A 358,351-nucleotide genomic window follows, 5' to 3' on the forward strand; every position below is an offset into this window, starting at 1 on the left:
GACTCAGCTCAGAAATTGGTTCAGAAACTGCCAAAATTTTTTGCGCCTGTGGCGCATCCGCACGATAAGCGCCAACGTGTTATATCAATCCAAATATACACGTTTATCCGCTAAAGGTATCAGAAAAGGGAAGTTTGTGTACCTCGTTATCGGGTGGGTATACTTCCAGTAATGCTTGATCCAAAGGACTTTTAATAGCTAATAAGTCCTTTTTGGCTACATGCGTATATATCATGGTGGTTTCAGGTTTCGAATGACCTAACAAATCCTGAACATGACGTAAACCTACCCCCGCTTCAATTAAATGAGTGGCATAACTATGCCTCAATGTATGCGGGGTAACCCGTTTCCGGATACCAGCACGCCTACAGGCGCGCTTTAAAAAATGTCGAATAGTACTCGCTGAGTATTGACCACCAGTCGGACTTTCAACAAACCATACCTTCGGCTGATAACTCATAAAATAGTTGCGGAATAACGGAATAAAACTTTCAGCCATAATCGCCATACGATCCTTTCGGCCCTTTGCGTGACGAACAAATATTTGTCGACGATCAACATCAATATCATTGAGTTTTAAGGATAGAACTTCACCAATTCGCATTCCTGTGGAATAGATTAGCGCTAAAGTCGCTCGGTGCTTTAGGTTGCGAGTGACCTGCAATAAGGCGATGACCTCCTGCTGACTTAAAACAGTAGGAAGGTACCGAGATTTTTTGGGTCGTAGGGTTTCAATGTCGTCTATTTCATCTAGTTTATAATATTCAACCATATGTTTTAACGCACTGACCAATTGCCGGTGAGTACTGATACCGTAACGTTTCTTAGAAACCTGCTCCTCAATAAACAAACGAAGGTCATCCTTCTCTATGGTTTGTTTATGCTTTGTTTCCCAAAAAATCAAAAAATCTTCAATGAATACGCAATACGTTTTCACGGTACTCTCGCTAAAACGCTGCCCCTCCAAATACCGACGAAGCTGTACCATCTCCTTTTGTATGCCAGGGGATGCTTTGCGTTCGAATGTTTTTTTAGGAGGTTGATTAGCACGAACGTGCAATGCCGAAAAATTAACACTTACCTCTTGAAAAATGAGGGCATTGATTAATAAATCACTGCTAAGATCATTTTCAAAAACGTAAAAAGATGTGAGGGTTTGGCTCCAACGAACGGGTCTAATGTTCATCACCTTCCGCTTTAGTTCAGTGTTGAAACCAAACTTCAGGGTTATAACGGAACGATTTCGATGTTTTGACCGATTTAATACTACCTTATTCATTTGAAATAGATTTAAAGGTAGCTAGGGAGTGACATATAAAAATAATAAAAAGAATAATCGTGAGCAATGGGTTTCATAGTATAACAAATTCATTTTAAGAAGTTATATGGGAGAATACGTTATCTTAGTTTCCAAATAATTTGTTATGACAGTAAATGAACTTGCGCATCAGTTTTATTCATCATTTACAGAAAAAAATGTTGAGGGCATGATTTTATGCTATTCCCATGATATCCACTTCTATGATCCCGTATTTGGAGATCTCTACGGAGATGAAGCAAAGGCTATGTGGTGTATGCTGACAAAGAATATGGACGTGAACGGAACGATTGACTACAAGATTGTCGAAATTCATGAATTGAAGGCTATAGTGAAGTGGAAAGCAAGTTATCCATTCGGTCCAAAAAGGCGAATTGTTGTAAACAACATTACGGCTGAGTTATATGTTGAAGATGGAAAAATAGTAAAGCATATCGATACATTCAATCTATGGAAATGGTCGAGACAAGCTTTCGGTGTACCTGGTATTTTGTTGGGATGGACGCCTTTTTTTAAGCGTAAGCTTCGAAGGACAGTGCGAAAAAGACTGAAACATTATATGGCTGAAGATCCTCGTTTCTAACGCTATCAGTAATAAAAAATCCCCGACGTTTTATCGGGGATTTATTGTAGCGAGATGGGGACTTGAACCCCAGACCTCCGGGTTATGAATCCGACGCTCTAACCACCTGAGCTACCTCGCCATTTCATATTTGCGAAGGTGCAACCTGCCTGTCCGCCGAAGCGTAGTGGAGGAGGAAGCTACCTCGCCATTTCATATTTGCGAAGGTGCAACCTGCCTGTCCGCCGAAGCGTAGTGGAGGAGGAAGCTACCTCGCCATTTCATATTTGCGAAGGTGCAACCTGCCTGTCCGCCGAAGCGTAGTGGAGGAGGAAGCTACCTCGCCATTTCATATTTGCGAAGGTGCAACCTGCCTGTCCGCCGAAGCGTAGTGGAGGAGGAAGCTACCTAGCCAATTGGTATTTTAAATGCCACCTTTTTACTTAGGCGGGTGCAAAGATAGAAACAAAATAATGGGGTGCAAAGTTTCATTTCATTTTTTTGAAGAAATCGCTGCTTATGCCATGTATAATGTATTTAGAAAATTTTTCACCCTTTCTTTCCAAAGTTGGAATTAATCTATATATTGGCGCTAGTAACAAAGAACCATGGAAGAAAAAGTCAAATTCGAAATGGAGTTTCCCATACAAGTGTCTCCATCTTTATTATATCAATATATTTCAACCCCATCTGGCATGAGCGAATGGTATGCCGACAATGTGAATTCCCGCGGTGAATATTTCACCTTTATCTGGGAAGGAAGCGAGGAAAAAGCCAAACTACTCGGGAAAAAAAGTGGTGAGCGAATCAAATTTCGATGGATGGATGATGAAGACACTTCATATTACTTCGAACTTCGTATACAGGTAGATGAAATTACCAAAGATGTTTCGCTTATGGTAACCGATTATGCCGAAGAAGACGAAATAGAAGAGGGTAAAATGTTATGGGAAAATAGTATCTCAGACCTTAAACAGATTCTAGGTTCAAAATAGGAAATCCGCGTTCTTAAAGCGCTTAAAAATATAGTAACTTTGCGCCGTTCCAATCAAAAGGGACGGTTTTTTTATGGTGAATTTCAACGGAACGCTTACAGAAGAAGAAAACTCTATTTCATTACATAATCGAGGATTGACCTACGGTGACGCTGTTTTTGAAACCTTGCGTATCTCTGGAAAGAAGATATATTTTTGGGAAGATCATTACTTCAGATTAATGTCGTCCATGCGAGTGATGCGAATGGAAATCCCAATGGAATTCACTCCTGAATATCTCGAGGAACAAGTACTGAAAACCGTTGAGGCTCATGAGGAAGCCAAGGCTTATCGTGCAAAAATTATTGTGTGGCGAAAGGAGGGAGGAACCTATCTCCCGGCAACAAACGATGTAACGTTTGCCATTTTGGTTTCACCGTTAAAAAATCCTTTCTATGTTTTAAATGAAGAAAAATATGAAGTGGAGCTTTTTAAAGATCACTACATTCCTTCCGGATTGCTTTCAACGTTGAAGTCCGCTCAAAAACTGCCGAATATCCTGGGAAGTATTTTCGCTCAAGAAAATGGCTATGCGAACTGTTTACTGTTGAATGAGAAGAAGGAGGTCATTGAAGCATTAAATGGAAATCTATTTTTGGTGAAAGATTACAAAATTATAACGGCTCCATTGGAAAGTGGTTGTTTAAATGGAATTACCCGAAAGCAAATAATCGAAATTCTTGGCGCCATACCCGATTATATCTTGGATGAAACACCTATTTCGCCCTTCGAACTTCAAAAAGCAGATGAAATGTTCTTAACCAACGTTATTACAGGAATTCAACCGATTACGAAATATAGAAAAAAGACCTACGATACAGCTGTAGCAAAGGAATTACTAGGAAAACTAAATGCGAAGGCGCGTTTGGGCTAGTTGTAATTTGGATTTTCGGGAGCGTTCGACCAAATCACATAATCGCCACCAAACTCAATCATCTTTTCCTTCCAGAAGTTGGAATATGACTTTCCGATAATATCATTCTTATCATTATTCGGAATGACAACCCAACTGTTCAACTCCAATTCCTGTTCCAACTGCTCACTCTCCCAACCGGAATAGCCTAAGAAAAAGCGAATAGTGTCCTCAGAAAGCTGATTATCAGACAAAAGTTCCAAAACGATGTTAAAGTCACCGCCCCAATAGATACCGTTTGATATTTCAATACTATCTGGGATTAAATCTGGAACACGGTGGATAAAGTATAGATTATCTTGCTCTACCGGACCTCCATTATAGACGGGGAAGTTGGACGTAACGGTAGGGATAAAGTCTTGAAGGGAATATTCCAAAGGTTTGTTCAAAATAAAACCAACGGAACCATTCTCATTATATTCAGCCAGGAGCACCACCGATCGGTTGAAAGAAACATCCCCAATTATGGAGGGTTCTGCAACTAGTAACATTCCCTTGGCTGGTCGCAATGTTATCATGGCGCGTCGTTTGTTAACTCTAAACTAAACATTAAATCTTGAAAAACCAATTTTAATAGGATTTAACATGATTTTGGTCATAAAAAAACCCCGCAAATATTGCGGGGTCTAAGTTTTGCTCAATATTGCTATTAGTTCACAGCACTTTGTAGGTCAGATCCAGCTTTAAACTTTACAACGTTTTTAGCTGCAATCTTGATAGTCTTACCTGTCTGTGGGTTACGTCCTTCACGAGCAGCTCTTCTAGAAACTGACCAAGAACCGAAACCTACTAGAGAAACTCGGTTACCTTTCTTAAGAGACTTTTCTACGTTTCCAAGGAAAGACTCCAATGCTTTTTTAGCAGCTGCTTTTGTGATTCCGGCATCTTCTGCCATTGCATCGATTAAATCTGATTTGTTCATAGTTTACTTTTTAAAAATGAATATTGGTTAAACTTTGATTAAATTGCCCTACAAATTTAATCGGATTATCGGTTCATGCAAGGAATGACGCGGTAAATCAAGGTTTTTGTTGATAACTTGGGTGCTTTGTTGATAACCACGGCCAAAAATACTAGGATTTTAGCAATATCAGTAACCATAGGCGGTTACAAGAGTTTGGCATCATTTTCAAATTGAAACCCATTCAATAAGGAAGCGGTATCCATTTTTCGCTTCCCAGGTAACTGCAATTCCGTTATGCTTAAAGAACCTTCTCCACAGGCAACTAGCAACTCCTTTTTCCCTACTTCCATTGTTCCAGGTATGTCCGAAATTTTCTTCGATATAGCCCCAGCATTATACACCTTAATTAATACAGGCTCGTCATTACCTTGTTTCATATGTGTCCAAGCCACGGGAAAAGGTGATAGGCCGCGCACAAAGGCTTCCACTTCTGCAGCACTTTTATTCCAATCGATTCTAGTATTCTCTGAAGTAAGTTTCGGTGCATTCTTCAATGGTGTTTCTACATCCTGCGCTTTCGGATAGGCGTTTCCATCTTCAATCAGACCAACCGTATGAAGTACCAACTCAGCACCCATCGTCATCAGTTTATCATGTAGGCTGCCGGCCGTTTCATGTTCTTCAATAGGAATTTCACGTTTTTCAATGATTGCGCCCGTATCGATTTTTTCGTCGATAAAGAAAGTGGTTGCTCCCGTTATTTTCTCTTGATTAATAATTGCCCAATTGATAGGGGCTGCCCCGCGATACTGCGGAAGGAGGGAAGCATGTAGATTGAAGGTGCCATATTCAGGCATGGCCCAAACCGACTTCGGTAACATTCTAAAGGCAACAACAATTTGAAGGGTAGCATTCAGCGCTTTCAATTCCGATAAAAATGCTTCATCCTTTAAGTTTTTTGGTTGAAGAATGGGAAGGTTCGCGTCTTGGGCAAATTTTTTTACTGGCGAGGGACGAAGTTTCCGTCCGCGACCGGCAGGTCGATCCGGGGCAGTGATGACACCCACTACATTCTTACCTGCTGCTAATAATTGTTTCAAGGTTTCCACCGCAAAATCGGGTGTTCCCATAAATACTATTCGTAACTTTTTACTCATTTAGTTATATTATAATAAGGTATACTGATTTCGGGCATTGACCGCAATTTTCTTGGCATCCAACAGCTTTCGTAATGTATGGACAACTTTCGCTTCTGCAAAGGTAGTTTTTTGTGAAAGTTCACGGGCATCCATATCCCTTTCTTCCAATAGGATTAGAATTTTTTCTGCAATAAGCTGCACTTCCCTTTTCTGAGGAATTTTCTGTTCTGGCGCACAGACCGAACAAATTCCGCAGGCTTCCGCATCTTCTTCACCAAAATAGGAGACCAACTGAACGCTTTTACAAACCGAATCATTCGTCACATACTGAAGCATGTCGGCTACTTGCTGCTTTTTTTTAGTATGCTGTTCCTTGATATACTTCGCCACGACATTTATGGTCCGATCGTCTTCTCTTGGCGTCAAAAAGGTAATGCTGGCATCGGTGGTACGAAGGTTTAGCTCGATGATACCATCCCGCTCTAATTGCTGCAATGCTTCGATGCAGAACGATACCGACTGGCCTGTTTTATTTGAAAGCAACTCCAAATCGACGGAGGAAGGCGTTTCAAAAATACCCCCATACATCCTAAGCAGCGTTTTTCCAACGACAGAAATATTCGCCTTGCCTTCAAAATAGCGAAGTACGGCATTGGATGGCACTACAAATTGCACGGTCGACGATCTTCCGAATTGTTGCGATAGTTGAATGATTCCCAATCGATCCAGTGTATTCAGACCATTATATGTTAATAAGGTATTTAGCGAATAGGTTTCACAAAATTTCGAGAAGTTGAAATTGTGCTCGGTAAATTCACCTTCACCATAGGAAATCTGAAAATAATTATTCAATTTTCGATATAGCTTCTTCACCTCTTTCACACTCGGCAAGGTATCAACAAAACGCTGTTTCACAAGATTTTTATCATATTCTGAATACAATAGAAATGCTTGTGCATAATTTCCATCGCGACCCGCTCGACCCGCTTCCTGGAAATAGCTTTCCAAACTTTCTGGTAATTGAAAGTGAAACACATAGCGAACCTGAGGATGGTCAATTCCCATTCCAAACGCATTGGTAGCGACCATCACGGGAACCGAGCCCGAAAGCCATTGCTCCAATCGATCTTCTTTCTCCCTTCTCGGTAGGCCACCGTGAAAAAAAGTGCTCCGAATGCCCAATGTGTTAAGGTGATTGCTGGTATTTACCGTGGCTTTTCGACTGCGAACATAAATTATGGCAGCGCCCGGTTTCTGCTTTAGCAGTTTTTCAGCAAAGGCGAGTTTGTCTTCAATGATTTTTGTTCGGTAAGCAAGGTTGTCGCGGACAAACGATTTTTTAAAGACCTTTGGAAGTTCAAGTTGAAGTTGTTTCACCGTATCCTCCAATACGGCTGGTGTGGCCGTAGCGGTAAGCGCCATCATCGGGACTAAAGGATGAAGCTCGCGTAGCACATGAATATTTCGGTAGGCCGGACGAAAATCGTTTCCCCATTGCGAAATACAGTGGGCTTCATCGATAGCGATTAAGGATACGGGCAGTTTTTCGATCCATTGCTGAACGATTTCTTGTTGTAGTCTTTCTGGTGAAAGGTATAGGAACTTGTATTTACCGTAAAGCGCGTTTTCTAATAAACGCTGAAGGTCGTTGGCCGCAATTCCTCCTGAAATATGGAGCGCCTTAATGCCTTTGTCCTGTAACGCTTTCACCTGATTTGCCATTAAGGCAACCAAGGGCGAAACCACTATGCATATGCCTTCTTGGCAAAGTGTAGGCACCTGAAAGCAGATGGATTTTCCACCACCCGTAGGAAGTAGGGCTACCGTATCCTGTCCGTTCAGGACCGATTCGATGATATCTTCCTGTAAAGGGCGAAAATTCGGATATCCCCAATATTGCTCCAAGATGTTGATAGGACGTTCCAACCGCGGTTTACAATTGATTTAGAATAAAGGTAGCCCTTTCCTGCAAAGTACCAATAGGAACATTGGTAATGGTATAGCCATATTTCTCATAGCCAGCTTGTAGACATTCATAAATTTCGACTGCCTGTTCAAACGATTCGTACCGTTCGTTATCCTGGGTGTAGATCGCTTCCCACGGAGGAAGCACGAAAATTTGGTCGTAGCGATGGGCTTCACAAGTTTCGACAAAATACGAAGGGTAGTCGGTATTCTTGAAATCCATGTAAGCGGTAACATCCGGTAGCCCACGATCGTAGAAAAGATGATCGCTATCATGTTCTTTCGCTTGATGAAATTGTAACAGTCTGCCTTCTAATAGCTTTTTGCTGAAGAGCACTGGATCGGTAAGGAAAAGCTGCTCAATTCCTTCCCGTTGGGCTTCTAAAATGACTTCTCTGGAAATTTCATGTAAACAGGGGTGACCAGCATCTTCCAACTTCTGAATAAGAGAGGTTTTTCCCGAACCAGGGCCTCCTGTTATAACGATTCGTTTGGTATTCAATAGGAATGGTTTTTGGACAAATTTCGGAAAATAACATCACAGCGAAAAGTGTATCTTTGTGGCTGCTGTGTGAAAAGGAAAAATATATGACTCAAAAAGATAAAAAAACGGAAGAATTTTACGCTCGTCTTCGAGAGCAATTGGAGCAGGATACTACGTGGCCATCGCAATATATGTATAAGTTTATCGTTCCTAGTGAACTCGATAAAATAGCAGAAGTAGAAGCTGCTTTCGATGGTACTGATGCATTGATTAAAACGCGGGACTCCTCAAAAGGAACCTACACCAGCGTTTCCATTCGCGTTACCATGGATTCGCCCGATGCGGTGATTCAGAAATATCTTGAAGTTTCCGATATCGAGGGGATCATTTCCCTTTAATTTTAGTATTTTGCAAGCTACTGAACGAATTTTTTAAATCCCATATAATTTTGGTTGATAATTTAGAATATAACAGCGATCGTCCACAGCTGATCATTCCCGAATACGGACGACACATTCAGAAAATGGTGGAACAAACGGTCGAGATCGAAGACCGTGAAGAACGCAACAAGAACGCAAAAAGCATTATCGCGGTTATGGGTAACCTGAATCCGCACCTTCGCGATGTTCCCGATTTTCAACATAAGTTATGGGACCAGTTAATTATCATGTCCGATTTCAAATTGGACGTCGATGCTCCTTTCCCAAAACCTTCAAGAGAAGAGCTGAGTGAACGACCCGATCCGCTTCAATACCCTCAGAACTATCCTAAGTATCGTTTCTACGGAAATAATATAAAGCGTATGATCGATGTGGCGAATAGTTGGGAAGAAGGTGATAAAAAAGAAGGATTGATTCTTACGATCGCCAATCATATGAAGAAGTGCTACCTTAATTGGAATCGTGATACGGTTGAAGATAAGGTGATTTTTGACCATTTATTCGAATTGTCGGATGGGAAAATTAACCTAAAGGGTGCCGATGAAGACTTATCTGAAGCAAAGGATCTAGTAAAAAATAAAAAGCGCTACAAGAAGAAGCATCATAAAGGCGGTCGAGGCCGCAAGCGCAACTAAACTTTCCGAATACATTTATGGCAACATTTCAAATTGAAGGAGGGCACAAGCTCAAAGGGGAAATCCATCCCCAGGGAGCCAAAAACGAGGCCCTTCAAATTCTCTGTGCAGTATTGTTAACCGACCAGGAGGTCACTATCGATAACATTCCAGATATCCGGGATGTTAATAAACTGATTCAGATTCTTGGCAACCTCGGTGTTACGATTCGTAAATTAGGCAAAGGACATTATTCCTTTAGGGCTGATAATCTGCAGCTTTCCTATCTAGAATCGGAACTCTTTAAACAGGAGGGAAGCTCCCTTCGAGGATCCATTATGATTGTTGGTCCCTTACTAGCACGATTCGGAAAAGGATATATTCCAAGACCGGGTGGTGATAAAATTGGACGACGACGACTGGATACCCACTTTGAAGGATTTATAAAACTTGGCGCTGAGTTCCGATATAATAAGGAAGAACGTTTTTATGGGGTGGAAGCTCCCGATGGACTTACCGGAACGTATATGTTATTGGATCAGGCTTCGGTAACGGGAACGGCCAATATCGTAATGGCAGCGGTACTTGCGAAAGGAACTACTACGGTTTATAATGCAGCCTGCGAGCCCTATCTTCAGCAGTTATGCAATATGCTGAATGCTATGGGTGCAAAAATTTCAGGGGTTGGTTCCAATTTACTGACCATTGAAGGTGTTGAAAGTCTTGGAGGTTGTAAACACCGCATTTTACCTGATATGATCGAAATCGGGTCATGGATCGGATTGGCAGCGATGACGCAGAGCGAACTGACCATCAAAAATGTGAGTTGGGAGAATCTAGGCTTAATTCCAGATACGTTTCGAAAATTGGGAATTACCCTCGAGAAGAAAGGCGATGATATCTATATCCCAGCACAGGATGAATATGAAATTCAGGGCTATATCGACGGTTCCATTCTTACTGTAGCCGATGCGCCTTGGCCAGGATTTACGCCAGATTTATTAAGTATTGTTCTGGTAGTGTGTACCCAAGCGAAGGGAAGCGTATTGATACATCAAAAAATGTTTGAAAGCCGTTTATTCTTTGTCGATAAGCTAATCGATATGGGTGCGAAGATTATCTTGTGTGACCCACACCGTGCGACGGTCATCGGGCATAATTTCAAATCTACCTTGAAGGCCACGACTATGGTGTCACCCGATATTCGGGCAGGGATCAGTTTGTTGATTGCGGCACTTTCAGCAAAAGGAACGAGTACGATTCATAATATTGAACAAATCGATCGTGGGTATGAGAATATCGATGAACGATTGCGAAAGATAGGGGCGAAGATTACACGAATGGATTGATGCCTCAACCTAAAGAAAAAGAAAAAAGCCTCGAGAAACCGAGGCTTTTTTTATTATGCTTTTCTGTTTTTGTTGATCTCGTCCTGAAGTTTACGACGGATTTTCTGTTCGCGTTCCAACGTTTTCTGACGGTGGGTTTCGAACTCGATTTCGGTTTCTGCCAACTTCAACTGAGCGGCTTTAGTAACCTTGTGGCTGTTCTTGAACTTGTAGGCAAGAAATCCAATTCCTAATACCAGAATTAGGATGATTGTCCACATAATGGCATTGTAGGTAGATTTTTCAGTTAATACCCCAAGAATTTCAATACCATTCTCCTTTTCTCTGGATAGGGATAAATCTTCTTGGGTTGTTTGGAGCTCTTCCGTTAGCGAATTGATTTCATTCTTTTGGGAATCGATTTCCTGTTGGCGACTTTCAATTTTGCTTTCTAGGGAAGAAACGGTGTCTAGAATGTTTTTTCGAAGTTCGTTGATCTTGTACTTCTTAATTACTTTATACTCTTGATAGTCGTTGGATTCATCGATAACATCGGTAAACTGACCTTCAAGGGTGTTGTCTGTTTGTTGTACCGTTTCCTGAGCCGAAAGGTGTAAAACGGCTAAAAGTAAGAAAGAGAGAAAGATGGTTGTTTTCCTCATGGGTGCTTTTTATTAGGTTTGTCTCGCTAAGTTAACACCGCAAGAGTAGAAAAATTGTAGTAGAAAAACCAATTTTTACCGCTAATTACATTTTATTTAACAAGACATTCTGCTTCGCAATAGCTGAATGCCAATGCTCCAGAAGGACATTTCTGCACTTGCTGAACGATCATTTCAGTTGGAGCCGCATCTAAATCGATCCAAGGAATAACAGAAGTACGAAAGACTTCCGACAATCCTTTGGCGCATTTTTCAGCATGAATACAGCGTTTGGGCTCGTAGGTTACGGTGATTTCACCATTGGTGAATTCAGTTGCAAGAGTTTCCATAAGCATAAATTTGGGGGTTATGGTCACGGTTATTTTTTGTCAATTACATCGATAAATATATAGTATTTTTCGATAAATGAACTATTTTAAGGAAAAATCTGACTAAAATTTAGCCAACAGCAGATTTGTATGTATCCAACGCACGTTCCCGTGCTTCCTTATGATCGACCATCTTTTCGGGATAGTCGTCGGTGCCGTATTCCGGAACCCATTCGTTAATATATTTCTTGTCTTTGTCGAATTTATCAATCTGCGTGGTCGGATTGAATATTCTAAAATAAGGAGCGGCATCTACACCGCTTCCAGCGGCCCATTGCCAATTCCCAACATTACTGGATTGTTCATAATCCAATAGTTTCTCAGCAAAATAGGCTTCCCCCCAACGCCAATCGATCAATAAATGTTTACATAAAAAGCTGGCTACCACCATTCTGACACGATTGTGCATATAGCCGCTCTTGTTTAATTGTCGCATACCAGCATCTACCATTGGGTAGCCGGTTTCACCTTTTTTCCACTTTTCAAATTCCTTTTTGTTGTTTCGCCATTCGACGCGATCGTATTTCTTTCTAAAGGCATTTTCGACCGTTTCAGGAAAGTGCCATAAAATCTGCATAAAGAATTCACGCCAAATCAATTCTTCCCAAAAAGTTTCATTTTTTGCATCGATTGCCTTCTTCACCATTTTACGTACACTAACCGTTCCAAAACGAAGGTGCGTCCCTAATCGACTCGTACCTTCTTCCGCAGGGAAATTACGCGTACTTTCATATTCCTGAATCGTAGTAGGAGTGACGTCATATTCAGGTACTTCAATGGAAGATCGCTTAAAACCCATATCGGACAGCGACAAATTTGGTAAGCGCGAATGCTGTAGCAAATTGTCCATGTGCTGACTTGTATAGTATATCTTCAAATGTTTGTCGGCATCGAAAGCATCCTTCCACTTCTTCATATACGGCGTATACACCACATACGGATCGCCATCATCCTTCACCACTTCATCTTTTTCAAAAATTACCTGGTCCTTGTAGGTATAGAACCCAATTTCTTTTTCTTTCAGAAAAGATTCAATTTCCTCGTCACGCTTCTTGGCATAGGGTTCATAATCATGGTTGGTAATAACATTCTGGACATTGAAATCGGAACAGATTTGCTTAAACGCTTGTTTTGGGGTGGAATGATACAGCGCAATACTGCTTCCTTCCTCTTGAAGCGAATTCCGCATTTTCTGAAGTTCATCATAAATGAAAGTTACCCTTGCATCATCCTCGGGTAGTTCATCTAAAATTTCCTTGTCAAAGATGAAGACAGGCAGCACCGGGTGTTTGCCATGTAAGGCTTTATAAAAGCCAACATTATCATCTAACCGAAGGTCTCTACGAAACCAAAATACGTTTACCCTATCTGCCATTGTTTATTGAAGATTTAGGGTTGAAAGTCCGCCATCTACTCCTAGAACTTGTCCTGTCATCCAACTGGAATCGTCGGAAAGCAAGAAGGTTGCCATGGCTGCGATGTCGTTTGTTGTGCCTACGCGTTTCAGCGGATGGCGTTCTGCCATCTTTTCTTTTTTTGAATCGTTCGACAATAACTTTGAAGCCAAGGGCGAATCGGTAAGGGAAGGAGCGATAACATTCACCCGAAAATTAGGAGCATACTCCGCTGCCAATGATTTTGCAAAACCTTCAATGGCACCTTTTGCAGCAGCTACACTCGTATGAAACGGCATTCCAACCTTCACGGCTACCGTACTGAAGAAAACAAGGCTTGGGGTTTCCGCATTCTTCAGGTTGGGTAACACTCCATGAACACTTTTCACCAAGCCCATAAAATTCAATTGCATATCTTCCTGAAACGTTTCAGGCGTCATCATCTTAAAAGGCTTCAGATTAATGCTACCTGGGCAATAGACCAAACCATGAATGGTGTCGGGGAGATCCAATGCTGAAATATCATCTTCCATAGCATCAAATTCAAGATGCTTGCAGCCTTCAGGAATTTCTTCCTTCGATCGTGAAGCGATGTACACGTTATTGTTTTCGGCTAATTTTTTTGAAATAGCAGCTCCAATTCCGTAGGAACCACCAATCAATACGATATTCTTCTCCATAATTTTTTAATTCTTTGGACGGCTATGCTGTTTCCGGATATTCGCCGAAGAGTTCTATCAATTTCTTCTGACGATATTCGAAAATTTCCTCAAGCTTCGGTCGCACGAGAAAGGGATGCATCCATTGGCCAAGGAATCCCATCGGTACCTTGTAGTGAATCAAGTCTTCCATAAGCACACCACCTTCAATTTCCTGTAGAAAATGCTTGTGGTGCCATAAAGAGTAGGGACCGAATCGTTGTTCATCAACAAAATAGTCATTTTCCTTAACATGCGTGATTTCGGTTACCCAACGATTCTTGATATTCAAGATTGGGGTAACGATATACTCAATAATTTGACCTGGATACATATTACGATCAGCACCCGATTGAATATGGAAACCCATATAATCAGGCGTGATGACTTTCAGGTTTTTTGGATCCGAAAGAAACTGCCACGCTTCTTGTTTTGAAATAGGTAATTTCTGAGTAGCGTGTAGTGTATAAATTTTCATAGGCGGCACGAAAGGTTATCGCTTGTAGGACAATTTTTTGTTCATCCGAAGTAAGCGGTATAACTCCCGTTGCACTTGGCTCTTTCGTTTTCGAAAGCGAACCAAATTAGTTATAAACCGTAGCATATTCATTTTTTCTTTTAAAGATACGCCTGTTTTATAAATTGGAAAATACTTTAAACAAAACTTAACAGTTTCACCATCTTTGATTTACGCAATAGTTTACCCTTCTTACTCTCAATCAATATTTTTAAGGTTTTCTTAACGAAAGAAAAATAGGGGTGTTGTACTTTCGTATGGAATTAAAAACCAATACTTTCCAACATGAAAAAAATACTCTTACTTGCTGCTATTGTTGCCATGTCGTTTACGGCCAATGCACAATTAGAAGCACCGCAACCATCAACATCCCAAAAAATTGAACAAACGATTGGGTTAACCGATGTTACACTTGAATATTCTCGTCCCTCAATGAAAGGGCGAACTATCATGGGAGGCCTTGTTCCTTACGATAAAGTATGGCGTACTGGAGCGAATGCGAACACTAAAATCACATTTAGCGATCCTGTTATGATTGGCGATACCGAATTGAAAGCCGGTAGCTATGCGATTTACACGAAGCCAGGAAAAGACACTTGGGAAGTGATGTTCTATACCGACACCAACAATTGGGGAACACCTCAAAAATGGGATGAAAGCAAAGTGGCAGCGAAGACTACCGTAAAGGCATATCCTATGGAAATGGATGTAGAGACCTTCACCATGACGTTCGATGATATCACAAACGATAGTGCTAATCTAGGTATGATCTGGGAAAATACCTATGTGGGTGTTCCTATTAAAGTGAATACCGATACCCAAATGACAGCAAATATCGAGCGTGTAATGGGCGGGCCTACTGCGAATGATTACTATCAAGCAGCCGTGTACTATAAGGATACCAATAAGGATCTGGCGAAGGCAAAAGAATGGATCAACAAAGCGATTGAAATGAGCGATAACGATCCGTTTTGGTACTATCGTCAAAAATCATTGATTTATGCTCAGGCAGGTGACAAAAAAGAAGCGATTAAAGCGGCACAAAAATCATTGGAATTGGCAAAGAAAGCTGGTAACGACGATTATATTGCGCTAAACCAAAAGTCATTGAAAGAGTGGGGTGCTATGTAACCTATTGACTTGAAATCTTTAAAGAAAAACGTCTCAATCTTGAGGCGTTTTTTTTATTTCGGAAAGTGCCTTTTGTAGCACTTCATCTTTAGCTATTGTAGTTTGATGTACGTACACTTCAGGAATAAACGATTCGCGCAGCGTTCCGTTTATGTGATACAGCTTGGCCGTAGATAACCTGTAGCCATACTTTCGATGTTGGAAAGGGAAGTAGTCAATTTCACCCGCTAATCGCTCCATTTCGGTACCGATTATGGTACCGCGGTTCATCGCATCAAATCCTATAGCGATGCCTTCACCCATGCTTCCGGTCCAACGACCAACCAAAACTACTAATGGTTTCGTGTAGGCTTCACCCCGTGGACTTACATATTCAACCCAACTTCTACGAATTTTTGGTGCATTATCATAGCGTTCTACAGTTTCGTGCTTCTGATACGGCTTCTCTTCTTCAATAAAACGTCCCATAATACCTCTTGCTACATACGAATTCCCTCCATCTACCGTATTTCGTAAGTCGAGAATAATTCCTTTGGTATCCTCCATCTTCTCAAGGATTGCATCGAAGGTGTTTATGGTTTCGTTATTTCCGAGGGAATTGTTGATTCTTATAATTCCGATGTCCTGTTGAACTTCCGAAGATACTATTGATGAAGGCTGTTTTAATTGAATGGAATCTAAATTAAATTCAACTTCTTCCCCACCACTAAAGCGAAGTGTAAGCAGCCTCGGTTCATTATAGCGACCTGCCAATACTTTATTTAATATCCATTCCCTGACCACGCTATTGTCTTTATCGCTGCAGATTGTGGGAAACGATTCGATTGCATCAGCAATACTCTTCCCATTAATTTTGACGATTTCTGCTCCGAATAAATTCGGCATGTCACTTTCAATTTGTGTTTGCCAGACGTTTGCGATAGTGGCTTTATCCTCGTCTACACGAGCATATATAGGCGAATATAACCGGAAAGAACTTGAGGTATTAGTATTTAGAATAAGGTGACTATCATAAAATTCATCCAAAAGAAATTCGAAGAACAATACTACATCCTCATTGGTTTCTAAGTTTGGGATGTTAGCTTCATACCTCTGGCGAATGCATTCGAGGTCGACCTTCTTATTCTCCAAATAGCTATAATGATCTGAAAGATCTTGAAGTAATTGGTTGAAATCGCTTCGTATTCTATCATGAAAACTCTTTTCTTCCTGTGCGAATGTCGTCGAAACAAAAACTGAAAAAAGCAGTATGAAGAAATAGCGATTCATGAATTACGACATTTCACTGTTTTCATTACTCTTGAAGAATACGGTCTGAAGCAGCAATGCCAATACCATCACCAGCGCACAGCCTACAAGGTTTAACCATAAATAGGGCATCAGGTCGATCCACCAAATATAGATAATGACTGCCTGCGTAATAAAGGCTGCAACAAAGGTGGCATTGCTCTTTACATATTTGATGAAAAAAGCCAATAGGAAAATGCCCAATACATTTCCGTAGAAAATAGAACCGATAATATTCACCAATTGAATCAAGTTATCAAACAAATTCGCAATACTGGCAACACCAATGGCTATCAGTCCCCAGAGCAACGTAAACCACTTTGAAGCATGTACATAATGCTTTTCGCTTTTACCGGCGACGTTCCTTTTGTACAGGTCGATAGAGGTAGTACTTCCCAGGGCATTCAATTCTGAAGCGGTAGACGACATGGCCGCACTTAAAATTACCGCCAATAGCAGACCAATAAGACCCGTTGGTAGATTGTTCAATATAAAGTGAATAAAAACGTAATCCTTATCATTGGTTTCGGCTTCAGGATTTGCTTTCTTGATCAATTTCTTGGAATCTTCGCGTAGTTGTTCTTCGGAAGTGTTTAATACTGAAATCTCTTCGGCCAATTGTTCTCTTTCTGTTGTTGAAGATGCTCGCGCATATGAAATTTGTTTTGCGGAGAGTTCGGTTTCCAACGCTCGTTTTTCCTGTTGAAGCGTTTCGTACTGTGAAGCATACTGCGAATTCATCACGTCTTCAACCCCAGCTGGATTGAAATGAAGCGGAGAGGTATTGAATTGATAAAAGACGAATACCATCACCCCGACCAATAAAATGAAGAACTGCATGGGTACCTTTAGGAAACCGTTCATGATAAGTCCCATCTGACTTTGCTTTAACGAGCGACCAGAAAGATAGCGTTGCACCTGACTTTGATCGGTTCCAAAGTAGGAGAGGGCCAAAAACGTTCCGCCAATTAAACCGCTCCAAATCGTATAGCGGTTTTCAAAATCGAATGAAAAATCCAATATATCCATCTTCCCGGTAGCACCGGCAATTTCAAAAGCATCGGTCATGGAAACATCAAGCGGTAGATAGTTCAGTATTAACAGAAACGCGATAAACATTCCGAAGAAAATCACTGCCATTTGCTGTTTCTGGGTAACGCTTACGGCATGCGTACCGCCGCTAACCGTGTAGATAATGACCAAAAGTCCAATTCCGATATTCAAATACGTAAGATTCCAACCCAGTACAGCTGAAAGAATAATGGCAGGCGCAAAAATGGTAATCCCTGCCGCCAATCCACGTTGAATTAAAAATAGAATAGCCGTTAATGTCCGTGTCTTTACATCGAAGCGCGTTTCAAGATATTCGTAGGCCGTAAATACTTTAAGACGATGATAGATCGGTATGAAAACCAGACAGATAATAACCATTGCGATGGGTACGCCAAAGTAGAATTGAACAAAGCCCATCCCATCGTGAAATGCTTGTCCCGGTGTTGAAAGAAAGGTGATGGCACTTGCTTGGGTTGCCATAACGCTAAGGCCAATCGTCCACCAATTTGCTTGGTTGCCGCCTTTGAAATAATCTGTAACGTCCTTACTACCTCTTGTTTTCCACGTACCGTACAGGACGATAAAGAGCAGTGTTCCTCCTAAAACATACCAATCGATTTGCTGCATTAGCTAAAGGTTTTCATTAGGAAATAGAACAATACGATATAGATAGCATTCATGACCAGCACTGCTACGTACACCCAAGGTTTGATTTTATTTGTTTTCGGTACTTCCATTAGTTGCCGAGTGATAGAATATTAGCAAATAGTCGATAGGCACCTGCTACACCCGCTGGTAACTCGCGAAAAAAGCTCAATCCCGTATACACATAATGACCCTTTCCGTATTCAGCTACCAAGAGCGATCCCTTGGTTTGTGTTTCGCCAGCATCGTTCATTCCAAGAATTGGTGTAAACTGCGGTGCCCATTCGTCTGGGAAATATAGACCACGTTCTTGAATCCATCCTTCAAAATCGGCTTGGGTAATTTCGTTTGGTTCATTCAGTACATCGTGTTCGGGGGCGAGAAAGGATACGTCACTATTTTCATCCGTCACGCGATCTCTTGATATTTTCAGGGAATAAGGTGCAACGTCTTCAGTAACCATTCCGCGATTGGTATTGTATTGCGCCACCAAGGTGCCGCCTTCTTCTACATATTTATTTAAGATGGTTTGTTTGAAAGCCAACTCCGGTACCGTGTTATAGGCGCGAATACCAATAACCACAGCATCAAAGTCCTCTAGTTTTTTCAAGGTAATAGCATCTGGTGAAAGGGTTGTGACCGAATAGCCAATCTGACGTAGGCTTTCCGGAATGGCGTCGCCAGCACCTTCAATATAACCAATACGATCGCCTTCTTTCTCCAAATCGATATGAACCACCTTTGCTTGGGCGGATAGCAATACTCTTTGGAATGGAATATGGTCATAATCGATGGTCACAAGTTCCTTATCGAAAAATTGATCGCCAACCCTCACCAAAGGCTTTAGATAGCCTTCACTTTGATCTCTAGGAGGTGTTATGGTGAACAGGACGGTCTTGCTTTCACCTTTACGCTCCATGTTGAATGTTTGTTGCGCTGGTGAAACTTCCCAGCCATTTGGGTAATTCAATTGAACAAAACCGTTCACATTGTCGCGTCCGGCCGTTAAGGTTACGGGAATCTGACGGTCATCGCGATCTGGAAAAATTAATACTTTATCAGCTATACTAACGGTCATTTCGGGTAATACCTCTAACGGTTGATAGACTTCACCATCTACCGGGTCGTTGTATTTATACACCACATCCCTCACCACGGGAAGTTCCGTTCGGCTTAACGCTATATTGAATTGCACTTGTTCCGGAGCAGGAGTTTCGGGAAGTCCAATTTTATCTGGTGGCGCTTTGTACATGCCTAGACTGCCTTCTTCCTTCAGCCAATAGGGAGCTGAATATTCTTTAGACTGCGACGTAAGCGTTGCTTCAAACTCATATCGTTTGTTCGGCTCTAGCGTTGTGTTCTCCTGTAACAGAACCGTTCCGTTTGTTGTTTTCACACTCTGCAAGACCACAGGAAAATCGCTACGGTTGATGGCTTCGAGTGTTATTTTATACGTATTCCCAGGATTAATGCTATTCGTTTCTGAAACAGCTTCCACATAAATGCCACCGCAATCGAGAATTATCTTTTCCAATTGCTGCATCTTGATCGTACGCCAATGATCATCCTTCAACTGCTTAACCAATTCGTAGGCTTGCAGCAAGGGACGAAGCATGCTGGAAGGATTTTCAAAATCGAAATCGTCTTCCAAGGGTTCGAGGATAGCACCGATATTTTCACCACCTTCAACACGCGACCAGCTGGTATCGATACCTTCAAAAAGACTTTCTTTATTCTCAGGAAAATCGCCTTTAAGGAATTCCAACCATTCCGATTGGGAACCGCGTGTTCCAGTACTTCCGAAGCCTTGCGATTTATGCATGCTGCGACTTAAGGAGGCTATTTCACCATTAGATAATCCAAGGGAAGGATAATAACCTCCCGTTTCAACTTCCATCAGATTGGTCTTATCGGCTTTCTCGAATGCTTCCTGACTTCCATAAAACCACCAAGACGTATTGAAAAACAACCGTTTTGGTTGCCACGTTCCATATTGTTTTGCCGTTTCGGGATAAGCACTTGAATTGTTCACTTTCTCAAAGGCATCGACACTTAGCATCGCTGAAGCGGTGTGATGTCCGTGCGTACTGCCAGGCGTACGGTGATTGAATCGGTTGATAATAACATCAGGTTTAAACTGTCGAATCGCTCGAACCACATCGCCCAATACTTCCTCTTCATTCCAAAAGGAAAGCGTTTCCTCGGGATTCTTAGAATATCCAAAATCGTTTGCCCGTGTAAAAAACTGTTGTCCGCCATCGGTTCTCCGCGCCGCCAATAATTCTTGTGTACGGATTACTCCTAACAATTCACGAATTTCAGGTCCTACCAGGTTCTGACCACCATCGCCACGCGTTAATGATAAATAGGCAGTTCTAGCATGAACATCATTTACGAAATAGGAAATGAGGCGCGTATTCTCATCGTCGGGATGTGCCGCAATGTACATTGCAGAGCCAAGAAAGTTCAGCTGTTGTAATTCGTGATATATTTCTGAAGAGGTCGGTTTATCGGGCCGTTGGGCAAATAGGGAAGAGGATACTACAAGTAAAAGAAGCAATTGCCCCAAAAATATGTTTCGCATAGTTGAAAATTCTCATTAAACGAGGTTTCCAAAGATATTGAAATTTAGGGCGAGACCGAAGTCGCTTCGGTTTCTTTAACAGAAAGGGGATGTTTTAGTCTTCAGGTTGGACTTCCAAATGTTTGTTTTCGCCTTCAGCTTCCTGTTGTTCGAGGTATTCATCCAATTCCTCAGGCTTAATAACCGTTACTCCCTTTTGCAGCATCATACTGTTGGGGTAGGTGATGATTTCACCCTTGGTTGTTTTCAGGATTACCTGAAAGGCTTTAATATCGTCGATGGTGCCCTCATATTCGTATTCCTTATCATGAATCTTGATATAATCACCAATCTTGTAGGGAAAGGTGAAGAACATAATCACGCCGCTGGTAATATTGCTCAAGATAGACCATTGGGCAAAGAAGCCAATTCCGATGACCGCAAATACCGATGAAAGCGCCCAACCAAGATCCTTGGTTTCAACACCCCAGATGAGTATAAATCCTAAAACAATCAAGAATATAACGGCAAAATCGATATGCTTGATAATGAGTCCGGTGCGGTGTTCGACCAATTCCGATTTTCGTGCAAAGCGAACCACAATCTCTTTCAATATATATCGAAGAAGAATAAGGATAATGACGAGGGAAATTGACTTTCCTATTTGAAAAAGATGAAAATCAGACATATTCAACTATTTAATTCCAAGTGAATCGCGCCAAATGGTATCGCTTACCGTATTGTGACGCCAGTAGGGAAGACGGATTCGTTTTAATTTAGTTGCGGTGGTTTTCAGGCGAAGCGTGTCCGAAGGACTAGTACCATTTGTTTCTTCCCACTTTTCGATATGGTGGGGGAATGCCGACTGAAACCAAATAGTAAGCTGTCGCTCCAACATCGGGAAATCCAACGAATAGGTGCTCATGGAATCGCCTTGTTTGATATTCGCGTAGGCTTCATAGGCTTTAATATCTTTGTGGCGCATGCGCAACGCTTCAAAAGAGGGAATGACAGCGAGGTCGCCTGTAGGGAGTTCTTCAGGATTCATTCGGATTCTGCTCCAGATTTCATCCTCGAGCCAGGTTTTTTCCAAGGTCATGCTTTGGTCTGCTTCACCTTCAAAATAAGAATGTGACACTATTTCATAAGCGTCTTGATTGTTCAACTGCATGTACACCTGTCCACACCATTCCTGTACCGAAGTACTAATCTTCAACGGATGTGTTTCGCGTTCAATAGGAGCGAAGCTGCTGGTCATGATGCTGTACGGGTAAATTCCAGTGACAAATTTTTTGGTATTGTTCAGTTTCAACACAGAAACCGTTTCCTCGGAAGCTTGATTCGCCTTCACTTGCGCTTCAGGAAGAAAATCCTCGGTGACGAAGATCTGTACCGCATGCCCATTTCGGATTTCACCATAGCGTTCCTGCGATAGGGTAAAGGACGTTAATTCCGCTTCCCCATTAAACCAATACTTCTTAAACCCTTTCGGTAAGGTACGGTTCGGAGCTTCGGAATCGGATGTTTCCATACCATCGGCACTGGATGGAATCAAGTTTTTTTCCGAATCGGCACAGCCTATCAGAACACACAAACAAAGGAAGCTGAGTAAAAAGCGCATAGCAATAGTTTAGATAAAAATACGGAAATTTCAACGCTCGGCAATCTCCAAAAGCGTTTTATACACCAAGCGTGTTGGGAGTCCGACAACGTTAAAAAAGGAACCTTCAATCTTCTCGACACCAATCAGCCCAATCCATTCCTGAATACCATAACTTCCTGCCTTGTCGAAGGGTTGAAAGTTGGACACATAATGATCGATTTCAGTTTCACTTAGATTAGCAAACCAAACGGTCGTAATTTCATGTACCGTTTTCTGAAAGTCCTTTCCAGTAAAGCACACTGAAGTAATCACCTCATGCTTTTGTCCGCTAATATCCCGTAGCATTTGTTTGGCTTCATCAACATCGGAAGCCTTTTCCAGCGCACGACCCTCTTTCCAGACGATAGTGTCACTTGTTATGAGAATATCGTTCTCAGCGAGATCTGTGAAAGCTGCAGCCTTCATTTCGGCAAGATGATCGGTAATTTCGGCCGCTTTCAAATGGGAAGGGTAGGTTTCATCAATCGGACGAACATCTATGGTAACCTTCAACCCCAATTCTTCAAAAAAACGTTGTCTTCTTGGGGAGCCAGAAGCCAAAATCAAAGTATAGTCCTGTAGTAAATCGTATATCATGGTATTATTTCAAAAGTACAAAGGGATAGAGCAATAGCGAACACATACCAGTCAGCATAATGATTTTTAGAAGCATTGAGAGAAATGCGTACTCCTTTACCGATTCTGCCTGAAACCCTTTGATACAGCCCCAGATCATCGGACCGATAACGAGCAAAACGAAATACAACACCGCTGGTTGTGATTGGTAAAATCGTAGATACACATAATAAGCAGTTGCCAAGGTAGCTACGACCAATAATCCCGTAGCAATTGTAATAGCGCGATCACGTCCCATGGCAATGGCCAAGGAAGTATGTCCTGCTGCCTTATCGCCATTAATGTCGATCGTATCTTTCACAATTTCACGGATAAAGGTCAATAGAAATGCAAAAAACGCATATTGTGCGGTTATCGAGAAGAGTCCACCGTGAATGGCAATCGTCGTTTCAGTATTATTCGGTAATAAGTCGAAGATAGGAACTATCAACAAGCTCATGGCCACCAAAACGGAAACTAACAGATTTCCGACAAGCAACATTCCTTTTAAATATGAGGCGTAGAGATATAGCAAGCCTGCCATCATGATAAAAATAGCAGCAAACATAGGCTTTCCGATACCATTCGAGACATAAAAGCCCAATAGAACACCGAAAGAAGTGAGTACTATATAGTAGGTGTTGGCTTGTTTTTCGTTGATATATTTCCCCAGCAGCATTTTTTTTGGTTTGTTGATACGATCAACCGTAACATCGTATAGGTCGTTAATGATGTAACCGCCGGCAGCGATACAGATCGTTGCTAAGACGAGGGCAGCAAAATCTATATTCGATAGCGCTGTTTTCGCACCGTATGGAAGAAAGAGGGAGTATTTCAGCAGCAACTGAACGATTATTATGAGCAACAAATTAAACGGACGAATGATCCGAAGGTAGGCCATCATGCTAGGAAATTAGTCGGTTAATCGTATTTGGCACTGGCGTTTTCCTTGGAAATCCATTTTCCTTGAACTTTCAGCACTTGTTCGATTACATCTCGCACACAGCCTTTTCCGCCCTTTTTATGGGAAACATATTTAGAGATTTCCTTGATTTCCGGAACGGCATCCTGAGGACAACACGGTAATCCCACAGCCTTCATGGCATACAAATCGGGAATGTCATCGCCCATAAACAGTACGTTTTCCGACTTAATTTCATAAATGTCGAAGTATTCGTCCATTGTTTCGGTCTTATCGTGTGCGCCGAGATAGATATCGGTCACCCCAAGTCCCTTTAACCGCGCCCGAACGCCTTCATTGGTGCCGCCGCTTATAATACAGATATTGAAACCCTTTTCTAACGCTGTTTTGATGGCGAAACCATCCTTGGTATGCATGGTTCGGTACATTTCACCTTCGGTGGTAATACTAATGCTGCCGTCGGTTAAAACGCCATCGACGTCGAAAACAAAGGTGGTGATGTGCTGTAGGTATTCTTTATAGCTTTTTTCCATAGGAAAAATTACGAATTTTCGTTGGTTTGGTTTTGTTGAATGCCCTCGGAAAGCTTTTTATAGAGCTCGATTAACGGCTCTTTTCCCAATTGCTGAAGCAAATGTACATGATTTTGCATGGTTTTGAGGTCCTTTCGTTTGGCCGGTCCTGTTTGTGCTTCTTTGGGTGAAAGCGACTGCACTTTTTCTGCTGTTTCTTGAAGGAGCGGTTTTAAAAGTGAAAAATCCAAGTCTTTCGCTTTCAATATATCCTCTGAAACCGCATACAGATAATTGGTGAAGTTGTTCACAAAGACGGCCGCTAAATGAAGCGTAGCGCGTTCTTCCGATGAAACCTCGGTTACATTATTTGAAATGGAGGTAGCCAATGTTCGCAACAGTGCTACATCGGAATTAGAATTCGCCTCAATACAGATTGGAATATCCTGAAACGAAACTTTCCTATTTTTCGAAAACGTCTGTAGCGGATAAAAAACTCCATATCGTTCATGAGTATTTAAAGCCTTCATCGAAACACTTCCCGAGGTATGCACCACCAATCCTTTCCTTGCTCCCAAACGGTTGGAAACATCCTCAATCGCATCATCGGGAACGGCAATAATATATAGATCGGCTTCTTCAACTTTTTGAAAATCAGTTGTAAATGAAACATCTCCTAATGTAGGAGAGAGAGTCTTATTATTTTGGCTAATGACCTGTTTTACATGGACTTGATGTGCTTCATATAAAGCATTGCTTATATGATAGTTTACGTTTCCATATCCGATAAAAACCACCGAAATCATGTCGCTAAAATACGGAAGACGGGTGGATATTAAAACAGTTGGAATGACTATTTTAAAACCTCAATTTTCGTTATTTTTGCACAAAAATTTTGCAATGCAAAAGAAACTCGCCTCGATTCTCTTCTCCACTCGACTTACCGCCGTTCTTTTTATCGTTTTTGCCATTGCCATGGCCGTTGGAACTTTTTTAGATGCTTCTTCGGAAACGTCGCCAACACCTTATAGCCGTGAGCTTATCTATAATGCTTGGTGGTTCGAAGCGATTATGGGCTTGTTTGTCATTAACTTCATCGGAAATATTAAGCGGTACAATCTCCTGAAGCGAGAAAAATGGGCAACGTTTCTACTTCACGCTTCCTTTATCCTTATTATCATCGGAGCCTTTGTGACGCGCTACATCGGCTATGAAGGCGTGATGCATATTCGGGAAGGCGCTACCGAAAACACCATGCTTTCAGAGCATACGTATCTGAATACCTTCATCGATGGGGATTATGAGATTGACGGTGTACCACAACGCCGAAAAGTTACGCCTAAGAAATTGCGACTTTCAGAGCGCTTGGATAATGACTTCACTATAGAAACCGATTATAACAATCAGCCGGTTACCATTCGCTTTAAGGAATTCGTGAAGAATGCTAAAGAAGGCCTGATTGAAACCCCGGATGGCGATCAATACTTAAAAATTGTAGAGGCAGGCGATGGAAACCGTCACGATCATTGGCTTCAAGTGGGGGAAGTGACCAGCATTCACAACATTCTTTTCGCTGTAAACAATCCAACCGAAGGTGCCATTAATATCACCTATAATGAAGATGGAAGCTATAGCATCGCGAGTCCGTTTGAGGGAAGTTTTATGCGAATGGCCGATCAGATGCAGGGTGAAGTGATGAAGGATAGCGTTCAGCCACTGATGCTTCGTTCGTTATATCGTATGGCGGGAATGGCCTTTGTAATTCCGGATCCGATTACGCGCGGTCGGAAGGGAATTGTGCAAACGGCAAAGGATGAACCTAAAAGTAATAAGGACGCACTTATTGTTGAAGTAGCCTCTGGAGAGGATACCAAAACCGTCGAATTGCTAGGAGGGAAGGGCTCTGCTCCAGATCCGACCAAGATTGAAGTAAACGGATTGGATGTGTACATGACGTATGGCAGTAAGGAATATGAATTACCCTTCAGTATTACCCTGAACGACTTTATCGCCGATAAATACCCTGGTACCGAAAAAGCCTATTCTGCTTTTAAAAGTAAAGTGACGGTTAACGATTCGGAAAGTGACTTCTTCGATTATGAAATCTTTATGAACCATGTGTTGGACCATAAGGGCTATCGCTTTTTTCAATCTGGCTTCGATCCCGATGAGGGCGGAACGATTCTAGCGGTAAATCACGATTGGTGGGGGACTTGGATTACCTATATTGGTTATTTTTTGCTGTACATAGGTTTGATGGCGATTTTATTTGATAAGAATACGCGTTTTGCCGATTTAAAGCGAATGCTGAGTAAGGTGAAAAAGAAGAAAACTGCGCTCGCTACCTCTTTAGTTCTATTGCTGTCACTTGGAATGTCTGCACAAACGGATCCTCACAATCATCAGGAAGCGAGTAAAGCACAGTTGGATAGTATTTTGCTGGCAAATGCCGTAAATGAAGAACACGCTGCCAAGTTTGGTCAGTTGATCATTCAGGATGAAGGTCGCATGAAGCCGGTAAATACCTTTGCCAGTCAGTTACTTCGTAAAATAAGTCGCGACGACCATTACGAAGGCATGGATGCCAACCAGGTGTTTTTGAGCATGACCGAATTTCCGCGCTTGTGGGTGGAAGTTCCCATCATTGCCTTAAAGCGTGGCAATGATAGTATTCGTCATATTGCAGGGGTATCTGAAGATGCTGAACATATGGCGTTAATGGACTTGTTCGATGAACAAGGGAACTACAAATTACAGCCGTATCTAGAAAAGGCAACCAATACTACCAATCCCAATCAGTTTGAGAAGGATTTCATAAAAGCACACGAAAATTTCTTTTTGTTGAATCAGGCGTTAAGCGGAACTATATTAAAAATCTTTCCGCTTCCCGACAGTGAAAATAACAAATGGGTATCCTATGCCGAGTTGGGAGAAGCACAGTTTAAGGGAACGGACTCCGTTATCACGCGATCTATTTTGCCGGTATACTTCAACAGTTTGAAGCAGGCGAGGGAAACGGGCGATTATAGCCAGGCGAATGAAATTTTGGATGGTATCACCAAGTTTCAATCGAAATATGGTAGTGACGTCATGCCTTCAGAAGCAAAGCTGAAAGCGGAAACCATTTACAACAAAGCCGATATCTTCAATCGTCTTTACAAATACTTCGCCTTGCTTGGGATAGTGATGTTCATCTTTATCATCGCCCAAATTTTCAAAGAGCGGAAAACGCTTCATACGCTAATCAAAGTCTGCAAATACATTATTTGGATATTTTTTATCCTTATGACGCTAGGATTAGCGTTACGTTGGTATATCAGCGGTCATGCGCCGTGGAGTGATGCGTATGAAAGTATCATCTATGTGGCTTGGGCGACAACCTTCTTTGGGTTGGCATTCGGAAGAAAAAGCGATCTAACGGTGGCCGCTACCGCCTTTATGGCTTCCATCGTCCTTTGGGTGGCGCACCTAAACTGGTTGGATCCTGCCATTGCGAACTTGCAGCCGGTACTGGATAGCTATTGGTTAATGATACACGTTGCGGTAATCGTAATGAGTTACGGACCCTTCACCTTGGGAATGATTTTGGGTATGGTAGCCTTATTGTTAATGCTACTTACAAATAAATCGAACGTAAAACGGATGAAGCTAAACGTTCAAGAACTTACTGTCATTACCGAAATGGCCTTAACCGTAGGTTTGGTACTGCTAACGATAGGGAACTTCTTGGGCGGCCAATGGGCCAATGAAAGTTGGGGTCGCTATTGGGGGTGGGACCCCAAGGAAACCTGGGCTTTGATTAGTATTATGATCTATGCTTTCGTAATTCACGCTAGGTTGGTGCCCGGACTTCGTAGCCGATGGACCTTTAATGTGTTAGCGGTTTTTGCCTATGCATCGATTATGATGACGTATTTCGGAGTGAACTTCTATTTAACAGGGCTTCACTCGTATGCCAGTGGCGACGTACCCGTTACGCCAAATTTTGTATGGTTTATTGTAGGTTTTGTGATATTGTTGAGTATCGTTTCCTACTTCCCATTCAAAAAATACTACAAGAAAAAAGGATAAGCCTTTCGACTTATCCTTTTCCAGTTGGTTAATTTGAGAAAAATTACAATTGGCCAAACGTTAATTATAGATATAATCGGGTTGCGATTCGACCATTCGATGGTCTTCCTTGATCTGCTCACCGATTTCAAGCTTATGATATAATTCTTGGGTACGTTCTTCAAGCTCGTCTTCGGCAACCTTCAGCTTACGGGCTATTTTAGCATTTTCCTTTCCTTCGGAAATGTACTGTAACAACTTAATTTCGAAGCCATCTAAGTCATGCTTCATGATTAGGTTTTCCAAGTATACATCTTCCATCATTTTAGAAATATTTTCTCTGTTCATCATTTGTTGGCGTTTAAGGTAAATTCGCATTTCTACTTGTCGCAATTCGGACTCTTCCTTTAATTCTTGCATGCGATACGTAATGGCGTAGGTTAATAATAGCATTTCAATAATAGCGGCCATCTTCACATGAAACATTTCAGTAAATAACAATCCTGCTCCAAGCGGTTGAAGGACAAAAAAGTCGATGGCAAATAGCGTAGGGATGGCACTACTGATTACATAAAACTTGGCGTAATTCTTTTTACTAAAGAGCGCAATACCCGTAGCAAGATAGGCGAGGGGTATCATAAACCCAACGACCATTCCTACACGCGCCATCCATTCATTGGAAACGCCCCACGCAATGGTAGACATTACTGCAGCTACTGAAAGCAAAGCGATAACGGCCCAATTCATTTTAGGAAAGGCCTGGTCTATTTTTAAGTAATTATGTGAAAAAGCTGACCAAGCCGCTAGAAATACCATCATCAGGGTGGTTTCGGCAAATAGAGTTTGAGTAGCAATCGATGTATTTAAGCCGATACTTAAACCGTCGGTAACAAAGAGTGCTGCTCCCATCATTAAGATAGCACCTGCAAAATATAGAAACGGTTTCGAGTTGAAAATAAAGTAACAAATAGCGTTTAGTAAAAGTACCATGCTTAGTACTCCATAAAACATTCCAATTCCGAATATTCCAGTGGCATCCATAAATACGGTGGAGGAACTAACCATAGCAGGTGTATAGGCTGCGGCAGAATGAATTGCTAAATCCTTTTTAAAAGTTGAATAATCCACCTCCGTAGTAACAACACGATTATCTATATCGTTGCGCTGCTCATTATCGTTTACAGCTTCTGTTAAGTAATTTGGCAATGGATTGTTTGAAGTTTTGAGACTTGTATTTAAATCGGTCTTACCAAAGGCCGAAACCATGGTGCTAAGACTCAATACAACCACAAAAAAATACAATGATAGGGGGGTAAATTGTACTTTCATATAAGTAGGTTTACATCAATTTGGGGCGACTAATATACAACAAAATTACATTTAAACTATATTTTTTGCACTTTATCGATAAAATTAACATAAAAATAGCCGCTACAAGCGTAACGGCATTTTCAGAATCTAACAAAAAAATGATATTAGTGTCCTACCATATCCTCTGGTCGAACCCACTTATCGAACTCTTCTTCAGTAAGATAGCCTAGATTTACGGCCTCTTCCTTTAAAGTGGTTCCATTTTTATGAGCAGTATTGGCTATTTCGGCAGCCTTATAGTATCCAATTTTGGTATTTAGGGCTGTCACCAACATCAAGGAATTTTTTAATTGCCGCTCAATTACATCATGGTTAGGTTCAATTCCTTGTGCACAGTGTTCGTCAAAAGATACACAGGCATCGCCTAGTAATTCTGCCGATTGTATCACATTTGCTGCCATAACTGGCTTAAAGACATTCAATTCGAAGTGACCTTGCATACCACCTACACTCAACGTAACATCATTTCCAATAACCTGTGCACATACCATGGTAAGTGCTTCGCATTGGGTTGGGTTTACCTTTCCGGGCATAATAGAAGAACCTGGTTCATTAGCAGGAATCGTAATTTCACCAATGCCACTTCTCGGGCCGCTAGCCAACATGCGAATATCATGAGCGATTTTATTAAGAGAAACCGCCAATTGCTTTAAAGCTCCGTGGGTTTCAACCAAAGCATCGTGTGCTGCTAATGCTTCAAACTTATTTTCGGCGCTGATAAACGGAAGGTCGGTGAAATCGGCTATATACGATGCAACCTTTTGATCGTACCCTTTTGGTGTATTAATTCCGGTTCCCACTGCAGTTCCACCCAATGCCAATTCCGAAAGGTGGGGAAGTGTGTTTTGTAAGGCTGTAAGTCCGTGCTCCAACTGAGAGGCATATCCGCTAAACTCCTGACCAAGCGTCAAGGGCGTTGCATCCATTAAATGAGTACGGCCAATCTTCACTACCTCCTTAAATTCTTCCGATTTTTTCTTTAATGTTTTGTGAAGCTGGGAAATACCTGGCAGCGTATTCTCGATAATCTTTTTATAGATGGCAATATGCATGCCGGTAGGAAAGGTGTCGTTGGACGACTGACTCTTATTAACGTCGTCGTTTGGCTGAAGCGTTTTTTCGCCTTCACCAATCGTATGACCTGCCAATTGGTGGGCCCGGTTTGCGATTACCTCATTTACGTTCATATTGCTTTGGGTACCACTTCCGGTCTGCCATATAACCAAAGGAAACTGGTTATCATGCTTTCCGGCAAGGATTTCATCACATACGGTAGCGATGAGATCTCTTTTTTCTTCTGAAAGCACTCCCAATTCACAGTTGGTGAAAGCTGCTGCTTTTTTTAAATAGGCAAATCCATATACAATTTCTAATGGCATAGAGGCGGAAGGACCTATTTTGAAGTTATTTCGAGAGCGCTCTGTCTGGGCACCCCATAATTTATCGGCAGGTACTTTTACCTCGCCCATGGTGTCTTTTTCTATTCTATATTCCATTTTATAGCATTGAAGTTTATACAAAAGTACCCAAAACACTGGTTTTGTTCAAGATTGCTCGTCGAAAATCGCATTTTCATTTTGCAATGGATTTTTTTGGGCTATATAGGAAAATCATACTATCTTTGAAGCAAAATTTAAAGACCCTTCATTATGATGTTCGAATTTGACCAATATCTTGGATTTTTAGCCTTCCTAACCATTTTGACTATCGGATTTTGGCTTATGATCTTTCTTGTGTCCATCATTCCATATTGGATTGGAGGCGCTTTATACGAGAACTGGAAGATGAAGAAAGAAGCTCGTAAAAACGAATTAGAGGAAAGCAATTAGTTTTCAATATAGTTACTGATTAACAAGAAAGGAAGCCGATTTGGCTTCCTTTTTTATTTTCTTATTTCTTATTGAATGAGATTTAAAATTATCCTTCAAATCCTCCATCATCGTCGAAGTCACCACCATTTCCCCGACCACGATTTCTTTCTTTCTGTTGGTTGAAGCGGTAGGTAAACGATAGGGTAAACTGTCGCTGTCTCCACTGAAACTCACTATCGCTAGTAAATGTATCGGTTTGCGTGAAGGATCTACGCTTTCTGGAATTTAATAGGTCACTCACATTGAATCCTATGGTCGCGTTATCATCCATAAAATCCTTACTCAATGCCACATCGATAGAAAGGATACCCTCTGTTTCAGTTTGGGCATTATTTCTAGGTCCTCTATAGAAGGCGTTGGTTTGCCAATCGATTTTCCAAGGAAGGGTTACTTTTGTACTTCCTCTAGCAAACCAGCTACTATTTTCCGTTCCGTATTCCACGCCATTAAAGCTACCATCGCTTTTAAAGTTGAAGTAGTTAAAGCTACCATTCAAACGAAGCCAATCGGTCGGATTGTAAAGAGCGCTCATTTCAAAGCCCATTCGCTCGTTTGTTGAAAGGTTAATCGGAATGGTCCGTAAAACATTCACACCATTAATAACCTGTCCTGTTTGTTCTTGAATACGCTCAAACGAATCGGTTTCATATTGATAATAAACAGAACCACTTAGCGTAAGCTTTTTCCATCGTTTCACATACCCTAAATCGAAAGCGCTAGCATAGGCCGGATCTAAATCTGGATTCCCCTGAAATACATTTGTTACACTAGAACGAGAGGGGAAGGGATTGATAAACCAACCACGGGGTCTGTTGATTCTTCGGTTATATCCTAATGTGATATTTTCGCGCTCGGCAATTTCGTATATTAAGTTCACCGTTGGGAAAAGACCTAAGTAGTTTTTATCGAAATTGGTATCGATATCAACTCCCAATGTTTCCGCAAAAATTTCTTCATCTAATTCTGAATCTATTTCACCTTTTAATTGGGTGTTTTCCATTCGCAATCCCAAGAGGAAGGAAAATTTGCCAAATTTATTTCCGTATTGCGCGTAAAGAGCATGAACGTTTTCAGTGTAATCAAAAATATTCGATAAGGTGTCATTTCTAACAAACACACCTTCAGCGTTCTCTTGGTTTAGCGTATAATCGGTAATCTCATTTTCCAAATTCCCGCGATACCCTGCTTCAAACTGAGCGTTTTCGCCTATGGGCAGAACATAATCGGCTTGGAACAACCATTCCTTTTGAGTTTCTATTGTAAGGATATCTTCGGAAGGAAAATCAAAATCATTGGGTGCGATTCGTCTTTCTGTAATAAAGGCACGCTGCTCCTCTTCATCATTTTCATATTGAAAGTCGGCAGTAAGCTTATGTCCATCATCGCTAAAGTTATTTACATAATTCAATGACACCTGATAGCTTTCATCTTTTTCGGTCTCCAATTCTTCTCGAATCGTTTCCTCTGCTAAAGTACCATCAGTGAATTTACGAGCTCTGTTGGTAGTTACATCCTCATCATCACCTAATCTTAAAAAGACACTACCTGTAATGGAAGAGTTTTCTGTAAGAAAGTACTCCATTCCCAAATTCGTATTGAAACCTTGATCTTGGCGTTCATATTCGCGATCTTCAATAGTTCTATCAAACTGTGGATCTACGATTGTCTCTTCACCTGTGTCTGGATCAATAACTGTCCTGGGAAAATATTGGTTATCGAAAAAAGCATTACCGGGCGAATTTCGATAACGGACACCCGTAGTATTAAAAATGTTGAATTTATCCGTTCGAAGGTTGATGTTTCCTGTTATTCCACTTTGTAGTGGGATTCCATAATTAGCTTGTATGGAACCGTTCAATCCCAATGTTTTTTCTTTACGTAAAATAATATTTAGAATTCCTGCCGTACCCTCAGCGTCATATCGTGCAGAAGGTGAAGTAATTACCTCTACTCGCTCTATCGATTCGGCGGGTAACTGACGAAGTGCATCGGTTGAACCAAAACCAGCGATTGCTGAAGGTTTACCATTGATAAGAATTCGAACATTTTCGTTTCCGCGAAGACTAATAGCTCCCTCCACATCAACTGTTACGGATGGTACATTGTTAAGCGCATCGCTGACGGTGGCACCACTGGTAGTCAAATCTTTACCAATCGTGTATATTTTTTTATCTAATCTAACCTGAACTTCAGTCGTCTCAGCACGAATAACCACTTCATCTAAACTAGCGCTATCCAATTCCAACGCCACCGTAGGCAAGGTGGTATTGTTCATCAACTGCTGACTTGGTTTGGTAACAGGTCGGTAGGAAATGAATTCATATTTAACCGTGTAGATCCCGGCTTCCACATCGATGCTATAAACACCATCGGCATTGGTAATTCCGCCAGTGGCTACTTCACCGCCTGGTTTGATAAAGGAAACCGTAGCATATTCCAATGGAACATTGGTACCTTTTTCAATAACCTTACCGGTTACCGTAATTGTTTTTAATTCTGGGCTTTGCGCAAATAAAATTAGTGGAAATAGAAATAGGGCAAGGGTATGAATATATTTCATAGGGTCTTTTAGCAATTTTGACTGCTAAAATACCCGAGGGTTTAGTCCTATACTATTAAACTTGTGTTAAAATAAATTAAGACCTTACAAAATCTCTAAAACACGCTCTGGTGGGCGACCTACCACCGCTTTCTGCCCCTTTATTGCAATGGGACGCTCGATTAACTTAGGGTATTCCACCATAGCGTTTATGACTTCTGCATCGGTGAGGTCTTTCCCTTTGAATTTATCTTTCCAAATCGATTCGTTTTTTCGAACCAACTCAATAGGAGCAATTCCCAATAAAGCAATCAATTCCGTCAACTTTTGAGGTGTAGGAGGAACTTGTAAGTACTTAATAATCGTTACATCCTCATCTTTATCTTCGAGGAGCTTTAAGGCTTCCCTTGATTTTCGACATCTAGGGTTGTGGTAATAGGTAATCATAGACGATACTTCTTAATTAGATTTTTGTAACTGTTCCAATTCTAGGGAATAATCGTGCTGTAAATCTTCATGAAGCTTTTCAATCCGTTTGGAAATCAAAGCTAGCTGTCGATTGTATAGGTTTGTTAGTGTCTTATTCTTAAATATAGATGGTTTAAAGGTCTGTAGTTTTCGACAGAAATACAACAATAATTCTACCTCTGTTTCAGGACGTTGCGAATACCGGATGTATTTTTTTGTCTGTCGAAGCAATTTTCGAATCGTTTTCTTCGCATAATAATAGTTGGTTGTATTGACCGTTTCAAAACCTTCATCTAAATGCCGCTTCACCGAATCAATATAACCTGGTTCGTAATCGGAGTCGAACAGGAGATAACTCAGAAGCTCTTTGTTTTCTTTTTTGAATTTCGCCATGCGAAGCACTAACGCTTCCAATTCTGCAGGAGAACGATGTGTAAGGTCTTTTCGAATTTGGGCAATGGAAGCTGGCTTCATATCGCACAAATGTATGAGTTTTGTTGAAACTGTATCTTTATGAAGTGTATTCCTTCATAGATATAGTATTTCTGATTTTCCACAGCGCAATTGTGCTATTCAATATATTCGGATGGATATGGAAGCGGACACGCCGTTGGAACCTTTACCTATTGTTACTAACCGGTGCATCCTGGGGAATTTTGGGCATCTGGTACGGTTTCGGATATTGTCCCTGCACCGATTGGCACTGGAATGTCCTTCGGGAAATGGGAAAGGAGCCTAACACACCTTCCTATATCGGCTATTTATTGAATCGTATTCTCGGTATGGATATATCCGCAGTGGTGGTCGATCATCTAACGCTTTGGACCTATGTCGCAGCTTTGATTATCTCAATCATGTTGAATATAAAAGATTGGCGTCGGCGTAAAAAAGCTTAAAGTTCATCTGCTTTCTCATCTTTTTGCCCCATCATCATCAAATACGCCTTCAAAAACTCATCGATGTCACCATCGAGCACCGCATCGGTATTTCCGGTTTCATGACCCGTACGAACATCTTTTACGAGCTTGTACGGGTGAAGCACATAATTTCGGATCTGCGAGCCCCATTCAATGGCCATTTTGCTATCTTCAATCTCCGCTCGTTGTGCCTGCTGCTTCCGAAGTTCGATTTCATATAATTGCGACTTCAACATCTGCATGGCCTTTTCGCGGTTCTCCAACTGACTACGGGTTTCAGAATTATGAATTACGATACCGCTAGGTTTGTGGGTAAGGATGGCTTTGGTTTCAACCTTATTCACATTTTGCCCACCCGCACCGCTACTTCTTGCAAAATCCCAGGAAATATCGGCTGGATTGATATCGATTTCAATAGTTTCATCGGCCAATGGATAGACGTATACACTCACAAAACTGGTATGTCGCTTTGCATTGCTATCAAAAGGGGAGATACGTACCAAACGATGCACCCCGTTTTCACCTTTTAGCCAACCAAAGGCAAATTCCCCATCAATTTCAAGCGTCACCGTTTTTACACCAGCTACGTCGCCTTCCTGATAGTTCAACTCCTTCACCTTAAAACCGTTGCTTTGCGCCCACATCAAATACATCCGCATGAGCATTTGGGCCCAGTCGCAGCTTTCGGTACCGCCCGCACCAGCGGTTATTTGAAGTACGGCACTTAAATCGTCGCCCTCTTCACTTAGCATATTGCGAAACTCTAAAGCCTCGATAGCTTCCAAGGCTTTCTGATAGCGGTTTTCGACGTTTTCGGCCTCTCCTTCACCTTCCTTGAAAAATTCGTAGATTACCTCGGCATCGTCGGTTAAGGTGATGGCATTTTCGTATTCCTCGACCCACTTCTTCTTGTTCCGAAGTTGTTTCATAAAGGCTTCCGCCTCCTGTGGATTGTCCCAAAAGTTTGGGTCGTAGGTTTTTTCCTCTTCGTTCTGTATCTCTATGCGTTTCTTGGCAATGTCAAAGATACCCCCTTAACGCATCCAGGCGATTTCTAAGATCGGTAAGCTGATCGGTTGTAACCATATTAATTGCTGCAGTTGCAGGATTTTTTCTGTTGAAGAACAAAAATAGAATTAAGTTTTTCAGCTAAAAAGGAAAATAGCGCTATTTTTAGAAGTGGTTCCTTTTCTGAAAGAGAACCCTTATTTAAAACCCATTGTATGAAAACACTATCAAAAATTCTTTTTTTCTGCTTATTGTTAGGAATTTTTCAACCCTCCGTCGCGCAAGAAGGAAACACGGAGTTGAAGGCAACTGTTGAAACCTTCACCCAACAACTGAAAGCAGAAGGAGCGAACCTTATTTTTTATGTAGATCAATTCTGTTTGGGAAAAACGGAAATTTTCAAGGTTCGGAATAACCAAAACTGTATCGTTTCACCTACCTATCATTCTTATTATGTGTTTTGGCAAAAGGGAAATGAACAGTACCTGCAACGTATCGATAAGTGCGGACGTTTTCAGAAAATACCCTTGGAGGACAATGAAATATTTGAAACGGTTAGCATGAACATGACGAATTTAAAGAATGAAACTATTTTACCATATAAAAAGCAGCGGCCCGATACTGGACCTACATCTAGCACAGAGACGTATCCGTGTCGCCGCAACTATAAATTCATAAAAGAAAACAGTAGTTTTGAGCGTCAATTTATGCTGTATGACATCAGTTCGATGGAAGACAATCCAAATATGAATTACGAGCATAACCAAGGCCTATCAATCGTTCAGCTTGAGAATATGTTAGATGAATTCATTGAAGAAATACAAAACGACTTTATAAGACTTTAAACTATATGAAATACCCCATAATCGATCTTCGTAGCGATACCGTAACCAAACCTACGCCAGAAATGCTTACTGCCATGATGGAAGCCGAGGTAGGCGACGATGTCTATAAAGAGGATCCGACCGTAAACAAACTGGAACACTATGCTGCCGAACTATTTGATATGGATGAAGCCCTGTATTTCCCAACCGGAAGTATGGCAAACCAGGCAGCGATAAAACTTCATACGCAACCGGCCGAGCAATTAATCTGCGATAAATGGGCGCATGTGTATAATTATGAAGGTGGCGGCGTTTCCTTTAACAGCGGTGTTTCCTGTAAGCTAGTCGACGGCAATAGAGGAATGATTACTGCCGAACAGGTACAGGAAAATATCAACCCACCCGATTTTTATCATAGTCCATTAACAACTTTGGTCTGTTTGGAAAACACGACAAATAAAGGCGGTGGCGCCTGCTACGATTTTGAAGAAATAAAGCGAATCCGTAAGGTATGCGATGAAAACGGGTTGGGCCTTCACTTGGATGGCGCTAGACTTATGAATGCTATTGCAGCAAAAAAAGAAGATCCGAATGCGTACGGAAAAATCTTTGACACGCTAACCGTATGTTTAAGCAAGGGACTGGGAGCTCCCATGGGAACGGTTTTGATAGGAAAAAAGGAATTGATGCAAAATGCTATGCGGGTGCGAAAAGTGTTGGGTGGCGGAATGCGCCAGGTTGGCTTTATGGCCGCCGCTGGACTTTTTGGATTGAAAAATCATGTTAATAGAATGGGGGAAGACCACCATCGCGCTACTGAGTTGGCTAAAAAGCTAGAAGAACAATCCTATGTTTTGAAGGTAGAGCCAACGGAGACCAATATTGTCATCTTTTATCTTCAACAATCCCATCGAGAGAATGAATTCCTGCAGTTTTTTGAAGAAAGAGGTGTACGCATGAGCGCTATGGGACAGGGAAAGTTGCGAATGGTGACACATTATGATTACACGGGCGACATGCATGCACGTGTATTGGAATTGCTTGAAAATTTTGAATAAAAAAACTCCTGAATAAAATTCAGGAGTCATTTAATTGGGGTAGAGGAGAAATAATATACTATTCCAGTTCCTTTACTTCTGCTCCGGGAGCATTTTTTGCTACCGACTCAATACCGTTGTTCATTCCGCTTTCGGAAGAATACATTTGACTGCTGCCTACAATCTGTCCGTTAGACGATTTTAGGTTGAAGTGAAACTTTCCATTCTTCGCGGTTTTACGCTCAAAATGGTTACTATCGCCACAGTTTTTTTGTACAGATTCAATTCCGTTCATGGCCCCAGACTTCGAGGAATACATTTGGCTAGTGAGGATTACTTGGCCATTACTTGCCTTTAAGACGAAGTGGAATTTGTCTCCACTTTTTTTCAATTCAAACATAATATAGTATTAAGGATTAGACTTGATTCGGTTTTGAGTGTATAAATATCTGAAAAAAAAAGCAATTGTTAAAGTCTCACATTAAGAAGAACTACAAGATTTTCAACATGTTATTATAGGTTGTTAGGGAATTTCCAATTTTACTTCACTGAAGAATTATTTTATATCTTTTTTGGCATACATTATGTTTTAGATAATGTAAATTAGGGCATTATGAAAAAGTTTGTGTTTATTCTGCTAGTCGCGTTTACGACGATAGGTTTTTCTCAACAAGATGAGCGAGATACTAATTTATCATGGATTACAAATGTTGAGGAAGCTGTGAAAATTTCAACCGAAGAGGAGAAACCTATTTTGCTATATTTTACCGGCAGCGATTGGTGTGCGCCTTGTAAAATGTTGAAAGAGGATTTTTTCGAAAGTGAAGCCTTTCAACAACGAGCAAATGATATGGTTTTGGTCTTGATCGATTACCCAAGAAGAATGGATGTAATCTCCACCGAACAATTGAACTACAACAAGACAATAATTGCTAAATACAATAAGGAACGAACCTTTCCGAAGGTTTTGATGTTAGATTCGAAAGGGAAGGAGCTCGACCGTATTTCAGGCTATAGTCCGCTGCGCGATACCAAAAACCACTTCGATTTTATCGATCAATATTTAAAATAACAGCATAAAAAAGCCCGGCCTAAGAGTTGCCGGGCTTTTTACTTTTTAAGCTTTCTATTTGAACATATCCAATCCAGGAATGTTCGGCATACCTTCCTTCGCTACCGCAGCGATTTCCGCTTCATTGATCTCAGTCGCCTTTGCGATCGCCTTATTTAATGTTACTATTAGATAATCCTCCAATTGCTCTTTATCTTCCAACAAGCTGTCATCGATATCAATTGACTTCAATTCGCGATTGGCTGTTAAGGTTACTTTCAACAACCCATCGTTACTCTTTTCATCTACCATCACGGTATTCATTCGCTTTTTGGTCGCTTCCACTTTTTCTTGGGCTTCTTTCAATTTGCCCATCATATCTCCAAACATAATTTTCTGAATTTTTATTTCTGCAAATTTACTACTTTGCAGTCAAATCCCTAACCAATTCGACCTATGAAACCATTTCTAACCCTTATTTTTGCCACACTTTTGCTGACCGCAGCATGCAAGGAAAAAGAAACGTCAAAAAATTCTATGGAGATTGTACCGCCTAAGGCTGAAAAGATTGCCAAAACATTGGAAATTCATGATAACATTCGTGTCGATAACTATTATTGGTTGAACGATCGGGAGAATGAGGAAGTCATCGATTATCTAGAACGCGAGAACGATTATTACGAAAAAATGACGTCGCATACCGAACATTTCAAAAAAGATCTGTTCGAAGAGATGAAGTCGCGTATCAAGGAAGACGACGAATCGGTGCCGTATTTCTACAATGGATACTATTATATCACGCGCTACGAGCAAGGAAACGACTATCCGATTTATTCTCGTAAAAAGGGTTCACTTGATGCTGAAGAAGAACTTCTCTTCAATGTGAACGATATGGCGAAGGACTATTCCTACTATAGCCTACGTGGCATTAATGTGAGTCCAAACAATCGCTATGTTGCTTTCGGCGTGGATACCTTAAGCCGAAGAAAATACACGATCTATATTAAAGACTTGAAGACAGGTGAAATTTCCTCGGAAGCAATTCCACTAACCACCGGAAGCTCTACCTGGGCGAACGATAACAAAACATTATTCTATGCTAGAAAGGATCCGCAAACCCTTCGTAGCAATCAAATTTTTAAGCATAAGCGCGGTACCGATGTAGGGGAGGATGAAATCGTGTATACAGAAGAGGATGAAACTTTCAATACCTACGTCTATAAATCGAAAAGTGAAAAGTACCTGATTATTGGCAGCAATAGTACGCTTACTTCAGAATATCAAATCTTGGATGCCAATACACCCGATAAGGAATTTAGGGTGTTTCAACCAAGGGTGCGCGGACTGGAATATGGAATTTCGCACTATGATGACCATTTCTATATTCTTACCAATATGGATGGAGCGACGAACTTTCAGGTGATGAAAACACCAGAAAATGCTACTTCCAAAGAAAATTGGACCCCTGTAATCGAGCACCGCGACGATGTGTTGGTTGAAGATATCGATATTTTCAAGGAGTATCTCGTTATCAGTGAACGGAACAATGGCTTGAACAAAATTCGGATTATGCCGTGGGATACGTCAAAAGAGAATTACTATCTGCCTTTCGACAATGAAACCTATACCGCCTATACGATACAGAATAGGGAATTCGATACTGATATTCTGCGCTACAGCTATACATCGATGACAACGCCGGCTTCCATTATCGATTTCAATATGGAAACCAAGGAAAAAGAAGTGAAGAAAGAAGTTGAAGTATTGGGCGGCAACTTCAACAAAGATAATTACGAGTCGAAACGCCTTTGGGCGATGGCCGATGACGGAACGAAAGTGCCGATTTCATTGGTGTACCGAAAGGGAATAAAGCGAGATGGCAAGAACCCATTGTTGCTATATGGCTATGGCTCTTATGGTTCAACCATCGATCCCTATTTTTCTTCCGTTAGATTAAGCCTACTGGATCGTGGCTTCATCTTCGCCATTGCACATGTAAGAGGAGGAGAGTATCTTGGGCGACAGTGGTACGAAAATGGAAAACTTCTTCATAAGAAAAACACTTTTACTGACTTTGTTGGTGCTTCGGAGTATTTAATTGAAGAAGGCTATACCTCTGCCAATCACCTCTACGCTTCTGGCGGCTCTGCAGGCGGATTGTTGATGGGCGCTATCGTAAATATGGCCCCACAACTATACAATGGTGTTATTGCTGCTGTTCCGTTTGTTGATGTGGTGACAACCATGTTGGATGACAGTATTCCGCTCACCACAGGTGAATATGACGAATGGGGAAACCCTAATAATCCCGAATTCTATGAGTACATTAAATCGTATTCGCCTTACGACAATGTGAAGGCGCAAGAATATCCGAATATGCTAGTAACTACTGGACTTCACGATTCGCAAGTTCAATATTGGGAACCCGCAAAATGGGTGGCAAAATTGCGGGATATGAAGACGGACAATAATATCTTATTGTTACATACCAATATGGATGCCGGTCACGGTGGCGCATCAGGTAGATTCGAAGCGCTTAAGGAAGTTGCTATGGATTATGCGTTTATATTGGATTTGGAAGGCATAAAAAAGTAAATTTAAAAAATTCGTGTACCTTTGTCTCGGATTTTAGAAGTATGTCAACAGACAAACTTTTCAAAAGACACTCCCTTTATGAAGCAAGAAATACAAGCGCATGACAATGTCTTGGAATTGATCGGAAACACTCCGCTCATTCGTTTACAGCACATAACGGCGCAAATGAAAGGCAACTATTTTGCAAAGGTGGAAGCTTTCAACCCTGGTCACTCTGCCAAAGACCGAATCGCATTATACATCATAGAACAAGCCGAGAAACAAGGAATTCTTACCCCAGGCGATACTATCATCGAAACTACGAGTGGAAACACGGGTTTTAGCATTGCGATGGTTAGCGTTCTTAAAGGCTACAAGTGTATTTTAGCGGTTAGCTCGAAGTCTTCAAAAGATAAAATCGATATGCTTCGCACGATGGGAGCGGAGGTATATGTATGTCCAGCTCACGTGCCCGCAGATGACCCTAGAAGTTATTACGAAGTAGCAAAACGTCTTCATTCAGAGATAGATGGATCGGTTTATATAAACCAATACTTTAATAAGCTAAATATCGATGCGCATTATGCTTCTACGGGTCCTGAGATCTGGAAACAGACAAATGGGGCTATTACACATTTAGTGGCGTGCAGTGGAACCGGAGGCACAATTTCTGGTACAGCACGCTATTTAAAGGAGCAAAACCCAGACATCAAAGTCTTGGGTATCGATGCTTTCGGTTCTGTATTGAAAAAGTTCCATGAAACACGCGAATTCGACAAAAATGAAATCTATCCCTACCGCATAGAAGGCTTGGGTAAAAATCTTATACCGGATGCTACTGATTTCGATAGCATCGATTCCTTTACAAAGGTTACGGACGAGGAAAGTGCTCACATGGCACGTGAACTTGCCAAAACCGAAGGAATCTTCGCTGGCTACACCAGTGGTGCTGCCATGCAAGGACTAAAACAACTGGAGGAAGCAGGTGAATTCGATGAAAACAGCAATATCGTTGTTATATTCCCGGACCATGGAAGTCGCTATATGAGCAAGATTTACAGCGATGATTGGATGGAACAGCAAGGCTTCTTCGACTTTCAAGAAGAGAAAAAGGGAATTACCTACGTAAAATAAGTTATTTTCGGGTGATAAGCTGTTGATAATTCACGACTATCCTAGTCGTTTCCTATGCTATTATTTCTTGTTAGGCTGATTAAATTCCTTATTTTTGCCCCTTGAATTGAAATAATTCGTGTGCATGAAAGACTTATTCGATAAAATTTACAAGGATAAAGGACCATTGGGAAAATGGGCAGAGCAAGCAGAAGGCTACTTTGTATTCCCAAAATTGGAAGGACCAATCGGTAACCGTATGAAGTTTAATGGCAAGGAGGTCATTACTTGGAGTGTGAACGATTATCTTGGTTTGGCCAACCACCCCGAAGTGCGAAAGGTAGATGCCGAAGCAGCCGAAAAATGGGGTTCCGCTTATCCAATGGGTGCTCGTATGATGAGTGGGCACACCGATCTTCACGAACAACTTCAAAAAGAATTAGCGACTTTCGTTCATAAAGAAGCGGCGTACCTACTAAACTTTGGATACCAGGGTATGGTTTCAACCATCGATGCCTTGGTTGCAAAGGATGATGTAATTGTATACGATGTAGATGCTCATGCCTGTATAATCGATGGGGTTCGACTTCATCTAGGACAACGCTTCACCTATAAGCATAACGACCTAGAAAGCATTGAGAAAAATTTACGTCGCGCCGAAAAAGTAGCCCAAAAGACAGGAGGAGGGATTCTTCTTATTTCTGAAGGAGTCTTCGGAATGCGTGGCGAACAAGGGAAACTGAAAGAAATCGTTGCCCTTAAGAAAAAATATAACTTCCGACTTTTTGTTGATGATGCCCACGGCTTTGGAACGCTAGGTAAAACTGGCGCCGGAGCGGGAGAGGAGCAAGGCGTTCAAGATGGTATCGACGTATATTTCGCAACCTTCGCGAAGTCGATGGCAAGTACTGGAGCGTTTATTGCTGCCGATGAGGAAATAATCAACTACCTAAAATACAATCTTCGTTCACAGATGTTTGCGAAGTCACTGCAGATGCAATTGGTGGTAGGTGCTTTAAAGCGTTTGGATATGCTTCGAACCATGCCGGAATTGAAGGAAAAACTATGGGAAAATGTGAATGCCCTGCAAGGTGGCCTTCGAGATCGTGGTTTCGATCTTGGAACAACACAAAGTTGTGTTACGCCTGTATATCTTAAGGGAAGTATTCCTGAAGCGATGGCCTTGGTGAAGGATCTTCGTGAGAATTACGGAATTTTCTGCTCAATAGTAGTATATCCTGTAATTCCAAAGGGGCTTATCCTATTGCGTATGATTCCAACGGCCTCGCACACCATGGATGATATTAATGAAACTTTGGATGCTTTCTCTGCTATTCGTGAGCGATTAGAAAATGGAACGTATAAGCGTTTGTCTGCTGCCGTCGCACAGGCGATGGGGGAATAATGTTCCTCTATAAAAAAATAGAAAGCCACCGTTTTAGGTGGCTTTTTTGTTAAAGACTTTTTCTGAAAGTGCTTCGTTCTTTGTGCTTCACAGGATCATAGTCCTTCCATAATTGTTGTACCGCTTTGTTTTCGATCAACTCTGGATTGGTCTCTACCGTTTTAATACCCTTGTCGTTGAACAGATACTGCATTTCCTCGAAGATGATGGCTGTTACGCCTTTTCCTTGGTATTCTGGTTCAATCCCTATTAAATAAAAGGCAGCCGTATCGTTTTTACGTTGGGCTTGGAGAATATGATACCAACCCGTTGGAAATAACTTTCCATTCGCTTTTTTGAGAGCTTTGCTGAAGGAAGGCATCACGATTGAAAAAGCGATAAGCTTATCATTGCTATCCTTGATACATGTGATATAATCTGGATGGATAAAACTGAAGTATTTTTCTTTATAATAATCAATTTGATATTGTTGAATCGGAACAAATGTTTGAAGATTATTGTAGGTATTGTTTAACAATTCGAACATCTTATCAACATATGGTAGAATTTCCTTTTTGTTTTTGAAGCGAATAACGGAGAATCCGTAGCGTTCCTTGATCAATTTCGAAAACTTTGCCACCTTTTCTTTGATCACGTTTGGAATGCTCATCTTATATTCCACCCAGGTTGCCTGTTTTTCCCATCCCAATTGGCTGAAGTGTTCGGCATAATAAGGATGATGGTACCAGGTAATCATGGTGTTCATTTCCTGAAAGCCTTCTGTAAGTATGCCCGCTTTCTCCATATTGCTGAAGCCTACAGGACCTTCGGCGTATTCCAATCCTAATTCTTCACCTTTTTCAAAAACCTTATTAAGGAGTGCTTTGGTTACGTCAACGTCATCGATCACATCAAACCATCCGAACCGGATTTTCTTCTTGCCTATATCGTTTATTTCCAAATGATTGACGATAACCGCGATTCGCCCAACTATTTTGGAATTCCTTTTAGCGAGGTAGTACCAAGCTTCCGCATTTTTAAATACTGGGTTTTTATCTCGATTCAGGGTTTCCATTTCATCCTTAATTAAGGGTGGTACCCAATAGGGAGAATCTTTATATAAACTAAAAGGAAACGTCACAAATTGCTTCAGCTCCTTTTTCGATTGTACCTCGGTAATGGTAATCATAGACATCTATTCTTCTAACAAACCGCCGCCATCATCTTCAAAACCATCTTTACGTTGGTTTTTCTCTTTCTTCTGTTCACGGTATTTTTTGCGTTTTTCTCTTCCGGCTTTTCCTTTTTCCTCAATATATTCGTCTCTGTCGTGCATATCAAAACGATAGGCAACGCCCACTCTTCCGTAGAATACAGAAGGAGTGTCCTTAAAATTGATGGTAGCCGATAAATCTACGTGTAAATTCTCATTGATCAGAGCTGCAACACCACCTCTAAGTAATTGGTCGGCATAAAAATCACTCTTAAACCCTTGATTCTCCAAGAAAATGGAAAAATAATCATTTGTCGCGTGTGTCAATGTAACGATATATCCATAGGAGGGAAAGTCGGTTGTTATTCTATCCACCACGATATTCGTAACAAATACAAATCCACCAATCCAGTTGTTTTGGGTGGAAAGTACAAACTTCGGACTTAGCGTTCCCGTGGACTCAGGGGTATAAGGATTTTCAACTATGATGTCCACATTCAGCCCAGCATATACAGAAATAGCAGGTATAAGGTCTGCCCATTGAAAACGATTGTTTGCTTTCCAGCTGTATAAGTTTGGGCCTTCCGCCTCCATTTGGCGATAGGGATCATAAATCAGGTACTTGGCTCCAATGGTATTGCTCCTGAAATTTGCGAACGTATTTTTATCATCATCATCGGCAGTGGTTCGCAAGTCGTCGACAACATTGCGCTGGAAATCGCCGATAATGCTTACTTCTAACTCTTCTCTCCAAAAACCGTAACGGACGGCATAATCCCAACCAAAAATGGTAGCTTTCGTATCCAATAGGCGGTGTTCCTCGGTTCCATACCGAAGTCCGGTTTCAAATTGTAACACATTGGTGCCTACCGAAAATGCTCCTTGGGAAACACCTGGTCGGTTAGTGTTGATCATTTCAGTATACTGGGAAAAAGAAACGTAGGAAATAAAAAAGAAAAGTAAAGAAATGCCTAGTATACGGGTGTGCATAGCGGTTCGTTGGTTTCGTTCAAAGATATAAGAATTTATCATTTTTTTAATAGTTTGGGTTCGCCTTTTTCGTAGGCTATTGGTACTTTTGAAATGTTATGATGACTTTTTTGAAAACGGTATTAATAATCCTTTTGGTGTATTTTGGATTGAAATTTCTAATCCGATTGGCAGCGCCCTTTCTTATGAAGTATATGGCGAAGAAAGCAGGGGAACGGTTTGAAAAAGCGTTTCAGGGAAATTTCAACGATACTCAGAATGCTTCAAAAGAGAAAGAAGGGAAAGTTTCCATCGATAAAATGCCGCGGAAAGATAATAAACATCGTCAGGAAGTCGGAGAATATGTGGAATACGAAGAAATAGAATAACCAAATATATCAAGTAAGAGCAAGTCCGTTGTAAACGCAACGGATTTTTTTATGCCGTAACCGCAAAGCGGTATATTTTTGTTACTTTTCACTTTTCAAAAATAAACCTTGTTCATGGCGCAATCCCTTAAGAAACTAGTACCTCATATTATTGTTCTAGCGCTTTTTGTGTTAGCGGCTTTAGTCTATTTCAATCCTGTTTTACAGGGAAAGACCATATTCCAAAGTGATATCGTCCAATACCAGGGAATGGCAAAGCAGCTAAAAGATTATCGTACCGAAACTGGAGAAGAAACCTATTGGATCGATAATGCGTTTGGCGGAATGCCAACCTACCAACTAGGTGCAAAATACCCGCATAACTATATCAAAGATGTTGATGGATTGCTACGGTTTTTACCGAGACCAGCCGATTATCTTTTCCTGTATTTCCTAGGGTTCTACATATTGCTTCTTGTATTAAAGCTAGATTATAAATACGCATTTTTAGGAGCGCTTGCCTTTGGTTTTTCCACCTATTTAATCATTATTCTGGGGGTTGGTCATAACGCCAAAGCCCACGCCATAGCTTATATGCCGATGGTGCTAGCTGGTATATTATTAACGTTTAGAGGAAAATATTTGTATGGCTTTCTACTCACGACTATAGCTATGGGTCTTGAGCTGGCAGCCAATCACTTTCAAATGACGTATTATTTGTTACTATTAGTGATTTGTATTGGAATTGCTTATTTCATCGATGCCGTTAAAAAGAAATTAATACCGCATTATTTTAAAGCCCTAGGTATTATGGTGGTAGCTGTTGTTATAGCATTAGGGTTAAATGCCACAAATCTTTTAGCTACCAAGGAATACGCCGATACTTCTACCCGTGGTCAGAGTGAGCTGACCATTACTCCAAACGGCGCTCCGAAAGACAATACCGATGGGCTGGACTACGAATACATTACCGAATATAGTTATGGAATATTAGAAAGTTTCAATCTATTGGTGCCAAATTTTATGGGAGGTGGTTCCAGTGATGCCCTTCCAACGGATTCTGAGACGTATGAAGCCTTGGTAAAAATGGGAGCAGGACCACAGAATGCGGCTCAAATTGTACAGCAGCTTCCAACCTATTGGGGTGATCAGCCTATTGTGGCTGCTCCGGCCTATATTGGTGCTATCGTAATTTTCTTAGCATTGCTCGGCATTATATTGGTGAAAGGTCGTTTGCGCTGGTGGCTACTGAGTGCTTTTCTATTGAGTTTATTTCTCTCATGGGGAAAAAACCTAGAATGGCTTACCCAACTTTTTATCGATGTCGTTCCATTATATAATAAGTTTAGGGCTGTTTCTTCCATTCAAGTAATATTGGAGTTGGTGCTTCCGATTATGGCGGTATTCGGCATCTATAAATTCCTGAACGAATTTACTTCCGAAGAAGAAAAGAATAAAGCCTTGTATTGGTCAGGCGGAATTGTTGGTGGATTATGTTTATTATTTCTTGTTGGCTCATCCTTATTCGATTTTGCAAGTCCGTACGACCCAATGATCCGTGAACAGCTTGGTATTCAAGTGATGGATGCACTACGAGAGGATCGTGCGTCTTTAATGACGTCCGATGCATTGCGATCGCTATTATTGGTTCTTGGTGGTTTTGTGACGCTGTGGTTGGCTTCTCGTCAAAAACTAAAAACGACACCGGCAATTGGTGTTCTTACAGTGCTATTGCTAATCGATTTGGTTGGCGTGGATCGCCGGTATGTCAATAACGACGATTTTGTGGCGAAGCGGGTTATGGAGCAACCGTTTCAGGAAAACGCAGCCGACGACCAAATTCTTCAGGAAAATCCTGAGGGTCATTACCGTGTATACGATGCCGCTGGAGGTGGCTTCAATTCGGGTCGTGCAAGTTATTTCCATAAATCCGTAGGTGGCTATCACGCCGCGAAACCGGGACGAATGAAGGGTTTGAACGATTTCTATATTTCACAAGGAAATATTGGCATTCTAAATATGCTAAATGTTGGCTACATTATTGTTCAGAGTGAAAACGGACGCCCCTTTGCGCAACGGAATCCGTACGCAAACGGCAATGCTTGGTTTATAGAGAATGTCAAGCTAGTGGATTCTGCTGATGAAGAACTGCTACAACTGGATAGTTTGAATACCAAAACGACCGCTGTAATTCATTCGGAGTTTAAAGATATAGTACCCACTCAAAAAGTTGATCGAGACAGTACTGCCACGATTGAATTGGTAAATTACGCACCCGATCATTTGGTATATGAATCGTCGTCGACTTCACCACAGCTTGCTGTTTTCTCTGAAGTCTATTACCCACATGGTTGGAAAGTGTCTATCGACGGAACACCCGCGGAATATTATAGAGCCAATTATGCTTTACGAGCCATGACAGTTCCCGCTGGAAATCATAAAATAGAATTCAAGTTTGAACCGCAAGTTATTTCAACCGGTAGCAGTATCAGTTTGATAAGCAGTATTCTTTTAGGATTGCTCGTCGTTGGTGGAATATGGATTGGTTATCGAAATAGGAGTGAAGTAGCTACCAACTAAACATGAAACGGGTACTCATCATTACATATTATTGGCCACCCGCGGGCGGACCAGGAGTGCAACGTTGGTTGAAGTTCGCGACCTATCTACCAGCATTTGGTGTTGAACCAATCATGTATATACCTTCTAATCCGCACTATCCTATAATTGATGAAAATATTTCTGAAGAGATTCCAAAGGATATTTCCATTCTTTCACAACCGATAAAGGAACCCTATCGCTTTGCCAAATGGTTTTCCAAATCGAAAACGCAAAAGATGAGTCGCGGCGTGATTTCCTCTAAAAAAATGACGGCGATGGAAAAGTTGCTACTGTGGATTCGCGGTAACTTTTTTATACCGGATGCTAGGATAGGGTGGGTGAAGCCTTCCGTTGAATATTTAAAATCCTATTTAAAAGAGAATCCGGTCGATGCAATCGTCACTACAGGTCCTCCTCATAGTCTTCATCTTATAGGTGAAGCCTTGCAAAAAGCGACAACTATTCCTTGGCTGGCCGATTTTCGGGATCCCTGGACGACTATCCACTACCATAAAGATTTACAGCTGACGAAAAGTTCGGCGAAACGCCATCTTCAACTAGAGCAACAGATTTTGAATGCCGCCACCGCTATCACTGTCACCAGTCCGGGAACAAAGGCAGAGTTTGAAGGAAAGACAGATACCCCCATTCATTTGGTTACCAATGGCTATGAACCCGTGGAAGATATTTCTTCAAATTTGGATTCTCAGTTTACTTTGTCGCACATAGGATCATTACTAACCGATCGCAATCCTCATATTTTATGGGAAGTATTATCGGAACTTTCCACAGAAAATCAACTTTTCAAAAAAGACTTGAAAATCCAATTAGCCGGCACAATCAGCGAGCAGGTTATTGAAAGTATTAAGGTGAAGGGGTTAAAAGATAATCTCAACGTGCTTGGCTATGTTTCACATCGTAAGGCGCTTCAGCTTCAACATAATTCGCACGTTTTATTGCTGATTGAGATGAATCGTTCAGAAACGACTGCTATCCTCCCGGGAAAGCTATTCGAATATCTGGCGGCAAAACGGCCTATTCTAGCATTAGGACCGGAGGGAAGTGATATTGAAACGATTTTGAAACAAACCAACGGAGGTTATTTTTCAACGTATGCTGAAAAAGAAAAATTGAAGCATACAATTCTTCAGTATTATAAAAGGTATCAAGAAGGAACCTTGAAAATCGACTCGAAAGGAGTGGAGCGTTTCACCCGAAAAGCCGTTTCCAAAACGATGGCTGATATTCTTCAGGGGCTATAAACATGAAACCTCCCGCGCAGCCGAAGCGTTGCGAGAGGTTTCCAACCAACCAAAAAACTCTTATTAGTTTCCGCGTCCTCTTCTACTAGAGGAAGAGCGGATTGATGATCTATCGTTTGAGGAAGTACGGGAAGTACTCCTATTTGCCGACGAATTTCTAGACCTTTTGTTACTTGAGCGATTTGCACTACTTCCTCTAGAAGCAGTTCTAGTAGATCGCTTTACGGTAGCCTTTCTAGAAGTAGTAGAAGGTCGTGTTGCTTTTCGAGCACTTCTATTGCTTGACCGTGACTTTCGAACGGAACGATTTTCAGAACTACGTGTCGTCGGCCGACTTCTACGGACCGTTTTATCTTTACGGGCATCATTCGAAGATGATCTTCGAGCGATTCCTCTTTGCGAATCATTACGATCGCTGCGCGAAACCGTTCTTCTGGCATTATTGTCGCTACGTCTTACCGTTCTCTTTTGAGCGCTAGCTTTTCTCGTGTTTTGCTGAGTGCGTCTTGCATTTGCATTACGACGTGCTACAGTATTATTATTTCTAGCATCTCTTCTAGGATTGTTTCTTGCATAGCTATTTCTACGATTCGGGTTGAAATCCCTACGTTTCGCTACACGACCATCTTTATAATGAACACGACTTCCTGGCCTATGAAAATCTCGGCGTCCGTTAGCGTACGCTACTCGGTGACGGTTTCCATAAAAAACACGGTGTTGTCTCCACGAATATCTGATAGGACTATAGTATCTTCTATACGGATAGTCGTACACTATACAGCTAGAGTAAAAAGGTCTTGCATAATACACATGCCATGGTCGATAGATATAACGAGGCGTCCATACATTAATAAAGCCTGTGTAATAGTCGAAGTGACCATAATTATTATAGAATACTCGTAGTCCACCTACGCGAACGATACGGCGATCGTTATAGCGAATCTCGGTAGTACCTGCTTGAACAATACGACCAAATTCATCGTAGTAAATCGGAACATCCTCAACCTGAATTACGGCACCATAATCGTCATACTGAACGTATGCATCATAATTATAACCCGAGTTGAAGGAGATATTCACATTCGGTGTATTTACATTAACATTTACATTGTTACCACCACGATTTCCTAGGTATACAAAATCGAATTGACCATCGGGAAATACGGAAAACTCTACGGCTCCTTCAACAAATACGTAGGAACTTCCATCGTATCGATAACTAGTGGCTACTTCTTCGTTTGCGTTTGCTGTGGTTGGGAATATCATTCCGAGCATTAAGAACAAACTTGCTAAGATTACGGTTGCTTTTTTCATAACTGAGAATTTTAGGGTTGTACTTGTTTTATTTTTTTTGGTCAGCTTAGTACGCTTTAATGAAATCAACCATCGTGCCAAAAATATAAAACCCTTTATTTACAGGGGTTTTACAGTTTATTAGTACTGTTATTAAAAAGAAGAAGTCCGCCAAATTATTAAAAAATTTAGCGGACTATCTCAAATTAACCAACCAAAACTATGAGAGTATTACTTTAGTAATAACTCAATTTTATCTTTTCAAGCACTGTGCCAAAAATTAAAACTATACCTTTTCCTTTAAATAATGTGCGGTATGGGAATGTTTGTTCTTTACGATTTCCTCCGGGGTTCCCTGAGCCACAACTTCACCTCCTTTCAAACCACCTTCATGTCCAAGATCGATAATATGGTCGGCACATTTCACCAAATCCATATTATGTTCTACCACAATTACCGTGTGTCCCTTATCTAATAGAGCATAGAATGAAGCCAATAGCTTGTTGATATCATGAAAGTGAAGCCCTGTTGTAGGTTCATCAAATATGAAGAGTGCCTTGTCCTTAGTATCACCTTTCACTAAAAAGGAAGCAAGTTTTATACGCTGTGCTTCACCACCTGATAAAGTTGAAGAACTCTGCCCGAGTTGTACATACCCCAATCCAACGTCTTGTAAGGGCTTTAGTTTGCGGGTAATCTTATCTTCCTCATGTTCGGTGAAGAATGCCATGGCATCATCGACCGTCATGTTTAAGACATCATCGATATTCTTATCATGAAAGGTAACTTCCAATACTTCTTTCTTAAACCGTTTTCCATGGCAGGTATCGCACTCTAAATGAACATCGGCCATAAACTGCATCTCTACCGTGACTTCTCCTTCACCTTTACACGTTTCGCAACGGCCGCCATCTACATTAAAACTGAAGTGTTTAGCCTTAAAATTTCGAATCTTCGATAATTTCTGACCTGCAAATAACGACCGAATATCGTCGTATGCCTTAATATAGGTAACGGGATTACTTCTACTCGAGCGTCCGATAGGGTTCTGGTCTACAAACTCAATGGTTTTGAGCGAATCGAAATTCCCTTCCAATTCTGTAAACTGACCAGGTTTTTCACCATAGCCGCCTATCTTTCGAAGTAGTGCTGGGTAGAGAATACTTTTTACCAAGGTGCTTTTTCCGCTACCAGAAACCCCAGTCACGGCGGTAAAGACCCCTAAGGGAAACGCAACATCTATATTTTTGAGGTTATTTTGACGTGCACCGATAAGGTGAAGTTTCTTTTTGGAAGTCCGTCGTTTTTTTGGGACTTCAATTTCCATGTCGCCATTTAAATATTGTGCCGTTAGCGAATCAGATTTCAAGATATCCTCATAAGTACCTTCGGCAACAACCTTTCCACCATACGTTCCAGCTTCAGGTCCGATATCGATGATGGCATCGGCTGCTTTCATAATATCCTCATCGTGTTCCACCACGATAACCGTGTTTCCAAGATCGCGAAGGGATTTCAAAACACCGATTAACCGCTCGGTATCCTTGGGGTGTAGGCCAATGCTCGGTTCATCAAGAATATACATAGAGCCTACAAGGCTACTTCCTAGAGAAGTGGCCAGGTTGATGCGCTGCGATTCTCCTCCCGAAAGGGAGTTGCTCTTTCTATTTAAAGTAAGATAGCCCAAACCAACATCCATCAAGAAGGCAAGTCGATTGTTGATTTCAAGTAGTAAGCGTTTTGAAACTTCCGTGTCGTATTCGTTTAGCTTTAGGTTTTTAAAGAATTCAGCTACTTTTTCCAGTGGAAGTTCCACTAATTCCTGAATCGCTGTATCGCCCACTTTCACATAGCCTGCTTCTGGTCGTAGTCGCTTGCCTTTACAGACACTGCATCGGGTTTTTCCGCGATAGCGAGATAACATCACTCTATTCTGAATCTTGTAACTTTTGGACTCCAAGAAGGCGAAGAAGTCATTTAATCCCTCAAAATATTTATTACCATCCCAAACCAATTGCTTTTGCGCTTCGCTGAGTTCATACCAAGGTTTGTGTATCGGAAAATCGAATTTATACGCATTGTTTACCAATTGATCTCGATACCAGCTCATGCTATCGCCACGCCAGGGGAAAACAGCATTTTCATAGATAGATAGTCCTGTGTTCGGAATAACCAAGTCTTCATCTATTCCAATTACATCGCCATAGCCTTCACAATTCGGACAAGCACCATATGGGTTATTGAAACTGAAAAGATGAACGTTCGGTTCGGTAAAGGTGATCCCGTCCGCTTCAAATCTATTGTTGAATTCGATTTTCTCGTTGTTGGAAAGTTTTTCGAGGTATAATTCACCTTTTCCTTCATAAAAAGCCATTTCAACGGCATCGGCCAAACGATTGTAGAAGTCTTCATCTTCCTGAGTAATCACACGGTCTACTACCAGCTCCATTTCATCGGCATAATGATCATCTTTCAGTTCATCCATCCGAAGCACTTCATTTTTCAATTTTACTCTGGCATATCCTTGTTGAGCCAACGCTTGGACTTTATTCTTCATCGTTCGCCCTTCTTCCAAATGAATAGGAGCGACCAATAGCAATTTTTCGCGCTCGGGCAAGGTTTTAACAAAATTGATGACATCGGTAACCGTATCCTTCTTCACTTCCTTTCCTGAAACAGGGGAGTAGGTGCGACCGATACGTGTGTACAGTAACTTTAGGTAGTCGTATATTTCAGTACTTGTGCCCACGGTAGAACGAGGATTCGTTGCATTCACCTTCTGTTCGATAGCAATGGCTGGTGCAATTCCTTTTATAGCATCTACCTTCGGTTTATCCAAACGGCCCAAGAATTGTCGTGCATAGGACGAAAGGCTCTCCACATAGCGTCGCTGCCCTTCCGCATACAAAGTATCGAACGCCAGGCTTGACTTCCCACTTCCTGAGAGACCAGTAATTACAACCAATTTATTGCGGGGGATGGCGACACTGATATCCTTCAGATTATGAAGTTTTGCGCCTTGTATGTAAATATTTTCTTTAGTATTTATTGTAGCAGTCGTCAAAATTTGAAGATTTTTAGCTGTAAACCGCAAAGATACTACATCCGCGACTGCTTTACACGTTAACAATTACACGCTTTTTTAAGGATTTTTTTAGTTTTTATTTGCAATTCACAAATCTTTGTTGTTATATTTACGGCACTTAACGAGGAATTCAAAAATTATTGCCTATAGCATAGTATTACTTTTTAACCGACAACCGACATTACAACCAACTACAAATAGTTGTTTTACTTAAAAAGTAGTAGTATGATACAAAACACCCCCTCGGATGCTGTTTTGGTAAAAACTTACCTTGAAGGCAATGAATCCGCACTTTGTGAACTAATCAATCGCCATAAGCAACGCTTATACAGTTTTATCTATTCTAAGGTATTTGACCGTGATATTACGGAAGATATCTTTCAGGATACTTTCATTAAGGTCATTAAGACTTTGAAGAAGGGTGGATATAACGAAGAAGGTAAATTTTTACCTTGGGTAATGCGAATTGCCCATAATTTGGTTATCGACCATTTCCGTAAGAATAATCGCATGCCGAAGTTTGAGAACAAGGATGATTTCAATATTTTTTCCGTTTTATCTGATGGCGCCTTAAATGCTGAAAAGCAAATGATTAAAGGTCAAGTCGAAAATGATGTTCGACGACTTATTCAAGAGCTTCCCGAAGACCAAAAAAAGGTCTTGATTATGAGAATTTATAAGGAAATGAGCTTTAAGGAAATAAGCGAGCAAACCGGTGTTAGTATCAATACTGCTCTGGGTCGAATGCGCTACGCCCTAATTAATTTGAGGAAAGTAATTGAAAAACACAATATTGTATTGACGAATTAACACAATAAACCGTTTTTTGCAACGTTAAATGGTAACATCAACCTCAAAAATACGTTCTATGCAAAAAATGTACTCTAAACCTTCACGTGCGGGATCCGTGAATGATAAGTTGGTCCCGAAAGAAGAGACTGTTAAGTTTCTATTAGATTATTCGAAGGCATTAAGTGTTATAGATTGCCAACAAATGAAGTTTGAAACGCTTCTTAACTAAACTTTGCAAAAACCCCCACGTTATTGAACATGGGGGTTTTTCATTAGCCATTCTTTTTACGGTAATCCTTTAGGACGCTTTTGCGTCCTATTTTTTTGGTAATGATATCCTTTTCTAAATCCCATCCACGGGCAGGAGAGTATTGGCGTCCATACCAAATTATTTGTAGATGAAGCTTGTTCCATTTATCCTTCGGAAACAAGCGCTTCGCATCTTTCTCTGTTTGCTTCACATTTTTTCCAGTACTTAATCCCCAACGGTACATCAGACGATGGATATGGGTATCTACTGGAAATGCCGGAACATTGAATGCCTGGGCCATCACCACACTCGCTGTTTTATGCCCTACAGCTGGTAATTCTTCCAATCCTTCGAATGTTTGTGGAACACGTCCGTTGTATTTTTCTATTAAAATTTTAGATAGTCCATGAATTCCTTTCGATTTCATAGGGGAGAGCCCCACAGGTTTGATAATCTCACGTATCTCTTCAACCGAAAGCTTTACCATGTCATAAGGATTATCGGCCACCTCAAAAAGTAAAGGAGTAATTTGGTTTACTTTCACGTCGGTACTCTGGGCCGATAACAAAACGGCAATTAATAAAGTATAGGGATCTTTATGTTCTAAGGGGATAGGAATTTCCGGATAAATAGATTCTAACGTGTCGATTACAAACGCAACCTTTTCCTGTTTCGTCATTTTTGGCTACTTTTAAAACAAAAATAGCAAATGAAAACCTTACAAGTAGGGGACAAAGTCCCTAATTTCACCGTACCAAATGAAAATGGAAACCCTGTTTCCCTAAACGATTATAAGGGACATAAGCTCATTGTATTTTTCTATCCAAAAGCGAACACGCCAGGCTGCACCAAAGAAGCCTGTAATCTTCGTGATAATTATGAAGAATTGAAGTCGAAAGGGTATAAGTTATTAGGTGTTAGCGCTGATAGCGAACGGAAGCAAAAGAATTTCAGTGAAAAGTACGATTTTCCGTTTCCACTTCTAGCCGATGAAAACAAAGAAGTTATTAATGCCTTTGGCGTCTGGGGTCCAAAAAAGTTTATGGGACGCGAATACGACGGCATCCACCGAATGACGTTTATCGTTGATGAAGAGGGCAAAGTAGAGCGTGTTATCGAAAAAGTAAAAACCAAGGAACACGCCGCTCAAATTTTGAACGACTAATTTCCTTCTTTTTATTGAGCGCTAAGCTGTTTGGAATGATATCCAAATAGCTTTTTCTCCTTAATGATTTCAGAAACTCCTGGGGGAAGCATATTCTCCCAGTTGTCTTCTCCATCATCTATTTTCTGTAACACTTCACGAGAGAAAATATCGAGGATATCTGGGTTGAAATCTTTGATATCGACAACCTTACCGTTATATTTAAAGAACTTATACAACTCCTTCATTCGAGGATGTACCTTCAAGTTTTCACTGTTTGTATATTCACCCGTTTCAGGATCGCGCATTGGGTAGAGATACACCTTCAAATCCTTAAAGAATAACTTACCGAAGGCTTCTAGAATACCACCACTTAAGTGACGGTAATATTTTTCATCAAAAATATCGACAAGATTGTTTACTCCCATGGCCAAGCCCATTCGCATTTTGGTGTAGCGAGAGAAGTATTCTACTAATTTATAGTATTCCTGGAAGTTGGAGATCATTACTGTGTGACCTAAGGAACAGAGTAGTTTTGCACGGTCCATAAAGTCTTCCTCGTCGATTTCACCCTCTGCTCGAAGATTGGAAAGCGTAATCTCGAAAATAACCTCCGTACGATCTTTTTCAACTTTATTTTCCTTAAGGAACATTTCGCACGATTTCTCGTACATATCGATATTCACCTTAGTGACAGGGCGGAAACTTCCCCGAAGTGCCAATAAGTTTTTCTTATACAGAATACGCGCCGGAAGGATATTGTTGCCATCGGGCCCGAACATAACCGCTTCAGTCATGCCATTTTTAATAAGCTGAAGACTCATCAAGCGATTATCTACTTTTTCAAAGCGTGGACCAGAGAAATTGATGGTATCGATTTCAATCTTGTCCTTATCGATATGATCATAAAGGTAGCGAAGTAACTTTTTGGGCGTATCGTACTTATAATAGGCGCCATAAATTAAGTTCACCCCTAATATTCCTAATGTTATCTGCTGAAGCACGGCTTCATTTTCATGAAAGCGTACGTGCAATAAAATTTCATTGTAATCTTCCTTCGGATCTACCTGATACCGAATTCCAACCCAACCATGACCTTTGTATTTCTTGGCAAAGTCGATAGTAGCAACAGTATTCGCATAAGCGAAGAAAAGTTTGTTGGGATGTTTTTTACGAACAATACGCTCTTCAATAAGATTGATTTCATGTGAAAGCATCTTCTTTAGGCGAGATTCGGTTACATACCGACCATCTACTTCTTCACCATAAATAGCATCGCTAAAATCCTTATCGTAGGCCGACATTGTCTTCGCAATCGTACCCGAAGCACCTCCCGCACGAAAGAAATTTCGAACGGTTTCCTGTCCAGCTCCAATTTCGGCAAAAGTACCGTAAATGTTTTCGTTTAAATTGATGCGTAGGGCCTTACTCCGAATGGAGGGAATATTTTCAAATTCCTTGTCACCTAAAATGGTCTCTGGCATAGCAATAAGCGGTATTAATTCGTCCTAACAAAGGTACGAAAAGCCATAGCCATTCAAAAAAAATACCGTTACTTTTGTGTGAATGGAGGAACAAATAACCGTTACTTTTTTGGGCACAGGAACATCGCAGGGAATTCCGATTATCGGAAACGATCATCCCGTCTGTAAAAGCACCGATGCCAAAGACAAACGATTACGCGTTTCCGTGCTATTGGAATGGGGAAACTACACCTACGTGATCGATTGTGGCCCCGATTTTCGTTACCAAATGCTTCGGGAGGATGTCAAGAAACTTGACGGGATTCTTTTAACGCATGAACACAGCGACCATACGGCCGGTTTGGATGATATTCGCCCATTCTACTTCAAACAGGGAAATATTCCTTTTTACGCACATCCTAGAGTATTTGAAGCATTGCACCAACGTTTTGCTTATATCTTTGAAATTGAAAATAAATATCCAGGTGCTCCTACTTTAGATGAAGTTGAAATAGACAAGGATACTACCTTCAAAATAGGAGGGAAGAAGGTTGTCCCAATTGAAGTATGGCATCACGACTTGCCCGTATTGGGTTTTCGGGTGGAAGGTTTCACCTATATTACCGATATGAAGTCGGTTTCTGAAGAGGAAGCGGAAAAAATTAAGGGTACCGATGTTTTGGTGGTGAATGCACTACGTCATAAACCCCATCGATCGCACTTAAATTTGGAGGAGGCATTGGCTTTTATCAATAAAATCAAACCCAAAAGAGCATATTTAACGCATATCAGCCATTTGCTCGGTTTTCATGAGGAAGTTTCGAAGGAACTTCCCAAAAATGTATTTCTAGCCTACGATACCTTAAAAATTACCATTTAGATGAGAAAGAATCTGTTCATGTACCTGTTTTTCTTTGCGGCTTTATTCATTATCTATCAGTATATGAACGAGAAACGTATATTCGAGGAACAGGAGAATACCATTGAAACTCTAAAAGAAAAATCCGAATCCTATGAAATTTTAAGCGACAGCTTACAGGATATGAACATGGAAGCCAATTATTTTTCATTAATGGGAAATGAAAACGCCATGACCTATCTTGAAAAAAGGGGATACGAGGCTTCCTATATCGCAAATTTGGTTCGAGAACACTTATATGAGCTGAATGCGCAAGATGGCGATCACCCATTAGTGCCGTATGAAGGTTTGCAAGGTGATTTTAAGATCAATAAAGTGAAATTTTTGAACCATCGTTGGGTGGTAACCGACTTTACCGATGGACAGTATTGGGGTGAAATGATCGTTGAATACTTCATTAATGAAGACAATACCATTGACCTAAACGTTTTGGGATCGGTGTTGTATGCTCAGTAGCTCTATGCTATACGCTGTAGGCTACAGGCTTTAAGCTGTAAGTCGCAGGTAGTGAGCGGTGATCGGTGAAGAGTGATTGGTGATTAATTTTGAGTAACCGGTTGGCGGGTGAATCCTCCTAAGGCAGGCAATTAATAAAAAGTAATTATAAACTGGTTAATGGCGAAATATCAAAGACTCCAATAACTCTCCTCCAGTTGCCTACTAAAGACTAAAGACTCAAGACTCAAGACTTAGGACCAACAACTACAGACAACTGACTACTGACTACCGACTAAATACTCCAAACCTACCGCTTCTCCAACCAATCCTTTAATTCCTGAAAATTTTGTGGTGCTACCCCGTGGCCAACTGGAAATTCAGAATAGGAGCAGTCGATGTTCAGCTTTTCCAAAAAAGGTTTTGTTTTTCGAGCCCAATCGACAGGAATCACCTGATCGACACTTCCGTGGGAGGAATATACCTTCAATCTGCTAAAGTCATTATTACGATAGCCTTCTTTCAATAGGTCTTCATTTATATAACCACTTAGTCCGATAACATTTCGAACAAGCTTAGGGTAGCTTAATGCAACTGCAAAGCTTAAGATGGTACCCTGACTAAATCCTAACAACGTAACATTATCAGGATCGGTATGATAGTTTTTATGAATTTCACCCAAAATATCCTTTAGCAAATCACGCGATTTGATTGCCTGCTCAGTGTCGCTAAACTTTCCCTCGGAATTGTCGAAATAAATATTATACCACGCATTGCCGTACGGTTGCATTTGAATGGGTGCACGTAGAGAGACAATGGTATATTTCTCAGGAAGTTCACTAGCGAAGGAGAACAAATCGTTTTCGTCACTACCAAAGCCGTGAAGCATTACTAGCAAAGGTGATTTTGTATCGGTGTTTTTTGAGGGTCGCAATCGATGTGTCAGCGATAGTTTTTTCTTTTCCATAGTACAAAACTACGGAATGTGCCTTAAATGCCTGCGAACCATTTTTGGTATTCATCGCCTAGCACTGGGACCGGTTTTTTCTGTCCCTGGACGGCACCTATTAATCCAAAAAGCCACAATACCACCATTACTAAATACAAAACAGAATCTAACCAAGGAATGTAAAGCATCATGAAAAAGATTGTAATGACAAACCAAAGGGCCAACCCTGTTACGATAAGTCCGAGACTTTGACGGATGTGAAAGGCGGCAAAAGGATTGTTCTTATCATTGTTTAGCAAATAAGCGATGATAAGGCCGATTACGGTAAAATAAGAAATGATGGCAATCGTCTTACCATCATCAACAGAATATTGTTCGTGCGTTGGTTCCATAGTCGAATGGATTAAATACATTCTATTTCTAAAGATAGAAAACTAATCTAAAAATGTAAACCACTGCTGAAACTTCTCACTGAAGAATGGAATGCCTTGTCTTTTTCCCAGAATAGCCATTAAGAAACAAAAGGCCCATAATCCAACAGCAAGCCAATAGATGATGAAGCCGATATAATAGTCTTGAAGCGCCAATGAGACAATCAGCAAGAGTAACAATCCGAACATATTCTTGATATGCCAGGTTGCAAAGGCATGCTTGTCTTCACGATTCACGAAAAAAGCAACTATCAATCCAATAAAGGTTAGATAGGCTATAATCGCTTTGGTCTTTGCCGATGGTTGCCACATTAGTTGTTCAATTTCAGTTTTTTATTCGAATAGATTCCGTATGCACGTCCTTTCATTTTTTGATGTAAGAAGGAAGCGTTTTGGGAGGTCGAAATAATATCATCCTTGGTGAAGGTCCAAGCTTCTTTAGGCGTAAACAAACTGAGGGTCGCCGTATTGCCTTCCTCAACCGAATCGCTCTGCTGAAGAAAAACGTCACTGCCATTAGTAAGCATCTTCACAGTGGTTTCCAAATCAAATATCGTATTCAAGGCACCGAAACAGCTTTCCAATCCGATACTACCATAGGCAGCGTGGTCGAACTCAGTTTTCTTTAGTTCAATATCGATGGGGTTGTGGTCGCTGGTAATCATATCGATGGTTCCATCTTTTACCGCTTTCCGAAGTGCTTTTACATCGCCCTCAGTCCGTAGTGGTGGTAGTAGCTTGTACCGTGTATCGAACTCTTCTAGCATGTCATCCGTTAGAAGCAAGTTTTCCACCGCAACACTACAACTTACCTTCAACCCTTTTTTCTTAGCCTCCTTTATAAGCTTTACCGATTCTTTAGTTGAAATCGTCGGAATATGAAGGTGTCCGCCTGTATATTCCAATATATAGAGGTCACGAGCAATCTGAAGTTCTTCTGAAAAAGAAGGTATTCCCTTTAATCCAAGCATGGTGCTGACTATTCCTTCGTTCATAATGCCATTTCGTGAAACAGAACGCTCCAGTGGAAACGATTGTACAATGCCATTAAACTTCTGGCTGTACAATAACGCCAATTTCAACACATTGGCATCGCTAATTGGTTTCTTATAATCGTAGAAACTAACAGCGCCATGCGAATACATATCGTACAATTCGGCAAGATCGGTTCCTTCACTCTTCACCGTAAGCGCACCCATTGGGTGAAGCGATACAGCATGGTTTTCGGCTTGGGAACGTAGAAACTTCACATGCGACTTACTATCGGTAACAGGAAGCACATTGGCATTTAACGCTACATGGGAAAAACCACTTAAGGCAGCGGTTTCCAATCCATTTGCAATCGTTTCCCGTTCTTCATAGCCTGGTTCCCCAAAACTCACGCTACTATCGAACCAGCCTTTGGAAATATGCAAATCGGGAAGTTTAATTTCCTTAGCATTTCCTACATCCTTAATCGACGCCTTTATCTCGGTAATGGCCCCGTTCTTAATACGAACATCGCGTTTCTTAGCATGATGCTTGCTACTTGGGTCGATGATGGTTGCGGCTCTTAAAAGTAGTTCCATAGGAGGGAAGTGTTAAACGGATTCAGGTTTTACGTTCCGAATCTTTCGATCCTTATAATATTTTAATACCAACATTTCAGCCAACAAAAAGACACTCGCAAAAATAACAAACCATTTCCAAAACTGTTGCACATCGTTTTCTTGCGCAATAGCGGAAAACAGTTCGTCGATACTTGAAAAATTCATTGCTCCATTCCAATCGTCTACATTGGCATACTGAAGTTTTCCTTCGGAACGGCTGTAGTTATAACTCAAATATTGAATAGTTTCATCTTTATTCAACACCCTGTAGGTTCCAGCATCGGAAGGCTGATCGGTCGTTGTAACCACCACTTTGTTCGCTTTGCTCTGTTGAAGGGGAATAAATATTCCTTCAACTCCTTGAACTTTAACGATTTCATCCTGTTGAAGCGAAACGGGAATGTCGAATGTATTCTGAATACCGATTTCAGCATACATCGTCGGCAACGACAAGCTTTGCTGCGCCATATTGAAAAAGGTAGGTACAATTAAAGGCGAACTTTTGAAGTTGGAGTTCTCTTGGTTGAAAGCAGCTGAAAACAAGTAGGAAGTGCCCGATTGGACCAAAAATGGGCTTCCATCAGAAAATGTCAAAGCGGTTGAAGCTCCCGCGGATGCAAGGGGGTAATGTGACTGAACCGTTGGATATTGAAAATTGACAACCTCCTTTTCAAATACATTTTCATATAACGGATGCGAAAATTGGATATTAGTCACATTTTTCTCTTCAGTGGCGATTTCACTTAAAATAGGAAGGCGTAATTGCTGCAATAATGAGTTATAACTAATCCTATCGCTTTCATTCCCAGGAATAATTGCTACACTTCCACCATTTTCAACAAAGGAAACGAGGGCCGGCTGTAGCGCATTCGGAATAGTCTTTAACCCATTAAGAATGATTAAATTCTGGTTGGGTATTTCATTATAGTTCAAGAAAGAAGCTTCTTGCTGTGTATACTCGCATTCGGGCACTTCAAATAAGCGCTGTAAAAAACTGGCATCGCCCTCATTGATGCTCATCACCTTTATTTTTTCTGGTTTATTGATGTTCAGGTAGAGCGTATTGTCAAAGGGCATATTTGGTTCCGAAACTTGGATAGCGCCTTGAAATCCGTTCGAAATTGGAAGGGTGAAAGATACTTCGGCAGTTCTCGCAGTCGATAAATCGACAGCGCTTTTGGCAATAAGGGTTTCCCCTTGAAACAAGGACACAGGAATGTCGTCGGTATTGCTTTCCTGACCGGAAACAACAACCTTTATTTCAGCTTCATCCACTGTTCTGGTTTCGATATAAGCGGTATCGAGAGCAATGTTCGATCTATTCTCAGGTTGAAGGGAAATGACATCCAGTTGTATATCGGAAGGAACTTCTGGAAGTGTCTCACGAGCCTGTAAATCGGATATGATTATCAATCGCTTTACCCCACTATTCCCTGAAAAAAGTTGCTGTGCCTTTACCAATACTTCGGGGAGCGATAATTGTGTTGACGTATAATCGACAGCCCGTAATTTCTCACGAAAATCGGTAGGGCTTTCTTCCTTATAGGTTTCGGTATTAGTGAACCAACTAAATTTATTGGCATTGATGTCGCGGTCCATCAACTGATTGATACTTCTTTGTAATAAAGCTCCACTGCTTCCTTTCGCTTGCATGCTGAAGGAATTATCTAAATAGAGTACGGTTTCCTTTTCGGTGTCCAACGCAATGTCTGAAGCTTGGTACGGTTGTGCAAAAGCAATGATGATACAAGCCAAGGCCGCGAGTCGAAGGAAAAGGGTCAGCCACTTTTTTAGTTTTGAACTTTTTCGTGTCTGCAGCGAAATACGCTTCAGGAAGGCTACATTAGTAAATTCCGTTTTCTGAAATCGACGTAGTTGAAATAAATGAATAAGAATCGGTATCAGCAGTGCGAATAGGGCGTAGAGAAGTTCGGGGTGTTTAAACTGCATTCCGTTCAATAATTGTTCAAAGATATGAAATGAACTTCAATATAAACGAGGAAGGGAAGGTATTCTTATATTGAATTGGTCAGGACTGCTGTAAAATAGTGAAGGTAAAGGTAGTGCCTTGCCCAACGGTCGAATCTACTTCAATGGTGCCTCCTAAGTTATTGATGATGCGCTTTACAGTAGATAATCCGATTCCATTTCCTTTTTTACCATGCCTGTCAAGATTTCCAACGGTTGAAAATAGATTGAAAATATCGTTTATTTTGTCTTCGGGAATGCCCATTCCGTTATCCTGAATGGTAAATTCATAGAGATTATCTTTTCGTTTACAGTCGATTACGATTTCAATCTTATCCTTATCATTATATTTCAAGCTATTGCCGATTAGATTCAGGAAAATCTGCTCTAACGCCACGCGGTTGCAAACGATTTCAATGTTTTCTTCAGGAAAATGGATTTCACAATCTAAATTGATGTTCAACAACTCGACAATTTCCTCTAAAAGCTGCTGAATATCGAACTTCTCATATTGTTTGGAAGCTGTTCTTTCGCTTTCGTAATGCTGCAACAAGCCTTCAATATATTCACTTAAGGTGAAGGAAGAATCTTTTAAATAGGAAATATATTCCGCTGCCTGTTCATCCAATTCTGAACTGTACTTCTTCTTTAAAATATCAGCCGTCACGATCATATTTGCCAACGGCATTTTCATATCATGCGAAACAACTCCAGCAAAGTTCTTTAACTCATTATTGCGAAACTTCAACTCTTCCTGCAGTTCCTTCAAATCGATATTCTGCTTTCGCAGCTCGAACAAATTCATGGTTTGTCGGGCCAATGCCAATAGCGATTCCTTCTGCTTTTCCGTCAATTTACGTGGTACGGTATCGAAAACACATAATGTTCCCAACGGATAGCCGTCAGCATTGATCAGTGGCACACCGGCATAAAAAATAGCGTTGTGTTCAGCTACCAGCGGATTATCATGAAAGCGATCGTCCTTTCGAGCATCTTCAACAATAAAAATATCGTCCGTACTCAAAATGGCGTGACCACAAAAGGAAATATCGCGTGGCGACTCGTTAAACGGAACCCCGTAATGCGATTTCAGGAAGTTTCGGTCGCTATCCAAAAGAGTGACCAAAGATATAGGCGTATCGCAAATACTTGCCGTCAGGTTCGTAATAGTATCGAAATCCTGTTCCGGCAACGTATCCAAAAGATTATATTGGCGTACGGCTTCAAGTCGTTCCTGCTCATTAGCAGGGATACCTGGTGCTTTCAATAAAAAATTCTCCTATGGCGGTAAACGCCGTTTAGTTGATTAATAATTTTTAAAGATAATAAATGAAAACTGCACTACAACAGCTTATTGGGTAAATCGGAGCTTTTCCTTTAGAAATTTTCAAAAACGCCTAATCCGAATAACGCAAAGTCATATTTTACAGGGTCTAACGGATCTAATTTCCGTAAGGAGCGATCTAGTTCCTGAAGGGCTTTGGCATCGTTTTGCTTTTTTTTCAATAGCTTAAGCTTTCTGGCGACATTCCCGCTGTGAACGTCCAACGGACAAGAAAGCTGGGAAGGGGAGAGCTGTTTCCAAATACCGAAATCGACACCCTTGTTATCGTTTCTTACCATCCACCGTAAAAACATATTAATGCGTTTCGCTGCCGAGCCCTTAAGCGGATCGCTTACATGTTTTTCAGTACGTTTTTCGTGTGGCAATTCGAAAAATACCTTTTTAAAGGAATGGATAGCCGTTTGAAGTGTACTATCAGTTGCATCAGAAGCAAAAACAGCTTCCATTCCACCATGTTTTAGATAGATATTTTTCAGTGCTTTAATGAAGTACTTAGCATCCGTTTCATTAAAAGTTCGATGTACGAAGCCATTCATGGCACGTTCCAATTCTTCTTCGGAATGCGATAAAATGAAGTCATACGGACTATTACCCATCCGCTCCATCAGTGAGGTCGCATTATTGATAATGCTCTTACGATTGCCCCAAGCGATAGTTGCCGTTAGAAAGCCAGCAATTTCGATATCCTCTTTATGGGTGAAGCGGTGCGGAATCCGTATGGGATCGGTTTCTAGAAATTTTGGTCGATTATAGTAGGCGGCCTTTTCATCCAAAAATTCCTTCAATTCCGTTTTGGTCATGCTTCTTATTTTTAGTGTGGGGGCGCAACTTAATTTTGTTAAAATTCTTTCCGATTAATTACACCCCTCTAAATTTCCTCCCGCTTACCGAGCGGGACAGGCTCTCAAGGGGAGACTTTCTAGATTTTAAAATCAAGATTTATCAATAATATTAAACCAGTTCCTTTTGTCCAATGATGATACCGTCTTGCATTTCGAGTTTACGATCGGCCATATCGGCTAGTTCCTCATTGTGCGTTACGATAACGAAGGTCTGACCAAATTCATCTCGCAACTTGAAGAATAGATTGTGAAGATTTTCTGCGCTTTCGGTATCGAGGTTTCCGCTAGGCTCGTCCGCCAAAATAATGGATGGGTTGTTAATCAATGCCCTTGCAACGGCAACACGCTGTTGTTCGCCGCCAGAAAGCTCATTCGGCTTATGCGATCCCCGATGGGAGAGTCCTAAGAAGGATAACAGTTCCTTTGCGCGTTTTTCGGCTTTTTGTTTGGGCGTTTTTTTGATAAAGGCTGGAATACAGATATTCTCTATGGCAGTAAATTCAGGTAATAGTTGGTGAAATTGAAAGATAAAGCCAAGATTCTCGTTTCTGAACTTCGCCAATTCCTTTCCCTTCAATTCTGAAATGTTTGTATTGTTTATATGAAGACTTCCCGAACTTTTTTCAAAAGAATCCAAGGTGCCCAGAATTTGAAGCAGGGTTGTTTTTCCCGCCCCAGAAGCGCCCACGATAGAAACGATTTCCTTCTGTTGAACATCGAGGTGAACTCCTTTCAACACGTGAAGGTCGTCGTAGTATTTGTGGATATTATTGGCGCGAATCATTCCCATTCTTTTTTACATCACGCAAAACTACTCAATTAAACTTAACTTGTTGTCTGAAATATCGAGCGAACGGTACTTACATCCAAGAAATAGGTAATCCGTAGCGATAGTGTGTTTTGCATCGGTTGTTTAAACAATTGCTCCAAGCTTTCACTGTAGGCCAATTCGGAAGCATTATCTTGGTTGAAAAGCTGATTTCGGTACAGCAAGGTTGCTTCACTACCTGGCGCGAATCGCCAACGGAAGCTTATATCCAAGTTCCAAATGTTGAAGTTTCGATTGGGATCATTCTCTGAAGTATCGTACGCAAACAGATCGCGTGTTCCGTCCTCCTTCAGAATGAAGAACGTTTCTTCTCGATAATCGGCTGCACTCCAAAAATTCCGGAAACGTAAATCCAATGCCTTAAACGCATCGAAGTTGTAGCTTGCCGTTACGCTGTTTTCAATTTCTGAAACGTTTCGCTGTCCCAAAAATACGTTTTCACCATCATCGTCTATATACCCAAAGTTTTTGTTTCGAAATGAAAAATCGCTCCGCCATATCACCAAAAGATTATTGGAAAATCGAAAACGCGGGGAGATATCGAAAAACACATCCCGCTGCGGATCTTCAAAATAGGAACGATATCCAATACCGGCGTCATAAGCAAACTTTCGCCTATAATCGGATGAAACCCACACACGACCGCCAAGATTTTGGTTGAAGGTTACGAAACGACCTGGAATCCGAGGTTCAAAATAATCATCATTATCGCTGACGTAATTCATATTTCCTCCGAATGCGAATCGAGAAGGTTTCACAAAGAAAACGCTAGTTTCCAAAATATTTGCTGTCTTCACATTAGGCTTATAGAGGCGTTGATGCCGTCCGGTTAGCGTAAAGCGCATTTTATTAAAACGTTTGGTCGGCTCAAAAGTTTCGTAGGAAATACCTGCTACAAAATCGTTGAAATTGTTACGAAAGACCAATCCAAGGTCATTTATGTCGAACGTGGTATTGGCAAAGTCGTGACCGATGCGCCAACGGAAATTTCCCTTGATGCGTGAAAGGTCGAATTCTGACCGAAAGCCCAAATAACTATTTTCAGCTTTCGGATTTACATAGCTCATCAATGCGCGTCCGGATACATTATATCGGTTTTCGGTGTCGGTAACATTGAAAACGAAAGCCGAGGCATTTGCATCGCGAAAACCGCCATCCCTGATAACATTTGTATTCACTAGTGAAATAGATGAATTCTTGTTGAACTGCTGGTCCATTACCACAATATTATAATTCGCCACAGGTTCCGCCAACACCTTGCGTCTTTCCCCGGTAAGGGTATCGCGAATGGTAACGTAGGTTTGTTCGGTGATGGCATTTAAGAAGCCGAGGCCAAGTTCATTTTTGGTTCTACCGGAAATCTTCAACGCATTCAACAAATTCACCTTTTCGGGTGTGTTTGAAATGATTTCATTGTCGCGCAATTTATCGGAAGGAGTGTAGGAAGGTCCGTTACCGATACGCCTAGAGAAAAACAATCCGCCACGATCAAAAAGTTCGGTACCTTCAATAAAGAACTGTCGGTTTTCACCAAATGTCTGTTCAAAAGGCCCTAAATTCAATCGAACGTTATCGAAAGCTGCCTGGCCAAAATCGGGCACTAAGGTTGCGTCCAGCGTAAAACTATCGCTCAATCCATATTTCAGGTCCATTCCGGCGCTAATCTCGGCATCCGTTTCACCATCGAAATTCGATACAGTTGCTTGTCCGAAGGGAAAGAAGCTTAAACGAATAGGAGGATTAATTCCTTTCACTCCCAACACTTCACCATTGTATTGTGTTTCACGAGCCTGGGAACGATCGATAAAGCTCCAGGTGTGCGTTTCATTTTCATTAATTAACCGACGATAAAAGTTTACACTCCAATCCTGTACTTCCGTTTCGGGAAAGCGTAAGGCATTATACGGTATCTTATATTCGGCATACCAACCTTTGTCATCGAAAGATATCCGCGCATCGAAAACTACATCGTAACTAAAATCCTGTCGACCCAAACTCACTTTCGAATCGCCTATGGCTCCAGCGCTAGTTACAAAAAATCGCGTTTCATTAATGCCATCGTTATAAGTATTCAATGCAACGGCAAAATGATCGGCCTGAACAAAAACATCATCTCGCTGTGAAAACTGACGCTTAATTTCCGAAGGGTAGGGGTGTGCCATATATGCTGCCACATACACTGCATTATCATCGTAGGCCAACTTTACCTTTGTGGTGTACGCTTCGGAAATGGTTCCTTCGTTCCCTGGCTCGTACATAAAAAATCCTTCACTACCTTGCATGCCTACCCACACTTCATCGTTTAAAAGTCCGTCGATGACTGGGGGATTCTCCGTTCGGATGGCGGTTAGGGATCTTTCAGATTGACCAAAGGAAATAATTCCTACCAAAAAAAAGAGATAGAGGCTGTTCTTAAAAAACATTTGGTGTTCGTTGGAAGTTGAAAAATTGACGCGACAAAACTACTAGTATCACTGCTTGTATTTACTAATTTAATGTTAAAATGAAAGGAGCAAAAAACTACTTCGGCTGCTAAACCCGTAACTTTGTTTAAGATATGAATAAAAATATAAAACAATTAATATTTGCCGGCGGCTGTTTTTGGTGTACAGAAGCTGTCTTTCAACGCTTGGATGGGGTAAAAGAGGTCGTGCCTGGGTTCTCTGGTGGTACGATTAAAAATCCAGCCTATCGAGAAGTGATAACAGGTCGAACAGGCCATGCAGAAGCAGTAAAGGTAATTTATGATGAGGAGAAAATACAACTGGCTGAATTGTTAGAAGTGTTTTTTGGCACACATGATCCTACCACTTTAAACAAACAGGGAAATGATGTGGGAACGCAGTATCGAAGTGCTATTTATTATACTTCGGAAGAACAAAGGGAGCAGATTGAATCGTTTGTAGAAATCCTTGAAAAAGAAAAGGTGTTTGATAACCCAATAGTAACGGAAATAGCTGCATTCACCGCATTTTACGAAGCTGAAACCGAGCATCACGATTTTTACAATCAACATACCTCGCAACCGTATTGCCAATTTATTATAGAACCGAAACTCAAAAAGCTACGAACGTATTATTCCGATAAACTCAAATAGCACTTATGACTAATTATTTCCAAGAAGAGCATTACCCTGAAAAACTTACCAAAGACTTACAGGGGCATTTTTCAAATATTATTACAGGATTGGGAGAAGATGTTAGCAGGGAAGGAATCGAAAAAACGCCGTTACGCGCGGCCAAGGCGATGCAGTTCCTAACTTCTGGTTATCATCAAGATCCTGCCGAGATTTTGAAAGGCGCCATGTTTGCTGAAGACTATCATGATATGGTAGTGGTGAAGGATATCGAACTGTATTCGCTTTGCGAACACCATATGTTGCCGTTCTTTGGAAAAGCACATATTGCTTATATACCCAACGGTCATATTGTCGGATTGAGCAAATTACCAAGAGTAGTGGATGTTTTTGCGAGAAGGTTACAGGTACAGGAGCGATTAACCCATAATATCTTGGAATGCATCAATGATACGTTGAAGCCTACAGGCGTTGCGGTTGTAATTGAAGCAGCGCATATGTGTATGATGATGCGCGGGGTTCAAAAACAAAATAGCGTAACCACAACATCAGGATTTCGAGGGCAATTTGAAAAGATTGAAACCCGAAATGAGTTCTTAAAACTGATCAGTAGTGACTTAGCGTAATTTTGGCAGCATTCTTGCGTTATAATGGGTGAACCAAATAGCATGAACATGAAATATTCAAAATATACAGCACTTCGGAAAGGGGTCGTTTACGATTTAATAGGAATGGCATCTAGTTTTATTCCTGTAATTGGACCTTTTCTCGATATTCTATGGGCTCCCTATGCCGCAAAGAAAATGCGGGATATGTATGAAGGTGAACAAGGTAAGGTAGCTTCTATCGTAGTATTTATTGAAGAAATTCTACCGATTACCGATATGGTACCGACGTTTACTCTAATGTGGCTTTATACCTATGTATGGCAAGGCAAGAAAAGTCCCGTACCACAAACGATTGAAGTGGAAGTAGAAGACTAATCATAAAAGGATTTAAATTAAAACCCCCGAATTTAAACAGTTCGGGGGTTTTAATTTTAGAATTGAACCTTAGCCCGGAATAAAATATTTCGTCCCATATTCGGAATGCCATCTGGCTTCAACCTAGATAGATGTGCGATATACCGCTTATCGAGTAAATTGGTAGCCGTGACCCCAAGTTGCATTTCTATTTCGTTTAACGAGAAAGTCGTGTTGGCACCAGTGCTTACCAATGCATAACCACCTGTTCTTGTTTCAAACGCACTTACATTTTCTTTGTCGAATACATTTTGAAGCGTAAAGAACCATTGATTTGACTTCAAAAATTTTCCATCATTAAAATTGATGCGAAGGGTGTTTCGCAGCGTATTCGCCGGAATCAGGGGTAGATAATCTCCGTTATCTAATGTGCCAGTTACGGTTTCGAAACTGCTTTCAACATGAAGCCAATCTAATGGATGTGGATGTAAATGAAGCCCCACTTCACCACCATAAAGTTTACTGTCTTGTTGCCGATAGACAAAAACAGGGTCTTCATCAATAGCTTCACCCGTTGGGAAAAGAAAGATAAAATCGCTAACATAATTATAGAAACCGTTAGCATACAGCTCTAAATGTTCATTTCCGAACTCCAAGGACAAATCTGTTTGAATATTTTGCTCATTCGAGAGGTTTGGGTTCCCTATTTCATAACGATTGGTTCCTTCATGAGTGCCATTCGAGGTTAATTCAGCTAAGTTTGGCGCGCGAAATCCACTCGCTATGTTCACACGTACCAGTAAGGTTTCAGTAAAATTAAATTTTGCACCCAATGCCGCATTAAAACTGTTGAAATCACGATCTAACGGCGCAATAAACCCGAAGTCGGCAGGGTTTCCCATCATTTCACTTTCAATTGAACGGACATCATATCGCAGCCCTGCCTGCAGATCGATCCAATCCTCATGGAAATGTGTAGTACCCATAATTCCTACATCTGTTGTCCTGGCATCAGGAATAAGGATTTCTTCTCCTAAGTTGTCATTTTGCTGAAACATTCCTTGTACACCGACAATGGTTTCAAATTTTCCCCAATTCGGGAAATTATATTTAACGGTATAATTTAGCGTGTTTAGATGAAGTTGAAGAGCGGGATCGACTATCTCCTCTTCCTCCTCATGCTCATCGTGCTCGTCTTCTTCACCTTCATGACTTTCATCTCCATGTTCTTCCTCATGATGGTGGTGGTCTTCAAACTCACGGCGATCGTTGAAAAGATACCCTACCGTAATATCCAAACTCGAATTTTCGAAAAACAAAGTATTCTCCAAACTCAAAATGTGGTTGTCGATTTGCTGATAGGGTAGCATTGGTTTGGTTTCATCGGTTTGAATGCCAATTTCCTCTGGAAGTCCGATATTGCTCTGGTTGAAGTTATAACGAAGTGTCGATTTCAACATTCCGTTTTGATACCGGATTCCCGTTTTAAAATCGGTTTCATTAAAACGCGTATTGGTCACTTGCGTAGCTTCATCTCCAATCGCATAATCGGAGTGTTCGGCATAAGAGGCCCGGGTGAGATATTTCCAACGCTTCCCGGAGCCTTTAACACCTCCATTTATACCATATCCTTCAGTATTAGTGAAATATTGACTGCTAATATCGCCATCGACGATTCCCTCATCTGCAAAACGTTCTGGCGCAATGTACAATACGCCACCTAATGCATCACTTCCGTAGAGCAGGGAGGCAGGTCCTTTAATGATTTCAACACTGGAAACTCCTGCCTGATTAATTCCTAGTCCATGCTCATCGCCAAACTGCTGGTTTTCCAAGCGAACACCTTGGGTATAGGTCAGGACGCGGTTGGAACTAAGGCCCCGAATAACGGGTTTTCCAATACCCGCTCCAGTACTAACACTTTCGACACCGGGGATTTTAGTTAGATTTTCCGAAAGGGTAGGAGCACCAGATTGTTGGAGTTCTTCGATCGAAATACGCTCTACACGCATTACGTTTTCGCTTTGGAGCTTATGAAAGGGAGTTGATATAATAACCTCCTCCATTTCCACCGCACTTTCTTCTAATGTCACATTTCGCGTTACACCGGTAGATGAAAAGGAAATAGTTTCAGAGAAGGAAGCAAAGCCTAAAAAAGAATATACCACGGCATAGGATCCATTCGGAATCGCAGCAAGTGTATAGCTACCATCCATTTCTGCAACGGTTCCAATTTCCAGCTGCGGAATATATACTGAAGCGGGTAAGGGATTGTTATCTGAATCGGTTATAGTTCCCGAAAGGGTATTTTGTGCTAGGGTGCTGACTCCCATAACCATGAGCCATACCCCGATAATATATATTTTCATATTGAAGTATTGAATAGTTTAAAAAAAGATTTCCGAAAAACTATCCAATGGTGGGCGGTGCCCGAAGATGGAAAAGGCGAGGCGTTTCCTTTTCATACTGTATTTCGTTGAATACAAACGACTGGGGCCAGTTATTTTCCCATTTCGTTATGGTGAAAGAAGTAAATGTATAATCGTAGCTCGAAAACTTAAAGTGAAGAATGGAGCAGTCTACTTCCTTCTCGTGAAGGTGCACGGAACTAATAGTACAGACCCTGTGTTCATGATGTTCAAAAAGATGGGTAAACTGAACAGCTGTAGGTAGCATCAAAACACCTATCAACACAAGGGTTGAAAGGATAGAGGCAATATGGTTTAGTAGTCTATTCATCTTATTCAGAAACCAGAAAGGAAAGTCCCATCAGCTTCAGCATCTTTTTCTCAAAGTTCCAAAAAAATTCGAATTCACCAAAAAGCCATCCAAAAGAAACCAATAATACTTGATAGACTGGAAAAATCACCAACAAACGGATTGGCCAATAGATATACAAACCCATTTCTTCGTGAATTCCTATCAAATCGGTTACGGGACCCGCAAATTTAGCAGAAGTACTTCCCGTTACTGCGAATACAATAAACACTACGGTAAGACGCCAATTAGATTCGATATCCCAGCGTTCCTTTAATTTCTTCATTGCCTGCTTCCTGGAAAACGTTGATTGTATTCTTGCATGAAATACCTAAAATAATTGAAGAGTAGGTAGTTAACTTCATACCCATAATCGATATTTAATTCGTAATTGATTTCCTGTGGGTACAGTTGCGGAGAAAACCTGAAGGGATTTCTAACTCTATAATTATATTCTTGAACAAAAAGTCTGTTCTTATTCTCCAAATACGTTTGGCCGTAAAAACCTCGCGGTGGCTGCGTAACCAACCAGGCGTTAAATCCAGGCTCAATAATAATGATCTCATACTCCAAGCTATCATTCGCAATACGAATCGTATCGCCTTTAGCCACTCCGGAGTCATTTTTGCCTTGCATTGCGGTTTTACTGCTATCGCAACTGTAAACGGCTAATGCAATTGTGAGTAATATGAGGATATATTTCATAACAATTACTTTTTACAAAAATACGAAAACAGAAGGGAAGACAGTTTGCTTTTAACACCCATAAAAAAAGCGCTTACCGTACGATAAACGCTTTGTTACTTTTTTCAAGAAAGGCTTATCGACCGAAAAGGCCACCCAACATACCTCCAATGCCGCCTTTTTTTCCACCAAGAACCATTCCCGCTACATCATCGATTACACTTCCATCGCCATCGCCATCCAACAATGTTTCGATTAGGGATTGCTGCTTCTGCTGCGATCCGCCATTACCGCCCATCAAGCCACCTAACAAACCGTCAAGACCATTTTCAGAAGCTACATTCTGTTCTCGCTTTTTCTTTCCGAGATATCCCAATAGGATAGGAGCTGCTACTTGAAGGATTTGCATTACCGAGTTTACATCCATCCCGGATTTTTTGGAAAGCGCACTGGCTACATTGTTTTGTGAACCACCCAATACATGGCCTAAAATACCCAGTCCATCCGCTTTTACGTCTTCATTCACACCACCACTAAATAAACCACCAAGGTTGTTAAGGATATCGCCATCATGCTTATTATCCAAAGCACCCAACAATCCTGCAGCACCGCCTTTGTTTACATTTCGCTTCATGGCACCCATTAGAATGGGCAATCCCATAGAGAGTACAGACGCCGTTTTATCGGCCGGCTGTTTGGTTTCATTGCTAACGCCATTAATAATCTGGCGTCCCGTTTCACTGTTTAATAATTCTAAGATACCTTCCATTTCGTTATGCTTTAAGTTGGTGTAAGTTACGCTATTTTAGGATTGCGCTGGCTGTAAAGTGTCAATTATCTGATCGGCAAGTTCCAGTCCGATACGATCCTGAGCCTCATGTGTAGCGGCTCCAATATGAGGACTTAGGGAGAGTTTACCATTCATCAGTACTTTTACAGCGGGTTGTGGCTCTTCTTCAAAGGTATCCAATGCTGCAAAGGAAAGCTTTCCGTTTTCCAATGCCTTCAGCAGGGCGTCTTCATCGATTACTCCGCCACGAGCAGCGTTGATAATGGCAGCACCATCCTTCATTTTTTGAATTTCTTCCTTTCCAATGATGTAGTCTTTTTGTGCAGGAACGTGAAGCGTGATAAAGTCGCTGTGTTTGATCAATTCTGAAACTGGTTCCGTCTTAATTTGAAGCGTAATTTTTTGTCCATCATAAAAATCGAGGGTAATATCTGCTTCCCCAACTTCGTTATCGCTAGCAATTACCTTCATTCCGCACCCTAATGCTATTTTCGCTACTTCGCGTCCGATACGCCCAAAACCAATAATACCGAGGGTTTTACCACGTAATTCGCGTCCGCCAGCATAGCTCTTTTTCAATTCCTTGAAGCGACTTTCACCTTCCAACGGCATGTTTCGATTACTATCGTATAGAAAACGTACACCTCCAAAAAGATGGGCAAACACTAATTCGGCCACGGATGAAGAGGATGCAGAAGGGGTGTTAATAACCTTCAACCCTTTCTCGCGAGCATATTTCACATCAATATTATCCATTCCCACGCCACCACGTCCGATGATCTTCAGACTAGGACAAGCATCGATGAGTTCTTTGCGAACCTTGGTCGCACTGCGTACTAAAAGCACATCAATTTCATGTTTTTGGATATATTGGGTTAATTGCTCTTGGGCAACCTTGGTTGTTATCACTTCGAAACCAGCCTTCTTCAAGGCTTCGATTCCACTTTGCGAAACACCATCGTTTGCTAATACTTTCATTGTACTGATCTTTTTACTATTTCTATTGAATTATTTTGGTTAGGCTCTTTTTTCCAATTCCCGCATGGTATCTACCACCACTTGAACACTTTCTATCGGAAGGGCATTATACATGGAAGCACGGTACCCACCAACGCTTCTATGACCGTTCAGGCCATTAACCCCAGCATCTTTCCACAAGTTGTTGAAGGTTTCGGAAAGACTTTCATCTGTTAGATTAAAAGTAGCGTTCATCGTAGAACGATCTTCTTTATTCGCTACAAAGCCTGTAAACAATGGATTTCTGTCTATCTCCCTATAAATCAGCGCAGCTTTTTCTTCATTCTTTTTTTGAATTGCTTTAATTCCACCTTGATCCTTTAGCCACTTTAGGGTTAACATGCTTACATATACCGAAAATACGGCAGGAGTGTTGAACATACTGTCCTTACCAATGTGTACTTGGTAGTCTAACATAGATGGAATCTGTCGAGACACCTTTCCTAATATTTCTTCTTTTACCACTACCAAGGTTGTTCCAGCAGGTCCCATATTCTTTTGGGCACCGGCATAAATCAAATCGAATTTCGAAAAATCCAACTCTCTTGAAAAGATATCACTGCTCATATCACAAACTAGCGGAATATCAGTTTCTGGAAACGATTTCATCTGTGTTCCAAAAATGGTGTTATTACTAGTACAGTGAAAGTAATCGGCATCTGAAGGAATCGAATAATTTTTTGGTATATAATTGAAATTTTGGTCTTTAGATGACGCTACTTCAACCAATTCTCCAAATAACTTTGCTTCCTTTATTGCCTTTGAACTCCATGTTCCTGTATTCAAATAAGCAGCTTTCTTCTCTAACAAGTTATAGGCAGCCATCAAAAACTGCATACTGGCACCTCCTTGTAGAAAGAGTGCTTTATATCCTTTATTTTCCAGCTGGAGATGTTCTAACGCCAATGCTTGCGCTTTCTCCATGACTTCAACAAAATCCTTGCTTCGGTGTGAGATTTCCAAAATGGATAAATCGATACCATTAAAATTGAGGACTGCTTCCGAGGCTTTCTGAAAGACGCTTTGCGGTAAAATGCAGGGACCGGCGCTAAAATTGTGTTTTTTCATAGTGGCATGGGTTAGAAAAGTACAAAGATGCTAAATATGTGCGGTTTAAGCGTTAAAGAATAATCAAATTTATTCATATAATTTCAACAAAAAAGCCATGGTATCGACACCATCTGCATATTGGTCCAAAGCAGGTGCTTGGGCGGTTCCTAAGGGAATTGCATTGGCTATGGAGGCTTCACTTATAATCGCTTGAATTTGTTCATCCTCTGCTTTCAAACGTTCGGCAAGTTGTGCTTCACTCTTGTAAGTTTCATAAAAAAGAACGCCAATAGGAGAGGCGTAGCCTTCATCCTTTTTCAACAGTAAAAATTCATTGTCCAACAATTCATGGCTTCCCATTAAATACACCGCTTTATTATAATCGTAGTTATTGATGTATTTATGGTTGTTGATTATATCCTTCCAAGTGTAGAGCGCTTCAAAAAACGCCTTAAAATCGTATCCTTCAGGAACAAACAATTTTGAAACGTTTCGGCAGCCCAATCCGAAATATTGGAAAATATCATCGGCAAGTCCTTCCAGCTGCTCTTTCGATTCATTTCCTGTTAATACCGCTACAGAATTCCGGTTCTTACGGATAATATTTGGATACTTCCCGAAGTAATGGTCGAAATAACGTGCCGTATTATTACTGCCGGTGGCAATTACCGCATCGAAATTCTCTAATTTTTCATCTGTCAGTTGAATTTTCGATTCAAACTCCTGCTCGACATGAACCAACAGTTTTTTGATAAAGGGAAGCAATACTGCATCGTTGGAAGACAGCTTGGCAATTACCTTATGACCAGCCATCAATACTGAAAGGAAATCATGGAATCCAACCAAGGGAATATTACCCGCCATTACGATGGCAACGGTTTTTGGTGAAGCCGATGCTGGAATAGTATAATTGGACAACCATTGCTGAAGGTTTTCTTCGTTTAACTCCTTGCTCCAACTTTCTAAAGAATGATATACATTCGGTAATGTAAACCATCCGTTCTCGGCTTTAGCGCGATGGAGAATACCGTTCATTTCTTCATAATAAGAGTCTAGAAAGGGTAGAGAGGGGTCGTTACTATGATTTTTATCAGAAAACTGACCTAGAAACTTCCCTACTTTTGCAAAGGCTGAAATGCGCTGGTTTAAATCCATAAAGGTTTGGAGTTGCCCTACGTAGGCATTAAATTTGTACAAAGTTAGAAAAAGAAAAAGCTATGGCCATTATAATAACCGATGAATGTATAAACTGTGGTGCTTGCGAGCCCGAGTGTCCTAATACTGCTATTTATGAAGGTGCCGACGACTGGCGTTATGCCGATGGTACCGATTTGGATGGAAATGTTGTCCTTCCGAACGGAAAAGAAGTGGATGCACAGGAAACACAAGAGCCTGTTAGCGATGAGATTTACTATATCGTTCCCGATAAATGTACGGAGTGCAAAGGGTTTCACGACGAACCGCAATGTGCGGCCGTTTGTCCAGTAGATTGCTGTGTGCCAGATGATGATCATGTGGAAAGCGAAGAGGAGCTATTGGCAAAGCAAGCCTTTATGCACCATGAATAGAGAATACTTTTAACAAAAAAAAGCCGGCGAGTCGCCGGCTTTTTTTATTCATGGAACAAAAATTACTTCATTTTATTCTTTTTCATTTTTTCTTTGTCCGCAGTATTTACTTTATAAATATAATTGTAAACACCATCATTGTCTGAATCATACGATTCTACAACAAAATCTCCATCCTCATTAAAATATCCAATAGAATTTTCACCATCTTGGGTATGTAAATAATAGCCATCTTGGGATGTAGGACGAATTCGTGCAAACGTATGATCTTCACCATTAATATTCGTCATTACTTTATATCCCGGCTTATCTGGTGTTAACCAATATTTATTATTGTTATTCATGTATTTAACATCGGTATCTACCGTCCCTGGTTTCATTACCGTGCTAAAATTGTGTTCTCCTTCAAAATCGGTCAAAGCCAATTCTTGTGTTCTAGTTTGGGTTACTGCCTTTGTTGAGGTTTCTGATCCTTCATTATCGGTTACCACTTTTTTTGTAACCGTTGTTGTCTTCATCTTATTTTGATTCTGATCCACTTGGGCAAATCCCGAAGTAAATGCTGCAAGAGAGAATATCAATACTATCCGTTTCATAGTGTAAAATTTTAAATGTTAGTCTTTGTTTTCTAATGTTTTATGAAATCAATTGTAAGATACTATCATCATGGCTTCGCAGTTGAAAAATCGTTTTAATTCTTTGCTAAACATTTCTGAAAACAACCCTATACTCTTAAATTCTCTTAATATTCGGGATAATTTCCACCCGTTAATTTTTGTACATTTAGTGAAAATAGCAATATGCCGCTATGGTTAACCATTTTGTTAATACTAGTTGCCGCCTACCTTTTGGCGAGCATCCTACTATATTACCTACAGGATTACTTCCTCTTTAAACCGGAAAAGCTTCCCGAGGATTTTCAATTTTTATATGAAAACCAAAGTGTAGAAGAATACAATCTTCGAACGCGCGATGGTGCGGTACTCAACGGACTTCACTTTAAAGCCGAAAATCCAATTGGAGTAGTGTTATATCTAAAGGGAAATTCAAAAAGCATCAAGGGATGGGGAAAGTTTGCAGTCGATTTCACCGGACATCAATACGATGTTATCATGGTCGATTACCGTGGGTTTGGCAAAAGTACCGGTCGCCGCTCGCAAAAAGCACTAAAACGAGACCTTCAATATGTGTATGATAAACTTCGGAAATTGGTGCCCGAGAAACATATTATCTTATATGGACGCTCGCTAGGATCGGGATTTGCAACCAAATTGGCCTCGATGAACAATCCGCAGTTGCTCATATTGGATGCTCCATACTACAGTCTGGCTAAGGTTGCGGGACGCTATCTACCATTTATGCCGCTTTCCATACTATTGAAATATCCCATGCCCACCTATAAGTGGTTGAAGTATGTACAATGCCCTATTCATATTATTCATGGAACCGACGATAAGCTGATTCCATTTTCGAGTAGTGTGAAGCTATCCAAAATCAAAGCAAAGAGCACCACGCTTCACCCCGTAGTAGGCGGTGGCCACAAGAATATGAACACCATAAAACAGTATCATGAAATTATCCATGATATTCTTCACCCCATACAGCGAAACATCGATTATAGCAAAACGAGTCTACAGGTGAAGCATGCAACTAAAAATGAAGAATGAGAAAACTTACCAAACTCATTGGTTTCCTAATACTAGCCTTTCTCGTACTTTTGTTAGGTATGTATTTGTTACAGGAAAAATTAATTTTTCATCCCGAGCCCTTGGCCGATGACTATTCGTATTCGTTTGAAACACCGTTTGAGGAAATTTTTATTGAGGGAACGGATGGGGCAAGGTTAAACGCACTTCAGTTTTCTGTTGACAAACCGAAAGGAACCATCCTATATTTTCATGGAAATGCTGGTAATCTTGCCCGTTGGGGTGAAATAGGGCAGTGGTTCACGCAATTCGACTACAATGTCCTGATCATGGACTATCGTGCCTACGGGAAAAGTACAGGTTCACTATCAGAGAAAGCTCTGTACGAAGACGCGCAACTATGGTACGATTATTTAAAGAAGTCGACACCTGAAAATGAAATCATCGTTTACGGTCGTTCCCTCGGAACTACCTTTGCAGCAAAGCTGGCAGCAGCTAACAAACCCTGTAAGGCAATTTTAGAAACGCCTTTTTACAGCTTAAAAGATGTAGCGAAAAGCACCTTTCCGTTTTTACCTGTCGGCAGCCTGTTGAAGTATCAGTTCCCTACCTATACTTTTATGGATGATATTGAATGTCCGATAGCCATACTTCATGGTACATCCGACAGTGTGGTGCCTTACGAATCTGGAAACAAGTTGTCAAAAACGGTTTCTGAATCGCTAATGACATTTGTGACCGTCCCGGAGGGCGACCATAATAACTTGGTTGCTTTTGAGGAATATCGCAAAGCGATTCAAACCATACTGCAATAAAAAACCCCAGCAGTTGCCAGGGTCCTCACTAACAAATCAGGGAATTACCCATCATCTTTCTTCTTCTTTTTTACTTTCTTCCCTTTTTCCAATTTCTTTCGGTTTTCCTTCATTTCAGCTTCCATCATCTTCTCCTTGGCTTCTAGTTCTGCCTTCTTAGCTTCTGCTTTCCGCTTTTGAGCTTCCTTAGAGGCCTCAAGTTCCTCTTCGACTTTTGCCTTTTCCATTGCGATCTTTGCTTGGTTTTCAGCATTTATTTCCTTTTCAGCCTTCACCACATCGCTCTTTTTATCTTTAACGGTTTTTACCTTTGCTTCTTGATTTGTTTCTTCATTTCCTTCAACTGAAATAATTTCCTTCTCTTCATATACGTCCTCAACAACACGTGTGTCCACGTCAGTGTCCTTTACGGTCACTTTCTTTGTCACCGTTTCTTTTTTCACATCCTGATTTACTTGTGCTATCATCATCGTACCGCTAAGCATGATTCCGCCAACACACATAATGAGATTTTTCATGATTGTCATTTTTTGGTTTATATGGTAAAGATACTTTCCAAGTGTTAACTAAATGAAAACCAAGCCCCAAAGTATTGCCAAACTTTTTTGTTGAAATGGAAGGTATGATACATAAAAACTACCGTTAAACCGTTATATTTGCGCACTCAAAATTGAAGACCATAAAATTATGAAAGCAGGTATCGTCGGCTTACCAAACGTTGGAAAATCAACACTCTTTAACTGTCTCTCTAATGCGAAGGCGCAGAGTGCCAATTTCCCTTTCTGTACTATTGAACCAAACATCGGCGTCGTAAACGTTCCCGATCATCGTTTGGTGAAGTTGGAAGAATTGGTAAATCCACAACGAGTATTACCGGCTACGGTTGAAATCGTCGATATTGCCGGTTTGGTGAAAGGTGCCAGCAAAGGTGAAGGATTGGGGAATCAATTTCTTGGAAATATCCGCGAAACCGACGCGATTCTTCATGTATTGCGCTGTTTCGACAATGATAATGTGGTACATGTTGATGGTAATGTGAATCCTGTTCGTGATAAGGAAACTATCGATATTGAACTTCAATTGAAAGATTTGGAAACCACCGAAAAGCGTCTCGATAAAGTGAAACGCGCTGCTCGGACAGGCGATAAGGATGCACAAAAGGAAGAGGCTGCATTAATAAAGGTGAAGAAAGGATTAGAGGAAGGAAAGTCGGTACGGGCTATCGAAGTAACCGATGCGGAACGCGAAGAGTATATCGATCGTATGCAATATATCACCGATAAGCCAGTAATGTACGTATGCAATGTAGATGAAGGGTCCGCTGCTTCCGGAAATGAATATGTTGAAAAGGTAAAAGAAGCTGTAAAGGATGAGAATGCCGAGGTATTGGTCCTTGCCGTGGGTACAGAAGCCGATATTACTGAATTGGACACCTACGAGGAGCGACAGATGTTCTTGGAAGATTTAGGTCTAGAGGAACCGGGCTCAGCCAAGTTGATTCGTGGGGCTTACTCGCTATTAAACCTACAAACCTACTTTACCGCTGGAGAGAAGGAAGTCCGTGCATGGACCATTCCGGTTGGTGCTACCGCTCCTGAAGCGGCAGGTGTTATCCATTCCGATTTTGAAGCAGGTTTTATCCGTGCGGAAGTAATCAAATACGATGATTATGTTCAGTATGGAAGCGAAGCCAAAGTACGTGAAGCTGGAAAGCTATCGGTAGAAGGGAAGGAGTATGTCGTAAAGGATGGCGATGTCATGCATTTCCGATTTAATGTGTAAACTGCTTTCAAGAAAAAAATAGTTTACAACAATATATTAGGACACTGAGGCTCTCGAAGTGTCCAGATTAAAACGTAAACCGAACGGCCATCGCACTGTATTCATCGCCAAGATAGGTTCTTCCTCCTGTTGGGTATACACTAAAGGAATCATTTTCAACCTTGTGTAGCTCGGGTACAAAATATCCTACTGCAGCCCCAAGTCCATAACCTAACAATACATCAGTCAAGAAATGCTGACCTGCTTGTAGTCTAAAATACCCTACTGTTGCTGGAATTGTCGCAGCTCCAGTCCAAATCCAAAACTTTCCATTCACATCCGGATTGAAGTCGGTAAACACCTTTGCAGTGAAGAATGTCGCGGTCGCAGCAGCTGCTACATGACCCGAATAAAAAGACCGTTGACCATTATTACTAGTTCTTCTCGATAGAGAAGTATCACCACTTTCATCGTATACATAGGGTCGAGAGCGATTTACAAAAGCAGCTGTCATAGTATAAAGGGAAGCAGTGGTAGCTAAGCTCTCTAAGTAAAGTCCACCAATTTGAGCTGAGTGATCATTAGCTTCATCGTCGAACAACAATGCCAGGGGAGTGGCAAAAGAAAGTGCAAAAGGAATATCGCTTATCTTATTAGCATCCTCAGAGTGATTTCCTGCCACCCAACGATCTAAAAAGTTTATATCGTCTTTATTGGCAATTTCCTGTTGTAACTCAGCTTCGGTAATATCATCCTTTTCCGTTATGAAATAAAGTCCAAGTCCGCTAACGGCAATGCCACCGCCGGTCCAGATGCCATCGCGCACCCAATCCCATTCGTATGGGGAAATGGATGATTCTTGTTTAAATGAAGAGGTAGTAGACTCTTGAGCAAAAGAAAATTGTGTAATAAATACTACGGCTAGGGTGCTAAAAATTTTTTTCATGCTTCCAATATAGAAACAATCACCATTCAGAAATTCCGTTTTAACACGCCTTTAATTGAATTTTAGTCACCTTTTCACAACTTAGTCTTATTCGTACAACCGCAACTTTTGCTTTAGTAACACCATCTCTCTCCTCATTTCTTCCATTCTACGTTGCATATGGGTGAGGACATCAAGACCCTCCATATTAATACCTAAATCATTATGTAATCGGAACATTCGTTCGATTTCGACAATATCCTCTTCAAGTATATAGTGATCTTCCTTTTGAAATTGCTGCTCTATCAATCCGAATTGATGTAGTGCTTCTATAAACTCACGATCGATGTTTGAGTGTTTACAGTAGGTCGTAACTAGTATATATTTCTCTTTTGCCATTTTACTTCAATTTTGAAAGTTGTGTAAACAATTCCTTCTCTTCACTAGAAAGCTTTTCTGGCAATCTTACTGTATAGGTAATGAACAAGTCGCCAAAAGCATCATTCTGTTTATATTTCGGTAAACCCTTCCCTTTAAGCTTCACCTTTGTGCCGTTTTGCGTTCCAGGCTTCACTGTTAACTTCACTTTGCCAGATAGTGTGTCGATGGTGATTTTTCCACCCAACACAGCTGTATAAAGGTCGATTTTCATTTCCTTATATAAATTGGATCCCAGTCGTTTAAAAGTAGTGTTGTTAAGTACTTCAAATGTGATGTAGAGATCACCTTTTGGACCGCCCTGCACGCCTTCACCTCCATATCCTTTAATTTTAATGGTTTGACCATCTTCAACACCTGCTGGAATGGTAATTCTGATTTTCCTTTCACCTAAATCGATAGTTTGTTTATGTGAAGTAAGAATATCGGTCAATTGAAGCCGTAGCGTTGCATTATAATCCTGCCCTTTGAATTGCGCGTGACTGCGTTGGCGCTGACCACTAAAACCGCCACCGCCAAACATACTTTCAAAAAAGTCAGAAAATTGACTGTCGTCAAAACCTCCCGTGGTGTAGGTTCGTTGCTGGGCATTTCCAAATCCTCCGCCACTTCGACTTCGTTGTTGGCGCTGGGCTTCTTCATAGGCATCGGCATGCTCCCAATCCTTACCGTATTTGTCGTATTTCTTTCGCTTTTCAGGATCGCTTAACACCGCGTGGGCCTCATTGATGCGTTGAAATTTTTGCTGCGCCTCCTGATCGTTCGGGTTCACATCGGGATGATACTTTCGAGCCAATTTGCGATACGCCTTTTTAATATCCGCCTGACTAGCCTCCTTTGTCAGTCCAAGTTCCTTATAATAATCGATGTATTCCATTTAAGTCCTTACTTTTCAGTTAAAATTACAACAATCGAAAACTAGTGTCAAGTAGCAGCGTAAGCAATATGTTTCTACTTCTTATTTATTATGAAGTTTTAGGAACACGAGAGTTTCAGAATTACTAACAACTTTCGCCCAAGAATTGTTAATTACTTTCATGTAATAAGGTGTTAATTTTCCCTGTGAACCCCTATATTTATTGCCCATTCACTTCAAATTCTTATGGCAGATACACAATATACTGAGGACAATATTAGGTCGTTGGATTGGAAAGAGCATATTCGTATGCGACCTGGAATGTACATCGGAAAATTGGGTGATGGTTCCTCACCAGACGATGGTATCTATATTCTTCTAAAAGAGGTGCTTGACAACTGTATCGACGAGTTTGTGATGGGGGCCGGAAAGACCATCGAAGTCCGTATCAAGGATAAGGAAGTAAAGGTTCGCGACTATGGTAGAGGGATTCCGCTTGGAAAGGTAGTCGACGTGGTTTCTAAAATGAATACCGGTGGTAAGTACGATACCCGGGCGTTTAAGAAATCTGTTGGACTGAATGGTGTCGGTACCAAAGCCGTAAATGCACTTTCAGCATATTTTAAGGTAGAATCCGTTCGTGATGGTCAAATGAAGCAAGCCGAATTCGAATTGGGAGAACTGAAAAACAACCCCGATGTTGAGGATAGTGGAAAGCGAAAGGGAACACGGGTCGAGTTTATTCCTGATGAAACCATCTTTAAGAACTTCAAATTCCGAAATGAGTATGTCGAAAAGATGCTGCGGAACTATGTATACCTGAATCCTGGCCTTACCATCGACTTCAACGGTGAGAAGTTTCACTCGAAAGATGGATTGAAGGATTTATTGAATGAGAATATGAGTGAAGAGGATATGTTGTATCCCATCATTCACTTAAAAGGTGATGACATCGAATTGGCCATCACACACAGCAAAACACAGTACAGCGAAGAATACCATAGTTTCGTTAACGGCCAAAATACCACACAAGGAGGGACACATCTCTCTGCCTTTCGTGAAGCTATTGTAAAGACACTTCGCGATTTCTACGGAAAGAATTACGACGCTAGCGATATCCGAAAATCAATCGTTTCGGCCATTAGCATCAAGGTTATGGAGCCGGTTTTTGAAAGTCAGACCAAAACAAAACTCGGTAGTACCGATATGGGAGGCGATTTACCAACTGTTCGCACCTACGTGAACGATTTCGTAAAAACCTATCTCGATAATTTTCTGCACAAAAATCCTGAGGTTGCTGAAAAGATTCAGAAGAAGATCATCCGTGCCGAAAAGGAACGCAAGGAACTGAAAGGTATTCGTAAGCTAGCCCGCGATAGGGCAAAGAAAGCAAGTCTTCACAACAAAAAATTACGCGATTGCCGAGTTCATTTGGGTGATATGAAAAAAGAACGCCGACTTGAAACGACCTTATTTATCACCGAGGGTGACTCTGCGAGTGGTAGTATCACCAAAAGTCGTGATGTGAATACGCAGGCGGTATTTTCACTCCGTGGAAAACCATTGAACAGCTACGGCATGAGTAAGAAGATTGTGTACGAAAATGAAGAATTCAACCTGTTGCAGGCAGCCTTGAATATTGAGGATTCCATGGAAGATCTTCGCTACAACAACATCGTAATCGCAACCGATGCCGATGTAGATGGAATGCACATTCGATTGCTGTTAATTACCTTTTTCCTTCAATTTTTTCCAGAATTGATCAAAGAAGGGCATTTGTACATTCTTCAAACACCATTATTTCGAGTTCGAAATAAAAAGGAAACCATTTATTGCTATACCGAAGAAGAGCGAAAAGCCGCGATCGACAAGTTGAAGCCGAAACCCGAAATTACTCGATTTAAAGGGTTGGGTGAGATTTCACCCGATGAATTTCAGCATTTTATTGGTGAGAATATTCGCTTAGACCCTGTGATGCTAGATAAAGCCATGAGTATAGATGAATTGTTGAAATTCTATATGGGCAAGAATACACCCGACAGACAGGAATTTATCATCGATAATCTAAAAGTAGAATTAGATAAAGTAGAAGCCTAAATCAACCTAGAACTAATATTGCGCAATACATCTTATGAGTGACGAACTCGATAATAACGAAGAACAAAATCCAGAGGATATCGACCACCAGAACCAAGAGAGTGGCGATGTCGAAAATGCCGATAACAGCGAAACCATCACCAAGGTTACGGGTATGTATCGTGACTGGTTCTTGGATTATGCTAGTTATGTAATTCTAGAACGTGCCGTTCCCGCAATCGAAGACGGTTTTAAGCCTGTTCAGCGTCGTATCATGCATTCCATGAAAGACTTGGACGATGGGCGCTACAACAAGGTTGCAAACATTGTTGGACATACCATGCAATACCACCCTCACGGCGATGCCAGTATTGCCGATGCGATGGTGCAGATGGGGCAAAAGGATTTGCTTATCGATACCCAGGGAAACTGGGGAAATGTGCTTACCGGCGATAGTGCAGCAGCGTCACGATATATCGAAGCGAGGCTCTCCAAGTTTGCGCTGGATGTTGTTTTTAACCCAAAAATTACCGAATGGCAAGCGAGTTACGACGGACGAAAGAAAGAGCCGATCAATCTTCCCGTCATGTTCCCACTTTTGTTGGCGCAGGGAGCAGAAGGAATTGCCGTGGGACTTTCAACCAAGGTGTTGCCCCATAACTTTATCGAGTTGATCGATGCCTCTGTCAAGCACCTGAAAGGGAAACGCTTCACACTCTTACCCGATTTCCCAACGGGTGGCATCATGGATGCTACCGATTACAAGGATGGCGTTCGCGGGGGTAAGATTCGAAGTCGCGCCCGGATTAATCAACAGGATCGGAATACGCTTGTTATCAATGAAATTCCCTTTGGAACGACCACTTCATCCCTAATCGATTCCATTCTTAAGGCAAATGAGAAGGGGAAGATCAAAATCAAGCAAATTGAAGACAATACTGCTGCCGAGGTCGAGATTTTAGTGCATATTCCAAGTGGGATATCACCTGATAAGACTATTGATGCGCTGTATGCCTTCACCAATTGTGAAACGTCAATTTCACCATTAGGCTGTGTTATTGAAGACAACAAGCCGCTTTTTGTTGGTGTTTCTGAAATGCTTCGCAGAAGTACCGATCGTACGGTCGATTTGCTGAAACAGGAACTGGAGATCAGGCTCGATGAACTTGAAGCCCAATGGCACTTCGCTTCACTGGAACGCATCTTTATCGAAAATAGAATCTATCGCGATATTGAAGAGGAAGAAACCTGGGAAGGCGTGATCGCTGCGATCGATAAAGGGTTGAAACCACATATCAAGCATTTGAAACGTGCGGTAACGGAAGAGGATATCGTGCGATTGACCGAAATTCGAATCAAGCGTATTTCAAAATTCGATATCGACAAGGCCCAACAAAAGATTGAAGCATTAGAGGATCAGATTGCAGAGATTAAGCATCATTTAGAAAACCTGATTGAATATGCCATTGCCTATTTCAAAAGGTTGAAGAAGGATTACGGGGCAGGGAAGGAGCGCAAAACTGAAATTCGGGTTTTCGATGATATTGAAGCGACCAAAGTGGTTATCCGCAACACCAAACTTTATGTAAATAGGGAAGAAGGCTTTATCGGAACCAGTTTGCGTCGCGATGAGTATGTTACCGATTGTAGTGATATCGATGATATTATTGTGTTCACGGAAGACGGTACTATGATGGTTACCAAAGTCGACAGTAAAACCTTTATCGGTAAAGGTATTATCCATGTAGCGGTCTTTAAAAAGAAAGACAAGCGCACGATTTACAATATGATCTATCGCTTCGGGAAGAGCGGACCGACCTATGTGAAACGTTTTGCAGTAACGTCTATTACCCGCGACCGTGAGTATAGTCTTACGAAGGACGCAAAAGGAAGTAAAGTATTGTATTTTACAGCGAATCCTAACGGTGAAGCGGAAGTCGTAACGGTATTACTGCGACAAAAAGGAAATATAAAGAAATTGAAATTCGACCTCGATTTTGCCGATCAAATGGTGAAGGGGAGAGGTGCAAAAGGGAATATCGTCACCAAACACCCCGTAAAGCGAGTCGAATTAAAGGAAAAAGGACTTTCTACCCTAAAACCACGCAAAATCTGGTTCGATGAAACCGTACAACGCCTAAATCTAGATGGTAGAGGTGAATTGCTTGGTGAATTTAGAAGTGAAGACCGCTTGCTCATTGTGAAGCAAGATGGAACCGTGAAAACGGTAGTTCCGGAAATGACGCTTCGTTTTGATGATGACATTATCATTTTAGAAAAATGGGAGCCTAAAAAACCGCTTTCAGCTATCTATTGGGAAGGTGAAAAGGAATTGTTTTATGTGAAACGATTCCTGATTGAAAATCCAGATAAGGAGGAGTTGATTATTACCGATCATTCCGATTCCTATCTGGAGCGAATCTTCACCGATTATCGACCCGTAGCCGAAGTAGTCTTCGTAAAGAAACGTGGAAAGGAGCGTGAAGAGAACCTGGAGGTTAACCTTGAAGAGTTTATCGCAGTGAAAGGCATCACGGCAATGGGAAATCAATTGACAAAAGAAAAGGTTTTGGAAATCAACGCCTTGGCATCGCTTCCTTATGAGCCGCCAGAAGAAAAGAATGCTGAGGATATGGATGTGGTAGATGAAGAGGATGTTTCTTCAGAAGAAGACAATGACTCCTCCGATACTGATGATGATGCAATTCGAAGCAGTTCTGATGAAGATACCGGTGGTGAAGCATCCGGTGGAGAGGGACAAACAAGTTTATTTTAATAAGTAAGTGGTGACTTCGAGAACCTCAGTCACCAAGCAATGAGTACTACATGGCAGGATTAATCCAAGAGTTTAAGAATTTTGCGGTCAAGGGTAACATGATCGATATGGCGGTGGGTATTATTATCGGAACCGCCTTCAATAATGTGGTGAATACCTTGGTGAAAAAGGTAGTCATGCCACCACTTTCCCTGATGACCGATGATGTTAATTTGGCGGAACGAAAGTATGTTCTAAAAGAAGCAACGGAAACAAATTCGGAAGTAGCAATAGGATACGGAGAATTACTTGAAGTAATGGTCGATTTCCTAGTTATTGCCTTTACAATTTTCGTGGTTATAAAAGTGATTAACCGTTATAAACGCAAAGCCGAGGATCCAAAGAACAAAACAGTCGAAACCCCAAAGGATATCGAACTGCTATCGAATATCGAGCGCTTGATGGAAGAGCAAAACAGCATGCTCAAAAACAGACAGTAGTATTATTCCTCTTCGTTTTTAAGAATATGGCGTAATCCTACAAAAACGGCTTGTTCCGCTGCTTCAAAATGTCCATCGGCGAAGAACAAATCCTTCATTTCGGCTACCATTTCTTCTATTTGTTCATTCGAAAGGTCAAGCCGATGAACGGTATGCTGAATTTTCTGGATGCTCTGAAAGTCGTTATCGGCTTCAAACTCCCTATGAATTCGTTCGTATTCGTTTCGATTCACCTTCGACTTTACCATTTCCAATTCCTCGGAAGTTTCAATAAAATCGGCATGCGCACAATATAATAGCAAGTAAGCGCTTAAATCGTTTTTTGTCCAATGGGTACTGTAATCACTCATAACGGCTTGTCGTGTTTTTGTTCAATTTCTTCATCCGGAATCGTAGAAACGATATCGGAAGTCTTTTGACGATATTTCATATTGATGAATTCGATGAATAATGAGAATGCAATCGTGAAGTACAGATACCCTTTCGGAATAACACCTACTTCATTACCGAATACCACCAAATGAGACAGGTGTGCCCCTTCAGCAATAAGCATAAATCCGATTAAGATCAAAAACGCCAATCCCAACAACTGAACAGTTGGATGTTTGTTTACAAATCGACCGACAGGGTTCGCAAAAATCATCATAATCAAAATGGAAGCGACTACGGCAATAACCATTATGATCAAGGCATCGTTTGCTGAGTTTCCTATTCCATTCGTCATCCCAACTGCTGTCAATATCGAATCGAAAGAGAAAACCACGTTTATCAAACATATTTGAACAATGGCCTTCGTAAGGGTGGTTGCACGTGCTTTCTTCACCTCGCGTTCGTCATGGCCTTTATCTTCAACTTTTTCATGAATTTCGGTGGTACTTTTATAGAGCAGGAAGAGTCCTCCGACAAATAGAATGATCCCTTGCCCGGAAACACCAGCTTTAATCCAGGAGAGATTGATATGCCAGAAAGGAGCTTCCATAGCCACTAACCAAGAAATACCAAACAACAGAATAACCCTGATGATCATCGCCATAAAAAGCCCAATGTTCGTCGCTTTTTTTTGATGTTGTTTTTTAAGCTTGCTCGCGGCTAATGAAATAAAGATGATGTTATCGATACCGAGAACAATTTCAAGAATGGTAAGGGTCAGCAGCGCCATCAGCGCATCTGGAGAGGTCAAAATATCGAACATAAATATTTCTAGTTGGTTGTTTTGTTAGGTTTTATGGGGTCGTTGCTTACTTTCACTGCTTTTCCGCGTTCTTTTCGATCTTCACCCACAACATTATATTCAAAAGTATATGTATTTCCGTCGGTGGTTAAAATCTTCATATGAATAGCCTTTTCTTCGGCCATGCTCTTCGGATTGATTTTTTGAACGATATACTCGCAATCGTTTATCCAGCGAATCGAAGACGTGTCACTTTTTCCTCTAAAATAGTCAATTTCGATGGAATCGTTACGGACAAAGGTCGTGGTTTCAACTTCGGTTCCTACCAATGCCTCAAACTCAAAAGCGCCGGTTTTAAAATCAACACAGTTACGCTCAGGACTATAACAGCCGGCAATTAATAGGGATAGTATGCTAAAAAAGGTGAATCGCAATTTCATTATAAGTGCGAATTTCAACATTTTTTAGAAGAAATGCTCATTTTTTATACACCTTAAAGCTACCATCTTTATATAACAGAATAATTTGATCGATTTCCTTGGAAGTTGAAGACGTAAATGCTTCTGTTTGAGTCGTTGGAAGTGATTGCTTTATATTTTTGGATACTAGGCTTCTTTCTTCTGATGTTTTAGTAGGGGATACGTCCGTTTTTTCTTCAGTATCGATCGGAAAAGAACCTTTTCCATTCAACAACCAATACAATTCGACCTCAGGAAATTCATGTACGACCTTCATGACAAATTCTAAACTAGGCTTATTTCGTCCCGATAGGATATGGGAGATCGTCGATCTATTAAAGTCGATCCGCTCGGCAAAAGCAGTTGCCGAAAGACCATAATGCTCGAAGATTTTTTCAAGCCTTTTCGCAAATTCCTTGCTGTTTACCATTGTAACAAATAAATTCCTAAGAGTTGCTTTACAAATGTAACAAATCGGATAGAAAGTAACAATTTTAAGTCGAATATCGACTGAATTATATTAAATAATCACTTTACATAAATAATGTAACTAACTGATAAATAATTATTTGGGTGCATATGCCAATATTTGAAAGTCCACAGGTACGTGCCATCAATTAACCCCGCTATAAACTGTTTACTGATGTATCTAAATCAACAATTTTACTTGTATACATTTGTAAACATTAATCTGTTTAGCTTTGTAAACAAAAACATTTGGAAGCCTTACTATCTGTATACCGATCTACCTTTAAAACTAAATTACGCGGACGTTATATCACCTTAAATATGGTTCGTGATGTTTTAGATGAATTGAATTCTGATTTCCATATATCGCATCCCGGCGTATCGGAAAACGACCAACAGATACCTATGGTTAAGATTGGTGAAGGTCCCATAAAGGTTTTTGCCTGGTCGCAAATGCACGGTAACGAAAGTACCACGACTAAAGCACTATTAGATTTCTTGAATTTCTTGCAACATCCAGAGTCATACGAAGAAGAAGCGAGTCATTTTAAAAAGAAATTTACCTTTTGCTGTATTCCAATGCTAAATCCGGACGGTGCGGCAGCGTATACACGTGAAAATGCCAATGGCTTCGATTTAAATCGCGATGCGCAGGACTTAAGCCAGAAAGAGAGTCAGGTGCTTCGAAAGATCTTTGATAGCTTCCAGCCAGATTGGTGCTTAAATCTTCATGACCAGCGTAGTATTTATGGTCTAAAAGAAGGCAATCCCGCCATTATTACCTTTCTGGCGCCTTCGGCCAATAAAGAAAAATCGATTACGCCTTCTCGAAAGCAAGCTATGGAGAAGATTGTAAAAATGTATCACATGTTGCAGGGTTTTATTCCAAATCGGGTTGGACGTTATGATGACGATTTCAACTTAAACTGCGTGGGGGATACCTTTCAACAAACCGATACGCCTACGATATTATTTGAGGCGGGTCATTACCCTGGCGACTATCAACGTGAGAAAACACGGGAACTTATCTTCCTGAGCTACTTGTCCTTTTTTGGGTTACTTGATGATAAGGTTGAAGCTAAGACTTGTGATACTTCGCATTATTTTAATATTCCGGAGAACAAAAAAAGCTTTTTGGACATCATCATTCGCAATGCGCATTTCGGGAAGGAAAAAGCGCTGATCGATATTGGAATTCAATATGAAGAAATATTGAAGGACAACACAATCCTCTTCACACCAAAAATTGAAAAAACAGGGAAGGACCTAGCACTTTTCGGTCATAACGAAATCGATGTAGTTGGAGATGAATTGTTGATAAATTCGCATAAAATTGCCGATATCGGTGTGGAAATTAAATCGATACGGCGTAATGGCATCGATTTTACTGAAGATTTATTAAAAAATTAATATAGGCTTTTACAATATATAGTACTTTTGCCGTTGTATAAACAGACAGCTTAAACCTCATACAATGCCAAAATTTAAATTAGACGATACCGATCACCAAATTCTTGATATGTTGATCGAAAATACCCGAACTCCTTTTACTGATATTGCCAAGAAGCTTGATATATCGGCAGGTACTGTACACGTTCGCGTAAAGAAAATGGAAGAAGCCGGAATCATTATCGGTTCTTCCCTTCGATTAGACTACGAAAAACTGGGCTACTCCTTTATTGCATACGTCGGTGTTTTTCTTCAGAAAACATCCCAGACCCAGTTTGTTCTAGAGCGCATCAGCGATATTCCTTTCGTTACCGTTGCGCATGTAACCACAGGAAAGTTCAATATTTTCTGTAAGATTCGTGCTCGCGATACAAGTCACGCCAAGGAAATTATCTATAATATCGATGATATTGAAGGTGTTACAAGAACCGAGACGATGATTTCTCTTGAAGAAAGCTTAAACGACAAAAAACGCTTGATGCATTCTATCTTCCAGAACATCAAGTAAGGATTACCATTTATTTAACAGCAAACCCTTTGCGACTACGCAAGGGGTTTCTTTATTTTTATACATAGGCGAAAATTTTCCAATGAAGAAAGCATGGCACTTATTAAAAAATACCTATCAGAGTTGGGACAGTAATGACCCTTGGTCGAAAAGTGCCGTAATTGCATACTATGCACTGTTCTCGTTGCCATCGCTTTTGCTTATCACCGTTTACGTAGCGGGAATTTTCTTTGGCCGGGATGCGGTTCAAGGACGTATCGTTTCGGAATTCGGATCGATGATCGGGGAAGGTGCTGCCCAAGCGCTTCAGAATATGATTGCCAATGCGGCCCTGGAAAATTCCTCGGCTTGGACGCTCGTGATTGGTTTGGGAATGCTCTTATTTGCGGCTACAGGGGTCTTTTTTCAACTTCAAAAGGCATTGAATGACATCTGGAACGTACGCGCCAAAGAAATAGGCATTAAAGGCCTTTTAAAGCGACGTGCCGTTTCTTTGGGAGTGATTCTTGCAATCGGACTTTTATTGCTTATATCATTGCTTATTTCCACCGCTATTTCGAGTATAAGTGATTGGCTTGGCGCTCGTCAGGGTGAAATATCTTCTGGGATTATTGAGGTCATCAATTTCTTACTATCCCAATTCTTCATCACCGGTCTATTCGCTGCCCTATTTACCTTTCTTCCCGATGTGAAAATTCGATGGAAAACTACCTTACTAGGAGCCTTTTTTACAACCTTACTTTTCTTGGCAGCGAAATATATCATCGGCTTTTATTTTGCTACCTCAGATCCAGCTTCGGTTTACGGCGCTGCTGGAAGTGTTGTACTGATTTTGTTATGGGTGTATTACACCTGCCTCATCATGTTTTTCGGGGCTGAACTAACAGTACAATGGGCGTTGCTTAATGATGTCAAGGTCGAGCCTTCCGATGATGCTACAATTAGCTATGAAGAGGAGATTAAAGAACTACGGGCCTATAAGGAAAAGGTCGAGGAGAAGCGAAAAAAGTCGGAAACCCTTCAGCAGAAATAATCTTTCACAATCCTTAACACAGTTTAGTATAACCTTAGTACGCAAAACTTGTTGTACGCGGGTTTCAGCGGTATATTAGTATTGAATTAAAATTGAAAAAGAAAATTAAAATATCGAACATTATGGAAAAGAGAATTGCAATATTAGCAACAAATGGATTTGAAGAATCGGAATTGAAATCACCAAAAGAAGCGATGGAAAAAGAAGGCTTCACTGTCGATATCGTAAGTGAAGAATCGGGCTCCATAAAAGCTTGGGCCGATGGAAATTGGTCGAATGAGTATAGCGTTGATAAAACGATCGATCAGGTCTCAGCCGATCACTACAATGCATTGGTGCTCCCAGGAGGCGTAATCAATCCTGACAAGCTTCGTAGAAATGAAAAAGCGTTGGTTTTTGTACGTGACTTTTTTAAGGCACACAAGCCAGTTGCGGCGATTTGCCACGGACCTCAAGTACTGATTTCTGCAGATGTAGTTAAAGGAAGAAAACTGACTTCTTTCAGCTCTATTAAAGACGATTTAGTAAATGCAGGGGCGAATTGGGTCGACGAAGAAGTAGTAGTAGATGAAGGATTCGTAACCAGTAGAAATCCAAACGATTTACCTGCCTTCAACGATAAGTTGATTGAGGAAATCAAAGAAGGAAAGCATGAATTACAACATGCCTAGAATTCAGTGAAACACTAACAAAAAGAGGCTTCAAATTGAAGCCTCTTTTTTTTATATCATAATACCACTATTTCTATTCGTCTTCATCCTCGGGCTCTTCCTCAGATAGCTCGTCTTCATCTTCGCCTTTTTCAGGAATTTCGACAATAGGATCGGTTAAGTGTTCATCATCGTAATCGTCTTCTTCGAAATTTGCCATAGTGCTTTCCAAGCGCGAGCTTACCTTCACCAAATAGATGGTATCTTCGGTTCTAACTTCTACGGCTTCAACCGTTTCATTCTTCGCATTCTTAAACGTAATAATTTGGTCGTCGTCATATCCGTCTGGATATTTATCGACCAGCATTCCCAATATCTCCGGCGTTAATTTCTTATAGTCAACAATAATTCTCTTCATAGCAATCCTTGATGGTTTTGGGTGTAAATCTATTTAAAAAATTGAGACTTGCCATACTTTCAAAATTAATTTTTTTTCAATTCTGAATAATAGTCAAAGGCATCGTTAATAAGCGTATTTGCTACCTTGCAACTAATCTCATAATCACCAAACTGTCGCAACAATACAAAATTTACTTGTCCATTTCGATTCTTTTTATCGTACTTCAACAAATCGATAATCGCGATTCTGTCTTCTTCTAAAATAGGTATTTTATCATATAGTGAAACAAGGTCCTGTGCAATTTCATCTCTCTTTTCCCTTGAAAACGAGACTTCTTCCGCAGAAATATAAAGGGCCAAAATCATACCGATAATCACAGCTTCGCCATGGAGCAATTCACTTTTCTCTTTAGATGCCAGCCAATGCGACTCGATCGCATGGCCAAGGGTATGACCAAAATTTAGGGTTTTTCGTCGCCCGTGTTCTAAGGGGTCTTCGGTAACCACTTCATTTTTGATTTCCACCGATTGCCAGATTAAATCGAATTCCGTCTCTGGATAGTTTATTGAAAACTTCAATACCTTTTGATAATAGTTTTCGGAGGTGATCATCCCGTGCTTCAGCATTTCGGCCAATCCGGAAAGAACTTCACGGGTAGGCAACGTTTTTAAAAAGTCACTATCGAGCAATACCATTGTGGCCGGTCGGATAATACCTATCTGATTCTTCAAAACCCCAAGGTCAACCCCATTTTTACCTCCCACAGCGGCATCTACCATGGCTAGGAGGGAAGTAGGAACGTTAATAAAATCGATGCCCCTTCTGAAGGTACACGCTACAAATCCGCCTAAATCGGTAACCACGCCACCGCCTAAATTAATCAACAAACTGTTGCGATCAGCACCACGTTCCGAAAGTTCATTCCAAACCGTTACGCAGGTATCGATCGTCTTATTGGTTTCGCCAGCGCCAATAACCATAACTTCAATATTTTGCAAGCCTGATTTCTGTAAAAAGTAAGGCAAACATTTGCGTTTGGTATTGGTGTCCACTAGAATGAAAATCGTGCTATATTTTTGGCTATTCAAGTGCTGCTCAAATGCTTGCCAAGCCCTTTCGTTTCCATAGACGGGCATTCCATTGCTGATAAGCTGTTTATTATTCATAAACTTGTGTTGGAGTGGTTTTATTCATGGTCAAATCTAAGTATATTTGCGGATATGGCAGAACACTCCTTTTTTAACGATACGGAAACTGCGTTCAAGCTAAAATCGGATGCCGAATTGGAACGCGCCTATTTCCTTTTTAAAATGATTGCAAACGAACCGCTGGTTCGAATTGGGACCGCGGTAACCCGATTTGCATTGAATATTCACTTACCGGTTGAAGGCTTGATTAGAGCCACTGTTTTCGATCATTTTTGTGGCGGAGTGAATGAGAAAGATTGTATCAATACTGTAGATGCTTTATATGAAGCCAATGTCCATTCGGTGTTGGATTATTCAGTTGAAGGCAAGGAAAGTGAAGCCCAGTTCGATGCCACAATGAAGAAAGTGATTGAACTAACCCAATTTGCAGAGCATAAACCTGCCATGCCTTTTTCGGTCTTTAAACCCACCGGGTTGGGCCGCTTCGAAATTTGGCGTAAAAAAACGGAAAAAGAAGCACTTAATGAAGCCGAAGAAGCCGAGTGGCAACGTATTGTCGATCGGTATGATAACGTATGTAAGGAGGCTTCTGATAGAGGAATTTCGTTATTGATTGATGCTGAGGAATCGTGGATGCAGGATGCTGCCGATGATTTATGTGAAGAAATGATGAAGAAATACAACACCGAACGCTGTGTTGTTTTCAATACATTGCAATGCTACCGTTGGGACCGTTATGACTACTTGGAGAAACTTCATGCCCGTGCAAAAAAGGAAAACTTCCGTTTGGGCTTTAAGGTGGTACGCGGTGCTTATATGGAAAAGGAACACGATCGCGCTCAAGACAAAGGATACAAAACGCCTATCTGTGAAAGCAAACAGGAAACCGACGAAAATTTCAATAAGGTCACGAAATATGTAGTGGATAATATTGAGGATATTACGCTATTCTCCGGAACCCATAATGAAACCAGCACCTATCTTACGCTAGAGGTGATGGAAGAAAATGGGTTGAAAAAGGACGATAACCGTATTTGGTTCGGCCAATTGTACGGAATGAGCGACCACATTAGCTATAATCTTGCGGAAAAGGGGTATAATGTTGCGAAATACATTCCGTTTGGTCCGGTTAAGGATGTAATGCCTTACCTTATTCGTAGGGCAGAGGAAAACACTTCGGTAGCGGGACAAACCAGTCGGGAACTCAATTTATTGAAACGGGAAAAACAGCGTAGAGGGACTTGATTTAGTCCATTGCTTTTCGCGCAGAAAGTAGGGTAGCAACAATACTACAGTTTTCTACTTCAATTTTTATATGTTTTTCTGATACCGAACCTTCAATCACGTATATATTACAAGAATCCAGTTGCGTTTGACTTTCAGAAAAGATGACATCGCCATTGTTCAACAGTTTTGATACCGCTGTAGTATCAAGACTCAGTGCTAATAACTCTCGCTGACCCTTTTCAGAATACATTAGTTTTTTAGTTCTAATATTCTTTAAGGTTCGCGCATTCGGTCCATAATCGCAGGAGGTTTTTTTTCCGCCCAAAAAAAAGAAAAGAATGATTAAACCGATGGTAAATCCGCCTAAGTAATAACCGAGCCTATATATTAGCTTCATGTTTCAAAATTGAAATGAACCGCAAAAATACAGCTTCGAAAAGAATACAGGTTTAAAATATCAAAAGATTGATATCGCTATATGACATATCGAACCAATCTGATACTGCTTTATTGGTTAAAATGCCACGATAAAAATAAAGGCCATTCCGAAGTCCTTCATCAAACCGGACCGCTTGTTCAAGTCCGCCAGCTTCTGCGATATCGAAAACATACGGTGTGAAAATGTTGCTAATAGAAATGGAAGCTGTTTTTGGATACCGAGCTGGGATATTAGGAACACCATAATGAAGCACATCGTTGTACATACGAACGGGAGCTTCGTGTGTAGTCATCTCTGAAGTTTCGAAACATCCTCCCATATCGATGCTCACATCGATTATCACGGCGCCTTTTTTCATATTATCGACCATTTTTTGGGTAACGATTACGGGAGAACGATTTTTTCCTCGCACTGCACCAATAGCCACATCGCAGCGACGAAGCGCTTTAAGGAGGTTTTTAGGTTGAATGGTAGAGGTGTAAAATGTACGTCCTACGGCCATTTGCAGGTTGCGAAGCTTGGTAATAGAGCTATCGAATACTTTTACATTCGCTCCCAAACCAAGCGCAGAGCGCACCGCAAATTGCCCAACGGTACCGGCTCCTATGACCACCACTTCGATGGGAGGCACCCCGCTAATATTTCCGAATAAAAGTCCATTACCCTTTTTCGCATTTACCATCAATTCGGCTGCAATTAGCACTGAGGCCGTTCCTGCAATTTCACTGAGCGCCTTAACCGCAGGATAACTTTGGTCCTGGTCTTTAATAAACTCGAAAGCAAGTGCGGTAATTTTCTTTTTTGCTAACGCCTCGAAATATTTTTTTTGTCTTGTTTTTAATTGAAGGGCAGAGATCAAAACCGATTTTGGTTGGAGAAGCTCGATTTCCTCGAGGGTAGGCGGTTCGACTTTTAGAACTATTGGACACGAAAACACTTTTTTGGTTTCCTTGGTGATTGAGGCACCCGCCTCGCTATATTCGGTGTCGGAAAACCCTGCTTCTTCTCCAGCGCCACTTTCCAACAATATTTTATTACCATTTGCAACGATGGCGGCAACTGCATCTGGGGTTAGACAAATCCGTTTTTCCTGAAAATACTTTTCTTTTGGTACTCCGATAAAAAGGTCGCCTCTCTGACGTGCAATTTCCAGCATTTCTTCTTGGGGGATAAGCTGAGCCTTCGTAAAAGGGGAGGATGGTTGGTTCATAGGTCAATCAAAAATGTTCCTCTAAGGTACATAGTTAATTTGAATTGTTAAAATGGAAGTGGTTGTTGAGAAGCAGAAAAAGTAATGACCCGACATAGCTTTACAACTCCCCAGCTGTTAAACATAATTTTAGTATCGGGCCATTACCTACGAACCAAAGGTGGGTGGTTTTTCGGTTATATGCAAAAAATGCAATTCCCAATTCAAGAAGGAGCAGTCGTAATTCATGAATTCTCTTTTCTACTGCTCCGTCAATATGTTGTGAACTAAATATTTGCGTATTTTAGATAAGAATTCGCCCTAAATACCAAAACAGAACCCTATTTTCGTGTTCGGTAACAAACTAACCATCTATTCCCATGAAATACTGTTTGACTTTATTGTTTTGCATCCTTCCTATTTTGGCATTTTCCCAAAATGTTGAAGGTACCTCGCTTGATCTTCTCAGCTACGAACAATTGCTATCACGTTTTGAAGAAGTAGAGCACGACAGCATTCTTGCTGAACCTATTGCTAGAGAATATTTAAATCGTGCTAGGAGGGAAGGCGATACTATTAAAATGGCCAGGGGGTACGATCGCCTTGCACGTATTTTCCATCATGAGAAAAACATAGCTATGGCCGATAGCCTTATTGCACTAACCAAGGATATGGAACATATTACCTATCCTGGGTTGGGGTATATGATAAAGGGATATGAGTATTCCGTTGTTGGAGACTTAATTAATTCAACCAAAAATTTCTACTTACTATATGATTATGCAAAGAGATATAATAATGAATCATTTAAAATATACAGCTTAAGCAATTTAATATTAACAAAAGCTTATTTCGGAGATGTTGATGAAGCAATCCAAATGCAACATGAACAAATGAATATTATAAATAAAGATGGATTCTCAAATCAAATTAGTCAAACTAATAGGATTGAACTAAAAAGCAATTTAGACGATACCGAGACTATACTTAAATTAAATGCTTATTTAGGCTATATAGTTTGCTATTTGCAGAAAAAGCAATTAGATTCTGTCGTTGATTATTACAAAAAGTATAAATATGAAGTCGATAATCTTAACTTAAAAAATCAAGAAAGCTTTCAAAACTTTGTAAAAGAACTACAGCTAGAGATTAATTATCATAGGAAGGATTATAAGGAAGCAATAAAGATTTCAGACAGCCTTATTCATTTAGAGAAGAAAGACAGTAATTACTCAACACATTTAGATACCTATTTATTCAAGGGGTTATCAGAATTAAACATCGGACGAAAAAATGCTGCGTATCTTGCATTAAAAAAGGCTGACTCAATGTTTGACTTCAGCAGGAATGATTTACTTCCCTATCGAAGAAACATTTTTCAATCTCTACTTCAATTGGAGAAGGAGAGAAATAATGTTGACGGTCAATTAATATATCTAAATAAATTAATTAAAGCAGATAGTATATTAAAGAGTCATTATAAGTATTTCGAATCTTCAATTCAAAGAAACTTTGAAACTCCACAATTAATCGAAAGAAAGCAGAATCTAATCGACTCTCTTGCGAGAGAGAATTCTCAAAAAACGAATACTATGCTATTATTTATAGCATTATTTGTGATTGCACTTACTACAGTAATATTCTTTTACTTTCGAAATAGAGCTTATAAACGTAGATTTTTAAGTCTCGTAAATGAAAGAAAAAAAGAAACAATAAGGAAAAATGAAAAAAATAATAATGAAATCCCTACAAGTGTAATTAAGGAAATATTGGATCAACTAGAATGTTTTGAACGAGGTCGTGACTTCATTGAGCCAAATATTACATTACACAGCCTTGCTAAAAAATTTGGAACCAATGAAAGATATTTATCCAAGGTAATAAATATCAAAAAGGGTAAACATTTCCCAACGTATTTGAATGATTTACGAGTTGATTATGCGATGGATCGTTGTCAAACAGACCCAATGTTCAAGAAGTTCACAATTAAAGCAATAGCACAAGAATCTGGATTTAATTCTGCAGAATCATTTTCGAGAGCTTTTTATCGAAAAGTAAAAATATATCCGTCTTACTATATTAAGAATTTGATTAAAAGTGACAGGAATGGATGATAAATTCAATTTATCGGAAGAGGTCTTTTACTTGTTGCCAAAAAGACTTGTTCTCCATTAAATCTTCCTCAAATTGTTTCAAATCATCACCACGGATTTTTTCAAAAAGCTTTGCTCTTATCAAATATACAAATGGAACTATTACCATCATCATTGGCAATATGTAAATAAGCTCAACTTCATCTACGGTTTTGTTTTGTTGAAGAATATTCCATAATTGAAAGCTGTACATTCCAATTGGAACTAAAATTATCCAATGCCACCAATGTTTGCAAGTGAAAAACCAAATCAAGAATAATAATAGAGGTACTAGTTTTGAACAAATGTACCATGCAAAATTGAACCAAGATCCATAACCTGTTGAAAGTGTAAAAAAAGAAGTTTCCCAAATAGGATCATCTGGGAAACTTTTGTATAAATAAAATATAACAGGACTCAGAGCAACTATTATAACAATAAATGCTCCTCTAGGCCTGCTTTTATTATCCTGCTGGTGGAACTTTGATTGTTGTTCCGTCAACTTGTTGTTCTGTTTGTCCATCTTCAATGCTTTCCGGTGTACAAGACACGAAAAGACCAGTAGTGAATAATGCTACAATGAGGAGATACTTTGTTAGTTTCATATTGTTGTTTTTTGTGAGGTTAATAGTACAAACCTAGCACGAAAAAACACAAGTACGGCAACTATCTTCGCTGTAACTTAGTGGGTTTTGCCTTAAGTAAAATATTCCCTGCTTAAATAGATATTCGATTTGGGGCAAATTCCATATAAGATACTGAAAAACAAGTATTTAACTCTTATGTAGTCTATTCCACTGGCGTTACGTTTAAAGTTCTACTTCCATTCGTATTCTCTTTAATTTCGATTCGCATGCCTCGATCCGGTAACAATCCAGAAATCTTTTCTGGCCATTCTACCAAATTCCAAGATTCCTGCATAAAATACTCTTCCACACCGAAATCCAAAGCTTCACTCGGATCATTCAATCGGTAAAAATCGAAATGGTAGATAGGGCCATTTTCGCCGCTATATTCATTTACCAATGAGAAAGTTGGGCTGCTAACTGTTTCAGCTACGCCCAATTGGCGTACCAATTCCTTAATAAGTGTTGTTTTACCAACCCCCATCTTACCATAAAAAAGAAGGTTCTTGGAATTCGCTTTGTCTAATAGCTTTTGCGCCACAGAAGACAAATCTGATATTTGATATGTTAGTTGCATAATTTGGTTCGGCTTCAAATATACTATCTATTTAAGATAATTGACCAAAATATTCGACAAAATACACAAATAAAGGTAAATTCCTACAAAATTATTGTTTAGGAGTCAATACTGAGAACGGAATTACCATCTCTTCTAGCGATACGCCTCCATGCTGGTACGTATTTCGATAATACCCGACATAGTGATTATAATTGTTTGGGTAAGCAAAAAACAAGTCGCCCTTCGCAAAGATGAACGAACTACTCATATTAATGCTTGGCAAATAAATCGATTTGGGATTCTTCGCGGCCAAAACATCCTTGTCTTCATATGTCAGACTCTTCCCCGTTTTATAACGCAGGTTCAAACTAGTATTCTTGTCACCAATAACCTTCGAAGGATTCTTCACATTTATAGTTCCGTGGTCGGTCGTAATTATCAATTTAAAACCTAATTGGGAAGCTTGCTGAATAATATCCATCAATGGAGAGTTCTTAAACCAACTCTGCGTTAACGAACGATACGATTTATCGGTAGAGGCTAATTCCTTAATTACCTCCATTTCAGTCTTTGAGTGCGAGAGCATGTCCACAAAGTTGTATACCACTACGGTTAAATCTTCATCTTTATGCGACTTGAAGTTCTCTGCTAACTTTTTTCCTTGTTTTAAACTCGAAATCTTATGGTAGCTCCAATCTAGTTGCAATCCGAAACGCTTCAACTGAGCTTCCATAAATTCTTCCTCCTTCATGTTCTTCCCACCTTCATCAGTATCATTCAGCCATAAATCAGGATGTAGCTTTTCCATTTCACTTGGCATCAAACCTGAAAAGATCGCGTTTCTAGCATATTGTGTAGCTGTTGGAAGTATACTGCAGAACATATCCTCAGACTTCTTTTTATAACTACTCGCCAAAAATGGCTCAAATGCTTTCCATTGGTCATACCGCAGATTATCTACCACCACTAATAAGGTAGGCTTCTTATCTTCCAGTTCCGGCATTACCTTGTCGCGAAACAATGTATGCGACATCACCGGTGCATCATCTTCGTCATCATCAAACCAACCTGGATAATTTTTATCCACAAACTTACAGAACTGTGTATTTGCTTCCGTTTTTTGCGACTCCAGAATCTCGAACATACTACTATCTTCAATGCCTTCCAGCTCTAATTCCCAATACACCAACTTCTGGTACAATTCTACCCAGCCTTCCCATGTATTGATCATCGACATATCCATCGCGATCTTTCGGAACTCTTGCTGATAATTACTGGTTGTCTTCTCCGAAACCAAACGAGAATGGTCTAAATTCTTCTTTAAGCTCAACAAGATCTGATTTGGATTTACAGGCTTAATCAAATAATCGGCAATCTTATTACCGATGGCCTCTTCCATTATATACTCCTCTTCACTCTTGGTAATCATTACCACGGGGAGGTTTGCCTGCTGTTCCTTTATTTCCGAAAGCGTTTCCAATCCGGTGAGACCCGGCATATTTTCATCCAAAAAAACGATATCGAAAGCATCCTTTTCAATTTCTTCCAAGGCCTCCGTACCGCTCTGTGCTGTTGTAACTTTATAGTTTTTCTTCTCCAAAAAGAGTATGTGGGGTTTCAACAAATCAATTTCATCGTCTACCCAAAGTACCTTTATCTCGTTCATATTGCTGTATATTTGTGCTGTTTTGTAATTTCAGGATTCTTAGTTAGCAGTATCCTCAAAAGTAATTCCGAAGTATTCCTACTTCCAGCCAGTTAGTCATAATAATTAGTTAAAGTTTAGTCTGTGCGAAACAAGCGTAAAATTGTAAACGATCCTATCTACGGCTTTATTTCCATTCCTTCCGAACTCGTGTTCGATATAATGGAACATCCCTATTTTCAAAGATTGCGGCGCATTTCGCAAATGGGCATGTCGTACCTAGTATACCCAGGAGCACACCACACCCGATTTCATCATGCCCTCGGTGCCATGTTTTTAATGCAACGGGCTGTATATGTATTACGCACCAAAGACATAAATATTTCATCGGAGGAAGAAGAAGCACTCTATATCGCCATCTTACTGCACGATATAGGTCATGGGCCCTTTTCACATGCGTTGGAAAATAGCATTATTGAAAACTTGACCCACGAAACAATTTCGCTTGCCTTTATGGAAGCGCTTAACGATGAATTTGAAGGGAAACTTAGCTTAGCCATTCAGATTTTTAGAAACGAACATCCCAGGGCCTTTTTTCATCAATTGATCGCTAGTCAGTTGGATGTAGACCGTCTCGACTATCTCCGTCGTGACAGCTTTTACTCAGGGGTTCAGGAAGGCACCATCAATTCACAACGCATTATCGCCATGCTGAATGTGCATAACGATACTTTGGTGGTAGAGGAGAAGGGAATCTATTCCATAGAAAAATTCATCATCGCCCGTCGCTTAATGTACTGGCAAGTGTACCTCCACAAAACAGGTTTGGCTGCAGAACAATTGTTGTTGCGCATGCTTAAACGCGCTAAGGAACTCGTTTCTGAAGGAGTGGAAGTGCCCGCTAGCGAAGCACTTTCCTTTTTTCTGTCGAACTCTAATCAACCTTTTGACCTGAAAGGAACTGTTCTGAATACCTTTGCAAAACTGGATGATTACGACATCGTATCGGCCATGAAGCAATGGACCGATCATTCCGATTTTGTCTTACGATCACTTTCTTCTATGCTTTTGAATAGAAACTTGTTGAAAATTAAGTTGAAAAAGAGGCCTCCTTCACCCGAAAAAATGAAGAAAAAACTTAAAAAAGTAATGGATGGCTATAAGCTGTCGGAAAAAGAGGCGCGTTATTTCGTATTTTCGGGAACCATTGAAAACCAAGCCTATAATATGGATAAAAATCCTATTTGTCTACTCACGCGAAATGGAAAAATCAAAGATGTAGCAAAGGCGAGCGACCAGGTAAATTTGATGGCCCTGGCCGAAAAAGTAACCAAATATTATGTCTGCTATCCAAAAAGGGGGAGCATCGAACAATAGTACTAAACCTTTTTTTCTATTTTTGCGAGCATAACGGCATACCTAACCTTAAATTAACGACATGAAATTTACAGCGGCCCAAATTGCGGGAATTCTTGAAGGAGAAGTAGAAGGTAATGCCGATGTGGAAGTTTCAAAGCTTTCAAAGATTGAAGAAGGCACCGAAGGAAGCTTAACCTTTCTCGCCAATCCGAAATATACATCCTACATTTATTCCACCGAGGCTTCCATTGCAATCGTTAATAAGGATTTCAAAGTTGAACAGAATATTTCTACTACCTTAATACGGGTTGAAGATGCCCGAAAAGCGTTTTCCACCTTATTGGAATACTATAACCAAGTGAAGCTTAACAAAAGTGGCATCGAAGAACCGGTGTTTGTATCCGATTCGGCTTCTTATGGTGAAAACATCTATCTAGGAGCGTTTTCCTACGTTGGAAATAATGTGAAAATAGGGCATAATGTAAAAATATATCCCAATGCCTATATCGGCGATAATGTTGAAATAGGGGACAACGTAATTGTCTTTGCTGGCGCCAAAATTTATTCTGAAACAAGAATTGGCGACCACTGTGTCATTCACAGCGGTGTAATCGTCGGAGCCGACGGTTTTGGCTTTGCTCCAAATGAAAAAGGGGAATATTCCAAAGTGCCCCAAACTGGAAACGTTATCGTAGGCAACCATGTCGATATTGGTGCTGGCACCACCATCGACCGCGCAACCTTAGGAAGCACCATCATTAAGGATGGCGTGAAACTCGACAACCAGATACAAATTGCCCATAATGTTGAAATCGGTGAAAACACCGTCATTGCTGCGCAAACAGGGATTGCAGGATCGACCAAAATCGGGAAGAATTGTATTATCGGCGGTCAAGTAGGAATCGTAGGCCATATTAAAATCGGCAATAATGTCAAGATTCAAGCACAAAGCGGAATTGCCCGAAATGTAAAGGACGATGAAGTACTGCAAGGCTCTCCTGCCTTAAATTATGGCGATTACAATAAAAGTTATGTACATTTCAAAAACCTGCCAACCTTAGCGCAGCGTTTGCATACATTAGAGAAAAAACATGAAGACAACGAACGCAAATAGTACCAAACAAACCACTATCGGGAAAGAGGTGTCCCTAACAGGTGTCGGACTCCATACCGGAAAGGAAGTAACCATTACCTTTAAACCCGCAGAAGTCGATACTGGTTATGTGTTTGTTCGCATCGACCTTGAAAATTCGCCTGTTATTGAAGCAGATGCAAATTATGTTGTAAATACGCAACGCGGAACGAACCTTGAGAAGAATGGGGTTATGATTCAAACCTCAGAGCATGTTTTGGCAGCTTTGGTGGGAATGCAAGTCGATAACTGCCGTATCGAGCTAAACGCTTCCGAGCCACCGATTATGGATGGATCTTCAAAGTTTTTTGTTGAAGCATTGGAAAAAGCGGAAAAAGTTACCTTAGATGCCGATCGTGACGTTTATGAAGTAAAGGAAGTGGTTTGCTACCGTGATGAAGCAACCGGTAGTGAAATCATGGTGATTCCTTCAGAGGAGTACCAGGTTACTACCATGGTCGACTTCGGCACAAAAGTATTGGGCACTCAAAATGCTACGCTTGAACATATCTCCGATTTCAAAACGGAAATTGCCGATGCCCGAACCTTCAGCTTTCTTCACGAATTGGAAGCACTTTTAGAGCACGGGCTGATCAAAGGGGGCGATCTCAACAATGCGATTGTATATGTAGACAAGGAGCTTTCACCTGAAACAATGGAAAAGCTACGTGGCGCCTTTAAAAAGGATTCTATTTCGGTGAAGCCAAACGGTATTTTGGACAACCTTACCTTACATCACCCAAATGAAGCAGCACGTCATAAACTGTTAGATGTTATTGGCGATCTCGCTTTGGTAGGAACTCCTATTAAAGGAAAGGTAATTGCCAACAAACCCGGGCATGCAGTGAATACCGAATTCGCCAAAAAACTTTCCAAAAAAATAAAGCTGGAAAAGCGGAACAAAATTCCAACCTTCGATCCGACGGTAGAACCGGTAAAAGATGTAAATCAAATCATGGCCATGCTGCCGCACCGCCCACCGTTCTTATTGGTCGATAAAATCCTAGAGCTTTCCGATCAGCATGTGGTTGGATTGAAAAACGTATCGATGAACGAGCCATTTTTCGTCGGTCACTTCCCTGGAGCGCCAGTCATGCCTGGGGTCCTTATTGTTGAAGCCATGGCGCAAACAGGAGGAATTCTTGCCCTAAGTACGGTTCCAGATCCAGAGAACTATCTTACCTATTTCATGAAGATCAATAATGTGAAATTTAAGCGCCAAGTGAATCCTGGCGATACCTTGTTCTTCAACTTAGAACTGATAAGTCCGATCCGTAGAGGAATCGTTCATATGAAGGGAGATGCCTATGCCAATAACAAATTGGTGACCGAAGCCGAACTGATGGCACAAATCGTAAAAACAAAAAACAACTGATGAATCAACCCTTAGCATACGTCCATCCGGGCGCCAAAATAGCGAAGAATGTCGTAATTGAACCCTTCACCACAATTCACAATAACGTTGTGATAGGAGAGGGCACATGGATTGGTTCAAATGTAACCATCATGGAAGGAGCCCGTATCGGGAAAAACTGCAATATCTTTCCAGGGGCCGTAATTTCTGCGATTCCGCAGGATTTAAAGTTTCAGGATGAAGAAACAACCGCAGAAATTGGCGATAATACCACCATCCGGGAATACGTAACCGTTAACCGCGGAACCGTAGATCGCGGTAAAACGGTAATCGGAAATAACTGTCTTATCATGGCATACTGCCATATTGCGCACGACTGTATCGTTGGCAATAACTGTATCTTCTCGAATGCTAGTACGCTTGCTGGACATATTACCGTAGGCGATTATGTGGTACTTGCCGGAATGACAGCAGTGCATCAATTTTGTATGATTGGGAACCATGCCTTTGTCACAGGTGGTTCCTTGGTGCGAAAGGATGTTCCTCCATATGTAAAAGCGGCTCGTGAGCCATTATCGTATGTAGGAATCAACTCTATAGGATTACGGCGAAGAGGGTATGATACCGAAAAGATTCGTGAGATTCAGAATATTTACCGTATCCTATACCAAAGAAGCTATAATAACACTCAGGCTTCAGAAATTATCGAGGCCGAAATGGAAGCAACGCCAGAACGAGACGAGATTCTTCAATTTATAAAGAACTCGAAACGTGGAATCATGAAAGGCTACTTTCAACACTAAACAATTCAAGAACTAAAACAATCCAAACAATATGGCAAGTACTTCAGATATTAGAAAAGGACTTTGTATTCGATATAAGAACGATATTTATAAAATTACCGAATTCCTTCACGTAAAGCCGGGAAAGGGCCCAGCATTCGTTCGTACCAAGCTTAAGAGCGTAACCACTGGGAAGGTAATCGATAATACCTTTTCAGCGGGTCACAAAATTGAAGACGTTCGTGTGGAAACCCATAAGTTTCAATATCTCTACAATGACGATGCGTTTTATCACTTTATGAATACAGATGATTATACGCAAATCCGACTAACACGTGAAGCACTAGATACCCCAGAATTGATGAAGGAAGGTGAAGTGGTAACCGTATTGATCAATACCGAAAACAATGCACCACTTTCTGTCGAAATGCCTGCACACGTAGTATTGGAGGTAACCCAAACAGAACCTGGCGTCAAAGGAAATACGGCAACCAATGCCACAAAGCCTGCTACGGTTGAAACCGGCGCTGAAATCAATGTCCCATTGTTCATCAATGAAGGCGATAAAATCCGAATCAGTACAGAAGACGGGCAGTATCAAGAGCGTATGAAGGAGTAGGCCCGAAACCCCAATATTTTAATCCCGTTATCAGTAAAATGTGACGGGATTTTTTATATTTGGTTTTCAAATTTGGCCCATGAAGTTCAAAACCCAACAAACCTTATCGGAGATTGCCAATATTCTTGGCTGTGATTACGTAGGGAAACCTGATTTTCCGGTATTGGGTATGAATGAAATTCACGTCGTACGCCCGGGAGATATCGTTTTTGTCGACCATCCGAAGTATTACGATAAAGCGCTTACTAGTGCTGCTACGGTAATATTAATCAACAAGAAAGTTGAGTGTCCTGAAGGAAAAGCGTTGCTTATTAGTGAAGACCCTTTTAGCGACTTCAACAAGCTGACAAAGCATTTCAACCCCTTCGATCCTGCAAGGGCGGTAATTGCCGATTCTGCTTCCATTGGGACACATACGATTATTCAACCCAACGTTTTCATTGGAAACAATGTGGAAATTGGGGATGACTGTATCATTCATAGTAATGTCGCCATTTACGACAACACCAAAATTGGAAACAATGTCATTATCCATGCAGGAACGGTACTTGGTGCCGATGCCTTCTATTACAAAAACCGACCTGAAAAATTTGATAAGTTACAAAGTGGCGGAAATGTGGTCATTCACGATGATGTTGAAATCGGAGCGTTATGTACCATCGATAAAGGGGTAACAGCTTCAACCACTATAGGTGAAGGCACCAAACTCGACAACCAAGTACACGTCGGCCACGATACCATTATTGGAAAACGGTGCCTAATCGCTTCCCAAGTGGGAATTGCAGGCTGTGTACAAATTGAAGATTTTGTCACCATTTGGGGACAAGTAGGCATTACTAGTGGTGTAACGATCGGCCAAAAGGCGATAATTTCAGCACAAAGCGGAGTGAGCAAATCACTAACGGGCCATAAATCCTATTTTGGAACGCCGGCTGATGAATTCAGAAAAAAATACAAGGAATTGGCATCTATTCGCCTGATTCCAGACATAATTGATAAATTGGATAAAATAAAATGAGCAAGAGCGCGAAAGAAGTCATAAAACAATTTTACAAATCGGATATTCTTACCAACGATAAGGTAATCGAAGATCATTTTCATAAGGATTTAGTGCTCATTTGGAACAGCACCGACGGACTTTCCATTATGAACTATGATGACCTCGCTGAATTTTTTAGCGAAATTCGCCGTACCTACGCCGATCTTCGTGCTGAAATCAGTCACATTCTAGAAGATGACAACCATGTCACCATCCGCTACAAATACTACATCAAAACCATCGAGAATCCTGATGAAGAATTGGGAATCGCCCATTTCATCGCTATTTGGGAAGTAAAGGATGGAAAATTATACCGCGGCTATCAAATTAGTCAACCGGTAACGGATAAAGACGATACAACTGAATCCTACCATAGGGTTAAGGTGTAAAATTCCTTTCCAAAACTATTTCAAAATAGTACCTTTGTGCGCGGTGCATGAGACGATTGGAAACAATCGCCCTATCACCCAAAAGAAACCAACGAAAACATTCAAAATATACCATGAGCGTATTAGTCAATAAAAATTCAAAAATCATTGTACAAGGATTCACGGGTAGCGAGGGAACCTTCCACGCTGGCCAGATGATAGAATATGGAACCAACGTAGTAGGAGGGGTAACGCCTGGAAAAGGTGGTCAAACCCATCTCGACAAACCTGTATTCAACACAGTTTCTGAAGCTGTTGAAAAAACAGGAGCCGATGTTTCCATCATCTTTGTACCACCAGCATTTGCTGCAGATGCTATCATGGAAGCTGCCGATGCCGGCATTAAAGTGATTATCACCATTACGGAAGGTATTCCAGTAGCCGATATGATTAAGGCTGCAGACTATATTGAAGGAAAGGATTGCCGATTGGTCGGCCCAAACTGTCCAGGAGTTATTACGCCAGGCGAAGCGAAAGTAGGAATTATGCCTGGGTTCGTCTTCAAAAAAGGAAAAGTTGGTGTCGTATCAAAATCGGGGACGCTTACCTATGAAGCTGCCGATCAAGTAGTAAAGCAAGGACTAGGTATTACAACAGCGATTGGAATTGGTGGTGACCCGATTATCGGGACTACAACCAAACAAGCGATTGAGTTATTGATCAACGACGACGAAACCGAAGCCGTAGTAATGATCGGTGAAATCGGTGGTCAGTTGGAAGCCGACGCTGCCAAATGGTATAAGGAAAGCGGAAGCAAAAAGCCTATCATCGGATTTATTGCCGGTGAAACAGCTCCAGCAGGTCGTACCATGGGGCATGCGGGTGCTATCGTAGGCGGAAGCGACGATACGGCTCAGGCCAAAAAGAAGATTATGCGCGATTGTGGCATTCACGTGGTGGATTCGCCTGCTGAAATCGGAAAGAAAGTAGCGGAAGTCTTAGGATAACGCTTCAAAATATAGCTAGAAAGCCCTGCTCGTTTCGCGGGGCTTTTTTATATTTGAATAGCTATGTTGAAAGGAAAAACCAACTTCAACTTCACTTAAAACCAACTTGATGAAATTACTCGAAGGAAAAACTGCGATTGTTACCGGCGGTAGCCGTGGCATCGGAAAAGGAATCGTTGAAATTTTTGCAGATCACGGCGCAAACGTGGCATTTACCTATAATTCTTCAAAGGAAGCTGCTGAAGCTATTGCGGATGAAGTTTCCAAAAAAGGAGTGACCGTAAAGGCGTACCAGAGCAATGCCGCTAGTTTTGAAGAGGCACAGCAACTGGCAAGTGATGTGATGAACGACTTCGGAAGCATCGATATCTTGGTAAACAATGCCGGAATTACAAAGGACAATCTGTTGATGCGTATTTCTGAAGAAGATTTCGACAAGGTAATCGAAGTGAACCTAAAATCGGTATTCAATATGACGAAAGCGGTGCAGCGCACCATGTTGAAACAACGAAAAGGTTCCATTATCAATATGAGTTCTGTAGTAGGAGTGAAGGGAAATGCTGGTCAGACCAACTACGCGGCCTCAAAAGCAGGAATTATCGGTTTTACCAAGTCGGTGGCGCTTGAACTAGGGTCCCGCGATATTCGCTGTAATGCGATCGCGCCCGGCTTTATTGAAACTGAAATGACAGGCAAATTGGATGAAGCTACGGTTCAAGGATGGCGCGATGCTATTCCGTTGAAACGTGGTGGCTCTCCAGAGGATATCGCAAATGCCTGTGTATTCTTAGGAAGTGATCTTTCTGCGTATGTTACGGGTCAAGTATTGAACGTAGACGGCGGAATGCTAACCTAAACCCATTTGAATGTGCTTTTGTGAAGAAAGCATCGAAACCCCAATATGACGACAGCTACTGTATTTTTTATCATCCTTGCCGCACTTGTTGCGGCATTGCTGTCTTTTTTGATGTATGGATGGAAAAGTTCGCATCGTGCTTCACTTCGCTGGACCTTCGGTATATTGCGGTTTCTTTCATTGTTTGCGCTTTTCTTATTGCTGATTAATCCCACCTTCACTTCAGAGACCTATACGCTTGAAAAGCCCAACCTTTCAGTCCTTATCGACAATTCGGCCTCTATTGAAGCCTTGGAAAGAACTGAAGATGTTCGGAATTCGGTGCAACAGCTTCAGAAAAACTCAGCACTTCAGGACCGTTTCAATATAAGCTATTACACCTTCGGACAAACATTTCAGAAGAATGATTCCCTTTCATTTTCAGAAGAAAATACCAACGTTTCAACAGCGCTTTCAACCCTAAAAAATACACAAGAGAAGAATAGGGCGCCAACCATTCTCATTACGGATGGAAACCAAACCCTTGGTAGCGATTATGAATTTATGGCGAATACCTACAACAATGCCATTTATCCACTAATAGCGGGCGATTCTATTGCCTATACCGACTTGCGTATCAATCGCATCAATAATAACCGCTATGCGTTTTTAAAAAACCAATTTCCGGTGGAAGTGTTTCTAAGCTATACTGGAAACGAAGCGGTAACCTCTGCATTTATCGTTCAGCAGAATGGAGGTACGGTTTTCCGTCAGAATGTTTCTTTTTCTGAAGAGAACAGCAATCAAACCTTACAGTTCACCTTACCCGCTAGTGCGGTTGGTGTTCAAAAATACACAGCTAGGCTAGTGCCGCTTTCAGAAGAAAAAAATACGGCAAACAACAGCGCGTATTTTGCGGTTGAAGTCATCGACCAGGCCACGAATGTACTTATCGCAAGTGAATTGACACATCCAGATCACGGAATGCTTCAAAAAAGCATTACAAGCAACAAACAACGTACGGCCACCATTCAGAAACCTTCCGAAGCGCTTTCCAACCTGGAAGACTATCAATTAGTGATTCTTTTTCAACCTACTCGTGCGTTTGCTAATCTTATGCAAGCCTTGGAAAATTCAGGAAAAAATTATTGGTTAATCACCGGAACGGAAACCGATTGGAGCTACCTTAATTCCTTTCAACAAGCCATTCAAAAGGAAGTGACCAATGTGGAAGAGCAGGTAGCTGGTAGCGTAAACTCTAATTACAGCGCCTTTGCTGTCCCACAAATCGATTTTGAATCGTATCCACCGCTACAGACCTCCTTTGGTGAGCTATCGATAACGGTACCGCACGACGTCTTGTTGGAACAGACGGTTTCAGAATTTTCAACCGGTAGTCCGCTATTGGCTACACTTCAGGAAGGAAGTCGGAAAATAGCTGTCTGGGATGGTGAAGGAATATGGAAATGGCGGGCACGGACCTATGTTCAGGACAATAGCTTTCAGGCCTTTGATGATTTTATTGGAAATTTGGTTCAATATTTAGCCTCTACCAAGCGTCGTAGTCGATTAGATGTATCTTCCGAGGCTTTTTATTACAGCAATCAGCCTATCCTGATCACCGCACAATACTTCGACAAAAACTATGTGTTCGATCCACGTGCAAGTCTTCGCATTCAGGTTCGAAATACGGAAACCGAGCAAACACAGGAGTTTCCATTGCTACTGAGGGAGAATTTTTATGAGGTGAATGTAAGCTCCTTGGAAGCCGGAACCTATGCGTATACCGTTTCGGATGCAACAAATACGATATCTAATAGTGGTTCCTTTACGATTTTAGATGTGAATGTTGAGGAGCAATTTTTAAATGCCGACGTTAATAAATTACAACGCTTGGCGTCTGAAAGTTCAGGTGAAGCATTTTACACTGCCGAAACCGCTTCCCTGATCGATGAAATCTTAGAGAATGAAGCCTATAAGCCCATTCAGCGAAGCCAACAAAAAACCGTACCTTTAATCGACTGGTATTATCTACTAATCGTACTAATCCTTTCGCTTGCAGCGGAATGGTTTATTCGAAAATATAACGGACTAATTTAAATCAAAAATATAGACATGGACAGATTACCAAAAATTGGAATTCCTGTAGTAATAGGAATTATCATATTAATTATCATTATCGCCCGATCATCGGTTACCATCGACTCTGGTCAAGCGGGTGTATTATACCGAACCTTCGGGAATGGTGTTGTAACCGATGAACCACCCTTAGGTGAAGGCTTCCATATTGTAGCGCCCTGGAATAAGGTGTATAAGTATGAAGTTCGTAGGCAGGAGGTTTTTGAAAAAATGAAGGTGCTATCCTCCAACGGATTGGACATTCAGCTAGATGCTTCCACCTGGTACAAACCGGAATATCAAAATCTAGGAAAACTTCATCAGGAAATAGGCGAAAACTATCTAAATAGAATTATTCTTCCTACGATACGGTCAGCAGCTCGTAGTGTGGTAGGTCGGTATACGCCTGAACAGTTATATAGCAGCAAAAGAGATGCGATCCAACGGGAAATCTATGAAGAAACCAAGAAAATCGTCGAGAACAACTATATCAATATCGATGAAATATTGGTTCGTGATGTAACCCTTCCGCCCACCATCAAACAGGCCATCGAGCGTAAGTTAAAGCAGGAGCAGGAGTCGTTAGAGTATGAATTCCGTTTGGAAAAAGCTGAAAAAGAAGCCGAAAAGCAACGTATCGAGGCACAAGGTAAGGCTGATGCGAACCGTATTTTAAGCGCTTCCCTTACGGATAAGATTCTTCAAGAGAAAGGTATTCAAGCAACTACTAAGCTATCTGAATCGCCAAATGCAAAAGTGATTGTAATTGGTTCGGGAGATAGCGGACTGCCGATTATCTTAGGAAATCAGTAAAACGTAGTTGCCGATTCAAATTGAAAAGCGCTTACGATTCAGTTCGTTGGCGCTTTTTCCCTTTCTGCCACAAATAGAAGACAAAATAACCGCTGATAGCAGCGACGGTCAATAGAATAGATCCACCAATCATATTGCCATAAATGAAATATCCAGTGGCGAATAAAGAGGTATAAACAAACACGATGGCAAGCAACATAGAGGCGAAATCTATGGTGAAGGAATCGCTACTGTTTCCCATCTTAACACCTTCTTTTTCAGCAATATTTCGAAAACCTTTCCAGCCGTGACCATACGGTTTAATAGCATTATAAAATTGCGCCAACACCTTGGTGTCGGTCGGACGCGTAAGTAAGGTCACGGTAATCCAGCTTACAGTAGTGATGGCGACACCAATAACCAGTTTTTCATAGTCTTCAAAACCGCTTCCAAACTCCGTAAATTCGAATAGCAAGGCAACGACAAAGGAAACAACCATCCCCGTAATTTCACTATAGGCATTTACGCGCCACCAAAACCAGCGTAAAATAAATATCAAGCCGGTACCCGCTCCGATTTGCAGTAATATAGCGAAAGTACTCAACGCATCGCGTAACGCTAAAGCTATTAAAGCAGCGAAAATCATTAGAACAATCGTTGAGATCCGTCCCACGGCCACCAATTCCTTTTCAGAAGCCTCTGGTTTTACAAAACGTTGGTAAAAATCCAAGGAAACATAGGAGGAGCCCCAGTTCAAGTGTGTCGAAATCGTACTCATAAAAGCGGCTACCAAAGAAGCTACCACCAATCCCAACAAGCCTGCCGGCAGGTTGGTCAGCATCGCTGGATACCCCAAATCATGACCCAGCACCGCATTCGGAAATTCTTTTCCAATATCAGAAAGCTGAGGATACAGCACTAAGGAAGCCAGCGCAATCAAAATCCATGGCCATGGACGAAGGGCATAATGTGCTACATTGAAGAGAAGGGTAGCTCCAATCGCATTTTTCTCATCCTTGGCCGAAAGCATCCGTTGTGCGATATAGCCACCGCCACCGGGTTCAGCACCTGGATACCAAACACTCCACCATTGTACGGCTAAAGGTATGATCAGTAACACGAGAACCGATTCGGTATTATTAAAGTCTGGCAAAAACTGAAGTTTATCGACTACATTTTCGTGAGCCAATAAATTCTCCAACCCGCCAATCTCTGGTAAATTTATTATGTAAAACGCGGCCCAAACCGAACCGATCATCGCTATTATAAACTGTAGAAAGTCGGTAAAGATTACACCACGCAATCCGCCGATAGAGCTATAGGCCACGGTTATAACAGAAGCATATAATACCGATTCCCAATCCTCCAGATTGAACAACACTCCTCCAATCTTAATAGCGGCTAAACAAACCGACGCCATAATCATTACATTGAAGAATACACCCAAATAAAGGGCCCTAAAGCCTCGGAGAAAAGCAGCTTCCTTTCCGCTGTAGCGAAGTTCATAAAATTGAAGATCGGTCAATACTTGCGATCGACGCCATAGCTTCGCATACACAAACACCGTTAGCATACCGGTAATGAGAAAGGTCCACCACACCCAATTGCCAGAAATACCATTCTGTCGTACAATATCTGTAACCAAATTTGGTGTATCGGCCGAAAAAGTCGTTGCCACCATCGAGATACCCAATAACCACCAGGGCATGTTTCGCCCCGAAAGGAAAAACTCCTTCGAGTCCTTTCCAGAACGTTTGGCTACTAAAATTCCGATGATAAGGAATACCGCAAAAAATGCGAGGATAATTCCCCAATCCAAGGTGGCTAATTCCATAAAAGTGGATTAGTGATATTGTAGATGTTTGGCTTGCCCGACCCAATTATCGCGTTCAATACGACCTGGGAAGAAGTCGATGCTTTCGGTAATTGCGCGAATGTCGCTATACTCCAATCGACTAATTTGGGAGTAGGTATAGATGCCTATTTCATTCAACTTTTCTTCAACATACGGTCCGATACCATTAATTCTCGTTAAATCATCTTTTTCATACGCTTCGGCACGTCCGATAGAGTCAAAATCGATGGTTGGTTTGCTTTTGGTATAATTGACAAGATTATTGCGAGTGCGTTCTGCTACTGCTTCAGGTGAAAGCGTTTCCTTTTTCTCTTCCTGAATAACCTCCAGAATTTTAGGCTTTATTTCGGTGAAAATGGTCTCGATATTATTTACCTTCTCTTGCTTTGCGGCGTTAATTTCCTTCTTCAAACGTTCGATCAGCTTTCGTTTTTTAGACCGTTGAAGCCAATACGAGGCAAAATATCCCAAAAGGAATGATACACACATCAAAGTGAAGATACCCAACATATCGGGCAACTGCTGAAGAAAAGGATTAATTTGCTCCATTGGGATATAATATTATTTCTAGGCGTCTGTTGGCGATTCTCCCACGTTCGGAAGTGTTATCGTCTATCGGCTCGGTTTCACCTTTAGATAGCGCTCTAATTTTAGTTCTTTCAATCGGTCCTTTGGTTACCAAAAACCATCGCGCCTGACGCGCATAGGTAAGTCCCGTATGGTAATTATCGATGGCATTTCCCACATTGTCGGTATGACCTACCACATCGACCGTTGCATCCGGATTTTCCTTCATCATCTTCATTACCAGCTCAAGTAAGTCACGTAGTTCTTGGTTGATTAGAATACCACGATCCGAAAAGCGAGGATACACGGTCATCGTTTCAGGAATACGGTTGCGCATTAATTCCAATCGACCTTCATCTAACGGACGAAACGCAAAGGAAATACCTCTATCATAACGTTCTTCCGCATCAAAACGAATATCCTTTATAACCGGTTTTATAACAATCTGTTCTCTAGGCACACCAGCTCCCAAAAGAATTTGCTCCATTTCTTCACCTCGCTGAACCCCATAATTCGGATTTTCAATATTTTCCTCTGGACTGTAGCGCGAAATGATATGAAGCTCCTTATCGGGATGTTCTTGTAAGTAGGTTTGAAGCTTATATTTTATATCGAGGGAGGTTTGTGGAATGCTAATCGACGAACTGTTTTTTTGAATCGCAACGCCATCCTTATACTGAAACAATGTTGCACCATCGCTATCCACTGCGGTTAAACCGAAATTCGCGTTCGTTTCCTCTATTTTACTATCGGAATCGGTAAGGGTATCTCGAATGCTTTCATTCGATTCAGCGCCTGAAGTAGATTGCTTTTCAACAGCGGAAGTAGCCGTATTTTGCTGCGCCGATTCTTGGGCAATCATGGTATTCTCTTTCGGTTCTAACATAAAATAGAGCCATAGGCCAAAGAAAGCCCACGCCAAAAAGATTCCAAAAGCGATAAGGAAATTTTTCATCCGCCCCTTAAAGGTTGTTAGTCAGTTAACTAAAGAATAACCTATGATTCCTAACAAATCTATAAAAATTATATCCCAAGTTTACGAAAAAGTTAAATAGTTTTTTCACAGGGCTATGAACAATTTATTCTCTGTATATTTGAAGGCAAATGAAGACAATTTTTGTACATCATCACCATATTTTCCAATTCGCTCATGCGAGGTGGTAAATAGGTGTATGTATATTTATAACCCTATAAAAGCCCGTTTGAGCATTCTCAAACGGGCTTTTTGTTTTATGCTAATTCAATTTCTATGAAAAAATTAAAAATTGCGATCCAAAAATCGGGAAGGCTTCACAACGATTCGCTTCAACTGTTGAAAAATTGTGGTATCCATATCGATAACGGGAAGGATCAACTAAAAGCACCTGCCAAGAATTTTCCCTTGGAAATCTTTTACCTTAGAAATGGAGATAGTCCACAGTACCTAAAGGATGGTGTGGTCGATTGTGCCATTATTGGAGAAAATCTGTTGGTTGAAAAAGGCGACGACATTCAAGTAGCCGAGCGTCTGGGTTTTTCTAAGTGCCGCGTGTCGCTTGCCGTATCAAAGATCTTTGAATACGATTCGGTTCAGGACTTAAACGGAAAAAGAATCGCCACCTCTTATCCCGTAACGACCCAGAAGTTTTTAAACGAACAAGGCATACAGGCTGAACTTCACATCATTAACGGTAGTGTCGAAATCGCTCCGAACATCGGACTGGCAGATGCCATTTGCGATATTGTAAGTAGCGGTAGTACGCTCTTCAAAAATAATTTGAAAGAAGTTGAAGTACTGCTGAAGAGTGAAGCGGTTTTGGCGGTTTCACCCAGATTACCTGAGGAGATAAATAAAGTACTGGATAAGTTTCTATTCCGCATTCGTGCGGTGTTGAAGGGTAAGGATTATCGGTATGTTTTGCTAAATGCACCAAACGAGAAGCTAGACGCCATCATGGATCTGCTGCCTGGCATGAAAAGTCCGACCATTCTTCCCTTGGCAGAAGAGGGGTGGAGCAGTCTTCATTCGGTGGTGAATCAAGATGAATTCTGGGACGTCATCGATTCTTTGAAAGCGGCTGGAGCCGAGGGAATCTTGGTATGTCCGATAGAAAAAATGGTGGTATGATGGAAGTAGTAACATATCCAGATCCAAAATCCTACGCGGAAATCCTGAAACGTTCATCTGCTTCATTATCTGAAATCGAACCTGATGTACTTTCCATTATGCATACTGTGGAAAGGGAAGGTGATGCAGCCTTACTTCGTTTTACCGAGAAGTTCGATACCGTTTCCTTGACGGAAGTGAAGGTTTCGATGGATAAAATATCGTTAGAAGATGAAACAATTCCAGACGCATTAAGAGAGGCCATCGAAATGGCATATCAAAATATCCATACCTTCCACAGCGCACAACAACAAGGCAGGATTGAAGTTGAGACACAGAAAGGAGTCCGTTGCTGGCAAGAAAAAAGACCTATCGAAAAAATCGGATTGTACATTCCAGGTGGTTCGGCACCATTGTTCTCTTCCGTACTGATGCTTACTATTCCAGCTACCATTGCAGGATGCTCGGAGATCGTTCTTTGTACACCTCCTCAAGCCAATGGAAAGATTGCACCAGAAACGCTCTACGCAGCCAAACGTTGCAACGTAACGCAGGTTTTTGCTGTGGGCGGTGCCCAGGCTATTGCAGCTATGACCTTCGGAACGGAGTCGGTTCCTGCTATCGATAAAATATTTGGTCCTGGGAATCAATACGTAACGGTAGCCAAACAATTGGCGACCAAAAAAGGTGTGGCCATCGATTTGCCCGCTGGTCCGTCTGAAGTTTTGGTTTTTGCTGATGAAACGGCAAGTCCAGCATTCGTAGCATCCGATCTGCTCAGTCAGGCCGAGCATGGGCCAGATAGTCAAGTGCTATTGATTAGCACTTCCAATACCCTGCTACAACAGACAGCAAAAGCGTTACGAGAGCAATTAGCAGAACTTCCAAGAGCAGCCATTGCAAAACAAGCGCTGGAGAAATCACTTTCGATTTTGGTGAAAAATGATACCGAAGCATTGGCCATTATCAATGCCTATGCACCGGAACACTGTATCATTATTGCAGAAAATGAAGATTTCTTCGCAAATGGTATCCAACATGCTGGCTCGGTTTTTTTAGGACCGTTTACTCCTGAAAGCGCAGGCGATTATGCTTCTGGAACAAATCATACACTACCCACCGACGGGTTTGCGCGACAGTATAGCGGTATTGGCCTGGATAGTTTTCAGAAAAACATCAGCTTTCAAAAGATAACGGCTGAAGGCTTACAAACCATCGGACCAGCCATTGAAACCATGGCTGCAGCAGAAGGCTTGGAAGCCCATAAAAATGCGGTTTCCCTTCGATTGGAATCCTTAAAATCGAACCAATCATGAAAGAAATAAAATCATTTTCAGCTTCCGACTTGGCACGAAAGCGGGTTCTTAAACTGAAGCCCTATCAATCGGCACGGGATGAGTTTTCAGATACGACATCTGCAATGACCTTTATGGATGCGAATGAAAATCCGTTGGGTGACCCAGATTTGTATCGCTATCCCGATCCGCATCTTACAACCTTACGCGAAAAATTAAGTGAAGTAAAGAACGTCGACCCATCCCATATCCTATTGGGGAATGGGAGTGACGAGCTATTCGACCTGATATTTCGTGTGTTTTGTGAACCTGAGAAGGATGACGTCATTATAACGCCACCAACCTATGGAATGTATGAGGTGTTGGCCACTATAAATGCGGTTTCGGTGAGGGCGATCGTTATGGACGATGATTTTCAACCTAAGGTTGAAGAAATCCTTCAACAACAGTCAAAAACAACAAAACTATTGTTCCTATGTTCCCCTAATAACCCAACCGGAACCATCATTTCACAAGAAAACATGGTTCGACTACTGAATGGCTTTTCTGGAATTGTGGTGTTAGATGAAGCCTATATCGACTTTTCGACCACGGAAAGTTGGATCCATCAGCTTCACGAATTTCCGAATCTTATTGTTACCCAAACCTTTTCGAAAGCATGGGGACTTGCCGGCATTCGATTAGGTGTGTGCTATGCTTCAACAGAGATTATTTCACTTCTCCATAAAATAAAACCACCGTATAATGTGAATAGCTTGACGCAACAAAAAGCATTGGCTGCTTTGACGAACAAAAATCGAGTTGAAGGCTATAAAGCTTCAATAATAAAGGAGCGAGAGGAATTACTTAAACAATTACTTCAACTAAAATATGTTGAAAAAATCGTTCCTTCCGAGGCTAATTTTTTGCTTGTGAAAGTTGACGATGCTAAAAAGCGGTATTCACAACTTATCGATAACGGAATCGTGGTGCGCTATCGCGGAAATCAACCCTTATGTGAAAATGGTTTGCGGATTACGGTAGGTACTTCAGAAGAGAATAAAAAGCTTATTGAAACGCTTCAGAAACTAGACAGATGAAACAGAAAGTATTATTTATAGATCGGGATGGCACCTTGGTGTTGGAGCCAAATGATGAACAATTGGATGCTTTTGAAAAACTCCAATTCTATCCGAAGGTCTTCACCTATTTGGGAAAAATAGCACGGGAAACCAACTATACACTCGTGATGGTGACCAATCAGGACGGACTTGGGACCGATTCCTTTCCAGAGGAACAGTTCTGGCCGATCCAAAACTTTATTGTATCAAGTTTTGAACAAGAAGGAATTGTCTTTCAAGATATTAAAATCGATAAAACCTTTGCAAAGGACAATGCCGATACACGAAAACCAAATACCGGATTGCTACAGGAGTATTTTTCGGAAGCCTACGATTTGGAACATTCCTTTGTGATTGGCGATCGACTGACTGATATGGAACTTGCAAAAAATTTAGGCTGCAAAGGAATTTTTATCGATTCGCATGTAGAAATGGGTGCTTCAGAAACTACCGTTTCAAACAAGGAACTTGCGTCTCATATTTCACTTACCACCCAACGATGGCAAGACATTTATGAGTTTTTGGTGAAGAAGAATCGCAGCGCTAGTCTTCACCGCAAAACAAATGAAACCGACATTCACATAGACCTTACACTTGACGGGAATGGTACATCAACTATTGAAACCGGCATCGCTTTTTTCGATCATATGTTGGACCAACTGGCTCGTCACGGTGGTGTCGATCTTTCCCTACATGTAAAAGGCGACCTTGAAGTCGACGAACACCACACCATTGAAGATACTGCTATTGCGCTGGGGGAAGCTTTTGCTGAAGCGTTAAGAGATAAACGAGGCATCGAACGCTATGGCTTTTGCCTGCCGATGGATGACAGTTTAGCGCAAGTGGCGATTGATTTTGGAGGAAGAAATTGGTTGGTGTGGGAAGCAGACTTCAAACGAGAGATGATAGGGAAGATGCCAACCGAAATGTTCGTGCACTTTTTTAAATCTTTTTCAGATGGCGCCAAGGCAAATCTCAATATCAAAGCCGAGGGAACCAACGAACACCATAAGATTGAAGCTATTTTTAAGGCCTTTGCCAAAGCCATCAAAGCTGCCGTAGCCCGAGATACCGATAAAATGATGCTACCCACCACAAAAGGAATGTTATAGATGAAAGAAGAAATCGTTATTATCGACTACGGTGCTGGAAACGTTAAGAGCCTGGAATTCGCTTTTAATCGACTGGGGAAGGAGGTTGTAGTTACCAACAATCCCGCTATTATTAAAAACGCCGAAAAAGTCATCTTTCCTGGTGTCGGACACGCGGGTAGTGCCATGCAGAAACTGAAAGAAGCTTCACTTCAGACCCTTATTCCAAACCTAAAACAGCCTGTCTTGGGCATTTGCCTGGGTATGCAGTTATTATGTTCAAAAACGGCGGAAGATGACGTTAAAGGCTTAGGCGTTTTTGATGTGGAGGTAAAGCGCTTTACCCCTGAAGTAAAAGTGCCCCAAATGGGTTGGAATACGGTTTCAAACTTGAAGTCACCTTTGTTTAAAAAGATTGAAGAGAATAGCTATATGTATTTGGTGCACAGTTATTATGCGCCAATCTGCAAGCAAACAATTGCTAGTTCGGAATATGGAGGTGTTTACTCAACCGCCTTGCAGAATGAAAACTTTTATGGCGTTCAATTTCACCCAGAAAAAAGTGGAAAAGTGGGCGCTCAACTAGTACAGAACTTTATCGATTTATAATGAGACTAATCCCTGCCATAGATATTATTGAAGGAAAATGCGTTCGCCTTACCAAAGGCGATTACAGCACCCAAAAAATATACAATGAAAACCCGCTGGAGGTTGCCAAGCAATTTGAAGGACATGGTATTGATCATCTACACTTAGTGGATCTGGACGGTGCGAAGAGTAAGCATATCGTGAATTATAAGGTGCTTGAGCAAATAGCTTCAAAAACCTCCTTACAAATCGATTTTGGTGGTGGTTTAAAGTCGGATACCGATGTTCAAATCGCTTTTGAAAATGGAGCGCAACAGATTACAGGCGGTAGCATAGCCGTAACCGAACCCGAAACCTTTTTGGGGTGGCTTCAACGGTACGGCGCCGAAAAAATCATTTTGGGAGCCGACGTTCGCAATGGAACCATCGCTACTCATGGTTGGAAGGAGACAAGTGACAAAAAACTGATTCCCTTTCTTCAGCAGTATGTAGCGAAAGGTATTCGCTATTGTATCTGTACCGATATTTCAAAAGACGGCATGTTGGAAGGTCCAGCTATCGACCTTTATGGTCATATTCTTTCGGAGATGAAAAGAGAGGAGAAGACGCTTAACCTTATCGCTTCCGGAGGGGTGAGCAGCCTACAAGACCTTTCGGAGCTTGCTGAAATTGGTTGTGAAGGCGCTATTTTGGGAAAAGCAGTTTATGAGAACAGGATTTCCCTTTCAGAATTGGAAACCTTCATCCTACAAAACAAATCGTAACCCATGCTTACCAAACGAATCATTCCTTGTTTAGATGTGAAGAACGGCAGAACCGTAAAAGGTGTCAATTTCGTCAACTTACGCGATGCGGGCGATCCGGTGGAACTGGCGAAGCGCTACAGTGAAGAAGGCGCCGATGAGCTGGTATTTTTGGATATTTCGGCTACGGAAGAACGCCGAAAGACCTTGGCCGATCTCGTGTTGAAGGTCGCGGAAGCTATCGATATTCCGTTTACCGTCGGTGGTGGCATTAGCAGTGTTGATGATGTTTCGATACTGCTTCAAAATGGTGCCGATAAGGTGGCCATTAACTCTGCAGCAGTAAAAGATCCTAATTTGATTACAGAACTTTCAACGGCTTTCGGGTCACAATGCATCGTTATCGCTATCGATTCGAAACAAATAGAAGGCGATTGGAAAGTACATTTAGTGGGCGGAAAGGTCCCTACCGAGCTCGACTTGTTTCATTGGGCAAAAGAAGTGGAACGGCGTGGCGCTGGGGAAATCCTTTTTACCTCAATGGATCATGATGGCACCAAGAACGGTTTCGCCAACAAGGCGCTTTCAATCCTTAGCGAGCTTGTAAACATTCCGATTATCGCTTCAGGTGGCGCCGGAACCATTTCACATTTTACAAACACCTTCAAGGAAGGAAAAGCCGATGCAGCCCTTGCAGCCAGTGTTTTTCACTTTTTAGAAATAAAGATTTCAACCTTAAAACAAACCTTATCGGAACAAGGAATCCCTGTTCGGATATAAAATTTTTTCTATGGAATTACAATTCGACAAATATGAGGATGGCCTAATCCCTGCCATCGTTCAGGATGCGCAAACAAAAACCGTTTTGATGCTTGGTTTTATGAATGAAGAAGCGATTCGAAAAACCAAGGAATCAAACCAAGTGACCTTCTACAGTAGAAGTAAAAAGCGACTGTGGACAAAAGGCGAAACCTCCGACAATTACCTCAATTTGGTATCGATGGAAGCCGATTGCGACCAAGATGCGTTATTGGTAACCGTAACACCTGATGGGCCTGTTTGTCACAAAGGCACAGACACCTGCTGGGGAAAATCCAATGAACCCTCTTTTAGTTTTTTGGATGACCTAGCGAAGGTATTGAAAGAGCGAAAGGAAAATCCAGAGCAAGAAAAGTCATACGTAGCCTCAATATATAAAAAAGGTATCAATGCCATCGCCCAGAAAGTGGGAGAGGAGGCTGTGGAAGTCGTTATTGAAGCAAAGGATGAAAACGACCTCGCCTTTTTAAACGAAAGTGCCGATTTGCTTTTTCACTTTATGGTGTTATTGGAAGCGAAGGGCTTGGGCATTAAAGACGTCGCCGATACCCTTCGCGCCAGACATAGGGCCTCTTCCTGAATTAAGGCATCTCGGTATTGATTACATCCAAGGTTTGATCGACCCAATCTTTGGAAAAATCGAAGGTGATGTCGGGAACGATACCCGTTTCCTCGTATTCAAAAACCTTTCGGTGGAAGTCCATATCGGTAGGCAACACCTTGAAATTACCCGATGGAGTAGTATAGGTTCGTCCGTAATTGATACCATAGGCTAACGTTCCTCTTGTTACCTGTCCTACGTGAGTAGTATTGTTTAACTCCTTCAAATTCAGTGTCATTTGTTCACCATTGCTTCCACAATAAGAATTTGTAATCACGTATAATTTTGCCTTGCTTTTACGAAGTAACTTCACAAAAGGATCGGAATACTTTGAGTTTCCACCACTGTTATTGCGAAGATCAACGATTATATTTGGAGCCGTCAACGAATCTTTCACACGGTCGTAGAACCGCTCATAGGCTTCCACATTTTCGGTTCTGTTGCTAAAACTTCCAAAGTATAGGTATTGGGTGTTATCATTTAGTTGTTGAAACTCCCAATCAGAGTGTTCTTTAGGCGCTAAGCTATAGTCGACAGCGGTAGTGTCCTTCCGAAGGTCCCACAGACGACCGTTATAATGCAAGAAGTTTTTACCGTATAACAGACCGCGACCGATTTCGCGATACCGCATGACATCGTACCTTCCCTTATCTGTTGCAAAAATTGACATCAATAAGTGGCCACGTTCCCAATTTGGCTTTTCAGTAGTTAATACCACCGCTTCATATAGGTCCGAATTCTTTTTATAAACACCCACGGTTTGTGAAGCATCATATACATAAATACCCTCAAGGCTGTCAAAAGGTTTATTCGCTAGGGATTTTTGAAGTGAATCGAGATTTTTTGTTGTTTTTGGATGATTTGTATACTCATTAGATTGTAAGTAGGCGCTTAATTGTGCTTCATTTTTATATGCTTCCTTTGAGAGATAGGTGTTGGTATCGATGATATAGGCGTGGTTATCGTCCAAGATGTTTAGCATTTTGTTCAATTTTAAAAAGCATTCTGAAACAGAAATGGGTTCTTTCATTTCAGCTGAAAGCGTTTCATAGTACGTATCGAAAGCAGCTTCTTTTCGCGCCTTTTTTATTTGGTGTTTATAGGAAGGCATATCGCGCATTTTTTCAACTAAAAAATCCAAGTCACTTTTACAATCGCAGGTAGTTGATTGGCCAAAAGAAATACTGAAAATAGAAAGAAAAACGAAGGTGATGACAGTTGTTTTCATGATGAATAGCATTTGAATGATTATTATTCCGTTTGTCCAAAGCTACTTATGAAAAATGTGGCAATCCCAATGAAATAGCTGGTTTGTGGCGAAATGACCGTTTCTTGTGGTGAATGTTTGAGGTGAAAAATGGCAATATTTAATCGGTTGCTGTAAGTAATGCGTCTTTCACTTTTGAAGTATTGGTTTTCGATACGGGGACTGTTTGTTGAAGGCTAAGTTCTACCGATAATTTTCCGTTGTCTTTTTTGAATTGTTGAAAGTGTAGCGGATTTATTAAGTACGAACGATGGGTGCGAAGTAAGTCGGGAATCGCTTTTTCTACTGCCGATAGTTTCGTTCGAATTAATTGTTTGGAAACATCCTTCTTATTCAAAAAAGCTACTTCAACATAGTTATCGTCAGCCTTTACACAGATTAGGTCGTCCCAAAACAATTTAAGGCTTTCATAATTTCCTTCCCCTCTAATTTCAACCTTTGTGGCTTCGGCTTTCTTCGAAGCGTACTTCCCGAGGGCCCATCTTCCAAAGACAACAATTGGTAGTACTGTGACTAATGCGGGTAAAAAAATGTGACGCAAAAAAGTACTAATTGAGTACGGATTAGGCTCATAAGGAACCACGATATAGAGATATATCATTCGGGTTCCTATAAAGGAAATAAATGCGAAAATGCCGTACACAAAAAGCTCATTACCAACTGTCCACTGCGTATTTCCCTTGTTAAACACATACTTTTGAACGGGAATCAGTAAGCAGTATAAAATTCCTTCGGCCAAAGCATATAAGGGTAAGTAGGTAAACTTTTCGGCATCCGACAGTTCCCCAACGTCCAATGGTTCGGTGAAGAAAAGAAATAGAAACACCCATATTGCCAGTCCAAGGGCTAATAACAGGTGGTGCCATTGCTTTGAGTCGAAAGGAAATGGAGTTTTGAGCACGTTCAAATTGTTAAAGTATCGCCATTAAAAGTATAAAAATTGACAACTTTTTTATCTTGTCTTTAGAATAAATCCGAATGGCAAAAAGAAGAAGAAAGCTTAAAGTACCCAAAATAAGCAAACCAAAAGTCCAGAATCAAGTCCCAGGAACCGTCTCCTATACCGGAAAAAAGGCGGGAATGGTTACCAAACTGGAAATCATCGATTATTCGAAGGACACGTACAGTCAGGCCGATACCGAAAACGTTGAAGATGCGTTGGCATTTGAAAACTCGCAGAATATTACCTGGATAAACGTCAACGGACTAAACAATACCAAGGAAATTGAACGGCTGGGAAACTACTATAACCTTCACCCATTGATCCAGGAAGATATAGTAACCACTAATCAGCGGCCAAAAATAGACGAGTATGAGGACTATCTGTTTATTGTCTTTAAGATGGTCTTTTACAACGATGATGGCGATTTGATTATCGAGCACGTCAGTATGGTATTAGGAAAGGACTATGTTACCACCTTTCAGGAGGCCGATGGCGATGTTTTCGATGAATTGCGCGACCGCTTGGCAAATGCCAAGGGACGTATCCGAAATGCGGGTGCCGACTACTTGATGTTTGCGATTTTGGATGCGGTGGTCGATAACTACTTCAGTGTTATTGAAACCTTAAGTGCAAAGATTGAATACTTGGAAGATCAATTGTTCGACGATAAGGTACAGGAAGATATTACGGAGGACATACAGCAATTAAAGAAGGAAATCTTGCGTATTCGTCGTGCCATTACCCCGCTTCGAGAAGTGATTAATCGGTTGGAAAAAACCGATACAACCTTATTAGAAGAGCGTACCCATAATTACATTCGTGATTTATATGATCATATCATTCAGGTTTCGGAGAATGTTGAAATCTATCGCGAGATGATCTGGGGATTGATGGACATGTACATGACGACCATCAGCAACAAGATGAACGAGGTGATGAAGGTATTGACCATCATGGCTTCAATTTTCATACCCTTGACCTTTATGGCAGGTATCTACGGAATGAATTTCGAATACATCCCAGAGTTACAGATGCGATATGGCTATTTCTACCTCTGGGGATTGATGATTCTTGTCTTTCTTGGACTTTTATGGTATTTCAAACGAAAGAAATGGTTGTAGACAAGCAGCCTGAAAAATGTAACCTATCGTAACCATCCTTTTTGGGCGGCTCCTTTGCTATAATAATAGAGGAATATTGCAATTATGATTACGACCAATGGTATAACATATCCTTGTACCGTTCCGTATACCGCTGCGGCATCGGTAAACAGCCAACCATAAAAATTCTGTACAAGTACGGCCAATAGGGAAATTCCGAAAACGGGAATAGCCACTTTTCGTTTTGCCAATAGTAGAATACTACCCAATAATCCTGCAATAGTCGCAATAGCAAAAACAATTGTAAGCCAAGTTGGAGTAGTCTCGAGTAACGTAAGTTGATCTTCAGGAAGTATGGCTTTGGCGTCATCACTTAAGAGGAGTGTTTGTCCTAAAAAAGCGAATACTCCCATGATGTTCCATATAAGCGCTATTACAGCTATAATCCAGAAGCCAGTATTAGGTTTTGTTAGGGTCATAGTTAGTTGAATTAGAAGGTTGTATATTTAAATGTACGATAAAAAAAATTTAACTGTATCTTTAAAAGGTCATTTTTAGAATATTATGAGCGCAACGATACCTAAGTCAGTTTTTACTTTTTTAAAAGAACTGAAGAAAAACAATCACCGTGATTGGATACAAGAAAACAAAAAAAAATACCGTGAAAACGAGGAAACCCTTAAAAAGTTCTTCACTGAAGTGGAGCAGGGGCTGAAGAAGTTCGATGCTATAGAGAACAAAAAAATCTTTCGCATCAATCGCGACATTCGTTTCAGTAAGGATAAAACGCCTTATAACACCCACAGAAGTGCGAGCTTTAAAAGGGAACTTCCGGCGCATAGAGGTGGATACTATATTCGCATAGAGCCAGGAAATTCGATGATGGCAGGTGGGTTCTTCAACCCTGAAGCTGCCGATTTACTTCGTATCCGAAAGGAATTTGAGCGCGATGCTTCGGAAATCCGCAAGATTTTTAAGGAGAAGGAATTCAAAAAAGTGTTTGGCGATTTCAACCAGGATAATAGAGTAAAAACCGCACCAAAAGGCTTCAATAAGGACGATGAAAATATCGACCTGATTCGTCTCAAAAGTTTCTTTGTAGTACACAAGTTTACCGACAAGCAGGTAATGGACAAAAACTTCCAAAAGGAGCTGCTCGAAAAATATGAAATGTTGCTGCCTTTCTTCAACTATATGAGTGAAGTATTGACAACTGATTTGAATGGGGTTTCGCTTATCGACGTAGACGCTTAGAAGCTCATTTCAGGAACAAGTAGCTGAATATTGCTTTTCAGTCGTTCCTTTACGATATTCATCATGCGCTTATTCAAGGCTGAAGAATCCTCGATGTAGGTTTCGTATTCATCGATTGTAAACTGGCCGATAATCATTCCCTTTAGGGAGTTTCGAAACTTCATATCCTTGTGGATCGCGTTTTCAATATAGTCCAATCGTTTTTCCAAACTCAGATCATAAAACACATTTTTGTGCTTACGGACATAATTGCGAAAGGCGGCTAATAGTAAGCCATCCTGAAGCTTGGCTATTGGTCGTAAAGTGTTATTTTGAAAATATTCTGCGGAAGTCATCTTGTCGTTAACACGGGCCGAAGGAATCTCAGGCCGTAGTGCCAATAACATGGAATCTCTGGTTTCCATAGCTAGGGGTTTTTATAAATGTAGAAAATGTGTGGGTGCTATATGTTGAATCCGGTAGAAGATATGCACAAGGTTGTCAACAAATAAAAAAAGCCACCCAAAACTGGGCGGCTTTTTATATACGATTTACGTTTCGTATTTATTTAATCTTGAACGTTACTCGTCTTACAAGTTGTCTTGCTGGAGCTGAAGATTTCTCTACAGAAGTATCTTCTCCACCTCCGCGATATTCAATTCTATCGGCATTGATACCAGCGGCAACCAAGATGTCATGTACTCGTTTTGCTCTACGCTCAGAAAGACGTTCGTTATACGCCTGATTTCCAATTTCATCGGCATACCCAATTAATTCGGCATTCGCAGAAGGATTCTCTTTCATATAAAGAGTCAAGTAATTGATAGCTTCAAGCGAATATGTTTCCGGCACGTCGCTGTTAAAGCGGAAGTAAACATTTACGTATCCTTCGTTAAGCAACTTCTTAACATTCATTCCATAGCCTTCGTCGGTAACTTTATAGTCTTCTTCATTTACATAACGTGCATCCAATGAACCTTCAATTTCATCTGGAATACCATTCTTATTCTTATCAACAGCAACACCTTTGGTATCAACTGTTACACCCGAAACCGTATTTGGTTCGCGGTCTAGGTAATCTGGAACACCATCCTGATCTGAATCGATAAGATCTGTTTCAAGCTTGTCGACACGGTTGTTCAACTCAGCCAATTTTTCTTCATATGCCTTGTCTTCTGAAAACCAATCGGCATGCTTCTCATTTCCGCCTAGATAAAAGGTAAGTCCCGCGGAAGCATTTACCATAAAACCATTTACTCCTCGTCCATCATTTCTTTGAGTTCCATCCCATGTAAGATACTGTCGAACATTCCCAACGGCCGTTACGTCTGCAAAAAGCGCAATTGAATTTGTTAATCGAATTTGCGGTGTAATACCGGCCATGATATGAAGAATGTTATCATTCTCATCGAATTCCGCAGGCTCGTTATGGTCGAGAACAGCATAGCCTCCACCACCATGAATCTGCAATCCAAAGGTATCCGTCCAATCACTAAAATTCAAAATACTTGTCATGTTAAGTACACCCTCTAAAGAAGCTCTATAATAGCTACTCTTGAATGGAAGTGCCTCATCATCACTTTCAATATTGTTATAGCCCAATCCGAGTCGAACACCGAAATCAGGATTAAAGTTATAGCGTACACCTAGCTGTGCCAGTCCAAAGCTTGGAGTATTAGTGTAGTATCCAGGCGCAAATTGGCGAGTGGGTTTGTGAATCCCAACAGAGGCTTCAATAGCCCATTTATCATACTCTTTTAGAAAACTGTTATCAGTTGTTTCCATCGAACTTTCCGATGCATTCATCATATCTTCCTCTTGCGCAAAAGCCATCACGGAAAATAACATAAGAAGGGGTAATACTTTTCTCATACTTCTATTCTTTTTTTGATTTAATAAGTGTGCGAAGATATGCTTATATATCATTCAGCGGCTATATTTAAGATTACGATTGTTCGTTTTAATAATATATTAACGCTTTGATATAATTGTTAACTGGCGATATTTCTTTGAAGTTGGTTGCGGCACCTATATCTTTCGTAGGTTAAACTATTCTTAAGCCTTTCGAGCTTCTAAAGCTAATGGCTACCTTTAAGTAAATTAAAAGCATTGAAATGTCCACAACGAATTCACTGAATCCCTATACAGGAGATACCATACAATCATATAAGAACCATACCAAAAAAGAAACTGAAAATGCTCTGATTGAAGCTGATAAGCGGTTTCATTCTTGGCGCGAAACCTCTTTCGCAGAGCGGAAAAATCTGATGATGGCCGCAGCCCGAGAGCTTGAAAAGAATAAACGCGAATATGGCGAAACCATGACACAGGAAATGGGAAAGCCCATTCGTCAAGCTATTGCTGAAATAGAGAAATGCGCTTGGGTGTGTGAGTATTATGCGGAAAATGCCGAAGAGCATCTTTCAGACGAAGTTATCAAGACAGATGCCTCTAAAAGCTACGTTAGTTACGAACCCCTTGGCGTAGTGCTGGCAGTAATGCCGTGGAATTATCCATTTTGGCAGGTCTTTCGTTTTGCAGCTCCTGCGCTGATGGCAGGAAATATCGCGGTATTGAAGCATGCTTCGAATGTCTTCGGAAGCGCTCTAAATATCGAAAAAGTATTTGAACGCGCTGGTTTCCCTAAAAATTGCTTTACTACTTTACTCATAGGAAGTGATGGGGTTGAAGAAGTCATTAAAAATGATATCGTAAAAGCGGTTACCCTCACCGGTAGCGGACCAGCGGGTGGCGCGGTGGCAGCAACAGCAGGTGCAGAAATCAAAAAATCAGTCCTTGAATTGGGCGGCAACAATGCGCTTATCGTTTTTGAAGACTGTAATATGGAAGAAACGATTGCCACCTGTGTACAGGCGCGATTCCAGAATACCGGTCAGAGTTGTATTGCAGGAAAGCGACTGTTGGTTCAGGAATCTATCGCGGAAGAGTTTGTTGAAAAATTAGTAATAAAGGTAAGGGAATTGAAAAGCGGCGATCCGATGGATGAGAAAACCTTCATCGGAACCCTAGCAAGAGAAGACCTCGCAAAAGATTTGGAAGAACAGGTACAAAAATCGGTGAAGCAGGGCGCCAAGATCTTAATAGGGGGGAAGCGACAAAATGCCTATTTCGAACCAACGGTAGTAGGGGATGTCACTTTAGATATGACAATGTTTACGGAAGAAACCTTCGGTCCGGCCTTATCGGTTACAACGTTTAAGGATGAAGAAGAAGCTATTTCGTTATCAAATAATTCAAAATTTGGATTGGGCGTGTCACTCTTCACTTCAAATACGAAAAAGGCTGAAAAGATAGCCTACCGCTTCGATGAAGGCGCCGTCTTTATCAACGAGTTGGTAAAGAGCGATCCTAGATTACCCTTTGGTGGTGTTAAGGAAAGCGGCTACGGACGAGAACTCAGTAAGCATGGTATTCGGGAGTTCGTGAATCGGAAAACCATCTATATCGCTTAAATAATTTACTTAGAAGCAGCTTCATATGCTTCAAGACAACTTTCCAACGATTGGGCTTTGGTATGGATGCAATCACAAAACTGAAGGCATAGTTCGGGGTTTTCATCGTCCGGACACTGTTGCTTGCAATGTGAAATCGTATTCCGTGGGTATAAGTCGTAAACTGTAACTACAACTGCTACGATTGCTACTGTTGTTAGAAAAACACCTAAAAAGAATTTCCAGGGAAATCGAAAGGTGAATTCCTCTCTCTTTGGAAGGAGTTCCTTGGCTTTTTTGTGTTGAAAGGGAAGTATCCACTTCACCTTATGATAGTCCCAACACAGTAAGAACAAACAAGACAGCACCATTAATGGAGAACTGAACAAGGAACCATCAAATCGTACGGCTAGGGAAAGAATCGTAATATTTAAAATGATGGGGAAATAGATAATTGCTCCCAAGGTTGCCGTTCTGGGTATGATCAACAAAATGGCCGCCAAGACCTGAAAGATTCCGATGGTGGTATAGTAATAGCCCGTTTGAAATAGGGCATCCAAATAATGGCCCATTGGATGGTTTACGGGTAAGGCCGTAAATCGAAAGCCTAATACTTTTTGCATACCTGAAGGCAAAAATCCTAAGGCCAACGCAAAGCGATTAAAAATAGCAAAATACTGAAGCCACTTGTTTCTACGGGCATTCCAGTGAATACGGTCAAGTTTTTCTAAAAGGGCCATACAAAATAAAGCATCGGCCTAAAATACAGACCGATGCTTTTAAAAATTACTTCAAAAATTCTTCTTTCGTTTGAATGCTTGGTTTTGGCAGATCATTTTTCTCCAAAAACTTCATAAATTTCTTACCTTCCTTATCCAATATTTGTTGATATCGTTGCTTCGCTGCTTCAAATTCCTCCGAAATCAATTCGAAATTCTGACGCTGTGCGCCACTCACCTGATCGTAACTTGTGGCAACGTTGCTATACAGTTCCCCCATACGCTCTCGAAGTTCTGGTTCTGCACTGGCAACGTAATTGTCACCTGTCGTAACCACTAAATCAGTACGCAAGTTCTCCAAGGCATCATAAAACTGCGTTGCAACCTTTTCACCTTTGGGGTGTTCCGCTTTTACGGTTTCGGCGGCGTTTTGGTACTCACCCAATTCATATACCATATAGGCTAGTTCTTCTACCATATCGAAAAGCGTTTTCGTAAGTTTCTCTTGTTCCTTTCGCTCTGCTAGGGTAGTGATGGCCTTATCGTCGTATGTCACCTCAATTTCGTGCTCGTAGGTGTCTTTTCCCTTCGTGAGCACTACTTTGTAAGTACCCGCTGGTACTCGGGGTGCGGTAAAGCCACTGTTAGAGAATGTTTTTCCCTTTGCCGTTTTCGGGATGGTACTGGTGAAGTTCCAATTCACAACATTAATGCCTTTCGACTTTCCAGGGGTTAAGGTTGAAATTTCATTTCCTTCCATATCCTGAATTTCCATAGTCATTTTTCCGAAGGTATGGCGCTTCTTCAAATAATATACAATTCGGGCACTAGTAGGTTTATTGGCTCCTACAAATTGTGTCTCGGTACCAAAACTTCCGCTAAAGCCACTTTCCTCGGGCATTGTGAATGCTTCCGTATCGAAGAAATGCACATCTTTTTGCAATACTTCATCGTTTAACTGACGTAATGGACTAATATCATCGATAATAATTACTCCACGACCGTGTGTTCCCATTACGATGTCATCTTCCCATTGTTGAAGGTCGATATAATGCACTGCAACCGGAGGCATGTTATTGGTAAAGTGACTCCAATTTCCCCCACCATCGATTGTTACATACAAGCCCATTTCGGTTCCCAAGAACAATAAGTCTTCATTTTTATAATCTTCCTGAATATTTCGAACAAAAGCATTGTCCTGAATATCATCGCTAATAATGTTCTTCCAAGTCTTCCCAAAATCAGTCGTTTTCAACGCATACGGTTTCATATCACCCGTAGTATGACCATCAAACACAGCATAGGCCGTTCCTTTTCCATGTTCACTAGCTTCAATATGGTAAACCCACGTATTGTCTGGTATTCCGACTAGATTTTCGGTAACATTCGTCCAATTCTTTCCCCCATCGGTAGTGACCTGTACATTTCCATCGTCGGTACCGACCCAAAGGATATTTTGGTCTAAGGGCGATTCGGCGATGGTAAAAATGGTCGTATGGTTTTCTGCACCACTATTATCTACCGAAAGCCCACCGGATTTCGATTGGTCCTGTTTGGTAGGATCGTTGGTGGTCAGGTCGGGTGAAATAATAGTCCACGTATCACCCATATCATCGCTTCTATGGACAAACTGACTTCCCATATAAAAACGGTCCGGCACATGCCTGCTAACCGCCATTGGGGCATTCCAATTGAACCGAAGCTCAGGATCCCCTTTTCTTGGTAACGGTTGGATGGTTTTCGTTCTATGTCGATCGGCATCGTAACGCCATACGTTTTCGGCACCCTGCATTTCAGAATAAATAATATTTTTAGTTGGATGCTTCAATACTCTAAAGCCATCACCAACCCCAACACTATTCCAATCTCGTGCGTTTACACCACCAGGAGAGGAGGAAGGACCAAACCAACTGCCGTTATCTTGTAAACCGCCATATACATTATAAGGTTCCGCATCGTCTGTACTGATGTGATAGAATTGTGATAGCGGTAAGTTTTCCACGATTTCAAAAGTCGAACCACCATTCCATGAGCGATAGATACCGCCATCCGTACCTGAATATATGATATCGCTATCGTTTATATGAAAGGTAATATCGTGGATATCGCTATGCATATTGCCAAGGTTCTTAAAGGTTTTTCCACCATCACGACTGATTGAACCACTTAAACCACCTTTTACAACAATATCCGGATTTCTTGGATCGATGGTAATTCGTGAAAAATAAAACGGTCGAACCGTCAACCCGAAGTCATTGTTCATATGCTCCCAACTCTGGCCAGCATCGGTACTTTTCCAAAGACCATTTTTATCTTTCTGTTCAGTTTCCAAAACAGCGTAGAGGATGTTTCCATCACTTGGCGCTACTGCAACAGCAATTCTTCCTAATTTTCCTTTTGGAAAGCCATTATGGATTTTATTCCATGTTTTTCCGCCATCAGTCGATTTATATAAGGCACTGTTTTCACCTCCAGAATTAAAGCCCCAACCCGTTCTTCTAAATTGCCACATGGAGGCATACAGCACATTCGGGTTTTTAGGATCCATAATAACATCGGCTGCACCTGTAGAAGGTCCCACATATAAAATCTTCTCCCAGCTTTTTCCGCCATCGGTGGTTTTATAAACACCTCGGTCTTCACTAGCACTCCAAAGTGCTCCCAATACACCAACATATACTTCATCGGTATTGTTAGGATTAATAACTATGGAAGCAATGCGTTCACTGTTTTCAAAACCTGGAATTTCTGTCCAATTGGTTCCACCATCGGTAGAGCGAAACAACCCGTCACCTATAGAAACAGAATTACGAGTCCACGTTTCACCTGTACCTACCCAAACGATTTCGTCTGGATTTTTGGGATCTAGGGTAACGACTCCAATCGATTGAACGTGATCGTCGAAAATAGGAGCGAAGGTGGCCCCTCCATCGGACGATTTCCAAACGCCACCACCGGCGGTACCCGTATAGATAATTCGGGAATTGGTTGGATGCATTTCGATATCATTAATTCGACCGCTCATAAGTGCTGGTCCGATATGCCTTGCCCTCATATCGCCGAAGAGTTCTTTACCTTTTAAGGCAGTCTCTTGCGCAACTATCGAATTGGTTGTTGCAAAGAAGGCGAACAGTACTAGAAAAAATACGCGTTTCATTTTTTTGATTTTTTGTTGGTTGAAAAGTAGGGGTACAAAAATTCCCTGGTGAAATGCCAGGGAATTCAATATGTCCTTTAAAACAGCATAGCTATCTTAGTTTTTTTCGTCAGTTGCAGGAGCCTCAGCCTTTTCTGGAAAGGCGAACATTTCTGCGTTTACTTCAGGATTTAAAACGATATCCTTTACCGTAAGGTTTTGCCCAGCCATTCCCATATCGAACGGAAAGTATAAACCATCTACTTCTTGATAATCGCTCATGGTATTTTTACTCATCTGTCCTTTGTTAGGGCCCGCTTTTACTTCTGTTTCGGTAGCAATAGGAACAAAGTTTTCCGTTTCAAAATAATAATAGGAAACATTCGCTTCTTCCTTACCATCTATTGTAACAGGATCTTGGGTAAGCTTCAATTTGTAGGTCTCTGTCCCTTCGATAGTCTCGGTTCCCATCATTTCAACTTCAAAACCTTTATCCTTGTAATTATATAAAGGTGATGGAAAGTCCTTACTTGCTTTTTTCATCATTTCATTCGTTTCTGCATCTGCTTTTTCAGCTTCCATCGTCATAAAATTAGTTGTCCACATGGTTTCACCATCGAATGCCATCTGTGTCATTTTTTGTCCCTGAAGATCGATTTCCACCACTTGCCGCCCATCCTTCATCTGAATCATGGTAAAAGGTATTTCCATTCCCTGAGCATTGGCAGAACCTATAATCTTAATGCCATCCAAATCGCCCCAAGCGTCCTTTCCGCCAGTATTTTCAAAATAATTGTCGATGATTTCATCGGCTGTCTGCGCTTGACTTGGAGCCATGGCAACAAGTAGTATAGCGATGAATAATGTTCTTAGCGTTTTCATATTGTTTCGTTGTTATTAATGGTTTGCATAAATGTAGGTAGGTTTTTCGTGAAATTGTTACAACCAAATCAATATTTTTTTGAATTTCAATTGTATTTACTGTTGTATCTTTATAGAAAATTAGGCAATGAAATTCGGAAAAGTAGACAATCCGGGCGATATCGATTTTACCTTACCACCCGATCATAAAGGTACCAAAGCAAAATTATCGGACTATACCTCAAAACAACCCCCAAATTTATATGTTGGCTGCGCGAAGTGGAACCGAGCCGATTTAAAGGGGTTTTATCCAAGGGGCACCAAAGATGAATTGGCATACTACGCCACACAGTTTAATAGCATCGAGTTGAATGCTACCTTCTATCGAATTTTTCCCGTAGATGTATTTCAAGGTTGGTATGAAAAGACGCCGGCCGATTTTCGATTCTTTCCAAAAGTGTTTCAGGGAGTGACGCATTGGAAACGCTTGAACGATTTTGAAGCATACTTAAACGATTATTTACTGAATGCTAGTAATCTGAAGGAAAAACTTCAAATGCCGTTTATACAGCTTCACAATAATTTCGGACCCAAAAACATGGACCGATTGGCACCATTTTTTGAAGCCTTACCAAAGGATTTACGGTTTGCAATAGAGTTTCGTCACACCGACTGGTTTAACGATAAAACGGTTGCCGAGGAATTGTATTCGCTTTTGGAAGAATACGATATGACCAACATAATTGTGGACACCGCTGGGCGTCGCGATTTACTTCATATGCGAATGACTAGCGATACGGCTTTTATTCGCTACAACGGTGCAAATCATCCTACCGATTATGACCGATTGGATGGCTGGATCGATAGACTGGAGGAATGGATCGAGCTAGGCCTTCAGAATATTTACTTTTTTGTGCACCAAAATGTAGAAAAAGCTTCACCCTTACTATCTGCTTATTTTATCGAAAAAGCCAATGAACGCTTCGGCACCGATCTTAGACCACCGACTATGGATAAACCAAAGGATAGGTATTAGGTGTAGGGTGTAGCCCGCCCGTACCGAATGCGTATGTGATCTCAATCGGGTAGGTACGTTCGGGCGGGGGTTTAGGGTGTAGGAAGAAATCCCAAATAACAAATCCCAAATAACAAATAACAAATAACAAATAACAAATAACAAATAACAAATAACAAAGCTAATAGCTAAATGCTAACAGCCAAAGGCTACTGAGAAGAGAGAAGAGAGAAGAGAAAAAAGACAAAAGACAAAAGACTATAGGCTAAAAACTTACAACTACCGACTACTATGCGCTTTCACACTAGAAAATGGATCAAACCTGAAGACTTAAACCCTAACGGAACGCTTTTCGGCGGTCGATTATTGGAATGGATCGACGAAGAAGCGGCGCTCTATGCTATTATTCAATTGGAAAATCAGAAGGTGGTGACCAAGTTTATGAGTGAAATCAACTTCCTGAGTGCCGCTAAACAGGGAGATATCGTTGAAATAGGGCTGGAGGTTATCAAATTTGGAAAATCATCGTTGACACTTTCCTGTGAAGTACGGAATAAAATGACGCGAGAGTACATCATTACCATCGATCAAATTATCATGGTAAACCTTGGAAAGGACGGTAAGCCGACCCCTCATGGAAAAACTGAAGTTGAATTTGTAAAGGATCGATTAAAGGATAATTAGTCATCTACCAATTCCGAAAGGGTATAGCCTTCACGTTGCGATTCGGCTGCCTCCAAATCATCCTCACTTGGTGGCGGAAGCTTTTGTTCTGCTGCCTTTTCAGGAACTAACACCAGCTCTGCATACATCGGAAAATGGTCCGAATGGATATCGGCACCTCTCGAAACAGTCTTCACCCTAAATTCTTCAGAAACAAACAAATGGTCCAACGGCCACCGTAATAAGAAATTATCTGCCGAATACGTATTGAAAAAACCACGTCCCTTCCGTGGGTCCAATAATCCAGACACCTTTTGAAATAGTCTCGTAGTCTGGCTCCAAGCTACATCGTTGAAATCGCCAGCCACGATCGTAGGCAGCGTTCGTTGGCGTGATAATTCTGCAGTTATCATCATCTCCGCATCACGATCGGTTGATTTTGGATTATGGGTTGGCATGGGCGGAGTTGGATGAATAGCATAGAATTGAACGGTATCAGAACTTTTCAATGCTACCTTTGTATGTATCGATGGAATGCTATCATCCACCATATACTGAACCGTCGGATTAATAAGGGGCAGTTTGGAATACAAGAGCATTCCATAGGTATTGGAAAGGGGGTGCGTAACCGAATAGGAATACTTATCGGAAAGTTCAGGGTCTACTTGGTTAAACCACTCTTCGTGCGTTTCCATCAGAAGCACCATATCCGGATTCAGGGTTTCAATTTCGGTTAAAAGCTTCTTCCGCTTCTTGTTCTTTTGAAAAACATTCGCCGTATACAGTGAAATGGTCTTATCATCATCTTTCAGGTTGGTATCCTTAATTTCAGTAGAAGCCAAAAAAGTATAGGGAATAATACGCGTTGCCTGAAGTACCAAACATCCTAAAATAATTATGACGAATATATAATCCTTCACATATTTGATATCAAATCGAATGAAATAAACCAGGAACGCAATTGCCGTAAGGATCGTAAGTTGCACATGGGGAAAATCGAACATACGAACCCACCAATAATCTAGGGCTATAAATCGAAAAAGGGTGAGAACTATCGCCAAGCCTCCAAATAATTGGAGAAATGTCTTAAGTTTCATAGGGTTGGTTGATTAGTGTTTTTTGAAAAGTACTGAAATCAGGTTGAAGATGATGTCGATTTAAGGGAACTTTTAGAAAAATCGGTGGTGCTGGGCATTTCGAATAGCTCTAATCCGAAGTAGGGGGCGGCCGCTATTAAATGGTCGAAAATATCAGCCTGAATATGTTCATAATTCTCCCAGCGCTTATCGTAGCTGAAGCACAGTATTTCGATCGGAATACCGTGCTCGGTGGGTTGCTGGTGACGTACCATTAAATACAAGTCCTTATTGATGGCCGGATTTTCGTGTAAATAGGCATCGATATACTTTCGGAACACGCCTAAATTGGTTTGGTTTCGTCCGTTGATCAGCAACGATTTGTCGGCTTCAATATTACGGTTGTATTTTGAAATATCGCGCTCGCGATGTTCTATGTAGGGTTGAATAAGTTGAATTTTCTTCAGTTCTGAAATATCCTTATCCGTAAGAAAACGAATAGTATTCTGCTTCACATAAATAGAGCGCTTAATACGCCGTCCTGCCGATTCCTGCATACCGCGCCAGTTCTGAAACGATTCAGAAATAAGGCTATAGGTCGGAATCGTGGTAAAGGTATTGTCGAAGTTTTCAACCGTTACCGTCGCCAAACTGATTTCCGTTACATACCCATCGGCGCCATACTTACTAAAGGTGATCCAATCGCCAATACGGACGATATCATTCACCGAAACCTGTATACTGGCAACAAACCCTAAAATCGTATCCTTAAAAATGAGCAATAACACCGCGGAGGCCGCTCCCAAGGTGGTTATGCTCAATACCGAATAACCTGTTAACAGATTGATCAGGAAAAATAAAGCAATCCCCCAAGCAAAAATCATCAGCACCTGCACGTAGCTTTCTAAGGGCTTGTCTTGGTATCGCGGTTTGTGCTCCAGATAATTCCGTAAGGTTCTAAGGATACTTCTGAAGATTAAGACACTAAGAACAATAAGGTAGATATCGATGGCCTTCAACAGCAATGACTGTATATATGGATATTCCAAAAAGATAAAGGGAACCAAATACCAGACCAACACTAATGGTATCAGGTGCGCCATAAAGCGCGGGAAGTTACTTTTCACCAAATAATCGTCGAAGGTAGTAGTCGTCTTATCGCTAAACGCCTTGAATGCCTGTACGATAAACTTCCGAACGAAAATATCCAATACCGTCGCTACCAACGTTAAGACAAGTGCATTGATAAGGGTATTCAAGAAAATCGCCCATCCCAGGTTCATTCCTTGTTCCACAAAATACTCCTGAAGCCAGCAGAGATAATATGTTAGGGTTTCGTCGGTCACTTGGTTTTAGGTGTTTGTTTTAGGTGTTTGGTGTTTAGCTAGGTGTTAAAATATTTTATTCAATCGTATATCTTCAATCGTACATCTTAAATCGTCAATCGTACCTCACAAATACTTCTTTTCGGCATAAAACGGTCCGAAGGGAAGAATAGAGCAAAATAAGACGATTAAGAAGGTCTTCCACGACCAATCCAATTTTTCCTTCATAAAATAGGCACCGCCCACATAGAGCACGAACAATATCCCGTGTGCCATCCCAACGATTCGAACCATTTCAGGCATTCCCCACACATATTTCAACGGCATGGCAATCCCTAAAAGTACCAAAAAGCTTATCGCTTCCAAGGTACTGATAATCCGAAAGGTCTTCACCGATATATCCATAGCATCAAAATTTTTGCGCAAAGATACAGTATCGAATAATGTTTTAGTATTTTTAATGTCCCAATTTCGCAGGCAGAAATGCGAATTTTCAACTATTCATCATATCAAATACACTCGTATGAAAGCTTCTAACATTTTCAATCTTCTTTTTATTTGTTTGTGTAGTACCGGCCTGCTGGCGCAACAAGATGCTACCGAATTTACCATCGATTATGAGAAGTTCGTTCTCGATAACGGACTTGAAGTAATACTTCACGTAGATGATAGCGAACCCATTGTAGCTGTGGCTACTATGATGCACGTCGGTTCTAATCGTGAAAAGCCCGGAAAAACAGGTTTTGCCCATTTCTTCGAGCATATGTCGTTTAACGATTCCGAAAACGTCCCTGTCGGAGCCAACCGAAAAATGATTCCAGAGTGGGGTGGAAGTCGAAACGGTGGTACTTGGAGTGATGGAACCGTATATTATGAAGTGGTTCCCAAAGATGCTTTTGAAAAAATCCTATGGATCGATAGCGATCGCTTTGGGTATATGATCAACACCGTGACCGAAGCCGCGCTTGAACGCGAAAAGCAGGTTGTAAAAAATGAAAAACGACAGCGTGTCGACAATGCTCCTTACGGTTATACCGATGAAATTATTCGCAAAAATCTGTATCCTGAAGGCCATCCGTATAGTTGGACGGTTATTGGTTCCTTGCCCGATCTTCAGGCGGCTACTTTAGAGGATGTAAAAGAATTCTATAATCAATATTACGGGGCTGCCAATGCTTCTTTAGTAATTGCGGGTGATATCGATGTTGAAGAAACCAAAGCACTCGTGAAACAGTGGTTTGGCGAAATTCCAAGTGGCCCAGAGGTTGAAGCCTTAGAGCCGATGCCCGTAACACTATCGGAAACCAAATCGCTTTATTTTGAAGACAACTTCGCTAAATTGCCTGAACTAAGACGAGTATATCCTACGGTGGCTTCTTACCAAGAAGACGAATATGCCTTATCGGTATTAGGGCAGTTACTTACGGGAAGCCGGAAATCGCCACTTTACCAAACCATAGTCGAAAAATATAAGGTGGCCCCAAATGTTAGTGCTTATAACAACAGCATGGAACTAACAGGAGAATTTACCATTCGCGTGCGTGCCAATGAAGGCGTCGATCTCGATGACGTACAAAAAGCTATAAACGAAGGCCTACAGGATTTTGAAACCAATGGCTTCACCGATACAGAACTAAAGCGTATAAAAGCGGAACTGGAACTTCAATTATATTATGGTGTTTCAACAGTGTTGAACAAAGCGTTTCAATTAGTACAGGATAACGAATTCGGAAACGATCCTGGTTATATTTCAACCCGAACAAAGATGTATAAAAACATCACCAAGGAAGATGTGATGCGCGTTTACAACACCTATTTAAAGGATAAGAACTACGTAATGACAAGCGTAATTCCGAAAGGGAATGTGGATTTAGCCGTTGCTGGTGCCGAAGAAGCCACTGTCTGGGAAGAAGAGATCACCGGAATGAAGGAAAATGAGGAAGTAGGACAGGGAGAAGAGGCTGAATATGAAAAGACCCCTTCAAAATATGATCGTTCCGAGCCAGCTTTTGGAGAAACTCCTTTGTTCACTATGCCTGAAGTTTGGCAACATGATATGCCGAACGGGCTAAAAGTATTAGGGATTGAAAACAATGAACTGCCGCTGATCAGTTTCTCACTTACCATTCCTGGAGGTCACCGATTAGACCCAAAAGGAAAGGCAGGATTAGCATCACTGACGGCTGATCTTATGAACGAAGGAACAGCCAGCAAAACGCCGGCCGAGCTGGAAGAAGCAATCGGATTATTGGGTTCTTCCATACGCGTTAGTGGTGGACAGGAAGATATTACCTTTTCCGGAAGTGCCTTAGCACGAAATTTTAAACCTACTATCGAATTGGTTGTTGAACTGTTGCTAAACCCAAGATGGGATAAAACCGAGTTTGACCGTCTAAAACAGGAATTGCGTACCGAATTGAAAGGTCGCGAGGCAAATCCACAGGCCATCGGTTCTATGGTATTCAGCAAATTGGTGTTTGGTGAAGGCCACAGCCATGCAACCCCTTCCAACGGAACTTTGGAAACAATCGAGAACATTACACTCGAGGATATAAAGTCCTTTTATAAAAACTTGAAGCCCGAGAACGCTTCGCTAAAAGTAGTAGGTGATATCTCAGAAAACGAAGTGACAAACCCACTGCTTCGACTTTCTAAGATTTGGCAAGGCAAGGCTCCGGCGTTACCGGAGCAGCAGGTTTCGGCAGAAAAGGCAAAAGGGAAATTATATTTCATCGATGTACCCAATGCCAAGCAATCGGTTTTATACATTGGTGCACCAGCACTTTCTGGTCATCATGAGGATGCTCCAAAGCTTGGTTTCGCCAATGAAATATTGGGCGGTGGTTCAAGCGGACGACTGTTTCAAACGCTACGCATTGAAAAAGGCTACACCTATGGTGCCTATTCGTATGTGCCCGATATGGATGCCACGGCTCCTTTTGCCATTAATAGTAGCGTTCGTGCCAATGCGACGCTGCCTTCATTGGAAATTATTCAAAATATGGTGAAGGAATATGGACCCGGGTTTACGGAGGAAGACGTGAAACTTACCCAGAACAAAGTCGTAAAGGAAAATACCCGAGCCTATGAGTCGTTAAATGCCAAATTGGGAATGTTGAACCAGATTGAAAAGTACAATCGTCCTGTCGACTATATTACTAGGGAACAGCAAATGCTTATGAATATGTCCCTGAACGATTTCAAAACCATTATAGATACCTATATCGATGAAAGTGAAATGATCTATGTGGTGGTAGGCGATAAGGCCACACAGTTTGAAGAAGTGAAGAAATTGGGTAAGGAGGTCGTAGAACTCGACATCTATGGAAACCCAGTAAATCCTTAATGTTTATGCTATTATTACAAGACCCATCTGCCGCCGATAAAATTGGAGAGGCGGTTGAAGGCTACTATAACGAATTTTTGGTCATGCTGCCCCGCATTGCCCTAGGCATCTTTATTATTGTGGCGGGTATCTTAATCGCACAGCTGATAACCAATATTATTCGTAAACGCTTTCTACAAAAAGCACAGGATCCTTTAATGGCCCGGTTTCTAGCGCAGGCTATCAAGATTGTGCTGATCATAATTGCCATTATGACGGCATTGGATGTGGCTGGATTGAGCAAGGTGGCGACGGGAATTTTAACAGCAGCAGGTGGTGCAGCGATTATTTTGGGATTTGCCTTTCAGGATATTGGAAAGAATTTCTTGGCTGGGATTATCCTAGCGTTTAATCGACCCTTTAACATTAATGATACGATAATGATAGACCCTCACTTCGGAAGGGTAAAGGCGCTTAATTTTCGCTATACGCATATCAAGACTACCGATGGCCGCGATATTTATGTGCCGAACAGTGATGTACTGACCAAGCCTGTTGAAAATTATACGGCTGATGGCTTTTATCGGGTCGATTTTATTGTGGGGATTGGGTATGAAGACGATATTGAAGCGGCAAAGGTACTGATCCAAAAAATACTGGATGCGGAATCACAAATTGTACATGATGATGTACACGAAAATTTTGTGATTGAAAATGAGTTAGCGGCAAGTACCGTAAACCTTAAAGTGTTGTTTTGGGTAGATACCATCGATTATAGAAGAGCATCTCGAGTGTTTCGCGGACATGTAATGAGAAAGGTGAAGGAAGGACTTTCTGAAGCTGGCTTCAACCTACCGGCCGATATTAAGGAATTGAAGATTTATGGTACGGAAGAGGACTTCCCATTGCGCGTTCGAAAGGACCCGAGAGACCTTCTGCCTCCAAAAGAGTCGTAATGAACTGCTTCTCACTTCACATTTTACTGAAAGCAAGAGACTTACGTCATATTTGAAATCAAATGTTACGGTTTCAAATAAAAATATGTATTTTTCGATACGTTAAATCGCAACCTAATCAACAATTATGGAAGAAACGATTCAAAGACCGACGGTAAGTACGCTCACAGACGAAAAACGCGTCGCATTTTACAGAAAAACCTACACGCATGTAGCATTGGCCGTATTGCTATTCGTGCTAGTTGAATTCATCTTTTTTCAAATGCCCGGGGTATTGAAATTTGCCCTTTCCCTAACCGAGGGAAGTATGTGGCTTTTGATGCTCGGTGGCTTTATGCTTGTAACAACCTATGCCGAAAAGATGGCTATGAAGAGTCACGACCGAAACACGCAATATGCAGCCCTGTTTATTTATGTAGTGGCAGAAGCCTTCATCTTTATTCCGATGATCTTTGTCGCTATGTTTATGGCGGAAGAAGGAGGAGTGGAAATTCTTAACCAAGCCGCTATTATGACACTTGCCATGTTCGTAGGCTTATCGTCCGTAGCACTGCTCACCAAAAAAGATTTTTCATTCTTGAAGTCCATTTTAACCATCGGCTTCTTCATTGCCTTAGGATTGATCATTGCCGGAACTATTTTCGGCTTTAACCTCGGACTATGGTTTAGCGTTGGCATGATTGTATTGGCTTCAGGTTCCATTTTATATCAGACGTCGAATATGGTGCATAATTACGAAGAAGATCAATACGTAGCGGCTTCATTAGGATTGTTTGCAGCCTTAATGCTATTGTTTTGGTACCTGTTGAGTATTTTCTCCAGCGATTAATGCTCTTGAAAAAGTCTTCAAAAATGAAAAGCCTCTGAACAAAGAGGCTTTTTTTGAATCATATTTTGCTTATTTACCCCTCTTTCAGTTTAATTATTGAAATGTTTGTTTCTAGGAGCACGTATTTCAGCTACGATAAAATGCGAGGCCGTTTTGCAAAATACATCGCATTTGATATCGCTATTACATACAAAAGTATCACCCGAAAGCAAAAGGTGTTCTCCAATTCTTATGAGTCCGTCGATGATATAAAACACTACCTCGTGCGACTCGCTTTCTTTGATAAATCGTTTAGAACTGCCGGCTTCAAGGTTAACACTTAAGACGGAATAACCATAGGATCCGATTTCATCATCCCTTTTACAATTTAAAAGGCGTTTGATGGTATTGGGTTTCGGGTCGGTGACATAAAGCCTATTACGAGGTTTTGTTAACTTGGCATTTCTGAATTCCAATTCGACACATTTCAGTTCCGTACTACAGGATTTGTTGTATTCGTAGTGTTGGATTCCCCAACCTGTTTCAAGTACATTTACGGTTCCGCGTTCGATAACGTAACTTTCACCGGTACTGTTTACCCGTTCCAACTTCCCTTCAAGAGGAATGGTAATAAGGTCGATTCCTTTGTGTAAGTGAGGAAGGAATCCCATTCCTGGTTTTACCGTTATTTCAGTAATTTTCAAGATACCCTCTACCAGTTCTTTGGTAACCGGCGTATCGGATACATAGCTAAGGTTGGCATGACCCCTTTCATCCAGTATCCTTTCGGAAGAATTTAAATAGCGTTGTGTCATAGCAATTTGATTTAAAGTTAGGTATTTTGTTCATAAAAATCAACGTTCGAGTATGATGAAGTTTGATCTTCGGTTCACAGCGTGTTCGTTTTCACTGCATTTCGTTCCGTCTAGGCAATCATTCAATGGTTGGGATTCACCATAGCCTTGCGCACTTACAATGCGTTCTTCGGCAATACCTTGGGAATGTAAGTATGCCTTAGTTGCCTTCGCTCTTTTATCTGACAACTTCAAATTATAGTCGGCAGAACCTCTTGCGTCGGTGTGTGCTTCAATTTTAATGACCATTTCAGGATATTTCTTCATTAAATCGACAGCCTCATCCAAAACAATGGCAGCTTTGGGAGTGACCTCCGATTTATCGTACTCAAAAAAGATAGGAGCAAGGTCGATTTTTTCCTCACCTGTTTCAGCATCCTGAACAATCTTTTCTTCGGCATTCTTCAACCATAATGAAATAGGATCTGCTTTACCATCGTCCTGTTTACCAGTATTGGCCCGTTGGCTAGATTCGAAATAGCCGCTTTTATTGGCGACGATAACATATTCTTCACTACATGGTTGACTCATTATAAATTCACCTGCAGCATCGGTAACCGTAGTTTCCAGTTCATTTCCTTCGGTATCGGTAACGACTACACTCACATTAAAAATTGGTCGCTTCGTCGTGACATCCTGTACTGTTCCGGTAAGCCACTGATTACATTCCAACGGTATCCTAGAGAAATAGTAAATATCATCATCGCCCATTCCCGTGGTACGATTGGATGAGACGTAGCCCGTATTGTCTTCCGGATTCAGAATATAACCGAAATCGTCGGCTACACTATTAATTCCTTTCCCCAAATTGTTGGGTTGTAAGAAACCGGTTTCAGGAGTGAAGGCTGTTTCATACAAATCCAAACCTCCAAAACCAACGCGACCATCGGATGAAAAATACAATGTTTGGTTTGCAATATAAGGAAAGAAATCGTTCCCCCAAGTGTTCACCTTCGGACCTAGATTTTGTGGGTCGGAAAGCATACCATCTTCATGTATCTTACAGAAATAAAGGTCGGCTTCACCATAACCACCCGGCATATCGGAAGCGAATATCAGATACTTTCCATCAGGGCTTACCGCAGGATGACCCACAGAATAGGTGTTGCTATTGAAGTGAACTTCTTCTTTATTCGAAATAACACCGTCTTGAATTGTTCCGGTATATAGTTTAAAATTATTAGTATTATTCCCATCCAAAACCAACTTGTTTTTTTCAACATTACTGGTGGTGAAAAACACCCTATCGGTATCGGGCACAAAGGCAATAGTAGCATCGTGATAATTGGTACCCACCTGTTTCGAAAATACCTCAACATTTTGAAGGGTGCCATCCTCAGTTTTATCCGCTACGAATAAGCTTAGGTAAGGTTGCTGATTCCATGCATATAGTTCTTTTGAGGCTCCCGGCCTTGAAGAGCTGAAAATAACTTTGTTATCGTGATAGATCGGGGAAAATTCGGAATATTCTGTATTGATATCCAAATTCTGAAGCACATACTGCGAAGGAGTGTCGTCCTTTCGAAGGGAATCGAATTTTAGTACCGCTTCTTCATACTCTTGAAGCTGTACTGTTTTGTTTGCGCTTTGCAGATATTCCCGATAGAGCGCGTCGGCTCTTTCGTATTCCCGAATCCCCCGAAGCGACTGATAATAGCGCAGCAGAAAAGGCTCCCCCAAATCGCTACTACTTAATAATTGGGCCTTTTCATAAATCTGAGCTGCTTCTCGGTGCTCATTGATGTAGTAATGCGCATCAGCCGCTTTCAGAAGGGTTTCGGTAGTTATCTCCTCATCAGATTCGATAACGTCCTTATAAAGTTTAGTTGCTTTTACATAAGCTTTTTTTTCAAAGAGATCGTTCGCCTTATTTACGCCACTTTGTGCCGAAAGCGTAAATACAGCCATCATAAGTAAGAGAGTAGTAACTGTTTTCATCGTAAAAGGTTTTAAAAGAAGCGTGGTGAGTTAATATTTTTATTTCGTTCGTTCAGGGTGAAACGCAAGACAATTTCATGTGTACCGTTGTTTACGTCGTTTAATTCCGTAAGCGTATAGTCGTACGAATACCCTACAAATATGCTTGGGAATACCTGTATTCCGGCCACACCGCTAACGGCATCTTCATAACGATAGGAGACGCCAAAGGTGAACTGATTCCGAAACAATATATTAGCGGAAACATCCACTACCAAAGGAGCTCCCTCTAAATATTTCATCAGAAAAGCAGGTTTGAATCGGAAATTCGGACTTAAATCGAATACGTAACCTCCGATGAGATAGTACTGTAATTCTTCTTTGGAAACAGACTGATCCATGTCATCGTAAAAATCGTTGGTGATGAAGTCAGGTACTGAGAGTCCCAAGTACCAAGAATCGGTATATAGATATCCTCCGGCACCTAATGTCAACGTCGTTCGATTATCTACGTTCCTACCGAGCACAGGATCGTTCGGGTTTTGAAATTGGCCTTCGGTGAAATCAACATTCAAAATGTCGGCTCCTGCCTTTAAGCCTAATCGTAATTTGAGGGTTGGGGTGAGCTGAAGGCGATAGGAAAAGTTTCCATTAACCAACACTTCTCGTGAAGGCCCCAATTTATCATGGGAAACATTTAAGCCTAATCCGATTTTTTCATTCCTCAATGCGGAATGTATCCCGAGGTTTTGAGTCGTGGGAGCACCGTCTATCCCAACCCACTGGTCGCGATAGGTTCCAACGATATCCAATGTCTGTAACGAACCTGCATAGGCAGGGTTGATACTCATCGTGTTATAAAGATATTGCGTGTACTGCGCATCCTGTTGGCTAAAACCTTGGGTTGAACTCAGCAGTGTTACTAAAATGATTGAAAATGATATATATAATGATTTCATGATGTAGCGTTTTGGTGAAAATTTGGGATGATTACTTCATCAGGTATATCCATCCTGATTTTGGTTCAGCATTTCTGTCAAGCTCCAATACATAATAATAGGTACCCGAGGGAAGCCCATCACTATCCTGACCGCTATCGACATTCGAAATTCCTTCCCAATCGTTTTCATAGCCCTGTTTTCGATACACCAGACTTCCATAGCGATTGAATACCTTCAACTCGTTATTGGGGTAGTTTTCAATACATGTTATGGTGAATTGGTCATTGATTCCATCCGAATTCGGAGAAAATTCATTGTACACCGTTAAACATTGTGGGGTGAGTGTTACTTCTGAAGAATTGTTCCCGCTACCTTCATCTAGTGGGTCTGATAAAACAATGGAAGCGATGTTCGTATAATCGCCGGAACCAAGGACTTCCGCAGTAATTGTTAATGTTGCAGTTTGTGAAGCCGGCAATAGATCGATCCTCCATGCACCCGTATTCGGATTGTATGTACCTAATGTGGTATTGAAGTTTAGCAACTCCAAACCGCTAGGGATGTTCTCTGATATTTCGAGCATTTGGAAGTCGTTCGGACCTTCATTTGTGACCGAAATCGTGTATTGTACCTCATCACCAATCATCGGTGATTCATCGTTCACTGTTTTAGATATTTTGATATCTGCACATACCACTACAGTTTCTACGAATGTAACTTCTTCGCCCGTATTGCAATCATTCATAGGTTCATAGGAAACCGACACCGAAGTATCTTCCAAAGAAATCCACTGAACTGTTATAAACGAATCGGTTGCTCCACCACCATCTATTACCAATCCTCCGGTAACAGACCATAGATAATTTGCGTTTCCTTCTTCCGTGGTATACGTGATACTTGTTTCTAAACAGGTTTCTCCATTAGCATTTGAAGAAATGGTCGGACTAGATCCCTCATTGATTGCGACAGTAACAGCAAGTCGTTCTGAACTTTCACAGCCGCTGGCATCCGTTGCCGAGGCATAATAGGTTTCGCCGTCAACCAGAGGATTGGTAGCCGCATAGGGAGTTCCAGCTTCTGGCATATCATACCAGATAAGGGTATTACCATCGGCTTGTAAATCGGCAATGGTTGGATTCTCTGTAATACAGAAAACCTGAGTTTCGTTATCGGTAGTGGGAGCTGGGGTATCATTTATCGTTACCGTTACCGCTAGACGCTCTGAGCTTTCACAACCTGATGATCCGGTTGCCGTAGCATAATAGGTCAGTCCATCAACCAATGCATCTGTCGGGTCATAGGCAGTGCCGGCCTCGGCCATATCGTACCAGGTGATGTTCGGTCCATCCGCTTGAAGGTCTTCCACCGTCGGATCGTCGACCGCACAGAAGGTTTGGATCGTATTGGAAGTGGTTGGCGTTGGCGTATCGTTGATCGTTACCGTGATCTCGAGTCGTATGCTGCTTTCACATCCAGTAGCGTTTGTGGCAGCGGCATAATAGGTCTGTCCACTTACTAAAGTGTCCGTAGGGTCGTAGGGCGTTCCTCCCTCTGCCATATCATACCAAACGATGTTCGGTCCATCTGCCTGAAGATCGGCCACCGTCGGATCGTCCACCGCGCAGAAGGTTTGGTTCGTATTGGAAGTGGTTGGCGTTGGCGTATCGTCTATCGTCACATTGACGGCCAAGCGGTCCGAGCTCTCACAGCCTGATAATCCAGTTGCCGTAGCGTAGTAGGTTTGTCCGTTTACTAAAGCGTCCGTAGGGTCATAGGGCGTTCCTCCCTCTACCATATCATACCAAGTGATATTTGGCCCATCCGCCTGAAGATCGGCCACCGTCGGATCGTCGACAGCACAGAAGGTCTGGTCAGTCTCGGTGGTCGTTGGTGTAGGGGTATCGTTTATCGTTACCGTGACTTCAAGGCGTGTGCTGCTTTCACATCCTGTAGCGTTTGTGGAAGCGGCATAGTAGGTCTGTCCACTTACTAAAGTATCCGTAGGGTCATAGGGCGTTCCTCCCTCTGCCATATCGTACCAGATAATGTTCGGGCCGTCCGCCTGAAGGTTCGCCACCGTTGGATCTTCAACTGCGCAGAAGGTTTGGTCGGCCTCGGTAGTTGTTGGGGTAGGGGTATCGTTAATCGTTACCATGACCTCGAGTCGTATGCTGCTTTCACATCCTGTAGCGTTTGTGGCAGCGGCATAATAGGTCTGTCCACTTACTAAAGTGTCCGTAGGGTCGTAGGGCATTCCTCCCTCTGCCATATCGTACCAAACGATGTTCGGTCCATCTGCCTGAAGGTCTTCCACCGTCGGATCATCGACCGCACAGAAGGTCTGGTCAGGCTCGGTGGTCGTTGGGGTAGGGGTATCGTTAATCGTCACGGAAACTGCTAAGCGAGCTGAGCTTTCACAACCATCAATTATTTGTGTTGCATAATAGGTTTCGCCATCTACTAAAGAATCGGATGGATCTAATGGTGTAATGGCTACTTCAGTAGGGTACCATAGTACATTGGTTTCATTTGTCTGTAAGTCTTCAACCGAAGGATCATTCACTTCACAGAAAATCTGCGAATCATTTTCAGTAGTAGGAGCGGGAGGCGCCATCACTGTTATTTCATATAGATCGAGAGACTGCGCAATATTCACATTCAACAAAGATGAAAGACGCACCGTCACGCGATCAAAAACTGTATTGGGCCCGATGGGAATCGTAGCTGTTTCACCATTCTGAAGCAACGTTAGTAAATCGGCCGTCAAGAAAGTTTGAATACTTTCAGAAAACACTTCATCTGTACCATCGTAGGCGATTACTTCCACATTGTTTAGCAATCCAAGATTTACAAGTGTAGGATTGGTACTCAATTTGATTTCCAGACTATCGCTAGGTTGGTATTGATTCGCGAAGTACACATTCTGTTCTATGGAAGCGGCAACCCCAACAACCCCTAAGCTTATTTCAGAAAAGTTTGTTGTATCATTATCGATTACGTGATGCGGATTTGTTACTCCGGCGCCACCAATATTCAACAAATCCAATGTAATCCCAGAACCGTCAAAATCGGTGTAAAGCGGATTAATAGCACATTGGTTATCGCTGTAATAAAACGCGTTATACACATTCATACTGTTGGTAGTTCCCAACAGTAACGCGTCGGTATTGTCTTCTATATAAATGCGATCGTAGGGCTGGTCTGGCGTAATAGCGATATAAAAGTTCTGTTGACCATCCTGCACAATTCTAAAGCGACCATCGTTAAGAGGAAGGGTAGAGGTTCGTGATAATACAGTAGTGGATCCATCCCTTGCTTCGACATCAAAATAATGATCTCCCAAAACTACGGTTCCCAATATGTCTGCCAATAAATCACCAAGACTACCACCTAAAAGTGCATTCAAAACATCGGAATCGAAGTCAATTCGAACATAGGTTGTCGTATTCGCCGGAATTTCTTCGGGAAAAGCAAGTTCCAATTCTCCTGAAAATTGACCAATGCCAATGGCGATTCCGCCATAGGAATTTAAGGTAGCAAAGTCTGGAGTGTTGCCAACGGCGTTCGTGGCGTTGTCTACATGATTCTCAAAGGTAACTTGAGAAGCGTAGGTTGCATCCTGTGCCCTCATAGTGCTGGTAGCACCAAAGAGAAGCAGTAATGATATTAGTACATAGATTAAGTAGGGTACAAGTCGTCTCATACATTAGAATTTTACATTCAACGTAGTCCGGTCCAATACTTTTCAGAGTATTGATTAATTCAGGGTATTGACTAATTCAGGGTTGTGCTGTTTAGGTGAGGAGTTATTTCAGCGCTGTAAGAAAATTTAGATTTTTGGTCGTTTTTTGTCGTTGTTAGTTCGAAGATACAAACTTATTTCTTAAAATAAAGTTAAAATATCTCATTTCGAGAATTATGTTGGATAATAATTAGCGATATTCTTACATAAATCGCTTCAAAAATACTATATTAACAGTGATTGCCACGAATTGTTAATAATCTCTTAGGCATGTTTAAAATTACCTTTTCATTACATTCAAATTTTATATATTAGCCCTATAATACATTAACTCCCTAATCCCCAGTTAGCTTATTTCATTGATATTGCCTTTGCAATCTAGGGTGGTTGGTATATAACGATAAATACTACCATGGCACAATCTGCTGATATTATAATAGATCGATTAAAGAAACTTTTGAACTTACCGTCTGATAAGGCGTTATGCGAGGTTTTGGATATTAAGCCCAATACGTTATCTACCTGGAAACGAAGAGAGACGTTAGACTTCAACAAAGTCATTGCCCTCTGTAATAAACACGAATTAAACCTGAATTATGTTTTCTTTGGTGAAGAGAGCGATACGTTCTCTGTTACAGAAGAGAAAGTTCCGCCCCCAGCGGTGATGAGTAAATTTGAGGGTAGTGAAATCCATAACATTCAATTGGTGAATACCAACCGAAATATCATTCTATTTAAGGCAGATAAGGATTCACTGCCCCTAGTCAAAAAAGGTACATTGGTGGTAGGGCAAAAAATTCAAAAGAATAAAATTCGCCAAGAAACACCCTACATTATTACGTTTACAAATAATGCATGTACGATTGACGAGTTTTATGCGTGTGAAAAAGAAGCCAATTGCTTTCGCCTTAAATATAAAACGATTGCAGATATCGACACCATTATTCCTGATACCGACATCAGTGCAATCTGGCAATTAGTAGACACGGTTCAATAGGTCACCGCGCATTTAGCTTTTTACGGTTAGCTCCCTAAGCTTTCCCCAAACATAATGATGGCTGGGCTTGGGTGAAAATCGAAATATCATAATCGTACCTTGAGCTGAAGTCTTCTTTACAAGTTCGATACTTACATTCAACTCCAATACCTGTTGCGTTGCAAAGGCATCGTAAAGTGAAATTTTTCCTCGGTATCCAATATTTGCATTCTTTAGGTGAACCGTAGTTTTTGGTATTTCAAAATCAATACGTTTATTCCGGACGTTCATCAGCCCATCAAAATAATGCTTCAAGTTTTCTTCCAAAATTGAATCATTGAGAACTATGTCCTTCTCAATCTTCCAAGCGAAAACATATGACCAAAAGGCGTCATTTTCTGGTTGAATCCACCCCGGCGGAAACCATGCTTCCTCATAGCCTTCATACTTCAGTTCGGGCGCAAAATGAATCGGGAACGGAAACACCTCGCGTGTCCAAGTGCTATCTGCCTGCAACACCTGCGGATAGGGCTCATGCTGGCACCAAGCTTCCAAACAGCAGCCTAGCAGCAGTAATGACATAAAGATCTTTTTCATATTTAAAACCGTAAAATAGCCTTTAATTCAATCGCATCAGAAATGGCATGATCCTTAACGTCGTTGTTATACACGATCCCCCAACGTGTTCGGTCTATTTTAAGATGTGCCACCATCGTTTTCGTCTCCTCATCAACCGTCGGCCAAAACTCGATGGGTTTGGTAATCCCCTTGATCGTCATATCGGCTTCCATTTTATGTTTGTTTTCCTCTTCAATAAAGGTGACATTGGTAATGGTAAGCGAAGCTTTCGGATAGCGCTGCACATCGAAAAAATCGGGATCTTTCAGATGATCGACCGGGCCATTTCCATTTTTCATGTATTCTTCATTGGTAATACTCGTCATGTCCACTTCAAAAGAACCTCCCGTAATATTCCCATTAATCGTTATCAGTTCGCCTTGGGTGAAGGTGGCGGTACCAGTATGTTCACTTACCAAGAAGGAATAATGTCCTTTCCAGTGAAGTTCACTCTTGGAAACATCCAATGGGTATTTTACGGTTGTTGCGTTTGACGTGCTACTTTGTGCTGAAGCGAAAGTCGTTACTAGTAAAAGGAATAGTACGGTAAGAATGTGAGTTGTTTTCATGTTGACTTGTTTTTTGTGATGAAAGTAGGAGGGAAGGGGTTCAAAAAATGTCAAAAGAGTGTAAAAGAAGTGTCAACTGTTGTAAAATCTGCTGAAAATCTCGGTTCTTTGTAGCACTTATGCGACGACGAATTCTATTTCTTAGCTTTCTAATAGGCCTCATCACTGTAGGGTGTCAAAAGAAAGAAGCCCCAATGCCCAATGTTTCCCAAGTGAAGGTTGCCTTACGGGAAATAGGACATCAGGTATTGAAAGCGCAGGAGGATACCACCTCCTTAGTGTTACCGGTGAAACAGCTTTCCAGTGAAGCCTTTGCACTACAGTTTGAAAACGATCTTCGGGTTGACCCCACCATACTTCAAAACGAAATGGAAGCAGCTATCGACCGAAATGGATTGCCCAGGAATTCTCTAGTAGAAGTCCTTACCTGTGAAACCGGGGAAGTGGCGTATAGCTATCAACGGCTTCGCGATGCCGAAAAGGATATCGTTCCCTGTGGCGGTAGAATTTTACCGAGCGGTTGTTACGAAATTCAACTTCACTTTATAGCCACACAATCAACTGGAAATGAACCCTTGTTTTTTGTGTTAGTGTTTTTAGTTATTGCTTTTGTAGTATTTGTGTTTGTCAGTCGGTATTTCACTACACCCCACGAAGACCATTACGAAGAATCGTTGGAATTGGGACGCTTTCGCTTTTACCCAGAACAGCATAAATTGGTAAAGGAGGCCGAAGAAATTCCATTATCGAACAAGGAATGTGAATTGCTGACAATTCTTCGTGCGAATGCCAACCAAGTAGTAACGCGCGAGGAACTGACAAAACGCGTTTGGGAGGACAATGGTGTCATCGTAGGTAGAAGCTTGGATACCTATATATCAAAATTGCGAAAGAAGCTACAATCTGATCAAGGCGTGAGCATTACCAATGTGCATGGGGTCGGGTATCGGCTGGAGGTTACTTCATAATATCACATTTGAGAATTATTCGATAGCGTATCAACTACTTACGCTTTTTTATTAATGCTGTAAATAAACACGATGAATACCTGCGAAACTATGTGACTACCAATCCGCATTCGCCACCTATTTGGCGAGTGAATGGGCCGTTGATGAATTTTACGCCCTTTTACGAAGCCTTCGATGTAGCGCCAGGACAGCAGAACTATAGGAGTGAGGAGGAGCGGATAAAGATTTGAAAAAAAACAGCTGTGTTGTGTAAATGGGAAATAAAACTAAGAAATTAGTCTACTTCGGTCGTGGCGTTATTCATTTTCTGTCGTATCTGTTTTATGGTAAGCGTGCTTCCATCGTGCCTCCAGCCAGGAGGTCCAAATACATACATGAATTTATAGTACCAATTATCTGTTTTGGCCATATCTTCCCAGATGTTCTGGTATTCATGCATTAAAATAACATATAGGTTATAGGAATTTGGTGGTTTAGAGACCCCGTATTCAATTTCTATGGAATCGTCTAATTGTTTATAGGTTCCAAAAATGCGATCAAAAATATTCAGGATACCGCCATGGTTTTTATCCATGTATTCTATATTTCGAGCGTGATGCACCTGATGCATGGTATGGGTATTGAGGAACGTTTCAAGGAATCCCAGCTTCTTGATATACTGTGTATGTAGTTGAAACTGCCATAGGGCTTCAATACCAAGACATACCACAAGCATTTCTGGTGGAAACCCGATAATAACGATCCACACATAAAACAGCGGCTTATAAAAAATGGTAAACCAACCGTTCCGAACGGCCGTTCCCAGATTAAAGTTATCGGAGGAGTGATGCACGATATGGGCCGCCCAAAAAATGCGTACCATATGATTCTGTCTATGAAACCAATAATAGCTAAAGTCATCCAATAGCATGCAAGCCAACCAAACGTACCATGCATATCCAAAGGATTCCCAACCCATAATATTTGTGCGCACCCCATCTACGACGGGATTAAAGAGCTCGTAGGCAAGGTTGAAAAATAGAATTACCGTAATCGTTTTCAATAGTGCGCCCAGAACCACGGATCCTATTCCTAGGAATACGCTGGAGCGAAGATCTTTCCACTTATAGAGCTTTTTGTTATCGAAAACCTTGCTATAGGTAAGCTCGATAGCAATAAAACCTAGAAAACAAGGTACCCCATATACCAAAGGGTTGGTAAAATCCATATAGTAGAAAAATTTTTAGTAATTACTTACGTAACCGCACCGCTAATGGCTACGGTAAGGGTTACTATTGAAATAATACACTCTTTTAGAGAACTACAGCAATACTAAGATGGGGGCTGGTGTGTAGCGCGCAGTTCCAGTGACAAAAATTGTTTAGCGTGTAATTTTGTATTGAATTGAAAATACAATACAGTCATTATATGTTAAAAAACAAAGGGAACACATCAAGATGTAATTCCCTTTGCTTACATATTCCTTCTGTTGGCATTATCCAAGCGAAGTTCAACGGGTATATTCTCAGCTGTTTGCCCTTAAGCACCCCGATATGTTGTTATTTAAATATACCAATGATATACCGAAGTAGCGGTACGTTTTAGATAGGTTTAACAGGAATTCTCTGAAAACGTAGACTGGCACATAGTTGAAGTTGTGATACTCAAGATTACGAGACACGCGATCCATTGAATCTCGTAAATTCGATTTCTTTAGTATCAAGCCAAAAGATAATGCAAACACGAAAAATAAAACTTTAATTGGAGTTCTATTTACAGTTACAGTAGAGTTGTTCAGGCGCAAAATTTCTTTTTACATAATTACTGACGATATACAGCTAAAGCTTCATAGTCTTAATTATTTAAGATACTAGCGTATCCAGCAATTTGTCATCAATTGTTCTATAATATATATTATGTAAAATAGAAACATCTGAAACACACGCTGTCTATTTTTAAACATCCCCCCTCGATTTCTTCATAGTCTGTAGTCTGTAGTCAGTGGTCTGTAGTCAGTGGTTACTAGTCGACGGTTAATCAAAATCCACAGCATCCACAGTCACAAACCCCAAATTCCAAGCACCAAATTCCAAAAAAAGTTATTAATCTTTAGTCGATAGGCATTATTGCTTTGCAGTTGAATAATGATACCTGAATTCCACAGTATCCACAGCATACAGAACAACCCGTTCACGGTTCACTGCTCACGGTTCACTACTTACCAATCACGACGTCACATTCGTCACAAACGCCCGATACTTTAACAGCGCGACAAATACAGCGCCACCAAGGGCATTACCGACCAAGGCAATACTCTGAAATTTCAGATAGTCCATCCACGAAATCTCCGGTCCGGAAATCAAGCCCGCAAATACTTCAACATTCCCTACAATACTGTGATGCAAGCCCGCAAAAGCCAAAATGGCCGTAATCATATAAATAATAAAGATTCTACTGATCGTTTCCTTACTGCTGGTTACTACCCACGACAACAAGCCCATCAACCATCCCGCTAAAATGGCACTCACAAAAATGACCTCACCACTATAATCGGTCACATGCTCGGCGATCTTCCCAACAACATCGAGGGTGAAAATATTTAGTTTTGGACCAATCCATACCAAAATACCGGCCATGGCCCAACCGCCCAATAGATTTCCCGCAATAACCAGTCCCCATAACCGTAACAACTGCCCTATCCCCTGCTTTCGGTTCAATACTGGTAAGGTTAGTAAAGAAGTCTGTTCGGTGAATAGTATCGACTGTCCCAAAATAACAAGGATAAATCCAACCGGATATACTACCGAAAGCATTTTAAAAATAGTGTCCTCGGCTACTTTTCCCTCTAAAAAGAAGAAGAGACAACACAGCAATAGAAAGGTGAATCCTATTTCCAGCCCTGCGGTAAACGAACTGGAAAGAATGCTCAACGGATTCTTCTTATAGACCTCCTGAGCCTCGCAAATCTGTTCCTTTAAAATTTCACCATGCGACTTTTTGCTGGTGATTTCGGAAGGCTTGGTCTTATCCAGTTCCGAGTCGATTTTTCGCTGTTCCTGTTCTTGTTTTGTCATCTATAGAAAAACCTTCGGATGACTCCGAAGGCTTATTTTTATTAGTATTAAACTAGCTACTTAAAGTAATGCTTCAAGTTCTTTTCGACTTACGGATTTTCCATACAATTTTTGGTCCGGATCCATCGCTTTGGTGTCTTTCAACTCTCCGACATATACCGCATCAAAGCCAATATCCTCGATAAGCTTTTGCGTTACCTCTTTGCTTTGCTGATCCTGCGCCGCATAGGGAATCGCTAATTTATCGGTATCGCGAAACGCGCGATCCTTCAGGTGGTCGGCATAGATGGTATTAAATGCCTTGGCCGTTTTCGCTGTATTGAATTTCATCGCGGTATATTCACTTGCATTTCGATTGCTTTCACGCACTTCTTTCGCCATTTCGCCATCGCGTTCAGGATACGGATTGGTCGCATCAATAATGACGCGACCGCCATATTCGCCTGCATACAATTCACTTAACTTATCAATAGCCTCGAATGGTGTTGCCAATAGATAAACATCGGCCTTTGCTTCCCAAGCTTCATCAAGGGAAACCGCTTTAGCATTGTTCCCAGCTTCCTGTACGAGTTGGTTCAATTCGTTTGGGTGCCTTGAGGTAAACATCACTTCATGACCTGCTTTGGCCCAATGTTTTCCAAGATTGCCTCCTATATTTCCGCTTCCTATTACTCCTATTTTCATATCAGTTGTTTTTTTGGTTATTTATTCTTCTTCATCTAACAAATTGTCGACAGAATTTCTGATTTCCTTGGTCGATTTTTTGTCTTTTTCTTCTGCTGTTAGTTTGCCATCCTCTTCCGGTTTCAAGTTTTCGGACTTCCCAAAATTGGAAGAACGACGATACTTGTCCTGAAAGTCGGCATGTTTTTTTTCTTTCGTCATTGTCCTCTATTGTTAGTTTGATTTCGTTTTAAGATCCTGTACACGACCTCGATATCTCATTTGGTCGCGCTGGTTACTATTAACATTCACATCGGCGTTGCGACTATCATAAACTATCATATTAATTGTATAACGCTCAGTTCGCTCACCTTTTACATCAAAATTCATTGTAGTAAACGCTCTATTTTCATTTCTTTTCAATTGGAAATCTTCCATTTCGGCCTTTATGATTATTCCACCACCATCTGGATCAAATCCATTGAATCGTCTTCCCCGAAAAGGTAGCTCTGCGAAGACGCTATCTCCTTTAATCCGCAAATAATTTGGAGTACTTATCAAATTGATTTGTGGTCCAACTTGAGGTAATAACCAATTTGCTTCAAACGCTAATTGTCGCTCACCAATCCACTTTTCAACCTGTGTAGGTGGCTGTTTTACCACATTATCGCCAACAGGAGCTTTTCCACCTGTACATGCAGTAAATACTATTGTGATAAGAAATATTAGTGATCGTTTCATATTTAATTGTCAAAATTGCCATTAAAGGCAAATTCTTGTTGTTTTAATCGCTTCCGTTCTGTTTTCAATTCCTGTTCCTGAAGCTCGTCGTCCAATTTTTCTGGATTGCCTCCATAATGTCCAAAAGCAACTCCGGTAGCAACCACATAATTTTCTGGAAATTTAAATTCTTTTTTCGCCTTGGTAGCACCAATTCCAGCCATTTGATGGACCGCAATGCCGATGTCTTCAGCTTGCGTCAAAACATTTCCCATAAATAACCCTAAATCGTGAAGGGCATGTTTATTTTCATCGCCACTATCATCATTTGTATCGGTTTTATAGGCGTTCAACCAAAGAACTTGAGCAGAATGTGCCCACCCCTGATTAAATTCGTTTAGGCAATCAAAAATACGGTCGTAGGTTTCACTTCCCTTGATTCCCCATATTACACGCCACGGTTGCATGTTATAACTACTGGGTGCCCATCTTCCAGCCTCTAAAAGTTTCTTTACCTGTTGTTCCGTTATAGGCTGTGGTGAAAAGACCCTTGGACTCCAACGTGTCTTTAAAACATTTAAAATTGGATGGTCAGTTGGTGTCTTTTTCTGAGTTTCTACTTCTTCCATGCGTTTTTATTTTAAATATAAAAGGGACTGTCCACATTGGCAGTCCCTTTACAAAAGATTTAACGCTAAGAATTATAACTTTAAGATAGTGTTTTCAACCGTTGGCGTTAGTTTAATTTCTCCTTGAAGTCGTTGATGATTCCTCCTTTAATAAGTATTCCGATCTGCCGATCGCTCATAGAGTGCTTCGTTGTGATTTCAACTTCATCGCCTCCCTCCTTTTTTATCACGATAGTAATCGGATTTCGATTTACAACATCTTCCTTCAGATTTCTAAACCGAACCATATCGCCTTGTTGAAACTTTTCGTAATCGTCATTGTTATCGAATTCCAACGGAAGAATACCAAAGTTCACCAAATTCTGCCATGCGATTCGGGCATACCCCTTAGCTATCACAGCAACTTGACCTAAGTATTTTGGTGCAAGCGCGGCATGCTCGCGACTACTTCCCTGGGCATAATTGTCACCAGCCACCACAATATGGCCGCCGTGTTGGTCCTTACTTTTCATGGCCCGATCGTAAAATGTCGGATCGATAACCGTATAGCTATACTTAGAAATCTCAGGAAGATTACTTCGGAATGGGAGTACTTCGGCTCCTGCCTTAAGAATTTCATCGGTAGAAACATCATCGGCCATCTTCAACAACACTGGAACATCATATTGGTTCTGCAATTCGTTAATATGAGGAATGGAGACAATATTAGGTCCTTTTTCCAATTCTAATCCGCTAGTATCCTCTGGCGGTGCTACCAACATATCGGTATGGATAATCTGAAGCTCTGGCGCTTCGTATTTAGGATAGGACATATCGAATAATTTCTCTAAATCACGCGGATCGGTAATCTTACCCGTCAATGCCGAAGCAGCAGCTGTTTCGGGACTGCATAAATATACCTGATCGTCCTTCGTTCCACTTCTGTCGGGAAAATTACGAGGCATGGTTCTAAGACTAATGGTGTTACTAGCAGGCGCCTGTCCCATTCCTATACAACCCATACAACCACTTTGGTGAAAACGCGCACCAGAAGTAATCAAATTCCCAAAAGCCTTGGTATCGATCATGTTCTGAATAATCTGTCGGCTCGTTGGGTTTATATCGAAGGAAACATCTTGGCTCACGGTTTTATCCTTTACGATAGCCCCAGCAATCCAAAAGTCTCGTAAGCCTGGATTTGCAGAAGAGCCTATTACCACCTGACTGATTTCTTTTCCTGCAACTTCACTTACAGGCACCACATTGCCTGGACTGGTCGGTTTGGCGATAAGCGGCACCAATTCATCTAATATTATTTCTTCATGTACATCGTATTCACAATCATCGTCCGCTATTAGTTCTACCCAATCATCTTCGCGTCGCTGACTTTTCAAAAACCGTCTGGTTTCTTCATCACTTGGAAAAACAGTAGTCGTAGCACCTAGCTCCGCTCCCATATTTGCGATTACATGTCGGTCCATCGCACTTAAATGCTTTAACCCATCGCCATAATATTCGATAATCTTTCCAACTCCGCCATCTACATCATGTCTGCGAAGCATTTCCAAAATAACATCCTTTGCACTGACCCAATCGGGTAGTTTTCCAGTAAGCTTCACACCCATTATTTTGGGCATTTTTACGAAGTATGGCTGACCTGCAATGGCAGCAGCTACATCCAATCCACCCGTTCCGATGGCAAGCATTCCCAAAGAACCTGCAGCACAGGAGTGACTATCACTTCCTACCAAGGTTTTACCTGGAATACCGAAACGTTCCATATGAACGGGATGGCTTACCCCATTTCCAGGGCGGCTAAACCATAGTCCAAACTTTTGTGCGGCGCTGTGAAGAAATACATGGTCGTCGGCATTCTTAAAGTCTGTTTGAAGTAAATTGTGGTCGACATACTGAACCGCCACTTCGGTTTTCGCTCGATCAAGGTTCATAGCCTCGAGCTCCAATTGTACCAAAGTACCGGTAGCATCTTGTAATAAAGCTTGATCTATCGTTAGTCCTATTTCTGTTCCCGGAGTCATTTCTCCCTCCACGAGATGCTCTTTTATGAGCTTTTGCGTAACATTCAATCCCATTTTCAAAGTTTTCTAAAAAGATATTTAATAATGAGGGCTTGTGGAATTGGTTTAACAATAGTTTAATGGTTTTTGAAACAGATTTCAAGTTTCTTTGTCACTTGAACTTTTATCGTACATTCTAGACCCAACTTTCAACAACTTTTATGACCATTTGGATAATTTTCATTGCTGTAATCATCGTGTTTTTAGCATTAGACCTTGGTGTCTTTAACCGAGAGGCCCACATCATCAAAACCAAGGAAGCTTCTATTTGGACGAGCATTTGGGTAAGTGTTGCCTTAGCATTTTCAGGCGTTATCTATTGGTTATTTTCAAATGGTATGGTTGAAAATCCTACGGGATTAACCCCCGAAAATGCACTTTTGAAATATATAACGGGTTATCTTATCGAACTTTCCCTAAGTATTGATAACGTATTTGTTATCGCCGTTATCTTTTCATCCTTTAAAATACCAGAGAAATACCAACACCGTGTGTTGTTCTGGGGAATTCTTGGCGCTATCGTTTTCCGTGCGTTGATGATTCTATTTGGAGTTACGTTGATTAATAAAGTGGACTGGATCATTTATGTTTTTGGGGCATTTCTATTATATACCGCCTATAAAATGTTGAAGAGTGACGAATCCGACTTCGATCCGAAATCGTCGGCCATGTATCGTTTCCTTAGGAGAATATTTCCGGTGACCCATCGCATGGACGGCGATAAATTTTTTATTAGAAGAATGGGCATTCGAGCGGCCACTCCCCTTTTCCTGGCATTGATGGTGATTGAATTGACTGATGTTTTATTTGCCTTGGATAGTATACCCGCTATTTTGGCCATAACGGCCGATCCGTTTATCGTATTCAGTTCGAATATTCTTGCCATTCTAGGACTCCGGAGCATGTATTTCCTTATTTCACGGATGCTTCAAAAGTTTCGATTTATCAACTACAGTCTTGTGGTAATATTAGGTTTTGTTGGAATCAAAATGATATTGGTACATCATGTTGAAATTCCCGAATGGCTTTCACTGGGCATCATCGTATTGGCATTGGCGGGAGGCATTATCGCCTCTATTATGATTCCTGTGGAAGAAGAACCGCACGTAGAATCGTAAGTTTCACAAAGTATTATTAAAAATTTGGGATGCGAAAGGCTGAATTGTATCTTTCCTAAACAACTAAAATTTTGAGACTATGAATGTGAATTTTGAATATGATAACGTTAAAGCAAGTGAAGCACTAGAAAACTACACAAAAGAAAAATTAGAGAAGCTTGTTAATAAATACGATTTCATCGTGAAGGCGGATGTATTCTTCAAATTAGAGAATACAACGAGCGACAATACTGGCAAGAAAGCAGGTATCCGTTTGAGCGCTCCCGGTCCAAGACTATTTGCTGAAGAAAGCAAGGAAAACTTTAAAATGGCCGTTGCCGAGGTAGTGAACCAATTAGACCGTCAGTTGAAGAAACGCAAAGGCAAAATGCAAACTCATTAATAGTAGAATATACTAATCAGAAACCAATTTATGGAAGATATGGCTGTGATAGCACGAGATAAAAATGAACTCATACTGATTTACAGTAGTAATACTCGTGTCGGAAAACACACCTTGGGATATATTCAAGGCTCTAACGACAAGATTAATACTATCGATATCGCTAAGGTTAAAGTGACAGGGACCCAATGGGTTGAAATTGCTGATGACCTAGGTAAGAAAGTCGAAGATTTAATCGATAAGCGGGTGTTGGATGAAGAAACCGATCGATCTAACTTTAGTACCGACGACTGGATAAAGGTTCTTCAGAACAACAATGAAGTATTAACCCAACCAATTGCCATTCAAGGCGAGCGCATCAAGCAAATTGAGAATCCACCGAATATTATGGATTTCTTCAATGTCGATTCCGCTGGACTGAAAAAAACGATGCATACTGAAGATCCGACGATTAAACCGACTACGGATGACGAGGATTACAAATAATTATCGGTTCAATAAATAAAAAAAAGCGCGGAATTTCTCCGCGCTTTTTTAGTTATAAGAATTGCTATATTACTAATTTTTGGTTTCAACCTTTCCGAGCGGTTGAATTTTTTCTTTCATCTGAACATACATCCTAAATTGAGGTTGCGTTAAAATATCGCGCATCTCGCCTGATTCCTCTTCTCCTAAGCTCAATAGCCGATCTAACTTATCGGTACCAGAATAATTCTCGCGAATGGCATCATAACGTGGTAAAAATTCCTCTACTTTTTGTTTGAATAATAACTCTTGCTTACTGCTTAAGGCTAATTCTGAATTGTAGGTCTCAGTGATGGCATCTGCCCTACCCTCTACCGTATCGTAATCCTTTTGCAAATAGGGATCCTGTGCAAATAATGTGGTCGTCAATAGAATTGCAAATAATGTAAGTATACGTTTCATGCTTGTGTTTTTCTTTTAATTTATTTTGAAAAACGCAAATAATAAAGCTGTTTAAAACTCTTTAACGCCTTATTTAACAAGGAAGTAACAATTTCTAGTCCAAAAACTTATAGTATCCACATTTTAGGTAAGCGCCTTCTTGAAAAGAAATTGGATGATCGCTGTCATGAAACGTTTCGTTTACACGTTCAAAGGAACGACCGGACTTGGAAAGATTCTCAGCATTCACTTCAAAAAATTGCTCTGCGGTAACACGTGAAGAACAGGAAGCCAACACCAACATTCCTTTTTCTGCCACCAATCGAGAACCCAATGCAGCTAACTGACCGTACTTTTTCTTGGCTACCATTATTTCTTTCTGACTTTTAGCGAAAGAAGGCGGATCGATAACGACGATATCAAAGGTTACTTCATCTCTGATAAACTGTTGTAATACATGAAAGGCATCGCCCTCAACCGTTTTATGTACTCCTGATGTTTCATTTAGGGCGACATTTTGCTTGGCAACTTCCAAGGCGTGGTGACTAATATCCACACTGGTTACTTCTGTAGCACCATTTGCCAGCGCATGCACTGAGAATCCACCCGCGTAGGCAAAAACATCCAGAACGGTTTTTCCTTCCGCTAGCTGACCAACCTTATGACGATTGTGGCGGTGATCCAAAAAATAGCCTGTTTTGTGACCTTTTAGAAGATTTGCTGAAAAGTTCACGCCATGTTCCTGAAATTGAATGGTTTCATCTGAAAGGTCGCCATGCACCACTTGACCATCTTTAATTGGAAACGACGGTAGCTCCTGAAGTTTCCTGCTTAAACGAATCACCAACGTTTCTACTTCCGAAACATCGATAAGCTGCTGCAAAATAGTCTCTAGATACGGAAGCCATACCTGAGAATATAATTTCACAACCGCTACATCGACATAAATATCAGCGATAAGCCCAGGAAAGCCATCATTTTCACCAAACAATAAGCGATAGGCATTGGTATCGGTTTCCAATAATTCGGTGCGTTTTGCCTTCGCTCGTTGAATACGATCTAAAAAGAAGTCGGCATCTATCTTCTTCCCTTTTCTATGATGAAGCATTTTTATAGTAATGGGCGAATTGGGATCGTATAGCCCCACTCCTATTGTTTCATTTCGCTTTCGCTCGTAGATTATTGCGATATCACCTGGCATGCCTTCTTTGTTTAACTTTTCAATACTATTTGAAAAAATCCAAGGATGCCCTTTCTTGACCATTTTTTCGGCACGCGCCGAAAGTTTAACGGCAAGGGTTTTCGGTTTTCTATCGGGAAGTTCTAACTGAAACATGTTACGCAGAAGCTGCGAGTTTATTTTGAATAATGGTTATCGCATCGTTTACCGTACGCAGGCTTTCCATATCGTCGTTGCTGAGTTCAATATCGAATTCGTCTTCAACATCGAGTACCACATCCACCAAATGGGCAGAGTTGATATTCAGTTCGGCGGTAAGATCCTTTTCCATATCGATTTCATCTGCATCCACATCCTCTGGAAGATAGGTTTCTAAAATCGGTAAAAGCTTGGCATATATACGCTCGCTGGTCATGAGTTTCAATTTTTTCTAAAGATAATACAGGCGTTTACATCACCAAAACCAAAGCTCGCTTTTATAGCAGTTTTAACGGAAGTGTTTATGCATTGCTTGGGAATTTTTTCTTCGGATATCTGCCGTAGGATATCAGGATGTACGTCTTCACAATTTATGTTTGGAAAAATAAAATCATGCTGTAGCTGAAGAATCGTCGCAATGGTTTCCATGCTCCCACTGGCGGCTAAGCCATGACCAATCATACCTTTCAGTGAATTGATGTAGGGAAAATCACTCCCCTTTCGATTTAATGCTTCACACCAATTCGAAATTTCGGTAGCATCCATGGCCGTTGCAGTAAGATGTCCGTTAATCGTATCGATTTCCGAAGGTTCAATTTCAGCATTTTGAAGCGCCGACCTAATACAGCGTTGCACCGCTTCACTATTGGGTGCCGTCATACTACCACCCTGACGCTGCCCACCGTTATTGACCGCTCCACCCAATACCTCTGCATAAATAGTCGCATTCCGCTGCTGTGCACTTTCTAAAGTCTCTAATACTAAAGCTCCAGCGCCTCCCGAAGGAACAAAGCCATTTGCGGAAGCGCTTATCGGACGTGAAGCTTGTTCTGGATTAGCATTATGTTTCCAGTTGGTCACCCGCATCGCATCGAAACCACCCCAAATATAAGGCCCAACATCACCACTACTTCCGCATAGCATTTTTGTCGCTTTGCCGCTCGCAATATGTTCATATCCCATCAAGATAGATTCGGCACCTGTGGCGCAGGCGGAGGAGTTGGTGGTGACCCAATTTCCTGCCCCTATTTTCCCACTAATGTAGGCACTGATTCCGCTTACCATTATCTGGGGAACGGTAGTACTTCCCAGTCGACGAACATTTCCATCATCGACTTGATAAATAGCTTCTCGAAACTTTTCAGCTCCGCTGGAACCCGTTCCAAAGACGACGCCCATATTCCAATCAGGAGGTTCATCATTTGACCGAAGTGGAATGTCGGCATACTCCATGGCTTCCAAAGCAGCCAAAATTCCATATATAATTCCGTCGCTCTTAAGTTTACGCTGCTCAAGCGCATTCAGGTAATTTTCAAGATAGCCTTCTGAAAGTACGGGCTTCCCTCCTACTTGGCAGGAAAAGTTCAATTCGGCAAGCTCGGGAAAATAGCGAATTCCAGATTCCCCATTTTTTAACGCTTCCAAAAACGAAGGGATACCTACACCATTTGGAGAAACAATGCCCATTCCCGTGATAACGACTCTATTTCTTTTCATCGACGTCTTGGTTTACAATCATTCCGCTAATGGTTCCCTTACAAATAAGCGTTCCCGCTTCATCGTACATTTTACATGTGCATTTCAACTTTTGAAATCGAAAGTATATTTTTTTTGAATGGACAACGACTTTTGTTCCCGGGAACACTGGCTTTAAGAATTCAATTTTGGTTTCCGATAAACCGATCTGAATATTTTCAATATTACCATTTAATAAATGGGTTCCTAGACATACCAACCCTATTTGCGCCATACATTCGGTTAACAGTACTCCCGGCGTTACTGGAAATTCCTTGAAGTGGTCATCGTAATACTTAGCATGCTTCGGAAAGGTGTAATACCCTTCCACCCCTTCCTCCGAAACCGAATTGAGTCCGTCAACAAAAAGGAAGGACGGGCCATAGGGTAATGTATCCAATATGTGTTGAAACTTACTCATTTTATCGTAGGCTTTCGCCTCCATCTACTTTTAGAATGGTTCCGTTTATCCATTTTGCTTCTGGTTGACAAAGCAACCAAACGGCATTGGCAACATCTTCGGGTGTCGTTAGTCGGTTGAAGGGGTTTCGCTTTGCAGCCGCTTCAGCCAGTTGCTCGCTTCCCGGTATCATTTTGAAAGAGGGTGTTTCTGTTGTTCCTGCCTGTACACAATTCGTTCGAATTCCTTGACATGCCCATTCCACTGCCATTTGACGCATCAAGGCTTCCAAGGTGACCTTTGCTGCCGAAACAGCCCCATATCCGGGCCATACCTTCTGATTCCCTTCACTGGTGAATGCCATATTTCTTACATCGCCGGCAAAACGATTGGCTTGCTTCAGCGCTTTCGCCCATTCGTACCAACTAGTGGCCATGGCGTGAAGCGTCAGGTTGATATCCTCTAAAGACAACGCATTTGAATCATTTTCTGTCAGCGTTTTTAGGCTTCCCTTGGCGATACTATGCACTAAAACCGAAACCTTTTCTTCAGGCAATTCATGAATTACGCTATCTAAGGTTTCAGGTTTTAAGGCGCTTGCATTAAATGTTTTAACTAAAACATCATTCTTTCGCATCGCTTCACATTTGGTTTCAAAATCAGGAAGGTTGGCTTTTCGGTCGCGATGGACGATGCAAATATGGAATCCGCTAGCCGCTAGCTTTACGGCCGTTGCCAGTCCGAGTCCGCTACTCCCACCTAAAATCAGTGCCCAAGAATCGTTTTGTTTCATTTTTTCAATTAAAATTCAAGTAAAAGTCGTTGTGCCGAAAATCCGGGTCCAAAGCTAAGCATCAATCCCAATTCGCCTTTCGTTGTTTTCTTTTGAAGAAACCGCTCCAAGACATACAATACTGTAACGCTACTCATATTTCCATACAATCGGAGCACTTCTTTGGTATCGTCGATATCCTTTCCCATACTTCCAAAGAGTTTTTCCACCGTATCCACAATTTTTCGTCCGCCCGGATGAAAGATCAAATGTGTCAATTCTTCAATATTTTTATTATTCTTCTCCAAAAAAGGATACACAATTTTTGGAAAATGCTCCGAAATAGTTTCAGGTACCGCTTTGTCCAACACCATCTGCAAGCCCGTATCGACCAGATCGAAGCCCATCATGGTTGTGGCATCGTAAAAGTGATACATTTCGCCATCCAGAATTTCAGGTCCTTCCCTATCTTCTTCCGAAGAAAGCAATACACAGGCCGCTCCATCGCCAAAAATAGCGGCACTTACGATATTCGTCATCGAATAATCATTTAGCTGAAAGGTAGCCGTAGGCGATTCCAATGCAATGACAGCAGCTCTTTTGCCAGGGTTCGCCTTCAAGAAATTATGTGCGTACAGCATTCCAGATATTCCCGCGGCACAGCCCATTTCGGTAACCGGTAGCCGAACGATGTCCTGACGCATCTCCAGCTCATTGATTAAATATGCATCAACGGAAGGAATCATAATACCGGTACAACTCACAGTAATGATAAAATCGATATCGGTGGCTTTCCAATTTGCTTGCTGTAATGCTTTTTCCAGCACTTTTTTTCCGAGTTGAATGACCTCCCTTTTATAGATTTCATTTCGTTCGGCAAAGGATGAATTGGTAAACACCTCCTCAGGGCTCATGATCGAGTATCGTTTATCGACACCAGCGTTTTCAAAGATCTTAATCACTTTACGCTGAAAACGTTCCGGTTGTTCGTGCATCCAAGTGGAAACCATGGGGATGATTTCCTCGGTATTTCTTGAGTACTTGGGAAGTTGTTTGGATACCGTAACGATTTTTGTCATAGTGATGCGTGGGTTTTTATAATAGCTTGAAATCGAAAGGCCCATTTCCAGTGAATTTGAACTTCGGTACGCGGTATTGTTTCTATCATCGCTTCTAGTTCATTTTTAGTGAATCCTCTCGCGATGGAAACCAAGCCGTCGTGACGTGCAATTTTAGTCCGTAGAAACGTTTTTCCAAATAGCTTAAACAATTGAAAAGCTATGGAGCTACGTTGTAAGTCATTAATGATGATTCCGGCTTTGGTGATGGCAGCAATCTTTTTCAATAAATATTGAATATCATCCTTCGCAAAGTGGTGCAAAAACAGCGTACACAAAGCAACATCGCATTCGGGCAATTCTTTTTTCTTTGAAAATACATCTTTTTTCTGAAACTGAATGTTATCGTAGGTATCACTTCTGTTTTTTGCTTCTTCAAGTATATGCGGATTGGCATCAATTCCGATTAAATTGAAGGTATAGCCATTTTGCTGACCGAATTTCGCACATTGCCGGAGCATTTCACCATCGCCACAGCCGAAATCTATAATGGTGATGGGACGCTTATTATCATGATGCTTCAATAATTTTGAAAGTCCTGAAAGCGTGATAGCGGTGCCACCCAATAGCGAATTGACTGTTTTAAGATCGGTTAACAATTGTTCCATTTCCTTTCCTTGTAGTGAAAAAGAATCCATGATCTCTGGTTCGGTAGAGCGCGATGTGGCGGAAAATTTAGGCATCAGGCAATCGGTTTTCCGTGGGTTTTTGAAATGATGTAAGGAACAGCCTTGGGGAATAGATTCCCAAAGGTGAAGATTCCTTTTTGAACCGTTTCATTCAACAGCGCATTTTGAAGTCGGCGTCCCATCTTTAAACGGCTTTGAAAGGTTTCAGTCCAACGCGATTGGTATTGGGCTTCCACTGCTTCCCTAGACATTTGGTCTGTGCTGGCTTCATACACAATGTCAACAGCAATTTTAGCGGCATGAATAGCCATTGCCATACCATTTCCACAAAGCGGATGGATAAGGCCAGCGCTATCGCCGATCATCAAGATACCATCAACCACGGGCTCTTTCGCTTCAAAGGAGATCTGTCCGATCGTGATGGGTGCTTCAAATAAAGGTTTCGCTTCTTTTAGAAAATCGTTCAAAAAAGGATTTTGCCTCAAGACATTTTGTTGAAATGCTGTAATGTCTCCAAAACGTTTAAAGGCATCATAAGAAGCAAGATAGCATAAATTAACAGACCCGGATTCAGTTTTTGACAGTCCGCAGTAGCCACCATCAAAATGATGCAGTGCCACTTGGTTGGTTGGAAAGGAAGCTTCATAGTGCATCTTCACCCCTAGCCACGGCGATTTCTGCTTCATGAACGGCCTGTTTAGCGATTGATCTAAGTTGGAGCGTTTTCCAAAAGCGCCCAAAACATAATCGGCATGGTAGGTAGAACTTTCCTGAGTTTTCACTTCAAAATAAGAGGTTCGAAAAGTACAGGAAGTAACGGTTTCAAAAATATATTCGGTACCAGCGGCACTGGCTTCCTCATATAACCATTCATCGAAGGCATATCGACTGATACCAAATCCGCCTTGTGGCAAAGAAGCATTTAAGGTTTTTCCCTGTCTGTTTGTCATCAAAAAGGTATCGATTTGCGGCGCGTTTCGCTTTTGTGGTATTATTCCCAATTCTGAAAGGAATGGCAAAACTTCATTTGAAACATACTCACCACAAACCTTATGATTTGGATATTGTTGCTTTTCTATTACCAACACCTTCACTCCTAGCGTAGCAAGATAAAGTGCTGCCGTACTTCCAGCAATTCCGCCGCCAATAATCAGTACCGAATAATGTGCTGCTGTCATTTCTTTCAATATCGCTGAATTTCTTCGCATAAAAAAACCCATTCACGTATTGGAATGGGTTTTGTCAAACTTATTTCTATGTGATTAATTACCGGCTGCTTCTTGTTCAGCTTCTTGTACCATCTCTTCATTAGGAACGATGGCTACATTTACGCGACGGTTTTTGGCGCGTCCTTCTGCAGTACTATTATCAGCAACTGGCGTTGTTTCGCCAAACCAGTTGGTCGTAAAACGCCCTGGTGCCAATCCTCTATTTTGTGTAAAATAATTCGTAACAGATTGCGCACGTTGCTTGGAAAGTGTCATATTGTACTCTTCTGATCCAGTACTATCGGTGTGTCCAACAACTAAAACGTCGGTTTTAGGATATTCCTGAAGTACATTGGCCAATTTATTCAACGTCTCCTGTGACGCAGCGTTGATATTATATTTATTGGTATCGAAATAAACACCACTGGTTTCGTCGAAAGTTACGACAATACCGTCATCCACACGTTCTACTTGTGCCCCAGGAATCTCCTGTTCGATTTGTTGCGCTTGCTTATCCATTTTATTACCAATGATAACACCGGCTGTACCACCTACAACACCGCCAATAACAGCACCAAGTTCACCATTACCGCCTTTACCGACATTGTTCCCGATAATAGCACCTAAAATTGCACCACCAGCGGCACCGATTACGGCACCTTTTTGTTTATTGTTAGCATTTCGAGTCGCTTCACAATTGGTGAAGGCAACAATCAAAAGCATAGATAAACTTACTATCGATATTTTTTTAAGGAGTGTTCTCATTGTTCATTCATTTTAGAAAAATTCATATTAATTGTAAAAGGACTTCCTTCCAACGACACCGTTTGTTGCCATTGCATACTATTTTCACTCAGTTGTGCCAACTGAACACGAAATCCAACATCGTTTTCTGAGTCACCTTTAGCATTTACAGGTTTCAAAAGAAAATCATATAATCCACTTGTGGGATCGATTTCCTGAATAGTAAAAATGAAATTTCGTTCGCCAGTAGGACAGTTAGGATCTTCAATGGTGTATTTACCCGTATTGTTGTTCGGAATAAATCGCCATGTACTTCCTTCCATACATTCGGCTGAAGTATCGTTGAAAATGCTAACATTAAAGGTACCACTCTCGCTATATGTTATAGAATTGAGTTGCCAATATCCCTTAATGACCTTTCTTGATTCTTGAACCGCTTTCGGCGTTCCACAGGAGAATAGTGTAGCCACCAACGCGGTTAGTGCAATTAATTTCTTCATAAGTTGTGATTAGTTTTGTTTCGTTAGTAATACATTATTACCTTCTGAAAAGTCTTGATAATAAAGATAGTACTAAAAGTACTAAGAAAATCCAGAAAATAATCATTGCAATATCAGTAGCACCTTCTGCGATGCCTCCAAATCCAAAGATTGCTGCAATGATTGCAATTACTAGAAAAATAATGATCCAACGTACCATAATTAGTGGGTTTTAATGATTAGTATATCACTAAGGTACATAAGAAGCGAGACCGCTACAGAATGTTTATCTTAAGTTTAACAGCAAATGTTAAGGGATTAATAAGCGAGTAAATCGCTCAATTCCCGCTCGAACCGCTCGTTTGGAAGATATTGCTTTTCGAGTGCTGAAGCGAATGGAATCGGTGTTTCCATACTTGCCACACGCTTGACAGGCCCATCTAAATGTTCGAAACAATTTTCATTGATCAGCGCTGAAATATCCGAACCAATCCCACCGAATAGCGAGTCTTCCTGAAGAATGATTACCTTCCCTGTTTTTTTCACCGAAGTGTAGATCGCTTCCGTATCCAATGGTGAGAGTGTTCGTAGATCGATGATATCAGCATTAATATTAGGATGTCTATCTAAGGTCTCCAATGCCCAGTGCACTCCTGCACCGTAGGAAATAATGGTAATATCATCACCCTCCCTTAACAACGTTGCCTTTCCCAATGGCAAGGTATAATAATCGGTAGGCACCTCCTGTCGAATGCTTCTGTATAAGGCTTTGTGTTCGAAAAATAACACAGGATTTGGGTCTTCAATAGATGTTGCCAACAATCCCTTTGCATCATACGGAAATGCCGGATATACCACCTTTAGACCTGGGGTATGAGTAAACCAAGCTTCATTCGTCTGGCTATGGAAGGGTCCCGCTCCTACACCGGCACCACAGGGCATGCGAATGACAACATCGGCGGATTGGTTCCATCGGTAATGACTTTTGGCCAAATAGTTAACGATAGGATTGAAACCGGACGTAACAAAATCGCCAAACTGCATCTCCATAACGGCTTTAAATCCATTTATGGACAGTCCCATGGCTGATGAAACGATAGCCGACTCACAGATGGGTGTGTTGCGCACCCGCTCTCTTCCAAATTCTTCAACAAAGCCTTCGGTTATTTTAAATACACCGCCATATTCGGCAATATCCTGACCCAATAGAACCAAGTTGTCATGCCGTTGCATACTCTGTCGCAACCCTTGTGAAATAGCATCGATTAAGCGTATTTCTTCTTTATTTATATTTTCTTCAACTTCTTGATATTCAAATTTTTGAAATACATCATTTAACTCATTAGTTTCATTTGAAGATATCGCTTCTTCGTCAAAAGCCAACGCCAAATGTTCATTGATTTCCGCCATGATTTCCTTTTTAAAGGCAACTTCGGCTTCTTCTGACAATATCTTTTCGTTCCGAAGGAATTCAGCATAGTTTTCCAACGGATCCTTCGCAGCCCATTCATCCATTAAGTCCTGTGGGACATATTTTGTACCACTCGCTTCCTCATGGCCTCGCATCCGGAAGGTTTTGAATTCCAACAGCACGGGACGCGGATTTTTCCGCATATCCTCGACCAAATCACGGACCTTCGTATAAACTTCCAAAATGTTATTGCCCTCAATGATATGCGCTTCCATCCCATACCCTATTCCTCTGTCCGCAAGGTTTTCACATTTATATTGCTCATGCGTAGGTGTGGAAAGCCCGTATCCATTATTTTCAATGCAGAATAGCACGGGTAAATCCCAAACACTTGCAACGTTCATGGCTTCGTGAATATCGCCTTCGCTGGTTCCACCTTCACCAGTGAAAACCGCACACACCTGATTGTTTTTCTTTAGCACATTTCCTAGCGCAATCCCATCGGCAACGCCAAATTGTGGTCCCAAGTGCGAAATCATCCCGACAATCTTGAATTCCTGTGTGCCAAAATGAAAGGATCGGTCACGACCTTTAGTAAAGCCACTCGCCTTCCCTTGCCATTGTGAGAAAAGACGATGTAATGGAATGTCGCGTGTGGTAAACACCCCAAGGTTTCGGTGCATCGGCAGGATGTATTCATCTTTTTCAAGAACAGACGTAATACCTACCGAAATCGCCTCTTGGCCAATCCCACTAAACCACTTCGAAATCTTTCCCTGACGCAATAAAATGAGCATCTTCTCCTCTATCATGCGCGGTTTCAGCATGCGTCGATACAGTTTTAAAAGCGTATCATCGTCAAGGTTTTTTCGATTGTAATCAAAATGAATATGGGGTTTGGTATCGGTAGGCATCTATTATTTCTTTAGCAAACCAAAAGTAGAAAAAAACCTATTCCCTCCCTTATTTATCACTCCTTTTTTAGAAGGTGAAAAACGACATTATTGGTATATTTGTAGGGTAAAACCTAGAACCATGAATAATATACCAAGTGTAGATTTAGCCGATTTTCTATCGGACAACCCCAAACGCAAGCAAAAATTTGTTGATGAAATCGGGTCAGCTTATGAGGAAATCGGATTTGTTTCGCTAAAGAATCATTTTTTAAGTGATGAATTGGTAGAAGAATTATATAAAGAGGTAAAATCTTTCTTTGCGCTTCCTGTTGAAACCAAGGAGCAATATGAAATTGAAGGTCTTGGTGGTCAACGCGGTTATGTTTCCTTTGGAAAGGAACACGCCAAAGGTAAAAAAGAAGGCGATTTGAAGGAGTTTTGGCACTTCGGACAAGAACCTGATAAGAATGTCGATTTACCTGAAGAATATCCCGATAATGTTCAGGTCAGCGAATTGCCAGATTTCAACAGAACTGGTATGGAAGCCTATCGAATGCTGGAAAAAACAGGGATCTACGTCCTTCGGGCGTTAGCGCTTTATATTGGAATCGATGAAAATTATTTCGATCAATGGGTTGCCAATGGAAATAGCATTCTTCGTCCTATTCATTACCCTCCCATAACGGAAGAGCCAAAAGGTGCTGTACGCGCTGGTGCGCATGGCGATATCAACCTAATTACATTATTGATGGGTGCTTCAACCGGCGGACTACAGGTACTTCGCAAAGATGGCGAATGGATCGATGCCATTCCAGAAGAAGATGAATTGGTGATTAACGTAGGTGATATGTTAGAGCGACACACCAACAATAAATTGCGTAGTACTATTCACCGTGTCGTGAATCCACCCCGCGACCAATGGGACACGCCTCGTTATAGCATTCCGTTCTTTATGCATCCTCGAAGCGATATGAAATTAAATTGCCTGGACGCGTGTATGGACGATGAGCATCCAAAGGCCTATTCCGACATCACGGCAGGTGAATTCCTTCACCAACGTTTGGTTGAAATCGGATTGATAAAAAAATAACAACCATCATGGACTTAAAAGATCAATTAAAAGATTTATTTCCAGACCACGAACCACCAGAAGAGCCCGAGCAAGAGGAATCGACTGTATGGCTTCAGGACGATCCGTTGTTATGCAAATATGAAAAGCGCCGCGGAAAACCGATTACCATCATCGATGGATACAATGGTGCGCAAAGCGATTTTAAACAACTGGCCAAAGAACTGAAGACGAAACTAGGTGTTGGCGGAAGTTTCAAGAATGAGCAAATCATCATTCAAGGCGATTTCAGAAAGGAAATCATGGACTATTTAAAGGAAAAAGGCTTTGCGGTAAAGCGCGTTGGCGGTTGAAAGAATAGCCTTCTATAATTAAAAAAACTCTCCCCTTGAAAGCAGCACACCTTTCCCCTAGCGAACTTATTCTGAATCCGGACGGCAGTATTTATCACCTTAATTTGCTGCCTGAGGATATTGCCGATACGATTATTACGGTTGGCGATCAAGATCGGGTGGATAAGGTTTCACGATTTTTCGATACGGTGGAAGTCCAAAAACAAAAGCGTGAGTTTAAAACGCATACCGGAACTTATCGCGGAAAGCGACTGACGGTGCTTTCAACAGGTATCGGGCCCGATAATATCGATATCGTAATGAACGAGTTAGATGCGCTCGTTAACATCGACTTCAACACCAGAACAATTAGGGAAGAAAAAAACTCACTCACCATCGTTAGAGTCGGCACTTCCGGTTCATTACAGGCCGAAATTCCCGTTGGCAGCTTTGTCGCAGCCGAAATGGGATTGGGCTTCGACAATTTGCTTCACTTTTATAAAGAACTTAAAAGCATTAACGATGTGGCATTTACTGAGGCCTTTGTAAAACACACCCATTGGAATCCAGATAATTCCAAACCCTATGCTATTGAAGGCGATGCTTCACTACGTGAAAAATTCACCAAACGAAACGATTTCTTTGAAGGTGTTACGGCTACCAATGTTGGATTTTATGGTCCACAGGGCCGCGTCTTACGCTTGGCCGTTCAGGATGCCGACTTAAACGACAAGGTGGCCAGCTTCAACTTTGGAGGAAAAAAGATTACCAATTTTGAAATGGAAACCGCTGCGATTTATGGCATGGCTAGCCTGCTAGACCATAAAGCCTTATCGCTAAACGCTATTATCGCGAATCGTGCGGATGGCACCTTTAGTGAAGATCCCAAAAAAGATATTTCAACCCTTATTTCAAGAACCTTACGAATCCTTACCGAATGAAAACTGTTAGAATTGGCGGCGTTCCCGAACACTTTAATTTACCGTGGTATTTAACCCTTCGCGATAAGAAATATCATAAAAAGAACATCAATCTTCGGTGGCAGGATTATTATGGCGGTACTGGTGAAATGACCGAAGCCTTACGAAACGGCGATATCGATATGGCGGTGATTTTGACAGAAGGAATCGTACGCGATATCATTAATGGGAATCCTGCAAAAATTGTTCAGGTATTCGTTAAATCACCATTGATCTGGGGAATCCATGTGGCTAAAAATTCTGAGTATGAAACGGTGACCGACTTGAAAGGTACCGATGCGGCGATTAGTAGATTCGGCTCTGGATCGCACTTAATGGCCTATGTAAATGCGGAACGTCAGGGTTGGGATACGGAGGAAGACCTCCATTTCAAGGTGATCGAGAATCTAGATGGTGCATTGACTAACCTTCCGAAGGGAAACGGCGATTATTTTATGTGGGAAAAGTTTACAACAAAGCCTTATGTCGATAACGGACCGTTTCGCCGTGTAGGCGAATGCCCAACGCCTTGGCCGTGTTTCGTAATTGCTGTAAGAGATGAATTTCTAGAAGAAAACAAACAGCTCGTTTCCGATATCCTGGAAGTGATTAACGAAAACACGAAATCTTTTAAGGATATTGAGGACATCGATTTGATGCTCTCGAAACGATACGACCAAAAGGTGGAGGATGTACGAGCTTGGTTGGAGCAGACGGAATGGAGTCAGCGAAACTTGACTGAGGCTGAGATTGATAAAGTACAAGAAAAGCTAAATGAGTTGGATTTAATCGACCATAAAGTTAAAGCTTCTTCAATTTTACGAACGTTTTAATAGTAGTTGAAGGCTACATTCAATGATTCATTATCGAAATGTCTTTTTCAATAATTCATTCTGAAAAAACCACAAATCCAGAATTAAATCAATTATCGTACATTGTGTCCAACTTAACTAACTTCAAAAATTATGAAATTACTTTATAGTTTAATTGCAATACTTCTTGTAACCGTTACCAGCGTAGCACAGAATGGTTTATATGTTAAATATGAAACTGATGTTTCCGCCTCCACCGATGAAGGTGAAATGATGGGTATGATGATGGATGGTACTACTATGGAATTAGCAATGAGTGAGGAAAGGACGTGGGTGAAAACTCAGATGGGCACTATGATGACAATGACAATGCAACATGACACCAAAACGGAAGAAATGAAAATGTTGATGACTGGAATGATGGGGAAAATGGCTTTTCAAGGGAATCCGGATGTATTGGAAGAAGAGGCCGAAGCGGTAGCAGCTGAGGTCGATTTAAAATTCTTTGATCAAACAAAGATGATTCTAGGCCAAGAATGTAAAAAAGCTGTCATTACGAGCGCCGAAGGCAATGAGACTATTTTTTGGTATACAGAAAAATTCGATCGTCCTGAAGGACTAAAGCAAATGCCAAACCAAATTCCAGGATTGTGTTTGGAGATGGAAGTTCCCGTGCAAGAAGGAGTACTAATAAAGTATACTGCTATTGAACTCAAAAATAATACTGTAATAGATCAATATACCTTGGAATTCCCCGAGGGAACCGAAGTGAAAAGTTTAGAAGAAATGGCAACGATGGGCGTTGGTGGAAAATAATTCCTTATTCTATTCTATATTTAGGATCGTTGGCTTCAAATGTTTGAAATCCTTACTTTTGTAGCATGCAAATTAAAACAAAGCGTTCCCTTTCGGAATTTAATAACGACCTAAAATTAAAAGGTTTCAAAGTATTCCAAATTGAAGAGGATAGCAATGCTACACGTGCTTACAGTCGAAAGGATTTTTATAAAATTTGTCTTACCACCGGCGAAAGCAAGATTCATTATGCCGACCGTAGCTTTAAACATGAGGGTACTGTTTTATTCTTCGGAAATCCCCATATCCCCTATTCATGGGAAACGATATCGAGAACATATGTTGGATACACCTGCCTTTTCTCAGAGGCCTTTCTAAAACTCTCCAATCATTCCGATAGCATTCTAGATGCGCCACTCTTCAAATTAGACGGAACACCTGTTTTACGAATTTCTGAAACCCAACGAGAGTTTCTAAACGGGATTTTCCGGAAAATGATTGAAGAACAGGATACCGACTATTCGCATAAGGATGATGTCATTCGGAATTACCTTCACCTTATTATTCATGAGGCTATGAAAATGACACCCTCTACCGATTTTGGCCAACATTCGAACGCTGCCTCTCGATTGAGCACGGTTTTTTTAGAGTTACTCGAGCGACAGTTCCCCATTGAATCGCCAGACGATCCACTTCAGCTTCAAACCGCAAATGATTATGCTTCGCAACTTTCGGTGCATGTTAATTACCTGAACCGTGCCGTTAAGAACGTAACAGGCAAAACCACTTCAACCCATATATCCGAACGCGTGGCGAATGAAGCGAAGGCTTTACTTCAACATACCGATTGGAACGTAAACGAAATCGCCTATGCCTTGGGATTTCAATATCCTACTTACTTCAACAACTTCTTCAAAAAGCAATTGGGCACTACCCCAAATAGCTATCGAAATCAAAAAGTTTGATTTTCTTACTTTTTCGTTTGATTTTCGTTAACGATTCACCATATCTCTTAACTAATTTTGTGATAGATAATTAGGGATATCCCCTATTTTGAAAAGGTATGGTTTATTTCTTGCCAATCGCAAGAATCCCATCTACCCTAAAAATACTATTATGAAAAAGAATATAAAGATCATCTTTTCATCCGTAGCTATTGTCGCTATAACCCTTCTAGGATGTGAGGAAAAGAGCGAAGAAACCAATTCTTCAAAAGAACTCCAAGACGAAAAGGTATCAACTGTTGAAAATGAACCGTTATTTCCCGAGGGAAATGTAGCTCCAGCCAAATATTTCACCGGAACGGCGAAAGTCTACGGTTTGGTAAGTCAAGATTCTGTCTTCACCACAAATGCAGGAAATGTACGTTTTGAAAAGGGAGCTCGGAGTAATTGGCATTCCCACCCATCTGGTCAGATTCTGATCGTAACTGAGGGTGTAGGATATCATCAAATTAAAGGACAATCAAAAGAAACAATTAGAAAAGGTGATGTTATCAAATGTCCACCAAATACTACGCATTGGCATGGGGCTTCCGAAGATAGTGCAATGACACATATTTATATCGTCCCCAATACTGAGAAAGGCGTAGTGGATTGGAAAGATCCGGTAACGGATGAAGAATATTTAAACCAGTAAACAATAAAAATAAAAAACATGAAAGAGAATATTGAAGAAAAAGTAGTCATTATTACAGGAGCGAGCAGCGGATTGGGTGAAACTACCGCTAGACATATATCCGATTTAGGAGCAAAGGTTGTACTCGCTGCACGACGTTCCGATAGAATTGAAAAATTGGCGAAGGAAATCAATGATAAAGGTGGAAATGCCATTTTCGTACCAACGGATGTTACGAAGGAAGATCAGGTGAAGAAATTAATCAATGATACAATCGATGAATTTGGTCAAATAGATGTTTTACTGAACAACGCTGGACTCATGCAACAATCACCTCTCGAAAGCCAAAAAACCGACGAATGGGACAATATGATTGACGTAAATGTGAAAGGTGTTCTATATGGAATAGCAGCGGTATTACCACAAATGAAAAAACAGAAATCGGGTCATATCATAAATGTCTCTTCGGTGGCAGGACATAAGGTGACGCCTTCTGGATCGGTATATTGTGCGACCAAACATGCCGTCCGCGTTATTTCCGAAGGATTGCGACAGGAAGTTACTCCGTATAATCTTCGTACCACCATCATCTCACCTGGTGCGGTCGACACGGAATTGCCAGAGCATATTACGCATGAGGAATCTGCAGAGGGGATGAAGCAATATTATAAAGAGCACGCTATTTCTCCGGACTCCTTTGCTAGGGCAGTAGCCTATGCTATTAGTCAGCCCAATGATGTAGATATCAACGAGATTCTGTTCCGTCCGACCTCTCAAGAACTGTAAGATGCCCCATTTCGAGATTAAATTGCTGGAAGGCAAAACAGAAGAAGAAAAAAAGCAACTCTCCTCAGCTGTTATTGAAGCAGCCCAAAAAGTTATCGGGTATGGCAATGCGTCATACTCGGTAACCATTGAGGATTTTACACGAGAAGAGTGGAAAAATGAAGTATATCCGAACGCTATTATAGGTCGGAAAGAATTACTTTATAAGGCACCAGGATATAAAATGTAATATCGTATGAAGAATATTTTTGAACGCATGCTTTCTGGTGAAGCAGTCCCGATGGATGATCCAGAGTACGGTCAGATTCGTGAAGCGGTAAACAAGACGCTTGAAATTTCTGTTAAGATGAATGCTGCTACGCACGTGGATGAAGTGCGGAAGTATTTAAGTCAGATATTAGGTGCCGAAATTGATGAAAGTACCACCATCTTCCCTCCTTTTCATACCAATATTGGACGTAATATTTCCCTAGGAAAAAATGTGTTCATAAATCATGGTTGTAGCTTTTTGGATTTAGGTGGCATCACGATTGAAGATGGCGTTATGATAGCACCACGGGTGAACATTTCATCCGAAAATCATCCTGTGGAAATTGAAAAACGCAACACGCTTGTCCCTAAAGCGGTAACGATTAAGAAAAATGCTTGGATTGGTGCTAATGCTACAATTCTGCCTGGAGTTACGATTGGGGAGAACGCGGTAGTGGCTGCTGGAGCGGTCGTTACAAAAGATGTGGAACCTAATTCGCTCGTAGGTGGCGTTCCGGCCAAACTGCTTAAGAAACTAGTTCCTTAACTATTATTTTTTAATTTTTTTAAGATTCTACGCAACCCTTTTCGCATTCCCGTATCTAGTATATGTAAATGCGAATATTATGACTACCTTTCTAATCATCCTTGGGGCACTTTTGGTAACGAATTTTTTGCTTTTGCAGTTTAGCTGTAACAATGTTGCCGAGCCAGAAACCCCTGAAGACGAATAAAAAATTCAATGCGCCTGCCGGCAGGGCAGGAACTTGTTCCGCATTGTTAATAGCAAAACTATTTACATCTTTAATGTCAAATTCAATGCGTCCGCCTGTCGGCAGGACAGGGATTTATTCCGCATTCGTTTTAATTACTATCTCCCGGTTTTAATCCCTTATCATATAAATTATCTTTTAGTTCAATGCGCCCGCCTGCCGGCAGGGCAGGGACCTGTTCCGCATTCGCTTCATTTCTCTCCTACCATTTTCAACCATTTACCATCTATAATTACTTAAGGTTCAATGCGGATTTATTCCGCATTCGTTTTAATTACAGCTCCTAATTATCATTCGCTTACCACGCAATAGGCGATTTACCATTCTCCTTTAAAAATTCGTTCGTTTTACTAAAATTCTTGTTTCCAAACCAATAGCCCCTATTGGCGCTTAGTGGCGAAGGATGGCCACTTGTTAAGACCAAATGCCTTGAGGCATCTATAACCTTTCCCTTCTTCTTTGCATAGCCTCCCCACAATAGAAAAACCAAATCTTCCCGTTCCTCCGATAATTTCTGAATGACAGCATCAGTGAATTTCTCCCATCCCTTATTTTGATGACTTCCGGCCTGATGTGCTCGTACCGTTAAAGTCGCGTTTAGCAATAAAACCCCTTGGTCGGCCCAACGTTCTAAATTACCGGAATTGGGAATCGCCGCCCCGATGTCGGTATGGATTTCCTCAAAAATATTGTTCAAGGAAGGTGGCTTCGGGATACCATCCGCTACTGAAAAGCATAAACCATTTGCCTGACGCGGTCCATGGTACGGATCCTGACCAAGAATCACAACTTTCACTTCATCGAATGGCGTATGATCGAATGCAGAAAATATCCTACCTCCCGGCGGAAAGCAACGGTTTTCGGTGTATTCCTTCTTAACAAAATCGGTTAAATTCTTAAAATAGGGCTTTTCAAATTCGTCGGCTAATACCTGCTGCCAACTCTCGTGTATGGTTACTTGCATTGTTGTATTTTTGTGCTCCAAAACTGTAAAAATACAATTCGTGGCGAGAACGGTACGCATACATTCAAAAACCTTAGAAGACTTAGAATTTCCACAAGTCTTGCAACAGGTATCCGAATTTTGCATCACGGAACCCGGCAAGGAAGCGGTACTCAAATTACGCCCGTTTTCACAGTTTGAATCGGTTACACCCGAACTTAAACGAGTAAAGGAATTTACGGCCTCCTTCGAAAACGATAATCGTATCCCAAATCATGGTTTTGAACCTATTCATAAAGAGCTTCATTTATTCGGGATTGAAAATAGTGTATTAGAGGTTTCAGGGTTTCGCCGCATCCTTTCCGTTACCGAAACCACCAAGGAATTACTGAAATTCTTCAAAAAATATGAAGAATTTTACGTATCACTTCATGATTTTTCTTCCGAAGTAAGCTACACATCCCTTATTTCCGATGAAATACATCGCATCGTAGACCGCTTCGGAAATATTAAGGATACCGCATCCGATGATTTGGCAGCTATTCGAAAGCGTTTAAATGTGGTGAAAGGACAGATCAATTCTTCTTTTCAAAAGGCCTTATCGCACTACTCACAAGCCGATTATTTAGATGAAATTCGTGAATCGGTGGTAGAAAATCGTCGCGTTCTTGCCGTAAAAGCCATGCACCGACGTAAAGTGAAAGGAGCCGTACTCGGACAATCAAGAACCGGAAGCATCGTATATATTGAACCACAAGAAACCCTAGAATATGCTAATGAGCTCAGTAATTTGGAGTATGAGGAACGCGAAGAGGTAAAACGAATTTTAAAAGCATTAACGGAATACATCAGACCGTATCAAGGCCTGTTGAAATCGTATCAGGAATATCTTATCAAAGTGGATGTCCTCTTCGGAAAAGCGAAATACGCTGTAAAGATCGAAGGAGTGCTTCCCATACTAACCAAGGATAAGCGCCTATTTTTACAGGAAGCCTATCACCCACTCCTATTGGTGGCGAATCAGAAGCGAAAGGAGAAAACCTATCCCCAAACCATCGAATTGGTTCCCGACAAGCGCATTATCGTGATTAGTGGCCCAAATGCCGGTGGAAAAAGTATCACGCTAAAAACCGTTGGCCTGCTTCAGGTGATGTTACAAACGGGAATGTTAGTGCCAGTGGATGCGATGAGCGAGTTCAGTTTTTTTGAAAGGGTATTGACGGATATTGGCGATAATCAATCGATTGAAAACCACTTAAGCACCTATAGCTACCGACTGAAGAAAATGAATCAGTTTCTGAAGAAGTGTAATTCTGAAACGCTATTCTTAATCGATGAATTCGGTACGGGAAGTGATCCCGAGCTGGGCGGTGCCTTGGCTGAAACCTTTTTAGAAGTGTTTTATGAACGGGAGGCCTTCGGAATTATTACGACCCACTATACCAACCTGAAGCTGCTTGCTAATGAACTGCCAAACGCCATCAATGCGAATATGCAATTCGATCGTAAGAGTTTGGAACCCATTTATAAGCTGCAGCTAGGTGAAGCCGGAAGCAGTTTCACTTTTGAAGTAGCGCAAAAAAATGGTATTCCCTATAGCCTGATAAATAAGGCAAAAAAGAAAATTGAACGCGGAAAGGTTCGCTTCGACAAAACCATTGCGAAGCTTCAGCAAGAACGTTCACAGCTTCGGAAAACAACCTCAAGCCTAAAGTCTGAAGAACAAAAAGCGCGGGAAGAAAACAAACAACTGGAGGAAGTGAACGCTAGGGTTCAGGAAAAGCTGGAAAGCTATCAAGAACTGTACGATAGCAATCAGAAAATGATTGCCTTGGGTAAGAAAGTGGATGCGTTGGCGGAAAAATTTTTTCACAACAAACGAAAGAAATCGCTATTCGACGAACTCTTCAAATTGGTGATGGTTGAAAATAGCAAGCGGAAAAAGGTTCCGAAGAAAAAGAAACAGCAAGAAAAGGCGAAGGAGCGAAAGGTGCAGCAAGAAGTTGAAAAGAAAGTAGCCGTTATTCGAAAGGAAAAGAAAAAGCAAAAAGAAGAAAAGAAAAAAGCACCACCACCGAAACCGAAAGTAACCTTAAAGGTCGGTGACCGTGTTCGTATGATAGACGGTAGGGCCATTGGCACTATCGATACTATCGAAAAGAAAAAAGCCATCGTAAACTATGGTATGTTTACAGCCGATGTAAGTTTGGAGGAATTGGAAAAAGTATAAAAAGCCGTGACATAACATTCACGGCTTTTTGTTAGCTGTTTCAGATATTAATCGCAACTAATCTGTTGGACCTCTGCTTGATCGAATATCGTTCCTCCGTAAAATTCGTAGCAACGCTCGTAGTAAATATAGTTGTAGTCTATCTCTTTGACGAACTCATATTCGCCAGCACCTATCTGGCTTTCAAAGATTATAGAAACATCGTGTGCTCCGTTTGGTGGTCGATGTGAAACACGGTCATCTTGATTTAAGTAATAACTTTGACCGTTATAAACGATATCGCTATTCTGCCCTTTGTACTTAAAATGGAATCGGGTATCATGAAAAGAGTTGTTTTCAACTGTAATTTCATCATGCACAAATCCGAAGTTTCCACATTCTTCGACCGTATATTCAGTAGTATATCCCATTTTGGCTAAGGAATGGTCTTTCAAATAGCGTATGGTGTACCCAATGGGCACACCGGGATTGTCGCGACTGTATACAGCATTTTCACCCGTAATGATATGACTTATAGAGCCAGGACCTTCTTCTATGTTGGCGGTTTCAATGGCGCTTACCGCTACTTCCGCATTACCGCCAATAGTTATCACGCTCAAAGAAGAATTATTCAGCACAGATTCGTATGATACATTTATGTCGCCGCTACCACTATTTACACCCGTAGCATAATCTAAAACCGCTGCTACATCGATATCATAATTCACATTTGAGGTTTCCATTCGTATCATTATGATGCGGCCATAATTTACACTACTCACATACGCCGGGGGTGTACTGTTATTTAAAACAGTTGTAACATCATCCAATGAAACATTTGGGCCGAAAACAGCAGATGGAGTACTGGGAGCATCCATTTTCACAGTGTAGAAAACCTGTTTAAACGCAATGGAAGCAACCCGACTTTCGGTACTGCTTTCAAATTGTAATTGCGATGCAAAGGAGCCTGTCGCCCATTGGGCATTAAGTCCGATATCCATTCCCAATTGTACAGATGAATAAGAGGTTGCCGATTGATAGGTAGAATTTGCAGCATTCACATAGCCTTCTTCATAGGCATTATCGTTCCACCATTGCAAGGCGTTATCGATACTGGGCTGTACACTTGAGTTTTGTGGATTCTCGATATTAAGAACCCCTTGATCTCCCATACCCGGAAGATCGATGGTCAATGTCATGGGCGAGCGGTCCAATGTTATTAGATTTGGCGATCCATCCAACATATTTTGATCTCCAGCCACCAAAGCTCCAGGAAAGATTACATCATTTGTCGGACGTAAAATGGCAACATCTTCATAGTTGGATGCAAGACTATAGTCTTCAATCTGGCAATCGAATACGGTTCCTTGATCGGGATTGGAAGTGGATTCGGAAGTTTCCAATAAGGTTCGTTGACTGGAACTGCCTCCCGTATCTTGTACATTCAACATTTCATTTGGGTCGTACGCTAATCCTCTAAGATAGGCATCGATATCTCCCGCCTCCGGATTTGTAGAAGATTCCTGTTCATCTTTACTGCAAGACTGTAAGCACAGCACTATCACAAGTAATGATAGCATAGTAGAAATTAGTTTATTCGGTTTCATAATATAGTGTATAAGTGATTTTTGATAAATGTACTCTGTAACACTTCCGAATGAGGTAAAATAGGCATGGACAAACCATGGACAACTATAAAAATACGAGATACTACGTAGGAATAATTAATACTTAAATATTTGTATACCAGATAGTTAAATCTTTTTTTTGCTCTTTTGAGAAAATTGACACATGGACAATACTTTTAGCACTAATCATCTCTAATTCAATGAAATACCGTACTTTAGAGAATGAAAATCCATATGCATGAAACGAGTTTTACTTTGTTTTTTATTTCTTTCTTCCATTATAACCCTCAATGCACAGGAACGACAGAATATTGATAGTCTTTACAGAATCATTAGAAGCGCTCCAACCATTTCTGAAAAATTGGCAACCTATAGACAGGTTATCAATCATCATGTTGGGCATGAGCCTAAAGCAGCCAAAAAAGTTTTGGATACCATGACACGATTGGCTGCAAGGGATCAAAATAATCGGGAAAGCCAGGGGTATTTGGCACTTAGCAAAGGCCTTTATTTCGGCACACTGTCCAATTTGAAGGAATCGCAAAAAAACTATAAGAATGCAGTTAGGCATTTTGAAGCTTCGGGAAGCATAAAAAACAAATCCCTAGCCCTAGGAAATCTCGGTATAAGCTTTAGAAGAATGGGTGATTTTGAAGCAGCAATTGAATATACTATTAAAGCTATTAAACTTAAGGATTCTCTTGGTTTTAAACCCAGTTACCTGGCAAGGGATTATATTACACTAGGCAGTATTTATGGCGATCTGAATAGGTTGGAAGATTCGAATAAACAGTTCGAAAAAGCCTTAAAAATTTATAAGGAAGAAGGTAATGCCACATTTGAAGCGCATCTACAGAACAATCTGGGTATCAATTATTCCAAGCTCGAAAATTATGAGGTTGCAGAGCAATACCTGTTGGCTGCAAAATCGCTTTATGAAAGAGAAGGCATGTCCTTCTATATAACCACTAATGGCTTGGCACTCGGTAATTTGTATAAATTTCAGAAAGCTTATTCAAAAGCCTTGCCCTATTTTGAAATAGTGGTAGAAGGCGGTAGAAAAGTTCAACATTCTGAATTAGAGGCAAGAGGAAATAAGGGATTGGGAAGTGTCTACTTAGCATTGGAAGACTATGAAAAGGCACTCCCCTTTCTTCAAAAATCGTTAGCGCATAACCAAAAGGCGGCAGCATATAATGCGATGGCCACGGATTATGGTCAGTTGGCTAAAATATATGCTGCCCTCGGTGATTATAAGAATGCCTATGAAAGTAGCGAGCATCATTTCAATATGCGAGATAGTATCACGGGAAGGGAAAACATGGAGCGCTTTGATGAGCTTCAGGTAAAATATGAAACTTCACAAAAAGAAGCTGAAATTGAATTACTTAACAAAGATTTGAAAGTAAAGAAATTGGGCAATACCCTATACGGCATTGGGTTGGTATCGCTTTTAGTCATTGCAAGCCTCTTGTATTACAGCTTTCTTCAAAAGCAGCGGAAGAAGGACTTGAAACGGAGCCAGCGTGAAGCAATACTGCAGCAGGAATTAGCTTTCCGAAAAAAGGAACTCACTTCCCAAACCCTTCATCTGGTTCAAAAAAACTCTTTTATAGAGGAACTGACGGAAGGTATAAAGGATTTAAAGAAAGCTCCTTCCGATGTTTCTAAAAACAGCAAACGTCTTCTTCTTTTACTAAAAAAGGAGAAAGCTTCAGAAAAAGACTGGGAAGCCTTCAAAAACTATTTCAGTGAAGTGCATGAATCCTTCTATTCAAAATTGAAGGATAATTCGCCTTCCATCACCGAAAAAGAGATTCGATTGGCGACATTTCTTCGTATGAATCTTTCAACCAAGGAAATAGCAACTATCTTAAATGTACTTCCAGATACTATTCTAAAAGCGAAATACCGCTTAAAGAAAAAACTTAATCTCGATAGGTCGGAAGATTTGTTGGAGTTTTTAAATACCTTATAAAATCCTTCTGTATTTTTGTGGCATGCAAGAAAATGGCAAAAAAATTATCCTTTTCGATGGTGTCTGCAATTTATGCAATAGCAGTATTGTTTTCATTATTAAGCGTGACAAAAGGGATATGTTTCGCTTCGCTGCGCTTCAGGAAAGTATCGGACAAGCATTAATCGCCAAGCATAACATCGATACTTCCAAAACCGATTCCATTATCCTTGTCGATGGCGATACCCATTACGAAAAATCGTCGGCAGCCCTACGCATCGCCAGGCATCTTTCAGGCGGATGGCCATTACTTTCCGCTTTTTTGATACTGCCCAAATTCATTAGGAATGCCGTATATGATTATATCGCAAAGAACCGCTATAAGTGGTTTGGAAAGAAAGAGAGCTGCATGATCCCAACGCCGGAGTTGAAGTCCAAGTTCCTATACGGCAATATATTACTTCACACTTCATCTAAGTTAACGCAACGTTAACGCACCTTCATAATTCTTCTAATAGATCGGGGTTAACGTATTTTTAGCCCATGCAATCGAAATCGAAGTTACTGGTTATTTTTTCAATTTTCACCCTAATAGCACTTATCGCTATTCAGGGATACCTTATTTATAATACTTATGAACTGAAGCAAAAAACGATTACGATCGATGCGCGAAATGCTATTGCCAAGGTCTACAATACTCCAGAAGTAGATAGTATTGCATGGTTATATAGAAACGATTTCCTTTCCAATTTAGAGCTATATAAGCAAAAGGAAATATCGAAACAAGAACTTGTTAACCGCTTAGAGAGAAAATCCGAAGCTATAAATCCCGGTTTCACAACCTTGTTTAACACTGGGTTGCAAGAGTATCATGACAAATTTGATGTTCAAATTAAAAAAATCGTTACGTCAATCTCAATTACCGACTCTATTGGAAATACCGAAAATCTCTATCCCCTAAAGGATCAAGATACCATCTTACTCCTAGGAAAATCCTTTGCTCAGGAGGATGGACTTCTTATCAACAATAGTACATGGCAAAAGGACCACGAAATTGAAATGCCGAAAGGTGTTCAAACCGTCGACTTAAATTTCAAGTCTAGCATCTATATGAACATTACCAATTGGAATGCTCTTTTACTGCGTGAACTCTCAGGTTTGCTGATTGCCGCCAGTGCACTACTCCTCTTTGTGGTAGCGCTCTTTTATTACTCCCTTCAAAATTTGATGAAGCAGAAGCGCGTAGCGGAAATAAAAACCGATTTTATAAATAATATTACCCACGAATTAAAGACACCGCTCTCCACCCTATCCTTGGCAACCAAGACGCTTACGAGCGAGCAGGCGAAGCAGAATGAAACTATGCGGAATGAAGCTATACAGATAATTGAGCGTCAGAATAGCCGTCTTCAGAATCTGATTGATCAAGTATTGAAAAGTAGTCTTGGCTATCAACAGATTCAGTTATCGAAAGAAGAGTTTAATCCTAGCGTCTTTTTAAATCGACTTATGGAAGACTATAAATTATCGTTGGATAAGGAAGTAGATATTCTAAAGAACATCGATAACACAGGTTTAACGCTAACAGCGGACCCTTTCTTTCTAGGTACGGCGATTATCAATATCCTGAATAATGCCGTGAAATATGGAGGCTCGGAACTCGTCTTCACCTACGATATCGAAAAGGAAACCAACCAGCACCGTATTTCAATATCGGATAATGGCATTGGAATTTCAAAAAAATATCAGAAATACATCTTCGATAAGTTTTTCAGAATAGGTGAAAAGAACAAGCACAATTACAAAGGGTTAGGGCTTGGATTATATTACACCAAGCAGATAATCATCGCCCATGAAGGGAACATTTCAGTAGAAAGTGAAACCGGAGAGCGCACAACCTTCACCATAAAACTTCCTATTATATCATGAACAGAATTTTACTTGCAGAAGACGACCACGATTTTGGAACCATGCTGAAGCAGTATCTGGAGCTGAATGGTTTTAATGTAACCTGGGGTAAAAATGGTGAAGAAGCACATACCCTATTTAGCGAAGGCGACTTCGACATCTGCGTGCTCGATATTATGATGCCCGTTATGGATGGCTTCACCTTGGCAAAAAAGATCATTGAAGCACGTCCCGACATTCCGTTCTTATTCCTTACGGCCCGCAAGACCAAAGAAGACCGTATTAAAGGATTGAAACTTGGCGCCGACGATTATGTGATAAAGCCTTTCGAGGCAGAAGAGCTAATCTTCAGAATAAAGAACATTATCAAACGCACCCAGCAACAAAATACGTTTCAAGAAAACTTGCCTGAGGACGAGCAAATCGAACTAGCCTCCTATTCCTTCGATGTTAAAAATCTAGAACTAAAGCGAAAAGATGACATTCAAAAGTTAACGGGGCGTGAAGCTAAGTTGCTGTATTTCCTCTATCAAAATAGGAACCGATTGATTCGTCGAGAAGAAATCCTTTCGGGCGTTTGGGGCAAAACAGACTTCTTCTCTGGAAGAAGTATGGATGTCTTCCTGAGCCGAATTCGAAAATATTTAAAAAATGACGATCGCATTAGCCTCGAAAGTGTTAGGGGTGTGGGATTGGAGTTTACTATTCAATAAATATCTAAATCAATAATTCAACTAGTTATTATGAAAACAATTACAAGATCAATTTTTCTTTGCTTGCTATTCTCTGTAGGGATGTTGCAGGCACAGGAGTACTTTGGAACCAACACCTTTGGGGACGGAGGTATTGAAACTGCGCTAAATTCGGTGCAAAATAGTGAAGGGGTGGTATACACACCGGGATTATATTCTGGAACCATTACCGTAGGGACAGAATCAATTACTTGGGCTGGTGGTAACGCCGATGGTTACGTTGCCTTGCATGACAGCGAAGGAAATCCATTGGATGTACTAGGATTTGGTGGCGGATTTGACGATGTTGTTATCGACATCGCTATCGATGCTAACGATAATGTTTATCTAACGGGATATTTCCAAGGTGCCTTGGCCAGTAATCCATTTGATGCCGATCCTGGGCCAGACGTATTCCCTTTATTACAACCAGCATTCGGACTTAGCCGCGATATGTTTGTAATAAAATTGGATAGCAACAACGATTTCGTATGGGCAAAGCAGATAAGCAATCCTTTCGGTTTTGGTGCCATTAACGAAGACGCTCAAACAATTGAATTGGACAGCGATGGTAATGTTTATATTGGAGGATCCTTCATTTTAGCAGATTTCGATCCCGATCCTTCAGTCGATAATGTTGTATTTTCTGAAGATAGCAGTACAAAAGACGGTTTTATCTTAAAATTAGATGTTGATGGTAACTTCGTATGGGTAAAAACCCTTCCAGGTGCTGGCGGATTGGTTGAAGTTGAAGACATCGAGTTCGACGATAATGGCGACCTAGTAGTTCTGGGTCGTGTAGAAAATGTGGTCGATATGGATCCCGATGAAACCAACACCGATGAATATACCTCAGTAGGCGGAAACGATCTTTTTATGGCTAAATATGATGCCGATGGAAACTACATCTGGGGACAAGGTTTTGGAGGTCCAGGACTTGAGATCGGTAATGTAATTCGTGCCATTGGTTCCGAAATTTATGTTGGTGGAATGTTCTCAGCGGGAGCAGATCTAGACCCATCAGCGGGAGAAGAAATCCCAACGCCAAACGGAGGAGCACTGGATTCATTCTTCACCCAATTTGATAGCGATGGAAACTTTCAATATACGTACGCGTTTGGAGGTGATGATGATACTGCTTTGGAAAACGTATTTTTTATTGCGGAAGGACCAAATGGCGATTTGTTTGTAAGTGGTTCCTTTAACGGAACAACAGATTTTGATGCCGGTACAGGAGAATCAACTACCACCGTTAATGGAGCAGCCGATAACTATATCATGCAACTAGGAACTGATGGTACATATAAAAACCATTGGACTGTTGGTGGTCCAAGCACAGAAGGAAACGCACATGTGCTTTTCAACGATGAGGACCAGATTATCACTTCGGGTATCTTTCAAGACAGTGTAGATTTTAATCCTTTATCGGGTGAAGATATTTTGACAAGTAATGGAAATCGCGATATTTATATTTCAAGGTTCTTTCCTTTTAACACTGGAAACGACAGTTGTAATGGTGCTATTCCTTTAACATGTGGTGAAACGGTTACTGGTGAAACAACTTTCGATACCGACAGCGGTGGAAATATCGCACCAGATGAATTTTTCAGCTTTACGGGAACCGGCGATCCGCAAATTGTAACCATCTCATTGTGTGATGGTGGTACCGATTACGATTCCTTGCTCCGCGTATTCGATAGCTGTGATCTGACAAATGAATTAGCGGTTAATGACGATGCATGTGGTGTACAGTCTGAAGTATCTTTTCTTTCCGATGGCACAAGTACCTACTTCATTATGGTAGAAGGTTTTAACGATAACACAGGAAACTTCAGTTTAAACGTCTCGTGTATCACGCCTCCGGAGAACGATCAATGTGAAGGAGCACTTCCTATTGCCTGTGGTGAAACCATTACAGGTTCAACAGAAAACGCATCTATCGATTCTGACGCACCAGAGTGCAGTACAGCTATCACCGCACCAGGTGTTTGGTATGCCTTTACCGATGATAGTGGTTTGGCAGCAGATTACACTGTATCGTTATGTGATGGTGGAACGGACTTCGATAGCAAATTGACAGTGTATACAGGCGAATGTGGTACGTTGGTATGTGAAACGGATAATGATGATGCCTGTGGCCTACAATCTGAAGTTACCTTCAGCGGTGACGGCAATACCACGTATTATATCCTAGTTCACGGCTTTGGAAGTGCAACCGGAAACTTTTCACTTAATATCGATTGTGCGCCCGTACCACCACCGAACGATATGATCGTAAATTCAATTGATGTCGATGAGCTTGGCTTTCCATACACCGATCCATCCGTAGCCATGCCAGCGGCAACCACAGAAGATGGTAGCCCGTTAAACTGTAATATCGATGGTGCCAATGGAGTTTGGTACAACTTTACGTCGGCAGGTGATGGCGATGCAACAGCGACTATTGTTTCTCCTGCAGGCGCTAGCTCCGTCACCTTTTACGAAGCACCTGATGAAAATGCAACCGAAACCGATTTGGTATTGGTCGACCAAAATACGAACCAATGTGTTCCTGGAACTACAGCAACCATCAATACAACTGCTGGACAAGCATATTATGTGTTTGTCGTGAATACAGGTGGGATTACAGATATCACAATAGATGGAAATTTCTTGAATACCGAGGATAACCAACTCGAAGGTTTCACCTTTTATCCAAATCCTACCGATGCGATTCTAAATCTGAAGGCAAATGAGTCTATTGAAGCGATCAGCATTATTAATATGCTGGGTCAGACTGTGCTACAACAAAAGATTGGTAACACGCAATCGAGTGTGGATGTGTCGGCCTTGGCAACAGGTTCTTACTTGTTGCAAGTGAAGGCAAATGGCAATACAGGAACCTATCGCTTGATGATTCAATAGCGTAGGGAAATGTAGTTTTTTTCAAGGGAAAGGCGGGCAAGAAATTGTCCGCTTTTTTATTTTAAATTCTGAAGAATAAAATTGAGCTTGGTACTGCTGTTATCGTTAAACTCAAAGGCATAGTTTTCATAATATCCTTCTTCAGCCAAGCCTTCCTCTCGCCATTTTTCAATAATTGGGGCATAATCGAGTGAAACTTTTCCAGTCAGTAAATCATCCAAAGAATCGCCGGCATGATATAAATCGTAGACCTTTTTCAAGCCTGTAAGGTATAAATGATCTTTGGTGAAACCGCCACCACGATGGGCACGTAGCGAAATGTTATAGGCCTCTTCCCTATTCAATTTATATTGATTGTGAAGCAAGTCGAAGGTATCACAAAAGTTGGAGCCCTTTCGCAAACTATCGGTTGCCAGAACACGATAGCTCAATTCCTTAAGGCGATACAACGTTAAACATCCGCTCATATATTCACTGAAAACCGCTAATCCTTCTTGGGTTTCTACATTCTTCGGAAATCCATTGTGGAAAATCTTCAACGGCTGACGAAGACTATTAAATGTAGTGACTAGGTGAACTCCAATTTCATGATTCGCCAACACTTTCAACTGATTGGCACTAAACGTATGGTTTTTCTTCAACAATAACTTCTGCTTGTTGTTCAGCACCATAGCCGCCGCTGAGATCTTGGTTGACAATTGAATCTCGAAGTCAAAATCGTATCGCTTCGTAAATTCCTTGAAGTACTCTTCAGCATCCTGAGCTGAATATACGGGCATCATTTCCTGTTGGTACTCATCGTCTGCAAAGTGAAGGATAAAGCGGGCGTTTTCAACATCTTTTTCCGTTGGGGTTCCAAAAGATTTCAAACTGTTGAAATAGAATTTGTTCCCTTGTCCAACCGCTTCTACACACTGAATCAATCCAGAATAATCATAAATTACATCGCGATAAAAATCGCGGGTTTCTTCATCTTCTATGGCCGCTAAATCTTGGGAAAACAATTCCTGCTGCAATTTGTGTGCATCGAAATCTATTTTTCGATAGTGAAAACTTGGGTTTACATTGTATTTGGAGGCAAAAAAATTACGTTTCTCCTGTTCGATGTTGACGGGATTCACGTAATTCAGCAATTCGATCTTCTTCACCAACTTATTGAGGTTCTTATCAATCCTAAACAAATTCGGGTATGCTGCTATGGTTTTTTCCAATTTATCCATTCGTTCCATTAAATGTTTTGTCGAAAAGGGCGGCGTGTTCTTTCACTTTTGTCCGCAACTGTTCTTCGATGGCATCCACCACTTCGGGAAAGATAACTTGCTTCAGCTCATCGCAATAAATTTTCTTGAATTCGGTTGCCAGTACCAAGGTATTGTTGAAATTCTGTGTGATAAACTTCAAAAAGTATCCATTTCCATAAAAGGTATCGTTAATCTTTGAAGTAGCTTCTACTTTTCTGGGTAACTTCAATTGCGAAAGCGAAGCACGCCAGTTTTCGACCATTTCACCAAAACGATCATTATCGATGTTCATCGTTCCCAAGTTGATGACAGGTACTTCCCTATCCCAGCGACGCCAGTTATAGCTGTGCATATCGTACACCACCACATGTCCGAATTTGTTCTCAAGCGTATTGATCAAAGCGCGGACCACTTCATAAAAGCGTGCATGTTTCTTCAAGCTTTTCCGCTTTGCGATAGGTGAAAGCGGCTTCCTCCACAGTTGCTTTCCCCAGGCTTCATCAAATACCGCATGTTCGGGATCTCGATTTAGGTCGTATTCGAAGCGACTGTCACAACCTGCTATAACGATAGGATGCGATTTAACGAATTCCTTCGTACAGGGATCTTCTTCGAACCAACGATCGTATTCAGAATGAAGACAATTCTTCCAAAGCGATTTTCTGAATTGGTGCCCATCATGCACCGCGCCGCATACGTAAGGAACATATTCTTCAATTTTTATGGTGAAGGAATAGTCGGCAGCAACGGCTTCAAAGCATTTTTCAGCCTTGATATTCTTGATAATCTGATTGACGGAAAGTTTTTTCATCGAGCGCGAAGATACGGTGAAATTACATTTCTAATAAAATATGCGTGAAGATCTTAAGCGTCACTGACGTGCTTGCGTAACTTTTGACGACGCTCAAAGGCATTTACACGTTCCAAAACCATGTCTTCAACAAAGTCGATTACCTTTTCCTGAACCCGAGTTTTATACACTTTATTCATGTAGGTGATTCCGCCTGGCGACATTACATTTACCTCTACCAATTTTCCGCCGATTACATCAATTCCAACAAAGTATAGACCATCTTGTACCAGTTTCGGACCGATACGTCGACACAATTCCTTTTCCTGTTTGCTCAAGCTATGCTTTTGAACAGAACCTCCTGCACTAACATTACTTCGGTGGTCCTCCTCCCCTGGTACGCGTCGCATAGCTCCGATGGGTTGCCCATTCAATAGAAGAATTCTAACATCCCCCTGATCCGCGCCTTCAATATATTCTTGAAGTATTACGTAGTTCGTCGTACCGTCTTTATTGTCGATATAGAAATCAAGCAAAGAGTTAATACTGCTCATCGCCCGTTTTTCAATAAGAATAACCCCAGAACCACCGTAGCCATTTAAAGGCTTCAATATCATTTTCTCGGGACCTTCCTTGATTGTTTTTTTAAGATATTCCTTATTTTTTGTGACATGGGTTCTTGGAATAAGCTCGTTATCCTCATCTTCAAAAACGGCTGTATACAATTTGTTATTCGCTCTACGGATGCCATCCAGATCGTTCATGATAAAAACATCGTCCTTCACTGAATCTAAGAAATTCAGCATAATCATATCCAATGGCGGGTTGCTACGAAGAATAATCACATCGAATCCTGCCAATGGTAACATTTCATCATAAAATTCAGCTTTGCCATGAAAGGATTTCAATGATTTGGAAACCTTCTCCTGTCGTTTTAAGCACTTACTAAAGGCAAAAGCAACGCTATCGCGGATGGTAAGGTTGGCTGGAGTGGTTACGGCAAGTCCATGACCGCGTTTCGCGAATTCATGAATCATTGCCAAAGTTGAATCGTTTTCAGGATCGATTTGATCCCACGGGTACATAATAAAGCAAACGTTCATAGTGGTCAGTTTTGTATGATGTTAAAATACAAATTCTTAAAAATAAGCCTACCACTATTTTAAAAAAATACGGTATTCAAAATAATTAGTTGCCAAAAACCCTAAAGTTGTCGAATCCCGCATAGTCATCGGCTCCGTTCTGAGCAATCATTAAACTTAGGCGAACGTTTGTCACGGAAGGTGGAATTACAATCGTTTCAGTACCTTCGACCGTAAGGTTCCCAGCGCCATTTACCAAGGTAACCACACCTTGACTAACATCGTCATGGAAAACTTCGTACGTAACATCGTCGCCATTATCGAATTCGAATATGTCATAATCGAATGAAACTCGTGGATTCGTAAGGCTAGATACATTTACATTCACAAAGTCAATTCGATGTGCGAAGCTTCCGCCTCCATTGGGGTTATCCAAATCACGACACCCTAGGTAATTCAAATTGACCAAATCGATATTGGTACTTCCGGCACCTATATTACTAACAACATCCCAAATATCCCCTGAAACGTTATAAGGGGTTGGCGTCAATGTATAATTCCAACTTAAATTAGCATCAAAATCCTGTACTGCCAAAGTACTGGTTGTCGTAGACAATGTGTAGATGGTTTCCCAGCTTACACCATTCCAAATTTCCAACGTACCCGTCCCCTCAACGAAAACCAACATACCAATATCGGAAGAGGTAGCCGGAATATCGTCGCGCTCTACTTGTGACGGAACACGAGGTGGGAGAAAGCCTTTATAGTTTGTGCCATCACTGGTACTACTAATTTCCATCATGGAAGCATTGGAGGGTGAGGTTGTGCCAATTCCAACCTGTGCATGCGTGAAGGCAAACATCAAAATAAATACAAAAGATGTAACGTATTTCATAGCTATGGTATTTAAGTCATAGCTATAAGTGGTTAAATGCGATTTGGGCTATCAAATGTAGCTAAAAATCGAACAGACAGATATTAATAAACCATTAAATGCCAACACTTTTGCTTAACATTCATGAAACACGATATCCTGCAATTCATGAATTATATAAAGACTATTCTTCTTTATTTTTCGGATAGTTATCGTCCCAGTCCTTAACATGAGGCACGCCCAATTTTCCTTGCGATTTTGCTACCATCATCGATACCGCAGCATCGCCGGTAACGTTTACTGTAGTTCTACACATATCCAACGGTCGATCGACAGCGAAAATCAATGCCAATCCAGCTTCTGGGATTCCAGCTTGTGCCAGAACGATGACCAACATCACCATTCCTGCGCCTGGCACAGCGGCAGATCCAATAGATGCCAGCGTAGCAGTTGCAATTATCCCCAATTGTGCGCCTAGGGATAGATCCATTCCAAACGCTTGGGCGATAAATACCGCTGCAACGGCTTGGTATAAACTTGTACCGTCCATGTTAATAGTAGCCCCTATCGGCAACACAAAACTGGTCACTTCCCGTTTCACGCCTAAATGCTCCTCAACCCGTTCCATTGTTACTGGTAAGGTTGCGGCACTACTACTGGTAGAAAAGGCCAATAATTGTGCAGGACCAATCCCACTTAAGAAACTACTTGGTGTATGTCGGGTAAAGGTCCAAACCAATAGAATATAAACGCCAATCATTAATGCCAGTCCCAACACTACACAGAGTGCATACATTCCTAAGGCAGCAAACAAATCGGCACTGGGTGCTTCCACCACCAAGGCTGCCAATAAAGCGAAAACCCCGTAGGGAGCGGCGAGCATGATGAGATCGATCATTTTTAAAATGACCTCATTGAAGCCATCAAAAAAATCTTTTACAGGTTGGGCTGTTTTTTCAGGAATTAAAATCAATCCGATTCCAAAGAAAATGGCGAAGAAGATAACCTGAAGCATGTTTCGGTTGTCTCCAGAAGCACCTATGATGTTCTCAGGCACCAAATCGACCAGTGCTTGTAACGGACCTGCCTCTTTCTGTCGCTGTGCATCCTGCCGTTTCAATTCGGCATCACCGCCATAGGCTTCTACTAATTCATCGCGTGTATCTTCACCAATGGTTGCACCTGGTTTCACCACATTAACAACACCCAATCCAATAGATACCGCGATTACCGTGGTTATTACATAGGTTAAAATAGTACGAAGGCCCATTTGAGAAAGACTGGAAATATCCTTTAAATCGGATACGCCTTTAATCAACGATGCCAAGATCAAGGGAACTGCAATCAACTTCAAGGCATTTATAAATATCGTTCCGAACGGTTTAATCCAATCGCCGATAAAGTCATCACCCCAACTAAAATTTGTAAGAACGAGGGCAAAAACAACCCCCAATGCCATTCCTAAAAGAATTTGCCAATGCAGTGCCAGTTTTTTCATATATATGCCCGAAAAGCCGGGTAGCTATTTATGTTCGCCAAGCGAAACAGGTTATTTATTCTGTTGTCAAGGTAGCTATTTTGTTCATCAGCCAAAAATCGGCTAAGGTTAGGGCTGCCATTGCTTCTACAATGGGAACCGCTCTTGGTACCACACATGGATCATGCCGACCCTTTCCCTGCATTTCTACCTTCTCTCCTTTTGAATTAATAGTTTCTTGCGATTGCATTAAGGTCGCGACAGGTTTGAACGCAACCGTAAAATATATCGGCTGACCGTTGCTGATGCCACCTTGAATACCACCGCTAAAGTTTGTTTCGGTACTGCCGTCCTCGCGAAAGCGATCGTTATGGTCGCTTCCCTTCATTTTGCTGCCTTCAAAACCGCTGCCGTATTCAAAACCTTTAACAGCATTTATCGAAAGCATCGCTTTTCCCAGTTGGGCGTCTAGTTTTTCAAAAACAGGTTCTCCCAATCCGATTGATACATTTTCGATAACACAGGTTATCTGCCCCCCTACGGTATCACCTTGCTTGCGGATTTCTTTAATATACGCTTCCATATCCTTCGCCATAGCAGCATCGGGACAACGCACGATATTTTGTTCAATCTGGTTGAAATCGACCTCGGTATATTTTTTGTTTAGTTGAAGGGTCCCTACGGAAGAAACATAGGCAGTAATCGTAACATCCTTCAGCAACTGTTTGGCAATCGCTCCTGCCGCAACCCAATTGGCGGTTTCGCGGGCTGAAGACCTGCCTCCACCCTTGTAATCGCGAACGCCATATTTTTTATCATAGGTGAAGTCGGCATGTGAAGGACGGTATACGTCTTTTATATGTGAATAATCTTTCGACTTCTTATTTGTGTTGTCAATTTGAAAGCCGATCGGTGTTCCGGTAGTAACGCCTTCCATGATACCAGATAGGAAACGGACGGTGTCTTCTTCCTTTCGTTGGGTAACGATCGCTGATTGTCCAGGCTTTCTGCGTTGCATCTCACGTTCTATCGCTTCAAAGTCTAACGCAAGCCCTGCTGGACAGCCTTCAATTATTCCGCCGATGGCAGTTCCGTGCGATTCACCGAAAGTAGTAAGTTTAAAAAGGGTTCCGAAGCTATTACCTGCCATAACAACAAATGTAATTTTTCAAACTGAATTTGAAAAATAAACTTCTAGCGTGACTTCTTCACAATAAAGAAATATTAGGATAACCATTTGAACAATAAACGATAACATTTAGGTAATTGTCGGTCGCCAATAATTACGAAACTTTGTATCCCAAATGAAGCGCAAAGTAGAAGTTGTTGTAATCTCCGATATTCATTTGGGAACCTACGGTTGTCACGCCAAGGAAGTCCTACAGTACCTCAATTCGGTGAAGCCAAAGAAATTGATTCTCAATGGCGATATCATCGATATCTGGCAATTCCGTAAACGCTATTTTCCCAAAGCCCATCTTCAGGTATTAAAAAAGATTATTTCCCTGGCTGCCAAAGGCACCAAGGTGTATTATCTCACCGGTAACCATGATGAGAAAATGCGCCGCTTTAGTGAGACCAAAATGGGAAACATTCAGATCTTGGATAAACTCGTGCTTAATCTTGACGGTAAAAAAGCCTGGTTCTTTCATGGCGATGTGTTCGATGCGAGTGTTCAACATGCGAAGTGGATTGCTAAATTAGGCGGATGGGGATACGATTTGCTGATACTTTTTAACCGCTTTCTGAATCATTGTTTAATAAAAATGGGGCGCGAGAAGTATTCGCTTTCAAAGAAAATCAAAAACAGTGTAAAGGGTGCGGTGAAATTCATTACAAATTTTGAAAGTACGGCAACGCAATTAGCCATCGAGCAAGGTTTCGATTATGTGGTATGTGGCCATATCCATCAACCGACAATTAAAAAAGTGACCTCCAAAAAAGGAGATTGTATGTATTTGAACAGTGGCGATTGGATTGAAAATTTAACCGCCTTGGAATACAAAAACGAACGCTGGAGCCTATATATTCATGGAGGCAAACAAGCACACTTAAATCCAGAAAACGACGAAATAGAAACCATAGAGGAAGTTGAACTTTCAACACTCTTATCGGCCATGACAAAATTTGCCTAGTAATAATGTATCTTTGATACTACCTAAATTTACTAGTATGCGCTTTTCACTTTTATTATTTCTTTCGCTATTCCTTGTGGCTTGCTCTTCCGATGATAGTTCAGACGATAGCTCGCAACCCAATGAAACCGATTATTTTCCACTTACAGCAAATTCATATTGGACCTACAACAATACCAATGAACAAGGCGCCACACGAGATTCATTATATGTAGATGGTGTTTCACAACAAAATGGGAATACATATACCGATTTGGGCGCAAGGCTTCCCATTACAGGGTTCACCACCAACATTTTGGCCAATAATCTAGTTAGGAAAGAAAATGGTAAAGTCTTCATTTTAGGAGAACTTTCTATTCCTATTGAAGGCGTACCTTTTGCCATACCCTTAAACGATGTCATAGTTGTGGATTCAGAAGCAAGCGCTGGAACGCAACTAAGTTTTCTAGAAGATGCTATAGAACAAACTATTATGGATGTTCCCCTCTCTATTGAATATAGCGCCGAAACGGTTCAGGAAAATGATCTGGAAAGCTATACCGTTTCCGGAAACAGCTACAGCGATGTTGAAGTCGCTACACTAACCGTTACGCTAGCCGTAACCGCACAAGTGGAGGTCGGTGGCATTTCCATCCCATTTCCAGTGTTGGCAGAACAGGAAGTATTTACGGTAACGCATTACTTTGCAGCTGATATTGGCTTGATATATGCAGAATCGGCAACCGATTATCAATTAGAGGACCTATCCGGTTTGGGTATCGAATTTCCCTTTCCTACCGAAGTGTCGACCACTGCAACCCAGTCATTAGACACCTACGTTATTGGGGAATAACCAACGCGTTTCGAAGAATCGTAACGGGATGTAAAGCCTCTCTTGAGGTTCCATCCTTAATTTGGTGCCGACAACTGGTACCATTCGCGGCGATTATCGTTTCGGTTGAAGCATTGCGCACAGCTGGAAAGAGTTTTAATTCTCCCATTTTCATACTGATGTCGTAATGCTCCTTTTCATAGCCAAAACTACCAGCCATTCCACAACAACCACTGGGAATAATGGTAGGTTTAAAGTTTTTGGGAAAATTCAAGATGTCGAATGTGACCTTTTGGTTGCTTAGGGATTTTTGGTGACAATGAATATGAATCTTGATTTTCTTTTCTTCGGAAGTGAAGCGCTCCGTTGAAATGACTCCTAATTTCATTTCAGAGGCAAGGAATTCTTCAACCAAAAAACAGTTTTTTGAAATTCCTTTCGCAGCTTCAGCATCATCTGCCAATCGAAAGTATTCGTCGCGAAATCCCAAAATCGCGGAAGGTTCTATGCCCAATAATGGTATTTCCGCTGAAACCATGCTTTTCAACTTCGTTACATTCCTGTTGGCGTGTTCCTTCGCTTCTTTCAAAAATCCTTTACTGATAAGGGCTCTCCCGCTATCCAATCCCGTAATCGGCTCAACCTCATACCCTAATGCCTGAAGCAGGAAAACAGCATCTTCTGCAATAGTTCCATCCAAATAGTTTGAAAACTCATCTATAAATAGAATAACTTTTTTCTTTTTTTGTGAAGGTGAAGGTGAATTCGAACTTGAAGTTGAAATTGAAGTTGAAGTGCTATGTTGAAACGGCTGAAACTTCGGAATACTACGTTCCGCTGCCATTCCCATTGTATTCTTAACCAAGGAAGCTATAAAGGGAATCTTTAGAACAGCATTTGCAAGGTTGGCGAAGGGTTTTGCTTTTCTATACAATGAACTGCTTTTGCCGAAGCGTTTGTCGCGTCTGCTTCTTTTGTTCGATGTATAATATTGATATTGAAATTCTGCTTTTGCCGTTGCCATGTCGACATTACTCGGGCATTCATTCCCGCAGGCCTTGCAACTTATACACAGGTCGAAAACCTCCTTCAATTCTTCGTGATCGAAAGCATTTTGCTTGTCCGAATGCGTCAAGAATTCACGTAGTACATTCGCCCTTCCGCGAGTAGTATGCTTTTCGTCGCGGGTAGCATGGTAACTCGGACACATCGCTCCAGCAGATTTTTCGGTTTTCCGACAATCGCCACTACCGTTACAGTTTTCAGCCAAACGAAGTATTCCTTGTGTATCTGAAAAATCCATTAACGTTTCAATTGAAGGCTCCTTACGATTTTTTTCGTAGCGAAGCGATGCATCCATTTGCCAAGCATCGGTTATTTTTCCAGGGTTGAAGATATTCTGTGGATCAAAGGCTTGTTTAATCCTTTTCAACAACTGAAAGTTTTTTTCACCAATCTGTTGTTCTAGAAATTCCGCCCGAACAATCCCATCTCCATGTTCACCCGAAAATGAACCTTTATATTTTTTACAGAGCTTGGAGACATCGGTAGTTATTTTTCTGAAATAGTCGACCCCTTCAGCCTTTTTCAAATTCAGGATAGGCCGTAAGTGAAGTTCTCCAGCGCCAGCATGCGCATAATACACTGCGTCTTGACCATAGTTTGTCATCAATTGGGTAAATTCTTCAATGTAACTTGGCAAATCCTCTAGGGCAACCGCAGTATCTTCAATACAGGCCACCGCCTTCGCATCACCTATCATATTTCCCAATAACCCCAATCCAGCTTTTCGTAAGTCCAATGCCATTTCAATTTCTTCACCTTTCAGGACGGGGCGTGCATAACTCAAATTCGATATTTCCAAGGCTTTCAGAAGCTTTTCGGTCTGACTTTTAAGTCCTTCGACCGTTTCATCACGCAACTCTAGCATTAACAATGCCTTTGGAGTACCTTCAACAAAAAAACGATAGGGTTCATACTTCTTATTCTTCTCCGTACAACCAAGGATTACATCATCCATCATCTCGCAGGTAAAAAGATTGTGTTGCATTGCAACCACAACATCATTTAAGCAATTGGAAAGATTCTCGTATTGCGAAACGACCATCGCGCTATATTCTGGTGGTAAAGGGTCTAACTGAAGTGTGATTTCAGTAGTGAACGCTAAGGTACCCTCGCTTCCACAGAGAAGGGAAGAAAGGTTAATCGGTACATCGCAAGTATCATCGTAAGCAGAAGTATTCAAAAGAGCGTCGACCGCATAGCCCGTATTTCTTCGGTGGATTTCAGGTTTTGGGAACTCCTTTCGAATTTCGTGTTGTACTTCATTTTTGGAAAGTTCGGTGTATAAAAGGTTATAAAGACTTCCTTCAAAGGATTTTTCCGAGGCTTTTTCAATAAAAGCACTCTTCGACAAAGATTCAAATTGAATCATCTCCCCATTCGATAAAATTGTCTTTAATGAAACAACCTTATCGCGCGTCACCCCATATTGAATACTCGTGGTCCCACTGCTATTATTACCTACCATCCCTCCTATCATACAGCGGTTGCTGGTAGAGGTATTGGGTCCGAAAAACAAGCCATAAGGTTTGAGGTGCTCGTTTAATTCATCTCGAATAACTCCTGGCTGAACAGTTACGGTACGGTTCGCCGTATCGACCCTACGTATTTTGGTGAAATACTTGGAGATATCCACCACAATTCCGTCGCCCACACATTGGCCCGCTAGTGATGTTCCTGCTGCTCTAGGAATTAATCCAATTGTATGTTTTTCGGCAAAGCGAACCAATTGTTGGATTCCCCTTTCATTTTTTGGATATGCAACGGCCAACGGCTTTTTTCGATACACAGAGGCGTCTGTAGCATAGAGTAAACGATGTAGTGTTTGTAGGTGAAAGTCGCCTTCAAATTGCTTTGAAAAAGACATTAAAACTTCAGGTGTAGGCATAGGTTAAAGGTATGAAACAATCGTATTTCTTGAACAATAGAATTAAAATTTCCTTTTTAAATCTGAAACTGTCGTTAACAAAATTTTCGCTACCAGATACGTAAACTTGGCAGGCTGTTAACAATCTGCAAGTCAATCTGTCGTTACATTTGGACAGCTAAAAACATAACCTTATGAAAAAAGTAACAGTCTTACTAGTAGTATTTGTAATCTCCTCGCTAAGTTTTACAGCCGAAGCACAAACCATAGCGAAAAATGCGCTTGGTCTCCGCTTGGGCGATAGCGATGGCTTTGGTACGGAAATCAGTTATCAACGTGGCCTTGGCGATAATAATCGATTGGAAGTCGATTTCGGATGGCGAAATAATGATGCTTTCGACGCCTACCGTTTAACGGGACTATACCAATGGGTATGGAATTTAGATGGCGGGTTTAATTGGTACGTAGGTGCCGGTGGTGGTGTCGCGCAAGTTGATTTCGATGACGATTTTGATTTCGATGATGATACTGAAACCTATATCTATGCCGCCGGTGATATTGGTATCGAATATGATTTTGACATTCCGTTGCTCCTTTCGCTAGATTTTAGACCAGAATTCGGGTTTGGCGATTATAATGACGATGTCGATTTTGATATTGCATTGGGGATACGCTACCAATTCTAAATTTTAAAATATAACAAGTTTGAAACCCTCGATTTCGTATCGGGGGTTTTTACTTTTTGAAAATCAGGTAAATACCCATATATCCGTATCGTATTTTGCTCTATATTTGAAATGGCTACTCAATCCATTTATTATGAAGCAGTTACGGGTTTTTTTTCTGATAGGAATAAGTGTTTTACTCCTACATTCCTGCTATTCGGTGCAATTTAAGGTTTCTAATGGCCAAGCCGAGCCCTGCGATACCGAACGTGAGGATTGGCTCAGCGGCTACTGTGTACGTGAATTGGATACGGTGGTGAAGGTTGGCACTATCACGAAAGAAAACCCGATTAATATCAAGGATTGTGAGTCTGGAGCGCTTCACACCGTGGAATATCGAAATACCTTTGGAGGTATTCTACTCTATCTCGTCACTTTCGGAAGAAAACGGCAGGTTAAAATAAAATACGTTTGCATTAAGGAATCCAACTAATATGGCAACAACTACAATTACGCAAAGGACTTGGTGGGACACCCTGCATAAAAACGGTAGGTTTCCGTTGAAATGGTTCCTTTCCACCAAACTGGAAAAAAAGGAGTATTTACCAAATGCCATCGATCGCTACAATGATGCTGCCAAGGAAATTCAACGTTTATTGAAACAAGCGTTAGACTCGGGCGAAGGGTTCCGGGCGATCGGATCGAAATGGTCTATGTCGTCGATTGCACACCAAAAGGATCGGATGCATTTCAACTCGTATATGAATATTAAAATGGCCATTTCAGCAAATGAAGTGCACGCTAATAGTCCGTACAAAGCAGAAAACCTATTCTTTCTTCAGTGTGGCAATCAGATAAAGGAAATTTCGCTATACCTCCAAGAGAAAGGAAAATCTTTAAAAACCACTGGTGCAAGTAACGGTCAGACTATAGCGGGATGTATTTCGACTGGGGTTCACGGTTCGGCGTTAGATGTTGGGTCGGTACAGGATTATGTGGTTGGACTAAATTTAATCATTGGTCCGAATGCCGAGGATATTTTATATCTGGAACGGGAAAGCAAGCCTGTTTTGAACAATTTAATCCCTAAGAAATTACGTGCGAAGATTATTCGGAATGACGCTCTCTTCAATGCAGCCCTAGTTGGATTAGGATCGTTTGGGTTCATTCACGGAGTGATTATCGAAGCGGAAGATGCCTTTCTATTGAAGCGGTATGTGCGAAAAATTCCAAAGGAAACGGCCTTGAAATTGTCGGATACACTCGATTTTAAAAATTCTGATTTCAAGATTGCTGGTGAAGTAGACGCTAATGGAAAGCCACTTCGACCATACCATTACAAGGTATTTATAAATCAGTATAGCAAGGAAAAGGACTATGTAGTAGAGGCGATCTATAAAAAACCGTTCGATCCGAAGTATAAGGAAAAATATGGCGATCCAATTCCATTTATGAAAGAATTTGTGTATCGTGACCTAATCTATTTGCTGATCAGGATTTCGGAGAAATTTCCAAAAGCGATACCGAAGTTTGTGAAGGCGCTGAGCAATACTATTCTTCCCAAGGAAGAAAAGCCAATTGTAGGTCGCTTATCCGAAATATTCTGGGATGCAGGCTATCAGGGAAAGGCCTTTGCCTGTTCCTTTGGCGTCGACCATAAAAACGCTTCAAAAGCGTTGGAAGTTTTAACCAAACTTACTAGGGATGAAGGTCCGATTCCCGGTATTTTCGCCATGCGCTTTGTTAAAAAATCGGAAGCGACACTGGCCTTCACCAAGTTTCCTATTACCTGTATGATTGAAATCGATGGTATTCAATGGGAAAAATCGAAAAAGTTAATCAGTTTAGAAGAATATGGAAAGCGTATGATTGAAGTACTTCAACAACATAACATCCCGTTCACCATTCATTGGGGAAAAAATGCTGCATGGAATTTTCCAAAGCTTGCGAAACACATGTTTCCAGAAAATTCTGAAAAATGGACAAAAGCCCGATCGGCGATTCTCTCTAAGGAAATGGCAGAAGTCTTCAATAATGATTTTTTACGAAAATTAGGGCTGGATACCTATCACGAGGATGATTTTCAACACCTCATCGCTTCACTCTAAATTATTACTTGCGCTTATATTCAAAACGAATGGGAAGCTCTGTCTTTTCAAAAGAAATCATAGTGAAAGGTGAAGTTAAGGCCATCGTTACATTTTCGCCTGGCTTAGGCGATGTGCCTCCCACATAAATTACACGTTCGGATTCTGTATCTTCTATACGTTCAACTTCAACTGTAAAACCACCAGTACTCAATTGTCCAGCGGTTATGAAAACGACTGTGCGTTCGGAAAAGTCGATATCCAAGACGGTTTTTTCCGGTTGTCTGTTGCTATTAATTTTTGCGAAGACTTTCTCCAATTCTGAAGTGGATGTAATGATCATCTCCGTTTTCTGATCATAATTGCTATGGCTTCCCTTTGCATGGGTTTGAAAGGATATTTCACCTTCGCTGTCACTTGGATTCGATTGTGACTGACTTCCCCCCTTGCAACTGCTAAAAAGTAGCAATAGCAGAAACATTGGAATTATTATGCTACTGTTTCGATTTCTGAAGTGCTTTCTTATATACGTTTTCATAAAGCGGTACTATTTTTTTGGTGTCAAATCGTTTGGCAATTTCTTTTGCCTGAGCTTTAAAACGACGAAGTGTTTCTTCTGAAGATAGGATTTCAAGGGCATGTTTGGCCATGTTATCTACATCGCCAACTTCGCATAAAAATCCGCTTTCGCCATGTTCATTTACTTCAGGTAATCCACCCGTATTACTAGAAATAACCGGAACGCCACTCGCCATAGCTTCAAGGGCTGCCAAACCAAAACTTTCTTTTTCTGAAGGTAGTAAAAACAGGTCGCTAAAGCAAAGAATCTTATCGATCTCACTGCTGTTGCCCAAGAATACCACCTTATCTTCAATTCCTTTTTCTTCGCATAATTGCTCGCAGCGATCCTTTTGAGGTCCTTCGCCTACCATCAAGAGCCGTGCAGGAATCTTCTTTTGAATACGATCGAAAATTTCAATAACATCTACTACTCGCTTTACCTTTCGCAGGTTACTGATGTGGGTAATAATCTTTTCATTGGGTTCTGCCATGAGATCCCGTTGACAGTCGGTATACGATGTATTGGAATGTTTGGCTACGTCGATAAAATTAGGAACGACTTCAATCCCATTATTCACATCGAACAACCGAAGCGTATCTTCCTTCAAGCTTTCAGAAACCGACGTTACCACATCACTTTTATTTATGCTGAAGGTTACCGCTGGTTTATAATGGGGATGGTTTCCAACTAGCGTGATGTCGGTGCCGTGAAGTGTTGTTACCATTGGAATATGAATTCCTTCCTCCTTCAACATTTGCTTCGCCATATAGCCTGCGTATGCATGTGGAATGGCGTAATGTACATGAAGCACTTCAATTTTGTGAAGTTTTACCATATCGACCAGTTTACTGGAAAGGGCCAATTCGTAGGGTTGATAGTGAAACAACGGATAATCGGGAACCGATACTTCGTGAAAGTGAATATGCCTAGAGAGCAATTCCAATCGTACAGGTTGTTTATAGGTAATAAAATGAACCTCATGGCCGTGTTCTGCAAGGGCTAAGCCTAATTCCGTAGCCACTACGCCACTTCCGCCAAAGGTTGGGTAACAAACAATTCCTATAGTCATGAATTCTATTCTTCTCTTTAATAAATAATGGCGTCGTAAATCGCCTTTTGGATATTACTGCGCAAATCGCTTCCAATCAGTTTGCGGTTGGAGGCATCGGGATAGGTTCGGTTTGAGAGAAATACATATACAATTTCCTCTTCTGGGTCGGCCCAGGTGAATGTTCCTGTAAAACCACTATGTCCAAAACTCGTCATACTTACACAGCCGCAGGTAGGACCTACCTCATCTAATTGAGGTTTGTCGAAACCAACGCCACGTCTTACATCATCCTCACAATAATAACACGTATTGAAGGCATCTATCGTTTCAGGTTTGAAATATCGTGTACCACCGTAAAACCCCTTCCATAAATACATCTGCATGATTTTGGCGATATCATTGGCATTGCTAAACAAGCCCGCATGTCCACTTACACCGCCTAGCATTGCCGCTCCTTGATCATGAACATGGCCTTGAACTTTTTGAAAACGGAAGTAATTATCTTCCTCAGTAGGGACTATTTTCGCTTTTGGAAACTTACTTAGTGGTAAATAGGTGGTATAATTCGCCCCGAGGGATTCGTATATGTTTCGTTGCACTAAGTCTTCCAACGGTGTTCCGTAAAATTCTTCCAAATACTTCTTCATGATATAATACGGAAGGTCACTGTATTTATACCCTCGTACAGGTCTTAAATCGCTATCCTTTATCTCGGCGAAGATACTGTCTTGATAATCCCTCCTCATATAAAGGTCTTCGGCCACCTTTACGTTAAACTTATCGGTTGGAGTATCGCTATAATATTTTGAAGAAGGCCTTTTGGTAACACTATCTAGCGTATGAATATAGAATGGAATCCACGCCTTTAAACGCGCATAATGCGACAGCATTTCCTTCATGGTAATATCGGCCTTATTAGACCGTTTATATTCCGGAAGCATTTCACCAAGTGTAGTATCCATATCGATGACCCCTCGATCGAATAATTGCATAACCATAGGTAATGTTGCCAAAATTTTAGTTAGGGAAGCCACATCGTAAACCTCATCGAAGTCAATAGCATTTTTATCGGATTGGGTTTGGTGACCAAATTGCTTTTCATATACCACCTTCCCTTTTCTAGCTACCAAAATAGAGGCTCCTGGCATCATACCACCCCAAAGACCTACACGTGCCAATGAATCAATTTTATGCTCGAGTATATAACTATTTAGTCCGACACTTTCTGGAGTTCCGTACTGCAACCTACGAAGTGGTTTGGTTTCAAAACTTGTATTAACTGGCAACTCCGGTCCTGCTGTAACCGGTAATTTTCCTGAAGCTCCTCGTGCTCCAAAAATTAGTTGAGCAGAGAGTTCTTGTGCTACCTCACTATTTTGATAGGAAACAACAATCCCTTCAAAATTTGCAACCGATTTCAGATCCAGTAAAGCATAGGGTCTCGTAAACACGTCTAAGATAACAGTGTTCGTTCGTGCTATCTCATACAGCCATACCAATTCCTTTTCGGTGAATTCATAGGATTTCCATGGATTCTCATTGCTTCTATGAAATCCGATAATCACGTAATTATATTCCTGTAGTTTGGTTACATATTCATTTAGGCTTGAGGCCTTCACCCAATCTACGTCGGCATATTTTCTAAGTTGCGCTAAAAACGGAGCCCCCGAATCATCACCGAAATTTATATAGGCAATACTCTTTTTTTGCAAATCCTTTATGGGAAGTATCGCTTCCTTATTCTTCACTACGGTTAGCGCCTTTTCCATTGCTACTTCATACAAAACATCATCCTGCACGGTATTCAATTCTTCAACCAAATAATTGGTATCTACCGGCGTATAGTCATCCAGTCCCACCATGTATTTTGCCATGAGGATCTTCTTGACAGAAAGTTCCAAACGCGCTTCCGAAATAACCCCTTCTCGATAGGCATTCACTAACAATTGGTGCGCTTTAGGAATATCCTCAGAAATAAGCAACACATCGTTACCTGCTAAAAATGCTGCTAGATCGATTTCGCCTGGCTCCTTGAAGTTAGCTGCGCCTTTCATATTTAAAGCGTCGGTGAATACTAAACCGTTAAAGCCTAACTGACCTTGTAAAAGATTTGTAACGATATTCTTCGATATTGAAGACGGGTACCCCATCTTTTCTTCCAAGGCTGGAACATTTAAGTGCGCAACCATAACGCTGCTAAGCCCTTCATTTATCAATCGCTTGTATGGGTAAAGCTCTATGCTATCGATACGTTGCATGTCATGATCGATTGTAGGAAGCGTTTTATGTGAATCCGAATCGGTATCGCCATGCCCTGGAAAATGTTTTGCATTGGCCAAAACACCTGCTTCCTGCATGCCCTGCATGAAGGCTAAGGCTTTTTCCGTAACATTGTATTTGTCTTCACCGAACGATCGATTCCCTATAATGGGATTTTTTGGGTTAGTATTGATATCGACTACTGGCGCAAAATTGATATGGACACCTAGTCTTTTTGAATGTTCCCCAATTCGTTTTCCTACGGCTTTTACGATGGAATCGTTTGTAATAGCACCAAGCGTCATATTCCAAGGAAATGCGTAAGTACTATCTAGTCGCATGGCCAAACCCCATTCAGCGTCCATTCCAATCATTAACGGAATTTTAGAACGCTCCTGAAACTGGTTGTTTAGTTTCGCCTGTCGTTGCGGACCACCTTTTGAAAAGATGATACCCCCGATGTATTGATTATCGATAAGGTCGTTTACCTTGTCGAATTTAGCTTGCGAATCGCTGGAGAAGACATCGACCATAAACAACTGGCCAATTTTTTCCTGAAGCGACATATTGCCATAGATACTATCTACCCATTGTTTTTGCTGTTCCTCTTCAGCTTTAACGATTAAAGGGTTTATTTGCTGGGCGTTGGCTAGTATTGAAACTATTAGAAATAGCGGGGTAAGCAGGAATTTCTTCATAAGGGTATTCGAATTCTACGACATGAAACGACTGTGCCAGGAATCCTTTGCGGGAACTTCCCAATGCGACAGGTACTCTTCTTTTGTATTGACCAAATTGTTGAAAACCACGGTATCTGGTGAAACCGACCTGTTTTTTGCCATTTTTTTGAAATCGGCCAAGGCTTTATGAGCAATGTATGGACCGTTATAATAGGTCACGTTCATCTTATCGAGCAGATCGATATCGAATTCCTTTTCCAAGGACTGAATAAAGTGAACGGAGGCATCGATACTACAACCCGAGGCCGAAGCATTTTCTTGGTTTAATCCGATAACTATGAAACGATTGTATTTCATTTCATAACCCGCTTCAAGATTGGCTCCGTGCGCCGTCCATTGGGTTAAAAAGGTTTCTATTCGTGGTTTTATCTGATTGATTTCTTCTTCTGAAAGTTTCCGATTGCTTTGGTAGATCCAAATTCGGGAATCATCAGGAAGTTCTTCAAAAGTTGTAAGCATACTCTAATTTTTTATAAACGATATGGTTGCTTTATATCCAGTGGCTAAATTCCATTCCTCCGCCGAAATAATACGTCCGTCATCGTCATACACATGGAGTTCGGCGGTATTGGGACCGGAATCGCCCTGGTTTAACGCTTCAAAAACTATGGTATTCAATCCAGGTTCCAAGCGTAGTTTAATGGTTGTGAAACCGCTACCTAACGTCACTTGCGGCCGAATTACATCTTTATTCGCAAAGATACGGACTTGATCGCCATCCACCGCTTCATGATCGCGGCACATTATAGTTACGTATTCACTTCCTGTGTACACTTCACCTAAACTTTGGTCATTGTAATATTCCGGCAGTACCGACTTTTCTTTTTTGTCGAAGTATTTTGGCGTTTTATCACTTTTATAATCCACCAAGCCATCGTCTTCAGCAAATTTCACGTTAGACTCTTCTTCTTCACCCAAATCATCATTGTTTAAAATACTGATACCTTCCGTAGGCTCGGTCATCGATGGAGCGCTTATTCGAGGCAACTCAAGACCAGAAGAAGTATTATCATCGGCATTGGTTTCCGCTTCAATACGAATGCTTCCCGTAGATGTTTCAATCTGTGAAAGCATCGGAAAGGTAGCGATAAGGAGCAGTGATAAAATTACAGCTTTTTTCATCTTCACTAATTTCTTCAACGATAATCAAGAATTACACCAAAAGTACAAATTGCTAGCGTTAAAATGGGTATCCAATGGCAAAGTTAAATATAGGTTCGTCCCATCGAAAATCGAAGCGCTCGCCTTCCGGTAGCGCAGGATCGTGAAACGGTGCCGCTAAATCGAAACGGATCACGAAGCTTTGAATATCGATACGTAGTCCAAATCCCGTACCCATTCCGAGTTCATTTAAAAAATCGCCTGAAAACTTTCCGCCTGGCAGCTCTGGGTTTTCCTTACTGTTCCAAACATTTCCAGCATCTACAAAAACGGCTCCTTTCAAAAAATTTACAATGGGAAATCGGTATTCGGCGTTGGCTTCAAAACGAATATTCCCGGTTCTGTCAAAAAAGTTACTATTATCGGAATTTTCACCCGAATAAGTTCCTGGGCCCAATGAACGAATCCGGAATGCTCGAACGCTGTAGGGTCCTCCCGAAAAATATTGCTTTGTATAGGGAACCACTTCGGAATTTCCATACGCTAAGCCATAGCCGCCAAATAGACGAAAGGCTAATTTCTGCTCTTTCCCAAAATTGAAATGATAACTCACGTCCAGATCGAGTTTCGCATATTGGGCATACTCCAATCCTAAAAAGGTATTCGCTTCTCCTCCCTCACCCGAGCTGGCAAACAAACTAATACTGTTTCCTGCGGTGTCGAACGTACTATTTACATAAAACTGGTGTGTATCATTTTGATCGACCATACCATTATAGGTGAAGGAGTAGGTTAATCCGGAAATAAACCGCTGGTTGAAACTTTCACGGAGAAACGGATTGTCTTCCAAAATCTGCTCAAACTCTGGACTTGTCTGCCCCAAACGAACGTAATTGATAGATATTGGGTTCAATTGGTGAGTGACATACCTGTTTTCCTGCCAAATATATCCGAAGGTGGCCCTACTTGAAAGTAAGCGGTATAGTTTGGTTCTGCTGATATATTCCAAGTCCACGCCCATTTTTGTCTTTGGAATGGCATATTCGAATACATTGGAATCGATGTTGAAGGGTGAAAGCAAACGTGGAAATACAAGATTTGCCCCAAGCCCTAACTGAATACTGCTCAACCCTGCCTGATCGGTACTCGCCAATTGAAATTCATAGCCAAAGGAGCCCGTAAGATCCAATATTTCACCACCTTTAAAAAGATTCCTGTTGGTGTATGTTAAGGCTAAATTCGGACCTGCAAAATTATTCGATTTGGTCACCGCCTGAAGCTCTGCCCGAACAGCGCGTTTGGTCAACGGTGAGAGGTAAATATTGGCTTCCAACTGGCCAATACTATCGTTCGGATTGGTGTCCAATTCTTCATATTGAATATTCACAAACTTGTAAACTCCAATTGAAGACAGTCGTCTGGCAGTAGCGCTAGATGTTTGTGGGTTGTAGTTTTTTCCTTCCTCAATCAATACATACGGATCCAATCGTTTGGGTTTAAAAAACAGTTCCTCCCTTGGTTGAATGAAGTTTTTATCATTAAAACGGACCGTATCTGCTGCGATACTATCACCGCTCACATTATGGTTGGGATAGATATTGATGCGCTTGACGGTATACGGTATTAGCGATTTTTCGGGCACATCCTTCTTAAGCCTAAGGTATAGATCGAAGCGCTTGTTATCGTATTGATTCGTATCCGCTTCAAAAATTAGAAAGTTGGAGTTAAAGTTATAATACCCTTTTTGCTTGAGTTCCCTATCCAATCGTTCGCGCTCTAGTTTCATCGCAGAAAGATCGAAGCGCATGCCTTTCTCGAATTTTGTTTCGGCCACCAGCGGTTTCAAATCATTTAAAATCATGAGGCTGTCCCCTTCAAGTTGATAGGTTTCCATCGTATAGGGTTCTCGAACACCCACCGTATATTCGTAGCTTCCTACTTTCTTCTCCTCCTTTTCAATACCGTCGGAAGATGCGGTGCTATAGAAAAAGCCTCGGTTTTCCAATCGGTTAATGAGTAGCTTTTCAACCTCAAAGGGTTCGACATCGGAATAATATACGGGCTCTTCACCAAACTTATCGTTCAACCATCGGTTCAGGAACCCAGGGTTCTCCCGCTGGGCTTTGTAGTAATAATACAGACCCAGTCGCATTCCCAAGAATTTTTTGTTTGGCTCTGGAATTAAGGTCTGCTCAAGCGCCGATTTTAAGGCTGCTTTGTCTTTTACAATAGTATCGCTATTCACTTCCAACGTCGCTCCCTCGTATAAAAGCTCATCTTCTGGAATGAATTTTTTAACGCCACAGGACTGCATTGCTAGCAGCAATATTGCTGCACAAGAACTTATAATTGCTATGTTTCTATACTTCTTCAATGTGCTTCGTTATTCGTTTGTTTCTTCTCGAACATCATCATTCGAGTTTTGTTCTGATGCGTTTTGTTCTTCTTCGGAAGGATTTTGCGACGAAAACATCGCATCCCATAATTCGGTAAATTGATTGAATTCTTGTGTAAAAATTAAAGCGATCCCGCTTACAATGGTCTGACCGTCGATTACATTCTGAAATTCACTTCGCCTAAAACCTTTTAGCCGATAACGGCCTTCTTCCGTAAGAAGGTATTCCAACGTTACATTTCCGATAATGGGTGTTGTTTCGCCGGTCTGACTGCTACCCTCTACATCTACATTGCTTCCAACCTTCACGATAAAGCGATCGTCGAAAAATCGTTTCTGGGCGGCGATTTCCAATTGTGTACGCTGTTGGGGTGAGGTTCCCTGATAGTCGGTATAGCTGTCCAAGTCGAAATCGAGTTCAAATCCGCTATCGCCTAACAATCGGTTCGAAAATACATCCAACTGATCCGATAAGGCATCGTTTAGGTTATCGCGCGCCACTGTTGCCAATCCACCACGACTACCATCGCTCCCTGGCTCCGGATAAAATTTATTCAACACCAATAAGGAAAACACTTGTTTGTTTAAGGTTTGTTCCTGTTGGTTCACCTGCTGAATACGGCCATACACCTGTCCGCCCAATGCGCCCTGTTCATCCTCAGGCATATCTAGTTGAAAAGAAATCGTAGGTTCGGTCAACTGCCCGTCTATATTCAAATACACCAAAAACGGCAATTTCTGACGAAACTGATTTTGAACCGTTGGATTCGCACTGGAAACAGCAGGAGCCATCAAGGCACTTGCAGATGTTTCAATATCGTATACCGCACGAATATCCAGTTCGGCATCGAATAGGTTACCCGACCATGTTACGGTACTTCCCTCCGCTATTTCGAAACGGCGCTTTACCAAATTATACAAATTGGTTTCATAATGCCCATCGGTTAAGGTATAGCGTCCTGAAAGAGTCGTACGTCCGTTCGGACGAATATTGAATACAAAATCGCCTTCTCCTTTCACTTCTAAATGATCGCCTGTTTGCTTATCGATAACAATCTTGGCAACAGCTCCTTCTGTAACCTTCAAATTAGCCTGTAGGTCGATACCATCAATCGTTGCGGTTTCCTCTTCGGTTTGAGTAAGAATAGCATCTGGATTCTCCTTATTTACGAATTGCACCACCCCATCACGCTCTTCAAGATTAACGGTGGCCGAAGGCAACACATACGTAACATCGGTGTCGGGTGAAACGGTTAAATCGCCTTTAATAATGGGCAACACCATATCTCCTTTTACCGTAGCATCGGCAGAAATACTCGCCTTCCCGTAAATCATATCGTTATCTTCTTCCGTAGCATCGATAAGCTGAAAGTCTTTCGCTTTAATACTTAAATCGAACGTTGGATTCAACATATTTTCTGTACCAATAGTACCATCGGTGGTGAGCGCATTATTATTCGCGTCGAGAATCTTGAAATTGGAAAGTGCTACCCGTTCATTATTTAGTTGAATGGTTTCATTAGGCATCGTAAAAGGCGCGTTAAATCTGGAAACCGTCACCTTCGCCTGATTGAAGTTGATTGCACCTTCATATATAGGCTCCTTAATGGTGCCATCAATCGATATATTTCCTAAGATGGTACCGCTTCCGTTTTTCAGTTCTCCTAAAGAAAGTCCATCCACCACTTTCATATCGATACGTTGTAATTGCAGGTCCATATCGAGCAAGGCCTCATTTTCTGTTGCGGTATAACTACCATCTAAGGTTAGGTCTGCATCGCCACCTTCGGTTTGTAGGTTGAAGGTATATTCGTTTGTACCGATGGCTTCGGCATTTAGTGATAACGTTCCGAAAGACTCCTCCAACACCGAAAACTGCTGTACATCCAAATCGGCCACCACGCCTGTACTGTGAAGCGGATCCTCCAACACCAAAGAACCGTTTAACGTTCCCTCTGCCAAGGTGGTTTCAGGATTGAAATAACTCAATAAGGTTGCTAGACTAAAAGATTCAAAATACAGTCCGACCTCGTCTTCCCCATTGGCAGTTTTTCCGTCGCGTACCGCCACTTGTTGACCACCATTTTCAAATCGAAAATCGTTAAAGGTTAATCGATCTTCCGCATAGATTATTTCATTCGATGACGGCGTTTGCCAATTGTTTCCATTGAAAATCAATGGCTCGGGCACCACGTGATATCGCAACCGTTCGCGGCTACCCGTAATCTGTGAGCGAAAATCGAATAAGGTCGAATCTTCCTCCTTTGCTAAAAAGGTTAAATCCAATTGCTTATCGGCAAAGTCACCCGAAAGATCCGTTTTGGGCAGTGCCAGTGGACCTGCTTTTAACTGATTAAACCCTAGGTTAAAGTTGAAGGTATAGGCGTCGCCATTAAAATCGAGTCGTAAGCTGTCCAATTCATTTCCATCGTAATTAATATGCGGTGCATAGATGGTAGACGTCAACGTTCGCTTGGCTTCATCGAAATCGACGGCGATATCAATCGTATCCAAATCGCGGAGGTTATCCAAGAAGACCTGCTGCATCACCGGCGCTTGACGGATATGGGCATCCACCTTCAATTTAACGGGATTTGTGATGGTATCGACCCGTGTTTCCTCATAAAAATAGCGTTCAAAGTTCTTGGTAAGCGCAGACGTAAACTGTTGCGGACTTGAATTAGACTGCAATTCTACATCCACCATTCGGTTGTCCACTCGAACGTAGGTTGTATCGGAACGAACAAATGCTTTCGTTTGAATATCACCCAGCAAATACGTTGAGTTGTCGTACACCACCACACCCTCTTCAATATCGGCCTCCACTTCATAAGCATCGGCGTTTCCTTGTCCAGAAGCACGAAGGGTGAACCCGGTTCGGACATCGCGACGCGTAATCCCGAAAGGCTGTAGTTTCATTCCTTCCACATCCAATACAATATCTGCTTTTGGTGAAACACTATCCAAGACCACAAAGGCGTCTAAGGCAGCATTGATGTTTTCATCCTTATACTTTGAAGTGATGTTTCCGCTTCCATCGGTAATAGTTCCGTTAATATTTAAGTCATTTATATTATAGCTGTTATATTGAAAAGATTCAACTGTTGCTTGAAGTTCTGCGTTTAGTGTGTTGACGGTTTTCCCAGAACCCTTTGCCTTCACTTTTAGCGTTAATGGTCCCATAATCGAGTCCTTCAGCAATGCTCCGAGTTCATATTCCTGAACCGCCATATCGGCATCGAACTGAATCTGATCGCCCTGCTGAAAAGATCCTTCAAGAGCTATTGTTCCCTGACTGCTTTTCAAGTCCAAATCTGCCTGGATATTGGAAAGTGTTCCGCTGACGGAACCTTGTACCGTAGCTTGGTTGGGGATTTCAAGATTATTTTCAGCTAGCGCTACAAACTGCTCGACATCTTGCTTGCGGGTCTTTGCTATTAGATTAGGCACCTCAAACTGAAGCCGCTCCGTATCCATGGCATTTCGAAGGCGAGCCCTCGCCTGTAAGGATGTCGTGCTTCCCCAGCGAACTGTCAGATTGGGAGCCGCAATATTATTGAGTGTTCCAGAAGCCGAAAGCGAACCTGAAATCGGCTTCCTCGCTAACGTGTTAATTGTTGGGTTTGACCTAAGATCGGGTTGAAAATAATAAGCCGTAGCGGTTTCAACAGAAAAAGACGGTACACTTACATCGATAGTAGTATTTTCAGGTTGCTTGATGAAGGTATCTAGCGAAGCATATTGCAAGGTAGCGGTGGCATTGATGCTGTTTCCGTTTCCTTTGAATTGAAAATTATCTAAATTGGCTTCAGTATTGCTAACAGTTATATTTCCCGTTAACCTTTCTATATTGAGACCTGAAGCTTCAGCAAAAGACATATTTTCAAGATTCAGCGTTGCCGTTTCATCTTGCAGTGAAATATCATTTGCCTTCAATAAAAGGTCGCGAACTGCAATAGCATTCGCATTAAAAACTCCTTGTTGCGGTCGTTCTGGGCCGTTGTAGAACTCGAAATTGTTTTGTTGTAAATCGATTTCCTCGACCGCAACCTCCCAATCGGGCCATGAGAATGCCGTTGCATCTGCCACGGTTTCCTTTTCATCAACCGGATTCGAGGGTTCTTCGAGCGCCAAAGTGGCGTTCGATTGGTTCATAGTGACCTTCGCAACTTTTATTTCTTGGTTCGGCAAGTGTAGAAAGCCATCTTCAACAGAAAGAACTCCCAAAGATGCCGTCGCGGTTAGGTCGGCCGGATAAGAATTAAAAACGCCTTTTACATTCTTCAACTGAATACTTTCAGCTGCTAAAATGGGAAGTGGAACCGGTTCGCCTGTTGGAGGCGGTGGATCGTGGGTTTGGACGACATTGATTTCGGCATCTTGCAATAGCACATCATTTGCTTCAAAGCGCATTTCTTCGAGATTGAAGGCTTCCATACCCACTTCCAAACTGTTGAAAACATAACTGCTTTGAAATCCGAGCACTGCATCGTCGAAATTCACATTAAAATCATGTAGTCGAATATCCCCGATAATAATATCCATCGGGGCTGCAGTGCTATCAGCGGTAGTAGTTGTGGCATCGGTAGCCGCAAAAGCATCGATTAAGAATTGAAAATTATAGCCGGATATGCTGTCTTTTCTATAAATGTTCGCTCGAACGCCAGACCAATCCAATTCCTCCACTCCTACACCCTTCCCTCTGATAATCGGCCACAAAGGAACATCGGCTTCAAGCGATTTGGAATACACCAGCGTATCGCCCTTCTTGTCTTCCAAGTATAACCCTTCCAATGAAATATCGCCGTCAAAGGTGATAAACAATCGGTCGATTTTAACCTCCGTATTCGTTTTATCCTTCACATAGGAAACTACTTTATTGACAATAATATCCTGACCCCAAGGACTTCTGACGAAAACTACCACAAGAATAAAAAGAAGTAGCAGTACCGCAACGGTATAGCCTATTCCCCTCACAACTTTACGCAAAGGACTTCGCTTCTTTTTTACGTCAGATTTTTCTTTTTTCACAAATAGGTATATTCAAACAAAAATAGGCGAAAGCATATCCGCAATAGCCTTACAGCCTGTTAAGAGGTGGCTCGGTACTAATAAAGTTTTGTTAAGAAATGGAAATTATTGGCCCGCCGCATCAAGACGATCTAGTTCCGTTATGGTCAATTCCATACGCACAGCTTCTTTTATTGCCTCTAGGTGTGACGTTTTTGTTGCACTGGCAATGGGAGCAGTTACTGTAGGTTGGTGAAGTAACCAAGCGAGGGAAACCGCAGCAGGAGAACTGGAATGGTCGTTGGCAACCTCTTTTAATACGTTGATAAACCCAAGTAGCTGTTCCGAATAATGTTTCTTTACATAATCGGTTCGTGAGGAGTTTTCGATATCCTGCTGAGAGGAATATTTTCCTGTCAATAATCCGCTTCCTAATGAAAAATAGGTAGCTACGCCTAATCCGTATTTCTCACAAACAGCTTCCAGCTCACCTTCATATTCTTTGCGAACCCAAGCATTGTAATGTGGTTGAAATACTCGATATTGTGGCAGGGATTCTCGTTTTGAAGTCTGAATAGATTGCTCTAAACGTTCTGCAGAGAAATTTGAAGCGCCGATATAGCGTACTTTTCCCGCTTCTATCAATTTTTGAAAGGCTGATAACGTTTCTTCTGGCGGCGTTGTTTCATCATCTTTATGCGCATAATACAGATCGATGTAATCGGTTTGCAATCTCCGAAGCGAGTCATCGACAGATTTTACAATATGCTTTTCTGAAATATCAATTCCGCCCTGGCCCATATCCATTCCTACTTTGGTGCAGATGGTGAATCGATCGCGATTTTTGCGAGATTTCATCCATTTGCCGATAAGCGCTTCCGATTCGCCTCCTGAATTACCATCAACCCATCGCGAATACACGTCGGCGGTATCGATGCAGTTTATTCCGAGTTCATCGATTTGATCGAGCATATCCATGGATTCCTTTTCGTTTAAGGTCCATCCAAATACATTTCCACCAAAGATGAGTGGTGATATTTCGAGTGCTGTTTTACCAAATTGTATCTGCTTCATAAAAAAGTTAGGTTTTGAATATACTACCGACTAAGGTTTTTGAGTTATAATTGAGGTTATTATTTATTTTTGTCTTGTTTTTTCGTTCGCACCCAAATGAACACCAAAAGTGCAAAAATGATAGGCAGGATGATGTAAATAATGATGTCTGCAGTAGAATTTAAATCGATTCCACTATTTTCTCCAGGTGTAGGAGTGCCAGTGGGTGTTTGGGCATGAATTTTGCTATATAAAAGCGCTGAAAGTAAGGTATAGCGAATCATAATTTTTAGCCAGATTTATTTCGATTGAAAATACAGATTGTGATGTGTTCCATCTAAAGTTTAACAAAAAATGTTAAGTATTTGGATTTTGTGAAAATATGTCATACTATACCGTGTTATTATTTTTAAAATTGGGATTTATATATGAGACAACTTAAAATTACGAAGCAGGTTACCAATAGGGAGACCAAATCCTTAAATAGCTACCTTCAAGATGTTAGTAAGATTGATATGATTACTGCAGAAGAGGAAGTGGAATTGGCACAACGAATAAAAGAGGGCGATCAATTAGCCTTGGAAAAGTTGACCCGAGCCAACCTTCGTTTCGTGATTTCGGTAGCAAAACAGTACCAAAATCAAGGGTTGAGCCTTTCCGACCTAATTAATGAAGGCAACGTGGGTCTAGTGAAGGCGGCAAAACGTTTTGATGAGACACGTGGATTTAAATTTATTTCATACGCTGTATGGTGGATTCGTCAGTCTATCCTACAAGCTATTGCTGAACAAGCTCGTGTGGTGCGTTTACCACTGAACAAAATCGGTGATATAAGTAAAATCAACAAAGCGGCCATTCACTTAGAGCAAGTGCATCAGCGCAAGCCTACGGCGGAAGAGATCGCAAAGGAATTGGATATTTCCGTTCGTAAGGTAAAGAGTAGCCTTAAAAACTCAACTAAGAGTTTATCGATGGATGCTCCCTTCCAAGAAGGCGAGAATGATAACAACCTTTATGACGTTATCAGTTCTGGTGAAAGTCCGAATCCTGATAAATCTTTAATTCATGAATCCTTGAAGATTGAGATTGATCGAGCGTTGGATACCCTCTCTCCTCGTGAAGCAGACGTCGTTCGTTTGAACTTCGGTTTGGGTGGTCAACCTGTCATGACACTTCAGGAAATTGGTGACACTTTCGATTTAAGTCGTGAGCGTGTGCGCCAGATTCGTGAAAAAGCGATTCGACGTTTACGTCAGCAATCCAAAAGCCACATCCTTAAGAAATATCTAGGATAACAGGCGCCCACATTTTAAGATTATATTATTAAAACGGGCCGTATTTCTACTGTATCTTTACGAGAGACCAATCGTAATGTTACATGACCGTAGAAATACTGCTCGTTTTTCTTATTTTGTTGATCACTATCATCCTCTTTGCATTCGAGGTATTTCCGGTCGATAAAATTGCTTTATTCATCATTGTTTCCCTAGCTGTACTAGGACTAGTAAAGCCCGAAGAAGCTATCTCAGGATTTTCTAATGCGGCTACCATAACCGTGCTGTCTTTGATGATAATCGCTATTGCCTTGGAAGATACTGGGGTAATTGCTACGCTAGCACGTTTCCTCAAAAATCTTCATGCCCTACCCTTGCTATTATTACTGCCCGTTTTTATGTTTATTACGGCTGGTATTTCGGCCTTTATCAGTACAACTGCGGTCGTAATCGTATTTATCAAGATCATCACTGAATTTTCAAAACGCTTCGATATTCCTGAAGCAAAAATACTGTTACCAATTTCCTTTGCAGGTATATTAGGTGGTAGTTGTACGTTAATGGGAACCTCGACCAATCTAATCGTAAATTCGATTGCACTGGATTTAGGCGCTGAAAAGTTTTCGTTTTTTGAATTCAGTTTGTACGGACTTGCCTTTCTTGGTGTTGCTATTGTACTTATTACGATTGCTTCACGATGGTTGCCCGCAAAGGAAAGTGTCGATATAGAAGAAGAATACGAACTGGAGAATTATGTAACCTCTGTAATAGTCACCCGCGATTCTGAACTTATCGGTAAGCGTATAGAAGACACATTTCTATTTAATGATGGTGAAATTTCATTATTGAAACTCACCAGAAACGGTCAGGTTAACAATGCACCAGGTCGATACATCGCATTAAACGCAGGTGATAAATTGTTGTTGATGTGCGATCTTGAGAACTTGATGCGCTTAAATGAATTTAAAGGCCTCGATATTCATGAAAAGGTCGTCATGGATGATACTGTATATGACTTAAGCAATAAACAGGAGGAAAAAGTTGAAGCTGAGGAAAATCCCGAAAATATTGCCTTTGCAGAATTATTGATTCTTCCGGGTTCCTTTCTAATTGGAAAAACTTTACGGCAAATTCGGAAGCAAAATGTACAGGGTGCGACACCCATTGCTATTCGGAAACGAAAAAACATCCGAAATACGAAAGATCGGCTTATTCGCAAGGATATGCACAAGATTGCCATTAAGCCGGGGGATCGCTTACTGGTTGAATTTCCAAAAGATGACGCTCCGCGCTTGGAGCAATTGGAAAATGTGGCAATTTTGAGAGAACATGAGCTTCCTGCTCAAAAAACTTCCATGAACAAATGGATAGCTTTTACAATACTACTTGTAACCGTCGGCCTTGCTGCAAGTGGCACGTTAAGCATCTTGATAAGCTCATTACTTGGTGTTGTTCTAATGTTACTTACAAATTGCATTCAACTTTCTGATGTATATCATAGGGTAAACTGGCAAGTAATCTTTTTATTAGCAGGTATGATTCCTTTGGGGGTTGCAATGCATAACACTGGGGCTGATAAATTTATCACCCAACACCTTTTGGATGTATTAAGCGGTCAGTCGAATGTCGTCATCATCGGATTGATTTTTTTGGTAACGATGATTATGAGCGGCTTTATTAGCAACAATGCCACTGCCATTATAATGACCCCGATAGCTATTTCGGTAGCGGCAGGTTTGAGTTTATCGCTTAAACCTTTTATATTATCAGTGCTGTTTGGAGCTAATTTTAGTTTCTTCACGCCTGTCGGCTATCAAACCAACACCCTTGTTTATGGTATGGGGTATTATAGATTTAGACATTTTTTAATCATTGGAGGAATTGTTTCCTTGGTTCTATGGATACTTGGAACCTTTATGTTATCCTCCTTATTATAATTTAAAATTGAAACTATGGATGAGAATACATTTTCAGTAAGCGATGCTTTCAACGGAATCTGGGACAAACTAGGGGGGTGGCTAGATGCCATCATCTTGAAGCTTCCCAACTTTCTATTGGCCATTTTGGTCATGGTTCTGTTTTACTTCATTGCCAAAGGAATCAGTAATCTAACAAAGAAATATTTATTACGAAAAATCGCCCAAGAATCGATTAAACAGATGCTTTCCAAATTGATTTTTGCCGTTATTTTTCTAATTGGCTTCTTCATCGCCTTGGGCGTTCTAGAACTCGATAAAGCGCTTACCTCTATCCTTGCTGGTGCTGGTGTGGTTGGTCTGGCAATCGGTCTAGCCTTACAGGGTACACTGGGGAACACCGTTTCAGGAGTGGTGCTATCCTTTCTTCCCAAGGTTAGGATTGGCGATTATATTGAATCTGGAGACAATAAAGGGTATGTAACCGAAATAAGCTTGCGGAACCTAGTTATTCGTCAACCAGATAACGAATACGTTATTATTCCCAATTCAACCTTTGTCGATAACCCCTTCAAAAACTACAGTTGGACAGACCGCTCCAGAATATCTGTCGGTTGTGGTGTCGGTTATGAAGATGACCTTCAAAAAGTGGAAGATTTAGTAGTACGTATCATCGGGGAGGCATTCGAGCAAAAGGATGGAGAGGAAATAGAATTTTTCTTCACCGAATTTGGTGATAGTTCTATCAACTTCATCACACGTTTTTGGATCGATAGTGTGAAACCTAAGCCAAAATTGGCAGCACAACATAAAGCTATCAAGATTATCAAGAAGCATTTCGATGCAGAAGGAATCAATATTCCGTTCCCTATCAGAACGTTGGATTTTGGGAAGAATAAGTTACAGATGGCTTCAAGGGAAGACTCCGAATAATCTTCACCTTTTTTCATGAATCAAAAGCGGGCTTGCGAGCTCGCTTTATTTATGTCTATTTTCTTTAAGGATTTTTAACAAAAGTATAGCACATCTTAACTGTAAACTTCGCTTTAAATGCAAGTATATTTGTCACTGTAACAAACCTTTAAACCTAGTATCATGAAGAAGTTAATTTCCCTAACCTTACTCTCAGGAGCTTTTATTTTCACTTCCTGTGTATCTAAGAAGAAGTATGCCGAATTGGAAAGTCAATATAACGACACGCGTTCCGAATTGGTAAAGACAAAAGTTGAAAAAGAAGAGATAGAAGAGAAATACGCGCGAATTGAAGAACGCGTTGCTGACTACAATTCTAAAATTCAATCCTTACGTGACACTAACGATGAACGTTTACAGCAATATGAAAATGTTGTAATTTCAAATAAGGATAAAGAGAAGATGAAAGCGGCACTTGCTAAAGTCGATCAAAATGAATTGGCCCAAGCCAAAACATTGGAAGATACGATGAATCTTATCATCTCTCACAATTTAAAGAAGAACTTAGATAATACATTAATCGCCGAGGGTGAAGAAGACGATATTCAAATTGATATCGATGAAACCGTGGTTATGATTACCGTATCAGACAAATTATTATTCAAATCCGGTAGTGCTCGTGTAAATCCAAAAGCGGATAACCTTTTACAGCGATTGGCAAATGTAATTAATAGTGAACCGGCTATGGAAGTAATGGTTGAAGGCCATACCGACTCGCAAACCGTGAAGCCTGGTTCCTACATCAAAGACAACTGGGAATTAAGTGTAGATCGTTCTACTGCCGTAATTCGTGAATTGCAGGATGGATATGGCGTAAACCCAGAAAAATTGATTGCTGCAGGTAGAAGTAGCTACCACCCACTTACCGAAAATGATTCGAAAGAAGGTAGAGCTACGAATAGACGCACACGTATAGTTATCTTACCAAACCTAGATAAATTTTTGGCCTTGTTGTCTGCAAATTAAGAAGCGGAACACCTACTTAAGAAAGCGACCCATGTGGTCGCTTTTTTTTACGTTTTTCTTTTCTTTTAATCTCCCATTTGAAATTAAGACTATTGAGAAATCCTTTCTAGCACACTAAAATAAAGGAATTTAATAGCTGGGAAAAACTGATGGAATTGTCTGAAATTTATATAATATAGATGGAGCAACACTTATTTAACGTGAATTAATATATTTTCTTAAAATTATGTTAATTAAAGGTTTTTATATGTATCTTTACTTTTCAAACCTAATCCCTATAATGCCATGGCATCCATTTATACATCAGATTTTTATGAGCTTTCGGCATATCCCCAATATGCCCTTTTAAAGGTATTCGAGAATGTTTTCCTAGATGAAGATAAAGTGCTCGATATTCAATCAAAGTTAAAGGAAATCTTTTCAAACAAACCCTTTGTCCTTATTTCAGATAGACAATTTAAGTATGACATCGATCTTTCGGTTTACAAGCTTCAGCTACCGAACATGAAGGGAATGGCGGTGGTTTCAGCCGACGACTATCATAGGGAGCGCGCCATTATGGAACAACCCCTGTTCAACAACAGCTTCGCATTTTTTTCAAAAATGGAAGATGCGGTAGCCTGGGCGTCAACTTTTTTGGTGCATAAATAAAAAACGCGCCGTAATCGACGCGCTTTCCTTATTACTACATACATCTTATTTTCTCGCACTAGGCGGAAGGGTTGGTCGTACTTCCACTTTGCTCGGTAATGTCCTAGGATGCATTGTCAATAAATCAATCACCAATTTTCCGATATCCTCTATTTGAATTTTCCAAGCTTCTTCTCCTTCATCAGGGTTATTACTATTAAAATGAGTAGATACACTTCCTGGCATTATGGTACTTACTTTTACGCCATGTTTTCGCAAATCCAACATAGCCGCTTGCGTAAAGCCCGTCAGTCCAAACTTGCTAGCATTATAGGCAGCGCCTCCAGCAAAGAAGTTGGTTCCCGCCAAACTTGAGATGGTGATATAATAACCTTTTTGCTTTTTTAATTCATCTAACGTAGCCTTCAACGTTAAAAAAGGACCCGTTAAATTAGTGTCGATAGTTTCCTTCCATTGTTCAGGAGTTAACTCCTCCACACTTCCAAAATGACCAAGGCCTGCATTGGCAATAACGATATCCAATTGTTGAAATTCCAATAAGGCTTTTGATACTGCATCTTCTTGCTCCTTTAAAGAATCGGCATTCGCCTTTATTCCTTTGACTTCTGCACCACTTTCAGCAAACTGCGAAAGCTTTTTAGCAGCTTCAGAAGCGTTTTCTTCACTCCTGCTGGTTATAACCACATTTAAGCCATGTTGTAGCAGCGATTTTGCAATTCCAAATCCAATTCCTTTCGTCCCCCCAGTAATGAGGGCTGTCTTTCCCATAATATCAGTCATACTTTTCGGTTTTCTACCAAAGATACTGATCGATACCCCCCTTCCCTGCTAAAAAACTATTAAATTTAGACATGTATCAAATCGGAATTTCCCTACTTCTTCTCTGTTTGCTAAATCCCTTCTTACATGAAGGAAATGCGCAAGAATTTACGATAATCAAAGATGCCAATCCTCCTTTCGCATATGACATTCGATATGCCACGACTGATAATTTCGTTGGAGAAATTTTATACGATTGTGCTATCTGCATGCTTCGTCCGGAAGTAGCGGAAGCCTTTCAAAAAGCAAACGCCTATTTCTGCGAAAAGGGATATCGTATCAAAATTTTTGATTGCTACAGACCGTATGATGTGCAAAAAGCGATGTGGGAAAAGGTTCCTAGAGCGACCTATGTTGCGAATCCATACGATGGTGGATCGGTTCATAACCGTGGGGCTGCTGTTGACATAACCTTGGAGACACTGGAGGGTTGTTATGTTGAAATGGGAACCGATTACGATTATTTCGGAAGAGAAGCGCATATTGATAATCGAAATTTTTCACAGGAAATACTCGATAATCGTGCTTTGTTAATTGAGGGAATGCGAAAGCATGGATTTCAAACCATACGGACAGAGTGGTGGCATTATGGCTATCAGAAGAACTGGCAGTATCCAATTGCCAATGAGCCTTTGCCATGCGATGATTAATCTACATGATGCTGAAAATGGCAACGCCATAAATGGCAAATCTGGCGAAGCGCAGCAATCCAAAAAGCAAATAATTCCGGAAACGATAGTTGATAGTTCCCGCTGCCATACTTGTCATTGAAAACGGTATGGGAAGCAAGGCTCCTACAATGATCAAGAAACCTCCCCATCGTTGAATGTTTTTTAAATGTTTCTTCATTCTACCTTCCATATAATTGAAGACAGAAGGAATATTCAAAATCCATTTTCCGATAAAATAACTTACGATCCCACCCAAATAAGAAAGCAAGGCTAATAAAGAAAGATAAATGACCGGCGCTGCCGTTTTATTAGACCAAGCAATAAATATTTCTGGTGGTATCAATCCCAGCACTGCCTCACTGGCAAAAAACACCAACAAGATGCTTACCGGTGGATACGTGGTCGTAACATGCGAAAAGAATTCACTAAAGTCGAAAAAGAAATAATCGACTACAAATAAGGCTGCGATAAATAGAATGATTGGGGGAAGCGCTTTTTTTAAGCTATTCCCCACAAAGGAATAAAATCCTGTTAGTGAATAATATTTATGAAGGCGCTTAATATTCTCGCCTGTACCTCTTTCTTTCTTTTTCATAGTTACCATAAGCTACAAAAATGCTGCCAATAGCAGTAGTTATTTGGGGTAAAATTAACGCTCGTTTCAACAGTTTAGTATTCCGATGAAGCTATTCTTCCTCAATCGGAGGATGCCCGTGGATTTTTTCAAACATAGCATCGAAATTTTCACGAATAAAGCTTCGCAATTTTTTTCGATAATCCTCTTTCAGCCATTTTACAAAGTTATGGGTGCTTTTACTGATGCACTTTGTGTACCGTTCAATACGATGGTCGATATCATCGCCTAATTCTTTTGCCAATATCAAAGCATCGAATTCATCTTCACTGTTTTCAATACAGATGGTGGCATGTTGCTCGATACTTCGCTCTAAGATCATTTTTGAACTCTCGCCATTTTTCACACACTCCGTATACGCTTTCTTTACATCAAAATATACTTCTTCACTATTGCTGAATTGTTCGCGAAGCTCCTCCGGCATTTCATACTTGAAGTTACCTTCAATCTCTTCGTCGTCCAGCAGATTATCCATAAAATGTTTCGGATACTGAAAAATACGTTGCCAGTCCAACTCTTCACCCCAAGCACCAAAGCGATAAAAGTTATTTCCTAAATCGATTACATTAAAAGTCGATTTATTATTGGTAATCCTAGATCCACGACCAATCATTTGATAATATAAGGTCAATGAACGCGTAGCACGATTCAAAATAATCGTTTCAACCGAAGGCTCATCAAAACCAGTAGTCAAGATACTTACGGAGGTTAAGATGGCATCGGGTGTATCGCGGAACCATTTCAAAATCGTCTTTCGCTCCTTTTTACTGGCCGTATTATCCAAATGCATGATCGGATAGCCCGCCCTTTTGAAGGTATCGTACACATATAGGGAAGTATTGATACCATTGTTGAAGATTAGCGTCTTTTTCCCTTTGCTTCGTTCTTCATACGCCTGAAGCAAACGGCTCAGCATATCGGTTCCCGTATACAAATCGTCGCTCGACTGAACGGTATAATCACCATTCGAACCGATAACTAAGGAACTCAACCCAACGTTATAAGAGTAATTTACTGCACGTGCTAAGAATTCATTATCGATAAGGTCTGGAATACTTTCACCAACAATCAATTCATCATAACGATCGTTCATAGGAAGTTCTATATTCGAACTCAACGGTGTTGCGGTTACCCCTAGGATAAAAGATTCATCGAAGTACTTAAAAAGCTTGGTAAAGGAATTATAGTGTGCCTCATCAATAATGACCAAACCAATATCGGATATGTCCAACATATTATCCCGAAGGCGGTTGTTAAGCGTTTCCACCATTGCCACGAAGCAACTATACTCATCTTGGTCGTCAAGATTTGCCGTACTATTGATAACCTTGTTAATAACACCAAATTCAGTGAGCATAGCAGAGGTCTGACGGCATAATTCGATACGATGCGTCATGACCAATACCTTTTTATTTCGTGTTCTTAGATACTGCCGAACGATCTCGGAAAAAATAACCGTTTTCCCACCTCCTGTTGGAAGTTGGTATAGCAGGTGATAATCGTCGGGTTTCTCTTCAAAACTCTTGAAGATCTTTTCGATAGCACCATGCTGATAGTTATATAAATCCTTATCGGTTTTCTTTTCAGTTAATATTTGGGAGCTCTCACTTTTCGCCATAGCGGGGTTTTGAAACAAGGATGCAAAAATAACACCTTTTAAGGGTTTTTGAAAATTTCAGCGAATAGATTTGGGATAATCGAAGCCTTGGTCTCAACCACTCTTAACGAAACAGTTGCATTGCTTTTTCGGGTACATCGGTGGTAACTCCAGATAGCCCTAAACGCTGTGCGGTTTTTAATTGCCAACTGCTATTTAGGGTGTAGGGAAAGAGGCCGATTTGATGTTTTTTGGCCCATTGCTGTTGACTAAAATTTGGAATGCCATCGATACCCAATATATCACTTCCTAACGCTTTTGCTTTTAGCAATGCTTCTTCCGACCAATCCTCTCCAACCAAATACTTGAGACGAATGCTTGACGATAGTTTTCGCATTTCTAGAAGTTCATTATAGTTGAAGGAGATGATCACTACTCCATCGATCATCGCTTCTTGTTGAACGATTTCAAATACGCTGGAAGCCATATTGCTTTCCTTGATTTCAATTTCTACATAAATACGATCCTTGCACAATTGAAGTGCTTGAGAAAGTGTCGGAATTGATACTTTACTATAAGTATCTCCAAATTGGTTAGCATAACCTGCCGAAACATCTTTTAATTCTGAATAGGCATACTCTGAAAGTTTTCCAATTACATTAGTGGTTCTATCCAAAGTACTATCATGAAGTAGCACCACCTTTCCATCTTTCGTATAGCGAACATCAAATTCTACATAGTCGGCCCCACTCTGGATAGCCTTCTCTATTGAAACGAGCGTATTTTCCGGTGCAATACTGGAATATCCACGGTGGGCACAGACAAGTGGTTTGTTATGCATAGGCTGTGGTTGAATGGCTAAAAGTATAGCGCATACCATAGCAAAGATATCCTTTCCCATTTCAATTTCTTTTACTTCCGAAAGTAAAATGGCGAGATGACTGCAAGGTTACCCCAAATTTATGGCTGTCTAAATTCTATCTTTTAAAGATTATATTATGGTGAAGTGGGAAATACAAATTCAATCAAAAACACTATTTTTTGTTAAAAATATGTTAAATTACTACCTTGCAATACAAAGTACTGTAACAAAAAAGGAAGTTGAACGTCATTTATACACAACACGAAATCAAACCTTTAAAACCAATTATTATGAGAACGCTAGACAGCAATCAACTTACTTCGAGAACAAAAGAATCGAAAAGCTACGAATGGAACCTTAGACGTCGATACCGATAATTGACCATCGCCTCACTACTTAATTCATCAATCAATCACTTAAACCACTTTGAAATGAGAACCTTAGACAGCAACCAAATCACTTCTAGATCGAAAGAATCGAAGAGTTACGAATGGAACCTTAGACGTCGATACCGATAATCGACCGTCGCCCCACTACTTCATCAATCAATCACTAAAAACGAACCGTTATGAAAATGCAGCGAAATGTTAGAAAGCGGCTCAAAAGCATTGCACAAAGACAACACATGTTTTGGTCTACCCGTGAACAAAACACCAATTGCGATGATCCGACCTTAATGACAACCAACCGATACGCCTTATAGAATGCTATAAGGAGATGAAAAGCCAGCCGTGTAAGCGTGCTGGCTTTTTTTATTCCTCTTCTTCGATATAATTAAAAAGCCATGTTATAGTTTGTTTATACGACGTTAAATAGTTCTTCAATCTCCTATTGAAACGGTATCTTAAGACAAAAGCAATCATTATGAGTACGAAAGAAAATAACAGCAAGGATACATCCTATAATAGCGACGTAACCAAACATGATCTTGAAATTCTTGGTCAGGATGAAGTACATGGTGACGGAGGCGATGATCAACAGCTTCGCGAACGCGCCCAAAAAGTAGATTTCTCCGGAAAAAAATTGGATGTACCAGGTCGCTCTCAAGCGAAAAAAGGAAGTGGTGCTAACAATTTGAAAGATGAGGAAAACAAACTTCATAGTCAAGGTGGCCCAACCAATGAAAATCTTGAACGTGACGATGCTGCCAATTAAACAATCTCTCCTAAATGAATAAAAGCAAACTCACTAAAAGTCTAGGCTTTTGGGATGTCTTGTTACTTGGAGTAGGTGGCGTGGTAGGGGCAGGAATATACGCCATCATCGGTCAAGCAACTGCACTTAGTGGGCCTTTAGTATGGATAAGTTTTGTTATTGCTGCTACAGTGGCATTACTTACTGGATTAACTTACGCCGAATTTGTAAGCCGTTTTCCAGATGCTGGTGGAAGTTATGAATATATTAAACAAGGAATGGGACCAAAAACCGCCATATTGATGTCAGTTTTTATGGCCTTCACGGGAATTGTGGCAGCGGCAGCTATTGCAATTAGTTTCGCTGAATATATATCCAAGATATGGGAGATACCCAATACTATTGCAATACTTAGCATTATCTCCTTAATGGGCTTTCTTAATATCATTGGTTCAAAATACAGTTCCTACTATAATGGTTTTGCCACTATCGTAACCTTACTTGGATTGGCCGCTATAATTGGGGTAAGCATTCCAGATTGGGGCTCCGAGGATATTCTTCATCTACATTCGAAGGTCGATTTATCAAGTATTCTTGCTGGTAGTGCATTAATATTCTTTAGTTATATTGGGTTCGAAGATTTGGTTAAGATGGCAGAGGAAACTAAAAACGCCAAAAAAAATATGCCCCGGGCTATCTTATTAAGTGGCTTGATTGTTTTGGTTTTATATGTGTTAATTGCCATTAGCAGTGTAAGCGTTATAAATTGGCAAGACCTCGCCGCTTCGGAAGGCCCATTAGTGGCTGTTATACAATCGAAATGGGGAAAGATTGGTGCCACTTTTCTTGCTGTGGTAGCCCTTTTTGCCACTAGCAAAACGATTCTGACTAATATTTTAGGAACTTCTCGTTTGTTGTATGATATGGCACGCGACAGTTCTATCTCTTGGTTAAAACGGCTTACAACGTTGTCTGGCTATGGAAATGCTCCCACCGTTGCAATTATCGTAATCTGTGTTTTGGCAATGGCTTTTGGGCTGATTGGAAACTTAACTGTAGTTGCATCTATTAGTAACATTTTTATCTTTCTAGTATTTGGAATGGTAAATATTGCTTTACTCCGATATCGGCATCACCATAAAGACAAGAAAAAACCAGAAGGGATTTTCAGAATACCAATTAATGTTCGAAACCTTCCAATACCCTCATTTCTAACATTATTACTACTTGCTATATTATTTGGTTTTAATATTTTTAATATCATTCAAGAAGGTTTTTAGACCATTTATCAATTATATATTATTGGCATTTTTATTGTGAGTAATTGAATACACTAAACTATTCAATTATGAAACGATCAGCACCTACCATTCAGGCCGGAAGTATGGCCGACATCGCGTTTTTATTATTAATTTTCTTTTTAGTAACCACTACCCTATCCAACGATAAGGGAATTGTTCGCGGCTTACCACAACCTTGTCCACCCGGCAGTGACTGTAATGTAAAGGTTGAAGAACAAAATCTTTTTGAAATCGCCATCAATGAAGCCGGCGAACTTTCCTTGAATGATGAAAAAGCGACCTACGATACGATTGAATCCTCACTTATAACCTTTATCGATAATAATGGTGATGGCAGTTGCGACTACTGCTCGGGAACGCAGGATAAAGACCTGTCTGATACTCCCTTGAAAGCATCCATTTCTATCAAACTTCACCCCAATGCTTCGTATAAGCATTATATCACGGTTCAGAACGAAATTACCTCAGCATATCTTTCCCTTCGGAAGAAGTATATAGCAAAGAAATTCAATAAAGCCGAAGATAAATTGACCGAAGCTGAACTGCAATCCGCCAAAGAAGCTTACCCTTTTCGCATTGTTGAAAATGAACTATAGTTTAATCCTCTTCCTCTAAACTGAAAAATTCATGAATCGGTTTGTTGAAGAGCTTGGAAAGTTTAAGGGCCAATACGGTTGAAGGAACGTAGCGGCCTTTTTCTATAGAACTGATGGTCTGCCTAGATACTCCTATCTTTTCGGCTAATTCCTCTTGTGTTAGGTCTAGAATGACACGTTGTACTTTTACGGTATTCTTCATCAGGAGCACTTTTTTAAAAATACTTTAAAGAACAACAGTTGCACCATTAACATAAATGCGATGGCCTGAAAGTAACTCATTTGAACTTCCGCTTCTTCAGGATTGAAGAGATATTCAACCGCATAAGTGACATATGGCTGAATTAAAACATATAATACTCCCATAATAAACGCAAACTGATACGAGCGCGAGCGTAGCATAGCGATGTATTCATCTTCAACTTTCTCCTTCGACAATGAAATTGTTAACAAACCCACTAAAATTAAGTTTAGGCATAAGCTCCGAATCCAGTCAGGTTCGGTTGTCATAAACTTTCTAGCAATCAATCCCACAAATGCAATAATAGCAATAGCTAGTCCTACCGTTTGATAGGATTGCGGCAACTGAAACCTCCGTAATTTTTCTGCCATTCGACGATCCCATTGGTATATTTCTTTTAAACCCATAACAAGCATATTTGACTATATGACAAATATACTATTTATTTTGTAAAATACACTTTACATTTTAAGATATTGAAAAACCCTGTGAGTCTACAGGGTTATACCTTTTTATAGATCTTCCGCTTGCGCAATAAGTTCAGCAATATCCATAACTGCCGTTTGGTCTTCCTTTTCCTTTCCTTTCACACCATCGGTCATCATGGTATTACAAAATGGGCAAGCAGCAGCAATGACGCTAGGATTTAGTCCTAATGCTTCCTCGGTACGCTCAATGTTCACATCTTTCTTCCCTTCCTCAGGCTCCTTGAACATTTGTGCTCCACCAGCACCGCAGCAAAGTCCACGCGACTTGCAACGCTTCATTTCGACTAATTCCACTTCAAGCTTTCGCAATAAATCACGAGGTGCTTCATATTCACCATTCGCTCGTCCTAAATAACAAGGGTCGTGAAACGTAATTTTCTTTCCCTTAAACTTTCCACCTTCAACCTTCAACCTGCCTTCTTCTAACAACGACTTCAAGAATTGGGTGTGGTGCATCACCTTATAGTTTCCACCCAATCCCGGATATTCATTTTTGATGGTATTGAAACAGTGCGGACAGGCCGTCACAATTTTTTCGATTTCATAGCCATTCAACACTTCGATATTGGTCATGGCCTGCATTTGAAACAGAAATTCGTTTCCGGCTCGCTTCGCGGGATCGCCCGTACAGCTTTCTTCGGTTCCCAATACGGCAAAATCGACACCCGCATTATGAAGTAATTTCACGAATGCCTTTGTTATCTTTTTTGCACGATCGTCGAAACTTCCGGCACAGCCCACCCAAAACAGCACTTCGGGTTTCTTTCCTTCCGCCATATATTCGGCCATTGTAGGCACTTGAATCGTTTCGTTCATATACTTTTAATCTTTAAAAACTTGTATGGTCACTTCCTTATCGACCAAATCGGTAAATTTTCCTTTATATCGTGTAGCCTTCACCAAGTGATTGTCAATCCAATGATAATTTCCTCCCCTTGGTTTCCCCATTAGTAATGAATGATATTTAAAGCCATGCTTATTTAGCCATTCCTCTGTCACTTTACGATGGTCTTCCGTTCTCGAGGTAAAAAAGCAAATCATATGTCCTTTCTCGTACCATCTATTTAGGGTTTTCAACGCATCGGGATATACTTTAGCGGTAGCCATTCGCTCGGGTTCCTCATTCGGAATATCATCGCAAATAGTTCCGTCGATATCAATTAAATAGTTCTTGATGCCTTTGGGCAGAACAGGACTTACATGTGCTCCTTCTTCTACCTTATCGTGCAGTAACTTTTCAACTTCTTCCTTTTTCATCAGGCTTCGTTTTTCCAGTTTAATCGGTCCATTTGGTTATACGGCCATGGCGCGCCATTGTTTTCGATATTGGTCATAGCAACATTCAGTTCGTTCGGGGCTGCACTCTGTTCCATCACAAGATATTGCCTCATATCCATAATAATAGACAGAGGGTCAATGCTCACTGGACACGCCTCGACACAAGCGTTACAGGTTGTACAGGCCCACAATTCCTCTCGTAGGATATAATCATCTAACAATTGTTTCCCATCATCTACGAACTTGCCATTCTTATTGATATTTGCGCCCACTTCCTCAAGTCGGTCGCGCGTATCCATCATGATTTTACGTGGTGAGAGCTTTTTTCCTGTCTGGTTCGCGGGACATTCACTCGTACAGCGTCCACATTCGGTACAGGTATACGCATTCAGTAACTGCACTTGGTTTAGGTCCATCACATCGCTAGCGCCGAATTTTTCAGGCTCTGCTCCTTCCTCTTCTGTTTCAGCTGGAGCTGCAAATGGGTCGGCATTTGGATCCATCATCAACTCGACTTCCTTCTTAACGCTTTCAAGGTTTTTAAACTGTCCTTTCGGCTGCACTCTTCCTAAATACACATTTGGAAATGCAAGTATGATATGAAGGTGTTTCGACCAGTATAGATAGTTTAGGAAAATAAGGATTCCCAAAATATGAAGCCACCAGGCTGTCCTCTCTATTGCAATTATGCTGCCTTCCGACATACCATCAAACAGTGGAGCAATGTATTGACTCACTGGAAAACTACCTGCCTGTACATAATGGTCGGCGCCCATTTGTTGAAGTTGTAGATCAGCTGCATTCATCGTAAGGAATAGCAACATTAAGACCATTTCAAAATACAGAATATAGTTGGCATCATTCTTTGGCCATGACGTCATTTCACGTGCCCAAAAACGTCTGATGCGCTGAATATTTCTACGTGTCCAAAAGAAAACGACACTTACAAACACCAACAGCGCCAATATTTCAAAAGAAGCGATCAACACATCATATACTGGTCCTAAAAAGGCAAAGATTCGATGCGTTCCGAAGATACCATCGATAATTATTTCAAGCACTTCAATATTGATAATGATAAAGCCTACATATACAATAACGTGCAGAATCCCTGCAATCGGACGTACCACCATTTTCGATTGTCCTAGTGCAATTCGAACTACATTATTCCAACGCTCTTTCTTATGGTCGCTTACATCTACATCGCGCCCTAGTTTCACATTTCGAATGATCTTTTTGATATTCATAGTGAAATAGCCGATACCGGCCGCAAGTGCAATAAGGAATAAAATGTTGGGTAGATAGTGCATCATCTATATTATTCTTCTGGTTGTTCGTACGGTTTTGGTTTTTTTCCGAAAAGTGAAAAGTGAACGTAGCGTTTCGGATTCAGTTTTAAGTCTTGAAGTAATTGCTCCAACTGACGCGAAGCACCTTCCAGGTTATTATAGAGTTGGTCGTCTTTCAACAATTTACCGATACTACCTTCACCATTTTCAACGCTACCCACAATCGCATTTAATTGTGCGGTTACTTCTTCAATATCTCGCACCATTTTTCCTGTTTCAATTTGTGCAAGGGAGTCTGATAAACGTGCGAAGTTCTTGGTAGTAACGTCTAGATTCGTAAAGGAACGGTTCAATTTCTCTTCATTATTCGCCAATAAGCGATCGGTTTTACCTGTAATTCCTTCTAAATTGGTTGTAATTCCCTCAAAACGTCCAGAGGCTCGGCTAATATTTGAAATAGCGGTCTTAAGATTGTTTCGCGTTTTTTCGTCAATTATATCATTAACACTAAGAAGAAGCGTATCTACCACAGCCAAGGTATTTTGTACTTTTTCCTCGAGTGGACCAAGGCGTTCGGCAACCGCATCTATCATACCCTTTTCTACACTTCCTGGCAAGGTATCGCCAGATTTAGCCATTTCCCCTTGGGAATATTCAGGAAAAACACCTAGCGATTTTCCGCCGATAAGTCCACTACTGTAGATACGGACCAAACTCCTTTTGGAAAAATCGAAATCCTTTTCGACTGTAAATTGAACTACCAACCCCCCTTTTTCGTTCGCAAAATCAATATTCTGCACTTTTCCAACCTTTAACCCATTAATGGTTACCGGAGCTGACTTTGCAAGTCCTTCCACATTTTGGTATTTCACATAAAAGGTACGTTGATTGGTAAGGAGATTGGTGCCTTTTAAATAGCTGTAGCCAAAAATGAACAGCAAAATAGCACCAATGGCAAGAATGCCGGTTTTAACTTCTCTAGATAATTTCAAATGATGGAGTTTGGTTACACAACAAAAGTAGCCATAAATATAGAAAAACCGCCTTACTTATCTTCCGATTTTAACACTTGAGATGGTTTCAGTTTCTTTCCATCCTTAAACGCAACGATATAGCAAGAGGCATACCCCTTTTCTCGTGCAAAGGTTTGCATTAATTGAATTTTGTTATAATCGGATGTGCTCCCGTAATAGTATTTATACAATTCCCCTTCTTTCTCTCGCGTTACATCTTTCAATCCCTTAAAGTTTTCGGGCTTCTCCTTAATCTTTTTCCCACTAGCGGCTAACTGTACTCGAAACGTTACATCAGGATAGATTTTCTCCTCAACGGTTGCTATGGCTTCATCTATCTCTTCCTCTTCCATCTTTGGCTCCTGCGCTTTAGGAGTAGCAATGGATAAACTGTTTTTGTAGCTAATAATGGCATCGGCAATCTCGTCGGCCATTTCATTTTGGCCTTTTTTAGAATTGAGATAAGATCCTTCATTTTTATTTGTAAGAAATCCTGTCTCAATCAATACACTTGGCATGTAGGTATTGTGCAATACCCAAAACCCAGCCTGTTTAACATCCCGGTTTTTTCGTTTTAATTTTTTGGTGAAGTTATTCTGAACCAAACTTGCTAGCAGTATACTTTGATCCAAATACTCCTCCTGCATTAAGGTAAGTCCGATAAGCGATTCAGGGGAACTCGGGTCGAAACCGGCATAGTTTTCTTCATAATTTTCCTCTAGAAAAATAACCTCGTTCTCTTTTTTGGCTACCTCGAAATTTGCTTGTGTTTTATGAAGTCCCAAAACAAATGTTTCGGTACCATATGCCGCACTGCTATGGGCATTGCAATGCACCGAAACGAAAAGGTCGGCATCGGCCTGGTTAGCGATAGCTGCTCGTCCGCGCAACGTCACGAAGGTGTCGTCATTTCGTGTATAGATTACTTGAATATCGGGATTCTTCTCTAAAATAGCTCCGACTTTCAACACGATACTAAGTGCTATCTCTGCTTCTTCGTAGCCGTTACCGCGGTTTCCAGAGTCATGTCCGCCATGTCCTGCATCCAACACCACAACAAAAGGTTTTCTGGTATCGTTATTGTGGTTGGCAACGGCAACGAAACCTACCAATAGTAGTAAAATTGAAAAGGTGAAGAGGTGAAGCCCAGTTCGTTTCATATAAATGGTAACGTTTTGAAGTATTCGTTATTTCAAAAATTCAGTCTAAAAAATTACAGCCCGAAAAATATGCTTAATTTTGGGGTTTCAAAAACCAAGCCAAGAACGGTTCGTAGTTGGACTGAAAGATACAGCAAAGTTGAAAAAATTTAAATGAAATTCGTGTGACACCGTCCCAAAATTTACGTCTGTTTTATAACACGGATATTCATGCTTCAAAATAGCCTAAAAGCATTGCAAACTGCCATCCACCGCATACTTTTTTTCTGTACGGTCCTGCTTTGGGGCAGCGTAACATTGCACGCACAGGACATTCCACCCAAAAATCAACCTGACTTACCAGCCGAGGAACAAGATTCTATTCCTTCAGAAGAGGAACCCATCGTGAATATTGCCGTTCAGGATTCGATAAAGAACGATAGCATTCAGCCAAAAAAAGAAATGTTGACTGATGTGGTAGACTATTACGGTGAAGATTACGTCTATATCGACCGTGAGGCAAAGAAGGTTTACATGTATAACAAAGCCTACGTTATTTATGGCGATATGCGAATTGACGCTGGACTCATCATCTTGGATTATAATAAAAATGAAGTCTACGCGAAGGGGATCGATAGCGCCGGAACATATACACAGAAACCAATTTTTGTACAAGCGGCCAATGAGGTTCGTCCGGATAGTATCCGTTTCAATTTCGATTCCGAAAAGGCATTGGTATACAACTCTAGAACCAATCAGAATAATTTCAACGTTATTGCAGAGGTGACCAAAAAAGTGAACGATTCCGTTGTCTTCTTACGGAATGTGAAGTTTACCACTTCAAAAAATATCGATGATCCCGAGTATTACTTTTATACACGAAAGGCCAAATTTGTACCGAAGAAAAAAATTGTGACAGGGCTTACCAATATGTATATCGCAGATGTACCGACGCCCATCGGATTACCTTTTGCCTATTTTCCGCTTACGGAAGACCGAACGTCAGGGTTTATAATCCCTACCATCGGTGAACAAAACAGACGTGGATTTTTCTTTCAGAATGGAGGATATTATTTTGCTTTAAGCGATTATGTGGATTTAACCGTCTTAGGCGATTATTACACAAATGGTAGTTATGGGTTTAGAGTAGAATCATCCTATGCGCTTCGCTATAAATTTCGGGGAAATTTAAGTTTCAGGTATGAAAACCTAATCAATAGTGAAAGAGGGTTCCCAGAATTCAGTCAAAGTTCGGTGTATAACTTGCGGTGGAACCACACCCAGGATCAAAAGGCGAGTCCGAGTTCTCGCTTTTCAGCCTCGGTTAACTTAGGTAGTAGCCGCTATTACCAACAGTCGATTAACCAAACCAATAATGCAAGTGCCTTGGTGAACACCCTGAGCTCATCGGTTTCCTATTCCAAGACTTTTGAAGGTGAGCCGCAGGTTAATCTCTCAGTTGCTGCCACCCATTCCCAAAACACCAACACACAGACCATCAATATGTCGCTGCCCAATTTCAACGGAAGCGTTTCAAGGATTTATCCGTTTGCTCCTGCCAACGGAGCGAAAAAGGGAATCATTCAAAATATCAACTTCCAATATGATGTAGCCGCCGAGAATCGTATTCAAACAGTCGATTCATTATTCTTTAAGTCCGAAATGTTCGATAATGCCCAAATTGGCGCACGACATACTATTCCTATTAATACGAATTTCAAAATCCTGAACTACATCAGTGCTTCCGCCAATACCCGACTTCAGGAAACATGGACGGCCCGTACTTTTGAACGGCGCTACGACCCCAACATCAACGAAGGGTTAGGGGGTGAAGTAATCGACACCATAAACGGTTTCGATCGCTATGCCACGTATAATTTTTCCACTAGTTTGGGGACAACGATTTATGGAACCTTCAATTTTGGTGAAGACAAAAAAATTCAAGCATTACGGCACGTCGTACGACCCTCCATAAGTTATAATGTAAATCCTGGGTTTGATCAGTTCTACGATGAATATCGCGTTCCCAATACGGCAGATCCAGCTGTAGATGAGGACATCATCACCTATTCCCGTTTCCAGAATACACTATATGGGGCGCCCGGACAGAATTATTCCAGCAGCATCGGGATGGCACTTAGCAATACACTAGAGGCCAAGGTTCGCGATCGCGATACTACTGCTACTGAACCAAAGAAAGTGAAACTACTAAATAACTTGAATTTCTCCACCTCTTATAACCTTGCTGGGGATTCGCTTCAATGGAGCCCGCTTAATTTTACCGGTAGTATTCCAATTGTAGAGAAACTGGATTTTAACTTCAATGGTCGTTTGGACCCATATGCATTGAATAACAGCAATCAGCGAATTGATGAATTCAACATCAACAATGGCGGGAGTTTGTTTCGTTTAACAGGCGCGAATGTTAGTATTAACTATTCCTTCTCGAGCAGGGATTTTGAAGGAGAAGAGGAAACCACCAATCGGCTTGATGATGAGACTTTTCGAAACGGTGGACGGCCCGATGATCTTTTCGGCGAGACAACCAATATAAACAGCGGTGCTATTTATGATGAAGATGATGATACCGAGTCGGTTACCAATAGCGATTGGTATAACTTCGATATTCCATGGGACTTGCGCTTAGCCTATACTATTACGTACTCGAACAATAGGCGCGAAGATGAAATTTCTTCACAATCCTTGATGTTTAGTAGTAATCTGGAGCTTTCACCGCGCTGGAAAGTAGGTGTTTCCTCTGGATATGACTTTAAGAATAAAGGCGTTACCTTAACACAGTTCCGGTTTCAACGCGATTTAGAAAGTTGGCAAATGAGTTTCAACTGGACACCTATAGGCAGTATTAACACTTCTTGGTATTTCTTTATCGGAATTAAATCTTCCGTTCTTAGCGATATCAAATACGATAAGCGACGCGAACCGGATCAACAACTATAATGTTTCACAATACAATATTTATATCATGAAAAAGATTATTCATACTCCCAATGCCCCAGCACCGATAGGACCGTATAATCAAGCCGTACAACTTGGCGATATGCTTTACACTTCTGGGCAGATTGCGATAAATCCTGAAACTGGCGAATTGGAACTTGGCGATATCCAGCACGAGACAAAACTCGTAATGGAAAACTTAAAGGCTGTTTTGGCAGCGGCCCATATGGACTTTAGCCATGTTATTAAGAGTAGCATCTTCGTAAGCGATATGAATAATTTTGCCAGTATCAATGAAGTGTACGGGTCGTATTTTAATGATGAAGAAGCACCTGCAAGAGAAACCGTGGAAGTCGCCAATTTACCGAAGTTTGTGAACGTTGAAATCTCGATGATCGCTTCGTTATAAGCTTAATTTTCTTCTCGTAACGCCTCCGAATTGAAATCGACCGGAGTGTTTTCATTGTCAGTTGGCGAAACAGGATCGGCTTCACTTTCCAAGGATATTTTCGTACCAAATAGCTTATCGACCAATTCTTTAAAAGTATCGAAATCGACCGAATATGAAATTCCGGCGCCTTGTTCAAAAATCTGGTCTTCACCGATGAATTGAATGTCTGCTTGACGATTGAAGAACTTCATCCGTAAGCTTCCGTCTTCGTTCACCAACCACTGTACTTCAATATCTCCCGCAACAGCGGTTTCACTCACGCCGCCTACTGGAACACCTACTTTACCATTGATTAAGATTCGCTCATTGATCCGGGTTGAAAGTGTAACGCCGAACCGGTCTGCCGTTTCCTGATTAGGCGTTCTAATTCCAGTCTGATAATCAAGTCCTACGGCAAATTTTGAATCTTCGCTAGCAAAAAGTTCATTTACGAGACCCGACACCCGTTCCACCAACGTACCAGTTGCAAAAGCATCGGCCCCAGCGTAAGTGTCACTGATAAAGTCGCCAGAAGCAATTAGAAACAAGGCTTGCCGTTCGCGTTGGTCTTGATTCTGAAGCTTGTATTCCAATTCACTTTTTACAATGGAACTCACCCTTGGGAAGTCGATACGAAAATTTATGTTCGGCTGAATCAATTCTCCTGTAAGGTCCACCAAAACCTCAACCGGAATTTGGCGGTTAAAGGTTGGGTTGTCTAGCAAAATAGAGGGGTTTGCCTGGGTTTGATATTTCGCAGTAAGATCTAATTGCGCCCGAGCTGGATTTCCATCCCAGTTGATACTTCCACCAGGAACCACACCAATATTTTTTTGAATGAAACCACCATACCGGAAATCGAAAATCCCTTCAATTACAAGGAAGTCACCCCACATCTTAAACTTTCCTAAGGTATTGATTTCAATTAATAAGGTCCCCACCCCACTTCCTGTGAGGGTTGAATTATTCTCTTGGTCTACTACCACCTCTACTTCGGCATCTTCCGTAATGTCCAATTCAAAATTAAGGGTAAGGCCTTTTACATCTTCGGTTTGCACCACCTCACCACTTATACGAGCTTCTTTTTCTTGGGGTGACAAAAAGTAGATGAAGGAATCGTCTCCAATCGAGGCTACATCGCTTAATGGAATCTTAAAATTGGTATTCTCTGCAGTGGTCGCAATTACATCAATGACAAGCTCATCTACAGGACCATCAATTTCCGCGGTTCCGTCGATGAAACCGGTTCCATAATAGAGCGCATCCTCTTCGGGAGGTGTGTCCAATACCAAAAGATAATCCGACCCTATATCGAGGTCGAGACGCCAATCCTGAAAGTTTTGATGGTATGCCGTTCCAGAGAAAGTACCTTCGGTATCATATTTAGTATCGGTAATTTTGGTCGATTCAATAGCGAGGCTATTTTTATTGGCCCTTAAGGTAGTCCCATCCTCCAGCAGATAATCTACATTTAAATAAGGAACTGTAAGTCCAGCCTTTTCCATTTGAAAGGAGCCATCGATGTCGGGCGATTTATAATTACCCGTAACATCGGCCCTACCACTTATCAATCCTCTAATGTTGGTGATTACTTCACCTCCGAAGGGACTAAGTGCCTGAAGGTTGAATTCATTTAGCCGAACTCCTAAATCGATTGTTGGGTTTTGGGGAGCAACATCGATTCCGCCTACGGCCGAAATGGAGGTCACTCCTTCCTTTACCAATTCGGTATTTATTGAATAGGCGGAAAGGTCTTCATTCCCCTTCACTTTAAGATCTAAATCGCCAAATTCGATATCATTGATTACGATGTCATCAATAGTAATTTCTGAATTGGGGTAATAAGCACCATTCTTCTGAAGGAAATCGAGGCTTCCATTCATATTTCCATATAAACGAAGACTATCCACTTCGGGAGTGATATTCCCAATATTTACATCGGTGAAGCGAAGCCTTAAATCTTTATAGGTAGAATCTCGTAATTCCCCTGCTAAACGGATAAATTCTTCATTATGATTCAACACCAGAGAATCTATACGAATGGTTTTAAAGTTATCATCGAAAACCACTTTGTTCAAATTGTTGTTTTCTTCATTGATGTACCACGTATTATCCTTATACAGAATATCGGATTTTTTGAAGCCCACTACAGATTTCCCCTCCGGATTGATGGTGTGATACAGGGATAGATTATACACATCATTTTTTTCTTCACCTCCTGCAAATTCAGATCGAACGTATAAGGTATCGTTTAATGTCTTATTGATAACATTCACATCCTTAAGGTTATAGAAACCCGTATATACCGAGTCTATATTTATATAGGTGTTGTACAGAGGGTTATCGTTATCTATCTGAATGTTTACTTTACCTAAATAATTATCGTACAACAATAGCTCCGGCGACCTGAAATTTAGTTGGAATTTTGATTGATCGGAAGAAACGGATCCTTTTACACGCGTATTTTCCCCAAGCTTCAATTGCGGTACAAATACATCTACGATCTTGTTATATACTTCGAATTCATAATCGATGTATTGATCGGTTGTGACTTCTTGAGGAATATAATTTGCATAAATAGAACCGATTCCATTTTGAAAAAGGTAGGGAATATCGCGAATTAGGAATTCACCCCTTATTTCACCCGTAATAATATCAGGAGAATTGATTTCAATGGTACGAACATCGCCTTCAAAAGTGGATGTAATTTGAAAATCGTCGAAGAAATAATCCTCACTTGCGGTCTGGTAGAATGTTTCATTAAACGATATGGTTCCTACTGCGTCATCGATAGTCGTTCCGTCCATATCTACACGAATTCGTCCCGCAAAGACCGAAACACTATCCCGTTTTATCAAGTTCAGCTGATTTAATTCGGCATACTCCACATCCGCTTCAAAATCGTACTGGTTGAAATCCTTCGAAACATCGACCAATCCTGTAAAATCAAGTTTTAAATTGGGGTCATCTATGCTCAATTCACCATTAAAAACAGGATCCTTCAATGTTCCTGATACCTCGATATTAGTATACTTATACCCTTCAAAAGTGAAACTAGAAATGGTACCTTCCAATCGACTGCTCACCGTTTTTTGGGTGAAGCCCCTTCCATCGACCATCACATCGGCCGTTATGGTTCCGAGGCTTGAAGTGTTTAGCATTTTCCCCAGATTAAACTGCGTCAACACCAATTGACCATCATAGAACGCATTGTCGAAGTCTGTGATATTACCAAGATCTAGATCTGCCTTAATTCGTCCAGCGCTTGTTTGGACGATACTATTCGTAGACAATTCAAATGAAGTGATTGTACTATTCCCCTGAAAGGAAACGGATCCCAATGGCTTTAGTTCAGCTGGCAACACATCGCCAAGAATCCTGGGCATAAAACGTCGTAAATCGTAATAGTCGGTGCGAATGCTATGGTTAGGAGAAGCGATACGGAAGTCCTTTTCAGCATCGAGAAGGTTTTCAAAGGTGAAGTCGCCTGTTAATCGACTATTATCAAAGGAAATATCAGCATTTTCCAGTTGGAAATCATTAAGTGTGCCCTTAAGATTTCCACTTAATATGATTTCTTGATAGTCGCCAAATTCATTATAAAAATTATTGAGATCCTTGGTTGCGACAATGGCATCTTCAAAAGTAGCAGTGATTGTAACATCGTTTTCAAAATCTGCCATTCCCTTTTCCGCATAATCGAAGCGAAGATTTCCTTGAATATTCGAATTATCCGTTTTCAACACCAAGTCGTTGAAGACCATTGCTTCTGGAGTGTACGAAAAATCGGCTTGTAGATCGGTAACGTTCAGTCCGTCGAAACCATCGAGCGAAAGCGATTGAATCTGTGCGGAGATATCGGGACCGAGAATTTCAAAATCCTCCGCCGTTAGGTTCACATCGTGAAAATCGATTACCTCTGGTTCCGAAAGGTTATAATTTCGAAACCGAACGCGGCCGTTGTTCATCTGAAGATCGTTCCCGATAAGACTAAAGGGTTTGGTAGGCTCCTGACCGGTATCGAACTTATTCGAAAAAATCGTCAGGTTGTCGGTCTCTTCGCCCTCATAGGTAATCACATTCAGATACGCATCCTGCAATTTAATGTCGCCAAAGCCCAAATCGCCATTGATAAGGTTTCTGAAGTTCAGAATATTCGTTTGCAATTCCTGCGAAAAAATAAGCGTATCGTCGCGATGGTCTTTTATCAGTACTTTCCGAATATCGACTTCGCCCTTCCAGTTTACCCCTATTTTATCTATGGATATCTGGGTGCCATAGGTTTCATTGAGGTTATCGGTGACCTTTTTAGCTACATAGGTTTGCACCGCCGGGATAGAAAGCACGATGAACAAAAGTACGATAAGCAAGAGCAGGGCAATGATCGTACGAACGATTATGTTCCGAAGTTTTTTGATACGCGCTTAAAGTTTTAATTTTACCCCCAATTATCAGGCCCTTTTTTGCTATGAATTCTAAAGACATTTATATCCTTGGCATCGAGTCCTCTTGCGACGATACGGCAGCTGCTGTTATTCATAACGGAACCGTACTCTCTAATGTTGTCGCAACCCAGGAAATTCACCAGGAATACGGTGGTGTAGTACCCGAACTCGCCTCAAGGGCGCATCAACAAAATATCGTCCCCGTCGTACATCAGGCGTTACACAAAGCAAATATCGATAAAAAACAACTAAGTGCCATAGCTTTTACGAGGGGTCCGGGACTGATGGGTTCTTTATTGGTAGGCACCTCATTTGCCAAGTCGTTGGCATTTGGATTGGACATCCCTTTAATCGATGTTAACCATATGCAGGCGCATATTTTGGCGCATTTTATTAAGGCCGAAGGACAAACAGCACCAAATTTCCCGTTTTTAGCAATGACGATAAGTGGTGGTCATACGCAAATCGTAAAGGTGACCGATTATTTTGAAATGGAAGTCATAGGTCAAACCTTAGATGATGCTGTTGGTGAAGCCTTCGATAAATCGGCAAAAATTCTAGGCCTTCCCTATCCCGGGGGTCCTTTAATCGATAAATACGCTCAAGAGGGAAATCCAAAGGCGTTCAAGTTCCCAAAACCCAAGGTTGGGCCGTTAGATTTCAGTTTTAGTGGTCTGAAGACTTCAGTGTTGTATTTTGTTGAAAAGGAAACAAATCAGAATCCTAGCTTCGTTCAGGAGAATATGAAAGATATCTGCGCCAGCCTTCAACATACCATCGTTTCCTATTTGATGGACAAGTTGAAAAACGCAGTGAAACAGACTGGAATTACGGAAGTTGCCATCGGAGGCGGTGTTTCGGCCAATAGCGGTATTCGCAAAGCGTTGCAGCAAGCCCAAACAAACAAAGGCTGGAAAACGCATATTCCTAAATTTGAATATTGTACGGACAATGCCGCGATGATTGCTATGGTGGGTGAATTAAAGTTCAAGAACCAACTTTATGCAAAGACAGATGTTACCGCACAAGCACGTATGGAACTCGGAAAATCCTAAGCACATGAATCTTTTCTACCATCCTTCCATTTTACCAAACGATACCTCGGTGTCTTTCGACAAGGATGAAAGTCGACATATCGCTAAGGTATTGCGCAAACAAATTGGTGATATGCTTCATGTAACCGATGGCAAGGGCCATTTTTATAAAGTTGAATTGAGCAGTACCCATCAGAAGAAATGTGAAGCGGTGGTGAAAAAGGTCGAAAAGCAGGAGCCACTACCCTATCGACTTCATATGGCGGTGGCGCCTACCAAAACGAATGATCGTTTCGAAACCTTCTTGGAAAAAGCAACTGAAATCGGCATTACGGAAATTACGCCAATCCTTTGTGACCATAGCGAACGCACCAATGTGAAACCCGATCGCTACGAACGAATATTGGTCAGTGCCATGAAACAATCGCTAAAAGCATATTTACCGACCCTGCACCCTACTATGTCATTTAAGGATTTCTTAAATCAAGATCTTAATGCTTCAGTAAAAGGAATTGCGCATTGTGAACAGGGCGAAAAGAAAAAATTGAAGGAAATCGTATCACCGGTAGCGGATGTCTTGTTGTTGGTTGGACCCGAAGGCGACTTTTCTTCCGAAGAAATTCAACTAGCTCAAGCGAAAGGGTTTTTGCCCATCACGTTGGGGAATACGCGTCTACGTACCGAAACAGCAGCGATTGTGGCCTGTCATAGCATTGCTTTTCTTAATCTATAATGAAATGAACAAAACTGGTATTCATTTTGTTTCTTCTTCATTGTAAAAACGCATAATTTATAAGTGTATTACAAAGGATGTTCCCTGTAAATAATAGCAACAGTTAGAAATTCCTTGCACCAAGAATGCTTATTTTTGATATATGAAATACCTTTTTTTCCTATTCTTGACACTCTTTTTTCTTACTACATCCAATGGCCAAGAAATCGCAGTCTTGAAGTATGGTGGCGGTGGCGATTGGTACAGTAACCCTACGGCGCTTCCTAATTTAGCACGGTTTTGTAACGAGACTATCGGAACGGCTTTAAAGGCAGACACCCAAACAGTTTCTCCGGGCAGCATCGATCTTTTCGATTATCCATTTGTACATATGACAGGTCATGGAAATGTATTTTTTACTGCAGAAGAGGCCGAAAACCTTCGTACCTATCTTTTGAGTGGCGGGTTTCTTCATATTGACGATAACTATGGAATGGACCAGTACATTCGAGAGGAGCTGAAAAAAGTTTTCCCGAACACTGAATTACGGGAATTACCGGCTTCGCATCCGATATTCAATCAGCATTTTGATTTCCCTGATGGCTTACCCAAGATTCACGAACACGATCGCGGTCGTCCACAAGCCTTTGGCATCGAACATGAAGGAAGGTTGGTGCTTTTGTACACGTTCGAAAGCGATTTGGGTGATGGCTGGGAAAACCCTGAAATTCACAACGACCCGGAAGAGGTTCGAAGAATGGCGCTTCAAATGGGAGCCAATATTGTGGGCTACGTATTTCAAAACTAATGGCATTGCAGCAGTCGCATACCGATGTTTCCTTTGAAAGGAAAACTTTTCCATTAATACTTCTCTGTGATGGCGTTACCGGTCCTGCAAATTTTGGCGGACTGTTTCGATTGGCCGATGCTTTTGGAGTTGAAAAAATCATCTTTAGCAACACTGATTTTGATAGTTCATCACCACGATTAAAACGTACTGCAAGAAATACGGTAGAAAAGACGCCATTTGAAATAGTAGATGATACCCAAGAAATTCTTAACCTATACAAATACCAAGCTTATACTATCCTTTCACTGGAAATCACAACGGAGAGTATTCCTATCCAAGATTACAATACGAAACTTAAAAAATGCGTATTGGTCGTTGGAAGCGAACGAAACGGTGTTTCGGAAGCGGTACTAAATACTAGTGACGTACATCTTCACATCCCTATGTTTGGCGAAAACAGCAGCATGAATGTAACACAGGCTACAGGAATCGCATTGCATGAGTTAACAAAACTTTTGTAACGCTGCATCTATGATTATGGTATCTTAGCCACATGGAAAAGCGAGGAAGAGCCAAAGCTATATCAATTGGGATTCTTAGAGCCTTGGGCGTTTTGGCCGGTTTAGTCTTCCTTATCTGGTTTTTCTTTAGCATACAGTCACTCCTACTTTTTATTGGAATTGCCATTGTAATCTCCCTGATCGGACGACCGTTGATGCAATTCCTGAAGTATCGTCTTAAGTTTAGTAATACGCTAGCATCGTTTACAACATTGTTGTTGGTAATAGCTTCCATAGTGCTGCTATTACGAATTTTTGTTCCTATCATTATTGAACAAAGTAAAAACATTTCGAATATCGATTTCGACTTGGTGAAGCAGGACCTTTATGAGCTAAATATACAGGCTAGCGATTATCTTGGGGTAGAACAGATCGATATTGTAGAGGGTATAAAACGCACCGAATATGTCCGAAATTTTGATTTAGAATTGATTCCCAGCTTTATCGATATCTTCTTTGGAAATATAGGCTCTTTAATTGTTGGGCTATTTGCGGTACTCTTTATTTCCTTCTTTTTATTGAAAGATGAGAATCTTATTGCCAATGCGGTTACCACCTTCGCGCAACCTGGTCGCGAAAAAAGATTTTTGGTGGTGTTGAATAAAATCAAGGAGTTATTGTCACGCTACTTTATCGGATTGGTACTTCAGATATTGATTCTAAGTGTTTTCTACACTGTTCTCTTGGTGTTTTTCGATATTAAGAATCCGGTAGCCATTGCATTAATCTGTGCCTTTTTGAATATTGTTCCTTACCTCGGTCCCATCATTGCTGGAGCGTTAATGCTATTAGTGGTAGTCTCTAATAATTTAGGCGCTGATTTTTCAACTGAATTGTTGCCAAAATTACTTTACATACTTGGTGGCTATTCCTTGGCACAGGTATTCGATAATTTGATTACCCAACCAGTGGTTTTCGCCAAGAGTGTACACTCGCATCCACTGGAGATATTCCTTGTTATATTAATCGGTGGATTTCTATTCGGAGTCGCCGGGATGATATTGGCAGTTCCTACTTACACCGCTCTAAAGGTTATTTCGAAAGAATTCCTATCTGAATATAAAATCGTACAACGACTTACCAAAAACCTATAATCCTTTTGAACCAAAAATTGCTTCAAAAAGACGTACAAGAGTTCATCGCCGATTTTGATGGTGATATTTCCAGATTGGCTCTAAAAGGTAGTCCGTTTGAAGAAGTGGATACAAAAGAACTATTGGAACAACTTGAAAGCAGGCAAAAAGCTGAGAAAAAACTTCCCACTTGGTTTTATGCTGAAGGGATCTATTGGCCGCCCAAGGTTAGTATAGAGCAAACTTCTTCCGAAGAAACCGCTGCCTACAAAGCTTCCTTGATCAATGGAAAAACATTGGCCGATCTTACAGGTGGCTTTGGAGTCGATACTTTCTATTTCGCGAAACGATTTGCAACCGTTGTTTACTTTGAAAAAAATGAAGCACTCGCGAATATAGCTGAACATAACTTCAACCGGTTAGGATTGACCAATATTCAAGTAGAACCTAAAAATGGCGTTTATGGGATACAGAACCAATCTTTCGATTGGCTTTATATCGACCCAAGCAGAAGAAGCGATACGAAAGGAAAGGTTTTCCTTTTAGAAGATTGTGAACCAAATATTATTGAAGGTTTGCCAAGTTTGTTTGAGAGCAGTCCTAATATCATGGTGAAAACATCACCCATGCTTGATATCAGTATCGGGCTTGAAGCAATGCAAAACGTACGTGAAATTCATGTCGTAGCAGTAAATAATGAAGTGAAGGAGCTTTTATGGATTCTTTCGAAGGACTTTAATGAAAAGCCGAAAGTAGTAACCAAGAATCTTAGGGAGAATAGAAACGAAACATATTCTTTTTTTTGGGATGAAACAGTAGAAGCTGTATATGGCGAACCTAGCCGCTTTTTGTACGAGCCTAATGCTGCCATCATGAAGAGTGGCGCTTTTCAGTTGTTGACAAAAAGCTTTAAGGTTAAGAAACTCCATGAGCACTCCCATTTATATACGAGTGATGTATTACGTGAATTCCCTGGTCGTATCTTTTCTGTTGAACAAGTACTTCCCTATTCAAAGAAATCGATTCGGGAAAGCAACTTTTCAAAAGCCAATATCACTACCCGCAATTTCCCTGAATCTGTAGCCCAGCTACGAAAGAAATGGAAGATTTCCGATGGTGGTGAATTGTATTTGTTTTTCACTACCCTTTTGAATGATAAAAAGATTGTTCTTGTTTGTAAAAAAATAGATTCGGGAAGGTGATTTTTATAATTTCAAACTGATTTATAAGGTATTAAAAATCGCTTCAAAAAAGGTTATATTTTTTTTGTGTAAAACGGAATGAAGCGTTACATTTGCACCCGCCTACTAGATAATGTGGGACACGGCTTGAAGAAAGCAGACGATCATATAAGTTTTTGGAGAGGTGCCGGAGTGGTAACGGAGCAGATTGCTAATCTGTCAACGCGCAAGCGTTGCCCGGGTTCGAGTCCCGGTCTCTCCGCATTTTTTTTGGAAATTGACCGACAATTTCCATGACAAGACTAGGTTTTTCTCACCTGCTTAAAGAAAGAGAGCTTTGACATTTTTTCGGGGTGTAGCGTAGCCCGGTTATCGCGCCTGCTTTGGGAGCAGGAGGTCGCAGGTTCGAATCCTGCCACCCCGACATATAAAACCGGACATTTGTCCGGTTTTTTTGTTTAAAAAAGTAATCGCTCAGCTGGATACCCACCCGTATCCAACGATACGGTCGTGCAAGGAGCATTCCGCTAAGGCGGTACGGTCGTGAGTTTACGACCTGAAACATAAAATATTGAAATACTGGTCCCGTAGCTCAGCTGGATACCTGCCAAGGTCAGGCAAGGAGCATCCCGCTAAAGCGGGACGGTCGTGAGTTCACGACCTAAAACATACAATATTGAAATACTGGTCCCGTAGCTCAGCTGGATAGAGCATCTGCCTTCTAAGCAGACGGTCGTGAGTTCGAATCTCGCCGGGATCACATCAACTCCCCACAGTTTTTGTGGGGTTTTTTTGTTTATGGTGCGTACTATTTTCTAGGCCTTTATTTCTTTTCGCTTTGCACCCTTATTCAAGGTTTCAAAGCTAGGTTCATCGGGAATTCTAGGATCGGGTTTCAACGATAGCTTTCGCGACCAGTGAATGTCCATACTATGATGACCAAATTCTTCCGTTATTTTTCCGTAACAAGCATACACGCCTCTTCCGTGAATTGGATACTTTTCAACTACTCGCGTAAAATGGACGGCATCAAAATAATGACCGTCGGCATCCACAAAGGTGCTTAGTCGCATGCGTTTGCCGTGTTTCGTGGTGTTGAAGCGCGTATTCACCAAAACTCCATACAGCAACATTTCCCTATTGCAAAACCTACGCATATCGGCTGCCTTTAAATCATTTTCCAAGGGTTCTGAAATCAAATTGAAATAATCACACAACGGAAACCCCAATAGTTCCATCTGGTCGTAGGCATCTTCCAACCAATTATGTTCTAAGGATGGTAACGTAAACCTCTTATGTTCTTGTTGAAACAGTCGCGGGTGCGACACCTTCCGCTTTCCCGCTTCAATCTTGAACAAGGCAGCCCAAAGCAATTCTGTTTTTGGACTACCCGTAAACCGAAACGCTCCGATCCGAACCAAAATCGTGAGTTGTTCCAACGAAATTGAAACCCTATCTATGAAATTGTCTAAAGATGAAAACGGTCCGTACAACTGACGCTCCGAAAGCAATCGCTGAATGGTATTATGCTCTAAATTCTTCAAGTAGCCAAAACCTAAGAAAATCTTATCACCTTCAATCCTATTGGCATGGTCACTTTTATTGATACACGGAGGGTACACGGTGCCGCCACACATCTTGATTTCATGGATATAATGTTCGGTACTGTAAAACCCTCCCCCGTTGTTCAGCACGGCCACCATAAATTCCAATGGGAAGTAACACTTTAAGTATAGGCTTTGATAGCTCTCCACCGCATACGAAGCGGAGTGTCCCTTCGCAAAGGCATAACCCGCAAAACCGGCAATCTGTTCCCATATTTCAAAAATGACTGCATCGGGATAACCACGATCGCGACAGTTTCTGATGAACTTCTTTTCCACTTCCGCAAACTCGGCCCGTGATCGAAACTTACCGCTCATTCCCCTTCGCAGTACGTCGGCTTCACCCAAATCGAGCCCTGCAAATTGGTGTGCCACCTTCAACACATCTTCCTGATATACCATGATTCCATACGTTTCCGGCATGATTTCAGCCAAAACGGGATGCGCTTCCTTTCGTCGCTCGGGTTCACGGTGCCTTCGAATGTATTCTTTTTTCATTCCAGAGGAAGAAACACCCGGACGAATTACCGAACTCGCTGCCACCAGGCCCAAGTAGTCCTTCACCTTCAACTTCTTCATTAATCCACGCATTGCAGGACTTTCCACATAATAGGCACCTATTGCCTTTCCTTCACTTAGCAGGCGGTTGATATTTTCATCATTTTTGAAGGTTTCCACTTGGGAAATATCGATTGGCGGAAGTTCGGGTCGGTTTTCCTGAATGATTTCAACTGCATCCTTAATTTTTGCCAAACCACGTTGTCCCAGAATGTCGAACTTAAAAATACCGGCATCCTCCGCAATAATCATATCGAACTGTACTGTTGGAAAGCCCTTGGGAGGCAGATCGGTCGCAGAATAGTAATGCATAGACCTATCGAGAATCAATATTCCTGCGGAATGTACGCTTAAGTGATTCGGAAAACCTTGGATCAACTTACCGTATTTTAACACCAACGTTCCCATTTCATCCAGGGCTGAAACCGTATAACGTCCTTCACTAAGCTTATCTATTTCTTCCTTGGGCAAGCCGAATACCTTCCCCAATTCACGCACCACCGCTCGATATTTAAAGGTATTGTAAGTAGCCAACAAAGCGGTGTTTTCGAAACGTTCAAAAATATAGGCGGTTATCGCCTCCCGATCGCGCCAATCGAAATCGATATCGAAATCGGGTGGCGAAGCACGGTAAGGATTGATAAAACGCTCAAAATACAGATCGAGTTCAATAGGATCTACATCCGTAATTCCGATAATATAGGCAACGATACTATTGGCACCGCTTCCACGACCGACATGAAAAAAGCCTTGCGATTTGGCATAGGAAACGATATCGTGATTGATCAAAAAGTAGGATACAAAATCCATCTTACGAATGGTCTTAAGCTCTGTCTTCAATCGCTTTTGAACTACTTCATCAGGATTTTGGTAGCGCTTTGGCAGTCCTTCTTCACACAATGCCTTTAACCTGTTGAAATCGTCTTCCTTGGAAATTCCGTATACCTGGAGGTTTTGCGACACCCGACTTTCACCAAATTGAAAATGAATGCTACACTCTTGAAGCAACCACTCCGTATTTTTGATGATATACGGAAAATCAATATATTTCTCCAATAGCGCTTCTTGGAGAAGCATCTTTTCTGAAAGAGACCCCTCCTCGGTAGTGGGAAGCTTGCTCAGCAAAATATTGTTATCGATAGCCCGTAACAAGCGGTGCGCATTGAAATCGCGCTTGTTTCGGAAAGTAACAGGCTGTTGAATGACCAGTTTATCGGTGTAGGAGCGATAGGCTGAAAACGGTAAGCGACGAAGGTTTTCGATAGAGATTCCGATGAATTCGTGTTCGGCAAAGTCCTTTTTTTCCAACTGTAAGACTTTTTCGAAAGGATAGATAACGAATACGTTGGAAAAGGAAGGTGCTTCTTCTGGAATCGCAAGCTGTTGATGTGAATGCTTCGATAAAAAGCTATTCAGTTCTTGAAAACCATCATTGTTCTTCGCCAAACCCACGAATTGCTGTTCGGCCCCGTTTCGGAAATCGATGCCAACAATCGGTCGGATGTTGAACTCGGGCGCTTTTCGGATAAAGTTCAAACAGGCCGAAGTATTGTTGATATCGGTCAGCGCCAAGGTCTTCACTCCACATTCGGCAGCCAGTTCCAGCAAGGCTATTTCGGAAAAGGTGCCGAAGCGAAGCGAATAGTATGTATGGCAATTCAAATACATATTTATTGGGTTCTGTGGGCCAAGACCATCGGGGGTTCACCATCAAACGGATTTCGAAACCTGCCGATGGTTCGGGCTCCCATGGAAGCTGCTCGCATCACCTTGTTTTCACCAAAGCGATTGCGGATATGATCCATGGCGTTGTAGAGGTTCAACATTTCCTCGGTATCCTCGAAAAGGTTGATTTGGTAGTTCCCAGACACCAAATCGCTTACCGAAACACCTACTAGTCTTACCAGCATTCGGCGTTCGTATAGTTTTTCGAACAGTTCCAACACCTTCGGAATAATGATATGATCGGCACTGGTGTAGGGAATCTTAGCCTGTTTTGAATAGGTGCTGAAATCGGCATATCGAATCTTGATCCCGACACAGGAAGTCAGTTTTTCACCTCTTCGAAGTTGAAAAGCCAGGTTTTCAGCCATGGCGGTAAGCATGTTTTTCAATTTTACCACATCAATCGTATCGTGAAACGTACGTTCGGTAGTAAGCGATTTGCGGGCGTGAAAGGGCACCAAAGGTGGACGATCGATTCCCTGGGCGCGTCGCCAGATCGTTCTGCCGTTGGCTCCGAGGGCACTGACCATCATTTCCAAAGGCATTTGCTGAATGGTTTCAACTTTTACAACGCCTAAATTTCGAAGGGTCTGATAGGTCTTCTTTCCCACCATGGGAATTTTCCGAATGGAAAGCGGTGCCAAGAACTGTTTTTCGAAGCCATAATCGACCTTCATTTGGTTATTCGGCTTTGCTTCACCCGTAGCTACCTTTGAAGTAACCTTATTGGAAGCCATTCCAAAAGAAATAGGCAAACCCGTTTCCTTGATGATGGTGTGCCGTAATTCCGTAGCGTATTTGTAGCAGCCAAAAAATTGATCCATCCCGCTTAAATCGGCATAAAACTCATCGACACTCGCCTTTTCGAATACTGGAACTCTTTCCTTGATGATATCGGTAACCTGTTTGGAAAATTTGGTATAGGTGCCGGCATTTCCCTTGATGACGACAGCCTCCGGACATAGCTGTCGTGCTAGCTTCATGGGCATGCCCGAACGGATTCCAAAACGACGGGTTTCGTAGCTGCAGGCAGAAACCACGCCCCTATCCCCTGTTCCACCAACCAACAGGGGTCGCTTCTGCAATCGGGAATCGATCAACCGCTCACAGGATACAAAAAACGTATCCAAATCGAGGTGCAAAATGGTTTCTTTCATGAGTATTGGAATTTTTCCAAAATTATGGAATTATTCCAAATAATGAGGATCGAAAAGGTTAAAATAGCAACGCATGGATATACAAGAAATAAAAAAGCCACCTAAAAAAGGTGGCTTTAAATTCTAATATTTCAACTTATTTACGAGCGCGTGTAAATTGTTTCCGCATCGCGAACTCGTTCTGGTAAGTCACTCATAGAAGAAACATACATGTTTTGGTCGTTATAGACCCGTTTTGGTTTTTCTCCAACAATAATATACTTCACGTCAAGATCAGGTGCATTAAGGTTTACTTGATCTTGTACACGCATGGTTTTTCCGTCAAGATTCATTTCCATCGCTTCTAACATTGCAATTACATACAGTCTGTTTTGACTTGCACGAATTTCTCTAATTTCAAGATTGTGCTCTACATCATCAACTTCTGCTTCAACTACCAAACTACGTTCTTCTTTTTCTTCATCTGGCATATCCACATCGATGGTAGGCACTTCAACTTCTTCTTCTTCCATTACCACTACCACCTTTGGTACTTCTACCGTTTCGGTTTCAGTTGTAATATCAACGTCGGCCCAATCTACATCAAAGGCAGGTAATTGTCCTTCTTCAGTATCTACGTCAACGTCGACTTCGGGTAATTCTGCTTCTCTTGTTTTGTCTAAATCGCAACTCGTAAAAGTTAATAATGAGGTTGCGGTTAAAAGTAAAATAATCTTCTTCATAATAATCGTTTCAATTTTAAGGGTTATTGGTTTTTGTTATTCGTTTACATTTAGTTTACCACGAAAGCATGTATCACACCTGGCAACCAAAAAATCATGGTTAACACTAGGTTGATTAAAAACACGGTACTTAGCCCATGTTCTAAGAATACTGCTAGGGGTGGCAATAAAATGTTCAATACAATAATAAGTAGTGACATATTTTTCGTTTTATAAAAAGATACCCTTTAAAACCCCTAAAAGCGTTAAGACCGCCTTAATTTACATAGGTTTAACAGGTGAAGCCACTTTAAAAAGAATGGATACTAAAAGAATTGAAGATTGTTATTCAGGGTATTCGACTCGTAAGTGATAAATATTGTTGAGTTTTTTCTTTAAAACCTTCTTAATAACTTGAATTTCCTTAAATGTGATATTCGCATTTAGGAATTGATTTTGGGTCATTTGCCCATCGATGATTTTTTCAACAAAATCATCAATTTTAGTTGAAGTCGGTTCCTTTAGGCTTTTACTAGCTGCTTCCACACTATCGGCCATCATCAAAATGGCAGTTTCCTTTGAAAACGGCATTGGGCCTGGGTACCGGAAATCATCCTCGTTGATGGTTTCATCCAAGTCCTTTGCCTGCTTGTAGAAATAATATACCAAGCTCGTTCCATGGTGCGTTCGAATAAAGTCGACAACCCGATCGGGCAAGTTATTCTTACGTGCTATTTCAATACCATCGATGACGTGATCGATAATAATTTCGGCACTTTCCTGTGGATCCAGCTCGCTATGCGGATTTACGCCGCTTACTTGGTTTTCGGTGAAATAGGTCGGATTCTTCATCTTTCCGATATCATGATAGAGTGCACCTACCCGTACTAACATAGCATTGGCTCCGATTTCATTCGCGGCAGCTTCACCTAAATTGGCAACATTCAAGGAATGGTGAAAGGTTCCCGGTGCCTTATTGGCCAGCTCCTTCAACAGTTTCGAGTTGGTATCGCTCAATTCCAAAAGCGAAACATCGCTCACCAAACCGAAGAGTTTTTCATATAAATAAATCAATGGATGCGCAAAGAGTGTGGCGAGTCCGCAAATGATGAAATAGGCGAAGTTTTCCCATAAAATTCGTTGTAGGCTTCCCTCCTGAAGAATAAAAAAGGCAAAATACGCCACGATATAAATCAAGGTGATTTGCCCTACAGAAATAAAGAGATTCGCACGTCGATATAATTCGGAGACCGTTAGAATTGTTACGATTCCTGCAATTATCTGAAGAAATAGATATTCGAAGCTATTCGGAACGATAAAACCGAGTAGCATCAGCGTCAGTACATGCACGAACAGTCCTAATCGTGGATCGAAAAATGCTTTTAGGATTAACGGTAGAATGCAGAGTGGGACGACATACACATATTTTGCTTCCCATTTCACTACGATGGTTGTAAGCAATACCATGAGTACAATATTGAAAACGATAAAGGTAACCTTAGTATTGTCGCTGAATATGGTTTGGCGATACTTATTCAGAAAAAGGAAAAGCATCAAGAAGACAAGTGCCACTACAATCGTATAGCCTAAAATAAGCCAATAATAATTGGATTGGCTCCACACCTGGCTTTGATATTCCTCTTTCAGTGAATTCAGGATTTGATAGGTTTCACCTTCCACCACAACGCCTTTTTCTACCACACGCTCGCCTTTTTCCACCACGCCTCGTGTGGGACTAATGGCTTCTATTTCAGCAGCGATGGAGGCTTCCGTTCGTTTGGTATCCAGGGTAACGTTGGGTTCCATGGCCCTTTTCAAGGTTTTTTGAAGCAACAACTGAATTCCTTTGCTATAGGTGTCGCCTAAACGTTTCGATACGATACCTGGTATATTTTCACGTTGGGTAAGTTGTGAATAGATACGTTCCTCGATACGGTCGCCTTTTTTCAGATAAATCAACGCTTCCGGTGAATACGAATAAATTTGATCGATAACACCATTTTCATACAACGATTCCAAAATTGTTAGGCCGGCCTCTCTAGCTTGTGATGCTGAAGTGGTGTAAATAGAATCAACAAACGTTTCTTCTAGCAATTCGGAAAAACGTGCTCGGCTTTCGGTTATAACCTCATTGTCATATTCGAAATAGGGAACGCTATTCTCACGAATGGCAGCCTCCTCGTCGGCTATGGCCTCCTCGCCTTTTTTAATGGTAAAAGTGAAGGGGGCGTAGAGATTTTCGTATTGCCAGGGCTTTCCCTTTTGAAAATGATACTTGAATTGCCCGCCTTTTGGCATCAGGTAAATGACCAAGATTGTGGCGATAACAAACAAAAACCCTTTATAAATAAGGGACTGGTTTTTGGAAAGGACCGAAAAAAATTGGCTCATAAGCAATATTGGAAAAGTAAAGGTATGAATAACCCGACAGTATTCCCAAAGCAGCTGCGATAACGATTGATATTTCAGTGTAAAATATGTAAATTCGCAAGCACAGAAATAGGCGATTTGCCTATAATTCCTAAGAAACAAATTCACAGTAAAAAATATATCATGAAAGAAGTTGTCATCGTATCTGCCGCTAGAACCCCAATCGGAAGCTTTATGGGAAGTTTATCCTCTCTTACAGCAACGAAGTTAGGATCTACTGCCATTAAAGGCGCCTTGGATAAAATAAGCTTGGACCCAAATACAGTTCAAGAAGTATATATGGGAAATGTGGTACAGGCAGGTGTCGGACAAGCGCCAGCGCGTCAGGCCGCGTTGGGAGCCGGAATTCCGGATACGGTGCCTTGTACAACAGTTAATAAGGTATGTGCCAGTGGAATGAAAGCCGTGATGCAAGCGGCACAAAGCATTGCTTTGGGCGACACCGATATAGTAGTAGCTGGTGGAATGGAAAGCATGAGTAATATCCCACATTATGTACACATGCGAAATGGTAAAAAATTCGGTCCCGCTACTTTAGAAGACGGGATGCAGAAAGATGGATTGGTGGATGCTTACGACCATAATGCGATGGGTGTTTGCGCTGATTTATGTGCTACCGAATACAATTTCTCTCGTGAAGATCAAGACAATTTTGCCATCGAATCGTACAATCGTTCCAAAAAAGCTTGGGAAGAAGGTAGGTTTGATGATGAAGTAGTGCCAGTGGAGGTTCCTCAACGAAAAGGCGATCCTGTTATCGTGAAGGAGGATGAAGAATTCAAAAATGTACGAATGGATAAAATTCCTTCGCTTCGTCCAGCCTTCAGCAAAGATGGAACCGTTACAGCTGCAAATGCCTCTACGATCAATGATGGAGCGGGAGCAGTAGTGATGATGTCTGCTGAAAAAGCTGCAGAATTAGGGTTAACGCCCTTAGTCACCATAAGAAGCTATGCCGATGCTGCACAGGAACCGAAATGGTTTACGACCGCACCAGCAAAAGCACTTCCTAAAGCATTGGATAAAGCTGGTGTGACAAAAGATGATGTGGATTTCTTTGAATTTAATGAAGCCTTCTCTGTGGTTGGTCTTGCCAATATGAAAATTATGGATTTGGATGGTGAAAAGGTAAACGTAAACGGTGGAGCGGTATCGTTAGGCCACCCACTAGGATGTAGTGGTGTTCGAATTCTTATTACTCTAATTAATGTATTGAAACAGAACAATGCGAAAATCGGTGCTGCCGCTATCTGTAATGGTGGTGGAGGTGCTTCAGCCATGGTAATAGAACGCAAGTAAATCCTCTCCCAAGTCTGCTTAGATGAAATATGGTCTTTGTAATGTAAGCATTGCTCCTTTGCGTGCTGAAAAAGCTGATGCCAGTGAAATGGTTTCCCAGGTGTTATATGGGGAATTGTTTAAAATTTTGGATATGCAGAAGAAATGGAGTCGTATTCGTCTGCATCATGATGGGTATGAAGGTTGGTTGGACAATAAGCAACTTTTTGAAGTCGAAGAAAACGATTACAAAAAATATGGCTCACTTCAACCAAAACTATCCTCCGAATTAGTGGATTTTGTAACAGAAAATCATGGGCAACTGATGCCTATTCCTTTGGGATGTGCTGTCGGTTCAGCGAAATTATTGCAACATAGGTTTGAAGGGCCAACGAAATCCAGTGTATTGAACAAGGATTATCTGGTCAGTACTGCGCTATTATATTTAAATGCGCCTTATCTGTGGGGCGGAAGAACGCCTTTTGGAATAGACTGTAGCGGTTTTACACAAATGGTGTATCGACTGAATGGTCATTCATTGAAGCGAGACGCTAGTCAGCAGGCCACTCAAGGCGAACCCTTAAGTTTTATTGAGGAAAGTGAGCCAGGCGATTTAGCTTTTTTTGATAATGCGGAGGGCGATATAACCCATGTTGGCATTATTATGAAAGATCATTATATTATTCATGCGCATGGAAAGGTTCGAATAGACCGCTTAGACCATACGGGCATCTTCAACTATGATAAGCGAACGCATACTCATAAGCTTAGAGTCATTAAAAAGATTATCTAATAAAAAAGCCGTCTACGAAGACGGCTTTTTTATTATTTATTGAAACTGTATCAATTAATTTTCCATAGTTTCGACTTTCGCCTTCATTTCCTTGAATTGAGCATCCATTCCTAATTGGCTGTAAATATTCATCAGCGTTCTTTTAATCTCAACATCCTCAGGCTTTTGCTTCTCTGCTTTCTCTAAATAAGGTAAGGCATCACGATATAATTGTTCTCTTTTCTCCTTTAATTCATCATATTTTTCATTATCTGCCCTAGAATTGCCCAGAGAATTCATTTGATCAACTATCTCACGCTCTTTATTCAAAATTAGGACCGAGATGTTAATGAGCGCTGATGTATAGTCTGGTTTCAGCTCGAGGACTCGATTATAATATTTTTTAGCTTTTTCAAAATCTCCAAGTTCTGCGGTAGCAACTCCTAAGTTATACATGATTTCGGGGTTGTCCGGTTGGCTTGCTGCCACCTGTTGCATCAATTCGTTGTACTTTTCTTTCTCACCCATTTTATAGGCCATATTAGCCTCTGCTTGCATCAACGAAATATCATCTGGGTTTTCGGCACGTGCTTCTTTCATCAGAGCCTTAGCCTTCTCATCATCATCCTTCTCCATATAAATAAGAGTAAGGTTACGAAGTATTTCTCCTTTTTTGGAAGGCATCATTCGCTCACTTGGTTTAATAACCTGACCTGCTTTCACCATTAAGTCTCGTTGCGACTTATCACCATATACAACTTCCTCTCCAGTTTCCTTATCGACTGCTACATATTGCATAACCTCACCGGTGTAACCTAAATCCATTAATTCATTATAGTACTCTAATGCTGTATCAAAATCTTGCGCATTAACCGCATTCCCAGCAGCAAAATAAAGATCGGATGTATCCTGTGGACTAACTCTGTAGCTATTATACAATTTTGTTGCCGCTACAGTATACTTTTTTGCATTTTGATCTTTAATAGCACTATTTACTAGTGTAATTCGAAGATTATCTTTTAATACTGTCATTCTTTCACCAAACTCATTCATGCCTCCTAAATCTTTTGCCTTCTCAAAAGACTTAATTGCCATTTCCATTTTTGAAAGGTCATCTCCGGCGCTTCCTTGATATGCTTCAGCCTTAACCAAGTAAAACTGAGCCTTCAAATCTTGATCAGCACTACCAATTGAAGCTTCTGCTTCTTTAAGATAAGACATTGCTTCACTGTAGTCTTTATCTTCTACAGCATTTTCTGCTTTTCTAACTTCTCTTTTCTGTGCAAATACAGCAATGGAAAACAATAATACCATCGCTGTTATAACCTGTTTTTTCATTTTAAGTGTTTTAATTTATTCGTTGTTTTCGGTTTGTTCCGCACTATCATCATCAAGAGTGGTGCCATGTTCTGTATTCTCTACCTCATCACCTTCTTCTATGTCATCTTCATCATGTTTCACTTTTGCGACTGCTGCAATAGCATCATTATCACGAACCTTGATTAATCGAACTCCCTGAGTAGCGCGTCCCATCACTCTGAGATCCTCGACTGCCATCCGTATAGCGATACCCGATTTATTGATAATCATAAGATCATCTTGATCGGTTACATTCTTGATTGCTACTAATTTACCGGTTTTTTCGGTAATATTTAGCGTTTTTACACCTTTTCCACCTCGATTCGTAATTCGATAATCGTCTAATGTTGAACGTTTTCCATAGCCTCCTTCAGAAACTACCAAAATATCCGATTCATCGTCATTAATAGCTACCATTCCTACTACTTCATCGTTATCGTTATCAAGTTTGATCCCGCGAACCCCTGAAGCATTTCGGCCCATCGGACGTGTTTTTTCTTCTTCGAAACGAATCGCTTTACCACTTCGAACTGCTAACATTACCTGACTATCGCCAGTAGTAAGTTTAGCCTCCAAAAGTTCATCGCCGTCCTTAATAGTAATGGCGTTAATTCCATTTGTTCTCGGACGAGAGTATTGTTCTAATGAAGTTTTCTTTACCTGACCTTTCTTAGTTGCCATTATGACATATCGGCTATTGATATACTCTTCATCTTTTAAATCCTGAGTACAGATAAATGCCTTCAACTTATCATCTGGTTCAATATTGATAAGGTTTTGAATTGCTCTTCCTTTTGACGTACGACTTCCTTCCGGAATTTCGAAAACCCGTAACCAGAAACATTTTCCTTTTTGAGTGAAGAAAAGCATGTATTGGTGATTCGTTCCTACGAACAAGTCTTCCAAGAAGTCTTCATTTCTAGTTGAAGAAGCTTTTTGACCAACCCCTCCTCTATTTTGCTTTTTATATTCGGTAAGTGATGTACGCTTTATATAACCAGCATGTGATATCGTAATAACCACCTTTTCATCGGCAATCAAGTCAGTAATACTAACATCGCCACCGGCATACTCGATTGTAGAGCGGCGCTCATCACCATACTTATCACGAACCTCAATCAATTCTTCCTTGATGATATCCATACGACGGTCTTTCTTCGCCAGGATATCTTTATAATCTTCGATGGTTTTCATCAATTCATCATACTCGCTACGAAGCTTATCCTGCTCTAGACCCGTCAACTGACGCAAACGCATTTCAACAATCGCCTTCGCTTGAATCTCGGTTAGCTCGAAAGTATCCATCAACTTTTGGCGTGCCTCCTCAGCATTCGCCGAAGCTCGAATCAAGGCGATTACTTCATCGATATTATCGGAAGCGATGATCAATCCTTCCAGGATGTGCGCTCGTTCTTCCGCTTTACGCAATAAGTATTCCGTTCGACGGACCACCACTTCATGGCGATGTTCCACGAAATAATGAATCAAGTCCTTTAAGTTTAACAACTGTGGACGACCATTCACCAATGCGATATTGTTCACGCTAAAGCTAGATTGAAGCGCCGTATACTTGAACAACATATTTAACACGATATTCGGTACCGCATCACGTTTAAGGATGTATACAATGCGCATTCCCTTTCGGTCCGATTCGTCGCGGATATTAGAAATACCTTCTATTTTTTTATCGTTTACAAGGTCGGCTGTTTTCTTAATCATATCAGCCTTGTTCACCTGATATGGAATTTCAGTAACGATAATACATTCGCGTCCGTTTACTTCTTCAAAATGCGATTTTCCGCGCATAACGACACGTCCGCGACCTGTTTTAAATGCCTCCCTTACTCCTTCATATCCGTAGATAACTCCACCAGTAGGAAAATCAGGCGCTTTTACGTGCTGAATCAGCTCGTCAATTTCAATATCATTATTATCGATATAAGCAATGGTACCGTCAATAACCTCTGTAAGGTTATGCGGAGGCATATTGGTTGCCATTCCAACTGCAATACCAGATGCACCGTTAACCAATAACCCTGGAATACGGGTAGGTAAAACGGTTGGTTCTTCTATGGTATCGTCAAAATTGAGTTGATGGTCTACTGTTTCCTTATCGATATCGGCTAACATTTCCTCAGAAATCTTGCGCATCCGTGCTTCTGTATATCGCATTGCCGCTGGACTATCGCCATCGATGGAACCAAAGTTTCCCTGTCCATCAACCAACATATACCGAAGACTCCATTCCTGAGCCATCCGAACCATTGCATCATAAACAGATGTATCGCCGTGCGGGTGATACTTACCCAATACTTCACCGACGATACGCGCCGATTTTTTATGAGAACTACTGGAGCGCACTCCCAATTCGTGCATTCCAAATAACACTCTACGGTGTACTGGTTTCATACCGTCCCGTACATCTGGCAGCGCACGTGACACGATGACCGACATCGAATAATCGATGTAGGCCGATTTCATTTCATCTTCAATATTTATAGGAATCAGTTTTTCACCTTCAGCCATAAATTTTCGCTTTAAAAATAGTTGTTATACTAACGTAGCAATATACGGTATTTTGAGGGTTAAAAGGCGTATTTCACTAGGGTTTATTCACGATTTTATTAACAAATTTAACAGGCTTTTTGGTTGATAACTAAACTATACACGGCTTTGAATTACCGTCTTTTTTTCGTCCTTTTACCTAAGCCCTTTCAATTCAGGTACAATATTTGCCCTTTTGTAAGTAATTTTAGTATTTTTAGACGTATAGGAACTGAAGACTATGGATGATAATTTTTCCCCAAGAGTAAAAGATGTAATCGCCTACAGTAAGGAAGAAGCCTTACGCTTAGGCCACGATTTTATAGGTACCGAACATTTGATGTTAGGATTGTTGCGTGATGGTAATGGAAAAGCTGTTTCTATTTTGAATGCCCTGGATGTTGATTTGAATCACCTGCGCAGAAAAGTAGAAATTCTAAGCCCCGCCAATCCTAATTCCGATTCGGCTACTAACGATAAAAAGAACTTACACCTCACTCGACAAGCGGAACGCGCCTTAAAAACGACCTTTTTAGAGGCAAAGCTGTTCCAAAGCTCAAGTATCAATACCGCTCATTTATTGCTGTGCATTCTTAGGAATGAAAACGATCCGACCACAAAGTTGCTGATGAAGATGAAAGTAGATTATGATGGCGTGAAAGATCAATTTAAAGTGATGATGGCAAACGATGAAGACTATTTGGATTCACCTTCTGCGGAATCTTTCCCGAGCGATGATGATGCGGCGGCCGCCGATGGTGGTAAGGAAAACCTATTTACCGGAAATAGCGGTAAAAAAGGAAATAAAAAATCGAAAACGCCCGTATTAGACAATTTTGGTCGTGACCTAACGGCACTTGCCGAGGAAGGCAAGCTTGATCCAGTGGTGGGACGTGAGAGCGAAATACAGCGTGTATCGCAGATATTAAGTCGACGAAAGAAAAACAACCCACTTCTCATCGGAGAACCCGGTGTTGGTAAATCGGCTATTGCCGAAGGCCTCGCCCTACGAATTGTACAGCGTAAAGTGTCACGTATTTTGTACGACAAGCGTGTGGTAACCTTAGACTTAGCTAGTTTGGTTGCTGGAACGAAATATCGTGGTCAGTTTGAGGAACGGATGAAAGCCGTGATGAACGAACTGGAGAAGAATGACGACATCATTCTGTTTATCGACGAGATTCATACCATCGTGGGCGCTGGAGGTGCTACCGGATCCCTGGATGCTTCCAATATGTTTAAGCCAGCATTGGCACGAGGTGAAATTCAATGTATTGGAGCGACTACCTTAGATGAGTATCGACAGTATATCGAAAAAGACGGTGCACTCGAGCGACGTTTTCAAAAAGTATTAGTCGAACCTACTAGTATCGACGAGACGATTGAAATCCTCAAAAATATCAAGGATAAATATGAATCGCACCACAACGTCTTGTATACCGATGATGCCTTAGAGGCTTGTGTGAAATTGACGAATCGATATATGACCGATCGTTTCCTTCCCGATAAAGCTATTGATGCTTTAGATGAAGCAGGTTCACGTGTACACATCACCAACATCAATGTACCTGAAAAGATTCTGAAAATCGAATCGAAATTGGAAGAGGTTCGCGAGTTGAAGAATTCTGTTGTGAAAAAACAGAAATATGAAGAAGCCGCGAAACTTCGTGATGATGAAAAGAATTTAGAAAAGGAATTGGCCGATGCCCAGGAAGTTTGGGAAAAGGAATCCAAATTACATAAGGAAACCGTTGACGAGGAAAATGTAGCCGAAGTGGTTTCTATGATGACTGGCGTTCCGGTAAGTCGAATTGCCCAAGCGGAAAGTGCAAAATTGGCTGAACTACCAAAACGTATCAAAGGGAAAGTAATCGGTCAGGATGAAGCCGTAGGAAAAGTGGTAAAAGCCATTCAGCGAAATCGCGCTGGATTGAAAGATCCGAATAAACCGATTGGTTCCTTTATTTTCTTGGGACAAACCGGTGTCGGTAAAACTCAGTTGGCGAAAGTGCTAGCACGTGAGTTATTCGATTCGGAAAACGCATTGGTTCGTATCGATATGAGTGAATACATGGAGAAATTCGCCGTATCACGGTTAATTGGAGCACCTCCAGGCTATGTTGGCTATGAAGAGGGTGGTCAATTAACTGAAAAAATCCGAAGAAAACCGTATGCGGTTGTATTACTGGATGAGATTGAAAAAGCGCACCCCGATGTATTTAACATGTTATTACAGGTGTTAGATGATGGTTATATTACCGACAGTCTCGGACGTAAAATCGATTTCCGAAATACAATAATCATAATGACCTCGAATATTGGTGCTAGAAAGCTTCAGGACTTTGGTCAAGGTGTTGGATTTGGAACTTCTGCAAAAAAGAATCAGGCAGATAGTAATGCGCGAAGCATCATTGAAAATGCTTTGAAAAAAGCTTTTGCTCCAGAATTCCTGAACCGTGTTGATGATGTTATGGTATTCAATTCGTTGGATAGAGATGATATTCACAAAATTATCGATATCGAATTAGAGAAATTATTCGATCGTATCAAAGGCTTGGGTTATGAGCTAACGCTTTCGAAGAAAGCAAAAGACTTTATTGCCGATAAAGGTTTTGACAAAGAATATGGTGCGCGTCCATTAAAACGTGCTATTCAGAAATATATCGAAGATGCGCTAGCAGAGGAGATCATTAACTCCAAAATCGAAGAGGGTGATGCTATTGCTATGGATCTCGATGAAAAATCGAATGAATTAACCATCAAGGTTAAAAAGCAGAAAAAGAAAACCGAATCATAAGGTTTTATATTAATAACTAAAAAAGCACTTGAAGATATATCAAGTGCTTTTTTTTTGGGAAATGCTTCGATTCGACTCGGGGCGGCGCTTACATCTTAATCAATTTTAATGTCCGTTCGGAGTTTCGAATTCCTTTTAGTTTCACAAAATAGATGCCGCTTGATATTGTTTCTGCTGAAATGCTAATTGTGTTGCGACCTTCATTTTTAGCATGTATCAATTCATTTCCTCGAATATCGTACAGGAGCACTTCCTTTACTTTTTCAGTGTTGAACAGTACAATTTCACCATTCTGAATCGGATTTTGTAGTCCGACCGAGTGTAATGAGTGAAATGTTCTATTCTCCAAAAACGTTGGAGTACATTCCGAAATAGAATCCAGATTGGAATAAAACAGCTCTCCATCTTTAAAGAAACAGCTTAAGGCCCCAACTTCATTTATATCGGGTGTTCCTCCTGCTGCATTGATTAGCGAAAGCGATCCTACCCCCTCGATCCAAACGGGATCTTCATCAGTTTCAGTATTGCTTTCAGCAGGCGACAAATAGAAGTATCTATAGTCATTTCCGTCCACCAATGGCCTAGGAATAATACTATCTAAAACATAATACCCCCCATCTCTCGGAAAAGGCGTGATGGGATTAACAATATCGATAGAGTCGCCAACTTCCAGAGAGAAGTCATATAGCAAATAGTCATCGACTCCTTGCGGGGTAATGGTCGTCAAGTAGATTTTTCGGTTTTCTATTTCTTCACGAAGTAAAAAACCTCTTGAGATATAATGATAGCCATCCAAGATTTTATAATGCTGCCCGTCGACGATGGTATCCCCATCGGTATAATAAGCATCTGTAATACAGCCCGAAAAACAGGTGGTAACCTGCCATTCGTTATAATTGTTCAGTAATGGTGTATAGTCTTGTGCGTACACCGTTTTTCCGATTAACATAAGCGCTAAATAGGGTAATAGTTTCACGAATACTAGAATTTGAAGATCATAAAGTTAACCATATTTATATATTTGCGCATTCAACATAAACAAAGTGCCCCTTTACGCACTAATTTTGTCACCTCGCAATGAACAGACGATTACAAAAGCAATTGGACTTCTGTACTATCGATATTTATGATCGATATTTAATTACTCGAATGAATGAGGGAATAACAGTTACTCCCAAACACAATGCAGTATTGGTTGAATTGGCGGAAACGTACTTTAAAGGGGTTCCTTTTGGCTATATTACCCATAGGATAAATTCGTATTCCGTAAATCCTAGCGTTTACGTTGAAACTTCAAAGATTGAAAATCTTGCAGCTTTTGCTATAGTTGCTGGCACCACTTCCCAAATTTCTACTATTGAAATTGAAAAGCTATTTTTATCTAAGCCCGTGAAGCAATTTCCCTTGGTGGAAGAGGCTGTCGCCTGGGTGGAAGATAATGTGGCTTCCTACAAGTTATAATAGCCTATTCAAATAATAACGTTTCATCTATTGAAAAATCCTGCAAGAAGGCTACCGACGCATGAATATCGTCAGCTAGAACCCTATCCTCAGAAACAAAAGAAACGGTTTCACGATATGTTTTCAAGAGCGTTTCCAGTAATGTTGAAGTTTTCTTGGGTCTTCTAAACTCAATTGCCTGCGAAGCATTCATAAGCTCTATGGCCAAAATAGTCTCGATATTATCTACAACCCGCAAACATTTTGTGGCCGCATTTGCTCCCATACTAACATGATCTTCCTGACCATTGGAGGACACAATACTATCGACCGATGCGGGACACGCCAATTGCTTGTTCTGACTTACGATACTTGCTGTTGTATATTGTGGAATCATAAAGCCGCTGTTCAATCCGGGGTTATCGACCAAAAAGTCCGGCATCCCCCGGAGCCCAGAAACCAATTGATAAATTCGTCGTTCACTAATGTTTCCAAGTTCCGCCATGGCAATGGCTAGATAGTCCAATGCCAACGCAAGTGGTTGACCATGGAAGTTACCGCCCGAGATAATCTTATCGTCTGAAATAAAGATATTTGGATTATCGGTAACAGAGTTGATTTCAGTTTTAAAGGTTTTCTCTACAAATCGAAGCGTATCCTTAGTTGCTCCATGTACTTGTGGAATACATCGGAAAGAATAAGGATCCTGTACATTTTTCTTTTCGCTTTGTCCTAATTCGCTATCCTCCAACAACTCCCGAAAACGTTCTGCTGTTTTCACTTGTCCGCCGTGCGGCCGCACCATATGAACAAGTGCATCGAATGGACTCATATTACAATCGAAAGCGTCTACCGATAGTGCTGCAATAACATCTGCCAAATACGATAGCTTATAACATTTCATAAGCATGTGAACCCCATAGGCACTCATGAACTGCGTGCCGTTAAGCAGGGCTAATCCTTCTTTGGCCTGTAGGGTTATTGGGCTCCATCCCTTTTCCTCCAGCAATTTTTCGGAAGCAATTCTTTTGTTATTAAAGAAGACTTCACCTTTACCTATAAGTGGTAATGAAAGATGTGCCAGTGGAGCAAGGTCGCCACTAGCACCTAAACTTCCCTGCGTATAGACAACGGGTAATATGTCATGATTGTAAAATTCTATAAGACGTTCTACCGTTTGTAATTGAACACCACTATATCCATAGCTTAACGATTGAATTTTCAACAATAACATCAGCTTTATAATTTCCTTTGGAACATACTCACCCGTACCACAGGCATGCGACATTACCAAGTTTTCTTGTAGTTGCGATAAATTTTCAGCTGAAACCTTAACGTTACACAAAGAGCCAAAACCAGTATTAATACCATACACAGGCGTATCCTGCGTTTTCATTTTTTCATGAAGGTATGAATGCGATTTATTGATATTCGTCCTAGCTTCTTCAGATAATTCTAGTGATAAACGATTTTCAACAATACTCTTTATCGTAGAAAGGTCTAAGATAGCCGTACTGATATAATGGGTAGTTTCCATTTATGCTGTGTTTGGTAGAAGGTTGTTTACGAGGTCAAACTTACTTAGTTGAAGGGAATAAAAAAAGCGCATTCCCGACAAGTTTTTCAGGAATGCGCAATCTAAAATTTTTGAAAGATTTATCGCTTTACTATCTTTTGGCTAAAACGATTTCCTTCAGCGTCGGTCAAGGTTACAATATATACGCTTGACGTTTTATCGCTCATAGGAATGGAATGCACTCCTACAGAAACATTATTTTGTTGCACCAATCTACCTTGAATGTCATAAACCTCCATATTTAAAGGCTCTTGTGCTTGAATACGAATATTATTACTAACTACGGTTGTTAACAAATTAGCATCGATCTTGCTAGCTTCCTCGCTACTAAGATTTGGATCGTAACGATAGAATACGGTAAGTGGGTCGCCGATTTCGTTACCATCGCCATCTACCTCAAAAAATTTAAATTCGTATTCAATGATACTACTACCATCACCTGGGTCGGTATTCAAAAAGTGATCTTCAGTCGAAGTCTGCGTTTCTCCTGGTTGAATGGTAACCGTCTGATTGATAGGATATACTTGCCCTACGGAAACGCCATTATAGCATTCCAAATAACAAAGTTCCATTTCGACACCATCGGTATTAGAAAAAGCCTCAACAGAAATATTTGTATCAATCGCTGCCGAACCGGTATTCCGTACAAAGAAATTCAAAAGTGCATCTGGATATTCTGCAGTTCCAAATGTATAAATACTTCCATCCTCTATAGGATCACCTTCAGGAGTCTCTACCTCAAATTGGGCATTTGCCGTACCTATAAGGCCGCAAAGCGCTAAGAATAGTAATGTTTTTTTCAAAATGTAATTTTTAAGTTAATAAAGCGATTCATTCATAATCGATCGATAAAAATACCTATAATATTTTAATATTCATAATTATTCAGTGCATCATAAAACCCCATAAAGCCTAGTGTTCCTATAGGTAAATTATGTTTTCTGCAACGTATTATTTTTTGCGGAAATGCGAATTTTTTTTGCATAAAAAATCTATATTTGGATATATTTAACAAATAGTCACAAAAATTTTCATCTATGTTTAAAAAATTACTATTCAGTTTATCGGTAATAATGGTAGGAGCAGCAGCAACCGCTCAAACCATTGTAAATACCGACCCTGAAAACAAAAAGGTAATTCTTGAAGAATTTACAGGAATAAACTGCGTCTTTTGTCCACAAGGGCATGCTATTGCACAGGGTATTCAAGACAACAACCCAGGAAATGTATTCCTTATCAATGTACACGTGGGCGGATTTGCTACTCCAAATGCTGGACAGCCTGATTTTAGAACACCATTCGGCTCTGCCTTGGCGAGCCAAAGTAACTTGGCGGGTTATCCTGCAGGAACAGTTAATAGACATGAGTTCCCAGGATTACAACAAAATGGTACAGGAACTGCTATGGGCCGTGGTAATTGGGCACAGGCAGCTAACCAAGTCCTAGGTGAATCCTCGTATGTGAATGTCGGTGTAGAAGCCGATTTGGATGTTCAATCTCGAGAACTTACGGTACACGTAGAAGTATATTACACGGGAGATAGTCCACAATCTACAAATAAGTTAAACATTGCCTTGTTGCAAAACAACACCTTGGGGCCTCAAACTGGAGGTAATATGGGTGACGAGTATGTTCATATGCACCGATTAGTTCATTTCTTAACAGGACAGTGGGGCGAGGATATTACTACTACCACTAATGGAAGTTTTATAGACGAAACATATACCTATACCATTCCAGAAGACTACAACGATATTCCAGTTAACCTAGGTAACCTAGAGCTGGTAGCTTATGTAGCTGAAGGGCAACAGGAAGTTATTAGCGGAAATGGTGCGTATCCAACACTTATAAACTTCGAGTTTCAGGACGACGCAGCCTTAGCGAATGTTAGTGAAATTTTAGATCAGTGTGCTACAAGTATTACTCCAGAGGTAACAATCGCTAATAATGGTGAGAACAATTTGACATCTGTTGATATTGAATATTCAATCAATGGTGGTACTGCCCAAAACTATTCTTGGACAGGCGACCTTAGTTCTTTTGAAACGGAAACGGTTGAACTTCCTGAGATTTCATATACATTACAAGCTTCTAATACGCTTACCATTACTTTTAGTAGCGATGACAATAGCGCAAATAATACGAGTGACATTGCCTTCGATGAAGCAGTAGAGTCTATCAGTTCACTTTCGCTTGAAGTGAATACCGACAACTGGGGTGAGGAATGTACTTGGAGCTACTCGCTTCTGATGGTTCTGTAATTGCAGATGGAGGTCCGTATGCAGACAACCAAACATTCAATATTGAAATTGAAGCTCCAGAGGATTGCTACCAGTTTAATCTTTATGATTCCTATGGTGATGGTGGTGGTGCCGTAACTTTGGAAGATGGTGAAGGATTGGTAATTTATCAAACTAACGGTTCGTATGGATCTGGAGAGACCCGTAACTTTTCTACAAATGGTGTCCTTGGCCTTGGAGATAATACATTAACTGGTGTAAGCATCTATCCTAATCCAGCAAATACTGTTTTGAATATTCGTAATGCGGAAGACGCAACGATTCAAGTATATGATGTACTTGGAAAAGTAATCTTCACAAAGTCGAATATTGGTATGGAGGAAACGCTAGATGTAGCTTCATTCCAAACCGGAACTTACTTTGTAAAGGTTTCTACCAATGCTGGTAGTACTGTAGAACAAATTGTAATTGCTCGCTAAGAGAAAAGGTTGTTAATACATGATAAGCCGCTCCAATCGAGCGGCTTTTTTATTTTTGGTCTTTTCCGTCCGCATCATCCTTCGAAAACAAATCGAGGTAGGCCTGACCAATTTTTTCAACTATATCGCCGGCCATGAGAGCTTCAAAGCCATTTTCCTGGGCTGCTATGTTTCCTGCACTTCCATGTAGATAAACACCGAATACAGCTGCTAACAAAGGATCATAACCCTGTGATACCATCCCTGTTATAACGCCAGTTAAAACATCGCCACTTCCAGCCGTAGCCATCCCAGGATTGCCTGTTGTATTGATATAGAGCTTATCCCCATACACCGTTATCGTATGCGACCCTTTAATCAATACTACCACATCATGTTTTTTCGAAAAAGCCTTTGCCTTTTCTAACTTATCATAATCATCCTTCCATTCCCCTACCAATCGTTTCAATTCTCCCGGATGTGGAGTCAAAATACTTTTCGGTGGAATGGCCTTTTGAAGCGTTTCACTTTTTGCTATACAATTTAAAGCATCCGCATCGATAACTAGCGGTGATTTTGTTGCATTGAAGAATTCTTGCAACGCTGAAATCGTTTCATCACGCGTACCCATGCCCATTCCCACACCAATAACGGTGGGTTCCAATTCGGTTGAAATATTTGTGATATATTCATCTCCACTATCTGTTTCTACCATTGCTTCAGGCAGTGCTGTTTGAACGATTTCATATCCGCATTTTGGCACGTACACCGAAACCAACCCAGCACCAATCCTAAAGGCTGCCTTTGCCGATAATATAGCAGCGCCTATTTTTCCATAGCTGCCAGCCACAATCAAACTATGACCATAGCTATTCTTGTAACTGAATTTTTCCCTTTGCTTGTAAAACTGAGGCGCTTCATTTCTTCCAATAAGTTGCGCCAATGGTTCGGTTTCCTGTAAGTACTGTCGGTCCAATCCGATATCCAACACTTCAAAATAACGCACAAAATTTCCTGTTTCTGGTAAAAAGAACGAAAGTTTAGGTGCTTGGAACGTGAGGGTATGATTTGCATGTACGACCGTCTCAGTATCATCCAATGGTTGGTTTGCATACAAGCCGCTGGGAATGTCAATTGCCAATGTGAAGGCGTTTGTTTTATTGATGTGCTGTATCAAAGGTTTTAACCATCCTTCAGGAGCGCGATTCAAGCCTATCCCGAAGATGGCATCTATAACGATATCATTCGGATTAATGGCGGGAAAATCTTCTTCAGAAGTCATCAGCACCGGCCAATCCTTACTTATTTCCTTATATCGGTCATAATTTATCAGAAAACATTTAGACCGCTTATCGGTGAAATTTGCAACATACATCTTCACCTGATAGCCTTGCTCCTTCAACTTTCGGCCAACTACCAGTCCATCGCCACCATTGTTTCCAATACCGCAAAAAATATGAACAGGTACTTGTGCACCTTGCATTCGTTGATGTAACCAATTAAAAATCTGTGTTCCGGCTCGCTCCATCAAATCGAGGGAACTAATATCATTTTTTTCGGTGGTGACCTTATCGGCCTCGGCCAACTGTTCAGCAGAGAATATTTTCAAAATCCAGTCTTTTTAAAATGTGTCAAACTGCAAGGTAGCAAGGCTGTTGAAAACAATCAAGAAATTACTTCGCAACCTTCGACAGATACCCGTACCTTTGCCCAAAAGTTTTTAAAAAGGATGAAAAATACCGCATTATCGCATATCCATGAGCAATTAGGCGCTAAAATGGTTCCTTTTGCTGGCTATAACATGCCTGTTTCGTATGAAGGTGTAAATGAAGAACACAAAACGGTTCGTAACGCCGTTGGTGTCTTCGATGTTTCCCATATGGGTGAATTCTTAATCACGGGACCAAAAGCGCTAGACCTTATTCAAAAAGTATGCAGTAACGATGCTTCCAAGCTTACCGACGGAAAAGCGCAATACAGTTGCTTTCCGAATGAAACGGGTGGTATTGTAGATGACCTTATTGTATATTGCCTAGAGGCTGAAAAATATCTATTGGTGGTAAACGCCAGCAATATTGAAAAGGACTGGGAATGGATCAGCAAGCACAATACCATGGGTGCCGATATGCGTAACCTATCCGACGACTATTCGCTATTGGCCATTCAAGGACCAAAAGCCGTGGAAGCGATGCAATCGCTCACTTCTGAAGACCTTTCAGCTATAAAATTCTATAACTTCAAGGTAGCCGACTTCGCAGGAATCGAACATGTTATTATTAGCGCTACCGGTTATACTGGGAGCGGCGGTTTTGAAATCTACTGTAAAAACTCTGAAGTAGAACAAGTATGGAAAAAAGTATTGGAAGCAGGCGCCAACTTCGGTATCAAACCGATCGGATTAGCGGCACGCGATACGCTTCGTCTTGAAATGGGCTACTGTCTATATGGTAATGATATCGATGATACCACCTCTCCTATCGAAGCAGGATTGGGATGGATTACCAAATTCACCAAAGATTTTATCAATAGTGAAAACTTACAAAAGGAAAAAGAAGAAGGCCCAAAACGGAAATTAATCGCTTTCGAACTAACCGAGCGCGGCATTCCTAGACAAGGATATGATATCGTAGATGCTGACGGAAATACAATTGGGCACGTAACAAGTGGAACGATGTCGCCATCGCTAAACAAAGGTATCGGACTTGGTTATGTACTTACCAAGCACAGCAGTGTCGACTCCGAGCTGTTTATTCAAATTCGAAAAAAAGCAGTCCCCGCGAAAGTGGTGAAGCTACCGTTCTATAAAGGATAATGATTGATTATCAAGAAATACTCGACGCTATTTATGTAAAGCTACAGAAACGTGTGGACAAGGGGAAAGTAGCCTCCTACATTCCAGAATTGGCCAACGTTCCAAAGGAAAAATTCGGGATTTACCTAAACCGAATTAAGGGCGAAAATTTTTGTGTAGGCGACTGGGACAAGCCGTTTTCCATTCAGAGTATTTCAAAGGTTTTGTCTTTTGCCATGGCTTTTGCTAGGTTAAAGAACCAAGTATTTCGGCGTTTAGATGTAGAACCTTCGGGAAACCCATTTAATCATCTTTCACTATTAGAAATGGAAAATGGAATTCCCCGCAATCCATTTATAAACTCTGGAGCAATTGTTATCGCCGATATGTTGGTGACATTATTAGAGGAGCCAAAAGAAGAATTTCTTCAATTTGTACGCGATGTAACGGGCGACCAAACCATTCAATATAACATTAAAGTGGCGGCTAATGAAGCGGAAACGGGCTTTCGAAACTATGCCGCCGCAAATTTGCTAAAGTCTTTCGATAACCTTGAAAACGATGTAGAGCGCGTATTAGACTTCTACTTCCACCAGTGTTCTATTGAAATGAACTGCAAACAACTTTCAGATGCCTTTTATCTGTTTGCCAATCGTGGTAAATGTATGCGGGGAAATTCTCAACTCACGCTCAATCAGGTAAAGCGTATCAATGCCATCATGCTTACCTGTGGCTTTTATGACGAAGCTGGGGAATTCGCCTTCGAAGTAGGCTTACCTGGAAAAAGTGGTGTAGGCGGAGGCATCGTTGCCTTACTTCCCAACGAATTCACCATTACGTGCTGGTCGCCAGGCCTAAATGAAAAAGGAAACAGTTACTTAGGTATGCTAGCGCTGGAAGAATTCACCACCCAAACCAATCTATCTATATTTTAAGCGTTAGTAAGATATGATTGGTAAGCATCGAATTTTAATCCTCGGGGGTAGTGGCTTTGTGGGCTCTTATTTGTACAGCGAATTACGGGCCTATTACGATAGCTATGGGACATATTGTGAGCAAAGCGGAAGATACGAGGAAAATCAAGCCTTTTTTCAATACTGCGCTGAAAAGGACTCTATTACTTCCCTCTTGGAGAAGGTGCAACCAAGTATCGTCATTTCCTGCTTCAATGCTACTACGGAAGCCGAATTACAGTCACATCGAGATATAAGTTCTTACGTCGCCCGATTTTCGGATGCTCGACTCATTTTCCTTTCTACCCATGAAGTGTTCAGTGCGCAACGCGAACATCCATCTTATGAATATGATCCTACCCTGTCGGACACTTCACTAGGAAAGCGAAAAGCAGCCGTCGAGAAATTGGTAAACGATTTACTCCCAAATCAGTCCTGTATTGCGCGACTACCCTATATCTTTGGAGTACACTCCCCTTCCATGATGCAATTACGGCAGGCCATTCGGCATCAGGCGACCTATGAGGTTTTTCCAAATAAAGCCATCAGTGTTACCATTCCGCAGAAGATAGCGCAACAACTTCACTACATCATCAACCAGGAATTGACCGGTTACTTTCATCTTGCGAGTTCAGATATGGTTCACCATGAGGACTTTTTAAGGGAAATTTGTGAGAAATTAGGTGACGAAATGCCTATTTTTAAAAGTGTCTTCACTAGAAATGAAGATGAATACGATGCGATACTTCCCAAATATCAGCTGTTACCTGAAACCTACAGCATTACTGTTTCAGCGGTAGTAGAAGATTGTACATTGAAGGAAGCCATCGAAACATTCAAACCCTAAAAATAGTAGTATGAAAGCGTTATCAGAATCTGAAATTCAAGATAAATTGAAAGATATGGACTGGGAATATTCCGAAGGTGCCATTCGAACAGCCTTTGAATTTGAAAATTTCAAGGAAGCTTTCTCCGCAATGACACGGATTGCCTTTGAAGCGGAAGCCCAGCAACACCACCCAGAATGGACCAATGTTTACAACAACTTGGAAATTTCACTCTCCACACACGACGTTAACGGCGTCACCGATAAAGACTTTAAGCTCGCTAAAAAGATAGATGAATTAGTGGGGTAAGCATTCCAATTGCTCTTCTGATGATTATCATGCGGGCATAACGTAGGATTTTATATATTTGACGCCGGATTTTAGCCAATAGAATTGGCGTTTAAATAACAATTATGGGAAGAGCATTTGAGTTCCGAAAGGCACGTAAGATGAAGCGTTGGGCAGCAATGTCGAAGGCTTTCACAAGAATTGGAAAAGATATCGTAATGGCCGTTAAGGAAGGTGGTCCCGATCCTGATACGAACGCGCGACTTCGTGCTGTGATTCAAAATGCCAAATCGATGAACATGCCGAAAGATAACATCGAACGTGCTATTAAACGCGCTTCCGATAAAAGTCAGGGTGATTTCAAGGAGGTTTTATTTGAAGGCTACGCACCCCATGGTATTGCCATACTGATTGAAACCGCTACCGATAACAACACCCGTACCGTCGCGAATATTCGCTCTTACTTCAACAAATGCGATGGTAGTATGGGAACTTCAGGTTCTGTATCCTTTATGTTTGACCATACCTGTAACTTTAGGATTAATGGTGAAGGTATCGATCTGGAAGAATTGGAGTTAGAGTTAATTGATCATGGTGTAGAAGAAATCTTTAAAGATGAAGATGGTGTCATGATTTATGCTCCTTTTGAAAGTTTTGGAGCGATTCAAGCATATTTGGAAAGCAACAATATTGAAATCCTATCATCTGGATTTGAGCGTATTCCTCAAGTAACCAAAAAGCTATCGGAAGAGGAAGCGGCAGATGTTGAAAAGCTATTAGAAAAGATTGAAGAGGATGATGATGTACAAAACGTATATCATACGATGGAAGAATAAGAATACAGTATCACTACCTATTAACTATTAGTCACATTTAACCTTGAATTATAAATATTACCTATTGGGAATCGCTGCCATGGCATTGGTTTCCTGCACTACTTACACCATTCCCGTCGAAAGTTTTAAAAGCCAAATGGTCGATGCTACAGAAGAAACCATGCGACCTGCGGAAATCAACAACCCACTTACGTATGGCAGCCTTTCCTATCCAGCGAACAATATCGACAGGCTGATTGTGATAAACAAAGATGGAAAAAGAACCTATCTAACTAATTCTCCATCAATTGAAATGCGCGTTACCCACGTTAATGGAAAACGGTATAAGTTCTATTTTGATACTGTTTATTTGGAAAATGATACATTGAAAGCAGAACGCTCTCGATTTATCGCAGGCCTTTCTAGGCAAATTCCCCTTGACAGCATCGTGAAAATCGAGGTTCAGGATGGTGGCAAAAAATTTAAGTACCAGAACTAACCTGAATTTTTAGGTGTATTTCGGAATTTTTCCTACCACCGATTCATAACATGTTCGAATTCGGTTTAGATCGGTATTCATATCTCCTGAAGGATAATAAGGTGCATGAATCGTAACCAATTTCTTGCCATAATCAAAGGAAACTGAATAAATGGGCACTTCAGCAGCAAGCGCAATATAATAGAATCCGGTTTTCCATTGTTGCACTTTTTTACGCGTGCCCTCAGGGGCCAATGCCAATCGAAATTCGTCCTTTTCAGCAAACAATTTTGCAATTGCCTCTACTTTGTTTTGTCCCGGAGTACGATCTAAGGGCGATCCGCCCATCCATCGGAAATACCATCCGAAAGGAAATCGGAACAATTCCTTTTTAGCGATAAAGTGAATTTCTGTTTTTGAGATGTTTCTCGCAAATGCACCGATGTAAAAGTCATGCCAGCTTGTATGTGGTGCTACAATAACGACTGCTTTCTTTATAGCAGGATTGAAGGTGCCTTCCATTTTCCACCCCAATACGTTATTGAAAATCCATTTGATAAACCCCATTACATTTTCCTGTAAAGCGTGTACAATGTCTCGCGATCGATTTTAGTCTCCCAATCCTCGCCCAGTGCATTCTCCCATAACGGAGTTAATCCCAACGCAATGTCAATCATGGTATTGATTTCAGTTTCAGAACAGTCTGCACAAACACCTGAAGGAATATCGATACGGTGTTTTTTAACCATTTCCTTGAAAAGGGAAACATCTTTTGGGTAGTAGTCTTCAAGCTGGTTGAAAACAATACAATTTCCGATTCCATGCTTCGTTCCCAGTACGTAAGACAATCCATAGCTCATGGCATGTGCTACTCCAACCTGTGAATAGGCAATACTCATTCCGCCATGCCAAGAAGCCATCATCAGTTTCGCCCTTGCTTCTGTTTTAGAAAGTTTTGTATCGTTGAAGATCTCTAAGCATAATTCGTAGGCCTTTTCACCATAACTCTCACTAAAAGCATTTAAGAAAGTGCCGTTAAGCGATTCCACGCAGTGGATAAAACAATCCATTCCGGTATAAAACCATTGATTATTTGGGACGGTTTCTGTAAGATCTGGATCGAGTATAACTTGGTCGAAGGGCGTATAATCGCTATTAATCCCGAGTTTTCGAACGGGACCTGTTAGGACGGCAGTCCGTGAAACTTCAGCGCCGGTTCCGGAAATAGTAGGCACTCCAACATGATATACGGCTTTTTTATAGACCAAATCCCAGCCTTGATAATCGGCGGCTTTTCCTGGATTTGTTAGCAAGATCGAAGTAGCTTTGGCAAGGTCTAAGATCGTTCCGCCACCAATTCCAATAACACCAGATACGCCTTTTTCAAACATTTCCTTAATTTGAGACACCAAGGCATCGACTTGTTTTGTCTTTGGCTCTTCTTCAGAAGAAACAAAAATGAGTAGGTCGCTTTCATGTGAGGGAACGCGTGTGGTGAACTCTGCATTGTTTTCAAATACATCATCCACTAAAAAAACAAATGGTTTTTCATGCTTTCGTTTCTCGGCTAAGATAGTGCCCAATTGGTTGAAGCTCCCAGCACCAAAAACCACCTTTGGCACCATAGGAAAGTTCTTAAACAGTTTTTTCTTATCGCTACCCTCCCCTTCTTGCAAAAGCTTATTTGCCTTCACCAAATCCTCTGGCGTATCAATCTCAACGCTCTGCTCGGTAGTAACGGCCATTTTAATATTCTTTCCATATTCCAGATAGCGTAAACACTCAATTTTCTCGGCTGCTTCCAGTTCCCGCATCGGTAACCGATAGAAATCCATTAAGGCATCTTTTCGGAAAGCATAAATACCCTTGTGCTTGTAATATTGTGTATTCGTCTTTTTGTCTCTAGGATATGGGATGGGAGATCGGGAAAAGTAAAGGGCAAACCGATTTTGATCTACAATCACTTTTACCGTATTGGGATCGCTAATTTCCTTCCAATCGTGAATGGGCGTCATTAAAGAGGCAAGGTCTATTTTTTCGGCATCTGACTCTTTAAATACTTGAAGGACTTTTTCCAAACCTGCTTTACTGGTAAAGGGTTCATCTCCTTGTACATTTACTACGATATCGATGTCCATGTCCGCTACCGCTTCAGCAATACGATCGCTCCCACATTCGTGTTCCTTTTCACTCATAATGGCCTTCCCGCCTTTAGCTTCAATTTCATTAAAGATAATATCGCTATCGGTAACAACATATACCGCATCGAATAGTTGGGTGTTCACAGCTGCTTCATACGTTCGAACGATCACGGGTTTTCCACCCAAATCCTGCATTAGTTTTCCTGGAAATCGAGAAGCCCCATATCGGGCGGGAATCATGGCTATTATTTTCAAGAAATATAGGTTTACGGTTTACTCCCCAAAAATATAAAGATTAGCGAGCTGACGGACGCTTTTTGCGAAGCTTTTTATAAAATCGAATAATGATCAACAAAAGTATCAAAGCCATTGCGGAAGCCAAGATGGGAACGAATACTGAAGCTGCAGAGAGAATAGTGGCAGTGCCTGTTTCGACCGTTGATACGATAGGATTACCAACACCTCCAGTAGTGGCGGTACTTCCAGCCCTCACTACGGCCGCATTTCCTTTTACTATTGCTGCGGTCCCCCCTCCCGCAATGATTGCTAAAATCCATGTTAATGCCGGATCTACATCGCTAATAGTCGCCACCATAATAATAGTTCCTGCTAAGGTCGCCATGGGAAGGGCGATAGTATCCAGTAAATTATCGACCCAAGGAATATAGAAAGCTGCTGTTTCCACTATTGCCGCCACGCCAAAAGTGAGAATGGCTGTTAGGCTTCCAAGCCAGGCCCAGGAATCATTCAAGGCGATAAAATCGAAGTTGGCCGCCAGGCTCATGGCTAGCAATGGGAGAAAGATACGAAAGCCGGCTGCTGTAGCTAAGCCGACTCCTAAACAGATACTTACCAATGTAGTAGTTACCTCCAAAGCACTACTAATCTACAAAAAACTCATTTTTAAAACCAATTAAGTATAGTTTTTTCTCTGCTCTAGTAATCGCTGTATAGAGCCATCGCAGATATTCTTTGCTAACCCCTTCTGGCAAATAAGGTTGCTCTACAAAAACGGTATTCCATTGCCCACCTTGCGATTTATGACATGTAATGGCATATGAAAACTTGACCTGTAACGCATTGAAATATCTGTTTTTCTTTATGGAAAGGAACTTTTTATAGTTTGATTTCTCATTAGCATAATCCTTTTTCACCTCTTGATACAGACGGTTGGATTCATCATACGATAGCGAGGGTGATTCTGAGGTTAAGGTATCGAGTAGCAAAACGGTTTCGAGGGGTTTCATTTTTGGATAATCGACCATCTGTACCAATACTTCCGCAAAGCGGAAACCATACAGATCCTTAAAACCATATATTTCAAGCACCTTAATAATATCGCCGTTTGCAATAAAACCCGCTTCGGAATGTGGCTTCACCCAGAAATAATTATTCTTTACCACCATCAGATAATCGCCAGCTGAAAGTTCCGACTCCTGAAATAGAATTCTACTTCTGATATTTTGATTGTATAAGTTTGCTCTTTTGTTGGAACGAACGATAATAACACTCTCCTCATTTCCAAGCTGCGTATACGCATCGTTGATGGCGTCCATTAATTCTTGTCCATCGAAAGGACGTACCACATCTTTAAAGTTTTTGATATCGAACTTGAAGTCTTCATAAAAGCCATCTGCTAATCGTTCTCGAAGTTCGGTAGCATTCAACAAGATACCGCTATCCTGCTGTTGACGAACCACTTCGTTCAATTCTACCTGTACTACGTTCTTGAAATAATGATTTTGTAGAAAGTTTTTATCGAGTGCCGGACTAATAGTCAGTCGCACCGGTGGAAGCTGTGCCGTATCACCAATCAATACCAACTTACAATTATGGCCACTATAAACGTACTCCATCAGGTCGTCTAGTAACGAGCCGTTTTCATACATTTTGGAATCCTGATTTACATCGGGAATCATAGAGGCTTCATCCACGATAAAAAGTACATTCCGATGTTTATTTTTCTGTAATCGAAATGAAACGCCTCCGCCTTTTTCAGACTTGGGCATATAAATTTTACGGTGGATGGTAAAAGCTTCCTTATTGGAATAATTACTGATCACCTTGGCTGCGCGTCCCGTCGGCGCCATCAACACACTGGACCGCTTAATTTTCCACAGGTTTTTAACCAAAGCACCAACAATCGTAGTTTTCCCTGTCCCCGCATATCCTTTCAAAAGAAAAATTTCCTCCTCTTGATCGTTGGTTGAAAATGTAGCTAACTGCTTCAATGCCACCTCTTGAGTCGGGGTTGGATCGAACGGAAAATCGTGCTTTAACAGGCTATAAAACTGGGATGGCGACATGCTCATGGTGCAAACTTACGGTTTTGCAGGCAGCTAGGATTTTTTCAGAATATAATTTTACAAACCAAAAAAAATTGTAGCTTTGCGAGAGACCTAGTTACGATACATTAATAAAACTTCTACACAATGAGAATTGTCATCCAATTAGTACTTTGGGCAATTATTATTTTCTTGGGTTATCAAGTATACAGTTCCATCAGTGGACCGTATGAATTCAATAATGAAAAGGAAAGACGCTATCGAAAAGTAATCGAAAATCTTAAGGATATCCGCGTTGCGGAATTGGCCCATAAGGAAATTACTGGACAATTTACCGGAAGTTTCGACAGCCTTGTTCGTTTTATCGATACAGCAGAATTTGCTATTACCCAACGTCGCGATACTGTGTATGCCGATGTTGAAAAGAATAAAGCTTTCGGTATCGATGAAGGATATTTTATTGAAGAATCTCTGATCGACACCTTAGGTTTTACGCCGGTTAGAGACTCCCTTTATCAAGGAACAGATCGTTATAAGCGTATGATGAACGTACCTATTGATGGTGTTGATGCTACTTTCGATCTCGAAGCGGGAACTTTGATGAAAAATGATACCGAGTATTCAGTATTTGAGGCAAAAATCACAAAGGATGTTGTGTTAACAGGAATGGATAAGGACCTTATCTACCAGGAGAAGCAGGTAGTTTCTGTGGATGGTGTGAATGGTGAATATATCAAGGTAGGTTCCATGAATGAAATCAACACCAATGGAAACTGGCCGAAACTTTATGACTCAGCCGACGAGCAACAGCAATAACAATACCCCAACCGGGAAAAGACTGTCCGTACAAGTATCCTTGTCCGGACTTTCTTTTTTAGTATCTAATGATAGAGGGCGCGAAGTGCTACTGTATGACACCAAAACCTATACAACTTCTCCTACTCCAGAGGATCTTCTATCGGATATAGAGTCCTTTCTTAAAAGCAACAATCTTTCGAAACATGATGTCGATGACGTCTGTGTTATTTATGCTACAAACATGTATGCATTGGTTCCTACTTCATTATTCGAACCAGAGAAGGCAAGCGAGTATCTGAAATTCAACAACAAAATTTTAGCGACAGATTACATCGCTTATGAGGCGCTTTCAGATCAAGACATAACAGTAGTATATATACCTTATGTAAACGTGAACAACTACTTTTTCGATACTTTCGGTAGTTTTTCATACTTTCATTCAACAACATTATTATTAGATGCTTTATGGCCCATCGTACGCTTTTCCTCTCAAGCTGAAGTATATATTCATGTGCAAAAAGAAGCATTGGATTGTATTGCGATGAAGAATGGATCCCTTCAACTATGCAATACATTTCCTTATAAATCGCCGGAAGATTTTGTTTACTATGTGTTGTTTCTATTAGAACAGCTTTCGTTGGACCCAAATACGGTGAAAGTGCGCGTTTTTGGAAGTATTTCAGAAACTTCTGACACCTATACCCTGCTCTATCGATACGTAAACAACTTGAAGTTGTTGGACACAAGCAGGTTCTCGCTTCCCAAATTCCCCTCAGAAGAAAGTCCCCATCAAAACTTTTTGTTGAAAACATCATTATAATGCGAATCATTTCAGGTTTACATAAAGGAAAACGACTAATTGCACCTAAAACACTCCCGGTTCGCCCCACCACCGATTTTGCCAAGGAAGGATTGTTCAATATCCTACGGCACCGTTTCTATTATGAAGATATTACAGTACTCGACTTATTTGCGGGTACCGGAAATATAAGCTATGAGTTTGCCTCTAGGGGTACTCAAGCCATTACGGCCGTAGATATTCATGCCGGTTGTGTGCGATATATAAAGAAAACAGCCGATTCGCTTGAGCTACCCATCGAAACGGTGAAAAGCGATGTCCTGAAATTTCTTGAAAAGCACCAGCAACAATACGATCTAGTCTTTGCCGACCCACCTTATGCTTGGACAGAAGAGGAATTTCTTGAAATTCCAAAGAAGGTATTTGATGGAGCTATTTTGAAATCGAATGGATTGCTTATATTAGAGCACAGCAAGCATACCGATCTTTCTGGCGCACAACATTTTTCGGAAGCGCGGAGATACGGAGGCTCTGTATTTTCGTTTTTCGAACAGTAAGAAGTATTGGAACCAAATAACATCATTCGACTGCCATTTATACATTTGGCATGCTACGACCATTATGTCGTTTCCGAAATCGGAGAAGGTATCACATTTGGGTTAAAGGAACTAAATACCGTTTTTGATATCCTTGAGAAAACCTACCCTTCGACGCCCTTTATTTCTATTGCACACCGCGTAAACGACTATACCATAGATCCTATTTGTTTCCTTCAGAAGCGAAAGGTGCCGAACCTTATGGGCATAGCCGTGGTATATACTTCAGATTCTGCCTATCAGACAGCATTGTTCGAACGAAATTTTTATGATGGAACGTACGAACTATTCCAGAATTTAGAGAAAGCCATTAAATGGAGCGAGGATACCCTAGCTATTTAACATTCAAACCATTACCCTCACTCTAAAAAATTTATATTCGAAATTGTTGTACAATTGCTATAGGCTTGCTAATATTGAGTACAATTATATTTTAATACTAAATTTAAAGCTCCACTCTTACAAACCTATTTATGATCTCCCCCCTTCTTACAAGTGTTAGACTTGATTTTGCTAGAGTTGAAATTTTTGAAGACTTTGTTATCGTTACCATCAATGAAGGTGTTGTAGTTAACTTACCGGAAAGAGAAAAACTGTTTCACCTTTTTGAACACTATTTTGAAGGTAGGCCTTTCGCATACATCTCCAATCGAAAAAATGACTACACTGTAGACCCTACTAGCTATTTGCAGAAAGATGAGCAACTGAATTTATTGGGAATGGCGGTCATCTGTTATTCAAAGGATTCTGAACGAACGGCAAACTTTGAGAAAAGTTTTTACAAACGACCTTTTAAGGTTTTTGATAGTTTCTTGAATGCCAAGAAATGGATCGCTACGCTAGAATTTTCAAATTAAAAAAAGCAGGCCGATAAGCCGGATTCTGTCTCCGAAACTCGGAGCCCTATCATTTATCTAGACACTCCGTTGCCGAAGTGCTCTAACTGTCTACCCTCCTGTATCGGGCGGGGCGCCCTCAAGCACAGGTTTACGTGACATTTCACCACATAGAGTTTACCTGATTTCACTACGGCATTACCCGTACATCCTTTCTGTTGCACTGGTCCGCATCCGCAAAGCGGAAGGACGGCTGTTAGCCGCTATGCTCCCCTATGGTGTCCGGACTTTCCTCACTTCGTTACACAAAGCGCGATAAGGTGGCCTGCTAGTCGCAAAAATACACCGAATGTTAATAAAAATGGTAAAATACCTAAACCGATTTTTTTGTCAAATCCCCAAGCTCTATATCTTTGTTGACACGCTATGGAACAGTTTATCGTATCGGCCCGAAAATACCGTCCTACCCGCTTCTCTGAAGTGGTAGGCCAACAAGCTATTACCAATACGTTGAACAACGCCATCGAAAATAATCATTTGGCACAAGCCCTCCTTTTCACGGGGCCTCGTGGCGTAGGAAAAACCACCTGTGCTAGAATTCTTGCCAAAAAAATCAACCAACAGGCCACCGAAACAGATCCTGATGAGGATTTCGCCTTCAATATCTTCGAATTGGATGCGGCTTCGAATAACTCGGTTGACGATATTCGAAATCTCACCGACCAGGTTCGTATTCCACCGCAAACTGGAAAATACAAGGTCTATATTATCGATGAGGTGCACATGCTTTCCTCTGCAGCCTTCAATGCATTTTTGAAGACCTTGGAAGAACCACCAAACCATGCGATCTTTATCTTGGCAACCACCGAAAAGCACAAGATTATCCCAACCATTCTTTCCCGTTGTCAGATTTTTGACTTTAGAAGAATTACGGTTCAAGACATAAAAGGTCATCTAGCTGAAGTAGCCCAAAAAGAAGGTATTCAAGCAGAAGATGATGCCCTTCATATTATCGCTCAGAAAGCAGATGGAGCGTTACGGGATGCGCTTTCCATTTTTGATAGGGTCGTAAGTTTTTCTGGTAACAACCTCACACGTGAAGCAGTTACCGAAAACTTAAATGTACTTGACTATTCCTATTATTTTACCGTCACCGATCTGATATTGGATAATGATATTCCCCAATTATTGGTTGCTTATAATGATATCCTAAGCAAAGGTTTTGACGGACATCATTTTATTATGGGATTGGCCTCCCATTTTCGTGATTTGCTAGTCTGTAAGGATGAACGAACCATCGATTTATTGGAAGTTGGCGAACAGGTGAAGACTATGTACTTCAAACAAGCACAGCGAACCACTCATTCCTTCCTATTGGAAGCTATCGAGATTAGCAACGAATGCGATTTGAAATACAAAAGCAGTCGAAACCAGCGATTATTGGTTGAACTTTGCTTATTACAATTGGCTTCTTTAACCGCAACGACGGACGGAAAAAAAAAGTCTAAGCGCAAACGCTACGTAATTCCGCCAAGTCATTTTAAGACCAAGTCTTCGGTTTCTGAACCAGCCGCTACTACTGAAACTCAGAGGAAATCCGAAGAAGAAAAAGCACCTTCAAAAGAACCAGAAGAGGTTGCTACGATTTCCGCTTCAACCCAAGAGGAACATAGCAACAAAACCAGCAAACCAGAGTCTTCAGAAACTAACGCTAAAAAGAAGGAAGCTTCAGAAGATGCATCCAATGATCTTGGAAAGCGCCTTGCGGAACGAAACGCAAAGAAAGTTTCGGCCCTTTCACTTAAAAGTATTCAAAAGAAACAGCAATTAAAAAAAGAAAAGGTCGCCAATCAACCTGCTGCAGAAAATCTTCCAACGGACGATTTCACCGAAAAGGATATGCAAACAGCATGGGCAAAATATGCGAAACGTGTTGAGGCCGATGGGCAGTTTAACCTACTCTCCCACCTTACGATGGGCGTGCCGAGGCTAGAAGGAAGCCTGATCCACCTCGTATTTCCTAATCAAACGATTAAAGTTGAAGTAGAACGCGCCAAATACGAATTGCTCGGTTTTCTGCGGAAGGAATTGAACAATTACGATGTCGATCTTTCCATAGAAGTGAACGAAACAGAGGTGAAACGCTACGCGTATACCCCACGGGAACGTTTTGAAAAACTTAAGGAACGCAATCCGCTGATTGAAAAACTTCGAAAGGAATTCGATTTAGATGTATAATGAATAAGATGAAGGACAAGGAAAAACAAACAAAAGCAGACATTAAAATGCTAGGGCTAAAATTGCCTACAGACCCGAGGTGGGTGAATATCGTTGAAAAAAACGTAGATGAAATCCTTACCGACCATGCGTATTGTGAGCAAAAAGCTGCTAGTACTGCCATTAGCTTGATTATCGGGTATCCTGACAAGAAAGAGTTGGTCCATGAAATGAGCCTGCTCGCCCAAGAGGAAATGAGTCATTTCAAAATGGTTCACGATCGTATTACGGCACGTGGCGGACATTTGGGCCGCGAGCGAAAGGATTTGTACGTAAACAAATTAATGAAGTTTTTCCCTAAAGGCGGTAGCAGAAGCGATCAGTTGGTGCATCGCTTGCTATATGCTGCCTTGATTGAAGCCAGAAGCTGTGAGCGATTCCGATTGTTAAGTGAAGAATTGGAAGATCAAGACCTAGCGAAATTTTATCGCAATCTAATGGAAAGTGAAGCCGGCCATTACACCATGTTCCTAAGTTTCGCCAGAAATTATGGCGACAGACAAGAAGTCGATAAAAAATGGCAAGACCTACTTGATTATGAGGCTGAAATCATGAGGGATTTAGGGAAAGAAGAAACGGTGCATGGCTAACGCTAGGCTAAGACACAGTTTCTGAAACCTTTTCGTTATATAAGCTTTTAATAATTCCGTCGCTCAATCCAATTTTTGGCACGTACACATTTTTCGCACCACTCCATTTCATGGCGGATAGATAAATTCGAGTCGCCGGAACCACCACATCGGCACGGTCGGGATTCATGTTAAGCTCCACAATTCGCTCCTCGTAGCTCATAGACCGAATCTTATCGTAATACGATCCTAAATAGAAATAGCTTAACGGCTTTCCAATTTTCTTACCGCTATTCTTATAAATATGGTTGATATTTCCACCACTTCCTATCAAGGATACTTTTTCATAGGGCTTGGTAACATCCTTAACCCAGGCTTCGGCCTCCTGCCAAAGCTCATCCTCCACAGCTTCATTGATTAAACGAACGGTTCCCAATTTAAACGAACGGGAAGTAACCGTTTTTCCATCAGCGAACAAGGTAAATTCTGTACTTCCGCCGCCTACATCCACATAAAGAAATGTTTTATCGGTATCGATAAGCGATTTGAGATCGGTGGAAGCAATGATCGCTGCCTCATCGTTCCCGTCAATGATCTCGATTTCAATACCGGTAGCCTCCTTCAACTTAGCCGCGATTTCATGACCGTTGGAAGCTTCGCGCATAGCGGACGTCGCACACGCTCTCATACGATCTATGTCATGCGTTTTGATAAGCAGATCGAAGGCCTTCATGGCATCTAGCATACGAAGGTAGTTTTCTTCTGAAATCTTCTTCTCCAAAAACACATCGGCGCCCAGACGAATAGGCACCCTAACAAGCGATCGCTTTTTGAAAATCGGGTCTTTTCCTTCTTCTATATAAACAAGTGAAATGAGCAATCGTATGGCGTTTGAACCAATATCGATAGCGGCATATTTCTCTATGGTAAGCAAACTATTCTTTTAATTTTTGTTGATAATATTCATATAATTTAAACTGCGAACGCACTTTGGGCTTGTCGTTTCGACGGTGACGATTCAAGGCTTTTCCTGAAATGATTCGCGCCTTCACATTATCTTCCCAAGAAATAGTGAAGGTATCTATCAATTCTTCCTTGATGTCTTCGTCGTAAATCGGACAAGAGATTTCTACCCTGTTATCAAGGTTTCGTCCCATAAAATCGGCAGAGGAAATGTAAATTTTCGGATCGCCACCATTTTCAAAAATAAACAATCGCGGATGTTCCAAAAACTTATCGACGATACTGATAACTTCAATATTCTCGCTCATTCCTTTCACTCCAGGAATTAAGCAACATATACCACGAATAATCAGTTGCACCTTCACGCCTGCCCTACTGGCTTCATAAAGCTTATCGATCATCTTAAAGTCGGACAAGCTATTCATCTTCAAACGAATGCCACTCGAATTCCCCTTTCGCTTATTTTCAATCTCCGCTTCAATCAAATTATACATCGCATTTCGTGTATAATGGGGCGAAACGATTAAGTGCCTGTATTTTTTGATCTTGTAGTTCACCTCGAAGAAGTCGAAGACTTTATTGATTTCCTTGCCAATTTTTTGATTGGCGGTGAATAAGGTATAATCCGTATAAATCCTAGCCGTACTTTCGTTGAAATTTCCGGTACTAACGAAGGAATAGCGTTTAATCTTATTCCCTTCCAAGCGTTCTACCGTGCAGGCTTTACAGTGAACCTTCAATCCAGATACGCCAAAAATTAATCGCACCCCTTCTCCCTGCATCTGCTCCGCATACTGAATGTTGGCCGCTTCATCAAAACGTGCCTGTAATTCGATTTGTACGGTGACTTTCTTACCATTTTTGGCAGCATTGATCAGCGAACTGGCAATATGGCTAATTTGTGCTAAGCGATAAATCGTAATCTTAATCGACTTCACATTCGGATCGAGAGCCGCTTCCCGGAGAAATTTCACTACATACGAAAATGATTGATATGGAGCATACAGTAGATAATCCTTTTCAGCGATGCTATTCAACAAACTCCCTTGAAGCGATAAGCCTTTAATCGGTAAGGGAACTATTTTTTTATACAATAAATCGTCTCTTCCCAAGCTTGGAAAGCCCATATAATCGCGACGGTTATGGTAGCGCCCACCGGGAATGATACTATCGGTGGTATCGATTCCCATTTTGTTCAATAAAAACTGAAGCGTTTGGGCATCGATACTTTTATCGTATACGAAGCGAACGGGATCGCCAGAACTCCGTTCTTTTACACTTTGTGAAATTTTTTCTAGAAAACTTCTACTCAAATCGCTATCCAAGTCCAATTCCGCATCGCGGGTAATCTTGATCATGTGTGCAGAAATACTATCGTACTGGAAGATGCTGAAAATGTTATGTAAGCAATACCGAATAAGGTCATCAAGAATGATGATATATTGCTTTTCGCCATCAGCAGGCAAGACCACAAAGCGGTCGATTACCTTTGGGATTTCAATAAGTGCGTAATTGTTTTTCTTCTGAAAGGTTTCATCTTCTTTTGGCATCACCATCTTTATGGCCAAATAGGCTGCACTATCCTTTAAAGAAGGCATCTCGTCCAACTCGCTTAACATGATCGTTACTAAGGCCGGACTAACCTTTCGTACGAAATAATCGGTAATAAAGGCACCTTGTTCTTTGGTGACTTCTTTTTCATCGATGATGAAAATGTTTTCCTTTTGAAGCTTTTTACGGATATCGCTCAGAATCTTAAGACTGTGCGACTGCTGATCGATTACAATTTGTGTGATTTCCTCGAGCAGTTCCTTTGCTGAAATACCGCCTAAAAAACTTCGTCCTCCTTTTCCAGCTTCCACGATCCGACGTACGGTAGCATACCGGACTTTAAAAAATTCATCCAGGTTATTGGAAAAAATCCCAAGAAAACGCAGCCGTTCAATCAAGGGAACAGTTTCATCTTCGGCTTCCTGTAGGACACGAGCATTGAACTGCAACCAACTAAGCTCTCGGTTGCGGTATCTATTTGCGGTTCGGACCGCTTTTTTTGTTTTTTGCTCCATTCCTATTTTAGGTGTCTCGGGAATACCATTTTTACAGTTGTTCCAGTTGATATATCGGCCCAGGAGTTTTCTTCGAAATCGATCATGACAAAGCCACTGGTTGGCAAGTTTTCAATCTGTTCATTTCCTAGCATGTTGACAAGGCTGGTAAATGCATGATTATGACCAACGATCATAACACGATCCAACGAGTCGTCAAATCCTTTTATGGTTTGCATGACCGATTGACCGCTAAAATCGTACAGGTCATGATTTAATTCGTAGTTTTCTTCCGATATATCGAATGCCTCCTTAAAATATTCTGCAGTAGTGCGCGCACGATTGGCATCGCTACTCATAATTTTTTGCGGTGCTGCCACTTCGTTTTTAACCTTTTCTGAAACCAAGGTAGCATCGTTATGACCACGTTTTTTAAGCGGACGCATATGATCGTCTACATCGTATTTCCAAGAAGATTTCGCATGGCGAACCATATAGAGGGTTTTCATAGTAATTCGTTAATTGTTGGTTAGTCAAAAATATCTAAAAAATCATTGGATTTATCAAGGTTGAAGGCGACTCAATTGCCAATCGTAGGCTTTTAGCGTATATACCAGTCGATCATGCAATCGGTTCGGTCGCCCTTGCCAGAACTCTATTTCAACAGGTTTCACCAAATAGCCTCCCCAATCCTCCGGTTTTGGAATTTCCTTTCCTTTGAATTCTTTTTCGAGTGAAGCCAATCGCTCCTCCATCGTCTTTCGATCTGCAATCGTTTCACTTTGATGGCTTACCAAAGCGCCTAACTGACTGCCACGAGGTCGCGAATGGAAGTAGTTGGTGCTATCTTCTTCTGAAGTCTTCTCTGCTGTTCCCTTTATGATGATCTGTCGCTCCAATCCAGCCCAAAAAAAGGAGAGACACACCTTTGAATGATGTGCGATTGATTTTCCTTTTTCACTGCCATAATTGGTATAGAAGTAGAAACCATTTTCGTCGTATTTCTTCAACAGTACCACTCGACCGCGTACAAATCCATCGGGATTGAGGGTTGAAAGCGTCATCGCGTTGGCCTCGTCGACTGTTTCATTATCGTTTGCCTCATGAAACCAGGTTCTGAATTGCTGCATCGGATTATCGCTTACACTATCGCGAACCAAGGCATCTTTCTCGTATGATTTCCGCTGATCGTGAAGGTTTTCGGCCATACCCTTGTTTTATATGCAAGGTACGAGTTTTGGAAAGGCTATAAAAGCTCGGAATTTTAAATATGTATTAAAAGTCGAAGACTTTTCCGTCCTCGGCCAACTCCACTTTTGGGAAGACGATTTCCGCTTCTTTTTTAAAGAGGCTTCGGTCGCTATATCGACCTGAGTAATGTCCTAAAATTAGCGTTCCCACATTTGCCTTTTTCGCGATTACGCCGGCTTCTTTCGCCGTGCTATGTTTTGTAGGATCACAAAGATGGTGATGACTTTCCAAAAAAGTGGATTCGTGATACAAGACTGTTGCCTCCTTAATTTGAGGAACAATTTGCGGAAAATAGGCAGTATCGCTACAAAAGGCATAGCTCTTTATCGGTGGCGGATTATCGGTTACTGTCTCGAAAGGGATGGTTTCTCCCTTTTCATTTTCAACATCCTCCCCTTGCTTTAATTTTTGAAAGTACGTATGATGAATACCCGCTTTTTGGGCTGCTTGATAATCTAAAGTACGTTCTTTTGGCTTTTCCTTAAAAAGAAAGCCGTTGGTATAAACACGATGATCTAAGGGAATAGTTGTTACCGATACTTTATCGTCTTCAAAGATCAGTTCCGGCTCGATCGATTCCAATTCATGAAAGAAAAGTGAATAATTGGTCCATGATTTGGCAATTTTCAATTGAAAAACAACGGCTTGTTTGATTCCCTTAGGACCGTATACGTGAAGGTCGGCTTCCCTTCCCAATAGTCGAAAGGTTGAAATTAAACCGACTAGCCCAAAAAAATGGTCACCGTGTAGGTGTGAAATGAAAATGTGCTTGATTCGTGAAAATTTCACCTTATTCCGACGAAGTTGCATTTGCGTACCTTCCCCACAATCGACCAAAAACAGGTGGCCGCGCATTTCCAATACTTGAGAAGTTGGATTAGCATCCCAGCGAGGGGTTGCTGAATGACATCCAAGTATGGTAAGCTTCATATACGGTACGTTTAAGGTAGAAAAATAATTTCTATACTATGAACAAGTTTCCTGCCAAGGACGGCAGTACTTGAGATTTCTAAAACCCGAGGTCACGTTCAATCTCCTCCATTTCAATGATATCCTCTGCTTCCTGTACGGTAGGAACAACTATCATTTCCATCGGAATTTCATCGGGATTTAGGGCATCGTTTACTAAAACAAAGGATTGTTTGGTTTTTCGGTGAAGGTTAGACGTTTTCAAAAACAATAATAGGTCCTGTAAGGTCATGGAATCGTAACTCAATAGATTTACAATAACGTTTTGCCCTTTGTACTTATTTGGAATTTGATATTCTAGAAATGAAGCAAAATCGGCTATATCGTACTGTTCATCCTCGAGTACCACAAAGTTGTCGTGATTCTTAATTTTCATTGCGTTCAATTTTTGAAGCCAACAAATATAGCACGGCCATTCGGACCGCAACACCATTCTGTACTTGATCTAAAATAATCGCTTGCTTGCTATCGGCCACATCGCTGGTTATTTCCACGCCTCTATTAATCGGACCCGGGTGCATAACTGTAATTTCCTTTGAAAGGGAATCCAATAATTTTTTATTCACTCCGTACTGTTGCACGTATTCACGTGTACTTGGGAAGTAGCTGCTATCCATACGTTCATTCTGCACGCGGAGCATGTTGGCAACATCGCACCATTCCAATGCTTTTTTCAGGTCGAGTTCCACCTCCACTCCTATTTTATCGATGTGCTTGGGTATAAGCGTCTTTGGTCCGCACACTTTTACGTCAGCACCGAGTTTCTGAAGTGCAAAGATATTGCTTAGCGCTACCCTTGAGTGAAGGATATCCCCCACGATAACCACCTTCTTTCCTGCCACATCGCCTAATCGTTCTCGAATAGAGTAGCAGTCCAATAACGCCTGGGTTGGGTGCTCATGGGCACCATCGCCTGCATTTACGATACTAGCATCGATATGTTTTGAAAGAAATACGCCTGCTCCTGGATTTGGGTGGCGCATAACCACCATATCCACTTTCATGGAAAGGATGTTATTTACGGTATCGATTAGGGTTTCTCCTTTTTTAACCGAGGAAGAAGCCGCCGAAAAGTTAACAACATCTGCCGAAAGCCGCTTTTCCGCTAATTCGAAAGACAAGCGGGTTCTCGTACTATTTTCGAAGAATAGGTTGGCGATGGTTATGTCGCGAAGCGAGGGAACTTTTTTAATGGGACGGTTGATGACCTCCTTAAAATGGTCTGCCGTCTCGAAAATCAACTGAATATCATCTTCGGTGATGTATTTGATGCCCAGTAAATGTTGTACGCTCAGTTCCATTTGCGTTTCCTTATTTTTTAACTAGATATACGGCGTCTTCGCCATCGTTTTCTTTCCAGCACACCTTTACCTTTTCGTCGCCAATAGCATCTACCTGTCTGCCGCGATAATCGGGCTGAATGGGCAGGTGACGACTAAACCTTCTATCGATTAAGGTTAAGAGCTCTATTTCGAGTGGTCGTCCGAAGGATTGAATAGCGGTTAATGCTGATCGAATACTTCGTCCGGTGTACAGCACATCATCGATAAAGACTACTTTTTTGTCTTCTACCACAAAATTGATGTTGGTCTTGTTGGCCTCGAGTGGTTTCACACTTCTTCTGAAATCGTCTCGGTAGAAGGTGATGTCCAGGTATCCAAGTTGGACATTTTCTATTTCGTATTCCTCTTCTAGTAGTTTTTTCAGTCGTTCGGCTAAATAAATACCTCTCGGTTGAATTCCGATAAGGACTGTTTCTGAAAAAGTATCGTGATTTTCAATCAGTTGACAAGCCAGACGGTGAAGTGCGATGTGCATCTCGGTTGCGTTCAATAACACTTTTTGGCTCATAGGTAGGTGCTGAAGCGTTTTCAGCATACAAAAGTAAGGTATTTTTTTAGGATTAGGGCACGAAATGCGTTAGGGATTGAAGCGGCATCCTATTTTATTGGGCACTTCGTCCTGAGGCAGGCTCAGGAGGACAAACTCAGTACCCTTAGACTGTTCTGTGGTTTATATATGGGTTGCCTTAGGATAATGACCTCTGTGCCCAATAAAATAGATATAGCTGAATCCCCGACCCACGGCACTGGCGTGGGGAACGCCCAAAAGAAAAAGCCCTTCGAAATGAAGGGCTTTAGAATATTTAGAAAACTGAATGGTTTATTTCTTACCGTCCAATTTATCTTTCAGTTCTTGAAGCTTCTGATTGGCATCGCCAAGAGTCGTTTTAGAATCTTCGGCTTGCTGTGCTTGTTTCTTAGCAGCAGCTTTTACAATTTTCGCTTCTTCTTCCTTATGGATTGTCATGTGCGACGCTACCACCTTCTTGAATTCCTTATTGAACTCAATGATCTGGAATTCGGCTTCCTCCCCTTTCTTAAGGTCAGATCCGTCTTCTTTCTCTAAGTGACGCTTCGGTACGAACGCAGTGATATCCTCGTTGAATTCGATAGTAGCACCTTTATCAACGATCTCGTCGATAGTAGCAGTGTGCTTGGTTCCTACTGCGAACTCATCGGAATACTTATCCCAAGGATTGTCTTCGATTTGCTTGTGACCAAGGCTTAACTTACGGCCTTCTACATCCAATTCGAGTACTACAACCTCTAGCTTGTCGCCAATGTTACAGAATTCGCTTGGGTGCTTGATTTTCTTCGTCCAAGAAAGGTCGCTGATGTAGATAAGTCCATCAATTCCCTCTTCCATTTCAACGAATACACCGAAGTTAGTGAAGTTACGAACGATTCCTTTGTGCTTAGAGCCTACAGGATACTTGCTCGTAATGTCGGTCCATGGGTCTGGCGTCAATTGCTTGATACCAAGGGACATCTTACGGTCTTCACGATCTAGGGTAAGGATTTGTGCTTCTACCTCATCGCCAACGTTTACGAAGTCCTGAGCGCTACGCAAGTGTGTGCTCCAAGACATTTCGCTTACGTGGATAAGTCCTTCTACGCCTTCCGCAACTTCTACGAAAGCACCGTAGTCGGCAATAACCACAACTTTACCTTTTACTTTATCGCCAACCTTCAGCTCGTCTCCAAGCGCATCCCATGGATGTGCCTTCAATTGTTTTAGTCCAAGTTGGATACGTGTCTTGTCTTCGTCGAAGTCCAAGATTACCACGTTCAACTTCTGGTCTAGGTCTACGATCTCGTTCGGGTGGTTGATACGCGACCAGCTTAGGTCGGTAATGTGTACCAATCCGTCTACACCTCCAAGATCTACGAATACACCGTAGGATGTAATGTTCTTCACGACACCTTCGAGTACTTGACCTTTTTCAAGTTGACTAATGATTTCTTTTTTCTGTTCTTCGATATCGGCTTCGATAAGCGCTTTATGCGATACCACAACGTTTTTGAATTCGTGGTTGATCTTCACCACTTTGAATTCCATTGTTTTACCTACATACGCATCATAATCGCGAATTGGCTTCACATCGATCTGTGAGCCTGGCAAGAATGCCTCGATTCCGAATACGTCTACGATCATACCACCTTTCGTACGGCACTTTACGTAACCGTTTACGATAGTACCATCGTCGTATGCTTTGTTTACGCGCTCCCAAGCCTTGATAGTACGCGCTTTACGGTGAGAAAGAATCAATTGACCTGTACTGTCTTCACGCACGTCTATCAATACCTCTACCTTGTCGCCTACCTTTAAATCTGGGTTGTAACGGAATTCGTTTAGGGAAATTACACCTTCACTTTTTGCGTTGATGTCGATAATCGCATCGCGCTCGGTCATGTGTACCACTTCACCTTCTACTACCTCATCGTCGATCGTATCTACGAAGTTTTCGGCTACTAGTTTTTCGAATTCCTCAAGCTTTCCGTCATCGATAGGATCGATGCCTTCCTCGTAGTTGTGCCAGTTGAATTCCTCTAGGAATTTCTCTGGGTTCTGCTGCTTTAGGGAAAGCTCTTCTTTTGGTTGTTCTTGTTCTTCCTTCTTGCTTTCGGTAGCTTCGGAAGTTTTTGTTGCTGTTTCTTTTTCTGCTACAGCTTCTTCTTTGTTTGCTTTATCAGCCATTTAGTAAAAATTTGGTTTGTTTCGATTTGCTGAAACCAACCAAGGGTTTGTATTCTGTGTTCTTGTAAAGGCTACCGACGGACATCCTACAGAAGGATTATTTCAGTTTGATTTTCAAATAGTTCCTTTCGCCTTACTTAACCGTCAAAAGGAGCGCAAAAGTACCGCTTATTTTTTGAATATCAAAGGAAAGTGGGGAATTCGATTGAAGATATACGATTGACGATTTATGACTTGGGATTTGATGCTATGGATGCTATAGCTACTGTGGATGCTGTGAAAAATGAGTCAATTTGAAAATGAGGCAATTTGAAGATGTGTGGAGGAGTGGAGGAGTCTAGGAGTTGAGAAGTCTAGGAGAAAAAAGACATTTTAGTGACTATTCGTTTTTTGGAATTTGGAATTTGGGATTTGGGATTTGATACTGTGGATACTGTGGATACTGTGAAAAGTGAGTCAATTTGAAAATGAGGTAATTTGAAGATGTGTGGAGGAGTCTAGGAGTTGAGAAGTCTAGGAGTTGAGAAGTCTAGGAGAAAATGACATTTTAGTGACTATGCGTTTTTTGGAATTTGGGATTTGGGATTTGATGGTGTGGGTGTTGGGTGTTGGGTGTTGGGTGCCTAAGTAATACAGTCACTATCGACTATTCATCGTTCACCATTCACTGATCCCCGTTCACTCAAACTCGTCCCGCCATTCGGTCTTTTGCCAATTGTAGAATAATGTGAAACTGATCATCAAGATTCATTTCGCTATTATCGATTTCGATAGCGTCATCGGCTTTTTTTAAGGGAGAATCCTTTCGCGTCGTATCGATATGGTCGCGTTCCTTCACATTTGCCAAGACCTCATCGTAGGAAACTTTATCGCCACGATCTATCAGTTCTAGATACCGTCGCTTAGCGCGTTCATCGGGTGAAGCATTCATGAAAATTTTTAATTCAGCATAAGGAAATACGACCGTTCCAATATCGCGTCCGTCCATTACCACTCCTTTATCCTTTCCCATCTGCTGTTGCTGTTCAACCAATTTTTTGCGGACTTCAGACACAGCGGCAATAGGGCTTACAAATTCAGAAACTTCAAGGGTCCGGATTTCTTTTTCAACATTTTTATCGTTCAGATAAATTTCTGCAATTCCTTTTTCCTCATCACGCGTAAAATGAAGTGATATTTCTCCTAACATTTCAATCAATGTCTCCTTATCGAAATGATTTTCTGAAATCAGTCCATTTTGCATCGCAAATAAGGTAACCGCGCGGTACATAGCTCCCGAATCTACGTACACATATCCCAGCCAATCGGCCAACTGTTTGGCCACGGTACTTTTTCCTGTTGAAGAATAGCCGTCGATTGCAATGGTAATGTTGCGCATTTATTGAAGATTTATATTTAGCCCAAAGGTACTGGTTGAAGCGGCAAAATTATAACGTGCATACGAATAACTTAATCGAACTTTATTTAAACGTATTGAAAAACCAGCACTCAGACCAGCGAAAGAGCGCTGTTCAGCAATGCGCAATTCCTCCCCTCGGCGAAGGTTATACCCCAATCGAAGATTGAAACCGCTTTCTGGGAATATTTCAATCCCTACGATCATATGGCGAAAGGCATTATCGATGAAATTAATCTTTTCTGAGGTGGTATTTCCTTCCAAGTCGGTTTCATCCCTATTTGGATTAGCAAACGCCACGTTCCACTGTTGCATGTTCTCTAAGGTGAAATGCCACCGAATTGGAATATTTTGTAAAGTTTGAGAGATTCCGAAAATAAGTTCGAAAGGTAATCGCTCATAAGTTTCATGATAGGGTGAAAACTGGGTTCCTATATTTCGTGCAACCCCTGTTATGTGAAGGTCCCAATCTTCATAGACATACATCACTCCAATATCCAAGGCACCTCCCCAGGACGTATACTGTTCCAATTTTGAAGAGATCAACTTCACATTCGCCCCAACATGAAAATTGGTAAAAGCTATATTCCGCGCATGTCCGAACGAAAGGGCCACTTCACCACCACTAAAGGTATTGGTTGCATTTCCCTGTTCGTCGTAACCATCAAAGTTTCCGTAATTGATATAGGTAATTCCCGTATGCAATACCTGGGTACGCCGATCCCACAGATAGGCATAAGAAGCAGTTCCATAGTTCACATCACCGATATAATTTCCATAATTGATAGAAAGCTGGTTGTCCATCTCCGGATTGATACTGGCCGGATTGAACATCGCCTGGGTAGGATCGTAATCGTAATTCGTAACGGTCTTCCCTCCTAGTGCAGCCTGACGTGGTGAGGTTACTAGATTAAGAAACTGATACGTCGCGCGTCCACCGACCTGAGCAATTATCCCAGTGGTGAATACCATAAAAACATAAAGAATGGATTTTTTGAGCATGGACGTCGTTAGCCAGTTTCCTTCGCTAGTTAAACGACTGCAATATTACTTTATTTTAGAGAGGGAAAAAAGCATTTGCCGATTGCATGATATTTAGATTCGCAACCGGCAATACTTTTATAGGGTTTTGGCGTTCTTCACTTTTTGCGTTGTTAGCGCTAGTTCCAATACTTCTTCCATATTCTTTACATAGTGAAAGGTAAGACCCTTAAGGTATTCTTCCTTGATCTCTTCTACATTACGACGGTTTTCTTCCGACAGAAGAATCTCCTTGATATGCGCACGTTTTGCAGCTAGGATTTTTTCCTTAATTCCACCTACTGGTAGTACTTTTCCGCGAAGCGTAATCTCTCCCGTCATGGCGATACTCTTCTTTACCTTTCTTTGGGTGAAAAGGGACACCAATGAAGTGAGCATCGTAATACCGGCACTTGGTCCATCCTTTGGCGTAGCCCCTTCTGGTACGTGAATATGAACATTATATTTTTCAAACACATTTGGATCGATTCCGTATTGATCGGCATTCGCCTTTATGTATTCCATGGCAATGGTAGCCGACTCCTTCATAACCTTTCCGAGGTTACCGGTCATATTCAACTGACCTTTTCCTTTGGAAAGTGTAGATTCTATAAAGAGAATATCGCCACCAACTTTTGTCCACGCCAAACCTGTTACCACACCTGCCACATCGTTGTTCTCATATTTGTTACGTTCCATCTTTGGTGGTCCTAATGCCTCGTTAATGGTATCGAAGATTACTTTCTTGTCGTATTCTTCTTCCATTGCGATTTTCATCGCTGCATAGCGCACCATTTTTGCAATCTGCTTTTCTAACCCGCGAACACCGCTTTCACGCGTATAGCCTTCCACAATTTTTTCCAATTGTTTCTTACCAATTTTTAGATCGGTTTTGGAAAGCCCGTGTTCTTCCAATTGCTTCGGAAGTAAATGTCTTTTTGCAATTTCTACTTTCTCCTCAACCGTATATCCCGTCACTCGAATTATTTCCATCCGGTCGCGTAATGCAGGTTGAATGGAACTTAAGGTATTAGAGGTTGCGATAAACATCACTTTCGAAAGATCGTATCCTAATTCCAGAAAATTGTCGTAGAATTCGCTGTTCTGCTCTGGGTCCAATACTTCTAGCATCGCTGAAGAGGGGTCGCCCTGGGTTCCTTTTGATAGTTTATCAATTTCATCCAACACAAAAACAGGATTGCTCGTTCCCGCTTTCTTAAGATTCTTGATAATTCGTCCCGGCATCGCACCGATATATGTTTTACGATGACCTCGGATTTCAGCTTCATCTCGCAATCCCCCCAGACTCATGCGTACATATTCGCGTCCGAGTGCCTCCGCGATAGATTTACCCAATGAGGTCTTACCCACTCCTGGAGGTCCATACAGGCAGAGGATTGGTGACTTCATATCATTTCGAAGTTTCAAAACTGCTAAGTATTCGATGATACGCTTCTTCACGTCTTCAAGTCCATAGTGATCGCGATCGAGAATCTTTCGTGCACGTTTCAGGTCGAATTTATCTTTGCTGAATTCGTTCCACGGCAGTTCTAGCATTAAATCCAAATAGTTTCGCTGAATGCTATATTCCGCTACTTGCGGATTCATGCGCTGCAATTTGATGAGTTCCTTTTCAAAATGCTTTTGCGGTTCATCGCCCCATTTTTTCTTTTTGGCGCGTTTTTTCATTTCCTGAATCTCGGCCTCGGTACTATTGCCACCCAATTCCTCTTGGATGGTCTTCATTTGTTGTTGAAGGAAATATTCACGCTGTTGCTGGTTGATATCACTTTGAACCTTACTTTGGATATCGTTACGAAGCGACAGTTTCTGAAGCTCTACGTTCATATGTTTCAACGTAGCAAGTGCACGTTCCTTAAGATCGTTTATCTCAAGGAGTTTCTGTTTTTCATCAACTGGAATATTAAGGTTGGAAGAAACGAAATTCACCAAGAAACTGGTGCTTTCAATATTTTTAATGGCGAAGGCTGCTTCTGAAGGAATATTTGGGCTTGCCTTGATAATTTCCAAAGAATTTTCCTTGATGGAATCGATAATCGCATTGAACTCTTCGTTCTCCTTTGCTGGTCTTGCTTCCGAGACGCCACGTACTGTTGCAGTCATATACGGTTCGGTCGTGATGATTTCAGTTGCTTCAAATCGCTTTTTTCCTTGAATGATGACCGTAGTGTTACCATCGGGCATCTTTAATACTCGAAGAATTTGGGCTACGGTACCAATGGTGTTGATATCGTTTAGGCCTGGGTTTTCTTCCTCTTCATCCTTTTGGGAAACCACTCCAATTGTTTTGGTCGATTTATTGGTTTCGTTGATCAGTTTAATCGATTTATCGCGACCTGCTGTAATGGGAATGACAACTCCTGGAAAGAGCACCGTATTTCGTAAGGGTAAAATGGGAAGAATATCCGGAAGTTCCTCTCGGTCCATCGCATCTTCATCTTCTGGCGTCATCAGTGGGATTAACTCTGCATCTTGGTCGAGATCCTGCAATGACAAACTGTCTAAATCGGTAAGTTTACTTCTGCTCATATAGTTGTTTCCGACATTGTGTCACTAAAGTAGGCGATACAATGCTGTTTTATTATTAATGTTTTGATAATTTTTGATTGGAAATCAGTTGATTACCTCATACTTCCGTTCGATTTCCGCTCTATTTGTTCAATAGTTATGCCAAGCAGGGGTTGGTTGGTAGTCTACAGTCTTTAGTCGGCAGTTGATGTATACTTAGATGCTTTGATACTTTGATACTGTGGATGATGGATGTTGGATGTTGGGTGTTGGGTGTTGGGTGCTGGATGCTGGGTGCTGGGTCCTGGATGTTGGATGATGGATGCTGGGTGCTGGATAATTATTAATTCACTCCCTACTCCCTACTCCCTACTCCCTACTCCCTACTCCCTACTCCCTACTCACCGTTCACGGTTCACGGTTCACGGTTCACGAAAAAATTTTTCATCCAAGTGTAACAATTTGGTACTTGCCGTATCTTTAGGGTAAACAGTATTGTTTTTTGGCACTAACCGAAACAAATATCAACCAACTATTAGTTCTTTGTCAGCAGGGAAACCAATTGGCGCAGCTTGAGGTGTATTCTCGCTATCAAAATGCAATGTACAACGTTGCGTTGCGTATTGTAAAAGAAACCGCCGAAGCAGAAGATATTATGCAAGAAGGCTTTATCACAGCCTTTTCGAAATTGGATACATTTAAAGGAACGGCAACCTTCGGGGCGTGGTTAAAGCGAATTGTGATTAATAAAAGTATTTCGAAATATCATTATAATCAAAAAACAGTTTCGCTGGAGGATTCGATAATAGCGGATGAAGGCGAAGAAGCGCTTTCAGGATCAGAAGCTCCCCCAATAGCTACCGATGCCAATCGTGTCATGAGTTGTATGGATGGATTACATGAAAGCTACAGACAAATTTTAACCTTACACTTTATTGAAGGGTATGATTATGATGAAATCTGTGAGATCATGCAAATCAGTTATGCAAACTGCAGGACACTTGTTTCCCGCGCTAAACAAAGTTTACGAAAGCAACTAAGTAAAGCATCATGAAAAACGACGATATAAATATACTATTCAAAGATCTTGAGGGACAGTTCGACCTTGCCGAAACACCTGATGGTCATACAAAACGGTTTATGAAGAAGCTAACGGCAACGCCAGCCTCTTTGGAAAACCAGCAGGTTCAGACCCCTTCAACAAAAACCATCAATCTGTGGAAACCACTTGCCATTGTAGCAAGTATTGCCGCCTGTTTTGCCATTGTATTTTCAGTATGGAACCATACGCCAACACCGCAAGGATTGGCGGCCGTTTCGCCAGAAATGGAAAAGACAGAAACCTTCTTTACTGCAACCATCGCTCAAGAATTGAGGACGCTCAAAACTCTTGAAAATCCGCAAACCAAAGCATTGGTCGACGATGCGCTGGAACAAATCACCATTTTGGAATCCGAACATCAAAAATTGGAAGGCGATTTGGCTGAAAGTGGCTACGATAAACGCGTTATCTATGCCATGATCAATAATTTCCAAAACAGAATCGATGTACTGCAAACGGTTATAGAAACCATTTCAGAATTAGAAACACTTAAAAATATGACAAATGAAACTACTATCTAAAACCTTATTTCTTCTGCTTATCGCCCCAGCGATGGTGTTGGCAAGCAATGGAAAGATGAAGGGTAAATACACCAAGGAGAAAACGATTAAACGCGACTTTACCGTAAATGCCGATGCTGGATTGCGTGTAAACAACAGTTATGGCAATCTGGATATCACTACCTGGAACCAAAATAAAACTGTAATTGAAGTAACCATTAAGACGAATGGTAACGATGAGGAGAAAGTAAAAGAACGTCTTAGCGAAATAGATGTAAAATTCACCGCCAATGGAACGCTCGTCTCTGCCGAAACCCAATTCGGAAAACAAAACAAAGGCTGGTCCTGGTGGGGTGGTAACAAAAACAATGTTTCGGTTGAGGTAAACTATTTGATTAAGATGCCAATAACCAACACGGTAGACCTTAGCAACGATTACGGGGCTATCAATATTTCAACATTGGAAGGCAATGCAAAGATAAGTTGCGATTACGGGCAAATTATCATTGGAGAATTGAAGGCGGATAATAATATGTTGAATTTCGATTATACCGATAAATCGACGATTGGCTATATGAAGAGTGGTCGAATAAATGCCGACTACAGTGGCTTCACCCTGGAAAGAACGGAATCGGTAGAAATTAGTGCTGATTATACCCAATCGGAAATCGTTTCGGCCAAATCTGTAAATTATAATTGCGACTATGGTAAGGTGATGGTTGAAGAGGCTGTCGATATCGTGGGACGCGGCGATTATGTTAACAACCATATTGGCACGGTGAAAGGTTCTCTTAATATGAACACCGATTATGGTTCTATTCACGTGAAGAATATGGCTGCCAGTGCCAAAGACGTTACCATTCGAGCAGATTATACAGGTATAAAACTAGGGTTCTCTCCTGGCTACCATTTCGATTTTGTTGTAGATTGTTCCTATTCAAATTTGAAAGGAGAAGAACAGGTTACGGTACTGCAACGTGAAAACGATCATACCGATAAATTTTATAAAGGCTATCACGGAAAGGAACGTTCTGGAAACACCGTTAATATCCAATCCGACTATGGTGGCGTAACATTCATCAAAAACTAACGTAAAACAACTAAAATGAAAACAATTGTAACACTAACATTAGCATTGTGTTGTCTAATATGGCAACCTGCTTCCGCCCAATGGGGGAAAAACAAAGTAAAAGGTAATGGCAATGTAACCGAACAAACCATTTCGGTAGACAATTACGACAAAGTAAAAGTTACGGGCTCTATGGATGTAACCCTTCAATCGGGAGCGGAAGGTACTATTACCGTTCGTACCGATAGCAATTTACATGAATATCTTAAGATAGAAAGTAATGGAAACCAGTTAACCATCGGTATTGAAAACGGCGTTTCCGTATATACCAAAAAAGGTATAAACATTAGCGTACCTTTTGAATCTTTGGATGAAGTCTCATTAGTGGGCTCTGGTGATGTTGTAACTAGCGATCGAATTGATGCTACCAACTTTACCACTTCAGTTACAGGATCGGGTGACGTGGTACTAGATGTAAATGCGGAACAGATTGATGCGAAGGTTACGGGTTCAGGCGACTTAGTACTGAAAGGAGCTACGGAGAACCTGGAAGTTAAGGTTACTGGCTCTGGTGATTTTAATGGTGAAGACTTGAGATCGAACCATACAGAGGCCTATGTTTCGGGTTCTGGCGATGCGGAAGTACAGGCCAAAGATAGTTTGAAAGCACGTGTTAATGGTTCTGGAGATATTACCTATCATGGTTCTCCTAGCCGGAAAGACTCGAAAGTGATGGGTTCTGGATCAGTTTCCCAAAACTAAAATTTCCATTTATAAAAAAAGCCGCTCATGGAGCGGCTTTTTCGTGTTATAGAAAGGCTAGAAGTTACTCTTCTTCAAAATACAGCGAAGACGCTCCTTCTAGTTGATTGTTTACAGAGGGCGCTAGGTTTCCACCGCCATCAGCATTGGTAAATGCTAATACACGTCCACCGCCATTTGCACGTTCTGCAATAAATACCGTGTTGCTATCTGCATCATATTCTGCTGCGACAGGATTCCCTAAGAATGTAGAACTACCTGCTACACGAACTTGGTTATTGGCTACAACAAGTGTTCCGCCATCGGCAGTGGCATCAAATTTCGATTCAAAATCAGTGATGATGTGAAACCCACCATCGGTATCTGATGCAGCATCTCCAACATCTGTCAAAATCATAGTTCCACCATCAAATGCCAATCCATGTGTACGCACAATTCCTTCAACAGTTATTCGCTTAGAAGGTTCTTCCGTAGCATCTGCTGTGAACGTCGTATCAAAGTTATTGAATACCGCGATATCAGATGTTTTATCTACCACTACATACAGATCATTACCAACGAATTCAATTCCCCAGACAGCAAAGTTTACTGTTACTGTATTTCGTAGGGTAAATCCATCGGCTGCTCTAGTATACACGAATAATCGTCCATCATCAGTATTCGGATCATCATCAACATCAGCATTATCTGATACTACATATATATCACCATTAACGGCCAAATCTCTAGGACTTTCTAAGTTGGCAGTACTTGAAAAATCAATATTTAAATTACCGCCATCATCTAATAATTCGATATCTGTATAGGAGTTCAACTGAAGCATAGAACGAGAAACTACTGTTAGGGCATCATCCTGATCATTGTAAAATACTCCTTCACTATCGGAGGAAAGCGTAAGGTATGTTTCTGTTTCCTGACTTGTCATGTCATCTGTTTCATACTTAGTGATATTCCCAGTTGTATTACTCGTTACATAAAGTTCTGCACCGAAGTCGGCATCTGGACCATCGTCGTCCACAGAGGAATCATCGTCACTACAAGCTGCAAATACTAGCAGAAAGCAGAATATAGATAAAAATTTCATTGTTGTTTTCATAGCGTATTAATTATAATTACTAAATGTTTGTTGCCACATAAATAATGAAACACCCTTAAGTAATTTGTTAATACATGAACGTTAACGCATATTTAACATCAATACGCTGATAATCAATAAATTATAAAATGTATATATTATTGTTCTTTAACACAACTTTAGGTTGCGAAACACACATGGGGTGTAAAAAGAAAACCCTCGGGATGTTCCGAGGGCTTCTAATTTACTTAAATGATAAAAAACTTAGTCTGCTGGAGGTAGTTCCAAGGCGAATTGCCCGTTAGTAATCTCAAACTGCAAGGAATCTTCATTTTCAGGTTGGTCGGCAGTAAAGCTGAAATTCCCTTCGATAATGTCGGTACTTGAGTTATAGTTCGAAATTGAAAAACTTCCAGGATTCGAATAATATTCTATTGGTTCTTCTTCAGTAGTGTCAGGAATATAAGTAGCAAATACATCCATTTCTTCTACATAACCAATACTCATAATGTATTCTCCTTCTTCTAACTGGCGATTATAGGTTAGAATGATGCGCTGGTCTTCGAAATCGGCCGAAACTATGGTATAAATATTACCGCCAAAAGGTATCTCATCAAAACTGATGGCCGTAGTTTCGAAAGGTATTCCGTCTACACTTCCCCTAATGGACGGAGAAGCCGTAGCTTCATAGGAAACAGCGAAGCTACCTTCGGTAACTTCTACAACAGCGGGATCTTCCTCAAGCGGATCGGTGCCCGTAAAGGAGAAAGTACCTACAATGCGACCGGTAAGGGTTCCAAACTCTGTAATGGTGATTGTTCCAGGATTCGAAGTAAGATTGGTACCGCCTTGTCCGTCGTTATAAATTCCGATAAGCTGAGTACCGTCGGATAGCTGTACCATGTCGAAAGTACCAATTCCTAAACCTTCTGGAATATCGATACGAAGTAGTTCTCCGGCATCCGTCTGCGCTTCAATCTTTATAATAGGTTTCATGCCCACTTCATATAAGGTAGTGGTTAGTGTCGTTTCTACAAATTCTTCACCATCGACATTTGCAAAGAAAACATCTGTTGGATTTTGATCATCATCATCGTCATCGTCGTTATCATCTTCAATGGTGTATGGAATTTTCAAAAAGGCTCCTTGCGTCACCGTTATCGTTTCAAGGATAGGGTTTCCGGCACCATCTTCCAATGGGTTTCCATCGTCATCAGTGGCTTGGCGAACACCTTCAAAAGTAAAATTACCTGATATTGTTTGAGGGTCTTCGATTATCTCAGTTAGATTCATTTGACCAAAACCGCCTAATACCCCTTCCGAAACATAAGGATTCGTACTTTCTGGACTTTCGAAATACCGAGCCCTATTTTGAGTGCTAGGATTCGCAGTAAGATTGAACGTTGAAATAGAAGCGTCTTCAACACGAATTTGTATTGAAGCACCTGTATTCGGATTAATACCCGTTATGGTCAGCACATTAGAAGTGGTTAATACTGCGGATGCATTTGCCGCTGCAAAAGATTGATCGTTGATAGCGGCAACAAACTGCCCTTCCTCAAGATCAATTTCTTCATTCTGAGGAAAGTCACCTTCTAACGTTTCCGTATCGCAAGCAGTAAAGAAAAGAATAGCAAAAGCTGATAAAATGTAACTAATGGGTCGAAGTAATCTCATAAGTAAGTGGTTTGCATAGGTAATAACCGCAAACATAATCAAAAATTGTTTAGAATTCCTTTTTTCTTGGCACTCGGAATAAAAGGAACACCCCTATTCCGAAAAATAACACGAGAAACAGTACCGAATTTCGCATGCTTCCAGTAATATGATCAATAAATCCGTACAATAACATTCCAATCACGATACCAATTTTTTCGGCGACATCGTAAAAGCTAAAATAGGAGGTTGTATCTTCTGTTTCAGGTAAGAATTTGGAATAAGTCGATCTAGAAAGCGACTGAATACCTCCCATAACCAGCCCGACGAATCCGGCAGTAATATAAAACTGAATTGGAGCCGATATAAAATACGCAACCACACAAATTCCTACCCAAACAAGATTTATGAATATCAATACGGGGATGTTCCCAAATCTAGCAGAGGCTCTAGAGGTGAGTGTTGCACCTACTACGGCTACTAACTGGATGATAAGAATGCTAATAATAAGTCCCATCGTTTTTTCATCGGCCCCACCCCATCCTATTTCTTGTTCACCAAAATAGGTAGCCACTAGCATTACCGTTTGAACTGCCATACTGTAGACGAAAAATGCAGCTAGATAGCGTTTTAATTTGATATTCTCAGATAACGAACGATACACACCTCTTAATTCCCGAAACCCATTGAATAAGATCCTACGGCTCATTTTTTTACCTCCCGTTGTTCCCTTGGGAAGGAAATAAAAGGCATATTGTGCGAAACCAATCCACCAAACCCCGACGGTAATAAAGGATATTTGCATAGCCTTCATGCTTCCTTCTCCTCCTTCAGACAAACCGAACCAAGAAGGCTTCATCACCATAGCAAGATTAAAGACCAGTAATAAAACACTCCCTATATATCCCAATGAGTACCCCTTGGCGCTTATTCGATCTTGTTGTTCTGGGAAGGCAATATCAGGTAAATATGAGTTATAGTATACCAAACTTCCCCAAAAGCCAATTAGGGCTAAAAAATACAGTAACAAACTAATATAAATATGTTCTAAGCTAAAAAAGTAAAGTCCGATACATGATAAGGCCCCTAAATAACAGAAGAACTTCATAAAAATCTTCTTGTTTCCAATATAGTCAGCAACCCCCGATAATAAGGGTGATATTATAGATACGACTAAGAAGGCAGCTGCAGTAGTGTAACTAATAAGAGGCGTACTCCGAATTTCACCTCCTAGAAAAACAACCGTCTCGGTTTCAGCAATCTCGAATAATGCTCCGTAGAAGATCGGAAACACGGCAGAAGCGATTACTAGGCTGTAAACGGAGTTGGCCCAATCGTAAAAGGCCCAAGCATTCAATAATTTTGAACTCCCTTTGGGAAGTGGTTTCATAAAAAAAACACCGATTGATTAGTCGGTGCCAATGTACTAAAATTATCTAGGGTATAGCTTTATCGAGGATTACTATTTCTTAAAGGAAGTAACGCCATACTTACGAGCTTCAGCTTTTGCCTCTGCTGCCCAATTTTGGAGATTGTTTATCCTTGTTTGATTTGAAGGGTGCGTACTTAAGAATTCCGGTGGTGCTCCTCCGCCTTGCTGACTCATACGTTGCCATACCTGTACGGCTGCAACCGGATCGTATCCTGCAATTGCCATTAATGTCAATCCAATACGGTCAGCCTCCGTTTCGTGCTTTCTACTGAAAGGCAGCATTACGCCAACGTTTGAGCCTAATCCATAAGCAGTGTTGAAAATTTGTTGATTTTCAGGACTGTCAGCCAGGGCAATATTTCCAGCTACAGCTCCTAATTGTTGTAGCTGAGTTGCACTTATTCGTTGCTGTCCGTGATTTGCCAATGCGTGGGCAACCTCATGCCCCATAACCGCCGCCACGCCTGCTTCATCTTGAACAATAGGCATAATTCCTGTGTAAAAAACTATTTTACCGCCAGGCATACACCAAGCATTTACGGCCTCATCCTGAACTAAATTATATTCCCACTCATAATTTTTCAAATACCCTGCATATCCATTCGAAGTAAGATATCGTTCAGAAGCCGTGGCGATTTTTTGACCAACATTTTTAATTAATCTACTTTCAGAGGTGCCTGTTACCACCTGATTTTCTTGTAAAAATTGATCATATTGTTGGTAAGCCATCGGCAAGATTTGTGAATTCGGCACCAACGCCAATGTTTTTTTACCCGTAAAAGGGTTTGTACTGCACGCAATAGCAAAAGCTGCAATTGCTACTATAGAAAGTGTTTTTTTAAATTTCATGGTTCGTAATTTTCACGTTTTCATTTTAAAAGTAAGGATATATACCGACATTTATCATAAAAAATTTTTAAAGTTGGAACGGGATTTGATACTTCCCTACTAAAACCACAAACCCATGAAACAATTACTTTTATTTTTAGCACTTTCTACGACTTTTTTCTTTTCTTCCTGTGAAGGCGATCCTGGACCTCCCGGACCCCCCGGAGCTGATTTTTTAGGACAAGTTATTGAAGTAACGGTCGATTTTAATCAAGCCAATAACTATTCACAATTCATTAATTTCAACGATTTTGGTGTTGAAGTTTTTGAAAGTGATGTAGTATTAGTGTATTTACTGGAAGGGGTTGACGGTGATGTAGATATTTGGAGTCAATTGCCGCAAACATATTTTGTAGAGCAAGGAACATTACTCTACACTTTTGATCATACCTTCTTTGATACCAAAATTTTCTTGGATGCAAATTTTCCTCTGAATACGTTAGGAAGTACTTTCACAAACGACCAAACTTTTAGGATAGCGGTTGTTCCAGCTGAATTTGCGGATGCAAATCTTACAATGGAACAACTACTCAATCTCGATGTGAATATGATTGAAACCCCAAATATCGAACAATAATGAAATATGTAAGTCTTTTGGTAATTGCCGTTCTGCTTATTAGCTGTAACGGGAAAGCCCAAGATCAAAAGAAGGAATCGTTTGAAGTAACCAAAACGGAAGCGGAGTGGAAAGCCGAACTAACCGATATGGAATACCAAGTGCTTCGTGAAGAAGCAACGGAACGACCTTTTTCTAGTCCCTTAAATAAAGTGTACGAACCTGGCACATTTGTCTGTGCTGGATGTGGTACACCTGTATTCAAAAGCGAACATAAATTTGATAGCGGAACCGGATGGCCGAGTTTCGATCGTGAGATCGAGGGGAACGTAGCATTTTCTACCGATAAAAAATTGGGATACACCCGAACAGAAGAGCATTGTGCGACTTGTGGTGGACACTTGGGACATGTATTCAATGATGGGCCTAGGGATACCACAGGAAAGCGGCATTGCATAAACGGTGTAGCATTAGATTTTATACCAAAGGGACAAAAAGAACCTATCGATGAGTAACTATGAAGTAACAAAATCGCCTAGCGAATGGCGCGAACAACTTGGAGAGGAGCGCTATCGTATTCTTCGTGAAAAGGGTACAGAAAGACCATTTACTGGAAAGTATAATATGCATTTTCAGGATGGCCAATATGTCTGTGGCGCCTGTCACCAACCCTTGTTTGAGAGCAACAGTAAATTCGACAGCGGTTGTGGCTGGCCTTCATTCGACGAAGCCATTGAAGGTGCCGTAGAATACGAAAAAGACCGATCCCTGGGTATGATTCGCACTGAAATTCTGTGCGCTAATTGCGGTAGTCACCTAGGGCATGTCTTCAATGATGGGCCTACGGAAACCGGGCAACGGTATTGCGTGAACTCACTCTCGGTAGATTTCGAGGAAGAGTAAGAACGCAATAAGCTTTACGTTCTACCAAATACACTATATAATTGATTTATAAGTGAAGGTTGTAGCCCGCCCGACCTCATTCGGACAGGTACGTTCAGGCGGAGTTGTAGTTTAAAAGAGATTGTAATTATTATTTTGTCCAAATTCTGGATTCTGAATTCTTCATTCCTAATTCTGAATTCTCTACTCCTTTACGCGTTAAGATTCGCGAATCACCGCTCACGGTTCACAGTTCACGAATCACTGTACACGGATCACCATTCACCCTTACCATTCACATTTTTTCTTGGCACGTTCGCCTATCATTTCGTACCTTCGTTGCCCTGATATAACGACTTAAACTGAAACGATGAGTAAATACGATGTAATTGTCTTAGGAAGTGGCCCAGGTGGCTACGTTACAGCTATTCGCGCCTCCCAATTAGGATTTAAAACCGCTGTGGTTGAAAAGGAAAGCTTAGGTGGTGTTTGTTTGAATTGGGGATGTATCCCTACCAAAGCTTTGTTGAAAAGCGCCCAAGTATTCGAATATCTTAACCATGCTGAAGACTATGGCCTAACGGTAAAAGAAGCTGGAAAGGACTTCGGAAAAGTGATTAAAAGAAGTCGCGATGTGGCCAACGGTATGAGTAAAGGCGTTCAGTTTTTAATGAAGAAGAATAAAATCGACGTTATTGAAGGCTTCGGGAAACTAAAGCCTGGTAAGAAAGTAGATGTCGATGGTACCGAATACAGTGCCCACCATATTATAATCGCTACTGGAGCACGCTCCCGCGAACTTCCAAACTTGAAACAAGACGGAAAAAAGGTGATTGGGTATCGTGAAGCAATGACCTTAGATAAGCAACCAAAGAAAATGATAGTTGTAGGAAGCGGTGCTATAGGCGTTGAATTTGCTCATTTCTATAATGCTATGGGAACGGAAGTAACGATAGTCGAATTTCTTCCCAACTTAGTTCCTTTGGAAGATGAAGATGTTTCTAAGCAATTTGAAAAATCGTTCAAAAAAGCGGGTATAAAAGTCATGACCAATTCTTCTGTTGAAAAGGTAGACACTTCAGGAAGTGGCGTAAAAGCAACGGTAAAAACCAAAAAAGGCGAAGAAACCCTTGAAGCCGATATCGTATTGTCCGCTGTAGGAATTACCGCGAATCTTGAAAACATCGGATTAGAGGATGTTGGCATTGCAACCGATAAAGGAAAAATCATGGTGAATGATTGGTATCAAACCAATATCCCAGGGTATTATGCAATTGGCGATTGTGTTCCTGGGCAAGCGTTGGCACACGTGGCATCAGCTGAGGGTATTACCTGTGTCGAAAAAATTGCAGGCATGCACGTGGAAGCAATGGACTACGGAAACATTCCAGGTTGTACGTATGCTTCACCAGAGATTGCCAGCGTAGGTATGACCGAAAAGCAGGCGAAGGAAGCAGGATATGAATTAAAAATTGGTAAATTTCCATTCTCTGCCAGTGGAAAGGCAAGTGCTGCAGGAACTAAAGACGGTTTTGTAAAGGTGATTTTTGATGCCAAATATGGTGAATGGCTAGGTTGCCATATGATTGGCGCCGGTGTTACCGATATGATTGCCGAAGCGGTGTTAGGACGTAAGTTGGAAACGACCGGTCATGAAGTATTAAAGGCTGTACATCCACATCCAACGATGAGTGAAGCGGTAATGGAGGCCACCGCCGATGCTTACGATGAAGTAATACATTTATAATATTACGGTACGGTAACAAAACTTAAGAACGCCTCTTTAAAAGGGGCGTTTTTTATTGGGATAAAAAGCTTTCAATTGCTAGCTCATAGCTTTGTAGGCCAAAACCTATGATGATTCCCCTAGCATTAGGAGAAATGAAGGAAACATGTCGAAACTCTTCACGAGCGTAAACGTTCGAAATATGCACTTCGACTACGGGTGTTTCAATCGCTTTTACGGCATCGCCTATTCCTACCGAAGTGTGCGTATAGGCTGCTGCATTTAAGATTATACCATCATACTCGTAGCCTACTTCTTGAATTTTATCGATTAATTCACCTTCTATATTCGATTGGAATTGGGAAAGCTCGACTTCCTTATATTTAAATTGAAGTTTACTAAACAATTCCGAAAACGACTGATCTCCATAGATGTCGTTTTCACGCTTACCCAAAAGGTTTAGGTTTGGCCCGTTGATGATGATGATTTTCATATTTTAAAAATACAAATAAAAAAAACGGAAGGCAGTAGCCTTCCGTTTTCTATTCAGAAAAATAAACTTCTTAGAAAGAATATCCTACAGAAACTTGAATAACATTATTTTGGTTTTTGAAATCATCAGATCCTTCAAAGTCATTGATATTAGATAATCCTAATACATAACGTGCTTGGAAAAACACACCGTTATTTAAACGGTAACCAGCACCAGCACCAACTCCAAGATCCAATCCTGAATAGAAATCAGATACATCCGCATCTTCCGAATCAGATTCTCCCTCAGCACTATATTCTATCTCAGCATTTGCTGATACTAAAAATCCTATTTGCGGACCTGCCTGAAGGCTAAATCCCTCTGCAACATAAAACTTAGCTAAAATAGGAATATTGATATAGTCCAGTTTCAGTTTTTCTTCTACATCCGCGGTTACTCCGAAGCCAAAATCCTCGGTATATTCACTTTTAGCTCCCTGTGATGAGTATAAAAGTTCAGGTTGAACAGAAAACTTCTCAGAGATAGGAATTTCAACAAGCCCACCAACATGGAAGCTCGTACGCCCATCTACGCCATCGGTTCCATCTCCACCAATCGATGCAAAGTTAACACCAGCTTTAGCTCCCAATCGAACTTCTTGAGCGGTCATCGTAGTTAATCCAAAAACAGCAACGGCTGCGAAAAGTACTAGTTTTTTCATAATTGAATTGTTTAAAATTAGTTGTGTCAAAACTAGTAAAAAAAATTATAGAAAATTAAACCTTTGTAAAACCGACCTTAAATTAACGATCAAACCACTGAATAACAGTTTATTATGTTTTAATTATTTTTATTATTTAAAACAGTTATAAACGAAAAAAGCGGTGATACTCACCGCTTTTCCCATTACCCAATGTTATTTAGAATTTATAATTAAGAGCAAAATTGATATCATTAAACCCTAATCCAGTTGCAAAAGTATTCAATGCTTCTGCTTCTCGAAAATCAGGTTTTAAAGAACTATAGCTCAACAGCCCCACTGTCGCCTCAATGGCGAAGTTATCGGAAACAAAATAGCTGATGCCCGGTGCAACGGCAATTTCAAATCCTGTCAGCTTGTATTCGCCCAAATCGAATTCAAAATCAATTTCTTCAGAACTCACATAATCAAAACCAAGTTCACCAAAAAGAGAAAATTGATTTCCTACGGTAGCATAATAGCGTCCAAAAGCTCCAACTGAGAAGGAATCGGTCTTCCCTACTTCATCCCCATCAAATTTTGTTTGAACAAAGCCATATCCGACTTCCGCACCCAATGCGATATTATCAGAAACGAAGAAGCCAAGACGAGGCATTACAGAAAAACCATTTTCCGAAACATCATCAATAGATTCGGACACATAGGACGCAGCTCCGGAGATAAAGACATCACCATTTGAATATCCTCCTGTCGACTCATTTTCCTGGGCATAAACTACAGCACCCAACAAGGCTACTGCAGCAAACATAAGTAGTTTTTTCATTTTTAAATAGGTTATATTAATTAGTAAAAAACGGAGCGCAATTTACTAATAACATAAAAACTACCAACGGTTATTTGCCATTAGAGGAACGAGTATCCTACAGATAAGGTAATAACGCTGTTTTTACCTTTATTAAATTCTGGTTCATCCGGAATATCGGTAAGTCCAAAGTTGTAACGACCTTCGACCCGTAACCCCAAAGGAAGATCTGCACCAAGACCAACTACTCCAGATAAATCGAATTCATTTGTAGCTAAATCGTTAATAACCTCTCCTACCACTGTTTGTGCTTCATCATTCACCAAGATACCAAATTGTGGCCCTACCTGAATATTGAATACATCTCCCAAATAATACTTCAAAACAATTGGGACATTTACATAATCTAAATTAAATTCTCCCAATTCAAATTCTGCGCCCTGTTGCGAATACAGTAGATCGGCCTGAATGCCAATATTATCATTAAACTTACCGCCAATAAAAATTCCTCCAACAAAGCCTGTACGGTTATCCAAACCTGTAGCATCGGTAATCGTAGCAAAATTTACACCTGCCTTAACTCCAAAGTCTAACCCTTGTCCTATAGCGGTGATTGAAAATAAGGCGCAAAACACCCCAATTATTAGATTTTTCATAATTTTTAGGTTTATATAGTTTGTCCTAAAGATAACGTTAATCGCATCAACTTCTTATCCGATAACTTTTAAATCATTCTTAAAATATAGACTTTAGCAGTATGAAATGGATGACGGCCATTACCGATTTTCAGAATTACCTTCGAATTGAACGGGGGCTATCGAAGAATACGATAACCAATTACACCCTAGATCTTCAAAAGTTGACGCGATGGCTAGAAGCGAATAACATTAATAATAACCCTGTGGAAATTGGTGAAGAAGTCCTTCAGGAATTTATCTACGATATCGCCAAGGAAGTCAAGCCGCGAACGCAGGGAAGAATCATTTCCGGGTTACGCACATTTTTCAACTATCTCGTATTTGAAGAATATCGCGCCGCAAACCCCATGGAGCTCATCGAAGCCCCTCGACTAGGTCGAAAATTACCCGATACACTTTCGGTTTCTGAAATCGATGCGATGATAGCTGCCATCGATCTTTCTTCGCCTCAAGGCGAACGCAACCGAGCGATCATAGAAACCCTTTATGGTTGTGGGCTTCGGGTATCCGAATTATTGGATCTTCAACTTTCAAACTTATTCTTCGAAGAAGGTTTCATTAAAGTTATGGGAAAAGGTAGTAAGGAACGCTTTGTTCCTATAGCCGAACATACCCAACGTTATATCAACATTTATAAAAACGAAGTTCGTATTCATCAAGAAATTACACCCGGAGCTGGTGATATACTATTTTTAAATCGTAGGGGCAACCCTTTAACCAGGGCGATGATCTTCACAATTGTTCGGGAATTGGCTAAGGAAGCAAATATTGATAAAACGGTTAGCCCACATACATTTCGGCACTCTTTCGCTACCCATTTATTGGAAAACGGCGCCAATCTTCGGGCTATTCAACAAATGATGGGACATGAAAGCATTACAACTACAGAGGTTTATACCCATTTGGATACCTCCCACCTTACCGAAACCTTACATAAATTTCACCCACGAAAGTAAAGGACTGCCAATTTCGGTTAAAAAAACGCTAAAGTGCTACTGAGCCTTTAGGTCGGGTGGATGTTTTCGTATTTTGAAAAGAAAAAAGAAATTAATTATGAAAACATTGAAGTTCGACAATAAAGATTCCATGCATGCCTTAGGCCTTGGGACATGGAAGGCAAAAGGAAATGATGTAAAACAGGCTGTAAAAGATGCGCTTTATGCTGGGTATCGGCATATAGATACAGCTGCAGTTTATGGAAATGAAAAAGAAATCGGAGAAGCGCTAAAAGAAGTTTTTGATGAAGGTGAAATTTTACGCGAGGACGTGTTTGTTACTTCAAAACTTTGGAATGACGCACACCAAGAAGGTCAGGTAATTCCAGCGTTACAGGATTCGTTGAAGAAGTTAAACCTAGAGTATCTTGACCTATATTTAATGCATTGGCCGGTAGCCTTTAAACAAGGCGTCGGATTCCCGGAAAAAACATCCGATTTTGTTTCCCTTGAAGAAGCTCCCCTTACCGAAACTTGGAAACAGATGGAAGAAGCCAAGAAAAGTGGCTATGCAAGACATATTGGGGTATCCAATTTCAGCAAGGAAAAACTGAAGGATTTGGTTGAAAAAGCAGATAGTAAGCCGGAAATGAACCAGGTGGAAATGCATCCATACCTTCAACAAAAATCATTATACGATTATTGCAAATCAGAAGGTATTCATATTACTGGGTATTCACCCTTAGGATCAACCGACCGAAGTGAAGAGATGAAAAGTGGCGATGAGCCAAGTCTTACAGATATAGAGGAAATCAATACACTTGCAAAAAAACACAGCGCTACACCCCATCAGGTGTTGTTAGCTTGGCACTTAAATCGTGGGAATGCAGTCATTCCTAAATCTACGTCGAAAAACCATATCAAATCCAATTTTATTGCAGCTGGTATCGAATTGGATGAGGATGATATGAAGACGATTTCAAACCTAAACAAGAATTATCGTTTTATTACCGGTAAGTTCTTTGAATGTCCAGAGAAGGGATACGAGAATATATATGATGAGTAGGTGGTATGCTGAAATGAAAAAAGCCCCGAACTTCGGGGCTTTTTTTATAAATCGTATGACAGGTGGAGTGAATAGATAGTTGCAGTTATCTCATTGCGCGTATGAACCAGATATCGTAGTCCGACCCTGAAATCTGTAATGATATAAGCTCCTACATCGATAAGAAATCCAATGTTTGGATTTTCAAAATCATTTTTATCTGTGAATACAAATAGTGTTTCGGAAACATCTTGATCGATTGGATAAAAGAAATTTGGTCCCACTTTCACATCGAATCGATCGTTATACTGAACACTCAACAATAAAGGTAGATTTATAATGTATTCCCGAATAGCATCCTTGCCAAAGAAATTTGGGAGATCAGGGTTGGTATTTGAGATGTCTTCAGATGTAAAGTTACTTCCAGTGCGAGCGAAGTTTAATTCAGCATAAAGCCCAAAAGTATTTGAAATTTTATACTGTAAAGCAACTCCAGCATATGCATTAAAAGTTCCTTCCAAATCGAATACATCATCTTCTCGGAAGTTGTAATCCGCATAATGTAATCCCCCTACCACGCTGAAACTTAAAGGTGGTAAATCTTCTTTTTCTTGAGCCACTTCTTGGGCTACCAGAGAGGTAAAACAAAATATCGCAATAACAACGCTACTACATTTTGAATAAAGCTTATTTTGAATCATAATCTATCCTATTTCGCAATATTTACCGCCCGTGTTTCACGAATAACGGTAACTTTCACCTGACCTGGATAGGTCATATCGGTTTGAATTTTTTGGGTGATTTCAAAAGAAAGCTGCGCCGCTTTATCGTCGCTTACCTTTTCACTCTCGACCATAACGCGTAATTCTCGTCCGGCTTGAATAGCATATGCTTTTGTAACGCCGTTGAAGCCAAAGGCGATATCTTCCAAATCCTTCAAACGCTGGATATAGCTATCTAACACTTGACGGCGAGCGCCTGGTCGCGCACCACTTATGGCATCGCATACCTGAACGATTGGCGATAGAAGGTTCGACATTTCAATTTCATCGTGGTGGGCGCCGATGGCGTTGCACACTTCAGGTTTCTCACCGAATTTCTCTGCCCATTGCATCCCTAAAAGTGCGTGTGGCATCTCAGTTTCGGTTTCAGGTACTTTTCCTATATCGTGTAATAACCCTGCTCGTTTGGCCAATTTCGGATTCAACCCTAATTCAGACGCCATTACACCGCAAAGTCTTGCTACCTCACGAGAGTGGTGCAATAAGTTTTGTCCATAAGACGAACGATATTTCATACGTCCCACAGCTTTCACCAATTCTGGATGTAAGCCATGTATTCCAAGGTCAATGACCGTACGTTTCCCAACCTCAAGAATTTCGTCTTCGATTTGTTTGGTTGTCTTGCGCACAACTTCTTCAATTCGCGCTGGGTGGATTCGTCCGTCCGTTACCAACTTGTGTAGGGACAAACGCGCAATTTCACGTCGCACCGAATCGAAACAAGACAGGATTATAGCTTCTGGTGTATCATCTACAATAATTTCAACGCCTGTAGCTGCCTCTAAGGCTCGGATATTTCTACCCTCTCGACCGATAATGCGTCCTTTTACATCATCGCTTTCCAAATTAAAGACCGACACGCAGTTGTCGATAGCCTCTTCGGTACCGATACGTTGAATCGTATTAATAATGATTTTACGCGCTTCCTGTTGCGCCGTCATTTTCGCCTCTTCCATGGTATTCTGAATATACGCCATGGCATCTGTTTTAGCCTCATCCTTTAGACTTTCGAGTAGCTGTTTCTTTGCTTCTTCTGCTGAAAGTGTAGAGATAACTTCCAGTTGTTCTATTTGATTTCGATGTAGTTTGTCGACCTCTGTTCGCTTCTTCTCCAGCATATCGAGTCGTTCGTCGAAATCCTTTTGCTTGGACTCCATTTCGGCATTGAGCTTTTTGGTCTTTGCCAATTCACTTGAAACCTGCGATTCTTTATCCCGCGTACGCTTTTCTGCTTCAGAAATCTTTTTGTCGCGTTTTAGGATGACCTTTTCGTGTTCCGATTTCAGTTCGATAAACTTTTCCTTAGCTTGGAGAATTTTATCCTTTTTTATCGATTCTGCCTCGGCCTTTGCCTCTTTTACGATAGAAGCGGCATTCTTTTCAGCCTCTTTTACCACATGTGAAGCATTGTTTCGTTCCAGCAGCTTGGCGATAAAGAATCCTATCGCCAACGCTACTACCGCGACAATGATTATGATGATTATTTGATCCATTGTTTAGTTGATGTTTAGCCAATAAAAAAGCCTACATTACGTGTTTTGCGTAAACTCCTTAAAAAAAAGTTTAGGGCTAACAAACTGGTCAAACATCCGCTCAAAGACGGCTCGTTTTTGCAGCTTAAACTCACCCTTTTTAAAGAATTAGTGTTGAGTTTACCAAAAAAATGTAATGTAGGCAGTAACCTGTTGTATTTAAAGAACGTTATGACAAGTGTTCCTGAAGAATCTCGTTCAGCGCTTCTATTCGCTGTTCGGTCGTTTCCAGGTCGGTATTCTTGTCAATTTGTTTTTGCTCTACCTGCGCGGCAAACTGAAGGGCACACATGGCCAAAACATCCTGTTTATCGCGAACGGCATAGCTTTGTTCGAAGCGCTTGATCATTTCCTCTATCTTCTTCGCCGCGATTCGCAACCCCTCCTCTTGCGAGGGCTGAATGGTTAGCGGATACACGCGATCGGCAATAGAGAGCTTTATTTTAAGCGGATTCGACATAGTATTTCAATTATTCGGAAAGTTGAGCGATACAATGATCAATTTCCCGAACTAAAGCATTTATCTTGAGCTTTGTATCTTTTTTGTGTTGGTCGCTGCCAAGCATCGAATTGGCAAGTTTCAGGGACGTGTTTTTATCTCGTAAGGCCGCTACCTCTTTTTCGGCAGAAGCACTTTGTTCCTGCAATTTCGTGAATTCCGACTCCAATTGGGCGTACTCTTGCTTCAACCTTTCATGCCGGTGAAGCAGTTTGCTCACCCTGTTTTCAAGAGAATCAACGAGTTGAGAAAGATTTCCCATTCAATTTTCAATTCAATACTTCTAACACAAAGTTAACATTAGCGTTTAAATAAGCCAACTGTTTTTTGCAATTTTTTGTATTATTGAAGTTGGATAAAGCCGACTGCCGCTCCCCAATTCAATAAATGCCATTGCAGCAATTCTTTATGAAAAACCTCACGATTTTACTTTTACTTTTCACCGCAATAATAAACGGTCAAAATGACCTTCCGACGGGTTATTTTAGCAATCCGATGGATATCGACCTTATCCTTTCCGGAAGTTTTGGCGAATTGCGCAGCAACCACTTTCATAGTGGTCTCGACATTAAAACGCAGCAACGCGAAGGAATTCCTATTTACGCCCCAGCCGATGGATATGTAAGTCGCATAAAGGTTTCCCATTACGGTTACGGAAAAGCGCTTTACATTCACCACCCAAATGGATATAGTACTGTATATGCGCACCTTCAGCAGTATGCCGGACCAATTCAGGATTATGTGAAAAAACAACAATACCGTAACGAATCCTATGAAATTGAACTCTTTCCGCAGGCAGATATGCTACCTGTAAGCAAAGGTGAACTCATTGCCTATTCCGGAAACAGTGGAAGCAGCGGCGGACCACACCTTCACTTTGAAATTCGGGATGCGGCATCGCGCCCTATGAACCCAATGCTGTTCGGAATAGAAATTCCAGACACCAAAAAACCGCTTATCAACACCGTCTTGGCGTATCCTGTCGGGGAAGATGCTCATATCGACCAGAAACAAAACCCAATGAAGCTTCGATTGATTCTTCAAAAAGATGGTTCCTATAAAACAGAAAAAATAACAGCACTCGGAAAGATAGGCTTTGGTGTTAGCACCAATGATCAATTAAATGGCGCCTCCAATAAAAATGGTGTGTATCGCATTACAAGTAATTATAACGGTACGGAGAAGTTTGATGTGCTTTTTGAAAAATTCTCTTTTGCTGAAACGCGCTATTTAAATCGCTATATCGATTATGGGTACTATCAAGACAATCGTAATCGGGTGCAAAAACTATTTCGGGAATCAAACAATCCCCTGAGCATCATCAAAAATGAAGATGAAAGCGGCTACATTACAGTAGCAGATGGTTTCAATTCAAATTATGTCATCGCGGTAAAAGATTTTAAGGGAAACACTGTCACTATTACGATTCCTATTGAAGGAAAGGAACTGCCGATAGTGGAGCCCAAGAAAGACGACAAAACAGATTCCTACGCTTATTCTAATGAAGCAACCGCCTTCACCAAAGGAAAGTTCAGTGTATATATCCCGGCAGAGAGCCTATACGAAGATACCTATCTTGATATTGAAGCCAACGGCGACACCCTTCACTTGCATGAAGACAATATCCCGCTTCATAAAAATATCACCATTTCGGTGGACGCTTCAAATTATAGTGAGAGCGATATGGACAAACTATTTATCGGCAGATTAAATTGGTACGGCGATCCCTATTACAATACAACGTATCGTCAGGGCAATAAACTCTCGGCCAGGGTTCGTACGTTTGGCAACTATGCATTGGTTTCTGATACGGAAGTTCCTACTATCACACCTTTGAACTTTTCCGATGGAAAATGGATCAGCAACAACGAAACGCTTCAACTAAAGATTGAAGATGAGTTGAGCGGCATCAGTAATTACAGGGCTACCTTGAACGGAAAATATATCTTGACGGAATATAATTACAAAAAAGACGTTCTAACCTATGATTTCGATGATGAAGTCGTAACCGAAACCGAAAATAAATTGAAAGTAATCGTTACCGATAATGTTGGAAATAGTACTACATTTGAGGCGACTTTTTTCAGAAAACCACTATAAACACGTCTTTTTCTTGAAAACTACTAACTACGCCCTCCTACTCTTACTATTTGTTTCAACCACAATATTTGCACAAAAAGCTGTTGTAAAAGGAGTTGTACTCGATGAAAACAACACTCCTATTCCTAGTGTAAATGTAACTTATGGCAATGAAGGTACCCTTACCGACTTCGACGGTTACTACTTAATCGAAATTCCAGCAAATGAAGACGTGGTGATTACCTTTACCCATATCAGCCATAAAAAAGTACAGGTTCCTATCAATCTTGGGAGAAATGATGATTACGAGCTGAATCCGGTCATGAAGACCAACGTCGAGCAAATTACTCAGGTAGTTATTTCCACCAAACAAAGAAAGCGTGTGGAAGGAATTACTACTATTAGTCCCGAGGCCATTCGTAAAATTCCGGGCGCGCAACCTGGCGTGGAAAACCTACTGAAGTCTTTACCTGGAGTGAGTGGAAATAACGAACTAAGTACACAATATGCGGTTCGTGGCGGTAATTACGATGAAAATCTTGTATATGTAAATGAAATTGAAGTCTATAGACCCTTCCTTATAAGAAGCGGTCAACAGGAAGGATTGAGCTTTGTAAACAGCGATCTTACCGCTAATGTCGATTTCTCGGCCGGTGGATTTCAGGCGAAATACGGCGACAAGCTTTCCTCTGTGTTGGATATTACCTATAGAAGGCCTGCCGATTTCAGCGCTTCGGCCGATTTGAGCTTATTAGGCGCAAGTGTTTCTGCAGGAGGTATTTCAAAAAATGGTCGTTTAACGGGAATTGTTGGGCTGCGTTATCGCGATAACAGTCTTTTTGTGGATGCCAAGCAGACCGAGACGAATTTTAGACCTCGCTTTGCGGATGCCCAAACGTATCTTACCTATAAATTCACCAATAAGTTTGAATTAGGGTTTTTGGGAAATATCGCTATCAACCAATACGATTACGAACCCCTAACACGTCAAACGAATTTCGGAACGTTGGCAGACCCGGTAGCGCTATTGGTTTTTTATGAAGGTCAGGAGCAGGATCGGTACGACACTTACTTCGGCGCGATGAAAGGAACGTATGTAGTTTCGGACAACTACACCGCCAAGTTTATCGGTTCTATTTATCAAACCACCGAACAGGAATACTATGATATTCTAGCGCAATATCGTTTAGGTGAAGTAAATACCAATATTGGCGATGATAATGTAGGTGAAGTTGAATTCAGCGAAGGTATCGGTTCGCAATTAACCCATGCTCGTAACGACCTTGACGCCCTCATCATTAACGCCCAGCATCGCGGTGTTGCGAAATTAGGCGATAATACTATTGAATACGGAGTGAAGTACACTCATGAAGACATTCGCGACCGTGTTGAAGAATATGAGATAATCGATTCGGCCGGTTTTTCCATTCGTCCACCGATTGAAGATTATGCTAATAACCAACCATACGAACCATTCGATTCGCCTATCGTTCCCTTCACCGATATTCGTGCGCAAAACGATGTGCAAATCGACCGATTCTCGGGATATGCCCAATGGAGTCGGCGAACCAATTGGGGTGAAAGTGAACTTTGGTTGAATGCAGGCGTTCGCGCCCAAAATTGGACCGTTAGTGGCGATGGTATTGAAAGTACAAATCAAACGATTGTCAGTCCAAGGGCTCAAGTAGCCTTAAAACCGAACTGGGACATGGATATGTTGTTCCGTTTATCCGGAGGCTTCTATCATCAGCCGCCCTTCTATCGCGAACTGCGCGATTCTACCGGAACGGTACGTCCCGGGGTAAAAGCACAGCAATCAGTTCATATTGTTCTTGGAAACGATTATAGCTTCGATTTATGGGAACGTCCATTTACCCTTACTTCGGAAGCGTATTACAAATCCTTGACAGACGTGAACCCTTATACGTTGGAAAACGTTCGTATTCGCTATCGGGCACGTAATAATGCTATTGCGTATGCGTATGGATTGGATATGCGATTGGCAGGTGAATTTGTTCCAGGAACGGAAAGCTGGATTAGTTTTGGGTATTTGAAGACAGAAGAGAATATCGACGATCGCGGCTATATTTTTAGACCTACCGATCAACGGTTGAAGTTTGCCTTATTATTTCAGGATTATGTAAAGGTAATTCCCGATTTACGCATGTATTTAAACTTGGTTTACAATACGGGGCTTCCCGGCGGTTCGCCAAGTTACGCCGATCCGTACGATTATCAACGACGGTTACGCGATTATAAAAGAGCGGATTTAGGAGTGAATTATGTCTTGGTACATCAGGATAAGCAATTCGATTCAGGGTGGCGCAGTCCGTTTAAGGAATTAACCATTGGAGCAGAGATCTTCAACATATTCGATGTGCAGAATTCCATTACCAATACGTTCGTACGTGATGTGTACACCAAGGCACAATATGCAATTCCGAATTTCTTGACCCCTCGCGTATTCAACGTAAGGCTAACAGCAAAATTCTAGCAACCTATTTTTCGATAAATTCCTTAAGGACATCGATAACATAATCGACTTCTTCCTTGGTATTGAAGCTACTGAAGGAAAAGCGAATGGACGGTTTTCCACGATAGGCTTCCGGTAGCACTTCTTCCAATACATGCGAGCCTTTGTCGCTCCCACTTTGGCAGGCACTTCCCTGCGAACAGGCAATTCCTTTTAAATCTAATTGAAACAATAACATGAGCGCTTGTTCCTTTGAAACAGGCAGACAGACATTTAGCAATGTATACGTACTTCTTTCGTCGTCGGAACAGCCACCATTAAAATGCACTTTCGGAAATTCAGAGGCTAGTTGCTTTTTAAAATAATTCTTGAGGTCGATTATATAAGTACGTTCCTTTTCAAGGTTCTGATACGATAATTTCAAGGCTTCTGCCATTCCTGCGATAGCATAGACCGCTTCCGTTCCGGCACGTAATCCACGTTCTTGTCCACCTCCCTTCAACAAGGGCTGTAGGCCAGAATTCTTTCGAACAAAAGCAAAGCCCGCTCCTTTTGGCCCATGGAACTTGTGTGCTGCGACAGCTGCAAAATCGATTGGCGTTTCGGAAAAGTCTAAATCGAAATGTCCGACCGATTGTACGGTATCGCTATGAAACAAAGCATTATTCTCCTTACACAAGGCTCCAACACGATCGATATCGAGTATGTTGCCTATTTCATTATTGACATGCATCAAACTTACGAGCGTCTTTTCTTCACCACTCTTCAGCAACTTTTCAAGGTTTTCATAATCGATAAAACCACAATCATCTAGGGCTACATATTCTACTTCAATATCATGAGAGCCCTGAAGCGCTAAAATCGTATCCAAAACAGCGTGATGTTCTATCTTGCTCGAAATGATTCGCTTCACTCCCAAATCGTTCACACAACTTTGAAGAATAAGGTTATCGGCTTCGGTACCACCAGAGGTGAAGATAATTTCAGGTGCTGAAACGTTTAAATAGCCAGCGATTTCTTTTCGTGCATTTTCCAACAACGACTTTGCCGAACGACCATACGAATGGGTTGAAGAGGCGTTGCCATATTCCGTTTTCAATACTTCGGTCATACACCGAATCACCTCACTACGCAATTGCGTCGTGGCTGCACTATCAAAATACACTTTCTTCATAGGGGAACGATTACAATTAAAACTGAAGCGCCGGATTCTTCAAATCCTGCCGATTTCGAGGCAAAAATACATATTAATATTTTCTTATAGTCCGCAGAAAATGGCAAGAATTGTTTTACTTTGCAGGCATACCAAACCCGCTTTTTAATGCGTCTTTTTTCAGTACTATTCCTTTTAATTACGCTTTCCATTGCAAGTTGCGATGATGGTGATGTTATTGTTACTACCTTCGATTTTGAGGATGCCGATTTACAATATTGTGGCGAGCCGGGTGACTATGTTTTTTATAAAATCAACAATGAAGTATCAGAAAGTCTCTCGTTAAAGCTAAGCACTTCAGACACCTTATTTATAGAAGCCGATACCACCACGTACAATTTAAATGGATCGGGCAATTTTGTGAATTATAGAAGATATAATGGTGATGTAACATCCAGTTACTTTTGCAGCAGTGTTCCGCCAGCCTCTCCTACTGTGGATGTTGAGTATTTAGCGGAAGCAGGAACAGCAACTATTACCACTATCTTGGATTTAGATGACAATGATGGCGTTCCCTTTGTGGATAGCGACGATCCATTAGAAGAAGGTTATGGCGACTTAGACGGCGATGGAATTCCGAATTATTACGATTTTGATGATGATGGTGACAATGTGCCAACCCTTACAGAGCTAGGTGAAAACCCAGACGAGCCGCGAAATTCTGATGGTGAGGATAACGTCGATTACCTCGATACAGATGATGATAATGATGGTATTTTAACTCGCAATGAAGATGCGGATAGTGATTTGAATCCGTTGAATGATGTTACGAATGCAGAAGTTGGTCCGGATTATTTGAATCCAAATGTCGCTAACGAGACTATTGTAAATGAATATCGTCAACATTCCTATTCCCTCGCCAGTAATGCTACGGTGGTTCTAAATGATTTGGTGTTGGAAAATGAAGCGGAAGAAATCGTTCAAGAGACCTTAGTTATGGGCATTATTGAAAATGCAGCGACCGGAACCATAACGCTTACACCCATCTTCAGTATAGAAGATTAGGGCGATAGGTTCTGAAAGATATATACTTCGGTTGCTCCACGGCCATATTCCTTATAGTCGGCATCATAATACTTTACATTCTCGTATCGTCGGAATAGGTATTCCAATTCCGATTTTAGGACTCCCTCTCCAACGCCATGAATGAATACCACACGCTGAATTTTCTTTTCAATAGCGAAGTCTAATTGACGCTTTGCCGTATCGGATTGAAGAATCAATTTGTCGTGCGGAGCCATTCCTTTTTCAGAATCGACTAATTTATGAATGTGAAGGTCTACAACCATGGGAGGCCTCGAACGTTCTTTCGGCTTCGTTCGTTGCGACTTTTTCTTTTTGGGTACGTTTTTTTCAGAAAGAATTTTATCCATATCGGCATCCAGCAATTCGGATGTTGAAAATTCCTTCGAAATCAACACTAATTCGTCAGCCGAAAACTGCAATGGAAAACCATCATTCGTTTCAATAGTAACAGACTGATTATCAATACTAGTAACCTTGCCAATGAGGTCTTCATCCAATACAGCCACCCGATCACCGATTTTCATAGAAATAAAGTTGTTTTTTTGCTAAAATTAGCTATTTTAGTAGAAAGTGGCTAAGCGCCTAACACATAAAAAATTAGCATCTTTGTAAGAAATATCCTGTTATTAAAAAATATTTTCTATTTTTACGTCGAATTTTCAGCTAGCAGCCCCCAAATGTCTTGCTGAGCTAAAACCAAATTATGATGAGAAACCTACTACTTTCAATCTTAATTCTTAGCGGAGTATCCGCATCGGCACAACTTTTCGTTCGGCCGAACCCAAGTACGAGTACCGATTCGTATGTGTACGTTAATGATGTTGAGTTGTTTGTAAACGATGATGTAAACCTTCAACTTAACACCAACAATCCTGATACCGAAGCGAGTATCTATCTTCGTAATAATGCGCAATTGTTACAAGGATCTGATGTAGCGTCTAATAATGGTAATGGTATGTTGTCTGTATATCAAACGGTAGATGAAACAAGTAATTACCATTACACCTATTGGCATTCTCCAGTTGGAGTGCCAAACGGTTCTGGAAATCAGAATTCTGGAATAAGTAGACTATTTGACTGTGATGGATGTACGGATGTTACTACTGCTGGTACAAGTGTAAATACAACATGGAACCAGAATGGTAGTTCAGTAACCAATCCAATCACAGTATCATATCGATGGACGTATAAGCGACTATCATCTCCACCTAACGAAGCGGAAGGAAATTATGTTCGCATTTGGGCTGGTGACAATGCACAGCCTGGGTATGGTTTTATTATGAAAGGTGTAAGTAATGGAGCTGTAACTGGCTCACAAACTTACGATTTTAGAGGTCGTCCAAATAATGGTACCATCAATGTTCCTGTAAATACTGGAGCTACACAGTGGACATTAATGGGCAACCCATATCCTTCTGCCTTAGACCTTAAAGATTTTATGCAGGATAATCCAAGTGTTGCGGTGATCCGCTACTGGGATGAACCTAAATTCACTGAGTATTCCCATAACTATGTTGATAAAAGTGGTGGTTACGGAACTTGGGTTCCGCTTGGTTTTGATGAAACAAATCCTGCTGGACTATACACTGCCGCAAGCTTTATGAACTACAGCTTTGGAGGTTTCGGAAGCACTACTGGCGGCTCCGGTGCCGATCTTGAAAGACGTCATGCACCTATCGGTCAAGGTTTTGTTGTTGAAACAGATGGAACAGCAGGGACTATTACCTTTGATAATACACAACGCACCTTTCAACGTCAGGGAGCAGGAAACTATTCAGAATTCCGTAGTCAAGATAATCCAAACAGCATGACTGGTAATGATGCTGACGAAGTAAGTGAATTTGATACACGGTCGCCTTACATAAAGTTCAATGTATTCATGGATGAATCACATTTCCGTCAATTAGCATTGGTTTTTGATGATCAAACCACTGATGGATATGATTGGGGTTGGGATGCAAGTCACCCTATGGATGCTCCTGGTGGCGATGCCTACCTCCTAATCGGTGAAGACAGCAATCGTTCTCCATTTGTAGTGAATGCAAGTCCATTTGACTATATGAAAATGATCCCTATTGGAATTAAGGTTCCACAGCAACGCCAGGTTCTTTTTGTTGCTAGTGAGGAAGTCAATATGAGCGACAAGACCGCCTATCTGTATGACAGCGTAAATAATACTTACGACAAGTTTAATGAAGGTGAAACAGCTTCGATTTTGTTACCAGCTGGTACTTACGACAATCGATTCTTTATTGTATTTAGAGGTGCATCGGAAATTGCTGCCGACGCTAATAGTACACGTGAATCTATTGTTGAAAATGTAAACTTCTTTCAAAACAATCGCTTAAGTCAGCTAGAAGTAACCAATCCTGAACAGCACGATATTAAGCAGGGAGTTGTTTTCGATATGTCTGGTAAATTAGTGTATTCAGAATCAAACATCGGAACCAAGACCTCTTTCACTTTTCCAACAGGGGATTTAAGTGATGGTGTTTACCTAGTAAAACTTACGACTACCGATAATGTAGATATTACATACAAAACATCTGTAGTAAATAGATAAAACTAATGGGGTTAGAGGGACTTGAACAATACATGCTTCCCTGTACCAATAAAACCCTATTTGGAATAGAATGTATGGGCTGTGGCATCCAACGTGCCACAGCTCTTTTATTTAAAGGCGAATTTATTGCCGCCTTTCATATGTATCCGGCTATTTATAGCCTATTTCTTCTTTTGGCATTTGTAACTTTTAATCTTTTTGTCAAGTTCAAATACGATTTCCAAATCAAGGTTTTCCTAATATTCCTCAATGTTGCCATCATCGTCATTAGTTACGTTCTAAAAATGGCACCGATAATTTCTACAATCCAATAGTTTTTGGATGATGTAGATATTTATTCTACTTTTAAGACACTAATCAACTAATCATTATCATTATGGAACAACAAAAACTCCCTAATGCTACCTTGATATTAGTACTAGGTATATTATCCATTCCGTTCTGCTGTTGCTTTACCGGTGTGGGTGGGCTAATATTAGGTATTGTAGCATTAGTGCTAAGTAAAAAAGCCAAAGAAACATACTTGGCCAATCCGGAACTTTACACTGGATATCAAAATGTAAAAACAGGTAGAATACTTGCCATTATCGGCGTCGTTTTATCAGCCTTGACATTAGTCACCTATCTCGTACTTCTTGTATTCTTCCCAGATTGGTTGGAAGAGTATCAACGTACCGTTTTTGAACAATATGGTATGGAATACTAAATAAAAAAGCCTCTCTGTCGAGAGGCTTTTTTTAATTTCTTATAGGTAATTAAATATTTGGTGTCAAGCCATTGTAAGCCGATTCCGGCGCTTGTTGATAAGTGCTTCCTGCACTAAAGGAGCCGTTAACTGAAGGGACAACAGGAACTAATCCAGAGGTATCCAGGTTAATTCTCCCACCCCCAATAAAGGTATCGCCTGCTGCATTGATTAACAGATAGTATCCATTTCCATCCAAAATATAGCATCCGGGATCAAGTGGTTCTGCAAAAAGAAATTGACCCGTAATATCTGGATAAAATGCACCATTATCCTCATAGACATATCCAGCTGAGTCGAGGATGTTCTTAGAGAAACCAAAATCATATATGATGGTCATACCATTCGGTAATGTCCAAAATTGCCCAACACTATATAGCTCATATTCATTTACAGCTGGATCTAAATCAGAAAAGAAGAAAGGTGGAAGCGGTGCATCTCCCTCACCCGTATAGCAACCCATATAACCCAGTTCAAAGTTCTCCTGAATATCAGCGTTCATATGCCCAGCATCGGTTGCAATGATAACCTCAGTTATCCATCCCGTTTCAGCATCTACCACGATATCCCACGTTCCCGAAAAACCAGCTACAAAATCTTCATCGAAAGTACCGAGATAAACCATCAACTTTGAACTGCTAGTTTCCTTTTGAACCTTCGCGGAACCGATCGTTTGATCGATCAATACCTCTGTGACTATTGGATTAGAATAATCGCTTACGTCAACAGTTAGACTACCTCTATCTCCAACAAATGTGTAAACCCCTGTATCCATAGTTCGCTGTTGCAATAGGCTGAAAACAAGTTTTTCACCGCTATCTATTTCAACAAAAGCTGAATAAGTATTATCATTCCCGAGATTCACCCACAATTTGCCGTGAAAATCCAAATCATTGGCAACGATAGCACCTTTATAGATACCATTGCTATGTTGATCGTAGCTGGCTAATGCACGTTGATCTATATCTTCCGCTGTTGATGAATGTAGTAAGTTCTGTTCTTCTGAAATATTAGTTTCTTCTTTAGAGCAGCTTGCCATAATAACAATGGCCATAACTGCGAATAAAATTCGTTTCATGGTTGCTAGTCTTTAAAATTATTTGGTTGAAACGAAAATACCTACAGTAGGGAGTCTTTAATAAATTATTCGATATGCACCCATTTTATTCGATAAAAACAAAAAAGCTACGAAAATTCGCAGCCTTTTTCTTAATATAAAGTAAATACAAAATTTATTTTTCAAATTCTTTCAAGGTCGAAATAATAATATCCAAACACTCTCTCAGTTGGGTTTCATTCATGACCAATGGCGGTGCAAAGCGAATGATATTTCCGTGGGTAGGCTTCGCCAATAATCCATTATCCCTAAGCTTCAAGCAAATATTCCATGCTGTATCACTATCTTCAGAATCGTTGATTACAATAGCATTCAACAGACCTTTCCCCCGTACCAGGTTACAGATAGAACTGTTTTCAATATACTTGTTTAGTTCATTTCTAAAGATATTCCCCAATTTCTCAGCGTTCTCAGCAAGCTTTTCTTCTTTAACCACTTCTAGCGCAGCCATTGCCACTGCAGCCGCCACAGGATTTCCACCAAAGGTAGAACCATGGGATCCGGGTGTGATAACACTCATCACATTATCATCGGCCAACACAGCAGAAACAGGGTATGCACCGCCACTCAAGGCCTTTCCAAGAATTAGAATATCAGGCTTTACTTCCGGAGTTTTGCTACAGCTATAGTCTTCACAATCGCAATTTCCACATGTCGCCAATAAACGGCCCGTTCTAGCAATTCCAGTTTGTACTTCATCGGCTATAAAAAGTACGTTGTGCTTTTCGCAGATCGCTTTTGCTTTCGTTAAGTAGTCATCGGAAGGCACATATACTCCTGCTTCACCCTGAATAGGCTCCACAAGGAATCCGGCGACATCATCATTCTTTTCCAATGCCTCCTCTAACGCAGACGTATCATCATACGCTATTTTAATAAAGCCTTGCGTATAGGGACCAAAATTCTTTCGTGCCACTGGATCATTACTAAAAGATATTATGGTAGTGGTACGACCGTGGAAGTTATTCTGACAAACAATGATCTTTGCCTCTCCTTCAGGAATGCCTTTCTTTTCATAAGCCCAACGCCGACAAATCTTTAAAGCGGTTTCCACAGCTTCGGCCCCAGTATTCATGGGCAATAATTTGTCGAAATTAAAATAGTCCGTTGCGTATTTTTCAAATTTCCCAAGCATATCATTATAGAAAGCCCGTGAGGTGAGCGTTAAGGTTTCCGCCTGTTTACTCATGGCATCTACAATTTTTGGATGACAGTGACCCTGGTTTACGGCACTGTAGGCGGAAAGAAAGTCATAATACTTCTTACCCTCTACATCCCAGACATAAACACCTTCACCTTTATTCAAAACCACCGGAAGTGGATGATAATTGTGAGCGCCATACTGGTTCTCTTGTTCAATTGCTTTTTCGGTTGCTGTTTTTTCTAAAACTGACATAAATTTTTGCTCAATTTCTATTTTACGAACGTCTATTCCTTCTTTTGGAGAGAAATCATCCCAAGAATTGCAAATTACTAAATATTTAGCAGAATTTTGAAGGCTCTCTTCTTAAATAAACGTTGTATTTATGCTACTTTTGCGGCCATGGCAAGAAGGAATAAACGCAAGGTTTTTGAAAACGTATCGGTAATCGATGCGGGCGCCAAGGGAAAGGCCGTAGGAAAGGCTCCCGATGGTCGCGTAATCTTTATCAATAATGCTGTTCCTGGCGATGTAGCTACCGTTCAGACCTTCAAAAAACGAAAGGGATACTACGAGGCAACCGCTACTTCATTTGCTAAATTATCGGAAAAGCGTACCGAGCCGGTTTGTATTCACTTTGAAAACTGTGGGGGATGTAAATGGCAAAACATGGCCTATAAACATCAACTATATTACAAGCAGAAAGAGGTCGAGAATAACCTAAAGCGCATTGGAAAAATTGAACTTCCCGAAATCTCTCCAATTATAGGCTCAGAAAATATCTATTTCTATCGTAACAAGATGGAGTTTTCCTTTAGCGATAGTAAATGGCTTACACCCGAACAAATACAGAGTGGTGAAACAATCGACGACCGACGCGCACTAGGATTTCATAAATCTGGCATGTGGGATAAAATACTCGATATTCAGGAATGTCACCTTCAACCTGACCCTAGTAACGCCATTCGTAATTTTATCAAACAGAAAGCAAAGGAATTTGACCTGTCCTTTTTCAACCCAAGGAACCAAGAAGGTTTTTTACGAACGTTGATGATTCGAACCACTACCACTGGAGAAGTAATGGTATTGGTTCAATTTTACGAAGAAAATAAGAAGCAGCGCGAGAAACTTTTAGATGCTGTAATAGATGAATTTCCTTCCATAACGTCACTCCTATTCGTAATCAACAATAAAGGGAATGACACGTTGTATGATCAAGAAGTCCACTGCTATAGCGGAAGGGACTACATCGTTGAAGTCATGGAAGATCTCGAGTTTCAAATAAATGCGAAATCTTTTTACCAGACCAACCCAAAACAGGCCCATACGCTTTATAAAGTAGCACGTGATTTTGCGGGACTAACAGGTGAAGAATTGGTATATGACCTTTTTACGGGAACAGGAACCATTGCCCAATTTGTCGCAAAGAAGGCTAAAAAAGTTGTCGGGATTGAAGTTGTCCCTGACGCCATTGAAGCCGCTAAGGAAAATGCCGCTCATAACAATATCGAAAATGTTTCGTTTCATGTAGGCGATATGAAACGTATCTTCAACAATGATTTTATTGAACAACACGGTACTCCTGAAGTGGTGATAACCGATCCACCACGCGACGGCATGCATCAAGATGTTGTGTTACAGCTGCTGCAGCTCGCACCGCAGAAAATTGTGTATGTAAGCTGTAATAGCGCCACGCAGGCAAGAGATTTGGCCTTATTAAATGAAGGATATGTGGTAACCAAGGTACAGCCCGTTGATATGTTCCCCCAGACGCACCACGTTGAAAATGTTGTACTTTTGGAGAAAAGAGAAACAACCTAATGTGCACGATGAAGAACTTATTTGCCCTACTTATTATTGCAATCTTCGTCAATGGATGTACTAAAGATGATATCTGTCCAGAAGGTTCCGATACCACACCTTTGTTAATCATAACCTTTAACGATGTAGCCAATACAGCCTTGCGGAAGGAGGTCCCCAACCTAACTGTTGAAGCGGTGGGCAATACCATCACAACTACAGTACTCACTGCAACTACAACCGATTCTATTGCCATTCCACTACGCACCAATGTGGATGAAACACGCTATCGCTTTATCCGTCAGGATGGTGGGGAGACCGAGAATGCGGATCTTATCGATTTTATATATGCCGTAGAAGATGTTTATGTAAACCGTGCCTGCGCCTTTAAAGCCGAATACAATAATTTACAAGCTACCATTGAAAATGAAGGTTCCAACAACTGGATATTGGACGCCAACATATTAAAAGCACTCGTTGCCGATGAAACTGAAGCCCATATTACTATTTTGCATTAGTCTCCTAGGCTGTTCCGCGTTTTTAGTCGCGCAGGAAACCGCCACTTCTTCCGTTACGGATACAGTAGTGGCAAAGGATAAGTATGGATTACGGGCGGGAATCGATTTGGCAAAATTGGCAAGAACCGCTTTTGAAGAAGATTATACCGGATTTGAAATAGTGGGAGATTTTCGTATTTCCAAATATTTCTATGTCGCGGCAGAATTAGGAACAGAAGAAAAAACAATCTATAATCCAACGATAAACTACCGATCGCAAGGAAGCTATGCTCGGGTTGGTGTCGACTATAACGCCTACATGAATTGGTTGGATATGAACAATGCGATTTATGGTGGACTTCGCTACGGTTTTTCGACCTTTTCTGAAGATTTACTAGCCTACCAAGTATATACTACCAATCAAACCTTCCCACCTGTGTTTAAAACCGATCCCATCGAATATTCTGGCTTGTCAGCACACTGGGCGGAAATTGTGGTAGGCATCAAGACGGAACTTTTTAATAATCTTTACTTGTCGCTCAACCTGCAACTCAAACGAATGATTACCGAAACTACACCTGATAATTTCGACAATCTGTACGTCCCAGGTTTTAATAAAACAAACGATTTCAGTGAGTTTGGAGTAGGTTACGGCTACACCCTCTCCTATTTGATCCCTATCTTTAAGAAGGATCGCTAAGACTTATGCTTGCGACTGCCTTTGTACATTTCATAGCGTACAAATCTGCCTTCCAATTTTCCGTTGTATAATTTGATCTTTTTGGAGGTCTTCAACCCTAGATGTTTTAAAGCTTCCATATTACTGGTTATCAACCAAGCCTGACTATCGGGGTAACCCTGCTTCAACGTATCGCCAATTTTCGCATAAAAGGCATCGATATCAGATACCGAAAGTCGTTCATCATAGGGTGGGTTGAACACCAAAAACATCGGACGGTCGCGTTCCTTTTCAGTTTTGAAGAAGTCCTGTTGCTCCACTAAAATAAACTCATCAAGGTTCGCATTCTTGATATTTTCCTTCGCTTTCTTTACTGCAATAGGATCTTTGTCAAACCCTTCAATTTTATACCGAAACTCCCGAATCTTCTTCAAGGCTGCGTTTTCGATTACTTCATATAAATCTACATCGAAATCGGGCCACGTTTCAAACCCAAATTGGTCGCGGTTGATATTGGGCGGAATATTGCACGCTATCATGGCGGCTTCCGTCAATATGGTTCCCGAACCACACATCGGATCCAGGAAATCGCATTGACCATCCCAACCGGTCATCATAATCATTCCTGCTGCCAATACCTCGCTTATCGGTGCTAAGGTACTTGAAACCTTATACCCCCGTTTATGTAACGAGTCACCACTGCTATCGAGGGAAATGGTACAGATCTTTCGATCGATATGGACATTGATTCGCAAGCTTGGGCGGTCCAAATCTACATTGGGACGTTCACCCTCTCGATCGCGAAAACGATCTACGATGGCATCCTTTGTCTTTAGGGCGACATATTGGGAATGGGTAAAATACTTCGAGAAGACGGTAGCATCCACAGCAAGGCTTCCATTCACATCCATATAGTTTTCCCAAGGCATCTCATAGATGTTTTTATAGAGTGAATCTTCATCAAAAACATTGAAATAATGGATTGGCTTTAGAATCTTGATAGCGGTTCTACAACAAAGATTCGCTTTGTACATAAAGCCGGTATCGCCTTCAAAACCAACACTCCTTCTTCCTTTTTCAATCCCAGAGGCACCGAGTTTACGCAACTCATCGGCCAAAAGGTCTTCCATACCAAAAAGGGTTTTCGCCGTCATTCTAAAGTTCTTTCCCATGTAATTCTCCTGTTTTGCTACAAAAATACAGTAATTTAGCGGCGGAAATTCCGATTATGCAAAAAGAAACAGAGCAGTGGTATACGGCATGGTTCGACACGCCTTTCTATCATATTCTCTACAAGGATAGGGATTATGAAGAGGCGGGTAGTTTTATGAAACATCTTACCGAATTTCTTAAACTACCCAAGGAAGCGAACATTCTAGATTTAGCCTGTGGTAAAGGTCGGCATTCGAAATATCTTAATGAATTAGGTTATGATGTTACTGGGGTCGATCTTTCTGAAAACAGTATTGCCTTTGCTAAGCAATATGAGAATGAACGTCTTCATTTTGAAGTGCACGATATGTGCCTGCCGTATCCAAAAAACTTTGATGCTGTTTTCAATCTCTTTACAAGCTTCGGATATTTTGAGAATGAAATCGATAATTTAAGAACCATCAAGGCAATTCGTTCAGAACTAAAACCGAATGGCTTTGGCGTTATCGATTTTCTGAATATGAAGGCGCTTCGCAATGCACTTGTACCTTCCGAAACCAAAACGGTAAACGGAATCGATTTTTATCTAACGCGCTATTTTCAAAACGGATATCTTTTTAAAGAGATACGGTTTAGTTATGAAGGCAAGCGCCATCACTATACAGAACGAGTTCGAGCCCTATCGCTAACCGACTTCAAAGAATACTTCGAAGAAGCAGGAGTATCGCTGAAATACTGTTTTGGCGACTATCAATTGGGCGATTATAATGAAGAAACATCAGAACGCCTTATTCTAATTTTTGGTAAATGAAATATGTATTACTCTTCCTTGCTGTAGTAGTGGGGTTTATAATAGCGTCGCTTTCAAAGTCGAAGAACCTTAACCAGGTTTCCCTTTACTTAGCCTTTAGCGGTGCCTTCTTGTTATCGATTACGGTTTTTGAGTTATTGCCTGAAGTATATCACCACGATGCCCCCTCCACCGGGCTGTGGATTATGATGGGTATTTTGTTGCAAATCATACTGGAATTCTTGTCGAAAGGCGCCGAGCACGGTCATGTTCATATCGACGTAAACACAAACCGATTTCCATGGATGCTGTTCATAGGGTTGTCGATACATGCATTTTTAGAGGGATTTCCCACCGTTGACAATACCAAGGTTTTGATAGGTGTATTGGTTCACAAAATTCCAGTGGCAGTAATATTGGCGTTCTTTTTTATAAAAGCAGAGTATTCGAAAACAAAAACACTGTCATTTCTATTCCTATTTGCCTGTATGACACCTTTAGGAGCTTATTTTTCGCAGGAAATAGCCTTTGTAGAATCCTATTTAATCCAGATACATGCGCTTGTCATTGGTATTTTTCTCCATGTTGCGACGACCATTTTATTTGAAAGCAGTAAAGACCATAAATTCAACTTGGTGAAACTCCTTACGATTGTTGTAGCCATCGGTATCGCCTATATCCTTTAGGTTTTTCATTTGGCGGGCTCTCGACGTAGCCGTCTCGACCGGGCTACCTGCCTGCCGGCAGGCAGGTTCGCTACAAGTCCTCACGTCGTCACTTTCGCGACGCCGCTGTGGGCTTTTCACTACTATCCCTGCCCGAGAGGTTCATACGTATCCCATCGCATATTTTTGTATTCTTACAAGCTTTCCTCCTCTTCACTCATCACTCATCACCCTTAATTCATCACTCACGACTCTTAACTCTTAACTGTTTACGGTTTACGGTTCACTGTTCACTGTTCACAGCTCACTGCTCACTGCTCACTGCTCACGAACCCAACAAAAAAAGGACGCCTTTCAGCGCCCTTTCACTTAAAATTAAGTGTACTAGCTATTCAACAATCAGTCGTTTGGTCACACTGCCTTCTGAAGCTGAAATCTTCACGAAATAAACAGCTGCATCCAATTGCGATACATCTATTTTACCCATGGTGCTTCCGCCAAGTGATTCAGTAATAATAAGACGTCCACGCATATCCATAATCGCTACTTTTTCAATAGTCGACGTTTGTGAAACAATATGTAAAATATCGTCTGCTGGGTTCGGATATAGTGATACATCCGCTAGCGTAGCATCTTCACTATTCAGCGAAGCTTCTCTATAGAGAATCGTAAAACGCTCTGGTGAATCGCCAGCATGGGATTGGAACGTATAGTCAACCTCCTTCAGATTAACAGTTTCATCTTCTAGATTGTCTACCAAGATTACATCCACATTCTCAAGGTTCAGGCCTTCAAAAGCCGACAAGGAGATTCGATACGTTTGGTCCTCTACTACTTGTGATGAAAATCCTAGGAAAAACTTATCCTCTATATCAAATGCACCACGGCTCTGAATACCGAGCTTCGTGTAGGGTGTTTCACATACGGAATACAACGAAACCGGTGTCGCCAACCTTGAATTGTCAAATCCTTGGTCCAAACCTATGGTAGAAGCATCGGTATAGGCTATTAAAGCTGTACTTCCCAAATTATAGGTTTCATTAAAAACGTTTACATACAACAACTCACGATCTATTGGACTGCGATAGGTGTCGTTATTGGTAGTAACCCGCATATCGTTATTGAAAGTAGCGGTTCCTGCCGCAAGCGCTTTTACAGCAAATCCTTGTCCCGAAGCTATAAATTTCGTTGGAGTATCGCCACCGTTAGCAGCTGCAACACCTGCTCCAAGTGAAGCATTATACTGCGAAATATCGCCCATATCGTAGTTATTTGGATTATAACCAGGATACGAATCTGAAGGCGCCGTAAGATGTTCCCAGAAATAGATTACATCGACTAAGCTACTATTCTGAGCTACAAATAAGTCGGCATCAATTGCTGAAGCATACGGATTACCCATCATATTAGGGCTGCTATTCTGATCGGTATTAAAAACTACTTCAAAATTTACCGTACCATTATTGAGTGTTCCCTGCGAATAGGAAAGCGTGTAACTTCCGCTTTCAGTAGGCGTATTTTGAGGTCGTACCAAATATCCTTCTCCGGCATTTATCGTTCCGCTATAGTTCAAGAAGTTATTTCCATTATCATCGGCAAAGTTATTCGCGCCAGGAAATGCAGCTGCTACATCGGCATTCGGAACAAAGTTAGATGTATTGTGTTCACGAACCATAACGGCATTCCCATAAACACCATCTCGTGTTTCAGCCGTCATAGGACTACCCATAATCATAAAGTCTCTTTCACTTAAAAGCGGGGTGATTTTTTCAACCATAATACTACCGCTATTTGTGGTAGCCGCAGTTGGATCTATCTGAACCAAGCTCCCCTCATGTAAAACATCCAGGTTCCCGTCTACAACGATATTACCATCTACATTCATATAAGTGGCTGCTTCAATTGTAACCGTAGTTCCCGAAGATATCAAAATAGCACAGGCATCAATATTTCCGTTCGTTCCAGTATTATAATTACCATTAAAAATAGCGGCAGTTGCTACATCAGGCGCTCCATTATCCCAAATAGAACCATTCCATGTAGTTGTACTTACACACGCGGAGGCTTCAAGAGTTGGGATCAAACACCATTGGATTAATGTTCCATCATCACCTCCTGCGGTGTCTATAACATCTAATGTCCAATTTCCTTGGAATATTTCGCCATCGAAGGCAGATAATGGGTTGTCTGGAGTAACGATCCCTTCGGTAGGACTAGCACATACCAAGGTAACACCTTCATCATCTAACATAATCTCCATGTTTTCATTCGTGCCACAGTTGTTTTCAAAAAGAAGTACACTAGTACCAGAAGGACTTGTTAACACAATGTCTAAATCTCCCAAATATGTATGATCAATTTTAAGAACCACATTTAAATCCGTCAGCGTTTGGAAACCTGTATCTGGGGCATTTATAATATCTTCAACAGGACTCCCATCAGTAATAAATAAATCTGGGCTACTGGAATAAGCACCACAACTGTCGGTAGCAGGTGGTGGTGGCGTGCCTACACAAATGTCGAAATTATTGTTCTGAATATCTGAGTTCCATCCGTAAACTCTTACATAGTAAGTATTTCCTATTGTTAGTCCCGTTAGCTCCAATGTATTGGGATCACTCTCACCAACTTCATTAGCAGCAGTCATATTACATCCATCAGCGTCGTTAAAAACACTCATTCCCATATCTGTACTTGTACTTGTTCCACCGCCTAGATTCACCACATTCGAAATGACAATAATATTATTGCTAGCTGTTGCTTCAAAAGTAAACCACACATCATTATTGGGCGTACCAGTAGCATCATCAGGTTGCGGGGAAGCAGTAGCTCCAAGAGTGGTTCCAGCAGTAACGGTACCACAAGATTCATCGGCATTCACTGTAAGCGCAATAGCATTAGCACAATCGTCATTTACGGGAGGCACAGCCAAGGTTGTAAACGAAACTGCATCAGAATAGTTTGTTTCACAATCTGACTTAATGTAGAAATCATACTCAGTATTCGGCGAGAGTCCAGAAGCACTGGCGGCCAATGAACTGGTTGTTCCGCTGTCAATGACGCCATTTCCCTGTCCATTTCCTGATGGAACTACTTCCCAGTCGTAATTCGTAGCGCCAATACCGGCTTCCCAGCTGAAGTCGGCTGCATCTAACTGAATATTTTCAACCGAAATGTTTTCCGGGTTTGTACAGGATGGAGGAGCTTCTACAGACCATTCTAATGTAAAGTCTCCATCACTAGTTGAATAATACCCAGACTGTATATAGTACACTTCTTGCTCTACCCCCGTATCGTTTGTCCACTCGTATTCATCCAACTCACCAAAATCATAACAAGCTATTAAGGAATCTCCTGGACAATTTCCGCCATACGCAATCCTACTTACTGAATCATAATCATTCGCAGTTTGACCAATTGTTAGGGTAAAACCATCAGGTACGGTAACTGAATAGACCAAGTCTTTTCCTACTGTAGTAAGACAATCTTCATCAAAATCATGTTCTGCATCGCTTGTAGTAGCACTCAACGGGCTTGTTTCATTATCTAAATCTATTGCAATACTACAGGTATCTCCAGGCGGTGGCGGTGGTGGCGTACCAACACAAATATCGAAAGTATTGTTCTGAATATTTGAGTTCCATCCATATACCCTTACGTAATAAATGTTTCCTATTGTTAGTCCAGATAGTTCCAATGTATTAGGATCACTCTCACCAACTTCATTTGCGGCGGTCATATTACATCCATCAGCATCATTAAATACACTCATTGCCATATCGGTACTTGTACTGGTACCGCCGCCTTGATTTACAATATTTGAAATTACAATATTATTATTGGTAGCGGTTGCCTGAAAAGTAAACCACACGTCATTATTGGGAGTCCCCGGGGCATCATCTGGCTGTGGTGAAGCTGTAGCTCCAAGAGTGGTTCCAGCAGTAACGGAACCACAAGATTCATCTGCGTTTACTGTTAACGCAATCGCATTGGCACACTCGTCATTAATTGGAGGTGGAGCAGGCGTTGTAAATGAAACTGGAGCGGTATAAACCGATTCACAATCTGACTTAATAAAGAAATCATAGCTCGAACTAGCTGAGAGTCCAGTTGCACTAGCGCTTAAGGAACTGGTTGTTCCACTATCTAAAACACCATTTCCTTGGCCGTTTCCAGCTGGAACTACTTCCCAATCATAAGTAGTAGCCCCTATTCCCGTATCCCAACTGAAGTCTGCAGCATTAAATTGAACAGCATCGACAACTATGTCTTCAGGATTCGTACAAGAAGGTGGATTAGGAACTACTATCATAAAAGAAGCTTCCAATTCCTCCTGAGTTCCATCACAGGAACTACTTGCATCTGTATCCTCACCATCATCAGGGGTTGTACCCCCATTATCGCCAATTATTACGCCATATGCTGTAACAACTATTAAAGTTCCATCCCAACTATCATCATACTGATCATAACAATTAACATAATAAGTTCCTGGATCTAGTTCAATATCTTGATTGATAAGGCCCGCACCATTACATTGTGTTCCGTTACCCTGCCCAAATACTTGAGTACCCGCTCCGTCTGCCATTGTTGTTATAGATACCCATTTCTCACCTGGATAACTACCACCGGAAGTGGTGATATTTATAGTGGATTGTCCGGTCGCTACCGCACAATAGGTAAAAACCAGCAAGAGTAATAATGTAATTTTCTTCATAATTGTTAATGGATTAGCTTTGTTAGTTGAATTTCATAAAAAACTAAAATAGAGCATTCTTTAAACGCATGATTACGTAGAGTTAATTTTTCGTTAAAAAGAAGTCGTGAACGATAAAATGAAAACTACTGTACGAAATATGCTACATTTTTAGAAATTCCGGTACACAGAAATTGTTAAAACAAAAAATGACACTATTCCAAGTAATATAGGGAACTTACTTGCAAGAGTTATATACTGTTGTACGTATAAATGAAGAAGAACTTTTAAGAAAATTCGCGCATATACATTCTACCTACTGAATATCAAAACCTTACATATTTGAACGTAGTGTAACTCCGGAATCTAAATTTCTATTTTAGATAACATCTAAAAAAATGAAGAAAAAATGCGCTATACAACCGGCTAGCACGAAAAAGTGCCAAATGACATGGTTATAGGGAATTTTCCGAATGGCATAGAATAGTATACCAATTGTGTAAAAAGCCCCTCCAAGAAGCAGTAATCCAATGCCCAATGTAGTTTGATTTTCCAACAACGCATTCAAATCGAAAACAATTAACCAGCCCATTAGCAAATAGAGTAACAAGGAGAGTTTCTCATATTTTCCAGTAAAAAAGATTTTTAAAACTGTACCAATTGCAGTGATACCCCAAACAATGAAAAACAACAACCATCCTGAGCTTTTTTCAAGAGAAATAAGCGCAACAGGAGTATAGGTTCCTGCTATTAAGAAGTAAATACTTATATGATCAATCTTTCTACAGGTTTCCTTCCAAGATTCGTGGCTAACCGCATGATAAATGGTGGAAGCTGAAAACAATAAAATTATAGATAGTGAATAAACTATAATACTAAAATTGCTATAGCGTGTCTTCTCGGTGTCAAAAATCAATAATAATATAAGAGCGATAACTCCAAACAGAATACCTACGCCATGCGATATAGCGTTCCATTTTTCCTCTATTCTTGATTGCTCCATCTTAAAACTGCCTATTTACATTGCTTTCTAAACGGATAAAGTAGCGTATAAACTATTGACAAAAGTAGTTGTAAATGTGTTCAAATAAAAAATCCCCCACCGTGTTTTCACGATGAGGGATTAAAGAAAGGCGGCGACCTACTCTCCCACCTGGAGGGCAGTACCATCGGCGCTGGCGGGCTTAACTTCCCTGTTCGGAATGGT

At 41.1% G+C, this 358,351-nt stretch carries 334 protein-coding genes, 4 tRNA genes, 1 rRNA gene, 2 other RNA genes, 1 pseudogene and 1 riboswitch; of the genes and pseudogenes, 154 read left to right on the plus strand and 188 right to left on the minus strand.

The annotated features are described in order from the left end of the window. Positions 1 to 103: 103 nt before the first annotated feature. Positions 104 to 1,279, minus strand: a complete 1,176-nt coding sequence (locus I4Q58_RS09200) for a tyrosine-type recombinase/integrase (protein WP_203295585.1) — start codon at positions 1,277 to 1,279, stop codon at positions 104 to 106. A gap of 145 nt (positions 1,280 to 1,424) precedes the next feature. On the opposite strand from I4Q58_RS09200, the gene I4Q58_RS09205 reads away from it, so the two are divergent. Further along, complete coding sequence (locus I4Q58_RS09205; protein WP_203295586.1) at positions 1,425 to 1,901, plus strand: nuclear transport factor 2 family protein; 477 nt, start codon at positions 1,425 to 1,427, stop codon at positions 1,899 to 1,901. Positions 1,902 to 1,948: 47 nt separating this feature from the next. On the opposite strand, the gene I4Q58_RS09210 is transcribed toward I4Q58_RS09205, so the two are convergent. After that, positions 1,949 to 2,022, minus strand: a tRNA-Met gene (locus tag I4Q58_RS09210). Between the two features lie 466 nt (positions 2,023 to 2,488). Here I4Q58_RS09210 and I4Q58_RS09215 point away from each other — a divergent pair. After that, positions 2,489 to 2,875, plus strand: coding sequence for an START-like domain-containing protein (locus I4Q58_RS09215; RefSeq protein WP_203295587.1), 387 nt, complete (start codon positions 2,489 to 2,491; stop codon positions 2,873 to 2,875). Positions 2,876 to 2,948: 73 nt separating this feature from the next. Beyond that, positions 2,949 to 3,788: an aminotransferase class IV gene (locus I4Q58_RS09220; RefSeq protein ID WP_203295588.1), complete on the plus strand. Its 840-nt coding sequence runs from the start codon at positions 2,949 to 2,951 to the stop codon at positions 3,786 to 3,788. Here I4Q58_RS09220 and I4Q58_RS09225 read toward each other — a convergent pair. From I4Q58_RS09225 to I4Q58_RS09245, 5 genes are all read right to left on the minus strand, one after another. Continuing rightward, positions 3,785 to 4,345, minus strand: coding sequence for a YqgE/AlgH family protein (locus I4Q58_RS09225; protein ID WP_203295589.1), 561 nt, complete (start codon positions 4,343 to 4,345; stop codon positions 3,785 to 3,787). The genes I4Q58_RS09220 and I4Q58_RS09225 overlap by 4 nt on opposite strands. Positions 4,346 to 4,476: 131 nt before the next feature. Further along, the gene (locus I4Q58_RS09230) at positions 4,477 to 4,749 is read right to left on the minus strand and encodes an HU family DNA-binding protein (RefSeq protein WP_203295590.1); all 273 of its coding nucleotides are present in this window, start codon (positions 4,747 to 4,749) and stop codon (positions 4,477 to 4,479) included. Positions 4,750 to 4,934: 185 nt separating this feature from the next. Beyond that, positions 4,935 to 5,888, minus strand: a complete 954-nt coding sequence (fmt, locus tag I4Q58_RS09235; protein WP_203295591.1) for a methionyl-tRNA formyltransferase — start codon at positions 5,886 to 5,888, stop codon at positions 4,935 to 4,937. 9 nt (positions 5,889 to 5,897) lie between these two features. Then, positions 5,898 to 7,796 (minus strand): RecQ family ATP-dependent DNA helicase, encoded by a 1,899-nt coding sequence (locus I4Q58_RS09240; protein WP_203295592.1) that lies wholly within the window; start codon positions 7,794 to 7,796, stop codon positions 5,898 to 5,900. A 7-nt stretch (positions 7,797 to 7,803) separates the two neighbouring features. Next, positions 7,804 to 8,337, minus strand: a complete 534-nt coding sequence (locus I4Q58_RS09245; protein WP_203295593.1) for an AAA family ATPase — start codon at positions 8,335 to 8,337, stop codon at positions 7,804 to 7,806. Positions 8,338 to 8,423: 86 nt separating this feature from the next. On the opposite strand from I4Q58_RS09245, the gene I4Q58_RS09250 reads away from it, so the two are divergent. Genes I4Q58_RS09250 through murA form a run of 3 tightly spaced genes read left to right on the plus strand, consistent with a single transcriptional unit; the run spans position 8,424 to position 10,722 of the window. After that, positions 8,424 to 8,717, plus strand: coding sequence for a DUF493 family protein (locus I4Q58_RS09250; RefSeq protein WP_203295594.1), 294 nt, complete (start codon positions 8,424 to 8,426; stop codon positions 8,715 to 8,717). Between the two features lie 50 nt (positions 8,718 to 8,767). Continuing rightward, positions 8,768 to 9,394, plus strand: coding sequence for a DUF4290 domain-containing protein (locus I4Q58_RS09255; protein ID WP_203295595.1), 627 nt, complete (start codon positions 8,768 to 8,770; stop codon positions 9,392 to 9,394). A gap of 17 nt (positions 9,395 to 9,411) precedes the next feature. Next, entirely contained in the window at positions 9,412 to 10,722 is a 1,311-nt protein-coding gene (gene murA / locus I4Q58_RS09260; protein ID WP_203295596.1) for a UDP-N-acetylglucosamine 1-carboxyvinyltransferase, read from the plus strand. Between the two features lie 53 nt (positions 10,723 to 10,775). Here the strand turns inward: murA and I4Q58_RS09265 are convergent, their stop codons facing one another. The 5 genes from I4Q58_RS09265 to I4Q58_RS09285 form a co-directional block, all read right to left on the minus strand. Further along, on the minus strand, positions 10,776 to 11,363 hold the full coding sequence (locus I4Q58_RS09265) for a hypothetical protein (protein ID WP_203295597.1): 588 nt from the start codon (positions 11,361 to 11,363) through the stop codon (positions 10,776 to 10,778). Positions 11,364 to 11,455: 92 nt separating this feature from the next. Continuing rightward, positions 11,456 to 11,692 (minus strand): (4Fe-4S)-binding protein, encoded by a 237-nt coding sequence (locus tag I4Q58_RS09270; protein WP_203295598.1) that lies wholly within the window; start codon positions 11,690 to 11,692, stop codon positions 11,456 to 11,458. Positions 11,693 to 11,801: 109 nt separating this feature from the next. Further along, positions 11,802 to 13,106, minus strand: coding sequence for a cryptochrome/photolyase family protein (locus I4Q58_RS09275; RefSeq protein ID WP_203295599.1), 1,305 nt, complete (start codon positions 13,104 to 13,106; stop codon positions 11,802 to 11,804). A 3-nt stretch (positions 13,107 to 13,109) separates the two neighbouring features. Next, positions 13,110 to 13,805: an SDR family NAD(P)-dependent oxidoreductase gene (locus tag I4Q58_RS09280; protein WP_203295600.1), complete on the minus strand. Its 696-nt coding sequence runs from the start codon at positions 13,803 to 13,805 to the stop codon at positions 13,110 to 13,112. Between the two features lie 22 nt (positions 13,806 to 13,827). Then, positions 13,828 to 14,301 (minus strand): SRPBCC family protein, encoded by a 474-nt coding sequence (locus tag I4Q58_RS09285; protein WP_203295601.1) that lies wholly within the window; start codon positions 14,299 to 14,301, stop codon positions 13,828 to 13,830. Positions 14,302 to 14,625: 324 nt separating this feature from the next. Here I4Q58_RS09285 and I4Q58_RS09290 point away from each other — a divergent pair, with 324 nt between their 5' ends. Continuing rightward, positions 14,626 to 15,471 (plus strand): DUF2911 domain-containing protein, encoded by an 846-nt coding sequence (locus I4Q58_RS09290; RefSeq protein ID WP_203295602.1) that lies wholly within the window; start codon positions 14,626 to 14,628, stop codon positions 15,469 to 15,471. A gap of 33 nt (positions 15,472 to 15,504) precedes the next feature. Here the strand turns inward: I4Q58_RS09290 and I4Q58_RS09295 are convergent, their stop codons facing one another. The 9 genes from I4Q58_RS09295 to I4Q58_RS09335 all read right to left on the minus strand — a co-directional run bounded on the left by I4Q58_RS09295 (position 15,505) and on the right by I4Q58_RS09335 (position 25,516). After that, entirely contained in the window at positions 15,505 to 16,740 is a 1,236-nt protein-coding gene (locus I4Q58_RS09295; RefSeq protein ID WP_203295603.1) for a S41 family peptidase, read from the minus strand. Positions 16,741 to 16,743: 3 nt separating this feature from the next. Further along, positions 16,744 to 18,438, minus strand: a complete 1,695-nt coding sequence (locus tag I4Q58_RS09300) for a sodium:solute symporter (protein WP_203295604.1) — start codon at positions 18,436 to 18,438, stop codon at positions 16,744 to 16,746. A 109-nt stretch (positions 18,439 to 18,547) separates the two neighbouring features. Beyond that, positions 18,548 to 21,040, minus strand: a complete 2,493-nt coding sequence (locus I4Q58_RS09305; RefSeq protein ID WP_203295605.1) for a PIG-L family deacetylase — start codon at positions 21,038 to 21,040, stop codon at positions 18,548 to 18,550. 94 nt (positions 21,041 to 21,134) lie between these two features. Next, a complete protein-coding gene (locus I4Q58_RS09310; protein WP_203295606.1) occupies positions 21,135 to 21,707 on the minus strand; it encodes a mechanosensitive ion channel domain-containing protein in 573 nt (190 codons plus the stop codon). 6 nt (positions 21,708 to 21,713) lie between these two features. After that, positions 21,714 to 22,640, minus strand: a complete 927-nt coding sequence (locus I4Q58_RS09315) for a septum formation inhibitor Maf (protein ID WP_203295607.1) — start codon at positions 22,638 to 22,640, stop codon at positions 21,714 to 21,716. A gap of 30 nt (positions 22,641 to 22,670) precedes the next feature. Beyond that, entirely contained in the window at positions 22,671 to 23,258 is a 588-nt protein-coding gene (locus I4Q58_RS09320) for a Maf family nucleotide pyrophosphatase (protein WP_203295608.1), read from the minus strand. Positions 23,259 to 23,262: 4 nt separating this feature from the next. Then, complete coding sequence (locus tag I4Q58_RS09325) at positions 23,263 to 24,180, minus strand: geranylgeranylglycerol-phosphate geranylgeranyltransferase (protein ID WP_236002881.1); 918 nt, start codon at positions 24,178 to 24,180, stop codon at positions 23,263 to 23,265. Between the two features lie 17 nt (positions 24,181 to 24,197). After that, the gene (locus I4Q58_RS09330; RefSeq protein WP_203295609.1) at positions 24,198 to 24,731 is read right to left on the minus strand and encodes a KdsC family phosphatase; all 534 of its coding nucleotides are present in this window, start codon (positions 24,729 to 24,731) and stop codon (positions 24,198 to 24,200) included. A gap of 8 nt (positions 24,732 to 24,739) precedes the next feature. Continuing rightward, positions 24,740 to 25,516: a Rossmann-like and DUF2520 domain-containing protein gene (locus I4Q58_RS09335; protein WP_203295610.1), complete on the minus strand. Its 777-nt coding sequence runs from the start codon at positions 25,514 to 25,516 to the stop codon at positions 24,740 to 24,742. A 94-nt stretch (positions 25,517 to 25,610) separates the two neighbouring features. Here I4Q58_RS09335 and ccsA point away from each other — a divergent pair, with 94 nt between their 5' ends. Continuing rightward, on the plus strand, positions 25,611 to 28,781 hold the full coding sequence (ccsA, locus tag I4Q58_RS09340) for a cytochrome c biogenesis protein CcsA (protein ID WP_203295611.1): 3,171 nt from the start codon (positions 25,611 to 25,613) through the stop codon (positions 28,779 to 28,781). 60 nt (positions 28,782 to 28,841) lie between these two features. On the opposite strand, the gene I4Q58_RS09345 is transcribed toward ccsA, so the two are convergent. Together I4Q58_RS09345 and fumC are read right to left on the minus strand one after the other, a co-directional pair. Continuing rightward, positions 28,842 to 30,089, minus strand: coding sequence for a 7TM-DISM domain-containing protein (locus I4Q58_RS09345; protein WP_203295612.1), 1,248 nt, complete (start codon positions 30,087 to 30,089; stop codon positions 28,842 to 28,844). A 146-nt stretch (positions 30,090 to 30,235) separates the two neighbouring features. Beyond that, positions 30,236 to 31,627, minus strand: a complete 1,392-nt coding sequence (gene fumC, locus I4Q58_RS09350; RefSeq protein ID WP_203295613.1) for a class II fumarate hydratase — start codon at positions 31,625 to 31,627, stop codon at positions 30,236 to 30,238. Between the two features lie 153 nt (positions 31,628 to 31,780). Here fumC and I4Q58_RS09355 point away from each other — a divergent pair, with 153 nt between their 5' ends. Next, the gene (locus tag I4Q58_RS09355; protein WP_203295917.1) at positions 31,781 to 31,960 is read left to right on the plus strand and encodes a hypothetical protein; all 180 of its coding nucleotides are present in this window, start codon (positions 31,781 to 31,783) and stop codon (positions 31,958 to 31,960) included. 88 nt (positions 31,961 to 32,048) lie between these two features. On the opposite strand, the gene I4Q58_RS09360 is transcribed toward I4Q58_RS09355, so the two are convergent. From I4Q58_RS09360 to I4Q58_RS09370, 3 genes are all read right to left on the minus strand, one after another. Beyond that, complete coding sequence (locus tag I4Q58_RS09360) at positions 32,049 to 34,562, minus strand: outer membrane beta-barrel family protein (RefSeq protein ID WP_203295614.1); 2,514 nt, start codon at positions 34,560 to 34,562, stop codon at positions 32,049 to 32,051. Positions 34,563 to 34,646: 84 nt separating this feature from the next. After that, positions 34,647 to 34,988 carry an arsenate reductase (glutaredoxin) gene (gene arsC / locus I4Q58_RS09365; protein ID WP_203295615.1) on the minus strand — a complete coding sequence of 114 codons (342 nt, stop codon included), beginning with the start codon at positions 34,986 to 34,988 and terminating at the stop codon, positions 34,647 to 34,649. 12 nt (positions 34,989 to 35,000) lie between these two features. Continuing rightward, positions 35,001 to 35,483: a hypothetical protein gene (locus I4Q58_RS09370; protein ID WP_203295616.1), complete on the minus strand. Its 483-nt coding sequence runs from the start codon at positions 35,481 to 35,483 to the stop codon at positions 35,001 to 35,003. 20 nt (positions 35,484 to 35,503) lie between these two features. Between I4Q58_RS09370 and I4Q58_RS09375 the strand changes: the two genes are divergently transcribed. Next, positions 35,504 to 35,905, plus strand: coding sequence for a DUF2784 domain-containing protein (locus I4Q58_RS09375; protein WP_203295617.1), 402 nt, complete (start codon positions 35,504 to 35,506; stop codon positions 35,903 to 35,905). Here the strand turns inward: I4Q58_RS09375 and prfB are convergent. After that, positions 35,902 to 37,012, minus strand: a protein-coding gene (gene prfB, locus I4Q58_RS09380) for a peptide chain release factor 2 (RefSeq protein WP_203295618.1) whose coding sequence is annotated in 2 segments (ribosomal slippage) — positions 35,902 to 36,948 and positions 36,950 to 37,012 — 1,110 coding nt in all. Because the reading frame shifts where the segments join, the coding sequence is not laid out codon by codon here. The genes I4Q58_RS09375 and prfB overlap by 4 nt on opposite strands. A 137-nt stretch (positions 37,013 to 37,149) precedes the next feature. Between prfB and I4Q58_RS09385 the strand changes: the two genes are divergently transcribed. Together I4Q58_RS09385 and I4Q58_RS09390 are read left to right on the plus strand one after the other, a co-directional pair. After that, complete coding sequence (locus I4Q58_RS09385) at positions 37,150 to 37,779, plus strand: hypothetical protein (RefSeq protein ID WP_203295619.1); 630 nt, start codon at positions 37,150 to 37,152, stop codon at positions 37,777 to 37,779. A gap of 5 nt (positions 37,780 to 37,784) precedes the next feature. Further along, on the plus strand, positions 37,785 to 38,816 hold the full coding sequence (locus tag I4Q58_RS09390) for a threonine aldolase family protein (protein WP_203295620.1): 1,032 nt from the start codon (positions 37,785 to 37,787) through the stop codon (positions 38,814 to 38,816). Positions 38,817 to 38,874: 58 nt separating this feature from the next. Here the strand turns inward: I4Q58_RS09390 and I4Q58_RS09395 are convergent, their stop codons facing one another. Next, the gene (locus I4Q58_RS09395; RefSeq protein WP_203295621.1) at positions 38,875 to 39,195 is read right to left on the minus strand and encodes a YegP family protein; all 321 of its coding nucleotides are present in this window, start codon (positions 39,193 to 39,195) and stop codon (positions 38,875 to 38,877) included. A gap of 213 nt (positions 39,196 to 39,408) precedes the next feature. On the opposite strand from I4Q58_RS09395, the gene I4Q58_RS09400 reads away from it, so the two are divergent. Next, on the plus strand, positions 39,409 to 39,867 hold the full coding sequence (locus tag I4Q58_RS09400; RefSeq protein ID WP_203295622.1) for a thioredoxin family protein: 459 nt from the start codon (positions 39,409 to 39,411) through the stop codon (positions 39,865 to 39,867). A gap of 54 nt (positions 39,868 to 39,921) precedes the next feature. Here I4Q58_RS09400 and I4Q58_RS09405 read toward each other — a convergent pair whose 3' ends face one another. Next, a complete protein-coding gene (locus tag I4Q58_RS09405) occupies positions 39,922 to 40,236 on the minus strand; it encodes a YbaB/EbfC family nucleoid-associated protein (RefSeq protein ID WP_203295623.1) in 315 nt (104 codons plus the stop codon). Positions 40,237 to 40,302: 66 nt separating this feature from the next. Between I4Q58_RS09405 and I4Q58_RS09410 the strand changes: the two genes are divergently transcribed. From I4Q58_RS09410 to I4Q58_RS09420, 3 genes are all read left to right on the plus strand, one after another. Further along, positions 40,303 to 42,441: a S9 family peptidase gene (locus I4Q58_RS09410; RefSeq protein WP_203295624.1), complete on the plus strand. Its 2,139-nt coding sequence runs from the start codon at positions 40,303 to 40,305 to the stop codon at positions 42,439 to 42,441. A gap of 78 nt (positions 42,442 to 42,519) precedes the next feature. Continuing rightward, positions 42,520 to 43,554 carry a PLP-dependent cysteine synthase family protein gene (locus I4Q58_RS09415; RefSeq protein WP_203295625.1) on the plus strand — a complete coding sequence of 345 codons (1,035 nt, stop codon included), beginning with the start codon at positions 42,520 to 42,522 and terminating at the stop codon, positions 43,552 to 43,554. A 124-nt stretch (positions 43,555 to 43,678) separates the two neighbouring features. Further along, positions 43,679 to 44,938 (plus strand): aminotransferase class I/II-fold pyridoxal phosphate-dependent enzyme, encoded by a 1,260-nt coding sequence (locus I4Q58_RS09420; protein ID WP_203295626.1) that lies wholly within the window; start codon positions 43,679 to 43,681, stop codon positions 44,936 to 44,938. Positions 44,939 to 44,987: 49 nt separating this feature from the next. Here I4Q58_RS09420 and I4Q58_RS09425 read toward each other — a convergent pair whose 3' ends face one another. Together I4Q58_RS09425 and I4Q58_RS09430 are read right to left on the minus strand one after the other, a co-directional pair. After that, the gene (locus I4Q58_RS09425; protein ID WP_203295627.1) at positions 44,988 to 46,106 is read right to left on the minus strand and encodes a GTP cyclohydrolase; all 1,119 of its coding nucleotides are present in this window, start codon (positions 46,104 to 46,106) and stop codon (positions 44,988 to 44,990) included. Positions 46,107 to 46,112: 6 nt separating this feature from the next. Further along, positions 46,113 to 47,162: a transporter gene (locus tag I4Q58_RS09430; RefSeq protein ID WP_236002882.1), complete on the minus strand. Its 1,050-nt coding sequence runs from the start codon at positions 47,160 to 47,162 to the stop codon at positions 46,113 to 46,115. A 56-nt stretch (positions 47,163 to 47,218) separates the two neighbouring features. On the opposite strand from I4Q58_RS09430, the gene I4Q58_RS09435 reads away from it, so the two are divergent. From I4Q58_RS09435 to I4Q58_RS09445, 3 genes are all read left to right on the plus strand, one after another. Beyond that, complete coding sequence (locus I4Q58_RS09435) at positions 47,219 to 47,488, plus strand: DUF4834 family protein (protein WP_317194059.1); 270 nt, start codon at positions 47,219 to 47,221, stop codon at positions 47,486 to 47,488. Positions 47,489 to 47,602: 114 nt separating this feature from the next. Further along, on the plus strand, positions 47,603 to 50,047 hold the full coding sequence (locus I4Q58_RS09440; protein WP_203295628.1) for a YfhO family protein: 2,445 nt from the start codon (positions 47,603 to 47,605) through the stop codon (positions 50,045 to 50,047). Positions 50,048 to 50,049: 2 nt separating this feature from the next. Next, a complete protein-coding gene (locus I4Q58_RS09445; protein ID WP_203295629.1) occupies positions 50,050 to 51,330 on the plus strand; it encodes a glycosyltransferase family protein in 1,281 nt (426 codons plus the stop codon). 63 nt (positions 51,331 to 51,393) lie between these two features. Here the strand turns inward: I4Q58_RS09445 and I4Q58_RS09450 are convergent, their stop codons facing one another. Both I4Q58_RS09450 and uvrA read right to left on the minus strand, forming a co-directional pair. Beyond that, the gene (locus I4Q58_RS09450; protein WP_203295630.1) at positions 51,394 to 52,644 is read right to left on the minus strand and encodes a hypothetical protein; all 1,251 of its coding nucleotides are present in this window, start codon (positions 52,642 to 52,644) and stop codon (positions 51,394 to 51,396) included. Positions 52,645 to 52,909: 265 nt separating this feature from the next. After that, the gene (gene uvrA / locus I4Q58_RS09455) at positions 52,910 to 55,687 is read right to left on the minus strand and encodes an excinuclease ABC subunit UvrA (protein WP_203295631.1); all 2,778 of its coding nucleotides are present in this window, start codon (positions 55,685 to 55,687) and stop codon (positions 52,910 to 52,912) included. 246 nt (positions 55,688 to 55,933) lie between these two features. Between uvrA and I4Q58_RS09460 the strand changes: the two genes are divergently transcribed. Then, on the plus strand, positions 55,934 to 56,518 hold the full coding sequence (locus I4Q58_RS09460; RefSeq protein ID WP_203295632.1) for an RNA polymerase sigma factor: 585 nt from the start codon (positions 55,934 to 55,936) through the stop codon (positions 56,516 to 56,518). A gap of 254 nt (positions 56,519 to 56,772) precedes the next feature. On the opposite strand, the gene I4Q58_RS09465 is transcribed toward I4Q58_RS09460, so the two are convergent. Beyond that, on the minus strand, positions 56,773 to 57,429 hold the full coding sequence (locus I4Q58_RS09465; protein WP_203295633.1) for an endonuclease III domain-containing protein: 657 nt from the start codon (positions 57,427 to 57,429) through the stop codon (positions 56,773 to 56,775). 30 nt (positions 57,430 to 57,459) lie between these two features. On the opposite strand from I4Q58_RS09465, the gene bcp reads away from it, so the two are divergent. Next, complete coding sequence (bcp, locus tag I4Q58_RS09470; RefSeq protein ID WP_203295634.1) at positions 57,460 to 57,915, plus strand: thioredoxin-dependent thiol peroxidase; 456 nt, start codon at positions 57,460 to 57,462, stop codon at positions 57,913 to 57,915. 11 nt (positions 57,916 to 57,926) lie between these two features. Here bcp and I4Q58_RS09475 read toward each other — a convergent pair whose 3' ends face one another. Beyond that, positions 57,927 to 59,378: a TonB-dependent receptor gene (locus tag I4Q58_RS09475; protein WP_203295635.1), complete on the minus strand. Its 1,452-nt coding sequence runs from the start codon at positions 59,376 to 59,378 to the stop codon at positions 57,927 to 57,929. Between the two features lie 82 nt (positions 59,379 to 59,460). On the opposite strand from I4Q58_RS09475, the gene I4Q58_RS09480 reads away from it, so the two are divergent. Beyond that, entirely contained in the window at positions 59,461 to 60,237 is a 777-nt protein-coding gene (locus I4Q58_RS09480; protein ID WP_236002883.1) for an MBL fold metallo-hydrolase, read from the plus strand. Continuing rightward, entirely contained in the window at positions 60,238 to 60,732 is a 495-nt protein-coding gene (locus I4Q58_RS09485) for a hydrolase (protein WP_203295636.1), read from the plus strand. A 289-nt stretch (positions 60,733 to 61,021) separates the two neighbouring features. On the opposite strand, the gene I4Q58_RS09490 is transcribed toward I4Q58_RS09485, so the two are convergent. The 9 genes from I4Q58_RS09490 to I4Q58_RS09530 form a co-directional block, all read right to left on the minus strand. After that, complete coding sequence (locus I4Q58_RS09490; RefSeq protein WP_203295637.1) at positions 61,022 to 61,678, minus strand: alpha/beta hydrolase; 657 nt, start codon at positions 61,676 to 61,678, stop codon at positions 61,022 to 61,024. Positions 61,679 to 61,701: 23 nt separating this feature from the next. Further along, positions 61,702 to 62,052: a DUF4870 domain-containing protein gene (locus I4Q58_RS09495; protein WP_203295638.1), complete on the minus strand. Its 351-nt coding sequence runs from the start codon at positions 62,050 to 62,052 to the stop codon at positions 61,702 to 61,704. 42 nt (positions 62,053 to 62,094) lie between these two features. After that, positions 62,095 to 62,403, minus strand: coding sequence for a hypothetical protein (locus I4Q58_RS09500; RefSeq protein WP_203295639.1), 309 nt, complete (start codon positions 62,401 to 62,403; stop codon positions 62,095 to 62,097). After that, positions 62,403 to 63,659: a dihydroorotase gene (locus I4Q58_RS09505; RefSeq protein WP_203295640.1), complete on the minus strand. Its 1,257-nt coding sequence runs from the start codon at positions 63,657 to 63,659 to the stop codon at positions 62,403 to 62,405. Before I4Q58_RS09505 ends, I4Q58_RS09500 begins: the two co-directional genes overlap by 1 nt. A gap of 12 nt (positions 63,660 to 63,671) precedes the next feature. After that, positions 63,672 to 65,630: a BatA domain-containing protein gene (locus I4Q58_RS09510; protein ID WP_203295641.1), complete on the minus strand. Its 1,959-nt coding sequence runs from the start codon at positions 65,628 to 65,630 to the stop codon at positions 63,672 to 63,674. Between the two features lie 79 nt (positions 65,631 to 65,709). Beyond that, positions 65,710 to 66,915, minus strand: a complete 1,206-nt coding sequence (locus I4Q58_RS09515; RefSeq protein ID WP_203295642.1) for a sensor histidine kinase — start codon at positions 66,913 to 66,915, stop codon at positions 65,710 to 65,712. Positions 66,916 to 67,025: 110 nt separating this feature from the next. Then, positions 67,026 to 67,793: a TIGR02757 family protein gene (locus tag I4Q58_RS09520; RefSeq protein WP_203295643.1), complete on the minus strand. Its 768-nt coding sequence runs from the start codon at positions 67,791 to 67,793 to the stop codon at positions 67,026 to 67,028. A gap of 151 nt (positions 67,794 to 67,944) precedes the next feature. Then, entirely contained in the window at positions 67,945 to 68,619 is a 675-nt protein-coding gene (locus tag I4Q58_RS09525) for an ABC transporter ATP-binding protein (RefSeq protein WP_203295644.1), read from the minus strand. Between the two features lie 41 nt (positions 68,620 to 68,660). Continuing rightward, on the minus strand, positions 68,661 to 71,087 hold the full coding sequence (locus tag I4Q58_RS09530; protein WP_203295645.1) for a DUF5916 domain-containing protein: 2,427 nt from the start codon (positions 71,085 to 71,087) through the stop codon (positions 68,661 to 68,663). 134 nt (positions 71,088 to 71,221) lie between these two features. Here I4Q58_RS09530 and msrA point away from each other — a divergent pair, with 134 nt between their 5' ends. From msrA to I4Q58_RS09545, 3 genes are read left to right on the plus strand one after another with little or no spacing between them, the layout of a single operon-like run. Further along, a complete protein-coding gene (msrA, locus tag I4Q58_RS09535) occupies positions 71,222 to 71,761 on the plus strand; it encodes a peptide-methionine (S)-S-oxide reductase MsrA (protein ID WP_203295646.1) in 540 nt (179 codons plus the stop codon). Between the two features lie 5 nt (positions 71,762 to 71,766). Further along, a complete protein-coding gene (folE, locus tag I4Q58_RS09540; protein WP_203295647.1) occupies positions 71,767 to 72,366 on the plus strand; it encodes a GTP cyclohydrolase I FolE in 600 nt (199 codons plus the stop codon). 48 nt (positions 72,367 to 72,414) lie between these two features. Continuing rightward, complete coding sequence (locus I4Q58_RS09545; protein WP_203295648.1) at positions 72,415 to 72,723, plus strand: hypothetical protein; 309 nt, start codon at positions 72,415 to 72,417, stop codon at positions 72,721 to 72,723. A 56-nt stretch (positions 72,724 to 72,779) separates the two neighbouring features. Here I4Q58_RS09545 and I4Q58_RS09550 read toward each other — a convergent pair whose 3' ends face one another. The 8 genes from I4Q58_RS09550 to I4Q58_RS09585 form a co-directional block, all read right to left on the minus strand. Continuing rightward, on the minus strand, positions 72,780 to 75,071 hold the full coding sequence (locus I4Q58_RS09550; RefSeq protein ID WP_203295649.1) for a TonB-dependent receptor: 2,292 nt from the start codon (positions 75,069 to 75,071) through the stop codon (positions 72,780 to 72,782). Positions 75,072 to 75,111: 40 nt separating this feature from the next. Then, positions 75,112 to 75,441, minus strand: coding sequence for a hypothetical protein (locus I4Q58_RS09555; RefSeq protein WP_203295650.1), 330 nt, complete (start codon positions 75,439 to 75,441; stop codon positions 75,112 to 75,114). Position 75,442: 1 nt separating this feature from the next. Then, complete coding sequence (locus I4Q58_RS09560; RefSeq protein ID WP_203295651.1) at positions 75,443 to 75,745, minus strand: DUF6787 family protein; 303 nt, start codon at positions 75,743 to 75,745, stop codon at positions 75,443 to 75,445. After that, entirely contained in the window at positions 75,742 to 76,164 is a 423-nt protein-coding gene (locus I4Q58_RS09565; protein ID WP_203295652.1) for a DUF6146 family protein, read from the minus strand. The genes I4Q58_RS09560 and I4Q58_RS09565 overlap by 4 nt, the downstream gene beginning before the upstream one ends. Positions 76,165 to 76,279: 115 nt before the next feature. Continuing rightward, on the minus strand, positions 76,280 to 76,912 hold the full coding sequence (locus I4Q58_RS09570; protein ID WP_203295653.1) for a DUF937 domain-containing protein: 633 nt from the start codon (positions 76,910 to 76,912) through the stop codon (positions 76,280 to 76,282). Positions 76,913 to 76,948: 36 nt separating this feature from the next. After that, a complete protein-coding gene (locus tag I4Q58_RS09575) occupies positions 76,949 to 77,911 on the minus strand; it encodes a D-2-hydroxyacid dehydrogenase (protein ID WP_203295654.1) in 963 nt (320 codons plus the stop codon). Between the two features lie 39 nt (positions 77,912 to 77,950). Beyond that, the gene (gene serC, locus I4Q58_RS09580) at positions 77,951 to 79,018 is read right to left on the minus strand and encodes a 3-phosphoserine/phosphohydroxythreonine transaminase (RefSeq protein ID WP_203295655.1); all 1,068 of its coding nucleotides are present in this window, start codon (positions 79,016 to 79,018) and stop codon (positions 77,951 to 77,953) included. Positions 79,019 to 79,087: 69 nt separating this feature from the next. After that, complete coding sequence (locus tag I4Q58_RS09585) at positions 79,088 to 80,155, minus strand: acyl-CoA reductase (protein WP_203295656.1); 1,068 nt, start codon at positions 80,153 to 80,155, stop codon at positions 79,088 to 79,090. 62 nt (positions 80,156 to 80,217) lie between these two features. Between I4Q58_RS09585 and I4Q58_RS09590 the strand changes: the two genes are divergently transcribed. Then, a complete protein-coding gene (locus I4Q58_RS09590) occupies positions 80,218 to 80,568 on the plus strand; it encodes a 4Fe-4S dicluster domain-containing protein (RefSeq protein ID WP_203295657.1) in 351 nt (116 codons plus the stop codon). A gap of 62 nt (positions 80,569 to 80,630) precedes the next feature. Here I4Q58_RS09590 and I4Q58_RS09595 read toward each other — a convergent pair whose 3' ends face one another. Then, positions 80,631 to 81,164, minus strand: a complete 534-nt coding sequence (locus I4Q58_RS09595; RefSeq protein ID WP_203295658.1) for a hypothetical protein — start codon at positions 81,162 to 81,164, stop codon at positions 80,631 to 80,633. A gap of 204 nt (positions 81,165 to 81,368) precedes the next feature. Between I4Q58_RS09595 and I4Q58_RS09600 the strand changes: the two genes are divergently transcribed. Continuing rightward, entirely contained in the window at positions 81,369 to 82,235 is an 867-nt protein-coding gene (locus I4Q58_RS09600; protein ID WP_203295659.1) for an alpha/beta hydrolase, read from the plus strand. After that, complete coding sequence (locus I4Q58_RS09605) at positions 82,232 to 83,029, plus strand: alpha/beta hydrolase (RefSeq protein WP_203295660.1); 798 nt, start codon at positions 82,232 to 82,234, stop codon at positions 83,027 to 83,029. The genes I4Q58_RS09600 and I4Q58_RS09605 overlap by 4 nt, the downstream gene beginning before the upstream one ends. 44 nt (positions 83,030 to 83,073) lie before the next feature. On the opposite strand, the gene I4Q58_RS09610 is transcribed toward I4Q58_RS09605, so the two are convergent. Further along, positions 83,074 to 83,547: a hypothetical protein gene (locus tag I4Q58_RS09610; protein WP_203295661.1), complete on the minus strand. Its 474-nt coding sequence runs from the start codon at positions 83,545 to 83,547 to the stop codon at positions 83,074 to 83,076. 169 nt (positions 83,548 to 83,716) lie between these two features. Between I4Q58_RS09610 and ychF the strand changes: the two genes are divergently transcribed. Beyond that, positions 83,717 to 84,811, plus strand: coding sequence for a redox-regulated ATPase YchF (ychF, locus tag I4Q58_RS09615; RefSeq protein WP_203295662.1), 1,095 nt, complete (start codon positions 83,717 to 83,719; stop codon positions 84,809 to 84,811). A gap of 67 nt (positions 84,812 to 84,878) precedes the next feature. On the opposite strand, the gene I4Q58_RS09620 is transcribed toward ychF, so the two are convergent. From I4Q58_RS09620 to I4Q58_RS09630, 3 genes are all read right to left on the minus strand, one after another. After that, positions 84,879 to 85,736 (minus strand): phosphatase PAP2 family protein, encoded by an 858-nt coding sequence (locus I4Q58_RS09620; RefSeq protein WP_203295663.1) that lies wholly within the window; start codon positions 85,734 to 85,736, stop codon positions 84,879 to 84,881. Positions 85,737 to 85,823: 87 nt separating this feature from the next. Continuing rightward, on the minus strand, positions 85,824 to 86,114 hold the full coding sequence (locus tag I4Q58_RS09625) for a chaperone modulator CbpM (protein ID WP_203295664.1): 291 nt from the start codon (positions 86,112 to 86,114) through the stop codon (positions 85,824 to 85,826). 1 nt (position 86,115) lies between these two features. Beyond that, positions 86,116 to 87,030 (minus strand): DnaJ C-terminal domain-containing protein, encoded by a 915-nt coding sequence (locus I4Q58_RS09630; RefSeq protein ID WP_203295665.1) that lies wholly within the window; start codon positions 87,028 to 87,030, stop codon positions 86,116 to 86,118. 225 nt (positions 87,031 to 87,255) lie between these two features. Here I4Q58_RS09630 and I4Q58_RS09635 point away from each other — a divergent pair, with 225 nt between their 5' ends. The 3 genes from I4Q58_RS09635 to mscL are packed head-to-tail and all read left to right on the plus strand — an operon-like array spanning position 87,256 to position 92,340. Further along, a complete protein-coding gene (locus I4Q58_RS09635) occupies positions 87,256 to 89,106 on the plus strand; it encodes a DNA topoisomerase IV subunit B (RefSeq protein WP_203295666.1) in 1,851 nt (616 codons plus the stop codon). A 34-nt stretch (positions 89,107 to 89,140) separates the two neighbouring features. Further along, positions 89,141 to 91,861: a DNA gyrase/topoisomerase IV subunit A gene (locus I4Q58_RS09640; protein WP_203295667.1), complete on the plus strand. Its 2,721-nt coding sequence runs from the start codon at positions 89,141 to 89,143 to the stop codon at positions 91,859 to 91,861. A 50-nt stretch (positions 91,862 to 91,911) separates the two neighbouring features. Next, complete coding sequence (mscL, locus tag I4Q58_RS09645) at positions 91,912 to 92,340, plus strand: large-conductance mechanosensitive channel protein MscL (protein ID WP_203295668.1); 429 nt, start codon at positions 91,912 to 91,914, stop codon at positions 92,338 to 92,340. Positions 92,341 to 92,342: 2 nt separating this feature from the next. Here the strand turns inward: mscL and I4Q58_RS09650 are convergent, their stop codons facing one another. The 4 genes from I4Q58_RS09650 to I4Q58_RS09665 are packed head-to-tail and all read right to left on the minus strand — an operon-like array spanning position 92,343 to position 94,399. Beyond that, positions 92,343 to 92,690, minus strand: coding sequence for a hypothetical protein (locus I4Q58_RS09650; protein ID WP_203295669.1), 348 nt, complete (start codon positions 92,688 to 92,690; stop codon positions 92,343 to 92,345). After that, complete coding sequence (locus tag I4Q58_RS09655; protein ID WP_203295670.1) at positions 92,687 to 93,532, minus strand: TerC family protein; 846 nt, start codon at positions 93,530 to 93,532, stop codon at positions 92,687 to 92,689. Before I4Q58_RS09655 ends, I4Q58_RS09650 begins: the two co-directional genes overlap by 4 nt. 8 nt (positions 93,533 to 93,540) lie before the next feature. Continuing rightward, positions 93,541 to 93,951: a DNA topoisomerase IV gene (locus tag I4Q58_RS09660; RefSeq protein ID WP_203295671.1), complete on the minus strand. Its 411-nt coding sequence runs from the start codon at positions 93,949 to 93,951 to the stop codon at positions 93,541 to 93,543. 37 nt (positions 93,952 to 93,988) lie between these two features. Continuing rightward, positions 93,989 to 94,399, minus strand: a complete 411-nt coding sequence (locus tag I4Q58_RS09665; RefSeq protein WP_203295672.1) for a helix-turn-helix domain-containing protein — start codon at positions 94,397 to 94,399, stop codon at positions 93,989 to 93,991. Positions 94,400 to 94,686: 287 nt separating this feature from the next. On the opposite strand from I4Q58_RS09665, the gene I4Q58_RS09670 reads away from it, so the two are divergent. The 4 genes from I4Q58_RS09670 to I4Q58_RS09685 all read left to right on the plus strand — a co-directional run bounded on the left by I4Q58_RS09670 (position 94,687) and on the right by I4Q58_RS09685 (position 98,098). After that, on the plus strand, positions 94,687 to 95,847 hold the full coding sequence (locus tag I4Q58_RS09670; RefSeq protein ID WP_236002884.1) for a M14 family zinc carboxypeptidase: 1,161 nt from the start codon (positions 94,687 to 94,689) through the stop codon (positions 95,845 to 95,847). Between the two features lie 64 nt (positions 95,848 to 95,911). Next, complete coding sequence (locus I4Q58_RS09675; RefSeq protein WP_203295673.1) at positions 95,912 to 96,394, plus strand: Lrp/AsnC family transcriptional regulator; 483 nt, start codon at positions 95,912 to 95,914, stop codon at positions 96,392 to 96,394. Between the two features lie 82 nt (positions 96,395 to 96,476). Continuing rightward, positions 96,477 to 97,427 carry a YihY/virulence factor BrkB family protein gene (locus tag I4Q58_RS09680; RefSeq protein ID WP_203295674.1) on the plus strand — a complete coding sequence of 317 codons (951 nt, stop codon included), beginning with the start codon at positions 96,477 to 96,479 and terminating at the stop codon, positions 97,425 to 97,427. A gap of 122 nt (positions 97,428 to 97,549) precedes the next feature. Then, entirely contained in the window at positions 97,550 to 98,098 is a 549-nt protein-coding gene (locus I4Q58_RS09685) for a type 1 glutamine amidotransferase domain-containing protein (protein ID WP_203295675.1), read from the plus strand. Between the two features lie 73 nt (positions 98,099 to 98,171). Here I4Q58_RS09685 and I4Q58_RS09690 read toward each other — a convergent pair whose 3' ends face one another. Together I4Q58_RS09690 and aroB are read right to left on the minus strand one after the other, a co-directional pair. After that, positions 98,172 to 98,495: a hypothetical protein gene (locus tag I4Q58_RS09690; RefSeq protein WP_203295676.1), complete on the minus strand. Its 324-nt coding sequence runs from the start codon at positions 98,493 to 98,495 to the stop codon at positions 98,172 to 98,174. Between the two features lie 65 nt (positions 98,496 to 98,560). Beyond that, positions 98,561 to 99,643, minus strand: a complete 1,083-nt coding sequence (aroB, locus tag I4Q58_RS09695) for a 3-dehydroquinate synthase (protein WP_236002885.1) — start codon at positions 99,641 to 99,643, stop codon at positions 98,561 to 98,563. A gap of 54 nt (positions 99,644 to 99,697) precedes the next feature. On the opposite strand from aroB, the gene I4Q58_RS09700 reads away from it, so the two are divergent. Further along, positions 99,698 to 100,870 carry a proline dehydrogenase family protein gene (locus I4Q58_RS09700; protein ID WP_203295677.1) on the plus strand — a complete coding sequence of 391 codons (1,173 nt, stop codon included), beginning with the start codon at positions 99,698 to 99,700 and terminating at the stop codon, positions 100,868 to 100,870. A 1-nt stretch (position 100,871) separates the two neighbouring features. On the opposite strand, the gene I4Q58_RS09705 is transcribed toward I4Q58_RS09700, so the two are convergent. Together I4Q58_RS09705 and I4Q58_RS09710 are read right to left on the minus strand one after the other, a co-directional pair. Beyond that, positions 100,872 to 101,249 carry a hypothetical protein gene (locus I4Q58_RS09705; RefSeq protein ID WP_203295678.1) on the minus strand — a complete coding sequence of 126 codons (378 nt, stop codon included), beginning with the start codon at positions 101,247 to 101,249 and terminating at the stop codon, positions 100,872 to 100,874. Positions 101,250 to 101,301: 52 nt separating this feature from the next. Further along, the gene (locus I4Q58_RS09710) at positions 101,302 to 102,501 is read right to left on the minus strand and encodes an alanine dehydrogenase (protein WP_203295679.1); all 1,200 of its coding nucleotides are present in this window, start codon (positions 102,499 to 102,501) and stop codon (positions 101,302 to 101,304) included. A 359-nt stretch (positions 102,502 to 102,860) separates the two neighbouring features. On the opposite strand from I4Q58_RS09710, the gene I4Q58_RS09715 reads away from it, so the two are divergent. Next, entirely contained in the window at positions 102,861 to 104,594 is a 1,734-nt protein-coding gene (locus tag I4Q58_RS09715; RefSeq protein WP_203295680.1) for a helix-turn-helix domain-containing protein, read from the plus strand. Positions 104,595 to 104,604: 10 nt separating this feature from the next. On the opposite strand, the gene I4Q58_RS09720 is transcribed toward I4Q58_RS09715, so the two are convergent. From I4Q58_RS09720 to porX, 3 genes are all read right to left on the minus strand, one after another. Beyond that, on the minus strand, positions 104,605 to 105,135 hold the full coding sequence (locus I4Q58_RS09720; protein WP_203295681.1) for a hypothetical protein: 531 nt from the start codon (positions 105,133 to 105,135) through the stop codon (positions 104,605 to 104,607). Positions 105,136 to 105,401: 266 nt separating this feature from the next. Then, positions 105,402 to 105,815, minus strand: coding sequence for a tRNA (adenosine(37)-N6)-threonylcarbamoyltransferase complex ATPase subunit type 1 TsaE (gene tsaE, locus I4Q58_RS09725; RefSeq protein ID WP_203295682.1), 414 nt, complete (start codon positions 105,813 to 105,815; stop codon positions 105,402 to 105,404). Positions 105,816 to 105,906: 91 nt separating this feature from the next. Further along, positions 105,907 to 107,463 carry a T9SS response regulator signal transducer PorX gene (gene porX / locus I4Q58_RS09730; protein ID WP_203295683.1) on the minus strand — a complete coding sequence of 519 codons (1,557 nt, stop codon included), beginning with the start codon at positions 107,461 to 107,463 and terminating at the stop codon, positions 105,907 to 105,909. A 123-nt stretch (positions 107,464 to 107,586) separates the two neighbouring features. Between porX and I4Q58_RS09735 the strand changes: the two genes are divergently transcribed. The 11 genes from I4Q58_RS09735 (at position 107,587) to I4Q58_RS09785 (ending at position 118,868) form a co-directional block, all read left to right on the plus strand. Continuing rightward, entirely contained in the window at positions 107,587 to 108,819 is a 1,233-nt protein-coding gene (locus I4Q58_RS09735; RefSeq protein ID WP_317194060.1) for an HD domain-containing protein, read from the plus strand. A gap of 61 nt (positions 108,820 to 108,880) precedes the next feature. Further along, positions 108,881 to 109,915, plus strand: a complete 1,035-nt coding sequence (lpxD, locus tag I4Q58_RS09740; RefSeq protein WP_203295684.1) for a UDP-3-O-(3-hydroxymyristoyl)glucosamine N-acyltransferase — start codon at positions 108,881 to 108,883, stop codon at positions 109,913 to 109,915. Then, the gene (locus I4Q58_RS09745; protein WP_203295685.1) at positions 109,893 to 111,308 is read left to right on the plus strand and encodes a bifunctional UDP-3-O-[3-hydroxymyristoyl] N-acetylglucosamine deacetylase/3-hydroxyacyl-ACP dehydratase; all 1,416 of its coding nucleotides are present in this window, start codon (positions 109,893 to 109,895) and stop codon (positions 111,306 to 111,308) included. The genes lpxD and I4Q58_RS09745 overlap by 23 nt, the downstream gene beginning before the upstream one ends. Then, positions 111,308 to 112,090 carry an acyl-ACP--UDP-N-acetylglucosamine O-acyltransferase gene (lpxA, locus tag I4Q58_RS09750; protein WP_203295686.1) on the plus strand — a complete coding sequence of 261 codons (783 nt, stop codon included), beginning with the start codon at positions 111,308 to 111,310 and terminating at the stop codon, positions 112,088 to 112,090. Before I4Q58_RS09745 ends, lpxA begins: the two co-directional genes overlap by 1 nt. A 31-nt stretch (positions 112,091 to 112,121) precedes the next feature. Beyond that, positions 112,122 to 112,688 carry an elongation factor P gene (gene efp, locus I4Q58_RS09755; protein WP_203295687.1) on the plus strand — a complete coding sequence of 189 codons (567 nt, stop codon included), beginning with the start codon at positions 112,122 to 112,124 and terminating at the stop codon, positions 112,686 to 112,688. A 79-nt stretch (positions 112,689 to 112,767) separates the two neighbouring features. Next, complete coding sequence (locus I4Q58_RS09760) at positions 112,768 to 113,706, plus strand: UDP-3-O-(3-hydroxymyristoyl)glucosamine N-acyltransferase (protein ID WP_203295688.1); 939 nt, start codon at positions 112,768 to 112,770, stop codon at positions 113,704 to 113,706. Beyond that, on the plus strand, positions 113,703 to 114,116 hold the full coding sequence (locus I4Q58_RS09765) for a nuclear transport factor 2 family protein (protein WP_203295689.1): 414 nt from the start codon (positions 113,703 to 113,705) through the stop codon (positions 114,114 to 114,116). Before I4Q58_RS09760 ends, I4Q58_RS09765 begins: the two co-directional genes overlap by 4 nt. 113 nt (positions 114,117 to 114,229) lie before the next feature. Next, on the plus strand, positions 114,230 to 115,102 hold the full coding sequence (sucD, locus tag I4Q58_RS09770) for a succinate--CoA ligase subunit alpha (RefSeq protein ID WP_203295690.1): 873 nt from the start codon (positions 114,230 to 114,232) through the stop codon (positions 115,100 to 115,102). 109 nt (positions 115,103 to 115,211) lie between these two features. Continuing rightward, on the plus strand, positions 115,212 to 115,958 hold the full coding sequence (fabG, locus tag I4Q58_RS09775; protein WP_203295691.1) for a 3-oxoacyl-[acyl-carrier-protein] reductase: 747 nt from the start codon (positions 115,212 to 115,214) through the stop codon (positions 115,956 to 115,958). Positions 115,959 to 116,003: 45 nt separating this feature from the next. Beyond that, entirely contained in the window at positions 116,004 to 118,037 is a 2,034-nt protein-coding gene (locus I4Q58_RS09780) for a VWA domain-containing protein (RefSeq protein WP_203295692.1), read from the plus strand. Between the two features lie 15 nt (positions 118,038 to 118,052). Beyond that, the gene (locus I4Q58_RS09785; protein WP_203295693.1) at positions 118,053 to 118,868 is read left to right on the plus strand and encodes a prohibitin family protein; all 816 of its coding nucleotides are present in this window, start codon (positions 118,053 to 118,055) and stop codon (positions 118,866 to 118,868) included. Between the two features lie 31 nt (positions 118,869 to 118,899). On the opposite strand, the gene I4Q58_RS09790 is transcribed toward I4Q58_RS09785, so the two are convergent. The 3 genes from I4Q58_RS09790 to I4Q58_RS09800 are packed head-to-tail and all read right to left on the minus strand — an operon-like array spanning position 118,900 to position 122,224. Then, positions 118,900 to 120,681, minus strand: a complete 1,782-nt coding sequence (locus tag I4Q58_RS09790) for a sodium:solute symporter family protein (RefSeq protein ID WP_203295694.1) — start codon at positions 120,679 to 120,681, stop codon at positions 118,900 to 118,902. A 9-nt stretch (positions 120,682 to 120,690) separates the two neighbouring features. Beyond that, on the minus strand, positions 120,691 to 121,251 hold the full coding sequence (locus I4Q58_RS09795; RefSeq protein WP_203295695.1) for a hypothetical protein: 561 nt from the start codon (positions 121,249 to 121,251) through the stop codon (positions 120,691 to 120,693). Beyond that, positions 121,238 to 122,224: an OmpA family protein gene (locus I4Q58_RS09800; protein WP_203295696.1), complete on the minus strand. Its 987-nt coding sequence runs from the start codon at positions 122,222 to 122,224 to the stop codon at positions 121,238 to 121,240. The genes I4Q58_RS09795 and I4Q58_RS09800 overlap by 14 nt, the downstream gene beginning before the upstream one ends. A gap of 294 nt (positions 122,225 to 122,518) precedes the next feature. Between I4Q58_RS09800 and hisG the strand changes: the two genes are divergently transcribed. Genes hisG through hisIE form a run of 8 tightly spaced genes read left to right on the plus strand, consistent with a single transcriptional unit; the run spans position 122,519 to position 129,571 of the window. Next, entirely contained in the window at positions 122,519 to 123,376 is an 858-nt protein-coding gene (gene hisG / locus I4Q58_RS09805; protein ID WP_203295697.1) for an ATP phosphoribosyltransferase, read from the plus strand. Continuing rightward, positions 123,376 to 124,671: a histidinol dehydrogenase gene (hisD, locus tag I4Q58_RS09810; RefSeq protein ID WP_203295900.1), complete on the plus strand. Its 1,296-nt coding sequence runs from the start codon at positions 123,376 to 123,378 to the stop codon at positions 124,669 to 124,671. Before hisG ends, hisD begins: the two co-directional genes overlap by 1 nt. Next, positions 124,668 to 125,729 carry a histidinol-phosphate transaminase gene (hisC, locus tag I4Q58_RS09815; RefSeq protein ID WP_203295698.1) on the plus strand — a complete coding sequence of 354 codons (1,062 nt, stop codon included), beginning with the start codon at positions 124,668 to 124,670 and terminating at the stop codon, positions 125,727 to 125,729. Before hisD ends, hisC begins: the two co-directional genes overlap by 4 nt. Beyond that, the gene (hisB, locus tag I4Q58_RS09820; protein WP_203295699.1) at positions 125,726 to 126,862 is read left to right on the plus strand and encodes a bifunctional histidinol-phosphatase/imidazoleglycerol-phosphate dehydratase HisB; all 1,137 of its coding nucleotides are present in this window, start codon (positions 125,726 to 125,728) and stop codon (positions 126,860 to 126,862) included. The genes hisC and hisB overlap by 4 nt, the downstream gene beginning before the upstream one ends. Next, complete coding sequence (gene hisH, locus I4Q58_RS09825) at positions 126,863 to 127,450, plus strand: imidazole glycerol phosphate synthase subunit HisH (protein ID WP_203295700.1); 588 nt, start codon at positions 126,863 to 126,865, stop codon at positions 127,448 to 127,450. Further along, positions 127,450 to 128,193 carry a 1-(5-phosphoribosyl)-5-[(5-phosphoribosylamino)methylideneamino]imidazole-4-carboxamide isomerase gene (gene hisA, locus I4Q58_RS09830; RefSeq protein WP_203295701.1) on the plus strand — a complete coding sequence of 248 codons (744 nt, stop codon included), beginning with the start codon at positions 127,450 to 127,452 and terminating at the stop codon, positions 128,191 to 128,193. The genes hisH and hisA overlap by 1 nt, the downstream gene beginning before the upstream one ends. Before the next feature lie 3 nt (positions 128,194 to 128,196). Then, positions 128,197 to 128,952 (plus strand): imidazole glycerol phosphate synthase subunit HisF, encoded by a 756-nt coding sequence (hisF, locus tag I4Q58_RS09835; protein WP_203295702.1) that lies wholly within the window; start codon positions 128,197 to 128,199, stop codon positions 128,950 to 128,952. Positions 128,953 to 128,962: 10 nt separating this feature from the next. Continuing rightward, the gene (gene hisIE / locus I4Q58_RS09840; RefSeq protein WP_203295703.1) at positions 128,963 to 129,571 is read left to right on the plus strand and encodes a bifunctional phosphoribosyl-AMP cyclohydrolase/phosphoribosyl-ATP diphosphatase HisIE; all 609 of its coding nucleotides are present in this window, start codon (positions 128,963 to 128,965) and stop codon (positions 129,569 to 129,571) included. A 1-nt stretch (position 129,572) separates the two neighbouring features. Here the strand turns inward: hisIE and I4Q58_RS09845 are convergent, their stop codons facing one another. Together I4Q58_RS09845 and I4Q58_RS09850 are read right to left on the minus strand one after the other, a co-directional pair. Next, positions 129,573 to 130,820: a S41 family peptidase gene (locus I4Q58_RS09845; RefSeq protein ID WP_203295704.1), complete on the minus strand. Its 1,248-nt coding sequence runs from the start codon at positions 130,818 to 130,820 to the stop codon at positions 129,573 to 129,575. Between the two features lie 139 nt (positions 130,821 to 130,959). Next, the gene (locus I4Q58_RS09850) at positions 130,960 to 131,760 is read right to left on the minus strand and encodes a LytTR family DNA-binding domain-containing protein (RefSeq protein WP_203295705.1); all 801 of its coding nucleotides are present in this window, start codon (positions 131,758 to 131,760) and stop codon (positions 130,960 to 130,962) included. A gap of 77 nt (positions 131,761 to 131,837) precedes the next feature. On the opposite strand from I4Q58_RS09850, the gene corA reads away from it, so the two are divergent. Further along, positions 131,838 to 132,923 (plus strand): magnesium/cobalt transporter CorA, encoded by a 1,086-nt coding sequence (gene corA, locus I4Q58_RS09855; protein ID WP_203295706.1) that lies wholly within the window; start codon positions 131,838 to 131,840, stop codon positions 132,921 to 132,923. 23 nt (positions 132,924 to 132,946) lie between these two features. Here corA and I4Q58_RS09860 read toward each other — a convergent pair whose 3' ends face one another. Further along, complete coding sequence (locus I4Q58_RS09860; protein ID WP_203295707.1) at positions 132,947 to 133,381, minus strand: hypothetical protein; 435 nt, start codon at positions 133,379 to 133,381, stop codon at positions 132,947 to 132,949. A gap of 85 nt (positions 133,382 to 133,466) precedes the next feature. Between I4Q58_RS09860 and I4Q58_RS09865 the strand changes: the two genes are divergently transcribed. After that, entirely contained in the window at positions 133,467 to 134,156 is a 690-nt protein-coding gene (locus I4Q58_RS09865) for a DUF2461 domain-containing protein (protein WP_203295708.1), read from the plus strand. On the opposite strand, the gene I4Q58_RS09870 is transcribed toward I4Q58_RS09865, so the two are convergent. Next, positions 134,153 to 134,560, minus strand: coding sequence for a glyoxalase (locus I4Q58_RS09870; RefSeq protein WP_203295709.1), 408 nt, complete (start codon positions 134,558 to 134,560; stop codon positions 134,153 to 134,155). The two genes, I4Q58_RS09865 and I4Q58_RS09870, sit on opposite strands and share 4 nt — an antisense overlap. A 139-nt stretch (positions 134,561 to 134,699) precedes the next feature. Next, entirely contained in the window at positions 134,700 to 136,007 is a 1,308-nt protein-coding gene (locus I4Q58_RS09875; RefSeq protein ID WP_236002886.1) for an OmpA family protein, read from the minus strand. 242 nt (positions 136,008 to 136,249) lie between these two features. Between I4Q58_RS09875 and I4Q58_RS09880 the strand changes: the two genes are divergently transcribed. Continuing rightward, entirely contained in the window at positions 136,250 to 137,608 is a 1,359-nt protein-coding gene (locus tag I4Q58_RS09880; RefSeq protein WP_203295710.1) for an NAD-dependent succinate-semialdehyde dehydrogenase, read from the plus strand. A 5-nt stretch (positions 137,609 to 137,613) separates the two neighbouring features. Here the strand turns inward: I4Q58_RS09880 and I4Q58_RS09885 are convergent, their stop codons facing one another. The 3 genes from I4Q58_RS09885 to I4Q58_RS09895 form a co-directional block, all read right to left on the minus strand. After that, positions 137,614 to 138,327, minus strand: a complete 714-nt coding sequence (locus I4Q58_RS09885; RefSeq protein WP_203295711.1) for a DoxX family protein — start codon at positions 138,325 to 138,327, stop codon at positions 137,614 to 137,616. A gap of 46 nt (positions 138,328 to 138,373) precedes the next feature. Next, positions 138,374 to 141,463 (minus strand): WD40/YVTN/BNR-like repeat-containing protein, encoded by a 3,090-nt coding sequence (locus tag I4Q58_RS09890; protein ID WP_203295712.1) that lies wholly within the window; start codon positions 141,461 to 141,463, stop codon positions 138,374 to 138,376. 96 nt (positions 141,464 to 141,559) lie between these two features. Then, complete coding sequence (locus tag I4Q58_RS09895; protein ID WP_203295713.1) at positions 141,560 to 142,324, minus strand: LolA-like protein; 765 nt, start codon at positions 142,322 to 142,324, stop codon at positions 141,560 to 141,562. Between the two features lie 127 nt (positions 142,325 to 142,451). Between I4Q58_RS09895 and I4Q58_RS09900 the strand changes: the two genes are divergently transcribed. Together I4Q58_RS09900 and I4Q58_RS09905 are read left to right on the plus strand one after the other, a co-directional pair. Then, entirely contained in the window at positions 142,452 to 143,339 is an 888-nt protein-coding gene (locus tag I4Q58_RS09900) for a DUF72 domain-containing protein (protein ID WP_203295714.1), read from the plus strand. Between the two features lie 270 nt (positions 143,340 to 143,609). Continuing rightward, positions 143,610 to 144,002, plus strand: a complete 393-nt coding sequence (locus I4Q58_RS09905; protein ID WP_203295715.1) for an acyl-CoA thioesterase — start codon at positions 143,610 to 143,612, stop codon at positions 144,000 to 144,002. Here I4Q58_RS09905 and I4Q58_RS09910 read toward each other — a convergent pair. The 3 genes from I4Q58_RS09910 to I4Q58_RS09920 all read right to left on the minus strand — a co-directional run bounded on the left by I4Q58_RS09910 (position 143,999) and on the right by I4Q58_RS09920 (position 146,787). Next, entirely contained in the window at positions 143,999 to 145,078 is a 1,080-nt protein-coding gene (locus I4Q58_RS09910; RefSeq protein WP_203295716.1) for an endonuclease/exonuclease/phosphatase family protein, read from the minus strand. The genes I4Q58_RS09905 and I4Q58_RS09910 overlap by 4 nt on opposite strands. Positions 145,079 to 145,116: 38 nt before the next feature. Next, positions 145,117 to 146,403: a mechanosensitive ion channel family protein gene (locus I4Q58_RS09915; RefSeq protein ID WP_317194061.1), complete on the minus strand. Its 1,287-nt coding sequence runs from the start codon at positions 146,401 to 146,403 to the stop codon at positions 145,117 to 145,119. Between the two features lie 105 nt (positions 146,404 to 146,508). Next, on the minus strand, positions 146,509 to 146,787 hold the full coding sequence (locus tag I4Q58_RS09920) for a DUF3817 domain-containing protein (protein WP_203295717.1): 279 nt from the start codon (positions 146,785 to 146,787) through the stop codon (positions 146,509 to 146,511). A 118-nt stretch (positions 146,788 to 146,905) separates the two neighbouring features. Here I4Q58_RS09920 and I4Q58_RS09925 point away from each other — a divergent pair, with 118 nt between their 5' ends. From I4Q58_RS09925 to I4Q58_RS09935, 3 genes are all read left to right on the plus strand, one after another. Beyond that, positions 146,906 to 149,728 (plus strand): M16 family metallopeptidase, encoded by a 2,823-nt coding sequence (locus I4Q58_RS09925; protein WP_203295718.1) that lies wholly within the window; start codon positions 146,906 to 146,908, stop codon positions 149,726 to 149,728. Between the two features lie 5 nt (positions 149,729 to 149,733). After that, a complete protein-coding gene (locus I4Q58_RS09930) occupies positions 149,734 to 150,663 on the plus strand; it encodes a mechanosensitive ion channel family protein (RefSeq protein ID WP_203295719.1) in 930 nt (309 codons plus the stop codon). Positions 150,664 to 150,790: 127 nt separating this feature from the next. Continuing rightward, a complete protein-coding gene (locus tag I4Q58_RS09935) occupies positions 150,791 to 151,492 on the plus strand; it encodes a Bax inhibitor-1/YccA family protein (RefSeq protein WP_203295720.1) in 702 nt (233 codons plus the stop codon). Positions 151,493 to 151,581: 89 nt separating this feature from the next. On the opposite strand, the gene I4Q58_RS09940 is transcribed toward I4Q58_RS09935, so the two are convergent. Genes I4Q58_RS09940 through I4Q58_RS09955 form a run of 4 tightly spaced genes read right to left on the minus strand, consistent with a single transcriptional unit; the run spans position 151,582 to position 158,886 of the window. After that, the gene (locus I4Q58_RS09940) at positions 151,582 to 152,286 is read right to left on the minus strand and encodes a pirin family protein (protein WP_203295721.1); all 705 of its coding nucleotides are present in this window, start codon (positions 152,284 to 152,286) and stop codon (positions 151,582 to 151,584) included. 39 nt (positions 152,287 to 152,325) lie between these two features. Next, positions 152,326 to 154,263 carry an OmpA family protein gene (locus tag I4Q58_RS09945; RefSeq protein WP_203295722.1) on the minus strand — a complete coding sequence of 646 codons (1,938 nt, stop codon included), beginning with the start codon at positions 154,261 to 154,263 and terminating at the stop codon, positions 152,326 to 152,328. A gap of 11 nt (positions 154,264 to 154,274) precedes the next feature. Beyond that, the gene (locus tag I4Q58_RS09950) at positions 154,275 to 155,201 is read right to left on the minus strand and encodes a PorP/SprF family type IX secretion system membrane protein (protein WP_203295723.1); all 927 of its coding nucleotides are present in this window, start codon (positions 155,199 to 155,201) and stop codon (positions 154,275 to 154,277) included. 31 nt (positions 155,202 to 155,232) lie between these two features. Next, positions 155,233 to 158,886 carry an Ig-like domain-containing protein gene (locus I4Q58_RS09955; protein ID WP_203295724.1) on the minus strand — a complete coding sequence of 1,218 codons (3,654 nt, stop codon included), beginning with the start codon at positions 158,884 to 158,886 and terminating at the stop codon, positions 155,233 to 155,235. A gap of 451 nt (positions 158,887 to 159,337) precedes the next feature. On the opposite strand from I4Q58_RS09955, the gene I4Q58_RS09960 reads away from it, so the two are divergent. Then, on the plus strand, positions 159,338 to 159,922 hold the full coding sequence (locus I4Q58_RS09960; protein ID WP_203295725.1) for a helix-turn-helix domain-containing protein: 585 nt from the start codon (positions 159,338 to 159,340) through the stop codon (positions 159,920 to 159,922). Between the two features lie 12 nt (positions 159,923 to 159,934). On the opposite strand, the gene I4Q58_RS09965 is transcribed toward I4Q58_RS09960, so the two are convergent. Continuing rightward, positions 159,935 to 160,498 carry a hypothetical protein gene (locus I4Q58_RS09965; RefSeq protein ID WP_203295726.1) on the minus strand — a complete coding sequence of 188 codons (564 nt, stop codon included), beginning with the start codon at positions 160,496 to 160,498 and terminating at the stop codon, positions 159,935 to 159,937. Positions 160,499 to 160,500: 2 nt separating this feature from the next. Then, the gene (locus tag I4Q58_RS09970) at positions 160,501 to 161,088 is read right to left on the minus strand and encodes a YceI family protein (RefSeq protein WP_203295727.1); all 588 of its coding nucleotides are present in this window, start codon (positions 161,086 to 161,088) and stop codon (positions 160,501 to 160,503) included. 119 nt (positions 161,089 to 161,207) lie between these two features. Here I4Q58_RS09970 and I4Q58_RS09975 point away from each other — a divergent pair, with 119 nt between their 5' ends. Together I4Q58_RS09975 and I4Q58_RS09980 are read left to right on the plus strand one after the other, a co-directional pair. Further along, on the plus strand, positions 161,208 to 162,056 hold the full coding sequence (locus I4Q58_RS09975; protein WP_203295728.1) for a winged helix-turn-helix domain-containing protein: 849 nt from the start codon (positions 161,208 to 161,210) through the stop codon (positions 162,054 to 162,056). Between the two features lie 50 nt (positions 162,057 to 162,106). Then, positions 162,107 to 162,286, plus strand: coding sequence for a M13-type metalloendopeptidase (locus tag I4Q58_RS09980; protein WP_317194064.1), 180 nt, complete (start codon positions 162,107 to 162,109; stop codon positions 162,284 to 162,286). Positions 162,287 to 162,330: 44 nt separating this feature from the next. Here the strand turns inward: I4Q58_RS09980 and I4Q58_RS09985 are convergent, their stop codons facing one another. The 7 genes from I4Q58_RS09985 to I4Q58_RS10015 all read right to left on the minus strand — a co-directional run bounded on the left by I4Q58_RS09985 (position 162,331) and on the right by I4Q58_RS10015 (position 169,193). Next, positions 162,331 to 163,263 carry a sterol desaturase family protein gene (locus I4Q58_RS09985; RefSeq protein ID WP_203295729.1) on the minus strand — a complete coding sequence of 311 codons (933 nt, stop codon included), beginning with the start codon at positions 163,261 to 163,263 and terminating at the stop codon, positions 162,331 to 162,333. A 236-nt stretch (positions 163,264 to 163,499) separates the two neighbouring features. Beyond that, a riboswitch (TPP riboswitch) is annotated at positions 163,500 to 163,596 on the minus strand. Positions 163,597 to 164,260: 664 nt separating this feature from the next. Then, the gene (locus I4Q58_RS09990) at positions 164,261 to 165,109 is read right to left on the minus strand and encodes a formate/nitrite transporter family protein (protein WP_203295730.1); all 849 of its coding nucleotides are present in this window, start codon (positions 165,107 to 165,109) and stop codon (positions 164,261 to 164,263) included. A gap of 60 nt (positions 165,110 to 165,169) precedes the next feature. Then, positions 165,170 to 165,793: an NADPH-dependent F420 reductase gene (locus tag I4Q58_RS09995; protein WP_203295731.1), complete on the minus strand. Its 624-nt coding sequence runs from the start codon at positions 165,791 to 165,793 to the stop codon at positions 165,170 to 165,172. A 21-nt stretch (positions 165,794 to 165,814) separates the two neighbouring features. Next, the gene (locus I4Q58_RS10000; protein WP_203295732.1) at positions 165,815 to 165,994 is read right to left on the minus strand and encodes a hypothetical protein; all 180 of its coding nucleotides are present in this window, start codon (positions 165,992 to 165,994) and stop codon (positions 165,815 to 165,817) included. Between the two features lie 12 nt (positions 165,995 to 166,006). After that, on the minus strand, positions 166,007 to 166,513 hold the full coding sequence (locus tag I4Q58_RS10005; protein ID WP_203295733.1) for a DUF4251 domain-containing protein: 507 nt from the start codon (positions 166,511 to 166,513) through the stop codon (positions 166,007 to 166,009). A 2-nt stretch (positions 166,514 to 166,515) separates the two neighbouring features. Further along, positions 166,516 to 167,121, minus strand: a complete 606-nt coding sequence (locus tag I4Q58_RS10010) for a nitroreductase family protein (protein ID WP_203295734.1) — start codon at positions 167,119 to 167,121, stop codon at positions 166,516 to 166,518. 107 nt (positions 167,122 to 167,228) lie between these two features. Next, on the minus strand, positions 167,229 to 169,193 hold the full coding sequence (locus I4Q58_RS10015) for an aconitate hydratase (protein WP_203295735.1): 1,965 nt from the start codon (positions 169,191 to 169,193) through the stop codon (positions 167,229 to 167,231). A 146-nt stretch (positions 169,194 to 169,339) separates the two neighbouring features. Here I4Q58_RS10015 and I4Q58_RS10020 point away from each other — a divergent pair, with 146 nt between their 5' ends. From I4Q58_RS10020 to I4Q58_RS10030, 3 genes are all read left to right on the plus strand, one after another. Beyond that, positions 169,340 to 170,296 (plus strand): TerC family protein, encoded by a 957-nt coding sequence (locus I4Q58_RS10020; RefSeq protein ID WP_203295736.1) that lies wholly within the window; start codon positions 169,340 to 169,342, stop codon positions 170,294 to 170,296. 79 nt (positions 170,297 to 170,375) lie between these two features. Beyond that, positions 170,376 to 170,678: a ribosome hibernation-promoting factor, HPF/YfiA family gene (gene hpf, locus I4Q58_RS10025; protein ID WP_203295737.1), complete on the plus strand. Its 303-nt coding sequence runs from the start codon at positions 170,376 to 170,378 to the stop codon at positions 170,676 to 170,678. Positions 170,679 to 170,717: 39 nt separating this feature from the next. Further along, positions 170,718 to 171,164, plus strand: a complete 447-nt coding sequence (locus I4Q58_RS10030) for an arsenate reductase family protein (protein WP_203295738.1) — start codon at positions 170,718 to 170,720, stop codon at positions 171,162 to 171,164. A gap of 72 nt (positions 171,165 to 171,236) precedes the next feature. On the opposite strand, the gene I4Q58_RS10035 is transcribed toward I4Q58_RS10030, so the two are convergent. From I4Q58_RS10035 to I4Q58_RS10095, 13 genes are all read right to left on the minus strand, one after another. Then, a complete protein-coding gene (locus tag I4Q58_RS10035; RefSeq protein WP_203295739.1) occupies positions 171,237 to 171,605 on the minus strand; it encodes a hypothetical protein in 369 nt (122 codons plus the stop codon). 94 nt (positions 171,606 to 171,699) lie between these two features. After that, a complete protein-coding gene (locus I4Q58_RS10040) occupies positions 171,700 to 172,920 on the minus strand; it encodes a class I SAM-dependent rRNA methyltransferase (protein WP_203295740.1) in 1,221 nt (406 codons plus the stop codon). Position 172,921: 1 nt separating this feature from the next. Continuing rightward, entirely contained in the window at positions 172,922 to 173,179 is a 258-nt protein-coding gene (locus I4Q58_RS10045) for an acyl carrier protein (protein ID WP_203295741.1), read from the minus strand. Positions 173,180 to 173,184: 5 nt separating this feature from the next. Next, positions 173,185 to 174,459, minus strand: a complete 1,275-nt coding sequence (locus tag I4Q58_RS10050; protein WP_203295742.1) for a beta-ketoacyl-[acyl-carrier-protein] synthase family protein — start codon at positions 174,457 to 174,459, stop codon at positions 173,185 to 173,187. Then, a complete protein-coding gene (locus I4Q58_RS10055) occupies positions 174,446 to 174,898 on the minus strand; it encodes a 3-hydroxyacyl-ACP dehydratase FabZ family protein (RefSeq protein ID WP_203295743.1) in 453 nt (150 codons plus the stop codon). Before I4Q58_RS10055 ends, I4Q58_RS10050 begins: the two co-directional genes overlap by 14 nt. 1 nt (position 174,899) lies before the next feature. Further along, a complete protein-coding gene (locus tag I4Q58_RS10060) occupies positions 174,900 to 175,670 on the minus strand; it encodes an SDR family oxidoreductase (RefSeq protein WP_203295744.1) in 771 nt (256 codons plus the stop codon). Between the two features lie 8 nt (positions 175,671 to 175,678). Continuing rightward, positions 175,679 to 176,728 carry a type III polyketide synthase gene (locus tag I4Q58_RS10065; protein WP_203295745.1) on the minus strand — a complete coding sequence of 350 codons (1,050 nt, stop codon included), beginning with the start codon at positions 176,726 to 176,728 and terminating at the stop codon, positions 175,679 to 175,681. Next, positions 176,725 to 177,450 (minus strand): methyltransferase domain-containing protein, encoded by a 726-nt coding sequence (locus tag I4Q58_RS10070; RefSeq protein ID WP_203295746.1) that lies wholly within the window; start codon positions 177,448 to 177,450, stop codon positions 176,725 to 176,727. The genes I4Q58_RS10065 and I4Q58_RS10070 overlap by 4 nt, the downstream gene beginning before the upstream one ends. Then, entirely contained in the window at positions 177,450 to 178,604 is a 1,155-nt protein-coding gene (locus I4Q58_RS10075; RefSeq protein ID WP_236002887.1) for an NAD(P)/FAD-dependent oxidoreductase, read from the minus strand. Before I4Q58_RS10075 ends, I4Q58_RS10070 begins: the two co-directional genes overlap by 1 nt. A gap of 54 nt (positions 178,605 to 178,658) precedes the next feature. Beyond that, the gene (locus I4Q58_RS10080; RefSeq protein ID WP_203295747.1) at positions 178,659 to 179,369 is read right to left on the minus strand and encodes an OmpA family protein; all 711 of its coding nucleotides are present in this window, start codon (positions 179,367 to 179,369) and stop codon (positions 178,659 to 178,661) included. After that, positions 179,366 to 179,848 (minus strand): lipocalin family protein, encoded by a 483-nt coding sequence (locus I4Q58_RS10085; RefSeq protein ID WP_203295748.1) that lies wholly within the window; start codon positions 179,846 to 179,848, stop codon positions 179,366 to 179,368. The genes I4Q58_RS10080 and I4Q58_RS10085 overlap by 4 nt, the downstream gene beginning before the upstream one ends. A gap of 37 nt (positions 179,849 to 179,885) precedes the next feature. After that, positions 179,886 to 180,047, minus strand: a complete 162-nt coding sequence (locus I4Q58_RS10090) for a DUF1328 family protein (RefSeq protein WP_116693629.1) — start codon at positions 180,045 to 180,047, stop codon at positions 179,886 to 179,888. A gap of 98 nt (positions 180,048 to 180,145) precedes the next feature. Beyond that, complete coding sequence (locus I4Q58_RS10095) at positions 180,146 to 182,152, minus strand: alpha-ketoacid dehydrogenase subunit alpha/beta (protein WP_203295749.1); 2,007 nt, start codon at positions 182,150 to 182,152, stop codon at positions 180,146 to 180,148. Between the two features lie 121 nt (positions 182,153 to 182,273). Here I4Q58_RS10095 and I4Q58_RS10100 point away from each other — a divergent pair, with 121 nt between their 5' ends. The 10 genes from I4Q58_RS10100 (at position 182,274) to I4Q58_RS10145 (ending at position 189,300) form a co-directional block, all read left to right on the plus strand. Continuing rightward, positions 182,274 to 183,224, plus strand: coding sequence for an isopenicillin N synthase family dioxygenase (locus I4Q58_RS10100; protein ID WP_203295750.1), 951 nt, complete (start codon positions 182,274 to 182,276; stop codon positions 183,222 to 183,224). A gap of 8 nt (positions 183,225 to 183,232) precedes the next feature. Beyond that, entirely contained in the window at positions 183,233 to 183,556 is a 324-nt protein-coding gene (locus I4Q58_RS10105) for a translation initiation factor (protein ID WP_203295751.1), read from the plus strand. Between the two features lie 35 nt (positions 183,557 to 183,591). Further along, on the plus strand, positions 183,592 to 184,476 hold the full coding sequence (locus tag I4Q58_RS10110; RefSeq protein ID WP_203295752.1) for a nucleoside phosphorylase: 885 nt from the start codon (positions 183,592 to 183,594) through the stop codon (positions 184,474 to 184,476). Then, the gene (locus I4Q58_RS10115; protein ID WP_203295753.1) at positions 184,473 to 185,327 is read left to right on the plus strand and encodes a substrate-binding domain-containing protein; all 855 of its coding nucleotides are present in this window, start codon (positions 184,473 to 184,475) and stop codon (positions 185,325 to 185,327) included. The genes I4Q58_RS10110 and I4Q58_RS10115 overlap by 4 nt, the downstream gene beginning before the upstream one ends. Before the next feature lie 132 nt (positions 185,328 to 185,459). Further along, on the plus strand, positions 185,460 to 186,122 hold the full coding sequence (locus tag I4Q58_RS10120; RefSeq protein ID WP_203295754.1) for a hypothetical protein: 663 nt from the start codon (positions 185,460 to 185,462) through the stop codon (positions 186,120 to 186,122). A gap of 65 nt (positions 186,123 to 186,187) precedes the next feature. After that, positions 186,188 to 187,066: a helix-turn-helix domain-containing protein gene (locus I4Q58_RS10125; protein WP_203295755.1), complete on the plus strand. Its 879-nt coding sequence runs from the start codon at positions 186,188 to 186,190 to the stop codon at positions 187,064 to 187,066. Between the two features lie 151 nt (positions 187,067 to 187,217). Next, complete coding sequence (locus I4Q58_RS10130; protein ID WP_203295756.1) at positions 187,218 to 187,739, plus strand: cupin domain-containing protein; 522 nt, start codon at positions 187,218 to 187,220, stop codon at positions 187,737 to 187,739. Positions 187,740 to 187,757: 18 nt separating this feature from the next. After that, positions 187,758 to 188,504: an SDR family oxidoreductase gene (locus tag I4Q58_RS10135; RefSeq protein WP_203295757.1), complete on the plus strand. Its 747-nt coding sequence runs from the start codon at positions 187,758 to 187,760 to the stop codon at positions 188,502 to 188,504. A gap of 1 nt (position 188,505) precedes the next feature. After that, positions 188,506 to 188,733: a tautomerase family protein gene (locus I4Q58_RS10140; RefSeq protein WP_203295758.1), complete on the plus strand. Its 228-nt coding sequence runs from the start codon at positions 188,506 to 188,508 to the stop codon at positions 188,731 to 188,733. A gap of 6 nt (positions 188,734 to 188,739) precedes the next feature. Beyond that, the gene (locus I4Q58_RS10145; RefSeq protein ID WP_203295759.1) at positions 188,740 to 189,300 is read left to right on the plus strand and encodes a DapH/DapD/GlmU-related protein; all 561 of its coding nucleotides are present in this window, start codon (positions 188,740 to 188,742) and stop codon (positions 189,298 to 189,300) included. A 524-nt stretch (positions 189,301 to 189,824) separates the two neighbouring features. On the opposite strand, the gene I4Q58_RS10150 is transcribed toward I4Q58_RS10145, so the two are convergent. Further along, a complete protein-coding gene (locus tag I4Q58_RS10150; protein ID WP_203295760.1) occupies positions 189,825 to 190,490 on the minus strand; it encodes a uracil-DNA glycosylase in 666 nt (221 codons plus the stop codon). 40 nt (positions 190,491 to 190,530) lie between these two features. On the opposite strand from I4Q58_RS10150, the gene I4Q58_RS10155 reads away from it, so the two are divergent. Beyond that, positions 190,531 to 192,699 carry an endonuclease MutS2 gene (locus I4Q58_RS10155; protein WP_317194062.1) on the plus strand — a complete coding sequence of 723 codons (2,169 nt, stop codon included), beginning with the start codon at positions 190,531 to 190,533 and terminating at the stop codon, positions 192,697 to 192,699. Between the two features lie 47 nt (positions 192,700 to 192,746). On the opposite strand, the gene I4Q58_RS10160 is transcribed toward I4Q58_RS10155, so the two are convergent. After that, positions 192,747 to 194,258, minus strand: coding sequence for a thiol-activated cytolysin family protein (locus tag I4Q58_RS10160; RefSeq protein ID WP_203295762.1), 1,512 nt, complete (start codon positions 194,256 to 194,258; stop codon positions 192,747 to 192,749). 286 nt (positions 194,259 to 194,544) lie between these two features. Between I4Q58_RS10160 and I4Q58_RS10165 the strand changes: the two genes are divergently transcribed. Genes I4Q58_RS10165 through I4Q58_RS10185 form a run of 5 tightly spaced genes read left to right on the plus strand, consistent with a single transcriptional unit; the run spans position 194,545 to position 201,806 of the window. Beyond that, entirely contained in the window at positions 194,545 to 196,284 is a 1,740-nt protein-coding gene (locus I4Q58_RS10165; RefSeq protein ID WP_203295763.1) for a tetratricopeptide repeat protein, read from the plus strand. A gap of 22 nt (positions 196,285 to 196,306) precedes the next feature. Beyond that, positions 196,307 to 196,756 carry a thiol-disulfide oxidoreductase DCC family protein gene (locus tag I4Q58_RS10170; protein WP_203295764.1) on the plus strand — a complete coding sequence of 150 codons (450 nt, stop codon included), beginning with the start codon at positions 196,307 to 196,309 and terminating at the stop codon, positions 196,754 to 196,756. Between the two features lie 50 nt (positions 196,757 to 196,806). Further along, a complete protein-coding gene (locus I4Q58_RS10175) occupies positions 196,807 to 198,192 on the plus strand; it encodes a sensor histidine kinase (protein WP_203295765.1) in 1,386 nt (461 codons plus the stop codon). Further along, positions 198,189 to 198,884 (plus strand): response regulator transcription factor, encoded by a 696-nt coding sequence (locus I4Q58_RS10180; RefSeq protein ID WP_203295766.1) that lies wholly within the window; start codon positions 198,189 to 198,191, stop codon positions 198,882 to 198,884. The genes I4Q58_RS10175 and I4Q58_RS10180 overlap by 4 nt, the downstream gene beginning before the upstream one ends. 30 nt (positions 198,885 to 198,914) lie before the next feature. Then, positions 198,915 to 201,806: a T9SS type A sorting domain-containing protein gene (locus I4Q58_RS10185; protein WP_203295767.1), complete on the plus strand. Its 2,892-nt coding sequence runs from the start codon at positions 198,915 to 198,917 to the stop codon at positions 201,804 to 201,806. 56 nt (positions 201,807 to 201,862) lie between these two features. Here the strand turns inward: I4Q58_RS10185 and I4Q58_RS10190 are convergent, their stop codons facing one another. The 6 genes from I4Q58_RS10190 to aroC all read right to left on the minus strand — a co-directional run bounded on the left by I4Q58_RS10190 (position 201,863) and on the right by aroC (position 208,420). Beyond that, positions 201,863 to 203,026: a flavohemoglobin expression-modulating QEGLA motif protein gene (locus tag I4Q58_RS10190; RefSeq protein ID WP_203295768.1), complete on the minus strand. Its 1,164-nt coding sequence runs from the start codon at positions 203,024 to 203,026 to the stop codon at positions 201,863 to 201,865. Further along, the gene (locus I4Q58_RS10195; RefSeq protein WP_203295769.1) at positions 203,019 to 203,858 is read right to left on the minus strand and encodes an N-formylglutamate amidohydrolase; all 840 of its coding nucleotides are present in this window, start codon (positions 203,856 to 203,858) and stop codon (positions 203,019 to 203,021) included. Before I4Q58_RS10195 ends, I4Q58_RS10190 begins: the two co-directional genes overlap by 8 nt. Before the next feature lie 53 nt (positions 203,859 to 203,911). After that, positions 203,912 to 204,940, minus strand: a complete 1,029-nt coding sequence (gene gshB, locus I4Q58_RS10200; protein WP_203295770.1) for a glutathione synthase — start codon at positions 204,938 to 204,940, stop codon at positions 203,912 to 203,914. A gap of 85 nt (positions 204,941 to 205,025) precedes the next feature. Next, positions 205,026 to 205,814, minus strand: a complete 789-nt coding sequence (locus I4Q58_RS10205) for a hypothetical protein (protein ID WP_203295771.1) — start codon at positions 205,812 to 205,814, stop codon at positions 205,026 to 205,028. 163 nt (positions 205,815 to 205,977) lie between these two features. Then, positions 205,978 to 207,291: a dicarboxylate/amino acid:cation symporter gene (locus I4Q58_RS10210; RefSeq protein WP_203295772.1), complete on the minus strand. Its 1,314-nt coding sequence runs from the start codon at positions 207,289 to 207,291 to the stop codon at positions 205,978 to 205,980. Positions 207,292 to 207,346: 55 nt separating this feature from the next. Beyond that, on the minus strand, positions 207,347 to 208,420 hold the full coding sequence (gene aroC, locus I4Q58_RS10215) for a chorismate synthase (protein ID WP_203295773.1): 1,074 nt from the start codon (positions 208,418 to 208,420) through the stop codon (positions 207,347 to 207,349). Positions 208,421 to 208,574: 154 nt separating this feature from the next. On the opposite strand from aroC, the gene I4Q58_RS10220 reads away from it, so the two are divergent. Both I4Q58_RS10220 and I4Q58_RS10225 read left to right on the plus strand, forming a co-directional pair. Further along, the gene (locus tag I4Q58_RS10220) at positions 208,575 to 209,405 is read left to right on the plus strand and encodes a UDP-2,3-diacylglucosamine diphosphatase (protein WP_203295774.1); all 831 of its coding nucleotides are present in this window, start codon (positions 208,575 to 208,577) and stop codon (positions 209,403 to 209,405) included. 37 nt (positions 209,406 to 209,442) lie between these two features. After that, entirely contained in the window at positions 209,443 to 210,237 is a 795-nt protein-coding gene (locus tag I4Q58_RS10225; RefSeq protein ID WP_203295775.1) for a hypothetical protein, read from the plus strand. Here the strand turns inward: I4Q58_RS10225 and I4Q58_RS10230 are convergent. Continuing rightward, on the minus strand, positions 210,224 to 213,166 hold the full coding sequence (locus I4Q58_RS10230) for an FAD-binding and (Fe-S)-binding domain-containing protein (RefSeq protein ID WP_236002888.1): 2,943 nt from the start codon (positions 213,164 to 213,166) through the stop codon (positions 210,224 to 210,226). The genes I4Q58_RS10225 and I4Q58_RS10230 overlap by 14 nt on opposite strands. 173 nt (positions 213,167 to 213,339) lie before the next feature. Here I4Q58_RS10230 and I4Q58_RS10235 point away from each other — a divergent pair, with 173 nt between their 5' ends. The 3 genes from I4Q58_RS10235 to I4Q58_RS10245 all read left to right on the plus strand — a co-directional run bounded on the left by I4Q58_RS10235 (position 213,340) and on the right by I4Q58_RS10245 (position 215,918). Further along, positions 213,340 to 213,831 carry a hypothetical protein gene (locus tag I4Q58_RS10235; protein ID WP_203295776.1) on the plus strand — a complete coding sequence of 164 codons (492 nt, stop codon included), beginning with the start codon at positions 213,340 to 213,342 and terminating at the stop codon, positions 213,829 to 213,831. A 133-nt stretch (positions 213,832 to 213,964) separates the two neighbouring features. Beyond that, a complete protein-coding gene (locus I4Q58_RS10240) occupies positions 213,965 to 214,303 on the plus strand; it encodes a hypothetical protein (RefSeq protein WP_203295777.1) in 339 nt (112 codons plus the stop codon). A gap of 1 nt (position 214,304) precedes the next feature. Continuing rightward, positions 214,305 to 215,918, plus strand: coding sequence for an FAD-binding oxidoreductase (locus I4Q58_RS10245; RefSeq protein ID WP_203295778.1), 1,614 nt, complete (start codon positions 214,305 to 214,307; stop codon positions 215,916 to 215,918). Between the two features lie 4 nt (positions 215,919 to 215,922). Here the strand turns inward: I4Q58_RS10245 and I4Q58_RS10250 are convergent, their stop codons facing one another. The 9 genes from I4Q58_RS10250 to I4Q58_RS10290 all read right to left on the minus strand — a co-directional run bounded on the left by I4Q58_RS10250 (position 215,923) and on the right by I4Q58_RS10290 (position 230,352). After that, the gene (locus I4Q58_RS10250) at positions 215,923 to 216,435 is read right to left on the minus strand and encodes a protease complex subunit PrcB family protein (protein ID WP_203295779.1); all 513 of its coding nucleotides are present in this window, start codon (positions 216,433 to 216,435) and stop codon (positions 215,923 to 215,925) included. Next, complete coding sequence (bshA, locus tag I4Q58_RS10255; protein WP_203295780.1) at positions 216,392 to 217,528, minus strand: N-acetyl-alpha-D-glucosaminyl L-malate synthase BshA; 1,137 nt, start codon at positions 217,526 to 217,528, stop codon at positions 216,392 to 216,394. Before bshA ends, I4Q58_RS10250 begins: the two co-directional genes overlap by 44 nt. Before the next feature lie 17 nt (positions 217,529 to 217,545). Then, positions 217,546 to 220,467 carry a glycoside hydrolase family 3 N-terminal domain-containing protein gene (locus I4Q58_RS10260; RefSeq protein WP_203295781.1) on the minus strand — a complete coding sequence of 974 codons (2,922 nt, stop codon included), beginning with the start codon at positions 220,465 to 220,467 and terminating at the stop codon, positions 217,546 to 217,548. A gap of 15 nt (positions 220,468 to 220,482) precedes the next feature. Beyond that, the gene (locus I4Q58_RS10265; protein ID WP_203295782.1) at positions 220,483 to 220,968 is read right to left on the minus strand and encodes an ABC transporter ATPase; all 486 of its coding nucleotides are present in this window, start codon (positions 220,966 to 220,968) and stop codon (positions 220,483 to 220,485) included. Between the two features lie 3 nt (positions 220,969 to 220,971). Further along, entirely contained in the window at positions 220,972 to 221,631 is a 660-nt protein-coding gene (locus I4Q58_RS10270) for a hypothetical protein (protein WP_203295783.1), read from the minus strand. 58 nt (positions 221,632 to 221,689) lie between these two features. Next, positions 221,690 to 223,984: a translocation and assembly module lipoprotein TamL gene (gene tamL, locus I4Q58_RS10275; protein WP_449564899.1), complete on the minus strand. Its 2,295-nt coding sequence runs from the start codon at positions 223,982 to 223,984 to the stop codon at positions 221,690 to 221,692. A gap of 9 nt (positions 223,985 to 223,993) precedes the next feature. Beyond that, complete coding sequence (locus I4Q58_RS15735; protein ID WP_203295784.1) at positions 223,994 to 229,036, minus strand: translocation/assembly module TamB domain-containing protein; 5,043 nt, start codon at positions 229,034 to 229,036, stop codon at positions 223,994 to 223,996. Positions 229,037 to 229,141: 105 nt separating this feature from the next. Next, entirely contained in the window at positions 229,142 to 230,089 is a 948-nt protein-coding gene (locus I4Q58_RS10285) for an aldo/keto reductase (RefSeq protein WP_203295785.1), read from the minus strand. Positions 230,090 to 230,148: 59 nt separating this feature from the next. Then, positions 230,149 to 230,352 (minus strand): adenylosuccinate synthetase, encoded by a 204-nt coding sequence (locus I4Q58_RS10290; RefSeq protein ID WP_236002889.1) that lies wholly within the window; start codon positions 230,350 to 230,352, stop codon positions 230,149 to 230,151. Between the two features lie 144 nt (positions 230,353 to 230,496). On the opposite strand from I4Q58_RS10290, the gene I4Q58_RS10295 reads away from it, so the two are divergent. From I4Q58_RS10295 to I4Q58_RS10315, 5 genes are all read left to right on the plus strand, one after another. After that, positions 230,497 to 231,363 carry a sigma-70 family RNA polymerase sigma factor gene (locus tag I4Q58_RS10295; RefSeq protein ID WP_203295786.1) on the plus strand — a complete coding sequence of 289 codons (867 nt, stop codon included), beginning with the start codon at positions 230,497 to 230,499 and terminating at the stop codon, positions 231,361 to 231,363. An 83-nt stretch (positions 231,364 to 231,446) separates the two neighbouring features. Continuing rightward, positions 231,447 to 233,279: an SLC13 family permease gene (locus tag I4Q58_RS10300; protein WP_203295787.1), complete on the plus strand. Its 1,833-nt coding sequence runs from the start codon at positions 231,447 to 231,449 to the stop codon at positions 233,277 to 233,279. A 15-nt stretch (positions 233,280 to 233,294) separates the two neighbouring features. Continuing rightward, positions 233,295 to 234,191: a mechanosensitive ion channel family protein gene (locus tag I4Q58_RS10305; protein WP_203295788.1), complete on the plus strand. Its 897-nt coding sequence runs from the start codon at positions 233,295 to 233,297 to the stop codon at positions 234,189 to 234,191. Positions 234,192 to 234,353: 162 nt separating this feature from the next. Continuing rightward, entirely contained in the window at positions 234,354 to 235,196 is an 843-nt protein-coding gene (locus I4Q58_RS10310) for an OmpA/MotB family protein (protein ID WP_203295789.1), read from the plus strand. A 285-nt stretch (positions 235,197 to 235,481) separates the two neighbouring features. Further along, positions 235,482 to 235,847 (plus strand): hypothetical protein, encoded by a 366-nt coding sequence (locus tag I4Q58_RS10315; RefSeq protein WP_203295790.1) that lies wholly within the window; start codon positions 235,482 to 235,484, stop codon positions 235,845 to 235,847. A gap of 45 nt (positions 235,848 to 235,892) precedes the next feature. Here the strand turns inward: I4Q58_RS10315 and I4Q58_RS10320 are convergent, their stop codons facing one another. Then, a complete protein-coding gene (locus tag I4Q58_RS10320) occupies positions 235,893 to 236,627 on the minus strand; it encodes an SDR family oxidoreductase (protein ID WP_203295791.1) in 735 nt (244 codons plus the stop codon). Between the two features lie 71 nt (positions 236,628 to 236,698). Here I4Q58_RS10320 and I4Q58_RS10325 point away from each other — a divergent pair, with 71 nt between their 5' ends. After that, positions 236,699 to 237,316 (plus strand): M15 family metallopeptidase, encoded by a 618-nt coding sequence (locus I4Q58_RS10325; protein WP_203295792.1) that lies wholly within the window; start codon positions 236,699 to 236,701, stop codon positions 237,314 to 237,316. 1 nt (position 237,317) lies between these two features. Here I4Q58_RS10325 and I4Q58_RS10330 read toward each other — a convergent pair whose 3' ends face one another. The 3 genes from I4Q58_RS10330 to I4Q58_RS10340 all read right to left on the minus strand — a co-directional run bounded on the left by I4Q58_RS10330 (position 237,318) and on the right by I4Q58_RS10340 (position 240,469). Continuing rightward, entirely contained in the window at positions 237,318 to 237,932 is a 615-nt protein-coding gene (locus I4Q58_RS10330; protein WP_203295793.1) for a YqaA family protein, read from the minus strand. Positions 237,933 to 238,023: 91 nt separating this feature from the next. Next, a complete protein-coding gene (locus I4Q58_RS10335; protein WP_203295794.1) occupies positions 238,024 to 239,589 on the minus strand; it encodes a DEAD/DEAH box helicase in 1,566 nt (521 codons plus the stop codon). A gap of 103 nt (positions 239,590 to 239,692) precedes the next feature. Further along, a complete protein-coding gene (locus I4Q58_RS10340) occupies positions 239,693 to 240,469 on the minus strand; it encodes a glycerophosphodiester phosphodiesterase (protein WP_203295795.1) in 777 nt (258 codons plus the stop codon). Between the two features lie 825 nt (positions 240,470 to 241,294). On the opposite strand from I4Q58_RS10340, the gene I4Q58_RS10345 reads away from it, so the two are divergent. The 3 genes from I4Q58_RS10345 (at position 241,295) to I4Q58_RS10355 (ending at position 243,461) form a co-directional block, all read left to right on the plus strand. After that, the gene (locus tag I4Q58_RS10345; RefSeq protein ID WP_203295796.1) at positions 241,295 to 241,585 is read left to right on the plus strand and encodes a hypothetical protein; all 291 of its coding nucleotides are present in this window, start codon (positions 241,295 to 241,297) and stop codon (positions 241,583 to 241,585) included. A gap of 14 nt (positions 241,586 to 241,599) precedes the next feature. After that, a complete protein-coding gene (locus I4Q58_RS10350; RefSeq protein ID WP_203295797.1) occupies positions 241,600 to 242,844 on the plus strand; it encodes an APC family permease in 1,245 nt (414 codons plus the stop codon). Positions 242,845 to 242,912: 68 nt separating this feature from the next. After that, a complete protein-coding gene (locus I4Q58_RS10355; RefSeq protein ID WP_236002890.1) occupies positions 242,913 to 243,461 on the plus strand; it encodes an ExbD/TolR family protein in 549 nt (182 codons plus the stop codon). A gap of 1 nt (position 243,462) precedes the next feature. Here I4Q58_RS10355 and I4Q58_RS10360 read toward each other — a convergent pair whose 3' ends face one another. The 7 genes from I4Q58_RS10360 to I4Q58_RS10390 form a co-directional block, all read right to left on the minus strand. Next, positions 243,463 to 243,663 carry a helix-turn-helix transcriptional regulator gene (locus I4Q58_RS10360; RefSeq protein ID WP_203295798.1) on the minus strand — a complete coding sequence of 67 codons (201 nt, stop codon included), beginning with the start codon at positions 243,661 to 243,663 and terminating at the stop codon, positions 243,463 to 243,465. Beyond that, positions 243,663 to 244,109, minus strand: a complete 447-nt coding sequence (locus tag I4Q58_RS10365; RefSeq protein ID WP_203295799.1) for a hypothetical protein — start codon at positions 244,107 to 244,109, stop codon at positions 243,663 to 243,665. The genes I4Q58_RS10360 and I4Q58_RS10365 overlap by 1 nt, the downstream gene beginning before the upstream one ends. A 105-nt stretch (positions 244,110 to 244,214) precedes the next feature. After that, positions 244,215 to 245,006, minus strand: a complete 792-nt coding sequence (locus I4Q58_RS10370) for a (Fe-S)-binding protein (RefSeq protein ID WP_203295800.1) — start codon at positions 245,004 to 245,006, stop codon at positions 244,215 to 244,217. A gap of 6 nt (positions 245,007 to 245,012) precedes the next feature. Further along, entirely contained in the window at positions 245,013 to 245,447 is a 435-nt protein-coding gene (locus tag I4Q58_RS10375; RefSeq protein WP_203295801.1) for an LNS2 domain-containing protein, read from the minus strand. Then, positions 245,447 to 246,778, minus strand: coding sequence for a (Fe-S)-binding protein (locus tag I4Q58_RS10380; RefSeq protein ID WP_203295909.1), 1,332 nt, complete (start codon positions 246,776 to 246,778; stop codon positions 245,447 to 245,449). Before I4Q58_RS10380 ends, I4Q58_RS10375 begins: the two co-directional genes overlap by 1 nt. An 8-nt stretch (positions 246,779 to 246,786) precedes the next feature. Next, positions 246,787 to 247,749, minus strand: coding sequence for an MlaD family protein (locus tag I4Q58_RS10385; protein ID WP_203295802.1), 963 nt, complete (start codon positions 247,747 to 247,749; stop codon positions 246,787 to 246,789). Positions 247,750 to 247,802: 53 nt separating this feature from the next. After that, a complete protein-coding gene (locus I4Q58_RS10390; protein WP_203295803.1) occupies positions 247,803 to 248,930 on the minus strand; it encodes an N-acetylmuramoyl-L-alanine amidase family protein in 1,128 nt (375 codons plus the stop codon). Positions 248,931 to 249,140: 210 nt separating this feature from the next. Between I4Q58_RS10390 and I4Q58_RS10395 the strand changes: the two genes are divergently transcribed. Both I4Q58_RS10395 and I4Q58_RS10400 read left to right on the plus strand, forming a co-directional pair. After that, on the plus strand, positions 249,141 to 251,867 hold the full coding sequence (locus tag I4Q58_RS10395; protein ID WP_203295804.1) for a putative LPS assembly protein LptD: 2,727 nt from the start codon (positions 249,141 to 249,143) through the stop codon (positions 251,865 to 251,867). A gap of 25 nt (positions 251,868 to 251,892) precedes the next feature. Next, positions 251,893 to 252,273, plus strand: a complete 381-nt coding sequence (locus I4Q58_RS10400; protein ID WP_203295805.1) for a RidA family protein — start codon at positions 251,893 to 251,895, stop codon at positions 252,271 to 252,273. Positions 252,274 to 252,275: 2 nt separating this feature from the next. On the opposite strand, the gene I4Q58_RS10405 is transcribed toward I4Q58_RS10400, so the two are convergent. Continuing rightward, complete coding sequence (locus I4Q58_RS10405) at positions 252,276 to 256,664, minus strand: translocation/assembly module TamB domain-containing protein (RefSeq protein ID WP_203295806.1); 4,389 nt, start codon at positions 256,662 to 256,664, stop codon at positions 252,276 to 252,278. Positions 256,665 to 256,762: 98 nt separating this feature from the next. On the opposite strand from I4Q58_RS10405, the gene tsaD reads away from it, so the two are divergent. From tsaD to I4Q58_RS10450, 9 genes are all read left to right on the plus strand, one after another. Then, positions 256,763 to 257,794 carry a tRNA (adenosine(37)-N6)-threonylcarbamoyltransferase complex transferase subunit TsaD gene (tsaD, locus tag I4Q58_RS10410; RefSeq protein WP_203295807.1) on the plus strand — a complete coding sequence of 344 codons (1,032 nt, stop codon included), beginning with the start codon at positions 256,763 to 256,765 and terminating at the stop codon, positions 257,792 to 257,794. A gap of 4 nt (positions 257,795 to 257,798) precedes the next feature. Continuing rightward, positions 257,799 to 258,506 (plus strand): 16S rRNA (uracil(1498)-N(3))-methyltransferase, encoded by a 708-nt coding sequence (locus I4Q58_RS10415; protein WP_203295808.1) that lies wholly within the window; start codon positions 257,799 to 257,801, stop codon positions 258,504 to 258,506. Positions 258,507 to 258,648: 142 nt separating this feature from the next. Next, positions 258,649 to 259,293 (plus strand): DUF4159 domain-containing protein, encoded by a 645-nt coding sequence (locus tag I4Q58_RS10420; RefSeq protein ID WP_203295809.1) that lies wholly within the window; start codon positions 258,649 to 258,651, stop codon positions 259,291 to 259,293. Further along, the gene (locus I4Q58_RS10425; protein WP_203295810.1) at positions 259,293 to 259,796 is read left to right on the plus strand and encodes a TrmH family RNA methyltransferase; all 504 of its coding nucleotides are present in this window, start codon (positions 259,293 to 259,295) and stop codon (positions 259,794 to 259,796) included. Before I4Q58_RS10420 ends, I4Q58_RS10425 begins: the two co-directional genes overlap by 1 nt. A gap of 32 nt (positions 259,797 to 259,828) precedes the next feature. Next, entirely contained in the window at positions 259,829 to 260,929 is a 1,101-nt protein-coding gene (locus I4Q58_RS10430; RefSeq protein WP_203295811.1) for an AI-2E family transporter, read from the plus strand. A gap of 5 nt (positions 260,930 to 260,934) precedes the next feature. After that, a complete protein-coding gene (locus I4Q58_RS10435; protein ID WP_203295812.1) occupies positions 260,935 to 262,110 on the plus strand; it encodes a THUMP-like domain-containing protein in 1,176 nt (391 codons plus the stop codon). 157 nt (positions 262,111 to 262,267) lie between these two features. Beyond that, positions 262,268 to 262,351 (plus strand) — tRNA-Ser (locus I4Q58_RS10440). 87 nt (positions 262,352 to 262,438) lie between these two features. Next, positions 262,439 to 262,513, plus strand: a tRNA-Pro gene (locus I4Q58_RS10445). A 262-nt stretch (positions 262,514 to 262,775) separates the two neighbouring features. Further along, positions 262,776 to 262,849 (plus strand) — tRNA-Arg (locus tag I4Q58_RS10450). Between the two features lie 55 nt (positions 262,850 to 262,904). Here the strand turns inward: I4Q58_RS10450 and I4Q58_RS10455 are convergent. The 5 genes from I4Q58_RS10455 to I4Q58_RS10475 form a co-directional block, all read right to left on the minus strand. Continuing rightward, positions 262,905 to 265,919 carry a DNA polymerase III subunit alpha gene (locus I4Q58_RS10455; protein ID WP_203295813.1) on the minus strand — a complete coding sequence of 1,005 codons (3,015 nt, stop codon included), beginning with the start codon at positions 265,917 to 265,919 and terminating at the stop codon, positions 262,905 to 262,907. 2 nt (positions 265,920 to 265,921) lie between these two features. Beyond that, complete coding sequence (locus I4Q58_RS10460; RefSeq protein ID WP_203295814.1) at positions 265,922 to 267,133, minus strand: DNA polymerase Y family protein; 1,212 nt, start codon at positions 267,131 to 267,133, stop codon at positions 265,922 to 265,924. Between the two features lie 140 nt (positions 267,134 to 267,273). Further along, positions 267,274 to 267,855 carry a hypothetical protein gene (locus I4Q58_RS10465; protein ID WP_203295815.1) on the minus strand — a complete coding sequence of 194 codons (582 nt, stop codon included), beginning with the start codon at positions 267,853 to 267,855 and terminating at the stop codon, positions 267,274 to 267,276. A 50-nt stretch (positions 267,856 to 267,905) separates the two neighbouring features. Beyond that, the gene (locus I4Q58_RS10470) at positions 267,906 to 268,055 is read right to left on the minus strand and encodes a YqaE/Pmp3 family membrane protein (RefSeq protein WP_203295816.1); all 150 of its coding nucleotides are present in this window, start codon (positions 268,053 to 268,055) and stop codon (positions 267,906 to 267,908) included. A gap of 124 nt (positions 268,056 to 268,179) precedes the next feature. Continuing rightward, positions 268,180 to 270,225, minus strand: a complete 2,046-nt coding sequence (locus tag I4Q58_RS10475; RefSeq protein ID WP_203295817.1) for an HD family phosphohydrolase — start codon at positions 270,223 to 270,225, stop codon at positions 268,180 to 268,182. A gap of 159 nt (positions 270,226 to 270,384) precedes the next feature. Here I4Q58_RS10475 and I4Q58_RS10480 point away from each other — a divergent pair, with 159 nt between their 5' ends. Further along, a complete protein-coding gene (locus tag I4Q58_RS10480; protein ID WP_203295910.1) occupies positions 270,385 to 271,563 on the plus strand; it encodes an acetyl-CoA C-acyltransferase in 1,179 nt (392 codons plus the stop codon). A 22-nt stretch (positions 271,564 to 271,585) separates the two neighbouring features. Further along, positions 271,586 to 272,335, plus strand: a complete 750-nt coding sequence (locus I4Q58_RS10485; RefSeq protein ID WP_203295818.1) for a C40 family peptidase — start codon at positions 271,586 to 271,588, stop codon at positions 272,333 to 272,335. A gap of 54 nt (positions 272,336 to 272,389) precedes the next feature. On the opposite strand, the gene I4Q58_RS10490 is transcribed toward I4Q58_RS10485, so the two are convergent. Next, positions 272,390 to 273,652 (minus strand): tetratricopeptide repeat protein, encoded by a 1,263-nt coding sequence (locus I4Q58_RS10490; RefSeq protein ID WP_203295819.1) that lies wholly within the window; start codon positions 273,650 to 273,652, stop codon positions 272,390 to 272,392. 15 nt (positions 273,653 to 273,667) lie between these two features. After that, positions 273,668 to 276,199 (minus strand): DNA gyrase subunit A, encoded by a 2,532-nt coding sequence (gyrA, locus tag I4Q58_RS10495; RefSeq protein WP_203295820.1) that lies wholly within the window; start codon positions 276,197 to 276,199, stop codon positions 273,668 to 273,670. Between the two features lie 259 nt (positions 276,200 to 276,458). Here gyrA and I4Q58_RS10500 point away from each other — a divergent pair, with 259 nt between their 5' ends. Next, complete coding sequence (locus I4Q58_RS10500) at positions 276,459 to 279,014, plus strand: ATP-dependent Clp protease ATP-binding subunit (RefSeq protein WP_203295821.1); 2,556 nt, start codon at positions 276,459 to 276,461, stop codon at positions 279,012 to 279,014. Positions 279,015 to 279,102: 88 nt separating this feature from the next. Here I4Q58_RS10500 and I4Q58_RS10505 read toward each other — a convergent pair whose 3' ends face one another. Further along, entirely contained in the window at positions 279,103 to 279,990 is an 888-nt protein-coding gene (locus I4Q58_RS10505) for a T9SS type A sorting domain-containing protein (RefSeq protein ID WP_203295822.1), read from the minus strand. Positions 279,991 to 280,091: 101 nt separating this feature from the next. Between I4Q58_RS10505 and I4Q58_RS10510 the strand changes: the two genes are divergently transcribed. Further along, the gene (locus I4Q58_RS10510; protein ID WP_203295823.1) at positions 280,092 to 280,475 is read left to right on the plus strand and encodes a hypothetical protein; all 384 of its coding nucleotides are present in this window, start codon (positions 280,092 to 280,094) and stop codon (positions 280,473 to 280,475) included. Positions 280,476 to 280,479: 4 nt separating this feature from the next. Here the strand turns inward: I4Q58_RS10510 and hutH are convergent, their stop codons facing one another. Next, positions 280,480 to 281,991 carry a histidine ammonia-lyase gene (gene hutH, locus I4Q58_RS10515; RefSeq protein ID WP_203295824.1) on the minus strand — a complete coding sequence of 504 codons (1,512 nt, stop codon included), beginning with the start codon at positions 281,989 to 281,991 and terminating at the stop codon, positions 280,480 to 280,482. 119 nt (positions 281,992 to 282,110) lie between these two features. After that, positions 282,111 to 282,833: a T9SS type A sorting domain-containing protein gene (locus I4Q58_RS10520; RefSeq protein WP_203295825.1), complete on the minus strand. Its 723-nt coding sequence runs from the start codon at positions 282,831 to 282,833 to the stop codon at positions 282,111 to 282,113. A 234-nt stretch (positions 282,834 to 283,067) separates the two neighbouring features. Between I4Q58_RS10520 and I4Q58_RS10525 the strand changes: the two genes are divergently transcribed. Beyond that, on the plus strand, positions 283,068 to 284,291 hold the full coding sequence (locus I4Q58_RS10525; RefSeq protein WP_203295826.1) for an Omp28-related outer membrane protein: 1,224 nt from the start codon (positions 283,068 to 283,070) through the stop codon (positions 284,289 to 284,291). Further along, positions 284,255 to 284,749: a T9SS type A sorting domain-containing protein gene (locus tag I4Q58_RS10530; RefSeq protein ID WP_203295827.1), complete on the plus strand. Its 495-nt coding sequence runs from the start codon at positions 284,255 to 284,257 to the stop codon at positions 284,747 to 284,749. The genes I4Q58_RS10525 and I4Q58_RS10530 overlap by 37 nt, the downstream gene beginning before the upstream one ends. A gap of 49 nt (positions 284,750 to 284,798) precedes the next feature. Here the strand turns inward: I4Q58_RS10530 and I4Q58_RS10535 are convergent, their stop codons facing one another. After that, on the minus strand, positions 284,799 to 286,337 hold the full coding sequence (locus tag I4Q58_RS10535; protein ID WP_203295828.1) for an NAD(P)H-hydrate dehydratase: 1,539 nt from the start codon (positions 286,335 to 286,337) through the stop codon (positions 284,799 to 284,801). A 120-nt stretch (positions 286,338 to 286,457) separates the two neighbouring features. On the opposite strand from I4Q58_RS10535, the gene gcvT reads away from it, so the two are divergent. From gcvT to I4Q58_RS10565, 6 genes are all read left to right on the plus strand, one after another. Beyond that, positions 286,458 to 287,540: a glycine cleavage system aminomethyltransferase GcvT gene (gene gcvT / locus I4Q58_RS10540; RefSeq protein WP_203295829.1), complete on the plus strand. Its 1,083-nt coding sequence runs from the start codon at positions 286,458 to 286,460 to the stop codon at positions 287,538 to 287,540. Beyond that, on the plus strand, positions 287,540 to 288,454 hold the full coding sequence (locus I4Q58_RS10545) for a glutaminase (RefSeq protein ID WP_203295830.1): 915 nt from the start codon (positions 287,540 to 287,542) through the stop codon (positions 288,452 to 288,454). The genes gcvT and I4Q58_RS10545 overlap by 1 nt, the downstream gene beginning before the upstream one ends. A 13-nt stretch (positions 288,455 to 288,467) precedes the next feature. Next, positions 288,468 to 289,319: a sugar nucleotide-binding protein gene (locus I4Q58_RS10550; protein WP_203295831.1), complete on the plus strand. Its 852-nt coding sequence runs from the start codon at positions 288,468 to 288,470 to the stop codon at positions 289,317 to 289,319. A 10-nt stretch (positions 289,320 to 289,329) separates the two neighbouring features. Beyond that, on the plus strand, positions 289,330 to 289,608 hold the full coding sequence (locus tag I4Q58_RS10555; protein WP_203295832.1) for a 4a-hydroxytetrahydrobiopterin dehydratase: 279 nt from the start codon (positions 289,330 to 289,332) through the stop codon (positions 289,606 to 289,608). 104 nt (positions 289,609 to 289,712) lie between these two features. Next, on the plus strand, positions 289,713 to 290,423 hold the full coding sequence (locus I4Q58_RS10560; protein WP_203295833.1) for a YebC/PmpR family DNA-binding transcriptional regulator: 711 nt from the start codon (positions 289,713 to 289,715) through the stop codon (positions 290,421 to 290,423). 43 nt (positions 290,424 to 290,466) lie between these two features. After that, positions 290,467 to 290,901: a hypothetical protein gene (locus I4Q58_RS10565; RefSeq protein ID WP_203295834.1), complete on the plus strand. Its 435-nt coding sequence runs from the start codon at positions 290,467 to 290,469 to the stop codon at positions 290,899 to 290,901. Positions 290,902 to 290,910: 9 nt separating this feature from the next. Here the strand turns inward: I4Q58_RS10565 and I4Q58_RS10570 are convergent, their stop codons facing one another. The 5 genes and pseudogenes from I4Q58_RS10570 to I4Q58_RS10585 all read right to left on the minus strand — a co-directional run bounded on the left by I4Q58_RS10570 (position 290,911) and on the right by I4Q58_RS10585 (position 295,327). After that, positions 290,911 to 291,447 carry a 1-acyl-sn-glycerol-3-phosphate acyltransferase gene (locus I4Q58_RS10570; RefSeq protein WP_203295835.1) on the minus strand — a complete coding sequence of 179 codons (537 nt, stop codon included), beginning with the start codon at positions 291,445 to 291,447 and terminating at the stop codon, positions 290,911 to 290,913. Beyond that, complete coding sequence (locus I4Q58_RS15625; RefSeq protein ID WP_236002901.1) at positions 291,447 to 292,505, minus strand: iron-containing alcohol dehydrogenase family protein; 1,059 nt, start codon at positions 292,503 to 292,505, stop codon at positions 291,447 to 291,449. Before I4Q58_RS15625 ends, I4Q58_RS10570 begins: the two co-directional genes overlap by 1 nt. 51 nt (positions 292,506 to 292,556) lie before the next feature. Next, positions 292,557 to 293,261 (minus strand): annotated as a pseudogene (kdsB, locus tag I4Q58_RS15630) (3-deoxy-manno-octulosonate cytidylyltransferase); the annotation flags it as partial. 55 nt (positions 293,262 to 293,316) lie between these two features. Further along, on the minus strand, positions 293,317 to 293,895 hold the full coding sequence (locus tag I4Q58_RS10580; protein WP_203295837.1) for a DUF4126 domain-containing protein: 579 nt from the start codon (positions 293,893 to 293,895) through the stop codon (positions 293,317 to 293,319). Between the two features lie 7 nt (positions 293,896 to 293,902). Further along, a complete protein-coding gene (locus I4Q58_RS10585) occupies positions 293,903 to 295,327 on the minus strand; it encodes an ATP-dependent DNA helicase (protein ID WP_203295911.1) in 1,425 nt (474 codons plus the stop codon). Positions 295,328 to 295,453: 126 nt separating this feature from the next. Between I4Q58_RS10585 and I4Q58_RS10590 the strand changes: the two genes are divergently transcribed. The 5 genes from I4Q58_RS10590 (at position 295,454) to I4Q58_RS10610 (ending at position 298,356) form a co-directional block, all read left to right on the plus strand. After that, entirely contained in the window at positions 295,454 to 296,122 is a 669-nt protein-coding gene (locus tag I4Q58_RS10590) for a hypothetical protein (protein WP_203295838.1), read from the plus strand. Then, positions 296,073 to 296,924: a DUF3822 family protein gene (locus I4Q58_RS10595; protein ID WP_203295839.1), complete on the plus strand. Its 852-nt coding sequence runs from the start codon at positions 296,073 to 296,075 to the stop codon at positions 296,922 to 296,924. The genes I4Q58_RS10590 and I4Q58_RS10595 overlap by 50 nt, the downstream gene beginning before the upstream one ends. Next, positions 296,924 to 297,460, plus strand: coding sequence for an RsmD family RNA methyltransferase (locus tag I4Q58_RS10600; RefSeq protein ID WP_203295840.1), 537 nt, complete (start codon positions 296,924 to 296,926; stop codon positions 297,458 to 297,460). The genes I4Q58_RS10595 and I4Q58_RS10600 overlap by 1 nt, the downstream gene beginning before the upstream one ends. A gap of 6 nt (positions 297,461 to 297,466) precedes the next feature. Continuing rightward, complete coding sequence (locus I4Q58_RS10605) at positions 297,467 to 297,841, plus strand: hypothetical protein (protein ID WP_203295841.1); 375 nt, start codon at positions 297,467 to 297,469, stop codon at positions 297,839 to 297,841. A 131-nt stretch (positions 297,842 to 297,972) separates the two neighbouring features. Beyond that, on the plus strand, positions 297,973 to 298,356 hold the full coding sequence (locus tag I4Q58_RS10610) for a hypothetical protein (RefSeq protein WP_203295842.1): 384 nt from the start codon (positions 297,973 to 297,975) through the stop codon (positions 298,354 to 298,356). Here I4Q58_RS10610 and rnpB read toward each other — a convergent pair. Further along, an RNA gene (gene rnpB / locus I4Q58_RS10615) (RNase P RNA component class A) lies at positions 298,355 to 298,667 on the minus strand. The genes I4Q58_RS10610 and rnpB overlap by 2 nt on opposite strands. A 94-nt stretch (positions 298,668 to 298,761) precedes the next feature. Here rnpB and I4Q58_RS10620 point away from each other — a divergent pair. Further along, positions 298,762 to 300,573: a DNA polymerase III subunit gamma/tau gene (locus tag I4Q58_RS10620; protein WP_203295843.1), complete on the plus strand. Its 1,812-nt coding sequence runs from the start codon at positions 298,762 to 298,764 to the stop codon at positions 300,571 to 300,573. A gap of 47 nt (positions 300,574 to 300,620) precedes the next feature. After that, positions 300,621 to 301,202, plus strand: a complete 582-nt coding sequence (gene miaE, locus I4Q58_RS10625) for a tRNA-(ms[2]io[6]A)-hydroxylase (protein WP_203295912.1) — start codon at positions 300,621 to 300,623, stop codon at positions 301,200 to 301,202. Between the two features lie 7 nt (positions 301,203 to 301,209). Here the strand turns inward: miaE and I4Q58_RS10630 are convergent, their stop codons facing one another. From I4Q58_RS10630 to rpsA, 9 genes are all read right to left on the minus strand, one after another. Then, positions 301,210 to 302,115 (minus strand): Ppx/GppA phosphatase family protein, encoded by a 906-nt coding sequence (locus I4Q58_RS10630; RefSeq protein WP_203295844.1) that lies wholly within the window; start codon positions 302,113 to 302,115, stop codon positions 301,210 to 301,212. A gap of 1 nt (position 302,116) precedes the next feature. Beyond that, positions 302,117 to 304,210: a polyphosphate kinase 1 gene (gene ppk1 / locus I4Q58_RS10635; protein ID WP_203295845.1), complete on the minus strand. Its 2,094-nt coding sequence runs from the start codon at positions 304,208 to 304,210 to the stop codon at positions 302,117 to 302,119. Between the two features lie 2 nt (positions 304,211 to 304,212). Continuing rightward, the gene (locus I4Q58_RS10640) at positions 304,213 to 304,698 is read right to left on the minus strand and encodes a SixA phosphatase family protein (RefSeq protein WP_203295846.1); all 486 of its coding nucleotides are present in this window, start codon (positions 304,696 to 304,698) and stop codon (positions 304,213 to 304,215) included. Positions 304,699 to 304,752: 54 nt separating this feature from the next. Next, positions 304,753 to 305,397 carry a pyridoxamine 5'-phosphate oxidase gene (gene pdxH / locus I4Q58_RS10645; RefSeq protein WP_203295847.1) on the minus strand — a complete coding sequence of 215 codons (645 nt, stop codon included), beginning with the start codon at positions 305,395 to 305,397 and terminating at the stop codon, positions 304,753 to 304,755. A gap of 67 nt (positions 305,398 to 305,464) precedes the next feature. Next, positions 305,465 to 306,370 carry a ribonuclease Z gene (locus tag I4Q58_RS10650; RefSeq protein WP_203295848.1) on the minus strand — a complete coding sequence of 302 codons (906 nt, stop codon included), beginning with the start codon at positions 306,368 to 306,370 and terminating at the stop codon, positions 305,465 to 305,467. A 79-nt stretch (positions 306,371 to 306,449) separates the two neighbouring features. Further along, entirely contained in the window at positions 306,450 to 306,785 is a 336-nt protein-coding gene (locus tag I4Q58_RS10655) for a ribonuclease Z (RefSeq protein WP_203295849.1), read from the minus strand. After that, positions 306,775 to 307,710: an aspartate carbamoyltransferase catalytic subunit gene (locus tag I4Q58_RS10660; protein ID WP_203295850.1), complete on the minus strand. Its 936-nt coding sequence runs from the start codon at positions 307,708 to 307,710 to the stop codon at positions 306,775 to 306,777. The genes I4Q58_RS10655 and I4Q58_RS10660 overlap by 11 nt, the downstream gene beginning before the upstream one ends. A gap of 10 nt (positions 307,711 to 307,720) precedes the next feature. Further along, on the minus strand, positions 307,721 to 308,260 hold the full coding sequence (pyrR, locus tag I4Q58_RS10665) for a bifunctional pyr operon transcriptional regulator/uracil phosphoribosyltransferase PyrR (RefSeq protein ID WP_203295913.1): 540 nt from the start codon (positions 308,258 to 308,260) through the stop codon (positions 307,721 to 307,723). A gap of 312 nt (positions 308,261 to 308,572) precedes the next feature. Then, on the minus strand, positions 308,573 to 310,450 hold the full coding sequence (rpsA, locus tag I4Q58_RS10670) for a 30S ribosomal protein S1 (RefSeq protein ID WP_203295851.1): 1,878 nt from the start codon (positions 310,448 to 310,450) through the stop codon (positions 308,573 to 308,575). A 16-nt stretch (positions 310,451 to 310,466) separates the two neighbouring features. Here rpsA and I4Q58_RS10675 point away from each other — a divergent pair, with 16 nt between their 5' ends. Next, the gene (locus I4Q58_RS10675; RefSeq protein ID WP_203295852.1) at positions 310,467 to 310,673 is read left to right on the plus strand and encodes a hypothetical protein; all 207 of its coding nucleotides are present in this window, start codon (positions 310,467 to 310,469) and stop codon (positions 310,671 to 310,673) included. Positions 310,674 to 311,132: 459 nt separating this feature from the next. On the opposite strand, the gene cmk is transcribed toward I4Q58_RS10675, so the two are convergent. From cmk to lon, 3 genes are all read right to left on the minus strand, one after another. Further along, positions 311,133 to 311,828, minus strand: coding sequence for a (d)CMP kinase (gene cmk, locus I4Q58_RS10680; protein WP_203295853.1), 696 nt, complete (start codon positions 311,826 to 311,828; stop codon positions 311,133 to 311,135). Beyond that, positions 311,829 to 312,848, minus strand: coding sequence for a type IX secretion system protein PorQ (gene porQ / locus I4Q58_RS10685; RefSeq protein ID WP_203295854.1), 1,020 nt, complete (start codon positions 312,846 to 312,848; stop codon positions 311,829 to 311,831). Between the two features lie 117 nt (positions 312,849 to 312,965). Beyond that, positions 312,966 to 315,416 carry an endopeptidase La gene (gene lon / locus I4Q58_RS10690; protein WP_203295855.1) on the minus strand — a complete coding sequence of 817 codons (2,451 nt, stop codon included), beginning with the start codon at positions 315,414 to 315,416 and terminating at the stop codon, positions 312,966 to 312,968. Positions 315,417 to 315,897: 481 nt separating this feature from the next. On the opposite strand from lon, the gene I4Q58_RS10695 reads away from it, so the two are divergent. From I4Q58_RS10695 to I4Q58_RS10710, 4 genes are read left to right on the plus strand one after another with little or no spacing between them, the layout of a single operon-like run. Continuing rightward, on the plus strand, positions 315,898 to 316,449 hold the full coding sequence (locus I4Q58_RS10695; RefSeq protein ID WP_203295856.1) for an RNA polymerase sigma factor: 552 nt from the start codon (positions 315,898 to 315,900) through the stop codon (positions 316,447 to 316,449). Continuing rightward, positions 316,446 to 317,018: a hypothetical protein gene (locus tag I4Q58_RS10700; RefSeq protein WP_203295857.1), complete on the plus strand. Its 573-nt coding sequence runs from the start codon at positions 316,446 to 316,448 to the stop codon at positions 317,016 to 317,018. The genes I4Q58_RS10695 and I4Q58_RS10700 overlap by 4 nt, the downstream gene beginning before the upstream one ends. Then, complete coding sequence (locus I4Q58_RS10705; RefSeq protein WP_236002892.1) at positions 317,002 to 318,087, plus strand: hypothetical protein; 1,086 nt, start codon at positions 317,002 to 317,004, stop codon at positions 318,085 to 318,087. Before I4Q58_RS10700 ends, I4Q58_RS10705 begins: the two co-directional genes overlap by 17 nt. Before the next feature lie 15 nt (positions 318,088 to 318,102). Then, a complete protein-coding gene (locus I4Q58_RS10710; RefSeq protein ID WP_203295858.1) occupies positions 318,103 to 318,828 on the plus strand; it encodes a head GIN domain-containing protein in 726 nt (241 codons plus the stop codon). Between the two features lie 64 nt (positions 318,829 to 318,892). On the opposite strand, the gene I4Q58_RS10715 is transcribed toward I4Q58_RS10710, so the two are convergent. The 4 genes from I4Q58_RS10715 to I4Q58_RS10730 form a co-directional block, all read right to left on the minus strand. Continuing rightward, on the minus strand, positions 318,893 to 319,924 hold the full coding sequence (locus I4Q58_RS10715) for a hypothetical protein (protein WP_236002893.1): 1,032 nt from the start codon (positions 319,922 to 319,924) through the stop codon (positions 318,893 to 318,895). A gap of 243 nt (positions 319,925 to 320,167) precedes the next feature. Next, positions 320,168 to 321,580 carry a DUF6252 family protein gene (locus I4Q58_RS10720; protein ID WP_203295859.1) on the minus strand — a complete coding sequence of 471 codons (1,413 nt, stop codon included), beginning with the start codon at positions 321,578 to 321,580 and terminating at the stop codon, positions 320,168 to 320,170. Between the two features lie 49 nt (positions 321,581 to 321,629). Continuing rightward, complete coding sequence (locus tag I4Q58_RS10725; protein ID WP_203295860.1) at positions 321,630 to 322,949, minus strand: MFS transporter; 1,320 nt, start codon at positions 322,947 to 322,949, stop codon at positions 321,630 to 321,632. A gap of 72 nt (positions 322,950 to 323,021) precedes the next feature. Then, positions 323,022 to 323,840 carry a M48 family metallopeptidase gene (locus I4Q58_RS10730; protein ID WP_203295861.1) on the minus strand — a complete coding sequence of 273 codons (819 nt, stop codon included), beginning with the start codon at positions 323,838 to 323,840 and terminating at the stop codon, positions 323,022 to 323,024. 115 nt (positions 323,841 to 323,955) lie between these two features. Between I4Q58_RS10730 and I4Q58_RS10735 the strand changes: the two genes are divergently transcribed. The 4 genes from I4Q58_RS10735 to lpdA all read left to right on the plus strand — a co-directional run bounded on the left by I4Q58_RS10735 (position 323,956) and on the right by lpdA (position 327,064). Beyond that, complete coding sequence (locus I4Q58_RS10735; RefSeq protein ID WP_203295862.1) at positions 323,956 to 324,456, plus strand: hypothetical protein; 501 nt, start codon at positions 323,956 to 323,958, stop codon at positions 324,454 to 324,456. Continuing rightward, positions 324,456 to 324,950 carry a peptide-methionine (R)-S-oxide reductase MsrB gene (gene msrB / locus I4Q58_RS10740; protein WP_203295863.1) on the plus strand — a complete coding sequence of 165 codons (495 nt, stop codon included), beginning with the start codon at positions 324,456 to 324,458 and terminating at the stop codon, positions 324,948 to 324,950. Before I4Q58_RS10735 ends, msrB (I4Q58_RS10740) begins: the two co-directional genes overlap by 1 nt. Then, the gene (gene msrB, locus I4Q58_RS10745) at positions 324,943 to 325,338 is read left to right on the plus strand and encodes a peptide-methionine (R)-S-oxide reductase MsrB (protein WP_203295864.1); all 396 of its coding nucleotides are present in this window, start codon (positions 324,943 to 324,945) and stop codon (positions 325,336 to 325,338) included. Before msrB (I4Q58_RS10740) ends, msrB (I4Q58_RS10745) begins: the two co-directional genes overlap by 8 nt. A 349-nt stretch (positions 325,339 to 325,687) precedes the next feature. After that, the gene (lpdA, locus tag I4Q58_RS10750; protein ID WP_203295865.1) at positions 325,688 to 327,064 is read left to right on the plus strand and encodes a dihydrolipoyl dehydrogenase; all 1,377 of its coding nucleotides are present in this window, start codon (positions 325,688 to 325,690) and stop codon (positions 327,062 to 327,064) included. Positions 327,065 to 327,116: 52 nt separating this feature from the next. Here lpdA and aroQ read toward each other — a convergent pair whose 3' ends face one another. The 4 genes from aroQ to I4Q58_RS10770 form a co-directional block, all read right to left on the minus strand. Beyond that, complete coding sequence (gene aroQ / locus I4Q58_RS10755) at positions 327,117 to 327,536, minus strand: type II 3-dehydroquinate dehydratase (protein WP_203295866.1); 420 nt, start codon at positions 327,534 to 327,536, stop codon at positions 327,117 to 327,119. A 70-nt stretch (positions 327,537 to 327,606) separates the two neighbouring features. Then, positions 327,607 to 328,236 (minus strand): porin family protein, encoded by a 630-nt coding sequence (locus tag I4Q58_RS10760; RefSeq protein WP_203295867.1) that lies wholly within the window; start codon positions 328,234 to 328,236, stop codon positions 327,607 to 327,609. A gap of 199 nt (positions 328,237 to 328,435) precedes the next feature. Then, on the minus strand, positions 328,436 to 329,038 hold the full coding sequence (locus I4Q58_RS10765) for an outer membrane beta-barrel protein (RefSeq protein ID WP_203295868.1): 603 nt from the start codon (positions 329,036 to 329,038) through the stop codon (positions 328,436 to 328,438). An 80-nt stretch (positions 329,039 to 329,118) separates the two neighbouring features. Continuing rightward, positions 329,119 to 329,673 carry a porin family protein gene (locus I4Q58_RS10770; RefSeq protein WP_203295869.1) on the minus strand — a complete coding sequence of 185 codons (555 nt, stop codon included), beginning with the start codon at positions 329,671 to 329,673 and terminating at the stop codon, positions 329,119 to 329,121. A gap of 101 nt (positions 329,674 to 329,774) precedes the next feature. On the opposite strand from I4Q58_RS10770, the gene xerA reads away from it, so the two are divergent. Continuing rightward, positions 329,775 to 330,671, plus strand: a complete 897-nt coding sequence (gene xerA, locus I4Q58_RS10775; protein ID WP_203295870.1) for a site-specific tyrosine recombinase/integron integrase — start codon at positions 329,775 to 329,777, stop codon at positions 330,669 to 330,671. A 97-nt stretch (positions 330,672 to 330,768) separates the two neighbouring features. Further along, entirely contained in the window at positions 330,769 to 331,716 is a 948-nt protein-coding gene (locus tag I4Q58_RS10780; protein ID WP_203295871.1) for an aldo/keto reductase, read from the plus strand. A 44-nt stretch (positions 331,717 to 331,760) separates the two neighbouring features. On the opposite strand, the gene I4Q58_RS10785 is transcribed toward I4Q58_RS10780, so the two are convergent. The 5 genes from I4Q58_RS10785 to I4Q58_RS10805 all read right to left on the minus strand — a co-directional run bounded on the left by I4Q58_RS10785 (position 331,761) and on the right by I4Q58_RS10805 (position 334,770). Then, on the minus strand, positions 331,761 to 332,396 hold the full coding sequence (locus I4Q58_RS10785; protein ID WP_203295872.1) for an outer membrane beta-barrel protein: 636 nt from the start codon (positions 332,394 to 332,396) through the stop codon (positions 331,761 to 331,763). A gap of 8 nt (positions 332,397 to 332,404) precedes the next feature. After that, positions 332,405 to 333,970 (minus strand): ribonuclease Y, encoded by a 1,566-nt coding sequence (gene rny / locus I4Q58_RS10790; protein ID WP_203295873.1) that lies wholly within the window; start codon positions 333,968 to 333,970, stop codon positions 332,405 to 332,407. A 51-nt stretch (positions 333,971 to 334,021) separates the two neighbouring features. Then, positions 334,022 to 334,129: non-coding RNA, 6S RNA (ssrS, locus tag I4Q58_RS10795), on the minus strand. 49 nt (positions 334,130 to 334,178) lie between these two features. Continuing rightward, positions 334,179 to 334,469: a cell division protein ZapA gene (locus I4Q58_RS10800; protein WP_203295874.1), complete on the minus strand. Its 291-nt coding sequence runs from the start codon at positions 334,467 to 334,469 to the stop codon at positions 334,179 to 334,181. A gap of 10 nt (positions 334,470 to 334,479) precedes the next feature. After that, positions 334,480 to 334,770, minus strand: coding sequence for a cell division protein ZapB (locus I4Q58_RS10805; RefSeq protein WP_203295875.1), 291 nt, complete (start codon positions 334,768 to 334,770; stop codon positions 334,480 to 334,482). Between the two features lie 146 nt (positions 334,771 to 334,916). Between I4Q58_RS10805 and I4Q58_RS10810 the strand changes: the two genes are divergently transcribed. Together I4Q58_RS10810 and I4Q58_RS10815 are read left to right on the plus strand one after the other, a co-directional pair. Further along, positions 334,917 to 336,608: a M23 family metallopeptidase gene (locus I4Q58_RS10810; protein WP_203295876.1), complete on the plus strand. Its 1,692-nt coding sequence runs from the start codon at positions 334,917 to 334,919 to the stop codon at positions 336,606 to 336,608. Between the two features lie 13 nt (positions 336,609 to 336,621). Beyond that, positions 336,622 to 339,081, plus strand: coding sequence for a TonB-dependent receptor (locus I4Q58_RS10815; RefSeq protein ID WP_236002894.1), 2,460 nt, complete (start codon positions 336,622 to 336,624; stop codon positions 339,079 to 339,081). 4 nt (positions 339,082 to 339,085) lie between these two features. On the opposite strand, the gene I4Q58_RS10820 is transcribed toward I4Q58_RS10815, so the two are convergent. After that, positions 339,086 to 340,234 carry a cysteine desulfurase family protein gene (locus I4Q58_RS10820; protein ID WP_203295878.1) on the minus strand — a complete coding sequence of 383 codons (1,149 nt, stop codon included), beginning with the start codon at positions 340,232 to 340,234 and terminating at the stop codon, positions 339,086 to 339,088. 147 nt (positions 340,235 to 340,381) lie between these two features. Between I4Q58_RS10820 and I4Q58_RS10825 the strand changes: the two genes are divergently transcribed. Next, complete coding sequence (locus tag I4Q58_RS10825; RefSeq protein ID WP_203295879.1) at positions 340,382 to 341,278, plus strand: hypothetical protein; 897 nt, start codon at positions 340,382 to 340,384, stop codon at positions 341,276 to 341,278. Here I4Q58_RS10825 and I4Q58_RS10830 read toward each other — a convergent pair. Then, entirely contained in the window at positions 341,275 to 341,823 is a 549-nt protein-coding gene (locus I4Q58_RS10830) for a Smr/MutS family protein (RefSeq protein ID WP_203295880.1), read from the minus strand. The two genes, I4Q58_RS10825 and I4Q58_RS10830, sit on opposite strands and share 4 nt — an antisense overlap. A 179-nt stretch (positions 341,824 to 342,002) precedes the next feature. Here I4Q58_RS10830 and I4Q58_RS10835 point away from each other — a divergent pair, with 179 nt between their 5' ends. From I4Q58_RS10835 to I4Q58_RS10845, 3 genes are all read left to right on the plus strand, one after another. After that, positions 342,003 to 343,862 carry a T9SS type A sorting domain-containing protein gene (locus tag I4Q58_RS10835; RefSeq protein ID WP_203295881.1) on the plus strand — a complete coding sequence of 620 codons (1,860 nt, stop codon included), beginning with the start codon at positions 342,003 to 342,005 and terminating at the stop codon, positions 343,860 to 343,862. Between the two features lie 74 nt (positions 343,863 to 343,936). Beyond that, entirely contained in the window at positions 343,937 to 344,176 is a 240-nt protein-coding gene (locus I4Q58_RS10840) for a DUF2752 domain-containing protein (RefSeq protein WP_394369334.1), read from the plus strand. Between the two features lie 62 nt (positions 344,177 to 344,238). Further along, positions 344,239 to 344,568 (plus strand): CCC motif membrane protein, encoded by a 330-nt coding sequence (locus I4Q58_RS10845; RefSeq protein WP_203295882.1) that lies wholly within the window; start codon positions 344,239 to 344,241, stop codon positions 344,566 to 344,568. A gap of 49 nt (positions 344,569 to 344,617) precedes the next feature. Here the strand turns inward: I4Q58_RS10845 and I4Q58_RS10850 are convergent, their stop codons facing one another. Next, complete coding sequence (locus I4Q58_RS10850; RefSeq protein WP_203295883.1) at positions 344,618 to 345,685, minus strand: hypothetical protein; 1,068 nt, start codon at positions 345,683 to 345,685, stop codon at positions 344,618 to 344,620. 154 nt (positions 345,686 to 345,839) lie between these two features. After that, positions 345,840 to 347,120: an ornithine--oxo-acid transaminase gene (gene rocD / locus I4Q58_RS10855; RefSeq protein WP_203295884.1), complete on the minus strand. Its 1,281-nt coding sequence runs from the start codon at positions 347,118 to 347,120 to the stop codon at positions 345,840 to 345,842. Between the two features lie 147 nt (positions 347,121 to 347,267). On the opposite strand from rocD, the gene rlmD reads away from it, so the two are divergent. From rlmD to I4Q58_RS10870, 3 genes are read left to right on the plus strand one after another with little or no spacing between them, the layout of a single operon-like run. Next, positions 347,268 to 348,686 carry a 23S rRNA (uracil(1939)-C(5))-methyltransferase RlmD gene (rlmD, locus tag I4Q58_RS10860; RefSeq protein ID WP_203295885.1) on the plus strand — a complete coding sequence of 473 codons (1,419 nt, stop codon included), beginning with the start codon at positions 347,268 to 347,270 and terminating at the stop codon, positions 348,684 to 348,686. 8 nt (positions 348,687 to 348,694) lie between these two features. Beyond that, on the plus strand, positions 348,695 to 349,183 hold the full coding sequence (locus tag I4Q58_RS10865; RefSeq protein ID WP_203295886.1) for a DUF6452 family protein: 489 nt from the start codon (positions 348,695 to 348,697) through the stop codon (positions 349,181 to 349,183). After that, positions 349,149 to 349,862: a DUF6048 family protein gene (locus tag I4Q58_RS10870; protein ID WP_203295887.1), complete on the plus strand. Its 714-nt coding sequence runs from the start codon at positions 349,149 to 349,151 to the stop codon at positions 349,860 to 349,862. Before I4Q58_RS10865 ends, I4Q58_RS10870 begins: the two co-directional genes overlap by 35 nt. On the opposite strand, the gene I4Q58_RS10875 is transcribed toward I4Q58_RS10870, so the two are convergent. Further along, positions 349,859 to 351,013 (minus strand): THUMP domain-containing class I SAM-dependent RNA methyltransferase, encoded by a 1,155-nt coding sequence (locus tag I4Q58_RS10875; protein ID WP_203295888.1) that lies wholly within the window; start codon positions 351,011 to 351,013, stop codon positions 349,859 to 349,861. The genes I4Q58_RS10870 and I4Q58_RS10875 overlap by 4 nt on opposite strands. Positions 351,014 to 351,069: 56 nt before the next feature. Here I4Q58_RS10875 and I4Q58_RS10880 point away from each other — a divergent pair, with 56 nt between their 5' ends. Both I4Q58_RS10880 and I4Q58_RS10885 read left to right on the plus strand, forming a co-directional pair. Beyond that, positions 351,070 to 351,804, plus strand: coding sequence for a class I SAM-dependent methyltransferase (locus I4Q58_RS10880; protein ID WP_203295889.1), 735 nt, complete (start codon positions 351,070 to 351,072; stop codon positions 351,802 to 351,804). Further along, positions 351,801 to 352,469 carry a ZIP family metal transporter gene (locus tag I4Q58_RS10885; protein ID WP_203295890.1) on the plus strand — a complete coding sequence of 223 codons (669 nt, stop codon included), beginning with the start codon at positions 351,801 to 351,803 and terminating at the stop codon, positions 352,467 to 352,469. The genes I4Q58_RS10880 and I4Q58_RS10885 overlap by 4 nt, the downstream gene beginning before the upstream one ends. Before the next feature lie 367 nt (positions 352,470 to 352,836). On the opposite strand, the gene I4Q58_RS10890 is transcribed toward I4Q58_RS10885, so the two are convergent. The 3 genes from I4Q58_RS10890 to rrf form a co-directional block, all read right to left on the minus strand. Continuing rightward, positions 352,837 to 357,165 (minus strand): proprotein convertase P-domain-containing protein, encoded by a 4,329-nt coding sequence (locus tag I4Q58_RS10890; protein ID WP_203295891.1) that lies wholly within the window; start codon positions 357,163 to 357,165, stop codon positions 352,837 to 352,839. Positions 357,166 to 357,523: 358 nt separating this feature from the next. Further along, on the minus strand, positions 357,524 to 358,147 hold the full coding sequence (trhA, locus tag I4Q58_RS10895) for a PAQR family membrane homeostasis protein TrhA (RefSeq protein WP_203295892.1): 624 nt from the start codon (positions 358,145 to 358,147) through the stop codon (positions 357,524 to 357,526). Positions 358,148 to 358,272: 125 nt separating this feature from the next. Further along, positions 358,273 to 358,351 (minus strand): 5S ribosomal RNA (gene rrf / locus I4Q58_RS15775); the annotation flags it as partial.

The sequence above is a fragment of the Luteirhabdus pelagi genome, from assembly GCF_016827595.1.
Taxonomy (GTDB): Bacteria; Bacteroidota; Bacteroidia; order Flavobacteriales; family Flavobacteriaceae; genus Luteirhabdus; species Luteirhabdus pelagi.

What these genes read in the sequence shown, in the direction of transcription:
- I4Q58_RS09560 (WP_203295651.1), bottom strand. Translation starts at nt 75,745, where the DNA reads ATGAAGAAATTAAAGGAACGCTGGGATATCGAATCTAATTGGCGTCTT.
- lpxA (WP_203295686.1), top strand. Translation starts at nt 111,308, where the DNA reads ATGAATCAACCCTTAGCATACGTCCATCCGGGCGCCAAAATAGCGAAG.
- I4Q58_RS09845 (WP_203295704.1), bottom strand. Translation starts at nt 130,820, where the DNA reads ATGAAAACAACTGTCATCACCTTCGTTTTTCTTTCTATTTTCAGTATT.
- I4Q58_RS09490 (WP_203295637.1), bottom strand. Translation starts at nt 61,678, where the DNA reads ATGGAAAAGAAAAAACTATCGCTGACACATCGATTGCGACCCTCAAAA.
- I4Q58_RS10310 (WP_203295789.1), top strand. Translation starts at nt 234,354, where the DNA reads ATGAAGAAGTTAATTTCCCTAACCTTACTCTCAGGAGCTTTTATTTTC.
- I4Q58_RS10065 (WP_203295745.1), bottom strand. Translation starts at nt 176,728, where the DNA reads ATGACAAAAATCGTTACGGTATCCAAACAACTTCCCAAGTACTCAAGA.
- I4Q58_RS09480 (WP_236002883.1), top strand. Translation starts at nt 59,461, where the DNA reads ATGGAGGAACAAATAACCGTTACTTTTTTGGGCACAGGAACATCGCAG.
- I4Q58_RS09760 (WP_203295688.1), top strand. Translation starts at nt 112,768, where the DNA reads ATGAAGTTCAAAACCCAACAAACCTTATCGGAGATTGCCAATATTCTT.
- I4Q58_RS09660 (WP_203295671.1), bottom strand. Translation starts at nt 93,951, where the DNA reads ATGAAATTGCGATTCACCTTTTTTAGCATACTATCCCTATTAATTGCC.
- I4Q58_RS09945 (WP_203295722.1), bottom strand. Translation starts at nt 154,263, where the DNA reads ATGAAAACAGTTACTACTCTCTTACTTATGATGGCTGTATTTACGCTT.
- I4Q58_RS10415 (WP_203295808.1), top strand. Translation starts at nt 257,799, where the DNA reads ATGAATCTTTTCTACCATCCTTCCATTTTACCAAACGATACCTCGGTG.
- lpxD (WP_203295684.1), top strand. Translation starts at nt 108,881, where the DNA reads ATGAAATTTACAGCGGCCCAAATTGCGGGAATTCTTGAAGGAGAAGTA.
- hisC (WP_203295698.1), top strand. Translation starts at nt 124,668, where the DNA reads ATGAAAGAAATAAAATCATTTTCAGCTTCCGACTTGGCACGAAAGCGG.
- I4Q58_RS10710 (WP_203295858.1), top strand. Translation starts at nt 318,103, where the DNA reads ATGAAAACAATTGTAACACTAACATTAGCATTGTGTTGTCTAATATGG.
- I4Q58_RS10870 (WP_203295887.1), top strand. Translation starts at nt 349,149, where the DNA reads ATGAAACTGAAGCCCATATTACTATTTTGCATTAGTCTCCTAGGCTGT.
- I4Q58_RS09485 (WP_203295636.1), top strand. Translation starts at nt 60,238, where the DNA reads ATGAGAAAGAATCTGTTCATGTACCTGTTTTTCTTTGCGGCTTTATTC.
- I4Q58_RS09530 (WP_203295645.1), bottom strand. Translation starts at nt 71,087, where the DNA reads ATGTTTTTTAAGAACAGCCTCTATCTCTTTTTTTTGGTAGGAATTATT.
- hisB (WP_203295699.1), top strand. Translation starts at nt 125,726, where the DNA reads ATGAAACAGAAAGTATTATTTATAGATCGGGATGGCACCTTGGTGTTG.
- I4Q58_RS09975 (WP_203295728.1), top strand. Translation starts at nt 161,208, where the DNA reads ATGCGACGACGAATTCTATTTCTTAGCTTTCTAATAGGCCTCATCACT.
- I4Q58_RS09610 (WP_203295661.1), bottom strand. Translation starts at nt 83,547, where the DNA reads ATGAAAAATCTCATTATGTGTGTTGGCGGAATCATGCTTAGCGGTACG.
- I4Q58_RS09995 (WP_203295731.1), bottom strand. Translation starts at nt 165,793, where the DNA reads ATGAAAATAGGAGTAATAGGAAGCGGAAATATAGGAGGCAATCTTGGA.
- I4Q58_RS10585 (WP_203295911.1), bottom strand. Translation starts at nt 295,327, where the DNA reads ATGTCGCCATCCCAGTTTTATAGCCTGTTAAAGCACGATTTTCCGTTC.
- I4Q58_RS09525 (WP_203295644.1), bottom strand. Translation starts at nt 68,619, where the DNA reads ATGATTCGCGCCAATAATATCCACAAATACTACGACGACCTTCACGTG.
- I4Q58_RS10095 (WP_203295749.1), bottom strand. Translation starts at nt 182,152, where the DNA reads ATGCCTACCGATACCAAACCCCATATTCATTTTGATTACAATCGAAAA.
- I4Q58_RS09970 (WP_203295727.1), bottom strand. Translation starts at nt 161,088, where the DNA reads ATGAAAACAACTCACATTCTTACCGTACTATTCCTTTTACTAGTAACG.
- I4Q58_RS10390 (WP_203295803.1), bottom strand. Translation starts at nt 248,930, where the DNA reads ATGAAACGAACTGGGCTTCACCTCTTCACCTTTTCAATTTTACTACTA.
- I4Q58_RS09690 (WP_203295676.1), bottom strand. Translation starts at nt 98,495, where the DNA reads ATGAAGAGAATTATTGTTGACTATAAGAAATTAACGCCGGAGATATTG.
- I4Q58_RS09920 (WP_203295717.1), bottom strand. Translation starts at nt 146,787, where the DNA reads ATGGATATATCGGTGAAGACCTTTCGGATTATCAGTACCTTGGAAGCG.
- I4Q58_RS10230 (WP_236002888.1), bottom strand. Translation starts at nt 213,166, where the DNA reads ATGCCTACACCTGAAGTTTTAATGTCTTTTTCAAAGCAATTTGAAGGC.
- I4Q58_RS10715 (WP_236002893.1), bottom strand. Translation starts at nt 319,924, where the DNA reads ATGAAAACAACAATGAAATTTTTATCTATATTCTGCTTTCTGCTAGTA.
- I4Q58_RS10650 (WP_203295848.1), bottom strand. Translation starts at nt 306,370, where the DNA reads ATGAAGCTTACCATACTTGGATGTCATTCAGCAACCCCTCGCTGGGAT.
- I4Q58_RS09215 (WP_203295587.1), top strand. Translation starts at nt 2,489, where the DNA reads ATGGAAGAAAAAGTCAAATTCGAAATGGAGTTTCCCATACAAGTGTCT.
- I4Q58_RS10760 (WP_203295867.1), bottom strand. Translation starts at nt 328,236, where the DNA reads ATGAAAAAACTAGTACTTTTCGCAGCCGTTGCTGTTTTTGGATTAACT.
- I4Q58_RS10140 (WP_203295758.1), top strand. Translation starts at nt 188,506, where the DNA reads ATGCCCCATTTCGAGATTAAATTGCTGGAAGGCAAAACAGAAGAAGAA.
- I4Q58_RS10195 (WP_203295769.1), bottom strand. Translation starts at nt 203,858, where the DNA reads ATGAAAAAACTTTCCGTCAATCAGATTATCAAGAATATCAAGGCTGAA.
- I4Q58_RS10470 (WP_203295816.1), bottom strand. Translation starts at nt 268,055, where the DNA reads ATGTCACTACTTATTATTGTATTGAACATTTTATTGCCACCCCTAGCA.
- I4Q58_RS10640 (WP_203295846.1), bottom strand. Translation starts at nt 304,698, where the DNA reads ATGAAAACCCTCTATATGGTTCGCCATGCGAAATCTTCTTGGAAATAC.
- tsaD (WP_203295807.1), top strand. Translation starts at nt 256,763, where the DNA reads ATGAATTCTAAAGACATTTATATCCTTGGCATCGAGTCCTCTTGCGAC.
- I4Q58_RS10030 (WP_203295738.1), top strand. Translation starts at nt 170,718, where the DNA reads ATGGCTGTGATAGCACGAGATAAAAATGAACTCATACTGATTTACAGT.
- miaE (WP_203295912.1), top strand. Translation starts at nt 300,621, where the DNA reads ATGCTAGGGCTAAAATTGCCTACAGACCCGAGGTGGGTGAATATCGTT.
- msrB (WP_203295864.1), top strand. Translation starts at nt 324,943, where the DNA reads ATGAGTAACTATGAAGTAACAAAATCGCCTAGCGAATGGCGCGAACAA.
- I4Q58_RS09865 (WP_203295708.1), top strand. Translation starts at nt 133,467, where the DNA reads ATGAGCGCAACGATACCTAAGTCAGTTTTTACTTTTTTAAAAGAACTG.
- ychF (WP_203295662.1), top strand. Translation starts at nt 83,717, where the DNA reads ATGAAAGCAGGTATCGTCGGCTTACCAAACGTTGGAAAATCAACACTC.
- I4Q58_RS10205 (WP_203295771.1), bottom strand. Translation starts at nt 205,814, where the DNA reads ATGAAATACGTTACATCTTTTGTATTTATTTTGATGTTTGCCTTCACG.
- I4Q58_RS10290 (WP_236002889.1), bottom strand. Translation starts at nt 230,352, where the DNA reads ATGATTCGCTATACCTTACTTTCAGCGCTTTTATATAGCAAAATTCAT.
- xerA (WP_203295870.1), top strand. Translation starts at nt 329,775, where the DNA reads ATGAAATGGATGACGGCCATTACCGATTTTCAGAATTACCTTCGAATT.
- I4Q58_RS09925 (WP_203295718.1), top strand. Translation starts at nt 146,906, where the DNA reads ATGAAAGCTTCTAACATTTTCAATCTTCTTTTTATTTGTTTGTGTAGT.
- I4Q58_RS10770 (WP_203295869.1), bottom strand. Translation starts at nt 329,673, where the DNA reads ATGAAAAATCTAATAATTGGGGTGTTTTGCGCCTTATTTTCAATCACC.
- I4Q58_RS10720 (WP_203295859.1), bottom strand. Translation starts at nt 321,580, where the DNA reads ATGAGATTACTTCGACCCATTAGTTACATTTTATCAGCTTTTGCTATT.
- I4Q58_RS10600 (WP_203295840.1), top strand. Translation starts at nt 296,924, where the DNA reads ATGCGAATCATTTCAGGTTTACATAAAGGAAAACGACTAATTGCACCT.
- I4Q58_RS10180 (WP_203295766.1), top strand. Translation starts at nt 198,189, where the DNA reads ATGAACAGAATTTTACTTGCAGAAGACGACCACGATTTTGGAACCATG.
- I4Q58_RS10270 (WP_203295783.1), bottom strand. Translation starts at nt 221,631, where the DNA reads ATGAAAAAAGCTGTAATTTTATCACTGCTCCTTATCGCTACCTTTCCG.
- I4Q58_RS10055 (WP_203295743.1), bottom strand. Translation starts at nt 174,898, where the DNA reads ATGAGTAAGTTTCAACACATATTGGATACATTACCCTATGGCCCGTCC.
- I4Q58_RS10005 (WP_203295733.1), bottom strand. Translation starts at nt 166,513, where the DNA reads ATGAAACGATCACTAATATTTCTTATCACAATAGTATTTACTGCATGT.
- I4Q58_RS10875 (WP_203295888.1), bottom strand. Translation starts at nt 351,013, where the DNA reads ATGGGAAAGAACTTTAGAATGACGGCGAAAACCCTTTTTGGTATGGAA.
- I4Q58_RS09265 (WP_203295597.1), bottom strand. Translation starts at nt 11,363, where the DNA reads ATGAGGAAAACAACCATCTTTCTCTCTTTCTTACTTTTAGCCGTTTTA.
- murA (WP_203295596.1), top strand. Translation starts at nt 9,412, where the DNA reads ATGGCAACATTTCAAATTGAAGGAGGGCACAAGCTCAAAGGGGAAATC.
- I4Q58_RS10235 (WP_203295776.1), top strand. Translation starts at nt 213,340, where the DNA reads ATGAAAAAAGTAACAGTCTTACTAGTAGTATTTGTAATCTCCTCGCTA.
- I4Q58_RS10465 (WP_203295815.1), bottom strand. Translation starts at nt 267,855, where the DNA reads ATGAAGAAGATTATTTTACTTTTAACCGCAACCTCATTATTAACTTTT.
- I4Q58_RS09555 (WP_203295650.1), bottom strand. Translation starts at nt 75,441, where the DNA reads ATGAATAGACTACTAAACCATATTGCCTCTATCCTTTCAACCCTTGTG.
- I4Q58_RS10250 (WP_203295779.1), bottom strand. Translation starts at nt 216,435, where the DNA reads ATGAAAACGTATATAAGAAAGCACTTCAGAAATCGAAACAGTAGCATA.
- I4Q58_RS10050 (WP_203295742.1), bottom strand. Translation starts at nt 174,459, where the DNA reads ATGAAAAGAAATAGAGTCGTTATCACGGGAATGGGCATTGTTTCTCCA.
- I4Q58_RS10190 (WP_203295768.1), bottom strand. Translation starts at nt 203,026, where the DNA reads ATGGATAAATTGGAAAAAACCATAGCAGCATACCCGAATTTGTTTAGG.
- I4Q58_RS10725 (WP_203295860.1), bottom strand. Translation starts at nt 322,949, where the DNA reads ATGAAACCACTTCCCAAAGGGAGTTCAAAATTATTGAATGCTTGGGCC.
- I4Q58_RS10455 (WP_203295813.1), bottom strand. Translation starts at nt 265,919, where the DNA reads ATGTATTTGAATTGCCATACATACTATTCGCTTCGCTTCGGCACCTTT.
- I4Q58_RS09385 (WP_203295619.1), top strand. Translation starts at nt 37,150, where the DNA reads ATGAAAACACTATCAAAAATTCTTTTTTTCTGCTTATTGTTAGGAATT.
- I4Q58_RS09655 (WP_203295670.1), bottom strand. Translation starts at nt 93,532, where the DNA reads ATGTTCGATATTTTGACCTCTCCAGATGCGCTGATGGCGCTGCTGACC.
- msrA (WP_203295646.1), top strand. Translation starts at nt 71,222, where the DNA reads ATGAATAAAAATATAAAACAATTAATATTTGCCGGCGGCTGTTTTTGG.
- rocD (WP_203295884.1), bottom strand. Translation starts at nt 347,120, where the DNA reads ATGTCAGTTTTAGAAAAAACAGCAACCGAAAAAGCAATTGAACAAGAG.
- I4Q58_RS10035 (WP_203295739.1), bottom strand. Translation starts at nt 171,605, where the DNA reads ATGAAACGTATACTTACATTATTTGCAATTCTATTGACGACCACATTA.
- I4Q58_RS10510 (WP_203295823.1), top strand. Translation starts at nt 280,092, where the DNA reads ATGAACAGACGATTACAAAAGCAATTGGACTTCTGTACTATCGATATT.
- I4Q58_RS10830 (WP_203295880.1), bottom strand. Translation starts at nt 341,823, where the DNA reads ATGAAAATCGGTGATCGGGTGGCTGTATTGGATGAAGACCTCATTGGC.
- I4Q58_RS09325 (WP_236002881.1), bottom strand. Translation starts at nt 24,180, where the DNA reads ATGATGGCCTACCTTCGGATCATTCGTCCGTTTAATTTGTTGCTCATA.
- I4Q58_RS10805 (WP_203295875.1), bottom strand. Translation starts at nt 334,770, where the DNA reads ATGGGAAATCTTTCTCAACTCGTTGATTCTCTTGAAAACAGGGTGAGC.
- I4Q58_RS10845 (WP_203295882.1), top strand. Translation starts at nt 344,239, where the DNA reads ATGGAACAACAAAAACTCCCTAATGCTACCTTGATATTAGTACTAGGT.
- porQ (WP_203295854.1), bottom strand. Translation starts at nt 312,848, where the DNA reads ATGCTCAAAAAATCCATTCTTTATGTTTTTATGGTATTCACCACTGGG.
- I4Q58_RS10700 (WP_203295857.1), top strand. Translation starts at nt 316,446, where the DNA reads ATGAAAAACGACGATATAAATATACTATTCAAAGATCTTGAGGGACAG.
- I4Q58_RS10010 (WP_203295734.1), bottom strand. Translation starts at nt 167,121, where the DNA reads ATGGAAGAAGTAGAAACTCAGAAAAAGACACCAACTGACCATCCAATT.
- I4Q58_RS09295 (WP_203295603.1), bottom strand. Translation starts at nt 16,740, where the DNA reads ATGAATCGCTATTTCTTCATACTGCTTTTTTCAGTTTTTGTTTCGACG.
- I4Q58_RS10430 (WP_203295811.1), top strand. Translation starts at nt 259,829, where the DNA reads ATGGAAAAGCGAGGAAGAGCCAAAGCTATATCAATTGGGATTCTTAGA.
- efp (WP_203295687.1), top strand. Translation starts at nt 112,122, where the DNA reads ATGGCAAGTACTTCAGATATTAGAAAAGGACTTTGTATTCGATATAAG.
- hutH (WP_203295824.1), bottom strand. Translation starts at nt 281,991, where the DNA reads ATGGAAACTACCCATTATATCAGTACGGCTATCTTAGACCTTTCTACG.
- I4Q58_RS10545 (WP_203295830.1), top strand. Translation starts at nt 287,540, where the DNA reads ATGATTGATTATCAAGAAATACTCGACGCTATTTATGTAAAGCTACAG.
- I4Q58_RS09885 (WP_203295711.1), bottom strand. Translation starts at nt 138,327, where the DNA reads ATGGCCCTTTTAGAAAAACTTGACCGTATTCACTGGAATGCCCGTAGA.
- I4Q58_RS10345 (WP_203295796.1), top strand. Translation starts at nt 241,295, where the DNA reads ATGAGTACGAAAGAAAATAACAGCAAGGATACATCCTATAATAGCGAC.
- I4Q58_RS10145 (WP_203295759.1), top strand. Translation starts at nt 188,740, where the DNA reads ATGAAGAATATTTTTGAACGCATGCTTTCTGGTGAAGCAGTCCCGATG.
- I4Q58_RS09330 (WP_203295609.1), bottom strand. Translation starts at nt 24,731, where the DNA reads ATGGAAAAAAGCTATAAAGAATACCTACAGCACATCACCACCTTTGTT.
- I4Q58_RS09795 (WP_203295695.1), bottom strand. Translation starts at nt 121,251, where the DNA reads ATGGAGCAAATTAATCCTTTTCTTCAGCAGTTGCCCGATATGTTGGGT.
- I4Q58_RS10335 (WP_203295794.1), bottom strand. Translation starts at nt 239,589, where the DNA reads ATGGCGAAAAGTGAGAGCTCCCAAATATTAACTGAAAAGAAAACCGAT.
- I4Q58_RS09510 (WP_203295641.1), bottom strand. Translation starts at nt 65,630, where the DNA reads ATGCAGTTTAAACACCCCGAACTTCTCTACGCCCTATTCGCACTGCTG.
- I4Q58_RS10375 (WP_203295801.1), bottom strand. Translation starts at nt 245,447, where the DNA reads ATGAAAAAGGAAGAAGTTGAAAAGTTACTGCACGATAAGGTAGAAGAA.
- I4Q58_RS10885 (WP_203295890.1), top strand. Translation starts at nt 351,801, where the DNA reads ATGAAATATGTATTACTCTTCCTTGCTGTAGTAGTGGGGTTTATAATA.
- I4Q58_RS09800 (WP_203295696.1), bottom strand. Translation starts at nt 122,224, where the DNA reads ATGAAAAATTTCCTTATCGCTTTTGGAATCTTTTTGGCGTGGGCTTTC.
- hisA (WP_203295701.1), top strand. Translation starts at nt 127,450, where the DNA reads ATGAGACTAATCCCTGCCATAGATATTATTGAAGGAAAATGCGTTCGC.
- tsaE (WP_203295682.1), bottom strand. Translation starts at nt 105,815, where the DNA reads ATGCAACTAACATATCAAATATCAGATTTGTCTTCTGTGGCGCAAAAG.
- lon (WP_203295855.1), bottom strand. Translation starts at nt 315,416, where the DNA reads ATGAGCAGAAGTAAACTTACCGATTTAGACAGTTTGTCATTGCAGGAT.
- I4Q58_RS10550 (WP_203295831.1), top strand. Translation starts at nt 288,468, where the DNA reads ATGATTGGTAAGCATCGAATTTTAATCCTCGGGGGTAGTGGCTTTGTG.
- I4Q58_RS09550 (WP_203295649.1), bottom strand. Translation starts at nt 75,071, where the DNA reads ATGAAAATATATATTATCGGGGTATGGCTCATGGTTATGGGAGTCAGC.
- I4Q58_RS10560 (WP_203295833.1), top strand. Translation starts at nt 289,713, where the DNA reads ATGGGAAGAGCATTTGAGTTCCGAAAGGCACGTAAGATGAAGCGTTGG.
- I4Q58_RS09905 (WP_203295715.1), top strand. Translation starts at nt 143,610, where the DNA reads ATGCGCTTTCACACTAGAAAATGGATCAAACCTGAAGACTTAAACCCT.
- I4Q58_RS10365 (WP_203295799.1), bottom strand. Translation starts at nt 244,109, where the DNA reads ATGGGTTTAAAAGAAATATACCAATGGGATCGTCGAATGGCAGAAAAA.
- I4Q58_RS10130 (WP_203295756.1), top strand. Translation starts at nt 187,218, where the DNA reads ATGAAAAAGAATATAAAGATCATCTTTTCATCCGTAGCTATTGTCGCT.
- I4Q58_RS10810 (WP_203295876.1), top strand. Translation starts at nt 334,917, where the DNA reads ATGAAAAACCTCACGATTTTACTTTTACTTTTCACCGCAATAATAAAC.
- I4Q58_RS09370 (WP_203295616.1), bottom strand. Translation starts at nt 35,483, where the DNA reads ATGAAGCCAGCTTCCATTGCCCAAATTCGAAAAGACCTTACACATCGT.
- hisD (WP_203295900.1), top strand. Translation starts at nt 123,376, where the DNA reads ATGGAAGTAGTAACATATCCAGATCCAAAATCCTACGCGGAAATCCTG.
- I4Q58_RS09430 (WP_236002882.1), bottom strand. Translation starts at nt 47,162, where the DNA reads ATGATAAATTCTTATATCTTTGAACGAAACCAACGAACCGCTATGCAC.
- I4Q58_RS09780 (WP_203295692.1), top strand. Translation starts at nt 116,004, where the DNA reads ATGACGACAGCTACTGTATTTTTTATCATCCTTGCCGCACTTGTTGCG.
- I4Q58_RS09965 (WP_203295726.1), bottom strand. Translation starts at nt 160,498, where the DNA reads ATGAAAAAGATCTTTATGTCATTACTGCTGCTAGGCTGCTGTTTGGAA.
- I4Q58_RS10780 (WP_203295871.1), top strand. Translation starts at nt 330,769, where the DNA reads ATGAAAACATTGAAGTTCGACAATAAAGATTCCATGCATGCCTTAGGC.
- I4Q58_RS10125 (WP_203295755.1), top strand. Translation starts at nt 186,188, where the DNA reads ATGCAAATTAAAACAAAGCGTTCCCTTTCGGAATTTAATAACGACCTA.
- serC (WP_203295655.1), bottom strand. Translation starts at nt 79,018, where the DNA reads ATGAAAAAACACAATTTTAGCGCCGGTCCCTGCATTTTACCGCAAAGC.
- I4Q58_RS10070 (WP_203295746.1), bottom strand. Translation starts at nt 177,450, where the DNA reads ATGCCTAAATTTTCCGCCACATCGCGCTCTACCGAACCAGAGATCATG.
- I4Q58_RS09640 (WP_203295667.1), top strand. Translation starts at nt 89,141, where the DNA reads ATGAGTGACGAACTCGATAATAACGAAGAACAAAATCCAGAGGATATC.
- msrB (WP_203295863.1), top strand. Translation starts at nt 324,456, where the DNA reads ATGAAATATGTAAGTCTTTTGGTAATTGCCGTTCTGCTTATTAGCTGT.
- I4Q58_RS10210 (WP_203295772.1), bottom strand. Translation starts at nt 207,291, where the DNA reads ATGAAAAAACTGGCACTGCATTGGCAAATTCTTTTAGGAATGGCATTG.
- fabG (WP_203295691.1), top strand. Translation starts at nt 115,212, where the DNA reads ATGAAATTACTCGAAGGAAAAACTGCGATTGTTACCGGCGGTAGCCGT.
- I4Q58_RS09910 (WP_203295716.1), bottom strand. Translation starts at nt 145,078, where the DNA reads ATGAAACTTAAGACATTTCTCCAATTATTTGGAGGCTTGGCGATAGTT.
- I4Q58_RS09875 (WP_236002886.1), bottom strand. Translation starts at nt 136,007, where the DNA reads ATGAGAAAAGTATTACCCCTTCTTATGTTATTTTCCGTGATGGCTTTT.
- gcvT (WP_203295829.1), top strand. Translation starts at nt 286,458, where the DNA reads ATGAAAAATACCGCATTATCGCATATCCATGAGCAATTAGGCGCTAAA.
- I4Q58_RS09360 (WP_203295614.1), bottom strand. Translation starts at nt 34,562, where the DNA reads ATGAAATATATTCATACCCTTGCCCTATTTCTATTTCCACTAATTTTA.
- ppk1 (WP_203295845.1), bottom strand. Translation starts at nt 304,210, where the DNA reads ATGGAGCAAAAAACAAAAAAAGCGGTCCGAACCGCAAATAGATACCGC.
- I4Q58_RS09425 (WP_203295627.1), bottom strand. Translation starts at nt 46,106, where the DNA reads ATGATTACCATTACCGAGGTACAATCGAAAAAGGAGCTGAAGCAATTT.
- I4Q58_RS09335 (WP_203295610.1), bottom strand. Translation starts at nt 25,516, where the DNA reads ATGATTTCGGTGGTTTTTATCGGATATGGAAACGTAAACTATCATATA.
- bcp (WP_203295634.1), top strand. Translation starts at nt 57,460, where the DNA reads ATGAAAACCTTACAAGTAGGGGACAAAGTCCCTAATTTCACCGTACCA.
- I4Q58_RS09280 (WP_203295600.1), bottom strand. Translation starts at nt 13,805, where the DNA reads ATGGAGAAGAATATCGTATTGATTGGTGGTTCCTACGGAATTGGAGCT.
- I4Q58_RS09520 (WP_203295643.1), bottom strand. Translation starts at nt 67,793, where the DNA reads ATGACCAAAACGGAATTGAAGGAATTTTTGGATGAAAAGGCCGCCTAC.
- I4Q58_RS10020 (WP_203295736.1), top strand. Translation starts at nt 169,340, where the DNA reads ATGACCATTTGGATAATTTTCATTGCTGTAATCATCGTGTTTTTAGCA.
- I4Q58_RS10500 (WP_203295821.1), top strand. Translation starts at nt 276,459, where the DNA reads ATGGATGATAATTTTTCCCCAAGAGTAAAAGATGTAATCGCCTACAGT.
- aroB (WP_236002885.1), bottom strand. Translation starts at nt 99,643, where the DNA reads ATGAATAATAAACAGCTTATCAGCAATGGAATGCCCGTCTATGGAAAC.
- I4Q58_RS10820 (WP_203295878.1), bottom strand. Translation starts at nt 340,234, where the DNA reads ATGAAGAAAGTGTATTTTGATAGTGCAGCCACGACGCAATTGCGTAGT.
- sucD (WP_203295690.1), top strand. Translation starts at nt 114,230, where the DNA reads ATGAGCGTATTAGTCAATAAAAATTCAAAAATCATTGTACAAGGATTC.
- I4Q58_RS10525 (WP_203295826.1), top strand. Translation starts at nt 283,068, where the DNA reads ATGTTTAAAAAATTACTATTCAGTTTATCGGTAATAATGGTAGGAGCA.
- I4Q58_RS09300 (WP_203295604.1), bottom strand. Translation starts at nt 18,438, where the DNA reads ATGCAGCAAATCGATTGGTATGTTTTAGGAGGAACACTGCTCTTTATC.
- I4Q58_RS10045 (WP_203295741.1), bottom strand. Translation starts at nt 173,179, where the DNA reads ATGACCAGCGAGCGTATATATGCCAAGCTTTTACCGATTTTAGAAACC.
- I4Q58_RS09355 (WP_203295917.1), top strand. Translation starts at nt 31,781, where the DNA reads ATGATGTTCGAATTTGACCAATATCTTGGATTTTTAGCCTTCCTAACC.
- I4Q58_RS10075 (WP_236002887.1), bottom strand. Translation starts at nt 178,604, where the DNA reads ATGCGAAGAAATTCAGCGATATTGAAAGAAATGACAGCAGCACATTAT.
- I4Q58_RS10785 (WP_203295872.1), bottom strand. Translation starts at nt 332,396, where the DNA reads ATGATTCAAAATAAGCTTTATTCAAAATGTAGTAGCGTTGTTATTGCG.
- I4Q58_RS09405 (WP_203295623.1), bottom strand. Translation starts at nt 40,236, where the DNA reads ATGTTTGGAGATATGATGGGCAAATTGAAAGAAGCCCAAGAAAAAGTG.
- I4Q58_RS10120 (WP_203295754.1), top strand. Translation starts at nt 185,460, where the DNA reads ATGAAATTACTTTATAGTTTAATTGCAATACTTCTTGTAACCGTTACC.
- I4Q58_RS10485 (WP_203295818.1), top strand. Translation starts at nt 271,586, where the DNA reads ATGAAATATGGTCTTTGTAATGTAAGCATTGCTCCTTTGCGTGCTGAA.
- I4Q58_RS10080 (WP_203295747.1), bottom strand. Translation starts at nt 179,369, where the DNA reads ATGAGAACACTCCTTAAAAAAATATCGATAGTAAGTTTATCTATGCTT.
- I4Q58_RS10165 (WP_203295763.1), top strand. Translation starts at nt 194,545, where the DNA reads ATGAAACGAGTTTTACTTTGTTTTTTATTTCTTTCTTCCATTATAACC.
- I4Q58_RS09935 (WP_203295720.1), top strand. Translation starts at nt 150,791, where the DNA reads ATGGAAGAAACGATTCAAAGACCGACGGTAAGTACGCTCACAGACGAA.
- I4Q58_RS09870 (WP_203295709.1), bottom strand. Translation starts at nt 134,560, where the DNA reads ATGGAAACCAGAGATTCCATGTTATTGGCACTACGGCCTGAGATTCCT.
- I4Q58_RS10800 (WP_203295874.1), bottom strand. Translation starts at nt 334,469, where the DNA reads ATGTCGAATCCGCTTAAAATAAAGCTCTCTATTGCCGATCGCGTGTAT.
- mscL (WP_203295668.1), top strand. Translation starts at nt 91,912, where the DNA reads ATGGCAGGATTAATCCAAGAGTTTAAGAATTTTGCGGTCAAGGGTAAC.
- I4Q58_RS09720 (WP_203295681.1), bottom strand. Translation starts at nt 105,135, where the DNA reads ATGGACAAACAGAACAACAAGTTGACGGAACAACAATCAAAGTTCCAC.
- I4Q58_RS10105 (WP_203295751.1), top strand. Translation starts at nt 183,233, where the DNA reads ATGGACTTAAAAGATCAATTAAAAGATTTATTTCCAGACCACGAACCA.
- I4Q58_RS10610 (WP_203295842.1), top strand. Translation starts at nt 297,973, where the DNA reads ATGATCTCCCCCCTTCTTACAAGTGTTAGACTTGATTTTGCTAGAGTT.
- I4Q58_RS10135 (WP_203295757.1), top strand. Translation starts at nt 187,758, where the DNA reads ATGAAAGAGAATATTGAAGAAAAAGTAGTCATTATTACAGGAGCGAGC.
- lpdA (WP_203295865.1), top strand. Translation starts at nt 325,688, where the DNA reads ATGAGTAAATACGATGTAATTGTCTTAGGAAGTGGCCCAGGTGGCTAC.
- I4Q58_RS09900 (WP_203295714.1), top strand. Translation starts at nt 142,452, where the DNA reads ATGAAATTCGGAAAAGTAGACAATCCGGGCGATATCGATTTTACCTTA.
- I4Q58_RS09620 (WP_203295663.1), bottom strand. Translation starts at nt 85,736, where the DNA reads ATGAAAAAAATTTTTAGCACCCTAGCCGTAGTATTTATTACACAATTT.
- I4Q58_RS09420 (WP_203295626.1), top strand. Translation starts at nt 43,679, where the DNA reads ATGAAAGACTTATTCGATAAAATTTACAAGGATAAAGGACCATTGGGA.
- I4Q58_RS10890 (WP_203295891.1), bottom strand. Translation starts at nt 357,165, where the DNA reads ATGAAGAAAATTACATTATTACTCTTGCTGGTTTTTACCTATTGTGCG.
- I4Q58_RS09220 (WP_203295588.1), top strand. Translation starts at nt 2,949, where the DNA reads ATGGTGAATTTCAACGGAACGCTTACAGAAGAAGAAAACTCTATTTCA.
- I4Q58_RS09230 (WP_203295590.1), bottom strand. Translation starts at nt 4,749, where the DNA reads ATGAACAAATCAGATTTAATCGATGCAATGGCAGAAGATGCCGGAATC.
- I4Q58_RS10835 (WP_203295881.1), top strand. Translation starts at nt 342,003, where the DNA reads ATGATGAGAAACCTACTACTTTCAATCTTAATTCTTAGCGGAGTATCC.
- folE (WP_203295647.1), top strand. Translation starts at nt 71,767, where the DNA reads ATGACTAATTATTTCCAAGAAGAGCATTACCCTGAAAAACTTACCAAA.
- I4Q58_RS09895 (WP_203295713.1), bottom strand. Translation starts at nt 142,324, where the DNA reads ATGAAAACGCTAAGAACATTATTCATCGCTATACTACTTGTTGCCATG.
- I4Q58_RS10100 (WP_203295750.1), top strand. Translation starts at nt 182,274, where the DNA reads ATGAATAATATACCAAGTGTAGATTTAGCCGATTTTCTATCGGACAAC.
- I4Q58_RS09930 (WP_203295719.1), top strand. Translation starts at nt 149,734, where the DNA reads ATGCTATTATTACAAGACCCATCTGCCGCCGATAAAATTGGAGAGGCG.
- I4Q58_RS09415 (WP_203295625.1), top strand. Translation starts at nt 42,520, where the DNA reads ATGAAGCAAGAAATACAAGCGCATGACAATGTCTTGGAATTGATCGGA.
- I4Q58_RS09595 (WP_203295658.1), bottom strand. Translation starts at nt 81,164, where the DNA reads ATGAAACGGATAGTATTGATATTCTCTCTTGCAGCATTTACTTCGGGA.
- I4Q58_RS10705 (WP_236002892.1), top strand. Translation starts at nt 317,002, where the DNA reads ATGAAACTACTATCTAAAACCTTATTTCTTCTGCTTATCGCCCCAGCG.
- I4Q58_RS10880 (WP_203295889.1), top strand. Translation starts at nt 351,070, where the DNA reads ATGCAAAAAGAAACAGAGCAGTGGTATACGGCATGGTTCGACACGCCT.
- I4Q58_RS09395 (WP_203295621.1), bottom strand. Translation starts at nt 39,195, where the DNA reads ATGTTTGAATTGAAAAAAAGTGGAGACAAATTCCACTTCGTCTTAAAG.
- I4Q58_RS10325 (WP_203295792.1), top strand. Translation starts at nt 236,699, where the DNA reads ATGTATCAAATCGGAATTTCCCTACTTCTTCTCTGTTTGCTAAATCCC.
- aroC (WP_203295773.1), bottom strand. Translation starts at nt 208,420, where the DNA reads ATGGCAGGTAATAGCTTCGGAACCCTTTTTAAACTTACTACTTTCGGT.
- I4Q58_RS10400 (WP_203295805.1), top strand. Translation starts at nt 251,893, where the DNA reads ATGAAAAAGATTATTCATACTCCCAATGCCCCAGCACCGATAGGACCG.
- I4Q58_RS09665 (WP_203295672.1), bottom strand. Translation starts at nt 94,399, where the DNA reads ATGGTAAACAGCAAGGAATTTGCGAAAAGGCTTGAAAAAATCTTCGAG.
- I4Q58_RS10850 (WP_203295883.1), bottom strand. Translation starts at nt 345,685, where the DNA reads ATGAAACGAATTTTATTCGCAGTTATGGCCATTGTTATTATGGCAAGC.
- I4Q58_RS10595 (WP_203295839.1), top strand. Translation starts at nt 296,073, where the DNA reads ATGGAAACTGGCCGAAACTTTATGACTCAGCCGACGAGCAACAGCAAT.
- I4Q58_RS09860 (WP_203295707.1), bottom strand. Translation starts at nt 133,381, where the DNA reads ATGACCCTAACAAAACCTAATACTGGCTTCTGGATTATAGCTGTAATA.
- I4Q58_RS09575 (WP_203295654.1), bottom strand. Translation starts at nt 77,911, where the DNA reads ATGAAAGTATTAGCAAACGATGGTGTTTCGCAAAGTGGAATCGAAGCC.
- I4Q58_RS10570 (WP_203295835.1), bottom strand. Translation starts at nt 291,447, where the DNA reads ATGGGGTTTATCAAATGGATTTTCAATAACGTATTGGGGTGGAAAATG.
- I4Q58_RS09765 (WP_203295689.1), top strand. Translation starts at nt 113,703, where the DNA reads ATGAGCAAGAGCGCGAAAGAAGTCATAAAACAATTTTACAAATCGGAT.
- rny (WP_203295873.1), bottom strand. Translation starts at nt 333,970, where the DNA reads ATGGATCAAATAATCATCATAATCATTGTCGCGGTAGTAGCGTTGGCG.
- corA (WP_203295706.1), top strand. Translation starts at nt 131,838, where the DNA reads ATGGCAAAAAGAAGAAGAAAGCTTAAAGTACCCAAAATAAGCAAACCA.
- I4Q58_RS09790 (WP_203295694.1), bottom strand. Translation starts at nt 120,681, where the DNA reads ATGGAATTAGCCACCTTGGATTGGGGAATTATCCTCGCATTTTTTGCG.
- I4Q58_RS09630 (WP_203295665.1), bottom strand. Translation starts at nt 87,030, where the DNA reads ATGGAATACATCGATTATTATAAGGAACTTGGACTGACAAAGGAGGCT.
- I4Q58_RS10555 (WP_203295832.1), top strand. Translation starts at nt 289,330, where the DNA reads ATGAAAGCGTTATCAGAATCTGAAATTCAAGATAAATTGAAAGATATG.
- I4Q58_RS09605 (WP_203295660.1), top strand. Translation starts at nt 82,232, where the DNA reads ATGAGAAAACTTACCAAACTCATTGGTTTCCTAATACTAGCCTTTCTC.
- I4Q58_RS10865 (WP_203295886.1), top strand. Translation starts at nt 348,695, where the DNA reads ATGAAGAACTTATTTGCCCTACTTATTATTGCAATCTTCGTCAATGGA.
- I4Q58_RS10295 (WP_203295786.1), top strand. Translation starts at nt 230,497, where the DNA reads ATGAGACAACTTAAAATTACGAAGCAGGTTACCAATAGGGAGACCAAA.
- I4Q58_RS09710 (WP_203295679.1), bottom strand. Translation starts at nt 102,501, where the DNA reads ATGAACCAACCATCCTCCCCTTTTACGAAGGCTCAGCTTATCCCCCAA.
- I4Q58_RS09955 (WP_203295724.1), bottom strand. Translation starts at nt 158,886, where the DNA reads ATGAGACGACTTGTACCCTACTTAATCTATGTACTAATATCATTACTG.
- I4Q58_RS10530 (WP_203295827.1), top strand. Translation starts at nt 284,255, where the DNA reads ATGTACTTGGAGCTACTCGCTTCTGATGGTTCTGTAATTGCAGATGGA.
- I4Q58_RS15625 (WP_236002901.1), bottom strand. Translation starts at nt 292,505, where the DNA reads ATGGTGCCAAAGGTGGTTTTTGGTGCTGGGAGCTTCAACCAATTGGGC.
- rlmD (WP_203295885.1), top strand. Translation starts at nt 347,268, where the DNA reads ATGGCAAGAAGGAATAAACGCAAGGTTTTTGAAAACGTATCGGTAATC.
- I4Q58_RS10160 (WP_203295762.1), bottom strand. Translation starts at nt 194,258, where the DNA reads ATGCTATCATTACTTGTGATAGTGCTGTGCTTACAGTCTTGCAGTAAA.
- I4Q58_RS10060 (WP_203295744.1), bottom strand. Translation starts at nt 175,670, where the DNA reads ATGAAACAAAACGATTCTTGGGCACTGATTTTAGGTGGGAGTAGCGGA.
- I4Q58_RS09460 (WP_203295632.1), top strand. Translation starts at nt 55,934, where the DNA reads ATGATACAAAACACCCCCTCGGATGCTGTTTTGGTAAAAACTTACCTT.
- I4Q58_RS10475 (WP_203295817.1), bottom strand. Translation starts at nt 270,225, where the DNA reads ATGAGCCAATTTTTTTCGGTCCTTTCCAAAAACCAGTCCCTTATTTAT.
- cmk (WP_203295853.1), bottom strand. Translation starts at nt 311,828, where the DNA reads ATGCGCAACATTACCATTGCAATCGACGGCTATTCTTCAACAGGAAAA.
- I4Q58_RS09500 (WP_203295639.1), bottom strand. Translation starts at nt 62,403, where the DNA reads ATGTGGCAACCATCGGCAAAGACCAAAGCGATTATAGCCTATCTAACC.
- I4Q58_RS10620 (WP_203295843.1), top strand. Translation starts at nt 298,762, where the DNA reads ATGGAACAGTTTATCGTATCGGCCCGAAAATACCGTCCTACCCGCTTC.
- I4Q58_RS10040 (WP_203295740.1), bottom strand. Translation starts at nt 172,920, where the DNA reads ATGTTTCAGTTAGAACTTCCCGATAGAAAACCGAAAACCCTTGCCGTT.
- I4Q58_RS10380 (WP_203295909.1), bottom strand. Translation starts at nt 246,778, where the DNA reads ATGCACTATCTACCCAACATTTTATTCCTTATTGCACTTGCGGCCGGT.
- aroQ (WP_203295866.1), bottom strand. Translation starts at nt 327,536, where the DNA reads ATGAAAATCATCATCATCAACGGGCCAAACCTAAACCTTTTGGGTAAG.
- I4Q58_RS10115 (WP_203295753.1), top strand. Translation starts at nt 184,473, where the DNA reads ATGAAAACTGTTAGAATTGGCGGCGTTCCCGAACACTTTAATTTACCG.
- ccsA (WP_203295611.1), top strand. Translation starts at nt 25,611, where the DNA reads ATGCAAAAGAAACTCGCCTCGATTCTCTTCTCCACTCGACTTACCGCC.
- I4Q58_RS10185 (WP_203295767.1), top strand. Translation starts at nt 198,915, where the DNA reads ATGAAAACAATTACAAGATCAATTTTTCTTTGCTTGCTATTCTCTGTA.
- I4Q58_RS10730 (WP_203295861.1), bottom strand. Translation starts at nt 323,840, where the DNA reads ATGAAATTTAAAAAAACACTTTCTATAGTAGCAATTGCAGCTTTTGCT.
- I4Q58_RS10460 (WP_203295814.1), bottom strand. Translation starts at nt 267,133, where the DNA reads ATGAAAGAAACCATTTTGCACCTCGATTTGGATACGTTTTTTGTATCC.
- fmt (WP_203295591.1), bottom strand. Translation starts at nt 5,888, where the DNA reads ATGAGTAAAAAGTTACGAATAGTATTTATGGGAACACCCGATTTTGCG.
- I4Q58_RS10315 (WP_203295790.1), top strand. Translation starts at nt 235,482, where the DNA reads ATGGCATCCATTTATACATCAGATTTTTATGAGCTTTCGGCATATCCC.
- I4Q58_RS09890 (WP_203295712.1), bottom strand. Translation starts at nt 141,463, where the DNA reads ATGAAACGCGTATTTTTTCTAGTACTGTTCGCCTTCTTTGCAACAACC.
- I4Q58_RS09985 (WP_203295729.1), bottom strand. Translation starts at nt 163,263, where the DNA reads ATGGATTTTACCAACCCTTTGGTATATGGGGTACCTTGTTTTCTAGGT.
- fumC (WP_203295613.1), bottom strand. Translation starts at nt 31,627, where the DNA reads ATGGAATATAGAATAGAAAAAGACACCATGGGCGAGGTAAAAGTACCT.
- trhA (WP_203295892.1), bottom strand. Translation starts at nt 358,147, where the DNA reads ATGGAGCAATCAAGAATAGAGGAAAAATGGAACGCTATATCGCATGGC.
- I4Q58_RS09705 (WP_203295678.1), bottom strand. Translation starts at nt 101,249, where the DNA reads ATGAAGCTAATATATAGGCTCGGTTATTACTTAGGCGGATTTACCATC.
- I4Q58_RS10655 (WP_203295849.1), bottom strand. Translation starts at nt 306,785, where the DNA reads ATGAAAATTAAGAATCACGACAACTTTGTGGTACTCGAGGATGAACAG.
- I4Q58_RS09940 (WP_203295721.1), bottom strand. Translation starts at nt 152,286, where the DNA reads ATGACACAACGCTATTTAAATTCTTCCGAAAGGATACTGGATGAAAGG.
- I4Q58_RS09250 (WP_203295594.1), top strand. Translation starts at nt 8,424, where the DNA reads ATGACTCAAAAAGATAAAAAAACGGAAGAATTTTACGCTCGTCTTCGA.
- I4Q58_RS10590 (WP_203295838.1), top strand. Translation starts at nt 295,454, where the DNA reads ATGAGAATTGTCATCCAATTAGTACTTTGGGCAATTATTATTTTCTTG.
- I4Q58_RS10150 (WP_203295760.1), bottom strand. Translation starts at nt 190,490, where the DNA reads ATGCAAGTAACCATACACGAGAGTTGGCAGCAGGTATTAGCCGACGAA.
- arsC (WP_203295615.1), bottom strand. Translation starts at nt 34,988, where the DNA reads ATGATTACCTATTACCACAACCCTAGATGTCGAAAATCAAGGGAAGCC.
- I4Q58_RS09675 (WP_203295673.1), top strand. Translation starts at nt 95,912, where the DNA reads ATGCCAAAATTTAAATTAGACGATACCGATCACCAAATTCTTGATATG.
- I4Q58_RS09950 (WP_203295723.1), bottom strand. Translation starts at nt 155,201, where the DNA reads ATGAAATCATTATATATATCATTTTCAATCATTTTAGTAACACTGCTG.
- I4Q58_RS09990 (WP_203295730.1), bottom strand. Translation starts at nt 165,109, where the DNA reads ATGACAAAACAAGAACAGGAACAGCGAAAAATCGACTCGGAACTGGAT.
- I4Q58_RS10240 (WP_203295777.1), top strand. Translation starts at nt 213,965, where the DNA reads ATGAAGCAGTTACGGGTTTTTTTTCTGATAGGAATAAGTGTTTTACTC.
- hisF (WP_203295702.1), top strand. Translation starts at nt 128,197, where the DNA reads ATGCTTACCAAACGAATCATTCCTTGTTTAGATGTGAAGAACGGCAGA.
- hisIE (WP_203295703.1), top strand. Translation starts at nt 128,963, where the DNA reads ATGGAATTACAATTCGACAAATATGAGGATGGCCTAATCCCTGCCATC.
- pyrR (WP_203295913.1), bottom strand. Translation starts at nt 308,260, where the DNA reads ATGAGCCAAAAAGTGTTATTGAACGCAACCGAGATGCACATCGCACTT.
- gyrA (WP_203295820.1), bottom strand. Translation starts at nt 276,199, where the DNA reads ATGGCTGAAGGTGAAAAACTGATTCCTATAAATATTGAAGATGAAATG.
- gshB (WP_203295770.1), bottom strand. Translation starts at nt 204,940, where the DNA reads ATGAACGTTTGCTTTATTATGTACCCGTGGGATCAAATCGATCCTGAA.
- I4Q58_RS09305 (WP_203295605.1), bottom strand. Translation starts at nt 21,040, where the DNA reads ATGCGAAACATATTTTTGGGGCAATTGCTTCTTTTACTTGTAGTATCC.
- I4Q58_RS09475 (WP_203295635.1), bottom strand. Translation starts at nt 59,378, where the DNA reads ATGCCAGAGACCATTTTAGGTGACAAGGAATTTGAAAATATTCCCTCC.
- I4Q58_RS09320 (WP_203295608.1), bottom strand. Translation starts at nt 23,258, where the DNA reads ATGATATACGATTTACTACAGGACTATACTTTGATTTTGGCTTCTGGC.
- bshA (WP_203295780.1), bottom strand. Translation starts at nt 217,528, where the DNA reads ATGACTATAGGAATTGTTTGTTACCCAACCTTTGGCGGAAGTGGCGTA.
- I4Q58_RS09275 (WP_203295599.1), bottom strand. Translation starts at nt 13,106, where the DNA reads ATGGCAGATAGGGTAAACGTATTTTGGTTTCGTAGAGACCTTCGGTTA.
- I4Q58_RS10840 (WP_394369334.1), top strand. Translation starts at nt 343,937, where the DNA reads ATGGGCTGTGGCATCCAACGTGCCACAGCTCTTTTATTTAAAGGCGAA.
- I4Q58_RS10000 (WP_203295732.1), bottom strand. Translation starts at nt 165,994, where the DNA reads ATGACGAAAGAAAAAAAACATGCCGACTTTCAGGACAAGTATCGTCGT.
- I4Q58_RS09450 (WP_203295630.1), bottom strand. Translation starts at nt 52,644, where the DNA reads ATGAAAAAAGCAACCGTAATCTTAGCAAGTTTGTTCTTAATGCTCGGA.
- I4Q58_RS09565 (WP_203295652.1), bottom strand. Translation starts at nt 76,164, where the DNA reads ATGAAATATATCCTCATATTACTCACAATTGCATTAGCCGTTTACAGT.
- I4Q58_RS10305 (WP_203295788.1), top strand. Translation starts at nt 233,295, where the DNA reads ATGGATGAGAATACATTTTCAGTAAGCGATGCTTTCAACGGAATCTGG.
- I4Q58_RS09225 (WP_203295589.1), bottom strand. Translation starts at nt 4,345, where the DNA reads ATGATAACATTGCGACCAGCCAAGGGAATGTTACTAGTTGCAGAACCC.
- I4Q58_RS10360 (WP_203295798.1), bottom strand. Translation starts at nt 243,663, where the DNA reads ATGAAGAATACCGTAAAAGTACAACGTGTCATTCTAGACCTAACACAA.
- I4Q58_RS09345 (WP_203295612.1), bottom strand. Translation starts at nt 30,089, where the DNA reads ATGAAAGTACAATTTACCCCCCTATCATTGTATTTTTTTGTGGTTGTA.
- I4Q58_RS10330 (WP_203295793.1), bottom strand. Translation starts at nt 237,932, where the DNA reads ATGAAAAAGAAAGAAAGAGGTACAGGCGAGAATATTAAGCGCCTTCAT.
- I4Q58_RS10260 (WP_203295781.1), bottom strand. Translation starts at nt 220,467, where the DNA reads ATGAAGAAATTCCTGCTTACCCCGCTATTTCTAATAGTTTCAATACTA.
- I4Q58_RS10170 (WP_203295764.1), top strand. Translation starts at nt 196,307, where the DNA reads ATGCAAGAAAATGGCAAAAAAATTATCCTTTTCGATGGTGTCTGCAAT.
- I4Q58_RS09200 (WP_203295585.1), bottom strand. Translation starts at nt 1,279, where the DNA reads ATGAATAAGGTAGTATTAAATCGGTCAAAACATCGAAATCGTTCCGTT.
- I4Q58_RS09635 (WP_203295666.1), top strand. Translation starts at nt 87,256, where the DNA reads ATGGCAGATACACAATATACTGAGGACAATATTAGGTCGTTGGATTGG.
- I4Q58_RS09290 (WP_203295602.1), top strand. Translation starts at nt 14,626, where the DNA reads ATGAAAAAAATACTCTTACTTGCTGCTATTGTTGCCATGTCGTTTACG.
- I4Q58_RS09600 (WP_203295659.1), top strand. Translation starts at nt 81,369, where the DNA reads ATGCCGCTATGGTTAACCATTTTGTTAATACTAGTTGCCGCCTACCTT.
- I4Q58_RS10425 (WP_203295810.1), top strand. Translation starts at nt 259,293, where the DNA reads ATGGCATTGCAGCAGTCGCATACCGATGTTTCCTTTGAAAGGAAAACT.
- I4Q58_RS09315 (WP_203295607.1), bottom strand. Translation starts at nt 22,640, where the DNA reads ATGCGCTTTTTACTCAGCTTCCTTTGTTTGTGTGTTCTGATAGGCTGT.
- I4Q58_RS10085 (WP_203295748.1), bottom strand. Translation starts at nt 179,848, where the DNA reads ATGAAGAAATTAATTGCACTAACCGCGTTGGTGGCTACACTATTCTCC.
- I4Q58_RS09700 (WP_203295677.1), top strand. Translation starts at nt 99,698, where the DNA reads ATGGCAGAACACTCCTTTTTTAACGATACGGAAACTGCGTTCAAGCTA.
- I4Q58_RS10300 (WP_203295787.1), top strand. Translation starts at nt 231,447, where the DNA reads ATGACCGTAGAAATACTGCTCGTTTTTCTTATTTTGTTGATCACTATC.
- I4Q58_RS09445 (WP_203295629.1), top strand. Translation starts at nt 50,050, where the DNA reads ATGAAACGGGTACTCATCATTACATATTATTGGCCACCCGCGGGCGGA.
- I4Q58_RS10220 (WP_203295774.1), top strand. Translation starts at nt 208,575, where the DNA reads ATGAAGCGCAAAGTAGAAGTTGTTGTAATCTCCGATATTCATTTGGGA.
- porX (WP_203295683.1), bottom strand. Translation starts at nt 107,463, where the DNA reads ATGAACGAGATAAAGGTACTTTGGGTAGACGATGAAATTGATTTGTTG.
- I4Q58_RS09960 (WP_203295725.1), top strand. Translation starts at nt 159,338, where the DNA reads ATGGCACAATCTGCTGATATTATAATAGATCGATTAAAGAAACTTTTG.
- I4Q58_RS09505 (WP_203295640.1), bottom strand. Translation starts at nt 63,659, where the DNA reads ATGGAACTACTTTTAAGAGCCGCAACCATCATCGACCCAAGTAGCAAG.
- I4Q58_RS09270 (WP_203295598.1), bottom strand. Translation starts at nt 11,692, where the DNA reads ATGGAAACTCTTGCAACTGAATTCACCAATGGTGAAATCACCGTAACC.
- I4Q58_RS10490 (WP_203295819.1), bottom strand. Translation starts at nt 273,652, where the DNA reads ATGAAAAAACAGGTTATAACAGCGATGGTATTATTGTTTTCCATTGCT.
- I4Q58_RS10015 (WP_203295735.1), bottom strand. Translation starts at nt 169,193, where the DNA reads ATGGGATTGAATGTTACGCAAAAGCTCATAAAAGAGCATCTCGTGGAG.
- I4Q58_RS10090 (WP_116693629.1), bottom strand. Translation starts at nt 180,047, where the DNA reads ATGGTACGTTGGATCATTATTTTTCTAGTAATTGCAATCATTGCAGCA.
- I4Q58_RS10350 (WP_203295797.1), top strand. Translation starts at nt 241,600, where the DNA reads ATGAATAAAAGCAAACTCACTAAAAGTCTAGGCTTTTGGGATGTCTTG.
- I4Q58_RS10245 (WP_203295778.1), top strand. Translation starts at nt 214,305, where the DNA reads ATGGCAACAACTACAATTACGCAAAGGACTTGGTGGGACACCCTGCAT.
- I4Q58_RS09680 (WP_203295674.1), top strand. Translation starts at nt 96,477, where the DNA reads ATGAAGAAAGCATGGCACTTATTAAAAAATACCTATCAGAGTTGGGAC.
- I4Q58_RS09440 (WP_203295628.1), top strand. Translation starts at nt 47,603, where the DNA reads ATGGCGCAATCCCTTAAGAAACTAGTACCTCATATTATTGTTCTAGCG.
- I4Q58_RS09570 (WP_203295653.1), bottom strand. Translation starts at nt 76,912, where the DNA reads ATGGAAGGTATCTTAGAATTATTAAACAGTGAAACGGGACGCCAGATT.
- pdxH (WP_203295847.1), bottom strand. Translation starts at nt 305,397, where the DNA reads ATGGCCGAAAACCTTCACGATCAGCGGAAATCATACGAGAAAGATGCC.
- I4Q58_RS09310 (WP_203295606.1), bottom strand. Translation starts at nt 21,707, where the DNA reads ATGTCTGATTTTCATCTTTTTCAAATAGGAAAGTCAATTTCCCTCGTC.
- I4Q58_RS10285 (WP_203295785.1), bottom strand. Translation starts at nt 230,089, where the DNA reads ATGAAGCAGATACAATTTGGTAAAACAGCACTCGAAATATCACCACTC.
- I4Q58_RS10395 (WP_203295804.1), top strand. Translation starts at nt 249,141, where the DNA reads ATGCTTCAAAATAGCCTAAAAGCATTGCAAACTGCCATCCACCGCATA.
- hpf (WP_203295737.1), top strand. Translation starts at nt 170,376, where the DNA reads ATGAATGTGAATTTTGAATATGATAACGTTAAAGCAAGTGAAGCACTA.
- I4Q58_RS10660 (WP_203295850.1), bottom strand. Translation starts at nt 307,710, where the DNA reads ATGGAACTGAGCGTACAACATTTACTGGGCATCAAATACATCACCGAA.
- I4Q58_RS09465 (WP_203295633.1), bottom strand. Translation starts at nt 57,429, where the DNA reads ATGACGAAACAGGAAAAGGTTGCGTTTGTAATCGACACGTTAGAATCT.
- I4Q58_RS09495 (WP_203295638.1), bottom strand. Translation starts at nt 62,052, where the DNA reads ATGGAACCAACGCACGAACAATATTCTGTTGATGATGGTAAGACGATT.
- I4Q58_RS10355 (WP_236002890.1), top strand. Translation starts at nt 242,913, where the DNA reads ATGAAACGATCAGCACCTACCATTCAGGCCGGAAGTATGGCCGACATC.
- I4Q58_RS10765 (WP_203295868.1), bottom strand. Translation starts at nt 329,038, where the DNA reads ATGAAAAAACTACTTATGTTTGCTGCAGTAGCCTTGTTGGGTGCTGTA.
- rpsA (WP_203295851.1), bottom strand. Translation starts at nt 310,450, where the DNA reads ATGGCTGATAAAGCAAACAAAGAAGAAGCTGTAGCAGAAAAAGAAACA.
- I4Q58_RS10370 (WP_203295800.1), bottom strand. Translation starts at nt 245,006, where the DNA reads ATGAACGAAACGATTCAAGTGCCTACAATGGCCGAATATATGGCGGAA.
- I4Q58_RS09650 (WP_203295669.1), bottom strand. Translation starts at nt 92,690, where the DNA reads ATGAGTGATTACAGTACCCATTGGACAAAAAACGATTTAAGCGCTTAC.
- I4Q58_RS10340 (WP_203295795.1), bottom strand. Translation starts at nt 240,469, where the DNA reads ATGGGAAAGGATATCTTTGCTATGGTATGCGCTATACTTTTAGCCATT.
- hisG (WP_203295697.1), top strand. Translation starts at nt 122,519, where the DNA reads ATGAAAAAATTAAAAATTGCGATCCAAAAATCGGGAAGGCTTCACAAC.
- I4Q58_RS10420 (WP_203295809.1), top strand. Translation starts at nt 258,649, where the DNA reads ATGAAATACCTTTTTTTCCTATTCTTGACACTCTTTTTTCTTACTACA.
- I4Q58_RS09880 (WP_203295710.1), top strand. Translation starts at nt 136,250, where the DNA reads ATGTCCACAACGAATTCACTGAATCCCTATACAGGAGATACCATACAA.
- I4Q58_RS10225 (WP_203295775.1), top strand. Translation starts at nt 209,443, where the DNA reads ATGCGCTTTTCACTTTTATTATTTCTTTCGCTATTCCTTGTGGCTTGC.
- I4Q58_RS09435 (WP_317194059.1), top strand. Translation starts at nt 47,219, where the DNA reads ATGATGACTTTTTTGAAAACGGTATTAATAATCCTTTTGGTGTATTTT.
- I4Q58_RS09625 (WP_203295664.1), bottom strand. Translation starts at nt 86,114, where the DNA reads ATGGCAAAAGAGAAATATATACTAGTTACGACCTACTGTAAACACTCA.
- I4Q58_RS10265 (WP_203295782.1), bottom strand. Translation starts at nt 220,968, where the DNA reads ATGCTTACAACTTTTGAAGAACTTCCTGATGATTCCCGAATTTGGATC.
- I4Q58_RS10320 (WP_203295791.1), bottom strand. Translation starts at nt 236,627, where the DNA reads ATGACTGATATTATGGGAAAGACAGCCCTCATTACTGGGGGGACGAAA.
- I4Q58_RS09400 (WP_203295622.1), top strand. Translation starts at nt 39,409, where the DNA reads ATGAAAAAGTTTGTGTTTATTCTGCTAGTCGCGTTTACGACGATAGGT.
- I4Q58_RS09785 (WP_203295693.1), top strand. Translation starts at nt 118,053, where the DNA reads ATGGACAGATTACCAAAAATTGGAATTCCTGTAGTAATAGGAATTATC.
- I4Q58_RS10735 (WP_203295862.1), top strand. Translation starts at nt 323,956, where the DNA reads ATGAAACAATTACTTTTATTTTTAGCACTTTCTACGACTTTTTTCTTT.
- I4Q58_RS09585 (WP_203295656.1), bottom strand. Translation starts at nt 80,155, where the DNA reads ATGGATTTAAACCAGCGCATTTCAGCCTTTGCAAAAGTAGGGAAGTTT.
- I4Q58_RS09685 (WP_203295675.1), top strand. Translation starts at nt 97,550, where the DNA reads ATGGAAAAGAGAATTGCAATATTAGCAACAAATGGATTTGAAGAATCG.
- hisH (WP_203295700.1), top strand. Translation starts at nt 126,863, where the DNA reads ATGAAAGAAGAAATCGTTATTATCGACTACGGTGCTGGAAACGTTAAG.
- I4Q58_RS09545 (WP_203295648.1), top strand. Translation starts at nt 72,415, where the DNA reads ATGAAATATTCAAAATATACAGCACTTCGGAAAGGGGTCGTTTACGAT.
- I4Q58_RS09205 (WP_203295586.1), top strand. Translation starts at nt 1,425, where the DNA reads ATGACAGTAAATGAACTTGCGCATCAGTTTTATTCATCATTTACAGAA.
- I4Q58_RS09285 (WP_203295601.1), bottom strand. Translation starts at nt 14,301, where the DNA reads ATGAAAATTTATACACTACACGCTACTCAGAAATTACCTATTTCAAAA.
- I4Q58_RS10825 (WP_203295879.1), top strand. Translation starts at nt 340,382, where the DNA reads ATGCGTCTTTTTTCAGTACTATTCCTTTTAATTACGCTTTCCATTGCA.
- I4Q58_RS09410 (WP_203295624.1), top strand. Translation starts at nt 40,303, where the DNA reads ATGAAACCATTTCTAACCCTTATTTTTGCCACACTTTTGCTGACCGCA.
- I4Q58_RS09715 (WP_203295680.1), top strand. Translation starts at nt 102,861, where the DNA reads ATGAAATACTGTTTGACTTTATTGTTTTGCATCCTTCCTATTTTGGCA.
- I4Q58_RS10175 (WP_203295765.1), top strand. Translation starts at nt 196,807, where the DNA reads ATGCAATCGAAATCGAAGTTACTGGTTATTTTTTCAATTTTCACCCTA.
- I4Q58_RS09745 (WP_203295685.1), top strand. Translation starts at nt 109,893, where the DNA reads ATGAAGACAACGAACGCAAATAGTACCAAACAAACCACTATCGGGAAA.
- I4Q58_RS09590 (WP_203295657.1), top strand. Translation starts at nt 80,218, where the DNA reads ATGGCCATTATAATAACCGATGAATGTATAAACTGTGGTGCTTGCGAG.
- I4Q58_RS09390 (WP_203295620.1), top strand. Translation starts at nt 37,785, where the DNA reads ATGAAATACCCCATAATCGATCTTCGTAGCGATACCGTAACCAAACCT.